The sequence below is a fragment of the Plantibacter sp. RU18 genome, assembly GCF_050613355.1.
Classification (GTDB): Bacteria; Actinomycetota; Actinomycetes; order Actinomycetales; family Microbacteriaceae; genus Plantibacter.
Map to the genome: position 1 here is coordinate 2719162 of NZ_CP159618.1, position 455198 is coordinate 3174359.

Below are 455198 nucleotides of genomic sequence, written 5' to 3' on the forward strand. Positions count from 1 at the left end.
ATCCGACTCGACGAACGCTCGCTCGCCACGGCGATCGCGCACCTCTCGTCGATCGAGAACCCCCTCGCCCGCTCGCTCGTCTGGGGCGCGGCCTGGGACGCGACCCGCGACGCCGAATCGACCGCCTCCGACTACGTCGAGCTGGTCCTCGGCAACATCGCCACGGAGACCGAGTCCACGACGCTGCGCACCACGCTGAGCCAGCTCGGCCTCGCGGCGCGCAGCTACGTCGCGCCAGAGCGTCGTCTCGCGACGATCACGCGCGTCGGCGACGCCCTGTGGGCTCTCGCCGAGGGTGCGACGGCCGGTTCCGACGCGCAGTTCCAGTTCGTCAAGTTCTTCGCGGCACTCGCGTCGACGCCCGAGCACGGCGCGCACCTGCGCGCCCTGCGAGACGGCACGAGCACCTTGCCCGGTCTCGAGATCGACACGGACTTGCGCTGGGAGCTGCTGGAAGGCCTCGTCCTCCTCGGCCTGGCCGATGGCACCGACATCGACGCCGCGCTCGCCGCGGACAACACGGCCAACGGCGCACAGGCTGCGGCCCGCGCCCGCGCGACGATCCCCACGTCGGAAGCGAAGCGCGCGGCGTTCGACTCGGTCGTCGAGTACGATGATCAGCCCAACGCGATCGTCCGCAATGTGGGTCTCGGCTTCAGCCACGTCATCGACCCGGCGGTGCTCGAGCCGCTGGTGGAGCCGTACTTCGCGTCGCTCGGATCCGTCTGGGAGTCACGCAGCTACAAGATCGCCGAGTACATCGTCGAGGGCCTCTATCCCGCGGCGCTCGCCTCGGCCGAGCTCCGCGACCGCACGCGGGCCTGGCTCGACGCGAACCACGACGTGCCGGCGCTTCGTCGCATGCTCGTCGAGGGCCTCGCCGGCGTCGAGCGCTCCCTCGCCGCACAAGCGAAGGATGCCGAGTAACGTCCGTCGCGAGTAGTACTCCGGTACGAAACCGCAGCACCCTGAACCCCTCCGCGGCACGATCCGCCGCGGAGGGGTTCTCCGTATCCTGGACACATGAGCTGTGACGAGTGCGACGACCGACGAGCTGGAGTGTCGCCACGGTGACCGCTCAACGCTCGCCGATCGACACGGATCGGGCAGGGACCGAATCGTCGCTCATGCTCCCGCGTCCGCCCGGCGTCGTCCGGCGCTGGTGGGCGAGACACCCGTGGACCGCCGACGCGGTCATCGCCGCTCTCTACCTGTTGGTGTCCCTGAGTGTCAGCACGGTGGAATGGTTCGACGCCGACCTCGCCGTCCAGCCGGCACGGATCGCGCTCGCTGCGCTCGTCGTCGCCATCTCCACCCTCGCGGTGCTGTTCCGTCGGCGCCGTCCACTCACCATGACCGCGATCGTCATCCTGCTCGGTCTGGTGTCGGTCGCGCAGGCCGTCAGCGTCGACGCGCTGGCGATCCCTGTCCTGCTGTACTCCGTGGCCGTGTACCGGAGCGTCGTGCTCGGATGGCGTGCGTTCGCCGCATCCGCCGTCGTCGTCCTCCTCGCACCGTTCCTGCCCTGGGCCGCTGAACACGCGCCGGGAGAACCGGTGCAGTCGATCATCACCGTGGTCCTGTTCGCGCTCTTCGGACTGCTCATCGGGATCAACGTCGGCAACCGGAAGCGCTACGTCGATGCGCTCGTCGACCGTGCCGCTCAGCTCGCGCGCGAGCGGGACCAGCAGGCTCAGCTGGCCGCAGTCGCCGAACGCACTCGCATCGCTCGGGAGATGCACGACATCGTGTCCCACAGTCTGACGGTCATCGTCGCGCTCTCCGAGGGCGCGCTGGCCACGAAGGACGCTGCTGCATCCCGTGCCGCGATGACCGCGGTCACCGACGCCGCCCGGACCTCTCTCGTCGACATGCGTCGTATGCTGGGCGTCCTCCGGGAGACCGGGAGCGCGCCGCTCGCGCCTCAGCCCGATGCGGCATCGATCCCCGTCCTCGTGGAGACCTTCCGCGGCCTCGGACTCCCGGTCACGTTGACGTCGTCCGGCCCGACCACGGACGACCCCTCGGTCCTCCTGGCAGTCCACCGGATCACCCAGGAGGCGCTCACCAACGCGCTGCGGTACTCGGAGCGACCGACACGGGTCGACGTCGTCCTCACGACCTCCCCCGATCGTGTGGAACTCATCATCGAGAACGACGGATCCATCCCGGACGCACCGTCGCTCGGCGCAGGCCAGGGGCTGCTGGGGCTCCGCGAGCGCGTCGCCTTCCAAGGGGGCGAGGTCACCGCGGGTGTCGTCGGTGAACGGCTCTGGCGGGTCCACGCCACCCTGCCGACCACGCCAGGGTCCACCGCAACACCGACACCGCCCGACGACCGACGAGGACCGACACCATGACCGCCCCTATCCGCATCCTGCTCGTCGACGACCAACAGCTCATCAGACTGGGCTTCGGTCTGGTACTCGGCGCAGAGGACGACCTCGCCGTGGTCGGCGAAGCGTCCAACGGAGCCGAGGCGATCGACCTCGCCGCATCGTTGCGTCCGGACGTCATCCTCATGGATGTGCGGATGCCGGGCCTCGACGGCATCGAGGCGACCCGCCGTATCGTCGCGGCGCACCCGGACAGCCGCATCATCATCCTCACCACATTCGACCTCGACGAGTACGCGTTCGGGGCCCTGCGCGCCGGAGCCAGCGGGTTCCTGCTGAAAGACGCCCTGCCGAGCGAGTTGACGTCGGCCATCAGAGCGGTGCACGCGGGTGACGCCGCCATCTCCACACGCGTCACGAAGCGGATGCTCGAACTCTTCGCGACGGCGTTGCCCGCGTCGGAGGAGGACGCGACGGGCGGTCCAGTCGCCGAGCTCGCCGAACTCACCCCACGCGAGCACGACATCCTCGTCGCTATGGCGGAAGGCATGAGCAATGCCGAGATCGCCGCTCACTTCGTCCTGTCGGAGTCGACCGTGAAGACGCATGTCGGCCGGGTACTCATGAAGCTCCAGCTGCGCGATCGCGTGCAGGCCGTGATCTTCGCCTACAAGCACGGCCTCGTCCAGCCGTGAGGTGGCGCCCAGCCGACGGCCAGCTCGCGCACGGCGCGCTCACATCGTCCGCCCTGATGCCCTGGCTACACTGATCCGGATATGAACTTCGACACTTTCTGGGCCGACGCGATGCAATTCCTCTGGGACGCAGGGTGGATGATCGTGGGCGTCGCCGCCATCATCGTGGGTGCCTTCTTCGCCGCCTGGATCCTCCGCTTCGTCATCCGTCGGATCGTCGCGCAGATCGTGACCGGCGTGAAGAAGAACGCCAACGTCACCGACACCCAGTCCCTCCTCGCGTCACCGCTTGCTGCCGTCCGTCTCGTGCAGCGCACCCGAACGCTCGGGACGGTGCTCAGCAACATCGTGAACGTGACGATCGTGATCATCGCGACGATCCTCGTCGTCAACCTGCTGAACCCCGCGATCATCGGCTCGCTCGCGCTCCTCACCGCGGCCCTCGGCGCCGGGCTCGGTTTCGGCGCTCAGAACATCGTCAAGGACATCCTCAACGGGCTGTTCATGGTGGTCGAGGACCAGCTCGGCGTCGGCGACGTCGTCGACCTCGGTCCGGCCACCGGCGTCGTGGAGACGGTGGGCATCCGGGTCACCCAGGTGCGCGACGTGAACGGTACGCTCTGGTTCGTCCGGAACGGCGAGATCCTGCGCGTCGGCAACATGTCCCAGGGCTGGTCGCGCGTCATCATCGACCTCGCCATCCCCTACGAGGCTGATGTGGAGGCCGTACAGGAGCGCATGCTCGACACGGCGAACGAACTGGCCCACGACCCGAAGTGGCGCTCCCGCATCCTCGAGAAGCCGGAGATGTGGGGTCTCGAGTCCATCTCAGGTGAAGCCCTCGTCATCCGACTCGTCATCAAGACGCGGACGAGCGCGAAGGACGACGTCGCACGTGAGCTGCGGATGCGCCTCAAGCGCGCCGTCGACGAGATGGGCGTGAAGCTCCCGTCCCTGAACAGCATCGTGCTCTCCGGCTTCGAAGGTGCCGCGAGCATCTCCGGCTCCCGCCCGCCGCGCACCCACCCCACCACGGTCGTCCCGCCGAAAGCGCCGAAGACCAAGCGACCCCCGAAGGCGACCACGTGAGCGATCCTCAAGCACCAGGCATGACCTTCTACGAACAGATCGGTGGCCACGACACGTTCAGGGCTCTGGTCGACGAGTTCTATCGGGGCGTCGCCTCCGACCCGGTCTTGAAACCGATGTACCCGGAGGAGGACCTCGGTCCCGCAGCCGAGCGCCTCATGCTGTTCCTGGAACAGTATTGGGGCGGGCCCGGTACCTACAGCGCTGAACGCGGGCACCCACGCTTGCGGCTCCGGCACCAGCCGTTCCATGTGAACCCGGACGCCCGGGACCGCTGGCTGCTCCACATGCGCCAGGCGGTGGACAGTCTCGACCTCGCCCCGGTGCACGAGGCGACACTCTGGGACTACCTCGAGCGCGCGGCTCATGCCATGGTCAACACCTTCGACGACACTCCGGGATCGCCGCGCCGCAGCCTGCTGTAGTCGCCACCTCCTGTGGCGAGCACCTCCTCGGTCGTAGGATCGGACCACGTCCGTGCCGAAGGAGTCACCAGATGCCACAACACCCGTCCCACCAGTCTCTCGCCCAGCGACGCACGAGGCCGACGCGATCATCGTCGGCACCGGTCTGGCCGGTCTGGTCGCCGCCGCTGAACTCATCGACGCCGGCAAACGGGTACTCCTCGTCGAACAGGAGCCGGAGACCAACCTCGGCGGGCAGGCGCACTGGTCCTTCGGTGGGCTGTTCCTCATCGACTCCCCCGAACAGCGCCGTCTCGGCGTGCACGACTCGCTCGCTCTCGCGACACAGGACTGGTTCGGAACCGCCGGCTTCGACCGGCCGGAGGATCACTGGCCGAAACGGTGGGCCGAGGCGTACCTCGACTTCGCAGCCGGCGAGAAGCGGGCGTGGTTGCACGAACAGGGTGTCCGGTTCTTCCCCGTCGTCGGCTGGGCGGAACGGGGCGGCTACGGGGCGATCGGTCACGGCAACTCCGTGCCCCGGTTCCACATCACCTGGGGCACCGGCCCCGGCGTCGTCGAACCCTTCATGCGACGCGTCAACGCCGGCGTCGCGAACGGCCTCGCCACGGCGCACTTTCGTCACCGTGTCGACGAGCTCATCACCGAGGACGGGGCGGTCGTCGGCGTCCGCGGATCGATCCTCGCGCCGTCGGGCGCTGCTCGGGGCGAATCGAGTTCGCGCGAGGTCGTCGGTGAATTCTCGTTCCGCGCTCCGTCCGTGCTCGTCGCGAGCGGTGGGATCGGGGGCAACCACGATCTCGTGCGCGCGCAGTGGCCGGAGCGACTCGGCACGCCGCCCACGACCATGCTGTCGGGCGTGCCGGCGCACGTCGACGGACGCATGCTCGGCATCAGTGAGCGGGCGGGCGACTCATCAACGGCGACCGGATGTGGCACTACGTCGAAGGCATCACCAACTGGGATCCGATCTGGCCGCAGCATGGCATCCGGATCCTGCCGGGGCCGTCATCGCTCTGGTTCGACGCGACCGGGAAGCGGCTGCCCGTTCCGCTCTTCCCCGGATTCGACACCCTCGGCACCCTCGAGCACCTGCGCGGCACCGGCCACGACCACAGCTGGTTCGTCCTGACGCAGCGGATCATCGAGAAGGAGTTCGCGCTGTCCGGCAGTGAGCAGAACCCGGATCTCACCGGCAAGGACCTCGGACTGCTCGCGAAGCGGGTCACACCCGGCGCGCCCGGCCCTGTCGAAGCGTTCAAGGAGCATGGCGTCGACTTCGTGGTCGCGGACACGATCACCGAGCTCGTCGCGGGAATGCAGGCGCTCACACCGGAGACGCCCATCGACGCCGCCCGCATCATCGCTGAAGTGGAAGCGCGCGATCGGGAGATCGAGAACCCGTTCACGAAGGACCTGCAGGTCACGGCGCTACGCGGTGCGCGGAACTATCGTGGCGACAAGCTCATCCGCGTCGCGTCGCCGCATCGACTCCTCGATCCCAAGGCCGGACCGCTCATCGCCGTCAAACTGCACGTGCTCACGCGCAAGAGTCTCGGCGGGCTGGAGACGGATCTCGACAGTCGTGTCCTCGGTGCCGACGGATCTCCGGTCCCCGGTCTGTACGCGGCCGGAGAAGCCGCCGGCTTCGGTGGCGGCGGCATGCACGGCTATCGTGCACTGGAGGGGACCTTCCTCGGCGGGTGCATCTTCAGCGGCCGTTCCGCCGGTCGAGCGATGGCGTCGCGCTGACAGCCCGAACTCTGCGCTGACAGCCCGAGTTCTTCGCTGACAGCTCGAGTTCTGCGCTGACAGCTCGAGTTCTGGGGCGCCCTCCGGAACTCCGACTCAGGAGACAGCGCCGGCGAGGACGTGACCCCGGCGTGTGCTCAGGCGCATCCAGCTTCCGGAACGGAACACGGCCGCCTGCTCCGGTTCGGCGATGAACCCGAGCCCGACCGCGGCGAACGCTGCGCCCGTCGGCAGTCCGTACCCGTCGTCGAGCGGCCTCGACCACACCTGCGAGCGCACCTTCTGGACGATCTGGTCGCCGACCGCCGTCGGCAGGGTCTCGGCGATCTCGGCGGCGCCCGTCCGGGAGACGAGTTCGAGCTCGATGGTGTCGACGCTCCCACGACGCGTCCACCCTCCCCGAGGCGGAGCCTGTCCGACCCATGGCGCCGTTCGCGACGACACCGGCAGCTCGAGCGAGATCGGAGCTCCATCAACTGTCGGTTCGGCTGCGTCAAGAGCGGCCGCGCCGAGCACACGCACGATCCGGTCGATCATCTCCCGCGGCGTCGCCAAGACATCGGCGGCTGCGCGATCCGCGAGGGCGAAGGTGCGCATGCCGATGATCGTCGGGCTCCGATCCAACAGTCCTTGCGGATGCAGTATCGGCACCGACACGGCGAGGACGTCGCCGGTCGCCAGCAACCGCACGCCGGAGTCGTCGATCCGGGCGGCGCGGGCGAGGAAGGTTCGGAGATCGGTAAGGGACGCGCGATCGGCCAGGTGCAGAGTGGTGGACATCTCCACTCAATCTACGCCACCGGACGCTGCGAGCCTGCGCCGGCCGTTCGCTCGGCTGGATAGACTCGGCGAGCCGGACCAGATCCTCACGGTCTCCCCGGATCTCGACAGAAAGGCGCTCGCGTGCAGGAACCGATCGAATCCCTCCTGGCTGCCCTCGACCTGAGCGCGCCGGGTGTTCGCACGGACGAGGACATCTTCACCGGCCCCTCGCAGTGGATGCCGCACGGACGGGTGTTCGGCGGCCAGGTGCTCGCGCAGTCCGTCGTCGCTGCCACGCGCACCGTCGACGACGACCGCGTCATCCACTCGATGCACGGGTACTTCCTTCGCCCAGGAGACGTGGACCAGCCGATCACATTCGCCGTGGACCGGATCCACGACGGCCGATCCTTCGCGACCCGTCGCACGCAGGCCTACCAGAACGGCGTGCCGATCCTGTCGATGATCGCGTCGTTCCAAACCCAGGACGACGGCCCGGAACACCAGATCGACATGCCGGAGGGCATTCCAGACCCGGAATCGCTGCCGTCTGCCGCGCAGCTGCTCAGCGGCATCGACCATCCGGCCGCACAAGCCTGGGGTACTGGTCGTCCCTTCGACCTCCGCCATGTCTCATCGCCCGTCTACCTGCGCGTCGAGGGCGAACGCACCGCGCAACAGGCGGTGTGGCTGAAGACCATCGGCGCACTCCCCGACGACGCGGCGCTGCACCGAGCAGCGCTCGCCTACGCCAGCGACTACACCATCCTCGAGCCTGTGCTCCGCCGCCACGGGGCCCCATGGGCGACGCCCGGTATCAAGATCGCGAGCCTCGACCACGCGATGTGGTGGCACCGATCGGCACGGGTCGACGAATGGCTCCTCTACCTGCAGGACTCCCCCAGCGCTACCGGCGGTCGTGGGCTGTCGCTCGGGCGGATCTACACACGGGACGGCTCCCTCGTCGCCAGCGTCGCCCAAGAGGGCATGATCAGGATCCCAGCTCCGCGCTGATCGATACAGCGGAACGCGGCACTGCTCAGCGCCGCGAGAAGACGATCGGGTCCTCGAGGTACGGTTCCCAAGCCGCACGCTCCGTGTCCGAGATCCGCCGTGGCTTCATCGTCGTCGAGTCGACCATGACGACCGTCGTCGATGCACGTGCGTAGAGCGTCTGCTCCCCGGCCCCCGCGGGCGAGAAGACCTCGTAGGCGACCTGCAGGCTGGCACCGCCGATCTTCCCCATCCACAGCTGCACGTCGAGCGGGTCGCGCTGATACGGGATGGGTGCGAGGTACTCGATCTCCTGGTGCGCGACGAGCGTCAGCGTCTCGGCCTCCAGGCTCGCGTCGATCACCGCCGTCGACGGGACCTCCTCCGACGCGATGGTCGGAATCCAGAACACACGGACCCGCGCTTCCTCGAGCAGCTTGAGCATGGCGGCATTGTTGACGTGATTGAACGCGTCGAGGTCTCCCCAGCGCAGCGGGATGGGGACGTGGAGCCTGGTCATCTGCGGTCCTTCCGAGTACGGACGATGGTGCGACTGCTGAAACCGACGACGGCCCACCGGCAGGTGCCGATGGGCCGTCGAGACGACGACTAGTCGCGTGTGAGCTTCCGGTATGCGGAGCGGTGCGGCTTGGCCGCATCCGCGCCCAGACGCTTGATCTTGTCCTCTTCGTAGGACTCGAAGTTGCCCTCGAACCAGTGCCAGTACGACGGGTTCTCCTCGGTGCCCTCATAGGAGAGGATGTGGGTCGCGATGCGGTCGAGGAACCACCGGTCGTGGGTGATGACCACGGCACAACCGGGGAACTCCAGCAGCGCATTCTCGAGGCTCGACAGTGTCTCGACGTCGAGGTCGTTCGTCGGTTCGTCGAGCAGGAGCAGGTTGCCGCCCTGCTTGAGCGTGAGCGCCAGGTTCAGGCGGTTGCGCTCACCACCGGACAGCACGCCGGCCTTCTTCTGCTGGTCGGGGCCCTTGAAGCCGAAGGTCGAGACGTAGGCACGCGACGGGATCTCCTGGTTGCCCACCTGGATGTAGTCGAGGCCTTCGGACACGACCTCCCAGAGCGTCTTGTTCGGGTCGATGCCACCACGGGTCTGGTCGACGTAGGAGAGCTTCACGGTTTCGCCGACCTTGAGCTCACCGGAGTCGAGCGGTTCAAGCCCGACGATCGTCTTGAACAGCGTCGTCTTACCGACACCGTTCGGGCCGATGATCCCGACGATGCCGTTGCGCGGCAAGCTGAACGACAGGTCGTTGATGAGGACTCGGCCGTCGAAGCCCTTCTCGAGCTTCTTGGCTTCGAGGACGGTCGAGCCGAGGCGCGGACCGGCGGGGATCTGGATCTCCTCGAAGTCGAGCTTTCTGGTGCGTTCGGCTTCGGTCGCCATCTCCTCATACCGGGCGAGACGAGCCTTCGACTTCACCTGGCGGCCCTTGGCGTTGCTGCGGACCCACTCGAGCTCGCTCGCGAGACGCTTGGCCAGCTTGGCGTCCTTCTTGCCCTGGACGTTGAGACGCTCGCCCTTCTTCTCGAGGTAGGTCGAGTAGTTGCCTTCGTACGGGTACAGGCGTCCGCGGTCGATCTCGCAGATCCATTGGGCGACGTGGTCGAGGAAGTACCGGTCGTGGGTGACGGCGAGCACGGCGCCCGCGTACTGTGCCAGGTGCTGCTCGAGCCAGAGCACGCTCTCGGCGTCGAGGTGGTTGGTGGGCTCGTCGAGGAGCAGGAGGTCGGGCTTCTGCAGGAGGAGCTTGCAGAGCGCCACCCGGCGCTTCTCACCACCGGAGAGGTGAGCGACGGTCGCGTCGGACGGCGGGCAACGGAGTGCGTCCATCGCCTGCTCGAGCTGGGAGTCGAGGTCCCAGGCGTCTGCGGCGTCGATCGCTTCCTGCAGCACGCCCATCTCGGCGAGCAGGGCATCGAAGTCGGCATCGGGTTCCGCCATCGCGAGGGAGATCTCGTTGAACCGATCGATCTTGCCCTTGATCTCGCCGACGCCCTCCTGGACGTTCTCGAGCACCGTCTTCGACTCGTCGAGTTCTGGTTCCTGCATCAGGATGCCCACCGAGAAGCCGGGCGTGAGCTTCGCCTCGCCGTTGGAGGGGGTGTCGAGACCCGCCATGATCTTCAGGATCGTGGACTTACCGGCGCCGTTCGGGCCGACCACGCCGATCTTCGCGCCGGGGAGGAACGCCATCGTGACGTCGTCGAGGATGAGCTTGTCGCCGACCGCTTTGCGGGCGCGGACCATCGAGTAAATGTATTCAGCCATGTCGCCGACCAGTCTACGGGCGCTCCCGGTGTTTGCGCTGCATGCTCGGAGCCGTTGGTGAGACCAGACGGCCGGGTGTCACCAGTCGATCGGGCGGGTGGCGCCGACGAGACAGCGGCCGGTGCCGAGCAGCGGGACGACCGAGGAGTGGTACCCCGTGGCCGGGCCGTTCTGCCCGAGGATGCACGAACCCTGCCAGCGGATCGAGAACTGGATCGAGTCTGCGGGGTCGCCGATGCTCGTGGTGTCCGAGGAGACCTCCATCTCGGCCTTCGGGAACCCTGCAGCGACGAGACCGTCGATGATGGCCTGACCACCTGCTGCGGGATTCGCGGCGATCGTCGCGGTGTTCACCGCATCGAAGAACGGGAGGTTCTCGGCGGCGGTCCCCTCCGGGAGCAACGACGGAGCGGGTGGAGCGGTCTCCGTCGCACTCGGCGTGACCGTGGGTGTCGCGGTCGGGGCCTGCTGCGTGCAACCTGCGACGACCAGACCGATGACACTCAGGCCGAGCGCGGCGCGCGCGGCGACCCCCCACGCACGGCCACGGATCGACGAGGTTGCTGAGACGGGGCGATCGCGGAGGCTCTTCTGCACGTCGAGCAGTCTACGCGGGCACTCAGAACGGAGTGTCGTGCGGCGGCGGATCCTGGAGCGGCGCGGCACCCCAAGCAGCGGTGTTCGGTGCGACGGGCAGGCCCGGCGGTCGCCGCTCGGTGTCCTGGCCCTGGTGGACTGCAGTCTCGACGCCCGCGGTCGGCTTGGGCTGCCAGTCGATCTCGGACCCGATGCCGTCGGCCTCGATGTCGATGGAGGTGCCGCGGCGCTCGCCCGATTCCCAGTCCCGGATACGCAGGCGGCCGACCACCACGACACGTTGACCCTTGACCAGCGATTCGGTCGCTGCGGTGGCCAGCCCGCGGAATGCGCTCACGGTGTACCAGTTGGTGTCCTGGGCGACCCAGGCGCCCTGCTTCGCGTCGTATCGGCGTTGCTGCGACGCGAGCCGGAAGCTGGTGATGTCGAGGCCGGAGGTGGTGCGGTGATGCTTCGGATCCGTCGCGACGTGTCCGCGGACGGTGATCTGGTCGTTCATGGGGCTCCTTCTCTCAGTGGTGTCGTGCTGCCCGGGGTGGGTCCGTGCCGTTCGCCACCCCGGGTGCCGCTCCAGTTTCGAAGGTGCGTCGCGCCGGTCGGGTCGATCGCCGCAGGCAGTTGACGGTCCCCGCTCGTGGATGACCTGTGGAGCAGGCTCACACCCCGCGAACGGCGCTGTCGGTGGTCGCCCGTACCGTGGATGACACGCCCGACCGCACCAGACCGAAGCAGAGGAACCCATGCCGAACGCACTCAGCATCCGCCCCGGCTACTGGCGCGTCACGGCCGCCGACGGCCGCGTCCTCGGGAACATCGAGGCAGTCGGCGACGACGGCCGTCCCGAGTACCGGGCGAACCGGTTCCGTCCGTCGGTGGTCGGCTATGCCCCGCTCGGACGGTTCTCCGATCTCGCCGTCGCCATCGACGCCTTCCGCTGATGACACCTCCCACCGCGATCACGATCCGGTTGGACGCGGAGCGTCGCCCCTGTTCACGCCCGAACGAGGGGTAGTCTGCCGCGCATGCAGTGGTGGAATGATTTCGTAGAATGGCTGACCTCATCAGAGGTCCGCCCAGTGCTGTTCGCTGCGGCCCTGTTCATCGTGGCCGTCGTGGTGTCCTCACTCGTCGCTGCCGGTGCCAGCCGCCGCGCACTTCGAAGCATCGTGGACCAGCGCGATCGGGAGCAGAAGAACGCTGCGATCGTCGCCCTCATCGACTCGGCCACGGAAGCCAGCGTCTGGAACTCTCTGACGCCGCAGGAGCAGGTGCTGAGCGACCGTGCGGTCGCACAGGCCGATACGCTCGTGCGCCTCAGCCCGATCAAGGGCGCCTCATTCGCAGCAGACTGGGCGAATCACCAGCTGCACGAGATGAAGCGCAACTCGGCGACCTTCGGCTACGAACTCGACCCGGTGGTGGAGGAATTCCGCGACCGCTTGATCGAGTGGACGCGCAAGCCCGCACGCGCACGAAAGAACTTCGAGAGCGATCTCCGTGCATGGCGGGCCGAATCGACCGGCTCCGAGCAGAAGCTGATCGCCGAGCAGGAGACCTGGGTCGCAAAACAGCACCACGAACAGTATGCGAACGGCGTGACCCCGGCTGTCGGCGCCACCGCGTCCAAGCCGGGCGACATCAGCCGCTCGACCGGCGGCTCCATCGACACCAGCACCACGCAGCGCATCATCGACGACGTAGCACTCCTCGAAGCGGAGCGGAAGCAGTCGACCGTGAGCTGAGCAGTGTCAGTCCGTCCCTGGCTGAACAGGAGAAAGGCGGCCCGATCATTCGATCGGGCCGCCTTTCTCATCAGGAGATGATCACTGCCACCAGGTGTCGAACTTGCTCACCGGTACCTGCCGTTTGTGCTCCGTCGCGAGGTAGCGTGCCTCGATCGTCTCCGCCGCAGCCTCGTCGATGTCCCGCCCTTCGAGGAAGTCGTCGATCTGCTGGTAGGTCAGTCCGAGGTTCGCCTCATCGGTCTGGCCGGGGTTGCCGTCCAGCAGGTCTGCGGTCGGAGCCTTCAGATACAAACGCTCCGGGGCGTCGAGCGCTTCGAGGAGCGAACGTCCCTGCCGCTTCGTCAAGCCGCTGAGCGGGAGCACATCGGCGCCACCGTCTCCGAACTTCGTGAAGAAGCCGGTGACCGCCTCCGCGGCATGGTCGGTACCGACGACGAGGAGACCCTGCTCCCCCGCGATCGCGTACTGCGCGACCATCCGGGCTCGTGCCTTCGCGTTGCCCTTGACGAAATCGCTGAGGGGCGCGCCGGTCGCATCCGCGTACTCGGCCTCGAACCCGTCGACCGCGCGCTGGATGTTGAATACGACCGAATCGTCGGGTCGGATGAACCCCAGCGCGAGTTGGGCGTCGTCCTCATCGTGCTGGACGGCGTAGGGCAGGCGGACTGCCACGAAACGTGCCACTCCGCCCTCCGCGCGCACCTCCTCCACCGCCAACTGGCACACGCGTCCGGCCAGGGACGAGTCCTGTCCGCCACTGATTCCGAGGACGAGGCCGCTCGAGTGCGTCGCACGCAGGTAGGACTTCAGGAAGTCGATCCGCGAGCGGATCTCGGCCGCGGGGTCGATGGTTGGACTGACATGGAGTTCCGCAATGATGCGGGCCTGGGTCTCGCGCATATCACCAGGCTACTCGCTGACCCGCCTGCGGAACCGCGCCAGGCGTCATTCGCAACACACTGGAAACACGCTCGGCCATCAAGATCGGTCGCTGTTCAGGCCCATCCGAGTTCATGGAGGCGGTCGTCGTCGATGCCGTAGTAGTGACCGATCTCGTGGACCAACGTCGTGTGTATCTCGTCGGTGAGCTCCTCCAGCGTCTCGCACGCCTGGAGGTGCGGTTCGCGGTAGACGATGATCCGATCGGGCATCTCGCCGAAGCCATAGCGGTCGCGTTCGGTCAGCGCCACACCGTCGTAGAGCCCGAGCGTGTCGAGTGTGCCGTTCTCCGGGCGATCCTCGACGACGAACACGACGTTCTCGAGGCCGTCGATCATCTCATCCGGCAGGAGGTCGAGCTCGTCGACGACCAGAGCCTCGAACGCCTCCGTGTCCAGCTCCAGCATGCGACCCCCCCCCCCCGGATACGACAGAAGCCGGAGGGTTTCTCCGGCTTCTGTACGACTTGGGGTGAGTAACGGGGCTTGAACCCGCGACCTCCTGGACCACAACCAGGCGCTCTGCCAACTGAGCTATACCCACCATGCAACCTGTTCTGCGGAGACCGCGTCACAAGCGACTGGACGAGTCTATTACATGTTTGGGGCGTACCGTGACACGACCGCTTCCGAAACCTGCTTCGCGTCATCCGAGGACGGGCCCGGGAGGTCGACGAAGAGCGCCCCACGGTAGTACGCGAGCTCCCGGATCGATTCGAGGATGTCAGCGAGGGCTCGGTGCCCGCCGTCCTTCGACGGTGCGTTGAAGTACACGCGCGGGTACCAGCGCCGAGCCAGTTCCTTGATCGACGAGACGTCGACGTTGCGGTAGTGCAGGTGGGCGTCGAGCCGCGGCATGTAGCGCGCGATGAACGAGCGGTCGGTGCCGATCGTGTTGCCGGCGAGTGGGGCCTTCGACTCGTCCGGCACGAAGCGCTGGATGTACTCGATGACCTGGAACTCGGCGTCGGCGACGCTCACACCGTTCGGGATCTCCTCGATGAGGCCCGAGGTCGTGTGCATGTTCGTGACGAACTCACCCATGTTGTCGAGCGCCGACTGGTCGGGTTTGATCACCACGGAGTATCCGGGATCCAGGATGTTCAGGTCGAAATCGGTGATCACGACCGCGATCTCGACGAGTTCGTCGACCTCCAACTCGAGTCCGGTCATTTCACAATCGATCCAGACCAGACGGTCCCCAGCTGCGCTCATGGGTCGATTCTAGCGAGCACGGCCGACACGCCGGATTCCGTAGACTGCTGAAGTGATCATCACCGTCTCCGTCCTCCTGCTCATCAACGGTGTCTACAACGTCGTCGTCTGGCCGCGCTTCCTCAAGCGCATCATCACCGACCCGCGCGCCCGTGACGACCAGGGACGCCCGACGACGTTCCTGCGGGTGCACGTGATCCTCATCAGCATCGCGCTCGTGCTCGCAGCCCTGTCGCTCGTGTTCGGTGTCCTCGGCCTGATCGGCGCCGGCGCCTGACCCCCTGCGGTATCGTGGACGACGCCCGCCTCCGTAGCTCAGGGGATAGAGCAGGAGCCTTCTAATCTCTTGGTCGCAGGTTCGAATCCTGCCGGGGGCACCAACACGCGTCTCGCGGACCCGCCCGCCCGGTCATCGAGCCTGTCGAGATGCCCTTCGACAAGCTCAGGGACCAAACCTTCGACACGGTCCTCAGGGGGCGGAGCGTCGAGCCAACCAGGGCGACCAGTGACCGGAGTCGGCACCGCGTTCGAGGGACTGCAAGACCCGCGTCGCGACGTCGTCCGGCCGGCCGGAGGCGTCGACGATCAGGTCCGCACCGAGACGAGGCTGTTCACGGAGCAAGAACGCATCTTCCTGCACGGTCCAACCCGGCAGCCACTCCACCCCGTCGCCGCGTCCGAGCAGCCGCTGCTCGCGCTGATCGGCGGGTGCATCCATCCAGAGCGCGTGGTCCGCGCGGAACCTCGACGCGATCGACGACGCCCCACAACCCTCGACGATGATGGGACGGTCGCACGGCACGATGTGACTCTCAGCACGCTCGGAACGCTCCCAGTCCCATCGACGCCACTCCCCAGTCCGACGCTCGACGAACGGCTTCAGGATCCACTCGACGAGGACGCGGGCGCCCTCGTCCAGCCCCTCCCACCCGGGGTACAGGTCGTCCATGTGGATGACCGTGCTCGCCGTCATCGCCGAAGCCACAGCGGCGGCGAGCGTGGTCTTGCCCGTACCGGATCGACCGTCGATGAGGAGCACGGGCGGTGGGATCGTCATTGTCCGACGAACCGGAACGTACCGGCGAAGACGGCCGCGGCGAGGGCGATGGCCATGATGGTGATGGTGGAGAAGACGGCCACTGCATCGATCCACCCCAGCCGGGACGGTCTCGCCCACGTCCGCGGGATGGGTGCTCCGAACCCGCGCGCCTCCATCGCCGTCGCGAGCTTGCTCCCCCGGCGGATCGCGAACACGAGGAGGACGAACGCCATCGACGCGAACCGGCGGACGACGCCTCGATCACCGAGCCCTCGGGCACGGCGGGCGAGCGCCATGCTCCGCCAGTCCTCGATGAACAACCCCAGCATCCGGGCGCCGGCCAGGATCCCGAGGACGAAGCGCGATGGCAGTCTGGCGATCTGGGAGAGACCATCGGCGAGATCAGTCGGATCGACCCGGGCGAACAGCAAGATCGTCGGCAGGCCGAGCGCCAGCACGCGGATCGTGACGGCGACCGCGAGTTCGATGGAGTTCTCGGTGATCCGCATGAATCCGAACGACCAGTACTCGGTGCCACCCGGCTTGGCGTAGAGCAGCATGCTGAGCCCGCCGATCGGTGCGAACACCAGGACCGGCAGCGCTCGCTTCAGAAATGGCAGCAGTCGGAGCCCGGAGAGCGGGAACAGCGCGGCTTCGAGCAGCACCGCGACGCTGGCGCTGACCCAGTCGATCGTGAGCAGCAACGGGATCGAAAGGATGAGGACTGCGAGCACCTTCGTGACCGGGTTCACGCGATCCAGCGGGGCACGCTCCGGCATGGTCGACGAAACCGTCGGAGGGGCGAAGGTCGTCATGCTGCCTGCACCGCCTCGGCGGACCGTTCGAGCACGATCCGGTGGTCACCCAGATACTCGATCACTCCGGCATCGTGCGTCACCGAGACGATCGTCGCACCGCGTTCGAGTTCGTCGCGCAGCAGCCCGACGAGGGAGAGCCACGTCCGCCTGTCCTGGCCGAACGTCGGCTCGTCCAGGACGAGCACGGCCGGGCGGGCGGCCAGGACGGTCGCGACCGAGAGGCGGCGCTTCTGCCCGCCGGACAGGCTGAACGGGTTCGCCTCCGCGAGTGCGCCGAGCCCGAGGGCTTCCAGGATCTCCGAGACACGCTCGTCGATCGCGCCGCGCGACCAGCGCAGTGCTTGCAGCGCGACGGCGAGCTCGGCACGGGCGGTCGATGCGACGAATTGATGCTCGGGATCCTGGAAGACCGTGCCGATGCGCGTGAGCAGCTCGGTCGACCGCCAACGGATGGGGCGAGCACCGAGCGAGCCGGCGAGCGTCGGCGATGCCGCCACACGACCCGCAAGCTCTGGCAGCAGGCCTGCCAGCGTCAGGGCGAGGGTGGACTTGCCGGCACCGTTCGGACCGACGATGACGGTCGCGGAGCCCGATGGAACCCCGATGCCGAGTCCCTGCTGAACCGGGTGCGCACGGTGCCTGCCGATCGTCAGCGCCTCCGTCGTGAGGGCGAGTTCGTGAACCGGCGGCGCCACACGGGCGGGCAGCCCCAGTGGGATGCCCGGCACCCAGACGCCTGCGGCAGCCAGCCGTTCCCCGACATCGTCGAGCACGCGGTCGGGCGGCCCGTCGGCGAGCACCCCACCGTCTGCGTCCAGGACGATCACCCGGGTCATGAGATCGCGCCAGACCTCCACGCGGTGCTCGATCACGATGAGTGTCGACGAGTCGTCCGCCGTCAACCGGGCGACCGCGTCGCGCACCTCGACGACACCCTCGGGATCGAGGTTCGCGGTGGGTTCGTCGAGCAGCAGGAGCGACGGCTGCATCGCGAGCACACCCGCGAGCGCGAGCCGTTGCTTCTGTCCACCCGACAGTGCCGAGGTCGGGTGGTGCAGCGGCAGATCGAGACCCACGGCATCCAGCGCCGCGCCGACCCGACGCCAGATCTCGTCTCGCGGCACGCCGAGATTCTCGCAGCCGAACGCGACATCGTCGCCGACCTTCGACAAAATCACCTGTGAGTCCGGATCCTGCAGGACGAGACCGATGCGACCGCGAGCCTGCTCCGGCCTGGCACCGTCGACGAGCAGCGAGCCATGGGACTCCCCCTCGTCGGCACCCCCCAACACGCCTGCCAAGGCGTGGATGAGGGTCGATTTGCCAGCCCCGGACGCACCGAGGAGGAGGACGCGCTCCCCAGGCTCGATCACGAGGTCGAGGTCGTGCACGGCCCAGGCCTTGCGACCGGCATGCCGCCAGCCCCAATCATCCACGACGACCCGAGCAGGACCCGTCGGAGCGACGGACACCATGGTCAGACCTCTCGTCGTGCGTCCCGCCCGGAGGCGAAGCGGCTGAGCGCACCGGTGGACGCGAGCGCCTTCACGAGTGCCCATCCGACGACTCCTGCGAGCACCGCGCCGGAGACGAGGAGCGAACCGAGGTAGATCGCGTTGAACTCGGTCCCCTTCTCGAGGTTGCCGGAGGTGAACAGTTCCAAGATCCAGGCGCCGGCGCCCGCGCCCGCGCCCGCGAGGATCGCCGGGATCAGGCCGAAACGCTTGTACGCGAACAACGCGAAGACGAGCTCGGCGCCGAGGCCCTGCGCGAGTCCCGAATACACGGTTCCGATGCCCCACACATTGCCGATGAGCGCCGACACGATCGCACCGATCGTCTCGACGAGCAGAGCTGCGCCGGGCTTCCGGATGATGAGGCCTCCGAGGACGCCGCCGAGCAGCCAGATGCCGACAGCGATTCCACCGAATCCGGGGGTGACGGCACTCGCCCCGGCGTACCAGAGCGAACCGAGTGTGTTCCAGGCCCAGAAGATCAGGCCGGTCGCGACGCCGAGGACGGCGACCACGACGATGTCGACGACCCTCCAACGCAGCGTGCGCGCCGCTGCGCGTTCGATGGGGGGAAATGCGGTCGATGCTGACACGATACGTGCCCTTCCTGTAGACGGAAAAGAGCACGGGATAGCGAGAAATGGTCTCCCTGCGCTGGCATGATCCAGATCAGGTTCGACGGTCGAAGGTGGATACCTTCCTCTCAGCCCGGTTCACCGGACTCCCGTGATGGCACGAGTCTAGACCCTGCCGTGCGCGGGTGCACGGCAGGGTCTGGCATCGCGCCGACGTGCGCTACTTCTTCAGGGCTTTGATGATCCCTGCGAGAGCCTTGCCGCTGACCCAGATGAACGGGATAGCCACGGCCACGAGGGAGATGAGGTTCGGGTCGAACCGCAGACCCTCGTTCGTCTTGATGTATGCCCCGACGGGAATGGAGACGCCGCCTCCGCCGCCTCCGCTCGGGGCGTCCTCGCCATCGCCCTCCGAGCCACCGCCGAAGCCGTAGTACGTGAGGGCGACGGGCACGAGCTTCGTGCCGTCCACGTCCTGCTGCTCCCCGTAGGCCGCGGCGACGCCGAGCCCCTTCGCCTGTTCTGCCAACTTCTCCACGAGATTCGTCATGGTGCAACGCTACCGCTGCGGATCCACCGGCCCAAGGGGTTGATCCGGGCTCTCAGCTGCCTGGGAGTCGCCGCGGCTGCCCAGTCCTCGGCGCCGCGGCTTGCCGAGCAATGAGGCCGGAGCGATGGCGAGGTCGCCGAAGCGGCTCGCAACCCGGTCGATCGTCTGCTCCGCCTCCCGCCACTCCTCGTCCGGATCCCAGAGCCCGGCACCCGCCTCATCAGCCGGCACGAGCTGGTCGACCTTGACGCCGATCAGCCGCACCAGACGACCTCCGCGATCGAGATCGTCGAACAGCGTCACCGCCTCGTCGTACACGCGCCTGCCGACGTTCGTCGCTTCGCCGAGCGTCCGTGAGCGGGTGACGACGGAGAAATCGGCGTACCGGACGCGGATACTGACCGTCCGGCCCGCGAATCCGCCCTTCCGGAGTCTGATCGCAACGAGCCCCGCCAGGTTGAGCAGCTCCCGTTTCACGACGGCGGGCTCGGACACATCGACCGCGAAGGTCATCTCGTGACTGATGCTCTTCTCACGCCGCGCCAGCTCGATGCCGCGGGGGTCGACGCCGTTCGCGAGTTCGAGCAGCCGTCGGCCCGATGCCTCCCCCACCGCGCGCTGCAGCATGTGCAGGGGCGTCGACGCCAGTTGTCCGATGGTCCGGATACCGCGGTTGACGAGTTGCTCCTCCGTCCGGCCGCCGACACCCCAGAGCGCCCCGACCGGCAGAGGGTGCAGGAACGTCAGCGTGTCGGCGGCAGGAACGACCAGGAGGCCGTCGGGCTTCGACATGCCCGAGGCGAGCTTGGCGACGTACTTCGTCGAGGCGACGCCCACCGAGCACGGCAGGCCGGTCGCTTCGAGTACCCGCTCCTTCACCAGGGCCGCGATCGCGCTCGGGCGCCCGAGCAGGCGCACGGCTCCCGAGACGTCGAGGAACGCCTCATCGATGCTCAGCGGCTCGACGAGCGGTGTGACGGACTCGAACACCTCCATCACCCGGTCCGAGTATTCGCGATACCGCTCGTGATGGGGTGGAAGGACGACGGCGCTCGGGCAGAGCCGCATGGCTTGGGAGACCGGCATGGCGGCGCGGACCCCGTAGCGTCGGGCCTCATAACTCGCCGAGGTGACGACCGATCGTCCCTCCTTGTTGCCCACGATGATCGGCAGTCCCCGGAGCTCCGGACGTTCGAGGAGCTCGACCGAGACGAAGAACGCGTCCATGTCGACGTGCAGGATCGGGGTGCCGCTGTCGTCGGCATCGTGCGCCGACACACGGCGCGACGCTCCATCCTGCCGACTCATGGTTCCATTGTCGCAGCCGCCCCCGACATGAGCACGCGGTGTGCCCCGATGCGGGGCCCAGCGGCGCTAGGCTGGCCGACGATGAGCACTGCACCCCGCGACGAATCGACCACGACCACCGTCGATCTGGCCGGGCGTGACCTCGCCCTCGACCTCGTCAGGGTCGCCTGCGTGGTCACCGTCGTCATCATCCACCTCCTGATGGTCGCCGTCGCGGTGGACCCTGACGGCACGATCGGCATCTCCCGCGCCCTCGAGCAACAATCCTGGTTCGACGTCGGCACGTGGTTCGGACAGATCATGCCGCTGTTCTTCATCGTGGGCGGATTCGCCACGATCACGGGGTGGCGCAGCACGGTCCGGCGCGGCGGAGGGGCGGCCGACTTCCTCCGCTCGCGCGTCTTCCGGCTGGCGCTCCCGACGGTCCCCGTCCTCATGTTCCTTGCGGCAGCGTTGTGGCTCGCACAGACTCTGGGCGTCGACCCCTCGATCGTCAACGCCGTCGCCGCCGGCGTCGGGTCACCGCTCTGGTTCCTTGCCGCCTATCTGCTGTGTCAAGCGGTCGCACCGGTGCTCGCCCGCTGCCACGGACGCCGGCCCATCCTGACGTGCGTCGTACTGCTCACCGGTGTCGTCGTGGTCGACCTCGCCCGGTACACGTCCGGACTCGAGGGCATCGGACTCGTCAACCTCCTCTTCGTCTGGCCGCTGCTCCAGCAGTTCGGGTTCTTCATGGCAGATGGTCGTCTCCGGACGATCCCCCGGCCCGTCCTGATCGTCGTCGCAGCCGCCTCGATCTGCGCGCTCGTCCCACTCACGTCGTCGCTCCCCTACTCGACGAGCATGCTCGGCAACCTGAATCCGCCGACACTCCCCCTCGTCGTCCTCGGCATCGGCCAGCTCGCCCTGCTGACGCTGGTGCACCCTCTGCTCACCGCAGTCATGCGTTCACGTATCCCGCGGGTCACCGTGTTCGTCATCGGCTCACGGCTGATGACGGTGTACCTGTGGCATGTGCCGATGATCATCCTGGTCGCCGGTTGCCAGCTCCTCGTCGGCATCCCGTTCGCTGAGCCGATGACAGCCGCCTGGTGGTGGACCAGGCCGGTCATCCTGCTGGTGGTCGGTATCCTGCTCGCCGGTGTCGGGGCACTGTTCGGCCGGTTCGAGCATCCGCGCCGGCTCACCCTCGATCCCGCGAACCGCCCGCCCGGTCTCGCCGTGTGGATCGCACTGGCCAGCGCGTTCGCGATGCCGTTCGCAGAGATCTCCCACCAGCTCACCGCGACCATGGCTGCGCTCGGAGCCGCGGGATCGATCCTCGCCGTGATCCTGCTCACACCGACACGTCGTGCGATGGCTCCGCCAGCGGCGCCGGTCACACCAGACCGTGGATGAGCGGACGCAGCCACTCGCGGAACGCGTCCCGATCATCGCGGAGTGACTCACTGACGACGATCGTGTCCGGCGCGACCACCCACGCGCCGGCTTGCGCGATCGGCAGCACCTCGAGGTCCAGACGGAACGAGCTGGACTGTCGCCGCAGCTCGAACTGACGCTCGCGGATGAGCTCGTAGACGTCGGTGAGTCGGCTCGGAGCGCGAGCCGCCAGCGCGCGCTCGTATTCGGCCACGCGCTCCGCGGCCCATCGATTCGCCTCGTCGAATGCCCGGTAGGCGAGTTCCTGCAACTCCAGCGCTCGATCGAACGCCTCGAAGTGCGGCGGACGGACCTCGGCGACGAACGGGCGCGTGTCACGCCGGGCGATCCCGGCCCACCATCCGTCGAACTGCGTCGCGAGCGCAGCGAGGTCGAGGCCACTGACGTCGACAGCACCGGGCGCGGGCTCGACGGTCGGCAGCTGGCTCACGCAGTGCTCGCCGAGACCGGCCATCCGGCGGAAGGCGAGCGCCAGCATCAGGACGAGCGGAGCATCCTCCGTGACCTGCCAGCGGATGGTTCCCTCGACCAGCATGGCCGAAGTGTATGCCCGTCCTCCGCGAGGCACCAGGGGTGTTCCGGCGGACGGCGGCGGGCCCGGCACGGCAGTCGAGGACTGTCGTGCCGGGCCCGAGACGGTTCGGCAGGATCTACTGGGCTGCGCGCTCCAGGACGAGCTCGCGCACGCGCGCGGCGTCCGCTTGTCCGCGCATCGCCTTCATCACGGCGCCGATGACTGCGCCGGCGGCCTGGACCTTGCCGTCGCGGATCTTCGCGAGGACGTCGGGCTGGGCTGCGAGCGCTTCATCGATCGCGGCGATGAGCGGGCCGTCGTCCGACACGAGCGCGAGACCGCGGGCGTCGATGACGTCCTGCGGCGCGCCCTCACCGTCGATGACTCCCTCGAGCACCTGACGCGCGAGCTTGTCGTTGAGCGTTCCGTCCTCGACGAGCGCTGCCAGTGCGGCCACGTGCTCAGGCGACACCAACGTCGTCGCCTCCACCTCGCGTTGGTTGGCGATGCGGGAGATCTCACCCGTCCACCACTTCCGGGCCGCGGCAGGAGAGGCCCCGGCGGCGACCGTCTGGGTCAGCTCCGTGAGGAGGCCGCCGTTCAGGACGTCTTGGAACTCCAGATCGGTGAAGCCCCACTCCGCCTTCAGACGGCGACGACGGACAGCAGGCTGCTCGGGAAGCGCTGCACGCAGCTCCTCGATGAGTTCGAGCGACGGGACGACCGGAAGGAGGTCGGGCTCGGGGAAGTACCGGTAGTCGTCGGCATCGCTCTTCGGCCGACCGGCAGAGGTCGCTCCGGTGTCCTCGTGCCAGTGACGGGTCTCCTGCGTGATCGAGCCGCCGTCCTTGAGGATCGCAGCCTGACGCTGGATCTCGTAGCGGACCGCGCGCTCGACCGAGCGCAGCGAGTTCACGTTCTTCGTCTCGGTGCGTGTGCCGAGCTTCTCCTGTCCGCGAGGCCGCAGCGAGATGTTGGCATCGCAGCGCAGGTTGCCCCGCTCCATCTTCGCGTCGGAGATGCCGAGCGCCACGACGATGTCGCGAATGGCGGAGACGTAGGCCTTCGCGATCTCGGGAGCGCGGTGCTCGGTGCCGTAGATCGGCTTGGTGACGATCTCGACGAGCGGGACACCGGCACGGTTGTAGTCGACGAGCGAATACTCGGCGCCCTGGATGCGGCCCGTGGAACCACCGATGTGCGTGAGCTTGCCGGCGTCCTCCTCCATGTGCGCGCGCTCGATGGGCACGGTCACGATGGTGCCGTCGGCGAGCTCGACGTCGACTGATCCCTCGAAGGCGATCGGTTCGTCGAACTGCGAAATCTGGTAGTTCTTCGCGAGGTCGGGGTAGAAGTAGTTCTTCCGGGCGAATCGGCTCGACGGCGCGATCGAACAGCCGAGCGCGAGCCCGAGGCTGATCGAGTAGCGGACTGCCTGCTCGTTGACGACCGGCAACGAGCCTGGCAGTCCGAGGCAGACGGGCGAGATGTTCGTGTTCGGTGCGTCGCCGAAGCCGTTGGGCGCAGAGGAGAACATCTTCGTCTTGGTGTTCAGCTCGACGTGCACCTCGAAGCCGAGTACCGGCTCGTACAGTTCGAGGGCCTCTTCGTAGGAGAGGAGTTTGTCCTTGGCCATGGGTTACCGACCTCCGAGAGCGGGTGCCTGCGAGATGAGGGTGTGTCCCCACGTCGATTCGAGCAGCGCCTCCAGAGCGGCGCCGACCCGGTAGAGCCTGGCATCCTCTCGTGCTGGCGCCATGAACTGGATGCCGACGGGCAGGCCGTCCTCGGGGGCGAGCCCGATCGGCACGCTGATGCCTGGGACCCCGGCGAGGTTCGCCGGGATGGTGGTGACGTCGTTGAGGTACATCGCAAGCGGGTCGTCGATGCGCTCGCCCAGCTTGAACGCCGTGGTCGGGGCGCTCGGGCTCACGAGGACGTCGACCTCGGCGAACGCGGCCGCGAAGTCGCGCTGGATGAGGGTGCGCACCTTCTGGGCGCTGCCGTAGTAGGCATCGTAGTAGCCGGCGCTCAGCGCGTAGGTGCCGAGGATGATGCGACGCTTGACCTCTGGGCCGAATCCTGCCTCGCGGGTGGCCGACGTGACCTGCTCGACCGTACCGCCGCCCTCGGGGGTGACGCGCATGCCGAACCGGACCGAGTCGAACTTCGCGAGGTTCGACGATGCTTCGGCCGGGAGGATCAGGTAGTACGCCGCGACGGCGTACTCGAAGTTGGGGGCGGAGACCTCGACGATCTCAGCACCGTTCGCCGCGAGGACGTCGAGAGCCTCCTGGAAGCGGCTGCGGACGCCGGACTGGAAGCCCTCCCCGTTGAGCTCCTTGACGACGCCGACACGGAGCCCGCGCAGAGCGTCGCCACGAGCACCCTCGCGCGCTGCGGCAGCCATGGACGGCCACGTGTCGCGGAGCGAGGTGGAGTCGAGGGCGTCGTGGCCGGCGATGACGTCGTGCAGGAGCCCTGCGTCGAGGACCGTGCGGCTGACAGGTCCGACCTGGTCGAGCGAGGATGCCAACGCGATCGCGCCGTAGCGGCTGACCGCACCGTACGTCGGCTTGACGCCGACGGTGCCGGTCACGTGCGCTGGCTGGCGGATCGAGCCGCCAGTGTCGCTCCCGAGCGCGATCGGGGCTTCGAAGGCCGCGACCGCTGCTGCGGAGCCACCACCCGAGCCACCGGGGATGCGATCGAGGTCCCAAGGGTTGTGGGTCGGGCCGTACGCGGAGTACTCGGTGCTCGAGCCCATCGCGAACTCGTCCATGTTCGTCTTGCCGAGCGGCACGAGACCGGCGGCACGAGAACGGGCGACCACGGTCGCGTCGAACGGTGAGAGGTACCCCTCGAGGATCTTGCTACCCGAGGTGGACGGCATGTCCGTCGTGACGAGGACGTCCTTGATCGCGAGCGGGACACCCGCCAGCTCGCCCAGGGTCTCGCCGGCAGCACGACGCGCATCGATGTCCGCTGCGACGTCGAGCGCGTGGTCCGAGACGTGGAGGAAGGCGTGGACGTCACCATCGACCTGCGCGATGCGGTCGAGATGCGCCTGCGTCGCCTCGACACTCGACACCTCGCCGGAACGGAGCTTGCTGGAGAGTTCGGCGGCGGTCAGACCGATCAGTTCGCTCACTGCTCCTCCCCCAGGATCGCGGAGACCTTGAATCGGCCGTCGGCCGATTCCGGGGCGTTCTGCAATGCCTGCTCGAGGGTGAGCGTGTTGCCGACGACGTCGTCGCGGTACACGTTCTCGAGCGGGATGGGGTGGCTCGTCGCCGGGACCTCAGGTGTCGCCACCTGCTGCACTTTCGCGATGTTGTCGACGATGGAGTCGAGCTCGGTGGTGAGGTGGGCGATTTCGTCCTGAGTCAGGGCGATGCGGGCGAGGTTCGCGAGATGCGCGACCTGCTCGCTGGTGATTTCCGACATGCGTCTCCCGTACGTGTAGCGGTGGCGGTCGCTCCAGTCTATTCGTCACCGGCGTAGTCCTCCGTCTGGTGTCGCCTCTACAGTTGGACCGTGACCCAGAACGACTCCGGCAGCCGTCCCCGTCCTCCGCACGATCGCCCGTGGCTGGCGAGCTACGCCGCAGACGTGCCACACGACATCCCCCGGCAGACCGGCAGCCTCGGCGACCTCGTGGAGGCGTCCGCGTCCAGCTATCCGGACGCTGTCGCCCTCGAGTTCTTCGGCGCGACCACGTCCTACTCGGAGCTCGATGCGCTGATCACTCGCGCCGCCGCCGGCCTCCGAGCGCTCGGCGTCCGCTCGGGCGATCCCGTTGCGCTCATGCTGCCGAACTGCCCGCAGCACATCGTCGCCTTCTACGCCGTCCTGCGTCTCGGCGCGATCGTCATCGAGCACAATCCGCTCTACACTCCGCAGGAACTCCGCCACCAGTTCGAGGACCACCGAGCGAAGTTCGCGATCGTCTGGGACAAGGTCGCCGAACACCTGCAGGACTTCCCGGCGGACCTCGCCGTGCACTCGCTCGTGACGATCGATGTCACCCGCGCGATGCCGCTGACGATGCGCGCGGCTCTGCGACTCCCGATCCCCAAGGCGCGGGCATCACGTGCCCAACTGACCGGTCCGGTCAGCGGAACGGTGCGCTGGGAGCAGCTGCTCACCTCCGGCTCACTGCCGGCGACGCACCCGAAGCCCGCCACGGATTCGCTTGCGCTCATCCAATACACGAGCGGCACGACCGGATCACCGAAGGGGGCAGCGCTGACCCACGGCAACCTCCTCGCGAACGCGGCACAATCACGAGCGTGGGTCCCGACCGTCAAGCGCGGTGAGGCGGTCGTCTATGCCGTCCTCCCGATGTTCCACGCCTACGGCCTCACGCTCTGCCTGACGTTCGCGATGAGTATGGGATCCAGGCTCGTCCTGTTCCCCAAGTTCGACCCTGACCTCGTGTTGAAGGTCATGCGCAAGCGCCCCCCGACCTTCCTTCCGGCCGTTCCTCCCATCGCGGATCGACTGCTCGCCGCTGCAACCGAGCGCGGCATCTCCATGCACGGCACGGAGATCGCCATCTCGGGTGCGATGCCACTGCCGCACGATCTGGTCGTGCCGTTCGAGGCGGCGTCCGGCGGGTTCCTCGTCGAGGGCTACGGCCTCTCGGAGTGCTCCCCAGTCATCTCCGCCAACCCGGTTTCGGCGGGCAGGAAGCCCGGCACCATCGGGCTGCCCCTCCCGAGTACCGAGGTGCGCGTCGTCGACCCGGACGATCCGAACACGGATCGTCCAGCGGGCGAGGCCGGCGAGCTGCTCGTGCGCGGGCCTCAGGTGTTCCAGGGGTACTACAACAAGCCGGAGGAGACAGCCGCGGTCCTCCTGCCCGGCGACTGGTTCCGGACCGGCGACATCGTGTCGATCGATGCCGAGGGGTTCATGACGGTCGTCGACCGGATCAAGGAACTCATCATCACCGGTGGCTTCAACGTCGCTCCGAGCGAGGTCGAGCAGGTGCTCCGCGGCCACGCCTCCGTCGCTGATGCCGCTGTCGTCGGTCTGCCGGACCATCACTCCGGCGAACAGGTGGTCGCAGCGGTCGTCGCGGTGCCCGGCGCGAGCGTTGACCCCGAAGCGCTCCGTGCTTGGGCGCGCGAGATCCTCACGCCCTACAAGGTGCCTCGTCGGATCGTCGTCGTCGACGAACTCCCGAAGTCCCTCATCGGCAAGGTACTTCGCCGCGAAGTGCGCGACAGTCTCCTCGCCGACCAGAGCTGACCCGCTCGCGCAGAGCTCCATCCCGGGGGAGCTCCGTGCCGAGGGCGCCTACTCCGCCGCGGGTTCCGCGGTCTCCGGCCCGGGTGTGGGCTCCGGCTCGCCGAGCGCTGCCGGCCCCTCGCTGACGAGGATGGCGAACTGGGCGGCATCGATGATGCGCACGCCGAGCGACTCCGCCTTCGCGAGTTTCGAGCCGGCCCCGGGCCCCGCCGCCACGAAATCGGTCTTCTTCGAGACGCTCGACGCGGCTTTGCCGCCGGCCTGGATGATCGCCTCCAGTGCGCCGTCGCGGGTGAAGCCGTCGAGTGAGCCGGTGGCGACGACGGTGAGGCCCGACAGCACGCCACCCTCGGCGACGGCAGCGCCCGGCCCGGGGTGACCGGGCGTCGTCCACTGCACCCCTGCCGCGGCCCAACGCTCGACGATGTCGCGATGCCAGTCGACGTCGAACCACGCGATGAGGGCGTCCGCGATGATCCCGCCGACCCGTTCGACCTCGGCGAGCTCCTCACGGGTGGCAGCACGGATGGCGTCGAGCGAGCCGAAATACTCTGCGAGCGAGCGGGCTGCGACCGGCCCGACATGGCGGATGTTCAGGGAGACGAGGAGCCTCGCCAGCGGCTTCGTCTTCGCGAGTTCGAGGTTCGCGAGCAGTTCGATCGCGTTCTTGGACGGGACGGAGAACTCGTCGCCGTCGAATTCGGCTGCCTCTGGGTCGTGGACGCCGTCCTTCTTCGCGCGCCGTCGACGGAACGGCGTGTCGGTCTTCTCGGATCCGTCATCGGTCAGCTTCGGCAGACCGGTCTCGGAGTCTCGGACGACCACCGTCACCGGGAACAGGTCTGCCATCGTCAGCGAGAAGAGGCCGGCTTCGGTCACGAGCGGTGGCTCTGCAGGCTCGAGCGGCTGAGTGAGAGCGGCCGCGGCCACCTCGCCGAGGGCTTCGACGTCGAGTGCCCCACGAGACCCGATGTGCTCGACCCGGCCACGCACCTGAGCGGGGCAGCTGCGCGCGTTCGGGCAGCGGAGGTCGATGTCGCCCTCCTTCGCCGGAGCGAGCGCCGTGCCGCACTCCGGGCAGTGCTCAGGCATGACGAATTCGCGCTCAGACCCGTCGCGGAGTTCGACCACGGGACCGAGGACCTCGGGAATGACGTCACCGGCCTTCCGAAGGACGACGGTGTCTCCGATGAGGACCCCCTTCGCCTTCACGACGTCCTGATTGTGGAGGGTCGCCTGACGGACCTCGCTACCGGCGACAAGCACCTTCTCCATCACTGCGAACGGCGTCGCGCGTCCAGTGCGACCGACGCTGACGACGATGTCGAGGAGTTTCGTGTTCACCTGCTCCGGTGGGTACTTGTACGCGATCGCCCAGCGGGGGGCCCGACTCGTCGCCCCGAGTTCGCCGTGCAGAGCGAGGTCGTCGACCTTCACGACGACGCCGTCGATCTCATGCTCGACACTGTCGCGGTGGGCGCCGAAGTACTCGATGAACTCTGCAGCGCCCGAAGCCTCATCGTGCACGCGGTAGTGGGTCGAGGTGGGCAGACCCCAGCTGTTCAGGAGTTCGTAGACCTGCGACTGACGCGCGACCGGCGGTTGCTCCCAGGCGCCGATGCCGTGGACGAGCATCTGCAGACGGTCGAGGCGGTCGTGCATCAGCGCGAGCTGCGCCGGATTCTTGCTCTCGGCCTTCTGCCGCAGGGAGCCGCTCGCAGCGTTCCGAGGATTCGCGAACACCCGCTCACCCGCCGCCGCCTGATTGGCGTTGAGCTCGCGGAACGACTCGACCGGGAAGAAGATCTCACCTCGGACCTCGACGACCTCCGGGAACTCGACGTCGGGGTCCGTGCTCGTCAGGCGCTCGGGGATGGATCGGATGAACCGCACGTTCTCGGTGACATCCTCGCCGACCACTCCATCGCCGCGCGTCGCGGCGCTCACCAGGCGGCCGCGCTCGTACCGGAGGTTGATCGCCAGGCCATCGATCTTCAGCTCGCACAGGTACTGCACAGAGCCGCCGGCGTCGCGTTCGACCTTCGCCGCCCAGGCGATGAACTCCTCGATGGAGAACACGTTGTCGAGGCTGAGCATGCGCTCGAGGTGGGTGACGGGTGCGAACAGCGTCGTCTCGGCGCGGCCCCCGACCGTCTGCGTGGGGCTGTCCTGGCTCTGCAGCTCGGGGAACAGGCGCTCGAGTTCTTCGAGGCGATGGATCATCCCGTCGTACTCGAGATCTGAGGCGAGCGACTCGTCGCGCTCATAGTAGGCGTCTCGCAGTTCGAGGATGCGAGAGGTGAGTTCCTCCGCCTCGGCCGATGCCTGCTGCAGGGTCTGTTCGTTGCCGTCGGTCACGACGCCAGTCTACGAGTGGCCTCAGACACGCGACGGGCGTTAACACCCGGCACGTTCTCCCCGTTCGGTGCAACGGGGTCTGGCAGCGCCCGAACGGGGAGTAGGGTGTCGCAGTGCCGCAGGAACGTTGCGCGCGGAATCGGAGGAACCATGTCCCAGTCCAGCAGCCCAGGAACGGGGACGGCGCCCACCAGCAAACAGCTGACAGCGCGTGTCGTCGGAATCTCCGTCTCCGCCGCTGTGGGTGGATTCCTCTTCGGCTTCGACTCGTCCGTCGTGAACGGCGCTGTCGACGCGATGCAGGACCACTTCGCGCTCAGTGACGCCCTCATCGGCTTCGCCGTCGCGTCCGCTCTCCTCGGGTGCGCGCTCGGCGCGTATCTGGCGGGTCGGATCGCCGACAGCCGCGGTCGGATCTTCACCATGCTGCTCGGGGCGATCCTGTTCTTCGTCTCGTCCTTCGGCGCCGGCTTCGCATTCTCCCCCTGGGACCTCGTCATCTGGCGGGTCGTCGGGGGCCTCGGCATCGGCATCGCCTCCGTCGTCGCTCCCGCGTACATCGCCGAGATCGCACCGAGCGCGATCCGCGGGCGCCTCGCATCACTCCAGCAGTTGGCGATCACGCTCGGCATCTTCGCGGCGCTGCTGTCCGACTCCGTCCTCGCGGGTGCCGCCGGTGGCGCGTCCAACCCGCTGTGGTTCGGCATCGAAGCCTGGCGCTTCATGTTCATCGCCTGCGCGATCCCCGCCGTCGTCTACGGGCTCCTCGCGCTGAGGCTGCCGGAGTCCCCGCGCTACCTCGTCCGCCAGGGGAAAGCGGACGAAGCCCGCCGCATCTTCGCGACCGTGTGGCCCCAGGCCGAGGTCGACCGTGCCGTCAAGCTCGCGGAGCAGGCGGTCAAGGACGACGAGCAGCAGAAGAAGGCGACGCTGTGGGGCGGCCGGTTCGGCCTCCTGCCCATCGTCTGGATCGGTATCATCCTGTCGATCTTCCAGCAGTTCGTCGGCATCAACGTCATCTTCTACTACTCGACGACGCTCTGGAAGGCCGTCGGTTTCGACGAGTCCAACTCGCTCCTCATCTCGGTCATCACCTCCGTGACGAACGTCGCTGTCACGATCGTCGCCATCCTGTTGGTGGACCGCATCGGGCGTCGGCCGATCCTCCTCGCGGGGTCCATCGGCATGACCGTCTCGCTCGGGGCGATGGCGATCGCGTTCACGCAGTCCATTACGAACGCCGCCGGAGATGTCTCGCTCCCGCAGCCCTGGGGCACCATCGCCCTGATCGCGGCGAACGTCTTCGTCGTCGCGTTCGGTGCGTCGTGGGGTCCGCTCGTCTGGGTGCTCCTCGGTGAGATCTTCCCGAACCGACTCAGGGCCAAGGCGCTCGGCGTCGCGGCGATGGCCCAGTGGATCGCCAACTTCCTCATCACCGTCAGCTTCCCGGCTCTCGCCGCGTTCTCGCTGCCGGTCACCTACGGCATGTATGCGTTCTTCGCCCTGCTCTCCTTCGTCTTCGTGCTCACGAAGATCCCCGAGACCAACGGCCTGACACTCGAAGAGGCGGAGACGCTCTTCGTGAAGAAACCCAAGAAGGGCGCGAAGACCGCCTGATCCGCTGACGAGGAACGCCCCACGAGCCATGGCTCGTGGGGCGTTCCTCGTCTGCGGTCGCCGCTATGCCGAGCTGTCAGCACTGCTGGCGTCTGCACCCACAGGAACGGCGCTGACGGTGCGATCGATGGTGAACTGCCCGAGCACACGCGTTCCGCTGTAGAGGACAGCGGTCTGACCGGGGGCGACACCGTCGAGCGGCGTCTCAGGATGCACGACGAGTTCTCCGTTGACCAGGGCGAGCGCTGCGGGGACCGGATCGGCGTGCGCGCGGATCTGGACGTCGCACGCGATGGGAGCGACGCCGACCGCGGGTGCACGCCCGGCCCAGGTATAGCGCGAACCCGCGATCTCGCCGATCGCGAGCGCCTCCTTCGGACCGACGACGACGGTGTTGTCCTTCGGGCGGACCTCGAGCACGAACCGCGGGCGTCCGTCCGGTGCCGGCACGCCGAGGTGCAGACCCTTCCGCTGGCCGACGGTGAACGCGTGGGCGCCCTCGTGTGAACCGACGACCGCTCCGTCGCGATCGAGGACCTGTCCGGTCTCCGTGCCGACGCGTTCACCCAACCAGCCCTTGGTGTCACCATCGGGGATGAAGCAGATGTCGTGGCTGTCCGGCTTGTTGGCGACGGTGAAGCCGCGCTCGGCTGCTTCAGCGCGCACCTCGGCCTTCGACGGCGTCGCACCGAGCGGGAACATCGAGTGGGCGAGCTGCTCGGTCGTGAGGACGCCGAGGACGTACGACTGGTCCTTCGCCCAGGCACTCGCCCGGTGCAGTTCGCGGTCGCCTTCCGGCGTCGTCACGATCGTCGCGTAGTGCCCCGTGACGACGGCATCGAACCCGAGGTCGATCGCCTTCTCGAGCAGGGCGGCGAACTTGATCTTCTCGTTGCAGCGCATGCAGGGGTTCGGCGTTCGACCGGCACGGTATTCGGCGATGAAGTCGTCGACCACATCGAGCTTGAAGCGCTCCGAGAAGTCCCATACGTAGTACGGGATGCCGATGAGATTCGCGGCACGCTGCGCGTCCATCGAGTCCTCGATCGTGCAACACCCTCGACTCCCGGTGCGCAGGGTGCCGGGCATCCGGCTCAGGGCCAGGTGGACGCCGACGACCTCATGCCCCGCGTCGACGGCACGCGCCGCGGCCACGGCGGAGTCCACTCCACCACTCATCGCTGCCAAGACTTTCACCGGGCAAGTCTACGCGCCAGCCGATGCGCAGCGCCCCTCAGCGGGCTCGGTGTCCACCAGGACGGGCTATGGGCGTGCGCCGAGTGCGGTGTCGCGGTCGGCTGAGCCCGCGCGGCTCGCGTGCGTGTACGCCGTCGGCAGCGCTCGGAGGAACGCATCGACGTCGGCGTCGGTCGTCGTGCGGCCGAGTGTGATCCGGAGTGCCGAGCGAGCGTCTCCCTCGGTCCGCCCCATCGCGAGGAGCACGTGCGACGGCTCGGGGACGCCCGCTTGACAGGCCGATCCCGTCGACACGGCGACGCCCGCGAGGTCGAGGAGGAACAGCATCGAATCACCCTGAGCGCCTGGGAACACGAAGTGCACGTTGGAGTCGAGTCGGTCGGTCGGATCTCCGCTCAACTGCGCGCCGGGCACGGCGGCGTGCACACCCGCGATCACACGGTCTCGGAGGGCACCGAGCCGAGCCTGCTCGGTCACCCGCTCCTCGGCCATCGCCGTCGCTGCGACGGCGAAACCGACCGCAGCGGCCACATCCTGCGTGCCGGATCGGAGTCCGCGCTGCTGCCCGCCACCATGCTGCAACGGTTCCACGACGGCGGCGCGGCTCACGACGAGCGCACCGATCCCCACCGGGCCGCCGATCTTGTGTGCGGACACACTGAGCGCGACGAGCCCGTTCGCACCGTTCGAGCCCGACGCTTCCCGGAGCGCGACGAGATCGATCGGCAGGTGTCCGTAGGCGGAGACCGCGTCCAGGTGGAACGGGACCGACGCCGTTGCGGCGAGCGCGGCGAGACCCGTCACGGGTTGGATCGTCCCGACCTCGTTGTTCGCCCACAGCGCGGTCGCGACGGCGATCTCCTGCCCGTACTCGGCGTACTGCTCGGCAGTGGCATCAAGCGTGGCGCGTCCGAGCTGGTCGAGCGGCGTCCAGTGTGCGGTAGCGCCCTCGTGTCGTTCGAGCCATTCGATCGTGTCGAGCGTCGCGTGGTGTTCGCCGTGTGGCGCGATCACGCCCGGGCGGCGGCGGGCTCGCTGCTGCTGCCAGTAGAGTCCCTTGATCGCGAGGTTGATGGATTCGGTGCCTCCTGAGGTGAACACGAGCTCGATCGGGTCGCAGCCGAGTGTCGCCGCGACGCTCTCGCGTGCTTCTTCGAGCAGGCGTCGTGCCTGCTGGCCGGGTCCGTGGATGGAGGCGGGGTTGCCGACGATCGCCATCGCTTCGGCGTAGGCCGCGATGACCTCGGCTCGGACCGGGGTCGTCGCCGCATGGTCGAGGTACACCGCCATGCTGCTCCTCCTGTCCGTTCGTCGCCCTGTCCGCGTGACGTCGGGGACTCGTGCACTCACTACTGTAGAACGCATGACCGCTGCTGAGCCCCTGCACGATCTCGGTGTCCGTCTCGGTCCGGGCGGCGGCGAACTCCGCGTCTGGTCGGAGCATGCTGATGCGCTCGAGCTCGTGATCTTCGATGACAAGGATCCGAACTGGATCACCCGGTCAGTCGACATGACCCGCGACGAGCACGGCGTGTGGACGGGCCGGTCTCGAAGCCTCATCCGCGGGCGTCGCTACGCTCTGCGCGCTTCCGGCCCGGTGTCTCCGACGAACGTCTTCAATCCACAGACGCTCCTGCTGGACCCCTATGCGCGCGGACTCGCGCGGGTGGCCGCCGAGCAGTGGCGTTCCGTGGTGATCGACGACGACTTCGATTGGGGCGGGGTCGAGAAACCGCGCATCCCGCTCGACCGGACCGTCGTGTACGAAGCGCATGTGAAGGGGCTCAGCAAGCTCCACCCGGACGTCCCGGAGGAGCTCCGCGGCACCTATGCGGGTCTTGCGCACCCGGCGATGATCGCCCATCTGCACTCGCTCGGTGTGACCAGCATCGAGCTGCTCCCCGTGCACGCCTTCACCTCGGAGCAGCGGCTCATCAAGCAGGGTCTCGTCAACTACTGGGGCTACAACACGCTGAACTTCTTCAGCCCGCATGCCCCGTACGCGACGAAGGCGGCTCAGGCGGCCGGTGCCGATGCGGTGCTCCGCGAGTTCAAGGGAATGGTCAAGCTGCTCCACGAGGCAGGTCTCGAGGTCATCCTCGACGTCGTGTACAACCACACGGCGGAAGAAGGCCCCGGGGGCCCTCGCACGAGCTTCCGCGGCATCGACAACGCGAGCTACTACCGCCAGACCGAGGATGGCGCGTACATCGACGTGACCGGCTGCGGCAACACCGTCGATTTCGGCCACCCGGTCCCCCAGCAGCTCGTCATCGACTCACTGCGGTACTGGGCCGAGGACGTCCAGATCGACGGTTTCCGTTTCGACCTCGCGGCGACGCTCGGGCGGAACGAGGACGTGGAGTTCACTCGTGACCATCCTCTGCTCGGCGCGCTCCTGACCGATCCCTCGCTGGTCGATGCGAAGATGATCGCCGAGCCCTGGGATGTCGGCATGGGCGGCTGGCAGACCGGCAACTTCCCGGACGGGTGGCACGAGTGGAACGACCGGTACCGTGACCGCGTGCGGAACTTCTGGCTGTCGGACATCGACTACGCGAGGCGCGCAGACGCCCCGGTCGGCATCGGGGGTTTCGCGACGCGCCTCGCCGGGTCGAGCAACACGTTCTCGGCCGAGCGTGGTCCGCTCGCCTCCGTCAACTTCATCACCGCGCATGACGGCTTCACCCTCGCCGACCTGGTGTCCTATGACGTGAAGCACAACGTCGGCAACGGCGAGTCCAACCGCGACGGGACAGACAACAACCGTTCGTTCAACCATGGCGCAGAGGGTCCGACAGACGACGCCGGGATCCTCGCCGCCAGGCGGAAGGCGATGCGCAACCTCCTCGGCACTCTGCTGCTGTCCTCCGGCATCCCGATGATGACCGCTGGCGATGAGTTCGGACGGAGCCAGCGCGGGAACAACAACGCGTACTGCCACGACTCCGAGCTCACCTGGGTGGGTTGGTCCAGGGAACCATGGCAGGAGCAGCTCTTCGCGCACTCCCGTCGCCTGCTGGAACTCCGTCGCACGAACCCGGCGCTCCGTCCGAAGCGGTTCGCCGCCGAAGGGACACAGGTGCCCAGTGCGAGCGTGATGGACTGGTTCGACGCTTCCGGTGAGACGATGAGCACCGATGACTGGACGAGTCCCAGGAACCGCACGCTCCAGTTCTTCTCGACGAGCACACCTGAGGAGGAGGAGCTCAATCGGATCCTGCTGATCGTCCATGGCGTGGAGCAGCCGACCGACGTCACGCTCCCCGAGCACGCGGGCGTCACCTCGTACCTCCGTGTGTGGAACTCTGCAGACGACCTGCCTTCCGAGCAGGAGGACACCTTCGCCCCAGGGCAGGTCGTGCCCGTCTCAGCCACCTCGATGCAGCTCTTCCGGGCCGTCTGACCGTGGCGAGGCGGAAGGTCGAGGGTGGCGGCACTCCGGCGACCGTCGAACTGACGAAGCTGGGGATCGCGTTCACGCCCCACCCGTACGAGCATGATCCCGCCGCCCCGAGTTACGGCCTCGAAGCCGCAGCGGTGCTCGACGTCGAGCCGGAACGAGTTTTCAAGACCCTGCTGGCGGACGTGGACGGCGTCCTCGTCGTCGGTATCGTCCCCGTCTCCGGGCAACTCGACCTGAAGGCGCTCGCGAGTGCGGTCGGCGGCAAGCGCGCTGTCCTGGCCGATCCCGCGGTGGCGGAACGCAAGACCGGCTACGTTGTCGGCGGGATCAGCCCGATCGGCGGGCGTACGAGGCTCCGCACCGTCCTCGATGCGAGCGCGGGCGACCACCCAACGGTGTTCGTGTCGGGCGGCCGTCGCGGGTTCGACATCGAACTCGCACCGTCCGACCTGTCGGCCGCCGTCTCAGCGATCATCGCGTCGATCGGTCGCTGACGACACGCTCATCCTCCGTCGACGACCGTGGCGGACGCGTCAGGTCGTGGCGAGCGCGACCAGGCCGAGTTCGGCCGGTGTCAGGAGCAGCTCATGACGCGGCACGATCCGAACCGTGTATCCGAAGCCTCCAGCTCGGTCCAAGGGCAGCGTCCCTGCGAACTCGAGTGTGCTCTCCGGCCGGTTGGTCGACGACGACTGCTGCCAGACGAGCGGCTGCGTCCGCGTGTCGAGCAGCTCGCCGCCGACTCCCGGCACGTCGCAGACGACCTCGACCGAGACATCCTCGGGCGAGAGTTCGCCGAGCTGCACGTACGCACGCAGACGCAGCACATCACCCACCTGCGGCACCTCGTCGACACCCCCCGCTCTCGACGTGGGCGACGGCGAGCTGCGGCCAGGCGGCACGGATCCGCTGCTTGTACGCGGCGAGCTCTCGCGCCCGCAACTGGTCGGATGCGGCGAGCGTCGCCTCCATCGCGGCGGCCGGCAGGTACATCCGCTCGGTGTACTCGCGCACCATACGGTCGGCGCTGAGCGGCTCGGAGAGTGTTGTGATCGTGTGGCGCACCATGCGCATCCAGCGCTCCGGCACGGCGTCGTCGCCGCGGTCGTAATAGCGCGGGGCGAGTTGGTGCTCGATCAGTTCGTAGAGCGCCGTCGCCTCGAGCGCGTCCCGCTCGTCGTCGTCGGTGGCGCCGTCGGCGGTCGGGATCGCCCAACCGTTCTCGCCGTCGGAGAACTCGTCCCACCAGCCGTCGAGGATCGACAGGTTGAGCGCTCCGTTCAAGGCCGCCTTCATCCCGGACGTCCCGCACGCCTCGAGAGGCCGGAGCGGATTGTTCAGCCACACGTCGCAGCCCGGGTACATGGTCTTGGCCATCCCGATGCCGTAGTCGGGCAGGAAGACGATCCGCGAGCGCAGCTGCGGGTCCTGGGCGAACTGCACGAGCTGCTGGATGAGCCGCTTGCCGTCGTCGTCGGCAGGGTGCGACTTCCCGGCGACGACGATCTGCACCGGGCGCTCGGGATGAAGCAGGATGGCCCGCAGCCGTTCCGGATCGCGCAGCATCAGCGTGAGGCGTTTGTAGCTCGGGACGCGTCGCGCGAACCCGATCGTGAGGACGTCCGGATCGAGGAGCTGGTCGATCCACGACGGCACGACCGCGTGCGGATTGTCCGTCCGGTAGCCTGCCGCGATCCGGTGCCTGACGTCAGCGACGAGGCGATCGCGCATTCCGCGCTTCACGCCCCAGAGCTGCGCATCGGTGATCGAGGGATCCGCCCAGTCGGCACGACTCGTCTCCGCACTCCCCCACCGCTCCTCGGCCAACTCGATGAGGGACGGATCGGTCCAACTCGGGGCGTGCACACCGTTGGTGATCGATGTGATCGGTACATCCGAGACGTCGAACCCCGGCCACAGACCACGGAACATCTCCCGGCTCACCGCGCCGTGCAACCGGCTCACACCGTTCGCACGCTGCGCGAGGCGGAGCCCCATGATCGCCATGTTGAACACATCGGGCGAACCACCGTTCGCGGTCTCGTCGCCGAGCGCGAGGACCTCGTCGACGCCGACCCCGGGCAGGAGGTCCCCGGTGAAGTACCGGGCGATGACCGATCGATCGAACCGGTCGATCCCGGCCGGTACGGGAGTGTGGGTCGTGAAGACGGTGCCACCGCGGACGAGCTGCAGCGCCTCGTCGAAGGACAGGCCGTTCCCGACGAGATCGCTGATGCGTTCCAGACCGAGGAACCCCGCGTGCCCTTCGTTCGAGTGGTACACCTGCGGAAGGGGTTGGTCGGTGCGTTCACTCCACTGCTTGATCGCTCGGACGCCGCCGATCCCGAGCAGGAGCTCCTGCAGGAGACGATGCTCGCCACCGCCGCCGTAGAGCCGGTCGGTGACCGCGCGGAGCTCCGCGACGTTCTCGGGGATGTCGGTGTCGAGCAGCAGTAGCGGAACCCGCCCGACATCCGCGATCCAGACGCGGGCGTTCAGCGTCCGGTCGTCCGGCAGTGCGAGGGTGACGGTGACCGGCGTGCCGTCAGGATCGCGGAGCACCGTCACGGGGAGGCCGTCCGGATCCTGGACGGGATAGCTCTCCTGCTGCCAGCCGTCGCTCGTCAGGGATTGAGCGAAGTATCCGGAACGGTAGAGCAATCCGACGCCGACCAGTGGCACACCCAGGTCGGAGGCGCTCTTCAGATGGTCCCCGGCCAGGATCCCGAGGCCTCCGGAGTACTGCGGGAGCGCCGCGGCGATGCCGAACTCCGGCGAGAAGTACGCGATCGACTGCGGTTTCGGATCCGGCAGCCCCTGGTACCAGCGCGGCTCTGCGAGGTACCGGCGGAGCTCCTCATGCAGGGTTCGCGCTCGGCCGACGAAGTCCGCATCGCTCGCGAGATCGGCCAGACGCTCCGGGGTCACGAGTCCGAGCCCGCTGATCGGATCGTGGTCCGTGTCGCGCCAGATCTCCGGCGCGATCTCATCGAACAAGCGCTGCGTCGGCTCGTGCCACGACCAGCGGAGGTTGGCGGCGAGGGCTGCGAGCGGGCTCAGGGACTCGGGAATGAGCGCGCGGACGGTAAACCTGCGGATAGCCTTCACGCGCTCACTCTAGAGCACCAGCCCAGCTCCTCCAGGGCACCCACCCGACGCGTGAACGAACACCCGGCGACTTCCCCTTATCACGGTGTGCTTCGACCCGCGCGGCCCATCATCGGGCATCGTTTCGCGGTACGGTCGGACGAGTGGCACCGAAGGAGATGGAACGCACTATGCCGAAGTCAGTACCGCAGTCCTCCACCGTCGTCGAGGCCGAGCTCGTCCCGAGCATCGGTCGCATCCCGATCCTCGCCCCGACACCAGTCGTCGACGGTGGCCGATGGGCGGCGAAGGCCTTCGCGGGAGAAGTCGTCCCGTTCGGCGCCACCGCGTTCCGCGAGGGCCACGACCTCATCGGCGCCGAGCTGCTCCTCACGGATCCGGCCGGTGCGACCACGACGCACCGGATGGCGCCAGGCGCTCCCGGCACCGACCGCTTCGAAGTCGAGGTCCAGCTCGCCACCCAGGGAGCATGGACGTACCGTGTCCGAGCCTTCGCCGACGAGTTCGCGACCTGGGAGCACAATGCGAGCGTCAAGATCGCCGCGGGTGTCGACGTCGAACTCATGTACCTCATCGGCGCCCAACTGTTCGAGGCAGCGGCATCCGACAAGCAACGTCCGCTCAAGGACCGCAAGGCCTTGGCCGCGCGGGCGTCCATCCTCCGTGACAGCGCGGCGGCTCCGGAGGTCCGGTTCGCCGTCCTCGATGATCCGCAGGTGCTCGCCATCGCAGCACGACAGCCGTTCGCCGGACTGTCGAGCACCACTGAGCCGCTCATCATCCGCGTCGAGCGGACCCGCGCCGGCATGGGTTCCTGGTACGAGTTCTTCCCCCGCTCCGAGGGCGCAAAACGTCGCCCAGACGGTTCCTGGGTCTCCGGCACCTTCCGCACGGCCGCGAAGCGGCTGCCGGCCGTCGCAGCCATGGGCTTCGACGTGCTGTACCTGCCTCCGATCCACCCGATCGGCGAGACCTTCCGCAAGGGTCCGAACAACACCCTGACACCCGGCGAACACGACCCGGGATCCCCGTGGGCCATCGGCGGCGCTGCCGGTGGCCACGATGCGATCCACCCCGAGCTCGGCACGGTGAAGGACTTCAGCTTCTTCCTCAGCCAGGCGGAGAAGGTCGGTCTCGAGGTCGCACTGGACCTCGCGCTCCAGGCCTCGCCGGACCACCCGTGGGTCACCGAGCACCCCGAATGGTTCACGACGCTTCCGGACGGCACGATCGCCTACGCCGAGAACCCGCCGAAGAAGTACCAGGACATCTACCCGGTCAACTTCGACAACGATCCAGAGGGCATCCGGGCGGAAGTGCTGCGGATCGTGCGCTACTGGATGTCACTCGGCGTCCGCATCTTCCGAGTCGACAATCCGCACACGAAGCCCCTCGACTTCTGGGAATGGCTCATCGGGACCATCAATCGGACAGCCCCGGACGTCGTCTTCCTCGCCGAGGCTTTCACCCGCCCGGCGCTCCTACAGGGACTCGCGAAGGTCGGTTTCCAACAGAGCTACACCTACTTCACGTGGCGGAACACGAAGGAGGAGCTCGAGGAGTTCCTCGGCGCCGCGGCCACCGAGACCGCCGACTTCCTACGCCCGAACCTCTTCGTCAACACGCCGGACATCCTCACGGAGTACCTGCAGTTCGGCGGGCGGGCGGCGTACAAGGTCCGCGCCGCCATCGCTGCGACCGCCGCGCCGACGTGGGGCGTCTACGCCGGCTATGAGCTCGTCGAGAACGTCGCACGGCCCGGTGCGGAAGAGAACATCGACAGCGAGAAGTTCGAATTCCGTCCTCGCGAATGGGCGAAGGCCGAGGCAGCCGGCGCGTCACTCGCACCGTATCTGACCCTCTTGAACGACGCGCGGCGCCAGCACCCGGCACTCCGGCAACTCCGCAACATCCGCTTCCACTGGAGCGACGACGAACAGATCCTCGTCTACAGCAAGCACCTGGACGCCGCCTTCACCGGGACGGGAGCCGCGGACACGATCATCGTCGTCGCCAACCTCGATCCGCATTCGGTGAGGCAGACCATGGTGCACCTCGACCAGACGATGTTCGGCGGCGTGCAGGGTGGCAGCCTCGACGTCACCGACCTCATCACGGGGGCCGAGTGGATCTGGACCGACAGCAACTTCGTGAAACTCGATGCGTTCACCGAGCCGGTGCACATCCTGAACGTGAGGATCCGACCATGACCACACCAACCCCCGCCGGTGGCGAAGCGGACGCCCCGAAGCGGAGCGGACGCCGTGCGGCGCCGTCCCCGTTGACGTCTGCCGTTCCTCCCGCAGTGTCTGCGTCTCGCGACAAGCCGCATGAACTCGTCCTCCCCTCGATCGAGGACTGGGTGCTCGACGCCGTGGCCGGCGGCCGCTTCCACGATCCCCACCAGATCCTCGGCCAGCACAGCGTGTCGGTCGACGGCGTGAGTGACCCTCTCACCGTCGTACGGGCGCGCCGCCCGCTCGCACAGCAGGTGACCGCCGTCCTGGCGAGTGGTGCACGCGTCGAACTCGCCCACGTGCGAGCCGGCATCTGGCAGGGCTTCCACCTCGACGGGATCGTCGACTACTTGCTCGAGGCCCGCTACGACGACGGCGTGACCTGGGCCGCAGAGGACCCGTATCGCTTCCGACCGTCGATCGGGGAACTCGACCTCCATCTGATCGGCGAAGGCCGCCACGAACAGCTCTGGGAGGCGCTCGGCTCGCACGTCACCGAACTCCAAGGCGCCGCATCCACCACCTCCGGTACCGCCTTCACCGTCTGGGCGCCTCACGCACGTGCCGTCAGAGTCGTCGGCGACTTCAACGGCTGGGACGGCGCTGCTCACGCGATGCGCAACATGGGCACCACGGGTGTCTGGGAACTCTTCATCCCGGGCATCGGGACCGGCGAGCTCTACAAGTTCGACATCCTCACCCAGGCCGGCGAGTGGGTCCGCCGCGCCGACCCGATGGCCCGCTTCACCGAGAAGCCACCGGCTACCGCGTCGGTGACCGGTGTGAGCAGCTATCGCTGGACCGACGGCGACTGGCTCGAACGCCGCGCCGCGTCGGACCCGCACGACGGTCCCATGAGTGTCTACGAGCTGCACGTCGGGTCCTGGCGACCCGGCCTCGGCTACCGCGAGCTCGCCGATCAGCTCATCGAGTACATCGGCGAACTCGGCTACACGCACGTCGAGTTCATGCCGCTCTCCGAGCATCCCTTCGGCGGCTCCTGGGGGTACCAGGTCACGGGGTACTACGCACCGACGAGCCGCTTCGGCTCCAGCGACGACCTCAAGTACCTCATCGACCGCCTCCACGGCGCCGGCATCGGCGTCTTCATGGACTGGGTGCCCGGGCACTTCCCGAAGGACGAGTGGGCACTCGCCAACTTCGACGGCCAGCCACTGTACGAACACCCCGACCCGCGTCGCGGCGAGCAGCTCGACTGGGGCACTCTGGTGTTCGACTTCGGCCAACCACAGGTCAAGAACTTCCTCGTCGCGAACGCCCTGTACTGGCTCGAGGAGTTCCATGTCGACGGGCTCCGAGTCGACGCCGTCGCCTCGATGCTGTACCTCGACTACTCCCGCAAGGAAGGCGAATGGCTGCCGAACATCCACGGTGGCCGTGAGAACCTGGAGGCCATCAGTCTCCTCCAGGAAGCCAACGCGACCGCCTACAAACGCAATCCCGGGATCGTCATGATCGCTGAGGAGTCGACGAGCTGGCCCGGCGTCACGGCGCCGACACGCGATGGCGGCCTCGGCTTCGGCCTGAAGTGGAACATGGGTTGGATGCACGACTCGCTCGAGTACATCCAGCACGACCCGCTGTACCGCTCCCACCATCACGGTGAGATCACCTTCTCGTTCCTGTATGCGTTCAGCGAGAACTTCATGCTGCCGATCAGCCACGACGAGGTCGTGCACGGCAAAGGCTCCCTGCTCGCGAAGATGCCCGGCGACCACTGGCAGCAGCTCGCGAACATGCGCGCCTATCTGGCGTTCATGTGGGCGCACCCGGGTAAACAGCTCCTCTTCATGGGCCAGGAGTTCGGTCAGCCCTCTGAGTGGTCCGAGGAACGCGGACTCGACTGGTGGATCCTCGACCAGCCGAGCCACCGCGCACTGCTCGGGCTCGTCTCACGGCTCAACTCGGTCTACAAGGAGCATCCGGCGCTCTGGGCGAGGGACCACGAGGCCGGTGGTTTCGAGTGGCTCGACGGTGGCGACTCGCAGAACAGCGTGCTGTCGTTCCTCCGTTGGGACCACGACGGCAACGTGATCGCCGCGCTGGTCAACTTCTCCGGAGCACCCGTGGGTCCGTACCGTGTGGGGCTGCCGCTCGCTGGGCGGTGGGAGGAACTCCTGAACACCGACGCCGTCGAGTACGGCGGCTCCGGTGTCGGCAACTACGGCGCGGTCGAGGCGACGGACGTCCCGTGGTCGGGACGCCCGGCTTCAGCGGAACTGACGCTACCGCCACTGGGGATGCTCTGGCTGAAACACGTGGGCTGAGCAAGCGCCGGCAATTGTACGCTCGAGTCCCGCTTCCGGAGCGGAAGCGGGCCTCGGGCGTACGATCGCACCGGGCTCAGTACAGGAGGTTGGTCAGCCGTCCGCGAGCCTTGACGACGCGTGGGTCGGTGGAACCTGCGACCTGGAACAGTTCGAGCAGGCGGGTCCGCACCGTGTCCTTGCCTGCCTGATCCAGTTCGGGGAAGAGCGTCAGGAGTCGGTCGAACGAGTCCTCGAGGTGCCCACCGGACAGATCGAGATCTGCGACCAGGAGCTGGGCGTCGAGGTCCTCCGGGGCAGCGGCAGCTCCCCCACGGATCGCATCGAGGGTCTTGCCCGCGAGGCGGTCCAGCAGACGCACCTGCGCCAGGCCGGCGACCGCCATGTCGTCCTTCGGGTTCTGCGCGATCGCCTTCTCGTACGCGGCGATGGCCGCCGGGTAGTCGGCACGCTCGATCGCGTCGTACGCTTCGGCATGGAGCGGCGGGAGCGGCGGCTCGACAGGCTCGGCTGGAACAGCCTCCGCAGTCTGCTCCGCGACGATCGCCCGACCGGCGACACCGTTCTGTTCGGCGAGTTGCAGGAGCTGTTCGATCACGTCACGCACCTGCGACTCGGGAATCGCTCCGTTGAACATCGGCACCGGACGACCGCCGACCACCGCGACGACCATCGGGATCGACTGCGCCTGGAACGCCTGCGACAGCTGAGGGTTCGAATCGACGTCGACCTTCGCCAGCACGAAGCGTCCTGCGTATTCGATCGCAAGGCTCTCGAGTACCGGCGACAGCTGCTTGCACGGCCCGCACCACTCTGCCCAGAGGTCGATGACGACCGGCACGACGGATGAGAGTTCGACGACCTGCCCGAAGCCGTCGTCGGTCGCGTCGAAGACGAGGGATGGTACCTCGACGGTCTGGCCCGCGGTGGCGCCTGGCGCCTCTGCTGGGGCGCCCACCGGCGGCTGGGCAGCGGGTGGCGTCTGGTGGCGACGGGCGAGTCCCGAGAGGTCGACGGCGCCGCGCAGGTGCGCTGCGCTCGGCTCGGCGGCACTCACGGGAGCTCCGACGCGGCGATGAGGGACTGGGTGAAACCGAGCAAGGTGATCTTCTCTCCGGAGTTGACGGCTGGCACGTAGAACAGGAGCTGGTCGCCGTAGGTGGCTTGGGTACCCTTCGCGCTCTCGGTGATCCCGGAGAGCGCGGCGACCGCACCAAGAGGTTTCACGGTAGCACCGGCTGTCACGACCGTGACCACCTCGCCCTCGTGCACGTTGACGGCGACGATGGCGCCGGAGTCGTTCGTCGCGAGCGCGACGTCGGGCCCGGTTCCCGCAGCAGCCGAGAAGGCGATGCTGGCAGTGGTCGGCAGGTTGGCCGCCTTGGTCGCCCGGTCGGCGGCGACCTGAGTTCGGAAGACATCGCCTTCGGCGTCGAAGAGCCCGGCGAAGGTGCTCGCGTCACCGTTGGTGATGATGTCGGCATACGCCGCGGCGATCTGCTCGGGAGCCAGTACGAGGAGTTTCGAGTCCGGTGGAACGCTGGCAGCGCCGATGGTCGCTGGAGCGACGTTCTCGAGTCTGGCGCCTTCGAGCAGCTTCTCCGCGTAGACGACCTGGTAATTGGACCGAGGATCTTCCTGGGTCATCACGAGCACGGTCGGGGACACGGTCTCGTCGTCCTTGTCCTGGATCGCCGTCATGACGGTGCGCGGCCACGCGTCAGTGGCCTGCGGCAGCGTGAGGGTCACAGGAGATGCAGGGATCAGCGTCGGTCCTGCCGCATCGGCCACGGCCGTGCGGAGCGCGTAGTTCGCAGTACGCTCCTCCAACGCCGGACCGGCGAACCTCACGGCCGCAGCTGTCCCGTCGAGCGCTGCGTCGGCCTCGGATGCGGCCGTCGAGATGCGGGAGACGATGCGTTCGACCTGGGGAACGGTCACGACCGGTGCTGCGAAGTCCTGGTCCTGGCTGTCAGCGGGGAGCTCGGTCGCCGTGACGCTCGGCGTGGGAGAGGCTTGACCGATGCTCGGCCAGTAGTCCTGCGAGCAACCGCTCAGGCCCAGGGTGCCGACGAGGACGAGTGGGACTCCGATGACGATCGAACGGCGGAGCGGGTTGCGCCCGGACGGCTTCGAACCGAGTTCGGCGTCGCGACGGGACTTCTGCGGCTTGGGAGGTTTCGGCATCTTGCTGAGGCCCTTCTGACCCTGGGTGATCCCCTTGCGACGAGGGCCACGCGAGCGGCGCATCCGCTGGATTCCGGACAGGTAGAGGGCGATACCGGCAAGCAGCACGATGATGCCACCCGTGATGAGCGGACCCGCCCAGGGCGTCGCGTTGTCGAGTGGCCACGACAGCTTCACCGAGTCGGGGGCTGCAGCTGTCCCGTCGGTCGCGATGAGCACGTCGATGTCCTTCGGGAGGCTGAGGGTCGTGATCACCGCGCCCGCCTCATCGTACTCACCGAGCCAGAGGTCGGAGCCGCGCGGATCGGGACCCGTATCCGTCGTCGCTGCGTCGTCGCCCGAGGCGTCGGGTGCGGGAGTGGCCACCGCATCCGGCGCGTCGGCGGCCGAATCGTCGTCCGTGGCCGAATCGTCGTCGCCCGGCTCGACACTCGTCGTGGTGAGCTCGGTTCCGGCACTGTTCACCCCGACACGGGTGTACGGCTCGTCACCGAGCCACGCTGTGATGTCGTCCGCGCGCCCGTAGCTCATGAAGACCTGGGTGTCGCCGCCGGCGTTCGCCACGATCGACTGCGCGCCCGGCTGCGACTGCAGCACGCTGCCGGGGATGACGATGAATCGCTCACCGCTGTCCACCGTCGCCGACAGGCTGAAGGTACCGGGCTGCAGGAACACCGTCCGCTGCGCGATACCCGTCACGATCATGACGGCTGCCACGACGAATGCTGCGATGGCGAGAACGAAACGCACGGAAAACTCTCCTCTGGCGTCGGGAGTGACGCGTGTGATCGTGCGCCCGACGGGACTCCGGCGATTCGGGCCGGCACGAGACGCAGATGCTTGAGACTATCGGATGTGTCTGGGAGGCTGCTAGACGGCCGCTGGGAGGCCCGTCGCCGGCCACGTCGTCGGCAGTGGCAGCGCGGCCGGATGCACCGCGCCCACGATCTCCGACAGCACTCGGGCGGTCTGCGTCTCTCCCACCCAGAGATGCTTCGCTCCATCCACGGCCACAAGCGTCGTGTGGGGCACGGTCGCGAAACGGTCGGTCGCCTCATCGGGACGGAGGTAGTCGTCGAACTCGGGCACGAGCACGACAAGCGGTCTGGTGTCGCCGGCCCAAGCCCGCAACTCCTCACCGCTCGTCCGGTGCAACGGCGGCGAGAGCAGGATGACGCCTTCCGCGGCAGTCTCGCGGCCGTACTTCAAGGCGATCTCCGTGCCGAACGACCAACCGAGCAGCCACGGATGCGGGAGCCCACGGGCTGCGACGAACGCCATTGCCGCCTCGAGGTCGGCGCGCTCGCCCGTGCCGCCGTCGAAGGCTCCGTCGCTCGTCCCTCGTGGCGAAGACGTCCCCCGCGTGTTGAACCTGAGCACCGCGACACCGGCAAGTGCTGGAAGCCGCGCAGCCGCCTTGCGGAGCACGTGCGAGTCCATGAAACCGCCCGCCGTCGGCAGCGGATGCAGCGTCACCAACGTCGCCACGATCAGACCGTCCACCGGAGTCGCGAGCTCTCCGACGAGCGTGAGACCGTCCGATGTGTGCAGCTCGATGTCCTCACGAACGGCGGGCAGCTGTGCACTCCCCCTGATCTCGATGGTGTCGGTCATGTCGTGCGTCCTCCTCGGAGCGGAACGGATGAAGCGACCAATGGCCGCGAAGCGGTCAACGGATACGCCAGCAGTGCGTGTGCCAGTGCCGACGTGCGGCGATGTCCGCCTGGTCTCCCATCAGACCATCCGCGCGCCACGTCACGAGATGTGCAGTACCCGGAAGGATCGTCTGGGCGCAGCCGGGGCACACGTAGGGCTTCTGGGCACTCGCGGCGCTGATCGGCTGGACGTACCAGGAGCCGTCCCGATGATCTTCGGAGCGTTTCCAACCCGTCATCATGCGATCGAGGCCGCTGCCTTCGTCGTCGTCTCCGGGCCGAGGCCGGTGGCGGTGGTGTCGAGGCATGTGACAAGTCTATGCACAGCGCTCACGACGGGTGTGGTGGCACGGAGCGTGGCGACTCAGTACCAGCCGGCGCTCTCAGAATGCGCCCAGGCCCCACAGGGCGTGCTGTAGCGGCTCGTGATGTAGCCGAGGCCCCAGGTGATCTGAGTCGCTGGGTTCGTCGCCCAGTCCGCGCCTGCCGAAGCCATCTTCGAGCCCGGCAGGGCCTGCGGGATTCCCGTTGCGCCGGAACTGGCGTTGTAGGCGTACACGTTCCAACCCGACTCGCGATTCCAGAGCGACACCAGGCAGCTGTACTCGCCCTCACCCCAGCCGTTCGCCATGACCATCTCGTAGGCGATGGCCTGAGCTGTTCCCGGATCCGGGACGCCGGCGGCGGGAGCGCTGCCGGAGGACGACGAGGCGTCGTCGGTGGTCGCCGGAGTCGCGACGACGGGCGGAGGCGGTGGCGCGACGACCTCGTAGTTGTCGCGCGAGAACGTGTATTGGAAGTTCGCACTGGCGACGACGGACTGCGCGGCAGTACCGCCGAACTGTGATTCCTGCTCGACATACGACGACGCGACGACGCTCGAGGTGGGATCCACCATGGTCACTGCGACGAAACCGAACGCCGCTGTTGCAGCGAAGATTCCGAGGACCTTCTTGCCACGCGAGCGCGGGCGCCGGTACGCCTGAACAGCCTTACCGGACGACGGCTGGGCTGAGGGTTTCCATGAGGTCACGTCAGTTGAGTGTTGAGGCACGATGCATCGATGGTAGCCGAGAAAGCCTGATCAGGCCAACGGTGGAACGGATCTTCAGCGAACCGCCAGCATGACGTCCACCACACTGTCCAGCAGCGCGTCGACCTGGGACTCGCGATACCCCGCCCACTGGTTGCGGAAGACGGCCGTGCGGACGCGGTCCACGCTGAGCGGCGTCCCGTCGTGGAAGTAGGCGACAAGGCGGTCTGCGAGCGCGTCGACGTCCTTCTTGCTGTATCCGCGGGACAGGAAACTGACGCGATCGAACCGCTGTCCCTCCGGACGGGTGAGCCGGTTCAAGATGACCTGAGCAGTCCCCCGCGCTTCACGGAGCCACTCCTTCGCCCCGCGCTCTTCGACCGTGCGCTCACGCTCTCGGAGCGAGAAGGCGTCCTCGAGGCGCTCGAGTGCCGCGTCCACGTGCTCCGTGCTGTAGCCGCCACGGCTCAACCGGAAGGCGACGTGCCTGATGTCCTCCGCCGTCAGCACCGGTTCCTTCCCGCTGTCCTGCGCGTATGCCGCGCGCGCACGGTCGAGGAACTCGTCGACCTCGTCGGGGTCGTAGCCACGCTTCGAACGTTTTGAGGAGGGAAAGGTCGTGCTCACCCGACCATTCTCCCCCATGGGGGGCTGAACAGACGAAATCCACCCGCGATCAGGCCGCAAGGCCGCCGAACAACAGGAAGACGACATAAGCGACGACAGCCGACGGCAGGATCGAGTCGAGACGGTCCAGGAAGCCGCCGTGCCCGGGCAACCAGGAACTCATGTCCTTGATGCCGATGTCCCGCTTGATGAGCGACTCGCCGAGATCACCCACGGTCGCACTCCCGAGCAGCAACAGGCCGAGCAGTACACCGACCCACCACGGCACGCCGAGCATCAGGATCGCGAGCAGCACACCGGCGACGATCGCAGCGACGCCGGCTCCGGCGAACCCCTCCCAGGTCTTGTTCGGGCTGATCACCGGCGCCATCTTGTGCTTGCCGAACGAGAGACCGCTCGCGTAGGCACCGACGTCGACGCAGATGACGAGGATCAGGAAGGTGAGCGTCCACCACTCTCCGTCGGGCTGCGCCACCAGGAGCACCGCGAACGAGGCCAGGAACGGCACGTACACCTGGATGAATGTCCCGGAGACGATGTCGCGGACGAGCGTCGGCAGATCGGTCCGGCGCGACACGACCAGCTGTTCCGCGACGCGCCACACGACGACGAACAGGATTCCGAGCAGGACCACGGCCCAACGCCACACGTCGTGCAGGAAGAAGGCCGCCGGTTGCATGGCCACGGCGGAGATCACCGTCGGGATCGCCGGGACCCGGCGACCCGTCTGCTCGAGCGCTTGACGCAGTTCGAGCGCAGCGAAGGCGACGACGGCGGCCGCGAGCACGACGAAGATCACCTTGAAGATGATGAGGCTCACCAGCATGATGCCGCCAGCGGCGACACCGATCAGGATCGCATTGACGAGGTTGCGCCCGACTCGAGCTTCGATGCGTTCGTTCGTCGCGTCGAACTGCGCCTTGGTGGCCTGCACCTGACGCTCGATGTCTGCGCGCGTGACCTCAACCTGACGCTCGAACTTCGCGCGGCGGTCCTTCAGCTGCGAGCGGATCTCCTGCGGGCCGAGCTTGCCGTGCCGAGCCGGATCCGGCGTCGTCGGCTCACCCGACTTCCCTGAAACGACTTCGTCTTCCACGGGTACCTCCAGCGGGCCAGCCGACGACGATCGGGCGGATCGGGCGGCGAACGGATTCAGCGGATGTGGAACTGCTCAGATGGAGAGCAGCTCGGTCTCCTTGGCCTTCAGTGCCGAGTCGACGGCGTCGATGTGCGACTTCGTGATCGACTCGAGCTCCTTCTCGCCACGTGCCACGTCGTCGTCGCCGACCTCGCTCTTCAGCGCCTCGAGATCGTCCTTGCCCTTGCGGCGGATGTTCCGGATGGACACCTTGGCGTCCTCACCCTTGCCGCGCACGATCTTGACGTACTCCTTGCGGCGCTCGGCCGTCAGTTCGGGCATGGTGACCCGGATGACCGTTCCGTCGTTCGTCGGGTTCGCTCCGAGGTTCGGGATGTCGCGGATCGCGTGCTCGATGTCACGCAGGGCGGTCTTGTCGTAGGGCGTCACGACGATGGTGCGCGCCTCCTGATTCTGCAGGGAGGCGAGCTGCGCCAGCGGGGTCGGCGTGCCGTAGTAGCTCACCAGGACCTTCTGGAAGAGCTGGGGGTTGGCGCGACCCGTTCGCACTGTGGCGAAGTCGTCCTTGGCGGCCTCGACGGCCTTCGACATCCGGGTTCCAACATCCGAGAGGACATCCGCGATCACGAGCACTCCTTTGATTGCATTACTGGGTTCAGTCTAGTCGGGCGCCGGCCTGCGGCAGGATCGCCCTGCCGCTCACGCGGAGGTGACGAGGGTACCGATCTTCGCGCCTCGGATCGCAGCGGTCACGTTGCCCGCCGGCTCCATCCCGAACACCCGCATCGGCATGCCGTTGTCCATGCAGAGGCTGAAAGCGGTCGAATCGACGACCTTGAGTCCGCGCTGGAGCGCCTCCTGATAGGAGATCGTGTCGATCTTCGTGGCGGTCTTGTCCAGACGCGGATCGGCCGTGTACACGCCGTCGACCCCGTTCTTTGCGACGAGCACCTCATCCGCACCGATCTCGAGCGCGCGCTGCGCCGACACGGTGTCGGTCGAGAAATACGGCAGTCCGGCACCGGCCCCGAAGATGACGACGCGGCCCTTTTCGAGATGCCGTTCCGCACGCAGGGGGATGTACGGCTCTGCCACCTGCGTCATCGCGATCGCGGACTGCACGCGCGTCGCCGCGCCTGCCTGCTCGAGGAAGTCCTGCAGGGCGAGTGCGTTCATCACCGTGCCCAGCATGCCCATGTAGTCGGCACGACCACGGTCCATGCCGCGCTGGCTGAGTTCCGCGCCGCGGAAGAAGTTTCCTCCACCGACGACGATCGCCACCTCGACTTCAGCGGTCGCTTCAGCGATCTCGCGAGCGATGGCCCCGACCACGTCCGGGTTGACGCCGAGCTGGCCACCTCCGAACGCCTCACCTGACAGTTTGAGCAGTACTCTGCGCTTCTTCTCCGGCATCCGCCTGTCCTTCCTCGTCCCTCACACAACCTAGTGCCACGAGCCGTTCGCTGTCCTCGACAGCCGTCGGCCCGACGGCTGGATCGTCACCGATCCCGCGCGCGCAGTTCTGCCCGCGCACGCAAAGGGTCCGGATCGCCACTGGCGATCCGGACCCCGTCACAACTGTTACGCGCCGACCTTGAAGCGGGCGAACCCGGTCACGGTCAGGCCCGCGTCAGCGAGCACCTTCTGGACGGACAGCTTGTTGTCCTTGGCGTAGTCCTGCTCGAGCAGTGCCACCTGCTTGAAGTACGAGGTCACGCGACCTTCGACGATCTTCGGCAGAGCCGCTTCGGGCTTGCCCTCGTTCTTCGAGATCTCGGTGACGATCTCGCGCTCCTTCTCGACCTCGTCGGCCGGGACGTCGTCGCGGCTGAGGTAGGAGGGGTTCGCGAAGGAGATGTGCTGCGCGATGCTGCGAGCCGTCTCCGCGTCGTCGCCCGTGTACCCCACGACCACGCCGACCTGCGCGGGCAGGTCCTTGTTGGTCTTGTGGAGGTAGACGGCGAAGTGCTCGCCCTCCACCACCGCGAGGCGGCGGAGTTCGAACTTCTCACCGATGATCGCAGCGGAGTCAGCGATGACCTCGGCGACGGTCTTGCCGTCGACCGGAGCCGCGTTCCCCTCATCGACCGTGGTCGCGCCGGCGGCGACGACTGCGTCGAGGACGAGGTCGGAGAGGGCGAGGAACTTCTCACCCTTCGCGACGAAGTCGGTCTCGCAGGCCAGCTCGATGAGCGTGGCGGTCGTGCCGTTCTCCTTCGCAGCGACGAGACCTTCGCTCGTGGAGCGGTCGGCACGCTTCGCGTTGCCCTTCGCACCCTTGAGACGCAGGATCTCGGTCGCCTTCTCGACGTCGCCTTCGGCTTCGACGAGTGCGTTCTTGGTGTCGACCATGCCGGTGCCGAGCTGCTCGCGCAGCGCCTTCAGGTCAGCAAGAGAAAAATTGGCCATTGCTGGTGATCTCCTTGATTACTTCTCGTCGGCGGCGACGACGGCCTCAGCGGCAGCTGCACCCTCGGCGTCGGCGACGGACTCGGTTGCAGCGACCTCGACGTCTTCGACAGCTGGGGCTGCCTCGACGGCGTCAGTGGCTGCGATGGCCTCATCGGCGACCTTCTCGGTCTCGGCGGAACCCTGCTCGCCGCCCTGGAGCAACTCCTGCTCCCACTCGGCGAGCGGCTCGGCGGGGGCGTCGCCCTCGGTCGGCTTCTGGTGGCGCTGGATGAGCCCCTCAGCGGCGGCGTCTGCGATGATGCGCGTCAGCAGGCCGACCGAACGGATGGCGTCGTCGTTACCCGGGATCGGGTAGGTGACCTCGTCGGGGTCGCAGTTGGTGTCGAGGATACCGATGACCGGGATACCGAGCTTGCGCGCCTCGTCGATCGCGAGGTGCTCCTTCTTGGTGTCGACGACCCAGAGCGCCGAAGGCGTCTTCGAGAGGTTGCGGATACCGCCGAGCGACTTGTGGAGCTTGTCCAGCTCGCGCTTCTTGATGAGGAGTTCCTTCTTGGTGAAGCCGCTCTTGGAAGCGTCCTCGAAGTCGAGCTCCTCGAGCTCCTTCATGCGGGCCAGGCGCTTCGACACCGTCTGGAAGTTGGTGAGCAGGCCACCGAGCCAGCGCTGGTTGACGTAGGGCTGGCCCACGCGCGTCGCCTGTTCGGCGATGACTTCCTGAGCCTGCTTCTTCGTTCCGACGAAGAGGATGGTGCCGCCGTGGGCGACCGTCTCCTTGACGAAGTCGAACGCCTGGTCGATGTAGCCGAGCGACTGCTGCAGGTCGATGATGTAGATGCCGGAACGCTCGGTGAAGATGAATCGCTTCATCTTCGGGTTCCAACGGCGGGTCTGGTGCCCGAAGTGCACGCCGCTGTCGAGCAGCTGGCGGATGGTTACGACGGCCATGAGCCGTTCTCCTGTTCTGCGCTCGCCACACCACCGCTCACGCGGTCGGGTGGGAGTGCCTCGGTTGTCTGACGGACCGGATGGTCACGTCCCTGGTGCCCGGCGCACGTCCGCCACGCTCAGAAGAGCGAGGACCGAATGGATGTGTTGGCCGAAATGGCACGCGTAGTCACCCCGACGAGCGAGGTGCTCCGGACAGCATAGCATCCGAGCCGATTGTGACGGCGCTCCACAGGCTTCGTCGTCGGGCGGCTTCGAGCCCCTGACAGGCAGCCACGCCACCGCGTCCGGCGGTACGCGAGAGGCTTCGAACATGACCATCGCATCCATGGGCCGCGTGCTCCTCCTGTCCTGTCTGTTGTCCGCGCCCCCGGCCGCTGCGTCGACACCCCGGTGGGCCTGGCCGATCGAAGCGCCGCACACCGTCCAGGCGCCGTTCGTCGCGCCTGCGACTCCGTACGCACCCGGCCACCGGGGCATCGATGTCACGGCGCCGACGGGGGTGGCGGTCAGTGCCGCCGCTCCGGGCGTCGTGACGTTCAGCGGGGTCGTGGTCGATCGGCCCCTCGTCGTCATCCGCCACGACGACGGTCTGGTGTCCAGCATCGAGCCGGTGGTGGGGTCGGTCTCCGTCGGCGACACCGTCGCGCGTGGCGCGGCCATCGGCACCGTCGGCGACGGAGGCCATTGCGACGGCTCCTGTGTCCACTTCGGCGTCCGGCGTGACGGCGCATACATCAACCCGCTCCTGCTCCTGGACGATGTCCCAGCGGCCGTACTGCTCCCCGTCGTCCGCGCTCGGACCGCTCAATGACGGATCAGGCGCGCGGGTGGGCGTTGCGGTAGCTCTCCTTGATGCGTTCGACGGAGACGTGGGTGTAGATCTGGGTCGTCGCGAGGCTCGCGTGACCGAGCAACTCCTGCACGGCCCGGAGGTCGGCACCGCCGTCGAGGAGATGCGTCGCTGCGGTGTGCCGGAGCGCGTGGGGCCCCGCCGGTCCACCGCCGGGCACGGCGTCGAGTAATCTCGCGACGAGCGTGTAGACCGAGCGCGGGCCGAGGCGGCCTCCGCGGGTGCCGATGAAGAGTGCTGCGCCCGGTGCGGGCCGCTGTTCACTCGCGACGCCGCGTGCGAACAGCACGGGGCGCGCGCTCGTGAGGTAGTCGACGATCGCCGACTGGGCCGGCACACCGAAGGGGACGACCCGCTCCTTGTCGCCCTTGCCCGTGACGCGGACCGTGAGCCGATCGAGGTCGAGGTCGTCGCGGTCCAGGCCGCACAGCTCCGAGACGCGGAGCGCGGAGGCGTAGAGCAGTTCGACGACAGCGAGGTCGCGCATCGCGTTCGGCTCCCCCGATGATGCCCGGTCTTCGAGGCCTGCGAGCAGTTCGTCGAACGGGCCGCGTCCGACGACCCGCGGCAGCGTGCGACCGGTCTTCGGACTTCGGAGCCGGGCTGCGACATCGATGGCGACACGATCCGTCCGGACCAGCCAGGCGGTCCAGGCCTTGGCCGTTGCGGTGCGCCTCGCCAGCGTCGCCTTCGACGTTCCTGCTTCCGACGCCGCCCACAGCCAGTCCCGCAGGAGTTCGAGGGAGACACCGGCGACGTCGTCCACATCGCGTCCCTCGGCGAAGGCCGCGAGCTGACGGAGATCGGACGAGTACGCGCGCACCGTCTGCGGCGAGAGCCTGCGCTCCGCCGACAGGTGCTCGGAGAACGTCTCGGAGCTGCTGACGATGTCCACGGATCCAGCTTGCCTCACCTCACCGAAAGCGCGCCGCTCCCCCGCCGAGGCCGTCCGGGTGTCCGTCACCCCGGCGCGGCGGACAGTACCCAGCCGTGCTCGCGCTCGTGGACCACACCCACGAGGTCGAGCGCGCCGAGGACGCCAGCGACCTCTCGCGCCGCCAGGCCGCTCGTTTTCGCGATGACGTCGATCGTCCGCGGCGTCCGGAGACTGAGGGCATCACGGACGCGACGCTCCCGGGGCGACGCGAACGCCTCGGCCCGTGCGTCCGCGACATCCCACCCCGTAAGCTCCGCCATCTGCTCGGCATTCGTCACGCACGTGGCGGCGTATTCGCGGATGAGCCGATGGCAACCCGCCGACGCAGGACTGGTCACGGGGCCAGGGACCGCACCGAGTGGTCGGCCGAGTGACGCCGCATGGCCCGCGGTGTTGATGGACCCCGAGCGACTTCCGGCTTCCAGGACGACCGTCGCCGCCGAGGCGGCAGCGATGAGTCGATTCCGCTGCAGGAACCGCCACTTGGTCGGGGTCGAGCCGCACGGCGACTCGCTGAGGATCGTGCCGCCCTCCTCGACGATCCGTCGGATCAACGCGTCATGACCCGCCGGATAGGGACGATCGACCCCGCCCGCGAGATACGCCACCGTAACCCCGCCGCTGCCGAGAGCCGCACGATGAGCTGCACCGTCGACGCCGTACGCGGCACCCGAGACGATCGTGAACCCCCGATCCACGAGCCCCGCCGCGGCTTCGAGCGTCACGTGTTCGCCGTAGCCGGTGGACGCCCGCGCTCCGACCAGCGCGATCGCGCGCTCCCCCGTCGCCGCCTCACCGGAACCGCGAAGCCAGAGCGCGTGCGGTCCGTGCACCCCGAGTGCGTCCAACCCCGGATGCCAGCCCACACCGCCGGGAAGGACGAGCCGAGCACCGACCTCGATCGCCGTTTCACACGCGACGACCAGATCGGCCGCGACCAACCGCGGCGTCCACCGATCGAGCGCATTGCCCAGCACCCGGGACCCGGGCGCCGCCGCTGCCGGCACGTCGACCAGGGTCTCGGGGGCATCGCAACCAGCCGGATCGCCTTCCCAACCGCTCGAGAGGATCCGGCGTTGCAACTCGGCCGGCCCGACACGCTCCAGCACCGCGGACAACGCCTCCGCCGGACCGAGCGCGTCGACGACAAGCCCGGCGACCCCGTCGCCGGGCTCCGCGATCATGGTCCATGCCGCCCGCGCGAACGCAGCGCGCACCGTCTCGGTCTCCAACGCCACCCGGTCCACCGCCACCGCGTCCCCAGTTCCAGGCTGCTCGGCGAGGTCCACGACAAGGCGTCGGACGAGGTCGCTGTCGAGCCCGAACCACATGCTCACGAGATGCCCTTGCGCAGGAGGAGTGCTCGCCCGAGATGCTCGCTCGACGGGCTCGTCGCCCCATCGAGGTCCGCGAGCGTCCACCCCAAGCGGAGGATCCGATCGTAGCCGCGCATCGTGATCCCCCCGCGTTCGAGCGACCGGTCGAGTGCGGAGGTGATCGGTCGAGCGAGCCGCATCCGTGGACTTCGGAGCCATGGTCCGCTCGCCTGCGCATTGGTCCGCCAGCCGGTGCCGGCCAACCGCTCGGCGCTCGCGGCCCGCACAGCCTCGACCCGTGACCGCGCCTCGGCAGTCGTCAGCGGACGGTCGTCGACGAGACCTGCCAGGGCCGAGGTGATCCGCTGGACGCGCACCCGGATGTCGATCCTGTCGAGCAGAGGGCCGGAGATCCGACCGAGGTATCGACGTCTGGCCTGCGGCGGACAGGTACACACGCCATCCGCTGTGCCGTACTGGCCACACGGGCACGGGTTCGCGGCGAGCACGAGCTGGAAGGCCGCCGGATACGTCGCGCTGCCATGAGCGCGATGCACCGTCACGACGCCCGATTCGAGCGGTTGTCGCAGTGAGTCGAGCACGTCCGCCCGGAACTCGGGCGCTTCATCGAGGAAGAGCACTCCGTGCGCTGCGCGGGCCGCGGCCCCCGGCCTGATCTGCCGGGAGCCGCCACCGATGATCGCGGCGGCCGATGAGGAATGATGCGGGTTCTCCCAGGGCGGTCGTCTCGCGAGCACCCCGTCCGGAGCGATCCCGATGAGCGAGCGCAGGCAGCTCACTTCCACCGCGGCCTCTGGACCGAGGTCCGGAAGGATCTCGGGAAGACGAGCCGCCAGCATGGTCTTCCCGGCTCCAGGCGGACCGACGAGCATCACGTGATGACCGCCTGCCGCCGCCGCGATCATCGCGTCCACGGCATCCGGCTGGCCGACGACATCCGCCAGATCCAGAGGCTCGGGGACCGCAAGTGCCTCGGTCCGCAGCCGCACCGGCTCGAGCTCGATCGTCGACAACTCGGCGCCATGCCAGATCGCGGCATCACGCAGCGATGTGGCTCCGATGACCGTGATCCCCGGGACCAGCTTCGCTTCCTCGACGTTGGCAGTCGGGACCATCACCGCGTCGTGCCCGGAACGCGCCACGGCGAGGACCGCCGGCAACACGCCGCTCAGCGGCCGGAGTCGCCCGTCGAGACCGAGCTCGCCGAGGTGCACCACGCGCTCCGCGGACTCGCGTCGGATCAGACCGCCGACGGCGAGGCACGCGATCGCCATCGCGAGGTCGAACGCGCTTCCCTGCTTCGGGAGGGAGGCTGGAGACAGGTTGATGGTGATCTTGCCGCCCGGGAGTTCACAGCCCGAGTTCGCTGTCGCGCTCTTGATGCGATGCGCTGCCTCGCCGAGCGATTTGTCCGGCAGACCCACGATGGCCATCCCCGGAACGGTCGCAGACGCCGAGGCCTCCACTTCGACGATCGCGCCGGTGAGCCCGGCGAGCGCCACGGACCAACTCCGTGCGACGGCCATCAGGACACGCCCCGGAGGTGCTGCAGCCGAGCCTCGCCGCCTGCAGGCAACACGATGCCGATGACGTCGACCCGCATGCGACGCGAACGCGGCCGGTGCTGCGCGCACCAGGCACCGGCGAGGCGGCCGATCCTGGCGAGCTTCAGCGGAGTCACCGCCTCGGCGGGATCGCCGAAGCCGGTACCTGAGCGGGTCTTCACCTCGACGAACACCAGCGTGCCATCGTCGTCTGCGACCACGTCCAGTTCGCCCTGCGAGCACCGCCAGTTGCGATCGAGGATGCGATATCCGCACGCCTCGAGATGGTCTGTCGCCAGTTGCTCACCCTGTCGGCCGAGCTCGTCCTTGTGTGCCATGTGCACCTCCTGTGACCACCCAAGCGGATGTGCAGCAGGCGGAACTGAGGCGCACACAGCTCAGTCGACACTCAGGGAGGAGACCGGTGCTGTGGAGGAGGGTCGGTGCGGGCCGACTACTCGTCGAGTGTGAGTTCCTTCGGAAGCTCGAAGTCACGAGAGGACAGCTGCTCGACGTTGACGTCCTTGAACGTGAGCACGCGGACACTCTTCACGAACCGGTCGGAGCGGTAGACGTCCCAGACCCAGACGTCCGTCATCGAGAGTTCGAAGTAGAAGTCGTTCGCTGTGTCGCGTCGGACGAGTTCGACCTCGTTCGCGAGATAGAAGCGCCGCTCCGTCTCGATCACGTACTTGAACTGACCCACGACATCGCGATATTCGCGGTAGAGGGCCAGTTCGACCTCGCGGTCGTAGTCTTCGAACTCGTCTTCGTCCATGGTCTTTCTATTCTAGGTGTAGGCGGGCAGCCAGCTGCTCCGGTGATGGAGCGTCAGGCCGTGCTCTCCGAGCGCGGCGAGGTGGCGCGCTGAGCCATAGCCCTTGTTGCCCTCCCAGCCGTATTCCGGGAGCGTCTCGTGCAGGTCGATCATGAGTCGATCGCGATGGACTTTGGCCACGACCGATGCCGCAGCGACGGAGGCGCAGTCTCGGTCGGCCTTGATGCGAGTCGTGATCCTCAGCGGTCGCTGGAGCGAACTGCTCAGCCAATCGCTGTTGCCGTCGAGGAGCACCATGGACCCTGCGACGTCTGCGCCGGCCGCGTGCAGTTCGAGCAATGCGCGGCGTCCGGCCAGCCCGAGGCACGCCGTGATGCCCAGCTCGTCGACCTCCGAGGGACTCGCCAAGCCGACCGACGCGAACAACACCCACTCCCGAGCCAGCGGCTCGAGCCGAGTCCTGGCTTTCTCACTGAGCATCTTCGAATCGCGGAGTCCGACGGGGAACTGCCCGCAGATCGGGGCGACGACCACTGCTCCGACCGCCACCGGACCGGCGATGGCGCCGCGGCCCACCTCGTCCATGCCGATGACCGTCGGGACTCCGGCAGCGAAGAGCTCCTCCTCGACGTCGAGCGTTGGTTCGCTGACCGCCATCACTCGTCGTCGGGCTTCGGAATGCCCTGGAACACCGACGGGTAGTTGTCGAGCCACGACCAGTTCGCGGAAGGCCAGGTGATGACGAAGGCACGTCCGACCACGTTGTCGATCGGGACGAACCCACCACCCGGCGTGTCGCCGTTGTATCGGGAGTCCTTCGAGTTGTACCGGTTGTCGCCCATGACCCACAGGGAGCCGTCAGGGACCACGATGTCGAACGGATCAGCGGAGACCTTCTCGGTGCCGGCCGGCAGCTTCACGTACGGCTCGGAGAGCGGCACACCGTTCACCGTCATCTGGCCGAGCGGGTTGCAGCAGGCCACTCGATCGCCAGGCAGTCCGATGACGCGCTTGATCAGATGGTCGTCGCTGTCGGGTGCGACGAGCCCGAAGATCGACAGGACCCATTCGACGGCGGCGGTGATCGGAGGCTGAGGTGCCTCCGCCGTCTGGGGCAACCAGCCGCCCGGGTCCTGGAACACGACGACGTCGCCGCGGTTCAACGAGACCACGTCTGGTACGAGCTCGTTCACCAGGATGCGGTCCTGGATCTGCAGGGTGTTCTCCATCGACCCCGAGGGGATGTAGAACGACCGCACGAGGAAGGTCTTGATGAGGAAGGAGACCAGCAGCGCCACCACGAAGATGATCAGCAGGTCGCGGAAGAACAGCAGGGCGCCGCGCTTACCGCGGGGTCGCCGCGTCTGGTCGGGCGACGTGTCCGTCGCCAGGGAATTGTCTGTCATTTAACCGCCTGAGCTCCCCACCAGCTTATCCGGTGGGGAGCTCAGGGTTGATCGCGCCAGGCGATCGAGGACTGCAGGAACCAGGAGCGGATCGCTCGAAGAACCGGCGCAGACCGGAGGGCGACTAGTTGTCGCGCTTCTCCTTGATCTTCGCCTTCTTGCCGCGCAGTTCGCGGAGGTAGTAGAGCTTCGCGCGACGCACATCACCGCGAGTGACGAGCTCGATGTGGTCGATGTTCGGCGAGTGCACCGGGAAGGTACGCTCGACGCCGACCTGGTAGCTCACCTTTCGGACGGTGAACGTCTCGCGGACACCCTCACCCGAGCGGCCGATGACGACGCCCTGGAACACCTGGATACGGGACTTGTTGCCCTCGATGATGTTCACGTGCACCTTGACGTTGTCGCCGGCGCGGAATTCGGGAATGTCCGTCTTGAGGGATGCTGCGTCGACTGAGTCGAGAATGTGCATGATGATTCCATCTCTGCGACCGCCACAGGTCGACCGCTGAATACGTTCGGAAGGAGGTGTGTGCCAGTTACCGACGTTCCCCTGTGGCAGAACTGCGCAGGCACAAACAGCAATTGTGCCATGAAACACCTCCGGATAGGAAACCGGGCCGGCGTTCTCAGGAAATCGAGCGGTCAGCGTCCTTCGTCGGGCTTCGACTCCTCGACCACGATGAACTCGCCACCGTCGACCGGGCCACGGTCGAACCGCTGTGTCGGGGCACCTGTCGCTGGGCCGGTACCTGGTACTGCACCCGGGATCGTGCCGGGCATGGCCGCCATGCGCTCGAACTCCGCCATCGTCTCGCGAGCACGCTGACTCGTCTCTGTGATGAGCTGTGCGATGGATCCCCAGAACGCGGCGAGCCCCGCTGCGACACCCAGCACTGCCCAGAGCGCGACGCCGGAACTGAACGTCCCGAAGCAGATGATCGTGACGTGCCAGAGTGCGAGCAGGCCGACGTCCGTCCACGAGACGAGCTTCGTCGTCCGGACACTTGCGCGAGCCGAGATGAGGAAGGCGATGGCCGCGAGCGCGATCGCGAGGATCGGCATCGCGATGACGAGACCGAGCAGGCTCCAGCCGCTCTCTCCGAACAGGCCCCAGCCGACGAACGGCCAGGCGGGCAGGATGAAGATCGCGGCGAATCGCCAGTAGTAGAACGCCCGACGGATGATCATGACCTCAGGGTACCGCCGGAGTCCTGAGCGTGCACTGGCCGTTCGCTGACGGCCGACTCAAGGGCACCTCGGAGCTCGGCGAACGGCTTCAGAGGAGCTTGCGCTGCAGAGCCCAGGCGGCGAGTTCATGTCGGGACGACAACTGCAGCTTGCGCAGCACGCTCGAGACGTGGGTCTCGACGGTCTTCACCGAGATGTACAGCTCGGTCGCGACCTCCTTGTACGCATACCCTCGCGCGATGAGCCGCATGACCTCCTGCTCGCGAGCCGAAAGCCGGTCGAGTTCGTCGACCGACTCCGCCGTCTCGCCCGTGACGGCGCCGAAGGCGTCGAGTACGAAGCCCGCGAGGCGTGGCGAGAACACAGCGTCGCCGTCGTGGACGCGCCGGGCCGCTTCCGCCACCTCCGAACCCGAGGAGCTCTTCGTGATGTAGCCGCGAGCGCCGGCGCGGATCACGCGCACGACATCCTCTGCAGCATCGGAGACGCTCAGTGCGAGGAACCGCGTCGAGGGGGCCGACCTGACCGATCCCGCGATCACGTCCGCTCCCCCGCCGCCGGCGCCGCCCGGAAGATGGACGTCCAGGAGGACGACCTGCGGCCGTTCTCGGGCGATCACCTCGATCGCCTGCTCGACATCGGCCGCTTCGCCGAGCACGACGATGTCCGGGCCGAGCTCGCTGCGCAGGCCTGAACGGAAGATGGAGTGGTCGTCCACGATCACGACGGTCACGGTTCGATCGGTCATGCGGAGCTCCTCGGTGTGGTGCGGGTCATGTCGGCCGATGCGGGTGATGACACCGGGCCGACGTCGGAGATCGGCAGCACGAGCCGCACCTCGGTCCCCCGCGCGCCCGGGCCGGATCGGATGGTCGCCTCGCCGCCGATCCGCTGCATGCGTCCGATGATCGATTCACGGACACCGAACCGGTCCGGCGGGACCCGCTCCAGATCGAAACCGGGACCGCGATCCGAGATCGACACCTCGACGCGGTGCGGCGCGGTCTCGAGGTAGACCGACACGTCGCCTCCGGCATGCCGCGCAGCATTCAGGATCGCCTCCCTGGCCGCGGCGAGCAACGGCTCCGGGACATCGTCGATGGTCCGACCGACGGTCACGACGTCGACCCGGACGGCATGGTCGGTCTCGATCACCGCGGCGATGGACCGCAACTCGGTCGCGAGGTCGCCGGTGGGCGCCGTGCTCCCGGTGAACAGCCAGTTGCGCAGCTCCCGTTCCTGCGCGCGAGCGAGACGTGACACCTCGCTCGCGGGGCCGGCCTGTTGTTGGATGAGGGCGAGGGTCTGGAGGACCGAGTCGTGCAGATGCGCTGCGATCTCCGCTCGGTCGGCCTCGCGAAGGCGCGCGGCACGTTCGTCCGCCAGATCGCGGTTCAGCTGCAAGGCCCACGGGGCGACGACGACCGCGACCCCGAGCAACACGGCGATCGCTGCGACGATCACCGTCCACATGTTGGGCTGCTCGCCCGTCACGAAGAACAGGAGGATGCCGAGGACGACGAGGACGAGGGCACCCAGCACACGGACGAGGAGTGCCGGTGAGCCCGGAGCGCGTCCACGCTCGCCGAACTGCCGCCAGGCGAGCGCTGCGCCGGCGAGGACGACGATCACCGGGATGACCGCCTCCAGCGGGATCGCGAGCCCCGTGCGCGTGGCGACGAGCGCAGTCCCTGCTGCAAGGAGCGCGACGCCCAGCAGGATCTCGGTGATCGGTGCACCTCGTCGGGGATCATCCGTCCCGATCACGTGGTCGGCGTCCGCCGAAGGCCGCAACAGGTGCACGCGCGCGTCGAGGGTCGCCTCAGCGTCCTGGGTGGGCGTCATGACCCACAGCCAGAGGTAGAGCAGGACACCGGCGCCACCGCAGGCCCCGAGGAGGACGGTCGCGGTCCGGACGGCGGCGACCGGAACGCCGGTGTGGTCGGCGAAGCCCGCGCACACACCGCCGAGCAGGCGGTGCCGTGGTCGCGTCATCACCCCGGATCCCATGGAGCCATCCAAGCAGCTCCGGCCCGGCTCGGCACCCTGACGAGCGAGGATCAGGGTCCGCTCAGGGTCATACCGGATGGGCGGACGCGACGCGGTCGCCATGATCGAAGCATGACGAACCACAGCACTCCACCCGCCGGGCCGCCGCAAGGGCCCCCGACACAACAGGACGGCGCGACCCGCTTCTTCGACTGGTGGCGCTCCATGGGCCTGCGACGGTCGAGCGAGTCGTGGCTCGGTGGCGTGGCGGGAGGTGTCGCGGAGCGTCTCGGGATCGACCCGGTCATCGTCCGCGGAGTCGCGATCGTGATCGCCATCCTGGGCGGTCCCATCCTCTTCCTCTATGCCGCTGCATGGGCCCTGGTGCCCGACCAGCAGGGTCGGATCCACCTCGAACGCGCCATCCGCGGGGTCTTCGACCCGGCGATGGTCGCGATCGGCGTCATGGCCGTCCTCACTGTCGTGCCGTTCATGCGCGGGCTGTGGTGGGACGGCGTGCCCGGCGCCTGGAACCTTCCCGGCTGGCTCGAATCCACGATGACCGCCGGTTGGGTCATCGCGTTGATCGCCGCGACCGTCTGGCTCATCATCATGTTCGCGCGGCGCGGGCAGACGCAGGCCGCACCACCGGCGCCGACCACGCCACGCCACGACCCGTGGACGAGCGCGGCCGCGACGCCCGGCCCGCACAGCTCGCCGCCCGTACCATGGCACGCCCAGGGCACGGAAGCCGCTCCGGCGCCATCGGCCTGGACGTCGGCACCGACGACTCCGGGCGGTGCACCGGCGTCGAACGACGCCCCGACACGAGCGGGCACCGACATGCCGACCACCCCGCTTCCGACGACCCCGCTCCAGGCGGCCCCGCTCTCCGCAGCCCCTGCAGCGGCCGACTGGCCCGGCGCGCCCACCGCGCAGCGAGGGTGGACGAGCCAGGAGTTCCGGGACGAGATGGACAGACAACGTGCCGAACAGCGAGAACAGCGAGAGAGCGCCGCACGCGAGCGTCGCGTGACCAAACCCGGTGCGGCGTTCGTCGCCATCGCCCTCGGACTCGCCCTCCTCGCCGGTGCCGGATCCGCGGTCTTCGCGGCAGGCACCGGGGCGGTCTCCGCGACCATCATCGTGGTCGGGACGGCCACCGCGCTCGGCACCCTGGCGATCGCGACGATCGTCGCCGGAATCAGTGGACGGGAGAGCGGCTGGCTCGGGTTCTTCACCTTCGTCGCCGTCATCGGTCTCCTCGTCGCCGGCGTCTTCCCCGCCGGTTCGACGTTCTCCTTCGTGGGTCGGACCACCTGGAACGTCAGCTCGGCACCGTCCGGCGAGCAGCAGGGCTACGTCATGATCGCCGGTCAGCCGACGCTCGACCTCCGGGATCTCGACGACGTCGGCGCATCCCGCGGCGGCACGATCGACGTCTGGCTCGTCGCCGGAGAGCTCGATGTCATCCTTCCCGAGGACACTCCGGTCGTCGTCGAGGTGGCGGCGATCGTCGGCGGCATCGATGAGGACAGCGACGACAGGGACCGCGACGATCGACGTGGCGGTGGGCCGTTCTACCAGGACGAGGCGCGCTACGGCCGGACGGCTTCGCCGGACACGACGACGGTGCGCTTGTGGGCGGTCGCCGGGAACACCGTCATCACCGAGCAGCAGGAGGCAGGACGATGAGCGAGCACGACGACCCGACGGCAGCCACCGGGCGACTCCAGGAGCCCGCGGGCCAGACCAAGACCCCGTCGACCACGAGCGGTGGCCGCGCCGCACGCTTCGGGACCATCCTCTGGGGCGTGATCCTGCTGGTGTTCGCCGGCGCGATGCTCACGACGACCCTCACCCAGGTGCGCATCGATCCGCTCGCCTGGGTCACCGGCGGCCTCATCGCCACGGGCGCGGTCCTCGTGGTCGCAGGGGTCGCCGCCGCAGTGCGCCGACGCCCCTGATCGGGCCGGCCCAGCGGCGAGTTGGGCCTAATCGCGCAGGCCTGGTCTCAGCTCTCCGAGGAGTCGGTCGGCAGCAGGTCCGGGCGGACCTCGCGAGTCCGTAGGATCTGCTGTTCGCGACGCCAGCCAGCGATCGCGCCGTGGTTGCCGCTCAACAGGACTGGTGGGACCCCGAGTCCCCTCCACTCGGCAGGCTTCGTGTAACTCGGATATTCGAGCAGTCCGTCTTCGTGCGATTCCTCGACCAGGCTCTCCGGGTTGCCGACCACACCGGGGACCAGACGGCCGATGGCCTCGATCATCGCCATCACAGCGACCTCTCCGCCGTTCAGGACGTAGTCGCCGAGACTCACCAGCTTCACCCGGGCACGGCTCGCCGTGTGCTCGAACACCCGGTGGTCGATGCCCTCGTATCGGCCGCAGCCGAACACCAGCTGGGGCTCCAGCGCCAGTTCTCGCGCCATGGACTGGGTGAAGACCTCGCCGGCGGGCGACGGGAAGATGACGAGCGGTTCGTGCTCGGTGTCATCACCGAGGATGCCGTCGAGTGCCTCCCCCCATGGCTCGGGCTTCATGACCATCCCTGCGCCGCCGCCGTAGGGAGTGTCGTCGACAGTGCGGTGGCGGTCGTGAGTGGAGTCGCGCAGATCGTGGATGCCGAGTTCGATGAGACCGGTCTGGCGCGCTTTGCCGAGCAGCGAGAGGTCCAGGGCATCGAAGAAGGTCGGGAAGATCGTGACGATGTCGATGCGCATGACGAGCAGTCTATTCGCGCAGCGCCGGGCGCCTCATCACGGCGGGCTGTCCGCGTTCAGGCCCCGAGCAGCTGCAGTGCTTCCTCGTAGCGGTCGACGACCAGCTCGACGATGCCAGGGTCCGGTGCCTCGCCGGGATGCAGGATCGGAGCCGTGACGAGGTCTGCACCCGCCTGCTCGAGGAGGCTCGCGAAGTAGCCGGGGGCAAGCAGATACGTCGCGACGATGATCCGCCCGCGAGGTCGGCCACTCCTCGCGGCTGCGACGGCATCGGGCACCGATGGCTGCGCCGCGGAGACGAACGCCGTGGTCACCGGCACACGCAACCGCGATTCCAGTCGACGACCAATGTCGAAACAGTCCTCGACCGCCCGCGCATCGGTCGAACCTGCGGCACCGAGCATGATGCGGTCGTCGGGAGTGACGCGCAACGCCTCCAAGCGGCGCGCGAGCACGGCCACGAGCCGATCGTCCGGGCCCAAGGCACGTCCGAGCGCGGTCGGGCGGTCCGTCGTTTCGAGGTCCTCCACCAGGTCCACGTGCACGTGGAAACCCGCGGAAAGCAGGAGAGGGACGACCACGGCTGGCTGCTCGGGAGCGATGGACCTGAGCGTTGCCGGCACGTCGGGCTGCTGGACGTCCACGAAGCCGCCGGTGACGTGCAGGTCTCGGCGCTTCTCGGCGACGGCAGCGACGAGCGCAGCGACCGACGCCTGCCCGACGGGACAGCTCGTGCCATGCGAGACTGCGGCGAGCGCCGGCACGGTCGCCGTGCGCGCTCGGACACCTCGGATGGGCAGGATGGGGTCGAGGAGGGTCATGCGTCCTCTCCGAGTTCGATCTCGAGGAAACCGCCGACGATGCGGGTCCGAAACGTCTGCAGGAAGAGCTTCGGGTCGGTGAAGCACTCTCCGGTGCCGAGGTCGTACACCTGCTTGTGGAGCGGGGAGGCGATCGTCGGTCGTTCCCCGCGGGAGCCGACGATCCCGCGGGCCATCACCGGTGCAGAAGTGTCCGGGTCACGATGGTCGACGGCGTAGACCTCGCCGGCACCGACGCGGAAGACGGCGACCTGTCTGGCGCGGAGGAGGGCGACCTCGCCCCAAGAGAGCTCGAGCTCGTCGATGGCGCACACTCGCCGCCAGTCGGCGAGAGCCGTTCGTCCCGTGTCGTCCTGCATCGTGATGCTCATCGTCGGCCTCCTGGTCGTCCGTCGGTGCTCCGACGGTACGGGCGCGTTGTTTCCTGGGAGCACTCCGGGTGTTTCCACGATGTGAAACCGACCTCACATCCACTCTCGACGAGTGTGTGCTCCTCGACCCGGCCGGGACACACAGAGGCAACCGTCCGGAAACGCCCGCTCAGTACGCTCGCTGGAACACGAGCCGAGGAGGCCCATGATGATCGATCCCACTCCTGCCGTCCCCCTTCGCCGCATCGTCGTGATCGGTGGCGGACCGGCCGCTCATCGTCTCGTCGACGCGCTGCACAGCCGGGACGGGGGTCGGTCGATGCATGTGACGGTCATCTGCGAGGAGCTGCACCGACCGTATGACCGGGTAGCGCTGAGCAAACGACTCGACGACGCCACGGTCGACCTCACCCTCACCCCTTCGGCGGTCTGGAGCGAGCAGCATGTGTCGTTGCTGCTCGGCGAACGCGCCGAGCGAATCGATCGTGAGATGCGCACAGTCCTCACCTCCCTCGGACGCGTCGTGGAGTGGGACGAGCTCGTCCTGGCGACCGGGTCCGCCGCTCCCGTGCCCGAGATCGGCGGGTTCGAGCATGCGATGGTCTACCGAACGCTCGACGATGTCGATCTGCTGGTGTCGGAGATCGCCCGCATCGGCGAGTCTCGGGGCAGGCCGGCTCGGGTGATCGTCGCCGGCGGCGGACTTCTCGGGCTCGAGGCGGCCGGCGGCGCTGCACGCCTGGGTGCCGAATCGAGCGTTGTGCATTCCGGTTCCTGGCTCATGTCGGCGCAACTCGACGAGGGGGCGGGCCGAGCTCTCGGCCGCATCATCACGGGTCAGGGGATCGACCTCCATCTCGGCACGCGGCCGCGGTCCATCATCGTCGGCGAGGACGGCGCGGTGTCCGGGGTGAGATTCTCCAGCGGCCAGCAGACCGCGGCGGACATCGTCGTGTTCGCCATCGGCATCCGTGCCCGGGACGAGCTTGCGCTGGATGCCGGACTCGACCTGGGCGAGCGGGGCGGAGTGGTCATCGGGACCGACTGCCGGACATCTGCAGACGGTATCTGGGCGATCGGCGAGGTCGCGAACTTCGAAGGACGTTGCACCGGGCTCGTGGCTCCGGCGAATGCGATGGCTGAAGTCGCCGCGGACCGCCTCCTCGGCGGGTCCGCCGAATTCACGACCGTCGACGACGCCACCAAGTTGAAGCTGTCGGGCGTCGACGTCGCGAGCTTCGGTGATGCGCTCGCGACGACCGAGCACAGTCTGGAGATCGTGTACGCCGACCCGGCTCGCGGCCTCTATCAGAAGCTCGTCATGACGGACGATGCGAAGACCCTCCTCGGCGGCATCTTCGTCGGCGACGCCTCCCCCTACGCATCGCTTCGTCCGCTGCTCGGCAGTGAGCTGTCGAGTGAACCCGCCGCATATCTGTCGGCCTCCGGCAGAGACGCACCGGCCGGCGACGAGCTACCGGACGCAGCACTGGTGTGCGCCTGCAATGCCGTGACTGCGGGCACCGTCCGCGATGCGATCAACGGGGTCCATGGCGAGGCGTGCACCGAGCTCGGATCGCTGAAGACGTGCTCACGAGCCGGAACCCAGTGCGGCTCGTGCGTCCCACTCGTGAAGAAGATCCTCGAGACCGAGCTGACGAAGTCGGGCATCGCCGTCTCCCACGCACTCTGCGAGCACTTCGAGCTGTCCCGCCAAGAGTTGTTCGAGACGATCCGCGTCCTCGGTCTCACCTCGTTCGACGAGATCATGGAGCGATTCGGTACGGGTCGCGGCTGCGACGTGTGCAAGCCGGTCGTCGGATCCATCCTCGCCAGCCAGCAGGGCGGCTACATCCTCGACGGTGGCCGCGGCGCACTGCAGGACACCAACGACCGCGCGCTCGCGAACATGCAGAAGGACGGGACATACTCGGTCGTCCCTCGTATCCCCGGCGGTGAGATCACCCCACAGAAGCTCGCCGTCATCGCGCAGGTCGCGACCGACTACGGCCTCTACACGAAGATCACCGGCGGTCAGCGCATCGACCTGTTCGGTGCACGGCTCGAACAGCTCCCGGACATCTGGCGCATCCTCGTCGACGCAGGATTCGAGTCTGGCCAGGCGTACGGCAAGTCGCTCCGCAACGTCAAGAGTTGCGTGGGATCGAGCTGGTGCCGCTTCGGCGTCCAGGACTCCGTCGGCATGGCCGTGCACCTTGAACTGCGATACCGCGGCCTGCGTGCCCCACACAAGTTCAAGTTCGGCGTCTCCGGTTGCGCGCGCGAGTGCGCAGAGGCGAGAGGCAAGGACGTCGGCATCATCGCGACCGAACAGGGGTGGAACATGTACGTCGGCGGCAACGGCGGATTTCAGCCGACGCACGCGCAGCTGCTCGTCGGCGACCTCGACGACGAGACACTGATCCGCTACATCGACCGCTACCTCATGTACTACATCCGCACGGCAGACCGACTCCAGCGCACCGCGCGGTGGATGGAGGACATCGACGGCGGTCTCGACCACGTCCGCGAGGTCGTCGTCGAGGACTCGCTCGGTCTCGGTGCCGAGTTGGAACAGGCGATGGCAGATCATGTGGATGGCTATGAGGATGAGTGGGCGGCGACGCTCGCCGATCCCGAGCGTCTGCGCAGGTTCCGGTCGTTCGTGAATGAACCGGGCACAGCGGAACCACGGCTCGCCAGGGTCGCGGAGCGCGGCCAGTACCGGCCTGCCACGAGTGATGAGGTCGAGCGCGGCGAAGCCGTCTACCTCACAGGGCCTACGATTCCTCTGAGGGAAGGCGCGTAGATGGCAGGACGAGGCAGGGTCACGCTGGTCGGTGGCGGGCCGGGAGACCCTGAACTCCTGACCGTCGCGGCCGTCGCAGCCCTCCGCGAAGCCGAGGTTGTCCTCTACGACCGGCTCGCCCCACACGACACCCTCGCCTCACTCGCGCCCGACGCGCTCCTGGTCGACGTGGGCAAACGCCCCGGCCACCACCCGATCGGCCAGGAGGGCATTGAAGCCCTCATGGTCCAGCACGCACTCGACGGCTCCGTCGTGGTCCGGTTGAAAGGTGGCGATCCGTACGTCTTCGGACGCGGAAGCGAAGAGGTCCTCGCCTGTCACCGCGCAGGCATCGCCGTGCGTGTCATCCCGGGCGTCTCGAGCTCGATCGCTGTCCCGGCGGCGGCCGGCATCCCGCTCACGCACCGCAACCTCAGCCACCTCTTCACCGTCGTCAGCGGGCACGCGCCCCTGAGCGACGACGAACACAGGCACCTTGCCGGGCTCGGCGGGACCGTCGTCGTGCTCATGGGCGTCGGAACCCTACCGTCCATCTGCAACGGGCTGCTCACCGCGGGCCTGGCAGCAGAAACCCCCGTCGCGATCGTCGAACGTGGCTTCAGTGAGACTCAGCGCACGACCATCGCCGATCTCGGCTCGATCCTGCATGTCGCAGCCGCCGCCGCGGTCCGATCGCCGGCCGTCATCATCATCGGCCACGTCGTCTCGTTCGCCTTCGACGGTGACGCGGAGGCAAACGCGCTCATGGAACGAGCCGAGCGTCTGGCGGCCCTGGCGTGATCGACGAACGGCCCGGCGCGTCAAGCGGTGGTCCAGACGCCGGCGCCGATAGCACGACGCCCGTGCCCGGCTTCCGCGCCGACCAGCTCGAAGGCTTCAGGATCGGTGTCACGAGCGACCGCCGTTCACAGGACCTGATCGACGCGTTCGAGCGCCGTGGCGCGACGGTCGTGCACGCGCCGACGCTGCGCATCGCCCACGCCCAGCACGATGAGCCGCTCATCGACGACACCCGCGACATCATCGCCGCGCGTCCAGACATCCTCCTGGCCACCACCTCGTACGGAGTCCGCCGCTGGTTCGAGGTGGCCGACGCCGCCGGCCTCGGCGACGAACTCGTCGAGGCGTTGGTCGACACCGCGATCCTCGTCCGCGGTCCGAAGGCCCGCGGTGCCATCCGCGCTGCAGGGTTGAACGACGTCGGGATGAGTGACCGTGAGACCACGGCGTCCCTCGTCGACAAGGTCATGGCCGACTACCCCGCTGGCCGCCGAGTGGCGGTCCAGCTGCACGGCTACACCGACGAACGCCAGCTCGATCGATTGCGGGCAGTGCACGACGAGGTGCACACCGTCGCGCCGTACCGGTGGACCGACCCGGACGCGACCGACGATCGCGTACGCAAGCTCGTCGAGGCGATCGTGAACGGGTCGCTCGACGCCGTCACCTTCACCAGTGCACCCTCGGTCGTCGCACTGTTCACCGCCGCTGAAGCGCTTGGGCAGGAGGACGCCGTCGTGGATGCGTTCCGACGCGACATCCTCTGTGCAGCGGTCGGCCCGGTGACGGCAGCCCCCCTGCTCGCCCAGGGCATCGAGCCGATCGTGCCCGAACGCTTCCGGATGGGTGCCCTGATCCGGCTCCTGTGCGAACACCTCGAGCAGCATGCCATCCTGCGCGCAGAGACACTGCACGGCGCGATCGCAATCCGCGGCGCCATCGTCGAGCTTCCGGGGTCGCGGGTACGGCTTCCGCCGAATTCGCTCGCCCTTCTCCGTGCGCTCGTGCGGGCCAACGGTGCAGTGCTGTCCCGGAGCGCTCTGGTCGATGCGTTGCCTGCCGCGGCGGACCATCACGCACTCGAGGTGCAGATGAGCCGACTGCGCCAGGCCGTCGGCGTCCCGGGACTCATCAACACGATCGTCAAGCGCGGTTACCGTCTCGACGTGTGACCGCGAGATCGGCCATGCCCGTTGCGCCCGATCCGAGCCGGAGCGAGCCGCGACACGTTGTCGCGCCGACGCCCCGGCAACGGTCTCACCACGTCCCTCGACCGCTGTGAGTAAGCGGTGACCCAGGGTTTACCTGGCTCGTCAGGTCTCGAAACACGGCCTCGGTAGCTTCGGAGACAGCAGACGTCCCGTCCCGCTTCACCGACCGCTCGGAGCAGCCATGACCACGAACCTCGAAGCCGCGACAACCGCTCCGACGACCGGAACGGCCACCGCACTCACACACCGCCCAGGACGATGGATCGACGGCTGGAACCCGGAGGACACCGCGTTCTGGGAGCGGGAGGGCCGCACCATTGCCGGCCGGAACCTGCGGTGGTCGATCTTCGCCGAGTTCCTCGGCTTCGTCGTCTGGCAGTTGTGGAGCATCGTCGTCGTGATGCTGCCCACGGCAGGCTTCTCCTTCTCGACCGCTGAGACCTTCTGGCTCATCTCGATGCCGAGTCTCGTGGGTGCCACGCTACGTTTCCCCTATTCGTTCATGGTCCCCCGTTTCGGCGGACGCAACTGGACGATCATCTCGGCCGGACTCCTCCTCATCCCGTCGATCGCACTCGCACTCTGCGTCGGGAACCCGGACACGCCGTTCGGCGTGATGCTCGTGGTCGCCGGTCTCGCAGGCTTCGGCGGTGGCAACTTCGCGAGCTCGATGTCGAACATCACCTACTTCTACCCGCAGCGCGAGAAGGGTTGGGCCCTCGGTCTGAACGCTGCCGGCGGCAACCTCGGCGCCGCAGTCGCGCAGTTCGTCGTCCCGATCGCCGTCACCATCGGCGCTGCGGCGACACTCAACCTGAGCCTCGCCGGATGGATCTGGGTCCCGCTCATCCTCGTGGCGATGTTCGGCGCCTACCGGTACATGGACAACCTCTCCTCGGCGAAGGCAGACCTGCGCGGCTCCGCAGCAGCGCTCCGCGAACCGCACCTCTGGCTGTTGGCCCTGCTCTACATCGGCACCTTCGGATCCTTCATCGGCTTCGCGAGTGTGTTCCCGAAACTCATCGCCGACCAGTTCCCGAGCTTCTCGACGTTCGCGGTCGGTTCTGCGTCCATCTCGCTGGCGTTCCTGGGAGCCCTCATCGGCTCGCTGGCGCGTCCGTTCGGCGGACGCCTCGCGGACAGGTTCGGTGGCGCCGTCGTCACCATGAGCGCGTTCGCCGTCATGGCACTCGGTGCGCTCGCTGTCCTCTGGACGCTGCCGCTCGCGAACTTCTGGCTCTTCCTCGGCTGCTTCCTGATCCTCTTCGTCGCCGCGGGAGTCGGGAACGGATCCACCTATCGCATGATCCCGAGCGTCTTCGCCGCCCGCTCAGGTCTCGAGGACGCCCACCGGAGCGGCGGTGACGTCACGACGCAGCGCAAGTCGGCTGCAGCGCTCGGACTCATCTCGGCCATCGGTGCCTACGGCGGCTTCGTCATCCCGCAGATCCTCGGCCTCTCCCACAGTCGGACGGGCAACTACTTCTCGGCCTTCATCGGATTCGTCGGCGCGTATGTCGTCCTGTTCGCACTGACGTACCTCGTCTACTTCCGTCGCAATGCTTCGCTCGCCGGCCAGCGGCTCTGAGCGGCTCGATCGCTGCTCCGCACCGGATGAACCGATCAGAGGACTGCGCATGACCCGTAACGCCACAGCGGTGACCGACACCCATTGCCCGTACTGCGCGTTGCAGTGCGCGATGTCGCTCACGCGCACGACGACGACGGACGGGACCCCTCCTAGACTCCCGGTCGAGGTGGCCGGGCGGGAGTTCCCCACCAACCGCGGTGGACTGTGCAAGAAGGGCTGGACGGCGGCGGAGCTCCTCGGCCGCCGCGACAGGCTCACGACGCCGCTCATCCGCGACCCGGACGGCGTGCTCCAGGAGGCGAGCTGGGAAGACGCGCTCGACCTCGTCGCGGCGACGCTCCTGCGGCTCCGCGCGACACACGGGCCGGACGCCGTGGGTGTGTTCGGCGGCGGCGGTCTGACGAACGAGAAGGCCTACCAGCTCGGCAAGTTCGCTCGGATCGCACTCGGAACGAGCAGGATCGACTACAACGGCCGGTTCTGCATGTCGTCGGCAGCCGCCGCAGGGAATCGCGCCTTCGGCCTCGATCGCGGACTCCCGTTCCCGTTGACGGACCTCGACGACGCAGCGACCGTCCTCATCCTCGGTTCGAACGTGGCGGAGACCATGCCACCCTTCATCGGTCACCTCGCCGGCGCCCAAGCGGCTGGCGGACTCATCGTGGTCGACCCGCGCCGCTCCGCGACGGCACGACTCACCGATGAGGGTCGAGGCACCCACGTCCAACCCGCTCCAGGGACAGACCTTCTCCTGCTGCTCGGCCTGACCCACATCGTGCTGACGGAGGGCCTCGCCGACGACGCATACCTGCGAGCACGGACGACCGGAGTCGACGCGCTCCGGCGCAGTGTCAGCGCCTGGTGGCCGGAACGCGTGCAGTCGGTCACGGGTGTCCCCGTCCCGGTCCTCCGAGACGTCGCACGCAGGCTGGCGGTCTCCGACGCTGCGTGCGGCGGTACCTACATCCTCACCGGCCGCGGCGTCGAGCAGCATGTCGACGGGACGGACACGGTGACGGCTGCGATCAATCTCGCCCTCGTGCTCGGTCTCCCAGGTCGTCCAGGCTCGGGGTACGGCACGCTCACGGGGCAGGGCAACGGGCAGGGTGGTCGAGAGCACGGACAGAAGTGCGACCAGTTGCCCGGGTATCGCAAGATCACCGATCCTGAAGCACGGCGACATGTCGCCGCCGTGTGGGGCGTGACGCCGGATTCGATCCCGGGACCAGGGCTCCCGGCCGTCGCGCTGCTGGAGAGCCTCGGCGAACCCGGCGGTGTGCACGCGCTCCTCGTCCACGGATCGAACGTCGTCGTGTCTGCTCCGAACGTCCAGACCGCCCGCGAGCGCCTCCGCCGACTCGAGCTGCTGGTCGTGTGCGACTTCTTCCTGTCCGAGACGGCCGAGTTCGCCGACGTCGTCCTCCCGACGACCCAGTGGGCCGAGGAGGAGGGCACGATGACCTCGCTCGAAGGCCGCGTCCTCCGTCGCAAGCGTGCGACCGAGCCCCCGGCCGGTGTGCACAGTGAGCTCTGGATCATGCGCGAACTCGCACGACGACTCGGCGCGCCCGGCCGGTTCGACCTGGAGCCCGCGGTCGTGTTCGCCGAACTGGCACGGGCCTCGGCCGGCGGCATCGCCGACTACTCCGGTCTCAGCCACGCCCTGCTCGACACGGGGATCGCGGCGCACTGGCCGTTCCGTCCTGGGAGCACCGGCACACCGCGACTCTTCGTCGACCGCTTCGCACATGAAGACGGTCTCGCCAGGATCGTCGCGGTGCATCCGCGTCGCTCCCCCGAGGTCCTCGACGATGAACACGACCTCACCCTCACCACTGGACGACTGCTCGAGCACTACCAGTCGGGCACGCAGACCCGACGGGTCCCGGAGCTGAACGAAGCGCGACCGGACGTCTTCGTCCAGCTGCATCCTGCGACGGCCGATCGTCTGGGTATCGTCGACGGTGCGCCGGTCGAGCTGTCGAACCCACGCGGGGTGCTCACCGCACGCGCCCACATCGACCCAGGTATCCGCCACGACACGGTCTTCCTGCCATTCCACTACGCGGGTGAGGCCTCAGCCAACCTCCTGACCCAGGACGCCGTCGATCCGGTCTCGGGCATGCCGGACTTCAAACGGGCGGTTGTCCGGGTCCGGCCCGTCCGCGTCACCCACGCCCGCCGCGCCGCAGACGCAGCCCGATGACGCGATCACACGGCCGCCCACTCCGAGTCGTGTTGATCGGCTTCGGACCCGTCGGCGCGCGATTCGCAGAGGAACTCGCTCCAGGTGTCGCCTCGGGAGACGTCTCGCTGACGGTCGTCGGGCAGGAGTCTTCCGATGCCTACAACCGGGTGCTGGTCGCGGAGCACGCAGTCGGCGCGACCACCGTCGACGACATGACCCTGGTGACGGCCGCCGACCTCGCAGCAACAGGAGTCCGCGTGCTCCGAGGCGCCACCGCCATGCGCATCGACCGAGCCGAGCAGCTCGTCCAGATCGACACGGGCGAGACGCTGCTGTACGACCGCCTCGTCCTCGCCACCGGGGCCCGGGCAAACCTGCCGACCCTCGACGGAGTCGAACGGAGGAGACGCGACCTCCCCGCACTCGAGAAGTACGGCGCAGCGCTTCTCCACGCCGACCACGAACTGCCGCCCGGAGTCTGCGCCATGCGGGACCTCGACGACGCCGCACAGGTGTCCGCCGTCGTCCGCGACCAGGGCCGCATCATGGTCCTGGGAGCGGGAGTCCTCGGCCTTGAGATCGCGCTCGCCGCGCGTCGGGTAGGCGCCGAGGTCGTCGTCGTCCACCATGGGCCGACACCGATGCCGCGCAATCTGGATCGCGGGAGTGGTTCCGTGCTCGCGGCCGCACTCCGCACGGCCGGCGTCGAAGTGGTCGCGCACAGTCGCGCTGAGGCGATCGGCTACCGTCACGACACGGGCGGTATCCGACGGTTCGACGCGCTCATCACCGCGGACGGCAAACGTCTCACCGGCGATCTGCTGCTGCTGTCGTGCGGGGTCAGTGCACGGAGCGACCTTGCTGTCCTCGCGGGGCTCCGCGTCGGAGCAGGCGTACTCGTCGGCGAGGATCTGACCAGCTGGTCCGACGACCGGATCTCCGCCATCGGCGACTGCGCGCACGTTCTCGAGCCGACGAGTGAACTACGCGACTCACGGGTCGTCCCCGGAGGCCCGTCCGGCCTCATCGGCCCGGGTTGGCGGCAGGCCGAATGGTTGGCGGAACGTCTCCTGCTCGAAGCAGGCCCGCTTCTCAGCTCCAACGCGGTCCGGCCTCCCCCACGCGAACGCGCTGCACCGGTTGCGCTCAAGGCGCATGGCATCGATGTGGTCGCCGTCGGGGACGTCCAGCCGGACCCCTGGGACACCGAAACCGTCACCGAGGGGCACTGCGGTGTGCACGCTCCGGCACCACGCGGCATCTCGACCTGGGTGGACCCGGATCACGGTCGTTATGTGAAGATGATCACCCGCGGCGGCGTCCTCACGGCGTTCGTGTGCGTCGGAATGCCGCGAGCGTCCGCCGAGCTCACGCTCCTCTACGAGAGCGGAAGCGAACTCCCTGCCGACCGCTCGGTGCTCCTCCGGCTCGACGGACCGGACGCGACCGGAGCGTCATCAGTCGACGTGTTCGCGCCGACGATGACTGTGTGCACCTGCAACGGCGTGACCGTCGGGCGGATCGTCGAGGCCGCAGAGGCAGGCAACAGCACCGTCGCCTGTATCGGGAAGGCGACGAGAGCGGGCACCGGCTGCGGCGGGTGCACCGCTCGGATCGCCGCCGTTCTGGCACGCACGATCGACTCCGGCCGCGTCGAGCAGCCGGCTGGCGTGTGATGGACGACGAAACGGCGGGATCGCAGCTGTCTCCAGCTGACGATCCCGCCGTTCTCGATCCCGCACCGGCCTTGAAGCCGCTGCGGTGCACTACTCCTTGGTCTGCTCTTCCGGCGAGTCGTCCGGCGCCTGGGCGTCGGACTCGTCCGTCGGGGTGTCCTCGACTGCATCTCCTGCATCGGCCTCGGCCGCTGCATCCGACTCGTCGTCCGTCTCGGGGAGCTCTTCGAAGAGTCCCGTCGGCGGTGTGACGGTGACGATGCCCGCGCGGACGTCGACCGTCGGCACGATGGCCTTGACGAACGGGACCATGACCTCGCCGTCGGTCGTCTTGACGATCAGCAGATCCTGAGCCGGGAAGTGGTCGACCCGGGCAACCGTACCGACGGCCACGCCGTCACGGTGGACGGCCAGACCGACGAGCTGGTGGTCGTACCAGGCGTCTTCCTCGGCAGGCAGCTCCGCCGGGTCCTGTTCGACCCAGAGGATGGCCTTCACGAGCGTCTCGGCCTCGTCCCGGTCGGTGATGCCGACGAAGAACGCGACGGGCTGGCTGTTGTAGAACCGCAGCTCGATGAGCTCGAGGGTCTTCCCCCGCCACTTCGAGCCGGTCGGAACCTGCAGGGTGAAGGTCGCGCCAGGGGTGAACCGGTGCTCCGGCTCATCCGTGTAGAGCTCGACCTTCAGGGCACCCTTCAGGCCATGGGCCTTCGTGAGCCGGCCGACCCGCAGTTGGGTCTTGGGCTCCGTCTCGTCAGCCACCTAGGCGCTGGCGCCGGCGGCGTCCGTGTCGACCACGTCGACCCGGACCCGGCGCCCGTCTGCCAGAGCAGCCACGAGGGTGCGCAGTGCCTTCGCTGTGCGGCCGGCACGACCGATGACCCGGCCGAGGTCCTCGGGGTTCACACGAACCTCGAGGACCTCGCCGCGGGCGGAGTTCTGTGCCGTGACGCGAACGTCATCCGGGTGATCGACGATCCCCTTGACGAGGTGTTCGAGCGCGGGAGCGAGCAAGACTACGCCTGCTCTGCTTCAGCAGCTTCTACGGCGGGAGCCTCGGCCTCGGCCGGAGCAGCCTTGGCCACGGGGGCTTCGGCCTTCGGCTTCAGGACGGGCTTCTTCTTCTCGTCGGCGACGAACGGAGCCTTCGGCTCCTTGGTGCGAACGGTGCTCACGGCATCCTTGTCGCCCTTGAACTTGCCCCAGTCGCCCGTGAGCTTGAGGAGTGCTGCAACCTGCTCGGTCGGCTGGGCGCCGACGCTGAGCCAGTACTGCGCACGCTCTGAGTCGACCTCGATGAACGAGGGCTCCTCGGTGGGGTGGTACTTGCCGATCTCTTCGATGACACGACCGTCGCGCTTCGTGCGCGAGTCCGCGACGACGATGCGGTAGTACGGCGCACGGATCTTGCCGAGACGCTTGAGACGGATTTTGACAGCCACGATTCTCCTGAATGATGTGATGTTGTGATGTGCTCGCTACCGAAAGGTGGGGCCACACGCTCGGTACGAAAACTGTGGTGGTGCTGCGGGCGTCGGATAGAGGGTCGAACTCCGCGCAGACTCAACTGTCTATTCTGCCAGATCTCGGGCGATCTGGGTAATCCGGGGACACGGATGCATGGAGACCCCCACCGCCCGTGTGAAGATGGGCTGCGCACGGCACCCGGCCGGGCCACCGTGGGAGGTCGACGCCAATGCCCATCGAGTTCGCCAGCTCCGAGCGATCGACCGTCGGTCTCGAATGGGAGGTCGCACTCGTCGACCGCGACACGGGCGACCTCGTCGGCGTGGCCGACACTGTCCTCGCCGCCCTGCGTAGCGACGACGGAAGCGATCATCCCCAGATCACCAACGAACTCCTGCTCAACACGATCGAGCTCGTGTCGACCGTCCACCACACGGTGCCGGAGGCGGTCGCCGATCTCGAGGGCCAGCTCGCCGAGGTCCGGGCGATCACCGATCCCATGGGCGTCGAGCTCATCTGCAGCGGCTCGCATCCCTTCGGCCAGTGGTACGACCAGCAGGTCACAGACAAGCCGCGATACCACAAGCTCATCGACCGCACGCAGTGGTGGGGCCGCAACATGATGATCTGGGGCGTGCACGCCCATGTCGGCATCGAGACCGTCGACAAGGTGCTGCCGATCATGAACGGCCTGCTCACCTACCTCCCCCATCTCCAGGCGCTTTCCGCGTCGAGTCCCTACTGGGGCGGTGTGGACACGGGGTACGCCTCGAACCGGGCGCTCATGTTCCAGCAACTACCGACCGCCGGGCTCCCCTATCAGCTCTCGGACTGGAAGCAGTTCGAGGACTACGTGGACGACATGACCGTGACGGGTATCATCGACGATCACACGGAGGTCCGTTGGGACGTCCGCCCCTCGCCACACTGGGGCACGGTGGAGATGCGGGCCTGCGACGGCGCATCGACGGTCGGGGAGTTCGCCGCCCTCGCCGCGCTCATCCATTGCCTGACCGAACACCTCTCCGATCGCCTCGACGCCGGGGAACGCCTCCAGACGCTGCAGCCGTGGTACGTCCGGGAGAACAAGTGGCGCGCCGCGCGGTACGGCCTGGACGCGGAGATCATCCTCGACTCCTCCGGACACGAACGCCTCGTCACGGACGACCTCCACGACCTCCTCGACACACTGGCCCCGATCGCCCGTCGGCTCGGCTGCAGCGACGAACTCGCGAGCATCGACACGATCATCGGCCACGGCGCCAGCTACCAGCGCCAGTTGGCCGTCGCGCACGCCAACGGCGGCAGCTTGCAGGCCGTCGTCAGTTCGCTCGCGAAAGAGCTTCGGAACGGCGTGCAAGCGAGCGAGTGACTCCGCCGCGTCAGTCTTCGCGGTCGAGCGAACCGATCTGCGTACCCGACTCGTCGAGGACCGTGAGCTGATCGTCACTCTCCGACAGGGTGGCCTGGGCGATGCCGCCGAGCCAGGTGTCGACATCGGGGCAGGCCATGAGGGTGGTCGCAACATCCGAGACGACGATGGCGTCGCCATCGGCCTTCCAGGAGCCGGTCAAGCTGTTGCAGCCGTCAGAGCCGCTGACGCGTCCGTCGTCGGAGAAGACGAGGTGCGGATCGGTGGCTGCAGTGCCCTCACCCCAGGTGCCGAGCACCGCGTTCCCAGCGCTGCCGGCGCAGCCGACGAGCACGAACGCCGTCACGATCCCAGCACCAAGTAGCGCGGCCGACTTCACAGTACGCATCATCCCTCGCGATCGACCCGACGGTCGCGGGCGGATTCAGCCTAGCGCCGACGCCTGCTCGGCGTCAGGAGCCACGATCAGCGGCCCAGGAACTTCTGGAGTTCGGCGAGCTCGGCTTCTGTCGGAGCGGACTGCCCTGATGCCGATGCCCCTCCTCCGAGACCGAAGCCTGCCCCGCTGGCCGCCGCCGGAGCCTCCACGGCGCCAGCGTTCTCGGCCGCACGCTTCGCGGGGTTGCCGGAACGCGAGCCCTTCTTCTTGGCCTGCGCCTTCGGACGAGTTGAACGCGCGCCGGGTACAGGGCCCATGCCGGGAATGTTCGGCACGCCACCCTTGGCGACGGTCTTCATCATCTTGGCGGCCTGCTCGAAGCGGTTCACGAGGGCGTTGACCTCGGTGACCGTCATGCCGGAGCCCTTGGCGATACGGAGTCGGCGCGAGCCGTTCAAGATCTTCGGGTTCGTGCGCTCGAGCGTCGTCATCGACTGGATGATCGCCTCGGTGCGGACGATCTCGCGCTCGTCGAAGTTCTCGAGCTGCTCCTTCATCTGCCCCATGCCGGGCAGCATGCCCATCATCTTCTTGATGGAGCCCATACCGCGAAGCTGCTGCATCTGCTTCAGGAAATCGTCGAGCGTGAACGAATCGGTCGCGAACTTCTCGGCGACCTTGCGCGCCTCGTCCTCGTCGAAGTTCTGCTGCGCCTGCTCGATGAGGGTGAGGATGTCACCCAGGTCGAGAATGCGGCTCGCCATGCGGTCCGGGTGGAAGGGCTCGAAGTCGTCGAGGCCTTCGCCCGTGGAGGCGAACATGATCGGGCGACCGGTGACCGAGGCGATCGACAGCGCTGCGCCACCACGGGCGTCACCATCGAGCTTCGACAGCACGACGCCGGTGAAGTCGACCCCGTCGAGGAAGGCCTTCGCCGTGGCGACAGCGTCCTGGCCGATCATCGCGTCGATGACGAAGAGCACTTCGTCAGGGTCGACGGCCTTGCGGATGTTCGACGCCTGCTTCATGAGCTCGGCATCGACGCCGAGGCGTCCTGCGGTGTCGACGATGACGGTGTCGTAGAGCTTCTGCTCGGCGAACTTCACGCCGTCGCGAGCGACCTTGACCGGGTCGCCGACGCCGTTACCTGGTTCGGGAGCGTAGACGGGGACGCCTGCCTGCTCGCCGACGACCTGCAGCTGGTTGACGGCGTTCGGGCGCTGGAGGTCGGACGCGACGAGCAGCGGTGTGTGACCGTCCTTCTTGAGCCACTTGGCCAGCTTGCCGGCGAGCGTCGTCTTGCCGGCACCCTGGAGACCCGCGAGCATGATGACGGTCGGCGGCTTCTTTGCGAACTCGAGCCGCCGCTGCTGCCCGCCGAGGATGGTGATGAGCTCGTCGTTGACGATCTGCACCACCTGCTGCGCCGGGTTGAGCGCCTTGCTCACCTCGTCGCCGAGGGCGCGCTCGCGCACGCGCCCGGTGAACTCCTTGACGACGTCGAGCGCGACGTCCGCGTCGAGGAGTGCGCGCCGGATCTCGCGGACGGTGCCGTCGACATCGGCCGCGGAGAGCTTGCCTTTGGTGCGGAGGTTCTTGAACGTATCCGCGAGGCGGTCAGAGAGTGTGCCGAACGTTGCCATGATCCCTCCAGTTTAGGGCAGTCGGACCAGCGGGTCTGTCGATCACGGCGAACCGCGGGTATTGAGTATTTGTACGCGGTCCAACAATGCTATCGTGGCGGCCATGACGCAGCTCACGATCGCCGGCCTGTCACCCTCATATGTGCCGTACCTGGACGGCTGGGCCTTGCAGCGTCGAATCCACGAGGACGTGGTGGCCGGCACCGGTCGCGAACAGCTCATCCTCTGCGAACACGAGTCCGTCTACACGGCCGGCAAGCTCACTCGCGCGCACGAGCGTCCGGACGACGGGACACCCGTCGTCGAGGTCGATCGCGGTGGCCGCATCACCTGGCACGGACCCGGGCAGCTCACCGGATACCCGATCGTGCGTCTGCACGAACCGATCGACGTCGTCTCCCATGTCCGACTCCTCGAAGAGGTCATGCTCCGGACCATCGGTGAGCTCGGCCTCACCGGTCGGCGCATCGACGGCCGCTCCGGCGTCTGGGTCGACCCGGTCGCAGGCGGCCAGGCCGCCAAGATCGGCGCAGTCGGCGTGCGCGTCCAGGCCGGTGTCGGCCTCCACGGGTTCGCCCTGAACTGCAGCAACGAGCTGGAACCGTTCAGCCACATCGTCGCGTGCGGCATCAGCGACGCGGGCGTGACGACGATCAGCTCCGAGCTCGGCAGGACGGTGTCACCGACCGACGTCGCCCTCCGCGTCTCCCAGATCTTCTCGGAGCTCCAGCCCACCTGGCATGGCGTCCCGGCGATCGGAGCGGTCGCGTGAGCACCTGCGGAAGCCCTGCTCCCGACGCGGCAGAGGGAACCGGTGGGCGCAAGCTGCTTCGTCTCGAGGTGCGCAACGCCCAGACGCCCATCGAGCGGAAACCGGAGTGGATCAAGACCCGCGCGAAGATGGGACCCGAGTACCGGAAGCTCCAGGAGCTCGTGAAGAGCGAGGAACTGCACACCGTCTGTCAGGAAGCTGGCTGCCCGAACATCTACGAGTGCTGGGAGGATCGCGAAGCCACCTTCCTCATCGGTGGTTCCCAGTGCACCCGACGCTGCGACTTCTGCCAGATCGACACCGGCAAGCCCGCCGACTACGACCGCGACGAACCGCGCCGCGTCGCCGAATCGGTCGGGCGCATGCAGCTCCGGTACGCCACGGTAACGGGAGTGGCACGCGACGACCTCCCAGACGAGGGCGCCTGGCTCCATGCCGAGACCGTCCGGCTCATCCACGAGACGAATCCCGGGACCGGTGTCGAGATCCTCGCGACGGATTTCTCCGGCAACCCCGACCTCCTCGCCGAGGTGTTCGACTCCCGGCCGGAGGTCTTCGCCCACAACGTCGAGACGGTCCCCAGGATCTTCAAGCGGATCCGCCCCGCCTTCCGGTACGAGCGTTCGCTCGACGTGCTCACCCAAGCACGTGCCGCAGGACTCATCACGAAGTCGAACCTCATCCTGGGAATGGGCGAGGATCGCGCCGAGATCAGCCAGGCCCTCCAGGACCTGCACGATGCCGGGACCGACATCATCACCGTCACGCAGTACCTGCGGCCGACGCCACGGCATCTGCCGGTAGACCGGTGGGTGAAGCCGCAGGAGTTCGTCGAGATCAAGGAGGAAGCCGAGGAGATCGGCTTCCTCGGCGTGCTCGCAGGACCGCTCGTGCGGTCGTCCTACCGTGCGGGACGCCTGTGGGCTCAGTCGATGGCTGCGAAAGGGCGGGAACTCCCAGCCGGTCTGGGTCACCTCGCCAACGCGTCACTGGGCTTCGCCCAGGCCGTATGAGACCTCTCGTCTGAGGAGACCGGCCAGAGTCAGTCCTCGCTCGTGACCCCGGTCACTTCACCGTCGGAGCTGTAGGCGACCATGAGGACACCGTCCAGCTGGTCGGCGTCGAGCGAGTACTCGAAGACGGCGAACGCGTCGTCGCCACCGTGCTGGTGTGGTGCGAACCCCACGCTCAGCAGCGTCATCGAACGGATCACGTCGACGTCCTGATCCCCGGACTCGTCGACGAGGACGTCCTCGAGCGACTCCCCCAGCTCGTGGACGGCCTGCACGATGTACTCGGTGACCTCCGACGTGCGGTCGTCCACCTCGCTGAGCATCGCCTCGCGCGAGCGTAGATCGAAGCCTTCGAGCGCGAGGATCATCGCCGCAGCGAGATCGAGGGCGTCGGCGGGGATGTCTGTCTCGTCGGGCGCACTGAGTGAGATGGAGACGGACTGCTCACCGACGTCGATGTTGTCCGACCAGTAGACACCGCCACCGGGCTCGGTCGCGATGATGCCGAAGTAGTCGTGTTCGATCGCCATCAGCTACCCACCAGGTTCTGCGCGAAGACGTGCGGCGTGAATCCGGTGAGGTCTCCGATGCCCTCGCCCTGACCGACGAGCTTGATCGGAATCCCCGTCTTCTCCTGCACGGCGAGCACGAAACCGCCCTTCGCAGAGCCGTCGAGCTTCGTCAGGACGAGTCCCGTGACGCCGGCGTGCTCGATGAACGCCTGTGCCTGCGAGAGCCCGTTCTGGCCGGTGGTCGCGTCGAGGACGAGCAACACCTCGGAGATGGGCGCCTGCTTCTCGACGACGCGACGGATCTTGGAGAGCTCGTCCATGAGCCCGCCCTTCGTCTGCAGGCGTCCCGCAGTGTCGATGATGACGATCTCGGTACCGTTCTGCTTCGCGTACTCGATCGTCTGGAACGCGACCGAGGCTGGATCCTGTCCATGCTGCTGCGGGCGCACGATCTGCACTCCGGCACGATCAGCCCACGTGGCCAGCTGCTCGACTGCGGCCGCTCGGAAGGTGTCGGCCGCACCGACGACGACACTGCGGTCGTAGTTGCGCAGGAACTTCGCGAACTTGCCGATGGTCGTGGTCTTCCCGACACCGTTGACGCCGACGACGAGGACGACGGCAGGACGCTCACTGAGTTTGAGCGTCGTGTCGAACTTGGACAGTCGTTCCTCGACCTCCTCGCGGAGCATGCGCTGGAGGTCCCGAGGGTCCGTCGTGCGGAAGCGGTCGACAGAGGCGTGCAAACCGGAGACGATGGACTCGGTGACGTCTGGTCCGAAGTCGGCGCCGATCAGTGCGTCTTCGAGGTCCTCCCACGTGGTCTCATCGATCGTCGGACGTTGGAACATGCCCTTGAGGGCACCGGAGAGCGACCAGGGTGTGCGTGCAGCCATGAACTCAGCGTAGCCGTCGGCGGACCAGTCACGGGTCCCCACGCAAGAGCACTCAGCCTGCTCGCTCCTCCGCGACGCGCTGACCGACGACGGCCGAGACACCGTCCTGCCGCATCGAGACGCCGTAGAGCGCGTCGGCGATCTCCATCGTGCGTTTCTGGTGGGTGATGACGATCAGCTGGCTGGTCTCGCGGAGGTCCTCGAAGATGGTCAGGAGCCTGCCGAGGTTGGCGTCGTCGAGCGCCGCCTCCACCTCGTCCATGATGTAGAACGGGCTGGGCCTGGCCTTGAAGATCGCGATGAGCAGCGCGACGGCCGCGAGCGAGCGTTCACCGCCCGACAGGAGCGACAGACGTTCGATCTTCTTGCCGGCCGGCTTCACCGACACCTCGATACCCGTCGTGAGCATGTGCTCGGGGTCGGTGAGCGAGATGCTGCCCGTACCGCCCGGGAACAGGATCGGGAACACCTGCGTGAACGCCGCCTCCGTATCCGCGAAGGCCGAGGCGAAGATGACCTCCATCTTGCCGTCGATGTCCTCGATGATCGACAAGAGGTCCGTGCGGGTGCTCGTGAGGTCCGCGAGCTGTTCGGTGAGGAAACGATGGCGCTGCTCGAGTGCTGCGAACTCCTCGAGCGCGAGCGGGTTGACCCGTCCGAGCTGCGCGTACTTGCGTTCGGCGCTCGCGAGACGTTTCTGCTGCTCGGCGCGCACGTAGGGCACCGAGGGGACCTCGCGCGCAGCGTCGTCCTCGTCGGTCGACGGTGCCGCCGGGTCGGGCGGGCCGGCTGACGTCGGCTGTTGTTCCGCACGGTCATCGTCGTCGTGATCGAGCGGCACGGCTTCATCGACCTGCGCAGCGGCTCGCGGGGTCAGCGGGTCGACAGGAACCGGGATGTCGGGGCCGTACTCGGCGACGAGCACGTCCTCCACGAGTCCGAGCTCTGAACCCGCTCGTTCGAGCAGGCTCGACAGGTGCAGCTTCTTCTCGTAGATCTGCAGTTCGAGCCCGTGTACGTTCTCGGTCACGAGCTGCAGGCGCTGACGGAGTGTGTTCTCCTCGGAGCGGAGCCGGACCAGCTCCGCGTTCCGGCTCGACCGAGTCGCTTCAGCCGCCGCCAAGGCGACCCGCGCTTCCGCGACAGAACGGTCGACGGAGTCGAGGACCGGCGGAAGCGCTTCCGTCACCGCCGTGGCCGCAGCGGCTTGACGCGCTCGGACCACGGCGCGGCGAGCCGCTTCCTCTGCCGCCGCTTGATCCGCCTGGCGCTGGCGTTCGAGGATCGCGACGGCGAGTTCTTCGGCCCGCACCCGCTCGCGCGCCGTCTCCAGGAGGAGACGCCGCTGGACCTCTTCCTCGCGCGCCGCGTCCAGTTCCGCCGAGAGTTCGTCCCGAGCGGAGACGTCGAGCATGGGCCGCGGGCGCGATCGCGCCGTCTCCTCGTCGAGCTTCGCCCGGTCGACCGCCTGCTCGGCGTCGGTCACCGCTGCCTCTGCGGTCATGCGAGCGACCGACAAGCGATCGTGCTCGGCCTGGGCGGACTCGTAGCGGACCGTCACCCGGTTCACGCGTTCGGCCTGCGATGCGAGGTTCGCGTCGAATTCACGGAGTGCGGTCAGCGCTGCCTGCGACGTGTTCTTCGCCTGCTGCAGGACGGCGCGCTGCTCGGCGAGCGTGAAGCGCGCACGCTCGATGAGGGACTCGACCTCACCGTGCCGTTCGGCCGCTGTGTCCCGCTCGGCGAGCAGCTCGATCCGGCTCTGAGCACCGCCGCTGCCGCCGCGCACGGTGCTGTCACTGACCACTGCCCCGTCGCGGGTGACGAGTGTGAACGCGGCGAGAGCCGGGCCGAGCCGGTCGTGGGCCGCCAGGGCTTCGTCGAGAGACTCGACCACGAGGACCGTCGCGAGGATGCCCAGGACACCGCTCGGTGCGTCGACGAGCTCGGCCGCCGAGAGGAAACCGACCGGCGCGGCAGGGGTTGGGCGGTCGATCTGCGCGATGACGATCTCGACGCGGCCGAGGTCGTGGGCGGCCGCGTGAGCGAGCGCCGCGCGGGCCGCCTCCCGATCGACCGCCACAGCGGCTTCGGCGAGCGTGCCCAACGCGGCGGCGATGGCGGCCTCGTTCCCGGGCCTCACCTGCACGTGGTCTGCGACGATCCCGTCGATGCCGTCGATGCCACTCGCCGCGAGCTCGGCCGAACCGGTCTTGATGTCGAGAGCACGGGAGAGTGCGCTCGTCTTCGCGCTCAGGGAGTCGCGCTCGCGCTCGAGCGTGTGAAGCTGCTCGCGGAGCCGCTCGATCTCTGCCTCCGCCTCGAACGCCTCGTGCTGGGCGATCTCGTAGGCCTCGTCGAGTCCGGAGTCCGAAGCGTCCGCCACCTCGGGATCGTCTTCGAGCGCGTCGTACTCGTGCTTCGCCGCGTCGAGTCGCAGTGCTGCCGCATCGATCGCGTTCTGTTGCCGCAGCGCCTCCCCGCGCACCGCGGCGAGCTTCGACGCGGCCGCATCGACCACACCGCCGAGCTTCGAGATCTCGAGGTCGTGTCGGGATACCAGCGCGCTCTGCGCCGCGATCTCGACGTCGACGGCGTCGAGCGCGCTCCGCCTGGCCCGGGTTGCGATCTGAGCGTCCTGGAGCGCCTGCTCGGCCTCGACGACCGCCGTACGGAGCCCGTCGACCTCGGCCGCTGCGTCGGCGACCATCTGCTTCGTGATGCGCGGCTGCGCGGACGCGGACTCCGTCGGTGACCCCAGGAGCGCGAGGCGCTGGTTCGCGAGCGTGTAGAGGTTGCGGAGTCGCTCCTGCACGCTCTCCAGTTCGAAGGTGATCCGACGGGCGTCGTCGACCGCGTCGCCGAGCTGCGCCTGCTCGATGCGCGCGATCCGCAACTCGGACTGTTCGAGCTGTTCCTGGAGGACGATGCGCTCGCTGTGGCGTTCGCTCTCGGAACGGTTGTGCTCGTCGAGCGAGCGGCGCAGACCGACGACGTCGTCGGCGAGGATGCGCGCACGTGCGTCACGGACGACTGCCGCGATGGTCTGCGCCTCGCGCGCGATCTCGGCCTGCTGTCCGAGCGGCTTCAGCTGTCGGCGGATCTCGCCGGCGAGATCACTGAGTCGTGTGAGGTTCGTCTGCATCGCCTCGAGCTTGCGGAGCGTCTTCTCCTTGCGACGACGGTGCTTGAGGATGCCGGCGGCCTCCTCGATGAAACCTCGGCGTTCCTCGGGGGTCGCACGCAGGACGGCATCGAGCTGGCCCTGACCCACGATGACGTGCATCTCGCGCCCGAGGCCGGAGTCGCTCAGGAGCTCTTGCACGTCGAGGAGTCGGCAGGTCTCACCGTTGATGGCGTACTCGCTCCCACCGTTGCGGAAGAGGGTGCGACTGATCGTCACCTCGGTGTAGTCGATCGGGAGCGCACCGTCGGCGTTGTCGATCGTCAGCGTCACCTCGGCTCGGCCGAGCGGACCTCTCGTGGAGGTGCCGGCGAAGATGACGTCCTCCATCTTGCCGCCGCGGAGCGTCTTCGCCCCCTGCTCCCCCATCACCCAGGCGAGAGCATCGACGACGTTCGACTTTCCTGAGCCGTTCGGCCCGACGACGCAGGTGACGCCGCGCTCGAACGCGAAGGTCGTGGGGTGCGCGAACGACTTGAACCCTTTGAGCGTCAGGCTCTTCAGGTACACGCGCACCTCCTCTCCGGGTCACGGATGCTGTGCACTACGGTAGCGAATCCGCGGGCGGGCCCGGGACACCACGCTGGGTCTCACCGGCCGACGTCGTTCCCGCCCGTAACATGGACCGAACACGACCAGCGACGGCGGAGGCGATGATGCGGTTCACGATCGACGAAGTGAACATCCCGATGACCGGCGGCTCCGCGGTGTTCGACGCCGTCCAAGGCGTCGCCAACACGATCGAGTCCGAGACCTGGTCGAACGACGACTTCGTCGTCGCGCCGGAGACCGTGTTGCCCGAGTACCGCGATCAGCGGTTCCAGCGGCGTGAGCTGCTCGCGGCCGATCTCGGCGGACGGGTCGTCGGCCGTGGTTGGCTCGGGTACGGCACGGAAGCGGATGCCACGACGGCGTCACTGAACGTCGGCGTCCTGCCGGATGCTCGCGGACAGGGTATCGGGAGCGCGCTCCTCGACGCACTCGAGAAGCGGGCGATCGCCGCCGGGCGGCTGACCGTGACGGCGTACACCGAACACGCCATCGCCGACATCCCGCCGGATGAACCGCTCCTCGGCGCCAGCGTCGGTGAACGAGCGATCCCGGCGAACGCGACGTCCGCCCGCTTCCTGCTCGCTCGCGGGTACACACTCGGACAGGTCGAGCGCACAAACCGCTGCAAACTCGACGACATCCGCGAAGAGCTGCCCCCACTCATCGCGCACGCGGCATCGGAAGCCGGCCAGGACTACGAGCTTGTGCACTGGATCGATCACACCCCGGACGCCCTCCTCAACTCGCTGGCGACGGCTCACGAACAGATGGCGGCCGACATCCCCGCGGCTGACCTCGACGTCGACGCTGAGATCTGGTCTCCCGAGCGCATCCGCTCCCGCGAGCGACAACTCGCGGATGCCGGCGATCGGGCACTCGTCGTCGCAGCAGTCCATCGGGACAGCGGCGATGTCGCGGGGTACAGCGAACTCATCCTCACGGAGGGCAAGCACCACGCGGAGCAGTGGGACACGCTCGTCGTCGGAGCGCATCGTGGTCACCGTCTCGGTCTCTGGATGAAGGCCGCGAATCTCGCCGCGCTCGCCGAGCACGCGCCGGAACGTTCACGCATCTACACGTGGAATGCCGACGAGAACCAGCACATGCTCGCGATCAACGACCGCCTACGGTTCCTGATCGTCGGCTATTCCGGCGAGTGGCAGCGACGCATCGGCCAGCCCGACTGATCCCGCGGAGCAGTATCCCCGCGCGACGCGCGACGGTCCTCAGGAGCGGCGCTGGCACGTCGGGCATCGGTGCGACCCGCGGTTCATGAACTGCTCCCGCACGATGAGCGTGCCGCAGCGTGGGCAGGGCTTGCCCTGACGACCGTAGGCGTTCAGGCTGTGCGCGAAGTACCCGGCCTGACCATTGACATTGACGTACTGCGCATCGAAGCTCGTGCCACCCTCGGCCAGCGCCTTGGCGAGCACAGTCCTAACCTCGGCGAGGAGGCGCTCCGCGCGCGCTCGACTGACGCGTGCGGTCAGTTGCTCGGGATGGAGCTGCGCCGCCCACAGGGATTCGTCGGCGTAGATGTTGCCGATCCCGCTGACGAGCGTCTGATCCAGGAGGGCGCGCTTCAGGCCCGTCAGTTTCGTTCGGAGCGCACGGAGGAAGCTCGCGTCGTCGAATGCCGGATCCATCGGATCGCGCGCGATGTGCGCCACCTGGTCCGGAACGACCGGCGCGGGGTCTCCGAACCCGCCTGCAGCTCCGTCGTTCGTCGGGACGAGCGACGTGACGGCCATCGACCCGAAGATCCGTTGATCGACGAAGTGCAACCACAACTCACCGTGCGTCGGGTGTTCGAGCTGCAGTCGGATACGGAGCAGGCGGTCCGCGTCATCGCCTGGCGCCCGCAGCAGCATCTGTCCGCTCATACCCAGGTGGCCGACGATCGCCTCGTCGTCATCGAGCGGGAACCAGAGGAATTTGCCACGCCGCACGGCCGAACGGATCGTTCGTCCGGCGAGGCGCGCACTGAAGTCGGAGACCCCGCCGAGGTGACGGCGGAGCGACCGCTCATCGAAGACGTCGACGCCGGCGATCGTCGCACCGCTGACCGCGGGTTCGAGACCGGCCCGGACGACCTCGACCTCAGGGAGTTCTGGCACTGATCGTGGCCCACGCGTCGAGGGCGGCCGCCATCTCGGCGTGTTTCTTGCTCGTTCCGGACCCTGTCGCTGTCACTGCAGTACCGACCGTGACCGTCGCGACGAAACGTCGGTCGTGATCCGGGCCGGAGCTCGCGATCTCGTACACCGGAGCCGGGGCGCCGATCGATGCTGCAGCCTCCTGCAGGCTGGTCTTCGGATCCATGGCGGCACCGAAGCGCTCGGGGTTCTCCAGCAGCGGGGTGACGAGGCGGAGGACCAGGGAGGTCGCTGCGTCAGGACCCGCTGACAGGTAGGTCGCCCCGATCACGGCTTCCATGGTGTCGGCCAGGATGGACGCCTTGTCCCGGCCGCCCGTCTGGTCCTCGCCCTTGCCGAGTTTGATGCGCGCGCCGAGCCCGATCGTCCGGGCGATCTCGGCGAGGGCGATCGTCGACACGAGACTGGCACGCCGCTTCGCGAGCTGCCCCTCGTCGAGCTGCGGGAAGTCGCGGTAGAGCATGACCGTGACCGCCTGGCCGAGGATGGAGTCGCCGAGGAACTCGAGGCGCTCATTGTGCGGCAGCCCGCCATGCTCGTACGCGTAGGAGCGGTGCGTCAACGCGAGGTCGAGGAGCTCGTACGAGACATCGACACCCAGCTGCTGCGCACAAGCGACCACACCGGGGTCGGGCTCCGAGACGGAGCCGACCCCGGTGTGGTCGAAGTGATTCGTGTTCACGCTGTTCGAGCGCGGACGTTCAGGTGCTGACGGATCAGACGTCTGCGACCTTGCGGCCCTTGTACTCGAGGTACAAAGCAGTGCCCTGCGAGTCCTCGACGACCTTCGCGCGGTGCGGGAGGCTGTACGTGACGCGACCGTTCTCCACCGTCTTCACGAGCGTCGGCACGGCGGCCTTCCACTGCGAGCGACGCGAGCGGGTGTTCGAGCGCGAGACCTTCCGCTTCGGGGGGTTTCCAGCCATGATCTATCTCTCTTCTGTGTCTGCAGCTGCGACCGCGTCGCTGCTGGTGTCTGTGTCAAGTTCGGAGTCTGAGGACAAGCTCGCAAGCGCGGACCAACGAGGATCTGCGATTTCGTGAGGGTGTCGTTCCGGAATCTCGGCCAACCGCTCACCGGTCTCGGGGTCGAGTCCGGGGCAATCCGGCTGGCACACCGGCTGAAACGGCAATGCGAGAACTACCGCATCTCTGACCAGAGGTTCAAGATCCACGTGGTCGTCGTGAACCTCGAAGTCAGACGCTTCCGAACCAGGATACGTGAAAAGTTCCTGAATCTCGACTTCGACAGGCAGTTCGATGTCTCGGAGGCACCGACCGCACTCGCCGGTGGCCAGGACGTCGAGGTCGGCGGTCACGAGGATCCCCTCGTGCACGGACTCCAGACGCACCCGTTCTGCGAGCGTCGTACCCTCCTGGACGGCCACGAGCCCCTCGCCCCAGCGCTCGACGAGCACCACTTCGAGGTCATGCTCGCGCATCTCCCCAGGACGGTTCACCAGATCGCGCACGTTGACGCTGAACGGGGAGTTGTGGGTTCTCTTCCTAGTCACGATCGACGATTCTACGCCGACCGCGGCTGGGAGGTCGCCTTAGCCCTCGCGGAGGAAGGTCGCCACGACCGGCGGCACGTACGGGCTGACGTCGCCGCCGAGCGCCGCGACCTGTCGGACGAGCGAACTCGAGACGTGCGCGTGGGCCGGATCCGGCAGGAGGAAGACCGTCTCCACGCCGGCGAGCGAGCGGTTCATGATCGCCATGGGCGTCTCGTAGGCGACGTCCACCTGCGACCGGATCCCCTTGACGAGCACGCTCGCTCCCACGTCGGTGCAGTAGTCGACGAGCAGACCGACGTTCCACTGGGCGACCACGACGTTGTCGCCCACTTCGCCATCGGCGATCGAGTGCTCGAGCAGCGCCACCCGCTGGGGCATCGGCAACAGTGCGGACTTGTCCGGGTTGTGGACGACGAGCACGTGCAGTTCGTCGAAGATCCGTGCGGCCCTCTCGATGACGTCGAGGTGACCGAGGGTCACAGGGTCGAACGATCCGGGGACGACGGCGATCCGCTTCATGCCGCCAGCCTACCCGTGCTCAGTTCTTGGCGAGGGCGGCGCGGTCGAATTCGTCGAGACGCCGTTGCAATGCCTCGGCGAGCACGGGGTGCGCCGAGAGGTCTGGATCGGCCGCGAGGAGCTCGCCGGCATCGGCGCGGGCCTCGGTGATCACCTCCCCATCGTGGGCGACGCGGAGCAACTTGAGCGACGAGCGTCCGCCCGATTGCAAGCTTCCGAGCACGTCGCCCTCGCGACGCAGCTCGAGGTCGACCTGGGCGAGGTCGAAGCCGTCGAGTGTGGCCGCGACCGCATCCACGCGTTCCCGCGCCGTGCTCTCCGCCTCGGAGGCCGTCACGAGGAGGCACAGACCCGGCACACCTCCACGCCCGACGCGGCCACGGAGCTGATGGAGCTGCGAGACCCCGAAACGATCCGCATCGAGCACCACCATGGTCGACGCGTTCGGGACGTCGACCCCGACTTCGATGACCGTCGTCGCGACGAGCACGTCGATGTCTCCAGCGGCGAACCCCCGCATCGTCTGGTCCTTCTCTTCCGCGCTCATGCGACCGTGCAGCACCTCGATGCGGCGACCGGCGAGCAGTGGGTGGGAGCGCAGCTGCTCGACGGTCGTCATGACGGATGCGATCGGGCGAGCCGGATCCTCGCCGTCGCCCAGCTCCTCCCCCGGCTCGACCTGTTTCGCGTCGATGGATGGACACACGACGAAGCCCTGCCGACCCTGCTCGAGCTCTTCGGCGAGGCGTTCCCAGACGCGGGAGATCCACCCCGGATGGTCGACGAGGGGGACGACGAAGCTCTCGATGCCCTGCCGCCCCTGCGGCAGCTCCTTGATCGTGCTGACATCGAGGTCGCCGAACACCGTCATCGCGACTGTGCGAGGGATCGGCGTCGCCGTGAGGACGAGCACGTGCGGTGGCGTATGCCCCTTCTGCCGGAGCTGGTCGCGCTGCTCGACACCGAACCGGTGCTGTTCGTCGACCACGACGAGTCCGAGGTCTGCAAAGGTCACCGCCTCGCCGAGCAACGCGTGCGTGCCGATGACGATGCGGGCCTGGCCGGCGACGATGCGCAGCAAGGCGCGCTTCCGGTCAGAGGCAGGCAACTGGCCGGTGAGCAGCGTCGGCATGAGATCGGCCGAGAGGTCTGGACCGAGCGATTTCACGATCGAGCGCAGATGCTGAGCTGCGAGCACCTCCGTCGGGGCGAGGAGCGCCGACTGGCCACCGCTGTCGGCGACTGCAGCCATCGCGCGGAGCGCAACCAGCGTCTTGCCCGAGCCGACCTCACCCTGCACCAGTCGGTTCATCGGCGTCGACTCGGCGAGGTCGGTGGCGATCTCCGCCCCCACCGTCTGCTGGTCGCCGGTGAGGGTGAACGGGATCGCAGCGTCGAGACGGTCGAGGAACCCGCCGGGTTTCGGGTGCCGTGCCTCCGCAGCCATCGTCCTGGCTGCCGCGCGCTGTTGGAGCAACGCGGTCTGCAACAGGTACGCCTCCTGGTATCGGAGGCTCCGACGCCCGCGCTGCCAGTCACGATCGACTTCGGGGCGGTGCACCGCCCGGAGCGCCTCGTCGAACCCGAGCTCGCCGCGCGCCGACCGTACCGAGGCCGGCACGGGGTCGTCGAGCATCGGAAGCGCGTCGAGCACGAGCTCGACCGACTTCTGCAGCTGCCAGCTGGCGAGCGTGCTCGATGCGGGGTAGATCGGGATGGGCGCTTCGGACCAGCGTTTCGCCTCGGCGTCGGCCAGTGCAGGGGCGTCCGCGTGGTCGGGGAAGAGTTCGTACGCCGGGTGCGCGAGTTGATAGCTCCCGCGGTAGTCACCGACCTTGCCGGCGAAGATGCCGCGCAGCCCTGGCCTCAGTTCGTTCGCACGCCACGACTGGTTGAAGAAGGTGAGGTTCAACCGCCCCTGACCGTCGGAGATGACCACCTCGAGGATGGAACCGCGCCGCTGCTTCATGCTGCGCTCTCGGACCTCCAAGACGTCGGCCACGATCGTGACGTCCTCGCCGAGCGGCAACTGACCGAGGACGGTGAGCTCACCGCGCCGCGCATAGCGACGCGGATAGTGTTCCAGCAGGTCGCCGACGGTGTCGATGCCGAAAGCACGGTGGAGGGCCGTCGCCGTACGCCCCCCGAGGACACCACCGAGCTTCGTGCCCAGCTCGATCCCCGTCATGCCCCGAGTCTATTCGGGCCCTCGGACACTCGCGTTTCGTCGAGGACGGTCCGGACTGCGAGGATGGAGCCATGGCCGGCATCAGGATCATCTCGGGGTACGCCGGATCGCTCACGATCCGCGTCCCCGGCAGCGGCACCCGACCCACCAGCGACCGCGTGCGAGAAGCACTCTTCTCCGCTCTCGAAGCACGTGACGTGATCGAGGGCGCCGAGGTGCTGGACCTCTACGCCGGCTCCGGCTCGCTCGGCCTCGAATGCGCGAGCCGCGGCGCGTCCGCCGTCGTCCTCGTCGACCGGGGCCCCGAAGCCGCGAAGGTCTGCCGTGCCAACGCGAAGACCGTGACCGCGGCCGCTCCACGTGACCGTGCACCGCGGGTCGCGGTCCATGCCAAGGCCGTCGGCGCCTACCTGGCTGGCGCGACGGTGCCATCAGACCTGGTGTTCATCGATCCTCCGTACGACCTCCCCGAGGATGAGTTGACGGCGAACCTCGCCGCCCTCGTCGGCCTGGTGACCGATGATGGCCTGGTGCTCGTCGAGCGGAGTTCGCGCTCTCCCGAGCCGACGCTCCCGCCGGAATTCGAGCAGCTCCGGAAGAGCACATACGGCGAGACCGTCGTCTGGTGGGTCGTCCCCGCCTGACGCATTGAGCGCGTCGGAGGTCGGGGCGCTCAGCCCACTGCATCGTCCCAATCGCGGTACGGGTCCCACCCGGCTCGACCGTCGTAGACGACGCCATCCACGAGGACCCCCTCTCCGGGAACGACGGCGCCGATGCGGCGAAACCCCTCAGGCAACACCGTCCCTACTGGGAACGTCGCGCACAACGAGTGGTCCTCGCCGCCGGAGAGGGCGAGCGCAGGGTCCGACCCGAGGGCCGCCACGTCGAGATCGATGGCGACACCGCTCGCTGCGGCGATCCGGCCGACGTCGAGGGCCAATCCGTCGGACAGGTCGAGCATTGCCGACGCCCCGTTGCGCGCCGCGACGACGCCCGCCAGGATCGGAGGCCGTGGGGCGAGCTGGGCCGCGATCGCCGTGGGCTGCTCCGCGCGGAGTGCCGCAGCCGCTGTTGCAGACGGCATGCCGTCGGCGTCGACCCCACGCTCGAACAGCAGTCGCAACCCGCTCGCCGCTGCGCCGAGAGCCCCTGCCACCGCGACGACGTCTCCGATCACCGCTCCGTCGCGTCGGACCGGGTCCCTGCCCTCGAGATCTCCGAAGGCCGTGACTGCGATCATGAAGACGTCCGAGACCGCCAGATCCCCACCGACCACACCACAGCCCGGTGCAAGCGCGGCGCACGCGTCGCGCAGACCGTCGGCGAACCCCTCCAGGACGGCGACCGGCAACTGCTTCGGCATCGCCAGCGCCACGACGAGCGCGGTCGGCTTCGCCCCCATCGCGGCGACGTCGGCGAGATTGCTCGCCGCGGCCTTCCACCCGAGGTCGTGTGCACTCGACCAGGCCAGACGGAAATCGGGCCCGTGGATCATCGTGTCCGTCGTGACCACGAAGCGCCCATCGGGCGCTGCGACCACGGCGGCGTCGTCTCCCGGCCCGAGGAGCTCCGCATCCGCGTGCGGCAGGCGCGGGAAGATCCGCGCGAGCAGCTCACCCTCCGGCAGCTCCCCGACGCGCAGCCCGTCCGTGCTGGTGTCCTCGGACGGCTTCACAGACTCGTTCATGGGATCAACGGTAGCCTGGTGGACGATGTCCCCGATCCGTGCCCTCCTGGCCTCCGCTCTCGCCGTGGCCGCAACGCTCGCCCTCGCCGGCTGCGCACCGTCCGTCGCACTCGAAGCGGCCGATGACGCCAACAACCCGCAGTGCGCCGAAGTCACCGTGCGTCTGCCCGACGTCGTCGCCGAGCTCCCTGAGCGGACGACTGACGCCCAAGCCACGGGCGCCTGGGGTGATCCCGCCTCGGTGCTCCTGCACTGCGGCGTGGCGATCCCAGGGCCGACGACGCAACAGTGCCAGTCGGTCAACGGTGTCGACTGGATCATCGACGACTCCGACGCCCCGAACTACCGGTTCACGACGTTCGGCCGCACGCCGGCGATCGAAGTCGTGCTCGACGGCGATGCCGTCGCGAGCAGCACAGTGCTCGCCGATCTCGCACCGTCGGTCTCGGTGCTGCCGATCACCGGAAAGTGCACCGCCCTCGGCGACGCGGAACTGCCGATCCCGACCGACGGCTGACGCGACCGCGTCAGGATCGCGCGCGCGCGACCTCGATCAACTCGGTGATGAGTTCCGGGTAGCTGAGCCCGGAGGCCAGCCAACAGCTCGGGAACATCGAGATCGGTGTGAACCCAGGCATCGTGTTCACCTCGTTGACGACGAACCCGTCAGCCGTCAGGAAGAAGTCGACGCGAGACAACCCCGCGGCGCCGAGCGCCTCGAAGGAACGGCGGGCGAGATCCTGCATCTCGCCGAGCTCAACGTCGGTGAGGTCGGCTGGGCACACCAGCTCGATACCGGGAGCATCGAGGTACTTCGCCGCGAAGTCGTAGAAGTCGCGACCGGTGACGACGACCTCGCCGGCGACCGACACCCTCGGAGCGAGTCCGGGCAGCGATTCCAGGACGGCGCACTCGACCTCACGGCCGACGAGTCCGGTCTCGACGAGGACCGTGGAGTCCTCAGCGAGTGCGACCTCGATGGCCTCGGCGAAGGCCGCGGGAGTGGACACCTTCGAGACTCCGACACTCGAACCTGCCCGTGCCGGCTTCACGAACGCAGGCAGACCGAGCGAGTCGAGGGAGTCGAGCACCGTCTGCGGGGAGGACGTCCACTCGTGCGCGGTGAAGCGCACCCAGGGCGCCACGGCGATACCGGCGGCCTCGAGGACGGTTTTCGTGAAGTGCTTGTCCATCCCGAGGGACGAGGCCAGGACACCCGAACCCACGTAGGGCAGGTCGACGAGTTCGAGCATGCCCTGCACCGTGCCGTCTTCGCCGAAGCGGCCGTGCAGGATCGGGAAGACGATGTCGATCGGGCCGAGGGTCGACTCGGTGCCATCGGCGGCGACGACGGTCAGCTGCGGTGAACCGATGCGCTCGGGCCAACGCACCTTGGGGCGTGAGGCGTCTACCTCCGGCAGGTGTTCAGGGTCGAGGGCGTACCGGCTCGGGTCGTCGACCTCGAGCACGTAGGACCCGTCATGGGCGATTCCGACGGGGTAGACGTCGTAGCGTTCGCGGTCAATCGCCGCGAGGACGCCGCCCGCCGTTGCGCAGCTGATCGAGTGCTCGCTTGAACGGCCTCCAAAGAGCACCACCACTCCGGTCTTGTGCGTCATCGTTGCTTCTCTCCCCCTGGGGTTCGTCGTCGTCGGTCGTGAGGTGGGGCGCGATGTCCTTCGGGTCGAGCGTGCCGTCGAGCACCCGCTTGACCTGTTCGACGATCGGCATCGCGACCCCCTTGGCTCGTGCGAGCTCGAGCACCGGCGCCACCGACGCCAGACCCTCGGCCGTCTGCTGCATCTGCTTGACGACGTCGTCGAACTGATACCCCTGGCCGAGCAGTCGCCCGGCGGTGTTGTTACGGGACAACGGTGATTGGCAGGTCGCGATGAGGTCGCCGAGTCCGGCGAGCCCGGAGAGCGTCTCCGGGTGTGCGCCGTGCGCCACCGCGAAGTCAGTCATCTCCACGAGTCCGCGGGTGATGATCGAGGCCTTCGTGTTCTCGCCGTACCCGACACCGTCCACGATGCCGATCGCGACGGCGATGAGGTTCTTCAGTACACCGCCGAACTCGGTGCCGATGACGTCGGTGTTCACGAAGCTGCGGAAGTACCGGTTCCGGGCGAGGAGCGCGACGGTCTGCGCCGTCTCGAGGCTCTCGGAGGAGATGACAGCGGCGGTCGGCTGCTCACGGGCGATCTCGAGCGCGAGGTTCGGACCGGACGCGACCGCGATGCGCGAGGGATCGATGTCGAGGGTCTCGCGGATGACCTCGCTCATGCGGGATCCGCTGCGGCGCTCCACACCCTTCATCAGGGAGACGACGATGGTGTCGTCCTCGAGATGGGGCCGGAGCGCGATCAGGTTATCCCGCAAGGACTGGCTGGGGACCGACAGGAAGATGATCGACGCGCCACGCACGGCGTCAACCATGCTCGCCGTCGCAGTCATGCGCATCGGCAGGTTCACGCCGGGAAGGTAGTCGCTGTTGCGTTTCGCCTCGGTGATCTCGCGTGCGAGTTCCGGGCGTCTGGCCCACATCACCACGTCCGAGCCGCCGTCGGCGAGGATCTTGCCGAACGTCGTGCCCCAGCTGCCCGCTCCCAACACGGCGACCTTGGCGGCGGCCTGGGATACCGGAACACTTCTAGGACTCAAAACGGCCCGTCTCCTTCTGCTGGTGCTTCGTTGGGTCCCAGCGCTCGGCGGGGGCCTTTGCACCCCGGAGTTCCTCGCACAGGGCGGTGATGGCCTGCATGACGACCTCGGTCGCCTCGTTCAGCGTCTTCGAGTCTAGCGGCCGTCCGGCGAACGCCGAGAGGTCGACCGGCTCGCCGATGGACACGTCCACCCGTTTGCGAAGCGGAAAGATCGAGAGCTTCCCGTACCTGGGCATGACCTCTTGTGTACCCCAGTGGGCGGCAGGGATGATGGGCAGCCCATGGGTGAGTGCGATGCGGACGGCGCCCGTCCTGCCACGCATCGGCCACAGGGCCGGATCCCGGGTGAGTGAGCCCTCCGGATAGACGACGACGCCCTGACCTCGGTCGACGAGCTGCGCCGCGGCCGAAACGGGATCCATGCCTCTGGCGGAACCTTCCCGTTCCACCGGGATCTGACCCGCTTTCGTCAGCAGCCAGCCGACCACTGGGATCTTGAACAGGCTGCCCTTGGCCATGAAGCGCGGCTGGCGCCCGAGACGCCACACCGTGACACCCATGATCAGGGGGTCGAACTCACTGTCATGGTTCGGGGACAGGATGAAAGGACCCTCCTGCGGGAGGCGCTCACCATGCCGGATGCGCAACTTCACGAGGGCGCTGAAGGGCGGGACCGCGATCGAGGAAAGCACCCAGTAGATCGACGGCTTCGACCGCTCAGCACCCACCCCGGCCTACTCCGCTTCGAGGACGAAGTCAGCGCCGAGCTGCTGCAGCTTCACGATGAAGTTCTCGTAGCCGCGGCTGATGATCCCGACGTTGCTCACCGTGGACTTGCCTTCTGCGGTCAGCGCGGCGATCAGGTGGCTGAATCCCCCACGGAGGTCGGGGACCTCGATGTCGGCGCCGTGCAACGGGGTCGGCCCGGTGATCACCGCAGCCTGCTCGAGGTTGCGACGGGGCACCCGACGAGGCGTTCCGGACAACCCGTTCGGGTGCACGACGATGTTCGCGCCCATCGTGTTGAGCGCGTCCGTGAACCCGAAGCGGTTCTCGTACACCGTCTCGTGGACGATCGACTCACCGGTCGCCTGCGTGAGGGCGACGATCAGCGGCTGCTGCCAGTCCGTCATGAAGCCCGGGTGGACATCCGTCTCGATGACGACGGGCTTGAGCGCTTCCTTGCGGTAGAACCGGATACCGTCGTCGGTGATGTCGAAGCCACCACCGGCCTTCCGGAAGATGTTGAGGAAGGTCATCATGTCCTGCTGCTTCGCGCCGCCGACGAAGATGTCTCCGTCGGTCGCGAGTGCGGCCGATGCCCAGCTCGCGGCTTCGTTGCGGTCGCCGATGGCGGTGTGGTCGTAAGCGTCGAGTGTGTCGACGCCCTCGATCACGATGACACGGTTGGGCTCGTACGAGATGATCGCGCCCATCTTCTGCAGCACGGCGATGAGGTCCATGATCTCAGGCTCGATCGCGGCGTTCTTCAGCTCGGTCGTGCCCTTGGCGCGCACTGCGGTGAGCAGGACCTGCTCGGTAGCGCCGACGCTCGGGTACGGGAGGTGCACCGTGGTGCCGTGGAGCCCGTTCGGTGCTGAGAGACGGATGCCCTGCGGGAGTTTCTCGACGACGGCGCCGAACTTCCTGAGCGCGTCGAGGTGGAAGTCGATCGGGCGGTCGCCGATGCGACAACCACCGAGGTCGGGGATGAACGCAGCGCCCAGGCGGTGCAGCAGCGGTCCGCAGAAGAGGATCGGGATGCGCGAGAAGCCGGCGTGAGCGTCGATCTCCTCCATGTGTGCCGACTCGACGTTCGTCGGGTCGAGTCGCAGCTCGTTCGGGTTCTCGCCTTCGGTGACATCGACGCCGTGGATCTCCAGCAACGAACGGACGACACGGACATCGCTGATGTTCGGAACGTTGCGCAAGACGCTGACGTTCTCACCCAGCAATGATGCGACCATCGCTTTGGTCACGAGGTTCTTCGCACCCTTGACCTCGATACGACCGGTGAGCGGGATGCCGCCGTTGATCGTGATGCGGTCGACATCGAGTCCGACCGACGAACCTGCCGCCTGTGACGCCTGGACGAGTGAATTCAAACCGATACCTACTGCCTTGCTACTTGACGGGGATGGTGCGGGGAAGCCAATTCGGACGCTTCGCCTCGAACGCGGTGATCTGCTCTTCGCTGCGGAGCGTGAGCCCGATGTCGTCGAGACCTTCGATGAGCCGCCACCGAGTGTAATCGTCCACCTCGAACGAAACCGTGAGATCGCCGACCGTGATGGTGCGGTCGATGAGGTTCACGACCGATTCGGAACCGGGTTCCGCTTCGATGGCGAGCCAGAGCTGCTCGAGCTCCTCCTCGGTGACCTGCGCGGCCAACAGGCCCTGCTTCCCCGAGTTTCCGCGGAAGATGTCGCCGAAGCGCGAGGAGACGACGACCTTGAATCCGAAATCGCGGAGTGCCCAGACCGCGTGCTCACGGGAGGAACCGGTACCGAAGTCGTGCCCGGCCACGAGGATGCTCGCTCCCAGGTACGACTCCTGATTCAGTACGAATTCGGGGCCCTGGCGCCAGCCGGCGAACAGGGCGTCCTCGAAGCCGGTCTTGGTGACCCGTTTCAGGTAGACGGCAGGGATGATCTGGTCGGTGTCGACGTTCGAGCGACGCAGGGGCGCAGCGATGCCGGCGACCGTGGTGAACTTGTCCATCAGGCGTGCACGCCTTCCTGCTCGGAGGCGACGCGGCCGTCGGCATCGGTCACCAGGTCGGCAGGGCTCGACAGCGTTCCGCGGATCGCGGTGGCGGCGGCGACCAGCGGCGACACGAGGTGGGTGCGGCCACCCTTACCCTGACGACCCTCGAAGTTGCGGTTGGAGGTCGACGCGCAGCGTTCCCCCGGAGCCAGCTGATCGGGGTTCATGCCGAGGCACATCGAACAACCGGCGAAGCGCCACTCGGCTCCGAAGGCGATGATGATCTTGTCGAGGCCTTCGGCCTCGGCCTCGATGCGCACGCGCGCGGAACCCGGGACGACCATCACACGCACGCCTTCCGCTTTTGTGTGCCCCTCGATGACCGAGGCGAACGCGCGCAGATCTTCGATGCGACTGTTCGTGCAGGAGCCCATGAACACCGCGTCGACCGGGATCTCCTTCATCGGAGTGCCGGCCGTGAGGTCCATGTACTCGAGGGCACGTTCGGCGGCCGAGCGTTCGTTCGCATCGGCGATGGTGGTCGGGTCCGGTACGGAGTCGCTGAGCGAGACACCCTGGCCGGGGTTGGTCCCCCAGGTGACGAACGGCTCGAGTGTGTCGGCATCGAGGAAGACCTCAGCGTCGAAGACCGCACCCTCATCGGTTGCGAGGGTGTCCCAGTATGCGACGGCCTCGTCCCAGTCGGCGCCGACCGGTGCGTGCGGGCGGCCTTCGAGGTAGTCGTAGGTGATCTGATCGGGCGCGACCATGCCTGCGCGAGCGCCCGCCTCGATCGACATGTTGCAGATCGTCATGCGACCCTCCATGGAGAGGGCGCGGATGGCGGAGCCACGATACTCGAGCACGTAGCCCTGGCCACCACCGGTGCCGATCTTCGCGATGACCGCCAGGATGATGTCCTTCGCGGTGACACCGGGACGCAACGTGCCTTCGACCGTGATCGCCATCGTCTTGAACGGCTTCAGCGGCAACGTCTGGGTCGCCATCACATGCTCGACCTCGCTCGTGCCGATCCCGAAGGCCATGGCGCCGAACGCGCCGTGCGTGGAGGTGTGCGAGTCGCCGCAGACGACGGTGATGCCCGGCATGGTGAGGCCGAGCTGCGGGCCGACGACGTGGACGATGCCCTGGTCGAGGTCGCCGAGCGAGTGGATCCGGACACCGAACTCGGCAGCGTTGCGCCGGAGCGTCTCGATCTGCGTGCGACTCGTGAGATCGGCGATGGGCTTGTCGATCGCGAGTGTCGGGGTGTTGTGGTCCTCGGTCGCGATCGTCAGGTCGACACGACGCAACGGACGATCCGCCATGCGGAGGCCGTCGAAGGCCTGCGGACTGGTGACCTCGTGCACGAGGTGCAGGTCGATGTAGATGAGGTCGGGGGTGCCGTCCTCGCCCTTGACGACGAGGTGGTCATCCCAGACCTTCTCTGCGAGCGTCCGAGGATGCTCGGGGATACTGCTCGGGGCGGACGGATCGGCGTTCAGCTGCGACATGTCGTGAGATTCCTTCAAACGATGAGTGGTCAGGCGTCGGCGACCTCCGCGACGAGGGAGCCTGGAACTAGGCCTCGTCGCGGCAGGGAAGGAGAAGCAGCCCGGACAGCACCCGCTCAGCGTACCACTCCGGCGCGAATCACTCCCCCGCCGACACCTGCTCGCGCTTGCCGTCCCGAGAGGCTTTCAGCAGGCTGGCGACGGTGGCGATCACCATCGAACCGATGATCACGGCGAGCGACGTCCAGGTGTTGATCTCCGGCGCCCACTCGATCCCCTTGCCGCCGTTGATGAACGGGAGTTCATTGACGTGCATGGCGTGCAGGAACAGCTTCACGCCGATGAAGGCGAGGATGAAGGCGATACCGTACTTCAGGTATTCGAGGCGATCGAGCAGTCCTCCCAGGAGGAAGTACAGCTGTCTGAGGCCCATCAGGGCGAACAGGTTCGCGGTGAAGACGATGAACGGACTCTGCGTGATGCCGAAGATCGCGGGGATCGAGTCGATCGCGAAGATGAGGTCTGTGGTACCGATGGCGATGAAGACGACGATCATCGGCGTCCAGAACCGTTTGCCGTCGACCATGACCCGGATCTTCGAGCCGTGGAAGTCTGGCGTGAGCGGGATCCGCTTGCGGAGCAGCGAGACGAGTTTCGTCTCGCCGTCCTCCGCGTCGTCGTTGTGCCCGAACGCCTGCTTCCACGCCGTGTAGAGCAGGAACGCTCCGAAGATGTAGAAGATCGCAGAGAACGCCTCGATGAAGGCGGCGCCCGCCAGGATGAAGATCGCTCGGAGGACCAGTGCGATGATGATGCCCACCATGAGCACCTCCTGCTGATACTTCCGAGGCACGGAGAAACGGCTCATGATGATCACGAACACGAACAGGTTGTCGATGCTCAGGCTGTACTCGGTGAGCCAGCCGGCGAGGAATTGTCCGGACCACTCCCCACCCGCGACCAGCAGGAGGATGAGCGCGAACACGAGCGCGAGTCCGACGTAGAACACGACCCACAGGGTGGACTCGCGGTTCGAGGGGATGTGCGGGCGCTTGTAGACGATCAGGAGATCGGCGAGGAGCACCAGGACGAGCACCACGAGGGAGCCGACTTCGAACCAGATGGGGAGCTCGAGCTGCATGGGAGCCTTTCAGAAGAGGGTACGACGATGATTCGAACGTCTCTCCCGCGACCATCGGTCGCCGCCGTGCCCGGAACCGCGTCGATGCGATCCGTCCTGACGGACACGGCGAATCGGGATACTCCCCTTCGCTCCGACGAGCCTACTCCCCTGTGTGAGCGCGGGCGCACCACGGCGCCGAGGAGGCTTCCGCGGGAAGAGGCTTTCTACTGCTTCGGAGCGTCGATGCCCACGCGGTACTGGCCCTGATCGTTGATGACCTCGACCGCCACGGGGTAGCTCGTACCGCCGTAGGAGAAGGTGCACTCGAACTGTGTTCCGGTGACCGCCGCCTGATCGCCCGGGCACTCGACCTTCTCGACGTCCGCGAGGCCGAAGTCCTGCTTGAGCACCTCTGCGACGCCGGTCTGCACGGCGCCTCGGTCGAGCATGGGCGTGAAGAGACGTCCGACCGAGAGGAGCGTGAGCGGGACGGCGATCAGTGACGCCGCGACGGCACCGATCAGGACACCGGCCCAGAGACGCCGACCCAACGGCTTGCGCTTCGCCTTCGGTTTCGCCATCGATGCGGCCGGGAACGGTTGCTGTTGACCGGTGTTGCCATACTCCGCCCCCGGGCGGAACGGTGCGCCCGGCTGGCCCGGCTGCTGCTGATTCGGCGCGAACGGACCGTTCGCCGGCTGCTGCGGCCCCGGCGCGAACTGCTGCTGGCCCGGGCCGTGCGGTCGCTGACCGTATGGCTGCTGGTTGGAGGGTTGCTGATTCGAGGGTTGCTGATTGGCGGGTTGGATGCCGTAGGGCGGCTGCGGGCGGAACGGGGTCCCCTGCCCGTACGGAGGCTGTGGCTGGTTCGGCATCGACTGCGGTGCCCCCTGGGGAGCCGGGCCCGCCGACCGGTTCGGCTGCAGCCAGGGTTGCCCCTGGGTGTTCGTCGGGAAGGAAGGACCCGTGTGTCCGCCAGAGCCGTCTTGCTGGACGGATGCACCCGTGGGTCGTTGCGCCTGCGGCGGCGCACCGGTCGGCGCGTGCGCGTCCCGCTGCGCGTTCCCCGGCCCGAACTCCGCCCGGGGAGGGTCCTGCTCGGGGATCTCCGGCGGCTGCTGGTCCGGCGTCTTCTCGTCGGTCATTTCCTCAACTCCTCGATCTGTTCCCAGAACGCGGCTTGATCGGCCGCCGGGATCACGGTCACGTCGAAACCTGATGGCGGTGTCGGCAGGTCTTCGATGGTCGAGGTGCCGGTCACCTCGAAACCTGCCTGCAATTGCAACGGCGTCTCGCTGTCGACGGTGCCGCTCAGCTCGATCTTCACCAGGCCGCCGTCGGCGTTCTGGAAGATCGTGACGGGGAGGAGCGTCGCGAGGTCCTCGTCGGACAAGGAGGACACCAGGTCGTCCGGGAGCGCGAACAGCGTCCCGAGCGCGAGGACGCTGTCGAGACTCGCGCTGGTCGTGATCTGCGATGAGCCGTAGTTGCGCATCGAGACGACGACACTGCTGAGCGCGCCCTCCTCGGAGTCCCTCGTGGACTCGACGGCCGTGTAGATGTCGCAGGCGATCGAGATGCCCGGGTAGATGCACGCAGGGCCCAAGGAGCCGTCCTCGGCATCGTCTTCCGCCGGCGTGTACTGCGTCTGGACGGCCACCCACTCGGTCGGTGCGAGTTCCTTGAGCTCACCGCCGAGCAGCAGGAGGTCGTACGACGTCCCGGCCTGGTGGTAGACGTCGACGGTGTCGCCGTCGGCCGAGCCCTTGTCCTGGCTGAAGGAACCGGTCGGGTCTCCGAACAGGACGACCGAGTCGTTCCGATGGGACTCGAGATCACCAGAGACGGCGTGAACGTAAGCGGAGCCGGTGACGTCCGGTGCTTGGCCGATCTGCGCCGCGAGCAGTTCGAATCGCGAATCCGCCAGGTCCTGCATGTACGCGCGCTGCACGGCGGGATCAGGGAAGGCGGCACCGGTCGTGGTGCATGCGCTCAGGGACAGCGCCAGCCCGGCAGACGCAGCGAGGACCGTCAGCAGACGGCGAGGGGTGCGCCGAGGCCCTGTCACGGTCACGACCCTTCCGCCAGGGCGTCGTTGTAGAGGTTGAGCGCACGCTGACCGAGCACCGGTCCCTCGAGCCAGTTCCCGTCGCCCCGGGAGGTGACCGAGGTCACGTATCCGGCGCCCGATGCCGGATCCAGGCGGGTGAGCCAACCACCGCCGGAGCATCCAGGCGTCATGATGCAGTCGATGCGATACCCGGAGTACCCCTTGGTCGCCGCCGGGCTCGCGCAGTACCGCTGCGACTGACCGTCGAACGGAGCAGCCGAGGGGTATCCGATGACCGTGATGCCCTCTGGCGGCGTACCGAACGAGATCCCTTGACCACCGGTGACCTCCTGGATCTTCTGTCCGGAGGCGTTCGGCGCAAGGCGGATGAAGGCGAAGTCGTAGGCCCAACCATTGCCGCTCGTGGCTCCGCTGGCGTCGGATGTCGCCTCGCTCGTGAACTCGTCCGGTACGTACGTGCTCACGCCCGCCCACTGCCCATAGGGCTGCGTCTGTCCGTTCGCTGCGTCGGCAGGAATGAAGATGATGTTCTCGGCCAGCTGCTTCCCGTAGGTGTCCCACACGCAGTGACCCGCCGTGAGAAGGAGGTCCATCGTCGGTGCGTTCACGACGCTCGCCGAGCACACGTATGTGGCTCCGGCGAGTGAGAAGTACAGACGCCCCTGGGTTGCAGCCGCAAGGCCGGTCGCCGGATAGGGATCGCCCGCGGCGGTGGGGACCATTGCCTTGACGTCCACGTCCGGGCCGACTCCGGTGCTCGGGTGGACGACGACGCCTGTCGCCTGGTCGCCGGTGAGCGTGTCCTCGCCGGGCTTCAGATCCGGTGCCTTCGCGCCTCCGAACTTGTCCGCCGTCCAGTAGTCGTTGACTTCCTGAGGGCTCGCGTCGAAGTCCTTGCGCAGGGTGTCGTCGGTGCCGCCGGCGACGTCGACGATCGGCCCTGCGTTCCCCGCGACAGCTTCGCCAGTGGCCGGGATGGAGCATCCGGTGAGCAAGGCGGCGAGGATCAGGACGGCTGCGGTCGCCGGGGTGCGGCGGTTCTGCTTCACGATCACCCGGCCAAGCTAGCATGCACGGTCGACTTCGCGGATCGGTGCGCACCCTGCTCCCTGGCGGCACTCGTGGGGTCGCGTCGCCGACTCGGAGACGCTCCGGAAGCTGCTGCCTGGCCGAAAACGAAAGAAGCCCCGCTCCCTGATGACTCAGGAAAACGAGGCTTCTTGCGGTGTTGTGACCCCAACGGGATTTGAACCCGTGCTGCCGCCGTGAGAGGGCGGTGTCCTAGGCCGCTAAACGATGGGGCCGTAAGCAACGGATACGAGTATGCCACACCATTTCGACCCGTACAAATCGAGGCGGTCAGGCGCGTCGCCTCGGCGTGTCGAGCTCTCGCGAAGGTGTCCGCAACCAACCTCAGGCGAGCACTCGGAGTGCCCCCGGAACGACTTCGACCGAGACCGGCAGCGGCCCGATCCGCTCCCCGTCCGCGTATGCGGTGATGCCGACGGCATCGATGGAGACGGCCTGGACACGCGAGATGCGCACGATGTCGAGGGCGGTGTGCGTCCCCGAGAACACCTTCGGGAACAGTCGGAGGAACCTCAACCGCGAGATCGGCGCGACGACGAACAAGTCGAACCGACCGTCGGAAAGTTCCGCTTCGGGGACGATCAGCATCCCGCCGCCGATCGAGGTGTTGTTGGCGACGGCGAGCAGGACGGCGTCCACTCGCTCGGCGACACCGTCGACGACGAGGTCGTATCCTCGCGGACGCAGCGAGATGAGCTCCCGCAGGATGGCGATCGTATACCGGCTCCGACCCCGGGGGCGTCTCATGAGATTCGCCCGCTCGTTCACCAGGGCGTCGAACCCCGCCGAGACCGCGCCGACGAACCAGGTCGTGTGCACGCCGTGGAACACTTTTCCGGCGTCGATCGTGCGAGGTCCGTTATCGAGGGCGTCGAGGAGGAGCGCGATCGCCGCATCGGGATCGTCGAGCGGGATCCCGAGGCCACAGGCGACGTCGTTACCCGTCCCCGAGGGCACCACGCCGAATGGGAGTCCGGATTCTCGCACCGCCTCGACGGCGAGACTCACCATGCCGTCGCCGCCGACGACGACGAGTGCGTCGAGCCCGTCCTCGATCGCACGGTGGACCGCCGTCCGGAGAAGCTCGATGTTGTCTTCCTGGAGACGCACGGTACTGAACCCGGCGCCGTCGAGCGCCATGAGCACGCGGGGGCCGACCCCGCGGGTCGAACCGAACGATGCGGTCGGATTGATGGCGACGCCGATACGTCGCGGTGCTGTGGTCACCTGCCGATTCTGACAGCCCGAGCGTGCTTCCTCCGACGGCCACCCGGGTTGCCCTCTGGACGCGCACGGTATTCACTCGAGGTATGAGACTGACGAAGTTCGAGCACGCCGCATTCCTCCTCGAGCAGGACGGCGCCAAGCTGTTCGTCGATCCGGGGTCGTTCACCGCCCCGATCGCCGATGTCACGAACGCGGCGGCGATCGTGATCACCCACCTGCACCCCGATCACTGGACCCCCGAACACCTCGACCGCATTCTCGCGGCGAGCCCGGATGCGGTGATCTTCGCACCGGCGGGAGTCGCCGCGGCCGCCACGGGCTACGACGTCACCGTCGTCGCCCCGGGCGAAACCGTCCAGGTCGGGCCGTTCTCACTGCGGTTCTTCGGCGGGACCCACGCGGTGATCCATTCCTCGATCCCCACGATCGACAACGTCGGCGTCCTCATGAACGACCTCGTCTACTACCCGGGGGATTCCTTCTCGATCCCAGAGGGCGTCGAGGTCGACGTGCTCGCGGCCCCCGCCGGTGCGCCATGGATGAAGATCGCCGAAGGGATCGACTTCATCCTCGCTGTCGCCCCGAAGCGAGCGTTCGGCACTCACGAGATGGTGCTCTCCGGCGCAGGGCAGGCCATGTCGCACGGGCGCCTGCAGTGGGCGACCGAGCAGGGCGGCGGCACGTATTACCCGCTCGCCCCGCTCGAATCACTCGAGGTCTGAGACCTGAACGACTACCGGCGGCGGAACTGCCCCGCTGCCGGGCAGTCGAACGGGTCACGAGCGGACAGACCCACGCGGTTCAGGTAGGCGATCACGATCCCGTAGGACTTCAGCAGCGTCGTCTCGGTGTACGGGACCTGCTGCGTCTCGCAGTGCTCTCGAACGATGAGGCGCGCACGCGCAAGCGCCGGTCGGGGCATGCTCGGGAACAGGTGGTGCTCGATCTGGTAGTTGAGTCCGCCCATGAAGGTCGCCATACCGAAACCGCTGACGTTGCGCGAGGTGAGCACCTGCTTGCGGAGGAAGTCGAGCTTCACGTCTGCAGGGATGATCGGCATGCCCTTGTGATTGGGAGCGAAAGACGCACCCATGTAGACGCCGAAGACCGCGAGCTGGACGCCGATGAACGCGAACGCCATTCCGAGCGGCAGGAACAGGAAGATTGCGGCGAGGTAGAGACCGATCCGGGCGACGATCATGCTGATCTCGGCGACTCTGCCGTCGACCTTGCCAGGCCCGAAGAGCGTTCGGAACGACAGTGCGTGGAGGTTGAGGCCCTCGAGCATCAGCAGCGGGAAGAACAGGTAGCCCTGCTTGCGAGTGATGAGCGCGATCAGCCCCTTCGCCTTCGCGGCATCCTCTTCGATGAAGGAGATCGTGTCGATCTCGATGTCGGGGTCCTTGGTGACCTGGTTCGGGTTCGCGTGGTGACGGGTGTGCTTCGTCATCCACCACGAGTAGCTGATACCGACGATGCCTGCGGCGAGGAACCGGCCGGCACGGTCGTTCGCGCGACCTGACTCGAAGACCTGACGGTGGGACGCCTCATGGGCGAGGAAGGCGAACTGCGTCAGGATCACGCCGAGCGCGCCTGCGATGAGGAGCTGGAACCAGGACTCACGGAGCAGGATGAAGCCGGTGGCACAGCCGAGGAGCGCGACGACAAGGAAGGAGAAGGTCAGGATGTAGAAGGTGCGATGGCGGCGCAGGAGACCTGCCTCGCGGACCGTCTTCAGCAGCGCAGAGTACGAACTCGTGACGTTCGCGGTGCCTGGCTTGCGGGGGCTCGTGGCACGAACCGGGCCAAGAACGGCTTCAGTTGACATGGGCACTCCGGAGGAATCGTGTCGACTTCCCAGCCGGGGCAGTGAGCGGACGCTCGTCGAGAGCGGGAGCTCCTGTGGATGTCCACAGCCTACGGTCGGAGGCTGAAGAATCACCGCACATTCCGAGATCCGCCGCTCGATCCAGCTCGGAGAACCAACGAATGTCGGGAAATGACGCAGAATTCGCCAATCCGTTACCTGTTTGAGTCCTGTTCGAGGCCGGTATGGGCTAACGTGGACCGGAGTTGTTGTGTTGCGCAGGTATTTCAAGCTGCGTTTCCACCGATGGAGACGCTGCTTTTCTGAGGAGCGAGCAAAGAACACCGCGACGAACGGTCCCGAAAGTCGGGAACGGTCACTCATGAAAGAGGAAATACATGTCAGCTGGAACTGTGAAGTGGTTCAACGCCGAAAAGGGCTTCGGATTCATCACCCCCGACGACGGCAGCGCCGACGTCTTCGCACACTTCTCCGCCATCGCATCGAGCGGCTACCGCTCGCTCGAGGAGAACCAGAAGGTCGAGTTCGAGACCGTCCAGGGCCCGAAGGGCCTTCAGGCCGAGAACATCCGCCCCCTCTGATTCTCTGATCAGACGGAGCTGACGATCCGAGCGGCCGGTCTTTCCAGCCCTCGCGTCTGAGACACCGAGTACAGCCCCCGACGTTCTTCGTCGGGGGCTGTACTGTTTTTCGGCTGTACCTTTTTCCGGCGGCTCTGCATGCCGACGGTACGGCGCTGCAGCCGCCGCGCGAGCCGCGCCTCCCTATTCGACCGGCAGGATGAGCTCCGGGCCATCCCCCTGCAGCGGAGCGACACGGTGGAACACGAGCTGCTCTGCTACATCTGTCGACGCAGCGACCATCTCGTCGACCTCGCCCTGATCGGCTTCATGATGCGGGTCGAGCCACTCGTCCCAGCACTCCGGCGGGAGCGTCACGGGCGTCCGGGGATGCAGCTCGAGCAATCCCCCGACGGCAGGACGCGTGAGGATGGTCGCACTCAGCACCCAGCGTCGCGGATCGTCGTCCGGGAGTGAGCGATCGCGCCACCAGGAGTACAGCCCAGCGAACACGATGGGCTCTCCACCGGCGGTCTGCACGTAGTAGGGCGTCTTCGCGGCGCCTTCCGTGTGCCACTCGTAGTAGCCGGCGGCCGGGATGAGCGCGCGTTTCTGACGCACCGACGGCGCGAAGGTCGGCTTGGTGGTGATCTCCTCGGAGCGTGCGTTGAAGGTCGGGTACTGACTTTTCAGCTCGGTCGCGAACGACGGCACGAGTGACCAGCGCGCGGACTCGAGCCTTCTGACGACTGGACCGGTCTTCAGGGACTCGAGGATGACGGGGATCTGCTCGGTCGGGCGCACGTTGTACGAAGGCCCTGGGAGATCGGCCGCACCCTGGTCGATGTCGAAGAGCTCGATGAGTTCTTCGGTGGATTCGGTCACGACGAAACGTCCGCACATGGGCCCAGCGTAGCGGGCACCGCCGACATCCTCCCCCAGGGTGTCGGTGGTCGAATGCAGGCTGTTCCACGTACCCGACAATCGTCGTCAGTCGACGCCCGTCCGGTTGACTTGTTCGAAGATATGTTCGAATATTGAGCCATGGCCCTGCATGCACTCGTCGACTCCCCCGCCCGCGCGGGTACGACGACGGAGCTGCACGAACTCCAAGGGCGCATCGCCCGCATGCAAGGGTCGCGCCTCGACACGAGGTCACTCCCGACCGCGCCGGAACTCTCCAGCCTGCTGCCCGGCGGCGCACTGCAGGCCGGGGGCAGTTACTCGGTGCTCGGCTCGACCGCTCTGGCCATGTCACTCATGGCAGGTCCATCGGCTGCCGGTACCTGGTGCGCCGTCATCGGCCTGCCCTCCTTCGGCGTCGAGGCCGCAGCCGCAGCCGGCATCGACCTCGAACGACTCGTCCTGGTCCCCCTGCCCGGCCGACACTGGCTCACGGTCACCGCCGCGATGGCCGATGTCGCAGGCGTGCTCATCACTGCAGCTCCCGATCGGGTCTCGCCGAGCGATGCAGCACGCCTCGCCGCTCGTCTCCGTCAGCGGGAGACAGCGCTCATCGTCCTCGGATCCTGGCCTCAGAGCGACGCGACCCTGCGAGTGACTGAGAGCTCCTGGAGCGGCCTCGGCACTGGGCACGGCCATCTCAGACAGCGGCGGGTCACCGTCAGCTCCTTACTCGGTCAGGGATCCTCCGGCAGACCGCGCACTGCACATCTGACCCTGCCTCTCGGATCGGCACAGTCACCGCTGACGGAACGCCCCGTGATCGTCACCGACGACACACTCGCAACACTCCCCCTGGTTGCGAACCAATGACCAGACACGCATCCGAAGAACCTGTCGAGCGCACCATGGTGGTCTGGTGCCCGGACTGGCCGGTCATGGCCGCGAGGCTGTCCGGCGCCCTGACAGAGGATGCGGCGGTGCGCCCGCTCGCACTCGTGGAGCATGGAGAGATCCTCGCGTGTGACGCTGCCGCGCGAGCAGCCGGCGTCCGCAGAGGCCTGCGCATCCGAGAAGCCGAGGCGCGCTGTCCGGACCTCCTGACCACCGCTTACGACCCCGTCGTCGACGCCCGGGTCTTCGAGCCGGTGATGCTCGGCATCGAGCAACTCATGCCGGGCGTGCAGCCGTATCGTGCGGGTCTGTGCGCGATCCGCTCGCGGGGACCGAGCCGATACTACGGTGGTGAGCACCCGGCAGCAGCAGTGCTCCTCGAGCGTCTTGAGGCGCTCGGGGTCCCAGACGCCCGGATCGGCATCGCCGACGGCCCGTTCGCCGCGGAGCAGGCGGCCAGAGCGACGTCGTTCCACCAGGACGGAACGCGCATCCTCGTCATCCCGAGCGGTGGCTCCTCGGCATTCCTCGCTCCGCTTCCGCTCTCGACCCTCGCACGCCCGGAACTCACCACACTTCTCCATCGACTCGGCATCAGCACACTCGGCGACTTCGGCTCATTGCCTGCCATGGAGGTCCGCGATCGTTTCGGCCCGGACGGCGCGATGGCACACCGACTGGCTGCAGGCCGGGATGCCAGAAGCGTCATCCCACGGATGCCGCCGGTCGAACTCGCCGTGGAGGTCTCCTTCGAACCGCCACTCGACCGCATCGATCAGCTCGCCTTCGGATTCCGTCAGTCAGCAGAACAGTTCATCGCAGGCCTCACCGACGCAGGCCTCGTGACCACGGCGATCACCATCACGCTCCAGAGCGAGCGTGGTGAACGGTCGATGCGGACCTGGCTGCACCCGCGGTGGTTCACGCCATCCGACGTCCTCGACCGCGTGCGCTGGCAACTGCAGAGTTCCTCGAACATCGACCATGGGCTGGCCTCCCCCGTCGAGCTCGTCCGAGTCGTCCCGGAGACCGTCGACGACGCAGCGGATCACGAAGAAGGGCTCTGGGGCAGTGGTCCGGACGAGCGCATCCACAACGGACTTGCGCGGGTGCAGAGCATGCTCGGCCACGACGGCGTGCTCACCGCCATGCCCTCCGGAGGCCGGTTGCTCCTCGATCGTCGGCTCCTCGTGCCATGGGGCAGCGTTCCGCCTGGCGGTGAGGCTGCGATCACCGAACGACGGAACCGTCCCTGGCCGGGAAGCATTCCCGGTGCCGCTCCGGCCACGGTCTTCGAGGTCCCACTCCCGGTCGAGGTGCTCGACGCAGGGGGCCAGTCGGTGGAGGTCGGTGAGCGCAGCACCGTGAGCGCACCACCGGTGCGATTCTCCGAGCCATCCGGTTGGCATCGAGTCGATGGCTGGGCAGGGCCATGGACCATCGATGAACGCTGGTGGGACGACGAGCGCCATCGGCGCGTGCATCGCCTGCAAGTCGTCGACGACACCGGCGACGCCTGGCTGCTCCTCCTGGAGGAGCATGGCTGGCGCGCCGAAGCCCGGTACGACTGACGCCCCGTTTCCACATCCGCATCTCACGAAGGAGTCCATCATGGGATGGAACAATCCCCCGATCTCGTGGTCGGAGTTCGAGCGCCGACTGTCCGACGCCAGTCGTCCGGGCACGCCACCACTCGGGGCAGACGGTGGTGACAGCCCGGCCTGGTCCAGAAAACGTCAACCGTACGTCCCGGAGACACTCGCCACCAGGCCGTCCCCTCCGGCTGTCGCCTATGCCGAACTCCACGCCCACTCGAGTTTCAGCTTCCTCGACGGTGCGAGTCCGCCGGAACGACTCGTCGAGGAAGCGGCAGCACTCGGACTGCACGCACTCGCGATCACCGACCATGACGGCTTCTACGGTGTCGTCCGGATGGCGGAGGCCGCCGAGCGTTTCCCAGCACTCCGCACGGTCTACGGCGCGGAACTCTCCGTCGGCCTCGACCGGCCGCAGAACGGGGTCGCCGATCCCGTCGGGCATCATCTGCTGCTCCTCGCCCGTCAGGCGGAGGGGTACCATCGCCTGGCCGGTGCGATCACCGATGCCCAGCTCGCGGAAGGCGCCGAGAAAGGTCGCCCGGTCTACGATCTCGTGCAGCTCGCAGCCTCCGTCGCAGGGTCGGTGACCGTGCTCACCGGCTGCCGGAAAGGCCTCGTCCGTACTGCCCTGCGCGAGCATGGTCCGGAGGCCGCGGCCGCGGCCGTCGATCGTCTCGTCGCCCTCTTCGGGCCCGAGCACGTCGTCGTCGAGCTGAGCGACCACGGCCATCCGGAGGACACCGCGGAGAACGACGCCCTCGCCGAAATCGCCGCCCTCCTCGACCTGACCGTCGTGGCGACGGGGAACGTGCACTACGCCACACCTGATCAGCACCGACTGGGCACAGCCCTCGCAGCGGTCAGAGCACGTCGCAGTCTCGAGGAGCTCGACGGCTGGTTGCCGGCAGCGGACGGCGCCCATCTGCGCAGCGGCGACGAGATGGCTGTCCGCTTCGCCCGATATCCGGGTGCGGTCGCCAGAAGCGTCGAGCTCGCAGACGAACTGGCGTTCAGTCTGCGCGCCGTCCGCCCGAGACTCCCCAGACAGCGCGTCCCCGAGGGGCACACACCCATGAGCTGGCTGCGACACCTGGTCATGGAGGCCATCCCGGAGAAGTATCCGCAGGCGACCCCGGAACACCTCCAACGCATCGAGCGAGAACTCGAGGTCATCGAGCAGAAGGACTTCCCCGGATACTTCCTCATCGTCCACGACATCGTGAGTTTCGCCCGAGGGCGAGGGATCCTCTGCCAAGGACGCGGATCCGCAGCGAACTCCGCCGTCTGCTACCTGCTCGGGATCACCGCTGTCGACTCGATCTTCTACGAGCTGCCGTTCGAACGGTTCCTCTCCAGCATGCGAGAGGAGGAACCGGACATCGACGTCGACTTCGACTCGGACCGCCGGGAGGAGGCCATCCAGTACGTCTACGAGACCTACGGCCGTCGGAACGCCGCCCAGGTCGCGAACGTCATCAGCTACCGCCCGAAGTTCGCGGTCCGAGACACGGCGAAGGCCCTCGGCTACAGTCCTGGGCAGCAGGACGCCTGGTCGAAACAGGTCGAACGCTGGGGCGGTCTCGCCTCGAGCGCCGACCACGACATCCCCGACCGCGTCGTCGGGCTTGCACAGCAGTTCCTGACGCTGCCCCGCCATCTCGGGATCCATTCAGGTGGCATGGTCCTGACCGATCGACCGGTCGGCGAGGTATGCCCGATCGAGCATGGGCGGATGGACGGACGAACAGTCCTCCAATGGGACAAGGACGACTGCGCCTGGATGGGGCTCGTCAAGTTCGACCTCCTCGGCCTCGGCATACTGTCGGCGATCCAGTACTGTTTCGACCTCGTGGCGGAGCACACCGGGGAGCGCTGGACGTTGGAGACCATTCCGAAGGACGAGGCCGGCGTCTACGACCAGCTCTGCCGCGCCGACTCGATCGGCGTCTTCCAGGTCGAGAGCCGGGCGCAGATGGGCATGCTGCCGAGGCTCCTCCCTCGCAGGTTCTACGATCTCGTGATCGAGGTGGCCATGATCCGTCCAGGGCCGATCCAGGGTGGCGCGGTGCACCCCTACCTCCGCCGGAAGACCGGGCAGGAGCCCATCACCTATCTGCATCCGAGCCTCGAGCCGGTGCTCGAGCGCACGCTCGGCGTCCCACTGTTCCAAGAGCAGCTCATGCAGATGGCGATGGCGGTCGGTGGCTGCTCTGCGGAGGACGCCGACCTCCTGCGCCGGGCGATGGGCTCCAAACGGGGCGAGGAGAAGATCGAGACGCTCAAGGAGACGCTCTACCTCGGCATGGCGGACAAAGGGATCGTTGGCGCAGACGCGGACGCCGTCTACGCCAAGATCCAGGCCTTCGCGAACTTCGGCTTCGCCGAGAGCCACTCGCTGAGTTTCGCGCTCCTCGTCTATGTCAGCGCCTGGTTGCGTCTGCACTACCCGGGAGCATTCCTCGCCTCCCTCCTCCGCGCTCAGCCGATGGGCTTCTACTCGCCCATGACGCTCGTCGCGGACGCTCGTCGCCATGGAGTCTCGGTCCTCCGGCCCGACCTGCACCGGTCAGGAGCGGAGGCGGGACTCGAGGTGATCGATCCCGACGCGGAACCCGGGTTCCCGGTCGTTCCAGGGGGTCGCCACCGCTGCCTCGATCAGGATCAGGGGCCGATCACGGATTTCGACCAGAGCCGTCCCGACGACTCTGCCGGACATCGGCGGGACGGCCACCTCGCCGTCCGACTCGGCCTCTCCTCCGTGCAGGGCATCGGCGAAGCACTCGCCCAGCGGATCGTGGCCGAGCGGGAGTCGTCCGGCCTGTTCACGAGCCAGGCAGACCTTGCCAGGAGGATCGGGCTGAACTCGTCCCAGTTGGAGGCTCTCTCCGCTGCCGGAGCATTCGACGGTTTCGGACTGAGCCGTCGCGAGGCGATATGGGGAGCCGCACAGGCCAGCAGGCACCGCCCGGATCAGCTGGAGGGGACATTCGTCACCGTGCAGCCGCCGTTGCTCCCGATCCCCACTCCCGCGGAGCAGCTCATCTCCGACATCTGGGCGACCGGGATGTCCACCGACGACCACCCGATCAGCCATGTCCGCGACGTGCTCACCCGACGCGGGGTGTTGCGCTCGGACGACCTCGCGAGCGCCGAGACGGATCGCCGGGTCGAGGTCGGAGGGATCGTGACCCATCGGCAACGGCCTGCCACCGCGAGTGGGATCACGTTCATGAACCTCGAGGACGAGGCAGGGCTCGTCAACGTGATCTGCAGCGTCGGGGTCTGGAATCGGTACCGGCGCGTGGCGAGAGAGGCTCCGGCGATGATTGTTCGAGGCATGCTCGAACGCTCACCCGAAGGGATCGTCAACCTGGTGGCGGATCGTCTGGAGTCGTTTGTTAGCGCCGAGCTAGAACGGACCCCTTTGCGCCGGTCTGGGGTGGACCCCTCTTCGTTGGTTGAGCTTAGTTCTTCTCTGTCTGCTTGATGAGGTCGCGGCGGCCGTGGGTGCGGTAGGAGTCGCCGGAGAGGGTAAGGACTTCGGAGTGGTGGACGAGGCGGTCGATCATCGCTGCCGCGACGACGTCGTCGCCGAACGTCTCACCCCAGCGGCTGAACGGGAGGTTCGAGGTGACCATGATCGAGCCTTGCTCGTAGCGAGATGCGACGAGTTGGAAGAACAGGTTCGCGGCGTCCTGGTCGAAGGGGATGTAGCCAATTTCGTCGATGATGATGAGTTTGTAGCGGCGGATCTTCTTCAGCTCGGCCTCGAGCTGCCCCTGGTGGTGGGCGGCCGCGAGTCTCGCGATCCAGTTGTTCGCGGTGTCGAAGAGGACGGAGTATCCGGCGTGGGTGGCTTTGACGCCGAGCCCGATCGCGAGGTGCGTCTTCCCGATCCCGGGCGGGCCGAGCAGGATCACGTTCTCTGCTTTCGCGACGAACGTCGACGTCGCGAGGTGCGCGAGGACGTCTTTACGCAGAGACGGGAGGTGATCGAGATTGAAGTCCTCGAGGGTCTTGACTGCGGGGAAGTGCGCGGTCCGGATCCGCATCGTCGTCCCGGCGGATTCACGGTCCGCGAGCTGGCGTTCAAGGACGGCTGCGAGATATTCCTCATGCGCCCAGTTCTCGACCCTGGCGCGGTCCGCGAGGTCTTCCCAGACCCGCCCGATCGTCGGGGTCTTGAGAGCTCTGGCGAGATAGGCGATCTTGGATGCAACCTGCTCGGTGGTCTTCGGAATAGGAGCGTCGATCGTGCTGCTCTTGGAGGTCATCGTGCTTCTTTCTCGTATTCGGTTTTGGTGGTGAAATCGACGCCGAATAAGGCGTCGTAGTCGGACAGCGCCCGAAGTTGGACCCGATGCCCGTCCGGGTGCTCACGAACCCCGGAGGGCTTGGGCCGTTGGTAGTGGGCGCGTAGCTTCGCCGCCGCGGTGACGTGCCCGGGATCGGTGATCGTCATCCCGTTGCGCAACGACCGGGCATGCCGTCCCGCGGCCTGTCCGGCGCAGGAGATCGTGACGTCATCAAGCGTCGCGCGAACATCGACGAATCGGCCGATGAACCGAGGATCGACGGAATAGTCGTTCCCATCGAGACGGACGTAATAATCCCGGGCCAGTCTGATCCGATGCGTGAGACCAGTGACAGGGGGCTTCGCCGGAAGTGGGAGCATCGCCGCCCGGTCAGGGACAGCGAGCTCGACGGGACGGGCAGCGATCGCACGGACCTTCCGCTGATTCGCTCTGGTCTCCAACCAGGTCGTCATCTGGGCGTTGAAGTCATCTCGGTCTTGGAAAATCCGGCCGGGCAGGAACGAGGTCTCCAGAAAGCGGTTCGCGCGCTCGACGATGCCCTTCGTCTCCGGGTCTCGTGGCGGGGCCAAACGCAGCCTGGTCGCCAGCGTCCCCACGAACGTCGCCGCGAGGACGGTGGGCTTGCCCAACCCGCCGATCGCAGCCTCTCGATCCCAGAGCAACGATTTCGGCACCCCGCCGAACCTCTGCAGCAGCGACCACATACCCGCAGTGAGATCACCGCCCTGCCGAGACGGCAGCATAATCGCCTCGATCCGCCTGGAGAAGCCGGACACCATCACCAACACCGGCAAGACACGATCCTGGCCCCCGCCGACGGGAACTCGCGCCTCAGGGAACCACAGATCACACTGGATCACCTCACCCGCCTGATACGAGAGCCGATCCGCGGGATCGATGCCTTGATACTCCGGCCGCAGCTCAGACACCCGCTCCCGAAACAACGACGGCGAGAACGTCCAACCGACACGCTCCGCGATCACCGTCGCCGGCATCTTCGGATACTCCATCAACAGCGCACGGATCTGCGGCACGAAGACATCGATCTTCGAACCCCGCGGACCCCGCGACCGATCCGGCGGATCCTCACCCCGCAACGCCCGACGGACCGTGTTCCGCCCGATCCCAAGATCCCTCGCGATCTGCTTGATCGGAACCTTCTCAGAACGATGCAACCGCCGAATCTCTGCCCACGTATCCACTGAAATCATCCTCCTAGCTTGAGCTAGGGGGTCCAATCCAACCTGGCGCTACAGGGTCCGTTCTACTTCGGCGTCAACAGTCGTTGCGCATCGGCGCGAACACACGCTCGCGGGACTTCCGATGACTTGATCAGACCAAACCACGGACCCGTCGCCCTCCGAACTCCTCGTACAGAAGAACACGACACTCACCGGATTCACAGCTCCGAGCGAGGAAGGAATGGCCGGGTGCCCTCCGGCGTTGCTCCCAGTGTTCAGCAGACCAGAAGGGGGTCATCCATGGCGAGAGTGTACGAAGAGATCGAAGGCCGGACCGGCGAGGTGGAGCGGTACCGCCACCACCCGAACGGCAAAGGCATGGTCGCAGCTCGTGCACTGATCGATCCGTCAGCGTTCATCGAGCGGACGACGTTCGTCGAAGCCGACGCAGACATCCGTGCGAACGCCTGGATCGGTGCCGGAACCTGGATCGACCGGTCTGCAGTGATCGGCGAGGGCGCCTTCATCGGAGCGAACGTGCACATCGGCGAACGCTGCGTCATCGGTCGGGGCGCGCGAGTCGGCAGTGATGCCCGACTCGGTGCTGATGTCCAGGTCGCTCATGGCGCCACCGTCGACCGCGACGCTCGCCTCGGAGACCGCACGCTCGTCGGCGGCGAACGACCCGTCATGACCGAGCCGACGGTCCGTCAGACCAACCGAGCACCGCGCCGCCCCCGCCCGAGCGGGTCGGAGCGCTTCGGCAAGGCCGCCTGACCGATCCATCGATCCAGAACGGGCCCGGGACTGCGACGCAGTCCCGGGCCCGTTGTCGATGGTCTGACTGCTTGTCACAATTGAACTGTTCATCAGAGCACGGTATGCTAATATACCAGCATGGAGCTCAAGGACTATCTGCGGATCTTCCGGCACCGCTGGTTGCTCATCGTCGCAATCATGGCGGGCGGTGCCGCATTGGCGCACGGATACACCCTCGTGACGACTCCCGTCTATCAGTCGACCGCCCAGCTGTTCGTTGCTGTCAAGAGCGGAGACTCCGTCGGAGACCTCAACCAGGGCAACACCTTCGCCCAGAGCAGGGTCTCGTCGTACATCATCCTCGCGACAGGCTCGTCCGTGCGGAACATGGTGGCAGAACGTCTCGATGTGGAGCCTGAATCACTCATCGGCAAGATCAGCGCCACCAACCCCGCCCGTTCGGTCCTCATCAACCTCTCCGCCGTCGCCGACGACCCCGTCGTCGCCGCCAGGATCGCCAACACGGCGGCGCAGGTCCTCATCGATCTCGTCGGTGACGTCGAGAGTGGCGACACGGTCACACCCGAGGTGTCCGCCCGTGAAGGCTCCCCCGTCGGCCTGACCCATGTGGAGCAAGCAACTGCATCCAGCGCGCCGATCGCACCGAACACGCTGCAGAATCTGGCTGTCGGTATCCTGCTGGGGCTCGCCGGAGGCATCGGCAGCGCCCTGCTCATCGAGGTCCTCGACACCCGCCTCCGAGGACGGTCGGCGATCGAGAAACTCACTGACGTGAGCGTTCTCGGTGCATTCGCCGTCGAGTCTGCTGATGCGCCGCAGCTCACGCTGGGCTCCACCGAGAACTTCAGTCGCCGAGCGGAGAACTTCAGACAGCTGCGCACCCACCTGCAGTTCGCCTCGATCGACGGCGGTCTGCGCAGCCTCATGATCACGTCGTCCATCCCCGGCGAGGGCAAGAGCACGACGGCGGCGAACCTCGCCCTCGTCTTGGCCGAGGCCGGCAACTCCGTCCTCCTCGTCGACGCAGACCTGCGCCGACCACGTCAGCACGACATGTTCGGACTCGAGGGCTCCGTCGGACTCACCACGGTCCTCACCGGACGGATCAGCCTGGAGGACGCCGCCCAGGCCGTCAACGGCGCGGGGAGCCTCGCAGTCCTCACCTCGGGCGAACTCCCTCCGAACCCGAGCGAGCTCCTCGGCTCGGCCGCGATGGAGCGTGCGCTCGCGGAGATGGAGCGCACCTTCGACATCGTCGTGATCGACACACCGCCGATCACGAACGTGTCCGACCCGACGGCGCTCTCCACACTCGCGAGCGGTGTCCTCCTCGTCGCTTCTGCCGACGGACGCCTGCATCGCGACCAGCTTCGACAGTCACTCGAGAACCTCAGCCTCGTCCACGCGAAGCTGCTCGGCGTCGTCCTCAACCGGGTGGAGATCGCACGGGGTGAGCAGTCGTACGGATACTACGAGACAGACAAGGCGTCCGCCGCGCAGACGCGCACCCATCGGAAACGGGGCTCCGCACGCGACGACCACGAGGGCAGCACACCGGAAACGGGCACACCCGTCTTCCAACCGGCCGTGGAACAGCAGCAGGCGCAGCGGGATGCCCACCAGGACGTTCCACCGCCGAGCACCCCCTCGCCGCGGCGGGCGCACCGGGCAACCTCGTGATGCCGCACGCTCAGCCAGGAACCCCCGTCCGCATCCTCGTCGTGTGCACCGGCAACATCTGCCGATCCCCGTTCGCAGAGTTCCTCCTTGCGGCCCTCCTGCGCGACATCGACGCCGATGGCTTCACCGTACGGAGCGCAGGCACCCGCGCACTGGGCGGTCACGCGATCGACGGATCGAGTGCGGCGCTGCTCGGCTCGCTGGCCCCAGACGCTGCAGGCTTCGCCGCCACGCAGCTCACCGCCGACCTCATCGGCACCCACGACCTCATCCTCACGATGACCAGGGAGCAGCGGAGTGCTGTGCTCCGGATGCGTCCGGACGCTCTCCGCCGCACCTTCACGCTGCGCGAGTTCGCACGACTGCTGGACACCGCCGACCCTGCCGGATTCACCGGGGAACGCCAGCTTCGTTGGCGTGCACTCCTTCCCGCCCTCGCGGCCAACCGTACGGGGGCCCGGATCGCCGACCCGGGCCGCGACGATGTCGTGGACCCGTTCGGTCGAGGCGAGGAGGTCTTCCGCCGCATGGCCGAAGAGATCACTCCAGCGTTGGACCGCATCGCATCATTCGAGCGAGTGTGGACCGCACTCGACCCGGTTGCGACACCATGACGTCCGATCAGGCGCCCCAGCCACCGGTCACCGATCGCCGGCTCTTGCGCCAGAACGTGTTCGAGCGGCTGTTGGCTGACATCATCGACGGCACACTGGCCCCTGGACGGCGTCTCCGCGACGACGAGCTGACGGTCATGCTCGGTGTCTCTCGCACTCCGCTGCGCGAAGCGGTGGCCCGTCTCGACGAGCTCGGTCTCGTCAACACGGCACCCAATCGGTACACCCGTGTCGCCCCACTCGCGAGCACGGCGATCTTCGAAGCCGTAGATGTGCTGATCGCGCTTGCTCCCCTCGTGACGAACCGACTCACGGAACGCCTCGACGAGGACGCACTCCTGGAGGTCGACTTCCTCACGCGGAGGATCGAACGGCTGCCGGCCGACCAGGTCGCTCGCGCGATCGGCATCCTCCTGCGGTTCGCCGAGCGAAGCCTCGACGACCTCGCGCTCCTGCCGTCGCTCACCAGTTCCACGATGGTCAGGCTCATCCGCTACACGGCTCAGCGCCCGGGCGTCCTCCTCGTGGCCGGTGGCCTCCAGCCGGTGATGGAGATCACCCAGGCGCTGCAGAGTCACGACGTAGAGCTGACCACGCGACTGGTCGTGGCACACCTCGAGCGAATCGGGCAGGCCGTCCGTGCCGATTGGAATCCGGAGGACCTCGGCTACCCGTCCGACAACGACGAAAGCCCGCGATGATCGCGGGCTTTCGTCGGTGTGATGCTGTACTGCTGGGGTACCTGGACTCGAACCAAGAACAACTGAACCAGAATCAGTCGTGTTGCCAATTACACCATACCCCACTGTCTGAACCGAAGCCCCGACCGAAGAACAACTCTAGCCTACGAAGGCAGACGTCTCAAATCGATGCGTCCCGGGCGCGTCGCGTCCAGCGGATCAGCCCGGAACTCCCGCAAGGTCTCGGTTCAACGCTCGAGCGACCCTGGCGCCGTTCCCCGCTGCAACGATCAGTTGCTGAGGCCCAGGTGGCGTGATGTCTCCCGCCGCATAGACACCCGGGACCGTCGTGCGGCCCCAACCGTCGATGACGACGTAGCCGTCAGCATCACGATCGAGCGGCAGAGTGTCGAGGTACTCCAACGGCGCCGACCATGCCGGCCTGACGAAGCCGGCTGCCCGGGCGATCGTCTCGCCGCCGTCGAGCACGACCCCTGTGAATCCGTCGCGACCACCGGCGAGTTCGGTGATGGGCCGCCGCTCGACGACGATCCCGGCCGATCGCAGCGCAGCCTCCTCGGCGGCGGAGACCGAACCGACCCCGTTCGTGAACACGACGAGGTCTTCCGACCACTGGGCGATGAGCAGTGCCCACTCCGCGAGGTCTGCCGACTCGCCGATCAACGCAAGCGGCAGATCGGCCTTCTCGAAGCCGTCGCATTCGACGCAGCTGTGTAGATCCGTGCCGTAGAAGGCACGCATGTTCGTGAGCTTGGGAAGCGTCTCCGTCAATCCGGTCGCGACAACTACCGTCTGTGTCCGGACGTCACGATCGGGTTCGCCTCGCACCCCCTGCGCGATCACGCGGAAGCCGTCGTCGACCGCCTCGACGTCCTGCACGAGCGCGAACTGGATCTCGGCATTCGCGTAGGCGGCGACCTCCTCCCGGGCGAGTCGTCGGAGGTCGAGGGGCGGGATGCCGTCACGAGTGAGGAACCCATGGGACAACAGCGTCGCGGCATGGCGTGGCCGATTACTGTCCAGGACGAGCACTCGGCGGCGGGCTCGCGCGAGGTTCAGGGCCGCCGAGAGTCCGGCGGGCCCCCCTCCGATCACGACGACGTCGTAGGACTCGCTCACGACGCGAGGTGTGCCGAGAGCCGATCCAGACGCGCGATCGACCCGCGCTTACCGAGGATCTCAAGCGACTCGAACAGTGGGGGCGAGATTCGGCGGCCGGACGCCGCGACCCGCAGCGGGCCGTAGGCGATGCGCGGCTTGAGACCGAGCCCATCGATGAGGGCTCCGGCGAGGGACTCCTGGATGGCAGCGGCGGTCCACTCCGCCTCCGGCACGAGTTCGAGGGCGCCGATCGATGCGGCGAGCACTTCCCCGGCGTTGGCAGGAAGACCCTTCAGCGCGTCCTCCTGGTACTCGAGCTCAGCGACATCGATGAACAGGAAGCCGAGCAGCGCCGGCGCCTCCCCGAGCAGCGCGATGCGCTCCTGGATGAGCGGCGCCGCCTGTTCGAGGACCGCAAGTTCAGCCGGCCCGACCGGCTCCGACACGACTCCCTCGTGGACGAGGTACGGGACGATGCGCGCCAGGAAATCCTCGGGCGCGAGGAGGCGGATGTGATCGCCGTTGATCGATTCGGCCTTCTTGAGGTCGAACCGCGCCGGGTTCGGGTTGACGTCGACGACGTCGAACGCCTCGATCATCTCCGCGATCGAGAACACGTCACGGTCGGCGCTCAGCGACCAGCCGAGCAGAGCGAGGTAGTTGATGAGTCCTTCCGGCACGAACCCACGATCGCGGTGGTGGAAGAGGTTCGCTTCGGGATCGCGTTTCGAGAGCTTCTTGTTGCCATCTCCCATGACGTACGGGAGGTGGCCGAAGCGCGGCACGAAGGAGGTGAGCCCGATGTCGATCAGTGCGTGGTACAGCGCGATCTGACGCGGCGTCGACGGCAGGATGTCCTCGCCACGGAGGACGTGCGTGATCTGCATGATGGCGTCGTCCACCGGGTTCACGAGCGTGTAGAGCGGTTTCCCGTTCGGGCGCACGAGCACGAAATCGGTGAAGGAACCAGCCGGGAAGGTGATCTCGCCGCGTACGAGGTCGTCGAAGCTCAGGTCTTCATCGGCCACCCGCAGTCGCAGGGCGGGCTCGCGGCCCTCCGCGCGGAACGCCGCACGCTGTTCGTCGGTGAGATCGCGGTCGAAGTTGTCGTAGCCGAACTGCTTCGGACGACCTGCGGCCTCGTTGCGGGCGTCGATCTCCTCTGCGTTCGAGAAGCTCTCGTACAGGTGGCCTGCAGCGGTGAGCCGCTCGATGACGTCGGTGTAGATGTCAGTGCGCTGCGACTGGCGGTAGGGCTCGTAGGGCCCGCCGACACCGACGCCTTCATCCCAGTCGAGACGGAGCCAGCTCAGGGCGTCGACGAGCTGTTCGTAGCTCTCCTCGCTGTCTCGAGCCGCATCTGTGTCCTCGATCCGGAAGACGAGCTTCCCGCCCGTGTGCCGTGCGTAGGCCCAGTTGAACAGTGCCGTGCGGATGAGACCGACGTGCGGGGTCCCGGTGGGCGACGGACAGAACCGGACGCGGACATCGGAGCCGGCGGCGTCGGAGAAGGGGTGCGTAATCGTGTCAGACATCGCCTGCAATCCTAGCCGTCGAGCCGCTGTACGCGGCGATCCGCATGACCGCCGCGACGGCCGGAATGTGTTCGGCGCCCGCCGCACTGACCAGATGGAGCGCGCGGTCATCGGCGTTGGCTGTGGGACGGGCGACCACGCCGGTCGGCAGTTGGGCGGCGTCGAGCGCGAGGGTCGGGAGGAGCGCGACGCCGAGACCTGCGGCGACGAGCGCCGTCACGGCGATCGCGTTGTCGGTCTCATGGGCGATCTCCGGCTCGAACCCGCTCGCCCGACAGAGCCCCAGCAGGTGCCCGCGGCATCGAGGGCACCCGGCGATCCATCGTTCGCCGCGCAACGCGTGCAACGACACGGCGCCGGCCTGCGCCTCGGCATGATCGGCAGGGAGCACGACGCGCATCGGGTCGGAACCGAGCGGACGCACCCGCAGCCCCAGCGCGCTGTCGTGGTGCGGATCGTCGGGATCCCCCGGATAGCTGAAGGTGATGGCGACGTCGGCCTCACCCGCGCGCACGGCCAGCACCGCCTCCGGCGGCTCCGCCTCGACGAACGTCACTCCGATCCCGGGGTGCTCCAGCGCCAGTCGTGCGAGCAGGTCCGGCACGAGCATCGACGAGGCGGACGGGAAGGCCACGAGGCGCACTCGGCCACTGCGCAAGCCCGCCAGAGCCGCGATCTCCTCCGACGCGGCATGGAGCGCACGGTCGACGACGACGGCGTGCCTGGCGAGGACTCCTCCCGCCTCGGTCAACCGCACCCCGCGCCCGACCCGTTCGACGACCGGCATCCCGAGGCGCTGCTCCAGACGTCTCAGCTGCTGGCTGACGGCAGGCTGGCTCAACCCGAGCGCGCGGGCGGCACCGGTGATCGAACCCGTCACGGCGACCGCGCCCACCACGAGTACAGCACCCGGCTCGAGTTGCGCGGCCGGTGATCCGATGACCAGGTTCGACATCGAAGAATCATAACCCACGGTTATGTATCGCATCTGAAACTGCTTCTTGTCGCATGTTTTGAGGCTCGGAAGACTGGTGACATGCCCACCATGACCCTCGACGACGCCCGCGCCCAGTTCCCCGGCGTGCGCGGCTACCTCGCAGCGTGCACACTCGGGCTCCCGACCCTCGGCACCACGGAGGCCTTGGCCGTGGACCTCGCCGCTTGGCGGGATGCTCGAACGGATGCCGCCTCCTACGGCGTTCTGGTGGAGCGGGTCCGCGCCTCATACGCGAGCCTCGTCGGTATCCCCCTGCGGAACGTCGCGATCGGGTCGCAGACCTCGGCCATGGTGTCGGTGGTCGCAGCCTCAGTACCCGACGGGGCGGACATCCTCTGCGTCGACGGCGACTTCAGTTCCCTGATCGCCCCGTTCCTGATGCATGCGCACCGGGGGGTCCGGGTGCGCCACGCATCGCTCGACCAGTTGGCCGAACACGTCACGGCCTCGACCTGGCTCGTCGCGTATTCAGCCGTGCAGTCGTCGAGCGGAGCCGTCGCGGACATCGCGGCCATCCGCGCTGCAGCCGCAGATCATGGCGCGCTCACCCTCTCCGACGTCACCCAGGCGGCCGGATGGCTACCCGTGGACGCCTCCGGTGACGACATCACCGTCTGCCACGCGTACAAGTGGTTGTGCTCACCCCGCGGTGTCGCGTTCATGACGGTTCGCGACGAGGTCCTCGACCGGTTGCGCCCGGTCCAGGCCGGCTGGTACTCGGGCGACGACGTCTGGTCGTCCTGCTACGGGCCGTCCCTGCACCTCGCTGGGGACGCCAGACGGTTCGACGTCTCCCCCGCGTGGCAGGCGTGGGTCGGGGCGGAATCCGCCATCGCGCTCTTCGCCGAGGTCGACCAGGAGGAGGTCCGAGCACACGACGTCAGGCTCGCGGGCCGGATGGCAGCGGGCCTCGGCCTGCCCGGGCCTCGGACCCCCGAGCTGGCCTCGGCCATCGTCACCTGGCCGGACCCCGACGGCCGAGACCTGCGGGCCCTCCAAACCGCCGGCATCACCGCTTCTGGCCGCGCCGGACGAGCCCGGGTCGCGTTCCACCTGTGGAACACGGACGACGACGTCTCTGCCGCCCTGACGGCGCTCGGCCGCCCGCGGGACTAGGGTCGGCGGCCCGCGTTGCGGAGGATGCCGATACCGGAGACCTCGACCTCGACGACCTGACCGTCGGTGAACGGTCCGACGCCGGCCGGGGTCCCGGTCAGGATGACGTCACCGGGCAGCAGTGTCCAGACGGCGGACGCGTACTCGACGATGGCTCCGATGGAGTGCACCATGTCGGACAGCGGAGCATGCTGACGCACCTCTCCGTCGACACGCGTCTCGATCGTCGCCCCGTCGAAGGAGAACTCCGTCTCGATGTACGGTCCGAGCGGGCAGAAGGTGTCGAAGCCCTTCGCACGAGCCCACTGGCCGTCTGCTTCCTGCAGATCGCGAGCAGTCACGTCGTTTGCGATCGTGTAGCCGAAGATGACCTCGTCGGCGCGATCCGCACTGACGTTCTTCGCCACACCGCCGATCACGATGGCGAGTTCACCCTCGAAGTCGATGCGTTCCGACTGCTTGGGGAAGATGACAGAATCGCCAGGGCCGATGACCGAGGTGTTGGGCTTCAGGAACAGCAGCGGCTCGGCGGGAGCCTCGCCACCCATCTCCGCAGCATGATCGCGATAGTTCTTCCCGACCGCGACGACCTTCGACCGTGGGATGACCGGGGCGAGGAGCGTCGCATCCGCCAGTGGCACGCGCTCCCCCGTCGGCTCGAAGCCCGAGTAGAGCGGATCGCCGTCGAGGACGACGAGATCTCCGTCGTCGATGATCCCGTATCGGATGGCCTGGTCGTGGCTGAAGCGTGCGATTTTCACCATTCCACCCTATCCCGCCCGCCTGGCGAAGCACGGAAGCCCCGCACCTTCGTGCGGGGCTTCCCAGTGTGCTCGGAGCAATTCGCCCCGCATCGCCTACTCGGCGTCGAGACGCGTCAGCCAGCCGTGGCGGTCAGGAAGCCTGCCGTACTGGATGTCGGTCAGCTCCTGTCGGAGCGACATGGTGAGCTCGCCCGCAGGGGCATCCGCGTCGCCCACGGTGAAGTCCTTGGCCTTGAGCTGGGCGATGGGCGTGACCACGGCAGCGGTGCCGCAGGCGAACACCTCGACGATGTCACCGTTCTCCACGCCGTCGCGCCACTCATCGATCGTGACCTTCCGACGTTCGACGGTGTGCCCTCGGTCCTCCGCGAGCTGCAGGATGCTGTCCCTCGTGATGCCCTCGAGGATCGAGTCCGAATCGGGGGTGACGAGCGTCCCGTCCTTCTTGACGAGGACCACGTTCATGCCGCCGAGCTCTTCGATGTAGGTCGCCTCCTGTGCATCCAGGAAGAGCACCTGAGCACAACCGTGCTCGTGCGCTTCAGCCTGCGGCAGCAGCGACGAAGCATAGTTGCCGCCGGTCTTCGCTGCCCCGGTACCGCCCTTGCCGGCCCGACTGTAGTCGGTCGAGAGCCAGATGGAAACGGGCGTGACACCGCCCGTGAAGTACGCACCCGCAGGGCTCGCGATCACGTAGTAGTTGACCTTCTTCGCGGGACGCACACCGAGGAACGCCTCCTTCGCGAACATGAAGGGCCGCAGGTAGAGGCTGGTCTCAGGCGCAGAGGGAACCCACGCACCGTCGACCGCGACGAGCTGCTTGATGGACTCCACGAAGTACTCGACGGGCAGCTCAGGCAAGGCGAGGCGCTTGGCCGATCGCTGCAGGCGACGTCCGTTGGCGTCCGGCCGGAACGACCAGATCGAACCGTCGGCGTGGCGGTAGGCCTTCAATCCCTCGAAGATCTCCTGCGCGTAGTGGAGTACCGCTGCGGCCGGGTCGAGCGAGATCGGCCCGTAGGGCTGCACACGCGGCCGGTGCCAGCCGCCGCGTTCGGACCAGCAGATATCGACCATGTGGTCGGTGAAGTGCTGTCCGAAGCCAGGGTTCGCGAGGATCGCATCGCGATCAGCGTCGGGCACCGGCTGCTCGTTGGGGGTCACGGAGAACGCGAGCTCGCGCTGCGCCAGGGGGAGGTTGATCGTCATCGTGGTGTCTTCCGTCGGGATCTGCGTGTCTATTGTGCGCCGTCTACCGTGCCGTCGCGAGTGCGGCGATCGCGTCGCCGACCTCGGTCGTCGTGCGCGCTGCGCCGGTGCGAGCAGCGATGTCGGCGGTGACGGCGGCGGCGACTCGGGCCGCCTCGACCTCCAGCCCCAGGTGCGACAGCATCAGGGAGACGGAGAGGATGGCGGCGGTCGGGTCGGCCAGCTGCTTCCCGGCGATGTCGGGCGCCGATCCGTGGACGGGCTCGAACATGCTCGGGTACGTGCCGTCCGGGTTGATGTTTCCCGAGGCCGCGAGTCCGATGCCGCCGCTGATCGCGCCGGCCAGATCGGTGAGGATGTCGCCGAAGAGGTTGTCCGTGACGATGACGTCAAACTTAGCAGGATCCGTGACGAGGAAGATGGTCGCGGCGTCGACGTGGAGGTAGTCGACGACGACATCCGGGAAGTCGACGGCGACGGCGTCGACGATGCGCTTCCAGAGCGAGCCCGAGAAGACGAGCACGTTCGTCTTGTGCACGAGAGTGAGGGTGCCGCGGCGAGCTGCGGCGGCGGCGAAGGCGTACCGGACGACACGCTCGACGCCGTATGCGGTGTTGACCGAGACCTCGTTGGCGATCTCGTGCGGCGTCCCTTGACGGATCGTGCCGCCGTTGCCGACGTACGGACCCTCGGTCCCCTCGCGCACGACGACGAAGTCGACGTCGCCCGGCTCGCTGAGCGGACTGGGGACACCCGGGTACACGACGGTCGGACGCAGGTTGACGTAGTGGTCCAGGCTGAAACGCAGCTTGAGCAGCAGGCCGCGCTCGATGTTCGCGTTCGCGAGTCGTGGGTCGCCCGGCACTCCGCCCACTGCACCGAGGAGGATCGCGTCATGGGAGGAGATTGCGGCGAGGTCATCGTCGGTCAACACGTCGCCGGTCTCCAGGTATCGCGCGGCACCGAGGGAGAACGGTGTCTGTTCGAAGTGGACGTCTCCGTCGGAGACCGCGGCCTCGAGGACCTTGAGCGCCTCACTCACGACCTCCGGGCCGATTCCATCGCCGGGGATGACTGCGAGCTTGACGGTGCGGGACATGGGACTCCTGTGGATGCGACGACGGTGTCCGCTCAGCTTATCGCCGGAGCCCGCCCACCGATCGTGCCACCGGATGACCGGTGGCACGATCTGGACGAGGTCAGCGTACGCGCCGCAGCCCGATCGCCGCCACGACCATCGCGCCGATGATGAGGCCGACGCCGATCCAGGCGGCGACCCCGACACCGCTGTCGAACGCATGGCGCGCCGATTCCATGAGCGAGTTCGCGAGATCGATCGGAAGCTGCTCCGCCACGTTCGCTGCGCCGCCCAGCGTCTCCCCCGCAGCGTGCTGCTGGGCCTCGGTCAGTCCTTCCGGCAGGACGACCGAGGAACGGTAGGACGCGGTGAGCACCGTTCCGAGGGTCGCCGTGCCGAGCACCGCACCGAGTTCGTACGCAGTCTCTGAGACGCCGGATGCCGCGCCCGCCTTCGCGGGAGGCGCACTCGCGATGATGAGCTCGTTCGACACCGTCTCTGCAGAACCGATACCGAGCCCGAGCGCGACGAAGGCCAGACCGATGCCGAACGCGGAGACGTCTCCTCCGGTGATCGCGATCGAGGCGTACCCGATCGCCGAGACGACCAGTGCGATCGGCACGACGATGCCCGGACGCACCCGCTTCGAGATCGGGACGATCACCAGTCCGGCGGCGATCATCACGATGAGCCCGGGGAGCAGGACGAGACCGGCGTCGAGCGGCTCGAGTCCGAGCACCAGCTGCAGGTGCTGCGAGACGAAGAACAGCCCGCCGACGAGTGCGGTCACACTCAGGAGGTTGATCACCACCGCTCCGCTGAAGGAGGCCTTCCGGAACAGCCCGAGGTCGAGCAGTGGGTGTTCGAGACGGAGCTGACGCCGGATGAACAGGAACCCGCTCACGACACCGACGATCAGGGTGACGATCGTCACGGCGTCGAAACCGGACTCGGCGAGGTGCTTGATGCTGAAGACCAGCGGCGTCATCGTCAGCAGGATCAGCAGGATGCTCGGGATGTCGATCCGCCCCGGGTCGGGGTCCTTCGACTCCGGGATGAGGAAGGGGGCCAGCACGACCAGCGGGAGGAGCACCGGGACAGCGAGGAGGAAGACCGCGCCCCACGCGAAGTGCTCGAGGATGATGCCGCCGACGATGGGGCCGAGCGCGCTGCCCGCGGCGAACCCGCTCGCCCAGACCGCGATGGCGAACCGACGCTGGTCACGGTCGAGGAAGATGTTCCGCAGGAGCGACAGCGTGGACGGCATCAGCATCGCGCCGAAGAATCCGAGCGCCGCACGAGCCGCGATGAGCATCTCAGCGCTCGGGGCGAAAGCTGCTGCAACCGACACCACACCGAAGCCGATCGAGCCGATCAGCAGCAGCTTGCGGCGACCGATACGATCGCCGAGGCTCCCCATCGAGACGAGGAGGCCCGCGAGGACGAGTGGGTACACGTCGACGACCCAGAGCAGCTGTGTGCCCGTCGGCGTGAGCGCACTGGAGATGGCAGGAAGAGCGAAGTTCAGCACCGTGTTGTCGACCGAGACGAGCAGCACGGGAAGCATGAGGACGGCGAGCGCGAACCAAGCACGGCGGCCGGCACGCGGAGTGTCGACGGTGATGGGTTCGGTTGCGGTTGACACGATGACCTCTTTCGGAGCACGGAGAAACGGCGCCAGTCGGGCGCCGTCTCGACAACTATACCGTCCAGCCGGTACAGTATCAAGTGACCGACGCGTCTCGACACGAATACGATGGACCCATGGTGAAGCAGACCGCAGCTCGAGAACGAGTTCTCGACGCCTTCGCCGAACTCCTCATCGAGCAGGGAGAACGCGCGGCGACCCTCGACGCCGTCGCTGCCGCAGCAGGGGTGTCCAAGGGCGGACTGCTGTACCACTTCGGCAGCAAGGACGCCCTCATCGCAGGACTACTCGAGCGCCTCAGCGAACTCGACCGCACCGACACCGAGCGCATGCGCAGCGCACCAGAGGGTGTCGTGGGGTACTTCATCCGGACGTCGGTCGACTGCGGCTCGACCTTCGACCGCACGCTGATCGCCGCCTCCCGCCTTGCACAGGGGCAACACCCCCAGGCGAGCGCCGTGCTCGCCGACATCCGGTCCAGCTGGCTACAGCTCGTCGAAGAGGCAGTCGGCGACCCCGACACGGCGCGCGCGATCGTGCTCATGGCCGACGGCCTCTACGCGAACACCGCGCAACTCGGGACCGGGCCAGCAGATCCCGCAGAAGGCAGCGACGAATCGATCGACCGCCTGCTTGCCGTCATCGCACGCCTGCTCCCCGCGCGCGAGCGATAGTTCCGACTGACGCTTCGACGCGGAGCGGACTACTGCTCGGTGATGTCGATCTCGCGCAGGAGCGCTGCGTCGATCGTCTGACGGACAGCCTCGAGGACGTCGTCGGCGACCGGGGAGTCGACGGTGAGCACGCTGAGGGCCGGCCCGCCAGCCTCGTGACGGGCGATCTGCATACCGGCGATGTTGATGCCGGCCTCGCCGAACCGCTGTCCGTACACTGCGACGATGCCGGGGCGGTCGGTGTAGACCATGACGATGTGGTGCTTCGCGAACGGCACCTCGACGTCGTAGCCGTTGATCTCGACGATCTTCTCGATCTGCTTCGTGCCGGTGAGCGTGCCGGAGACCGAGATCTGCGAGCCGTCGCTCAACGCACCGCGCAGCGTGATGACGTTGCGGTACTCCTCGCTCACCTCGTCGGTGATCAGACGCACCACGACCCCCCGCTGCTCGGCGAGCAGCGGGGCGTTGACGTAAGAGACCGTCTCGCTGACGATGTTCGTGAAGATCCCCTTGAGCGCGGCGAGCTTCAGCACGCTGACGTCGTAGCCGCTCAGCTCACCGTGCACTTCGACGTCGACGCTCGTGAGCGAGGACGTCGACAGCGCGGAGAACACCTGGCCGAGCTTCTCGACGAGGGGGATGCCGGGACGGACATAGGGGTCGATGACCCCACCCGCGACGTTGACGGCGTCGGGGACGAGTTCTCCGCCGAGTGCCAGGCGCACCGACTTGGCGACCGAGACGCCAGCCTTCTCCTGCGCTTCGTCCGTCGATGCGCCGAGGTGCGGCGTGACGATCACGTTCTCGAGGCCGAGCAGCTTCACGTCTGTCGGGGGTTCACTGACGAAGACGTCGAGACCGGCGCCCGCGATGACGTTGTTCGACAGCGCCTCGTACAGGGCGTCCTCGTCGATGAGTCCGCCGCGCGCGACATTGACGACATACGCGGTCGGCTTCATGAGCGCGAACTGCGGCCCGGCGATCATGCCGGTCGTCTCGGGGGTCTTGGGCATGTGGATCGTGATGAAGTCGGACTGCTCCAGGAGCTCGTCGAGGGTGACGAGCTGCACGCCGAGCTGCTGAGCGCGCGCCGAGGTGACGTAGGGGTCGTATGCGATGACGTTGGTGCCGAACGCCTGCAGACGAGCGGTGATGAGCGCACCGATGCGGCCGAGACCGATGATGCCGATCGTCTTCTCGTAGAGCTCCGTGCCGGTGTACTTGGAGCGCTTCCACTGTCCCTGTGCGAGCGCGGCGTGCGCGGCCGGGATGTGGCGGGCGAGGCTCAGGATGTGCCCGACGGTCAGCTCCGCGGCGGAGATGATGTTCGAGGTCGGCGCGTTGACGACCATGACTCCGGCCGCGGTCGCAGCCTTGATGTCGACGTTGTCGAGTCCGACACCCGCGCGGGCGACGACCTTCAGACGCGAGGCGGCTCGGATGGCCTCCTCATCGACCTTGGTCGCAGAGCGGACCAGGATCGCGTCGGCGTCGGCGATCGCGGAGAGCAGGGCCGGACGGTCCGTCCCGTCGACGGAGCGCACCTCGAAGTCGGGCCCGAGGGCGTCGACGGTGGCTGGTGAGAGTTCTTCGGCGATCAGTACGACCGGTTTCGACACGGAACGGTTCCTTCGCGTAGCGGGGGGATGGGCAGCACGTCGGTGTCCGGCGGCCAGGGCAAGCCTATCGGAGCCGCGTGCGCCGCGACGTCGTGTGACGGGCCGCGCGGATCAGGAAAGGAATCCGCTCAGGACGAGAGGTCGATCAGCTGTTGTGCGCCGAACATGGCGAGGACCGACAGCGAGATCGCCGCGACGACGCAGAGCGCGACCAGGAAGCGGAGGGCCTGCTCGCCCAAGCTGCGTCCACGGCCGGTCCAGTACGCGATCGCGAAGGCGACGATCGGCAGGAGGAGACTGCCGAGGAGGACGATCCATCCCAGCGGGAGGACTGCGACACCCAGGCCGTCGGCGGTGGACAGGATGCCGACCAGGTTGCCGACGGCTTCGAAGACGTCGTAGGCGAAGAAGAGCCCGAAGAGCACGGCGACGCACCAGTTGAGCCAGTTCCCGCGAGCAGCAGGTACCTGACGGGCGTCATCTGCGGTGGTGGAGGTCATCGGTCACACTCCTCGGAGGAACGGCCAGGGCAACACGAGCAGTACGCCGAGCAGGAGCATCGCGATCCTCACCCATGGGGTGCTGCGACGCGTGAGCCAAAGTGTCGCGGCCATCCAGACGGGCCCTGCAGCGACGGCGAGTCCCTGGCCGAGATTGAACATGAACTGCCCCACCGTGTCGCTCGGGACGGCGGCATCGGGGCGGAACGCCGAGATGAGCCACCCGACGCTGTAGAGCAGGAAGACGCCGCCGAAGATACCGAGCGTCACCAGCATGGTGGAGCTCATCTGCTCGCGCTCGCCCGAAGACGTGGCAGCGTCGACGACCGACGTGGAGCGCTCCCTCGCTGCGGGCGGCACGCTGCCCGACGGTGCGGGCGTGACGCTGCCCGAGACCGGAGCCGGTCGCTGCGGAGCAGTCGGCGTCTGCGGGGCGAGCTCCTCGAGAGCCTCGTCGCTGGAACGGTCCACCTCGCGGTCCCCGGCGGGGTCGAGCGTCGGGTCGTCGTCTCCGGCCCAGCTCAGCGCGTCGTCGTCCCGCTGCTCAGTCATGCAGTCAGCCTATCGCCGACGGGCCGACCGCTTGTGCGACGGGATCCCGGGACCGGAGCAGAATGGCCCGATGAGTCTCCTCGCCGTCCTCCAGCTCGTCCTCACCGTCGCCCTCGCGATCATGTTCGTGGTGATGGGCGTGCTCCACTTCCTGCCGGGCCCGGCGAGGACGATGGCCGCGATGATCCCCGGCCCGATGCGCGGTGCGACGATCACGCCCCGGATGCTCGTCGCATTCACCGGCGTGTGCGAGATCGCCGGTGGCCTCGGGCTGCTGGTGCCGAGCACGAGGACCGCGGCCTCGGTGTGCCTCATCCTGTTCCTGATCGCCGTGTTCCCGGCGAACGCCGCCGCGGCCCGTCGACCGGAGCGTTTCGGCAAGCTCGCCGTACCGCTCATCCCCCGCCTGCTGGGTCAACTCGTCCTGATCGCGGCGCTCGTCATCATCGCGCTCTGAACGATGCGCCGAGGCCGCTCGGAGGTGACGGTTCAGACGGCGACGGCTGCTCGCCGCACAGCAGCGACAGCCCGTGCCACGGTCGTGGCATCGGTGATGTCGTAGCTCGGCGACCCACCGCCGGGTCCGGTCTCGGTGACTCGTCCGGCACGCCGACGCGCGGAGAGGTGCACGGCGTGCACGCCCGCCCTCACGAGCGTGGGGATCGCGTCGACCGTGACCCCGCCGCCGGCCATGATCTCCATGGCGCCGTCGGCGTTCGCAACCATGGCAGCGAGCTTCTCCGCGCCGTCGATGCTTGCTCGCGCGCCACCCGAGGTCAGCACACGGTGCACGCCGGCCCCACGGAGTTCCTGCGCAGAGCGGACGGGATCGGTGGTGGCGTCGAGCGCACGATGGAACGTCACGGCGAGTGATCCGGCCGCCTGACGCAGCTGGGCGAGCGCCCCCATGTCGATCGAGCGATCGGCACGGAGCGCGCCCACCACGATGCCGGCCGCACCCGCTGCCTCGAGCGCGAGGATGTCCCCCGACATCACCTCGACCTCGGCGGGCGAATATACGAACCCGCCTTCCCTCGGCCGCACCAGCACGTGGACGAAATCGGTCAGACCCGCCTCGTCGGCAGCTCGGACGGCGGACATCACCAGGCCGATCGACGGGGTGAGCCCACCTGATCCGAGCGCCTGGCACAGCTCGATGCGCTGAGCTCCCTCACGGATGGCGATTCGGACGCCCTCCAGATCCTGAACGGCGATCTCGACGGCGATTGGGTTGTGGGGGCTCATTGGATCCATTGTTCCAGGCATCGTCCGACCTCGATGACGCGCACGCCGACGAACTACTTGTCCGTGCCTTGCGAGACCGAACCCTGCAGCTGACGCTGGAAGATCAGGTACACGATGAGCACCGGCACGACCGTGATGACCGAAGCGGCGAACAGCGCACCGAAGTCGACCGAGTAGCCGGCCTGCGAGGCGAAGGACGCCATGCCCTGCGTGAGCACGTAGTTCTGGGGGTTGGTATTGAGCGCGACCGGGAGCAGGAACTGGTTCCACAGCCCGACGAAGTTCAGGATCGCGACGGTCGCGAGTCCTGGACGGGCCATCGGCAGCATCACCTGGAAGAACGTCCGCCACTCCCCGGCCCCGTCGAGCGCTGCGGCCTCCGCGATGGAACCCGACAGCGACTTGAAGAAGGAGAAGAGGAAGAACACGGTGAACGGGAAAGCGAATGCCGCGTAGGTCAGGATGAGTCCCGGCAGGGTGTTGAGGAGGCCGAGACTCCGCAGGACGAAGAACAACGGCACGATCGCGAGGAAGATCGGGAACGTCAGGCCGGCGAGCATCAGGTAATAGATGGCCCGGCTGCCGAAGAAGCGGAACCTCGCGAGCACGTAAGCGCACATCGATCCGAACAGCATCGTCACGACGAGCGCACCCAAGACCACCACGATCGAGTTCAGGAAGAAACTCCCGATCCCGGCTGTGGTCCAGGCGTTCACATAGTTGTCGAAGTTCCAGGTCGCCGGGAGGGCGAACGGGGAGGAGAAGATCTCCGAGCTCGTCTTGAACGACGACATCACCGTCCACAGCAGTGGCACCACGACGACGATCGACCAGATGATCAGGACGGTGTGCGACGCGGTCCCCACGACGCGGTCGCCTGGCGTCGGCTTGCGCTGGATCGGAGTGCGTAGTCCGTCGCCGACGACCGTGGGGTTCACGGTCGTCTCGGTCGTCCCCGCGCTCATTCCGCCACCTCGTTGCTGCCACCCGTGAGTCGACTCACGAGGAACACCACTCCGGCGAACAGGAGCGTGACGAGAGCGAGCACAACACCCATTGCACAGGCATATCCGAACTGTCCTTTCGTGAATGCGGTCGTGAAGAGCTGCTGGCTCATCACGAGCGTCGAGTTCGACGGCCCGCCGCCTGGATTCAACGCCGCCATGTAGACGAAGGCGTCGAGCGCCAGAATGCCCATGTAGATGTAGGCCGTCTGGATGTTGTCCCTGATGAGCGGGATCGTGATGGTCAGCGCGGTGCGGAACCGGCCGGCCCCGTCGATCCTCGCGGCCTCGTAGATCTCGGCCGGGACACCTTTGATCGCTGCGATGAACAGCACGGTGTAGAACCCGATCAGGCCCCACACGATGACGAACATCGTCGCGACCATCGCCGTGTCGGGCGAACCGAGCCACGCGAAGGACTCGAAGTTGCTGAGCCCGATCCCCGTCAGGACCCCGTTCAACAACCCGGAGGACGGATCGTAGATCTGCTTCCAGATGAGGCCGATGACGATCGCCGGTACCACGTACGGGAAGAAGGTGATGACACGGTAGACACTCGAATTGCGCAACCCGCGGATCGGTCCATTGCTCGGACCCCCGATGGTGATCAGCGACGCGAACAGGAAGGCGATCCCGAGGGTCACGAGCGGGAGCACGATGGCGAGGGTGACGCTGTTCGTCATCGACGTCAGGAAGGTCGCGTCCTGGAAGAGCTTCGTGTAGTTGGAGATGCCGACGAAGTCCATCGCCGGTGAGAACCCCGACCAGTTCGTGAGCGAGTAGTACGCCGCCTGCGCGAACGGGGACACGACGAAGACGATGTACCCGACCACCGGCACGATGAGGAACACCAGGAAGAAGGTGACCCGATCGAAGGTGAAGTCACGGCGGCGCAACCGCCGGGCGGCGGGTGGCTTCCCGCCACCCGCGCGCCCGATGGGGGTGCCGACGACAGCCGTCATTTGACCGTGACCTTGTCCACCGAGTCGTCGTTGCGGACCTTGTCGGAGATGTCCTGGAGCCCCTTCGTCAGCGTCGAGACGTCGGAGCCGCCCTGCATGAAGGTGTTCCACAGGACGAGCATGTCGGTGTTGAGGCCGTACAGATCGACGAAGTTCCATGAGAACACGTCGCTCCCGGCGCCTTCGAGCATCTTGACCTGCGACACCAGTGCCGTCGAGCCGAATCCATCCTCGGGGATGGTGTCCTTCACGATCGTCGACGAGAAGGTCGTCTTCGCGAAGTTGACCGCCGCGTCGTTGGACAGCATGGCCCGCAGGAACTCCTTGCCACCCGCGACGTTCTTCCCCTGCGAGGGGACGATGAACCCTTCACCCGCCGTACTGTGCAGTGCCGTGTAGGGCAGTGCGGAGTCGGCGGTGACCGTCGGCTCTGGCGCCCCGGTCATCTTGAAGCCGTCCTTGGTCTGGGTCTTCATCTCGTTCTCGATCCAGCCACCCGAGGGGTAGAGGATGAAGTCCTCGGAGTTGCTCCATTGAGCCTGGGCCGCCGTGAACTGCGTACCGGCTCCACCAGGCTTGACGTAGCCGGCGTCGATGATCTCCTTCATCGCGGTGAACACGGACTGGACCGCAGGCTTGGACCAGCAGTCCTCCTCGAGGTTCTCGAGTGCGAGGCGGACTTCGTCGCCGCCCTCCTTGATGGCGGAGGCGATCGCCATGGTCTGGTAGTACGTCGCCGCTTCAGTGCCCCAGCCGAACAGGTACTTGCCCTGCTCCTTGGCCTTCGCTCCGAGGTCCTTGGCTTCAGCCCAGGTCTTCGGCGGCGCCCACCCGTTGGTGTCGAAGAGCGCGGCCGAGTACCAGACCGCGTACACGGTCAGCACATAGTTGAGCTGGACGAACTTGCCGTCGAAGGTGCCCGGCTCGATCACGCCGGCGTAGAGCGTGTCCTTGATGACCTTGCCCTCGTAGTTCTCGGAGTCGATGACGTCCGTCAGATCAGCGAGCTGCTCGCGGATCGTGTTGATGCCGATGAGACCGGCGCCGCTGTTGTCGATGACGTCCGGCGGGTTCCCTGCGACGAAACGGGGCTGGAGGGTCTGAGCGATGTTCGTCGCTGCGGTCACCTTGACCGTCGAGCCCGCCTGCTGCTTCTCGACGAGCTTTCCGGCGAACTCGGTGTATTCGATGCCGTAACCGCCCTTGAAGATGACGGCGTCGACGGTCGAGTTCGCCGCCATACCGAAGGGATTGCCCGCCGAGACGGGTCCTCCGGTCGTGGTCGCGCCACCTCCACCGCCGACACAGGACGCGAGCGTCCCGCCGAGCGGGAGGAGGATCGCGGTTGCGAGGGCACCTCGCAAGAAGTCGCGTCGTTGGAGCGTTGCTTTCTGCTTTTCCATCGGTCTACCTTCCAATGATTCGTGTGTTGCGGAGGTTGGTGCTGTCGGGGTGCTTCTGGTCAGGGAGGTCGTTCACGCGTCGCGGCGGATCCGGCCGCGGTACCGGTCCTCGAGCACGCTGTTGTGCTCGTCGCCGCCCGGGATGTTTGCAGAGATGTAGAGCGGAGGGGTCTCGCCGGTCCGAGCGAGCGTCTCGGCGACGCCGATCGTGAGCAGCTGCGCGAGATAGGCGGCGGTGATCGAGGACACAGCGCCCACCGGGACGCCGTCGCGGACCTCGATCGTCGCGTCGCAGAACGGGGCTCGGTTGTCGAGGACGACGTCCGCCACCTCGGACAGCCGCAGACCACTCGCGTGCTTCGGCTCGACCCGTGATGTGTGTTCGAGCGAAGTCACGGCGATCACCGGATGGCCGTGCTGCTTGGCGAGCAGCGCGAGACCGACGATCGAGCCGTTGACACCGGAGTTCGAGGCGATGATGAAGACGTCCCCCGCACCGATGGGTGAGATCGCGAACAGCTCCGCCGCGACGTCACCGCTGCGCTCGAGGGCCGCCCCGCCCAGGTCCTCGACCGATCGCCCACCACGCAGGACAACGTCGCGCAGGGCGATCTTGTTCGTCGGGATCAACCCGCCGGCGCGTCCGGCGATCTCCATCGCGAAGGCTTCCGAGTGTCCCGTCCCGAACGCCTGGATGACGGCCCCGCGCTCGATCGCGCCGACCAGGAGCTCCACAGCCGGGTCGAGTTCGCCAGCCCGCGCAGCCGCGGTGATGTCCGCGAGGCGGCTCGACACCTGGTCGGCGTAGTCCTCGATGTGTTCGGTCCAGGTGCTGCTCGATGTGACGGTCATGCTCATCCTCTCAGGGCGTCCACGCGGGACGGGGTCTCGGACAGGGCGCCCGCCCTCGTCGGCCGGCGGTGCGACGCGACAGCGAGTGCCGATGCCGCCAGGAGCTGGGTGGTCCGGTCGAAGTTCTCCTGCGCGACGAGTAGGTAGAGCAGGTCGAGGACGAACAGCTGCCCGTGCTTGGCCGAGAGGTCGTCTGGCTGCAGGAAGCGTTCGTGGGCCGAGGTGATGATGGCGAGTTCCGCCTCGGCGACGAGCGGCGAGTCCGGGTTGTTGCTGATCGCGACGGTGAGTGCACCGGAGCGCCCGGCCTGCCGCAGCATCTGGATCGTCTCCTCGGTGCGCCCGGTGTTGGAGATGCCCAACGCCACGGAATCGACACCCTGGATCGCGGCGCTCGTCAGTCCGGCGTGCACCTCGGACCAAGTGTGCGTGCTGATCCCGATCCGATACAGTCGCGCCTGCATCTCCCCGGCCAGCATCGCGCTCCCGCCGACGCCGTAGATGTCGACGTTGGTACTGGCGGCGATGGCCGCTGCGATGCGCTGGATGACGGCGAGGTCCATGACATCGGCCGTCTCACGCAGGGTGCGGGTGTGTGCGTTGAGCAGGGTGCTGAGCACGTCGGTCGCCGAGTCGTCCGGCCCGAAGCTCCGGCCGATGTCGGTCCGCCAGGAGTCGTGCGCCGAGCTGCGACCGAAGTCCTTCGCGAGGTCGACCCGGAACGGCGCGTAGCCGGTGTACCCGATGATGCGGCAGAACCGGGTGATCGTCGCCGGCGAGACACCTGAGTCGGCCGCCAGTTCGCCGATCGTCAGGGTGAGCGGCGCGTCCGGCTTCTCGAGCAGATACTGCGCGATGCGCGTCATGACCCCAGACATCTCCGGCATCCGCGACCGAATCCGGTTGGTCACGCCAGTGGCGTGCTCGACCGGTGGAACGGTGCGGATGGGAACAGTCATGGAAATTCCTTTTCTCCTTCGTTGGAGTGACGCGAAACTGATTCTTACAGTACGTTGTGCCCCACGGCAACATGTTTCGAGATGATGACGATGATGAAAACAACATTGGCGATCGACGCCGGAGGCACCTCCTCTCGCGCGGCGCTGCTCGATGCCGCTGGACGGTGTCTGGGGACGGCTCGCGCAGCCGGCGGCAATCCGACGTCCTCGGGCATCGAATCCGCTGCTGCGCAGATCGCCCACGCCGCAACGCTGGCGCTCGCACGCGCCCGTCTGGATCAGCCCTCCCTGTCGATCGCGCCGGAGTCCATCGTTGCGATCACTCAGGCGGGTCAGTTGTCCGACCTCTACCGCGCCACGCTGCTGGACCACCTGGCACCCCTCGGGTTCGACCGGATCGTGATCGAGTCCGATCTGCTCGGCATGTTCGGCTCCGGCTCGGCGTCCACCGACGGCGTCGTGCTCGTTGCCGGCACCGGGAGCGTGGCCGGGCGCGTCGCGGGTGGCCGGGTCGTGCAGGAGGTTGGCGGTGCGGGATGGTTGCTCGGTGACGGCGGGTCAGGCTTCTGGATCGCACGCCGGATGCTCCGGGCGGTCACGGCCGACCTGGACGGCCTCGGACCCCGGACCCGGCTGACCGCTCTCGTCTGCGAAGCCTTGACGCTCCCGACGGCCGATGGTCCGACGATCGAGTCCGCGTTGCGCCGTCGCTCGATGACGCTGGAGGAGTTGATCCGAGTGGCGAACACCGGGCCTCCGGTCTCGATCGCGCGATTCGCACCGCTCGCATTCGCCGTCCCGCAGGACGACGTCGCCGCGCAGATCGTCGACGCGGCAGTCGACCACCTGGTGGCGCTCGTCGATGCCGTGGGCGGCGCCGATGCCGGCCGGAACCACCAGGCCCTCGTCGTCGGCGGCAGTGTCCTCGTCGACGGCATCCTGCCGACACTGCCCGGAGCGTCGGAACGATTGTCCGGCGCCGCCGGCGGCGCCGTGCTCGTGCCCGTCGCCGACGGGCTGCTCGGTGCAGCGATGTTCGGTATCAGGTCGCTCGGCGGCGACGTCGACGACGCGCTGTTCGCCCGAGTGGCGCACGCGCTCGAACCGGTACGGCCCGGAGCGACATCGTGACAGCCGGCATCGCCATCGTCGGCACCGGAGCCATGGGACGCGCGCATGCACGGGCGTTCGCCGGCGCAGGACGCGGGGACGACATCGCCTACCTCTGCTCGGCACGGAACCCGCAGCCGATCATCGATGCTCCTGCAGCCAGACTCACGACCTCGATCCACGAGGTCCTGAACGATCCAGCGGTCGGGATCGTCTCGATCTGCACGCCGACGGACACCCATCGTGACCTCGCGATCCGAGCACTCCGGGCGGGCAAGCACGTCCTGCTGGAGAAACCGATCGCACTCACGGTCGGCGACGCGATGGCGATCCTGCACGAGGCCGAGTCGAGCGCCGGCATCATCATGGTCGCGCACGTCGTCCGGTTCTTCGGCGGCTACGAGTCGATCAGCGATGCCGTCCGCGACGGAGCGGTTGGAACACCGCTCACTGCGACGGCCGAGCGGCTGAGCCCGCCCGCACCCGCGTCTCCGTGGTGGCAGGACGAACGCCGCTCCGGTGGGCACCTGGTGGACTTCGCGATCCACGACTTCGACCAACTGAACCTGCACCTCGGAACTCCGCTCTCGGTCCGAGCCGAGCGCGGCCGACCGGACGGCCCGACCGTGACGACTGTCGAGTACGCGGACGGCGGCCTCGGGCGGGTGCTCACCTCCATGCAGAACCCGGAGGCGTTCGGCTTCACCTCTGCCATCGAGGTCGTCGGGAGCACAGGCCTCGTGACCCACCGATTCGCGAGCGCGGGACCGAGCGAGCCGGCCCCGCTCCGCCTGGACGCGCTCGGCTCAGCGGCGGCCATGAACGGGCATCCGATCGATGCCACCGACCCGTATCGACGCCAGGCCAAGTACTTCATCGACTGCGTCGAGCACCACCGCTCCCCCATACGCGTGACCGGTCGTTCAGCGGTCTCGGCCCTCGCGCTCGCGCTCGCCGCCCGCAGCTCGCTCGCAAGCGGTCGGAGCGAACGCGTGATGGGCTCCGCTGAACGCTGATCCGAACACCCAGACATCCGATGTTTCGTGTTAGCCTGCCACCCACGTCACCGTGAACGAGCATGCCGACCGAAGGGCCCCACGTGAGCGAGATCACCATCCAGCCTCCCGACGACACCTGGTTCGACGACGCGCGTTTTGGGCTCTTCCTGCACTGGGGCCTGTATGCCCTACCAGCGCGCCACGAATGGGTGCAGTCGCGGGAGCATCTGTCGGCCGAGCACTACGAGCGCTATCGCGAACACTTCGATCCGGATCTGTTCCAGCCACGCGAATGGGCGCGACGGGCTCGGGCGGCAGGGTTCCGGTACGCCGTGCTGACGACCAAGCACCATGACGGGTTCTGCCTGTGGGACTCGGCCCTCACCGAATTCACCTCGATGCACACGCCTGCAGGACGCGATCTCGTGGCCGAGTTCGTCGACGCGTTCCGAGCGGAGGCACTGCGCATCGGGTTCTATCATTCGCTCATCGACTGGCATCATCCCGACTTCACCGTCGACGGCATCCACCCTCGACGAGACGATCCCGCGGCGATCACGGCGAACACCGATCGACGCTGGCCCCGGTACCGCGAGTACCTCCACGGGCAGGTGCGAGAACTCCTGACGCACTACGGACAGATCGACTACCTGTTCTTCGACTTCAGCTATTCGCAGGGAATCGAGGGACTCCCCGGCAAGGGGGCCACCGACTGGGGGTCGATCGAGTTGGTCGAGATGATCCGCGAGCTCCAGCCGAACATCCTGATCAACGACCGTCTCGAGGTCCCGGGAGACGTCACGACCCCAGAGCAGTATCAACCGGCCAGCACACCGACCGGCCACGACGGCGCGCCGATCCGTTGGGAGGCGTGTCAGACACTCAACGGCAGCTGGGGGTACGACCGCGACAACCTCGACTACAAGTCCGCCGAACTCCTCCTGAAGATGCTCGTCGACTCCGTCTCGAAGAACGGCAACATGCTGTTGAACATCGGACCAACGGCACGCGGGACCATCGATCCACGCGCGATCGAGCGGCTCGACGTGCTCGCCGCCTGGTTCGCGGTCAACGAGCGTTCGATCCGTGGGTGCGGGCCATCGCAGTACGCAAGCCCGACCGATGTCCGATACACACAGCGCGGCGACCGCCTGTACGTCCACGTGTTCTCGTGGCCATTCGTTCATCTGCACCTCCCGGCGCTCGCCGGCCGGGTCCGGTATGCGCAGCTTCTGTCGGACGGTTCGGAGGTACCGTTCCGCGTGCACCGCCCGGAGCACGACCTCCCGAACCAGCACACGCAGCCCAAGGGACCCGACAAGGGGACGGTCACCCTCCACCTCCCCGTTGCAACGCCTGCCGCGCCCGTGCCGGTCATCGAGATCTTCCTGCAGCCGGTCCAGAGCCCGAGCGAGCAGGCCTGAACGACAGAACGCCCGCCCCGAGGATTCGGGACGGGCGTTCGGCTCAGCCGCCGCAGTGCGGCACGGCGGGTGGTGACTAGCGGGCCACGCTGCCGTCGACGTAGTCGTCGTCGTTCGACGCGTTCCAGGCGAAGAGCTTGCGCAGCTCGCGACCGGTCGCCTCGATGGGGTGGTCCTCGCCCTTCTTGCGCAGTGCGAGGAACTCGGGAGCTCCGGCGTCCTGGTCCTCGATGAAGCGCTTGGCGAAGGTGCCGTCCTGGATGTCCTTGAGGACAGCCTGCATGTTCGTCTTGACGCTCGGGTCGATGACGCGCGGGCCGGAGACGTAGTCACCGTACTCGGCGGTGTCGGAGACACTCCAACGCTGCTTCGCGATGCCGCCCTCCCAGATCAGGTCGACGATGAGCTTCAGCTCGTGGAGCACCTCGAAGTACGCGATCTGCGGCTGGTAGCCGGCTTCGGTGAGGGTCTCGAAGCCGTACTGGATCAGCTGGGAGACACCACCGCAGAGGACTGCCTGCTCGCCGAAGAGGTCGGTCTCGGTCTCCTCGGTGAACGTCGTCTTGATACCGCCGGCACGGAGGCCACCGATCGCCTTGGCATAGGACCAGGCGAGCGACCAGGCGCTGCCCGTCTCGTCCTTCTCGACGGCGACGATGACGGGGACGCCGCGGCCCGCTTCGTACTCACGACGGACGGTGTGGCCCGGGCCCTTCGGGGCGACCATGAAGATGTCGACGCCCTCAGGGGCCTCGATGTAACCGAAGCGGATGTTGAAGCCGTGGCCGAAGACGAGCGCCTTGCCGGGTGCCAGCTGGTCCTTGATGGACTCCGAGAAGATCGTGCGCTGGAACTGGTCGGGAGCGAGGATGACGATGACATCGGCCCACGCGGAGGCGTCGGCGACGTTCTTGACGGTGAAGCCCTGCTCCTCAGCCTTGGCGATCGACTTCGAGCCGTCCTTCAGGCCGATGACGACCTCGACACCGGAGTCGCGGAGGTTGAGCGCGTGAGCGTGGCCCTGCGAGCCGTAGCCGATAACGGCAACCTTCTTGCCCTGGATGAGCGACAGGTCTGCGTCCTGGTCGTAGAAAATCTCAGTCACTGGTGGTTCTCTCCTTGGTTGTGGTTTCGCATGAGTCGCTGGATGGCGACTAGTTCTTGAAGACGCGTTCGGTGATCGACTTCGAGCCACGGCCGATCGCGAGGAGGCCCGACTGGGCGATCTCCTTGATGCCGTACGGCTCGAGCACCTTGAGCAGTGCCGTGGTCTTGCCGGAGTCGCCCGTGACCTCGATGACGAGGGCATCCTGGGCGACGTCGACCACGCGGGCGCGGAACAGGTTGACGGCCTCGAGCACCTGGGAACGGGTCGAGTTGTCGACCCGGACCTTGATGAGCAGGTGCTCGCGCTGGACCGACTGAGCCGGGTCGAGCTCGACGATCTTGATGACGTTGATCAGCTTGTTCAGCTGCTTGGTCACCTGCTCGAGCGGAAGTTCCTCGACGTCGACGACGACGGTGATCCGCGACAGACCCGCGATCTCGCTGTGGCCGACCGCAAGACTCTCGATGTTGAATCCCCGGCGGGCGAACAGGCCTGCGACACGCGTCAGCAGACCGGGTTTGTCCTCCACGAGGAGGCTCAGGACGTGGCTGCTCATGCTCAGGCCTCCTCATCGAACGACGGGCTGTGGTCCTTGGCGTACTGGACGTAGCTGTTGCTGACGCCCTGCGGCACCATCGGCCACACCATCGCGTCGGCGCTCACCACGAAGTCGATGACGACGGGACGGTCGTTCGTCTCGAGGGCGAGTTTGATCGCGGCATCGACCTCGTCCTCTTTCGTCACGCGGATCGCGAGGCAACCGTACGCCTCGGCCAGCTTGACGAAGTCCGGGATCCGGATGGTGTCGTGACCGGTGTTGAGGTCGGTGTTGGAGTACCGGCCGTCGTAGAACAGGGTCTGCCACTGACGGACCATGCCCAACGAGGAGTTGTTGATGATCGCGACCTTGATCGGGATGTTGTTGATCGTGCAGGTCGCGAGCTCCTGGTTGGTCATCTGGAAGCAGCCGTCGCCGTCGATCGCCCAGACATGGCGATCCGGCTGGGCCACCTTGGCGCCCATGGCGGCCGGGACCGAGTAGCCCATCGTGCCGGCACCGCCGGAGTTCAGCCACGAGTTCGGACGCTCGTACTTGATGAACTGTGCCGCCCACATCTGATGCTGACCGACACCGGAGGCGAACACACCCTCGGGGCCCGTGAGCTCACCGATCCGGGAGATCACGTACTGCGGAGCGAGCAGGCCGTCGGTCGGTGCCGAGTAGCCGAGCGGGAACTCCTCGCGGAGACCGTCGAGGTAGGACCACCACTCGGTGATGTCGGGCGTGACCTCACGCGACGCCGCCTCGAACGCCGACTGCAGGTCGACGATGACGTCCTTCGCGTCGCCCACGATCGGGACGTCCGCGATGCGGATCTTCGAGATCTCCGCAGGGTCCACGTCGACGTGCACGACCTTGGCATGTGGCGCGAACAGCGACGCCTTACCCGTCACCCGATCGTCGAAACGAGCACCGAGGGAGACGAGCAGATCGGATTCCTGGAGCGCGAGCACGGCCGGGACCGTGCCGTGCATACCCGGCATGCCGAGGTGCTGGTGGTGCGAGTCGGGGAATGCCCCGCGCGCCATCAGCGTCGTGACGACCGGAGCACCGATCGCCTCGGCAAGCGAGAGCAGCTCAGCGGAAGCCTTCGAACGGATGACGCCGCCGCCGACGTACAGCACCGGCTTCTTGGCGTTCACGAGCAACTGCGCCGCCGCGTGGATCTGCTTGCCGTGAGCCTTGGTGACCGGCCGGTAGCCCGGCAGATCGACCTTCGGTGGCCAGATGAACGGCGCCTCGGCTTGCTGAGCATCCTTCGTGATGTCCACGAGCACCGGCCCGGGACGTCCCGTCCCAGCGATCTCGTAGGCCGCCGCAATGGCGGCAGGGACGTCTTCGGGCGTCTTCACGAGGAAGGAGTGCTTCGTGATCGGCATGGTGATGCCGACGATGTCCGCTTCCTGGAACGCGTCGGTACCCATGAGCGTCGAGAACACCTGGCCGGTGATCGCGACCATCGGCACGGAGTCCATGTAGGCGTCGGCGATGGCGGTGACGAGGTTCGTCGCGCCAGGACCGGACGTCGCGATGCAGACGCCGATCCCGCCACCGGCTGCGGCATAGCCCTCGGCCGCGTGACCGGCGCCCTGCTCGTGCCGGACGAGGATGTGACGGAGCTTCGTCGAGTCCATCAACGGGTCGTAGGTCGGCAGGATCGCTCCGCCGGGCAGACCGAAGATGTCGGTGACCCCGAGGAGCTCGAGCGATCGGACGATCGCCTGGGCTCCCGTCAGGATCTCCGGGGCGGCCTGTGCCGCCGGTGTTCTGGGATGAGGCACGGGTTGAGACTCCGCGGGCATGATGATTCCTTAGCGATGAGATGCACGAACGAATTGCTCGGTTACCCCGTGATCGCGCCCTCCGCTGCGGAGTGCACGAGTCGAGAGTACTTTGCGAGAACGCCACGGGTATAGCGCGGGGGAAGAGGCGCCCAGCCTTCGCGGCGGGCTTCCAGCTCTGCATCGTCGACGAGTAGGTCGAGCGAGCGGCCAGCGATATCGACCCGTATCAGATCACCATCGCGCACGAATGCGATTGGACCTGCGTCCACCGCTTCGGGTGCTATGTGGCCGATGCACAGTCCGGTTGTGCCGCCTGAGAATCGACCGTCCGTCAACAGTAGTACATCTTTGCCGAGACCCGCGCCCTTGATGGCTGCGGTGATCGCGAGCATCTCGCGCATACCGGGGCCGCCTTTCGGCCCTTCGTAGCGGATGATGACGACGTCGCCCTTGGCGATCTTGCCTTCGGTGAGTGCATCCATGGCACCGCGCTCGCGCTCGAACACCCTGGCAGGACCCTCGAAGATGTCGGCGTCGAAGCCGGCAGTCTTCACCACGGCTCCCTCCGGCGCGAACGAGCCCTTCAGCACGGTGATGCCGCCGGTCGCGTGGATCGGGTTGTCGAGCGTGCGGATGACCTTGCCGTCGATCGGATCGGGATTGATCTCCGCCAGGTTCTCGGCGACCGTCTTGCCGGTGACGGTGAGGCAGTCTCCGTGGAGAAGGCCCGCCTCGAGCAGCGCCTTCATGACGACGGGCACGCCGCCGTGGCGGTCGACGTCGTTCATGACGTACTGACCGAACGGCTTGAGGTCGCCGACGTGCGGAACCTTGTCGCCGATGCGGTTGAAGTCGTCGAGGGTGAGGTCGACCTCGGCCTCACGGGCGATCGCGAGGAGGTGCAGCACGACGTTCGTCGACCCTCCGAACGCCATCGCCACGGCGATCGCGTTCTCGAACGCCTCTTCGGTGAGGATGTCGCGTGCCGTGATGCCGAGTCGCAGCATGTTCACGACGGCCTCGCCCGAGCGATGGGCGAAGTAGTCGCGGCGACGGTCGGCGGAGGGCGGCGAAGCGGAGCCGGGCAGGCTCATGCCGAGCGCTTCAGCCACCGACGCCATGGTGTTGGCGGTGTACATGCCACCGCAGGCACCCTCGCCGGGAGCGATGGCGCACTCGATGCGCTTGAGGTCGGCTTCGCTCATGTTGCCGGCCTTGCACGCGCCGACGGCCTCGAAGGAGTCGATGATGGTGACTTCCTTCTCCGTGCCGTCGGAGAGCTTGACCCAGCCCGGAGCGATCGAACCGGCGTACAGGAATACGGAGGCGAGGTCGAGACGGGCGGCCGCCATCAGCATGCCGGGCAGCGACTTGTCGCAACCGGCGAGCAGGACGGTGCCGTCGAGTCGCTCCGCCATGACGACGGTCTCGACGCTGTCCGCGATGACCTCGCGGGAGACGAGCGAGAAGTGCATGCCCTCGTGACCCATCGAGATGCCGTCCGAGACGGAGATGGTGCCGAACTGCAGCGGGTATCCGCCTCCGGAGTGCACGCCTTCCTTGGCGCCCTGCGCGAGCCGGTCGAGGGAGAGGTTGCACGGCGTGATCTCGTTCCACGAGCTCGCGATGCCGATCTGGGGTTTGTCCCAGTCTTCGTCGCCCATACCGACCGCGCGGAGCATTCCGCGCGAGGTGGTCGCCTCGATGCCGTCGGTGACGGCGCGACTGCGTGGTTTGATGTCGATCTCTGGCATTTTAAGAGTCTACGGCTTCCTTGTTGCTTCGATATTCCGCGAGCATGCCGAGCACGCGTGCGATCTCGGAGGGGCCTTCGACCCTGAAGTCGGCGGCGGTCACGCCCTGACCGCTCTTCACCCCGAGGTCTCCCGGGCCGAGAGCGCCGAAGGCGTCCTCGTCGGTGACGTCATCGCCCGCGTAGAACACGGCATCTGCTCTGGTGTACCGCCGGAGGTGTTCGACGGCTTCGCCCTTGGTAGCACTCCTGAGCGAGAACTCGAGGACGTTCTTGCCCTCTCGAACCGTCAGGGCGCCGAACTCGTCCTTCGTGTGGGCGAGTGCTTCGAGGTGGGCGATCCTGGAGTCTTCTTCATTGGCGAGCCGGGTGTGCAGGGCGAACCCTGCAGGCTTCCGCTCGATCCAGACATTATCGTAACCCTCTGCGACGTCCTGGAGGATCCGTTGGAGCGTCTCGCGCTGTTCACGTTCCTCGTCGTCGAGCGCGAGAGCGTCGTCCGGGCTGTCGAGTCGGATCTCGACGCCGTGCGACCCGGCGAACAGTGCCTGATCCGGGAGGTCGGCCACGGCGATGAGGCTGTCGATCGACCGTCCGGAGACGAGTGCGACCCTGGTGCCGGGGAGGTCCATGAGTGCGAGGACAGCAGTGCGCGCTGCGGGGAGCGCACGGGCCTGCTCGGGGTCGTCGACCTCGGGAGCGAGCGTACCGTCGAAGTCGAGGGCGACCAGGAGACTCGGGACGTCTGCGAGACGGCGGAGCTCGGCGCGCAACCCGAGGGGCAGCCCTCCGAGGGTGTCGGTGGGCTCGTCGGTGGCGCTCATGACTGCGCGGCGCTCCCCTGCGTCGTGGTGTGCTGCTCGTCGCGGACGCGGTGCAGTTCGTCGAGGAACGAAGCGGACCAGCGGGCGACGTCGTACTCCATGACCCGCTTCCGGAGCGCACGCATGCGGCGGCTCCGTTCGGCCTTCGTCATGTGGACGGCCTGCAGGATCGCGGACTTCATCCCCTCGATGTCGTGCGGGTTGATCTTCAACGCCTGCTTGAGCTCGTCGGAGGCTCCGGCGAACTCGCTGAGGACGAGCACACCGTCGTTGTCGTACCGAGCGGCGACGTACTCTTTGGCCACGAGGTTCATGCCGTCGCGGAGGGCCGTGACGAGCATGACGTCGGCCGCGAGGTACAGCGCCGCCATCTCCTCGCGCGGATAGCCGTGGTGGAGGTACTGGATCGCGGTGTGTCCGATGGTGCCGAAGTCACCGTTGATGCGCCCGACCGTCTGTTCGATGTCGTCGCGCAGTTGCCGATACGTCTCGACACGTTCACGACTCGGACTCGCGACCTGGACGAGCGTGACGTCCTCGACGGCGAGCTTCCCCTGGCGTAGCAGCTCGCCGAAGGCCTTCAGCCGATGACCGATGCCCTTCGTGTAGTCGAGGCGGTCGACACCGAGCATGATCGTCTCCGGATTGCCGAGCTCCTCCCGGATCTGCTTGGCACGGGCGATGACGTCCGGGCGCTGGGCGAGCGCCTGATACCCCTGGCTGTCGATCGAGATCGGGAAATGACGCGCGATGACCGTCCGGAACGGCGCGCCCCGCTTGGAGGCGACCGGCGCCGCGTCGGTCGTGACCGAGACGAGGGCTGCGTCGAGCGGGACCTGGATCGCCGCACCCTTCGTCTCGTAGCCGAAGAGACGGCGCACGGCGCGCGAGAAGTTGCCCGCGTCGGCGACCCGCTGGAAGCCGATGACGTCCGCGCCAAGGAGACCCTCGATGATCTGGCGACGCCAGGGCAGCTGGGAGTAGATCCCGTATGCCGGGAAGGGGATGTGGTTGAAGAAGCCGATCGTGAGGTCGGGGCGGAGCTCGCGCAGCAGCTTCGGCACCAGTTGCAGCTGGTAATCCTGCACCCAGACCGTGGCGTCGGGGGCTGCCGCAGCCGCGGCCGCTTCCGCGAACCGACGGTTGACGAGGACGTAGGAGTCCCACCATTCACGGTGGTAGCTCGGCGGCGCGATGACGTCATGGTAGAGCGGCCAGATCGTGTCGTTCGAGAAGCCCTCGTAGTAGCGGGCGATCTCGTCCTCGGACAACGGCACGGGGATGATCCACATGTCGTCGTTCTCGAACGGCTCGATCTCGAGGTCGGCGGCACCCGCCCACCCGATCCAGGCGCCGTCGGCCCCGCGCATGACCGGCTCGAGCGCGGTGACGAGACCGCCTGGCGATGTCCGCCAGCTTTCAGTCCCGTCCTCGTCGACGACGCGGTCGACGGGCATTCTGTTCGAGACGACGATGAAGTCGAAGGTCGATGCTGATCCGCCATCGGGCGCGGAATATCTGGTGATGATGACCCTCCCGGGTTGCTCGGGTTCGCCCCTCAGGCTAGCAGCGTTCCGCACGGCGAAACCGCGTGTTCAGACGGCGAGCATATGCTTGCCGTGATGATCCGCCACGGCATGAGCACCTCCTGCGTCTACCCGCTCGACACCCGACGCGCCTTCGAGCTTGCCGCCGAGGCGGGCTATGACGGTGTCGAAGTCATGGTCACACAGCATCGGGCGACGCAGGACGCTCCGACGTTGCTCGCCCTCTCGGCCGAGTTCGGACTCGACATCCTGTCGATCCACGCACCGGTCCTCACACGCACCGCCTTCGTCTGGGGGCGGGACCACCGCGAGAAGCTCCGCCGGTCGGCAGCGCTCGCCGCAGCCGTCGGCGCGTCGACCGTCGTCGTGCACCCGCCGTTCCGCTGGCAACGCCGCTACGCGAAGGCCTTCGTCGACCTCGTGGCGGAACTGAGCGAGGAGCACGGGCTGGAAGTGGCTGTGGAGAACATGGCGTGTTTCAGCAGCCGAGGACTCACGGTGCAGCCGTTCGCGTTCGGCTACGACCCGGCTTCGCTGGACTGCGCCGCACTCACCCTGGACTTCTCCCACGCGGCGCTCGCCGGCGAGGATTCGCTCGAGATCGCCACCCGATTCGGGAGCAGGCTCCGCCACGTCCACCTGTGCGACGGCACCGCCCCTTCCCCCCGCGGCGCCTTCCTGGATGAGCATCTCCTGCCCGGAGCCGGCGACCAGCCAGTCGCGGAGGTGCTCGAACTGCTGCGCACCACCGAGTGGTCCGGCAGCATCGTCGCCGAGGTGCATCTGCCGTCGTCCGGCGGCGACGCGCTCCGGCTCGATCAGCTGCGGGCGTCACTGGCGTTCGCGAAGCGCGCGTTCGCTAGCACAGCCGAGCGCCCGAAGGAAAGCCCGGATGCGGGAGACCACCCCTACCGGCTAGCGTGAACCCATGCGCAAATACCTTTTCAACGGCAGCATGATCTCCGCGGTCTTCGGCGGGATCTCAGCGCTCCAGGCGACTCGTCAGGGCCCCCGCGATTGGAAGCTCATCCTGCTCTGGCTGAGCTGGGGGATCTCGCTCGCCCTCGCGATCAGCACCGTGCTCGACGAGAGCAAGCAGGCAGAGCTCGACCGCTGAGTTCGCGCGGCGCGCACTACCACGCGACGGCTGCGATCCCGAGAACTGAGGCGGCTGCCCGCGTGTCTCCGCGTCTTTCCGGGCTCCGTGATCGAGAATAAGGGCAGTCCAGCTCCAGGGACGCTCCGCTTTCGATGAAGGGCCCGCCATGTTCGGTCGCCGACGCCACGCAGCACCTGTCTCCGCATCGAAGCTGACCGAGAAGCAGCTGTTCGATCTCGTCCACGCCAGGTTGGCTGGTGAGCTCGGCGCGAACGGCGCATGGGTCCTCTCTCGCCGGGCACCGGACTCCGGCGACGAGATCTTCCACGAGGTCTACGCGCAGCAGCTCGCTCACGAGATCGCAACGGATATCGACCTCGAGCAGGCCGCCGTGACAGTCCGCGTCGCCGAGACGCCGAGTCGGGGTTGGCGTCTGTGGGGTCGCCAGGCAGAGGACACCGAGACCGAGGCAGTGGCCGAGACCGCTGTCGACTCGCCCGTCGCTGCTGAAGCCCCGACCGAGTCGACGCTGGACGACGCCGGATCCGAGACCGGCGTGCCGGCCGCAGAGCAGTCCGAGGTTGCGACTGACGACGCCGACGACGCCGAGGACATCGAGGCGGCAGCGTTCGCCGAACCCACACTCGTCGAGCGGACACTGCTTGAACCGCAGCACTACCCCATCACCGTCTGGGCCGAGCCGGAGTTCATCGACGCGAGCCTCGTGAATCCGGTGCCCGCGCGCCGCAGCTCGATCGGCTGAACACACCTGAAGTGCATCTGCGGCCGTCCACCTCGGTGGGCGGCCGTTCGCATGTCGACCCGCGACCTCATCGCGGGGGCGTGACGCCTCATCGAACCCGAATCGATGAGGCGCCACGGCGCTGGCGGGCGGTGACGCCCAGCCGACGCTCTGCTCCGGGTGGCGGGGTGACCACCGCGAAGGCTTCGTCAGTGACGGGCAGGACCCGATCCCGCCGTATCGCTGACCCTTCCAGGGTCTCATGCCTCGCCACACGCGACGGCCCGATGACGCGATACGGACGGGAGGGTGTCGCGAAACGCGTGCGGAGCGTTCTCCGACGCCCTGGGAGAAACGACAACGGCCCCGTCCGAAGACGGGGCCGGTGGTGATGGTGCACCCCCCCGGACTTGAACCGGGAACCCACTGATTAAGAGTCAGTTGCTCTGCCAATTGAGCTAGAGGTGCGTGGTTTCGGAGCGTTCCGAACCGAGATATGACACTACCAGCAGTTCCACCTGGATGCGAAATCGAGGACGTCGGCGTGTCGCGAGCGGCGGTTTCAGGGCCTGTCGAACGAGTCCGGCGCCCGCACGACCATATCCTGAAGAAGTGACCGACCAGACCGCTGCTTCCCCCGCCGACCTCGAACTCGCCCTCCGTCTCGCCGATGCCGCCGACGCGATCGCGATGACGCGCTTCGAGGCCCGCGACCTCGAGATCGACACCAAACCGGACCGTTCCCACGTCACGGACGCCGATCTCGCCGTCGAGCGGGCCATCCGCGCGATCATCTCGGAGGAACGTCCGGACGACGGCGTGTTCGGCGAGGAGTACGGCGCCCAGGGTCCCACTGACCGCCAATGGATCATCGACCCGATCGACGGCACCGCGAACTTCCTGCGCGGCGTCCCCAACTGGGCCACGCTCATCTCACTCGCGGTCGACGGTGTCCCCGTGGTCGGCGTCGTCAGCGCACCGGCGATGCACAACCGGTGGTGGGGTGCCATCGGCCACGGCGCGTGGGGTCTCCGCTTCGGTGAGACCGAGCCCCGCCGCCTCGCCGTCTCAGGTGTCTCCGCGCTCGCAGACGCCTCGTTCAGCTTCCAGAGCATCGCGCAGTGGGCCTCGGTCGGACGCGTCCCTCAGCTGTTGGCCCTGTGCGGCTCGCTGTGGCGCGATCGGGCCATCGGGGACATGTGGCCGTACATGCTGCTCGCCGAAGGCTCCATCGACGCCGTGGCGGAGTTCGGGGTCCAGGAGTACGACCTCGGCGCCCACGTCCCGATCATCATCGAGGCCGGCGGGCGGTTCACCGACATCGACGGCATCGACACGATCGCCGCGCGCAGCTCACTCGCGACGAACGGACTCCTGCACGACGCGTTCCTGGCGGAGCTGCCGCCGGTCGCCTGACACGTCCTTCGGTCCGATGCAAGCCTGATCGCAGGATGCGCACCGGTCGTACGCTGAGCGGATGGTACGACTCAGACGCAGCGATCCGAGTACCGACGGCATCAAGCGCGTGCGCTCAGGCCGGGGCTTCAGTTATCGGCTGCCGGACGGTCAACGTCTGGACGATCAGGAGATCCGGGCGCGCATCGACGGCCTCGTGATCCCGCCCGCCTGGAACGAGGTCTGGATCACCCCCTTCCCCAACGGACACATCCAGGCCACGGGGATCGACGCCGCCGGGCGGCGTCAATACCTGTACCACCCGTCGTGGCGCGAACGGCAGGACCGCAGCAAGTTCGACCGCGCCCTCGCCCTCGCGGAGGCCCTTCCTGCGGCCAGAGGACGGGTGACGCGCGATCTCCGCCTCGACGGCTATCCCCTCGCGCGGGTCTCCGCCGGCGCCTTCCGCATGCTGGACACAGGGTCCCTGCGCGTGGGCGGCGAACAGTACGCGGAGTCGAACGGCAGCCACGGCCTGTCGACACTCGAGGGTGGACACGCCACGGTCAGCGGCGACACGGTCTCGCTGAAGTTCCCCGCGAAGAGCGGTCAGCCCTGGGAGTCGGACATCGTCGACACGGACCTCGCGTCACTCGTCCGATCCCTCAAACGTCGCGGACCGCGCGCTCGACTCCTCGCGTGGAAGGACGACGACCACTGGCGACCGCTGCAGGCAGCCCAGATCAACGACTACGTACGGGCGCAGACGGGTGGAGCGTTCACCGCCAAGGACTTCCGCACCCTACGCGGTACGGTCGCCGCTGCGAAGAGCCTCGCCGCGGCGGGGCCTGAGCGTTCCAAGACGGCGAGATCCAAAGTGCTCGCCCAGGCGATGCGCGACGCGGCCGAGGTACTCGGCAACACCCCGGCGATCGCGAAGTCCAGCTATGTGGACCCACGGGTCGTCGATCGCTACGTCCATGGCGAGACCATCCCCGCAGACGGCCGTGGATCTCCCGAGACCGCACTGCGCGTGCTCCTCATCGGGGTGGAGGATCCGGACTAGCGCTCCGCGTGTCCCCTACTCGTGATCGTGCGTCTCGGCGCTGTCCCGCAGCGCACCGGTCTCCGCCAGATAACCTTCGATCTCGGACTCCGGGATCAGCTGCAGACCGCGCGGCGTGTGCGCCGTATCGGACAGCACCTCGATCCACGCTCGATTGAGTTCCGGCGCGCGGCTGCCGAAGAAGCGGAACTGCAGCGGGATACTCGGCGAGAGCCAGACGGAGCGGCGCCCTGAACCGTGCTCCGCATCGTTCGCCCAACTCAGGAAGAAGCTCTCCTGCCGACGGAGCTTCGATCCGATGACGGCCTTCAGGTGCGCAAGCGCACGATCTTCGATCTCGTACTCGTCGCCGGAGGCGTAGATGAGCAGTCCCATGGGAGTATTCTGCCGCTATTCCGGCGTGTGACCGGGATGCTGCTCGCGACCGAGCTCGTCGCGTCCTGCGAGTTCGTCCCGGATGAGCACGCCATCGTCGAAGTTGCCACTGCGATACGCGGCCCTCGCGACCATGTGGGCTGAGACCGGCGCAGTGAGGCTCTGGAAGACGATGATGGCGATCGCGAGCGTGATGGTGCCGACCGTCGGACTCGAGACGGCGATGTCGGCCACGATCGCGATGAGTCCGAGGATCTGCGGTTTCGTCGCCGCGTGCAGGCGGGACAGGACGTCCGGGAAGCGCAGCAGACCCACGCCGGCCGCGAAGCACATGATCGCCCCGACGAGCACCAGTGCGCCCGTGACGATGTCTCGGAGGAGTTCCCCGGTCATGCGTCGTCCTGCTTCGACATGAAGCGTGCAACGCTCACCGAACCGACGATCGCGAACATTGCGAGCGCGAGGAGGACCGGCAGACCGTCCGTGTGGCGGTTGATCGCCATCTCGGCGCCGATCGCGCACATGACGGTGGCGACGAGGACGTCGGAGGCGATCACCCGGTCGAGCAGGCTGGGCCCACGGACGATGCGGTACACCGCGGCGAGGGCGGCAGCCGCGAAGAGCGCTGCCGCGATGATGATGACGATGAGCATCACTGTCCCCTTCCGGTCGAGAGATGGTCTTGGGCGTGCCGCAGCGAGTCCGCTTCCGCGCGGGACCCGATCGCGAGGATCAGGCGTCGCTCGGTCCCGAGAACCTCTGCGGTCACCCGATCGATGTCTGCATCGTCATGCACGTCGAGGGCGTGGAGGTACAGCGTCGAGGCGGAGCGGTCGAGATCGACGACGATGGAACCGGGAACGATCGACACCGCTTCCGCCGTCCAACTCATGATGAGGTCCGATGTGGTGCGGAGCCGGACGGAGATGACGGCGTTACTCGATCGGAAACCGGGTTTCAACACGAGCCAGGTGATCTCGGCGCTGGCTCGGACGATGTCCACCAGGAGCCGCGCGCAGAACACCAGCGAGCGCCACAGGTTGATGCGCCCGCTCAACTCCACAGCGGGCAGATAGAAGAGGAACGACACGAGCAGCGCCGCCCCGAGGCCCGTGATGAGGGTGAGGGGGTCGAACATGCCCCACAGCAGGCACCAGAGCAGGACAAGCCCTGCGAGCAGCAGCAGCTGGCTGGCCAGCGCGCGACGACGAGACGGTTGCATTATCTGAGGTGCTCCGTTCCGTCCGGGAAGACCGCCGTGATGTAGTTGTCCGGATCCTCGATGTTCTCCGCAGCGCGCGTCGCAAGGCCGAAGATCGGCCCGGCGAACACCGTGAGGCAAAGGGTGAGGGCGACCATGCCGGTGGTCGCACCGATCATCGGGCGCGAGATGGTCTTCGTGGCCACCGAACCCGAGTCCTCCGGGCTCTCGGCGAGCTGATCGAGCAGCGGCGAAGAGTATCCGGCAACCTCGTCCTTGCCGCGCCAGAATCCCATGTTCCACACCCTCGCCAGCGCGTAGAGCGTCAGCAGGGATGTCGCAGCACCTGCTGCGATCAGAATGTACGACAGCGGGTCGCCGACGGCGACACCAGCTTGGAAGAGGCCGATCTTGCCGAGGAACCCGGAGAACGGGGGGATGCCACCGAGGTTCATCGCGCCAATGAAGAACAGCACCCCGACGATGGGCGACGCCTTCAGGATTCCACCGAGCCGCGAGATCGAGGTCGTGCCGCCCACGCGTTCGACGAGGCCGGTCGTCAGGAACAGCGTCGTCTGGACCACGATGTGGTGAACGATGTAGTAGATCGTCGCGGCGGTACCCGCGACCCCGCCCACAGCGATGCCGAAGATCATGTACCCGATGTGGCTCACGAGGGTGAACGACAGGAGTCGTTTGATGTCCGCCTGCGCCACGGCGCCGAAGATGCCGATGAGCAACGTGAGGAAGGCGACGATCATCAGCGGTGTCTCGAGCGGTACATCCTTGAAGATGAGCGTGTCGGTACGGATGATCGCGTAGACGCCGACCTTGGTCAACAAGCCCGCGAACACCGCCGTGACCGGTGCCGGTGCCGTCGGGTAGGAGTCGGGCAGCCAGAACGACAGCGGGAACACCGCGGCCTTCACCGCGAAACCGAGCAGGAGTGCCGCGCAGAGGATCGCCTGCACCTCCATGGGCAGATCCCGCACACGGTCGGCGACGAGCGCGATCGTGACCGTGCCTGTCGCCCCGTAGATGAGTGCGATGGCCGCCACGAAGAGCAGGGACGACATCAGGCTGATGACGATGTATGTGACGCCCGCCCGGATCCGGGCTCCGGTCCCGCCGAGGGTGAGCAGCACGTAGCTCGAGGCGAGGAGCATCTCGAAACCGACGTACATGTTGAACAGGTCGCCGGCGATGAAGGCATCGAACAGACCGGCGGCCAGCACCAGATAGGTGGGGTGGAAGATCGACACAGGCGTTTCGCGGTCACCGTCGACGATGCCCTGACCGATGGCGAAGATGAGGACGCCGAGCAGCATGAGCGCCGCGATCAGCAGCATGATCGCGGACAAGCGGTCGACGACGAGGACGATGCCCCAGGGAGGTGACCAACCGCCGAGTTCGACGACGATCGTGCCGCTCTGATCGACTGCAGCGAGGAGGATCGCGCTGATCACGGTCACGGCGGTCAAGGCGACGACGCTGATGCCGACCTGCATCCGTCGGCGGTGTCGGAACATGAGCGCGATGGCGGAGCCGATCAGGGGGATCATGACCACCAGGGGGACGAGTGCGTTCATTCGCTCGCTCCCTTCCGGCTCGTGGTCTGATCGTCGTCGCTGTGCTCGTTGCTCTCGTCGAGCACCCGCTGGATGGCTTCGTCGTCGACGTCCACCTGGTGGAACACCGCGTCGGTCGCCTCTTCGGTGTCGTGTTCGTGCTCGTCGCTGAGCGTGTCACCCTCGTCGCCGAGTTGCGCGAGCCACCAGGTGCGGTAGATCAACGCGAGGATGAACGCTGTGACGCCGAAGTTGATGACGATGGCCGTCAGCATCAGCACCTGCGGCACCGGATCGACCATTCGGTCGTCGGACGCGGTTCCCGTCACGAGGGGCGCGGTCCCGCTCGGACCACTCATGAGCAGGATCAGCAGGTTCGTGGCATTGCCGACCAGGACGAATCCGATCAGGAACCGAGTCAGGCTCCGCTCGAGCATGACGTAGACGCCCGTGCCGTACATGACCGCCATCAAGAGGACGAGAGTGAGTGACGCGCTCATCGGTCCACCTCGCTCGCCGAGAACTCGTCGGTGCTCTCCTCGTCGATGTCTGCTTCCTCCTGCTGGCGGTCGACCTCGGCGCCGAGGCTGCGGAGGATGTCGAGGGCGAGTCCGACGACGACGAGGTACACGCCGATGTCGAAGATGCTGGACGTCCCGAACGACAGATGGCCGAGGATCGGCACGTCGAACGAGAAGTAAGCCGAGCTCAGCGCTTCGGCGCCGAAGAAGAGGGAAGCGGTGGCAGTCCCCACCGCGAGGAGCAGGCCGACACCGAGCACCTTGCCCGCGTCGATCGGAACCGCCTCGCCGAGTTCGTAGCGTCCTCCGGCGAGGTACCGCAGGACCAGCGCGAGGCCGGCGAGCAGCCCGCCGGCGAAGCCGCCGCCGGGCTCGTTGTGCCCGACGAAGAGCAGGAAGATCGAGACGACGATCGCCGGGTGGAAGAGGAGCCGGACCAGCACTTCGAGCAGGATCGACCGGTTCGCCTCGGCGATCGCCCGTCCGCCGATGAGCCAGGAATGACGGCCCACCGCATCGCGCGGCGCCTCCATCTCGCGGTCGGCCAGATGCGGATCGGCGACGACCTGAGAGCGGAAACTCGGTGTCCGGCGCCGGCGTGCCCCGCTCAGGCGGGGCACCGCTGCCCCGCGCTGAGACACGAACAGCAGGCTCGCGATGCCCGTCGCCACGACAACCAGCACGGAGATCTCCCCCATGGTGTCCCAGGCGCGGATGTCGACGAGCATGACGTTGACGATGTTCTTGCCGTGACCCTCCTCGACGGCAAGGCGCGGGAGCTCGGTCGCGATGCTCTCGGCCTGACGTGCTCCGAGGGCGATGACGCCGATGAGTCCCATCACGAGCCCGGTGAGGGTACCGATGACGATGCGCCTGACGCGGTGGATGGGCTGGTTCCGTTGGGCGATCTTCGCCGGGAGGCGGCGGAGGACGAGCACGAAGACGACCACCGTGATGGTCTCGACGAGCGCTTGGGTCAGTGCGAGGTCCGGTGCACCGTGGAGCGCGAAGAGTGCGACGAGACCGAATCCGGTGACCCCGACGAGCAGCACCGCGGTCATCCGCTGCTTTGCACGTGCTGCCGCGATCGCGGCAGTCGCCATGATGAAGGCGATGGCGACCTGGGCCGGGTAGTCCCACAGCCGGATCTCCGTCGGCCATGCGCGCCCGATGAGCGCGATCGTTCCGAGCGTGAGGACGAAGACGACGAGGATGGTCGACAGGTACTGGACGAGGCCGCCTCGTTGGGCGAAGAGCGTGACCTTCGCGGACAGGCGGTCGACGGCCTGCGTCGACGCCCAGTAGCCCTTCGAGGAGTCGATGACCGGAGGAAGCCTGTCCTGGAGGCGGGCGACCGGGAGTCGCCACCGGAACAGCAGCAGACCGAGGAGGACGACCACAGCCGAGATACCGAGAGCCGGTTCGAGTCCGTGCCAGAGTGCCAGGTGGTAGTGCCCCTCCCCCACGGTGTCCGCGTACGGCGCGAGCACCGTGTCGATCGGAGCCGTGACGAAGCCGAGCACGATGGTCGCTGCAGCGAGGATGCCGGGCGCGATGAGGATGCTGCCGGACTCGGCGTGCAATTCGGTCGGAGCCGCCGAGCGGCGGTTGCCGAACGCGCCCCAGAGGAATCGGGCGCTGTAGGCGACGGTCAGCACGGAACCGAGGGCGGTTCCGACGATCGCGACCCAGCCCCACACATCGCCATCGAGCGCACCCTCCAGCAAGGAGGTGAAGACCGCCTCCTTGGCGACGAAACCGAACAGCGGCGGGATACCGGCCATGGAGGCCACGGCGATGGCCGCGATCACAGCGAGGACGGGTGCCTGCCGGCCGACACCCGAGAGGTGACGCCAGTCACGGGTGCCGGCTCGGTGATCGATGATGCCGACGACGAGGAACAGCGCAGCCTTGTAGATCGCGTGCGCGAGCAGCAACGCGACCGCGGCCAACGCCGAGTCCCGGGTGCCATAGCCGGAGATCACCACGAGGAACCCGAGCTGCGAGACCGTCCCGTAGGCGAGGATGAGCTTGAGGTCGTATTGACGGAGTGAACGCCAAGCGCCCACCAGCATCGTGAGGACACCGAGTCCGACGAGCATCGCATCCCAGCCAGGCGTGTCAGCGTATCCGGGGGCAAGACGCGCGACCAGGTAGATGCCGGCCTTCACCATCGCGGCAGCGTGCAGATACGCGCTGACCGGGGTCGGTGCGGCCATCGCCGCTGGAAGCCAGAAGTGGAACGGTACGAGCGCGGACTTGGAGATCGCCCCCACCAGGATGAGGAGAATCGCCACAGTCGTCGCCGGACCGGCGAGGCCCTGTTCGACGATGGATGCGAGCGAGGTGCTCTGCGCCTGCACGGAGATCATGATCACGCCGACGAGCATGACCAGGCCGCCGAAGGTCGTCACGAGGAGAGCCTGGAGCGCCGCGCCTCGGCTCTCCTTGCGATCGGTGTAGTGACCGATGAGCAGATAGGAGAGCACACTCGTGATCTCCCAGAACATGAACATCACGATGATGTCGTCCGCTGTCACGAGCCCGAACATCGTGCCCGCGAAGGCGAACAGCAGCGCAGCGAACCGACCGAGCCCGGGCTCGGTCGCCGAGAAGTACCGCCCGCAGTAGACCAGCACCAGGGCTCCGACGCCGGTGATCACGAGAGAGAGGAGCCACGCGAGCGTGTCCATCCTGAACGACAGCGAGATGCTCAGCTGTGGGATCCACTCGATGGTCTCGACGACCGTTCCACCCGTCGTCACGGTGGCTGTCTGGAACAGCGTCCAGACGAATGCCGCTGCTGGAATACAAGCGATCAGGTAGAAGATCTTCGTCGACAACACTCGTGTGAGCGAAGGCGTGACGACGGCGATCACAGCAAAAACGAGCAGGATTGTCGCCATGTAGGTCTCCCGGGTGGTGGCGGCCTCTGGATTTCCAGGGTAGCAGTATTCCCGGAGGGGGTATGTGCCGAGCAACGACGAAGGGCCCCCGCGAACGCGGAGGCCCTTCGTCGAACCGACGGCGTGTGACAACGACCATGAGTGGAGATGGGGGGAATTGAACCCCCGTCCACTGCTGTGATTCTGCGCCTTCTACGGGCGTATCCCATGAAACGTTCTACTCGGCCCCGACCATTGACACGGGCATCTTGGTCGACGGGCCCAGCCGAAGAAAAGTCCCGGATGACGTCGCGGCACCGTCATCCAGCAAGTCCCCTAAATGACGCCAGGATCCGAGACGGGGACACGCTCGGTCTGACGGACTAACGGGCTCGCTTAAGCAGCGAGGGCGAAGTCAGTGCGCTTAGAGTTGGCACTTGTTGTTTTGCAGAGATCGTTAACGAGATAACCCTGCATCCTCGACCCGCTTCTCGCAGTTTCGCAGGCAATGTCGAAACCGATCATCCCCATGCGCTCGACGCCCCGGTTCGGGGTGAAGAGGGTCGTTGTCACACGCTGTCGAATTGTCAATCCGCCGGCGGACCGGCGGACAAGCACCTTGCGGTGCAGCCCTCAAGTATAGCGCGAAACATCCCCGGAAGTCACGTCCAGGGATACGCTCGGTTCATGGAACCCCGAACCGGCAGCACGCCCGCGCAGCGACCCGTCATCTCCGTCCACGGCTCATCGACGCTCCGCCGCACCCCGGAACTCGCGACCGCGCTCATCACGGTCGAATTCGACGGCGACGCGCGCGCCGACGTCATCGACCGGACGCTGAACGCGCGGGCCGAGGTCACAGCGGGCCTTGGTACACAGGACTCACCGGCACCAGGCGTCGCGAGCTGGAGCGCCCCACAGCTTCGCGTCTGGGGCGCACATGGAATCAACAGGGCGACGTCCTCCCTCTCGTGCATCACGCCACCTCGACCGTCAGCGCCGTCTTCGACGAGCACGAGCGACTCGGCGCCTGGCTCGAAACCATCACCGGCATGGAGGGCGTCTCGGTGCAGCAGCTCGACTGGAGCCTGACCGAGTCGAGCCGGATGGCAGCCGAGACAGAGGCACTCGGCGCAGCAGTCTCCGACGCTCGTCGCCGCGCGGAAGCCATCGCGAGCGCTCTCGGCCTCCTGTCGCTCCGAACGATCGCGGTCAGCGATCCAGGACTGTTGAGCGACAGCGTCGGCGCGACGATCGCGGCATCCGATGTTGCATTGCCACGGATGATGAAAGCGTCTGCGCCGGCCTCCGCTGAAGGGATCGTCCTCGAGCCCGCCGAGCTCGAGATCGTGATCCTCGTGCACGCACGGTTCGTGGCGGAGTGACCGGAGCCGGAACCACGATGGTCGATCCGTCGGGAAGAGCTATTCGCCCAACCGATTGCGGGTGGCCATCGCCCGCGCTGCCTCACGAGTATCCTGCTTCTCCCGGAGCGCGTGACGCTTGTCGTACTCCTTCTTGCCCTTCGCGACCGCGATCTCGACCTTCGCCTTACCGTCCTTGAAGTAGATCTTCAGCGGTACGAGCGTGAACCCGCCCGGCGCGATCTTGTGGGCGATCTTGTCGATCTGCTCACGATGCAGCAGGAGTTTGCGCTTCCGTCGGGGCGGGTGGTTCGTCCACGCGCCCTGCCCGTACTCCGGGATGTGCACGGCGTCGAGCCAGGCCTCTCGCCGGTCGATGAAGGCGTAGCCGTCGACGAGCGACGCCCGCCCTGCCCGCAGCGACTTGACCTCGGTGCCCGTCAAGACCATGCCGGCCTCGTAGGTGTCCTCGATCGTGTAGTCGTGGCGGGCCTTGCGATTCGTGGCCACGACGTTCTGGCCCCGTTCCCTCGGCACGGTGTACTCCTGATGGTCTGGATCGGATCCGCGTGACGCGGACGAGCCGCAGTCGCGGCAGCCTGTCAGTCTAACCCAGGCTCGGGCGCTCCGCGAACGCAGCGGCTCCGGGCAGGGTCAGACCTTGAGATAGCGGGAGATCGCGAAGTTCGCCGATATCGCCGCGAGCAGCACTCCGACGAGCAGCAGGATCGGGAGGACGACGAACGCATCACCGAGGTCCACGAAGTTGACGTAGCGCATGCGATCCGCCAGGTAGCCCTGGACGAACACCTGCACGATGGTGATCACCGCCCCCGCAGCGAGCACCGAACCGATGAGCGCCGCGAACACACCTTCGAGGATGAACGGTGTCTGGATGAACCGGTTGGATGCACCCACCAATCGCATGATCCCGAGCTCCCGGCGTCTCGAGTACGCCGACAATCGGATGGTCGTCGCGATGAGGAGCGCCGCGGCGACCAACATGAGTGCTGCGATCCCGATCGCGGTGTAACTGGCGATGTTGAGCACCGAGAAGATCTGGTCGAGGTACTGCCGCTGGTCCGTCACCTGCTCGACGCCGGCCACGCCCGAGAAGGCCTCGACGAGCACGTCGGACTGTGAGGCGTCCTTCATGTTGACCCAGAAGGTCTCGGGAAGCTGGTCCGCGGTCACGAACTGGGCGATGTCGTTGCCCTTGAACTGCTCCTGGAAGTTCGTGAACGCCTGCGCCTGGTCCTCGAAGTAGAACTTGTCGACGAATGGAGCGAGCGTGGACGATTCGAGCGCGCCCTGGACGGCGGCACGCTGCTCTTCGGTCGCTGCGCCGGCAGCACAGGTGTCCCCGGCGCTGTCTGCGGTGCAGAGGTAGATGGCGACCTGAGCCCGGTCGTACCAGTAGTTCTTCATCTGGCCGATCTGCATCTGGAGCAGGACGGCGGTACCGACGAAGGTGAGCGAGATGAACGTCACGAGGACGACGGAGACCACCATCGAGACGTTGCGGCGCAGGCCGTTCCAGACCTCGGACCAGATCAGTGCGAGTCTCACTTGGTCGGCCCCACGTTCTGTTCGTCGTCTTCAGGGCCCCGCGCCGCAGCGCGCAGGCCGAGCCGCTCAGCGAGCGACAGGTGCTCGACCTCGATGGGGTCGATCTCGTTCCGCGCCGGCAACCCGATGGGGCCGGTCGCATTGCTCAGGCGTTGGGGAGGTGCGACCTCCGGGGCCGGAGCGGCAGGCGGGAGTGCCGCCGCCTCGTCGGTTGCGGCCGCTTCGACGACCGGCGCCGCCTCCGGCTGCGAGGCCGGCTCGGGCTGCACCGACTCGGGCTGCGCCACCTCCGGTACGGACACCGGGGCCTCGACCGGAGCGGTAGCGACCGGCGTCGGCTCGGGAGCCGCCGGAGTCGGCGTCTCGACGACGACCGGGGTGGTGTCCGGGCGGACCGGCTCACGGGTGACCGTCGGGGCGACCGCTGGCTCACTCGGGACGACGGGGGTCGCGGCGGTTGCGGCGACCGCCGTTGCTGCGATCGTGCTCGTCGTCGGCTCTGCGTCGGCGCGGATCGGAGTGGACGCAGCAGTGCTGGAGGACCCGCGGACCAGGCCGGGGATCGCGGCAGTCGTGCCGTAGCCACCGTGACGCTCGTCTCGGACGATGCGTCCGTCCTGGAGCTCGATCACGCGGCGTTGCATCTGATCGACGAAACCTGCCTCGTGCGTCGCCATCACGACCGTCGTGCCGCTGGCATTGATGCGCTCGAGGAGCTGCATGATGCCGGAGCTCGTCGCGGGGTCGAGGTTACCCGTCGGCTCATCGGCAAGGAGGATCTGTGGCTTGTTCACGATCGCTCGCGCGATCGCGACACGCTGCTGCTCACCACCGGAGAGTTCGTGCGGGAGGCGCTGGGCCTTGCCCTCGAGACCGACCATCTTGAGGACGTCAGGGACGGCCTCCTGGACGAATCCGCGCGACTTGCCGATCACCTGAAGGGTGAACGCGACGTTCTGGTAGACCGTCTTGCTCGGAAGCAGACGGAAGTCCTGGAACACCACCCCGAGGCTGCGGCGGAAGTACGGGACCTTGCGGTTCGAGATCGAACCGAGGTCGTGACCGAGCACGTGGATCTTGCCCTTGCTCGGCTTATCCTCCTTGAGCATCAGGCGGAGGCAGCTCGACTTACCGGATCCCGAAGCACCGACGAGGAAGATGAACTCTCCACGCAGGATCTCGAAATCGACGTCGTTCAGCGCGGGACGCGAGGTCCCCGGATACTTCTTGGAGATGTGATCAAACCGAATCATGGCTCCTTGAGCTTAAGGAGCCACTCACCGATTACGGGCAGGACACGCCCGCGTTTCGTACCCTGTACGAGGGCTGGGCGAATCCTTTGCCGGGAAGCGTCGCTACTCTGCCTTCGACATCGAGCGCCACCGGATGCCAGCAGCGATGAAGCCGTCGAGGTCGCCGTCGAAGACGGCTGCCGGGTTGCCCTGCTCGTGCTCCGTGCGGAGGTCCTTGACCATCTGGTACGGCGCGAGCACGTAGGACCGCATCTGGTCACCCCAGCTCGCGGTGATGGTGCCGGCCAGTTCCTTCTTCGTCGCCGCCTCCTGTTCCTTCTGGATGAGGAGGAGCCGCGACTGGAGCACACGCATCGCCGCCGCACGGTTCTGGATCTGGCTCTTCTCGTTCTGCATCGACACGACCGTACCCGTCGGCAGGTGGGTGATGCGGACGGCGGAGTCGGTCGTGTTGACGGACTGTCCACCGGGGCCGCTCGAGCGGAAGACGTCGACGCGGATGTCGGACTCGGGAATCTCGACGATCTCCGTCTCCTCCATGAGCGGGATGACCTCGACGGCCGCGAAGCTCGTCTGGCGCTTGCCTGCCGCGCCGAACGGGCTCATGCGGACCAGGCGGTGCGTGCCGGCCTCGACGCTGAGCGTGCCGAACGCGTACGGGGCGTCGACCTCGAACGTCGCGGACTTGATGCCGGCCTCTTCGGCGTAGCTCGTGTCCATGACGGTGACGGGGTACTTGTGCTGCTCCGCCCAGCGCAGATACATGCGGAAGAGCATGTCGGCGAAGTCTGCGGCGTCCACACCACCAGCGCCGGCGCGGATGGTGACGACAGCCGGGCGGGGATCGTATTCGCCACTCAACAGCGTCTGGACCTCGAGGTCACCGAGGATCTTCTGGAGGCTGATGAGCTCAGCTCGCGCCTCCTCCGCCGAGTCTTCGTCCTGCGCGTCCGTCGAGAGTTCCACGAGCACTTCGAGATCGTCGAGGCGGTTCGCGATGCTGGTGATTCGAGCGAGTTCCGTCTGTCGGTGACTCAGGGCGCTCGTGACCTTCTGCGCGTGCGTGGTGTCGTCCCAGAGGTCGGGGACGCCGGCCTGCTCGCTCAACTCGGCGATATCGGCTTCGAGACGGTCGACGTCGACGACGGAGCGGATGTCCGCGAACGTCGCGCGGAGGGCAGAGATCTGTGAGGAGAGGTCCAAGTCAAACATTTGGGATCAGCCTACCGCGCAGTGCCCGGGCGTACGATCGAAGGGATGACTTCCGACGAACGCCCGTTCCACCTGCGCTCCGTCGCGGTGGCGGTCTTCCTCCCCACCCTCCTCTTCTCGATCGGTGAAGGCGCGATCATCCCGATCATCCCCGCCGTTGCCGGGAACCTCGGCGCCACGCTCGCGGTCGCCGGTGTGATCTCCTCACTCATCATGCTCGGCGAGCTGGTCGGCGACGTCCCGTCAGGGTGGATCGTCAGCCGGATCGGCGAACGCTTCGCCATGATGTGGGCCGCCTTGCTCGCCGTCATCGGTGTCGCGACTGCGGCGATCTCGCCGAACCCCTTCGTGCTCGCGGTCGGCATCTTCTGCATCGGGCTTGCGACCGCGGTGTTCGGTTTGGCGCGTCACGCATTCATGACCACGTACGTGCCGGTGAAGTATCGCGCACGGGCGCTCTCCTCGCTCGGCGGCGTGTTCCGGGCTGGCACCTTCATCGGGCCGTTCCTCGCGGCCGGTGTCATCCATCTCACCGGCACCTCGCAGGCCGCGTTCTGGGTGATGGTCATCTGTTGCGCCGGCTCCGCGATCACCCTGTTGGTGCTGCCTGATCCTGCCGAGATGTTCGGGAGGCCCGCAGCCACCCGGTCCGCTGACGGCGAGTCGCGCACCGAGGGCGAGGAACTCGCCGCCGAGGAGTCGACAGGCCTGATCGCCTCGATCCGTGCCCACGCCGCAGTGCTGACGCGGATGGGCACGACAGCAGCGCTCGTGGGCGCCCTGCGTTCCTGTCGTGCGGTGCTGCTCCCGCTCTGGGCGGTGAGCATCGGCGTCTCGGAGACCGACACCGCACTGATCATCGGCGTCGTCGGAGCGGTGGAGTTCGCCCTGTTCTACGCCAGCGGGCAGATCATGGACCGCTGGGGACGGATCTGGACCGCCGTCCCGTCGATGATCGGCCTCGGGACCGGCTTCATCGTCCTGGCGTTCACACACGACCTGGATGGCGCCGAAGTCTGGTTCATCGCCGTGGCACTGGTCCTCGCCCTGTCGAACGGGCTCGGCAGTGGCATCCTCATGACGATCGGCTCCGACCTCGCACCGCCGGACCACCCCGCTCCCTTCCTCGGCGCATACCGATTCCTGGGCGACGCCGGTACGGCGGCAGCTCCCCTCGCGATGTCCGGTATCACGGCCGTAGCCTCCATCTCCCTCGCCGCCGGCACGATCGGAGGCGTCGGCCTTATCGGGGCCTTCCTGCTGTTCCGGTTCATCCCGCGCTTCATCGACCGAGGCAATCGACCGTTCCCGTGATCGATCGCGGCTCCGCTACCAGAACACGCTGCGCGCACTCGCGGTCGCTTCGATCCTGAGACCGGCCGAGACGAACACCGTCAGCATCGGCGGATGCCAGTCCGATGAAAGCGTCACCTCGGCGCTCCGGCCGTCGGTCGTCACCGCGTCGTCGATGACGACACCGCTCAACTCACCCTGACCGTTCTGCGCGAGAGCATCACGGGCGCTTCGCCGCACGCGCGCATCGTCGAGCACCGGCCGGACGCTGCCATCGGCCAGGAGCACGACCTCATCGATGGAGAACGACTCCGCTGCGGTGGCCGCCAACGAGTCGGCGAGCGCGAGCAACCGTTTGTGCTCGACGTACAGCGAGGTCGCGGCGACACCGACGAAGACGAGCGCGAGCGCCACGGCCGCGAACCCGATGGTCAGGATGATGGTGGAACCGTCCTCGGATCGCAACCCGGAGCGCCGTCGGCCGCTGCGCTCACCGTTCACTCCGCGTCTCCCGTGTGATCGCCGAAGCGGGAGATCGGTGCGGTCGCAGTCCCGACGACGGGGATCGCTCGCCCGATCGCGAGGAGGTCCGGCGCGAGTGGCAACGTCACCGGGATGGTCACCGTGACGGTGACCGTACCACCGCGCTGGCCACAGGGTCGTGAGCTCGGCGCGCAGTCGAGACGCATGGAGACCTGCTCACGATCGAGACTGAAGTCGAGCAGCGTCAGAGCCAGGGCGTCCTCGGCACGCTGACGGCCGAGTGCGTCGTCTCCCGCCCGCGCATACAGCTTCGCCGCCTGCGTCGCCGCTCCGTCCGCTGCGAGGACGGCACCCTGGACACCGGCGATGGCGACGACCAGATACACGAGCGGAACGAGCAGGACGAGTCCGACCGTGATGAACTCGAGCGACGCGGAGCCGTCATCTCCTCGGAGCGACGCCGACGGTCTGTGTCTCTGATCAGGACAGGGACTCGAGGACGGCATGTCCCTCCACCTCCAGGAGCCCGGGAGCTCCGATCAGCCCGAGGATCGGGAGGGGCGCACGAACGGCGACGGTCACGATGCTCACGCCGCCGCGGTCGGAGAGTGTCGCCTCGATCGACTCCGTGTAGTTCGTCCCCACGGCGATGGCGATCAACTCTCGGGTCCTGTCCTCGCCCTCCGACAACGCGGTGTCTGCAAGCGCTGCGAAACGCGCGCCCTCCGATGCCGCGTCGATCACGGTGTTCCGGACATGGAGCGCCAGGGCCAGCTGGACCACCGACATCATGAGGACCGTCAGCATCGCTCCGACGAACACGAACTCGGCTACAGCGGAGCCGTCCTCGGAGCCGATGCCCCAGGCCGGATGGCGCCGAGTCGGCGCGCGGCACTCAGATCCCGGACACACGCTCGATGGCCTGCTCGAAGACCTGGGTCAGGGGAGGACCGGCGACACCCCAGATGAGCAGGACGAGGCCCGCGGTCATCAGGGTGATCAGGACCCAGCCGGGGACGTCGCCCTGTTCATCGCTGAGCAGGGAACGACTGCGCGTCGCAGCGCGGCGCAAGAAGGAGGGGATGGACATGGTGACCTTTCGTTTAGAAGCCCGTGCGGAGCACGAACGCTCCTGGGAACACGGCGATGATGATCGACAGGGGAAGGATGAGGAAGACGAGCGGGAGGAGCATTGCGACCTCTTTCTTGCCGGCGGATTCCAGGAGGCGGCGTTTCGCTGCGTCGCGGCCGTCGTGCGCGTGGTCGAGCAGCACAGCGGCGACCGGTGTGCCGCGCTCGAGGGCGCCGAGGATCTGGTCGACGCACCGGGAGAGCACGGGCATCGCGAGTCTGGCCTCGAACTCGCGGAGTGCCGTCGCGAAGGGCACGCCCGTCGACACCTCCGCCATCACACGTCGGAACTCCCCGCCGAGTTCGCCGCTCGACCCGATCCGTGCGACACGATCCAAGGCGTCGGTGATGGCCTCGCCAGCAGCGAGACTCAGGCTGAGGAACTCCAGGACCGTCGGCAGCTCCTCCTCGATACGCGCCAGCCGTCGGGAGGCTGCGAGGGCAAGGAGCTGATCACGCAGGACGATGCCCAGGACCGCTCCGAGCAGTGGCAGCAGCGCCGCCAGCGGGAGAGGGAACCGGCCGCTGCTGTAGGAGAAGACGGCGAGCGCCGAGGCTGTGGCGAAACCGGTGAGTGCCCAGAGGAGTTGCAGGAGGCGATAGTGCTCGAGCGCCGGCCCACCGGCTTGCCCGAGACGACGGACGACGAGGTGTTGGTCCGCTCCGACGAGTCCGAGAGCCCATCGGAGCGCTCGGAGCACGGGGACGAGGAGCGCGCCGACGACCGGCAGTGGGTCCGTGGAACGTCGGGCGGCTGTGGATCGGGCGGTCGAGGAGATGTCGGCGATGTACGGGGCGATGCGATCGGCAAGCCGCGGACGCCGCAGTGGTGGGAGCAGCATGGCGAGTGCCCACAGGCCGAGACCCAGGAGGGCACCGAAGCACATGGCCCAGCCGGCGTCCGGGCTCATCGGAACCACCGTCGCTCCGCTTGGAGCCGTCCGACGCGGAGCATCGCCTGGTATGCGAGCGCCGACACGACGACGCCCGCGACGATGAGCACCGCTCCTTCCCGGGAGTTGTAGGCAGCAGCAGCTTCCGGCCTTGACGACAGGAGGAGCAGGATGAGCCAGGGCGCTGCGACGCCGAGCCTCGCGGCGTTGACGACCCAGGATTGTCGGGCTTCCGCTTCGGCGCGGACCGCGGATTCCTCGCGCAGTCCGGCAGACAGGGCGCGCAGGACCGCGGGGAGTTCGGTCCCTCCGACATCGCGAGCCATCCTGACCGTTTCCAGGATGCGGTCGGCGACCGGGTCGGCGAGGGCGACCTTGAGGTCGTCCAGGCCGTCCGCGAACCGCCCCGCTGCCTGGTAGTCGGCGGTGAACGCTGCGAACGCCGGGCGGAGCGGTGCTGGACCGACGGTCGCGAGTGCCGCGACCGCATCGGGCAGCGCAAGCCCGGAGCGGATCGCGGAGAGCAGGTGGTCCACGACGTCGGGCCACAATCCGCGCTGCAGACGCCGTCTCGCGGTCGCCCGTGTGCGCAGGATGAGCACCGGGGCGACGAGACCTGCGACAGCGACGACCACGCTCAGCGGAACCACCCGGCACAGCGCTTGGACGATCGAACCCGCGACGAGACCGGTCAGGAGGGAGAGCACGATGGTGGCCGCCCAGTACCGACCGGGCAGCCCTGCGAGCACGAGTAGCTCTCGGAGCGCGGAGATCGGTCGCCAGCGCTCGAGCACTGTCGCGAGAGGTTCCGGCTCGGGCCACCACCACGGCGCGATGACGAGCAAGAGGCCCGCGGCGAGCACTGCCCCGAACACGAGGCTCACCGTTCGCCCGCGGAGAGGATCGGTGCGAGCGCGATGCCGGCCGCGCGGTACTTGTCATCGTGGAGCGGAAAGCGGCCGGTCGCCCTGAGTTCGCCTTCCCGGTGTTCGAAGAGCGTTGACGCCTCGATCGTGTGGGCCTCTCCGCTCCCGCCGACCGCGATGATCTCGGCAACCCGTCGGCGTCCGGAGCGGTCGAGTTCGCAGTGCACGACGAGATCGATGCAGGAGGCGACGGCCGGGCGGACGAAGGCGGAGTCGATGTTCCTCCCCGCGAGGAGCGGCAGCGTGCAGAGCTTGCCGATGGCGTCGCGTGCGGAGTTCGAGTGGATGCTGCAGAGGCCGGGGAGTCCGCTGTTGAGTGCGATGAGGAGGTCGAGGCTCTCCGCCTCTCGGACCTCGCCGACGACGATGCGGTCGGGGCGCATGCGCAGGGCTTCTTTGATGAGTCTGCGCAGCGTGATCTCCCCCGTGCCCTCCAGGCTCGATTGGCGGCACTGCATGGCGACGACGTCGCGGTTTCCGGGGGCGAGTTCGAAGGTCTCCTCGACCGTGACGATCCGCAGTGCCGGGTCGAGAGCCGCGATCAGAGCGCCGAGCATCGTCGTCTTCCCGGCCTGCGTCGCGCCGGACACCAGGATGTTCGCTCCTGCCGTCATGCGGGCACGGAGGAACTCCGCCGCCTGGTAGCTCATCGAACCGGCGGCCACCAGTTGCCCGAGGTCGCGGATCCGAGCCGAGAACTTCCGGATGTTCACCGACATGTGGCGACGGGTGACGTCCGGGATGACGACGTGGAGGCGGGACCCGTCCGGCAGCGAGGCGTCGACGAAGGGGTTCGCCAGGTCGACCCGCCGCCCGGTCGCGCGAAGCATGCGCTCGACCAGGTCGCGGACGTCTCCGTCGGTCAGCAGGATGTCAGTCAGCTCCGAGACGCCGGACCTGGCGACGAAGACGCGCGTCGGCTCGTTGATCCAGATCTCCTCGACGCTCGGATCGTCGAGCAGAGGCTGGATCGCACCGAACCCGGTGACCGCGGCGAGCACCTCGCTCGTCATCCCCTGTTCGTCGTCGACCAGGGGCGTAGCGTCACTCAGCGCATGCTCGTTGTACCGGCGCACCTCCTCGCGGGCGATCCTGCCCGCTCCCCCACGACGACGCGTCTCACCGAACTCCTCGCGCACACGGTCGCGCACGCGCGCCGTGATGACCTCTGCCGCTGTCCCCATGCCGCCATCATGGCGAACCCCGACGAACCGCCTCCGAAGTTATCCACAGGACCGCGCTGAACCCAGGCTCACGCAGTCGCGAAGCGCTTCGCTGAACGCTCCTTCGCCTTCTGCGCCTCGACCTCGCTTGCGCGCGCAATCGTGGCGTGATGCAGCGCCCAGAGCAGCATCACGCCACGATCAGACCTGCTCCTGGTCACTCTCGTCTGTTCGGACGCCTACTGCGCCTCACTGCGATCCAGTAGCGAATTGCCACCAGGACGAAAACGACACCGAAGACGATCGGTCCCGAAATCGACCGGAACTGTTGCGACGCCCAGAAAGATCCCACGACCACGATGACGCCACATGCTACGACGCCCCAGTAGATGTAGGCGAACGGTCCGCGACGCACAGCTAGCTTGAGTTCGATCTGCCAGGAGGACACGAGAGTCTCCGATCCGGACTACGGGCACGACTCGAGGACGGGGTGCATGAATGCTCCGTCGTTCTGGACGTAGACAAGCAGGCCGGATGGGTCCTGCGTCGGAGAGTCCGCATCTTCGGGAGTCACCCGAAGTTCCTGTCCACCACCCGATGGAATGAGAAGACCTTGAGCGGCATCCAGGTAACTGGCGGAGGGCACATCCGGGGGCTCGCTTCCGAGTTCCTGCAGCACGCCCTGTGACTCCAGTGCGGCGGCTTCCGGTGAGGGGTCAACATCGGCCGACTGCGCCATCGCGGCCGCTCCTCCGCCCGCCGAGAACGAAGCGGCCAGTGCGACAGCAACTCCGAATCCAGTTCCTTGCTTCTTCCAGGACATGCTTCATTCCCTTCGTCTCGGAGCGCCTCATTGCGCCCGTGGGATTCAGCATATGTCTCTCCACTACGCTTACCATATTACGCTTCAGTAACGAAATGTTGCATGCCGGCATCGCGGCCATAGCCTCGATCTCCCTCGCCGCCGGCACGATCGGAGGCGTCGGGCTCCTCGGGGCGTTCCTGCTGTTCCGGTTCATCCCGCGCTTCGTCGACCGAGGCAATCGACCGTTCCCGTGATCGATCGTGGTTCCGCTACCAGAACACGCTGCGCGCGTTCGCGGTCGCTTCGATCCTGAGACCGGCCGGGACGAACACCGTCATAGCGTCAGCGTGGATGGGTGTCTCTTCCTCCCCACAGTGCCGCCTTTGATGCTCGTGTGCGTGAGCTCCGGATCAGCCGTGGCTGGTCACAGGAGGGCTTCGCCCACCGCGTCTCAAGAATCTAGACCCGCTCATCAGCTGGACGCAGGCGCTCAGCCAGAATCTCCGGCTGTTGCGCAACGCTGGGTACGACAAGGAAGCACTTGACGGGTTGAAAACTCATGCTGTGGACCTCACGCGGGGCGTCCATGAGCGGCATGGGTGGGAGTTGCCACCGACTTCGAATCCGCGTCTAAGCCCGCTCGACTAACCCCTCATAAGGCGGCTGTGCGCCTTGCAGACTGCATTTCCGGTCCATGCTGAGCCCGTCGCTGTGGTGGGGCCTTCGGTGTTCAATGCGTCTGCTGTGGCGGCGAGACGGTGCGTGAGGCGGAGGGTGATCAGACGGTGACCTGTGAGCGGTGGAAGCGCTGACACCCGGCCCCTGTGTCGACCGGCTCGCTTCGCAGGCTGCATCGCCGCGGACGTGCGCTCACCAATGACGCGGCGCTCCCACTGCGCGACCGACATCATTACGTTAGCTCCGATACGCCAGACCTGGCGACGAAGACGCGCTGTCCGCATGCCGCCATCATGGCGAACCCCGACGAACCGCCTCCGAAGTTATCCACAGGACCGCGCTGAACCCAGGCTCACGCAGTCGCGAAGCGCTTCGCTGAACGCTCTTTCGCCTTCTGCGCCTCGACCTCTCGGTCCTTCGGTGGCGCGTTGGTCACGAGGTCAGCGAGCAGATGCTGCGTGATGTGCGCGATCTCGGCGACAGCGCGGTCGAAGGCCTCGGCGTTCGCCTGCGACGGTCTCGTCGATCCGCTGATCTTCCGCACGTACTGCAGCGCTGCAGCAGACACCTCGGCGTCCGTCGCAGCGGGTTCGAAGTTGTGGAGAGTATGGATGTTCCGGCACATGCAGGCATGCTAACCCCGCAGGCGCCCGCGATCCAGTGGCGCTTGCAGCTGCGGCACAGACCAGGAAGAGTGGCCAGCATGATGAACGGGTACACAGCAGACCAGGTCCGCGCAGCCGAGGCGCCACTCATGGATGCAGGTGAGCCGCTCATGGCCCGCGCCGCGCACGGCCTTGCCGATGAGCTGCTGCACGTCCTCGCGGACCGAGACGCTGAGCTCGACGACTCGGCCGACCGACCGGACACCTGGAAGCTCCTGTTCCTCGTCGGCTCCGGTGACAACGGCGGTGACGCCCTGCACGCCGCGGCGGAGCTCGCGGGCGGGCACGGTCCTGGGGATCTGCCACTCGAACTCGTCGTCGCACGGACCGGCGATCATGCACACGAAGCCGGATACGCTGCCGCGGTCGAGGCGGGCGTGCGCTTCCTGGTGAGCTCCCCCGCCGAACCCGGCGACGTGGCCGACGAGGCGAAGGACGCCGCCCTCGTGGTCGACGCGATCTTCGGTATCGGCGCGAGTCGCAATCCGAGCCTTCGCGGCGCCCCCAAGGCGATCGTCGAGGCGGTCCTGCCGGTCGTCCAGTCTGCTGGCGGCCCGACGGTCGTCGCCGTGGACGTACCGAGCGGCATCGACCCTGATGAGGGCACCGTGCCGGAAGGCGCGGTCCTGCCTGCTGAGGTCACCGTCACCTTCGGCGCGGTGAAGGCCGGTCTACTGACGCCGCCGGGTTCGGCATTCGCGGGCGACGTCCGCCTGATCGACATCGGCCTCGGCCCGCTCCTCGCGGACGTCGCGCCGTTCGTCACCCTCGATCAGGCGGAGGCCTGACGGGTCCCGCCTCACCAGCGGGCACACCCCTAGGACCGTGTGACCGCGATCGCCTCCTCGAGCCCCGGGGAATCGACACCGGCGAGCGCGTGCCCCGCGAGGGACCCGAGCGTGCGGAGGCCGTCGCGGGACAGCACCGATTCGAGGTGACCCTGCACGGAGGCGAAGCCGCGCCCCCGCATGGCGAAGACGTCGCCGGTCGAGGGATCGGCTGCCAGTTCCACTCCGGTGGTGGCCGCCCGGCCGCCCTCCGCTCGGGCCGTGAACGTGTTGTAGAAGCCGATGAGGGACTGTTCACCGAACAGGTCCAGCTCCAACTGCAGCCCCTGCCGGGGTGCGTCGAGTCGCGCGATCGGCAGACCCAGCTGGATGGCGAGGACCTGGTGACTGAGGCAGACGGCGAGCAGTGGTGCACCTGCGGCCAGTCGTGCCGAGACGACGTCGTGGAGGCGGCGGACGCGGGGGTCGGACAGGTCCAGTGGGTCTCCGGGGCCCGGACCTGCGACGAGGAGGTCGACCTCCGGTCGTGGGTCGGACACGGCTGACCAGTGCTCCACCGACACCGTCATGCCGAAGTGCCTGAGCTGATGCGCGAGCATCGCGGTGAACTCATCCTCGGCGTCCACGATCAGCGCCGTGCGTCCGGAGAGGGAGCCGACCGGCGCCGGGTGCTGCGGCTGCAACCAGAATGGGGCGAGTCGTTCGTTGCGGGCGCGGAGGGCGACCTCCACGCCGGGTTCCGCCGCGAGGTCGACCGTCGGTCCGAGCTCCGCCGGCGCCATCACTCCGAGCGCGGTGAGCACACCGGCCGCCTTCGCAGCCGTCTCGGCGACTTCGGACACGGGATCGGAGTGGCGCACGAGCGTCGCCCCGGCCGGCACACGGACGAGACCCGCGTCATCGATGTACGCGGTCCTGATGAGGATAGGGGCGTCGAGCTCGTAGTCGCCGTCACCGAGCGGCGTGAACAATGCCAGAACGCCTGAATAGTATCCGCGAGCGTTGCGCTCGTGGCGGGCGATGACAGCACAGGCGTTCTGCATCGGTGAACCGGTCACCGTCGGGGCGAACATGGTGAGCCTGAGGACCTCGCGGACGTCGAGTTCGCTCGTTCCTGCAAGGAGGTACTCCGTGTGTGTCAACCGCGACATCTGTTTGACGTACGGGCCGAGGATGCGCCCGCCCGAGGCGCACACCCGACTCATCATCTTCATCTCCTCGTCGACGACCATGAAGAGTTCCTCGGTCTCCTTGACATCGCCGAGGAAGGCGCGGAAATCGTCGCCGGTCGCGCCTGAGCGCGGGTGACGGAACGTTCCGCTGATCGGGTTCATCGTGACGGTGCGTTCGCCGGTGGAGGCATCCCGAGCGACCGCGACATGCCGCTCCGGCGTCGCGCCGGCCATCGACACTCCGGGGGTGTGGACCGCGAAGGTCCAGTAGGCCCCGGTCTCGCCGAGGAGGAGCGCACGCAACCAGGCGAGCACTGCTCGCTCCGCCGGCACCTCGGTCGTCGCAGTGAACTCACGGCGGATGACGAAATTGGCGCCCTCACCGCGCCCGATCTCATCCTCGATGACCCTGCGGACGATCGTCGCGTAGTCGTCGTCGGACACGTCGAAGCCGCCGTCGAGGAGCGGCACTGCATCTTCCGGCAACTGCTCGACCAGCTCGGCAAGCGACACTGTCTCCCGTTCGCTGACGATGAGGCAGCGCAGCGGCGCCCCGTCGTCCATCGCCGCGAACCCGCGCTCCCGCACCTGACGGTACGGGACGAGCGTCAGCACCTCGGGCTGACGGGTCTCGCCAGGCTCACCGAGCGGGATGTCCGCGAGCGAGTCGACGTCGACGACGTCGCCCGTGTAGAGGTCCACGGAGTCGCCTCCGTGACGTCGGAGCACGGCGAACGGGAAGTCGGGGCCGGCATGCAGTACGCGGTGGAGCAGGGTGGTCATGGTGGTGTCCTCAGGCTGGGACCGATCCGACAGGGCCGCCGAACGAGAACGACCGCCCTGTCAGGCGGTCGAGTCGTCGTGTGTGCACGTGCGCGGTCCGCCTAGGAGGCGGGCCACCAGCCCGTTGCACACGTCGTTCGCATGGTGCCGAGCATACACGGAGCAGACCGCGCGCGGCAGCAGCGAGCCACAGGCCGTTCACGAGTGCGCTCCCGTAGAATGAGAACGCCCGCGGGAGTGGTGGAATTGGCAGACACGCAGGATTTAGGATCCTGTGCTTTCGAGCGTGAGGGTTCAAGTCCCTTCTCCCGCACGAGACATCGTCGTACAACCGCCCTCTCCCTCGATAGCAGGAGCTCCGCATGGTCCACACCGCACTCATCCCCTGGCTCGACCCGGAAACGCTCATCGCCGGAGCCGGTGCATGGGCGCTGGTCCTCGTGTGCGCGATCGTGTTCGCCGAGACCGGCTTGTTGATCGGCTTCCTCCTCCCAGGCGACACGCTTCTCGTCATCACGGGGCTCCTGGCATTCGGTTCGGCTCCGCTCATCGACATCGACATCTGGTGGGTGTGCCTGGCCATCGGGTTCTCCGCCTTCCTCGGCGGGGAGGTCGGCTATCTCATCGGCCACAAACTCGGACCGCGGGTGTTCGAGAAGAAGGAATCCGGGCTCTTCAGCATCAAGAACGTCGAGCGGACCAACGCCTTCTTCGAACGGTTCGGCGCACTGGCTGTCATCCTCGCGCGGTTCGTCCCGATCGTCCGCACGTTCGCCCCCGTCGCCGCGGGTATCGGTCACATGAATTACCGTAAGTACTCGCTGTACAACCTCATCGGCGCGCTCATCTGGGGTGCGGGTCTCACACTCTTCGGCTATCTGCTCGGGTACATCCCGCCGGTCGCGACGTTCGTGCAGAACTACATCGACATCATCCTGATCGCCGCTGTGGTGCTGACACTCATCCCGACCGTGTGGCACTACATCCAGTCGAATCGGAAGGCGAAGGCTCTCCAAGGCACCATCACCGACGAGGAACGTCGCGCGGCCGCCACGAGGCTCGCCAATGAGGACGTCTTCAAGCGCGACCGCGGTACCGAGACGCCGTAGCGTCAGCGGTGGTGGGAGTCCTCGTGGGAGGCGTGCTCCTCGGGCTCCAGCTGGAACGTCGAGTGTTCGACGTCGAAGTGGTCGTGCAGGCACGAACCCAGCCGATCGAGCAGCTCCCCTGTTCCACCCAGCGCGAAGACCTCCTGCGACACCACCACGTGCGCTGAGAACACCGGGTGGCCGGAGGTGATCTGCCACACGTGTACGTCGTGCACGGCGACGACGCCCACCGTCCCCAACAGGTGATCCCTGATCTCCTGCACGTCGGTGTCAGCGGGAGCCGACTCGCTGAGGACACGGACGACGTCGCGCAACAGCGACAACGCACGCGGCACGATCATGGCGGCGATCGCGAGTGACGCGATTGCGTCGGCCTGAGCGAACCCGGTGGTCATGATCACGACCGCAGCGATGATCACCGCACCCGATCCGAGCATGTCTCCGAGGACCTCGAGGTAGGCGCCCCGCATGTTGATCGAGGTCTCCTTGCCCCCGCGCAACACCAGCAGGGCGCAGATGTTCGCGATCAGGCCGATGATGGCGACGATCAGCATCGGCAGGCTCTGCACCTCGGCTTCAGCCGGGTCGAGCAACCGCGAGACGCCTTCGACCAGGACCGAGATCGCGACGGCGACGAGGATGAGGCCGTTGATGAGCGCGCCGAAGACCTCCGCGCGCTGATACCCGAAGGTCTGACGGTCGGTCGCCGGTCGAGCGGCGACGATCGTCGCGACGAGCGCGATGATCAACCCGGTCAGGTCCGACAGCATGTGGCCTGCGTCGGCGAGCAGCGAGAGCGATCCGCTCACCCAGGCTCCGACGAGTTCGACGACCAGCACCGTGGCGATGATCGCGATCGCGATCGCGAGTCTGGTGCGGTTGGCTGTGCCGGCGTGCGAGTGATCGTGACCCATGATGCCTCCACCGTACGAGCTTCGGGCGCCCTCCGGAAGGGTTCATGCCGAGATAGGAATGATGCTGAACATCATCCTCAACTGCAGAAGGTTCCGGGCTCATCCGGCGCCGCCCTCACGCTGGCGGCATCGCCGACATCATGGTCGTCCCGCCGGACGTGCCGCTCGCGGCGTACGACCTCGACCCGGCGGGCGGGCTAGCGTCGACGCGGTCGCCGGCAGCGACGTGCGGGCACCGCGGATCCTCGGTTCGTTCACGCCGGGAGCGGATCTACTGGAGCTGCCGACGCCTCTGAGCGTCGGACCGCGGTCGCCCGTGATCGAAGACCGCCGGAGCTGAGCCGGTTCAGCCGAGGAGCCCACGCAGGACAGGCACGAGTTCGCGGAACGCCAATGCGCGATGGCTGTGCTCGTTCTTCTCCGCGGGCGACAGCTCGGCCGCGCTCCGGGTGTCCCCGGCCGGGATGAACGCCGGATCGTAGCCGAAGCCGTGTTCGCCCCGCGTCCGGGTCGCGAGCGCACCCGACCAGATCCCCACGGCGACGTGTTCGAACGGCGCGATCCCGTCGATGCCAGCAGGCACGACGAGCGCCAGGTGGCACGCGAACCAGGCAGCCCGATGCTCCTCCCGCACGTCTCGCAGCTGATCCAACAACAGAGCCAGGTTGGCCGCGGAGTCGTGCTGCGAACCGGCCCAGCGCGCCGAGAAGATCCCGGGCGCGCCCCCCAGGATCTCCACGCCGATGCCGGAGTCGTCCGCGAGAGCGATCGAGCCTGTGTGCTCCGCGGCGACACGAGCCTTGATCAGCGCGTTGTCGCTGAAGGTCGTTCCGTCCTCGACCGGCTCCGGTCCGTCGTATGCGACGACGGTGACCCCTGGTACATCGCGGGACAGGAGCCGTTGGAACTCCTCGACCTTGTGCTGATTGTGCGTCGCGAGCACGATCTCGATCGTCATCAGCGGCCGAGCGCCTCGAACTGGATGGTCTTCAGGGTCGCGGCCCCGCCCACGGCGAGATCGAGGAGCGAATCGAGTTCTCGGCGGTCGAACGGCGCGCCCTCCGCCGTGCCCTGCACCTCGACGAAGGAACCGCCGCCCGTGACGACGACGTTCATGTCCGTCTCAGCGCGTACATCCTCGACATATGCCAGATCCAGCATGGGTACGCCGTCGATGATACCGACGGACACCGCTGAGATGCTGTCGGTCAGCGGAGACGACTTCTGCGCGATGAACTTCTTCCCCTTCGCCCACTCGACCGCGTCGGCGAGTGCGACGTACGCGCCGGTGATCGCCGCCGTGCGGGTCCCTCCGTCGGCCTGCAGGACGTCGCAGTCGATCACGATCGTGTTCACCCCGAGCGCCTTGGTGTCGATCACGGCACGGAGGCTGCGCCCGATGAGCCGCGAGATCTCATGGGTGCGGCCGCCGATCTTGCCCTTCACCGCCTCACGATCCATCCGCTCGTTCGTGGACCGAGGCAGCATCGAGTACTCGGCGGTCACCCAACCGGAGCCCTTCCCCTTCAGCCAACGCGGGACACCGTTGGTGAACGAGGCAGTACAGAGGACCTTCGTCCGACCGAAGGTGATGAGCGCCGAACCCTCCGCCTGCTCGCTCCATCCTCGCTCGATCGTGATCGGGCGCAGTTGGTCGTTCGAGCGGCCGTCGGCGCGCAGGGTGTCAGTCATTGGAGTGCTCCTCGGATGCGTGGATGGGAAGGTCGATCACGCCCGTCTGGACGAGCGACACGGTGGAGATCTCGCGCCCCATGAGGCGGTTGGCGAGAGCGATGAAGTCGTCGGCACTGCTACCGGTCGCCTCATACCGGTGCGTGGCGGGCTCGCTGCTCTCGCGCAGCAGATCGCGGGTGACGAGCACGCGGTAGACGTCGTTCGCCGTCTCGGTGTCACTCGAGACGAGCGACACCTGCGGCCCCATGACGTAACTGATCGCGCCCTTCAGGAACGGGTAGTGCGTGCACCCGAGCACGAGGGTGTCGACGCCCGCGTGCCGCAGGGGCGCGAGGTATTCCTCCGCCGCTTCGAGCAGGGCCGGACCAGTCGTGACACCGGCCTCCACGAACTCCACGAAGCGTGGGCAGGCCTGGCCGAAGACGGTGAGCTCCGGATTGACGTCGAACAGGTCCTGGTACGCGCGGGAGTTGATCGTGCCCTCGGTGCCGATCACACCGATCCTGCCGTTGCGTGTGCTGCGGACCGCCGTGCGGACCGCGGGCTGGATCACTTCGACGACGGGCACGGAGTATCGCTCGCGCGCGTCGCGGAGCATCGCCGCCGACGCCGTGTTGCAGGCGATCACGAGCATCTTCACGCCCTGATCGATCAGCGAGTCGAGCACGTCGAGCGAATACCGGCGGACGTCCGCGATGGGTTTCGGCCCGTAGGGCGAGTGCGCCGTGTCTCCGATGTAGATCACCGACTCGGCGGGGAGCTGGTCGCTGACGGCCCTGGCCACGGTGAGTCCACCGACGCCGGAGTCGAAGATGCCGATAGGTGCGTCGTTCACGATGATCCAGCCTACCGCGCCGGCCGCCAGGTTCCCTGAGCCGCGCTCGGCTGCTGTCGCGGGAGCGCGCTACGAGGCTAGGCTGAGCGGGTGCACGAGTCCTCAGCTCTTCTCACCGACCGCTACGAACTCACGATGCTGGATGCCGCGCTCAGTCGCGGCACCGCGGATCGCGAGTGTCTCTTCGAGGTGTTCGCCAGACGGCTTTCCGGAGGGCGCCGCTACGGCGTCGTCGCGGGCACCGGCCGGTTCCTCGAACTCCTCAAGCAGTTCCGCTTCGGTGAATCCGAACTCGAGTGGCTGCGGGAGGAGGCGGTCGTCAGCGACGCCGCCCTCGACTGGCTCGCCGACTACCGCTTCTCCGGGTCCATCTGGGGCTACCAGGAGGGCGAGGTCTTCTTCCCGGGCTCCCCCATCCTGGTGGTGGAGGGCACCTTCGCAGAGGCGGTCATCCTCGAGACACTCGCGCTGAGCGTCTTCAATTACGACAGCGCCGTGGCGACGGCCGCCGCGCGCATGAGTTCAGCAGCCGGCACCCGGCCACTCGCAGAGATGGGTTCCCGGCGCACCGGTGAACGCTCGGCGATCGCCGCCGCCCGGGCCGCCTACATCGCCGGGTTCAGCGCCACCTCGAACCTCGAAGCCGGGCGCAGCTGGGGCATCCCCACCATGGGCACCGCAGCACACTCGTTCACGCTCCTCCACGACACTGAGGAGGACGCCTTCCGCGCCCAGATCGAAACGATGGGGTCAGGAACGACGTTGCTCGTGGACACCTACGACATCGAGGAGGCCGTCCGCCTGGGTGTCCGGCTGGCGGGCCCCGAGCTCGGAGCGGTGCGGATCGACTCCGGCGACCTGCCCATCGTCGTCGGCCAGGTCCGGCGCCTGCTCGACGAACTCGGCGCGAACGACACACGGATCACGGTGACGAACGACCTCGACGAGCACGCTGTCGCGGCCCTCGCCGCCTCGCCCGTCGACTCCTACGGCGTCGGCACGTCGGTGGTCACGGGGTCGGGATCTCCCGCGATGGGCATGGTCTACAAGCTCGTCGCCCATCGCGACGACCAGGGCGATTGGGTCAGCGTCGCGAAGAAGTCCGCCGACAAGGCGACCGTCGGCGGCCGCAAGACCGCGGCACGCGGGCTCGATCGTGCCGGCGTCGCTCGGGAGGAGCGCATCTACCTCGGCGATGGCCCGGGAGGTGCGCACGAAGGGGCCGCCGACGGCAGCTCGGAGCGCCAGCTCATGGTGCCGCTCGTCGAGGGCGGCCTCGTCGACGAGACCTATCTCGGCGCAGCTGGAACGCGTCGTGCGCGGGAGCACCGCATCCGCGCGGTGCAGGAGCTGCCTCCTCGCGCCGTCAGCCTCACGAGGGGCGACCCGGTCCTGCCGACGGTCTACCTCGAGGGGTGAGCGCTCGCCGCAGCGATCAGTCGCGCAGCAGCTTCTCGTAGATCTCTTTGCACGCGGGGCAGATCGGGAACTTCTCGGGGTCACGCCCGGGGGTCCACTTCTTGCCGCACAGCGCCTTGACGGGCTTGCCGCTCAGAGCCGACTCGAGGATCTTCTCCTTCTTGACGTAGTGGGAGAACCGCTCGTGGTCACCGGGCTCGATGTTCTCGCTCTCGATGAGCTCCTCGAGCTCGCGATCCATGATCGCCGTGCCACCGCCGTCGGGGACATCTCCAGGGTCGATCGTGCTCATCTGCTGCCTCGTGCTGTCATACTGCGCCATGGGTCCATGGTACTGCCGGAGGACGCATCGGTGTCCTGCCGGACGCTGCGGATGGTCCGAAGGAATCCGGTCAGTGCGAGGTCGCGAAGCCGACGATCTCCGGGCTCCGCTTGTCGAACACGCGCCCGCCGGCGAGGATCCCGATGATGAGGACGAGGACTCCCGTGCCGACGCCGACAGCGAGAGCGCCGAAGTTCCAGTTGGGCTCGCCCACGAGCCCGAGCACGGCGAGCCAGGCGGCTGGCACCGTGAGCACAGCGGTACCCAGCAGACTCAGGAACTGCGCGGAGAGGCCGCTGCTCCCGGGGACCTGGGGTTGCTGGAACGGGCTGTCGCCCGGCAACGAGGTCGGATACGGGAAGCGCGCGGAGACGAAGCTGGCGATACCCGCGCCGCTCAGCAGGAGACAGGTGCTCACGCCGATCATGGACGGCAAGGCGTCCCAGTCACCGTAGAACAGGATGCTCAGCGTCGAGCCGACGGCGATGAGCGGGATCCCGATGAGCAGCATCGGGAAGAGGCGTCCGAATCTGTCCGCCCGGCCACGCACGCCGGATGCGACGTGCAACCAGACGGCCGTGGAGTCGTACGCCAGGTCATTGTGCAGCAGCCAGCCGAGGAAGAGGCACATGACCGGGAGCGGGACCAGCGCGAGCACGTTCATCGGGACCCCTGCTACGAGCATCGGGACGAAGAAGATGAACGGCGCGATCGGGATGATGACGAGCGAGACGAGGTATCGCGGGTCGCGCAGCCAGTACGTGATGCTGCGGGCCGCGATCGCTCCGGACGGCCGCCCGGGGAGCACGTCGAACCATCCGAGGCCTGCGGTGTCGCGACCCGACCCGACACGTTCAGGAGCGACGAGCAGCCGTGCGACGAAGGCCTGCCAAGCGAGCCATAGCAACGCGATGGTCGCGGCGGTCAGGAGGAGTTTCACGATGGCCGGAACGATGCCACCGATTGCCGCGTCGCCGGGGAAGGACCACACTGCGCCGAACGGCGTCCAGCTGAGGATGTCGGCGGTGCGCCCCAGGACGGCGAAGCCGTCGGTCTGCCAGTCGACCGTGGTCAAGGCGATGATCGCCGGGCTCACAGCGATGATGAGCACGAGCCCGAGGACGCCCATGACCTCCTTGGCACGACGACTGGAGAGCAGGCTGGCGGAGATCGAGGTGGCGATCCGCGCCAGAAGCGCGCACAGCAGCACTCCGAGCACAGCCGAGAAGACGGCCAGGATCGCCGGCAACGGGGACCTCGACCAGGTGACGACCGCGGCGACGGTGAGGACCGACAGGACGAGAGACGGGACCGAGATCAGCGATGCGGCGAGCAGCGCGCCCGACAGCGAGCGGTTCGGGAGGCCGAAGAGCGAGAACGCGCGAGGGTCGAGCTGGTCGTCCACGCCGAAGACCAGCGGGAGCACGATGAATCCGAGCACGACAACCGAACCCACCAACACGAGCAGGTTCCGGGTGACTTCGGGGTCGACGAGCCGGAGCGCGACGAGCCCGGTGCCAGCGAGCACGACGAGCCACACGCCGATCGCGACCGCGAGGACGAGGCCGACCAGGCGCCACGGGCTGCGGCGGAACGCGTTGAGCGTCAGCTGCAGTTTCAGTCGGAGAAGCTGTGCAACCATTCCATTCCCTCTGCCGACTTGCGGCCCCCGGCGAGCTCGACGAAGCGCTCTTCGAGCGTCCCCGTTCCGCGTACCTCGTCGACGGACCCGGCTGCCAGCACCTTGCCCTGCACGATGATGGCCACGTGATCACACACACGCTGGATGAAGTCCATGCCGTGGCTCGAGAGCACGACCGTTCCGCCGTTCGCGACGTAGCGCTGCAGGATCTCGATGACGTTCGCGGCGGACACCGGGTCGACCGATTCGAACGGCTCGTCGAGGATGAGCACGCGAGGCGAGTGGATGAGTGCGGCGGCCAACGCGATCTTCTTCGTCATGCCCGCCGAGTAATCGGAAACGAGGCGACCGAGGGCGTCATCGAGGCCGAACGCCCGAGCCAGATCGGCGGTCCTGGCCTTGACCGTCGTGGGGTCGAGCCCGCGCAGGACTCCGGAATAGTAGAGCAGCTGACTCCCGGTGAGGCGATCGAACAGGCGCAGGCGGTCGGGCAGGACGCCGATCGCGCGCTTCGCCTGCTCGGGCTCGCGCCAGACGTCGACCCCCTGGACGGTGATCGTCCCGGCATCGGGGCGCAACAGGCCCGTGACCATGGAGAGGGTGGTCGTCTTGCCTGCACCGTTGGGCCCGACGATGCCGTAGAAGGAACCGCGGTGGACCTCGAGGTTCACACCGTCGACAGCCACTGTGTCACCGAACTGCTTCACCAGGCCGCTGATCGACAGGACGACCGGCTGCTCGCCGGTGGTCGGTTCGAGATCAGGGGCGGGAGCGGGAGCGGGCGCCCGGGTGGGCGCAACGGACGGTTTCGTCCCCGGGCGACGGCCTGGCCGCTTGACGGGAGCCACCGGAGCGCTTTCCGGTGCCGCGGGGAGGACGGGCGCGTCGACGACGGCCTGGGCCCGGGCGTCGGGCTCCGACGGGGCTGTCGCTGCGGCGACCTCGGCCACAGCCGGTGCCGGACGAGTAGCGCTGGACGACTCGGAGGAAGACGGCGCAGCGGCAGAGGAACCGGATGCGGACGGCTCGGATACAGGTGATGTAGATGCAGGCGACTCGGGAGCAGACGACTCCGCGACAGACGGTGCAGAGGATCCGCGTTCTTGGATCGATGCTCCCGCGAGGGCATCCGTGGACATCTCGTCCGGGGCCTCTGGAGCGCGGACCTCGTCGAGGACGCCCGCGGCGGCGGCAGTCTGTTCCGCCTTCTTCGCCGCCGGGGTGCGCGGGGTGCTCGTGCGAGCGGGAGTGCGCTTCGCCGGAGTGCGTGTCGTCGTCGACTTTGCGGTCGTCGTGGACTTCTCGGTGCTCGACCGGGTTCCGGCCTTCGCCGCCGCGGGCCGTGGCGTCGTGGCGCGCGGCGCCTTCGTCGTCGGCATCCCCTCGCCCTGTGCATCCGTCGGGCCGTCGTCAGCAGGGGCCGATGCGGCTTTGGCCGGGGTGCGCTTCGCCGCGGTGGTGCGGCTCGTCGGCGCCTTCGCCGACGTGGAACGCGCAGCCGTCGTCTTCGTGGTGGACGTTCTGGCGGTGGTCGAGCGTGCCGCCGGCTTCTTCGTCGTCGGTGCCGATTCGTCGTCGTTCGTCGACCCGGCTGCGTCCGGAGCCGGGCGCTTCGCAGGGGCCTTGGCGGCGCCGGTCGTCCTGCCGGTGGTCCGTGGCGCACGTTTGGGCGGCGTCGGCGCGGCGGTGGCGTCAGGAGCCTCGGTCGAAGCCGCGTCGACGGTCGGGACATCCATCGGAGCGCGCGGACTCGTCGGTGTGCCGTCAGCAGGCGCGGGCTGCTCAGCGGGATCTGGCGGAGTCGTGGAAGTCACCAAGCAAACCTACCAATAGCGGACGCCTCGGCGGACAGCGGAGTCACAGGATGAACAGTTGACACGACTCCCCCAAGCTGTGTAAACGCCGGGTGGTCGATCACAAAACGACAACGGACCCTGAGAACTCATGACAGGCGCAGTTCACCCCGGCTAGCCTATATTTTGGCATAACGGAGTGTCTTTCAATGCACGTCTTGGTTAATCCTCGGTGAATCGTCCACAGCATCGTGGCACCGCGTGATTCCATACCCACACTGAGGAGAACATCGTGACCACCCAGGTAGTGATCCTTGCAGCAGGCATGGGCAGCCGTCTCGGCCGCTCCCTGCCCAAGCCCCTGACCGAGCTGAACGACGGCCGCACCATCATGCAGCAGCAGTTCGACAACATCCACCACGCGTTCGGCGCCAGCGCCAAGGTGACGATCGTGGTCGGCTACAAGCTCGAGCACATCATCGAAGCCTTCCCCGACGCATCGTTCGTCTACAACGAGCAGTACGACCAGACCAACACCTCCAAGAGCCTCATGCGTGCCCTCGCGGCATCGCAGGCGGGTGGCGTGCTCTGGATGAACGGCGACGTCGTGTTCGATCCGGCCGTCCTCGACCGCGCAGCGGCGATGATCGCGAAGGACCGCTCCTTCGTCACCGTCAACACCTCCAAGGTCTCCGACGAAGAGGTGAAGTACACCACGAGCGCCGAGGGCTACATCAAGGAGCTCTCCAAGACCGTCGTCGGCGGCCTGGGCGAAGCGGTCGGCATCAACTACATCTCCTCGCAGGACAAGATGATGCTGCACCGGTATCTCACCAAGGTCGGCGACCAGGACTACTTCGAGCGCGGCATCGAGCTCGCGATCGAGCACGAGAGCATGCTCGTCGAGCCTGTCGACATCTCGGACCTCTACGCGGTCGAGGTCGACTTCGCCGAGGATCTCGAACGAGCGAACCTGTTCGTCTGATCCAGCACAGCTCACATCCACCGAACGCCGTCCCGACGCTGAGCGTCGAGGGCGGCGTTCGTGCGCGATCTCGATATGGTTGGTCCCGTGAGTTCTTCTGCTGAGGTGCGGCCAAGGATGTCGCGATCGGCACGATACCGCCACGCGCTCTGGATCCTGACTGTCCGCGATCTGCGCGTGCGCTACTCCACGAGCGCTCTCGGATACGTGTGGTCGATCCTCGACCCGCTCGTCATGAGCGGCATCTACTGGTTCGTCTTCACCCAGGTGTTCAGCCGGGATGTCGGCGAGGAGCCCTACATCGTCTTCCTGCTGGCAGCCCTCCTCCCGTGGATGTGGTTCACCGGTTCCATCTCGGACAGCACCCGTGCGTTCATCCGGGAGGCCAAGCTGGTGAGGTCGACCACCATCCCGCGAACGATCTGGGTCAACCGGATCGTGCTCTCGAAAGGCATCGAGTTCCTCGCGGCTCTTCCGGTGCTCGCGGCGTTCGCGATCTTCAGCGGCGCGACGGTCAACGTGGACATCCTCCTGTTCCCACTCGCGATCGTGATCCAGTGCGTCCTGACGGTCGGTCTCTGCCTCATCGTCGCGCCACTCGTGGTCTTCTTCCGCGACCTGGAACGAGCGGTCAAGCTCATCCTGCGGTTCATGTTCTACGCGACGCCGATCATCTACAGCACCACGGCACTCCCCGACAGCATCGAGCCGCTCGCGGCGTTCAACCCGCTCAGCGGAATCTTCGCCCTCTACCGCTCGGCCTTCTTCCCGCAGGAACTGGACTGGTACCTCGTGGGCATCTCCATGGGCATGTCAGCGGTCATCCTCGCCGTCGGACTGCTCGTCTTCAAGCGCTGTGAGCGCTCCGTCTTGAAGGAGATCTGATGCCGACGCCGTCCTCCCCCGACATCCGGTCGGCGATCTCGGTCAGCGACGCGGGTATCCGCTTCCGACGCAATCGAGGTGGTCGACGCAGCTTCAAGGACCTGTTCGCCGGTCGCGACCGGCGCTCTCGTCCCGGCGAGTTCTGGCCGCTGCGGCACGTCTCATTCGACGTCGCCGCTGGAGAGGCCATCGGCGTCGTCGGTCGGAACGGCCAAGGCAAGTCGACGCTCTTGAAGCTCGTCGCAGGCGTCGTCCTGCCGGATGAGGGCGTCATCGGCGTTCGCGGCGGAGTCGCTCCGCTCATCGAGATCACCGGCGGCTTCGTGAACGACCTCACGGTGCGCGACAACGTGTACCTGACGGCCGGACTGCATGGGATGTCCCGGAAGGAGATCGACTCGCGATTCGCGGACATCATCGCGTTCGCCGAGATCGCCGACTTCGTCGACACACCGTACAAGCACCTCTCGAGCGGTATGAAGGTCCGCATCGCATTCGCTGTGATCTCCCAGCTCGAGGAGCCCATCATGCTGGTCGACGAGGTCCTTGCCGTCGGCGACCGAGCGTTCCGCGAGAAGTGTTACAAACGCATCGAGGAGCTCCTCGACGGCGGACGCACCCTGTTCTTCGTGTCACACAATGAGAAGGACCTCCGCCGATTCTGCACGCGAGGGCTCTACCTCGACAAGGGTGCACTCGTCCTCGACGCACCGATCGACGAGGTCCTCGACCGTTACAACGCGGACTACAACAGCTGACACCTGCTAGCAAGCCTCGGAGATCTGCAGGACGGACGACGTAGACTGGCCGCCCGCCGATGAGGAGGTCTTCATGACCGGACCACAGCAGGGACCCGGGCCGGGTCCGGCATCGCTCCCCCATGCTGCATCGCAGCTCCCGAAACTACCCGAGCCGGGGTGGGTGCGTGCGCTCGATCGACTGCTCTGGGTCCAGCGCCCCGTCGTCGTCGCACACATCCGCTCGATCCGCCGCGCGCACCCCAACGCGACCGCCGACCAACTGATCAAGGTTCTGGAACGCCGCTATCTCACGACCGTCACCACCACCGGAGCGGCGGTCGGGGCGACGGCAGTGGTACCTGCGATCGGTACGGCGACGACCCTCGCGCTCTCCGGCGTCGAGACCGCCGGATTCCTCGAGGCGACGGCGCTCTTCGCCCAGTCCGTCACCGAGGTGCACGGCATCGCGCTCGCCGACCCGGTGCGGTCGCGGGCGCTCGTGATGACCATGATGCTCGGCAAGGCCGGAACCGACCTGCTCCGCAACCTCGGTTCGCAGGCGGTCGGACAGGGGGTGCCCCGCCAAGCGTTCTGGGGAGAGATGATCGCTCAGGGCGTGCCGTCGATGCTCATGGGACCGGTGGCCGACCAACTGCGCGTGCGCTTCGTGAAGCACTTCGCCGCGAGTGGTGGCGCCGGTCTCGTCGGGAAGGCGTTGCCCTTCGGGATCGGGGCCGCTGTCGGAGGCATCGGGAACCATGTCCTCGGCCGGCAGGTCGTCAAGGCGGCACGGCAGGCGTTCGGTCCACCGCCGTTCGTCGTCCCGCTCGACCTCGAGCCACGGATGCGTGCAGCGACCGACCGACCGAGCCTCGCGAACATGCGAGATAAGATGCTGCGACGCAAACCACGCACCATCGTCATCGAGAACCCGGTTGACCCGCAGATCCCGCGTGCCTGAGGTCGCCCGTGGTGCCCCACAGGATCGTGCCTCCGGGCGGCGAGTGCGGCTATCGTCCAGCTCGATGCCGTAGCGTCGAACCGTGGGATTCTCTCTGTTCCGCCGCCGGAGGTCACTTCCGGACGGCCGTCATTTCGCTGTCACCTGGGGACTCGCCGATGAATTCGGCGGCATGACCGAGGCGATGTTGCAACGTTCGCGCGCGTTCGTCCGGTTGGAAGGACGACCCGTCGACGTCGTGACGTTCGACCACCGGCCCGACTACCCCACACTGGAGAGCCGATTGCACGCCCGCGGCGACCTGGTCGACGGCATACGCATCGTCAACCTGTGGGATTGGCTCCGGAGTCGCCCGCTGCCGGGCGGCTCGGTCGACCTCGAACGCCACGTCTTCACGCCGCTCGAACCGCACGAGGGCGCGGTCGAACGTCGCCGCGACGATGCCGTGCTCAGCCGCGAGCGGCACGACTCCGACGGTCAGATCCTGCAGGTCGACGTCTACCGGGTGGACGGCTCCCTCCTGCTGTCCGATCGACGCGACGCCCGCGAGCACGGAACACGTGGTGGGCGGTCCGTCGTCCTGTGCGACGAGAACGGCCACCCCGTCCGCTCCTGGGGCCGCATCTGGTCCCTGTACCGTGCATGGTTCGACGCGCTCACCGCGGGCGACGACGCGTGGATGATCGTCGACAGCAAGACCATCGCCCCGTTCGTCCTGAGCTACCGCAAGCGGAAGGTCGTCACGGCACACGTCGTGCACGCATCGCATCTGCAGGGCACCGAACGGCCGCATGGACGACTCCGCGAGTCGCGTCGGGCGGTCTTCGAGGCGCTCGACGAGTTCGACCTCGTCGCCGTCCTCAGCGACCGGCAACGCGACGACATCATCGCCATGCTCGGTGAGCATGCATCCCTGCATGTCATCCCCAATTCGCGCAACCTCGTGCCGTCGGATGTCGCGCGTGCCGACCGCCCGCGCGAGCGAGGGCTGTTCCTCGGATCGCTCACGAGTCGGAAACGGCCCGCCCATGCCGTTCGGGGCGTCCTCGCCGCATCGACCGCCGCGCTCCGGCCGACCCTCGACGTCTACGGCGGCGGCGAGCAGTTCGACGAACTGCAGCAGCTGATCGCTGCAGAGGACCCCGACCAGCGCATCACGCTGCACGGCTACGACCGAGCCGCCCGCGAGCAGCTCGGGTCAGGATCCTTCCTCGTCATGACCTCGACCTCCGAGGGGTTCCCCCTCGTCCTCATCGAAGCGATGGCGGCCGGTTGCCTTCCGATCGTCGTCGACGTGCCCTACGGGCCTGCCGACCTCGTCCGCGACGGTTGGAACGGCTTCCTCGTCGCGTCAGCTGAGCCGTCGGTGATCGCCGATGCGATCGAACGACTCCTGGCGCTCCCCGACGACGAGGTCGCCCGGATGCGACGTCATGCCCGGTCGACCGCCGAACAGTACGACGACGATGCGGTCACCCGTCGTTGGGCTCACGAGCTGCGCTCGGCAGCTCGCCGGAAGACCCAGCGGGCCCTCGCCGCACGCGCCGGCTGACCACTCGCGCTCGGACCCACTCCACCAACGACTGGACGGCACGGCCGACTCGCCGCGCCAGCCCGTGCGAAGGATGTTCGACCACCGCGAAGAAGCCTGCGGCGACCAGGAGGCTGAGCGGGATCCCCACGATACCGACGAGCCACCAGTGCTCATCGCCGAATGCGAACGCCAGCGTTGCCAGAATGGGCGCATGCACGAGGTAGAGGCTGAACGACACACGCCCGAGCCACAGCACCGGTCGCACCTCGAGGATCTGGCGCGCGAGCGGGCCTCCGATCGCAACGACGATCAATCCGGCTGCACCGACTCCCGAGAGCCCCCAGAGTGCCTGCCCTGCCGTTGACGACGACTCGACGACAGGCCTGGATATCCAGCTCGCGACGAGGAGCAGCGCGGACACGGCCGTCAGGACGGACCACTGCAGGCGACGTGGCCGAGCGCTCGCCCAAGCCTGCAGGTCTTCGAGCCGCACCGCGATGAGTGTGCCGATGAAGAACGCGGGCAGATAAACGGCGGCATCGGACCCGGCGACCCGTCCGAGCACCATGATCACGGCCATGAGTGCGGCGAGCGGCAGAGCCCATCGCCTGAGGAGCACGGCGAGGACGACGGCGAGCGGCAGCAACAACGTGAAGATGAGCTCCCAGCGCAACGACCACAGGGTGTTGACGAGGTCGTAGCTGACCGGGGTCAGCGTCGCTTCACGGAGGAGTTTGACAGGGTCCACGCTGGTCGCGTTGGCGTTCGCGATCCACTCGCCAGAGGAGACCGACGACGGGTCCCGCGGGACGAGCAGAATGAGCGCGGAGGCGAGCAGGAGAGCCCCCCAGACCGGGAGGTACAGCCGGACGAACCGTGCAGCGAAGAACCCTGGCCAGCTCGCACCGCCTCGGAGCAGTGGCAACGCGACAACGAGACCACTCAGCACGAAAAAGACCTGCACGGCCTCGGTTCCTGCGAACAACAGTTTCAGCGGTGTCTCGGTGGCGATGTCCCAGGCGGGTTCGGAGATGCGTCCTGTCGCGAACGGCCGTGCCAGCAGCGACACGTGATAGAGCACCACGACGACGCTGGCCATGCCGCGCACACCGTCGAGGGAGCGCAGACGGCTGGACTGGGAACTCATCCGCCCAACGCTACGTGCACCAGCTGGGCGGCGTCTCCACGCCACGGCCCACGCCGTGGGCCATCGGCATGGTCAATGATCGTCGCTGTCCTCGTCATCGTCGTCCTCGTGTTCCTCGAGCTTCGGGCCGTCCTTCGTGTGCAGGAGTGCGAACCGTTCCCACTCCGTCATCAGCTGATCGATCGCACGGTGGAACCGCTCGGTCGTCACGCCGGGGGTCGTGTCGCCGAAGTAGTACTCGACCCAGTGCTGCAGCCGCGCGACCGTCTCGGGGTCGTCGAGGAGGCGATCGATACCGCCGACGATGTCTGGTGCATCACCCGCGTCGAGCCACTCGCATGCCGAGAGGTAGCCGCCGGTGTCGATCTCCGCCTCCGGGTTCACTGGACGCGTGATCATGAGGGGCTTGCCGCTCGCGAGTCGGTCGTAGACCATCGCGGAGATGTCGACGATCGCAGCATCCGCCGCATCGAGCTGCCAACCGAGGTCCGCTCCGGTGTCGACGATGTGTTGCGCCGTCGGGTCCTCCCGGTTCGCCGCCTGGAGCGCAGCCATGATCTCGCGGTTCGCGTTCGCGTAGACGGCATCGACCACCCCGCTCCGCGGATGCGGGCGATAGACGACGCGGTGACGACCGGTCGCGATGAGCGCCTCGACGAGTGCGACGCCGTGCGTCGCGATCGAGCCGTAGGCCGCGGCCGCGCGATCGCCCTCCCACGTCGGCGCATAGAGGACCACGGTCCGCGCGTCCGGCGTGTACGGCAGTTCGCCCGAATAGTGATCCGCTTGCGGACGGCCGATCGGGATGGCGCGCTTGTCGAAGTCGTAGTCCCAGAGCACCCGCTCGAGTCGGTTCCTGGCGGCATCGCCCGCGATGAGGCTGTAGTCGTATGCCTTGAACTGGTTCGTGGTCATGTACATCTTGTCGCTCTCGCCATGGTTGACGAAGACGTGCCACCGCTGGCCGTACCGGAACATCTGGAAGTTCTTGGCGTTCTGGTTGACGTAGAGGACGATACGGATGTCCTGCTCAGCAAGCGTGCGTTCGAGGGCCACGACGGTCCGGACGTAGGCGGTCGGGATCGGTGACTCTTCGAAGAGTTTCGCGGCCGCCGTCGCTCCGCGGCTGAGGATGAGCACGGGCCACCGCTTGGAGAGCTCCGCAAGCGGCTTGTACCACTGCCGGATCTGGTACATGTTCACCGCGCCGTCGGCGAAGTAGACCGCGATCTTGTAGCGGCCGGGCTCGATGACGGGAGCGGCCTGCATCCGCCCCGCGAGCACGGCTCGGGCGCGGCGGTTGGCGAACAACTCCTTGGCGAGCGTGAAGGCTCGACGGCCGTCCTTGATCAGTCCCATGTCAGCGTCACCACCCGCCAAGCGTAGCCACGCCACATCACAGCGGGATCACGACGGGCTGCACCCGGCTAGATGATCGGTGGCCGACCAGCGAGGGTCATCCGCCAGACGGTCCTCCAGCGCATCGGACGGCGCGTGCCGGGGTCCGTGCGCCAGCCCTCGCGCCAGCCACCGAACCAGGGGCGCAGCGCCTCGGGCTTCCTCCACCAGCGGAGAATCTGGATCCCCGTCCAGGAACCGACGTAGAGCGGGATGAGCGGGAGCGGCAGATTGCGGCGAGCGAGCCACACGCGGTTGCGCGCGTTGAGCCGGTAGTACTCGGTGTGGCGCGTCGGCTCGGTGACCGGGTGGTTCGCCTCCAGCGTGGCCTCATACCAGGCTCGTCGCCCCTGGTCCCAGACGCGCCAAGCCAACTCGATTCCCTCGTGGGCGTAGAAGAACGGCTCCGCCCACCCGCCGACGGCGTCGAAGACGACGCGCGGCATCACGATCGCGGCTTCGAGACAGGAGAAGACCGCGCTCGAATGCAGCGGGTCCTTGTCACGGGTGCGCGGGACCCAGCGCGCCGGCGTCGGGATTCCCGTCGGATCGGCCAGTCGCGGTTGCACGAGACCGATCGTATGGTCCGCGTCGAGCAGGTCGATCGCATCCCGCAGGAACGCGGGAGACGGGATCGTGGCGTCATCATCGAGGAAGAAGACGAACTCTCCTTCGACGACCTCGGCTCCTCGGTTACGGCCAGCCGGAATGCCGACGTTCTCCGGCAGGGCGAGTCCGCGGGCGCCGACCGGCAATCCGCGCGGTTCCCAGCCGTTGCCGACCACGACGATGTCGAGCTCGACGTCGAGCTGCGCCAGCACGCTCTCGATGCCGGCCGCGAGATCCGTCGGCCTCGTCCCCTGGGTCAGGACGACGACGCCGACGGTGCGAATCGCGCGGGACGGCGCGGCCATCAGGCCTGGAGCCGCTTCGAGGAGACGATCGCCACGAAGTGACCGACCAGGGTGAGCAGAGCGAGCGGAACGAGCAGCGCGAGCACCCAGCGCATCGCCTCCACATCACCGATGAACAGACCGACGACGGACGCGGCGAAGATCACCATCGTGAGCTCCACTGAGTGGAACAGGCGATGGAACGGCAGGAACCGGGCGACCCTCCGGGCGAGCACGAGCGCTCCCCCACGCGGCGCCGACTCAGCGGTTGAATATGTGAGTTTCGGCGCGCCGAATCCTGCGCGGGCGACTCGGACCATGTCGTTCAGCGCCTTGTTCAGCACGACGAACAGCGCGAGGGCGAACCCGAGTGTGATCCACGCCAGGTCGACGGGGGTGTCGACCGGCCAGCCTGCGGCGCGGACGCCCAGGGCGACAGCGATGAGCGACTCCGTCGAGTAGTGTCCGACGGAGTCGAGGAACGCTCCGGCGGGGCTCGAGGTCTTCCGCCAACGGGCGACCTCCCCGTCACAGCAGTCGACCAGCATCTGCGCCTGCCCGAGCACGAGCGCGAGCGCGGCCCCGCCGAATCCTGGGATGAGCAACGCTGCTGCCGTCGCCCACCCGGTGAGGATCATGAGACCCGTGACACCGTTCGCACTGATGCTGGTGCGCAACAACAGCCAGGTCAGGTACGGAGACAGATCCCGGAGGTACAGGTCGGCTGTCCAGTGCTCGGCGTTCCGGCGAGCGCGCACCTCCGGCGGTTGTGCAACGGCGCGGAGCTCTGCGATCGTCCGCGGCCGGGTGAGTCTGGGGCCCGTCTGTTCAGCATGCTGATCCGACATCTAGCCACCCTTCGGTCGATTGCGGAGTGCTGAGATGCTCTTCGCGAGCGAGAAGTAGCCGAGCACGAAGCCCGTTCCCCAACAGAAGTGGATGCACGGGAGCACGACGAGCATCCACAGGCTCGTCCGCAGGCCGTCCCGTCCGGTGACCACGACACTCGAGAGCAGCACGATGAGTGCGTATGCGGCCGGCGCTGCGAACCCGATCAGGAGCCAGGGCACAGCGCCCACGGCGAGCTGGAGCAGCCCTCCGAGACCCAACAGCGTGCCGATCGTGATGCCGAGCACCAGCACCGGCGGCGCGAAATACCGCAGGGTGCCCCGGGTCGGGAAGCTCCGGCTGAGCTCGCCGCGCCAGAGTCCGGTCGAGAAGAACTGTCGAGCGAGCGCGCTGATGCTCGCTCTCGGGCGGTAGACGACACGCAGCTCGGGGGTGAACCATACCAGTCCGCCTGCCTGCTTGATCCGTCGGTTGAGTTCCCAGTCCTGTCCACGTTTGATGCGTTCGTCGAACATGCCGACCCGAACGAGCATCTCGCGGTCGAAGACCCCGAGGTAGACGGTGTCCGCCGGACCTTCGAGGCCACCGACATGATGTGGTGTCCCGCCGAGGCCGACCCGAGATCCGTACGCGCGCGCCACGGCGGTCTCGAAGCTCGTCCGACCTCGCGCGTCCATGATGCCACCGACGTTCTGCGCACCGGTGCGGAGCATCGTCTCGACCGCGAGCCGTGCGTAGTCCGACGGGAGTTCCGAGTGGGCGTCGACCCGGATCACGATCGGATGGGTCGACGCGGAGATCGCGAGGTTCAGTCCCGCCGGCGTCGAGCCGACGCGGTTGTCGAGCACGTGGATCCGCGGGTCGGCGGCTTGCAGCTGTCGCACGAGCTCAGTGGTGCCGTCGATGCTCGGGCCGACGGCGATCGTCACCTCGATCTCGCCCGCGTAGTCCTGCGCGAGCAGGCTGTCGACGGCAGCTCGGACGTGCCGCGCGTCGTTCAGCACGGGCATCACGTAGGAGACTCCGGGCAACGACGGTGCGTCGGCCTGGACTCGGTCGTTCGGCATGGGGGTTCACTCCGTGATTCGTTCGATCGAGCCTAGCAGCCGGGCATCTTCGGCCTCCGTGTCGCTCGCGGACGCGGACGACGCCCGCACGGGAGCCGTGCGGGCGTCGTCCGGACAGAGGCACTCGAACCTCAGAGTGCGAGTTCCCCGAGCGTCACGTCAGCGGTCTGCGAGTCGTTGCCACGGGTGAACGTCAGCTTCGCGGTCGCGCCGGCGGCGAGCGCCCGGACCTGGGCCGTCAGGTCGTTCGCCCCGGTGACCGGGACACCGTTGAACTCGGTGACGATGTCGCCGGCTTTGAGCCCGGCCGCCTGTGCGGCGCCGTTGTCGGTCACCTTGTCGATCAGCGCTCCGGCGACGGTGCTCTTCGCGTCACTCGCGGCGTCCTTCACGGTCGCCCCGAGTAGGCCGTGCGTGGCCTTGCCGGTCTTGATGATCTCATCCGAGACTCGCTTCGCGATGTTCGAAGGGATCGCGAAACCGACGCCGATGCTGCCGCTCTGCGACGAGGAGTCCGTGCTTCCGGCACTCGCGATGGCGACGTTGACACCGATGAGCTTGCCCGTGCCGTCGACGAGCGCGCCACCGGAGTTGCCCGGGTTGATCGCTGCGTCGGTCTGGATGACCGCGATGGAGATCGACGAGGTGGACTGCGTCGGGGTCGTCTGGCCTGGCACGTCGAAGTTCCACGGGCTCTGGCTGTCGCCGTCCGATCCGCTGTCGGAGCCTCCGTCATCGCTCGAACCCGAATCCGGGACCGCTGAGGATGCGACCGTGATGCTGCGGTTGAGCGCGCTGACGATGCCGTCGGTGACGGTTCCGGCAAGGCCCAACGGCGCGCCGATGGCCACAGCCGTCTCGCCCACGTTCAGCTTGTCGGAGTCGGCGAACTCCATCGGGGTGAGGCCCGACGCATCGTCGAGCTTGATCACCGCGAGGTCGTACACGGGGTCGGTTCCGACGATCTTCGCGTTGTACAGCTTGCCGTTCGCGTCTGTCACCCGGATGGTGGCATCGGCGACCTGGCCGTCGAGCGTCACGACGTGGGTGTTCGTCAGGACGTACCCGTCCTTGCTCAACACGATGCCGGAACCCGTGCCGGCGCTGTCTGCGCCCTGGACCGAGAGTGTGACGACGCTCGGGCCGGCGGTGGCCGCGATGGCGGTGGTCAGACTGACATCGGCGTCGTCGTTGATCGTGAAGGCTTTGGAACCGGCCTCGCTGCTCGACACGCTCGACTTCGTCGCGTTCGTGACCCACAGCGTGGCACCAGCACCGGAGGCTCCTCCGATGAGCGCACCCACCGCGAGCATTGCGATCATGCCGGCGAGCGGACGGTTCGTCTTCTTCGGGCGGGGCGTCGCCTGCACGGGCTGCTGGGGGGCCCCTCCTGGCTGCGCCCCGGCGTAGGGTGCTCCACCGTAGGGCGAGTGCTGCTGGCCCGGCTGCGGCTGCTGGTATGCAGCGTACGGACCGGGTGCCTGCTGGCGGGCGAAGGCCGAGCCCGGCTGTTGTGCGTTCGGCTGCTGGTACGGCGAACCGGGCTGCTGCTGAGCGCCGAACGCGTGAGGAGCGTGCTGACCGGGCAGCGGCGTAGCCGGCGGCATGGCGGTCGGCGGCGGGAAGTAGGCACCCGCGGTGTGACGCTCGGCGAGCGGGGCTGCGCCGAGGACCTCCGTGGTGCGGTCGGCGCCGAGGACCTCCGCGGTCGGCTGCTCGGGCTGCGCCGGTGCGGCGGACGGCCCGGAAGCGATCGTGTCCTCGGCGGGCGCGGCCTGCGGGGTGGTCTCCTTGGTCGGGGTGGACTCGGAGTTGTCGGCGGGCTGCTGTCCGTCTGCGGTGTCGGTCATGGTGATTCTGCTCCTTCCAAGCGCTGTCAGCCTTCCGTGCGGAGCTGAGTGTTTCATTCGTGCCGCCTGTGCGCAGGCTAGGGCTTCGCCCTCAGGAGCTGAGGGGTGTGTCCTAGATTGGGATCGGCCCATGCCGCGGGCCGGAGACGGGAGATCGACGTGACGGTAGACGGACCCTGGCGACGCACGGCGGAGGGAGCCGGGCTCATCGATGACGAAGGGCACATCTCCTCCACGATCTTCGCCGAGATGAGCGCGCTCGCAGCCAGGACCGGAGCGGTCAACCTCGGGCAGGGATTCCCGGATGAGGACGGTCCGGCAGCCGTACTGGCCGAGGCGGTCGCCGCGATCGAGCGCGGCGAGAACCAGTACCCGCCGGGACCCGGCACCCTCGACCTCCGACAAGCGATCAGCGAGCACCAGCATCGGTTCTACGGGCTGACGGCCGACCCGAACGGCGAGGTACTCGTCACCGCCGGAGCGACAGAGGCCCTGGCCGCCACCCTCCTCGCGCTGGTGGAGCGCGGCGACGAGGTGCTCACCTTCGAGCCGTTCTACGATGCGTACGGAGGCCTCATCGCACTCGCCGGCGGACACCATCGCACGGTGAAGCTCCGCGTTCCGGACTTTCAGCCGGACCCGGACGAACTCCGCGCAGCCGTCTCCGACCGGACGAGGATCATCCTCGTCAACTCGCCGCACAACCCGACCGGCGCGGTGTTCGACCGGTCGACGCTCGAACTCATCGTCGAACTCGCTGAACGGCACGATGCACTGATCGTCACCGATGAGGTCTATGAGCACCTCACCTTCGACGTGCCTCACATGCCGATCGCGACACTGCCTGGAGCCGCAGAACGCACGATCACGATCTCGTCCGGCGGGAAGACCTTCAGCACGACAGGATGGAAGATCGGCTGGCTCACCGCCCCTCGTGAACTCGTCTCGGCCATCTCGACCGTCAAGCAGTACTTGAGTTACGTCAACGGCGCGCCGTTCCAGCCGGCGACCGCCGTCGGACTGCGGCTGCCGGACGCATCGTTCACGGCGATCGCCGACGGGCTGCGTGGCAAACGCGACCTCCTCGGCGCCGGGCTCGCGTCGGCCGGCTTCGAGACGTTCCGCCCGTCCGGGACCTACTTCATCGTGGCGGATGCCGCTGGGCTCGGTTGGGACGACGCCGCAGCCTTCTGTCGCGCACTCCCAGGCCTCGCCGGTGTCGTGGCGGTGCCGCTCTCGGCATTCTGTGCCGATCGGCGCGACCCGGACTACGCATCGCTCGTCCGATTCGCCTTCTGCAAGCGCACCGAGGTCCTCGAGCGCGCAGTGGCCGGCCTGAACCGCCTGCGCGGCTGATCCACCACCGACGAGACGACGACGGGCACCGGAGGAATCCGGTGCCCGTCGTCGTGAACCGCTCGACTACTTGGTGAGCGAGTCCACGTACTCCTGGTTGTCGCTGATCCACTGCTTGACGACCGGCGCGTAGTCCTTCGAGTCGCCCTCGTTGAACATCGCGTTCTCGAGCGAGAAGAGACGCTCCGAGTCGAAGTCGAAGTCCTTCAGCCAGCCGGCAAGGGTCGGGTACTCGTCGGCGAAGTCGGCCTTGCCGAAGCTGTGGATGCCTTCCGCATCGCCGAGCGCGCCCTTCGGGTCCGCGAGGTCCTTGATCGGGAACGCGTCGTACGCCCAGTGCGGACGCCACAGCGTGACGGCGATGTTCTCACCGGCGTCGGTGGCGGCCTTGAGCTCCGAGAGCATCGCCGGGGTTCCGGAGGTCAGGAACTCCCAGTCCTCGAGGCCGTACTCGGGGATCACCTTGTCCTGTGTCGCCTCGGTGAGACCGGCACCCGGGTCGATGCCGACGAGGCGGCTGTCGAACAGGTCCGCATTCGCTGCGAGGTCCTCGAGCGAGTCGACCGGAGCGTCCTCGTTCACCGCGATGGTGAGCTTGGCGTCGTCGTTCCAGGCTCCGAGGTCGACGACGTCGTCGCCGAACTTCTCGATGTAGCTCTTGTGCGTGGTCGGGAGCCAGACGTCGAGCGTGAGGTCGTAATCTCCCGTGCTCAGACCGGAGAAGACCGGTGCGGGCTCCGCCTCCTCGAGCGTGACGTCGTAGCCCTGCTCTTCGAGGACGGCCTTCCACAGCTCGGAAGCAGCGATGCCCTCGTCCCAGCCGCTGAACACGGCGATGGTGACGGCCTGCTTGTCACCGTTGTCGAGCGTCTCCTCCGAGGCGCCCGCTGAACAACCGGAGATGGCGAGCGTGGCCGCCGCCCCTGCTGCGATGGTTGCTGCGATCTTGGTGCGGTACTGCATGTTCGATGATTCCTTTCGTCCCGCGAAGCGGGGATTGGTGTCGTCGGTGGAGGTTGTCGGGCGCTATCGGGCGCCGAGCGGCGCCTCGGCCGGTTGTCCGGCAGAAGCGGAGGCCGCGGTCGAATCCGTCGTCGTCGTCGAAGAGGACGGAGCTGGACGGATCCCGCCGGGCTTCACGGGCGCGGCCTTCCGACGCTGTCCGCGCTTCTTGCGTCCGGAGCCCAACGAGGCCGTGAGGCGGTCGAGGAAGATCGCAAGGATCACCACGGAGAGACCGGCCTCCGAACCGAGCTGGATGTCGATTCGGGAAAGGCTCTTCACGACGTCTCCACCGAGACCGCCTGCACCGACCATCCCGGCGATCACGACCATGGAGAGCGACAGCATGATGACCTGGTTGACACCGGCCATGATGTTCGGCATCGCCAGGGGAAGCTGGATCTGCCGGAGGATGCGCCACGACGAAGCCCCGAAGGCATTACCCGCTTCGACGACCTCCCGGTCGACATTGCGGATGCCGAGTTCGGTCAGCCGTACCGCTGGCGCGAGGGCGAACACGATCGTCGCGACGATGCCCGGGACGACACCGATCCGGAACAGGATGAGTGCGGGGATCAGGTAGACGAACGCCGGCGTCGTCTGCATGAAGTCGAGGAGTGGTCGGATGATCGCCGATGCGACCTTCGAACGCGCCGCCAGGATACCGAGCGGAATACCGATGACGACCGCGATGAGACCGGCCACGAGCACGAGCGCTAGCGAGTCCATCGCGTTGTCCCACTGCTCGACTCCGACGATGATCAGCAGACCGACAGCGGATCCGATCGCGAAGACGGGACCTCGCGCGAGCAGCGCGAGCAGCGCGGCGACGATGATGATCACCCAGAACGGCGGGCCGCTCAGGACCAGATCGACGCCGTCGTAGAGTCCTTGGAAGACCGTGCGGATGACATCGAAGACCGGGCGGAACACGTCGGTGATGAAGTCGACGAACGATTCGACCCAGGCGCCGATCTCGGGCCGGGTGATGGCGTCCATGACGTCGGACGACTGGAGACGGATGCCGTTCATCGGACACTCCCTTCCTGCAGGCTCGCTGCCGGTTCACCGGCGGCCTCGATGGAGGCCTCTCCGTGTTCTGCGCGATGTCCGCCCTCGGGGTTCTGCGGATCTTCGACCGTCGACCGGAGGGTCGCGGTGATGAGTTCGACCGGCACCGTGGCCGGCGGTCCGACGAGGCCGACCTCGTCGGTGTTCGTCGACACGTTGCCGACGGCAGCGAGCAGGGTCACGCGGGGCACGACGCCGAGCAGCCGGGTCCGTTCGTCGACGACGGCGACGGGCAGGGCGCTCTCGACGGCGGATTCGAACAGATCGACGAGCGCGGTCTCCTTCGTGACGGTCGCGAGGTCCGCGGTGATCACACCGCCGAGTTCATGGTCGCCCTGACGGACGAGGCGCAGCACGTCCTTGTCCCGGACCACGCCGAGCAGCTGGCGTCCCGGACCGACGACGAACGCGGCCGAGGTCTGCAGGTCGCGCATGATGCGCAGCGCGGCTCGTGGGCCAGCCGAGGCGGAGACGACGGAGCGCGCGGGCTCCATGACGCCTCCCGCGGTGAGCACGCGTGCCCGATCGACGTCCTGCACGAACTGGGCGACGTAGTCGTTCGCCGGGTCGGTCAGGATGTCGTTCGGGGATCCGACCTGGACGATCCGGCCGTCGCGCATGACCGCGATGCGGTCGCCGAGGAACATCGCCTCGTTGAGGTCGTGGGTGATGAAGATGATCGTCTTGCCGAGCTCCGCCTGCAGTTCGACGAGCTGCTCCTGCATCTCACGGCGGATCAGCGGGTCGAGCGCGGAGAACGCCTCGTCCATCAGCAGGATGTCGGTGTCGGAGGCGAGCGCTCGCGCCAGACCGACGCGCTGCTGCATACCGCCCGACAGTTCGCCGGGGAGCTTGTCCTCCCAGCCGGTGAGGCCGACGCGCTCGACGACGGCCTGGGCACGCTCCCGACGCTCGGCGGCAGGCACGCCCTTGACCTCGAGCCCGTAGGCGGCATTCTCGAGCACCGTGCGATGCGGGAGCAGTGCGAAGTGCTGGAACACCATGGAGATGTTGTCCTGACGCACCGCGCGCAGCTCCTTCGAGGAGACGCCGCTGATCGGCCGACCGGCCACGGTCACGGTCCCGGCGGTCGGCTCGAGCAGCCCGTTGAGCATCCTGATGAGCGTGGACTTGCCGGAACCCGACAGGCCCATCACCACGAAGATCTCGCCCTGCTTGACCTCGAACGAGGCGTCGATGACGGCGGCGGTCCCGGTGGAGGTCAACTCGTCGCGGGTCGCGCCCGCCTGCAACCGCTTCACGGCTTCCTTCGGCTTCCGGCCGAAGACCTTGTAGAGTCCCTGCGCGGAAACTGCGATCGATTCGGTCATTCTTCTCCTGGAAGCGCAGGCGCTCTCGCGCAGCGCTCTTCCTGTCGATAGTCAGGCCGGGTCGAACGACTCAGGATCCGCCCCGTCGGCGTGCTGATGTCAGCGCGCGGGCTCGGATCGCGTGGGGCGACGACTGCCATCACGCTGCGTTCGACCGTACGTCCAGCACGCCGTCACGGAGCGACAGGGAGCGGGACGCGGTACGTAGTTCGGCCAGTTCAGGCCGTCGTCAACGCTAACGAAACTCACAGCTGCTGGCTAATCGAGTATCCCCTGAAATGCGGACATGTGCGCGGAGGCGGATATCAAAACCGAGCTTGGTCAGGCTTTTACCGGCTCGCGCTTCGTTACCCGTTCGTTACCTCAAGCCGATCGATCGACGGCCGTTCAGGCTTCATCCCCGACCGAGACACCGCGGAAGCTGTGCTCGAACACGAGGCTCGTCCGCGTGGAGGCGACGGTCGGGTCGGCGGACAGATGCTCGACCACGAAGTCGCGGACGTGCGCACTGTCACGAGCGGCGAGATGGATCACGAAGTCCTCCGACCCGCCCAGGAAGAACACCTGGACCACTTCCGGCAGACGCTGGATGCTCGCACTGAACTCCGCAATTCGGGCGCGCGCGCCCGCGCGGATGTTGACACTGATGAGGGCCTCGAGGCCGAGCCCGACCGCGACCGGGTCGATGCTCGCCGCGAACCCGGTGATCACTCCGCGATCCACAAGCGACCGGACCCGCGCAACGCACGTGGACGGCGCGATCCCCACGAGCTCGGCCATCCGCGCGTTGGTCATCCGTCCATCGTCGCGAAGCAGCCGCAGGAGGGCGTGATCGACGTCGTCGAGCTCGGCCACTGAGTGAAGATTGTTCATCATGATGCGACCCGACGTCCTCTCGATCGAATGATCTGCAGTGATATGCAAATAGTCACGGATTCCTGCGGTGTTCACACGTTGGAAACGCAGGAACCCCAGACTAGTGCCACACCGTCCATCGACGCGCGGTCGCCGTACCTCGCGACAGCCGTGCCCGCGAAAGGAACCCGCCATGCGAATCGGCATCCCCACGGAGATCAAGAACAACGAGAACCGCGTCGCCGCGACGCCGAGTGGTGTGCACGAACTCGTGCGCCATGGCCACGAGGTCGTCGTCCAGGCCGGCGCAGGCATCGGTTCGGGCAACAGCGACCTCGCGTACGCGGAGGCAGGCGCCACAATCCTCGACGACGCGGCTGCGGTGTGGGCCGCCGGCGACCTGCTCCTGAAGGTGAAGGAACCCATCGCCGCCGAGTATCCGCACCTCCGCGCCGACCAGACGCTCTTCACCTACCTGCACCTCGCGGCCGACCGCCCCCTCACCGATGCCCTGCTCGCCTCTGGCGCCACCGCGATCGCCTACGAGACCGTCCAGCTCCCCAACCGCTCGCTGCCTCTCCTGCAGCCGATGAGCGAGGTGGCAGGACGCCTCTCGACGCAGGTCGGCGCATACCATCTGATGCGCGCGACCGGCGGGCGCGGCATCCTCCTCGGAGGGGTCCCCGGAACACCGAAGGCGAAGGTCGTCGTCATCGGCGGAGGAGTCGCCGGCGAGCACGCCGCAGCCAACGCACTCGGCATGCAGGCCGACGTCACCATCATCGACATCTCGATCCCGCGCCTGCGCGACCTCGAGAACCGGTTCAACGGTCAGATCCAGACACGGGCGTCGTCCGCCTACGAGATCGCCGAGCAGCTCCGCGACGCCGATCTTGTGATCGGCTCGGTGCTGATCCCCGGCGCACAGGCGCCCAAGCTCGTCACGGACGCCATGGTTGCCGCGATGAAGCCCGGTTCGGTCCTCGTCGACATCGCGATCGACCAAGGCGGCTGCTTCGAGGGCTCCCACCCGACCACCCATGACGCCCCGACCTTCCGCGTGCACGACAGTCTGTACTACTGCGTGGCGAACATGCCCGGGGCCGTCCCCGAGACGTCGACGCGCGCATTGACCAACGCGACGCTCCCCTACGCGCTCGCGCTCGCCGACCGCGGGGTGCCTGCTGCGCTCACAGCGGACCCTGCGCTCGCGCTCGGCGTGAACATCCACGCTGGGAGTGTGACGAATGCTGGCGTCGCAGCAGCCTTCGACCTGCCCCGTTCGACCATCTGATCCCACGTTCGACAACAGCACGAGCGGGCCCGAGGACTCTCGTCCTCGGGCGCGCTCATACGCTCTCCTGCCGCGGCTCCAGCCCCCGTGTGGGTTCCGGGACGTCAGGCCGAGCATCCGGAGCGCTCTGCGGGTCGCCTGCGGCGGCTCGGCGCATCTCAGGGGCACGGACTGCCGGAGAGCGGCGCGGGCGCGCCGAACGGCCGACACCGCGCCTGACGAACACGCCCGTCAACGACGAAATCCCGGTCTCAACGAGACCGGGATTTCATCTTTTCTGTTGCAGGGGCAGGATTTGAACCTACGACCTCTGGGTTATGAGCCCAGCGAGCTACCGAACTGCTCCACCCTGCGGCACAAGAGATAAACCTAGCATGCATTCTGAGACCCCGCAAATCGAGTCTGTTTCCATGGTGACGTCGAGCTCGTCGAGGCGCCGCGAAACGACCGCAGGCGCCGCCCCGAGGGGCGACGCCTGCGACTACCGATCGGCTGAGATCAACCGTTGAGCAGCTCGAGTGCCTTCGCGAGAGCGTCGGACACCTTCTTGTCGGCCACGCCGTATGCAGTCCAATCGCCGCTCGCCATCGCGGCATCCTTCTCGAGCATCGCGGCCTTCGCCTGGCTGAGCAGGGTCTTGATCTGCGCGTCGACTGCGGGATCACCGGTGCTCGGCGTCGTGCCGGTGTCGGTGCTGTCATCCGTGCCCGTGTCGGTGCCGTCGGTCGGCGGTGTGACCGCGTCGCCCGGCACGTTCGTGTCGCCGGCATCGGCACCCGAGTCGCCGCCGAACAGGACGTCGAGTGCCTCATCGAGCGTGTCCTCGAAGGCGATCTGGTCGCCGAAGGCCACCAGAACCTTCTGCAGGAGCGGGAAGCTCGTGTCACCTGTCGACTTCACGTAGACCGGCTGCACGTAGAGCAGACCGCCACCCACCGGCACCGTCAACAGGTTGCCGTTCAGCACCTCCGTCTGGCCCTGCTTCAGGATGTTGATCTGGCTCGAGACACTTGGATCTGAGTCGAAGGTGTTCTGCACCTGTCCGGGGCCGGGCACCGTGTCGTCCTTCGGCAGCGTCAGCAATCGGATCTTGCCGTAGTCGTCGCTGCGCTTGCCGTCTTCGACTCCAGCGTTCGCGCCGACGGCAAGGTAGCCCGTCAACACGTTCCGGGACTGCTCACCACCCTGACGCGGGATGAACGTCGAGTACAGCGAGAACGACGGCGCCTTCTGCTCAGGCAACTGCATCGTGAGGTAGTACGGCGGCTGATACGTCTTGTTCGTCTCCGTGGACTGCGGGTCGTTGGGGGTGACCCACGCGTCCTCGCTCGAGTAGAACGACCCGGCGTTGGTCACGTGGTACTGACCGAGCACCGAACGCTGCACCTTGAAGAGGTCGGCCGGGTATCGGACGTGGCTCATGAGGTCGCCGGACATCTCGGACATCGGCTTGACCGTCGACGGGAAGACCTTCTGCCACGTCTCGAGGATCGGGTCCTTGTCGTCCCAGCTGTAGAGCGTGACCTTGCCGTCGTAGGCGTTGACCGTCGCCTTGACCGAGTTGCGGATGTAGTTCACGTCGTCGAGCGCGTAGTTCTGCACCGGTGTGACCGAGTCCGAGATCGTGTCGGACAGGCTCACGGTCTTGGAGTACGGGTAGTTCGCGCTCGTCGTGTAGCCGTCGACGATCCAGACGATCTTGCCGTCCACGACGGACGGATAGGGGTCTGAGTCGAGCGTCAGGTACGGCGCGACCTTCTGCACACGCGTGAGCGGATCGCGGTCGTAGAGGATCTGCGACTTGTCGTTCACCGAGTCCGACAGGAAGATCTGCTCGGACTGGAACTTCAGTGCGTAGACGAGCTTCTTGAAGACGTTGTCGAGCTTCGGCCCGCCATCGCCGTCGAACGTGGTGTACGTCTGCGACTCGCCCTGGGTGCCGGACGGGTAGTCGAGCTCGATGGGGTCTGCGCCCTTGTCCGCGCCGACGATCGAGTAGTCCGGAGACTGCTCGCCGAAGTAGACACGCGGCTCGAAGTCCCCGAGAGCACCCGTGGTCGGGATGCCGGATTCGAGGAAGACCGGCTCACCGGAAGCCGAGCGCTGGTTGCCATAGGCGGCGACGAGCCCATAGCCGTGGGTGTAGACGACGGTGTTGTTGATCCAGGACTGCGAGTTGTCGAGACCGGCGACGTTCAGCTCGCGCACGGCCACCACGGCGTCCTGCGTCTTGCCGTCGATCGTGTAGCGGTCGACGTCGAGCTGGTTGTCGAACGAATAGAACTGCTTGAACTGTTCGAGCTGCGCGACCGAAGCGCTCACGAGCGACGGATCGATGATGCGGATGTTCGCGGTGGTCTCGGCGTCCTGGCGGAGTGCACCCGGCGTCGCGTCTGTGGTCGCCGCGTACTCCTCTTCCTGGACGTCCGCGATGCCGTAGGCGTCCCGGGTCATGTCGATGTTCTTCTGGATGAACGGGGTCTCGAGGCTCTTGGCGTTCGGCTCCACCTGGAAGCGCTGCACGATCCACGGGTACAGGCTGCCGACGATGAGGGAGGCGACGATGAGCAGCGCGGTGCCGACCAGCGGCAGCCTCCAGCGACCGGTGAAGGCCGTGACGACGAACAGCACGGCGACCATGAGGGCGATGCCGGCGAGGATGACCCGGCCGGGGATGGTCGCGGCCACGTCTGTATAGGAGGCACCGGTGATGAGCGTGCCGGTGTCGTTGAGCGTCGTGTACTGGTCGAGCCACAGGCTCACGGCCTGCAGGATCAGGTACAGCGCGGCGAGGATCGAGATCTGCACGCGGGCCGCCATCGAGATCCAGGCCTCACGGCTGACGACGCGGATGCCTCCGTAGAGGTAGGTGACGACCGCGGTGGCGATCAGTGCGATCAGGACGACCGCCGAGGAGAATGCGACGACGGCCTGGAAGAACGGGAGGTCGAAGAGGTAGAAGGAGACGTCGAGGTTGAACTGCGGGTCCTTGGTCCCCGACGGCGTACCGTTCATCCAGAGCAGCACGAGCTGCCAACGCGAGGCCGCCGCGACGCCGCCGAACAGACCGAACAGCGCCGGGATGCCATACGTGGCGAGGCGACGCAGCGGCTCGACGACCTGCTGGTAGCGGTCGACCTGCGAGCTCAGCTTCGCGTACACCGGACGGGTCCGGTAGGCGATCTCGATGGCGAGCCACACGGGAAGCGCCATACCGACGAATCCGACGAGGAACATCGCGATGGTCGCGATCCACTGCGTCGTGAGGACTTCAGTGAAGCCGAGCTGCTGGAACCAGAGCAGGTCGGCGTAGAACCCCGAGAACACGAAGAACCCGATGAGGAGCGCGGCGATGATCGCCACCGTGATCGCGATCGGGGCGCGTCTGCGCTGAGTGGACAGGGGCTTCTCTGCTGCTGCGGATGTCACGTGTGGCCTCTTCAGTTAGGGGTCGTTCGAACCATCCTAAAGCGGCGGGGCTGAGAGAGCGCCGAAGAGGTCAACCCGTCTTGCAGGTGGGCAGTGCGCTGGTGTCCCCACCGTCGGCGATCGCGTCGAGAGCCGCGAGCGAGTCGTCGAGCGTCTTCACGGCGAAGACCGTCAAGCCGTCGGGCACGTGGCCCACGACCTCGTCGCAGTTGCTGGCCGGTGCGAGGAACCAGTCTGCGCCGGCATCCTTCGCGCCGAAGAGCTTCTGGCGGATGCCGCCGATCGCGCCGACATTGCCGTCGGCGTCGATCGTGCCCGTTCCTGCGACGTCCTGCCCGCCGTTCAGCTCGCCAGGGGTGAGGAGGTCGATCATGCCGAGCGCGAACACCATGCCGGCGCTCGGGCCGCCGACGTTGTCGAGCTGGATCGTGATGTCGACCGGCAGGTCGTAGGAGACCTTCGTCCCGATGCCGATCACGGTGGAGGTCGTTCCGTCGGTCGCCGTCGCAGTCGTCGGCGTGATGTCGACCGTGCTCGCGACGCCGCCCCGGACGATGTCGAACGACGCAGGAGCGGCCGTCCCGTTGTCGGAGATCGCGGTACGCAGACCGTCCAGGCCGGTCACCGCCGCCCCGTTGACCGCGACGATCTCGTCGTCGAGCTCCAGGACGCCCTGAGCAGGGCTCCCCTCGGCGATCTGAGCCACGGCGACGTGCTCAGGGACCTCGTACCCGAGCTGACGCAGAGCTGCGGCCACCGAGTCCTGTTGGGAGTCCACCATCAAGGTGGCGTTCTGTTCGTCACGCTGTTCGGTGGTCACGCCCGGCGGGAAGTAGAGGTCCATCGGGACCACCGCCCGACTCGGGTCGAACCATGCCGAGACGATGTCGAGCCAGCCCGGACTGCGCTGCGGGTTGCCGACGAGCTGCACCGTCAGCATGTCGAGCGTTCCGCCCGTGTCGTAGGTCTGTGTGTCGTGGACCTCGATCAGCGGGACGTCTCCGTCGTCACCCTCGGTCGTGCCGAGCACGTTGAACACGGGCCCCGGCTGTTCGATGACGTAGGGTGCCGGGACCGCGGACAGGACGCCGAGGAGGACGAGCGAGAGCACCAGCACGATCCAGCCGAACCTGGCGCGACCACGACGTGACGGGTCGGACGTCTCCGATGCAGTGGGAGCCTCATCGGCGAAGAGCGACATGCAAGCCTTCCGGACTGTTCGCGGTGGGCGGAAACCCGACCAACCATACCCCGGCGAAAGTTCAGCGAGGTGCGACTAGCGTAGAAGGCCCAGCACCGGGCTATCTGAGAGGCGGCTGACGTGCCAGAGGATTCCGACAAGAGTCCGGAGGACGAGTTCCGCGACATGCTTCGCGAGCTGCTCTCCGGCAACGGTTCGTTCGATGCGAGCCAGCTCGCCGGCGCGGCCGGCCTCCCCAACGATCCGGCCAGTCTCGCTGCCCTGATGTCCCAGCTCCAGGGCGCCATGCAGTCGAACAGCGACGGGATCAACTGGGACACCTCCCTCCAGCAGGCGAAGACGATTGCCGGCGACGGGGCTGTCGACACCACGCCCGAGCAGCGGGCCGCGTTCGAGCAGGCGTTCCACATCGCGTCGCTCTGGCTCGCCGATGTCACCGACGTCGCCGAGCTGTCGGCGGAGCCCGCGTTGTACACACGGACACGCTGGGCCACGAAGACGATGCCCTTCTGGACGCAGCTCGCCGAGCCCGTCGCGACGAACATCGCGAACGCCCTCACCGGTGTGCTCACCGAGCGGGCCCCGGAGGAACTCTCGAGCATGATCGCGAACGCCGGGCAACTGGTCCGCGGAATCGGCGGGACGCTCTTCGCGCTCCAACTCGGGCAGGTCGTCGGACAGCTCTCGAAGGAGGTCGTGTCCGGAGGGGACATCGGCATCCCGTTGCTCGACGACAACGAGGCAGCACTCGTCCCGCAGAACGTTGCGGACTTCGGCGAGGGGCTCGACATCCCGTCCGACCAGATCCAGATCTACCTGGCCGTCCGCGAACTGGCCCACGCGCGTCTCTTCCGCCATGCGCGCTGGCTTCGGCTGCAGCTGATCTCCTCGATCACCGACTTCGCGCGTGGCATCCGCATCGACACCGGCCGGCTCGAGGAGCTCGCCGAGGGCTTCGACCCCTCGAACCCGGAGGAACTCCGCGACGCGATGACGAGCGGGGCACTCATCCCAGCCAGAACCGAAGCCCAGGACGCGAGTCTCGCCCGGCTCGAAACGACCCTCGCACTCATCGAGGGCTGGGTCGACGTCGTGACGGCCGCCGCCACCACCCGTCTCCCCCGCTCCGCCGCGATCGCCGAGACCGTCCGCCGACGTCGCGCCGCCGGTGGCCCCGCCGAGCAGGCGCTCGGAGCGCTCGTCGGACTCGAGCTCCGCCCACGGCGCCTCCGCGAGGCGGCGGCGATGTGGCAGCAGGTCACGGACGCGACCGGCACGGCGGAGCGCGACGCCCTGTGGTCGCACCCCGACCTGGTGCCGAGCGCCGACGACATCGACGCACCGCACGCGCTCATCGCACGCCTCCAGGCGGAAGCCCGTGGAGAGCGGCCCGAGCAGGACGAGATGGATCTCGCCCTGGAGGACCTTCTCCGTGGCGAGGCGCACGATGACGATCCCGACGGCGGAACGGGTACTGAGCCGTCCGGCCCGAACGGTGCCGGAGGCCCACCGGTCTGATCGACAGCCGGTTCGCCGACCGCTTCGACGTGCCAGGCTGTGGAGAGCAGCGACGGCGACCCGCCCGAACGCGCGATCATCGTGGCATGACCACGCGAATCGACCCACGACGACCGCTGCTCTGGCGCACGCCCCACAGCCTGCAGATGGGCGTCGACGACCCGGTGGTGCTCGAGCACGTCCAGACGGGCGCGGAGCAGCTGATCGCCGCGCTGCAGGCGGGCTTCCCTGGCCACGTCGAGGACCGCCTCGCCGACGCGTTCAGCATCGGCCACGCGGAGTTCGAGCGCGTGATGTCCACGCTCGCCCCGGTGATCGAACGCGGAGACGACGGTCTCCGCTCCGGCGCGACTGCACCCGCCCGGGTCGCGATCGACGGCTCCGGCCCGGTCGCCGAACCGCTCCGGCGGCTCCTCGGCGACCAATGCGCCGTCGAGCTCGTCGAGGCGATCGACTCCTCGACGTCCCACCGCTCGGTCGACCTGGCAGTCCTCTGCGGCGACTACGTCATCGCGCCGAGTCGATATGCTCGCTGGCTCCGCGACGACGTGGCCCACCTCCCGATCGTCCTCGGCGACAGCGCCGTGCGGATCGGCCCCTTCGTCACGCCGGGCGACGGCCCCTGCCTCCACTGCGTCGAGCTCCACCGGGCAGATGGTGACCCCGCATGGCCGGCGGTCGCCTCGCAACTCCTCGGGCGTCGATCCCCGCTCGACTCGTTGCTCCTCGGTTCGGAGATCGCAGCCCGGGCGGCGCGGCTGGTGCTTCGTCGGATCGCCGCTGACGCGCCCATCCTCGCAGGCACGCAGCTGATCATCGATGCCTCGACGGGTGGGATCAGACGCCGCGTCGTCCGGGAACACTCGAGGTGCGCATGCCGAGCTCTGCCAGGAACCGGGACGGCTCTCGACGTCCACCCCGTTGTTGGGTCTCGGCCCAGGACAGGTTCAGGAGGCGTTTGGCGCGGGTGATGCCGACGTACAGGAGTCGGCGTTCCTCATCCGCCTGCTCGAACTGCTTCGCGTAGGAGATCGGCAGGTAGCCCTCTGACAGTCCGATGAGGTGCACGGCCTCCCACTCGAGACCCTTGGCGGAATGCAGCGTCGCAAGCGTCACCGCTTCGACGGTCGGTTCGTGCTGAGCAGCCTGGCGCGTCAGGAGCTCGTCCGTGAACGCGCGGAAGGTCGTCCCCTCCGGCGCCTGATCGACGAGACCCATGATCGCGTTCAGCGACTCCCAGCGGTCGCGGACCGCTCCACCACCGTCTGGCGGATCCTGACTCCAGCCGAGCGAACGGAGGACGTCGCTCACCGATTTGAACAGTGGCTCGCCCATGATCGACACGGAGGCCGCCCGGAGCTGCAACAGCGCCTGCCGCACCTCGGGCAGTTCGAAGAAGCGCTTGGAGCCGTGCATGACGAAGGGCACCCCGGCCTCACCGAGCGCTGTCTCGAGCGCAGCAGCCTGCACATTGATGCGGTAGAGGACGGCGATCTCCGAAGCCTGGACACCGGCCTGCAGCTGCATGAGGATCTCGGAGACCACTCCCCTGGCTTCGGACAACTCGTTGGGGTACGAGCGCAGGCCCACCGCCGGCGAGTCGGGCCGGTCGGTCCCGTTCTCCGCCTCTCTGCGGACCGCCGAGAGCTGCAGAGCGCCGGGGCGTCCGCGCATGAGCGTGTTCGCGGCGGCGACGACCGGCTGGGAGGAGCGGTAGTTCCGTTCGAGCCGCACGACCGTCGCGTCGCTGTACCTGGACGGGAAGTCGAGCAGATAGTCTGCCCGCGCCCCGGCGAACGAGTAGATCGTCTGACTCGCGTCGCCGACGACGCACACGTCTCGGCGCCCGCCCAGCCACAGCTCGAGCAGACGATGCTGGAGCGGGGAGACGTCCTGGTACTCGTCGACGACGAAGAAGCGGTACTGCTCGTGTACTTGCATGGCCACAGCGGGTTCCGACTCGATCATGCCTGCGCAGGCCAGCAGGACGTCTTCGAAATCGATGCGTTTCCGTTCGTCCTTGAGCTGTTCGTACGTCTCCTGCAGGGCGATGACCTGCTCGAGCGACAGCTTCTGCACGAGGGGGCGACCCGCCGTCGCGTACTGCTCGAAGGTGAGGCCGGAGACCTTCCTCCATTCGATCTCCGCGGCGACGTCACGCAGTGTCGCGGTGTCGACTCGGAGGCGGAGCCGCTCGGCCGCATGACCGAGCACACGGCCTTTGCTCTCGACGAGCCCCGGCACCTGCCCGCCGACGACCTGCGGCCAGAAGAAGTTCAACTGCGACAGGGCCGAAGCGTGGAAGGTGCGCGCGGACACGCCTTCCGCACCGAGCGCGCGAAGGCGACCACGCAGTTCCGCCGCTGCACGACTCGTGAAGGTGAGGGCCATCACGCGCGAAGCCGTATACGTCCCAGTCGCGACGCCGTACGCGATGCGGTGGGTGATCGCCCGTGTCTTGCCGGTGCCGGCACCCGCGAGCATGCACACCGGACCGCGGAGTGCTTCCGCGGCGACCGCCTGATCGGGGTCGAGACCGGCGAGCAGCTCGGAGGAGGTGTTCATGGTCTTCCGTCCTGGGAGGGGAACCGGGTCATCTGGTCCAGGTGCCGCTCAGCCAATCGTCGATGACCGCTCGGGCGATCGAGGACGGGCCCGGCAGGATGACGTCGCTGGACGGATCCTCGAGCTGCTCCCTCGTGAACCAACGCAGGTCGAGGATCTCCACGCCGTCGGGGACGAGGGCCTCAGGATCCTGATCGTCGGCGAGCGGGGCGACGAAGCCGAGCATGAGGGACCTCGGGAACGGCCACGGCTGCGAACCGAGGTAGACCGGCGTCCCGAGCCGCATGCCTGACTCCTCGAAGATCTCACGCACGACGGCCTGTTCGAGGGATTCTCCGGCATCCACGTAGCCGGCCAGCAGGGAGTATCGGTTCTGCTCCCACATCGCGTTCGAACCGAGCAGGATCCGTCCTGCTGGATCGACGACGGCGACGATCACCGCTGGGTCCATCCGAGGGAACAACTCGTTCCCGTCCACCGGGCAGTGCCTGGCCCACCCGGCGTTCCGCACGGTGGTCGGCGAACCGCACCGGGAACAGAACGGCTCCGCCGTATGCCACCCGGCGATCGCGAGCGAGGTTGCGAGGATCCCGACGTCACGGTCGGACAGGCGGTGCCCGTTGCGTCGGAGGTCGAGCCAGCGCGACTCGTCGTCGGTGATCGTGGCCGCGTCCTCGTCGGTGAGGACCCACAGCAGCACGTCCGTGCCGATCGGTGTCGTGTCGCCCACCTCGGTGGTGCGTCCGAGGTAGACGAGCAGTTCGGGGTCGGGCAGCATCTGCGGCATCAGCAGTTCCAGGGCGTCACCGGTCACGAGTGCTCGCCGGCCACGTAACACGACAGCACGCGCCGCCGGATCGACGCGCAGTTCCTCGAGGAGCTCCGGCCGCGACCGGAGTTCACCGTGACGGTCGAGGCCGCCTCTCGCGAGCGGAAGGCTGGCGAGCGCGCGAACCTGAATCGTCATGGACAACCTTCCTGAGGGCGTGGCGAGCGCGGCTCACCAGGACGGCCCCGTACCCTAGATGTCATGGCCAGATCCCATCTCACTCTAGCCGCGTTGGCCACCTCGGCCGTCGCCGACCTGCAGGTCAGCGGTTCGGGCGCGCACACCGCTGGCGGCGAGGGGAACTTCGATTCGGCCAGGCTGCTGACGAGCGACGGACGCGAACTCATCGTTCGCATACCGACCTCGCAGCAGGCCGAGACCGAGCAGTCCGCCGACCTCATCGCGCTGCGCGCGCTCACTCCCGGCATCCGCAGCCGGCTGCCGTTCGACGCACCGACAGCCGTCGGGCAGATGCCGGTCGACGGCACGCGAGCCGTCGTCCTCGACTTCGTCGCCGGATCCCACCTCGACCCGGCGGCGCTCCGCGACGACGAGGTCCTGTCCGATTCCCTCGGTGCGGCCGTGGCCGCGATCCACTCGCTCCCGACGTCGTTCATCGCCGAGGCAGGCCTGCCCCTCCTGTCGACCGAGCAGATCCGTGCCGACGCGAAGCGCATCGTCGCCCGCGCGGCCGAGACCCGCCTCCTCCCCACCGCGGTCCGCGAGCGCTGGCAGGCAGCCGTCGAGGACCACACACTCTGGCAGTTCCAGCCGACGGTGATCCACGGCTCGCTGGCCGCTGACCGCGTGCTGGTCATCCGTCAGGATGGGCACGGCTTGGTGAACGGCGTCATCGAGTGGGGTTCGCTGCGCGTGGGCGACCCTGCGCTCGACCTGCACTGGATCGCGACGCTCGGAGCCACCGGCGAACAGGCGTTGTCCGCGTATGCGGCATCGTGCACGCGCGGGCCCGATCGTTTCGTCACGCTCCGCGCTCGCCTGTACGCCGAACTCGAGATCGCACGCTGGCTCCTGCACGGCCGAGACGGTCACGACGAGACGGTCGTCGAAGACGCTGTCGCCATGCTCGACGGCCTGGTCGACCGGGTCCTCGGCGACGTCACCGACCCCCTGGGGTCGGCGACCGGTCCGGTGCTCGCTGTGGACGAGGTCGAGACCATGCTCGACCGCACCCCGATCGGTTCGTCGTCGCCCGGGATCGCCATGCAGACCGACACCTACGACCGCTCCGAGCTGGAGCGGGCGCTCGGTCGGGACGTCGACCCGCAGGACGACGAGACGTCCGATGCGCGCGACCGCGAGCAGGACGCTGAGTCGTCCGACGCCAACGCGACCGATCAGATCGACACGTCGTCGTTCGAGCTCTGGGACACCGCACCGGCTCCGAAGGACCGTTCCCACTCCGACAGGAGCTCGTCCTCCGAATAGAGGCGCTCCGGCCGGAGGGCGACGTCGTGGCTCACGTAGTAGAGAACGGCGTCGATGCGGTCCGGATCGATCCCCCGGTGGTGCGCGTACGCCAGTCGGTACAGAGCCAGCTGGAACGAGGCGTTGCGTTCATCCTCGGGTGTGGACGGCACCGCTCCCGTCTTCCAGTCGACGATCTCGAACCGGTCGCCGCGTGCGAACACCGCGTCGAGCTTGCAGACGATGAGCCGACCGGTGTCCCCCAGCGGCACGTGGATCTCGGTCTCGACCTCGATCGGCTGGACGCCTGCCCACTCGGAGGCGAGGAAGCGTGCGGTCAGCTCCTCGAAGCCGATGCTCTCCGAGTCTCCCCCAGAGCGGTCGATGTCGAGTTCCGTCGGCAGCGCGTCGACGAGTTCTTGGAGCCCGAAGGTGCCGTAGTGCGCTTCCACCCAGGAGTGGAAGCGTGTCCCGAGCCTCGTCTGACGGTACGGACGCTGCGGGACGGGTCTGCGCAACCGTTCGAGCGCGGCTTCGGGTTCGGTGACGAACTCCTTGAACTTGGAAGCCGGGATACGCACGGGCAACTCGCCTCGCATCGTGGTCGACGCATTGCGGCGTCGCTCCTCGAGCAGCAGGCTCAATTCGTTCTCGAGCGGGCCGAGTGACGCGAGCAGTTCCACCTCGGTCAGGCCCCGGCGGCGGTCGACCTCCGAGGCCGCGTGTTCGACCACGACCCGTCTCGCCCCGAGCGGATCGACGGGCCACTCGAGCACCGCAGCCGCGGCATCGATGGGATTCTCCTCGAAGACGGACGCCTCGGGCAGCTCGCTGATCACGCCGGCATCCGCGAGCTCGCGGAGGTAGGTGCTGGCCGCACGAGGGCGTTTCCGGTCGCCTGACCAGAACGATCCCGTCAGGAGGAGGTCATGCTTGGCACGGGTGACGGCGACGTAGGCCAGGCGTCGTTCCTCGTCGAGAGCCCGCTCACCGAGGGCCTCCGAGAACGCCGCCTGGGCGTCGATCACCTCCTTGCGGGACTCCGCGCGCTCCCAGTCGAAGACCGGGAGCTCGGCGGCATCACCGCGGAATGCGTACGGCAACGTGCCCAGCGTGACCCAACCTCGTCCGTCCTTGGGCTTCGCGGGCAGCTCGTCGACCACGAGCCGCGGAATGACGACGTGGTCCCATTCCAGCCCTTTCGAGCCATGGATCGTGAGGAGCTGCACGGCGCCCTGGTCTGGTGCGTCGCTCGCCGGACCGAGGTCGTCGCGAGCGAGTGAACGGTCGATCCAGGCGAGCAGGCTGCCGAGACTCACCTGCTCCTCCGCCGCGATGAACGAGATGATCTCGTCGTGGAACGCCTGCAGTTTGTTGGGAGCCCGAGCCGCTGAACCGGTCGACTCGTTGGCGACGACCTCGATGTCGAGCCGCAGCTCACGTTCGACCGCGCGAACGAGATCCGGGAGACCGCTCCCGGCTCGGCGACGCAGTGCGGTGAACACGAGCCCTGCCTCACGGAGTCTGGCGCGCCCGGCATCGGTGAAGCCTGCGGCGAGTCCCGCCGGGACACGATCTGCTGCGATGAAGTCGAGCGCGTCGATGATCGAGCGCCCGTCGTCGTCGGCGACCGACTCTCGGAGCCGGGCTGCGAGCTCGGTGTCGTAGCGCTTCGTCTTCCAGTCGATCGCCTGCAGGTACCTGGCAACTTCGACCAGGTGACCGAGGTCGCGGACACCGATCCGCCACCGCGGACCGCTCAGGAGCCTGATCAACGAGGATCCGGCTGCCGGATCGTGGACCACCCGGAGCGCCGCCGTGACATCGACGATCTCCGGCGATGACAGCAGCCCACCGAGCCCGAGGATGTGGTGCGGCACGCCGAGCGCGGCGAGTCCCTCAGCGAAGTCCTGCATCGGGCGCCGGGCTCGGAAGAGGATCGCCGCAGAACCTGCCGGGTCGCCGCCGCGGTCCGCGAGCAGCCGGTCGGCGCACCACTCGGCGACGGCGCGCACCTCCTCAGCGCCGGTCTCGACGAACTCGACCGCGAGCGAGCCCGCTCCGGCGCCTGGTTTCGCGGCGAGGTCGAGCACCCGTAGTCTGGCGGCTGCCTCGGCCTGCGCCTGCAACGGGCGGACGATCACATTCGCGGCTTCGAGGATGCGGTGATCGTTCCGCCAGCTGGTGGACAGGTTGTACTGCGCCGCGTCACCGGAGCGCCCGAAGTCGCGGGAGAACCGTGCGAGGTTCGCCGCACTCGCACCGCGCCAGCCGTAGATCGATTGGTGTGGGTCGCCGACGGCCATGACGGGATGGTCGGCGAAGAGTGTCGACAACAGGCGTGTCTGGACCACCGACGTGTCCTGGTACTCGTCGAGCAGGACGACACCTGCGCGTTCGCGGGCCACGGCAGCCACCCTGGGCGAACGCTCGCAGGCGGCGAGGGCGAGTGCGACCTGATCCGAGAACTCCACGAGACCCTGTCGGCGCTTCTCGTCCGCGTAGCGCGCGGCGAGGTCGAGCAGCACTGGAAGAGCGCCGACGACGGCGACCGCCTGGTCCACCTGCGCGTAGGCGCCCCGCCCGCCGTTCGGCAGATCGGTCAGCCCGGTGAACCGCTCGACGAACCCGAGGAGTTGTTCGGGGGTCCCCTCGATCTCGGCGAGCTCGTGGCTCAGCGAGAGCACGAGCTCCGCGACCTGGTCGACGGACTTCCCGAGCTCTGCCAGCCGGTCGTCGCCGTGTCGGACGACGATCCGCCTCGCGAGTCGCCACGCGGAGGCCTCTGACAGCAGGACGGACTCGGGTTCCCGCCCGACGAGGAGCGCGTTGTCTCGGAAGAGTGCGTTCGCGTAGGCGTTGTAGGTCGACACCTCCGGCCGGTCGAAGAGTGCGTCTGCTCCGGGGTCGAGGATGCCGACGTCTTGCAGGGACTGGATGCGCTTGCCGATCCGAGCGGCGAGTTCGCCGGCCGCCTTGCGTGTGAAGGTCAGCCCGAGGACCTCGCCGACGGCGACGTGGCGGTTGGCGAGCAACCACACGACCCGCGAGGCCATCGTCTCGGTCTTGCCGCTCCCGGCACCTGCGACGACGAGCACCGGCGACATCGGCGCCTCGATGACGTCGACCTGCTGCGGGGTGGGCTGCGGGAGCCCGAGCAGTCCGGCGAGGGTCTCCGCCGAATAGTCGCGGTGGCCCGTCACGAACTCACCGCCGGCACGATGTGGATGGAGCATTCGCCGAACGCGAACGGGTCGTGGCAGTGCGTGCCGAGTCGCGCTTCGAACACGGCACCTGCCATGCCGATGGCGTCTTCGAGGACGCGTGCGCGGAAGCGCTCGAGGGCATCGTCGTCGAACGCCGGCTGTGCAGGGTCGTAGTACTCCTTGCGCTGCGTGCCTGCCGACACGACGATCAGCTTCGCGCCGCCACGCAGCAATCCCTCGGTACCTGGTACGGAGCCCTCCGCCAGAGCGAGCTGGTACGCGCCGAGCTGCGGCATCTCCTCCACCTCTCGGTCCTGACGGGGCGCAGAACCACCGGTCTTGAGGTCGGCGATCACGACGCGCTTCGTGCCGTCGAGCTCGGGGACGAGTTCGACTCGGTCGATCGAGCCCCCGAGGACGGCTGCTCCTCCGAGTTCACCGATCGGGATGCGGAGGCTGAACCGGCTCTCGTTGCCGATCGTGGTCACGCCGGCGCGCTCAGCGTCGTGCAGGTAGGCGGACAATCGGTGGACGAGTTCGGCTGCCCGACGTTTCGTTGCGGCGCCCTCCCACTCCGCCTCGAACCGCAGCTCGTCCCAGCGTGCTTCGACTGCGGACCACAGGGCGGCCTCGTCCGAGGATTCGGCGTGTTCGAGTGCCGCATGGACGATGGTGCCGAGTCCTGAGGCGAAACCTGATGCACCGCCCCCCAGACGCGCGATCACCCAGTGCAGCGGGCATGCCTCGAACGCCTCCATGCGCGACGGCGAGATCGGCAGCTCCTCCACCGCCGGATCGTGGAGCGGCGCCGTCGAGCTCGGCGCTGCGACGCCGTACCACTCCTCCGTCGGTGCACCGGCCACGCCCGCATCCGCGAGGAGTGCGAGCGCGGAGGCGGCTGCGCGCCGCTCGGCCGGGTCGGCTGGGCGGGCCCGGCGGGTGAGCGACCGACGGAGGGTGCCGACGAGTCCGCGCAGCGACAGGGGCGCGAGGCTCACCCGGTGCGGGTCGGGTTCGGGCACGAGGGTGAGGAAGGGGCTTGCCTGGTGGTCGTCGTCGACGACGGCCACGACGAGCAGTGAGCGGTCGGCTCGGGAGCTCGCCTGGGCGAACAGCCGCAGTTCGTCGTGCAGGACCGCGCGACGGGCGTCGGCCGTCGGGGTCGCCGTGCCTTCGAGCAGCTCGACGAGCGCCGATGCACCGAGCAGCGAGTCGCGGACGCGGAGGTTCGGCCAGACGCCGTCCTGCATGCCTGCCACCACGACGCTGTCGAATGCGGAGCCGACGAGCGCTGCCGGCGTCGCGATCGTCACTGCCTGGCGGAGACCGGTCGGCGCCAGGGAGTCGTCGCCCACCGCCTGCTCGAGGAGACGATCGAGGAAGACGGACGCCGGGGTGTCCGGTTCCGCCTCGACGAAGGTGCGCGCCGCATCGGCCAGCTGCGTGATGGCGTCGAGGTCGCGGTTGGCCTCCTCCGCGGCCTGCCCGCTGCCCTTCGACAGCTTGACCCAACCGCGCTCGAGACGGCTCCGCGACCAGAGACCGTAGACGAGCTCCTCCGCTGAGGCTCCGGCGTCGGCCTGCGCACGCGCCTCGGCCAGGCTGTCTGCGAGCGAGCGAGCCTTCGCCGCCGACGGTGTCTCGATGCCGACGAGTGCACCGGGGACCGCGAAGGCCTCCTCGAGCAGGCGGTCGGCGCTGCGGTCGAGTCCGTGCTCGAGGTCCGCGTGGCGGAGCGCCGCGCGGAGGCGTCTGACGCCGATCGAGTCGAGCCCGCCGAGCGCGCTGTGGAGGAGTTCGGTCACGACATCGGCGTCGAGCGGCGTGCGGCCGAGAGCGACGGACACGCCGAGCAGCACGGCACGGACGAACGGCTGCTCGCGCAACGGCGATCCACCGGTGCTCGCTCGAGTGGGGACTTCAAGAGAAGAGAGTCCGCGTTCGATGGCGGGGATGAGCCCACCGCTGCGCACGACCACCGCCATCTCCGCCCAGGGGACTCCAGAGAGCACATGGCGCTCTCGAAGGAACCTCGCGATGACCGCGATCTGCTCGGCGGGCGATCCTGCGGCCACGGTCATCACCGAGTGCTCCGGGTCCGTGCTGTCGGCGAGGGGCGGAGCAGCAGCCCGGTGCAGTCCGGCGCCGGCCGTCCCGATCCGCTCGGTGACGCCGCTGACCGTCGTGCGGATGGCGGGTGTCCCGCGGTGCACCCGCCCCAGCGACAGCGTCTCGACCGGTCGGCCGAGGACGTCTGCGAAGCGGCCGAGTGCGTCCGCTCTGGCTCCGTGGAACGCGCCGGTCGTGAGGTCCGGGTCTCCGAAGGCGACGATCGTGATGCCGTGGCGGGCCAGCGCGGCGAACAGCTCGAGCACACCGTGCGTGGCCTCCTGCGCGTCATCGATGAAGATCGCCCGGAGGCGTCCCAGGACGCCCGTACCCGGTGTCTCCTCGTCGAGGAGTCGGGCTGCCCTGGCGAGTGCGGCGGCCGGCGTGAGGTGCCCGCGCCAGTCGTCGGCGAGGAAGCCCTCGATGAACCCCGCTGAGGCGATCCACTCCGGCCGCTCGTGCTCGGCGCCGAGCCGGCGGAGGTCTGATGGCGCCACTGCATGCTCGACGCTGCGCTCCATGAGGTTGCGGAGCTCCGTCCGGAAGCCCTGCAACCGCCGGACCTCCGGGCCGAGTTCCGCCGGCCAGACTGGCCCGGTCGTCTCCAGTTCGTCGCCGAGGAGCCGCTCGGCGATCGTCTGATCCTGCTCGCCGCCGGTGAGCAACCGCGGACGACCGGCCCCTGCGAACGCGCCTGATCCTGCGATGATCTCGAGAGCGAGGGACACTGCCGTGCGAGCGAGTGATCCGGGGGTCGCCCGAGCGACGCGGGCCTCGAGCCGGTCTCTCAGCACTTGCGCCGACGATCGTGACGCGGCGATGACGAGGACTTCGTCTGTCGAGTACCCGCGGTCGAGCACCCGCTCCGCAACGGCTTCGACGAGCGTCGTCGTCTTGCCGGTCCCGGCTGCGCCGAGGACGGCCGCATGGCTGGTGTCGTCGAGGCCGAGTACCGCGCGCTGCGAGTCGTCGAGCGCGACGACGCCGAACGCGGTGTGCGGAGATGATTCTGCCGGACGGGCTCCCGCTGGTGCGGGCTGCACGACGGGATCGACCATGCTTCGCACGTTACCCGAGGGTGCCGACATCGCTGCGCCGACCGACCGATGCCGCGCTGTTCGCTGACAGCAGGCGGCCCGCGCCGAACGCACGGGCCCGACTCCCGTAGTCTTGCCCTACCGCAACCGAAAGGCACTCAAGGTGGAAATTCGCATTGGAATCCTCAACAGCCCTCGCGAGATCGGCTTCGAGACCTCACAACCAGCAGCCGAGATCGAGGCGCTCGTGAAGACCGCCCTCGAGTCCGACGCCAAGCTGCTGGCATTGAAGGACAACAAGGGCAACAGCTACCTCGTCCCGACCGTCAGCATCGGCTATGTGGAACTCGGCACCGAGGAGTCCCGCCGCATCGGATTCGTCGGCTGAGCATGGAACTCCTCTTCGTCGCGCTGGGTGGCGCGATCATCGGACTCGCGATCCGCTACATCCTGCCGGGCAGAGACCAGCACGGAGCAGCGCTCGTGCCGGCCGTCGCGACGCTCGTCGCCGCGGTGGTCTGGGTCGCGTTGACCTGGGCCGGCATGGCCTGGGACGGCGGCTGGATCTGGGTCGCGACCTTCGGCGTCGCCGCCCTGGCCACGGTCGTGACCGACATCGTGCTCGTCCGGACACGCACCGCCTCCGATGAAGCGATGCTCGCCCGTCTCCGGCACGGCGTCACCGCCTGAGCAGTCGATCGTCCGAAGCCGTCGTCCTTCCGGGGCGGCGGCTTCGTCGTGTCGGCCGGACGTCCAGCGCGTGTCAGGCGGTGAGCCCGAGGGCATCCATCCGGCGCGTGTGGTTGGCGATGAGCTCCGTGTAGATCGGCTCGACCCGCGCGTCGTCAGGAAGCGCCTTGCTCTCGGTGACGAGCGACGAGCGCGCTACCAGCATGGTGTCGCCGAGCAGCCGTCTCCCCCACATCGCCAGCGTCGACGCGCGCTCGGGATCGGCGGCGATGACACGGCGCAGGATCCCGACGATCGGGTCCTCGCCGGATGCCGGAGCGACGATCGCTTCGAGGTCCCGGGCGTCACCGCCGTCGAGCCCGCGCGCCAATTGTGCGAAGAACTCGTCAAGGAAGCCGCGGGTCACGAAGACCCCGAGCAGGAGTTCCTCCCAGGTTCCGCTCCTCAGGATCGTCTGGAACTCGTCGCGTGCGTTCGCGTACGGTTCGAGCACTGCTCCGGGGTCGTCACTCGTCCGACGGATCCACGCGAGCAGCGCCTGGTGCTTCCGCAGGGCGGTCGCAGCCGCCTCTGCGAGTACCTCGCGGTCCGCGTCGCTCGGAGCATGCTCGACCGCGAGTGAGAGCGTCATGAAGAAGCCGAGCTGCAGCTGGGACACCTGCCCGAGGTAGTCGGCAGTGCTCGGCGCAAGCTCGTGGAGGTCCACGCGGGTCGCCTGAACGGCCTCCTCGCGCGAGCGCAGACGGGGCGTATCCGTGCCGGGACGACGCCGGCGGCGTCCAAACCAAAATGCCACGGCACCACCCTAGCCGCCACGCGCCGTTCACCGTATTCCGCGTGCCCAGCGGGCTCTCGGCACCTCCCGGGTAGACTCGAAGCGCCCCGGCGTCGGATCGGGGCCCTACACCTGTGTGCAATCGAAGGTGTAGACCATGACTGCACTGACAGGTATCTCCGTGACTTTTCGTGATCTCGGCGTCGACCAGGACATCGTCGACGCCCTCTCCGCCAAGGGCATCATCGAACCATTCCCCATCCAGGAGCAGACGATCCCCCTCGGGCTCGCCGGCCAGGACATCATCGGCCAGGCCAAGACGGGAACGGGCAAGACCTTCGGGTTCGGCATCCCCATCGTCCAGCGCCTCGGCCTCGACCCGGCCCCCGGTGTCAAGACCCTGGTGGTCGTCCCCACCCGCGAGCTCGCCGTCCAGGTCTCCGAAGACCTCGAGATCCTCATCTCGAACCGGTCGACGACGCTCGTCTCCATCTACGGCGGCAAGGCGTACGAGGGCCAGATCGAGCAGCTGAAGGCCGGCGCGCAGATCGTCGTCGGCACCCCCGGCCGCCTCATCGACCTCAACAACCAGCGCCTGCTCGACCTCTCCAACGTCACTGAGATGGTCCTCGACGAAGCCGACAAGATGCTCGACCTCGGGTTCCTCGCCGACATCGAGAAACTCTTCTCCAAGACGCCGGCCGCGCGTCACACCATGCTGTTCTCGGCGACCATGCCCGGCCCGATCGTGGCGCTCGCACGTCGCTTCATGAACAAGCCCATCCACATCCGCGCCACCGACCCCGACGAGGGCCTGACCCAGGCGAACATCAAGCACCTGATCTACCGGGCGCACTCGCTCGACAAGGACGAGGTCATCGCCCGCATCCTCCAGGCCGAGGGCCGCGGCAAGACCGTCGTCTTCACCCGTACGAAGCGTGCTGCTGCCAAGCTGGTCGAGGAGCTCTCCGACCGCGGCTTCAACGCCGCAGCCGTCCACGGCGACCTGAACCAGGAGCAGCGCGAGCGCGCGATGGCCTCGTTCAAGGCAGGCAAGCGCGACGTGCTGATCGCGACCGACGTGGCGGCACGCGGTATCGACGTCGACGACGTCACTCACGTGATCAACCACACCATCCCCGAAGACGAGAAGACCTACCTGCACCGCGTGGGTCGTACGGGCCGTGCCGGCAAGACGGGCATCGCCGTCACCTTCGTCGACTGGGACGACCTGCACAAGTGGGCGCTCATCAACCGCGCGCTCGAGTTCGGGCAGCCGGAACCGACCGAGACGTACTCCTCGAGCCCACACCTGTTCGCCGATCTCGGCATCCCGGAGGGCACGAAGGGACGCTTGAAGTCCGCAAAGGCACCCGAGGCCGCTCCGCGCCGCGACGGCTCCTCCGGTGGCTCGGGTCGTGGTGGCTCCGCGGGCGGCTCCTCCCGTGGCGGCTCCGCGGGCGGATCGGCTCGCGACGGACTGACCCCGAGCACCCGGTCGCGTTCGCGAACCCGCGGCGGCGCACAGGGATCGAACGACACCGTCGACCGCTCCGAGCCGGCCGCCGGCACGCACGACGGGCACGGTCAGCAACACCGCGACGGCAACAGCGCACCGCGTCGGCGCAGCCGCACGCGTCGCACGGCACCGCCGGCACCGACCGCGTAGTCGAAGCACTGTGAACGCCCGCGCCCTTCGGGGAGCGGGCGTTCCGTGTCTCCCGTCCGTCCTGGGCGGGTGAGCCGTGGCTCAGTCGGGCAGGACCGGAGCCGACCCGGTCGCTTCTGCCACGATGCGCTCGACGACGTCCAGATCGGTCGTGTTCTCGCCGAGCCGGTTCGGCTTGCCCGTTCCGTGGTAGTCGCTCGACCCCGTCGCGACGAGCCCGAGTTCGGCTGCGATCCGACGCACCACGACCTTGCCCTCCTCGGTGTTCTCGCGGTGATCGATCTCGAGCCCGAAGAGACCGGCGTCGGCGAGGGTGCGGAAGTACGCCTCGGGAAGCATGCGGTCTCGTCCGGCTGGGACCGGGTGCGCGATGATCGGCACACCTCCGGCCGCCCGCACGAGGCGGACCGCCGTGAGCGGGTCGGGCGCGTAGTGCGGCGCGTAGTAGCCGGTCCGGGGGTGCAGGATGCCGTCGAACGCCTCGCCACGGTTCGAGACGATGCCGAGGGCGACGAGTGCGTCGGCGATGTGCGGCCGTCCGACGGTCGCGCCTTCGCGGGTCTGCGCGAGGACGTCGGACCAGGCGAGCGGGTAGTCGCTGCCGATCCGTGCCACGATGCCCTCAGCGCGCCGGAGGCGGGACTCACGGATCTTGGCGGTCTCCTGCAGCAGCTCACCGTTGAGCGGATCGATGAGGTAGGCGAGCAGGTGCACGCTCCGCCATTCGTACCGGGTGCTGAGCTCCATGCCGGGCAACAGCGTGATGCCCTGGCGACGGGACTCCGCTGAGGCCTCCGCCCAGCCTGCGGTGGAGTCGTGGTCCGTCAGGGCGATCGTCCCGAGTCCGGCGGCGCCTGCAGCACGCATCAGCTGCGTCGGTGTCTCGGTGCCGTCCGACACGCTCGAGTGCGTGTGCAGATCGGCAGGGCCATGCAGTTCTCGAGCGTTCGCCACGCGTCCACCCTAGTCGCAGCTGCTGTGCCGAGGACTCCCAGACCGGTCGCATACGCTGGCGCGAATGTTGAAGACCACGGGCCGCGTCGTCGTGATCGTGCTCACGATCGCGAGCACGGCCGTTCTCGCAGTGGCCGTGGTCCCGCAGGTGTTCGGCCTGGAGCAGGCGCAGGGCGTCACCCAGCTCAGCGCCTTCCGTGCACTGGGTTCGATCGCCGCCGCTGCACTCGCGATCGGCTGCCTCATCGCCGCGATCACCCGTCGCGGCTCGCTGCGCGTCCTCCCGCTCATCCTGAGCGCGGTGCTGGCCGGCATCTCCGTGACGGGGGCTGTCGTCACCGCGGGTCGAGGCATCGACGATCGGCGCTCCGCCGGCGAGTCGACCGATCTCGTCGGCCAGGTCACCGTCCTCACCTGGAACACGTTCCGCGACGGTGTCGACCCTGGGACGATCGCAGCGATCGCCATCCGTGAGGGCGCCGACATCGTCTCACTGCCGGAGACATCGGCGGACACCGCGCGCTCGACCGCGGCCGCGATGACGGCGGCAGGCCGTCCGATGGTCTCGCACTCGAATGGTCCGGGTCCGAACGCCACGAGCCTGCTCGTCAGCACCGGTCTGGGCGAATACGCCCTTCGCCCGGTGGAACCCGCATCACCGACCGCACTCGAGCGCTCAGAGACCCTGGTCGCCGCTCCCGTGCTCGGCGACGGACCGGTCATCGTCGCCGTCCATACGACTGCTCCGCTGCCGAGCCGTCTGAGTTCCTGGCGGGCGGAACTCGCAGACCTCGCGGCGCTGTGCGCAGGGAACGCCGACATGATCCTCGCCGGTGACTTCAACGCCACCCTCGACCACCTCGCACCGCTCCGCGGTTCCGGCGACCTCGGGAGCTGCCAGGACGCCTCCGCGGCAGATGCGGTCGCCGGGCTCGGCACCTGGCCGGTCCAGCTGCCGGCGATGCTCGGCGCCCCGATCGACCACGTCATGGCGACGCCCGGCTGGGTCACGATCGCCGCACGGGTCCTCACCGAGTTCGATGGGAGCGGCAGCGATCACAGACCGGTCGTCGCAACCCTCCTCCCCCGCACCGCGGGCTGACCGACGGGCGGGCATCCAGCTCGCGGTGCCACAATGGAACCATGGCGACTTCCGCAGATGAATCAAGTACGAACACCGTCCAGGCCACGGCCACGTCCAACCGGGCCGCAGCCTGGTCCGAGGGGTTCCGGGCGTTCATCGGGACCGGATGGGCCGAGCGTCCAGAGGTCCTACCCGCGCTCCGTGCGACCGCGGCACTCGCAGCGGCACGTCGCGAACGGCTGTCTGCAGAGTTCCCCGGCAAGCGCCTCGTCCTCCCCGCCGGCGGCATGAAACAGCGCTCCAACGACACCGACTACCTCTACCGGGCGCACTCCGCGTTCTCGTACTTCACGGGCTGGGCAGCCGATTCCGAGCCGGACAGCGTCCTCGTCCTGGACCCGACGGCTACCGGGCACGACGCGACACTGCACTTCCGTGAGCGCGCCGGACGCGACACCGACGAGTTCTACACCAACGCAGCGATCGGCGAGTTCTGGATCGGTCCCCGTCCCTCGCTCGCGCAGGTGGCCGCCGACCTCGGCGTCGCCACCGCCGACCTCGACGCCTTCGTCGTGGGAGCGGACGATCTCGCCGTGGACATCGATGCCGACCTCACGCGCGTCGTCTCGGAGATGCGCCTCGTGAAGGACGCCTACGAGATCGACCAGATGCGCCTCGCGGTCGACGCGACCGCTCGAGGCTTCGACGACGTGGTCGCCGAGCTGCCGCGGGTGATCGCGCACACCCGCGGAGAACGCATCGTCGAGGGCGTCTTCGCGGGCCGCGCACGGGCAGACGGCAACGGCGTCGGCTATGAGACCATCGCAGCGGCCGGTCCGCACGCCTGCATCCTGCACTGGACGCGCAACGACGGACGCGTGCTGCCTGGCGACCTCATCCTCATCGACGCCGGCGTCGAGCTCGACAGCTACTACACCGCCGACATCACCCGGACGATTCCCGCCTCCGGGACCTTCACCGAGGTCCAGCGTCGTGTGTACGAAGCCGTCCGAGAGGCAGCCGACGAGGCGTTCTCCATCGTCCGTCCCGGCATCCGGTTCAAAGACGTCCACGCTGCCGCGATGGCCGTCATCGCTCGCAAGACGGCCGAGTGGGGGTTGCTCCCGGTGACGGCCGAGGAAGCCCTCCAGAAGGAGAACGAGCAGCACCGCCGCTACATGGTGCACGGGACGAGCCACCACCTCGGCACTGATGTGCACGACTGCGCACAGGCGAGGCGCGAGATGTACGCCGACGCCGTGATCGAGCCGGGCATGGTGTTCACGATCGAGCCTGGTCTCTACTTCCAGCTCGACGACCTCACCGTCCCGGAGGAGTACCGCGGCATCGGTGTGCGCATCGAGGACGACATCCTCGTCACGGCCGACGGCGCCGAGAACCTCTCCGCCGGCATCCCTCGCACGGCTGATGAGGTCGAAGCCTGGCTCGCCCGCTGAATCGCGCTGGACGGAGCCGGACCGGAGGAGACTGCGAACGCTGCGACTACTCCGTGTTCGGCTCCGGCACACGCTCCAGGAGGTTTCGTGCGCGGTTCGCCAATTCGCCCCCGACGATGAGGTCGTATCGCGTCGCGACCACGAGCGTCGCCGACGAGTACTCCTGGCGCTTCCGGGTGATGGAGAACGACACGATGCCGAACAGCATGCCGAAGGCCGCACCCATGAGCACGGCCGCGCCGAGCAGCACGAGATTCGTCTCCGGGTTGAAGATCACGAGCACGAGTCCGAGGAACAGTCCGAGCCAAGCTCCGCTGACGGCGCCGGCGCCGGCTGCCCGGCCATAGCTCAGTCGACCGGTCACCCGCTCGACGCTCTTGAGGTCGCTGCCGACGATCGAGATCTCCTTGACCGGGAAGTCGGTGTGCGCGAGCGATGAGATCGCGGCTCGTGCCGACTCGTAGCTCTCGTAGCTCGCCACTGTCTCACCTCGCGGGATGGTGCCGAGCGCGGGGGCGCCCTTCCGGGCGAACTGTCGGGGATCACTCATGCCCCCATCTTCTCATCCCCGCCCTGACAACCGCCCCGGTGGTCGGCGGCGGGTAGATTGGTACCCGTGAGTGCCACCAGAGTGTTCGTCGCCAGGCTTGCCGGGTGCACCGTCTTCGACCCCGCGGGCGATCGTGTCGGCAAGGTCCGAGATGTGCTGGTCGTCTACCGGACCGGCAAATCCCCGCGCGTCGTCGGACTCATCGTGGAGATCCCGGGCAAACGGCGCGTCTTCGTCTCGATCGGTCGGGTGACGAGCATCGGCGCCGGTCAGATCATCACGACGGGCCTCATCAACGTGCGCCGCTTCGAGCAGCGCGGCGGTGAGGTCCGGGTCATCGCCGAGCTCTTCGGTCGCCGTGTCGTCTTCCGCTCCAGCGGCGAGGAGGCGACGATCGAAGACGTCGCGATCGAGGAGCAGGGGCCAGGCGAATGGCAGGTGTCCCAGCTGTTCGTGCGTCGTCCGAAGACGACCGCATCGCCGTTCGTGAAGGGCCCGACCACCTTCGCCACCTGGAACGAGCTCCGCGAGGAGCAGGAGGTCGGTGAGGCACAGTCCGCCGAGCAGCTCATCGCGACCTACTCCGACCTCAAACCGGCCGACCTGGCGAACACCCTGCTCGATCTCCCACAGGAACGCATGATCGAGGTCGCCGGGGAGCTGTCGGACGATCGCCTCGCCGATGTGCTCGAGGAGATGCCGGAGAGCGACCAGGTCAACATCCTCGCCCAGCTCGACGACGATCGCGCGGCCGACGTCCTCGACCAGATGCAACCCGACGACGCTGCAGACCTCATCGCCCAGCTGCCCGAGGACCGAGGCGAGCACCTCTTAGAACTCATGGAGCCGGAAGAGGCCGAGGACGTGCGCATGCTCCTGCGTTTCGACCCCGAGACCGCCGGTGGTCTCATGACGACCGAGCCGATCATCCTGTCGGCGGACGCGACCGTCGCCGAAGCCCTTGCGTCGATCAGGCGCTCAGAGCTCGCCCCTGCCCTCGCAGCCGGTGTCTGCATCACGCTGCCGCCCTACGAATCGCCAACGGGCCGGTTCCTCGGGATGGTGCACTTCCAGCGCATGCTGCGCTACCCGCCGCATGAACGCCTCGGCACTCTGCTCGATCAGAGCCTCGACCCGGTCGGCGTCCGTACCTCCGCCGCCGAGGTCTCCCGAATCCTCGCGAGCTACAACCTCGTCCAGGTGCCGGTCGTCGACGAGCAGCATCGACTCCTCGGGGTGGTGACGATCGACGACGTGCTCGACTATCTCCTCCCAGACGACTGGCGGAGTATCGATGAGAACGACGAGCTCCCCGCCTCAGGCGCACAGACCGGGATGAACGGAAGGAGGGCAGGTCGTGGCACGAGCTCCCCGCAATGAGGTCCGGCTCGACGCTCCCAAAGGGCTTCGAGGTTCGGTCCGGTCCGTCCGGGCTCCCGCATCCCGCGACCGCTTCGGCCGATTCACGGAGTGGATCGCCCGTGCGATGGGAACCCCCTGGTTCCTGCTCGGGCTCACCATGTTCGTCATCCTCTGGATCGGCTGGAACACCTACGGACCGATCTCCCTGCGGTTCGACTCGGTCGACATCGGATTCATCGCACTGACGCTCGTACTCTCGCTCCAGGCGTCGTACGCCGCGCCCCTCATCCTGCTCGCCCAGAACCGTCAGGACGACCGCGACCGGGTGCAGATCGAACAGGACCGCCAGCGCTCCGAGCGGAACCTCGCTGACACCGAATACCTGGCACGCGAGGTCGTCGCACTCCGTCTTGCACTGAAGGACATGGCGTCGAAGGACTTCATCAGGGCCGAACTCCGCTCCCTGTTGGAAGAGCTCGACCGCGATCACACCGAGCAGACCGACGGCGACGGGGCCGAGCGCCGGCGTGGTTGAGACGAGCGTCGCCGACCGGATCCGAGCATCGCTTTCCCGGGTCATCGACCCCGAGATCCGGAAACCCATCACCGAGCTGGACATGGTCGGCGAGGTCTCCGTCGATGAGGCTGGCGTAGCGGACATCGTCATCAAATTGACGATCGTCGGTTGCCCGGCCGCGAGCAGCATCGAACGCGACGTGCGGAGGGCCGCGGCGGACACACTCGGTGTGACTGCGGTGTCGGTCGACGTGCAGGTCATGTCGACCGCCGAACGTCAGGCGCTGACCGAGAGACTCCGTGGCGGCAAGGCTGCTCGGGGCATCCCGTTCGGACCCGACTCGCTGACCCGCGTCTATGCGGTGACGAGCGGCAAGGGCGGCGTCGGTAAGTCGACCGTGACCGCGAACCTCGCGGTCGCCCTGGCGGCTCGAGGGCTCCGGGTCGGACTCATCGATGCCGACGTCCACGGCTTCTCGATCCCCGGCCTGCTCGGGCTCGTGCACGACGGTTTCGCCGAGAAGCCGACGCAGGTCGGCGACATGATCCTGCCGCCGATCGCCCACGATGTGAAGGTCGTCTCGATCGGGATGTTCGTCGAGGCGCCGACAGACGGCCGTCGTGCCGTCGCGGTCGCGTGGCGAGGTCCGATGCTCCACCGGACCATCCAGCAGTTCTTGACCGACGTGTTCTTCGGCGACCTCGACGTCCTCCTGCTCGATCTCCCGCCGGGCACCGGCGATGTCGCCATCTCGATCGGCCAGCTGCTGCCCCACGCGGAGGTGCTCGTCGTGACGACGCCGCAGCCTGCGGCCGCCGAGGTCGCCGAACGCAGTGGGGTCGTCGCCCGCCAGACGGGTCAACGTGTCTACGGCGTCATCGAGAACATGGCCGGGCTCGCCCAACCGGACGGCAGCCTCCTGGCGCTGTTCGGCGAGGGTGGCGGCAAGACCCTGGCGGAGAGCCTGTCGGTCGGCCAGCCGGCTCCGGTCCCGCTGCTCGCATCCGTGCCGCTCAGTATCGCGCTTCGCGAGGGCGGGGACGCCGGCGTACCGGTCGTGCTCTCCCACCCGGAGGACCCTGCTGCACAGGCGATCCTCCGCGTCGCCGACCAGCTCGCCTCACGCCCGCGAGGGCTCGCGGGCAGGCGACTCGGCGTCACCAGGACCTGAGACGCTCGGGCCGATCGGCCGGCTCAGGCGGCGTCTCTGCTCACGTGGCTTCGAGGTCGTATGGAGGCGGCGCAATCTCCCCCGCGGCGAGTCGGCGCAAGCGGTCGTCGGCTGCGGACGGCGCCGCCGGGCCTGTGGCCGTACCTGAGGCGATCGCAGCGGCGCCCGCAGCGGCGAGCGGAGCCGTCGACGCCGTCGTGGTCGGTACGGCCGGCGCCTCGTCGTCGAGGAGCGCCTCGCGGATGATGCGCCGGGGGTCGTACTGACGCGGATCGAGCTTCTTCCAGTCGACGTCGTCGAACTCCGGGCCCATCTCCTCCCGCATGCGGTCCTTCGCACCGGAGGCGAGATCACGCAGGGAGCGGACGAGCCTCGCCAGCTGCGACGCGTAGTAGGGCAGGCGTTCGGGACCGAGCAGGAACACAGCGATGACCCCGATGATGAGGAGTTTGTCGAAGGTCAGACCGAACACGAGATCAGACTACCGCGCGAGCCTCGAGTGTCGGAGCAGTCACAGGCCATACGCTGTCATCCGGAGGCAAGGTGTCAGAACATGATCGCAACTGGAAGTACGTCGGCGATGTCGTCGTCGAGAGCTCGGCGGTGCTCGCCGCGCGCGCTCACGCCCACGAACTGGGCGTCGAGGCTGTCGCTCCGGCCATCGGTGCGCAGCTCGCGGTGATCGCCGCCGCGACCGGCGCTGAGTCGATCGTCGAGGTCGGCACGGGCACCGGCGTGTCCGGGTTGTGGATGCTTCGCGGCGCCACGAACGCTGTGCTCACCTCCATCGACACCGAGATGGTCCACCAGCAGCAGGCTCGCACGGTGTTCAACGAGGCCGGCATCGCCCCGAATCGCGTTCGCCTCATCGCCGGCAGCGCGCTCGATGTGCTGCCGCGGATGAACGAGAACTCCTACGACCTCGTCTTCATCGACGGCGACCCCGGATCCGTCATCGAATACGTCGAGCACGGCCTGCGACTCGTCCGCCCCGGAGGCACCGTCCTCGTCCCGCACGCGCTGTGGCGCGGGCGCGTCTCGGACCCGGCGCAACGTGATGAGACGACGGGACTCTTCCGTTCCCTCGTTCAGGAGATCTCCGCATCGGACGCGGTCGTCAGTGCTGTCTCCCCGGTCGGCGACGGCCTCCTGCAGATCACCAAGCTCGGCGTCTGACGGCGCGACGCCGCTCGACCACACGCTGAGCGGCTTCAACGCGAACCGGCCGCCACCCCTGCATCAGCAGGGAGGGCGGCCGGTTCGTCGGCTCGTGATGAGTCGGTGACGGGGCTCAGCCCGCGCTCACCACACCCGCCAGCGCATCATGGAGTTCTTGAGCCTCTGCGTCGTTGACCGACACGACGAGGCGCCCTCCCCCTTCAAGAGGCACTCGCACGATGATGAGCCGACCCTCCTTCACGGCCTCCATTGGCCCGTCTCCGGTGCGTGGCTTCATTGCGGCCATGCGAGTCCCCTCTCGTTGTTCGACTGACCCCCATTATCTCGTATCACACGGGGTCGTGATAATCCTCAGCACGGCGAGGCGCAGGATGACGTGCGGAATCAGCCCTCACGGGATGGTCCAGTAGGCGTTTGCGAGGCCGTACATGAGGTAGATCCAGCACCATTGCAGCGCCAGGGACACGATCACCACTGCCGAGCGGTACCACCGGCTGCGAGGCACGGCGATCGCCCCGAGCATCGGGAAGACCGGAACGAGCAGACGGAACACGCTCGTCTGCGGGAAGAAGACGGCGAACAGGTACAGCAGATACGACGCCACCCAGAGCCGGAGGTCGACGCCGAGTCGACGCACCGCCGGCAGGAAGAGCATGGCGGCCGACCCCGCGAAGACCAGTGCGACGATCACGATGCCGAGTGGCTGGCCGAACCAGAAGATCCCGCCTTGGATCCAGGCGGAGAAGGGCACGAGCGGCTGCTCCCCGATGAATGCAGCCCGCCAGGCGAGTTCGGTCTGGAGGTAGGCGTCCGGTCTGCCGGTGACGATTCCCGCGATGACCATCCACGCGAATCCTGCGACGGCGGCCAAGGCCCCGCCTGCGAGGACCAGGAGGACCTCACGTCGGGCCAGCGGGTCGCGTCGCCTCGTCACCACACGCACGATGAGATGCAGTCCGAGCAGCAGCGCGAACGCCAGGACGCCTGGGCGGGTGAACGCCATCACGGGGATCACCGCGAGCAACCAGCCGTAGCGCCTCCTCACCAGCAGGAGCAGTGCGAGCGTGAGCAGCAGGAGGAACATGGACTCCGCGTACGCCAGTTGGAACATCGCGCTGAGCGGTGCCACGCAGAGCAGGACGACGGCGAACATCGCCGTGCCACCGGGCAGCCTCGTCCGCATCAGGCGGTAGAACAGGAGTGCTGTCCCGAGCCCGCAGAGCAGCGAGACGATCACCGCGGCAGCGGGCCACGGCAGGAAGGTGACGACCGCGACGGCGTTCACGACGCCCGGGTACACCGGCATGAACGCCCAGGCGTTCTCGGCCACCCGTCCGGCGTCATCGAGCGGGATCTGCGTCGGGTAGCCGTAGCTGGCGATCCACCAGTACCACTGGCCGTCCCATCCGGCGAAGAGCGTGCCGAGCGACGGGAACGCCCCGAATCTGGAGTCGGCGGCCTGGAGACCGCTCACGACCGCGAACATGAGGGTCGTGACGAGCCGTGAGAGCAGGTACACGATGGCCACCCGACCCCACCACGGCAGGCTCACCCAGCGGCGGAGCACGGACCGCCGTTCGCCGACCTCGGTCGAGGGCGCGGCGTCAGCGCTCACCCTGGCCGCTCAACCAGGCACGCAACCCACGTTCGCATTCCTCGATCTGGGCGAGTGGCACCCGTTCATCGTCAGCGTGGGCCAACAGCGGGTCCCCAGGGCCGTAGTTGACCGCCGGCACACCGAGCGCGGAGAAGCGCGCGACGTCCGTCCAGCCGTACTTCGGAGCAGGGGTACCGCCCACGGCGGCGAGGAACTCCTGCGCGATCGGCGCGTCGAGCCCGGGCCGCGCACCCTCGGCGACATCCGTCTGGACGACCTCGAAACCCTCGAAGAGCTCCCGCAGATGCGCGAGGGCCTCTGCCCCCGTCCGACTCGGCGCGAAGCGGTAGTTGACCTCGACGGTCACGAGGTCGGGGATCACGTTGCCGGCGACCCCGCCGGTGATCCGGACGGCGTTGACGCCCTCGCGGTACACGAGTCCGTCGACATCGACCTCTCGAGGCGCGTATCCGGCGAGCGTGGCGAGCACCGGGGAGATCGCGTGGATGGCGTTGGAACCGACCCAGCTGCGGGCCGAGTGCGAGCGCTTGCCCGTCGCGGTCACGTTCACTCGCAGGGTGCCGTTGCATCCGCCTTCGACGCCCGCGTTGCTCGGTTCACCAAGGATCGCGAAGTCACCGACGAAGAGATCGGGGCGGTTGCCGGCCAGACGGCCGAGACCGTTGAGATCGGACGCGACCTCCTCGTTGTCGTACCACATCCAGGTGATGTCGACGATCGGGTCCGTGAGTGCTGCGGCGAGTTTGAGCTGCACCGCGACTCCGCCCTTCATGTCGACGGTACCGCGCCCCCACAGGGTGGGAACACCGTCGTGCTCCTCGAACCGTGTCGGCACGTTGCCGTTGATCGGGACCGTGTCGATGTGCCCCGCGATGATGACCCGTTGAGCGCGCCCGAGCGAGGTGGATGCGACGATCGTGTCGCCGTCGCGCACGATCGTCAGGTGTCCGAGACCCTGCAGCGACGCCTCGATCGTGTCGGCGATCACGGCTTCCTCACCCGACACGGAGGCGATGTCGCAGAGGCGCTGCGTGAGCTCCACCGACGAGACGGACAGATCGAGTACAGGGACGTCGGCTGGCATGGCTCCAGTGTATTCGCCGGTACCCTGGAGCCATGAACGCTGAGCCCGCCGAAGTCCCAGTCCCGACCCATGCCTGGGGCTACGGCCTCGCCACGATCGCCGCCGACGGCTCCGTGCTCGACACCTGGTACCCCGAGCCGTCGCTCGGCCGGATCCCCGAGGGCCGGGATCGTTGGATCGCCCCCGCCGAGCTCGAGTCACTCGCCACGGACGACGCCCGTCGTGCCGTCCGCATCGACATCGTCACCGTCGAGATCGAGCTGCAGGCGGCCCCGACGAGCACGCCGGACGCCTACCTGCGACTCCACCTCCTCAGCCACCTGCTCGTGGCACCCAACAGCATCTCGCTTGACGGCGTCTTCGGTCACCTGCCGATCGTCGTCTGGACGAACGCGGGCCCGGTCCACCCGGCAGACTTCGACCGGCTGCGTCCCGCGCTCCTCCGCGCCGGCATCCACGCGACGGGTATCGACAAGTTCCCGCGTCTCCTCGACTACGTCACCCCGGACAAGGTGCGCATCGCAGACGCCTCCCGCGTGCGCCTCGGCGCGCACCTCGCGCCCGGCACCACCGTCATGCATGAGGGCTTCGTGAACTTCAATGCAGGGACGCTCGGCGCCTCCATGGTCGAGGGTCGCATCTCGCAAGGCGTCGTCGTCGGCGACGGGAGCGACATCGGTGGCGGCGCGTCCATCATGGGCACGCTCTCCGGTGGCGGTACGCAGCGCGTCGCCATCGGCCAGCGCGCGCTCCTCGGCGCCAACTCCGGGATCGGCATCTCGATCGGAGACGACACCGTCGTCGAGGCCGGGCTGTACGTGACGGCCGGAACCAAGGTCGTCCTCGCCGGGGCGGCCGCGACCGCTGAAGGCGCACCACGCACCGTCAAGGCCGTCGAGCTGTCCGGCGTACCGAACCTGCTCTTCCGTCGCAACTCGCTCACGGGTGCCGTCGAGGTCCTCCCCCGCAGCGGCTCGGGCGTCGAGTTGAACGCCGCACTGCACGCCTGACCCGCCCGCCGACAGGCTCAGAAACCGAACGGTCCGGTGCGGCCACCGAAGCCCGGTCGCTGAGCCTGTCGACGTGCCCGCGCTATCGCGTCGGGAACTGGCGCTCTGGCGAACCCGTGTACAGCTGCTGCGGGCGGCCGATCTTCGTCTGCGGGTCGAGGTTCATCTCGCGCCAGTGCGCGATCCAACCGGGCAGACGCCCGATCGCGAACAGCACTGTGAACATCCGTGTCGGGAAGCCCATCGCCTTGTAGATGACCCCCGTGTAGAAGTCGACGTTCGGGTAGAGCTTGCGCTCCTTGAAGTAGTCGTCCTCGAGTGCGATCTGCTCCAGCTCCTGAGCGAGGTCGAGCAGGGGGTCGTTGATGCCGAGTGCGCGGAGGACCTCGCCCGCGCTCTCCTTGACAAGCTTGGCGCGCGGGTCGTAGTTCTTGTAGACGCGGTGCCCGAAGCCCATGAGCTTCACGCCGTCTTCCTTGTTCTTCACGCGGTCGACGAAGCGCTGGACACCCTCGCCGGACTCCTGGATGCGGCCGAGCATCTGCAGGACCGCCTCGTTCGCACCACCGTGGAGTGGGCCGGACAGTGCGTTGATCCCGGCGGACACTGAGGCGTAGAGGTTCGCACCCGTCGAGCCGACGAGACGGACCGTCGAGGTCGAGGCGTTCTGCTCGTGGTCCTCGTGCAGGATGAGCAGGAGATCGAGTGCCTTCGACAGGACCGGGTCGATCTCGTACGGCTCAGCGAGGTTGCCGAAGTTGAGCTTCAGGAAGTTGTCGACGAAGCTCAGCGAGTTGTCGGGATACAGGAACGCCTGTCCGACCGACTTCTTGTGCGCGTACGCCGCGATGACCGGGAGCTTCGCGAGCATCCGCACCGTGGTGAGCTCGACGTGGTCCGGATCGTGCGGGTCCGTGTCCGATTCGTAGTACGTGGACATCGCCTGCAACGCGCTCGACAGCACCGCCATCGGGTGCGCCGTGTGCGGCAGGGCGGAGAAGAACCGCTTGAGGTCTTCGTGCAGGAGGGTGTGACGACGGATCTTCTCGTCGAATCCGCCCAGCTCGTCTGCCGTCGGCAGTTCGCCGTGGATCAGGAGCCAGGCGACTTCGAGGAAGGTCGACTGCTTCGCCAGCTGCTCGATCGGGTACCCGCGGTAGCGCAGGATGCCCTGGTCGCCGTCGATGTAGGTGATCGCCGACTTCGTCGCCGAGGTGTTGACGAACCCGTAGTCGAGCGTCGTGAGTCCGGTCTGGCGCGTGAGCGACGAGATGTCGATGCTCGACGCGCCCTGGGCCGCCGGGTGGATCGGGAAAGCGGCTGTTCCGCCCGGGTAATTCAGGGTGACCTGCTGCGTGTCAGTGGAAGCCTGGTTCTCGACGTCGCCCACGGCGCCTCCTCATATCTTTGTGCGATAGGGACTGGACAGCACCCTCCGATACGACGGCGTGTCACATACAGCCTAATCGGCTCCGCACCCCACTGTCGTTTCCCACAGCAATACGTCGACTTCCTTGGAGTTAATCCCGAAGCTGAGGCAAGGCGCTGAGGCGGTGGACCGCGGCCTGGATGCGCTCGTCGCTTGCCGTCAGCGACACTCTGACGTGCTGTGGCGAGTGCTCGCCGTAGAAGACCCCAGGGCCCACGAGGATACCGACAGCGGCGAGACGCTCGATCGTCGCCCAGGCGTCCCTCCCCTCCGTGACCCAGAAGTACAGGCCGGCTTCGCTCCGATCGACCCGGAATCCGGCCTCGCGCACTGCGGGCAGGAGCACCGCGCGCCGAGCCCGGTAGAGCGCCTTCTGTTCGGCGACGTGCTCGTCGTCGCCGAGGGCCACCACCATGGCAGCCTGGAGCGGCGCAGGCAGCATCAGGCCCGCATGTTTCCGGACCGTCACGAGACGACTCACGAGCGACTCGTCGCCGGCGAGGAACGCGGCGCGGTAGCCGGCCAGGTTCGACTGCTTGCTGAGCGAGTAGATCGCGAGCAGACCGCTGTGGTCACCGTCGGTGACGCGAGGATCGAGGACCGACGGGGTCGGGGTGTCCGCCCACTCACCCTCCCAACCGAGCTCGGCATAGCATTCGTCGCTGACAAGGACGGCACCGACTTCCCTCGCCCGTCGCCGAGCGGCACGCAGCTCGTCGACCGACAACACCCGACCGTCGGGATTGCCGGGAGAGTTCAGCCAGACGAGGCGCGTGTTCTCGGGCCACTCGGCCGGGTCGTCCGACGCGAACGCCCTCGCACCCGCGAGAGCGGCCCCGACCGCATACGTCGGGTAGGCGGCGACCGGATGGACGACGACGTCCCCGTCGCCGAGGCCGAGCAGGAAGGCCAAAAACGCCACGAGTTCCTTGGAACCGATGGTCGGGAGGACGGACGCGAGCGTCAGACCCTCGACGCCGCGTCGCCGCTCGAACCAGTCCACGATCGCCTGACGCAGCTCCGGGGTACCGACGGTGGTCGGGTAGGCGTGAGCATCCGTCGCGGCGCACAGCGCATCGCGGATGAGCGCAGGAGTCGGATCGACCGGCGAACCGATCGACAGGTCGACGATGCCGTCGGGGTGGCGGCGCGCCTGCTCCGCATACGGGGCCATGAGGTCCCAGGGGTAGTCGGGCAGCTGCTGCAGTGCCACGGCCTTACTCGTGCGACTGCGGTGGCAGCGCAGCGATGAGCGCGTGGTCCGAGGGGATGACACCGATCTTCGCGGCGCCGCCGGGTGAACCGATCTCGTCGAAGAACTCGACGTTGGCCTTGTAGTAGTCGGCCCATTCCTCGGGCAGGTCGTCCTCGTAGTAGATCGCCTCGACTGGGCAGACCGGCTCGCATGCACCGCAGTCGACGCATTCGTCGGGGTGGATGTAGAGCGAGCGTTCACCCTCGTAGATGCAGTCGACGGGGCATTCGTCGATGCAGGCACGGTCCTTCACATCGACACACGGCAGGGCGATCACGTAGGTCACAGGCGGGTGGCTCCCTTCACGAGCACTGACGACCCAGTCTACGCCCGCGGGAGCGGTGAGACCTGCGCCTCGGACGCGCCCTCAGCACCGACGCCGGGCTGCTGAACGCGACGTTCCGGCAACTTCGGCCAGGCGATCACGAGCACGGCGATAAGCCCTGGTGCGATCGTCCAGACCAGGCCCGCCGGGCCCTGCGGGATGAGCACCGAACCGCCCGTGCTCTCCATGAGGAGGATGCCGATCATGAGGATCATCCCGAACGCAGCTGCGGCCGCAGGCAGACGGCTCCCGAGCACGATCCGCAAGCCGAGGAGCAGCATGCCGACGCCGAGGATGCCGAGCACGAGGCCGAACGGAATCGCCATGCCCAGGACCGAGGGTGCCCACGCGTGCGCCACCGTGCCGATCGCCCCGTACGCGACGCCGACGAGGAAGGCCAGGACGACCCCGATGATGCGGGAGGCGAGGGTCTGCTCGTGGGGACCCTCGTCGCGCTGCACGGGCGGGAACCAGCGCTCGTCTCCGACGGGGACGACGTCTGCGGGGGCGGGGCGGAAGGCCGGATCGGTCATCCGCCGATTGTAGCTGGACACCCTCGGCATCAGCGGCTATGGTCGAACAGGCCAAGGTTAGCCTTACCAACCGCGTTCCGATGATCGCAGCGCCCCGCCCGGACCACGGTCCTCGCCCGGCGCGCCCTCGGATGCTCCATATCCCCACAGCAGACGGCGGCCTCCCCCGCGGTGACCGCCTGCTCGACGCCCGAAAGCCCGGTCACGTGCTCGCGAACTACCTCATCGGCCTCCGCGAAGGCCTCGAAGCCGGTCTCATCGTCGGCATCCTCGTCGCCTACTTGAACAAGCTCGGCCGCCGCGACGTCCTGCTCCGCCTCTGGCTCGGTGTCACGCTCGCGATCGTCGTCTCGCTCGGCGTCGGCGCGATCCTCACCTGGGGTCCGTACGGCTTGAGCTTCCAGGCGCAGGAGATCCTCGGAGGCGGCCTCTCGATCCTCGCAGTCGGACTCGTCACCTGGATGATCTTCTGGATGGGTCGAAATGCGCGTGAACTGAAGCACGATCTCCACTCCCGCCTCGACGCCGCGGTCGCGGGATCCGCGATCGGCATCGTGATCCTCGGCTTCATCAGCGTCGGTCGCGAGGGCATCGAGACGGCCCTGTTCATCTGGGCGAGTGTGAACTCAGGAGAGAACGCACTCATCGGCTCGGTCGGGGCGCTGCTCGGCATCCTGACCTCGGTCGTCATCTCCTATCTGATCTACCGCGGATTCGTCCGGATCAACCTCGGCACCTTCTTCACGTGGACCGGCTTGTTCCTGGTCGTCGTCGCTGCCGGCGTGCTCGCCTATGGCGTCGGCGACCTCCAGGAGGCCGGCGTCATCCCCGGTTGGGGCCAGGCGGCCTTCGACCTCAGATCGCTCGTCCCACCCACCAGCTGGTACGGGACCGTCCTCGGCGGACTCTTCAACTTCACACCGGCGCCGACCTGGGCGCAGTTCGGCGCCTGGCTCGTCTACCTCGTCGTCACCCTCATCTGCTTCATCCGCGTCGCCGGTCTGAAACGCCGCCCGGCGTCAGTCGCGGTCCGCACGACCGCGGACGCCTGACCGAGCACCCCATCACACAGCCAGCAGCAGCACATCCGACAGGAGCATCCATGCAGCACCGCATCATCACCGGCCTCGCCGGCGCAGGCGTCATCGCCCTCGCGCTGACCGGCTGCGTACCGAACAACACCGGCGCGGAAGCGCTCACGGTCGACGTCGCAGACGACTCCTGCATCGTCTCCGCCTCGACGACGACTGCGGGCGCCGTGACGTTCTCGATCACCAACAACGGCACCGACGTCAACGAGTTCGAGATCCTCGCCGAGGACAAGCTCCGCATCGTCGGCGAGAAGGAGAACGTGACCCCGGGTCAGACGGTCTCCTACGTGGCACAGCTGAACCCGGGCACGTACTACACGGCCTGCAAGTTCCAGCTCGTCGGCGCACCGATCGGCCTGGCCGAGTTCACCGTCACCGGTGAGACCGCTGCCGTCTCCGACGATGAGCAGGAGCTCACCGACCTCGCCGTCACGAACTACGTCGCGTACATCAAGTCCCAGGTCGCCGAGCTCGTCCCGCAGGTCAAGGCGTTCACCGACGCTTACGCCGCTGGCGACGACGAGACCGCGCGCAAGCTGTTCGCGACGACACGGGTCTCCTACGAGCGCATCGAGCCCACCGCAGAGGCGTTCGGCGACCTCGACCCGAAGATCGACTACCGCGAGGTCGACGCCGTCGCCGAAGGCCTCGACTGGACTGGCTTCCACCGGATCGAGAAGGACCTCTGGGCGCCGACACCCGACGCCCTGAACTCGGACGGCACGAGCGCACTCCTCGATTGGACCCCCTCCACCACCGCACAGCGCCAGGAGTTCGCCACTGGCCTCGTCGACGACGTGCAGACGCTCTTCGACCTCGTCTCGGAGAAGGACTTCACCGTGAGCCTCGGCGACATCTCGAATGGTGCCATCGGCCTGCTCGACGAGGTGGCCGTCGGCAAGATCTCCGGTGAAGAGGACTGGTGGTCGCACACCGACCTCTACGACTTCGCCGCGAATGTGCAGGGCGCCGAAGTCGCGTTCGGCAACGTCAAGGACATCGCCGCGAGCAAGGGCGACGCGGGCACGAAGCTCGTCGGTCAGATCGAGACCGAGTTCACCGCGTTGCAGGACCTGCTTGCGTCCTACGGCAGCCTCGACAGCGGTTTCGTCGACTACAGCACCGTCACGGAAGCCCAGCGCAAGGAACTGTCCGACCAGGTCAACGCCCTCTCCGAGCCGCTCTCACAGCTCACCCACACGGTCCTCGGCGTCGCCGAGTAGTCCGCGCAGCACCACCCACCACCAGCGGCGACCAGGGTCGGTGCGGCACGGAGCGATCCGTGCTGTACCGGCCCCGCAGTCTTCCAGCCGCACTGACTACCATGAGGTCCGATGACCGAGCAGAACACGGATGCGAGCCCCGAGCCGTCCGAGCAGCCCTCCCACGACACAGGAGCCGTCGAGCTACAGCAGACACGTCCGCGGCTGTCCAGACGTGCGCTCTTCGGACTCGCCGGCGCGGGAGCCGCCGGGCTCGCCGTCGGCGCCGGGGCGACTGCTGCCATCACGGCGGCGGCAGCTTCGAGCAACGGCACCGGGGTCAGCATCGTGTACCCCTTCGCGGGCGAGCATCAGGCCGGCATCACCACCCCGGCACAGGACCGCCTGCACTTCGCCGCCTACGACCTGTCGTCCCGGACGACACGAGACGAACTGATCGAACTGCTCCAGGACTGGAGCGTCGCCGCCGAGCGGATGACGCGTGGTCTCGAGGTCGCCGAGGGCGGGGCCATCGACGGCTCACCGCTCGCGCCTCCGGTCGACACCGGTGAGGCACTCGGGCTCCCCGCGAGCGGTCTGACGATCACCTTCGGATTCGGTCCGACGCTGTTCACGGCGGAGGACGGCACCGACCGCTTCGGCATCGCCGATCGCCGGCCCACAGCACTCGAGAAACTCCCGCGGTTCTCCGGCGACAACCTGCAGGCCGGACTGACCGGCGGCGACCTCTGCATCCAGGCCTGTGCCGACGACCCGCAGGTCGCGGTGCACGCCATCCGGAACCTCAGCCGGATCGCCTTCGGACGCGCCTCGATCCGCTGGTCCCAGCTCGGCTTCGGGCGCACCTCGTCGACGTCGACGAGCCAGGTCACCCCGCGCAATCTCTTCGGCTTCAAGGACGGTACCGCCAACATCAAGTCCGAGGAGACGAAGACCGTCGACGCTCAGGTCTGGGTGCAGCCTGACGATGACGCAGCCTGGCTCACTGGCGGTTCCTTCCTCGTGGTGCGGAAGATCCGCATGATCATCGAGACCTGGGACCGTACCCGGCTCGAGGAGCAGGAACGCGTCATCGGCCGCAGCAAGGGCGAGGGCGCTCCGCTCTCGGGCGGCAAGGAGTTCACCGAACCGGACTTCCACGCCGTCGGCGCGACCGATGCGCCACTCATCGACACCGACGCCCACGTGCGACTCGCGCACCCGACGCAGCTCAAGGGCACGAAGCTCCTCCGCCGGGGGTACAACTTCGTCGACGGCAACGACGACCTGGGACGCCTCAACGCGGGACTGTTCTTCATCTCCTACCAGCGGTCGCCGCAGCAGTTCATCGACGTGCAGCGCGCCCTCGCGACCGACGCCCTGAACGAGTACATCAAGCACGTCGGCTCGGCGATCTTCGCCGTCCCACCCGGCGCAAGCGAAGGCGGATGGGTGGGCGAGACGCTCTTCGTGTAGGCCCCTCGACAGACTCGGGGACCGGCGGAACCCGGGGACCGGGCAGAAGTCGGAGACCTCACTCCCCCGGTCACTGAGCTTGTCGAAGTGCTACTTGACTGTCACCGTGTAGAGGATGTTGTCCGGCGAGGCGACGAGCTTCACGTCGTAGGCGGTCGTCGACAGCGTCGACGATGGAGCCGTCGCCGTTCGCGATCTCCCCATCGATCGTGAATCCGGCGGCGACGAGCGCGTCCTTGGCCGCCGTGGCCGCGTCGGTCGCCTGCACGGTGACGACGAAGGTCTCCTTGCCGTCGACCGTGCCGCGTCCGCCGTTGATCGTCCCCTCGACCACCGGCACCGCCTCGGCGGGATAGCCGTCCGGGAGACCCTCGTCGAGGTTGACGTCGAAGTCACCCCCGGTGGCATCGCGGATGCCCTGCTCGATCGAGCCCTTCACGGTGGACTCGACGACGCTGCATCCGGCGAGCGTCGGGGCGAGGACGAGGGCGGCCAGCAGGGCGAGGGTGGCAGGTCGGCGCATGGTTCCAACGCTAGCGGCCGCACGTATGGGCTCCCTGTGAGACGAACCCCCCGGACGCGACGATGCCCGGCCTTCGTGAGAAGACCGGGCATCGCGCTGCAACGAGGAGTGAGACTACTCGGACTGCTTCTTGAGACGCGAGTAGCTGCGCTGGCGCGCCTGAGCGTCCAGCTCGACCTTGCGGATACGCACGTGGTCGGGCGTGACCTCGACGCACTCGTCCTCGCGGGCGAACTCGAGGCTCTCCTCGAGCGTGAGGACGCGCGGCGGCGTCATCGACTCGAAGTTGTCGGCAGAGGACTGACGCATGTTGGTCAGCTTCTTCTCCTTGGTGATGTTGACGTCCATGTCGTCGTTGCGCGAGTTCTCGCCGATGACCATGCCCTCGTAGACCTCTTCCGTGGGCTGCACGAAGAAGGACATGCGCTCCTGGAGAGCGATGATAGCGAACGGGGTGACGACGCCGGAGCGGTCGGCGACGATCGAGCCGTTGTTCCGGGTGACGATCGAACCGGCCCACTCGCCGTAGCCGTGCGCGAGCGCGTTGGCGATACCGGTACCGCGCGTCGCGGTGAGGAACTCGGAACGGAACCCGATGAGGCCACGCGACGGAACGATGAACTCCATCCGGACCCAGCCGGTGCCGTGGTTCGCCATGTTCTCCATGCGGCCCTTGCGAGCGGCGAGGAGTTGCGTGATCGCGCCGAGGTGCTCCTCGGGTGCGTCGATCGTGAGGTGCTCGTACGGCTCGTGGACCTTGCCGTCGACGCGCTTCGTGACCACCTGCGGCTTGCCGACGGTGAGCTCGTAGCCCTCGCGACGCATCTGCTCGACGAGGATGGCGAGCGCGAGTTCTCCACGCCCCTGGACCTCCCAGGCGTCGGGGCGACCGATGTCGAGGACCTTGAGCGAGACGTTACCGATGAGCTCGCGGTCGAGGCGGTCCTTGACCATGCGGGCGGTGAGCTTGTGTCCCTTGACCTTGCCCATGAGCGGCGAGGTGTTGGTACCGATGGTCATCGAGATGGCCGGATCGTCGACCGAGATGGCCGGGAGGGCGCGGACGTCCTCGGGGTCGGCCAGGGTGTCACCGATCATGATGTCGGCGAAACCGGCGACGGCGACGATATCGCCCGGGCCGGCACTCTCGGCCGGGTACCGGTCGAGGGCCTTCGTGATCATGAGCTCGGTGACGCGGACGTTGTGCACGTCGCCGTCGTGACGGACCCAGGCGACCGTCTGACCCTTCTTCAGCGTGCCGTTGAAGATGCGCAGGAGCGCGAGGCGGCCGAGGAACGGGGAGGCGTCGAGGTTCGTGACGTGCGCCTGCAGCGGGTGCTCGTCGTCGTACTGCGGTGCCGGGATGTGCTCGAGGATCGCTGCGAACAGCGGCTCGAGGTCTTCGCTGTCGGGCAGCTCGCCGTTCTCGGGCTTGTTGGCCGAGGCGCGGCCGGCCTTGCCGGAGGCGTAGACGACGGGCACGTCGAGGACGGCGTCGAGGTCGAGGTCGGGGACGTCGTCGACCATGTCGCTGGCGAGACCGATGAGGAGATCCTGGCTCTCCACGACGACCTCGTCGATGCGAGCATCGGGACGGTCGGTCTTGTTGACCAGGAGGATGACGGGCAGCTTCGCCTCGAGCGCCTTGCGGAGCACGAAACGGGTCTGCGGGAGGGGTCCCTCGGAGGCGTCGACGAGGAGCACGACACCGTCGACCATGGACAGGCCGCGCTCGACCTCACCACCGAAGTCGGCGTGGCCCGGGGTGTCGATCACGTTGATCGTGATCGGGCCGTCGGTCGCGTGCTCTCCCTTGTAGGAGATCGCCGTGTTCTTGGCGAGGATGGTGATGCCCTTTTCGCGCTCGAGCTCGTTCGAGTCCATGGCGCGTTCTTCGAGGTGGGCGTGTTCGGCGAATGAGTTGGTCTGTCGCAGCATGGCGTCGACGAGAGTGGTCTTGCCGTGGTCAACGTGGGCCACGATCGCGACATTGCGCAGATCGGAACGAGTGGCGAGCGCCATAAAAGGGTGGCTTCCTTCAAGTGGATGGGATTCGGGCACGATGGTGCCGACGGGCCATCATACCGCAGGCGAGCTGTCCTCCGGCTGAACGACGACGGGCACCGGCGGAATTCCGCCGATGCCCGTCTGGTGTTCAGGAGATCATCACTCCGACTTCCAACCCACGTTCTTCCAGTCGATCGTCTCGAACTGCGCAGGACCGTAGTTCACGAGGCCGGTCTTGACGCCGTACACGAACGGCTCCGGGAAGATCGGCAGCGTGGTCGCGAGGCCGACCAGCTTCTTGTCGATGTCCTTCGCCAGGTCGAGACGCGTGTCCGGGTCGAGCTCCGCGTTGGCCGCGTCGAACGCGTCACCGAGGCTGTCGTCCGTCACGCCGGGGTAGTTCTGCCCCGAGTCGGCCGGGTAGTAGATCGACTTGACGCTCGAGATCGGGAACGGCGTACCCTGCCAGGCGAAGTACGTGACGTCGAAGTCGCGCGTCTCGGTGGTGATGTACTTCGTGAAGAAGTCGTCGGACGGGACGGTGTCGATCGTCACGTCGAACCCGGTCTCCTTCGCCTGCGCCTGCACCTGCTGTGCGACCTCGGAGGAGTTCGGGTTGTCGGACGGGATCACGAATCGCACGGTGAGCTTCTCGCCGTCCTTCTCGCGCACACCGTCGCCGGTCCAGCCGGCGTCTTCGAGCTGCTTCTTGGCGGCCTCGGGGTCGTAGCCGATGACCTTGTCCGCGTCATCCTCATAGCCGTTCTGTCCCGGCTGGAAGATCAAGTTGTTGAGGAGCGTCGCCGGCGCCTCGACGCCAGCGAGACGCGCCTGCGCGATGACCTCACGGTTGATCGACTTCCCGAACGCCTGACGGACCTGGTCATCCTCGAAGACGGCACTCGTGCCGTTGAGGGTGAGGTGACGGTAGGACGGGCTGAGCGAGCTCTGGATCTCCGCGTCGCTCCGCTTCTTCGCCGTCTGGAAGTTGTCGGCATTCAGATAGAGGTTGATGAGATCGAGCTCATTGTTGGCGAACGCCTGGGCGAGACCTGCACGCGAGACGGCCTTGAAGATGATCGTGTCGAGCTTCGGCGCGTCCCCCCACCATGTCGGGTTCTTCTCGAACGTGACGACCTGTCCGGTCGCGTCGATCTTCGACACGATGAACGGTCCACCGGAGACGTAGGTGGTGCCGTCGGCCGCGTAGGGGCCGGTGGCCCAGAGCGTGTTGAAGGCCTCCGGCGTCGCACCGAGCCACTTCGGCCAGATGTTGCCGAGGATCGATGGCCAGTCGGCGTTCTTCTTCGCAAAGGTGATGATGACGTCCTGCGGGCTGTCGCCGGCGGCGATGGAGGCGATGTCCTCCCAGACGTTCGTCGCGACGGGCGCGTACGCCTCGTTGGTTCCGTTCATGGACTGCCACGTCGCGATGAAGTCATCAGCGCTCATGGCGGTGCCGTCGGACCACACAGCTTCCGGGTTGATCTTGATCTCGACGGTCTGCGGGTCGTCACTCGTGAGTTCGATCGACGTCGCGTAGTCGGGGTTCGCTTCCCACGTGCCGTCTTCCTTGATGTTGACGTAGGCCGCGGTGTAGATGTTCGTCAGGAACTGGTCGTCGACCGTTCCGGCATCCAGGTTGTTGAGGTTCCAGTTCGCCGGGATCGAGTCGACAGCGAGGTTCAACGTGCCGCCGTCGGCGATCGCCTCGCGGTCTGCGCGCTCCCATCCTGTGCTGGACAAGGCAGCGGTCGCCGAGGAACTGGAGCCGCTACCGGAGGTACCGCCGGTGCACGCGGTCAATGCAAGGGCGACGATCGAGACGCCTGCGAGGATCAACCCGCTTCGGCGCTTCGGACCCTGTGTTCTGGAACTCATCGAGATCCACCTTTCGTGACGTGTTCATGCGCGCAGCCGCCCCGATCCGGAACGGAAGGCGCGCAGGCCAATGTGCACCATCTTGCACCCGCGGCGATGATCCCCCTCAACGGGGCACGAATTGTTACCGTTTCGATTTGTCGCGGGCACCTGCCGGAAACATACGTTTCGTTTCATAGGACCACGCGTCGTTTTCCGTTTCCCGACAGTTGGGGGTTACAGTGTCTCCACCCCCACGAGGGGTGACAGCTGCAGGGACGACGCGGTCCCTCACACGACATCGCAAGGCTGGTACATGATCGGGTTCATTGCACGGCGACTGGTCAACTATCTGTTCCTCTCCGCCATCGCCACGATGCTGGGCTACGTGCTCGTCAGCATGACGCTCCAGCCGGCGGCCCGCTTCCTCGGCAAGAATCCTCCCGTCCCGCAGTCGTCGATCGACCTCGCGCTCGACAAGATGGGAGTGAACCCGAACGTCCCGCTTCTCGAACGGCTCTGGGACTGGGTCGTGCAGCTCGTCACGACAGGGTCGCTCGGCGTGAGCACGCGAGGCACGCAGGTCACGGCGGACATCATCGAACGTTCGGGCACCAGCCTTCGGCTGCTCATCATCGGCACCATCCTCGGCGCGGTGATCGGCGTCGCCCTCGGCGTCTGGGGCGCGGTCCGGCAGTATCGGGCGAGCGATCAGATCATCACGTACTCCTCGTTCACGATCCTCGCGACCCCGGTCTTCGTCATCGGTGTCGTGCTCATGATCCTCGCCACCTCGCTCAACCAGGCGGTGGGGACGAACGTCATCAACTTCACGGGTGAGTACACCGCGGGGCTGCAAGGCGGGTTCTGGACGCAGTTCGGCGATCGCATCATGCACCTGCTGCTGCCAACCATCACCCTCACGGTGGGTGCCGTCGCCTCGTACTCGCGGTACCAGCGCAGCGCGATGCTCGACGTGATGAGCGCCGACTACATCCGCACGGCGCGCTCGAAGGGCCGCACCCGCGGTTCCGCCATCATCCGCCACGGCGTGCGCGTCGCCCTCATCCCCATGTCGACCTTCTTCGCCTACTCCTTCGGGCTCATCCTCACCGGGGCGAGCGTCACGGAGAACGTGTTCAGCTGGCACGGCATGGGCGAATACCTGCTCACGAGCGTCTCGAACGCGGACATCAACGCAGCGACCGGCACGATCCTCTTCACCTCCATCCTCGTGCTGATCGCCGGAACGCTCTCCGACGTCATCTACGCCGCCCTTGACCCGAGAGTGCGGGTGTAGCCGCCATGGCACTGACCGATCCAACGACCCTCACCGTCGGCGAACCGGAGACGATGCGCGAGGCTCCGAAGCGCCCGCAGTCCCGCGGACGCACGATCCTGCGCAAGGTGCTCGCCACCAAGCGGGCCCGAATCGGCGGCGGAGTCCTGCTCTTCATCATCCTGTGGGCCTTCGTCGGCCCGCTGCTCTACCCGTGGTCGTTCACCGACCAGGACGGCCTCGCCTTCAGCCAGCCGCCGTCACCGTCGCACTGGTTCGGCACGAACAACATCGGCCAGGACGTCTATGTCCAGACCCTCGTCGGGCTCCAGAAGTCGCTCGTCATCGGCCTCATCGTCGGCCCTGCAGCCGCGATCATCGCCGGTCTCGTGGGTGCGATCGCCGGCTACGTCGGCGGCGTCTGGGACAAGGTGATCGTGTGGGTCATCGACCTCCTCCTCGTCATCCCCGGGTTCTTCCTCCTTGTGCTGCTCAGCCCCGTGTTCAAGTCGCTCTCCTGGCTCGCGCTGGTGGTGTTCCTCGCGATCTTCGGCTGGATGGTGCTCGCCCGCGTCATCCGCGGGCAGACGATGTCGCTGCGGGAACGCGAGTACGTAAAGGCCGCACGTTTCATGGGCGTCCCCGGATTCACGATCGTGCGGCGTCACATCATCCCCAACGTCGCGTCTCTTCTCATCATCGATGCGACGCTCGGCATCGGTGCCGCCATCCTCTCGGAGACCACCCTGAGCTTCTTCGGCTTCGGCGTCCAGGCACCCGACGTCTCGCTGGGCACACTCCTCGCAGCTGGAGCGAGCGCCGCCGTCACGAGGCCCTGGCTGTTCGTCTTCCCCGCCGGCATCCTCGTGATCACGGTGCTCGCCTCCAGCCTCCTCGGCGACTCGCTCCGCGACGCCATCGACCCGACCTCAGGAGCCAACCGTGACTGACCCCTCCACGGCGCAGCCGATCCTCCAGGTCCAGGACCTCAGCGTCACGTTCCCCAACGCAGGCACGCCCGTGCACGCCGTCCGCGGTGTGTCCTACGAGGTGCGGCGCGGCGAGTTCTTGGGCATCGTCGGCGAGTCCGGCTCGGGCAAGAGCGTCTCGTCCATGGCCGTCATGGGTCTCCTACCGACGAACGCGCAGGTCACGGGCAGCATCCGGTACGACGGGACCGAGCTGCTCGGACAGTCCGACCGCGAGCTGTCGAGGATCCGCGGCCGCGACATCGCGATGATCTTCCAAGACCCGCTGTCGGCGCTCACCCCCGTCTACACGATCGGTCAGCAGATCGCCGAGGGCCTGCGGCTGCACGACTCCGCCCTGTCCCAGCGTGCTGCCGAAGCACGGGCGGTCGAACTCCTCAAGATCGTCGGCATCCCGAACGCCGAACGGCGCGCCAAGTCGTTCCCACATGAATTCTCCGGCGGCATGCGCCAGCGGGCCATGATCGCCATCGCGATCGCGAACGACCCGCAGCTGATCATCGCCGACGAACCGACCACCGCGCTCGACGTCACGATCCAGGCCCAGATCCTGGAGGTGCTGCAGGAGGCGAAGGACATCACGGGCGCAGCCGTCGTACTCATCACCCACGACCTCGGCGTCGTCGCGGGCAACGCCGATCGAGTGGCCGTGATGTACGCCGGCCGGATCGTGGAGACCGCGCCGGTCGTCCCCCTCTTCCGTGAGCCGTTGATGCCCTACACGATCGGCCTCCTGCGTTCCATGCCGAACATGGCGGCGAACCAGCAGGAACGGCTCGTTCCGCTCGAGGGTCGGCCCCCGCTCCTGACCCAGGTGCCGACCGGCTGTCCGTTCGCGCCGAGGTGCCCGATCGCCGTGGCAGCCTGCCTCGACGGTGAGCCGGCACTCCGGCCGATCCTCGACGGCCACATCGACGATGTCTCAGCGACCCTGCAGCACACCGCAGCGTGCATCCGCGCGGAGGAGATCGCCGACGGTTCGCTCCGTCGTCCCGAGATCTTCCCCCGTCCCGACGAGGTCCCCGAGGAGCTCGTCGCAGAGGTCGCGCCCGAGACGGTGCTCGACGTGCGGGACCTCAAGCGCGCCTTCCCGCTCACGAAGGGGGTCGTGTTCCGCCGGACCATCGGCACCGTGCGCGCGGTCGACGGCGTGTCGTTCAGCGTGCAGCGCGGTCGGACGCTCGGCCTCGTCGGCGAGTCAGGCTGCGGCAAGACCACGACGATCATGGAGATCCTCGAACTCGCGAAGACCCAGTCGGGGAGCATCCACGTCAACGGTGTCGACACGGCGACGCTGTCGAAGCCGGACCGTCGCACGCTCCGCAGTGACATCCAGGTCGTCTTCCAGGATCCGATGGCCTCGCTCGACCCGCGGATGACGATCGAGGACATCATCGGCGAACCGCTGACGGTGCACCACGTCGCGCCGGCCGAGATCCGTGAACGGGTCGCGGCAATGCTCGAGCTCGTCGGACTCGAACCATCCTTCGCCGGACGCTACCCGCACGAGTTCTCCGGCGGCCAACGCCAACGCATCGGCATCGCACGCGCACTCGTCGTGGAGCCGAAGATCCTCGTCCTCGATGAACCCGTCTCCGCGCTCGACGTGTCGGTGCAGGCCGGCGTCATCAACCTGCTGGAAGACCTGAAGCAACGGCTCGGCCTCTCCTACCTGTTCGTGGCCCACGACCTCGCAGTCGTCCGGCACATCGCCGACGACGTCGCGGTCATGTACCTCGGACGCATCGTGGAGTACGGGCCGAGCGAGGAGATCTTCGCGAACCCCCGCCACCCGTACACGCAGGCGCTCCTGTCCGCCGTTCCCGTGCCGGACCCCGAGATCGAACGCAGTCGACGACGCATCCTCCTCGACGGCGACCTGCCCTCCCCCAGTGACGAACGCGTCGGCTGCAGTTTCCGGAGCCGGTGCCCACTGTTCCAGTTGCTCCCACCGGAGAAGCAGGCCGTCTGCGAGCAGGACGATCCTCGAGAGCGTCCGCTGGACGGACGCCTCGTGGCCTGCCATCACGCGGAGAGCGATCGTCTCATCCCGGCCTGACCGGATCGGCGGCACGCGAACGCAGGAGGGCCTGCGAGGATGGACGGCGTGAACGACGCGACGAATGCCGCCAACCGGACGACTCTCCGCAGCACGAGCGGCTACTGGATCCTCGGGGTCAGCGGACTGCTCATGATCTTCTTCATCGTCGACGCGGTCGGACGCGGCGCCTGGGGCTTCGCCCTGCAGGCCCTGCCCTGGGAACTGCTCGTCGTCTGGGTGATCTACCTGGTCCTGGTTCGCCCGTGCATCATCGTCGAGCCCTCGCAGCTCACCATCGTGAACGTCGGCCGTCTGCACGAGATCCCCTGGCCGCGCATGGAGGAGACGACGAGCCGCTATCAGCTCACCGTGTTGTTGCGTGACGGTCGCAAGATCACCAGCTGGGGCGCTCCGTCAGCAGGTCTCGACCGCCCGTCGATGCTCGGCGGTCGAGCGGGGCGACAGGGTGTCGACCATCAGGAACGGGCCTCCGGCGTGCGCCGTCCGGGCCGCGCCGGAAACGAGGGCCCCACGGCCATCCAGCTGATCGAACGGTCGCACGAGCGCTGGGGTCGGATCGACCCGGCCGATTCGCGCCGCGCCGTCTCGCGCTGGGACCTCGTCGCCATTGCCGTCACCGCAGGGATCCTCATCTGGGGTGTGACCTCCGCGCTCCTCGGTTGATGCCGGCCACCGGGTACCAGCCCGGAACGCCGAAGGGCGGTGCAGCCGGATCGCTCCGCTGCACCGCCCTTCGACGTCTGACCGCTGCTTACAGGGCGAGCTCGATTCCGGCGCCGGGGATGGCGTCGAGGAGTTCGCGTGTGTACTGCTGCCTCGGGTTCTCGAAGACGTCGTCCGTGGTGGACGCCTCGACGATCTTGCCCTTCTGCATGACGGCGACGTTGTCCGCGATCACCCGCACGACCGCGAGGTCGTGCGTGATGAAGAGGTACGTCAGCTGCAGTTCCGACTGGAGGTCAGCCAGCAGCTGCAGGATCTGCGCCTGGACCAGGACGTCGAGCGCGGAGACCGCCTCGTCGAGCACGACGATCTCAGGCTTCAGCGCGAGCGCACGGGCGATCGCGATGCGCTGCCGCTGACCGCCGGAGAGCTCGTTCGGGTAGCGCGTGGCCACCGACTGCGGCAGGGACACCTGATCGAGGAGTTCCAGCACCCGTGCACGACGTGAGGCCTTGTCGCCCACCTTGTGGGTGACGAGCGGCTCCGCGATCGTGTTACCGATGTTCCGCAGCGGATCGAGCGAGCCGTAGGGGTCCTGGAAGACCGGCTGCATCTTCCGACGCAGCGCGAGGAGACCCTTCCGGTCGAGGCCTTCCATCTCCCGACCGCCGATGCGGATGGAGCCGGACGTCGGTGTCTCCAGCTGCAGGAGCAACTTGGCCACGGTGGACTTGCCGGAGCCGGATTCACCCACGAGCGCCATGGTGGTGCCGCGCGGAATCTCGAAGGAGACGTCGTCGACGGCCTTGAGCTCGCGTGTCTCGGCCTTCTGCCCACGGATGTTGTAGACCTTCTCGAGGTTCTTGACCACGATGGCAGCTTCCTCATCGGGCTGGGCAGCCTGGGCCGCCGCACGATGCTCCGCCGCCACGATGAGGTCGATGCCCTCTGAACCGGCCGGGGCCTCGTGCTCGAGCGTCTCGAGCGAGCCGGTCGCCGATTGGATGCGGCGCGAGGCGAGGCTCGGTGCCGCGGCGACCAGACGCTGCGTGTACGGGTGCACCGGGTTCTGCAGGATCTCGACGGACGGTCCCGCTTCGACGATCTGCCCCTTGTACATGACGATGAGTTTCTCGGCACGCTCGGCAGCGAGTCCGAGGTCGTGCGTGATGAAGAGCAACGACGTACCGCTGTCGCGGGTCATGCTCTCGAGGTGGTCGAGGATCTTCCGCTGCACCGTGACGTCGAGCGCCGAGGTGGGCTCGTCGGCGATGAGCAACTTGGGACTCGAGGACAACCCGATACCGATGAGCACACGCTGTCGCATTCCGCCCGAGAATTGGTGCGGGAACTGCTTCAGGCGACGCTCGGCGTCCGACAGGCCTGCCTGCTTGAGGACCTCGATCGCCTTCGCGCGGACGGCCTTCTTGCCGACAGCGATCCCGTTGGCGCGGATCGCCTCCTCGACCTGGAACCCGATGTTCCATACGGGGTTGAGGTTCGACATCGGGTCCTGCGGCACGAAGCCGATCAGGCGCCCACGGACGTCTTCGATCTCCTTGCTCGGCAGCTTCGCGAGGTCGCGACCTTCGAAGAGGATCTCGCCCCCGCTGATCTTGCCGGTGCCGGGCAACAGGTTGATGATCGCGTGAGCGGTCGTGGACTTCCCCGAACCGGACTCCCCCACGATCGCCACGGTCTCGCCGGGCATCATCGTGAAGTTCGTCTTTCGAACCGCCTGCACGATCCCGCTCTGCGTGCGGAACGTCACTTCGAGGTCTTTCACCTCGAGCAGCGGCTGCTGCGTGGTCAACTGGGTCGCGTTCAACGGAGGGCCCTCGCCTTCGGGTCGAGAGCGTCGCGCAGGACTTCGCCCATCATGATGAAGCTGAGCACAGTGAGCGACAGCGCGATCGACGGGTAGATCAGAACCTGTGGCGCGGTGCGCAGATCACGTTGCGCCTGGCTGATGTCGTTGCCCCACGACATGGTCTCGCTCCCGAGCCCGACGCCGAGGAAGGACAGCGTCGCCTCGGCAACGATCGCGGCAGCCAAGGAGATCGTGATGACGACGATCACCGGAGGGATGGCGTTCGGCAGGACGTGACGCAGCAGGATCTTGAAGCGAGAGACGCCCAAGGCGATGGACGCCTGCACGTAATCCGCGTTCTTGACCCGGAGCACCTCGGCCCTGAGCACGCGTGCCACTGATGGCCAGGCGAACAAGCCGATCGCGAGCGAGATCGTCCACACGCTGCGGTACTTCGCGAGCACCGACATCACGACGACGGCCGCGAGGATGTACGGGATCGAGAAGAAGATGTCGCCGATGCGGGACAGGACCGAATCGACCCAGCCGCCGTAGAACCCGGCGAAGGCACCGAACACGATGCCGAGGCTCGCCGTGATGAGCGTGACGATGAGTCCGACCGACAGTGACGTGGACGTGCCGTAGATGACCCGCGAGAAGATGTCACACCCCTGCTTCGTGAAGCCGAGGATGTGTCCGGCTTCCGGGCCACCGTTGCTGTTCGCCAGGAAGCACTCGTTGTTCGGGGGCGTCTGTGTGAACAGGAAGGGGAACAGACCGACGACGACGACAAGCAGGATGAGGAACGACGAGATCCAGAACATCGGACGACGGCGCATGAACGCCCAAGCGTCCGTCCAGAGGTTGCTGACCTTCTCGTCGACCTTAACGGCATCGATGACCGCCAACGGGGTCTCTTCGAGCGGCGCGACGAAGTGATTCGGGGATCGCTTGATCGTCGGCTCCTGATCATTACTTGACATAGCGGATCCTTGGGTCGAGCACGGCGTAGAACAGATCGATGACGAGGTTGATGATGAGGTAGAACAGCACCATCACGGTCACGAACGACACGACCGTGGGCCCTTCGCCTCGCAGGATGGCCTGATAGAGCGTGCGGCCGACGCCCGGCACGTTGAAGATGCCCTCGGTGACGGTGGCCCCGACGATGAGCACGCCGAAGTCGACGGCCAGGTACGTCACCACCGGTATCAGTGAGTTCCGCAGGATGTGCACGGGGATGACCCGACGGCGGCTGAGGCCCTTCGAGTACGCGGTGCGGACGAAGTCGAGGGACTGGGTCTCGATCACCGATGACCGGGTCAGTCTCACGATCTGCGCGAAGCTGATCGTCGCGAGGACGAGCGCCGGCAGGATCAGATCCTGGATCGGCGCCCCCGGTCCCACCGTGGGTCTGAACCACCCCAACTGGATACCGAAGACGTACTGGGCGACGAACGCGATGACGAACACCGGCAGGGAGATGAGGATGAGGCTGACGACGAGGAACGACGCGTCGAAGATGCCACCCTTGCGGATACCCGAGATGAGGCCGATCGTGATACCGGCGACCATCTCGAAGAAGACGGCGATCACTGCGAGACGCAGCGTGACCGGGAAGGCCTGCGCGAGGATCTCGCTGACCGGCTGACCGGAGAACGACGTACCGAGGTCGCCGATGAAGATGCCGCCCAAGTACAGGAAGTACTGCACGATGAACGGTTTGTCGAGGTTGTACTCGGCGTTGAGTTGTGCGATCTGCGCGGCGCTCGGCGTCTTGTCGCCGAACAGTGCGAGCACGGGATCACCGGGCAACGCGAAGACCATGAAATAGATGAGGAAGGTCGTGCCGAGCAGTACGGGGATGGCCTGCAAGACACGACGAAGAATGTAACCGCCCATGGTGTGGGACTCCTGAACTCGTGAAGCTGGGTGGGTCCGGAGAAAACCGGACCCACCCAGCTATGCCGCTACAAGACTACTTGGTGATCTCGTAATACAGCGGCACCGAGTTCCAACCGAACTCGACGTTCTGCACGCCTTCGCCGAAGCCACCGCTGACGTTCTGGTACCAGAGCGGGATGGCGGGGAGGTCCTTGAACAGGACCGCCTGTGCATCCTGGAACTTCTTGTTCGCAGCGTCCAGGTCGGTCTCGCTCGAACCCTCGGCGAGGAGCTTGTCGAACTCGGGGCTCGAGTAGTCGCCGTCGTTCGAGGAGGCGCCGGTCGCGTAGAGCGGGGCGAGGAAGTTGTACAGACCGGGGTAGTCGGCCTGCCATCCGGAGCGGAACGCCGTCTGGATGGAGCGGTCGGTGATGCCAGCGCGGAAGTCACCGAACACGGCGACCGGAACACCGGACGACTCGATGCCGAGAACGTTCTTGATGCCGTTGGTCACAGCATCGACCCAGGCCTGGTGCGGCCCGTCAGCGTTGTAGGCGATCTGGAAGGAGCCGTCCCACGGGGAGATGGCGTCAGCCTCGGCCCAGAGTTCCTTGGCCTTCTTCTCGTTGTACTTCAGGACGTCCGAACCTTCGATGTCCTTCGAGTAGCCGTCGATGACCGGCGACGTGAAGTCGGTCGCCGGCGTGCGGGTCCCGTTGAAGATGACCTTCGTGATCTCATCGCGGTTGATCGCGTAGGAGATCGCTGTACGGCGCAGCTCGCCCTCTTCGCCGCTGAAGTGCGGCAGGCGGGACGGGATGGTGAAGGACTGGAAGACAGCGGCAGGCTGGTTGACCGCGCGGTCGCCCAGGTCGTCCTGGAACGTGGAGAGCGCGGAGTCCGGGATCTGGTCCAGGACGTCGAGGTTGCCACTCAGCAGATCAGCGTAGGCGCTGTCGAAGTCCTTGTAGAACGTGACCGTCAGGCCACCGTTCTTGGCCTCGCGGCCGCCCTTGTACTCGTCGTTCTTGACGAGCTTGATCGACTCGTTGTGCTTCCATGCCTTGTCGCCGTCGACCTTGTACGGGCCGTTGCCGATCGGGTTCTGACCGAACTCGTCGGTCACCTTGCCGGCCTCGTCGAATGCCGACGCGGGCAGCGGGTAGAACGCCGAGTAGCCGAGGCGCAGCGGGAAGTCGGAGGCCGCCGCGCTGAGCTTGACCGTGAAGGTGTTGTCGTCGACGACGGTGAGGCCGGTCAGCGGCTGGCCCGTCTCGTTGTAGCCCTCGATGTCCGAGAAGAACGATGCGTTCTTGCGGAGGTTGACGACTGCGTCCTGCCAAGCCATCACGAACGACTCCGCCGTCACCGGCTCGTCGTTGGTGAACTTCTGATCGGCCTTGACCTTGATCGTGAAGGTGGTCGAGTCATCCGTGTCGATCGACTCGGCCAGGTCATCGACCGGCTTGCCGTCGGCAGCGTAGTAACGGAGGCCTGCGAAGACCTCATCGATGATCTTTCCGCCACCGACCTCGTTGGTGTCGCTGGGGATGAGGCCCGACTCCGGCTCGGAGCCGTTGGTCGTGATGATGGATGACGTGCTGCTGGTGCTCTCGCTGCTGGAACCGCCACCGGAACAACCGGTGAGGACGAGAGCCCCTGCTGCGATGATGGCGGCGGCAGAGCCGAACCGACTGAACTTCACAGTTCCTCCTTGGGGAAAGGGCAAGCGGAATCGGCGCATCGTGTGCGCAGAATCGCTCTTTGAATACTCTGACGATAAGCAGAAGAAGGACGACGAGCAAACTGGGACGCCAAACGTTACACAGCGGTAACCGAAATGACGGAATGTTGCTCGCTTGCGCGTTTCCGTGCACGTATCTCGCCTCCGACGCAAGAGAACGACGCTGTTCGCAAAACTCCTGCACGGCCATTGACGACGAACATACGCATCGTATGCATATTCCGACATCCTGGCCGGAATCGGCTTTCAATGCTGCTATGCGGTGCGCATACAGGCTGGAGCCACCAGAATGGTGCGGTGAGCGAGCAGAGCATGGTCGACCGAGGTCCTCGGCTCCCGGACGTCGGGGGCAACGCCAGACGCTGGTGGGAGATCGGGATCGTCCTGGCGCTCAGCCTCGGCGCATCGGCCGTGTACTCGATCATCTCGATCATCGCGAAACTCACGGCGGGCCCGCCGCTCTCCGACCAGTCCGCCGCCATCAACACCACGCAATCGACCAGGGAGTGGCTCGACTTCAGCTACCAGTTCCTCGGGCTCTTCTTCCAGCTGGCACCGGTCGCGCTCGTCGTCTACTTGCTCTGGCGACCGGCGCAGAGCGGGTTCGCGCGGATGGGGCTCGACCTCCGCTCCCCCGGACGCGACCTCGGCCGTGGTGCCCTGCTCATCGCAGCCATCGGCATACCGGGCATCGGCGTGTACGCGCTCGGCCGCGCTCTGGGGGTCACCGTCGCGGTGTCCACCTTCCCCGACACCATGTACTGGTGGACCATCCCCATGCTCGTGTTCTCGGCGATCCGAGCGGGCCTCCAGGAGGAGGTCATCATCATCGGGTACTTGTACACCCGACTGCGCGAGATCGGCTGGGGCTGGTGGACGATCATCCTGTCCACCGCGGTGCTGCGCGGGAGCTACCACCTCTACCAGGGCATCGGGCCGTTCTTCGGCAATGTCGCAATGGGAATCGCATTCGGCTGGTGCTACAAGCGTTGGGGACGGGTGATGCCACTCGTGGTGGCGCACGCCATCATCGACATCATCTCGTTCGCCGGGTTCCCGCTGGCCGTCGCCTGGTGGCCGGAGATCTTCGCCGCGACGCCGACCTCCTAGCCGTTCGATCGCCCGTTCCTGGGCGAACGAACGCTCCCTCGCCCAAAGATGGGCGAGGGAGCGTTCTCGTTCAGGCTAGGCGAAGGCCTCCGGGGGCGGACAGGCGCAGACGAGATTGCGATCGCCGAAGGCCTGGTCGATGCGTCGTACCGGCGGCCAGTACTTCGTGCGGACCAGGGTGTGCACGGGGTACACGGCGAGCTCACGCGAATACGCGTGGGTCCACTCCCCCTCGATCACCGACTGAGCCGTATGGGGTGCTCCGACGAGCGGGTTGTCGTCAGCAGGCCACGTCCCTGCTGCGACGGCGTCGGCCTCGGCCTTGATCGCGATCATCGCATCGATGAAGCGGTCGACCTCGGCGAGGTCCTCGCTCTCGGTCGGCTCGACCATGAGCGTCCCAGCCACCGGGAACGACATCGTGGGCGCGTGGAAACCGTAGTCGACGAGGCGCTTCGCCACGTCGTCGACGGTGATCCCGGTCGCCTCCTTGAGGGGCCGGAGGTCGAGGATGCACTCATGCGCGACGAGGTCGCTGTCGCCCGTGTACAGCACCGGGTAGTGCTCCTGGAGACGCGCAGCGATGTAGTTCGCGGCGAGCACTGCTGCACCCGTCGCCTCACGCAGACCCGTCGAACCCATCATGCGGACATAGGCCCACGAGATCGGCAGGATGCTCGGGCTGCCGTATGGAGCCGCCGAGATCGGCCCGCCGCCGTGCACGACCGTGCCACCCCCGAGCAGCGGGTGCTCGACACGCTGGGCGAGCGGGTGGCCGGGCAGGAACGGCGCGAGATGCGCCTTGGCTGCGACCGGGCCGACGCCGGGCCCGCCGCCACCGTGCGGGATGCAGAACGTCTTGTGCAGGTTCAGGTGGGACACGTCGCCACCGAACTCGCCGAACCGGGCGTATCCCAGCAACGCGTTGAGGTTCGCGCCGTCCACGTACACTTGCCCGCCGGCGTCGTGCACGGCCTGCGTGATCGACTTGACCTCGTGTTCGTACACGCCGTGGGTGGACGGGTACGTGATCATGAGTGCCGCGAGGGACTCGGCGTTCGCCGCGATCTTCGCACGCAGGTCGTCGAGGTCGACGTTGCCCTGCTCGTCGCAGGCGACGACGACGACGCTCATGCCGGCGAGCACCGCTGACGCCGCATTCGTGCCGTGCGCGCTCGACGGGATGAGGCAGACGGTGCGCTGCTCGTCCCCATTCGCGCGGTGGTACCCGCGGATCGCGAGCAGGCCGGCGAGTTCGCCCTGGCTGCCGGCGTTCGGCTGCAGGGAGACGGAGTCGTAGCCGGTGACCTCGGCGAGCCACGTCTCGAGCTGGTCGACGAGCTCGAGGGACCCGGTGACGTCCTCCGCCGGAGCGAACGGATGCAGACCTGCGAACTCGGGCCAGGTGACCGCCTCCATCTCGGTGGCCGCATTGAGCTTCATGGTGCAGGACCCGAGCGGGATCATGCCACGGTCGAGCGCGTAGTCGCGGTCGGCGAGCTGCTTGAGGTATCGCATCATCGCCGTCTCGGAGTGGTGCGTGTTGAACACGGGGTGCGTCAGGTACTCCGTTTCGCGCGCGAGCGCGGCGGGGTACTCCTGGACGGCCGCGTCGCCGAACGACGACGTCGACGCAGCAGCGGTGGCATCGGAACCGAGGATCTCGACGAGGGTCGTGATGACGGACGCATCGGGCTCGTCGAGGGCGGTGACCTCGTCGAAGCTGATCGACACCGTGCGCTCGTCTACCGCCCAGAGGAGGAGACCTCGCTCATGCGCCGTCGAGACGGCCGCCGAGCTGTCCTCGACGCGCAGCTGCAGCGTGTCGAAGTAGGAACCGGTCAGGACCTCGACTCCGGCGGCCGTGAGGGCGTCGGCAGCCTGTGCTGTCGTCGCGTGCACCGACTGTGCGATCCGCTTGAGCCCGGCGGGACCGTGGTAGACCGCGTACATCGCCGCCATCACCGCCAGCAGGACCTGCGCGGTGCAGATGTTGCTCGTCGCCTTCTCTCGACGGATGTGTTGCTCACGCGTCTGCAGGGTGAGTCGGTAGGCGGGGTGACCCGCCGCATCCTGGCTGACGCCGACGAGGCGACCGGGGAGCTGACGCTCGAGACCCTTCCGGACGGCGAGGTAGCCGGCGTGCGGGCCGCCGAAGCCCATCGGGACACCGAAGCGCTGGCTCGTGCCCACGGCGATGTCTGCGCCGAGGGAGCCCGGCGAGGTGATGAGCGTGAGCGCGAGCAGATCTGCTGCGACCACGGAGACGCCGCCTCCTGCCTTGACCGCGGCGAGCACGGCGGACGGGTCCCAGACGAGACCGGACGCGCCGGGATACTGCACGAAGACGCCGAAGGCCTCGGGCAACTCGTCGGGGGCCGTCGTGGCGAGCGGAAGCTCGATGAGGTCGATTCCGACCGCCTCGGCTCGACTCGCGAGCAGCGCCTTCGTCTGCGGGTAGGCGTCGGTGTCGACGATGAATGCGGCGTGCGCGAGCTTGGACGCCCGACGCGCGAGCAGCATGCCCTCGACGACGGCGGTGCTCTCATCGAGCATCGACGCGTTCGCCGTGTCGAGACCGGTGAGGTCGGCGACCATCGTCTGGAAGTTGATGAGCGCCTCCAGACGGCCCTGGGAGATCTCGGGCTGGTACGGCGTGTAGGCCGTGTACCAGGACGGGTTCTCGAGGACGTTGCGCTTGATGACCGCCGGAGTGACGGTGTCGAAGTACCCCAGGCCGATGAGGCTGCGATTGACCGTGTTGCGGCCGGCGAGTCCGCGGAGTTCGGCGAGCGCCGCCCGCTCGGTCGCGGCGTCGGGGATGCTCGACGACGCGAGCTCTGCGGCGGTGATCGCCGACGGGACTGCTGCTGCGAGCAGCGCGTCGACGCTGTCGTACCCCACAGCGGCGAGCATGGTCGCCTGCGCTCGGGTGTCGGTGCCGATGTGCCGTTCCGCGAAGCGTTCCGGCATCACTCGCCCACCAACGCTGCGTACTCGTCCCAGCTGAGGAGGTTCTCGGGCAGGGCGTCGTAGCGGATGGAGACGAGCCAGCCGGCACCGAACGGGTCGCTGTTGACGAGGGAGGGGTCGTCGACGACGGCGTCGTTGGCCTCGGCGACGGTGCCGTCGAGCGGCGCGAAGAGCTCGCCGACCGACTTCGTCGATTCGATCTCGCCCACGACGGTGCTGGCCGAGAGGGTCGCGCCGACAGCCGGCAGATCGACGAACACCACGTCGCCGAGCTTCTCAGCGGCGTAGTCGGTGATGCCGATGACGGCGAGTTCGCCCTCGACGCGGATCCACTCGTGCTCGGCGGTGTACTTGAGGGTGGTCTTGTCGGCCATGGGTTACTTCTCTCTCGAATAGAAGGGGAGCTTGGTGACGGTCGCGGGGATCCGCGTGCCGCGGACGTCGATGTCGAGCACGGTGCCCGGCTCGGCATGATCTGGGTGCACGTAGGCCATGGCGATGGGGTGTCCGAGTGTGGGCGACAGGGCGCCGCTCGTGACCTCGCCGACGACCGTTCCTCCTGCGAGGACGCTGTATCCCGCACGCCCTGCGCGTCGTCCTTCGGACACCAGTGCGACCAGTACCGGGGCGTCCGCGTCGGGCCCCGTCTCGACGGCTGCACGACCGACGAAGGGGCCTGGCTTCCCGAGTGCGACGATGCGACCGAGTCCAGCCTGCACCGGCAGCTTGCCGGGCCCGAGCTCGTGCCCGTACAGCGGCATGCCCGCTTCGAGCCGAAGCGTGTCGCGACTGGCGAGACCGGCCGGCACGAGGCCGAGTGGTGTACCGGCTTCGACGAGAGCCGTCCAGAGTTCGACCGCGTCGGCCTCGTCCACGTAGAGCTCGAAACCGTCCTCACCGGTGTACCCGGTACGGCCGATGAACACGGTCCCTCCGGCGAAGGAGGCTCCGGTGGCGCGGTAGTACTTCACCTCGTCGAGGGACGGGAGTTCGTCCAGGACGTCGAGCCCCGTCGTCGCCTGCAGGATCGCGCGCGACGCAGGACCCTGGACGGCGATGAGGGCGATCTCGTCGCTGCGATCGACGACGGCGACGTGTTCGTAGGCACGCGCCCGTTCCGCCAGCGCTGCGACGACGGCCGAACGGTTGCCGGCGTTCGCGACGACGAGGTACTCCTGCTCACCGTTTCGGTAGACGACGAGGTCGTCGATGATGCCGCCGGCCTCGTTCAGGAGGAGGGAGTACTTGGCCTGGAAGAGCTCGATCGCGGAGAGTTTCCCGGCGAGGGCCTGGTCGAGGAACTCGGCAGCGTCTGCACCGGCGACCTGGATCTCGGCCATGTGCGAGATGTCGAAGATGCCGGCGGCCGAGCGGACGGCGTGATGCTCGGCGAGATCGCTTGAATAGCGGACGGGCATCAGCCATCCGGCGAAGTCCGTGAAGCTCGCACCAGCGGCTTCGTGGAGGGCATGGAGCGGGCTGGTTCGTTCGGAATCGGTCACGAGTTCTCCGGGGTCGCGTGGTGCGCTGCGGACACCTGACGGCGCCCGTTGGGAACTCCCCCTCTGTCATTGGCCTGAGAGCTTCGCGGCGTCCGACCTGCTGACGCTGCTTTCACCGTCGGCGAGCGCACCATGCACGTGCGCTGCTTTCCAGAGTGGCCAGTTCGATGCGGTACAGGACCTGAGAGATTGGCGGGGAGGCTTGCTCCTTCGGTGCCGGCGTGGCCGGCTCTCCCGCATCGTGTTTGCGGCCCGATATTCGGTTGAAGCGCCCAGCATATCGCGAGTCGACCGCACATCGGGAGCGTGTGTTCGAGTCAGGTGTACACTAAGAACCACACGAGTAAAGGTCACAAGGACCATTTCGACTCGTCATCCCAGGAGCTCTGCACCATGACCCCCATGCCAGTCGCGGACGACGTCGACGTCGCGCAGGTCGGGCTCGCCGTCTCGACCGTGATCTTCACCCTCCGGACCGACGACGCCTTCGGCGCGACCGACCCGGCGCCGGCCATCTGGCTCCCACTCGTCCGTCGTATCCGCGAGCCGTACGACGGACGCTGGGCGCTTCCGGGCGGCCCCCTCGGAGCTGCGCAGTCCTTGGCCGACGCCGCAGCCTCGACACTCGAGGCGACCACGTCGCTCCGGCCGCGCTACCTGGAGCAGCTGTACGCGTTCGGCGACCTCGACCGCTCCCCCGATGAGCGCGTCGTCTCGATCGTGTATTGGGCCCTCGTCGCCTCGGAGGAGGCCAAACGGACGCTGCTCGGCCAGAACGTGCGCTGGTTTCCGGCCGACGCCCTTCCGCCCCTCGCGTTCGACCACCAGCAGATCGTCGAGTACGCCCTCTGGCGTCTGCGGAACAAGCTCGAGTACAGCCACATCGCCCACGCCTTCCTCGGCGGGACCTTCACGTTGACGGAACTCCGCGAGGTCCACGAGGCCGTGCTCCAGAAGCAGCTCGATCCGGCCAACTTCCGCCGACAGGTCGAGTCGTCCGGGCTCGTGCTCGCCACCGACGAGCAGCGCACGGGGGGCAGGCACCGCCCGGCACGGCTCTACCGGTGGGCTCAACCCATCGCGAGGCCTGACACCCCCACGCTGCGGAGCTCCTCGAGCGCGCGCACCACCCCGACCACCCACGATCAGCGTTCGCAGCCCCAGGAGCATTCATGACACTCACCGCATCGGTCGACGCCACCATCCAGGAGATCGCGGAGGGTGCTGCAGACGGCGCGACCTGCGCCCCGGAACTCGCCTCAGGCCCGTGGGTCTTCGATCTGCAGCCACCGAGCTACGGCCCCGGTGCATCGATGGGCGACGTCATCCCCACCGGCTCGCCACGGCAAGGCCAGTTGCCGGCCGCCTACCGCGACGCATCCCGCGACGACCTCCACCGGCGAATCATCGCCGCGAAGGAGACCCTCGGCGACCGGGTCGTCATCCTCGGCCACTTCTACCAGCGCGACGAGGTCGTGCAGCACGCCGACTACATCGGTGACTCCTTCCAGCTCGCGAACGCAGCCAAGGCGCGCACCGACGCCGAGGCGATCGTCTTCTGCGGCGTGCACTTCATGGCCGAGACCGCCGACCTGCTGTCAGGACCCGAGCAGGCCGTGATCCTGCCGAACCTCGCCGCCGGTTGCTCGATGGCCGACATGGCGAACATCGACCAGGTCGAGGAGGCGTGGGAGGCGCTGGAGGCGCTGTACGGCAGCGCACCCGACGCCGACGGCCGGGTTCCGGTGATCCCGGTGACCTACATGAACTCCTCGGCCGCGTTGAAGGGGTTCTGCGGTCGCCACGGCGGCATCGTGTGCACCTCGAGCAACGCCGAGACGGTGCTGCGCTGGGCCTTCGAGCGTGGACAGCGGGTGCTGTTCTTCCCGGATCAGCACCTCGGCAGGAACACTGCGAAGAAGCTCGGCGTCCCGCTCGAGCGCATGCCAATGTGGAACCCGAACCGTCCACTCGGAGGCAACGATGCCGCTGAGCTGCAGGCGGCCGAGGTCATCCTCTGGCACGGTTTCTGCTCGGTGCACAAGCGGTTCACCGTCGACCAGATCGACCGCGCCAGGGCGCAGCACCCGGGCGTGCGCGTGATCGTCCACCCCGAGTGCCCGATGCCGGTCGTCGACGCAGCCGACGAAGCCGGGTCGACCGACTACATCCAGAAGGCGATCGCCGCAGCGCCCGATGGCACGACGTTCGCGATCGGCACCGAGATCAACATGGTGCAACGACTCGCGGCCCAGTTCCCACAGCACACCATCTTCTGCCTGGACGACGTCATCTGCCCCTGCTCGACGATGTACCGCATCCATCCCGGCTACCTGGCCTGGGTCCTCGAAGGACTCGTCGCCGGCGAGGTACTCAACCGCATCACCGTCTCGGACGACGTCGCAGTCCCCGCCCGGCTGTCACTCGAGCGCATGCTGGCGGCGAAGCCTCCGGTCGCGCCCGGAACCCAGGCGGGCTGACGTGGCCAAGGTCCTCGTCATCGGCAGCGGGATCGCCGGCCTGGTCGCCGCGATCCACGCGAGCGAGCGGCACGAGGTGGTCGTCGTCACGAAGGACGTCCTCGGCCAGAGCAACACCCGCTACGCGCAAGGCGGTATCGCGGGGGTGATGTTCGACGACGACCGTGTCGAGGACCACATCCGCGACACGCTCCTCGCCGGCGCAGGACTCTGCGACGAGGCGGCTGTGCGGGTGCTGTGCACCGAAGGACCCGATCGGATCCGCGAGCTCATCGCGTTCGGTGTGGCCTTCGATCGTGAGGGCGACACGTTCGCGAAAGGCCTCGAGGCCGCGCACTCCTACCCTCGTGTCCTGCACGCGGGCGGCGACGCGACCGGAGCCGCGATCGAGGCCGCGCTCGTCGCGGCGCTCGGAGCACGAGACGTCCCCGTCCTCGAACACACGTTCCTCCGCGACCTCGTCCTGCAGGGCGGCGTGGTCACCGGGGCCCGATTCCACTCGCGCGAGCGGGGAGACTTCTCGATCGATGCAGCGCACGTGGTGTTGGCGACGGGCGGACTCGGCCAGCTCTATCCCTTCACCACCAATCCGTCCGTGGCGACGGGCGATGGCGCCGCCGCCGCGTTGCGGGCGGGGGCGGTGCTCGCCGATGTCGAGTTCGTGCAGTTCCATCCCACCGCTCTCACGACACCGGGGAGCTTCCTGGTGTCCGAAGCGGTCCGCGGCGAGGGCGCCGTCCTCCGCGACGCGGACGGCGAACGGTTCATGGTCGCACTGCACCCGGATGCTGAGCTCGCGCCTCGCGACGTCGTGGCCCGCGGCATCGCGCAGGCCATGGCCTCCCAGGGCGGACGGCCCGTCACACTCGACGCCACGAGCCTCGGCGCCAATCGACTCGCTTCGCGCTTCCCCGGCATCGACGAGCACATCCGCGCCGCAGGGGTCGACTGGTCGCAGACGCCCGTCGAGGTGGCTCCGGCTGCGCACTACTGGATGGGCGGCATCGCGACCGATCTCGACGGACGGACGAGCCTGCCCGGGCTCTACGCGGTCGGCGAGGTGGCGAGGACCGGGGTCCACGGGGCCAATCGCCTCGCCTCGAACTCGTTGCTCGAGGGAGCCGTCTTCGCGGCTCGTGCGGTGGCCGCCATCGATCAGGCTCCGGTCGGCGGGTCCGCAGACGCCGGGCTGCGACTCGGGCCGATCCGACTCGACCTGCCGGACATCGCGCCGTCACGCCCCATCGACGGACCGCCGGTCGAGCCCTTCGATCGCGTCGCCCTGCACGCCGTCATGTGGCGGTACGCCGGGCTCGTCCGAGACGCCGCAGGGCTCCTCGAGGCACAGCGCATCCTCGACCATTGGTCACGTGAGACCGCGCAGTCTCCGTCGCCCGTCACGTCGTTGACCGACGCCGAGGACCGGAACCTGCTGCTGCTCGCTCGCGCCGTGGTCGCTGCCGCGCTCCGACGACCGGAATCCCGTGGCGCCCACGCCAGGGACGACTTCCCGGCGATCGACCCGGCGCAGGCCGCCTCCGTCGCCGTCGCGCTCGGTCGACCCTCCGCGCCCGAAAGCACCCCAGACCAATCACTCCCGATCGGAACCGAGTTCGCACCATGCTGACCCCGCACCTCATCGACACCGTCGTCACCGCCGCCCTCGCCGAGGACGCCCCGTGGGGCGATCTCACCGCTGACGCCCTCATCCCCAGAGGCGCTACGGCCTCCGCCACGCTCAATGCCCGTGAGGCCGGCGTCTTCAGCGGGAGTGCGGTGTTCGAGGCGGCCTTCCGTCTCACCGACCCGGAGCTCAGCGTCGCGTTCCTCGTGGCGGACGGGGAGACCTTCGCCGCCGGCGACACGATCGCGACGGTCTCAGGACCGGCGCGGTCGCTCCTCACCGCCGAACGCGTGGCGCTCAACTTCGTGCAGCGCATGAGCGGCATCGCCACCACCACTGCCGCGTACGTGGCCGCCGTGTCCGGCACGCACGCCCGTATCGTCGACACCCGCAAGACGACGCCCGGCCTCCGCGCCTTCGAGCGCCACGCCGTGCGTTCCGGCGGTGGACGCAACCATCGGAACTCGCTCTCGGACGCCGTCATGGTGAAGGACAACCACCTGGCCGTGCTACTCGAGCGAGGCCTCACCGTCACTCAGGCGCTCCTCAGCGCCCGCGAGCAGCTGCCGCACACGACCACCATCGAGGTCGAGGTCGATCGGCTCGACCAGATCGAGGACGTGCTCGCCGCGGGGATCGACACGATCATGCTCGACAACTTCACACTCGACGAACTGCGCCAGGGCGTTGGACTCGTGGCCGGACGGGCTCTCGTGGAGGCCAGCGGCAACGTCTCGCTGGCGACGGTGCGGGAGATCGCCGAAACTGGGGTCGACGTCATCTCCTCGGGGGCGCTGACGCACAGCGTGCGGTCGCTCGATCTCGGGCTCGACATCTCGGTCGGCTGACGTGCTCTACCTCGACAATGCGGCGACGACCCCAGTGCGCCGCGAGGTGCTCGAAGCGATGTGGCCCTATCTCACGAGCACCTTCGGCAACCCGTCCAGCCACCACACCGTCGGCGAGGCGGCTGCTGCGGGCCTGCAGGACGCCCGACGGCGGATCGCGGACGTCCTGGGCACCCGTGCCGGAGACATCGTGTTCACCTCGGGTGGCACGGAGGCCGACAACCTCGCGGTGAAGGGGCTGTCGCTCGCTGCGATCCACCGTGGTCGGCATCTGGTCATCTCCCCGATCGAGCACGAGGCCGTCGCGGAATCGGCCGACTACCTCCGGCGCCTCCACGGTTTCGAGGTCACGACGGTCTCCGTCGACGGCACCGGACGGATCGACCCGGCGGACTTCGCGGCCGCGCTGCGACCGGACACCGTGCTGGCGAGCGTCATGGCGGCCAACAACGAGATCGGGACGGTGCAGGATCTCACGGCGCTCGGCGGCATCGCCCGCTCTGCGGGCGTTCCGTTGCACACCGATGCCGTCCAGGCAGCCGCGTGGCTCCCGCTCGGCCTCGACCGGCTCGGCGTCGACGCTCTCAGCCTGTCCGGCCACAAGCTCGGTGGGCCGAAGGGCATCGGCGTGCTGGCGGTCCGCGGTGCCCTCCCGCTGGAACCGCTCGTGCACGGAGGCGGTCAGGAGCGCGGGAAACGCAGCGGCACCGAGAACGTCGCCGCGGCGGTGGGGCTCGCGACCGCACTCGAACTCGCCGAGGCGGAACGACCAGACGCGTCGGTCCGGGTCGGTGCGCTCCGGGACCGGTTCATCTCCCGCGTGCTCCGCGAGGTCCCCGGCGCTCGCCTCACCGGTCACCCGGAGCATCGCCTGCCCGGCATCGCTTCCTTCGTCTTCCCCGGCACGAGCGGCGAGGCCGTGCTCCTGGAGCTCGAACAGCGCGGCGTCGTCTCGTCGAGCGGCTCAGCGTGCGCCGCCGGGAGCGACGATCCCTCCCCGGTGCTGCTCGCGATCGGGATCGAACCGGTCGTCGCGCAGACCGCGGTGCGCCTCAGCTTCACGGCGTCGGTCTCCCAGCAGGAGCTCGACGATGCGGCGAGCGCCGTGGTCGCCGCCGTGGATTCGGTCGCCGGAATCCGCTGAGCGCCGCCGCGCCCGAGCGCCCTGCGTCGGCTACGGTGGGAACCATGAGCACCGAGCAGGAGTCGCAGGATGCAGCGGACCGCGCGCGTCGTCGCCATGACAACGAGGACTCCGACGCCGTGACGCGGTTCCTTGCAGAACGAGACCCGGAGTACGACCTGCACACGGAGCGCCTCGTCGATCCGGAAGAGGTCCTGCTGAAGAACTGGTTGCCGCATGCCACGCCAACCGACGGCAGCGCGCCCGCCCCGTAGCAGTCGGCACCCCTCGTGCCCCCGGGAGCCCCGGAGTAGAGTGCCGGGCATGGACGATCATTCGCCGATCCTCATCCCCGCCGGCACGGTCTTCGCGCCCGAGGACATCACGTTCTGGGCGGATCGGGCGACGCGCAGCCTCGACGACGCGATAGCCGAGGCGGATCTCCTCGTGAGTGCCCCGCACGCCGGGGCCGCGATCCCAGAGGAGTTGGCGTCCTTCCTCGCGCCGGAGTTCACCCGACGCCTGCAATACGACTTCACCGATGTGTCGACCAGTGCGATCGTCCGGCGCTGGGCGGAGATCGACCACCGGATCATCGTGGTCGAGAACCCGCATCCGCGGATGCTGCGAGATCCGAACCGCGAGCGTCCGGCGGATCTTCGGGCAACGCTCCGCGAGGCCTTCGACCGGGTCCGTGCAGCAGGTCCGTACGCTCGTGTCGATCTGAGCGGCGTCGACGCCGTCAGGCCGGTCACGTTCTCGTTCTATCCGCTCCTGTCCGTGCCCGGGAGCGACGCCGACGTCGACCGGATCGCGGACGCGTTCACGGCCGTCGCCGAGCAGGGTCTGCGCGTCTACGAGACGACTCGCGACGAACTCTCGGACCGGTTCGTCGCGAAGTCCTTCGCGGAGGGTTCGACGGGCACGCCGTCCGCATTCACGCGTCTCTCGTTCCACGACACGATGAACACGACGACGACGGTCGACGGTGCCGTCAATGTGCAACGCGCCCGGGAGGACAGGCTGCCGGCGGTCGTCGCGCTGTCCAACCGCGGTGATCACGAGGGCGAACCCATCGGGCAGAGCCCGGTCACGATGGCGCCCGAGCACATGCGCATCCTCGCGCAGACGCATCGCAGCGCGTTCGACGTCGCCGATCCGGCCTCCGTCGCGTTGAACCAGCCGTATCTCGGGAGCTTCGAGATCATCGACGCAGGAGTGCGGTTCCGAACGGTGTCCGCCGAGGCGGCCTCACTCGGAGTCTCACTCGGTGCGGTCCAGGCCGAGTTCCTGCGCGAGTTCCTGCTGGGTGAGCACAACACGGCGATCCTGCAGCAGCCTGGCACCGGCTGGGTGGAACCGGAGCCGGAGCACGTCGACCACATCGCCCAGGCGTGCAAACGCGCCTGGGACACCTATCGCGATGCGACCACAGACTGACGGTCCTGGCACCCTGGAGCGCTTGCCGGGCGCTGAAACGGGTCAGAGTCCGCCCCAGAGGATCCCGAAGAGTGCACCGAAGGCGATCGTGATGACCGCGAGCACGAGGGTCGGGATGAAGAACGAGTGGTCGACGAGCTTGGTGCCGAGCTTCGTGCTTCCGGAGGTGTCGAAGTTGGCCGCCGCGATCTGCGAGCCGTTCGTCGGCAGGAGGTAGATGCCGGCGAAGGCGCCCGCCCACATGCCGGTGAGGAGTCCGACCGGGATGCCTGCCGCCAGGCCGATCGGCACGACTGTCCTCGTCGCCGTCGATTGTGAGGTCGTGAGCACACAGACGAGGAACACCCCGAGAGCGAAGATCCAGGGAAGGGCGGCGACCCAGCTGCCGACCGTCGTCGCGATCTCCTCCTGGTGCGCGGTCAGGAAGGTGTCTGTCAGCCAGGCGAGACCGAACAGGGCGATGGCGGAGACCATGCCGGCCTTGAAGACCGACATCGTCGGGATCTCGGCGACCTTGGGCCGCGACACCATCAGGATCAGCGTGCCGACGAGGAACATGATGATCTCGATGATCGGCGTCATGCTGAGCGGGTCGCCCTCACCGTCCAGCGGACGGATACCCTTCGCGAGACCGAACACGACGATCGTGATGACGCCGGCGAAGAAGATGTGGGCGGCGTTCCGGCCGGCCTTCGTCACCGTCACATCCGCGGCTTTCAACGGACCGTCCGTCTTCGGTGCTTCGATGGTGCCGGACGCGATCTTCGCCTGGATCTCCGGATCGTGCTCGATGTCCTTCCCGAGCCGTGCGACGACGAACGACGCGAGGACGATGCCGACGACAGCGGCGGGGAAGGTCACCTTGATGATGTCGATGAGCTCGAAACCGTAGGGCGCGGTGTCGGTGAGCGTCACCATCGCGGCCATCGCTGCAGACACGGGGCTGCAGGCGAGCGCGACACCGGTCGCGACGACCGACAGGGAGAGAGGGCGGGAGGGACGGATGTTGTTCTTGTAGGCGACGTCCTGGATGACCGGCAGCAGCGGATAGAGGATGTTCGAGGTGCCGGCACCGACGGAGAACAGGAACGAGACGAGTGGAGCCACGAGCGTGATCTGTCGGGGACTCCGCGAGATCGCCTTCGCCGCGATCGAGACCATCCAATCGATACCGCCCGCAGCCTGCATCATCGACGATGCGAGTACAACGGACATGACGATGAGCAGTGCGTCGACCGGAGGCGACCCCACCGGCTCCTGGAAGACGAAGACGAGCACGGCGACACCCGTGCCGCCCCACAGGCCGAGCCCGACACCGCTCGAGCGCGTGCCCATGACGATCGCACCCAGGACGACGACCAATTCGAGGATGAATCGTACGGTCTCCATGACGCCTCCCCCGGCCCTCCCCAGGACCTGGGCACGAGCGTAGCGCTCGGACACCCGCGGGTCGAGACCTAGCCAGAATCGCCTGGGAACACAAGGTGTTGCCGCGGCCGCCCCGCACCCGGGATCCTGAAATGGTGACCGAGAGACGGGCGCAGAGACGGAGCTGACCATGGGATTCCTGGACAACGCCAAGGACGCCGCGGAGGCCACCGGCAAGAAGATCGGTGAGTTCGTGGACGACACGAAGGACCGTATCGGCGACAAGGTCGACGAGGCGAAGGCCGACGCGAAGGTCAAGCAGGCGGAAGCCGACGTGAAGAAGGCCGAAGCCGAACGCGAGTCCACCGAGGCCAAGAACGACTACAAGGAGCAGCTGCGCGACTGAAGCGCATCGCCGAGCGAGCCCGTCCGGGGACCGGGCGGGCTCGCTCGCGTCAGGATGAACCCTGACGGAACCCGCTCGCAGTGCGATGATGGGTGACAATCGCGGACACCCGGCCCGCGGTCTGTCCTGTGAGGCGGTCGATCATGGCGATCCTGCACACCATCCCGGAGTCCTCCGCCACCGGCACCACGGCGGCGTTCTATACCGATGACATCGCCGACCAGGGGTTCGTCGCCGCCCACACGAAGGTGATGGCGCTCAACCCCGAGGCGTTCGCTGCGTGGGAAGCGCTCATCGGAGCGATCGCCAGGCCCCTCGGCAAGCGCCGATACGAGCTCGTCACACTGGCTGCGGCGCGAGGCGCGCGCTCGAGACACTGCCGTCTGGCGCATGGACGACGGTCGCTCGCACTGTTCGACGAGGCACAACTCGTGCGAATCGCATCCGACTACCGAGATGCCGACTTGAGTCCGGCGGAAGTCGCCATGATGGCCTTCGCGGAACGCGTGAGCGAGGACTCGGACCAGATGACCGACGCCGACAGCCTCGTCCTTCGCGAACACGGCTTCACCGATCGCGAAATCCTCGACGTCACGCTCGCGGCTGCCGCACGCAACTACTACAGCCGGGCGGTCCAGGCTCTCGCGGTCGACGTCGAGCCGCCGACGGACATCAGCGACACACTCCGCGACGCGCTCCTTCACGGACTGTGAGGCGCGTCGACGGTACGCCGCTGCACGCTCCGGAACGACGGTATGGCTACCGCTCGGTGACGAGGCCGCCCTCGACCACCCAACGGCGTTCGATCCGTACGGTGTCGAGCATGCGGCGGTCGTGCGTGACGAGCAGGAGCGTGCCCTCGTAGCTCTCCAGGGCCTCCTCCAGTTGTTCGATCGCCACGAGGTCGAGGTGGTTGGTCGGTTCGTCGAGCACGAGCAGGTTGACACCGGTCGCCTGCAGGACGGCGAGGCCCGCGCGAGTGCGCTCCCCCGGCGACAGCTCGTCGACGGGCCGACTCACGTGGTCGGCCTTCAACCCGAACTTCGCGAGCAGTGTGCGCGCCTCACCGGGTGAGAGCTCAGGCACGATCGCTTCGAAACGGTCCGCCAACGGTTCCGCCCCGACGAGCAGGGATCGCGCCTGATCGATCTCACCGATCCGGACGCTGGAGCCGAGACTCGCCGTGCCCTCATCGGGCGTCCTGCGGCCGAGCAACGTCGCGAGGAGCGTCGACTTCCCTGCACCGTTCGGGCCGGTGATCCCGATGCGGTCGCCGCCGTTCACCTGCAGCGACACCGGACCCAACTGGAAGTCCCCCTGCCGCACGACCGCCTGGGACAGCGTCGAGACGACCGTGCTCGAACGCGGAGCCGTGCCGATCGTGAACTGCAGCTGCCACTCCTTGCGAGGCTCTTCGACCTCGTCGAGGCGGGCGATGCGGCTCTCCATCTGGCGGACCTTCTGCGCCTGCTTCTCCGACGACTCTGCTGAGGCCTTCCGTCGGATCTTGTCGTTGTCCGGAGCCTTCTTCATCGCGTTCCGCACGCCTTGGCTGGACCACTCGCGCTGGACGCGGGCACGTCCGACGAGGTCCGCCTTCTTGTCCGCGAACTCGTCGTAGGCGTCGCGCGCGTGCCGACGGGCCACCTCTCGCTCCTCCAGGTAGGCCTCATACCCGCCACCGAACACACGGTTGCTGTTCTGAGCAAGGTCGAGTTCCAGGACGCGGGTGACGCAGCGGGCGAGGAACTCGCGATCGTGACTCACGAGGACGACGCCGCCGCGCAGGCCCTTCACGAAGCGCTCGAGTCGTTCGAGACCGTCGAGGTCCAGGTCGTTGGTCGGCTCGTCGAGGAGCACGATGTCGAACCGGGACAACAGGAGTGCGCCAAGCCCGACGCGCGCTGCTTGACCACCGGAGAGGGATGTCATCATGGTCGTCGTCGCGGTGTCGGCGTCGAGATCGAGCCCGAGGTCCGCGAGGACCGCGGGGATGCGGTCGTCGAGGTCGGCGGCACCGCTGGCCAACCAGCGGTCGAGTGCCGCGGAATAGACGTCGGCCGGGTCCTCCCCGTCCGAGGCCGGTTCGGCCAGCGCTGCGGCAGCGCTGTCCATCGCCTCGGTCGCGCTCGCACAGCCGGTGCGACGGGCGATGTAGGCGGCGACGCTCTCGCCTGCGACCCGCTCGTGCTCCTGCGGCAATGCCCCGACGAAGGCGTCCGCAGGCGACAGTGTGATGGTGCCGGCCTGAGGCTCCAGCGCACCACCGAGGATCTGGAGCAGGGTCGACTTGCCAGCCCCGTTGACGCCGACGACGCCGATGACATCGCCCGGGGCGACCGTCAGGTCGAGTCCGTCGAACAGCGTGCGGTGGCCGTGGCCTCCGGCGAGGCCCTGGGCCACGAGTGTTGCAGTCATGCTGCAATCGTCTCATCCGCGCGACCGCGACGAGGACGGCGGTCCGGCCGTCACGTCGCGCCCCGTAGGCTGTGGGGCATGGACCACAAGCTGCTGCGCTCCTTCGTCGCCTCTGCGGAGACCCTCCACTTCGCCAAGGCCGCCAAGGCGCTCGACCTCCCGCGGAGCACCGTGGTGGCCGATGTCCGCAAGCTGGAGGAACTCGTCGGGGCAGAACTGTTCGCCCGCGATGTCGAGTCCACGCAGCTCACCGACGCAGGCTTCGCGTTCCTCGCCGATGCACGTCGTCAGCTCGATGCCTCTGCCAAGGCTGCGGCGAAGTCCGCACCGGCACCTGGCGGGAAGGCGAAGGCGAACAAGGGCAAGGGCCGAGCCCCGAAGGTCAAGGGCGAACCGCTGCCCTACAAGAAGCGTCAGGGCCGCTGAGGCGTCCCGTCCAGGGCGCCGCGGACGGGTCGAAGGTCAGCGCCCCGTGGTCTCGGTGCCGGGCACGACGAGCCGCATCGAATCCCCTCGCTGCTCCGCCTGTGCGCGGGCACGCATCGCGGATGTCATGAGGGTGTCGAGCGGGAGTCCCGGACCATCCTCGAGCGCGATGCCGAGCTTGGCTGCGCCGGCGAAACCGGTCACCTGCCCGGCGACCGCCTCCCGGTAGCCGAGTGCGACCAGTGTGGCCATGCGCTCCAGCTCAGCGGGGGCCGACCCGCCGCCCGTGACCCAGGTCGCGACGAGGATGCCGCCGTTGCGGACCCGCGAGCAGATCGAGACGGCAGGGATCGTCCGGTGGACCACTTCCGTGAGCAACGCCTCCAGTTCCCCGGCCGACGCCATCCCGTACGCGCGACGCAGCTCGGCGAAGTCGTCGATCGCGATGTCGATGATCGTGAAGACGTCACCGGTGTGCGTCGCGGCGCGACGTTGCGCCGCCGCCGTGGCGAAGTGCCTCCGACTCACCGAGGCGACACCGGGCCGGTCCGATGCCAGGCGCTGCTTGCGCTCCCACGAACGCAGCAGGATGAGCCCGACGGCCACGGCGACCACGAACACGAGGTTCATGTTCGTGACGATCGCGGAGCTGAACGCCTCATCGAAGATCGGCGCTTGGTGCCCGACCGTCACGAAGATGACGAGGCGCACCGTGGTGAAGGCGGCATGGACCCCGAGCACGACGACGAGCACCTTCGCCGGTGGGGCGACGCGCAGACGGCCACGACGCGCCTCCTGCACGATGAGGACCGACAGCAGGATGAGGATGAGGAACTTCGCGATCGATCCGGCCCACTCGCGATCGTCGGTCGGATCCAGAATGGCTGCGGTGAACGTCACCCCGACGAGGAATGTCCCGACGATCACGAGCGATGCACGCCCGTTGAACAGACGACACCCCACCCAGACCGCTGCGACGGCGGCCACCATCGACGCGTTCGCGATCGCGACGACCCAGATCTCGTCGTCCATGTACGACGCCGCGAGGTAGCACACGGAGGACAGGAGGGTCGAAGCGAATCCAGACAGCCACGCCGCCATGTGACGGCCCGAGAGCGTCCGGGCACTGTCGAGCGCGTAGAAGATGCCGCAGCCGGCGCACACGATCACGGACACGACGAGCATGGTCGCGAGATCGACGCTCACCGGCCACCTCCCCCAGGGCGCCGTTCGGGCGACGCTGTTCCGATGCTAGCGGTCGGCCTCCTCGAGCGTGCGTCTAGCGGGCCTCATCCGGCAGCGGCCACGACCAGGCGACATCGCTCGCCGCTCGCTGCTTGGCGATCCGACGATGACGCGATGCTTCGCGCTTGGTGCCGGAGTTCAGTGGCATGTCCGACAGCCACTCCCGCGGGACGACGTGCAAGGCCAGTCGCAGGATCGAACGATCCGGGTCGTGGGACCGCACGAGCACGGCCGCGCGGCTGCGTACCGCCCACCAGTTGAGGCTCGAACCGCTCTGGACGATCGCTCCCGACGCGAGCAGATTCCGACCGAACCCGTCTTCCAGGTCCACTTCGTTCTCGGCGTGGAAGTCGTCACCGCCGTAGAAGTGGACGCAGTAGCGCGCCAGGCCGTACTCCATCTCGGCCAGCTCACTCACGGCGTCGACGTCTCCACCCTCGGCCACGGATGCCACAGCGAGCGGGTAGATGGCGGCATCGCCGCGATCGATGACCGGGTGGCCGAATTCCGACCAGCTGAACGTCTCCGCGACGGCGGACGGGCGCGCGAGGAACCGCTCGAGGGCGGTGAGAATCTGCACGCCGTCCGACACCTGCACGAAGCCTGCAGCGTCATCGCCCATCCTTGGCCCGCTTCCGAGTCGCGGTCTGGTGTCGTGATGCTCGGCCGCCCGCCGGGAACCGGCTGCTCACGCGCCGACGTCCCGGGCCATGACGACCGCCATGGTCAGCGTCTCACCTTCGAAGTCGAACTGCAGGAAGCCCTGATCCGTCTCATAGAGGAGGTATCCGGCGGCCGACCGCTTCGGTTCGCCGAGCGCCCGCACGACATCGTCGCGCTCGTCGGTTGCGGTGACACCGTGCACGAGGCTCGGCCAAGCGCCGTAGGCGGCGTGTTCACTGTTCACCGTGGCGTAGATGAAGACGGTGCTGAGCACCCCGTCGACGAGCAGGAAGTCCACTCCCCGATCCGGAACGACGAGGTAGGTCGCCACTTCGTCGTCATCGTCGAAGACGTCGACCTCGTGCACGCCACCGACGAAGTCCAGGGCGCGCCGCAACCGCGCGTCGTCCTCGCGAGCACCGAGGGCGCTCAGGAACTCGGAGACATCGCCCTGGATCATCGTTCGGACCTGCCGCAGGCCGTCATCATGGTCATGGTCGCCCAGCATAGCCATGACCGCGGTGCAGACGCGCGAACAGCCGGTGAGGGTTCGAGTTCCGAGGGTCGATCGTCAGTACTCGCCCTTGATCACGAAGTAGGATCCGCGGATCGTGCCGGCGAGTTTCGACTTCTGACGAGCGAACTTGAACCTCGACTCGAGTTCGGCCGGCACGTCCATACCGTCGGAGAGCTTGAACCCGACTGCGCGCTTCCCACCGTCCTCGACCGTGTACATGACGTTGATGGAGAGTCCCGACTCGTAGAACACGTAGGACATGTCGATGCCCTCCACCTCGAACCTGGTGGCTTCGAGCGGTGGGGATTCGATCGTGAGGCTGCGCTCGTCCTGCAGGATGCGGTGCACCCGTTCGATGATCTCCGGCACCTCGCTCGCGGGGCTGACCGTGAAGACGTGGTCGTATTTGTTCTTGAAATAGCGGGCCTCGTTGGCCCGCAGTCCGGCGAGCGCCGCAGCCACCGGCGACGACTCGAGCCTGACCTCCGACACAGTGACGAAATCGACGACGTACGACATTGGTTCCTCCTCGGTTCCCGACCCATCCGACTGTACGGCGAAATGCGTGTCGCGCGTCAGAGCACCTTCATACTTGGACGATGGAACACTGGACCGCGGACAGCCGGTTGCCACTGGCCGTCGATGCGCTGAGCCTGTCCGAATCCGACCCAGCTGCACGACGCCTGATGGAGGCGTTCGACGGCGACCCGGTCGCGGTCGAGGAGCGCTTGGTGGGCGAACCGGCCACCGTCTCCCGGCGACTGCGGTTCAGCTCACAGACTGACGTCATCCTCCACGATGACGCGATCGTGGCCGTGTCGTTCCGCACCGCGCCAGCTCACGGCACGTCCGGCCTGCGGGACGGCTCGGACTGGGTCGGGAGCCTCGATGAACAGACGACGCTCGACGACCTCGCGGTCGGCTTGGGCGAGCGCCCTCGATTCGCCGGGACCGCCCCGTACTTCGAGCTTGGCGGCGGGTACGCTCGCGCCGACTTCCGAGACGGCCGCGGCTGGAACGATCCCGGGAACTTCCTCGGCGTGACGATCACGATCGACCAGCCGGGTCTCGCCTGTCGCCCTGAGGACGACGACTGCCCCGTCTGCAGTGATCTGCTCGTCCGCCCGGCCGGACAGGCGACGGGAGTGGACGTGCGCGGCACCGTCGAGGCGCTGTCCACGGGGCTCGCGGCAGGGGTGCTCTCGGAAGACGTCCACCGCGTCAGGCTCGCCGACGTGCAGCCGCTGTTCGCCTCGCGACTGATGCGGCGCGTCGAAACCCAGCTGACGTGTTCGGCCTGTCGGCGGATCATCTGCTTCACCCTCCACCGGGACTCCTCCCCCACCGTCGAGTACACCGTCCTGAACGACGCTACGCGACGCCCGGTCGAACCGATCCCACCCGTCGAGCTCTGGGGTGATGCGGACCGCATCGCCGCGGACCGTGCGGGGATGCACTACGTCGACCACGAACCCGAGTCGTGGTTCCTCGTGGAGCAGGAGGGCGTCCTCTATCTCGAAGCCCGCTACAGCTACAGCGCCATCGTCGACAGCTCGGCACTGATCCGACTCGACGACGCTGAGCGCGAGCGCTACCGCACGGATGGCCACAACGCGCTGTCCGACCTCGCCACGCAGATCCACAACAGCGCACCGTACCGCGAGGAGTCCGCGTACTTCCAGCGAAACCTCTATCGTGGCAGCGACGCGAAGCAGTACCGGGATGCTGTCGCCCGAGCGATCAGCAACCGGACGTGGCTTGCGGAGCGCAGCCGAGGCTGAGGGCCGCTTCACCCACCGGAGCGTCGCGCGGCAGCCGAGTGCTACACGTTGAAGCGGACCTCCACGACGTCGCCGTCCTGCATGACGTATTCCGTGCCGTCCACGCGGGCCATGCCCTTGGAGTGTGCCTCGGCGACGGATCCCGTCTCGACGAGGTCGTCGAACGAGATGACCTCCGCCTTGATGAAGCCCTTCTCGAAGAGTGCCGCAGATGCGCGGCAGACGACAGGCGCTTGCGAGGACTCCTCCGGCGACCCGTGTTGTGGGCGAAAACACCAGTCGACGAATAAGTCGGTCGAGTTGCTTTTACGCCGTGTCTGACGGCAGGATATCCGCTGTGGCACCGCGAACGGAGTCCGCGAAGCTGAAGGAGACCAGATGCTCGTGACCGTGGCCGAAATACTGACCGCGGCGGCTGCCGTCGGTGCCTTGGTCGCCGCCATCTGGGCGGCGCGTGTGTCCAGGAATCTCTATCAGATCGAGGCGGCACGAGATTTCGAGAGCGGCCAGAGGGCCGAGAAGGAGCAGGCCAGCGGAATCGCTGCCTGGTGCGTCTACTCACTCGCCACGGACGTGGGCGGCATCCTCCTGCACAACAGCTCGGACGCCCCAGTGTTCGACGTCGAGGTCCGGAGCACCTACGCCCGGAAGCAGAATCTGCCGGCCGAATTGCAGGCACCGCTGAAGCTGTCCCTGCTTCCCCCCGGAGACTATGTTGCAAACGCCGACGCCAAGTTCAATTGGTCGTTCCCGGAGCCCCGGGAGTCCATCGACGGTACGGTTCGTCCGATCATGAAGAACTCTCACTGGATCGTGAAGGAGCTGTACTTCACCGATGCCCACGGAAATCGGTGGGTCCGCATCGGTGGAACGCTCACGAAGATCGCACCGACCGCCGTCTGATCGGATGTTCGAGGGAGGACATCGCACCAGGCTCTCTGGAGCTGACCGACAAGAGGTGGCCCGTTCCCATCGTCGATGATCCCTCCGCTCACTCCTGCGCGGGAACGTCCGTGACGCGACTCTCGAACAGTGCGACATCGCCGGCCCACACGAGCGCCAGGCCGACCGTGTCCGAGTACCTCCAGCTGTCCACGTGCGTCGCTCCCGCGACACGCAGCGCCGATGTATAGGAGCCGATGCGGTCAGCGCGGTCCTCCCGCAGGTCGACCACGCGCCAGGGGCCGGCCCAGTGCATCGCGGCGTTCTGCATCCGTGACGCGAACTCGGTGATCTCCGCTGAGCTGACGCCCGCTCCACTCAGGCTGCCTCGCCACGCCAGCGGCAGGATCCTCGCCGCTCCGCGAACGAGGATCGGGCGTTCGTCGACAGCCACCCGTCGTGGGTCGTGGTGAAGACGGCTGCGGGCAACCCGGTCGCCCCGAACATCAGGGAGCGCCCTTCGTACGGCAGCAAGCCGCCATCCACCCTGGAAGCGGAGCCGAACGCTGAGTTCGCATCCCTCCCCAGGTCCATGTCGAGGCCGCGCAGTCCGCTCACGGCACCCACGACCAGCTCGCGTCGGCTTCGCCGCACTCCCGGACGAGTCGGCGGTGGCGAGAGGCCTCGCGCTTGGTACCGCTGTTCTTCGGGACGTACCAGGCCCAGTCCCGCGGTACCAGGTGGAACGCCAGGGATGCGTATCCGAGGTCGCGGTGGATCGCGTGGACGAGGACTGCGGACCACTCGCGCACGGTCCAAGCGATCGGCCGTCCGACGACCTCCGGCCCTGCGACGGCGAGCCGTCGTCCGTACCCTTCGTCTGCGGTGAGTATGGTCTCCGCGTGGAAGCCGTCGCCGCCGTAGAAGTGGACGCCGTCCATCGTCATCCGACGCTTGACCTCCAGGAACCGCTCGTCCGTCGCATCCTCCGCGCCGATCGGGGCCCTTGCGAGCGGCACGATCGCGTGCGTGCTCCGGTCGATGACGACGACGCCGAGATCCGACCACGTCGGCTTTCCGCCGGGTAGCTGCTCCAGGGATCGCAGGACGGACAGCCCGTTCGCGCTGACCGCGAACTCTGCGACGGCGGTCACGACGCCGGTGTGCCCGGGCCGGCGACGGCTGCCTCGCCGACGATGTCCCGCCGCATGACGACGGCCATACGGAGTGCGTCGCCGACGAAATTGAGGTTCACGAACCCAGAGCCGGCGCGGTACAGGAGATACTTCTCGGTCGACCGGATCGGAGCCCCGAGCGCGCGCCGAACCTCATCAGGTGACGCTGCAGGATCCAGCCCCTCGATGAGCGCCGACCAGCCGCGGTAGACGGCGTTCTCAGCGCTCGCTTGGGCGTGGAAGAACACCGAGCTGAGCTCACCGCCGTCGAGGAGGAACTCCACGCCGCTCTCCGGCATCAGGAGGTACGTGGCCTCCCCCTCGTCCTCATCGAAGATCTCGGTCGTGACGTCTCCGCCGACGAATGCGATCACCTGCTCCAGGCGCGGGTCGCCCTCCCGCACGCCGAGCACGTTCAGAAACGCCAAGACGTCACCCTGGATCATCGGATACCCCCGCATCGCATGGAAATGGACAACCATCGCGCACCACACTATCCGCCCTGGTCGTCCCGGACTCAGCACGCTGCAGGGAGTCCGCTACGCTCGGCTCGAGCACACAGCACGGGCTTTCGGGGGATGGAATCGGCATGCGGCGCATATTCACAGAGATCATCGAAGGCGACATCGGAGCGGTCCGCGAGCGGCTCGCGAGCACAACCGGAGCGGTCGACACCATCGCTGGGGCCGCTCCGAAGAATTACGCCGGGCAATCCCCGCTGCAAGTCGCCTACCGCCACGGTGAGTTCGAGATCGCCGCGCTCCTGCTGGCTCACGGCGCTGACCCGGACTTCATCGAACACCACAACCGGGAGCCGTGGGCCATACCGGTCCTGCACCATGCCATCACGGCTGCCGTGATGCGCTCGCGCTGGCTACGACCGACCCGCCGTCCGGACGATCCATGGCAGCTCGCCAGCACCGCCGAACGGGCGGACGCCGCGTACGAAGCGCTCCGACACCTCCTCCAGTCCGGAGCCGACGTCCAGGTCCTCGACTCGTACGGCAATTCATCGCTCGGACGAGCCGTGTTGAATGCGCGCGACCTCCTGCCGAAGCGTCGTTACATCGATCCGGACTGGGTCGACCCAAGGCCTCTGAACCCGGAACTCGTCGCCGACCTTGCGCGCGTCTTCGCGCTGCTCCGCGCGCACGGCGCTGACCCGAAGCGGACGGAACGCGACCTCGGTCACTCGCTCATCGACTTCTACAACGCCGAGCCCGTCGCCCAGTTCCTCCAGGCGTGATCCGGGTCCGCCCCGAGCGATCAGGGCTTCGCAGAGCGCCGGCAATGCGGTGCAACGATCACACGTTGAAGCGGAACTCCACGACGTCGCCGTCCTGCATGACGTATTCCTTGCCCTCCATGCGGGCCTTGCCCTTGGAGCGAGCCTCGGCCACGGAACCCGTCTCGACGAGGTCTTCGAAGGAGATGACCTCGGCCTTGATGAAGCCCTTCTCGAAGTCCGTGTGGATGACGCCAGCCGCCTGAGGCGCCTTGGCACCCTGTGGGATCGTCCAGGCACGCGACTCCTTGGGGCCGGCCGTGAGATAGGTCTGCAGCCCGAGCGTCGCGAAACCGATGCGGGCGAGCTGGTCGAGACCGGACTCGGTCTGGCCGGTCGACTCGAGCATCTCGCGGGCGTCGTCCTCGTCGAGGTCGACGAGCTCCGACTCGAGCTTCGCATCGAGGAAGACCGCCTTGGCGGGAGCCACGAGCGCTGCGAGCTCGTCGAGCTTGCCCTCATCCTGCAACACGTCCTCATCGACGTTGAAGACGTAGATGAACGGCTTGGCCGTCAGGAGGCCGAGCTCCTTGATCGGGGCGAGGTCGATCTTCGTCGCAGAGAGCGGCGTCCCGGCGTTCAACGCCTCCTGCGCCTCTTTCGCCGCGGTGAGCACGGAGGGGTCGAGCTTCTTGCCCTTGACCTCCTTCTCGAACCGCGTGATCGCCTTCTCGAGCGTCTCGAGGTCGGCGAGGATCAGCTCGGTGTTGATGGTCTCCATGTCGGAGGCCGGGTTCACGTCGCCATCGACGTGCACGACGTCGGGGTCGGCGAAGCCGCGGACCACCTGCGCGATGGCGTCGGCCTCGCGGATGTTCGCGAGGAACTTGTTGCCGAGCCCCTCACCCTCGCTCGCGCCCTTCACGATGCCGGCGATGTCGACGAACGACACCGCTGCGGGGAGGATGCGCTCGCTGCCGAAGATCTCGGCGAGCTTGCCGAGACGCGCATCGGGCAGTTCGACCACGCCGACGTTCGGCTCGATCGTCGCGAACGGATAGTTCGCTGCGAGCACGTTGTTGCGCGTGAGCGCGTTGAACAGGGTTGACTTGCCGACGTTGGGCAGACCGACGATGCCGAGAGTAAGAGCCACGAGGGTCTATCGTACTTGGCCGCGCGCCTCCGTGGGGCGCGCCTGCCTGCTCAGGCCCCTGATCGCCGTTCGAGCGGCGTGCCACACGACCGGTGTCGGACGATGGTGCGAGGGTGAGGACGTGCCACTGGATTTCACCGCCATCGACTTCGAGACCGCGAACTCGTCCTCCGCCTCAGCGTGCAGCGTCGGGCTCGTCAGAGTCCGCGACGGCATCGTCGTGGACCGCACCGGGTGGCTCATCCGCCCGCCGGCCGGGCACGACGCGTTCCTCGAATGGAACACCCGCATCCACGGCATCATCGCCGACGACGTGATCGGGGCGGCGGGATGGGCTGATCAACTGGGCGCGCTGCTGGACTTCACCCAGGGCGACGCACTCGTCGCGCACAATGCGGGCTTCGACATGGGGGTCATCCGTGGTGGTTGTGCGGCAACCGGTCTCGACTGCCCCGACATCACCTACCTGTGCAGCCTCAACGTCGCCCGGAAGACCTACCAGCTCGACTCCTACCGGCTGCCGGTGGCAGCTCTGGCGGCAGGTTTCGACGACTTCCAGCACCACGAGGCCACCGGCGACGCCGAGGCTTCTGCACACATCATCATCGACTCGGCAGCACGCATCGGCGCATCGTCCATCGCCGAACTCGCTCAACTGACGAGTGTGAAGATCGGCCGCATCGGGACGACCGTCGCCGCCTGAGGCCCGCGCGGCCTCCGCTCGATGTCGGCGGTCCAGGTCACACTGAGGCCATGGACAGCGCAATCGCCCTCGGAGTCGGCCTCCTCATCGGTCTCGCCATCGGTGCGGCCGTCGCGATCATCCTCGTCCGACGCACGGGCGCCTCCGCGTTGCAGGGCGGCCCCGAACCCGCGCTCCTCGAAGCACGGCACGCCGCGCAGCTCGCCGAACTCCGCGGCCAGCAGTCGCAGCTCCTCGCCGACGCAGCGGCCAAGGAGGCCGAACTCCGTGCGACCCTCCGAGCCGAACTCGCCGCACTCGATGCCACGGCGGACGGCCTGAACCGGGAGCTCGGCGCGCAACGCGCCCAGTACCGCGAACTCGTCGAACGCCAGCGGGCGGACGCGAACGCCCGCACCCGCCACGAACAGGACGAGAGCCTCGTCCTCCAGGCGCTCGCCCCGGTCCAGCACAGCCTCGAGCACATGCAGGCGAAGGTCACCGAGCTCGAGCAGCAGCGCAGCCGTCAGCACGGCGAGCTCGCTCAGCAGCTCAAGACCGCGTCCGAGTCGGAGGAACGTCTACGGTCGACCACGGAGTCGCTCGCGTCCGCCCTCCGCAACAACGCCACCCGCGGCGTCTGGGGCGAGACCCAACTCCGCAACGTCGTCGAAGCGGCCGGGCTCACGCAGCGAGTCGACTTCGACGTGCAGTCGAGCATCACCTCGGACGCCGGGACCGGTCGCCCGGACATGATCGTGCGGCTGCCGGGCGGGAAGTCGATCGCGGTCGACGCGAAGGTGCCGTTCGCGCAGTACCTCGAAGCCAGCACGATCCCGGTCACGGCGACGGGCGAGGAAGCCGCACGGCGCACCGCGCTCCTCGGCCAGCATGTCAAGGCGGTGCGATCGCACGTGGATGCGCTCGCCGCGAAGGGCTACTGGCGAGGACTCAAGTCCAGCCCGGAGTTCGTCATCTGCTTCATCCCGAGCGAATCCCTGCTTGCGGCGGCGCTCGAAGCCGACCCGAGCCTGCTCGACTACGCCTTCGGCAAGCGGGTCGCGCTCGCCTCGCCCGTCAACCTGTGGGCGGTCCTCAGGACGGTCGCGTTCACCTGGCAACAAGATGTCCTCACCGAAGACGCGAAGCGACTGTTCGACCTCGGCAAAGAGCTCTACCAGCGCCTGTCGACGCTCTCCGACCACGCCGACCGCCTGCGCCGATCGATCGAGAGCACCGTCACGAACTACAACCAGTTCGCGTCCTCCTTCGAGACACGGGTCCTCGTCACCGCCCGGAAGCTCGACGCCCTCGATGAGGCGACGGTCATCGGTCAGCTCGCCCAGAGCGATGCCTCACCGAAGCGTCTCACGGCTCCGGAGGCACAACCCGCGCCCGACGTTCCCGCTGCCGAGCCGAGCGAGCTCGAGGAACGCCTGTCGCACAGGTTGCACGACTGACCACCCCGCGCTGCAACGACGACGCGCCCGGTTCCTCACGGAGCCGGGCGCGTCGTCGTTCGAGGAGTGGCTAGAGCCACTTCTCTGCGAGGTGGTCTGCGACCACCCGACGGATGGTGCCCGAACGCGAGCGCAGCACGAGGCTCTCGGTGCGGATGATCGGGCCCTTGCGCTGCACGCCGTCGACGAGTTCGCCGTGCGTGACACCGGTCGCAACGAAGTACGTGTTGTCGCCGCGCACGAGGCCGTTCGCGCCCAGCACGCGGTCGAGGTCGTGCCCGGCAGCGATCGCGCGGGCGCGCTCCTCGTCGTCCTTCGGCATGAGCTTGCCCTGGATGAACCCACCGAGTGCCTTCACAGCACACGCCGTGATGATGCCCTCGGGTGTTCCGCCGACGCCGACGCACATGTCGATGCGCGAGTCGTAGCGGGCGGCGTTGATGCCACCGGCGACATCGCCGTCGAGCAGCAAGCGGGTGCCTGCTCCGGCCTCGCGGATCTCCTCGATCAGCTGGGCGTGACGCGGGCGGTCGAGGACGGCGACACGGATGTCCTCGGGGAGCTTGCCCTTCGCCTTCGCGAGTTCGCGGATGTTGTCGCCGATGGACTGGCTGATGTCGACGACGCCGATGCCGTCGGCACCCGTGACGATCTTGTCCATGTAGAAGACGGCGGAGGGGTCGAACATGCTGCCGCGGTCGGAGACGGCGATGACGGAGAGCGCGTTCTGGCGGCCGGCGGCTGTGAGGCTCGTGCCGTCGATCGGGTCGACGGCGATGTCGCAGGACGGGCCGCGACCGTTGCCGACGTGCTCACCGTTGAACAGCATGGGCGCTTCATCCTTCTCGCCCTCGCCGATGACGACGACACCGTCGAAGTTGACCGTGCCGAGGAAGGCGCGCATCGCGTCCACTGCGGCGCCGTCGGCGGCGTTCTTGTCACCCCGTCCGATGAACGGCGCTGCTCGGATGGCCGCTGCCTCCGTCGCTCGCACCAGCTCCATGGCGAGGTTGCGGTCGGGCTGCAGATAGTGGGAGCCGGTTTCAGGCTGGGTCACTGGATCCTCCATGGATCGCTCGCCTCGTGGGACACGACGCTTCGGTGGGTGAGGGTTTCAGCCTACCGAACCGGGCCGGGAACGCCCGGTGACGATTGCGGATCGAGGCGCTTCCGTGATCTCGTGAGCGGGCTGCCTGGACCGACCACGACGGACTCGACGACGATCGAGCCGTCGTCATCGGCGCGGACTCCGGCGAGCTCGTGCCCGGCGGCGAGCGCAGTCGAGGTGACGGCGCTGAGGATCAGCCAGGCATTCTTCCGGCAGAGCTCGCCGAGGGTGAATTCACGTTCGAGGTTGACGTGGTCGTCGATCAAGCGGGTGCGTTCCTGGGCAGACTGCGGCGCGAACCTGACTGCCATCCAGCCGTCGAGCGCGCGGACTGCCGCGGCCGTCAGGATGCCCTCCGGCGCACCGCCGATGCCGAGCAGCAGGTCGAGGTCGCCGTCGGACGCTGCCGCACGGAGGGAGAGCGCGACGTCCCCATCCGCGAAACTCACGAGCCGGGCCCCTGCGGCGACGACCGCCCGCGCGTACTGCTCGTTCCGTGGGCGTTCCTGCACCGCGACGCGCAGCTCCTCGACGGGACGTCCGAGCCGACTGGCGAGCGTCGTCAGCGTGACCGCGACAGGGTCGGCGAGCGACAGTCCGGCACCCGCCCGTGCGCTGACCAGCTTCTCGAGGTAGTAGGCCGGACCGATGTCGAACATGGCCCCGCGCGGGGCGACCGCGATGACCGCGACGGAATCCGGGCGGCCGGTGGCCGCGAGTTTCGTTCCGTCGACCGGGTCGACAGCGAGGTCGATCGCGGGTCCGGAACCCGTGCCGAAGCGTTCGCCGACGAACAGCATCGGCGCCTGGTCCTTCTCGCCCTCCCCCACGACGACGAGGCCGTCGACGGCGAGGTCCTCGAGCGCACTGCGGAGCGCATCGACCGCGACGCCGTCGATGCGCAGACCGTCTCCGCCGCCCACGAGCGACGCGACCGAGGCTGCGGCAGCCCGGGTCGCGTCGAGGAAGCCTTCGAGGAGGGCGGCGTCCGGGGTGCGCTTCGACATCTTGAGCATCTCCCCATCGTGCCCCATGCCGCCTGGTGCGATTCACTAGACTTTGAGGCGAATCGTCCCCACGCAAGGAGAAGACATGCCCGTCGCCACCCCGGAACAGTACGCAGCGATGCTCGACAAGGCGAAGTCGAACGGGTTCGCGTACCCCGCGTTCAACGTCTCGAGCAGCCAGACCATCAACTCCGTCCTCCAGGGCTTGACCGAGGCCGGCTCCGACGGCATCATCCAGGTCACCACGGGTGGCGCCGACTACTTCGCCGGCCACACCGTGAAGAACCGCGCTGCCGGCGCGATCGCGTTCGCGAAGTTCGCCACCGAGGTCGCGAAGAACTACCCGGTCACCGTCGCGCTGCACACCGACCACTGCCCGAAGGACGCGCTCGACGGCTTCGTCATGCCGCTCATCGCCGCCTCCGAAGAAGAGGTGAAGGCCGGCCGCAACCCGATCTTCCAGTCGCACATGTGGGACGGCTCTGCAGTGCCGCTCACGGAGAACCTCGAGATCGCCGAGCAGATGCTCAAGCGCACGAAGGCAATCAACGCGATCCTCGAGGTCGAGATCGGCGTCGTCGGTGGCGAGGAGGACGGCGTCAGTCACGACATCAACGAACACCTCTACACCACGCTCGACGATGCGATCGCGACGATCGAGGCCCTCGGCCTCGGCGAGCAGGGGCGCTACATGGCCGCACTCACCTTCGGCAATGTGCACGGCGTGTACAAGCCGGGCAACGTCAAGCTGCAGCCGGAGCTCCTGAAGACCATCCAGGACGGCCTCGCCGCCAAGTACGGCCACGGCCCGAAGCCCCTCGACCTCGTCTTCCATGGCGGATCGGGCTCGACCGACGCCGAGATCTCGGAAGCCGTTGCGAACGGTGTCGTGAAGATGAACATCGACACCGACACGCAGTACGCGTTCACCCGCTCGATCGCGGGCTACATGCTGAGCAACTACGAGGGTGTCCTCAAGCTCGACGACGAAGTCGGCAACAAGAAGGTCTACGACCCTCGCGCCTGGGGCAAGGTCGCCGAGTCGGCGATGGCTGCTCGCGTACTCGAGTCGACGAAGCAGCTCGGTTCGTACGGCACCAGCACCTCCTAGTCGCAATCACAGAACGGGGCCGGCAGTGATGCCGGCCCCGTTCTGTGTATCCGCGCTGCGCGGTGCGACCTACGGCTGTTGCGCGCGGACGAACTCGATGAACGCCGGATCGGTACCCATTGCGATCGCGAGACAGATCACGACCACGATGTTCGCGACGACGCCGGCGACGAGCGGGATCCAGAACGTCAGGCGGCCGGCCCGGAGCGACCGGCTCGAGAGAAGGACGGCTGCGATCCAGATCGCGATCTGCAGCCCGAGCGCCAGGATGCCCATGGCGCTCGCGAGGCCGTCGGACGAATACCCCGAGACGCCGAGCTGGACGAGCGCCGGTCGGATGAGCCCGGGCAGATCGAGCAGGTTCGGCATCGTGACGATGAGCCCGATCAGTCCGAGGCCGAGCAGGATCGAGGTCGCGAGGCGGTCTCCGGTGACCGGGCGGCGTCCTCCGGGCGGCAGTGCCACCGGTGAGGACGAGCCGTCTGGTGCGGGAGGCTGAGGAGCCTGCCGGGTCTGCTCGCGCAGGGTGGGCTCCGGCTTCGCGTCGATCGGTACGACCGGCGCGATGCCGAGCTCCTCCGCGCGCTGCTCGTCGACGGGCTCTGCGATACGGGCCCGCTGCTCCTCGGGTGACGCGTACTCGCCGAACTGCGGGCGGGGGCGGGGTTCGCTCATGGTCGGCGCCCTCCTAGAGCGCGCGGATCTGTCGTGCCGGCAAGATCCTTGCGCAGCTCCTTCGGCAGGGAGAACATGAGGTCCTCCTCGGCCGTCTTGACTTCCTGCACCGTGCCGTAACCGGCGCCGGCGAGCTCCTCGAGGACCTCGTCCACGAGCACCTCGGGCACGGACGCGCCGCTCGTCACGCCGACGGTGGCGACGCCGTCGAGCCAGGCCTGCTCGATCTCATGCGCGTAGTCGACGCGGTGCGCTGCCTTGGCGCCGTATTCGAGGGCGACCTCCACCAATCGCACCGAGTTCGACGAGTTCGCCGATCCGACGACGATCACGAGGTCGGCGTCCTGTGCGACCTTCTTGATCGCGACCTGGCGGTTCTGGGTGGCGTAGCAGATGTCGTCGCTCGGCGGGTCCTGGAGCTTCGGGAAGCGCTCGCGCAGGAGTCGGACGGTCTCCATCGTCTCGTCGACGGACAGCGTGGTCTGCGAGAGCCAGACGACCTTCTCCGGGTCGGCGACGACGAGGTCGGCGACCGCTTCGGGGCTCGTGACGAGCGTGACGTGGTCAGGTGCTTCCCCGGCAGTTCCCTCGACCTCCTCGTGGCCCTCATGGCCGATGAGCAGGATCTCGTAGTCGTCTCGGGCGAAGCGGACGGCCTCACGGTGCACTTTGGTGACGAGGGGGCACGTCGCGTCGATGGCGAGCAGGCCTCTGTCGGCCGCAGCGTCGACGACGGCCGGTGAGACACCATGCGCGCTGAACACGATGTGGGCGCCCGAGGGCACTTCGTCGACTTCCTCGACGAAGACCGCCCCGAGGGACTCGAGCTGGGTGACGACGTGCACGTTGTGCACGATCTGCTTGCGCACGTAGACGGGCGCCCCATAGTGTTCGAGCGCCTTCTCCACTGCGACGACCGCACGGTCCACGCCGGCACAATACCCACGAGGTGCCGCGAGCAGCACTCGCTTCTCCCCCGTGACGGGGAGGTCGGCGAGGCGTCCGGCAAGACGGCGGAGCCTCGGCATGCCGAGGCCGATGGCGGGGGCGTCGCGCAGATCGGTCACCACTGGATTCTACGCGGGGGCGCTCGGGAGTCGGCCGTGAACGCTCCCTGTCGGCGGAACCACCCGTCGTCGGTGCCCGCGGCTAGGCTTGAGGGATGAGCGATGCACCGGCCACGATGGACGCACCCTGGCCCGTCGCCCTGCTCGGCGCGAAGCTCCGCGACTACATCGATCGGCTCGGCACGGTCTGGGTCGAGGGTGAGATCACCCAGTGGGGCGCGTCCGGCGGCAACGTCTACGGAAAGCTGAAAGACCTCGAGGTCGACGCCACGGTCGGTTTCACGATCTGGTCGTCCGTCCGCGCCAAGATCCCCGCCGACCTCAAGCAGGGTGACCACGTCGTCGCGCTGATGAAGCCGAACTACTGGCTCAAGGGCGGCACGCTCACCATGCAGGTCATGTCGATGAAGCACGTCGGCATCGGCGACCTCCTGGAACGCTTGGAGCGTCTGCGGAAGCAGCTCGCCGGCGAAGGCCTGTTCGACGCCACGCGGAAACGCCCGCTGCCCTTCCTGCCGCAGTGCATCGGACTCGTCACGGGCAAGGACTCCGACGCCGAGAAGGACGTCCTCCGCAACGCAGAGCTCCGTTGGCCCTCCGTACGCTTCCGTGTGGTCCACGCGGCGGTGCAGGGTGACCGCACGCCCGGCGAGGTCGTCAGCGCCATCGAGACCCTCGACGCCGACCCCGAGGTCGACGTCATCATCGTCGCCCGCGGCGGCGGAGACTTCCAGAACCTCCTCGGGTTCAGCGACGAACGCGTCGTGCGCGCGGCTGCCGCCTGCACGACGCCGCTCGTGAGCGCGATCGGACACGAGGCCGACCGACCGTTGCTCGACGACGTCGCCGATCTGCGCGCCTCGACGCCGACGGACGCCGCCAAGCGCGTCGTACCAGACGTCGCAGAGGAGTTCACCCGGGTGCAGCAGGCACGGATGCGCCTGTCCGCGAGAGTGACCACGATGCTCGGACACGAGATCGACCGTATCGCGACGCTCCGCACCCGTCCGGCCCTCGCCGACCCGTCGTGGATCGTCGACTCCCGAGCCGACGAGCTGACCCGGACGGTCGCCCGCGGCGCCGAACTGATCGACCGTGCTGTCGAACGCGCACAGCGCGAGGTCGGCGAGCTGCGCGCGCACCTGCGGGCGCTGTCCCCGCAGCGCACCCTCGATCGCGGCTACGCCATCGTGCAGCGGGCGGACCCCGCCGGCGACGTTCCGGGCGGAGCCGTCATCCGAGCGGCTGCCGATGCGCCGGCCGGCACCGAACTCCTCATCACCCTCGCTGCAGGCGCCATCGGAGCCGCGAGCACCGGCCAGACGACGGCTGCCGTCACGACCGACGACGAATAGGATAGAAGCATGCCAACCTCCTCCGATGTCCAGGCGCTCAGCTATGAGCAGGCACGCGACGAACTGGTCCGTGTCGTGTCCGAACTCGAGCAGGGTTCGGCCTCCCTGGAGGACTCCCTCCGGTTGTGGGAGCGCGGCGAACAGCTCGCCCAGCGCTGCGAGGAATGGTTGGTCGGCGCGAAGGCCCGACTCGACGCCGCCCGCGCCGCGCAACTCGGATCCGGAGCGGCGGGAACGGCACAGTGAGCGACACCAAACCTCCCCGCGTCGTCGCCGAACTCGGCCGCCCGGAGACCCCGCAGGAGACTGCCGACCGCAAGGCTGAGAACTCCCGTCTGTACCGCTCGCGGAAGACGGTCAACAACCTCGTCCTCTCGTTGCTCGCCACCGTCGGGCTGGTCATCGTCATCGTGCTCGCCGTCCCACGCGGTGAGGCTCCTGATCGGCCGACCGTCGACTACGCACAGCTCGCCGGGCAGGCGCAGCGCGACATCCCAGTGCCGCTGCTCACGCCGGAGCTCGGCGACGACTGGGGCAGCAACTACGCCGATGTCCGGACCGCGTCCTCCCCCGTCGTCGGCACACCCGACATCCGCTCCTGGAACGTCGGACTCATCTCCCCCGACGACGAGTTCGTCGGCCTCGTCCAAGGCGTCGACGCCAACGACACCTGGCTCTCGGCCGAACTCGACGAAGCCCGCCCGACCGGGACGGTCACGATCGACGGCGTCGAATGGATCGAGTACGCGAACGGCAGCGGCACCGACACCGGCAACGTCCAATACGCACTGTCGACGGTCGCCGGCCGCAGCACCATCGCGATCTTCGGGACCGCCTCTCCGGAACTGGCCCTCGACGTCGCGCGCTCAGTCCGCCAAGGGATCACCGCGAACCTGGACGCCCCCACCCCCTGCAGGAACGGATTCCGAATGACCCAGAAGCGTCCAGGTGCCGTCTGGCGCGAGATGCAGCGTGGCAACGCTCGTTTCGTCGCCGGTGATCCCGCCCACCCCCGTCAAGACGTCGAGCGGCGCGCGACACTCGCGCACTCGCAGTCGCCCGAAGCCGTCATCTTCGGCTGCTCCGACTCCCGTCTGGCCGCAGAGATCATCTTCGACAAAGGACTCGGTGACCTCTTCGTCGTCCGCAACGCCGGTCAGATCGTCTCCGATTCGGTGCTCGGCACGCTCGAGTACGCCGTGGGCGTCCTCCGAGTGCCCCTCATCCTCGTCCTCGCGCACGATGAGTGCGGGGCCGTCCGCGCGGCGATCGACTCACAGGCCGAAGACGCCACCCCGCTGCCGCCGTACATCGACCAGCTGATCCAGCAGATCGTACCCGCCGTCACCGCGGTCGCCGGCCCCGCGCCGATCGATGCGGCGGGGGTCGATTCCTCCGAGGTCGGACGACGACACCTACGCAGGACGGTCATGGAGGTCATCTCGCGGTCCGAGCTGATCAGTGACGCCGTCGCCGCAGGAACAGTCGCCATCATCGGCGCGAACTACAAGCTCCTCGAAGGCACCGCCGTCGCCGACATCGTCATCGGCGACATCACGATCCACGAGTAACGACACCGCGCGCCGTCCGGCGCGGCGCAGGACCACCGCACATCGCACAAAGGAGAACGAACAGCGTGGCAGACACCTCAGCTACCGAGTACCGCATCGAACACGACACCATGGGCGAGGTGCGGGTCCCCGCGAACGCGCTCTACGGTGCACAGACGCAGCGAGCCGTGGAGAACTTCCCGATCTCGGGCAGCGGACTCGAGTCGGCTCAGATCGCCTCGCTCGCTCGCATCAAGAAGTCCGCCGCGATCGCGAACGCGCAGCTCGGCGTGCTCGACGCCGCGATCGCCGATGCGATCGCCTCTGCCGCCGACGAAGTGATCACGGGCGTCCACGACGCGCAGTTCCCGGTCGACACCTACCAGACCGGCAGCGGCACGTCCTCGAACATGAACATGAACGAGGTCCTCGCCGCCCTTGCGAGCTCGCGTCTCGGCAGCCCCGTCCACCCGAACGACCACGTGAACGCTTCGCAATCCTCGAACGACGTCTTCCCCACGTCGGTGCACATCGCCGTCACGAGCGCCCTCATCGACGATCTCATCCCGGCCCTCGACCACCTCGCCGTCGCGCTCGAGCGCAAGGCCGAGCTGTGGAAGACCGCGGTCAAGCCCGGCCGGACGCACCTCATGGACGCGACGCCGGTGACGCTCGGCCAGGAGTTCGGCGGCTACGCACGTCAGATGCGCCTCGGCATCGAGCGCGTCCGCACCGCCCTCCCCCGTGTGGCCGAGGTCCCGCTCGGCGGCACAGCCACCGGCACCGGCATCAACACGCCCAAGGGCTTCCCGCAACTCGTCATCGAGCTGCTCGCACGGGAGACCGAACTGCCCATCACCGAAGCGCAGGACCACTTCGAGGCGCAGGGCGCCCGCGACGGCCTCGTCGACGCGTCCGGCGCACTCCGTGTGATCGCGGTGAGCCTCACCAAGATCTGCAACGACCTGCGCTGGATGGGTTCCGGGCCGAACACCGGTCTCGGCGAGCTGCACATCCCGGACCTCCAGCCCGGTTCGTCGATCATGCCAGGCAAGGTCAACCCGGTCATCCCCGAAGCAGTCCTCATGGTCGGCGCTCGGGTCATCGGCAACGATGCGACGATCGCATGGGCCGGCGCGTCCGGCGCGTTCGAGCTGAACGTCGCCATCCCGGTGATGGGTACGGCGCTCCTCGAGAGCATCCGGTTGCTGAGCAACGCGACCCGTGTCCTCGCCGACAAGACGGTCGACGGTCTCGAAGCCAACCTCGACCGCGCTGCTGCTCTCGCAGGCTCCTCCCCCTCGATCGTCACTCCGCTGAACAAGATCATCGGCTACGAGTCGGCCGCGAAGATCGCGAAGCACTCGGTCGCGAAGGGTCTGACCGTCCGTGAGGCGGTCATCGACCTCGGATTCGTCGAGCGCGGCGAGATCACCGTGGAGCAGCTCGACACGGCCCTCGACGTCCTGTCGATGACGCACCCCGGCTGAGAAACCTCACCCGCTGAACGGCTCCGGACCCTGTGGTCCGGAGCCGTTCTGCGATTCATGCGACGACGGCGATCGCGGCCCAGGCTCCGAGCAGGAGGAACGGGCCGAAGGGGATGCGGATCTGCCATCCGGCGGCGGCGCCGCGACCCCGGGCGATGCACACCACCGCGGCGCCGACGATTCCCGCTGCGCAGATCGTGATGGTGACGAAGAGGACCACAGCGGGGACGCCGAAGCATCCGACGGTGAGTCCCAGCAGCGCTCCGAGTTTCACATCGCCCATGCCGAGCCCTCCGAACACCGCGCACGCGTACAGTGCGCCGCCCACGACCAGACTGGCGCAGAGCGCTTCCCAGACCGGCGCCCGACGGACCACCGCATCGAGCGCGGTGAGCGGCATCGCGACGGCGAGGGCTGGAAGCACGATGCGATTCGGGAGGCGGCGGGTCAGGATGTCGGTCCGGACGAGGATCGGAGTGATGATCGCGAGCCAGAGCAGGAGGACCGCGACCGGACGGACATCGACACCGACCCGGAGGACCGCGAACAGGGAGAGCACCGAGCCCAGCGCGACCATCCAGGATGCTGCGGACAGGCGACGGCGTGTTCGTCGGCGGAGGGTCCGGAGAGGAGACATCCCGCCAGGGTAGGACCGGAGCACACCGCCCCGTCGGAGTTGTCCACAGGCGCGACAGCGGGGTGGGGCGCACCGGCCCCACCCCGCGTCCGCATCAGGCCAGCTCGTTCCCTTCGAGCATCTCGGTCACGAGCGCAGCGATCGCCGAGCGCTCCGAGCGCGTCAGTGTCACATGGGCGAACAGGGGGTGACCCTTCAGCGTCTCGATGACCGACGCGACTCCGTCATGGCGCCCGACGCGCAGGTTGTCCCGCTGGGCGACGTCGTGCGTGAGCACGACCCTGGAGTTCTGCCCGATCCGACTGAGCACGGTGAGCAAAACGTTCCGTTCCAGTGACTGCGCCTCGTCGACGATCACGAATGCATCGTGCAGGGACCGGCCGCGGATGTGTGTGAGCGGCAGCACCTCGAGGATGCCCCGTTCGACGACCTCGTCGAGGACGTTCTGCGACACGACGGCACCGAGGGTATCGAAGATCGCTTGGCCCCAGGGGTTCATCTTCTCGCCCTGATCACCGGGCAGGTAGCCGAGCTCCTGACCACCGACCGCGTACAGCGGACGGAACACCATGATCTTCTTGTGCGCCTGTCGTTCGAGGACCGCTTCCAGCCCGGCGCAGAGGGCGAGCGCGGACTTCCCCGTCCCTGCTCGACCTCCCAGCGACAGGATGCCGATCTCAGGGTCGAGCAGCAGGTCGATCGCGAGCCGCTGCTCGGCGGAACGCCCGTGGAGCCCGAAGACGTCCCGGTCGCCGCGGACGAGCTTGTAGCTCTGCTTCCCCGTCACACGGCCAAGCGCCGAGCCGCGGTCCGAGTGGATCACGAGGCCGGTGTTGATCGGCATCTCCGCGACGAGCGGGCTCACCCCCTCCTCGCGCTCGTACAGCACACTCATGTCGTCGGAACCGAGCGTGATCTCGGACATGCCCGTCCAGCCGGAGTCGACGGCGAGCTCTGCGCGGTACTCCTCGGCCTGCAGGCCGATCGACGCCGCCTTCACCCGGAGTGGCAGGTCTTTCGACACGACCGTCACCGTGAGGCCGTCGTTGGAGAGGTTCAGCGCCACCGCGAGGATCCGCGAGTCGTTGTCGGCGAGCTGCAGGCCCGACGGGAGCGAGGCCATGCTCGAGTGGTTGAGCTCGACGCGCAACGAGCCGCCGTCGCCGACCGGGATCGGGAAGTCGAGTCGTTCATGTTCGATCCGCAGTTCGTCGAGGATGCGCAGCGCCTGCCTTGCGAAGTACCCGATCTCAGGGTCGTTGCGCTTCCCCTCGAGTTCGCTGATCACGACGACGGGGATGACGACGGCGTGCTCTGCGAAACGGAAGAGCGCCTTGGGATCCGACAGGAGCACGGAGGTGTCGAGCACATAGGTGATCTCGGCCTGCGCCTGATCCCCTCCGCTCGCCGTGCGGTCGGCGGGTCGTCTGCTCGGCCTCGTGGACGCGTTCCGCGTCTCGGTACCGGCTGACGAGTTCTGGGTTCCTTGCGAGGCCACAACCACTCCCACCCCGAGCATCAAATGCTCGGATCCGTAAGCGAGTCGGCCACCTGCAGGTTTCGAGCCGAACTTATGTGGCCGTCTCGACCGGGCTCCATGCCCGATGAGATGAACGTACGTCCGACCTCCGACATCGATGCGACGACACGCCCCGTGTCCTGTTACGAGAACATGAACAAACGGGGACTTGCGGGCGAGGGGATCTCGCGTCGACTCCCGTTCAGTAGCTGACCGCGGTCGCGAACGACACGAGCGCGCCACGCAGCTGATCGAGTGTCTCCCGGCTCGTCCCCGCGTGCACGCTCAATCGAACCGTCCCTCCGCGAGTCGTCGCGGTGACCCCGTGGTTCGCCAGCGACGCCGACAGGGTGTTGAGCGCAGCGTCGTCCGGCTCGAGGACCACGATGCCGGCGCGCTCCGTCTCGTCGCGGGAACTCGTCACGGCGATGCCGAACTCGTCCGCGAGATCGATGACCTCGGTCACCAGTTGCGCGATGGCACCGTGGATGGCCGGCACGCCGACGGCGATCGTCTCCTCGAGCGACGCGGCGAACCGTGCAGCGGCGAGCGGATCGGCGCGTGTCAGCGAGTACGCGCTCGCCGTCCGGCTGGGTGCGGGCGTCGCGGTGAACGGCCAGACCTCGTCCGTGCCCGTCACACCGGAGAAGACCGGTACGAGGTGCTCGAGGGCCTGGTCGCTGAGCGCCAGGAAGCCGGTCCCCCAGCCGGAGCGCATCCATTTCTGGCCACCGCTCGCGACGACGTCTGCGACCTCGTACGGTGCGTCGAGCACACCGAAACCCTGGATCGCATCGACGATCAGGAGGCGGTCGCCGATCACCTGACGGATGCCCTCGAGGTCGCTGACATAGCCGGTGCGGTAGTCGACGAGGCTCACCGCGACGGCGGTCACCGAGTCGTCGAGCTGGGCGCGGATCTGACCGGGCGTCACTCGACCGTGATCGGTCTCCAGCCAGCGCGGGGTGAGGACGTGCATGTGCTCGGCAGCCCGCTCGACAGCGAGCGGAAGGGAGGGGAACTCGGCGCGCGAAAGCAGCACTCCCCCGGTCAGGCCGAACATCGTGTGCATGAGACCCTGCGAGGTGTTCGGCTGCGCGACGATCTGATCCGTGCGGAACCCGATGAGCGAGCTGACGGCGACCCGCATGCGCTCGTCCTGCTCGTCGATCCCGCCGACGGCACCGAAGCGGGAGCGGGCGAGCACATCGTTCCACAGCGAAGCCTCGGCTGCCACGGAAGCGGCGAGCGGGCCGACCTTGCCGTAGTCGAGGTAGCCGGGCTCCTCACCGAATCCGGTCTGGAAGCTGCGAAGCCGGGTCTCCGCGTCGAGTTCCGCCTGCCGCCTCGGGTCCGTGGATCGGCGGCTCATCCGCCGAACCGCCTGTTGCGTCGCGAGAAGTCACGGAGTGCGCGCAGGAAGTCCACCTCGCGGAGGTCGGGTCCGAGCGCCTCGACGAAGTAGAACTCGCTGTGGGCGCTCTGCCAGAGCATGAAGTCACTCATCCGCTGCTCACCGCTCGTACGGATGACGAGGTCGGGATCCGGCTGGCCTCCTGTGTACAGATGCTCACCGATGAGGTCGGGGGTCAGCAGGGCTGCGAGGTCCTCGAGGCTCCGCCCCTCGAGGTGGTGCTTCGCGACGATCGCGCGCATGGCGTCCACGATCTCCGTGCGCCCGCCGTAGCCGACAGCGAGGTTGATGTGCATGCCCGTGTGGTCTGCGGTGCGCTCTTCGGCGCCCTCGAGCGCGGTACGCAGCGACTCCGGAAGGCCATCACTCGCACCGACGTGCTTCACGCGCCAGTCGCGGTAGTGCGAGAGGTCCTCCGCCAGGTCGGCGATGATCTCGACGAGGTCGACGAGCTCCTCCGGCGATCGGTTCATGAGGTTGTCGCTCGAGAGCAGGTAGAGGGTGACGACGCCGATGCCGAGATCGTCGCACCAGGTCAGGAACTCGCGCATCTTCGCGGCGCCGGCGCGATGCCCGTGAGCCGCGGTGTCGTAGCCGAGCTGCTTCGCCCACCGGCGGTTGCCGTCGATGATCATCGCGACATGGTGCGGCAGGTTCTGCGATGTCAGCGACTTCCGGAGGCGCCGGGAATAGACGCCGTACAGGAAGCCGTCCCCTGGTGTGGATTGCCTCGTCATCACCCTGCAACGCTAGTGCAGTTTGCTCCGGGTCTCCCAGATGAGCGTGCGTCACACCCCGTATCCTGGGCGCATGACGAGTGGAGAACCCGAGCTGCCCCAGCTGCCGTTGCTCGAGGCCGCCGCTGCCGATGCGACCGTCGACGAGATCAAGCCGACATGGCGTGGCTGGATCCACGCGGGTACGTTCCCCGTCGCCGTCGCAGCCGGTATCGTCCTGATCGCTCTGGCCCAGGGCGCCCCGGCGAAATGGAGCTCGGCGGTGTTCGTCCTCACCTCGATGCTCCTGTTCGGCAACTCAGCGCTGTACCACCGGTTCGCATGGCGCCCGAGGATCAGACTCCTGCTGAAGCGGATCGACCACGCCAACATCTTCCTGCTGATCGCCGGGACCTACACGCCGCTCGCGGTGCTCGCACTCCCACCGGCGACGGGCACGCTGCTCCTCGCGCTCGTCTGGGGTGGCGCCCTGCTGGGCATCGGCTTCCGGGTGTTCTGGATCGGTGCGCCGCGCTGGCTGTACGTCCCGCTCTACCTCGCGCTCGGTTGGGGCGCCGTGGCGTTCCTCGGCGACATCGCCGCGGCGAACTTCGCGTCGATGATCCTCGTCGCGAGCGGAGGCCTGCTGTACACGGTCGGCGCGATCATGTACGCGATGAAGCGCCCGAACCCGTGGCCCGGGAGGTTCGGGTTCCACGAGTTGTTCCACGTGTGCACGGTGCTCGCGTTCCTCTGCCACTGGAGCGGGATCCTGCTGCTCGTACTCGACCCGGTCTACAACCGCTGAGTTCGGTGCGGCGGTGCGACTACCGCTGGGTGGTGCCGTCAGGACCGGTACCCGGGTCGTCCGTCGGGGCGCCGGTCGGCGACTGCCCGGACGGATGCGTCGTCGGGGTGCCTGCGGCGTCGCGTTCAGCGAGTTCCGCCTGCAGACGCTCGTCGATCTCGGCACGGTAGTTCACACGCCGCACTCGGCGCACCATGTCGATGACGAGGAGCACCACGATGATCGCGATCGAGAAGGTGATGACGAAGCCCCACGGGCCTGGCGTCACCTGATTCTCGTCGAACTGCGGTGACGGAGACGGAGACGGCGTGACCGCCAGCAGGAGATCGGTGAACAGGTGGTGCATCATGCGGTTCCTTCAGTCGTGTCGACGCCGGCGAACAGCTCCGACTCCGGGATGGTCGACGGGACGTGGGACGTGACGAGCTGGTAGTCCTCGAACGGCCATGCTGCGCGGAGGACGTCGTTCGGCCAGAAGAAGAACGGTGAGTCGGGTGGCACCTGGCTCCCATGGGCGCGTAGCGCAGCATCGCGAGCCTCGAAGAAGTCGCCGACCTGCACGTGCGTCGTGGCGAGGTCGGGACGCCCGGCCATCCACTCGCGCATCTCCGCGAGCCGTTCGACGGCCGGGTCGGCCGGGCGGTGCTCGACCAGGTAGGAGTGCACGGCCTCGAGCCTCGCGGGGCTGAAGGAACGGTCGTAGTACAGCTTGTCGACGCGCCATGGCTCTCCGGCCTCGGGATACCGATCCGCGTCGGCAGCGGCCTCGAAGGCGGCGACGCTCACCTGGTGGCAGCGGATGTGATCGGGGTGCGGGTAGCCGCCGTTCTCGTCGTACGTGACGATGACCTGCGGCCGGAATGCGCGCACGATGCGCACGAGCACACCTGTCGAGACCTCGAGCGGGATGTCGGCGAAGCTCGCGTGCGGCACCGAGCCGTCGTCGGTCGCCATGCCGCTGTCCCGGTAGCCCAGCCAGCGATGCTCGATGTCGAGGATCTCCTGCGCCTTCGCCATCTCGAGACGACGGTAGCCCGTGAGGTCGCGTTCGAGCATGGCGACGTCGGCGAGCTCGGGGTTCTGCAGGTCGCCCCGCTCCCCGCCGGTGCAGCTGACGACCATGACCTCCGCACCGAGGCTGCGATAGTAGGCCAGCGTGGCGGCGCCCTTGCTCGACTCGTCGTCGGGGTGAGCGTGCACCGCGAGCAGTCTCATGGTCATGGTGCTCCGCCTTCCGGCTGGTCTGCGCGAGGAACCGATCGGCGACTCGAGGGACGAGACACCGGCGGGACCCGGTGTCCAGGAAGAGGCAATACGCTTGAGGCATCGACCTCGAGGCGTCTCGCGCTCCTGGTCAAGCTTAACCGTTCGAACCGGAGCCCGTGACGATGACCAACCCCCCGCAAGACGCCATCGCCGCACGGTACGGACGGACTCCCGGCAGTCGGATCCGCGACCGCCGCGCACTCTGGATCGTGGCCGCCGCATTCGTCGTCGTCTTCGTCGCCTGGGTCGTATGGGCCGGGCTCGACGGCAGCCGTCCGAGCATCGAGGCCCGGAACACCGCGCACGAGCTCATCGACGACACCAGCGTCAGCGTCTCGTTCGAGGTGACCGGCCCGCAGGACACACCGATGGCCTGCTCCGTCCAGGCGCTCAACGAGCGGTTCGCGATCGTCGGTTGGAAGGTCGTGGAACTGCCGCTCTCAGACCAGCGCACCCGGAGCTTCACCGAACTCGTCCGGACGACGGAGCTGAGCAACACGGGTGTCGTCGACACCTGCTGGGTCGTCGAATCCGGCTCCTGACGCGTCACCGCGCCGATCGCCCTCAGCGCACTCTCCGGCCGATCGTGCGATACTCGACGGAGCAGTTCACACGCCCTGGCAATCCGCCGGGGCGTCTGGCATATGACGGGCGAATCAGCCGAGTCGTGCCGGACCCACCCATGCAAGAAGGAGTTCCATCGTGTCCGAGCAGATCCAGGAGACGTTCCTCACCCAGCAGGCCTTCGACCGGCTGCAGGCGGAACTCGAGCACCTGAGCACCACGGGTCGCGAAGAGATCGCCAAGCGCATCGAGGCGGCCCGTGAAGAAGGCGACCTGAAGGAGAACGGCGGCTACCACGCCGCCAAGGACGAACAGGGCAAGCAGGAAGCCCGCATCCGCACCCTCACGCAGATGCTGCGCGACGCCAAGGTGAGCGAGGCTCCCGAGTCGCACGGTGTCGTCGAGTCCGGCACGGTCATCACTGCCGTCGTCGCCGGCGGTGAGGAGCGGTTCCTCCTCGGGAGCCGCGAGATCGCCGGCAACACCGACCTCGACGTCTACAGCGAGGGCAGCCCGCTCGGCTCTGCGATCCTCGGTCTCAAGATCGGCGAGACCACCACGTACGAGGCCCCCAACGGCAAGGAGATCACCGTCTCGATCACCGCCGTGGAGACGTACACCGGATCCTGATCGTCCCGAGACATGATGAAGGGCCCCACCGATCGGTGGGGCCCTTCATCACGCACGGACCTCAGTCGTCGACGAAGGCTGTCCGCTCATTCGTCGACGATCCATGTCAGTCGTCGACGATCTGTGGGTCGTAGCCGGCCTCACGGAGGGTCTGCACGACGAGGTCTCGGTGGTCGGGCCCGCGGGTCTCGATACTCAGCTCCAGCTCCACATCGCTGATCTGCAGCCCGTGCCCATGGCGTGTGTGCAGCACCTCGATGACGTTCGCGTTCGCCTGCGCGACGAGTTCCGCTGTCCGGGCCAGCTGGCCCGGACGGTCGGGCAGCGGGATCCGCAGTGTGAGGTAGCGGTCGGACGCCGCGAGCCCGTGACTCACGACACGCTGCAGCAGCAGCGGGTCGATGTTGCCGCCGGAGAGGATCGCGACGGTCGTGCCGGAGGCCTCGATCTTGCCGGCGAGGATCGCAGCCACGCCGGCGGCGCCTGCAGGCTCCACGACGAGCTTGGCTCGTTCGAGGAGCACCACGATCGCGCGGGCGAGGTCGTCCTCGGTGACCGTCACGACCTCGTCGACCAGAGCGCTGATCATCTCGAAGTTGAGCTCGCCGGGCCGCGCCACTGCGATGCCGTCCGCGATCGTCGGCTGCACGGTGATCGTCGTCGGGCGACCGGCCTCCAGCGAGGCCGGATATGCTGCGGCGTTCGCTGCCTGGACACCGATCACGCGGATGGTCCGCCCCTCGAGGGCAGCACGCTGCTTGAGCACACCGGCCACGCCGGAGATGAGGCCGCCGCCGCCGATGGGCACGATGACCGTCTCGACGTCGGGGACCTCCTCGAGGATCTCGAGGCCGAGCGTGCCCTGACCCGTGATGACGTCGGGGTGGTCGAACGGCGGGATGAGGATCGCCCCCGTCTCCGCGGCGAACTCTGCTGCGGCGATCAACGGCTCGGCGACGGTGTGCCCGCGGAGGATGACGTCGGCACCGTAGTCGCGCGTCGCGGCGAGCTTCGGCAGCGGGACACCCACCGGCATGAAGATGGTCGCCTTGATGCCGAGCTCACGTGCGGCGAAGGCGACGCCTTGCGCATGGTTGCCGGCCGATGCCGCGACGACACCACGAGCCCGTTCCTCCGGCGTCAGGCTCGACATGCGGTTGTAGGCACCACGGATCTTGTAGGAACCGGTGCGCTGCAGGTTCTCGCACTTCAGGTGCACCGGTACGCCGAGGACGTCGGCGAGGTAGCGGGAGCTCTCCATCGGAGTGCGCTGGACGGTCCCGGCGAGTGTGTCGCGTGCGCGTTCGAACGCAGCGAGCGACGGCCCGGGGATCACGGTGGAGCGTGAGGTGGAATCGGTCATGGTGTGCGGTGTCCTGGACTTTCTGGGGACGAGGGTTCAGTGGGGTCGACGCTGGGGTGCTGGGGCTCCTGATCGCCGGAGCGATCCTGGGACTCGCGCGGCGAGCGGGAGCCCGGACGGATTCGGCTCGGGCTCGGGACGGTCTGCCAGATGGCCCCGTCGGTCTGCACGAGCGGTGGAGCGCCACCTGTTCGCCACGCTCCGCTGGAGATCGTGTGGACCATGACGTTGATGACCGCGACGACCGGTACGGCGAACAATGCACCGGGGATACCGGCGAGCATCGTGCCGCCCGCGACGGCGAGCACGACGGCGAGGGGGTGGACCTTGACGGCCGTACCCATGATCAACGGCTGGAGGACATGCCCCTCGAGCTGCTGGACGGCGAGGACCACGCCGAGCATCGCGAGTGCGATGACCGGGCCGTTGTAGACGAGGGCGAGGAACACCGCGACGGCACCGGTCACGACCGCACCGACGATCGGCACGAACGAGCCCAGGAAGACCAGCACGGCGACCGGGATCGCGAGCGGGACGCCGAGGAAGAACGCGCCGAGTCCGATGCCGACCGCATCGATGGAGGCGACGAGGATCTGCGTCCGCACGTAGTTGCCGAGGGTCCGCCAGCCCGCGCGTCCCGCGCTGTCGACGGCCGGCCGTGCCCGCCTCGGGAACACGTTCACGCTCCACCGCCAGATCGTGCGGCCGTCGATGAGCATGAACAGGAGGCAGAACAGTGTCAGGAACAACCCGGTGGCGACATGACCCAGGGTCGAGCCGATCGACAGCGCGCCCGAGAGCAGGACCTGGCCGTCCTGCTGCAGCGAGTCGAAGGCCTGCGCGACGAAGTCGTTGAGCTGCGCTTGGGTGATGTGCAGCGGGCTGTCGAGCAGGAAGGTCTTGAAGTCGTCGTACGCGGACAGCGTCCGTGCCTGGACTGAGGCGAACTGTGAGGTGATCTGCGAGATCGCGAGGAAGACGAGTCCGCTGACAGCGGCGATCGTGCCCACGAGGGCGAGTGCGATGGCGAGGCCCTTCGGCCAGCGATGGCGCACGAGGAAGTCCACGAGCGGCTTGAGCAGCGCCGACACCAGAACGGCGATGAGCAGCGGGATGACGATGAGCCGGAGCTGCACGACCAGGAAGACGAGGAGCGCGATGACGGCGGCGACGACGAGGATGCGCCAGGACCATGCGGCCGCAGTGCGCATGCCCGGCGAGACGCCGCTCGTGTTCGATTCACGGGCAGGAGGGGGCACAGCGTCGGGGAGAAAGCGTCCCCACCAGGTCTTCGGAGTGTCGTCCGCCATTGCTCAAGTGTAGGGCTGGCCCATGCCCGTCCGGGCATGCGATTCCTGGGAGGAACACGGGGATGCTGAGCAGGCCAGGTGTCGGAAGCGGGTGTTACGGTCGGGCCGTGCCCGAATCGATCTCCCCCGCCCTCGCCAGACGCATCGCGCTCGGCGCGCAGGGCTTCGGCGCGACGCCCCGTACCTCGCCAGCGGGGACGCGCGCACTGCGCTCGACGATCGACCGACTCGGTCTGGTCCAGATCGACTCGGTCAATGTGTTCGAGCGCAGCCACTACCTCCCGCTCTTCGCCCGCCTCGGCCCCTACGACAAGTCCGCACTCGACCGCCTCACGCTCGGCGAGCACTCGCCTTATCTGGAGTACTGGGCCCACGAGGCGGCCTTCATCCCCCGCGAGGCGTGGCCGCTGTTCCGCTGGCGCATGGACGCCCACCGCGCCAAGCAGGCCGCCGACGACACCGCCTGGGCGAACCACAACACCCCGATGCTCCACTGGGTCCGCGATCTGCTGCGCGCAGAGGGTCCGCTGAAGGCCAGCGAGATCGAGCACGACGCGAATGTCCGCAGAGGCCCCTGGTGGGGCTGGTCCGACGTCAAGCGAGCACTCGAAGTGCTCTTCCTCTACGGCGAGGTGGTCACAGCCGGCCGCGATCGGTTCGAACGCCGGTACACCCTTGCAGAACAGGCGCTCGCACCGGCCATCCTCGACCAGGAGGTGAGCATGCCCGACGCGATCCGCGAGCTCGTGCGTCGGGCCGCAGCGGCGCAAGGCGTCGCGACCGTGTCCGACCTCGCCGACTACTACCGGATCAAGCCGCAGACGGCCGTCCGAGAGCTCGTCGACGCCGGCGAACTCGAGCCCGTCACGGTACGAGGCTGGGACCGGCGCGGTGGCCCGTTGGAGGCCTGGGTGCATCACGACGCACGACGCCCGCGCAGGAGCGGCGGCATCGCGCTGCTCAGCCCGTTCGATCCCGTCGTGTGGTTCCGAGAGCGCGCTCTCCGTATGTTCGGTCTGCACTACCGGATCGAGATCTACACCCCGGCGCCACAGCGCGTGTTCGGTTACTACGTCCTGCCGGTGCTCCTCGACGGCGAGATCGTCGCACGTGTCGATCTGAAGAGCGACCGCCAGGCCGGCGTGCTCAGGGTCCAGTCGGCATGGTTCGAGCGCGGCCACGAGGACGGCGTCGCGCGCGGACTGCGCCCGCCCCCCGACGACGCGGTGGCGTCGCGACTCGCAGAGCTCCTCTCCATCACGGCAGCGTGGCAGGGCTTGGGCGATGTCGCCGTCGTCGATCGCGGCACCCTCGCTGCACCACTCGCGCACGCCCTGGGCACGCGTCTGCTCACCTCGGATCCCGCTCACCGCATGGGTACTACTCCCCATACGTCTGACCCGCAATCACTCTCAGGAGATACACAACAACTGCTAGGTTGAGGGGCACCTTCATGGATCAGAACGAGGGGAACCCGCCATGAGCACCGACGACACCACACCCGACCCGCAGGCTCAACAGCCCGCCCCACAGCAGCCTCAGCCCAACCAGTCCGGCCAGCAGCAGAACCCGTACCAGCAGGGTCAGCAGCAGACGCCGAACCCCTACCAGCAGGGGCAGCAGCAGACGCCGAACCCGTACCAGCAGGGTCAGCAGCAGACCGGCGCTCAGACCCCGCCGACACCGTACGGCCAGCCACCGGCGGCCCAGTCGAGCCCGTACCAGCAGGGCCAGACGCAGGGACAGCCGCAGGCGAACGGGCAGTACGCCACCGCGCAGAACCCCTACGCGACCGCGGCTCCGAAGCAGCCGATGGACCCGAAGCAGAAGAAGCGGATCATCCTGTGGTCCTCCATCGCGGGTGGCGCTCTCGTACTCATCGCCGCCGCGGCGATCTCCATCTCGGTGATCAACAGCACCGCGTTCGGACCGCAGGCGAAGGTCGAGGACTACCTCAAGGCCATCGCAGCGGGCGACGCCAAACTCGCGACCAGCCTCGCGGCACCCGACCCGTCCATCGTCGACACCGGCGATGATGCAGCGGACGACGCCACGGGCGACGACGCGGATGCCGACGCTGACGCCGATGCCGACGCTGACGCACCGGCCGCCGTCGACCCCAAGGCCCTCCTCACGAACGAGGTCCTGAAGGCCGCTGACGAGCGCATCACCAACCCGAAGGTCGGCCGCGTGTCGAGCCGCAACGGCGAGGCGTTCGTCGAGGTGACCTATGAACTGGCGGGCAAGCGCTACGACGACTCCGTCTCGCTCAAGAGCGAAGGCAAGCAGTTCCTGTTCTTCGACACGTGGAAGCTCGAGAGTTCACTCGTCGGCAGCATCAACGTCTACACGGGTCTCGGGAGCACGGCGTTCAGCGTCAACGGCATCAACTTCGACGGCGCGACCGACGAGAGCCTCTTCGCCTACCCGGCGGTCTACACCGTTGCGCCACCGGAGAGCAAGTACCTGGCCGGCGACGCCCAGACCGTCACGCTCACGTCTTACTCGGCCGGTGAGGGTTCGGCGTTCATCGACATCAACGTGACGGCGACGGAGGCCCTCACCACCGAGGTGACCGCTCAGGTCGTCGCGATGATCGAGAAATGCCTCGACGCGACCACGTTGGACACCACGTGCGGCGTCATGCCGTCCTGGCAGCAGGAGCAGTTCACGAGCGTCGGCCCGGTGACCTGGACGCTGACCTCTCCCCCGACGATCAAGGTCGACGAGGGTGGCACGTACTTCTACACCTCGGACGGCCGCATCGACGGCTCGTTCGACGCATCCTGGTACGGCAGCGCGGTCAGCGGCCAGCAGGTCTGGGACACGTACCTGAACTTCCCGGGCACGATCTCGATCGATGCCGACGACAAGGTGACCGTTACCTTCGACTCGGACGAGCAGGAGACCGAATAGCACCGCCCGCATGGACGGAGAATGGGGCGGCACCTTCGGGTGCCGCCCCATTCGTGTCGTGCGCGGTGCGGTTGTCAGAAGCCGTCGCCGATGGTGCTCAGGCGCTTGATGCGCTCGACGAGCGGCGGATGGGTGCTGAAGAGCTTCGCGACGGCACCGGGCTTCAACGGGTCGGAGATCCACAGGTGTGCCATCGAGGAGTTCTGCTTCGCCATCGGGCGACCGTAGGCCGCGAGCTTGCCGAGTGCGCTCGCGAGCGCCTCCGGGTGCCTGGTCGTGAGGGCCCCGGTGGCGTCTGCGAGGTACTCGCGCTGTCGTGAGATGGCAAGCTGCACCATCGTGGCGAGCAACGGCGCGATGAGCATCGCGGCGATGCCGAGCACGAGCATGACCGGGCTGCCACCGTTGTTGTTGCTCCGGTTGCCACCACCCCAGAGCGTCATCCGCAGCAGCATGTCGGACAGGAACCCGATGGCCACGACGAGGCCGAAGACGACCATCGACACCCGGATGTCGTAGTTCTGCACGTGACCGAGTTCGTGCGCCATGACACCTTCCAGCTCGGCGTCGTTCATGATGTCGAGCAACCCCGTCGTCGCGGCCACCATGGCATGCTCCGGGTCGCGGCCCGTCGCGAACGCATTCGGTGCTGGATCGTTGATCAGGTACACCTCGGGCATCGGTGTACCCGTGGTGATCGACAGGTTCTCAACGATCCGGTACAACCGAGGGCTGTCAGCCTTCTCGATGCGCTGAGCCCCGCTCATCGCGATGGCCTGGCGACCGGCGAAGAAGTACTGGAGCAGGGCGTACCCGGTCGCGACGACGAGCACCACGATCGTGATCGTGAGGTTCTGGTAGATGTACCCCGCGAGCCATCCGAGGCCACCGATGATGACCAGGAAGGCGATGAAGATCAGAACGGTGTTGCGCTTGTTCCTGGCGATCGCCCGATACATGGAAGTGCGTTACCGCCCGTCAGAACTGGACGCGCGGCGGTTCGGCGATCGCCGCGTTGTCGGTGACCTCGAAGAAGTCGCGCTCGGTGAAGCCGAGACCCTTCGCGAACAGGTTGTTCGGGAACACCTTGATCTTCGTGTTGAGTTCGCGAACGCCACCGTTGTAGAACCGGCGGGATGCCTGGATCTTGTCCTCGGTGTCGACGATCTCCGACTGCAGCTGAAGGAAGTTCTGGCTGGCCTGCAGCTGCGGGTATGCCTCTGCGACGGCGAAGATGCTCTTGAGCGCCTGCTGCATGTGGTTCTCGGCCTCGCTCGCCGCCACCGGGCCTTGAGCGCTCAGCGTCTCGGCACGTGCTTTCGTGACGTTCTCGAAGACCGACTTCTCGTGGGCGGCGTACCCCTTCACCGCCTCGATGAGGTTCGGGATGAGGTCTGCTCGGCGCTTCAACTGCACCGTGATGTCGCTCCACGCTTCGTCGACGCGCACGTTGAGCGTCACGAGCGAGTTGTACGTCACCCAGAAGTAGATGCCGACGATGACGATGAGGGCGACGACGATGAGGACTGGGATCAGCCATTCCATGAGGATGGGCTCCTTGCGAGTCGATGAAGAGCGGGTCCGCATATTCTAGCCGCGACGACCCCGGGGTCTTGGGGAGTTCGCAGGAAGCGCGCAGCTGGCGTGCAGCGCGGGTTCATCCGGCTTGAGGCTCGGCGCACGCTCAGGCGCCGAGCACACGTGCGAGGTAGGCGTTACCGAAGAGGCGACCGGGATCGAGCCGGTCGCGCAGCTGGACGAAGTCGTCGAATCGCGGGTAGACCGCCCGCAAGGACTGGGCGTCCCGGGTGTGCAGCTTGCCCCAGTGGGGTCGGCCGCCCAGCCCCGTCATGATCGCCTCGACACCGCGGAAGTACTCGCCCGGCTCCTCCCGGAAGAACCGGTGCACGGCGACATAGCCCGTGGCCCGGTCGGATGCGGTCGACAACCAGAGGCTGTCGGCCGCCGCCACCCGCACCTCGATCGGGAACGAGACGCGCCACCCGCGCTCGTCGATGAGCGCGCGGACGCGTTCGAAGGCGGTCCGCAGATGCTCGAGGGGCAGGGCGTACTCCATCTCCCGGAACCGGACGGTGCGGCTCGTCGTGAAGACCTTCGTCGAGCGGTCCGTGAACTCGCGGTCGCCGACCAGGCGGTCGGCGAGGCGGTTGACCCTGGGGACGATCCCCGGGGCCACGACGCCCGCGTTGCACAGGACGCGGTACACGCCGTTGGCGAGCAGGGTGTCGTCGACCCAACGGGCGACCGGACGGATCGGCTGCACCGCGGCGTCGCCGGGCAGACGCCGATTGCTCTTCGTCAGGGCGGTCCCGGTGTGCGGGAACCAGTAGAACTCGAAGTGGTCCACGGCTGCGGCGCGGTCGAGGAGGGTGGGGAGCAGCCCGTCGAGCGGCTCCGGTCGTTCGACCGCGTGCAGGACGAAGGCGGGGACACACTGGAGCGTGACCTCGACGAGGATCCCGAACGCGCCGAGGCCGAGGGCGAGCGCCGGCAGCAGGTCGCTCTCCTGCTCACTGTCCGCGGTCAGCAACGACCCGTCGGCCGTCACGATCGTGACGCCGACGACCTGGGTCGCGATGCCGCCGAAGCCGAGCCCGGTGCCGTGCGTGCCCGTCGAGATCGCACCGGCGATGGTCTGCCGGTCGATGTCGCCCAGGTTCGCCATTGCCAGACCGTGCGGCTCGAGCAACGCCGGCAGTTGGTGGAGCCGGGTTCCCCCGAGCAGGGTGACCTGCTGCCGATCACGGTCCACCCTGACGATGCCGCTCAGCGCGTCGAGGTCGAGCAGCACGCCAGGGGCCACCGCGATGCCCGTGAAGCTGTGCCCGGCGCCGACCGCCTTGATCGGCAGACCCGCACCGGCAGCAGCGCGGACGAGCCGCTGCACAGCCTGGATCGAATCCGGTCGTTCCCGCCGAACCGGTCGGATGTGCTCCGTCCGGGCCCAGTTCGTCCAGACAGCCGTGCCGCGCGTCATACGAAGCCCCGGCCTTCCCCGCGGTAGGTCTGCAGTTCGTCGACGATCCGATCACCGTCGACCACTTGAAATGCGGCGACGCGCTCACTGAGCTCGCCTGATTTGGTGTGCCGCAGCCAGACGCGATCACCCAGACGGAGCGCTGCCGCCTCATCACCGGACACCGGTGTCTGCACCTCTCCCGCCATCTCCCGCGGGAGCATTTCGAGGCCCTCCGGCCACACGATCAGCGGGAGGCGATCCGCTCCGGGAGGCCCTGACGCCACCCAGCCGCCGCCGAGGATGGTGGCGAGCTCTGGAGCGGGCTTCCGGACGACGGACAGCCCGAACGCCGCCGCTGGCGCCGGGGTGAAGGCGCGGTAGTGGTCGAAGAGGTGACCGCCGAACACCCCACTGCCGGCTGCGATCTCGGTGACCGAGTCGTCCGATGCGGTCAGCTCGAGCGATCCCGTTCCGCCGCCGTTCACGAACTCCAGCTCTGCAACGGCCCGCACCTCGGCGACCACCGCGGCACGGCGCTCACGCAGCTCCGCCCATGACCGTCGTTGGATCGCGCGGAGCGTCGCCGACCAGGCGGGTCGACCGTCGAGGTCGTCCCCCTGGCCTGCGATCTGCGCTTCGTACGCCATGATCCCGACGAGCCGGAACCCGGGCCGAGCGACGACGGCTTCGGCGAGCGCACGTACCTCGTCCGGCGTCCGCAGCGGCGACCGACGCACACCGACGTGCCCGAGTCCAGGGGCGCGGAACGAGGCGTCGAGTTCGATGCAGACGCGGACCTCGGCCCGGGCGCCCGGCAGCGCGACGGCGTCGATGAGGTCGAGGTGCTCGAGTGAGTCGATCATGAGCGTGATCCTGGCGGCCGCGCGATCGTCACCGGCGAGCGTGGCGATCGCGCCGCGTTCGGCGGTCGGATACCCGACGACGATGTCGTCGATCGTCTCGGCGAGCCACAGCGCCTCACCCAGCGTGTAGGCCAGGACTCCCGCATATCCCGGCTGCCTGAGCAGCGCGTCGATCACGCTGCGGACCCGGATGGACTTGCTGGCGACGCGGATCGGCTTCCCGCCGGCCCGCCGGAGCATGTCGTGCGTGTTGTGTCGGAGCGCCCCGAGATGGAGCACCGCCACCGGCGAGTCGATGTCGACCACGGCCCGTGCGATCCCGCCCCAGTACCGCCTGGGATCCAGCCACGGCATGGGCTCGTCGACACGGCCCCCCGCGTTCAGTTCGATGGTCATCAGCGCACTCCTCGGACTCGGGTGACGGCGAACGCCCCGGCGACGGCACAGGCCGCCGAGACGAGGTAGAGCCCGGCGAAACCGCCGAGCCAGGCGACGAGTACGGCACCGATCAGCGGAGCGATGGCCTGCGGCACCGCCTGCGCGATGTTCATGATGCCGAGGTCCTTGCCGTGCGAGGTCGGATCGGGCAGCACCTGGGTCGCAAGCGCCTGATCGACCGACATGAAGCAGCCGTACCCGAGGCCGATGAGGGCCGCAGCGATGAAGCCCATCGGGAGCGAGGGCCAGATGGCGAGCAGGAGCGCGGCGAGCGCCTGCGATGCCGAGGCCGCGACGACGAAGATCCGTCGACGCCCGGTGCGGTCGGACAACCGGCCGAGGACGAGTGATGCTGCGACGACGAAGACCGTGTACACGATCGTGAACAGCAGCAGGTCGGTCTCCGCGTCCGCGTCGCCGAGACCGAACAGCAGGAAGTAGAACAGGAGCGACGTGCTGAACGCGTTCCCGAGGTTCACGAGGACGCGGCTCAGCATCGTCCAGCCGAAGTCCGGGTGCTTCCTCGGTGAGATCCAGAGGCTCTCGAGGAGTGCGCCGACCGTGATGCGTTCGAGTCGCGGGCCGTCCGGGATCGGGTCGGCCGTCAGGAGGAAGGGGATCACCAGGATCAGGAGCAGCACGGCGAGCGCCAGGTAGCCGGCGACCATCTGCGTCCCCAGCACGAGGAGCAACGCGATGCCGAGGATGACTCCGACAGCCTGCGGAGCGGAGATCCAACCCGAGACGTATCCACGCTGCTCGACGGGCACCTGGTCGGAGATCGTCGCGGTCAGTGCGGCGCCGAGGACGCAGAAACCGATGATCGCGATGCACCAGCAGATGCCGATCCCGACGATCCCGGTCTGCAGGCCGAGGAGTACGAGACCGACGGCGAACAGCAGCGTGCCACCGGCGATCCACGGACGTCGCCGTCCGAAGCGCGAACGGGTGCGATCGGAGAGTGCACCGGTGAGCGGATATGCGACGATCGAGCACAGTCACGCGACGCCCGCGACGACGCCGAACGCGACGACACTGTCCACCCAGTGCTCCGGTGCGAGCTGGGCGTCGATCTGCGCCGGGAGCAGGAGTTGCAGTGGTGCCAGCTGTGCCATCCAGATGCCAAGCCATGCGACGGCGAAGGCGGCTATCCACCGGCCCGTGACCCGACGTGCTGCGGTCGGTGAAGCCGGTGCAGCCGTCGACCCGCTCACCGCTGCCTCGGTTCCGCGAGGGAGGCGATGAGCGACGCGACCGAGTCGATCAGCTGTCGCGCCTCCGCGTCGTCGCGTCGGACGAGCCACGCGACCGTGAGGCCGTCGGTGAACGCGATCACGATGCGCGCGAGCTCGTCGACAGGTCGGAGCCAGCGGCTGTCGCTGACCTCTGCCGCGATCGTCAGCGCCTCACCCGCGAGTTCCGAGTAGCGCCGATACTGCTCCCCCGCGAGACGTTCGAGTCCGGGCGTCCGCATCGCGTAGTAGCTGAGCTCCTGCATGGCGGCCTCTCGACCAGGGTCTGCGCGCAACAGCTCGAAGTAGCGTTCGAGCCCGGCTGCGACGACGCTCCGCAGTTCCGGGGCAGGCTCGTCGTCGGTCGTCGTGTCGGCACGCAGCTCCTCGACGTCGAGGACGACCCGTTCCTGCTCGACCACGTGCACCACGAGTTCGGCGAGCAGTTCGTCGCGGGAGGTGAAGGCGTAGTGGAAGCTGGCGAGGGACATGTCGGCCTCCGCGACGATCGCGCGGGTGGTCGCTGCGGCGACTCCACTCGCGGCCACGACCCGCAACGCGGCACTGATGAGTTCGGCCCGTCGGTCGACCACGGAGATCCTTGCCATCGCGTCCCTCTCCAGGTGCGCTCAGCGGCGCCGAGGCTTCATCGCAACGGTTCCGACTGGGACAGATGACCCAGTGCGGACAGTATGTCGGATGTGGGACGGATTCGCACCCATCGCGGGGCTCGAATCGTCTTTTTCCGTCCGGATCAGCCGAGAATCGCGTCCGATGTGGCGCGGGAGGTTGACTTCCCGGGGTGATCTTGGGGGAATGGAAGCGGTGACCGGGGAACGCACGCAGGCAGGGCAGGGAGTCCGATCGAATCGCTCGATCGGACGCGTCGCGCTCGCCGGAACCGCTCTGGTCGTCGGACTGGTGTGGTCGCTGACGCTCAGCACGCCCGCTGCAGCCCAGTCGCAACCGGTCCCGACGCCGAGCGAGAGCGCGACGACTCCGCCTCCTCCGGACGGCCCCACGATCACGAGTCCGACATCCGGATCGTTCATCGGCAGCGGGTCGACGACGGTCAGTGGAACAAAGGACGCCGGCACCGGTGTCCAGGTGAAACTCGGAACGGGCCTCGAGCCCGTGTGCATCCTGCCGCAGGATGACACGACCGGATGGTCCTGCGACGTCGATCTTCCCGACGGCGGCGGGCTCGCCATCACCGCCGTGGAGGTCGGCGGCGCCCAGACCCTCACGGCACAGGTCTCGGTCTCCGCACTCGGTCCGCCGACGATCGCCGCGGGCGCCCCCAGCAACGGCGGCGTGCGCGGCACCGCGTACCCCGGTGCGACCGTGACCGTCCGCGCCGACTCCGGCGCAAGCTGCAGTTTCACGGCCGACGGTTCCGGGAGCTGGTTCTGCGTGCTCGGCGAACCGTTGGCCTCCGGATCAGTCGAGGTCACGGCGACGCAACAGGCCTCGTTCACCGGCGGCGAGCGGTCAGACCCGTCGAGTCCCGTCTCCCTGGCGATCGACCGGGACGCTCCGGTCCCTCCGGTCCTCTCGTCGCCCGTCGCAGGCCAGGCCATGCCGCTCACGGCCGGGACGTACGCCGGAACCGGCGAGGAGGGCGCGACGGTCACCGTCTTCGCCGACTCGACCTCGGTGTGCGTCGCGACCGTGGTCGGCGGCTCATGGACCTGCTCAGGCGCCGGCGTCCCGGTCGGCACGCACGCCGTACTCGCGATCCAGCAGGACGCCGCAGGAAACACGAGTGGCGCGAGCACACCGCTGAGCCTCGTCTACGGCGACGCGACGGCTGCACCCGCTACCCCGAGCCCGTCTGCCTCGCCGTCACCGTCGAACGGTGCTGTCCCGCCACCTGCCCCTGGAACGCAACCGCCCGGTAGCCAACAGCCGACACCGTCGCAGACTGACGACCCGGAACCGGGAGCGGCGCCGCCCGGCGGGGGCGGGCTCTGGTCCGGCTCGACGCCGTTCTCGCAGACGCTCGCCTCCGTGATCGACGGACGCGGACAACCGGTCTGGTGGATCGCCGCGCTCTTGGCGCTCATGGCCGTCGCGCTCATCGCGATCCCCGCCCGGCTCCTGGCCTCGACCCTCGCCCCATGGCGAGCGGTGCTCGCGGAACGTCGACGCTCCGCACTGACAGGACGCAATCGTCCACGCTCGGAGTTCGACCGTGCACCCTCCGTTCCAGCGCCCAGCCGGGCCGCCGTCGGCGTCATCACGATCGCCGCTTCGGCCGGCATCATCATCTTCGCGCAGCCTGTCAGCGGGCAACCCGCCTACCTGCGCCTCCTCATCGCCTCGCTCATCGCTGTGCTGGCGATCAATGCGGCGGCGCTCCTCGCCCAACTCCTCGTCGCTCGCCACGAGGGTCTCGGCGCGATGCGGATCGTCGTCCGGCCGAGCGGCCTCATCGCGACCGGCTTCGTCACCGCAGCCTCCCGGCTCTTCGCGCTGCAGCCCGCACTCCTGTTCGCCCTCGTTGCCGAGCTCCGTCAGGCGGAACCGCACGGCGGCAGCACGGAGACGCAGCCGTCCGCCCCTGTCTCAAGACGGTCGGCGGGACGCCTCGCGCTCGCGCGCATCGCAGCTGCCGCAGCGCTCGGAGCGCTCGCGTGGTCCGTCTCTGCACTGGCCGGCGAGCCGAGCGGTGGAGTCGGAGCCCTGCTGGTGGAGACAGTGAACCTGACGGCGATCGCCGGCATCGGTTCAGCGTCGATCGCGCTCCTGCCCATCGGCCCGCTCGGCGGGCGGACGGTGCTCGACTGGTCGAGACCCGTCTGGCTCGCCAGCGCGCTTGTCGGATTCACCCTGCTCTTCGGCCTGCTCGGTCCCACGGCGACCATCCCGGGCGCCACCGACACCCTGATCGGGCTCCTCCTCGGAGCACTGGCTTTCGCCGCCGTCGTCTCTGGTGCGTGGGCCTGGGTTCGACACGTACGACCGCTGATCGACGCCCACTGAGCGTCGTGCGGCGGCTCGCGAAGCGGTCGTCTCCGGGAAGGGTCCCGCTCAGCCTGCGTCGGTAGCCCGCTGGACGGGCAGACCGCTCGCAGACCACTCGAGGATGCCGCCGGTGATGTTGACCGCGTCGTAGCCCTCCTGCTCGAGGTAGCCCGTGACCCGGGCACTGCGTCCACCGGAGTGGCAGAGCACGTAGACCGTCTCCTCCCGCGGTACCTCGTCGAGGTGGTCGAGGAAGGAGGACATCGGTAGGTGGCGCGCACCGGGCACGCTTGCGACGGCGACCTCGTCGGCTTCACGGACGTCGATGATGACGGCCTGGTCGAGCTTGCTCAGTTCGGTTGGGGTGATCTCCTGCACGGCTTCAGCCTACCCTCGCACCCTCGACCGTCGGCGCGCCTGTCGGCGGAAAGGCGTGAGGGCGAGGTAACCCGAATACCTCGCCCTCACTTGAGGCGTCTAGCAACCGATCGACCAAGAAGCTTGCGGCTTCCGGGACCGGCTCACGGGTGACGCCCCCACATCGAAGGTAGCGGACTCCGGACACGTTGCGTGACGCGTCGCCGCCGTGTCGCCGGACGACGGGCGGGAAACCTGCGCCCCGTTCGAGGGACAGCGCGCTTCCGGTCGCCGACAACGATGTCGACGCAGCGAACCGGCGCGGATCTCCTCCGCGCCGCACTCCCGCTGCGTCTGCCGAGGGAAACCCTGATCAGTGATGGAAGGCCGGCGGCGTGGGCTGCGTCGGCATCGGCGACGCAATGGCGTCGAGTGCAGCGGTCTCGGTCAGGATGTCGGCCAGCAGGTCCTGCGCGAGTTCCAGGCTCAAACCGTTCCGGACGACGATGCGTTGCACGACCAGGTCGCCCAGATCGTCGGGCATGGGGTAGGCGGGCACCAGCCAGCCCTTCATCCGCAGCCGGTCCGAGAGGTCGTAGAGCGTCCAGTTCTTCGTGTGGCCGTCCCGTTGTCGCCATGCGAACACGGGGATGTCGGTTCCGTCGTTCCAGAGTTCGAACGCCTCGATCGCAGCGATGCCGGCCGAGAGGTAGGTCGCGGCCTCCTGGAGCGCACGTTGCATCTTCGTGAAGCCGTCGATGCCGAGGCGGAGGAACAGGTAATACTGCAACACCACCTGCGCACCGGGCCGGGAGAAGTTGAGGGCGAAACTCGGCATGCTGCCGCCGAGGTAGTTGACGTCGAAGACGAGATCAGCCGGCAGGAGTGAGCGCTCTCGCCAGACCACCCAACCGACCCCCGGGTACACGCCGCCGTACTTGTGGCCGGAGGTGTTGATCGAGTGCACCCGATCGAGCTGGAAGTCCCAGGTCAGCTCGGGCTGCAGGAACGGCGCCACCATGCCGCCCGAGGCTCCATCGACGTGGATCGGGATGTCGAGGCCCGTCGCCGCCTGGATCGCGTCGAGTGCGGCCGCGATCTCGGCGACCGGTTCATACATGCCCGTGTACGTCACGCCCATGATGGCGATCACACCGATGGTGTTCTCGTCGACATGGTTCGCGAGGTCGTGTCCGTCGAGCGTCTTGTGGTCCTCGCTGATCGGGACGAGGCGCGCTTCGACGTCCCAGTAGTTGCAGAACTTCTCCCAGCACACCTGGACGGCCGAACTCATGACGAGGTTCGGCCGGTCCGTGCTCTTGCCCGCGGCCCGTCTCGCATGCTGCCAGCGACGCTTGAGCGCGAGACCGCCGAGCATCGCACCCTCCGACGATCCGATCGTGGAGGTGCCGATCGCCTGCTCGGCGTCCGGCACGTGCCAGAGGTTGGCGAGGATCTTCCAGCACCGCTCTTCGATGGCCGCCGTGCGCGGGTACTCGTCCTTGTCGACCATGTTCTTGTCGTACGACTCGGCGTACAGCCTGTCGGCGTGCTCGTCCATCCACGTACCGACGAACGTCGCGAGGTTCAGTCTCGCGTTGCCGTCGAGCATCGTCTCATCATGCACCAGCTGGTACGCCGTCTCCGGCAGCACGGATCCCTGAGCCAGCTCGTGATGAGACCCGATCGCGCGCTCCGCCGCTCGGGAGAATAGTGGATCCAGTTCGTCGTCCGCATCGATCCTGGTCATCGAGTCCCCGTTCCCCGACGGCGACATGCCGCCCTGGTCTCGGACTCTAGCGGCTGGCCGCCGCGCCGCGCAGCGATCCGGCATGCTTCTGCAGTACCCCCGGTGGGGTTCGAACCCGTTGGACGCACCAGCCAGAGCGGCGAAGCTGTCTAAGATCCCCTAGATGACGGCAGTATGCGCTCACACGGACCGGGCTCAATCACCGCATCTCAACGTCAAGTGTTGTCAGTTCGTTGTCACGCGGACTCCAGCGTCCGCTCCGCTCTAAGAAATGCTCGGCCATCATTTCGCAGCAGCGCCCGATGCGGGCGAGGCGTCGATGGACGAGAATACGTGGATGGACGAGATGGTGGAGAACCGACGACCGGCCTCCTGGTGGATGCTGCTCACGATCGGGCTTGCCTCGGTTGTGGCGATGGGGGTACTCGCGTTCCTCCCGTCGACCGTGCACGAGCGGGTCGTCGGCGGTGACCATCCGGGGTACGCCACCGTGTGCTCGTCAGTGGTGGTCGCGGGGTGGCCGCGCGACATCGGTGACGTCGACGACCGGCTTGCCGCCCGCGGGATCCTGTCGACCGACACGTCGGAACCGCCGTACGACATCTGCGCGAACCGGCGCTCGCTCTCCGCAGCTGGAATGGCCGTGTTCGCCGTGCCCTCGAGCGTGCTGCTCTTTCTCGCCGCCGGCTCCGCGCTCCCCGCCGCCCGCCTGCGTCTGCGCCGCGAGCGGTGACTCCGCGGGTCGTGGGTTCGAGCCCCACCGAGCCCACCACATCCCCGTGATTCCGGGGCTGACAGGCACCTGCGGCAAACGGACCTCGCCTCCATCCACCGGAAACCCCGCACAATCGACGCGCGAGGGTCGACTTCAGGCATCATCGTCCAGCAACTCTGCTTCTAGCGCATGATGGTCGCCATCAATGAATGCGATCGAGTCGGCGTCATGCTTCGGCGGTTCTCGGTCGTCCGGCAACCACGTCGGAGCGATAAGAAAGGGAATGCCGGGGCCGCACAGCACCTTCGCTACCACTTCCCGCTCGTCCTGGTAGCCCGCCACCGGCCACAAGGCAGAGCGGCCGACACGCACGAAGTCCGTGATCGCGTCAGCCAGAGTGTCAGCGAGCTGATCAGAGATAGCGAAGACTTGCCCGGCATAGTGAAGGTGCTTCATGGCCGACACTCTACGCACGGTGACTCTCGAGCCACTAGCACGCGTGGTAACTCCGGAGGCACCGACCGCTGCATCGAGTTCCATCTGATGGCCCCTGGCATGACGAGACGCCCGATCAGATGCCAGCTCGGAGCCCAGCGCCGGCGCGCGGATTGAACGGCCTCGCCATTTCGAGAACATCGTCGACTCACGTCGATATCGCCAGGGTCTCGCTGCCAGAGGACATCAGGCGGAGTTAGTCCAGCGGAGCCTTCAACCAGGCGGCCGCAGTTCCGACGCGGAGTGCGGCCCAGGCCTTGCCCGTGATATCCACAACGAACAGGGCGTCGGACGAATCGGTCAGGGCCTTGATTTCATCACGAATCGTCGTCGCCGTCTTCGTGCTTTTCACGATCCAGACGCTCTCCAGCGGGCGGGTGTTGGCGAATCCGTTGAGATAGTCGTAGACGGGCTCGTAGTCGCGACCGGGGGATTTCAGGTCATAAGAGATGCGGTACTTCCGGGTCGTCATTCGGGTTCCGATCTGGTCGCGAGTGCACGGATTCCCGTGTCTGTCCCATCATCCTGAGCTGGCGTTCAAATGCGGCAGGGGGCTATCCCTGCACCGCACGGCCTGCCGTCTCGATACGCTGCGGACATGAGTTCCGACGACATCTCCAACCTGATCCAGACCCTCGCGGTCCTCGCCGCTGTCGGGGCTGCGATCGTCGCCCTCGTCATCTCCGCGAAGGACCGCCGGAACGCCCGGCAGATCGCAGCTGACGACCGCAGGGAAGCGCTCCGACAGGCGCATCTATTGTTCGAGCTCGAGCACCTGGTGCGGCTGTCTCAGAACAACAACCGAGGCGGATCCACGGATCCGATCGAGCGTAAGCAGCTCGGCGCCGAAGCCCTCACGATGATCGGCGCGCTCGGCGAGACTCGGGTGCCTTCGCAGTGGAACCGACGTGTGGGCAACGACGAGAAGCTCCAGGCTGCGATGACGGATGCCGCGATGCCGGAGTTCAAGAAGGACGCGCTGGAAACTCAGCTAGCGGTGAACGCCGTCCTCCGCGAGATCCGCGCTTCGATCGGCCGAGAATAGGCGTCCTTGCCACCGCCTGAACCAACTAGGTTTCGCTCATGACCGAAGGCCTTCCACTGCAGTACGAGTTGTCGTTCTCTCTCGGCGAGATCGTGCGCAACGACAAGTGGGCCGAGAATGAGATGAAGAATCTGTGGATGCGCCTCGCTCAGTCCGGCCTCGCCGAGGGTGCGCCGCAGCGCGACTTCGCGCGCGTAACGAAGGACGCGCGTCGGATGCTCAACCTAGAATCGGTCCCGTCTGCATTCCGCGCGCTGGCCCTGCCGTCGCTGGAGGCGGCCCATCGGGCGCATCAGCGCCGGCGCGAGTACGTGCACCAGACCCTCATCCAGCCGGCGTGGGCACAGGGACAGCTTCGTCCCGCGATCGGCAGCAAGCCAGCGATCCACATGTCGGACCTGGTGAAGTGCGCGGAGGATCTACGCGTGGCGATGTGGCGCCTGCGCGGACTGGGGATCATCGCACCCTGTTACTCTGCGCTGTGCCATGAAGTCATCCTCGCAGCTGGGCACGAACCGAAGGTGCAACATCTCCGCACTCTTCGCCGTAGGAGCAGTTGTCGGACTAGCCATCGCAACATTCCTCCTACCAGGAGGCCTGGCCGCGTCGGCTACGCTGGGTATCGCAGCACTCGAGACCATTGGCTACATCCTCGGAGTCGCTGGGACCGTTTATTCGGTGGGCTCGGCACTAAATACCTGCATGGAGGAATGGTGAAGTTCTTCGACTCCGTAGGTTTCCTCACGCTGGCGCTCCTTGTGTTTCTCGGCCTGTTCTTCTCCTTCCTGTTCTTCAATGAGGACTTGATCGCGAAGCTCTTTGTCTGCGCTTTCTCGGGTATCTTCGCTGCCGTCGTACTGATACGCCTCCTCCAGCTGACGCGGAAATGACCCGCTCAGGCGGCTGAAGGGCAGCTCCCAGCCAGGATAAAACTACGAAACAGCCCCTCCCGAGCCCACCCGAAGGTGAGCCCGAGAGGGGCTTCGTGTTAGATCACGTTCCAGTAGGTGCCGTCGCAGATCAGGTGCAGTGAAGCACCAGCCGCGACCGTGATAGATGCGGCAGCTGACGTGTCGAAGATGTCGTTGCCGCCGGCATTGCTGTTGATCGTGAGGGTCGCGGTCCCCCGGTTCTTGAAGGTCAGGTCTGCGCCGGCCGCTGCGTTCCCCACGGTCGGGAGCGTCCAGGTCGCCGCGGCTGTGCCAGTGAACACGAAGAAGTCCGCCATGCCGAGGTTGAACCCCGACGTCGGCGGTGCCGCGAGCGCGTTCGTGACGGTCATCTTCCGGTTCGAACGTCTCGACGCCGATTGGACCGACTTGTTGTTGGCTGCTCGGAGTCGGACATGTCGCGTTGCGTTCGCCACGATGGTGAAGATGGTCCCCATACTGACCTCGGGCACCCGACTTGGGAGCTCACCCTAGAACAGGAATTGAGCACAGCATGGCCAAAGGAGATGTGTCCACGTACAACGAGGACGGCACATGGAAGTCGAAGGTCGAGGGCAACCAGCGCGCGAGTAGCGCCGGCGGCACGAAGGCCGAGCAGCAGGCACAGGGCCGACAGATGGCGCAAGATCGCGGCGTCGAGCACACCATCCGGAAGCTGAACGGTCAGATCGGCGAGAAGAACTCCTACGGGAACGACGACAGCCCGCCGAAGGGCTAGGCGTTTGTGTCGGTCGGCTCGCCCTGGTCGACCGACACTATCCCTCGAACGACGAACATCCCGCCCGGGCCGCCGCAGCGGACACCGGACGGGGCGTCGAGCTGGGCCTAGAAGCTGCGGGAGAGCTCAGCCCACGTCGTCGCGGACAGGGCCTTGAACTTCATGAAGCCGTTCGACGGCGGCGTCGCGTTCACGGCGCCCTTCAAGATGAACGAGCCAGAGTGCACGAGTGTCGCGTTCGTGTTGCCGAACCGAATCGTGACCTCCCGGCCGACCCAACCGCCAGTGAAGCCGGTCACGTTCGTCGCGGCCGCCATCGCCAGGACGAACTGGTCAGTGGCGAACCGGTCGACCCAGCCGAGGTTGGGTGTGGCACCTGCGGTGACAAGGAACTCGTCGCCGCTGGAACGGGTGACCGACTGCTGCGAAGACGCGTTCATGTACAGGTTCACCGGCCCACGAATCACGTTCGGGCCGATGATGTTGCGCGCCCCGGTACAGATGAACAGGTACCCGATCGTGACTACTCGAGCGGGGTCGATGGGCGAGATGACGTTCCCGGCGACCTGACACTCCTCGTCCAGCGTGAACAGCTGCCGGATGCCGCCCTTCGCGCCCGTGTTGATCGTGGCTGGCGTGCTCGCCGGGATCCTCGACGACGCAGTGACCGACCGAAAACTCCCGCGGAACCCGGCGCGCGGCGTCTCGCTCCCCCGGAAGACGAAGAAGCGCCGCGTTTACCTGACGCACACGCAGGTGCAGATCCTGGCCGATAGCGCCGGCGACCGCAGATCGTTGGTCTACACGCTCGCGTACACGGGCCTACGATGGGGCGAAGCGACCGGACTTCCGGTCCGCGACGTCGACGCGCTGAGGCGGCGGCTGGCGGTCAACGAGAACGCCGTGAACGTCGGCGGCCGCATCGTCGTGGGCAGCCCGAAGACGCACGAAGTGCGGTCGGTCCCGTTCCCGGAGTTCCTGGCCGAGCAGCTCGCCGCCGAGTGCACGGGCAAGCGCCCGGAACAGCTCGTCTTCGGCGACGGCGATCGCCACCTCCGCTCCCCCGACAGCCGGGACGGGTGGTTCGTCAACGCGATCGCTCGAGCGAAGCTCACCGACGCCGCGTTCCCCCACGCTCACGATCCACGACCTCAGGCACACCGCGGCGAGCCTCGCGATCAGCGCCGGCGCGAACGTGAAGGCCGTGCAGCGGATGCTCGGTCACGCCTCGGCCGCGATGACTCTCGCCACCTACGCGGACCTGTTCGATGACGACCTCGACGCCGTTGCGGACGCCCTGAATCAGGCGAAGGCGGAGACGGTTGTTGTCGAACCGTTGTCACGGAGACCGGTTCGGACGCTCAAATCCGCGTAATTTCAAGGCATTTCCGGGTACCCCCGGTGGGGTTCGAACCCACACTGCGGCGATTTTAAGTCGCCTGCCTCTGCCAATTGGGCTACGGGGGCGTGCACTTCATCGTATCGACGGGCGGGCGCATCGTCGGATACGACAAGAGGCGCATGCCCTGGGACATGCGCCTCTCGATGCTCGGAGCGATGAGCTCCGAACAGGACTACTTGGTGCTGACGGCTTCCTCAGCCGGAGTGGCGTACGCCTGCTCAGGCTCGGCACCAGACGGAGCATCTGCCACGGCCGCCTTCGGCTTGCGCTTGACGGGAGCCTTGCGAGCGGGCTTCTCGGCAGCTGCAGGAGCCGCAGGAGCGGCGGCAGGAGCCGCAGCCTCAGCCGGGGGCTTCGGACGCGACGCGTACGTCTCGAAGGCCTCACGCGGCGTCTGGGTGGCCGAGAGCGACACGATGTCGCGGCCGAGCCAGAAGTTGTTCCACCAGCCACCGAAGACGCGGAACTTGCGCTCGAAGCTCGGCATGGCCAGACCGTGGTAGCCACGGTGGGCGACCCAGGCTGGGAGGCCCTTGATCGCGATGTTGCCGGACTGGAACACACCGACGCCGATGCCGAGACCTGCGACGGCGCCGGCGTTCTTGTGGAAGTAGTTCTTCGGCGTCTCGCCACGGAGGACCGCGGTGATGTTCTTCGCGAGCAGCTTGCCCTGGCGGACGGCGTGCTGAGCGTTCGGAACGCAGAAGCCGCCGACGCCACCACCGGTGAGGTCGGGGACCGCGGACACGTCGCCGGCCGCCCAAGCGCCCTCGACGATCTCGTCCTCGGTGCCGACGCGGAGGTCTGCACGGGTCTTGATGCGACCGCGCTCCTCGACCGGGAGGTCGCCGCCACGGACGACGCCCGGGTTGGCCATGACACCAGCGGTCCAGACGATGAGGTCGGACTCGAAGGACTCACCGGTGGAGAGCTCGATCTTGCCGTCGACGGCCGACTGCAGCTGGGTGTCGAGGTGCACGAGCGCGCCACGCTCGGCGAGGTTCTTGAGGACCCAATGGCTCGTCTCGATCTTGACCTCGGGCATGATGCGACCCATGGCCTCGATGAGGTGGAAGTGCGTGTCCTCGAAGGCCAGCTGCGGGTAGAACTTCAGCAGCGAGCTCGCGAAGGAGCGGAGCTCCGCGAAGATCTCGATACCTGCGAAGCCGCCACCGACAACGGTGAAGGTGAGGAGGCGGTCGCGCTCGGGACCTGCCGGCAGGTTCGCGGCCTTGTCGAAGTTGGAGAGCACGCGGTCGCGGATGGCGACGGCTTCCTCGATGGTCTTCAGGCCGATCGCGTTGTCGGCGACACCCGGGATCGGGAAGGTGCGCGAGACGGCGCCGGCGGTGACGACGATGATGTCGTAGTCGACCTCCCAGGGCTCACCGACCTCTGGCGTCAGCGTGGCCTTCTTCTCGGCGTGGTTGATGCCGGTGACCTTCGCCGTGACGACGTTGGTGGACTTCAGGTGACGACGCGGCGCGACGACTGCGTGACGCGGCTCGATGGAACCGGCAGCGACCTCGGGGAGGAACGGCTGGTAGGTCATGTACGGCAGCGGGTCGACCATGGTGACTTCGGCCTCACCGCGACGAAGCTGCTTCTCAAGCTTCCAGGCGGTGTAGAACCCGGCGTAACCACCACCGACGATCAGAATTTTGGGCACGGCGAACGATCTCCTACGTCAAGACGATTGGTTCAGATGAGCATCTGAGAATATCGGAACAGAGTACTACCTCCGCAGCACCCGCTTGAAATGCCTGGTAGCGCCAATGACACCGAGCCAAACCAGGGTACCAGTTCCGAGCAGGAGCGCGAGCGGCAATGAGCCGTAGAGCAGGGTGTCCGGCGTCGGGAGGAAGGGGTTGGCGCGGACCTCGACCGCCTCACCCTGCGGGATCGCCGGCGGGAGGGGGTCCTGTGTCGGCGGCGGTTGTACCGAGCCCTGATCCGGATCGGGGGCCTGCTCCGCTCGCCGGTACAGCGTGATCCAGTCCGACAGCTGCTCCTGCGGCGTCGTGGCCGCGGGACCGACGGATGCCGTGACCGCATCCGCCGCGTCGATGAGCCCGGCACCGTAGATCGGGCTCTGCGCCGAGTCGCCGACCTGCTTCGCCGTCGCTGTCACCCGCTCGATCGCATCGGCCGCACTGAGCTCGGGCCAGGCGGATCGGACGAGGGCGACGAGGCCGGAGACGATCGGCGCCGCTCCGCTCGTCCCGGCCCACTGGACGTACGAACCGGCCGGAGTCACGCCGACGAGCTGCTCACTCGGCGCGGCGACGGCGATCGTGATGCCCTGGCTCGACGCGTCGAAGCTCGCTGAGCCCGAGCGATCGACACCAGCGACAGTCAGGACGCCGGGGATCGTCGCCGGCGCACCGACCTCCACCGTCCCGCTTGCCCGGTTACCAGCGGCCGCCACGACGACGACATCGTGCTCGAAGGCGTACAGGAACGCGTCGTCCCAGCTCTCCGGCCAGTCGAGGCTGTTCCGCGTGAGTGACATGTTGATGACGTCCGCGCCGTTGTCGACGGCCCAGCGCACCGCAGTGGCGATCTGGTCGTCCCAGGGCACGATGGCGGAGCCGTCTGAACCGAATCCGACCGAGACGGAGAGCAGACGTGCCTCAGGAGCGACCCCGATGACTCCGGCACCCCCCGCTCGTCCGCGCCCGGCGATCATGGAGGCGACGAGCGTCCCGTGCTCGCTGCCCTCCGCGCCGACGGGCTTCCGTCCGTCGGAACTGCCGAGCCCGGACACGTCGATGCCGCCCGCCACAGCGCCGTTCAACTCCGGTGGGCCGTCGGCGATCCCCGTGTCGATCACCGCGACCGTGACGCCGGCGCCCTTCGTCGTCTCCCATGCTGTCGTGAACCCGTAGTCGCCCAACCAGTACTGCATGTCCCGGACGGTGTCCGCGTGCGCCGGCAACGCCTGGGCACCGACCAGCAGGACCGCGAGCAGCCCACCGAACAGCGCAGGCACGCCTCGTCGGCGCCCGGACCGACGATCGCCCGGACGACCTCCCGCTGCTGCACTCCCCCGCGTGCGACCCCCGTCGCGTGCGGGGGCTATCCCTGACCCACCTGGCCGTCGGCGCATGCGCAGACCTCCGGACTCCAGCTCGCGCGCTCGAGCGCGAGGTCGCCAATCGGGTTCACACCTGGACCAGCGGCGAGCGCGTGGCCGGCGAGGGCGTGGAGACATTTGACGCGGACGGGCATACCGCCGGCGGAGATGCCATCGATCTCGGAGACCTCGCCGATCGACGTGCGGTCGGCGAGGTAGACGGTGTGCGCCGCGGCGTATGCCTCGCGGATGTCGTCGTCCTCGGCGAGCAGTGCGCTGAACTCGGCCATGACCTGCGTCGCCTCGAGGGACGACATCGCGGCCGTCGCTGCGGGGTGCGTGAGGTAGTAGAAGGTGGGGAACGGCGTACCGTCGGCCAGGCGGGGTGCGGTCGACACGACCGTCGGGGCGCCACAGACGCAGCGCGCCGCGATTCCGACGACGTCGCGAGCCGGACGCCCGAGCTGCGCCGACACGATCTCGACGTCGCGCTCGGAGACGGGGCCGAAGGGTGGGGTGGTCATGGTTCCATTATCGCCGGGAACACGGACACCGCTCGACGTCAGCCCTCGGCCGGGACCGGAGCCTCGGTCGGCGGCGGAGTCTGTGCGGGGTCAGGCGGATCGGTCGCGACCGGTGCTGGCGAGTAGCCGGTGGCGACGAGCGAGGAGAGCAGGCCGTCGAGCCAGTCGGACTGCGAATCGACGAGCGTGTCGCTCACGGGAGTGCCGGAGACAGGGAGGGAGGCCGGGTCGATGTCGTTGATGATGATGTAGCTGACCTCGCCTGGGAGCGCGTAGAACAGGCGGTCGCGCGCCTGCGTCATGACGTAGCTCTGGTCGTTCCAGCGCTCCCGCTCGATGGTCTGCGCATCGACCTTCGCCTGGGTGTCGGCGACACCGGCTTCGAGGGCTGCGATCTGCTGTCGCTGCTCGAGGAACGTCTTGAGGTTCGGCGCGAGCACCACGACCCCGAGCACGAGGATACCGAGCAGCAGGACGCTGAACCCGGAGAGGCGGAGGCTCCGCAGCCATCCGGCGGCGCCGGCATCGGTCCGGATCGAAGCGGTCCGGGTCGAACCGGTCCGGGTCGAACCGGTGCGGGGTGAACCGGTTCGGGTCGAACTCGTGCGCGTCGAACCGGTGCGTGTGCTCGCCGGCGCGCCACTCGAGGCGCTGCCAGATCCGGCGGACGAACGCGCGGGCGCGGACCCGCCCTTCGCTCCAGTGGCGTCAGCACGCTTCGACGTCGTCGGGGATGCACCGGACGTCCGATCCTTCGCCTTCGACGACGTCGTGCGCACGCTCTCCGGCTTCGGGGTGGCGGGCCGCTTCGTACCGGTCGCGGACGCTCCGTCGGCTCCCGCCGGCGTCCGCTTCGGTTCGCCCGCAGCCGGCATCGTTGGCTTCTTCACAGGCGCCTCCCGCACGCGACAAAGGCTCTCAGGGGTGCCGATCGGCACCCCTGAGAGCCTTCAGGTGACGATGCTTAAGCGGTGAATCGCGGGAAGGCGCTGCGACCGGCGTAGACGGCGGCCTGACCCAGCTCCTCTTCGATCCTCAGCAACTGATTGTACTTCGCGACCCGCTCGCTCCGTGCAGGCGCACCGGTCTTGATCTGGCCCGCGTTCGTCGCGACCGCGAGGTCGGCGATCGTGGTGTCCTCGGTCTCACCGGAGCGGTGCGACAGGATCGTGGTGTAGCCGGAGCGCTGTGCCAGCGAGACGGCGTCGAGCGTCTCGGTGAGCGTGCCGATCTGGTTCACCTTGACGAGCAGCGAGTTCGCCGCTCCCTTGGCGATGCCGTCGGCGAGGCGCTTCGGGTTGGTGACGAAGAGGTCGTCGCCGACGATCTGCACCTTCAAGCCCAGCTCGGGGGTGAGGTGGGCGTACCCCGCCCAGTCGTCCTCGGCCAGCGGGTCCTCGATGGTGATGAGCGGGTAGTTCGCGACGAGGTCGGCGTAGTACGAGGTCATCTCGGTGCTGTTCAGCGCCTTGCCCTCGAACTGGTACGCGCCCTCGCGGTAGAACTCGCTCGAAGCGACGTCAAGACCGAGCGCGATGTCGGTGCCGACCGTGAAGCCGGCCTTCTCGATGGCCTCGACGATGAAGTCGAGCGCTGCACGGTTGTGCTCGAAGTCGGGAGCGAAGCCACCCTCGTCGCCGAGGCCGGTGGCGAAGCCCTTGGACTTCAACAGGCCCTTCAGCGTGTGGTAGGTCTCCGTGCCCCAGCGGAGCGCCTCACGGAAGCTCGGAGCGCCGATCGGGAGGATCATGAACTCCTGGATGTCGACGCCGGTGTCGGCGTGCGAACCACCGTTGATGATGTTCATCATCGGGACCGGGAGCACGTGGGCGTTGGCGCCGCCGACGTACCGGTAGAGCGAGAGGTCTGCGGAGTCGGCAGCAGCACGAGCGACTGCGAGGCTGGCGCCGAGGATGGCGTTCGCACCCAGGCGGCCCTTGTTCTCGGTGCCGTCGAGCTCGATCATGGTGTGGTCAACGAGACGCTGGTCGTCGGCCTCGATGCCCTCGAGCGCCGGGCCGATCTCGTCGAGAACGGCGTCGACGGCCTTCTCGACACCCTTGCCGAGGTAGCGCGCGGCATCGCCGTCGCGCAGCTCGTATGCTTCGAACGCACCGGTGGATGCGCCGGACGGGACGGCTGCACGGCTGACCGTGCCGTCCTCCAGGAGCACCTCGACCTCAACGGTCGGGTTGCCACGGGAGTCAAGAATTTCGCGAGCGCCTACTGCCTCGATGAGTGCCACGTGTGTTCTCCTTGTGGGGATTGGTGAGATGGGACGGGTACGACGGCCGTCCGCGCTCAGTCTAGTGAGTCGGGATGGACGGCTGCAGAGCGCCCGATCCGCTCAGCGGTCGAGGCGGAAGCTCGACACGATGCCGTGGTGGTCGCTGCCCTCGTCGCCGAGGACCGCGTTGTGCGTCGCGACCATGCCGCGCACGAAGACGTGGTCGAGGCGCATGAGCGGAGCGCCGGCCGGCCAGGTGAGCCCGAGCCCGCCCTCGCTCTGGTTCGGTTCGGTCAGCTCGGCCTGGAGTGCGGTGAGCGCACGGTCGGAACCCGAGGCGTTGAAGTCGCCCATGACCACCACGCGGTCGCGGGAGTTCGACGCCACCGTCTCCGCGAGCTCGCGCAGCATGACGTCGCGCTCGGCATGGGCGGCCGGTCGAGCGGAATCCGCGTGGATCACGTAGACGCTCACCGCACCGGACGGCGTGTCGACGACGGCGTTGATCGCGCGATACCAGTCGAGCCCCAGCTTCAAGCCGATGGAGTCGTCGATGGGATAGCGGCTCCACAGGCCGACGGTGCCCGTGAGGACCGAATAGGGGTAGTCGGCGTCGAGGACCGCGGCGAGGGGCTCACGGTCGTGGCCTTCGATCTCCTGGAGCGCGATGAGGTCGGCGCCGCTCGCGGCAAGGGAGCCGGCGATGACCGTCGGATCGCCGGCAGGGCCGAGGTTCTGGCTGGCCACGGTGAGCGAGGCGTCGGACGGGACCTGGGCCCGGGAGTCTCCGAGCGGCACGATACCCGGCCCGAAGATGAAGGCCCACACCAGACTCGGCGCGAGGAGCCCGATGAACGCGCCGGGCGTGCGCGCGACCAGCACGACGACGATGAGCACTGGGAGGAGGACCCACGTCCAGGGCAACGCGTTGTCCCACACCAGTCCGAGGCCGAGGATGTCGGGCACGAGGGAGTGCGCCGCGGTGAGGACGGCGAGCGGGATGCCGACGAGGAGCGCCAGCGACGTCGCCTTCCGACGCACGCGGCTGACACGGCGCCGACGGGCGCCCGAAGGTTCCGATGCGCGAGGAGCGCGCGCGGCAGGAGCCGTGAGGGTCATCGAGGGTACCGGTTTCGATCGGGGGTGGACCCGGGCGGGCCGTTCGTGGGGTGGTCCGTCCGAATGCCCCATCCTCCCCCGACGAGCTGGGCAGGTGCTCGGAAGCGCGCCGCGGGTCGCGAACCGAAGACCGCGGGTCGTCAGTCGAGCGGCTTGAACTCGAGGCCGTCCGGCGTCGAGTCCGCGGTGACGAATGCGAACGAGCCGAAGCCCGCCGCAGTGACCCGCTCGAGCAACACCTTGAGGTTCTTGACGCGGGCCTCGAGCCGCACACGACGGCCCTCCGCGACGAGGCGGGCCTTGATCGCGACGAGCGTGGCCGGCGAGACGTCCCGGTCGTGCACGAGGACGACCGAGTCCGCAGCCGCACCGGCTGGTAGCTCGACGAGATCGACGATGCGCTCGAAGCCGATGGAGAATCCCGCTGCCGGCACGTCCTGGCCGAGGAAGCGACCGATCATGCCGTCGTAGCGGCCTCCACCACCGAGCGAGTAGCCGAGATCGGGATGCGCGATCTCGAAGATCGTGCCGGTGTAGTAGCCCATGCCGCGCACGAGGAAGGGGTCGAACACGAGCGGGTTCGCGAACGGGTCAGCGGGCTGTCCCTGCAGTGCGCTCGCCGCGGCGACCGCCTTGCCGAGGGCGTCGAGCTCTGCGACGACCGCGTCGTCGGCACCGATCGGGAGCGCCTTGCGGATCGCGCGCTCGCCGAAGGTGTTGAACTCCATCGTCTGCGGACGACGGAAGAAGGCCTCGAGCGCATCGACGGCCGTCGCGTCGACCCCGCGATCGCGCAGCTCGGCGACGACGCCCTGCTGACCGATCTTGTCGAGCTTGTCGATCGTGATGAGCACCTGTGCGTGGGCGTCCGCCGGGAAGCCGAGCGTGTCGAGCATGCCGATGAGCAGACGGCGGTCGTTGATGCGGACAGTGCAGCCCGTGATGCCGAGCTCGGCGAGCGTCGCGAGCGTCGCCGTGATGAGCTCGGTCTCGGCCAGGTTCGAGGCCTCGCCGATGATGTCGATGTCGCACTGCACGAACTGCCGGTACCGCCCCTTCTGCGGTCGTTCGGCTCGCCAGACCGGCGCGATCTGGATGGAGCGGAACACCGGAGGCAGTTCCGCTCGGTGCGAGGCGTAGAAGCGCGCCAACGGCACCGTGAGATCGAAGCGCAGGCCGAGGTCGGTCAGCTCGGCCTGGTCCTCCGCCGCCGCGACGACCGCGTCGGCACTGAGTCCCCGCTTCAGGATGTTGAAGGCGAGCTTCTCGTTGTCGCCGCCGAGACCCGAGTGCAGTCGGTCGAAGTCCTCGACGACCGGCGTCTCGATCTCGTCGAAGCCGTGCGAGGTGAACACACGACGGATGGTGCCCAGGGCGTGCTCCCGACGGGCTTTGTCTGCTGGGAGGAAATCACGCATGCCGCGCGGCGGGGTCACTGGAGCTGCCATGCGTCAATTCTGGCATGGCGCAGAGGCCGGTTGGCGAGCGCTCAGGCGGCTCCAGCGCGCTCGGCGTCCTGGATGCGCGTGCTCAGTCGCCGCACGGCACCGCGGAGGGCGCGCTCGGCGTCGAGGCCTGTCGCTCGTGCCGCGGCGACGATCGCGAGCAGCTGCTCCCCCAACTCCTCCTCGTCAGCAGCACCGTCGGCGCGCGTGAGCGGCTGGACGTCGACCGACCCGGCACGCCCGAGCACCTTGTCAGCCAGGGCGAGCGACGGCATCGCCTGCGGGATCCCGTCGAGCGCGCTCCTGCGTCTCGCCTTCTCCTCCGCTTTGGCGGCGTTCCAGACCCGGACGACGTCCTCGGGAGTCGGTGCCGCGTCATCCCCGAACACGTGCGGGTGCCGGTGCACCATCTTGCGCGTGACCGCGTCCGCGACGTCGTCGAAGCCGAAGGGTGCCTCAGGGTCCCGGGAGGCGATCTCCGCGTGGAAGACGACCTGCCACAGGACGTCGCCGAGTTCTTCGACGAGTTCCTCCCGGGTGCCATCCTCGACCGCCTCGACGAGTTCGTAGCTCTCCTCGATGAGGTACGGGACGAGTCTCGCGTGATCGATGCCCTGCGTCCACACGCACCGGTCCCGGATCTGACGCATCGCGTCGACGAGACGCGCGCTCGCGGTGTCTCCGACAGGCTCCGCGCTCACGCTCGGCCCCCTCGAGCAGGCCGGCCATCCGCGCGCCGAGTCCGCGCGATGACACGTGCGATGCGGTCGCGCACCTCGGTGAACGGGGGGTAGATCAGCGAGAGCGTGTCCGGGGACAGCGGCTTCGCGAGCACGGCCTTCGCATGGCTGAACGTGTCGAAGGAGTACCGCCCGTGGTACGCACCCATCCCGCTCCCGCCGACGCCGCCGAACGGCAACCCCGGCACGAGGAGGTGGGCGGCCGGGACGCCGAAGGCGAGCGCACCGGAGGACGTGTCGCGGGTGAACCGCTTCCGCGTCGCGCGGTCGTCGCTGAAGACGTACAGGGCGAGCGGCTTCTCCCCGGCACGGATGTGCGCGATGGCCTGCTCAAGGCCACTGACGTGCAGGATGGGCAGGATCGGCCCGAAGATCTCCTCGTGCATGATGGGCGCCTCGGGGTCCACCCCGTTCACGACCGTTGGCGCGATGTACCGGTCTGCAGCATCGTGCTCGCCCCCGATCGCCGGGTCGAGGTCCTCGAGGAGGCCGCTGACCCGCGTGAAATGCTTGTCCGTGACGATCCGCCCGTAGTCAGGGCTGCCGGCCGGATCCGGTCCGTAGAGAGCGGTGATCGCGTCCTGCAGGTACGGCACGAGCCGGTCCGCCACAGTGCGCGTCGCGAGCACGTAGTCGGGGGCGACGCAGGTCTGTCCGGCATTCATGAGCTTGCCCCACACGATCCGCTTGGCCGCGTCAGCGAGATCGACGGTGTCGTCGACGTAGACCGGGGACTTCCCTCCGAGTTCGAGGGTGATGGGTGTCAGATGCTCTGCCGCGGCGCGGGCGACGACTCGTCCGACGGCCGCTCCGCCGGTGTAGAAGATGTGGTCGAAGCGCTCGGCGAGCAACGCTGTCGCGAGGGCGACATCGCCTTCGAGGACCGCGACTGCCCGGTCGTCGAGGTACTCGGGCAGCAGTCGGGCGAGCGCTGCACTCGTCGCGGGCGCGAGTTCGCTGGGTTTGAGGAGCACAGCATCCCCCGCTGCGAGCGCACCGATGACGGGTCCGAGGCAGAGCTGCACGGGATAGTTCCAGGGTCCGATGACCAGCACGACCCCCACGGGTTCGGCCACGACGGACGCCGAGGCCGGCGCGAGGGCGAGCGGCACCGCTACCCGTCGGGGCCGCGTCCAGGAGCGCAGGTGCTTCAGCGCGTGGTCGATCTCGCCGACGAGGAGACCGATCTCGGTGATCTGCGCCTCGGTGCCGCTCTTCCCGAGGTCTGTCGACAGCGCCTGCTCGAGCTCGCCACCGCGTTCGACGAGCAAGCGCTTCAGAGCGCGCAGCTGACGGAGACGCCACGCGAGCGGCTTCGTCGTCCCACGGTCGAAGGTCTGTCGGAGCGCGGCGACCGTCGTCGACGCGAGTGCGGAGACGGCACTCCGCTCCGCTGCATCCTCCGCAGCCGTGCGCTTGGTCCGGGTGCTGGTCGCCATGGGTTCCTCCAACTCGACGTCGCTGTGCGCACCAGCATACGACCGCCCTCGTGTGCCGCCGCCGGCCCCCGTCCAGCTGCTTCCGTTCAGGACGCGGCCGCTACGATGGTCGGAGGTGAGCCGGGAAGTCTGGTCGGCACAGAACTCGACGACCCCGCGCACCGCTCCACCGTTGTGCGCAGACCAGGAGCACCAATGAGCATCGTCCGATCCGAACGGGTGGCAGCGGTCCTGCTGCTCATCGCCGCCGTCATCGGCCTCATCATCGCGAACAGCCCACTCGCGGAAGCCGCCTTCGCCGTGCAGAGCACGCACCTCGCCATCCCCGGGACGGCGATCGACCTCTCCATCGGGCACTGGGTCAGCGACGGCCTGTTGGCGATCTTCTTCTTCGTCGCGGCGATCGAACTCAAGCACGAACTCGTCGCCGGCGACCTCGACACCGTGTCCAAGGCGATCCGGCCGGCCATCGCGGCAGTCGGCGGGGTACTCGTCCCGTCGCTGGTCTTCCTCCTGGTCACGAACGGTTCGGGTTTCGAGCGCGGTTGGCCGATCCCCACCGCGACCGACATCGCCTTCGCGCTCGGCGTGCTCGCCATCTTCGGTAAGGGGCTTCCCGCACGTCTGCGGACGTTCCTCCTGGCGCTCGCGATCCTCGACGACATCATCGCGATCATCATCATCGCGATCTTCTTCACCGAGCAGCCGCAGTTGATGCTGCTGCTCGCAGCGGCCGTCGTGATCGCCGGATTCGGCTTGCTGAGCCGGCTGCTCGGCGGACGATGGAGGATTCCGGCAGCGATCCTCATGGTGGTCCTCGCCCTCCTCGCCTGGGGCCTGGTGTCCCAGTCGGGCGTCCACGCGACGATCGCCGGCGTCGGCCTCGGCCTCGTCATGAAGCATCGGCCGGCCATGCACCTGCGCCACACGATCGAGCCCTTCACCAACGGGTTCGTGCTGCCCGTCTTCGCGCTGTCCGCCGCGCTCGTCGCGATCCCGCAATTGCCGATCTCCGAGTTGAGCGCACCGTTCTGGGCGATCCTCATCGCGCTGCCGGTCGGCAAGATCATCGGGATCGGGCTCGGTGGATGGCTGTCGACCTTCGTCGGGCCGAAGGGGTCGAAGCCGAACATCTCCCTGCACAGCCTGCTCGCCGCCGGAGCACTCGGCGGGATCGGCTTCACCGTCTCCCTGCTCATGAACGAACTCGCCTTCGCCGGCACACCGGAGATCCGAAACGAGGGGACCCTCGCGGTGTTGCTCGGCTCCGGCATCTCGATCGTCCTGTCGGGCATGCTCGTGAGCACGCTCGCGGCGAAGCATCGCCGCGAGCGTGCGCTACACGTGGACCCCGCTCCCTGAACTCACCGAAGGACTCCTCGGCGAGCGCGATGAGTCGACGGGCCCGACTATCGCCCGAGGAACCGCTCGACCGCGGCGGCGATCTCCGGCGACTTGGTGTGGTGGAGGTAGTGGTCGGCGTCGAGGGGCACGACCTCGCCGCGATCCACGCTCGCAGCCTGTTCCTCGTGGAGCGGGAGCCAGCCCTCGACGGTGGGGTTGTCCGCCTGGACGAACAGCAGTACCGGCAGGTCGGCGGGGAAGGTCTTCCCTCGTGCGTCCCGGAAGTTCGCGGCGATCCGCGACATCTCGTCCGAGTACGTCGAGCTCGAGGTGTTGCGGAGCGAGATCATCCCGAGCTGCTCCCTGGTCGCCTGGTCGTACGGCAGATCAGCGTACGGATCACCCGCCATCGCGGTCACGACCCTGGTGATCCCGAGTGCTTTGGCGGCGCGCATCGCATCCACCGGAAGGTTCGCGTCCATGCCCGGCTGCCCCGGGACGCTGCTGTCGATCCCGACGAACGCGGTGACCTCGTCGCGGAAACGCTCGACGTATTCCAGCGCGTAGATCCCGGCGATCGAATGCCCCATGAGCACGTACTCGTCGATGCCGAGTCCCTGCACGGCTTCGTGGACCTCGTCGACGATGTGCGAGGTGGTCCGAGGGACGTCCGTCTGGTCGCTCAGGCCATACCCGAAGGGTTCGACCGCGACGACGCGGTACATCGGCGACAACTCCGCGATGAGCGGCGAGAAGTCGAGCGCGGGTGAGCCGGTGCCGAATCCGGGGAGCAGCACGATCGTCTGCTCACCGTCCCCCTCGACCAGGACGTTCATGTGCTTCCCGTCGACCGTGACACGCTGCCCGTAGTCCTCGATGCGTGAGGCCTCCGAGGCGCTGGCGGCCGTGTTGACGATGGTGGTGGTGAGCAATCCGGCGAGCACGAGCGCGACAAGCGCGGCGACACCGGTGAGGACGATACGGAGGAGCTTCTTCATACCTCCAGGCTAGAAAGAACCGACACCTGTCGGATCGACCCTGGGTGCCGAACCGTGTCGTCCCACGGTCCCATCCGCTGCCTCCTGTCTAGGACGTCGGTGCCTCCGGCAACGGGTAGATCGCGGTGAGGAACTGCTGCACCCAGGCGATGAGGTCGGCGTCGGCCAGCGGTTCGTCACCGACGCGCGGCAGTGGAACGATCACGGCATTCGTCTGCGCGAGGTACTTCGCGCCGGGGTACATCCGCCTCAGGCGCGTCTGGATCGAGTCGGGCAGGTCCGCCGGGGTGACTCGCAGGTTCGGGCCGACAGCGATGAGGTCGCTGAGCCCCGATCGCTGCGCACGCTGGCGCAGGCGGGACACCGCGATGAGCGTGCTCACCTGTGCAGGAGGCTCACCGTAGCGATCGGTCAACTCGTCGATCACGAGATCGATCTGACCATCCTTCGCGTTCGCCCCCGAGGCAGCCGACAGCTTCTGGTACGCCTCGAGCCGGAGCCGCTCACTGTCGACGTAGTCCTCGGGGATGTGCGCGTCGACCGGCAGCTCCAGCCGGAGCTCGGTCTGTCCCTCTGCGACGTCGCCCCGGAAGGTCGAGACGGCCTCACCGATCATGCGCAGGTAGAGGTCGAAACCGACCCCCGCGATATGGCCGGCCTGCTCGCCACCGAGCATGTTGCCGGCACCGCGGATCTCGAGGTCCTTCAACGCGACCTGCATGCCGCTTCCGAGTTCGTTGTTGGCGGCGATCGTGGACAGGCGGTCGTGTGCGGTCTCAGAGAGGGGCTTGTGCTCGTCGTACAAGAAGTACGCGTAGGCCCGCTCGCGGCCACGTCCGACCCGGCCACGGAGCTGATGCAGCTGGCTCAGGCCGTACTTGTCGGCGCGATCGATGATGATCGTGTTCGCGTTCGAGATGTCGAGTCCGGTCTCGATGATGGTCGTGCAGACCAGGACGTCGAACCGGCGCTCCCAGAAGTCGACGACGACCTGTTCGAGCGCCGCCTCCCCGAGCTGACCGTGCGCGATCGCGATGCGCGCCTCGGGGACGAGTTCGGCGAGGTCCGCCGCCACCCGGTTGATCGACGAGACTCGGTTGTGCACGAAGAAGATCTGTCCCTCGCGCAGCAGCTCGCGTCGAATGGCAGCCGAGACCTGCTTGTCGTTGTACGGACCGACGAACGAGAGGATCGGGTGGCGGTCCTCCGGTGGCGTCGCCAGCGTCGACATCTCGCGGATGCCGGTCACGGCCATCTCCAGGGTGCGAGGGATGGGCGTCGCGCTCATCGCCAGGATGTCGACGTTGGTCTTGAGCTTCTTCAGGGAGTCCTTGTGCTCGACGCCGAACCGCTGCTCCTCGTCGATGATGACGAGACCGAGGTCTTTGAACTGCACCTTGTCGGTCAGGAGACGGTGCGTCCCGATGATGACGTCGACCGTGCCGTCCGACAGCCCGGCGAGCGTCTCCTTCGCCTCCTTGTCGGATTGGAAGCGGCTGAGCGGGCGCAGGTGGACGGGGAAGCCGGCGAAACGCTCCTGGAAGGTCTCGAAGTGCTGCTTCACGAGCAGGGTCGTCGGGACGAGCATCGCGACCTGCTTGCCGTCCTGGACCGCCTTGAACGCAGCGCGCACCGCGACCTCGGTCTTGCCGAACCCGACGTCGCCGGAGAGCAGACGGTCCATCGGGATCTCGCGCTCCATGTCGGCCTTGACCTCGTCGATCGTCTGCAACTGATCGGGCGTCTCCGCAAACGGGAACGCCTCCTCCAGCTCACGCTGCCAGGGGGTGTCTGGCCCGAACGCGTAGCCCTTCGAGGCCATCCGCGCCGAGTACAGCTTCACGAGCTCGACCGCGATGTCGCGGACGGCCTTCCGTGCCTTGCTCTTCGCCTGCGACCAGTCGCTCCCGCCCATCCTGCTGAGCTGGGGAGCCTCGCCGCCGACGTAGCGGGTGAGGAGGTCGAGCTGGTCTGTCGGGACGAGCAGTTTGTCACCCGGGTAACCGCGCTTGGACGGCGCATACTCGAGCACGAGGTATTCGCGCGTGCTCTTGACGGGGTTGCGACCACCGCTCGAGACCTCGCGCTGGGTCATCTCGATGAACTTGCCGATGCCGTGCGTCTGATGGACGACGAAGTCGCCGGAGCGCAGTTGCATCGGGTCGACGACGTTCTTACGACGGGTCGCCAGCTTCTTGACGAGACGGGAGTCGTAGCCTGCCGTCCGGCCGTAGAACTCCGTCTCGCTGAGGAGCATGAGTCGCGTCTCGGCGAGCTCGAAGCCCGCCTCGACGTCTGCCTGCAACAGGTAGGCGATACCGGCCTCAGGTGCCGCCGGGAGCTCCTCGACGATGCGTGCCGCGATCTCGTGCTCGGCCAGGACGTCGGCAGCCCGTTCGACGAGTCCGACGCCGCGGGCCGCGACCACCACTGCCCAGCCGGCACGGACACGTTCTGCGATGTGCTCGATGGCTCCCTCGACGTTGCCGTGGAAGGTGGGGACCGTCTCACCGCCGACGTTCACCGTGAGCAGTTCGTCGAGTTCGAGGTGCTCCGGCAGTGTTTCGACGTCCGGGCCCGAGCGGAAGCCGCTGAGGGTCCACCACGGGTGATCGGGAGCCGGCGCGCCCGGCGCGCTGAACGTCACCGAGTCCTTGAGGGCGCCGAGCGAGATGAAATCGCCCGACGCGAGATCGATCGGGGCGTTCGCGCCAACCGTGGCCGCGCTCCAGGCGGCGGCGAGGAACTCTCGGTTCGTCTCGGCGAGGCTGATCGATCGGGTGACGACGCGCTCCGGTGACACGACGGCGACGGCCGCACCGTCCGGGAGGTAGTGGGTGATCGGGACGAGGCGATCGACGAGCGCCGGGGTGAGTGACTCCATGCCCTCCACCGCGATGCCCTCGGCGATCTTCTCGAGGATGCCCGAGAGGCTCGGGAACTCGTGCTGCATCTCCGCGGCACGCTGGCGCACGGCCGGGCTGAGCAGGAGTTCGCGGCTCGGTGGCAGTCTGACCGCGTCGACCGGGTCGGGCAGGGAGCGCTGATCTGCGACCGAGAACGCGCGGATGCCGTCGACCTCGTCGCCGAAGAACTCGATGCGGTACGGGTGGTCGGCCACCGGCGGGAAGACGTCGAGAATGCCGCCGCGCAGCGCGAACTCACCGCGACGCGACACCATGTCCACGCGGGTGTAGGCCAGCTCGACGAGACGCAGAGCGATCGCGGCGAGGTCGTGGCCGCGCCCGCCCTGCTCGAGTTCGATCGGGGCGGTGTCCGTCAGGTTGTCGGCGACGGGCTGCAGTGCGGCACGCACCGATGCGACGAGGAGGAATGGCCGTTCACCCGTCCAGGCGCCGAGGCAACGCAGCGCCTCGAGGCGTCGGCCGACGATCTCGGCGCTCGGGCTCAGGCGTTCGTGGGGCAGCGTCTCCCAGGCAGGGAACTCGACGATCTCGGCGTCGGGCATCAGGTCGGTCAGCGCGGCGCGCAGGCGCTCTGAATCGCGACCGGTCGGGGTGACGACGAGTGCGGCCTTCGACGCGCCGTTCCGAGCGCGCTCGTCGATCAGTGCGGCGATGAGCGGTGCACGAAGCCCGTCGATCACCGAGAAGTCGGCGCTCTTCCCCGCATACGCGAGGGCGTCGTCGATCGTTGCGGCGCGCCGAAGCGCGTGAGTCAAACCCTGAAGCGTCACCGGGACAGCCTACGCCGAGCCACCGACACCACGGACCGCAGCGGTCAGCCGTCGATCGCTGTCAATCGACTGCGGACGGCATGCCGATCTCCGAGGAAGCCGCGCGCAGCCGCCATGATGGAGGCATGACGCGCGCCGAACGACTGCCCGCGGAGGCCCCCCAGCCCGTCCGTGGCTTCGCGCTCCCGCCGATCCGGCTCCCCGTCCGTCGTATCGGCGCGAGGACGTTCGACTTCTCCCGACAGGTCGCCGTGATGGCGATCATCAATCGCACCCCGGACTCGTTCTTCGATCAGGGCGCCACATTCTCACTCGACAGGGCCGTCGACGCAGCGGTCCGAGCCGCAGAGCAGGGCGCGGACTGGGTCGACATCGGCGGCGCGAAGTTCGCCCCGGGCCCCGAGATCCCCGTCTCGGAGGAGCTCGATCGCGTCCTGCCGGTCGTCGGGGCGCTGGCCGCTCGCAGCGACGTGGTCATCTCGGTCGACACCTTCCGCCCGGAGGTTGCAGCGGCGTGCATCGCGGCGGGCGCCTCGGTCATCAACGACACCACGGGCATCCACGATCCGGGCCTGGCCGACGTCGTCGCAGCGAGCGACGCCACCCTGGTCATCACGCACAGCCTCGCGCGGCCGCGCCAGCCGCATCCGCGTCCGCGCTACGACGACGTCGCCCGAGAGGTCGCAGCGTTCCTGGCGGGCCGCGTCGAGTTCGCCATCGCTCGCGGCATCCCGGAGGAGCGGCTCGTGGTCGACCCGGGGCACGACCTCAACAAGAACACCGTCCAGACGCTCGAGCTCACGCGCCACTTCGACGAGATCGCGGCGCTCGGCCTGCCGACGCTCGCCGCGGTGTCGAACAAGGACTTCATCGGCGAATCGCTCGATCGCCCGAAGTCCGAACGGCTCGAAGGCTCGCTTGCGGCGGCCACCGCGTGCATCCTGCTCGGTGCCAGGATCGTCCGCATGCACGCTGTTCCGGAGTCGCTCGCCGCTGTCCGGATGACCGAGGCGATCCTCGGCTTCCGCGCACCGGTCTCCCCGACCCACAACCTCTGACCAACCCCGCCGAGGAGTCACGCATGAGCCTGCCCACCATCACGAGCATCGTCCCATCACGGGACGAGCCCCTCTCCCCCGACGAGATCATCGCGGCGTACACGGTCCCCGACCGTTCGGTCACGACCGTGCGCGTCAACTTCGTCACGAGCCTCGACGGCGGCTCCACGGTGGACGGGGTGTCCGGCGGGCTCGGCGGCCCGGCCGACAAGGCCGTCTTCGACGTTCTGCGCCGCCTCGCCGACGTCGTGCTGGTCGGAGCGGGTACCGTCCGCGACGAGGGATACGGCGCCATGCGGCTCGACGTCGACGCCGCAGCGTGGCGCGACGAGCACGAGCTGCCGCTGCATCCGGTGTTCGCGATCGTGTCGGGCTCCCTCGAGTTGGACCCCCGCTCCGACGTCTTCACGGCGGCTCCGGTCCGCCCGGTCGTCCTGACCACGGCCCGGGCCGATCCCGCGAAGCGAGCAGCGCTGGAGTCCGTCGCCGACGTCGTCGAATGCGGGGCGGCGCACGTCGAACCGACACTGGCGATCCGAGCCCTCGCGGACCGCGGGCTCCGCCAGATCCTCTGTGAGGGTGGGCCGAGTCTGTTCGGTTCGTTCATCGCCGAGGACGCGGTCGACGAACTCTGCCTCACCATCAGTCCGAGACTCGTCGGCGGCGGCAGCCATCGGATCGCCGGCGGACCCGCATCGGACCTGCCGCGCGAGATGCGTCTGCAACATCTGCTGCGCTCAGAGGAACTCCTCCTGTCGAGGTACGTCCGCGTCGGATCCTGACCGTCACCGTTCGACAGCGCGGGGCCGCCCGCGGGTCACGCGGTTCCGCGGCGCCCGAGCGGGGTCACGCGCCGTGGAATCGCGTCTGCGCGGCGAGGAGCCCGTCTGTGACGAGGATCTCCACCGCGTCCGCTGCATCGGAGATGAGCATCGGCAGCTGTTCGCGCTCTGCACCGGCGAAATCTCGCAGCACGAAGTCCGCGGCGTCCTGACGGCCTGGAGGCCGACCGATGCCGACGCGGACGCGCGGGAAGTCCGGCGTCTTCAGCGCGGAGGCGATGTCGCGGATGCCGTTGTGTCCACCGTGCCCGCCTCCCTGCTTGAGCTTGATGGAGTCGAACGGGATGTCGAGTTCGTCGTGGACCGCGACCACATGGTCCGGCTCGACCGAGAAGAACTGCGCGAGCGACGCCGTCGGGCCGCCGGACAGGTTCATGTAGCTGTTCGGCTTCGCGAGGATGAGTTTCGGTCCGCCGGGCACAAGACGGCCCTCAGCGACACGTGCGTTGCCCTTGTGCGTCTTGAAGGTCGCGCCGATGCGCTTCGCCAGCTCGTCGAGGACCATCTGACCGATGTTGTGACGGTTGCGCGCGTACTGCTCCCCCGGGTTGCCGAGCCCGACGATGAGCCACGTGTCTGCAGCCATGCTGCCTTCCTGATCGTCGCCCGCTTCCGCGCGCCCGCTGAGGGACGCCAGGAAACGAGCGAACCTGCCGTCTGCCATGCTCCGAGACTATCGGGGCGGGCAGACGGCAGGTTCGTGTGCGGTGCTGGTGACTACTCCGCGGCGTCGGCTGCGGTCTCCTCGGCAGCTGCCTCAGCTGCCTCGGTCTCCTCGTCGGCCGGAGCCGACGGGGTGGTGATCGCGACGATGAGGACGTCGGCCTCGGTGATGAGCGACGCGCCCTTCGGGAGCTCGATGTCGCCGGCGAGGATCTGGGCGCCCTCTTCGAGGCCTTCGACGCTGACGGTGACGCGCTCGGGGATGTGGGTCGCCTCGACCTCGAGGCTCACCGTGGTGGCGTCCTGGTTGAGGATCGTGCCTGCGGCGGACTCGCCCTCGATGTGCACGGGGATGTTGACCTCGACCTTTTCACCCTTCTTGACGACGATGAGGTCGAGGTGCTCGATGATCTGACGCACGGGGTCCTTCTGGACGTCCTTGACCAGGGCGAGCTGGCCCTTGCCCGCGATGTCGAGCTCGAGGACGGCGTTCGACTTGCGCAGGATGAGCAGCATCTGGTGGCCGGGCAGCGACACGTGCACGGGCTCAGTGCCGTGACCGTAGAGCACGGCTGGGATCTTGCCGAGGGCACGGAGCTTGCGGGCTGCGCCCTTGCCGAACGATTCGCGGAGTTCCGCGGTGACCTTCAGGTCATCGGACATGGTGTTCTCCTCACGGGTCTTGCACCCGGTTGGTCGTGCCGCGACGATGCGCGGCGGAATGGATGAGTCAACTCGAACGCGTATCTGCGTGAGGAAAAGCCGGAAGCCAGACCACCGCGTCGATCACGGAAGCCGCCCTGGGCTGCTTCCCTCGCCGAAGTTCAATGTGAGAGTCTACCGCACCGGGCTGAGGCCCGTGACCGCATCCGTCACGATCTCCTCGACCGAGCGATCGATGTCCACGACGAAGCCCGGCTCATCGGCGTCGAGCTCTTCCAGCAGGGCGAACTGCGAGTCCAGGAGCGACGCGGGCATGAAGTGGTCGGTACGGCCCTCCATACGACGACCGAGCACCTCACGACTCCCGTGGAGCAGCACGAAGCGCACGTCGGGCGCCTCGGCGAGGATCGCCTCCCGGTAGACGCGTTTGAGCGCCGAACAGGCCATCACGAGACCGGTGTCCGAGGCGTCGGCGAGCGTCTGGCCGACGAGTGCGAGCCAGGGCCATCGGTCGGCGTCCTCGAGCGGTGTCCCGGCCGCCATCTTCGCGACGTTCTCCAGGGGGTGCAGGGCGTCGGCGTCGATGAACGGGACCCCGAGCCGATCGGCGATGAGTACGCCCGTCGTGCTCTTGCCCGAACCGGACACTCCCATGACGACGACGAGCGGTGCACTCACACGATCTCCCTGCATTCTCCGATCCGTGACCGGCGGCCGACGACTCCGGCCTGCACAGCAGGCTACCGGAGTGGTCCCGGCCTGCTGGCGGGCCGACTGCGACCTCACCGAGAGGGCGCGTCATTGAGAGGTGGAGCAACCTCTCGTTTTGCTACGGTTGCAGGACGGGCCGGCCACGTCGTCGACGAAGACGCCCCGACACCCTGCAGCCTCCGCCGAGTCACGGACTCACTGTGCTCGACGCATCCCGCAGCACCCACCTCTGAAGGAGAACCACATGGTGAACACCGCCTCCACGAGTGCCAACATCGGCGTCGTCGGTCTGGCCGTCATGGGCAGCAACCTCGCACGGAACCTCGCAAGCCGCGAGGGCAACACGGTCGCCGTGTACAACCGCTCCCCGGAACGCACCGATCTGCTCGTCTCCGAGCACCCTGAGGCCGGGTTCGTGGCCTCGAAGACGATCGAGGAGTTCGCGGCGTCGCTGTCGAAGCCACGCACCGCGATCATCATGGTGCAGGCGGGCAAGGGGACGGATGCCGTGATCCAGCAGCTCACCGAGGTGTTCGAGCCGGGCGACATCATCGTCGACGGCGGCAACGCCCTGTTCACCGACACGATCCGTCGTGAGAAGGCCGTCCGCGAGACCGGGATCAACTTCGTCGGCGCCGGCATCTCCGGTGGCGAGGAGGGTGCGCTCAAGGGTCCGTCGATCATGCCCGGTGGCTCCGCCGAGGCGTGGGAGACGCTCGGTCCTATCCTCAAATCGATCGCGGCCATCGCCGAGGGCGAGCCCTGCGTCACGCACGTCGGCACCGACGGCGCAGGCCACTTCGTGAAGATGATCCACAACGGCATCGAGTACGCCGACATGCAGCTCATCGCCGAGGCCTACGACCTCATCCGCCGTGGCACCGGCAAGTCGCCGGCAGAGATCGCAGAGGTCTTCGCCGAGTGGAACCGTGGCACCCTCGAGAGCTACCTCATCGAGATCACCGCGGAGGTCCTGAAGCAGGTCGACGCGAAGACCGGCAAGCCGCTCGTCGACGTCATCCTCGACCAGGCCGGCGCGAAGGGCACCGGCGCGTGGACCGTGCAGACCGCCCTCGACCTCGGCATCCCGGTGTCGGGCATCGCCGAGGCCGTGTTCGCCCGCTCGCTGTCGTCCAAGCCCGCGCAGCGCGCTGCGGCTCGCGAGCTCGCCGGCCCCTCAGAGGAGTGGACCGTCGCCGACCCCGACCAGTTCGTCGAGGACGTCCGCCAGGCCCTCTACGCGTCGAAGATCATCGCGTACTCGCAGGGCTTCGACGAGATCGTCGCCGGCGCCGAGCAGTACGGCTGGGACATCAAGAAGGGCGAGATCGCGAAGATCTGGCGCGGCGGCTGCATCATCCGTGCGCAGTTCCTCAACCGCATCACCGAGGCGTACGAGGAGAACCCCGAGCTCGTGGCCCTCGTGACCGCTCCATACTTCAGCGACGCCGTCGCCGAAGCGCAGGACAGCTGGCGCCGTGTGGTCGTCGCGGCGGCGCAGGCGGGCATCCCCTCGCCGGCGTTCTCCTCGTCGCTCTCCTACTACGACGGTCTCCGCGCGGAGCGTCTCCCGGCAGCACTCGTGCAGGGACAGCGTGACTTCTTCGGAGCACACACCTACAAGCGCATCGACGTCGAGGGCACCTTCCACACGCTGTGGTCCGGCGACCGCAGCGAGATCGAGCAGGCGGGTTCGAGCCACTAGTCTCGAGCACTCCGCGCAGGACGCCCCGGTCCAAGATGGACCGGGGCGTTCTGCTGTCGGTACTGCGGCTAAGCGGCGCCGTCGAACATGCTCGTGACGGAACCATCGTCGAAGACCTCGTGGATCGCGCGCGCGATCAGCGGAGCGATCGAGAGGACCGTGAGCTTCTCGAAGCGCTTGGCCTCCTCCACGGGAAGCGTGTCGGTGACGACCACCGCGTCGATGGCGTCGCTCTGCAGGAGTTCGACGGCCGGGTCGGAGAACACCGCGTGGGTCGCCGCGACGACGACGCCGATGGCGCCGGCCTTCTTGAGGGCCTCCGCCGCCTTGACGATCGTACGACCGGTGTCGATCAGGTCGTCGACGAGCAGGCAGACCCGGCCCTCGACCTGACCCACGATCTCATGGACGCTGACCTGGTTCGGGACGAGCGGGTCGCGGCGCTTGTGGATGATCGCGAGCGGCGCACCGAGCTTGTCGCTCCAGATGTCGGCGACCCGGACTCGGCCCATGTCGGGTGAGACGACGGTCAGCGTCGACGGGTCGAGCTTCGCGCGGAAGTGCTCGAGGAGGACCGGCATCGCGAACAGGTGGTCGACCGGGCCGTCGAAGAAGCCCTGGATCTGCGCGGCGTGGAGGTCGACCGACATGATCCGGTCGGCGCCGGCCGCCTTGAACAGGTCGGCGACGAGACGTGCGGAGATCGGCTCGCGCCCACGGCCCTTCTTGTCCTGGCGGGCGTAGGGGTAGAACGGCGCGACCACGGTGATGCGCTTCGCACTCGCGCGCTTCGCAGCGTCGACCATGATGAGCTGCTCCATGAGCCACTCATTGATCGGCGCGGTGTGCGACTGGATGACGAAGACGTCGGTACCGCGGATGCTCTCGTCGTACCGCGCGTAGATCTCGCCATTGGCGAACGTCCTGGCATCGGTGGGGAGGAGCTCCGAATCGAGCTCTGCGGCGATCGCCTCAGCGAGCTCCGGATGCGCTCGTCCGGAGACGAGAACCAGCTGCTTCTTGTTGTCCGCCGTGATGCTCGACACAGACCCTGCCTTCTGCCGGAACACTCCGGCCTCACTCAGGAGTCGACGTTACCAGCCGCAGCCGGGTGGTCCGACACACCGTTTCCAGCTTCGACCGGTGCGGCGTTCGCTGCAGCCGCCGCCATGGCCGCAGCGGTACCCGGACGCTTCTGATCGACCCAGCCCTCCACGTTGCGCTGCTGGGCCACGCTGAGGGCAAGCGCGCCGGCAGGGACGTCCTTCCGGATGACCGCTCCGGCGCCGGAGTAGGCGCCATCGCCGACGGTGACCGGCGCGACGAGCGTGTTGTGCGCACCCGTACGGACGTGCGAACCGATCGTCGTGCGGTGCTTGTCGACGCCGTCGTAGTTCGACGTGATCGTGCCGGCTCCGACGTTCGATTCGACACCGACGACGGTGTCTCCGATGTAGCTGAGGTGCGGGACCTTGCTGCCGTCGCCGATCTGGGCGTTCTTCGTCTCGACGAACGCGCCGATCTTGCCGCGCTCGCCGAGCACGGTACCCGGACGCAGGTAGGCGAACGGGCCGACGTCCGCCCCGGCACCGATGACGGCGAGGGTCGCGTCGGTGCGCTTGACGCGCGCGCCGGCGCCGACCTCCGTGTCGACCAGCGTGGTGTCCGGCCCGATCGTCGCGCCCGACTCCACGACGGTCGCGCCGAGGATCTGGGTGCCGGGCAACAGCGTCACGTCGGCATGCAGACGTGCCTTGATGTCGATCCAGGTGGTGGCCGGGTCCTGCACCGTGACGCCTGCCAGCTGCCAGGCACGGACGAGGAGCGCGTTGAGCTTCGCTGCGGCAGCGCTCAGCTGCGCACGGTCGTTGATGCCTTCGACGAGCCAGGAGTCGCTCACGGGGAGCGCGGACACCTCGGCCCCGGCGCGTCGGAGCAGACCGATGACATCGGTGAGGTACTTCTCCCCCTGGGCGTTGTCGGTCGTGACCTCGGCGAGGGCGTCGCGGAGCTGCCCGACACCGAAGAGGTAGACACCGGCGTTGATCTCCCCGACCGCGCGTTCGGCGTCGTCGGCGTCCTTCTGCTCGACGATGTAGTCGAGCGCTCCGGCATCCGTGCGGATGATGCGTCCGTAGCCGGTCGCGTCCTCGGGCACGGCGGAGAGGATCGTCGCCGCGACGTCGTGCTTGCGGTGGCGCTCGATGAGCGTCGTGAGCGTCGCCGCGTTCAGCAGCGGGACGTCACCGTTCACGACGAGGACGTCGCCGGCGAAGTCTGCCGGCAGCGCCAGGAGCGCCTGCTCGACCGCTCGACCAGTGCCGGGGACCTCGTCCTGGTCGACGATGGTCGCGCCGGGGAGCTCGACCTCGATGGCCTCGACGAGCCGGTCGCGTTCATGTCGGACGACCGCGATGACGTGGGCGGCGTCGAGCGAGCGGGCCGTCGCGAGCACATGCCCGACGATCGGGACGCCCCCGAGCGGGTGCAGCAGCTTCGGCGTCGCCGACTTCATGCGGGTTCCCTGGCCTGCGGCCAGGATGATGATGGCAAGACGGTCGTCGGTCACGTGTGCTCCCCCTCGGTCCGGACTCTCGCCCGGTCGGTGATCGGTCGCTCCGCCACCAGGATTCGAACCTGGACCGAACAGCTCCAAAGGCTGCCGTGCTGCCGTTACACTATGGCGGACCACTCCCCGGGACCGGGCAGCACGGTCAATTCTGCCAGACGGATCGCCCGCAGCCGATTCCTGATCCACGGACACGACCCGGTTCCCTCGATAATGGTGGAATGCCAGCTAGCACCGATGAGGTCGACCGGATCGTCGACGCGTGGAACCGCGAACGACCGGACCTGGACTTCTCGCCCCTCCAAGTGCTCTCGCGGGTCGCCAGACTCTCACGACACCTGGATCGCGCCCGCCGCGCAGCGTTCACCCGATCGAACCTCGAACCGTGGGAGTTCGACGTGCTCGCGGCACTCCGTCGTGCGGGTTCGCCCTATCGTCTCAGCCCGAAGGCGCTGCTCCTCCAGACGCTCGTCTCGAGCGGCACGATGACGAACCGCATCGACCGCCTCGTCGAACGCGGCCTCGTCGAACGCCAAGGCGACCCCAACGATGGCCGCGGCATCCTCGTGCAGATGACGAATGCCGGACTCAACACCGTCGATGCCGCGATCACCCGACTCGTCGACGCCGAAGCCGACCTCCTCGACGGGCTCAGCTCCACCGAACAGGCGCGCCTCACGGTGCTGCTCCGCAAACTCAGCCTCGACTTCGACTGAGGTCCCACGACACCCTCGGAGGACGGATCCCGCTGCTCGCCGAGCCGGTCGAGACGCTACCGGCGGAGGACCCGACGGGCCAGCCAGTTGCCGAAGAACTGGATGAGCTGCACGAGCAGGATGATGATGATCACCGCGGCCCAGGTGACGACCGGCTGGAACTGACGGAAACCGTACTGGATCGCGAACGCACCGAGGCCACCGCCGGCGATGAAGCCGGCGACCGCCGACATGTCGACGATGACGACGAACACGAAGGTGTAGCCGAGGATCAGCGGCCCGAGCGCCTCCGGAAGGACGATGCTGAACAGCGTCCGCATGCGACTGGCTCCGGCCGCGCGCGACGCCTCGATCACGCCGGGTGAGACCGTGAGGACGTTCTGCTCGACGATACGGCTGATGCCGAACGTCGCGGCCAGCGAGATGATGAAGACGAACGCCGCCGGACCGATGCCCGTGCCAACGACGAGACGCGACAGGGGTTGCGCGGCCGCCAGGAAGATGATGAACGGGATCGGGCGGAAGATGTTCACGATCACGTTGAGGATCGCGTACAGCACCGGGTGCGAGTACAGGTTGCCCGGCCTCGTCACGTACAGGCAGACACCGAGGAAGAGGCCGGCGATGCCGCCGAAGAAGAGGCTGAGCGAGACGAGGTACAGCGTCTCGACGGTCGCGGTGCCGAGCTTCGGGAGCAGATCGATGAGCGCATCCATGTCAGCGCACCTCCGTCACGGTCGCCTGGGTTCCGATGGACGCGAGCGCTTCGTCGATGGCGGCGTCATCACCCCGCAAGGCGAGCGTCAGGTGCCCGAAGGCCCGGCCCTGGATGTCGTTGATGCCACCGTAGACGAGTTCGAAGTCGACGCCGGCCTGGGCCAGCGTCAGGAACACCCCGGCCTGCGAGGCATCGCCGTCGCGGAAGGAGAGGGTCGCGATACGGCCCGCGTGGCGGTCGCGCAGCACGTCGAGCTCGGCTGGCGATGGGACCCCCTTGATGACCGTCGACACGAAGCGCTTGGAGGCGGCGTGCTGCGGATCCGAGAACACCTCGAAGACGTCTCCCTGCTCGATGACCTTGCCCTGCTCCATGACGGCCACCTTGGTGGCGAGCGACTGGATGACCTCCATCTCGTGGGTGATGACGACGATGGTGACGCCGAGGTCACGGTTGACCTGCTTGAGCAGGGCGAGCACCTCCTGAGTCGTCTCCGGGTCCAGTGCGCTGGTCGCCTCGTCAGCGAGGAGGATGCGTGGCGACGTCGCGAGCGCCCGGGCGATGCCGACGCGCTGCTTCTGACCGCCCGAGAGCTGGTCGGGGTAGCTGCCTGCCTTGTCGGCGAGTCCGACGAAGTCGAGGAGCTCGTCGACGCGCGTGCGTATCTCCGCTTTGGACCGCTTCGCGACCTCGAGCGGGTAGGCGATGTTCTTCCGGACCGTCTTGGAGTTGAAGAGGTTGAACTGCTGGAAGATCATGCCGATGCCGAGACGCAGCTCCTGGAGACCGCGCTCCGACAGGGTCGTGATCTCGGTGCCGTCCACGACGATGCTGCCGGACGTCGCGGGCTCGAGGGCGTTGATGAGCCGGACCAGCGTCGACTTCCCAGCACCGGAGTAGCCGATGATCCCGAAGACGTCGCCCGCCTCGATGTCGAGGTCGACGCCGTCGATCGCGGCGATCGGCGGGGCGCCCTTCTGCGGAGACGGATAGCGCTTGGCGACGTCTCGGAGGCTGACGAGTGGCATGGGGGTGTCCTCGGGGTGGGTGGGGTGGAGCGGGTCACATGCTGGAGAAACGACGAAGCGTTCCTGCGGGCGAGCAACAGCCTCCCACAGGAACGCATCCGACGCTGGATCAGCCCTTGGCCTTGATGTCCTTCTGGACCGTGGCGAGCGACTTCACGAGGTCCGCGACCGGGGTCTTGAGCGCGATGGCGGTTCCGCCGGAGTTCTCGATGACGCCATCGGTGACGGACTTCGTGTCCTGGTAGATCGAGACGAGCTTGAGGTACGTCGCGTTGTCGGCGTCCGCGGACTTCGCAGCGAAGACGTTCACGTACGGCAGTGCGTTCGGGTCGGACGGGTCGTCCTGGGCGATCGCGTCAGAGGCCTTGAGGCCGGAGTCCGTGATGAAGTCGTTGTTGATGATCGCACCGGCGACGTCAGGCAGCGACGTCGGGGTCAGCGAAGCCTCGAGCGGGGTGACGGTGACCTTCGACTCGTCGGCGACGATGTCGTCCGGCGTCGAGAAGATGTTCCCGCCGTCCTTCAGCTCCACGAGGCCGGCGGACTGGAGGACCAGCAGCGCGCGCGCCTGGTTGCTCTCGTCGTTCGGGATCGCGATGGTGTCGCCCTGCTTGATGTCCTTCACGCTGTCGACCTTGGTCGAGTAGAGGCCGAGCGGGTAGATCGCCGTCGAGCCGATGGGCGTGAGGTCTTCGCCGGACGCCTCGTTGTACTGCGCGAGGTAGACGATGTGCTGGAACTGGTTGAGGTCGATCTCGCCCTCGGTGAGCGCCGGGTTCGGCTGCGTGTACTCGCCGAAGTCGACGATGTCGACGAAGATGCCCTCCTTCTCGGCGGCCTCCTTGTACGTCTCCCAGTACGGGTCGCTCGCGCCGACGACGCCGATCTTGACCGGGTTCGCCTCGGTGCCCTTGTCGTCTGCGGCGGAGTCTGCACCGGCGCCGCCCGCGCAACCGGCGAGTAGAGCGATGGCGGGGATGATGGCCAGTCCGGCCAGAAGCTTCTTCGAGAAGGTCATTGCTGTGATTCCTCTTTCGGGTGGTGCGCGTCGGTGGACGCTGATTCGACGGTACGTCGCCATAGCAGGGATGACGAACCGGGACGTAACACTTCGGAACAGAGCGACGGGTGGATGAGAACGCCTGGGCGGCGGCGCGCTATTCGACGAGCTCGGAGAGCTCCAGCCAGCGCACCTCGAGGTCGGCGATCTCCTCGTACATGGCCTGGATCCTGGCGCCCAGAGCGGTGATCCCCGCGAAGTCGTTCTGGTCGTGGACGGCGACCTTCTCGTGCGCCTGCTCGATCTGACCGTTGAGCTTGTGCAGCTTGCGATCGATCGACTTGATCTCCTGCTGGGCGTTGCGCAGCTCGGCACCGCTCAGCGTCGGGGTCTTCTTCGTCGGTCCGCCGCCTGACGCGGTCGGGCGGTCGTGCTCCTGTGAGCGGCTGCCGGCCGTCCCGGCGTTGAGCTTCAGGTACTGGTCGATGCCGCCGGGCAGGTGCCGGAAGTGCCCGTCCATGATCGCGTACTGCTGATCGGTGACGCGCTCGAGGAAGTACCGGTCGTGCGAGACGACGAGGAGCGTCCCCGGCCACGAGTCGAGGAGGTCCTCCATCGCGGCGAGCATGTCGGTGTCGAGGTCGTTGGTGGGCTCGTCGAGGACGAGGACGTTCGGCTCGTCGAGCAGGATGAGGAGCAGCTGGAGGCGACGACGCTGGCCACCCGAGAGGTCTTTCACCGGGGTGGAGAGCTGGGCGCTCGTGAAGCCGAGGCGTTCGAGCAGCTGGCCCGGGGTCATCTCCTTGCCGCCGGCGACGTAGCTCGTACGCTTGCGTCCGATGACGTCGCTCACGCGGTCCTGCTCGTATTCCGCGAGCTCGTCGAGCTGCTGCGTCAGGGTCGCGACCTGCACGGTCTTGCCGCGCTTCACCCGACCCTCCGTCGGCTCGACCTCGCCCGTGACGAGCCCGAGGAGCGTGGACTTCCCGGCGCCGTTGACACCGAGGACGCCGGTGCGCTCGCCCGGCGCGATCCGCCACTCCACGTCTTTGATGACGGTGCGTCCGTCGTAGGACACGGTGACGTCGAGGATGTCGACCACGTCCTTGCCGAGTCGAGCCGTCGCCATACCGGCGAGCTCGACGGCGTTGCGGACGGGCGGCTCGTCCGCGATGAGCGCGTTGGCCGCCTCGATCCGGAACTTCGGCTTCGCCGTGCGCGCCGGAGCACCGCGACGCAGCCAGGCCAGCTCCTTCTTCATGAGGTTCTGACGCTTGGCCTCGGTGACCGCCGCCGAGCGGTCGCGCTCGACGCGCTGCAGCACGTACGCGGCGTAGCCGCCCTCGAAGGGCTCGACGATGCGGTCGTGCACCTCCCAGGTGGCCGTGCAGATGGCGTCGAGGAACCACCGGTCGTGGGTCACGACCAGGAGTCCGCCCGAGTTCCTGGCCCAGCGACGGTTCAGGTGCTCGGCGAGCCAGGTGATGCCCTCGACGTCGAGGTGGTTGGTGGGCTCGTCGAGGAAGATGATGTCGTGGTCGCCGACGAGGAGGGCCGCGAGCGCGACGCGGCGGCGCTGGCCGCCGGAGAGGTCTCCGACGAGTGCGTCCCAGGCGATGTCCGATGCGAGCCCGGAGATGACGTCGCGGACCTTCGGGTCTCCCGCCCACTCGTGCTCGTCGAACCCGCCGACGATGGTCTGACCGACCGTCTTGCCGTGGTCGAGGGTGTCTGATTGGTCGAGGACGCCGACGGTGACGCCGTTGCGGACGGTCACGCGACCGGAGTCCGGCTCGGTGCGACCGGCGAGCAGGCCGAGGAGCGTCGACTTGCCGTCGCCGTTCCGGCCGACGATGCCGATGCGATCGCCCTCGTTCACCCCGATCGTGATGCCGTCGAAGACGACTTTGGTCGGGTACTCGAGGTGCAGCGCTTCAGCGCCGAGAAGATGGGCCACCTGTCAAGGGTAGGCGCTTCAGCGCTCGACGTCGCACCGGTCCCGCTTGCCTGTGCGGCAGCCGTGCGCTTCTTGGCCCAGCGCACGGCGTTGCGCTACGGTATGCGTAGCGCGATCGTCCGACGCGATCGACCTCGTGCCAGCGCACAGCGCGACATCCCTGAGGAGGTGGACGGTGCCCGCTCCCGTCTCCCGTCGCGTCTCCCGTGCCCAGCTCATGAGCGATCGCATCCTCGACGCCGCCCTCGACCTCATGCGCGAACGCGGTTCGGTCGCGGTCAACATCGAAGCCGTCGCCGAGACCACCGGGGTGGCGAAGACCACCATCTACCGCCGGTACCGCAACCGCTCCGAACTGCTCACCGCGGCGGTCGCCCGCGCGATGGCGACGCCCGTCGTCATCCCCGAGAACCTCCCCACCTACGAGACCTTCACCTGGTTGCTCCATGAGGCCCGCACGATGATCGAGGACGTCGTCGGTCGTGGGACGATCGCCTCGATCCTGCTGCAGGACGACCCGGAGTTCTCGACGCTCCTCCGCGACCTGACCCGCAACCGCGCCCGCGCCCTGTCCGTCCTCGTCGACGAACGCATCGCCACCGGCGACCTGAAGCCAGGACTCGACGGCCGTCTCGTCGCGACCCTGCTGCTGGGAGCCGTCCTCGGCCAACTCGTCCGCGGTGCGGACATGGACGACGACTGGGCCGACCAGGTGCTGTCCATCCTCTGGCCTGCTCTGGCCGCATGACGTCCGAGCAGGTCCTTCGGCACGCCGCGGTCATCTACAACCCCACGCGCATCCAGCTCGAGCGGGTCACGCGCATCGTCGACGCCGCAGCGACGGCGGCGGGCTGGGGAGACACGGTCTGGATCCCCACGCGCGAGCACTCGGCGGCGATCGAGCAGGTCGCCGAAGCGCTCGACGCCGGCGCCTCGCTCGTCATCGCCGCGGGTGGTGACGGGACGGTCCGGGAGGTCGCGGGGGCGATGCGGCGCACCGGGACGCCGTTCGCGGTCGTACCCGTCGGCACCGCGAACCTCTTCGCCCGCAACGCCGGCATCCCGATCGAGACGACGGCGGCCGTGCGCGCGGCCTTCAGCGGCGAGGACCGCAGTATCGACGTCGGGGTGATCGAGTACCGTCGGCCCGAGGGCGAGCAGCAGAGCACGCCGTTCCTCGTCATGACCGGGTTCGGCGTCGACGCCGACATGGTGGCGTATGCCGACCCCGTCCTGAAGCGCCGTCTCGGCTGGGTCGCGTACGTCGGCCCGATCATCCGTGGCCTCGTCCGCCGGGACCGCCCGCGGGTGTCCTGGAAGGAGGACGGCGGGCCGGTGCGCAGCGGTCGCACGCACTCGATGTTCATCGGGAACTGCGGCACCGTCTCTGCAGGTCTCGAGATCCTCCCTGACGCCCTGCTCGACGACGGCGTCCTGGACGTCCTCATGGTCCGGTCGCTCGAAGGCTGGGACGGTGTGCGGCTCACGCGCTGGTTGCACCGGGCGAACAATCCCGTCGCACGGCTCAAGAAGGCGCGTGGCATGCGCGCGAGTCGGACGTCGCTCAGCGCCGTCGACACGGCCGCCGACGCCGGGGGCGCGCTCCGCTACCTGCGTGTGGAGCGCATCGACCTCAGGGTCTCCCCCGACGCCGAGTTCCAGGCCGACGGCGACGCCATCGGCGCGGTCGCTGCAGCGCGCGTCACGATCGACGCCGGCTCGTTGCTCGTCCGCCTGCCCGTGACCACGCCGAGATCGGCGCGCCTCGGCCCGCTCTGAACCCGAGACGGTGCTCGAAGCGGTCGCCCCGCGCCTGACCGGCCACGAGCGCCCGCTCCCCCGCTGCTCCCCGAGTCTGTCGAGCGGCATCGACGCCCGTCGACACCCTCGGGGAGCAGACCGACGTCAGTCGGCGAGGATCTTCCCGGGGTTGAAGTTGGAGCCCGGGTCGGCGCTGTCGAAGAGGCCGCGCATGATCGCGACGCCCTCGGGTGAGATGTCCTGCTCCATCCACGGTGCGTGCTCCGCACCGACCGCGTGGTGGTGCGACAGCGTCGCGCCGTGATCCACGAAGGACTGCTGGATGGCCGACTTGACCTGCTCGTACTCCCCGATGGGGTCCTCGCCCGTGATGAAGGCGAAGGTGAAGTACAGGCACGCACCCGAGTGGTACGAGTGCGAGAGGTGGCACATGATCCAACCGTGCACACCGAGCTTGTCGTAGGCGGCGTTCGCAGCATCGTTCGCAGCGTCGTAGACCTCCTGCAGACGCGACCACGGTGCAGCGGTCTCCGAGACGTCTGCGGCCGCGCCGCGGTCCAGGAGGAAGTCGCGCAGGTACGGCGTGTCGAACTTCTTCTGGTCGTACATCGCGCCCGGTCCCTTGCCGACCCCGATACCGCCGTGCTTGCGGACGATGGCGCCGACGAGGTGCTTCTCGTACCGGACGTGGGACGCACTGCCCTCGTAGCCGATGAACGAGAGGCACAACTGCTCCAAATCCCATCCGCGGGCCGTGAGCACCTTCAGGAGTGCCTTCTCGCCGGCCGCGCCGACGCCCTTCGACACCTTGCGGGTCGCGAGCGAGAAGCCGCTCTCACGTGCGTTGGAGACCCGGGTGACCGACGGGCTGGCGTCGCTCTCCGCGATCTCGTGCATTGCGGCGAGGCCAGCCTCCCAGGTCGGGAAGAAGTACCCGAGGACCTCGCGGACGGCCGGCGTCCGGTGCACCTGCACGGTCACCTCGGTGATGATGCCGAGACGCCCCTCGCTGCCGATGATCATCTCGCGGACGCTCGGTCCGGTCGATGCGCTGGGCACCGGGCGGATGGCGACGATGCCGTTCGGACGGACCATGCGCAGACCCTTGGTGATGTCCGCGATGTCGCCGTACTTGTCGGACTGCATGCCCGAGGAGCGGGTCGCGACCCAACCGCCGAGAGTGGAGTGGGTGAAGCTGTCGGGGAAGTGACCCATGGTCCACCCCTTGGCGTTCAGCTGCTCCTCGATCGACGGACCCTGCGCGCCGGCCTGGATCGTCGCGAGGCCGGAGCCCTCGTCGATGGAGAGCACGCGGTCGAGGCGTCCGAGGTCGAGCGAGATGATGACCCGTTCCTCCGTCGGCTGCGGGTCGAGGGAGCCGGCGATGTTCGTCCCCCCTCCGAAGGGGATGATGACGGCGTCGGCTGCGACCGCCGCGGCGACGACCGATGCGACCTCGGCCTCGGTCGCGGGGTACACGACGAGGTCTGGCGTGCGGGGCAGGTCGTTCGCCCTGATGCGCAGCAGGTCACGGATGCTCTTGCCGTAGGTGTGGACGACGCGGTCGTGGTCGTCGGCCGTCACGTGTCCCTGTCCGATCAGCGTCGACAGTTCCGCGATGAACGCCTCCGGGGCTCGGGAGGCCGGGACGGTGAGCTCGTCGAAGCTGAGGTGCGGTTCAGCGGGCTTCCGGAGGTCGAGTCCGACCGCTTGCTTCACGAACGGCGCGAAGTCCGGCTTGTTGCTGTGGTTGAAGGCCACGCCTTCGACTCCCCAGCCCCACCACTTCATGTGCTCCACAGACGTCATCCGGCTTCCTTTCGTGGTGTGTCGATGCTGATGTGCGCTCCCGGCTCGACCGAGGCGCGCAAAGCGATGATCTCAGCGACGACGCGGTCCATGAGCTGGACGGGCGTCTCGTTGGGCTGCGGGTGGATCGGCTGACCGAAGACGACGCGGACGCGCGGGCGTCCGGGGATCGGCCAGTTCCGGCCCTTCGGCATGGCCGAGTGCGTTCCGAGCACGGCGACCGGGAGGCAGGGGATGTTCTGGCGCGTCGCGAGTGCTGCCGCACCGGGCTTGAACCGGCCGAGCTCACCCGTGCGGGATCGTCCACCCTCGGGGAAGATCAGGATCGGCACGTCGCTCTCGAGCAGCTCCCGCGAGACGCCGGCGCGCTTGCGGTCACCGGACCGGTCCACCGGGAACGCGTTGAAGAAGAGTGCCGCGAACCAGCGACGGAGCGGGACGTCGAAGAAGTAGTCGGCAGCGACCCCCGCAGCGAGGTACCGCGACAGACGACGGGGCATCGCGCCGACGACGAGCGGGGCGTCGAGGTGGGACTGATGGTTGGCGACGACGATGAAGGGGCCCTCCACGGCGGCGAGCCGTTCGCGGCCGGTGACCGTGACGCGGGTCAGCGACCACACGAGGGGCTTGAGCAGCATTCGCTGGGCCACGAATCGGGCGCTGGCGTGCGCTGCGGAGGTGAACCGCGTCTCTGCGGTCATCGGCGGACTCCTGACTGGGCGGCGGCGGTCGCCGCGCGACGGCTCGAGGACATGCGCCCGGAGATCCAGCGGATCCACGCCCGCGGAGCGAACTTCACGAGGACCATGAGCGCCTTGAAGCGGAAGCTCGGGATGGAGATGACCACCCCGCGCCCGGCGTCCCGGAGGGCATCGGTGACGAGACGGTCGACGTCGATCCAGAGGCTCGACGGGATGGAACGTGTGCTGATGCCGGCACGGTCGTGGAACTCGGTGCGCACCCAGCCCGGACAGAGCGCGGTGACCCGTACTCCGCTGCCGGCGAGTTCGACCGCGAGCGCCTCCGTATACGTGGTGACGAAACCCTTGACCGCGGAGTAACCGCCCGTGGTGATGTAGCCGGCGGTGCTCGACACGTTGATGATCGTGCCGTGGCCGCGCTCGCGCATGGCGCGTGCCGCTGCGCCCGACAGCACCGCGACGCTGCGGCACATGACCTCGATCGCGTTGTCGAATTCGCTCGTGTCCGGGTCGGTCAGGCGAGCGTGCACGCCGAACCCGGCGTTGTTCACGACGACCTCGATCGGCGACGAGGTGTCTTCGATACGGGCGGCGAGCTTCGCGACGTCGGCACGGTCGGACAGGTCGGCGGCGATGATGTCGACGGTCCTGCCGGTGGCCCGCAGCTGGGCAGCGGTCTGCTCCAACCGCTCGGCGTTGCGCGCGACGAGCACGAGATCGAACCCGCGTCCGGCGAGCGCCGTCGCGAACGCCGCACCGATGCCGGACGTCCCACCCGTGACGAGAGCTGTAGCCATGGGGATCAGAATACGCTACGCGTTGCGTATCGTTGCAAGCTACAGTGATGAGGTCGGATCGTCACGGAACGGAGACGCCATGGTGAACCGGGAATCGCCGCGCGAGGCAGCCGCCGCTGCGCTCGACACGGTCGAGCAGGAGAGTGCGATGCTCCGCCCCGCCCACGATTTCAGCGTGCGGGACTACGCCAAGTCCGCCGTCGGCAGCCGCCGCAAGGAGATCGACGTCGAGTCGTTCACCGCCACGCCGCTGAGCGCCGAGACGGTCGCGCTGCTCCGCGCACTGTCGGACATCGAACGGGCGACGATGCAGTACCTCCGGAGTGTGCTCGTGACGCCCACGCACAAGGATGCGAGAGTCACCGCGTTCCTCATCACATGGGCGTACGAGAAGTACTGGATCACCGACACCCTCGACACCGTCCTCAAGGCGAACGGCACCCCGCGGATCAAGAACCGCGCGACGGGCTTGCGTCGGACCGTGCACGGCCTGCGCGACCGATTCGCGCCCATCGGTCAGGCTGTCATCGCCAATGTGCTCGGCGAGGACATCATCGCGTGGCACATGACCATCGGCACGATCGACGACCTCATCACCCGTGCCGCCTACCGCTCGGTGCGGCAGCGCGAGGCGCACCCCGTGCTCGACCGTCTCATCGACGAGATCCTCGAGACGAAGGCGCGCCACCTGGAGTTCTTCGAGGCCCAGGCGTCCGACCGCCTCGCAGCCTCGCCCCGCGCCCAGGGCATCACCCGCCGTCGCATCCGCTCGGCGGTGTGGCCCACCGGTTCCGACGTGACCGGCCCTCAGCAGACCGCGCGCTTCGCAGCGCTCGTCTTCCGCAACACCGCCACCTGGAGCGACCCTGCGGTCACCGGAATCGACGCATCGATCGATGCGTTGCCGGGGCAGTCGGGCCTCCATCTCGCCGCACGACTCGCCCGCCGTGGACGCCACGGAACCCTCGAGGAGACCTCATGACCGACTCCCCCACCCCAGACGCGGTCTCGCCGACCGAGACGTCGCCGATCTTCGCGCCGGACGCCCTCGACGGCGCCCACGTCCTCGTCACCGGCGGTACCGGGTTCCTCGGCCAGGCCGTGCTCGAACGCTTGCTCGCCGACCACCCGACCACCCGGGTGAGCCTGCTCATCCGGAAGAAGGGCTCCGTCAAGGGCAGCGATCGTCTCGCGACGCTCCTGCGCAAGCCCGTCTTCAAGTCCTGGCGCGAGCGCGTCGGTGCGGAGGCAGCGGCAGCGATCGTCGCCGAGCGCGTCACCGTCATCGAGGGTGGCCTCGACGAGATGGCCCTCCCCGCGGACCTCGACGTCGTCATCCACAGTGCCTCGACGGTGTCCTTCGACCCGCCCATCGACGAGGCCTTCGCCACGAACGTCGGCGGAGCGACCACGCTCTACGCGGCTCTCGCCAAGAGCGGCGCCACCCCGCACGTCGTGCACGTCTCCACCGCGTACGTCGGCGGGACCCGAAAGGGTATCCAGCCAGAGCGCAGTCTGGCCCACGATGCCGACTGGCGCGTCGAGGCGGAGGCAGCACGATCGGCTCGCATCCGCACCGAGGAGTCGTCCCGCCGCCCCGAGGTGCTCAGGAAGCTCATGCAGTCGGCCCGCCGCGAGCACGGCAAGGCCGGCCCGCAGGCGGTGTCGAGTGCCGCGGAAGCCGCGCGCATCGCCTGGGTCGACACCCGACTCGTCGCGCACGGGCGCGCCCGCGCCGAGAGCCTCGGCTGGACCGACGTGTACACCTTCACGAAGGCACTCGCCGAACGCGTCGCCGAAGAACGCTGGGCGGGAACCGGCAACCGTCTGTCGGTCGTACGTCCGTCGATCATCGAGAGCGCGCTCTCCCACCCGTTCCCGGGCTGGATCGACGGGTACAAGGTCGCCGATCCGCTGATCATCGCCTACGGCCGCGGCCAACTGCCCGACTTCCCCGGCCTGCCGGACAGCGTCCTCGACATCATCCCCGTGGACTTCGTCGTCAACGCGATCCTCGCCGCAGCGCAGACGCCGCCGGAGCCCGCCTCGGCCCGGTACTTCCATGTGAGCTCCGGCGCGAGCAACCCGCTGCCGTTCCACAAGATGTACGCCAACGTGCACAGCTACTTCACGAAGCACCCGATCCCCGCAGACGCCGGTGACATCAGCGTCCCGACCTGGAACTTCCCCGGCGGGCGGGCGATCGAGCGGTCCATCGACCGGCGTCAGAAGGCGACGACCGCAGCGGGCCGCGTCGTCTCCCACCTGCCTGCGAACGCGCGGACCCGTGGCTGGCAGGACCGCATCCGCAAGGCGTCGAGTGACCTCGGTTCGCTGCGCGACTTCACGGGTCTGTACCGCTCGTACGTCCAGAGCGAGATCGTCTTCGACGACCAGCGCACGCGGGAACTCCACGCCTCGCTCCCGGTCGAGCAGCAGGCCGAACGCGGTTTCGACGTGACCACGATCGACTGGGACGACTACTTCCAGCGCATCCACTTCCCCGCCGTCACCACGCTGACCCGCGCGTTCGCGAACCGCAAGGCCGGCGCTGCGAAGCAGCAGAAGATCCTCCCCGTGCGCGACGACGTGCTCGCGGTGTTCGACCTCGAAGGCACCGTGCTCGCGTGGAACCTCATCGAGCAGTACCTCTGGTTGCGCCTCGCAGCGACCTCCCGCTCCCGCTGGCCCATCGAGATCGCCGCGCTCGGCGCGTCGATGCCCGGCTACATCGGCGCGGAGCTCCGTGACCGCGGCGAGTTCATCCGCACCTTCATGCGCCGCTACGAGGGTGTCGACGTCGCGCAGCTCGAGAAGATCGTCCGCGGCGGCTTCGGCAAGGCCCTCCGCGCGAGGCTCCTCCCGCAGGCGCTCGAGCAGATCGCCGCTCACCGCGCCGCCGGCCACCGCACCATCCTCGTGACCGGCACGATCGACCTCATGGTCGCTCCACTCGCGCCGTTCTTCGATGTGGTCGTCGCCGGCGCCATGCATACGGAACACGGTCGCCTCACCGGCTACCTCGACGCTCCGCCGCTCGTCGACGAGGCCCGAGGCGCCTGGCTCACGCAGTACGCCGAGCAGCACGGCATGGACCTGGCGCACTCGTACGGCTACGGTGACTCCCATGCCGATGCGGCCTGGCTGCAGCTGCTCGGCAACCCGGTCGCGGTGAATCCCGACCACACGCTGTACAAGCTCGCGCAGGCGAACCGGTGGACGGTGCGAGAATGGGCACGAACCACCGGAGGTGTCCGCTCCGAAGACGGATTGACCCGCGCACCACGCGCCGCCCACCCGAGAGGAGAGCGGACGGACCAGGACTCGATCCAGGACCGCCCCACCGCACATGGCGTTTGACATCGACAAGTTCACCGAGACCTCCGTCTCAGTGAACTGGAGCGACCTCGACTTCGACGAGTTCAAGACCAACCCGCTACCAGCGTCCACACTGCGCAGCCTGCGGTACATGTGCGACATCGAGTACCACACGGTCTGCTACCTCCGGGACATGCTCATGACGCCCTCACACGAGGACGACGACGTCGGCGCGTTCATGACCATGTGGAACCGTGAAGAGTTCTGGCACGGCGAAGCACTCGCGGCGGTCCTCGCCGCTCACGACATCACGGTCGACTTCGACGAGCTGAAGGCCACGCGGCTGAAGCTTGGTTGGAAGGACCGTCTGGATCCGATCAAGCAGTCGATCCTCGGCAACCTCGTCGGCACGGACTTCATCGCCGTGCACATGAGCTGGGGCGCCGCCAACGAGTGGTCCGCCACTGCCGCATACACACGCCTCGCGCAGTTGGAGCGCCACCCCGTGCTCTCGGTGCTCCTCAAGCGCATCGCGAAGCAGGAGACGCGCCACGTCGCGTTCTACGCGAGCCAGGCACGGACACGGCTCGAATCGTCGAAGAGCGCCCGTCGTCTCACCCGCTTCCTCCTTCGGAAGGTGTGGGGCCCCGTCGGTTCCGGCGTCATGCCGGATTCCGAGGTCACTCATGTCATGGGCCACCTGTTCGGCGACGAAGAGGGCCTGGCGGAGGTGCGCCGCATCGACGGACACATCGCGAAGCTCCCAGGCATGGAGGGGCTCACGATCATCGAGAACTCCCTGAAGGTCCGAGGCGTCGCCGCCTGACACCCCCTCGCCACTGTTCAGAATTCAGGGAATCCTGCGCTGCGAGTCGCGAAAGGCCGGGACTGCCAGCGTTTTTCGGACATCGCACCCGAGCCGGGCTGATATCCCCTGAATTCTGGACGGAGGGTTCAGTGCTGGGAGATGATCCGCGCGCCGTGCACCGGGCCGTGGGCGCGGATCGCCTTCATGCCGTAGGACGCGAGGGTGACCTGCAGTTCGAGCGCGTCGTCGGCGTCGCCGGCGAGGAACGCGATCGTCGGGCCCGAGCCCGAGACGAGGCTGCCGAGCGCACCCTGGGAATCGCCGAACTCCAGCACCTCGCCGAGCACCGGGCGCAGCTGGAGCGCCGCCGCCTGCAGATCGTTGAACAGGACCTCGCCCAGCAGGTGCGCGTCGCCGGCCCGCAGCGCCTGCAGCACGGCGGTGTCGACGGTCGGCTGACGACCCGCCGGCGAGATGTCGAGGATGTGGCGCGCGCGATGCGCGTCGAGTTCCTGGTACACCTGCGGCGTCGACATGCCGAAGTTGGCGAGGGCGAGCACCCACTCGAACTGGCCCTTCGCGAGGGCGCTGCTCAGTTGGTCGCCGCGTCCCGTCCCGACGGCCGTGCCGCCGAGGAGCGCGAACGGCACATCGGCGCCGAGGCGGGCCGCGAGGGCGAGCAGGTCGTCGCGGCTGCGCTCGGTGCCCCACAGGGCGTCGCAGGCGAGCAGCGTTGCCGCGGCGTCTGCCGAGCCACCACCCATACCGCCGGCGACCGGGACGTGCTTCTCGATCTCGAGACGGACTCCCCCGCGGTAACCCGTCCGGCGCGCGAGCGCCTTGGCCGCACGGATCGCGAGATTGCTCGTGTCGGTCGGGACGCCGGAGACGTCGACGGAGCCCGTGAAGGACACGCTGAAGTCGTCCGCCGGGTAGGCATGGACGTCTTCGTACAGCGAGATCGCCTGATAGGCCGTCGCGACGTCGTGGTAGCCGTCGTCCATGACTTCCCCCACCTTGAGGAAGACGTTGATCTTCCCGGGGGCTCTCACGTGCACGTGGTTGAGGATGGCCGCGGTGGTCATTGTTCCAAGCTAGTCGATCCGCCGACCACCGCTGACCGACCGCCTACTTGTTCGACGAGTCCGCCCAGATGTTGACGTCCGAGCCCTCGGCGAGTCGGTCGATCTCCTCGAGCTCCTCCGTCGTGAACGCCGGGCCGTCGAGGGCCGCGAGGTTCTCGTCCAGCTGCTCGGGGCGCGACGCCCCGATGAGCGCCGAGGTGATCGCCGGGTTGTTCAGCACCCACGCGAGCGACATCTGCGCGAGCGTCTGTCCTCGCTCTGCGGCGATGGCGTTCAGTGAACGCAGCCGTGTCGCCATCTCGTCGCTCACCTGTCGGTCCGGCAGGGAGGGACGGTTCATCGCGCGGTCGGCAGGACCCTCGCCGAGGTACTTGTCCGTCAGCAGGCCCTGAGCAAGTGGTACGAATGCGATGGCACCGAGGCCGGTCTCCGTCAGCACCTCGGTGAGGCCGTCCTCGACCCAGCGGTTGAGGATCGAGTAGGAGGGCTGGTGGATGACGAGCGGTGTGCCGAGCTCGCGCGCCACCGCGTGGGCGACGGCGGTGCGTTCCGCTGAATACGACGAGATACCGACGTACAACGCCTTGCCGGAGCGCACGATGGCGTCGAGGGCACCGATGGTCTCCTCGATGGGAGTGACCTCGTCCACGCGGTGGGAGTAGAAGATGTCGACGTAGTCCAAGCTCATCCGCTCGAGCGACTCGTCGAGGCTCGCCGTCAGGTACTTCTTCGAACCGAAGTTGCCGTACGGCCCTGGCCAGAAGTCGTATCCGGCCTTCGAGGAGATGATGAGCTCGTTGCGGTACGCACCGAAGTCCTCGCGGATCATGCGGCCGAAGTTCGTCTCGGCAGAGCCGTAGGGCGGGCCGTAGTTGTTCGCGAGGTCGAAGTGGGTGATGCCGTGGTCGAAGGCGTGGCGCAGCAGTGCGCGTTGGCCGTCGAACGGACGGTTGTCGCCGAAGTTGTACCAGAGGCCGAGCGAGATCGGGGGGAGGAACAAGCCGGAGGTGCCGACCTGTCGGAAGGCCGTGTTCTCGTACCGCTCGGGCACCGCAGCGTAGGGGCGGTGGATGTCCGGGACGTTCGCGGGGAAGCGGGGGTCTGAGGTCATGACCTCAACGCTAGTGCCCGGCGCGGACGATCGACAGGAAGTCGTGGACGGTGAGTTCCTCGCCGCGCGCGGTGGGCTTGACCCCGGCCGCCTCCATCCGCTCGATCGCCGCCTGCGAGCTGCCGAGGACACCGCCGAGCGCCTGACGGAGCATCTTGCGGCGCTGCTGGAAGGCGGCGTCGATGAGGGCGAAGGTCCCGAGGCGTTCCTCCTCGGTACCGATGACGTCGGAGCGGCGCTCGAAGCCGACGAGCACGGAGTCGACGTTCGGGATGGGCCAGAACACCTGACGACTCACCTGACCGGCGATGCGCCACGCGCCGTACCAGGCCGCCTTCGCGCTCGGGGCGCCGTAGACCTTGCTTCCGGGGACCGCTGCGAGACGGTACCCGACCTCCGCCTGCACCATGACGACGCCGGCGGTGAGCGAGGTGAAGTGCTCCAGGAAGTGGAGCAGCACGGGCACGGAGATGTTGTACGGGAGGTTCGCCACCAGGCGGTTCGGCTGGGCGGGCAGCTCGACGATCCGCAGGGCGTCCTCGTGGACGACCGAGAGGCGGTCGATCATGCCCGGGGCCATCTGCGCGACGGTGGTCGGCAGCTGCTTCGCGAGCCGGCCGTCGATCTCCACCGCGACCACGCTCGCGTCCGCTTCAAGGAGACCGAGGGTGAGCGAACCGAGGCCAGGTCCGATCTCAACGACGACGTCGCCCGGCGAGACATGCGCCACAGAAACGATCTTGCGGACCGTGTTGGCGTCGATGACGAAGTTCTGGCCGAGCTTCTTCGTCGGCGTCACATCGAGCAGGGCGGCGAGATCACGGATCTCGGCGGGGCCGAGCAGTGCGACGGAAGCGGTCATCCCTCAAGTATCCCTGATCGGCGAGCACCGCTCTGATCGGTTGGCCCGACCGGAGGCGTGCCGGTCAGGCGTCGACGAGTTCGTCGACGAGCGCTTGAGCGGCGAGCCGGACGGTGTTCACGACGACGGAGCGACGCCGGGCGACACGACCGGCGCTGCGGCCGACCATCAGGCCGTCGAGCTCCGGCAGGACGGCCCAGGCGTCGCAGAGCGCGATGATCGTGAGGAGGAGGTCTGCGGCGTCCTCGCGGGCGACACCCGGGAGGGCTTCAAGGGTGCGATCGATCTTGCTGCGACAGCGGTCGGTGCGTTCCGCTCGGTCGACGACGCGATCGCCGCGCTCGAGGCCTTCCCAGAACAGCAGGCGGGGCAGGACAGCGTCCGCCTGGTGATGGTCGAACAGACGCCCCGCGTAGTCGGCCAACGCCTCGGGACCGTCACCCTCGATGGGCACCTCGTCCATGACGCGGCGCAGCTGGGTGGCGATCACCACGTCGAAGAGGTCATCCTTGCGACCGAAGTACTGGTAGATGCGCTCCTTGTTGACGCCGGCCTCGGTGGCGATCCGGTCGACGCGGGCACCGGCGAGACCGTTGTCTCGGAACTCCGCCGTCGCCGCGTCGAGCAGCAGACGTTTCGTGCGCTCGATGTCCCAGGCCATGAGCTGAGTCTAACCGAATCCAACCAGCTAGTTGCAGTTTGCGTCCAGCCGGTCTACGGTGATCTCCTTCCCGAAAGCAACCATCTAGTTGGAGATTCCATGCACGATCAGACCGCCACCGCTGGCACCCCCACGATCCCCCCGTCCGCCCCGATGCCGCACCTCCCGTCGACCCACGTTCGTGCGGTCATCACGTGGCTTGCGATCTTCCCGCTCGTCGCGATCGGCATGACCCTGCTGACCCCGGTGAGCGTCGACTGGCACCCGGTGCTGCGCGCGTTCGTCCTGACCCTCGTCGTCGTCCCGCTCGCGGTCTACGTCGTCGTCCCGCGCCTCATGCAGGCCTATGGCGCCCTCCGCCGTCGCCGCCTGACCCGTCGCCCCTGAGCCCCTCCCGCGTGAACCAGCCCGTCCTGCGTCGTTCGCCAACGCGATGCTGCCGACCGAGCGCGGGTCTGTGGCGGCAGGGCAGGGTCAGTCGGTCCAGGAGCCGTAGACGCGTTCCGTGTTCTCCGCGACGACCGCAGCGAGCGCCGCGACGTCCTCGCCCAGATGATCGGCCATCCCCCGCAGGGTGTATGGCAGCAGGTACGGCGCATTCGGACGGCCACGGAACGGCGCCGGCGTCAGGTACGGCGCATCCGTCTCGACCAGGATGAGCTCGCGCGGGATCACCTCGAGCGCCTCGCGCAGGGGCAACGCGTTCTTGAACGTCACCGTCCCGGCGAACGACGCATACCAGCCGTGCTCGGCGCACAACTCGGCGAGTTCGCGGCCACCCGAAAAGCAGTGGAACACCGTCCGGTCCGGAGCTCCGACGCGCAGCAGTGTCTCGACGACCTCGTCGTGGGCGTCACGGTCGTGGATCTGCATCGCGACCCCGTGCCGCTTGGCGATCGCGATGTGCGCTTCGAACGAGGCGAACTGCGCGGCCCGGCCGTCCTCCTCCGTCCGGAAGAAGTCGAGACCCGTCTCACCCACCGCTCGCACGCGGGGCTCGGCCGCCAGGCGGTCGATCTCGGCGAGCGCCGCATCGAGGGCGCCGGCCCGATCGAGGTCGGGCGCATCGTTCGGGTGGATGGCCACAGCGGCGAGCACCCGTGGGTCGCGCGCAGCGAGCGCAGCCGACCACCGCGACGTCTCGACGTCGGTCCCGACCTGGACGATGCCGCGGACGCCGACGGCCGCAGCGCGGTCGAGATGCTCGGCCGGCGTCAGCGGTGCATCACCGTCCGCGTGCTCGAGGTGAGTGTGGTTGTCGTACACCGGCACCGGCAACGGCACCGGTGCCTCCGGGAAGCTCAACTGCTTACGCTCCCCCGCCGCGCGCTGCCGCAGGTGCGGCTGCGCCTCGGCGTTCGGCCCCTCGGTCATTCGGCGACGGCCTCGATCCGCGGGAAGAGCGGCTCGAGCCCGTTGACCGAGGTGCCGGCGGGAACCTGACCCCAGGTGCCGACCTCGGCGATGCGCTGCTCGCCGAGTGCGCCGAGGGCGTCCTCTGCGCCGAGGGCCGCCCAGAGCTTCGTGGTCGCCTTCGGCACGAACGGGTGCAGGAGCACGGACAGTGCGCGCAGCCCCTCGATCGCGGTGTACAGGACGGTGCCGAGCCGCTCGCGCTTGGCCTCGTCCTTGGCGAGCGCCCAGGGCTCCTGCTCGGTGATGTACCCGTTCAGTTCGTCGACGATCCTCCAGATGGCGGCGAGCGAGTCCTGGATCGCGAGTCGCCCGATGGCGGCGTCGGCGTCCGTGACCGCCTTCGCGACCGTCTCCTGGATGGCGAGGTCGGAGGCCTCGGCCGGACCACTCGGCGGCACGACGCCCTCGAAGTACCGTGTGACCATCGCGAGCACGCGGGAGGCGAGGTTGCCGAAGCCGTTCGCGAGCTCCGCCTGATAGCGCGCCGAGAGGTCCTCCCAGCTGAACGAGCCGTCCTGCCCGAAGGCGATGGCGCGCATGAAGTAGTAGCGGAACGCGTCGGAACCGAAGGTGTCGGTGATCTCGCTCGGCGCGATTCCGGTGAGCTTCGACTTCGACATCTTCTCGCCGCCGACGAGCAGCCAGCCGTGACCGAAGACCCGCTTCGGGACCTCGATGCCGGCGGCCATGAGCATTGCGGGCCAGATGACCGCGTGGAAGCGGAGGATGTCCTTGCCCACGATCTGGGTGGCGGGCCAGCGCTCGGCGAAGGCCTCATCGTCGGAACCGTACCCGGCTGCAGTGATGTAGTTCAGCAGCGCGTCGAACCACACGTAGACGACGTGGCTCTCGTCCCACGGCACCTTGATGCCCCAGTCGAACGTCGATCGTGAGATCGAGAGGTCTTTGAGCCCCTGGCGGACGAACTGGATGACCTCGTTGCGTGCCGACTCCGGCTGCACGAACTCGGGGCGCTCCTCGTAGAGGGCCAGGAGTCGCTCGGCGAAGTCGCTCATCCGGAAGAAGTAGTTGCTCTCCTGGAGCAGCTCGACGGGCTTCGAGTGGATCGCGCAGACGAGCTGTCCGACGTACTCGCCGGTGCCCTGCACGAGATCGCTCTCCTGCTTGTACTCCTCGCAGCCGACGCAGTAGTAGCCCTCGAACTCACCGGTGTAGATGTAGCCCGCGTCGTAGAGACGTTGGAGGAAGAGCTGCACGTTCTTCTCGTGACGCTCCTCCGTGGTACGGATGAAGTCGTCGTTGGAGATGTCGATCGTGTCGAGCAGCGGGTACCAGGACTCGCTGACGAGTTTGTCCGCCCACTGCTTCGGCGTCACGCCGTTGGCGGTCGCTGTGCGCAGGATCTTCTGGCCGTGCTCGTCCGTCCCGGTGAGGAACCAGGTGCGGTCGCCCGCCTGGCGGTGCCAGCGCGCGAGGACGTCCGCCGCCACCTCCGTGTACGCGTGCCCGATGTGGGGGGCGTCGTTGACGTAGAAGATGGGCGTGGTGATGTAGAAGGAGGTGCCGTCGGCCATGGGGTCAATCCTAGGACGAGCGGACGCCGCCGCCGTGCCTGTTACCTCCCGGGACCGTTACGGCTTCGCTGCGGGCTTCGGTGGGCGGGCTGCGAGGGCGGCTTGGTAGAGGTCGCGTTTGGACAGCCCGGTCGCCTCGGCGACCTCGCTGGACGCCTCCTTGAGTCTGGCGCCGTCTGCGACGAGCGCGAGGACCTGTTCCACGGCCGTCTCCGGATCGGCCTCGACGGCCGCAGCGCCCGCGATGACGATGCAGATCTCGCCCTTGACACCGCCGGCCGCCCACTCGGCGAGCTCCGCCGCCGTCCCACGCTTCACTTCCTCGAACAGTTTCGTGAGCTCGCGGCAGACCGCGACGCGCCGGTCGGCCCCGAGCATCGACGCGACGTCCTGCAGCGATGACGCGAGCCGGTTGGGTGACTCGAAGAAGACCATCGTGCGCGGTTCCGTCGCGAGCAGGCGGAGTGCACTGCGCCGGTCGCCCGGCTTCCGCGGCAGGAAGCCCTCGAAGGTGAAGCGATCGGTCGCGAGGCCCGATACGGCGAGCGCCGTGACGACGGCGGACGGACCGGGGATCGCGGTCACCTGAACGCCCGCGGCGGCAGCGACGTCGACGAGGTGGAAGCCCGGGTCGGAGACCGTCGGCATACCGGCGTCGCTCAGGACGAGCACATCGGTCTCCCGTGCGAGCTCGACGATCTCCGCCGCGCGCTCGCGTTCGTTGTGGTCGTGCATGGCGATGAGCCGTGGACGTGATTCGATGCCGAGGGCTCGGAGCAGGTGGATCGTTGTCCGGGTGTCCTCTGCGGCGATGACCTCCGTCGTCTCGAGCGCCTCCCGAAGCCTGGGTGAGGCGTCGCCGAGGTTGCCGATGGGGGTCGCTCCGAGGATGATCACCCGACCAGTGTCCCATCCGGTCGGGGTGGTTAGATGAGACGGTGTCGGTCGATCTTCTCGAAACCCCTGTGACGGGATCCCCTCTCGACCGCTGGTGGGAGCGTCTGCTCCGCACCGAACGGCGGCGGAAACTGTGGATCTGGGGCGGCCCGGCAGCGGTCACCCTGCTCGCGTTCGTGTTGCGGTTCTGGAACATCGGCCACCCGCACTCCCTCGTCTTCGACGAGACCTTCTATGTCAAGGACGCCTGGTCGCTGTGGCTGAACGGCTATGAAAGCGCTTGGCCGGAGGGCGCGGATGACGGGTTCGCGAGCGGGAACGCCGGCAGCCCGGGAACCGACCCCTCCTACGTGGTCCACCCGCCGCTCGGCAAATGGCTCATCGCGCTCGGGATCGCGGTCTTCGGCATCGATGACAGCACCGGGTGGCGGATCTCGACCGTCATCGCCGGCACGCTCGCGGTCCTCCTGATCACGCTCATCGCGAAGCGCCTGTTCACCTCGCAGATCCTGGCGGTCACCGCCGGGTTCCTCTTCGCCATCGACGGCCACGCGATCGTCATGGCCCGCGTCTCGCTCCTCGACAACTTCGTCATGCTGTTCGTGCTCGCGGGCTTCGGAGCCATCCTGCTGGACCGTCAGTGGCACGCCTCCCGTCTCGCCGCGAGACTCGCGGCGGACCGCGCGGGCGGGAATGACCCTGCGTGGGGTCCTGTGCTGTGGTGGCGACCGTGGCTGCTCGCCGCGGGCATCGCCTTCGGCGCGGCCACCGCCGTCAAGTGGAACGGTCTGTACTTCCTGGCCGCGTTCGGCCTCTACGTCATCGTCACCGACCTGCTCCTGCGTCGTCGGCTCGGGCTCCCGCTCTGGGCGAGCGCCGCCGTCCTCAAGCAGGGACCCGCGTCGTTCCTCATGCTCGTGCCGCCGGCGCTGCTCGTGTACCTCGCGAGCTGGACCGGTTGGATCACGACCTCCGGAGGCTACGACCGGCAGTGGGCGAACGGAACCGGCAACGCCTGGACCGGCGCGTTCTCATGGGTCCCGCACTGGTTCCAGAGCCTCCTCCACTACCACCAGAGCGCATACGGCTTCCACGTCGGGCTGAGCACACCGCACCCGTATGCCGCCAATCCACTCGGCTGGCTCCTCATGCTCCGTCCGACGAGCATGTACTACCAGTCCCCGGCCGAGGGCGACCCCGGCTGCTCGTGGGACGCGTGCTCGTCGGCGATCACCTCCATCGGCAATCCGCTCATCTGGTGGGGCGCGGCCGTCGCCCTCGGCTACCTCGCCTACCGTCTGGTGCGTTATCGCGAGTGGCAGGTCGGCCTCATCGTCCTGGGTGTCGCCGCCGGATACCTGCCGTGGCTGATGTACCTGAACCGCACGGTGTTCCAGTTCTACACGATCGTCTTCGAGCCGTACCTCATACTCGGCCTGGTCTTCGCGATCGGCAGGATCCTGGGCTCGCGCGACGATCCCGAGGAGCGACGCGTGGCCGGCGTGGGTGTGGTCGGCGTGTTCCTCACCATCACGACGGTGTTGAGCGTCTTCTGGTACCCGCTCTGGACGGCCATCACCGTGCCCTACTGGTTCTGGCATCTCCACGCCTGGTTGCCGTCGTGGATCTGACCGGATCAGGAGCGAGTCGATGACGGTCTCCGCGCGACTGGCCGGCATGATCGGGACGCCCGACGGTGCGCGCCGTGCCGTGCCGGGAGTCGCGGTCGCCGGGCTTGCGGCCCTCCTCGCACTCGGGCTGCACACCGTGTTCCCGATCGTGCCACTGCTCACCACGAGTGTGCTGCTCGGCATGATCGTCGGCCAGTTCCGCGGCTTCCAACGACTCGCCGGCGGTCCGCTGAAACCGGGCCTCGGCATCGCGGCCAAACGGTTCATGCGCCTCGGCATCGTGCTGCTCGGACTGAAGCTCAGCCTGATCGACATCGCGGGGCTCGGTTGGGTCACGCTCGCGACCACCGTCGCGATCGTCGTCATCACCTTCTTCGTCACGCTGTGGTTCGGGAGGGCGATCGGTCTCACCGGCCCCGAACCACTCCTCATCGCGACGGGCTTCTCGATCTGCGGCGCCTCCGCCATCGGCGCGATGAGCGGCGTGGTCAAGGCCAAAGATGAGGAACAGGCCACACCCGTGGCCCTCGTGACGCTGTGCGGGACGCTCGCGATCTTCGTGCTGCCTGCCCTCCGCGGCCCGCTCGGACTGACCGATGAGCAGTTCGGTCACTGGGTCGGAGCGAGTGTGCACGACGTCGGCCAGGTCGTCGCGACTGCGCAGATCGCCGGGACGAGCGCCCTCGCCGTCGCCGTCGTCGTGAAACTCACCCGAGTCGTGCTCCTGGCCCCGATGGTGGCCGCGGCGGCCACCATCGAACGCCGTCGCCTGCAGACGGTCGCCGCGGCGTCGGGCGCGACCCCTGACGGCTCCTCGGCCGCGCGGCCGCCGATCGTGCCCCTGTTCGTCGCCGGGTTCATCGCAGCCGTGCTCGTGCGGACATCACTCCCGGTTCCGGAGGTCGTGCTCGGCGTCGCGGACGGCTTGCAGACCGCACTCCTGGCGATGGCGCTCTTCGCCCTGGGCGCCGCGATCCGCGTCCGCACCCTCGTGACGACCGGGTGGCGGGCGCTCGTGGTCGGCCTCGGGTCCTGGCTGCTCATCGCCGTCCTTGCACTCGGAGCCGTGCACCTGTCCTGACGGTCCCCTGCCGTGTGGCCGGGTGGCTAGTGCTCGCCGCCGACGAGCTTCAGGCCGATCACGCAGCCGATGAGGCCGAGGATGAGGAGCACCTTGATGACGGAGAGCTGCTCGCCTCCGAAGGTCATGGCGTAGCCGACCGTGAGCGCTGCGCCGATCCCGACCCACACCGCGTAGGCGGTGCCGACCTGGATGTCGCGCATGGCCCAGGCGAGACCCGCCATGCTGAGCACGAGGGCGACGCCGAAGGTGACGGTGGGCCAGAGCTTCGTGAAGCCCTCCGACCTGCCGAGAGCGGTGGCCCAGACGGCCTCGAGGACTCCGGAGGCGATGAGGATGATCCATGACATGACGAACACTCCTTCGTGGTCAGTCTTGTCGCTTGCCGGGTACTGCGCCCTCGTCCGGCAGCCCACATCGGGGCTGTGACCCCAGACTAGCGACCGGGCCTGGGCAGGCACTGTGCAGCGTAGCCGTACCCCACCGGCAACGGGCCTGTCGGTTTGCGACGTACTGTTGCAACACGGCCGGGGCGCGCCCACTGCTCCGGTAGCGTGATGGCCATGGCAGATCGTGAGTATGGCTTCCGCACGCGTGCAATCCACGCGGGCAACATCCCCGACCAGGTGACGGGCGCACGAGCGCTGCCGATCTACCAGTCGAGTGCGTTCGTCTTCGACGACACCGCGGACGCCGCAGCCCGGTTCTCCCTGCAGAAGTACGGCAACATCTACTCCCGTCTCGCGAACCCGACGGTCGCGAGTTTCGAGGAGCGCATCGCGAGTCTCGAGGGAGGCCTCGGTGCCGTCGCAACGTCGTCCGGGCTCGCCGCGCAGTACATCACCTTCGCGTCGCTCGCAGGAGCCGGCGACCACATCGTCGCGTCAGCGAACCTGTACGGCGGCTCGATCACGCAGCTCGACGTCACCCTCCGCCGCTTCGGCATCGAGACCACCTTCGTGCAGTCCTCCGACGCCGCCGACTACGCGGCCGCCATCCAGGACAACACGAAGCTCGTCTTCGCCGAGACGGTCGCCAACCCGTCCGGCGAGATCGCGGACATCGAGGGGCTCGCGGATGTCGCTCACGCCCACGGCATCCCGCTCATCATCGACTCGACGATCGCGACGCCCTACCTCAACCGCCCCATCGAGTGGGGCGCCGACATCGTCACGCACTCCGCGACGAAGTTCCTCGGCGGCCACGGCACGACGCTCGGCGGTGTCGTCGTCGAGAGCGGTCGCTTCGACTGGAACACCGACACGTTCCCGCTCTTCGGTCAGCCGGTCCCGAGCTACGGCGGCCTGCAGTGGTCCGGCAACTTCGGCGAGTACGCCTTCCTGACCCGTCTGCGTGCCGAGCAGCTGCGCGACATCGGACCCGCACTCGCCCCGCACTCGGCCTTCCTGCTCGCTCAGGGCGTCGAGACCCTGCCGTTCCGCATCCAGGCGCACGTCGACAACGCCCGCATCGTCGCCGACTGGCTCGAAGCGGACCCGCGCATCGCCGCCGTCAACTGGGCGGGGCTCGCGAACCACCCGCATCACGAGCGCGCGAAGAAGTACCTCCCGAAGGGTCCGGGTTCCGTGTTCAGCTTCGAGGTCAAGGGTGGCCGCCAGGTCGGCCAGAAGCTCATCGAGTCCGTCGACCTCGCCAGCCACCTCGCGAACATCGGTGACGCGAAGACGCTCATCATCCACCCGGCATCGACGACGCACGCGCAGCTCACCGATCAGCAGCTCATCGATGCGGGTGTCCTCCCGGGCATCGTCCGCCTGAGCGTCGGCATCGAAGACCCGGACGACATCATCTACGACCTCGACCAGGCGCTCACCGCCGCGGTGAAGGAGTAACGACATGAGCACTTCGACAAGCTCGGCGACCGACCGCTCGGCAGGCTCGGCGAGCAGCGGTTCCGAAACGGTCCGGCTCACCAACGGACTCACCTGCTCGCTGCCATCCGATTCGCCGCTCGCGAAACTCCTGCGGTCGCAGCGCACCTGGACCGGTCCCGATGCGAAGGCTCGGTTGAAGCTCCTGCGCGAGGCGAAGTCGGTCGCGATCGTCGGCGCCTCACCGAACCCCGCGCGCTCCTCGTACTTCGTCGGCACCTACCTGCAGCAGTCGAGCGACTTCCGCATCTACTTCGTCAACCCGAACGCCACGGAGATCCTCGGCCAGCCCGCCTACCCCGATCTCGCCTCTCTGCCGGAGGTCCCTGACATCGTCGACGTGTTCCGGAAAGCGAGCGACATCCCGCAGGTCATCGACGAGGTGCTCGCCATCGGCGCCCCGACCGTATGGTTGCAGCTCGGCATCTGGAACCAGGAGGCGGCCGAGTACGGCGAATCCAAGGGCTTGAACGTCGTCATGGACCGCTGCATCAAGGTGGAGCACGCACGATTCCACGGAGGACTGCACCTGCTCGGCTTCGACACCGGCCAGATCACCGCGCGCAAGACGCTTCGCTGACACCGCACCTCGACACGCTCGACGACAGTCGTCGCCCGACGCCTGGGTATGCTCGGGAGGTGCCCGCGCAGACCCCTCGAGTGACCGTCCTCGGTCCAGTGCTCGTCGAGGGACGCACGGGTCAGCTCGTCGAGCCGGGCGGTCCACTCGCGAAGGCACTCATCGCGATACTCGCGCTCGCCGACGGGCGGGCGGTCTCCGTGCCCGGCCTGATTGACGAGCTGTGGGACGACGCCCCACCGGCGGGAGCGAAAGCCGCACTGCAGACGCTCGTCTCCCGCGTGCGCGCGGTAGCGACGCCCGGCCTCATCGACTCGTCAGCCTCCGGATACCGGCTCGCCCTCGAACCCGGGCTGATCGACCTGCACGCGGCGGCACAAGGGACCGACGCCGCATCGACGGCCATCCGAGACGGTGACCCCGAGACCGCCGGAAGGCTCGCCCGCGAGGCATTGCTGCTCTGGACGGGTGAGCCGGGAGCGGAGCTCGACGACCACCTGGCCGCAGAGCTGTCGCAGCGCGCGGGCCGGCTCCAGGACGAACTGCGCCGCGTCAGTGCGCAGAGCCGACTCGAACTCGGCGAGGGTGCAGTCGTGATCGCCGACCTCGAATCCCTCGTAGCGGCGGATCCACTCGACGACGCCACGCATCTCATGCTCTTCAACGCCTACGCCCAGAGCGGCCGGCGCACCGAGGCGATGCGACTCTTCACCGATTACCGGCGCCGCCTCCGGGATCAGCTCGGCACCGACCCGACGAGCGCCCTCGTCGCTGCCCACACGGCACTGCTGCAGGGGGACGCCGCCGAATCGGTTGCGGTCGCGCCACCGGTGCCGCGGGAACGCGCCTCCAAGATGGTGCTCGGCCTGCGGACGGCGCCGAACGCACTCATCGGCCGCGATGCCGACCTCGAATCCATCGACTCGCTCGTCTCCCAGGTTCGGATGACCACGATCCTCGGCCCGGGCGGGCTCGGCAAGACCCGCCTCGCGCAGGAGGTTGCGCGGCGCGCATCGGCGACCATCCCCGGCGTCGTCTTCGTCGAACTCGCGAGCATCCGTGACGCGGCGGACATTCCGCTGGCCGTCGCCACTGCCCTCGGCATCCGCGAGACCAGCACCTCGAGACGACTCGGTGAGGCACTCTCGCGCGCCACCCCGCCGGTCGAGCTGCGCGAACGCATCATCGCGAAGCTCGCTGAGCGGCCGACGCTGCTCGTCATGGACAACTGCGAACACCTCGTCGACGCATCGGCCCGCTGGATCGCTGACGTCCTCGACTGGACCGCCGAGCTGCGCGTCCTCGCGACCAGCCGGAGTCCGCTGTCGATCGCCGCCGAACACGTCTACCAGCTCGGCCCGCTGGATGCCGCCGTCGGATTGGACCTCTCCCATGCCGGCCCGGCCGTCCGATTGTTCGTCGAGCGCGCGCGTGCCGCGCGGCCCGGGATCCACGTTCCACTGGATGTCGCCGCTCGACTCTGCGCGAAGCTCGACGGTCTCCCCCTCGCGATTGAACTCGCGGCAGCCCGCACGCGCTCCATGTCGGTGGAAGAGGTCGAACGACGGCTCGGCAACCGTTTCGCACTGCTCACCGCGGGCGACCGCAGTGCCCCCGAGCGCCACCGCACCTTGCTCGCCGTCATCGACTGGAGTTGGAACCTGCTCGGCGAGCGTGAACGCGTCGTCCTCCGCCGGACCTCCCGGTTTCCCGACGGCTTCGGCATCGACGCTGCGACGGCGGTGGCCGAGGACATCGACGACGTCGCCGCTGCGCTCGACGCCCTCGTCGGTCAGTCCCTCCTCACCGCACTCGACGATCCGGCCACCGGGACGCTGCGGTTCCGCATGCTCGAGACGGTCCGCGAGTTCGGCGCGATCGCCCTCGAGGACGCGAGCGAGGACGCACTGGTCCTGGAGCGCACACGCGCCTGGGCGGCCGAGCTGACCGAGACCCTGCTCCCGGACATGAACGGTCCCGATCAGGTGCGTGCCTTCGCCCGGCTGGCGCTGGAGCAGGACACGCTCGTCGGCGTCCTGCGTGGCGCCATCGCCGACGATCGGGCCGACATCGTCGCATCCGTCTTCGCGGCGCTCGCCCTCTTCTGGACCATCCGGAGTGCGCACCAGGAGGTCCTGGTGTTCGGCGAGGCGGTCCTCGACGTCCTCCGGCACCAGGCCCCGGAGGAGGTCACCAGCGACGGGGCGGCAGTGTCCTTCGCCATCATCTCGGTCACGTTCCTCAGCACGAACCACCGCACCTCCGCCCGCGGGATCGGTGCACTGCGCCGCCTCGAGCGCGTCCACCCCACCGAGCACCCGCGCATGCATGCACTCGTGGGGATGCTGCTCGCGGCAGGACGGGAGGAGCAGGTCCGCGTACTCCTCCGCGAATACTGTCGTTCAGACGTCGCCCAGATCGCGAACATCGGCAACCTCATGGCGTCTCAGGCCGCCGAGAACGACGGCGACCCGCGCACAGCAGAAAGCGCCGCCCTCCGCGCGAACGAACTGTCCCGGTCGCTCGGTGATGTCTGGGGCGTGGCGATGAGCGCGCACATGCTGGCCCAGCTGCACAGCCAGAACGCCCACCCGGAGCAGGCGCTCGTCTGGGCGGACCGCGCCGCGGAGGGTCTGACCGCTCTCGGCGCGGAGGCCGATCTGCAGCAGCTCGACTGGCTCGTCGCGCTCGGTGACATCGCTCGGGGCGAGTTCGCCGCAGCCACCGTGGTGCTCGAACGCTTCCTGTCCGACGAGGTGTCGTTCTCGGCGTTCGCCCCGCTCCCGGAACGCCGGTCGATCGCCTGGGCAGGCCTCGCGGAGATCGCTCGAGCGCAGGGCGACCACGAGCGCGGGGCCGAACTCTACGGGCGTGCGCTCGAGGCGTTCGAGCCCGAGGAATCGCGTCGCTCACCCTGGTTCTCGGTCGTCGCATCGGCGGTCCTGGGCGCAGGTCTCCTCGACGGCACGCCGTCGGAGACTGCGCTCGCGAGGCTCGCCCGCCGGCTGCGTACGCGCACCGTCGCGCTCGGCAGGCTCCTCCCGCAGCGCTTCGACCGCCCGGTCCTCGGAGCGAGCGTGCTCGTGCTCGGTGCGTGGTACGTCCGGTCCGACGAGGACACGGTCCGCCGCACCGGCGCGGAACTGGTGATCCTCGCCGGGCAGCTCGCGTCCCGTCAGGACATCCCGTCGCTCGTCCGCGCACCGCACGAAGCTGCTGCCGCGATCAGGTCGACCGCTCCCGAGCGCGAACGCATCGACGAACGGGTGGCCCCTCTCACAGCGCACGAGAGCGCCGCCCGGGCGTTGGAACTGCTCAGCAGTCCTGCCCTGGCGACGCTCTAGACGGCGACGCGCCCGACGTGCTCAGGCGCGCCACATGTACGCCCGCACGGTGAGTGGCGCGAAGATCGCGACGATGACGGCGGCCCCCAGGAGAGCGAGCCAGGCGTCGGCGCCGAAGGTGCCGGTGTTGGCGAGGTCACGGACCGCGGTCACGAGGTGCGAGACCGGGTTCACGTTCACGAAGCCCTGGAGGAAGGCCGGCATCGTCTCCGGGTTCACGAACGCGTTCGAGAGGAACGTCAGCGGGAACAGCACGAGGAACGAGATGCCCTGCACGCTGCTCGCGCTCCGTGCGATCACGCCGAAGAACGCGAAGATCCAGCTGATCGCCCAGGCGCACACGATCACGAGGAGCCCGGCCAGGACCACGAAGCCGAGGCCACCCTCCGGTCGGTAGCCCATGATGAAGCCCATCGTGAAGGTGAGCGTCGTCGCGATCGTGTACCGGACGGTGTCGGCCAGCAGGGCGCCGGCCAACGGTGCGATGCGGGCGATCGGCATCGATTTGAACCGGTCGAACACCCCCTTGTCCATGTCCTCCCGCAGCTGGATTCCGGTGACGACGGAGGTCGTGATGACCGTCTGCACGAGGATGCCGGGGATGATGATCGGCAGGTAGCTCCCGATGTCACCCGCGATCGCGCCGCCGAAGATGTAGGTGAACATCAGTGTGAAGATGATCGGCTGCACCGTCACGTCGATGAGTTGTTCCGGGGTGCGTTTGATCTTGAGCAGCCCGCGGTACGCCATGGTGAACGAGTTGCGGATGGTCTGCGAGACGCTGACATGGTTCCGGAGGGACCGGTCCGTGGCCGGGGTGATGGCGATGGTGCTCATGCTGAGACCCTCTCTACGGTGTTGATGGAGTCGGTACCGGGCTGGGAGTCGGCTGCATCGGCCTCGACTCCATGGCCCGTGAGGGTGAGGAAGACCTCGTCGAGCGTCGGCTTCTGGACGCTCATCTCCGCGAGCCGGATACCGGCTTCGCGGAGGGTGATGAAGAGGTCGGTGACGGCGTCTGGATCGCGCATCGGCGCGGTGATGCGCGTCGCCTCCGGGGAGGCAACCGTCTCGACGCCGAGGACGCTGGAGATCACACGGCGCGCGTCTTCGAGGTCGGCGGGGTCGGCGAGCCGCAGCTGCAGCGAGGACTCGCCAACCGACGCCTTCAGTTCGTCGGATGTGCCCTCTGCGACCACGAGGCCGCGGTCGATGACGGCGATGCGATCGGCCAACTGGTCGGCCTCGTCGAGGTACTGCGTCGTCAGCAGGACGGTCGAGCCGGTGGCGACGAGACGACGGATCGTGTCCCACATCTGCGCCCGCGTGCGCGGGTCGAGGCCAGTGGTCGGTTCATCGAGGAAGATGAGGGGCGGCTGGGCGATCAGGCTCGCTGCCAGGTCGAGCCGCCGGCGCATGCCGCCGGAGAACTTCTTCAGGGGTCGGCCTGCAGCCTCGGTCAGGCCGAACTCCTCGAGGAGTTCGGCGCTCTTGCGCTTCGCTTCCGCGCGGCCGAGGCCGAGCAGCCGAGAGAAGATGACGAGGTTCTCGGTCGCCGACAGGTTCTCGTCGACGGACGCGAACTGGGCGGTGACGCCGATGAGCTGGCGCACGATCTGTGATTCCCGCTGGATGTCGTGGCCGAAGATGGAGGCGGTGCCCGCGTCCGGACGCAGGAGCGTCGCGAGCATGCTGATGGTGGTCGTCTTGCCGGCACCGTTCGGGCCGAGGACACCGTAGACGGTGCCGGTGCGGACGGAGAGGTCGACGCCGTCGACGGCTCGGTTGTCGCCGAAGGTCTTCACGAGGCCGTGGGCCTCGATGGCCCAGTCGGTGCTGTCGCTCATGCGGATGCCTTTCGAGTGGTGTACGAGCCGCCGGTGGGCGGCACGAGGATCACTGTCCTCCGGGGCGCTCACCGATCACTCACCGCTCGCTGACATCGGCTGTCAGCGAGCATGTCCTTGCCCGGGTCATCCGTCCGGCGGCGAACTTCGCCACGGATCAGGCCGGCCGCGCAAGCTTCCTGCGTCGACAGCCGGAACCCGGCGTCGGGGCCACGGCGGGTGCCGACGCGGACCTAGAGTGAGGAGACCAGTCGTACCGAAGGAGGTCGTCCAGTGACGGCATACGTGTCAGCATTCGACCTCTTCTCCATCGGGATCGGCCCGTCGAGTTCCCACACCGTCGGTCCGATGCGGGCAGCGCTCGTCTTCGTCCACAGTCTCGAGGCCGACGGCCAGCTGGAGCAGGTCGACCGTGTCACCTGCTCGCTCTACGGCTCACTCGGCGCGACCGGCATCGGACACGGCACGCCGGATGCCGTCGTGGCGGGGCTCCGCGGTCTGACACCGGAGCAGTGCGATCCTGCCGAGGTGAAGCGTGCCTGGAGCGATTGGCAGGAGGGGACGGCCCTCGACCTCGCCGGCACAGGCGACATCGCCTTCTCGAAGGACGACATCTCCTTCGTGCCGCGCACTCGGCTACCCGGCCACCCGAACGCCATGACGCTGCACGCATGGAGCAACCGGAGTGATCTGCCCGTCCGCACTGAGACGTACTACTCGGTGGGCGGAGGCTTCATCCGCCGCGACGGCGACGACCCGGCCGAGGACGTGCCGAGGACACCGGTTCCGATGCCGTTCCGCACCGCAGAGGCACTCATCGCGCTGTGCGACGAGACGGGGCTCCCGATCGACGCCATCGCACGGCGCAACGAGGAGGCCGTGCGCCCCCGCGATGAGGTCGATGCAGGGCTCGACGCCATCTGGGACGCGATGCATGAATGCGTCTCGGCGGGGCTCGCCGACACCGGAACCCTGCCGGGCGGGCTCGGCGTCAAGCGGCGTGCGCGGGCTGTCCGCGAGCGTCTGGAGCACGCTGAAGCCGAGAGCGGGCGCGAGCTGCCGACCGAGTGGCTTCACGCCTTCGCCCTCGCGGTCAACGAGCAGAACGCGTCGGGCGGTCGCGTTGTCACTGCACCGACGAACGGTGCGGCCGGCATCATCCCCGCTGTCGCGAGTTACTACCTGCGCTTCGTGCCGGGTGCTTCGCTCGAGGGTGTGCGGCGGTATCTGTTGACCGCGACCGCGATCGGTTCACTCTTCAAAGCGAACGCCTCCATCTCCGGGGCCGAAGGCGGGTGCCAGGCCGAGGTCGGCTCCGCATGCGCCATGGCTGCCGGGGCGCTGTGCGCAGTGCTCGGCGGCACGCCGCGTCAGGTCGAGAACGCCGCCGAGATCGCGATGGAGCACCACCTCGGTCTCACCTGCGATCCGGTCGGCGGGCTCGTGCAGGTTCCGTGCATCGAACGGAACGCGATCGCATCGTCCACCGCGGTGAGCGCCGCCCGGCTGTCGCTGCACGGAGATGGCACGCACCTCGTCTCGCTCGACACCGTCATCGAGACCATGCGACAGACGGGCGTCGACATGTCGACGAAGTACAAGGAGACGAGTGAGGGCGGCCTCGCCGTGAACGTCATCGAGTGCTGACAGGCTCGCCGTCGGCCTGATCGAAGGGCCGTGGCCATGCCTGGTTACCTCGTGTTGCCGCGTGTTGCCGCCATTCCTCGACCTTCCGCGCCCGGCGACCTACCGTTGGCGGCATGACCTCGAACCGCACGCCGCTCCTGGTGGATCCCGTCGTGTCCACGCAGTGGCTGGCCGACCACCTCGGCAGTGATCGACTGATCGTGGTGGACGCGTCGGTTGTGACGCTGCAGACGACCGCCGGTGGCGCACCGCGTCTGCTCAGCGGCTACGACCAGTACTTGTTCGACGGCCACGTGCCGGGCGCGGTGTTCGCCGACCTCATCGACGATCGCGCCGATCCGTTCGAGGCGCTGCAGACCGATGCCGACCGGACGGCCGTCGTGTACGACGGCGGGGACGGTCGGTTCGCCGAGCGGGCGCGTCGTCTCCTCCTCGACCTCGGATACGAGCAGGTCGCCGTCCTCGACGGTGGGCTCCGCAGATGGCGGGTCGAGGGTCGGGCCGTCGAAGACGGTGTCTCGGACGGACAGTCCGCACGCTGACCCGACTCAACGGGCGTCGAGCAAGGCGACGTCCGTGACCGGCAGGCGACAGACGAAGTCCTCACAGCGGTAGGCCGTCACCCGCCCCTCCCGGCTCGTGCGATCCGCGAACACCGCGAACCCGGCAGCGCTCCAGGCGATCGCCTGGGAATCGGAGACGACGGCGACGAGATCGTCCTGCCGCGTCCTGACGGCGTCGAGCATCGCTTGGTCGCCCGTGGTGTCGTGGTCCGTGCGTCCTGCCACGGGATCCGGTCGCACCACGATGAGCTGCGACGCCGGGCGGACGAGACGCGCCGCGAGCGCGAGCCCGGAGCCGAACGCCGTCGGAGCGGATGACGCGCCGGTCGAGACGAAGCGGACCGCATCCTCCGCGGCCCGCCGGTAGCGGGCCTCCCCCGTGAGCTGGAATAGCAGGAGTGACGCCCGACCGAGCGCTGAGATCCCCGACGGGTAGGCTCCCTCCGACGGATCGCCGTCGATGCGCATCCCCTGCGACGCGAGGACCGGGTCTCCGCCTCCGGGGAGTTCGAAGCCGGCGACGCGACTCCTCGTCGCCTCCATGTCCTCGGGTCGGCACCGGTCCACGAGGTCCCGTGCCAGTTCGGCGTAGCGGACCTCGGCCGTGGCGAGCGCGAGGCGCAGGAGCCCCGACGCGAACATGCCGTAGTCCTCGAACGCGGCAGCCGCGTCGGAACGCTGCTCGTCGAGCGAGGCCCGCGCCAACCGCCCGTCGGGAAGCAGGTGGTTCTCGATGACCGCATCGGCGGCCCATCTCGCGGCTTCGAGCCACTCCGGTCGGTCGAACACGACGGATGCCTCCGCGAGCGCTTCGATCGCGAGCCCGTTCCACCCGGTCAGCACCTTGCGGTCGACGGCCGGTGGCTCGAGCACGGCACGACCATCGAGGTCCCGACGGTAGTAGCCGCCCTCGCTCCGGACGCCGTCGACGATGCTCTCCGAATCCTGCGCTGACCCGAACCCGCCGTCTGGCTGCTGGAGCGTCCCGATGAGGAACTCGGCGATGCCCGTCGCCACGATCGACGCCCAGCCGCTCGGCCGGTCGGCCCAGGCACGACTGTATGCAGCGAGCAGCAGCGCGTTGTCGGTGAGCATGCGTTCGTAGTGCGGTTCGGTCCAGTCCTGTTGCACGGCGTAGCGGAAGAAGCCGCCCTCGACCGGGTCTCGCAACGCCGAGGCACCCATCGTCTTCAGCGTCCGCTGCGCGAGTTCGACACCTCGCACTGCAGCCTCGCCCGCCCGCGGCCCCAGCAGGAAGTCGAAGACCGGAGCGATCGGGAACTTCGGGGCGGAGCCGAAGCCGCCGAACCGCTCATCCTCGACCCTCGCGATCGCGGTGACCGCCGCCTCGAGTTCTGTCGTCCCGGGCAGCGCTCCGTCCTCGGTGGAGGCGACGGCCTCGGCGACGGCCTCGGCGATCGCCCTGGCCAGACCGTCCGCGCTCGCGATCACCTCACTACGCCGTTCGGTCCATGCGGAGCGCACCGCCTCGAGGACCTGCCGGAACGCCGGATGGCCGCGCTGCGGCTCCGGTGGTGAATAGGTGCCCGCGTGGAACACGTGCCCCTCCGGCGTCACGAAGACGTTCAGCGGCCAACCGAGTTCTCGGGTGAAGGCGCCGGCAGCGGCGAGATAGCTCGCGTCGACGTCGGGATGCTCCTCACGGTCGACCTTCACCGCGACGAACCCCGCAGCGAGCATTGCGGCGATCGTGTCGTCGGAGAACGACTCCCGCGCCATCACGTGGCACCAGTGGCACGTCGAGTAGCCGATCGACACCAGCAGGGGGACATCCCGGCGCGCCGCTTCCGCGAAGGCCTCAGGCCCCCACGGGTACCAGTCGACGGGTTGATCGGCGTGCGAGCGCAGGTATGGGCTCATCGCCTCGGAGAGACGGTTCGTCATGCTGTCTCCGTCATCGTGGCTCCGGCGCCCGCCGTCGGGCCTAGACGCCGAGCGGCAGTTGTTCGCCCGCCGTGATCCGCGTGCGGAGCCGGTTGTTCGGTGCCGGCAGCGGGCAGACGTAGTGTTCGCTGAAGGCGCAGGGCGGCAGGTAGGCACGGTTGAAGTCGACGAGGACATGTCCTTCGGCTGTCGGCGCGGGCATGTTGATGAACCGGAATCGGTAGGACTCGTCGCCGCTCGTCCCGTCCGCGAACACTGCCCACAGCCCGTTCGGGCCGCCGGTGACCGTCATCGAGACGGACTCGTCCGCGAGCTCGAACTCGACCCGACCGACCGGAGTCTCGGTCGTCACGTGGCCGTCGATCGACTCCGTCTCGACGGTGGCGTCGGGCGAGGGCACGAAGCGCGCCGGGCGGATCCAGGCGCTGTCCGGGGTGAATGCGCTGATACCGGTCAGCGCCGTCCGCCCGGGGGTCTCCGGATCGAGCACGCGGAGTGCGTAGACACCGTCGCGTTCCATGCCGCGGAGCAGCGAGTCCCCGTAGTGGAGCTCATCCCCGTGGACGAGCTCGACGCGGTCGGTCATGATCTGGGCGCCGCTCGGCGTCGTCAGGCCTGCGCCGGTCAGCCGCTCGCCGACGATGCCGGTGTCGTCGGCTCGCCACGTGCCTGGCGCGCCCTCCAGCGCGGCCGCCTCATCGGTCAGCCAGTGCGTGAATCGGAGCGATGCGATGCCGTGGGGGGCTCGGACGGCGCGCTCGCGGGCGGCATGCCAGCTCGACCAGGAGGCGATGAACTCTGCGGGGGTCTCGGAACTCATACCCCGACGGTACCAACTCCCATGGCCCGCGCCCCCCTCAGAACACGCCGGATGACGCGGTGCGCGCTCGGCGAACACGACGATGGCGCCGCCCGGAGGACCGGACGACGCCATCGAGGACTGCTGTGTGGACTACTCGAAGAGCTTCTTGTCCTTCAGCCAGTCAGCTGCGAGGGTCTTCGGCGCCGCCTTCTCGTCACCCTGGTTGCGGGCGTTGAGCTCGATGAGGTCTTCCGTCGTGAGTGCGGCGGACACCTCGTTCAGGACCTTCTTGACCGCATCGCTGGCCTTGTCCGAGTTGATCAACGGGAGCACGTTCTGCGGGAGGATCAGGTTCTCCGGGTCTTCCAACGTCACGAAGTCGTTCTCGGCGATCGACGGTGTGGTCGTGTAGATGTCGGCGAGCTGGACGGTGCCGTCGAGCAGGGCCGCCGTCGTCTGGGCTCCGCCGCCATCGCTGATCGGCACGAAGCTGATCTTGTCCGCTGCGATGCCGTAGACGTCGGTCAGTCCCTTGGGGCCGTACGGGCGCTCGGCGAGCTCAGGTGCCCCGCCCACCGCGAGCGGGATGTTCAGCGCCGCGAGGTCGGCAAGGCTCTTCACGTTGTTCGTCTCGCTGAACTCCTTCGTGACGTTGTAGGAGTCCTTGTCCTCGGCCTTGGACTGGTCGAGGACCTCGAAGCCCTTCGGGGTCGCGTCCTGGAGCGCTGAGAACACCTCGTCGCTGGAGGTCGCCGTCGCCGTGTCGTCGAAGAACTGCAGCAGGTTGCCACTGTAGTCGGGGACGAGGTCGATCGAGCCGTCCTCGAGGGCCGCGATATAGACGTCGCGGGCACCGATGTTGAGCGATTCAGCCGTCTTGATGTCGTTGGCTTCGAGTGCCTGGATGTAGATCTGCGCGATGATCTCGGACTCGGGGAATCCGGCGCTGCCGACCGTGATGGTGTCGGCGGCCGCGGTCTCTCCGGCCGTGGGGTCACCGGCGGAGCACGCGCTCAGTGCGAGTGCCGCTGCCGCGGTCGCTGCGATGCCGACCGCGATGCGCCGGCCCTTTCGAACTGTGAACATGATGTTTCCTAACTGTGGTGGACGAGGACGGTGGTGCCGTTGGTGGGACTGTCGGAGCCGCGCGGTGCTGGCCGCACGGAATGGTTCGGAACCCTATTGGTTTCGGTATGCCGCGATCTGCATGTTCGCCTCCGCTTCTGCGAGAGCGGGATCGGGCGAGGATGACGTGTCGACGGACGCGGCGCGTGAGCGGGTCTCGTCCACGCGCGCGTGGGTGGCCTGGACACCACGCGGGACGACGGCCCGTTGCAGGAGCGCGAAGACACCCTCGAGGATGAGCGCCAGCACGATGATGATGATCGAGCCGGCGAGCATCTGCGCGTAGTCGCGCACCGGAAGACCGTCGAGAATGTATCGGCCGAGGCCGGGGCCGTTCGTGAGGAACGCCACGACCGTCGCGGTCGCGATCGTCTGGAGGACGGCCGACCGCACGCCGCCGATCATGAGGGGCAGCGCGAGCGGGATCTCGACCTTGCCGAGGATCTGCCACTCGTTCATGCCGACGGCGCGCGCTGCGTCGACCGTCTGGCGGTCGATCGCCTCGACGCCACCATAGGCACCGGCGAGCACCGGTGGGATCGCGAGCACGACGAGCGCGGTGATCGCGGGGACGAGGCTCGTGCTGGAGAAGCCCCAACCGAGGGTGATGAGTGCCAGGAGCGACAACAACCCCAGGGTGGGCAGTGCGCGGAGCGCACCCGTGATCGCGACCGCCACCTCCCGACCCTTGCCCGTGTGGCCGATCAGCAGCCCGAGCGGGATGGCGATGAGACACGCGATGAGCACCGTCAAGCCGGTGACGCCGAGGTGCTGGAGGACGCGCACGGGGATACCACCGGGGCCCTCCCAATGGGTCGGGTCGAAGATCCAGGCGAACGCTGCGAGGAAGTTGATCATGCGACGCCTCCGTGAGCCGTCGCCGTCTCGAGTTCGATAGCCTCGGCGCTCGCTCGGCGTTTCCGGATGGCGCTCTTCGAACTGATCCGGGTCCAGGGCATGAGCAGGCGGCCGAGGAACACGATCAGGACGTCGAACACGACTGCGATGACGACCGTCGCGACGATACCCGTCAGGATCTCGATCGGGAACTGCCGGTTGTAGCCATCGGTGAAGAGGTATCCGAGGTTCGTCACGCCGATCAGCGCGCCGACACTCAAGAGGCTGATCGTGCTCGCCGACACGACGCGCACTCCGGCGAGCATGAGTGGTCCGGCGAGCGGGAACTCCACGCGCCAGAACCGCTGGCCGGTCGAGAAGCCGACGGCTTGAGCGGACTGCCGTACACCGGCGTCGACCGCGTCGAGAGCGTCTGCGATGGTGCGGACGAGCAGAGCGACGGCGTAGATGGTGAGGGCGATGACGACGTTGGCCGGATCGAGGACCTTCGTGCCGATGAGCGATGGCATGAGCACGAACAGCGGCAGCGACGGGATCGCGTAGAGGATGCCGCTCACGGTCAGCAGGACACCACGCGACCAGCGGTACCGATGCGCGAGCCAGCCGAGCGGGAGTGAGATGAGGAACCCGATGATGATGGGCGGCAGGCTCAACTGGACGTGGGTGAGCGTGAGGCTCCAGATCATGTCCCAGTTCGCGACGACCCAGCTCATGTCGGCGCTCCATCGCTCTGGGCCGCGACGCCGGCTGCCGGCGTTCCCTGACGGTCGCCGAGCACACCGGCCGGGCGACCGGACTCGTCCACCACGACGTCGCGCCCGTCGACGCGCTCGACGTGGAGCGTGCGCTGTCCGCGGTCGGCACCGATGAACTGGGCGACGAAGTCGTCCGCCGGAGCAGCGACGATCTCGGCCGGCGTGCCGACCTGGGCGATGTGGCCGCCCTTCTGGAGGATGACGACCTGGTCGCCGAGGAGGAAGGCCTCGTCGATGTCGTGGGTGACGAACACGATCGTCTTCGCCATGTCGCGCTGCAGCCTGAGGAGCTCCCGCTGGAGTTCGGCACGCACCAGTGGGTCGACCGCGCCGAAGGGCTCGTCCATCAGCAGGATGTTGGGATCGATCGCGAGGCCGCGGGCGACGCCGACACGCTGCTGCTGGCCGCCGGAGAGCTGGCTGGGGTACCGGTCGGCGAGGGAGCGGTCGAGCCCGACGGTGTCGAGCAGGGTCAGGGCGTCCGCTCTGGCCTGCTTCTTGTCGACGCCGGTGAGCATGGGCACCGTTGCGACGTTGTCGATCACGGTCCGGTGCGGGAGGAGTCCGGAGTTCTGCATGACGTAGCCGATGCGACGACGGAGCCGTACCGGGTCAACGGCCGACACGACCTCGTCGTCGATCACGATGCGTCCCGCACTCGGGTCCACCATGCGGTTGATCATGCGCAGGAGGGTGGTCTTGCCGCAACCCGAGGACCCGACGAACACCGTGGTGGTGCGCGACGGGATCGTGAGGGAGAAGTCGTCGACGGCGAGGGTGCCGTCATCGAACCGCTTGCTGACGTGCTCGAAGGAGATCATGCTGGACCGATGCCTCTTCTCTGAACGCCTGCCAGTGGCAGTTCGTCATGCGACGGATCGTCGCCCCGGTGGTCGGCGGCTCGTTGAACGTCTCGTCGTCGGTTGTCCGAAACTACCGCAGCCCACCGACATCGCCCACCCCCCTCGACACACGGCGTCAGACGTGTCATGCAATCGTCATCCGCGCTGATCGGGGGTTCGCGCGTCGGCCGCACACGTTCCGCCCTGCGCGAACCGGGCGAGTACCGACGCTCACGACCGCTCGACCCCGAGCGCCCCGAGCGCTGCAGCGATGAGCGCCTGCCCGCGGGGAGCGTCCTCGATCACCGCGTCGAGCTTCGCGTGGACGGCACGGAACGCGACCGACCGCTCGGGGGCGGGCGCAGCACCGAGGGCATCCACGGCCACGACGGCTTCGAGGGCGAGGACGTCCGCGAGGAGCGCGATGGAGCGCTCGAGGAGTCTGAGCGAGGTACCGGCGAAGGAGGCCGCGTCCTCCGAGCCGCCCGACAGCACCGCTCCGCCGATCGCGACGGGCGTCGCGAGCACGCGGAGCTCCGCGAGGAGGTCGACCGCCGAGTGTCCGAGCAGTCCGGGGACTCGACTCGGCGATGCGCGACGCCCGTCGGCGACCGCGTCCGCGATGGTGGCGAGACGGCGTTCGGCCAGCGTGGCGACGTGTGCGATCGCTGCCCGCAGGGAGTCGAAGGTGTGGGCGAGCTGGACCACGTGGAAGAGTCCACCCGAACGCAGTGTGCCGGAGCGCTGGTCGACGAGGGGGTTCTCGGCAGCAGCACCCAGCGTGGCCTCGAGGAGCGAGACGGCCGCCGCGACCTGGTCGACGAGTGCGCCGTTGGCTTGCGGCGCGACGCGGAACGCGAGCGGGTCCTGGGTCCTGGCAGACGGGCGGTCGCCCGGGGCACCGAGCAGCTCCGAGATCCGGGCGCCGCTCTCGATCGCTCCGAGCGATGGGCTGCGACTGAGGAGTTCCGCGTCGAACGAGCTGGGGTTGCCGCCGGCACCGAGAGCCTCGAGCGCACGGAAGGACAGAGCCGTCGTCGTGTCGGCAACCCGGCTGAGCGCGCCGAGCCGGTCGATCGCGAGGGCTCCGACGCCGAGCGCGTAGGCGTTGTGGTTGACGAGGGCCAGACCTTCGTGGATCGCGAGCTCGAGCGGGGCGAGCCCGACACGGCTGAGCGCCACCGTTGCAGGGAGCTGATCGCCGCCGAGCAGCGCATCCCCCTCGCCGATCGCCAGGGCCGCGAACGCCGCGAGGTGCGTCGGGTCCGCCTCCCCCACCGAACCGATCGACGGGATGACGGGGACGACGCCTCGGTTGAGGAGTTCCGCGGTGAAGACGGCGGTCTCGAGGCGGATGCCGGACCCGCCTCTGGTCCATCCGGCCAGACGCGCGGCGACGACCGCTCGGGCCCGGTCCTCGGACAGCGGGCGTCCGACTCCGCCCCGCTGGTCCTGCACGATCCGGTGCTGGAACGCGATGAGCTCGGCGCCGTCCACTGACGCGTCGCGGTCGCCTCCCGGCTCGCGGTCGAAGCCGTGGGTCCCCGACCGTCCACCGATCGACGCAGCCGCAGCGCCGACGAGATGTCGTTCGACGATGGCCCGCGCCGCGCCGATCCGGTCGAGCGCGGCGGTGTCGAGCACCACGATCGCACGACCGGCGGCCACGGCGACGAGGTCGTCGATCCCGATGGGGCCGGCGCCGAAGACGACAGGAGCACCCATCAGTTCACGCCCCGCTCGCCGGAGCAGACGTGCATCATGCGTTCAGTGTCCGACACGTGCTGCTCCGTTCGATCGGGAGGATGGCCGACAGCGGGCCGAGGAATGACGTCAGCGTACGGCCGGCCCACAGACCCCACCCGTTGTGTGTCGACGTATGACACGGGCGGTCGGCGGCGTGACGGAGCTCTGCACTGCTCCGACCGATACGATGGAGGGCTGATGTCAGAGATCCGAATCGCCTACCCGCCAGAGCTGCCCGTCAGCGCTGCCCGCGAGGAGATCGCGGACGCCATCCGCGACAACCAGGTCGTCATCGTCGCCGGCGCAACGGGCTCGGGCAAGACGACCCAGCTGCCGAAGATCTGTCTCGAACTCGGACGGGAGTCGATCGGGCACACCCAGCCCCGCCGCCTCGCGGCCCGCACGATCGCCGAGCGCATCTCGGAGGAGCTTGGCCAGGAGCTGGGCGGTGTCGTCGGCTACCAGGTGCGGTTCACCGATCAGGCGTCGAAGGCGACGAAGATCAAGTTGATGACGGACGGCATCCTGCTGAACGAGATCCACCGCGACCGGTTGCTGCGCAAGTACGACACGATCATCATCGACGAAGCCCACGAGCGCAGTCTCAACATCGACTTCCTGCTCGGCTACCTCAAGCAGCTGCTCCCCAAGCGTCCCGACCTCAAGGTCATCATCACCTCCGCCACGATCGATCCGGAGAGCTTCTCCAAGCACTTCGAGGGAGCCCCCATCGTGGAGGTCTCCGGCCGGACCTACCCCGTCGAGGTCCGCTACCGCCCGCTCCTGGCCGACGAGACGGGCGACGACGACGAGGACGCGCCCGAGTCCGAATCCGCCGATCGCGACTACCTCGAAGGCATCAACGCAGCGCTCGACGAACTCGCGCGCGAGTCGATGGGCGATGTGCTCGTGTTCCTCTCGGGAGAGACCGAGATCCGCGATGCCGCCGACGCCATCCGCGGGCGGAACCTCCCGGGCACCGAGGTGCTGCCGCTCTACGGTCGGCTCTCCTCCGCTGACCAGCATCGGGTCTTCCAGCCGTCGACGGTCGCCGGTCTCCGCCGCCGCATCATCCTCGCGACGAACGTCGCGGAGACGAGCCTCACCGTTCCAGGCATCAAGTACGTCATCGACGCCGGCACCGCCCGCATCTCCCGCTACAGCGTCCGCTCGAAGGTGCAACGCCTGCCGATCGAAGCCATCTCGCAGGCCTCCGCGAACCAGCGTTCCGGGCGCTCCGGCCGCACGAGCGACGGCATCGCCATCCGACTCTACTCGGAGGAGGACTTCGCGAAGCGCCCCGAGTTCACCGAGCCGGAGATCCTGCGCACGAACCTCGCAGCGGTCATCCTCCAGATGATCTCGCTCGGTCTCGGTGACATCGCGGCCTTCCCCTTCCTCCAGCCACCGGACGCACGCGGCATCAAGGATGGTGTCGACCTCCTGAGCGAACTCGGCGCGATCGATCACCGCACCTTCGCTGACGGCTCGCCCCGGGGCGCCGGTCCGTCGCTCACGCGGGTCGGCCGCGACCTCTCCCGCCTGCCGATCGATCCGCGGTTCGCCCGCATGGTCGTCGAGTCGAAGCGGCACGGCGTCTCCCGCGAGGTCCTCGCGATCGTTGCGGCGCTCACCATCCAGGACCCTCGCGAGCGCCCGCTCGAGCACCGGCAGAAGGCCGACGAGCTGCACCGTCGGTTCGTCGACCCGACGAGCGACTTCATCGCACTGCTGAACCTCTGGAACTACCTCGAGGAGAAGCAGGACGAGCTCTCCTCGAGCGCGTTCCGGCGTCTGTGCAAGGCTGAGTTCCTCAACTATCTGCGAGTCCGGGAGTGGCACGACGTCTACCGTCAACTGCGCCAGCTGGCGAAGCCGCTCGGTCTGACGATCGACGAGCCCTCGGCGAACCCCGACGGCATCCACAAGTCACTGCTGGCCGGGCTCCTCTCGCATATCGGCCTGAAGGACCAGACGGTCGCGCCGGTCGTCAAGGGTCGTGGTGCACCGCCCGCGACGAAGACCGCGAAGAAGGGCGACTACATCGGCGCCCGCCAGACCCGTTTCGTCCTCTTCCCAGGGTCCGCGCTCGCGAAGAAGCAGCCGAACGCCGTCATGAGCGCCGAGCTCGTCGAAACGAGCCGTCTCTTCGCGCGGACGAACGCCTCGATCGATCCGGCGTGGGCGGAACAGATCGCGGGCGACCTCTGCAAGCGTTCCTACAGCGAGCCGCACTGGGAGAAGAACCAGGGCTCTGCCGTCGCCTACGAGAAGGTCACCCTGTACGGCGTGCCGATCGTGCCGCGTCGCCGTGTGCAGTTCGGTCGCATCGACGCCGAACAGGCGCGCGAGTTGTTCCTCCGGCATGCCCTCGTCGACGGCGAGTGGACGCACGACATCGCCCGCGACAAGCTGTTCGACTTCCACCGCGCGAACCGTCGTCTGCGGAAGGAGCTCGGCGAGCTCGAAGAACGTACCCGCCGTCGCGACATCCTGTTCGACGATGAAGCGGTGTTCGACTTCTACGACGCCCGAGTCCCTGCGGAGGTCTCGACCACGAGGGGCTTCGAGACCTGGTGGCGGAAGGCGCGCGTCGAGCAGCCCGATCTCCTCACGATGCGCCAGGAGGACCTCCTCCCGGAGGACACCCCCACGGTCGATGAGCATCTGTTCCCCGCCGAATGGGTGCAAGCCGACCAGCGGCTGAAGCTCAGCTATCGCTTCGAGCCCGGCAGCGACGACGACGGCGTGACGGCGATCGTCCCGCTCGCCCTCCTCGACCGCCTCTCCCCCGCCGGCTTCGACTGGCAGGTGCCCGGTCTCCGCAAAGACCTCATCACCGCGATGATCAAGGCGCTCCCGAAGGCGTTGCGACGCAACATCGTCCCGGCCGCCGACTGGGCGGCGAAGCTCATGGCGGAGTTGCCCGCCGAGATCCCGTCGGTCTCGCCCGATCGTCCGGCCTCTGAGGACTCCTTCGCGAACCGCCTCGCGAACGCCATCAAACGGCTGTCCTACATGGACATCTCGGCCTCAGACTTCGAGATGGACCGTGTCCCAGAGCACCTGCTCGTGACCTTCCGGGTCATCGACGAACGAGGGCGCACGCTCGCGACCGGCAAGAACCTCGTCGAACTCCAGCAACGCCTCAAACAGCGCACGCGGGCCAGCGTCGCCAAGGTCGCGGCAGCCCGCGTCGCGAACGCCATCGAGAAGTCGGGGTTCACGCGGTGGGACTTCGACGACCTCCCACGCTTCATCGACATCCGTCAGGAGGACGGTGTCATCCGAGGCTATCCGGCGATCGTCGACGACGGTTCGAGCGTGTCGGTCCGGATCATGAGCACCGAGGCGGATCAACAGCGCGCCATGCCGTCAGGTGTGCGCCGACTCCTCCTGCTCGCGATCCCGTCACCGACTGCATACGTGCAACAGCACCTCAAGGCGAACGAGAAGCTCGCACTCGCGACGAGCCCGTACCGTTCGACGGCGGCGCTCTTCGAGGACTGCCTCACTGCCTGCATCGACGACGTCCTGTACCGCGTCGTGCCCGATGGCCAGGTCTTCTCGAAACTGCAGTACGAGACGCTGCGCGACCGGGTCTCCGCGTCGGTCATGGACCGCATGTTCCAGACGGTCGCAGTCGTCGCCCGCATCCTGCAGTCGGCCCGCGACACCGAGAAGGCGATGAAGGCGGCGACGAGCATGACGCTGCTGGCGGCGCTCACCGACATGCGCAGCCAACTCGACGGACTCGTGTTCCCCGGCTTCGTCTCGCGGACGGGTTCGGCACGTCTCGACCACCTGCCTCGCTACCTCGCCGGGATCAAGTACCGTGCCGAACGACTCGCCGACAACCCGAACCGTGACCGCGTGTGGATGACCGAAGCACAGACCGCCCTTGCCCGCTTCGAGGCGGCGGGCGGTGTCATCCCGTTGCCCGCGGACGCCCCGGAGCACCTGGTGAAGGCGCGGTGGATGATCGAGGAGCTGCGCATCAGTCTCTTCGCGCAGCAGCTGGGTACGGCGGAGTCCGTCTCGCTCCAGCGGCTCCAGAAGATCCTCGCCAACTGAGCTGCTCAGAATTCAGGGAATCCGTCAGCTCGCCGGACCATATGTCCGATTCCCGCTCGTAGTCGCGCGGATTCGGCAGCTACCACGCAGGATTCCCTGAATTCTGCAGCGTGTCTGGGTCAGGTTCCTGGGCCCGTCGCCACCGGCAGCTCAGGGTGGTTCGCCCACTCGCTCCACGACCCTGGATACAGCACCGGGTCGAAGCCGGCGAGCGTCAGCGCGACAGCGTTGTGCGCTGCCGTGACCCCGCTGCCGCAGTACGTGGCGACCGTGGCACCCTCGGGCACACCGGCCTCGAGGAAGCGCTCACGCAGCGCGTCGGGCGTCAAGAAGCGGCCGTCATCGTCCACGTTCCCCGTCGTCGGTGTGCTGATCGCACCGGGGATGTGCCCGGCACGCGGATCGACCGGCTCGACATCGCCCCGATAGCGCTCGGCCGCACGGGCATCGAGCAGCACCCGCTCGGTACCGGGCCAGGCAGCGACCTCGTCGAGTCCGATACTCGGCAGGGCTCCGGCGCCGAGGGTCACCGTGCCCGGCTGCGGCGTGATCGCTCCCGCCTCGATCGGGAGGCCGGCGTCGCACCATCCTCGGAGCGCGCCGTCGAGGATCCTGACGTCCGTGATCCCGGCATTCCGCAGGACCCACCAGGCGCGAGCCGAGGAGAGGTTCTTCAGGTCGTCGTACACCACCACCACGTCACCATCGTCGATCCCCCACGATCGCGCCGAGGCCTGCAGCGCCTCGGTACTCGGGAGCGGGTGTCGACCATCGACGGGGACCCGCCCCACGGGCACATGGTCCGCGAGATCACGGTCGAGGTCGACGTACACCGCTCCTGGCAGGTGACCTGCCAGGTAGGCCGGGCGACCGTCCGGGACGTCGAGCCGCCAGCGGACGTCGAGGAGACGCACCGCCGTGTCGGAGGCGATCAGCGCGGCGAGTTCGGCTGGCGAGATGAGGATCGACATGCCCCCAGCGTACGCAGCGGTCGGCGTTGGAGGCGGCTCGGCGCGAGCATCAGCCTGTCACACCGGGTAACAGAGTTGCAGTGCGCGCTGGATGGGCGAAACGTAGGGTCTGCAACGTGCGCCGAATCGATCGTTGCAGCAGTCATCCGCAGCCCGTTCGAAGGATCCTCCGTGAGCTCAGTCCACCAGGCAGCCGCCTCCGTGACCGCCCTGCCAGCCCCGATCGACGGCGGTGACGTCGCACACGGCTTCGCTTCGCTGCCAGCCGACGACTTCAAGGCGGCGTTCCGCCAGCACCCGGCCGGGGTCTCGGTCATCACCGCGGACGACGGCAGCGGTCCGGTCGGTCTCACCGCCACCTCGGTGTTCTCCGTCAGCGCGGAGCCTCCGCTGCTCGTCTTCTCCGTCTCCAGCCTGTCGTCGAGTGCACCGACTATCACGGCCGCGGACACCGTCGTGGTCCATCTCCTCGGCTCGGACCAGTTGCACATCGCGAAACTGTGCGCGACGAGCGGCATCGACCGGTTCGCCGACACCTCGATCTGGGACCGCCTCCCGACCGGCGAACCCTACTTCACCGGCAACGGTGTCTGGATCCGCGGTCGGATCGTCAACCGCATGGAGGCAGGCACGTCGACGGTCATCGCCGTCCACGCCCTCGAGTCGAGCGTGTCGCAGCAGCACGGAACCGTCGGAACGACGCAGGCGCCCGCCACGCTGGTCGAGCCGACGACCCCGGCGGCACCGTCGTTCTCCCCGAGCTTCGACGGCGCGCCCCTCGTCTACCACAACCGCACCTGGCACCGTCTCGACTCGAACTCCCAGATCGACGGCTGAGCACCGCTGCCGAACGGGCGACTGCGCAAGCCCTCCTCGCGGCGTCCCTCCGGTCGATAGCGTGGGCGGATCACCATCGTCGAGGAGGAACCCCATGGCCGGATCGAAAGCGCGCACCGTCGGACGCCTGCTGCTCGGAGGGACGCTCGTCTTCGCCGGCATCAGCCATCTCACCTTCGCGCGAAAGGACTTCCAGGCGCAGGTGCCGGAATGGGTGCCGATCGACGAGGACACGACCGTCCTTGCATCCGGCGTCGTCGAGATCGCGCTCGGTGCAGCACTCGTGTCGGGCGTACGGCGCACCGCGGTCGGCAACCTCGCCGCGGCGTTCTTCACCGCGATCTTCCCCGGCAACCTGTCGCAATGGATCAACCGACGTGACGCCTTCGGTCTCGACACGGACAACCGCCGCTTCCTGCGGCTCTTCTTCCAGCCGGCCCTGATCGCACTCGCGCTCTGGTCCACGCGCTCGCCTCGGTCCTGACCGAACAGCTGTCAGAGAACCCGCGCATCAGCGAGGCGGCTCAACAGCAGTCGCAGCGCTCGACCTCGAGGTCGCCGGTCAAGGCGCCGACCGGCGTCTTGCACACGTCACCGCGCCACGCTTCCAACCCCTCCCGCACCGCGAACCCCGCGATGACGAGCGCTGCCGCAGCATCAGCCCAGGTCCAGCCGAGCAGCGTGTTGAGGAGGAGCCCCGCGAGCAAGGCCGCCGAGAGGTAGCTGCAGAGCAAGGTCTGCCGCGAGTCGGCGATCGCCGAGGCCGAACCGAGTTCACGTCCGGTGCGGCGCTCGAACCAGCTGAGGAACGGCATGATCGCGAGACTGACCGCCGCGAGCACGATGCCGACCGGGCTGTGCTCTGCCTCCCGCAGACCCACCAGCGACAGGACGGCATCGAGACCGACGTACGCGGCGAGCCCGAAGAACGAGACGGCGATGATGCGGAGGGTGGTCCGCTCACGGCGCTCCGGGTCGGGGCTCGCGAACTGCCAGGCGACGGCAGCGGCAGAGAGCACCTCCACGACTGAGTCGAGCCCGAACCCGATGAGCGCGGCAGACGAGGCGACCGAGCCCGCCGCGAGCGCGATGATCGCTTCGACCACGTTGTAGGTGATGGTGATCGCGACCAACAGGCGGATGCGCCGCTGGAGGATCACCCGACGCGCGGGCAGCAGTCGAGCGCGTGCGTCGGCGAGTACGGCGGCCTGGTCGCTCATGCGCCTGGCGCGCAGCACAGCGGGACGTCGCACGTCTCGTCGTCGCACGGCGAGCCGTCGTCCACCGCGAGGACGACATCGACGAGTGCTCCGAGGGAGCGCGTGAGATGCGGGTCCGCGATCTCGTACCGGGTACGGCGCCCTTCGGGCACAGCCACGACGATTCCGCAGCCCCGCAGACACGCGAGGTGGTTGGAGACGTTCGAGCGGGTCAGGCCGAGGTCCAGCGCGAGCTGCGCGGGATACCCGGGAGCGTCGAGGAGCTCGATCAGGATCGCGGATCTCGTGGGATCGGCCATCGCCCGGCCGAGCCGGTTCATCACCTCGAGGCGGGGAGCACGAGTCAGCATGCACTGACCATACAGCGCAAGCTGACCTGTTGTCGAACGCTCGGCCGACACGCGCCCTCCGCGCGCAGGTGCAGGTAAGGTCGAGAGCACGAGAGCCACAGGGGGAATCATGCCCGAGACCGAAACCACGATGGACGAACTGCTCGTCGCAGAGTCCGTGCAGCCGCGCAGCGCGGCCCAGGACGGTCTCGTCGCCGCGATCTCGCTCGTGGTCATCCTCGCGATCGCCATCACGACGACCGCCGTCCTCTTCTTCCCCGTCCTCCAGGGCGCGATGGCGTTCTGGTTCAGCTGGGTCTTCTCCACCTGGGGCTTCTGAGCTCCACAGCCCTGCAGCGGTCAGTTCGCTCGTTGCACCGCGAGGAGCAGCTTGACTGTGGCGGCATCGTCCGGCACCGTGATGTCGAGCGCCGTCAGCTGCGCGAACCGTGCCAGACGGTTCATCACCGTGTTGCGGTGGCAGAACAGCTCCGCAGCGGCCACGGAGGCCGAGCCCGAGGCGGCATACACCGTCACCGCCTCGATCAGGAGCGCCTGCTCCACCGATGGGAGCAGACGCAAAGCGGCGAGGGCATCCTCTGCGAACCCCGTGGCGATCGGACCGAGCTGACGAGCAGCCAGCACCGGCCAGAAGGACGCGACGGTGGCCGCCCGACCCGGAGTTGCGAGCTCTGCGAGTTCTCGGGCGAGCAGCCACATCGCGCCGAGGGAGGAGAGCGTGGCCGCGGATTGCGAGATGCCCAGCTGCTGGTCTGCGAGCGCCGGATGCACGTGTTCCGCAGCCGCGATGATGGCGAACTCCACGCCGTCCAGGCGGAGACATACGGCTGTCGGAAACTTCGCGAGCACGCTCGTGGCGAACTGTGGCGCGGAATCCGGATGCGACACCACGACCCAGTAAGGCCCGCGTTCGGGGATCTCCAGTGCCTTACCAGCCTGCAGGTGCAGATGCCGGTCGTCCTCGCTGCCGTGCAACAGCCGACGGAGCAGAAACGCCCGTTCCTGCTCGAGTTCGGCCCTGACCCGACCAAGCTCGAGCATGTACCCCGCCTGCACGCTCGTGGTGTGGGCTTCCACGACCTCCCAGATCACGACAACGTCGTCGGAGAGCCGGTCGGTCTCGTCGGGCAGCCGCTCCTCGAGCGCCTGCCAGATGAAGCGGAAGTCCATCCGCACCGCGCGGAGCAGCGACTCGAGAGGAACGCCTTGCCGCGCGCGCTTGCGGCCGATGTCTCCTGAGTGCTCGCGAAGTTCGTCGTCGATCCGCTCCCCGCGCAGCTGCCGGAACATGAGGTGCAGCGTGCGGCGCGCCGTGCTGTGGATGTCCTGCTCAGCGACGACCGACTCCACGTAGCCTGTGAGCGTGCGAACCTGCCGGACGTACAGCCCGGTGATCGCCTCGAGATCGGCGAGACAGAGGTCGACGCCCCGTCGAAGCGCCGGAGTGACGTTCGCATCATTGTGCATTTGCCCATGTTAGGCCGGGAATCGAGTGAGCCTGACGATTGCCGAAGCGCCCCGTCACTGTGTTCTATGGGAGCACGCCGTCACTGCTGACGTGCATGTTCACATGCTTGCGCCTACCCACGCATCGGAGTCCTCATGTCTCACCCGACACCCTCAACGCAGACGGCACCACCGCAGGTCGGTCTGCAGGATGCGCGACGCATCGCCTTCGCGGCCTTCGTCGGCACCGCCCTCGAGTGGTACGACTACTTCCTCTTCGGCACCGCCGCGGCCCTCGTCTTCAACCGCCTCTTCTTCACCGACCTGGATCCGTCGGGCGCGACCCTCGCGGCCTTCGCGACCTTCGGCGTCGGCTTCGCGGCCCGCCCGATCGGTGCTGTCGTGTTCGGCTGGATCGGCGATCGCTACGGACGCCGTCCCGCGCTCCTCACCACGATCGTCATGATCGGCAGCGCGACCGGGCTCATCGGCATCCTCCCCGACTATCTCGCCGTCGGCATCGCCGCGCCCATCATGCTGGCCGTGCTGCGACTCGTCCAGGGCTTCGCGGTGGGCGGCGAATGGGGCGGAGCCACGACGATCGCGATCGAGCACTCTCCGGAGAAGCAGCGCGGACGGTTCGCGGCACTCGTGCAGATCGGGTCCCCCGTCGGCACGCTCGTCTCCTCCGGTACCTTCGCGCTGGTGCTCATGATGCCCCCCGAAGTCTTCGACGCATGGGGCTGGCGTATTCCGTTCCTCGCCGCGTTCCCGCTCCTCGGCGTCGCGCTCTACATCCGACTGAAGGTCGAAGAGTCGCCCGTGTTCAAGCAGCTCGTCGAGAGCGGCGACCAGGCCAAAGTGCCGGTCATCGAACTCTTCCGCACTTCCGGTCGGCGCCTGCTCATCGCGGTCGCTGCGGCCATGCTCGGCGTCGGCGGCTTCTACATCATGACGACCTTCGTCGTCAGCTACGGCACCAACGTGCTCGAGGTCGACCGACAGGTCATGGTCAACGCCACCCTCGTCGCCGCCGTGCTCCAGATGGTCGTCACGATCTTCGCCGGACGCCTCGCTGACCGGTTCGGGCCCGGACGCATGACCGTCGTCGGCGCGGTCGCGACGGGTCTGGCCGCCTTCCCGCTCTTCTGGCTCATCGACACCAGGAGCGCCCTCGGCATCACCGTGGCGGTGAGCATCGGCATCGCGCTGATCACGATCGCCTACGCCGTCACCGGAGCCCTGCTCGCCGAACTCTTCCCGCCGCGGCTGCGCTACAGCGGCGTCTCCCTCGGCTACAACATCGCCGGCGCACTGAGCGGCTTCCTGCCGCTGATCGCGACCGCTCTGCTCACCGTCGGCGGGGGTGCGTCGTGGCCAGCAGCACTCGTCCTCATCGGCATCTGCATCATCACCGCGATCGGAGGCGCCTTCGGTGAGCGGATGCGCCTCACCGATGACGGGCTGGCCCGGACTTCGCCTCAGACGATTGATGCGCGTGCTGACTGACGCCGGACTCCTCAGCCTCGAAATCACTCCCCACGACCAGAAAGTTGACCCCGATGACTGACCTACAGACACCCACCGGCGCCCCTGCCGTGACCGGCGAGCAGACGGAGCGCATCCTCGCCGCCGTCGACGAGGCGTTCGACGCCCAGATCGCCTTCACACAGGAGCTGGTGCGACACCCCTCGCTCCGCGCGCAGGAGGCGTCGGCGCAGGACCTGATCTACGGGGCCATGGCAGGACGCGGCCTCCGCATGGACCGATGGGAGCTCGACCCGGTCGAGCTCGCCGCGCACCCCGGCGCCGGGGCGATCGAGATCTCCTACGAAGGCATGGACAACGTGGTCGGCACGTACACGCCCCCGAAGGACGCCGGCAGGTCGCTCATCCTCAACGGCCACATCGACGTCGTCCCGGAAGGGCCGGAGGACCAGTGGCAGCGCTCGCCGTGGGACGCCACCGTGCGCGACGGCTGGCTGTACGGTCGCGGCAGCGGTGACATGAAAGCCGGACTCGTCGCCAACCTGTACGCGTTCGACGCGGTGCGGGCCGCAGGGCTCACTCCGACCGGACGTATACATTTCGAATCCGTCGTCGAGGAGGAGTGCACCGGCAACGGCTCGCTGGCCGCGCTTCTGCGCGGCTACACCGCCGATGCGGTCGTCATCCCGGAACCGGAGGAGGACATGCTGGTGCGCGCGAATACGGGCGTCATCTGGTTCCGGATCCGAGTCGACGGCCGACCGACGCACCCTCGCGAGATGCAGACCGGCTTCAACGCGATCGACGCGGCTTACTTCGTCGTCGAGCGACTGCGAGAAGTGGAGAAGCGCTGGAACGCGCAGCAGGGCGCTCACCGCTACTTCGAAGACCTCGACCACCCGATCAACCTGAACGTCGGGAAGATCAAGGGCGGCGACTGGGGCTCAAGCGTTCCGGCCTGGTGCGAGGTCGACCTGCGCGTCGCACTGTATCCGGGTACGACCGCCGACCAGGCGTGGGCCGAGATCGAGGCGGCGCTTGCCGACATCACGAAAGACGCCAGCGGAAATGCGGTGGCCGCTACCGCCACGAAGACCGGGTTCTTTGCGGAGGGCTACGTGCTCGAAGAAGGCGGAGAGGCGGAGCGGGTGCTCGAGGACAGTCACCGTTCGGCCTTCGACGGCGCTCAGCTCGAGTCGTTCGTCACCCCGGGCTACCTCGACGGCCGCGTCTTCGTGCAGTACGCCGGCGTGCCCGCGCTCGTGTACGGCCCCATCTCCGAGGCCATCCACGGCTACGACGAGCGCGTCGACGTCGAGTCGGTGCGGCGGATCACCAAGTCGATCGCCCTCTTCATCGCGGAATGGTGCGGGGTCGAGTAGACGATCCGGCGGGCACGGAAGGCGACCGCAGTGTCTCAGGGATCCATCGCGGAAATCCTTCGTAATGCCCGGGGCAATCGCGCACGGTACATCACTTGGGCCTCTTGGGCCACGGGTCGTGTCCCCCATTTGGGGAGATCCGTCGATTGACCGTAGCGTGGCCGAGGTCCACAACCGAAGTATGACGAAAGGAACACAGAGGATGAAGACGACCAGAATCGGTCTGACTGCGGGGGCATCCCTGACAGCGGCAGTGCTGCTGTGCACCACGGCTGCGCCAGCGTTCGCGTCTGCGCCGAGCGAAGTACCCACCGATGCGAAAAGCGTGACGATGGACGCGGCGCAGACGACGGATCTCACCCCGGAGGAGGCTGCGCTCGCCAAGACCGTCGACCAGCTCACCGCGGGTGTCGACCAGGCCACACTCACCTATGACGCACGAACCGTCCCGGCGGAGGTCGCCTCGAGCGAGACCGGCCAGGAGTTCGCTGCGGAGTTCGCCCGCTCCGGCGGCACGGTGATCGCCGCAGACGGCACCTCGACGGCGCCGGCCGCCCAAGACCGCCAGGCGGTGACCGCGGCGGCAGCGCAGGGACGCATCTGGCAGGACGCCTGGGGCGTGCACATGACCGTGCCGAAGGACACGATGGACCGGCTGGCGACGCTCGCCGCGACCGGAAGCGCAGGGGCTGGCGCCATTGCTGGCCTGCTCGCCGTGAACATCGAGGGCTTCCCCATCAGCACCACCGGCGCACTCGCCTCAGGCGCTGTGGCGGTGGGCCTCATCGCCGCAGCAGGCGCCCTCCAGGTGTGCAACATCAACGGCAACGGTGCCCAGTTGAACTACAACTGGATCCTCTGGACGTGCTGGCCGCTATGAGAACCGTGCAGATCATCGCCGCGCTGACCGGGCTCGTGCTCATCGTCTTGAGCGTCGCGAGTCAGGTCCAAGGACTTGTCACCGGGTCCGGTTTCCTCGAACAGCAACAGGGCTGGTTGGCGATCGTGGGAGCGGCCCTGGTCGTCGTCTCGTTCATCGCGCTGGGATTGCAGAAGCAACGGCGCTCCCAGCGGTCTCGCTGACACAGCGCGTACCCCGGAGCGCCGGGCGGAATCACTGATTCCGCCCGGCCCTCCGGTGTGAGCGCCTCAGCCCTGCAGCGGTGTGATCTCGACCGACCCCGAGGAGAACGGGAACGGGAACAGGACCTGGATCGGCCCTCCGTTCCAGCTGGAGAGGTCCAGCTGTGCGAACCAGATCTGCGCGACGAGGATGCTCGCGAGCGCCACGCCGCAGACGATCCAGCGGGCACGGGAGATGAAGCGCAGCGCCTCGGCCTGCGATGAGGCCCGGCGGAGGATGATGCTCAGTACCGCGATGACACTGCCGCCGATGATGCCGTAGACGAACGGGCTCGGCAGCAGGGAGACGGTCAAGCAGTTGGGTGCGGTGTCCGTCGGCATGCCGTCGGCGTCGATGAAGGCGCCACTACCGTCGAACCCGCCCGGACAGATCCCCTGCGTCGCGTGGCTCAGCGCCGTGTAGACGAGGGATGCCAACACCGCCCAGACGAGCAGCGCACGGATCGCACGGATGATGTCTGCACCGGGCACTCCTTCGCGTGTGGATGTGCTTCCTGCGTCAAGCGTGTCGGTCACGGCATCTCCCCCAAGATCGTTCGTGGCTCCCAACGGTAGCTCTTCGATCCGCCGCATGCACGAGGGCCGGATGGAATCGTCGATCCCCTCCGGCCCTCGTGTCGCAGCGCGCGGTGACTTAGAAGTCCCAGTCCTCGTCTTCCGTGACGACAGCCTTGCCGATCACGTAGGAGGAGCCGGAGCCGGAGAAGAAGTCGTGGTTCTCGTCCGCGTTCGGGGAGAGCGCAGAGAGGATCGCGGGGTTCACGTCCGTGAGGGTCTTCGGGAACATCGCCTCGTAGCCGAGGTTCATGAGCGCCTTGTTCGCGTTGTAGTGCAGGAACTTCTTGACGTCTTCGGTGAGACCCACCTCGTCGTACAGGTCCTGCGTGTACTGGACCTCGTTCTCGTACAGCTCGAAGAGCAGCGAGAACGTGTAGTCCTTGATGTCGTCACGCTCGGCCTGGGTCAGCTTCTCGAGACCCTTCTGGAACTTGTAGCCGATGTAGTATCCGTGCACGGCTTCGTCACGGATGATCAGACGGATCATGTCGGCCGTGTTGGTGAGCTTCGCGCGGCTCGACCAGTGCATGGGCAGGTAGAAGCCCGAGTAGAAGAGGAACGATTCCAGGAGCGTCGAGGCCGCTTTCCGCTTCAGCGGGTCGTCGCCGTGGTAGCGGTCCATGACGATGGACGCCTTCTTCTGCAGGTTCGGGTTCTCGACCGACCAGCGGAACGCCTCGTCGATCTCCTTCGTGGAGCTCAGCGTGGAGAAGATGGACGAGTAGCTCTTCGCGTGCACCGACTCCATGAACGCGATGTTCGTGTAGACGGCCTCCTCGTGCGGTGTGATCGCATCGGGGATGAGCGCGACGGCGCCGACGGTGCCCTGGATGGTGTCGAGGAGGGTCAGGCCGGTGAAGACGCGCATGGTCAGCTGCTGCTCGGCCGGCGTCAGGGTGTTCCACGACTGGACGTCGTTGGACAGCGGGATCTTCTCGGGCAGCCAGAAGTTGTTGACGAGGCGGTTCCAGACCTCGACGTCCTTCTCGTCCTCGATCTTGTTCCAGTTGATCGCCTGTACCCGGTCGACGAGCTTGAGCTTCTCTGACATGTGAATTCGTGTCCTCTATCGGAAGTGTGGTGGGGACCTGCGACAAGCTCAGGTCCGGTGATGCGGGGCCTTCGACAGGCTCAGTGACCGAAGGTCCGGTCACTGAGCCTGTCGAAGTGCGATGCGCCAAGGATGACGCCCGGCGGCGTGAACCGCTAGAGCATGCAGCTGACGCAGCCGTCGACCTCGGTGCCCTCGAGCGCGAGCTGACGGAGACGGATGTAGTAGATCGTCTTGATGCCCTTCTTCCACGCGTAGATCTGGGCCTTGTTGATGTCGCGGGTGGTGGCGGTGTCCTTGAAGAACAGCGTCAGCGAGAGCCCCTGGTCGACGTGCTGCGTCGCCGCGGCGTACGTGTCGATGATCTTCTCGGCGCCGATCTCGTAGGCGTCCTCGTAGAACTCCAGGTTGTCGTTCGTCATGAACGGTGCCGGGTAGTACACGCGACCGAGCTTGCCTTCCTTGCGGATCTCGATCTTCGACGCGATCGGGTGGATCGACGACGTGGAGTTGTTGATGTACGAGATGGAGCCGGTGGGCGGAACGGCCTGGAGGTTCTGGTTGTAGATGCCGTGCTCCTGAATGGACGCCTTCAGCGCCACCCAGTCCGCCTGCGTCGGGATGTGCACACCAGACTGCTCGAAGAGCTCCCGGCCGCGAGCGGTCTCGGGCTCCCACACCTGGTCGGTGTACTTGTCGAAGAACTCACCCGATGCGTACTGCGAGTCGGCGAAGCCTTCGAAGGTCTCGCCGCGCTCCTTCGCGATGAGGTTCGAGGCGCGCAGCGCGTGGAACACCACCGTGTAGAAGTAGATGTTCGTGAAGTCGATGCCCTCGGGGCTGCCGTAGTGCACCCGCTCACGAGCGAGGTAGCCGTGGAGGTTCATCTGGCCGAGGCCGATGGCGTGCGACTTGTCGTTGCCGTCCTCGATCGAGCGCACCGAGGAGATGTGGCTCTGGTCGGACACCGAGGTGAGGCCGCGGATCGCGGTCTCGATGGTGCGGCCGAGGTCGGGCGAGTCCATGGTCAGTGCGATGTTCAACGAGCCGAGGTTGCAGGAGATGTCCTTGCCGATGACGTTGTACGAGAGGTCCTCGTTGTACGTGGTCGGCGTGTTGACCTGGAGGATCTCGGAGCAGAGGTTCGACATGTTGATGCGGCCCTTGATCGGGTTCGCCTTGTTCACGGTGTCTTCGAACACGATGTACGGGTAGCCCGACTCGAACTGGATCTCCGCGATGGTCTGGAAGAACTCGCGGGCGTTGATCTTCGTCTTCTTGATGCGCGAGTCGTCGACCATCTCGTGGTACTTCTCCGAGATGGAGATGTCTCCGAAGGGCACACCGTAGACGCGCTCGACGTCGTACGGGGAGAACAGGTACATGTCCTCGCCCTTCTTCGCGAGCTCGAAGGTGATGTCGGGGACGACGACGCCGAGGGACAGCGTCTTGATACGGATCTTCTCGTCGGCGTTCTCACGCTTGGTGTCGAGGAAGCGGAGGATGTCGGGGTGGTGCGCGTTGAGGTACACGGCACCGGCGCCCTGACGCGCTCCGAGCTGGTTGGCGTAGCTGAAGGAGTCCTCGAGGAGCTTCATCACGGGGATGATGCCACTCGACTGGTTCTCGATCTGCTTGATGGGGGCACCCGACTCGCGGATGTTCGAGAGGGAGAGCGCCACACCACCGCCGCGCTTGGAGAGCTGCAACGCGGAGTTGATGCCGCGGGCGATCGACTCCATGTTGTCCTCGATGCGGAGGAGGAAGCAGGAGACGAGTTCGCCGCGCTGCGCCTTGCCCGAGTTGAGGAATGTCGGGGTCGCGGGCTGGAAACGACCGGCGACGATCTCCTCCACCAGTGCCACGGCGAGCTTCTGGTCGCCGTCGGCCAGGCCGAGAGCGGTCATCACGACGCGGTCCTCGAAGCGCTCGAGGTAGCGCTTGCCGTCGAACGTCTTCAGCGTGTACGAGGTGTAGTACTTGAACGCGCCGAGGAAGGTCTGGAAGCGGAACTTCTTGGAGTAGGCAAGGTCGTTGAGCTTCTGGATGAAGTCGAACGGGTACTTGTCGAGCACTGCCTGCTCGTAGTACTCCTTCTCGACCAGGTAGTCGAGACGTTCCTTCAGCGAGTGGAAGAACACCGTGTTCTGGTTGACGTGCTGGAGGAAGTACTCCCGCGCGGCCTCACGGTCCTTGTCGAACTGGATCTCGCCGTTCGGGCCGTAGAGGTTGAGCATCGCGTTGAGCGAGTGGTAGTCCATCTGGCTCGTCGACGGTGCGTCGATCACTGAAACTGGCGCTGCTGCCAAAATGATTCCAATCCATCATGGACGGCGGTGACGTCGTCCTGGGTTCCAAAAAGTTCGAATCGATACAGGTGCGGGACCTTGCACTTGCTGGCGATCACGTCGCCGGCGAGCCCGTAGGCTTCGCCGAAGTTCGTGTTGCCGGCGGCGATGACCCCGCGGATCAGGGAGCGGTTGGCCTCGACGTTGAGGAACCGGATCACCTGTTTGGGCACTGCTCCGTCTCCGTTGCCCCCACCGTATGTGGGGGTGACGAGGACGTAGGGTGCCGTGGCGTGCACGGCTTCGTCTTTCGCATACAGCGGGAGCTGCAACGAGGGCAGTTCGAGCTTCTGCATGAAGCGATGCGTGTTGCCGGAGATACTGGAGAAGTAGATCAGCCGCGGTTGCACGGTGGACCTCCTCGTCGGATTCCGGACGGTCGGATGGATCGGTGGTGGAGGAGCTGGCTCATACTGCAGCCGGCGACCGTGGGCTCAAGCCAGACGTGCGGCGAGCTCTTCGATTTTGTCGGGGCGGAAGCCCGACCAGTGGTCTTCCTCGGTGATGACGACGGGTGCCTGCAGGTAGCCGAGCGCCTTGACCTGCTCGAGTGCGTTCTCGTCCACGGACAGGTCGAGGATGTTGTACTCAATCCCCTTGTTGTCGAGCGCGCGGTAGGTCGCCGTGCACTGGACACAGCTGGGCTTCGTGTAGACCGTGATTGCCATAGCTTTTCGTGCCTTCCCCTCAAAAATCTGATGATTCCCTCGGCGTCCTGCGCCGGGGTTCCAATACTACATATAGTTGGCGACCTTCTGGCGAACCCCAAGGGGTAGTAGTTACAGGCCTGTAGTTTTCCACCGGGTTCTCCACCGTTTTCACGGAGTTATCCACCGGTTCTCCACTGGGTCCAACGCATCCGAGCCATGCGAAAATCCCGGATTCCCGGCCTTTTCTCCCCCGTCTGAGGGAGATCTATCCACAGGTGAAATTCTCCTCCCCACCACCGACATCGAACCTTCCCTTGGGCGTGTCGTGGGCGTGTCGCGGACGCCCCAGCGGATCCATAGACTGGTGTCCTTGTGAGCAGCTACCGTGACCTTCTTCGCACCCCCGGCGTCGCCCGGATCATCACCGCGCAACTCACCGCCCGATTCCCGTTCGGCATGCTGTCGCTGGCGTTCCTGCTGCACATCGAGCAGGTCACCGGCTCATACGGTGCCGCAGGTCTCGTGCTCGCGGCGACGAGCATCGGTCAGGCGATCGCCGGCCCACTGACGAGTCGATGGATGGGCGTCTGGGGCATCCGCAAGGTGCTGCTCCTCACGCTCTCCGTCTGCGCCGTCGCGGTCACGACGATCGCGCTCGTCCCGATGACCGTCCCCGCGTACATGGCCGTCGGTTTCGTCGCAGGTCTCGCCACGCCCCCGGTCCAACCGGCGGTACGCACCATCTACCCGAAGCTCGTCACCTCGCAGCAGCTCACCCCCCTCTTCTCGCTGGACGCCTCGGCACAGGAGATCATCTGGGTGCTCGGCCCGGTGGTCACCACCTTCGTGTCGACCCAGGTCGGCACGGTCTGGGGGATCCTGCTCGCCGCCGTCATCATGGTCGTCGGCTGCCTCTGGTTCATCTCCTCCCCTGAGGTCGGCCGCGTGCGAATCCCGAAGAGCCGTCGCAAGCTCGGGCAGGTCCTCAAGCGCCCGCCCGTGCTCCTCGCGACGATCGTCGGCTTCCTGCTCGTCGGTGCGTGCGCGGCGGTCGAAGCCGGTGTCGTGGCGACGTTCGGCCACGACGGGCTCGAAGCCGGCATCGTCCTCGCCATCTTCTCGGTCGGTTCCCTCGCCGGTGGCCTCGCGCTCGGCCACACGCCGATCGGTCCCTACGCGCTCGCCCGCCGGATCTTCATCGTGTTCGCTGGCCTGTCCGTCGCGAGCCTCTTCCTCAACGCGTGGTGGCTGTCGGTCACCCTGTTCATCGCCGGTATCGGCATCGCCCCGGCGCTCGCGGTCCTCTTCGCGATCGTCTCGGCGAGCGTGAAGTTCAGCGACACCGCCGAAGCGTACGGTTGGGTCGGCACCGGGCAGCTCATCGGCGCCGCGATGGGGTCTGCGGCCGCAGGTTTCCTCATCGACGGCTCGGGCGCGGTCGGCGCCTTCTGGGTCGCCGGGGCATTCGCCCTCTTCGGCTTCGTGATCCCCTGGGTCGGCCATCGCTGGCACCCGGATCTCCGCGGGCGCGACGCGAGCCCCATCCCCGACACCGAGCCGATCAACACACAACCATCCTGACCCGACGGCCCGGCGTGCCTCGTCAGGCGGTGGTGCGGAGGGGTGAGAGCGCGCCGTGCAGGAGCGCCAGCTCGTCGAGCATCATCGGCAGGACGAGGCGCTGACGGTCGTTCGCTGCGAACACGCCATCGGCGACCTGTCGCGCGACGTACGGGATCTCGACGTTCGAACCGGTGCTCACCAGGCCGAGCGCCTGCAGGACGGGCCGTAACGCCACGACGCCGCGCGTCCCACCCGAGAGGCCGCCATAGCTGACGACGCCGACCGGCTTCCGCCACCACTCGTGCATCAGGAAGTCGAGGGCGTTCTTCAGCGCCGGCGCGTAGCTGTAGTTGTATTCAGGTGTCACGAACACGAACGCGTCGGCTCGGTCGACCCGCTCGCTCCAGTCGATCGTGTGCTGTTTCGTGTACGCGCGCTTCCTCGGGTGCGCCTCCTCGTCCATGAACGGGAGCGCCAGGTCGCGGAGGTCGACGGCGTCCACCGCGAAACGATCGTCGGCGGCTGCGACACCGCGGACCCATTCGGCGACTGCACCACCGACACGGACTGGACGGACGCTTCCGGTGACGATCATGAGCTGCGGCATGGACTCCCTTTCGACGATGACGGATGCGTTTCGAGGATACTGGTGTGATGGCAGACACCTCGCCCACCGTCACGCTGAACGACGGCCACACGATCCCGCAACTCGGTTTCGGCGTCTACAAGGTCGCGGACGACGAGAGCACCGCCGTCGTCGGGACGGCGCTCGAGGTCGGATACCGGCACATCGACACCGCTTCGCTGTACGGCAACGAGCGCGGGACCGGCTTGGCGATCCGCGAGTCCGGCATCCCCCGCGACCAGCTGTTCGTCACGACGAAGGTCTGGAACAGCGATCAGGGCTACGAGGAGACGCTCCAGGCCTTCGATACGAGTCTCGAACTCCTCGGCCTCGATCATGTCGACCTCTACCTCATCCACTGGCCGGCTCCCCGGCAAGACCGGTACCGCGAGACGTGGCGTGCGCTCGAGCGCCTGCAGGCGGAGGGTCGGACCCACTCGATCGGCGTGTCGAACTTCCACCGCAGCCATCTCGAGCGCCTGCTGGAGTCCGCCGAGGTCACCCCCGCGGTCAACCAGATCGAACTGCACCCGTTCCTCCCGCAGCGTGAGCTACGCGCCGTGAACGCCGAGCACGGCATCGCGACGGAAGCCTGGTCACCGCTGGCTCGTGGGCGGTTCTTCACGCCGTCGGCCGACGGGGTGGACGCCGCCTCGGACCTCGGCGCGATCGCGGCGAAGCACGATCGATCCGTCGCGCAGGTCGTCCTGCGCTGGCACCTGCAGCTCGGCAACATCGTCATCCCGAAGTCGGTGACGCCTGCTCGCATCGCCGAGAACTTCGCCGTGTTCGACTTCGTACTCGACGACGACGACATCGCCGCCATCTCGGCGTTGGAGTCCGGCGAGCGCACCGGCACGGACCCTGACACGCTCGATTGAGCCGATGCGCCGCCGCCGGGCGTCGGTGATCCGGCGCTCTAGGCTTGCGGCATGACCGAGCCCGTCGCCGACGCCTTCGCCGCGTCCGCCCTCGCCGTCCACACGATCACCACCGTGGAACTCCCACGACACAGCTGGGGTCCGCCGGATGCTCCGAACCGTGCGCTCGTCGTGCACGGCCTCGGCAGCAACGGGCCGAGCACCTGGCGCATCTGTGCGTCGCTGGCCGATCGTGGCTGGCGGGTCGACGCGGTCGACCTCCGCGGGCATGGCGTCGCCCCACGAACCCTCGACTACCGTGTCGAGGCGTACGCGGCGGACCTGGTGGCGGCGCGTCCATCGGCCGGCAGCGCTACGCCGTGGAACCTCGTGATCGGCCATTCGCTCGGCGGTGCGGCTGCCGCGGTCGCCGCGGCGGCAGACCCGCACTGGACGGACGCTCTGGTGCTCCTCGACCCGGCCATCCATCTCGACGAGCACGATGCCGGCGTCATCCGCGCGAGTCAGGAGGCTGCGTTCGCGGACAACACCATTGCGGCGGTCCACGCGAAGAATCCGGACTGGCACCCGCTGGACATCGAGTTGAAGGTGCAGGCCGTGTCCCAGGCGAGCCGATGGGCGATCGAACAGACGAGCGATCAGAACCACCCGTGGGACGTCCGGCCTGCTGCCCACTCCTTGGCGACCCCGACCTTCGTCGTAGCGGCGGACCCGGATGTCTACAGTCTGTTCCGAGGGCCACTCGCCGCCGATGTCCTCACGAACAAGCGGGTCAGCATGACGATCATCCAGGGTGCCGGGCACAACGTGCACCGCGACCGCCCGGCACAGACGACGAAGACGATCGGCGACTGGGCGGACCTCCAGGTCGTGCAGGGTGCTCGGCGCGATACCTGATCGTGATCCGCTTCCCAGGGTCCCTCCATCATGCCCGCCTCGCGCGTCCCTATGGTGATCCTATGAAGCGCACAGCAGCTCTCTCCCGGGTGTTCGGCACCGTCGTCGTCGCTGGTCTCCTCCTGTCCGGCTGCTCCGCCGCGAGCAACGATCACGCCTCGAACGGTGCGAGCTCCGAGCGCATCGTCCCTGGCACGACCGCCGACGACGCACAACTCGGCGGCGACGGCACGACGTCCGCCGACCTCACCCCGCAGGTCATCACGACCGGATCGCTCACGATCACCGATGAGGACCCCGTCGCGACATCGGAGGACGCCGCACGCATCGTCACCGAGGCCGGCGGACGTGTCGACAGCCGTGACGAGACCCCTGGCACGCCCGATCAGGCAGCCCAGGCGAACCTCACGGTGCGGATCCCGGCAGACGACTTCGAAGCGGTGCTCGCGAAGCTCAAGGCCCTCGGCACCGTCAACAACGTCTCGATCTCCGCTGTCGACGTCACGGCGCAGGCCGCCGATCTCGACGCCCGCACCACTGCTCTGCAGGCCTCCGTCGACCGTCTGCTCGCGCTCATGGCGAACGCGACGACCACTGCGGACCTCCTCGCTGCCGAGACGAGCCTTTCGGAGCGCCAGGCGGAGCTCGACGGTCTCACAGCGCAACGCGACGCCCTCGCCGACCAGGTGGACTTCTCCTCGGTGTTCGTCACCGTCGTCGCTCCCGGTACGGTCTCGCCAGGGGTGCCGACCGACTTCTGGGGCGGTGTCGTCACCGGCTGGAACGCGCTCGTCGCGGCGGCCGGCGGCTTCATCGTGCTCGTCGGCGTGCTCCTGCCCTGGCTCCTCCCGCTCGCGATCATCGCTCTGATCGTCGTCCTCGTCGTGCGGAGCGGCCGCCGGCGCGGAGCAGCGCGGTCCTCGACCGCGCAGACGCAGCACCCAGCACCGCCCGTCGAACCGAGTCCTGCCGTTCCAGCCGGACCCGGTGCGACAATGGACCGGTGACCGCTCAAGCGAACCACCTCCGACCGAGCACGACCCACCAGACGTTCGATCCGTCGTCGATCCTCTCGGAGGCGATCCTCGAGCGGATCCGAGAACGAGCGGCGGTCGCGGACCGCGAGAACGCCTTCTTCGACGAAGACCTCGCAGAACTGCGTGCGTGCGGATACCTGCGCGCCTTCGTTCCGACCGTCTCGGGCGGTCTCGGCCTCGGCATGCGCGAGGTCACGCAGCTGCAGTCGCGCCTGGCGACGGCTGCTCCGGCGACGGCGCTCGCGATCAACATGCATCTCGTCTGGACCGGGGTCGCGAACCTGCTGCTCGAGCGCGGCGACGACTCGCTGTCGTTCGTCCTCGACGGCGCAGCGGCCGGCGAGCTCTACGCGTTCGGGGTCAGCGAGGCCGGCAACGACCTCGTCCTGTTCGGGTCCGACACCGAGGCGCGTCCCGCCCCGGACGGCTCCTACCGCTTCTTCGGCCGGAAGATCTTCACGTCGCTCTCCCCCGCGTGGACCTGGCTCGGCACGACGGGCCTCGACACCACCTCACCCGACGCACCGAGGGTCGTCTACGGGTTCATCGAGCGCTCGCGAGGCGGGTTCGAGATCCTCGACGACTGGGACACCGTCGGCATGCGGGCGAGCCAGAGTCGGACGACCCTGCTGCAGGGTGCCCAGTCGCGGCCTGAACACATCGTGCGTCGCCTCGCTCCTGGGCCGAACCCCGACGCGATCGTCTTCGGGATCTTCGCCTGCTTCGAGACGCTCATCGCGGCCGTGTACACCGGCATCGGCGAACGCGCGCTCCACCTCGCGGTCGAGACGGCGCATCGCAAGACCTCGAAGAAGGCCGACGGCGCGACGTACGCGTCCGATCCGGACATCCGTCGCAGGATCGCAGCGGCCGCGATCGCGTACGACGGCATCCTCCCGCAGCTGCAGGGCATCGCCCGAGACATCGACGAACAGGTCGATCACGGCGCGATGTGGTTCCCGAAGCTCGTCGGGCTCAAGGTCCGCGCCACAGAGACGGCGCGCGACGTCGTCGACCAGGCCATCCGCGTCTCGGGCGGCGGAAGCTACTTCGCGTCGAGCGAGCTCGGGCGCCTCTACCGCGACGTCCTGGCGGGGATGTTCCACCCCTCGGACGACGAATCGGCGCACTCCACCGTCGCGAACGCCTGGCTCGGCCCGGTCTGAGGCGGGCTGCAGCGCGGGGCGCCTCAGCCGCGGTTGTTGCTGAGCTCGAACACCCGCAGCAGCTCGGCGACGGCGGCGTCCTTGCTCTCGCCACCCTCTTCGAACATGTGGGTGACGTGCGTCAGCAGGTGGTTCTCGACGAGGAGCTTGTTCAGCGAACCCAGCGACTTCTGGATGGCGAGGGACTGCGTGATGATGTCCATGCAATAGTCCTCGTTCTCGATCATCTTCTCGAGCCCGCGCATCTGGCCCTCGAGGATCTTCGTGCGGTGCAGCGCCCGCTTCTTGATGTCTTCGATCACGCGCTCAGGGTACCACCAGGGGGTACAGCCCGCTGCGCGGACACCCGAAGCCTGCGGGTCGCACCGAGCCTAGGATGGGCGGATGACGAGCACCCCGACTCTCGAACTCACCGCAGCCGACGCCGAACGGGCGAGCGCCCTGCGCGCCATGAAGCGGCTCGCGACCGGGCTCCTCGTGCTCATGGCGGTCATCTTCGCAGTCGCGTTCGGCCTGCAGGAGCGCTATCCCTGGCTGGAGTACGTGCGGGCCGCGGCCGAGGGCGGCATGGTGGGCGCACTCGCCGACTGGTTCGCGGTGACGGCCCTGTTCCGGCACCCGCTCGGGATCCCCATCCCGCACACGGCGATCATCCCGAAGCGCAAGGACGAGATCGGGGTGAGTCTCGGCGAGTTCGTGGAGACCAACTTCCTGTCGGAAGACGTGATCCGCCAGAAGCTCGCGTCCTTCAGCGTCTCGGAGAAGCTCGGCGGGTGGCTGGCCGAGCCGCAGAACGCCGAACGCGTCACCGCGGAGGGGTCTGTGGCCGTCCGCGGACTCCTCGAGACCCTGTCGGACGACGATGTCCGCGAGGTCATCGAGTCGCTCGCCACGAAGCACCTCGTCGACCCTGAGTGGGCGCCGAACATCGGGCGGTGGGTGGAGCACATCATCGAGGCCGGAGCCCACCACGACGCCGTCGACCTCCTGCTCGACCGCACGGGCGACTGGCTCATCGCCAATCCGAACGCCTTCGAGCGGCTCGTGTCGAGTCGTCTCCCCGGATGGGTGCCGTCCTTCGTCGACCGACTCGTCGACGACAAGCTGTACCGCGAGGCCCTGTCGTTCGTGCAGGCGGTCCGCGCCGATCCCGATCACCAGCTCCGTCACGCCCTCGACGGCTACCTCGGTGAGCTGGCCGGCCAGTTGCAGCATGACGCCGGGACCATCGAGCGGTTCGAGAACGCCAAGCACGAGGTGATCGACAGTCCTCGCGTGCGCGACGTCGCCGGGAAGACATGGACGGCGGCGAAGACGGCCTTCCTCGAGGCGCTCGATGCTCCGGACAGCGAGCTACGCGTTCGCATCTCCGGCACGATCTCGGACTTCGGGCGCCGGCTCTCGACCGACCGCACATTCTCGGCGCGTGTCGACACCCGAGTGGCCGACGCACTCTCCTACGCCGTCACCCGCTATCGTCACGACATCGCGAGCATCATCACGGACACCGTCGAGCGATGGGACGCCCGCGAAACGACGCAGAAGATCGAGCTGCTCGTCGGACGCGACCTGCAGTTCATCAGGCTGAACGGCACCATCGTCGGTGCGCTCGCCGGCCTCGCGATCTTCACGATCGCGCAGGCGGTGCTCGGCGCCTTCTAGGCGGAGGGAGCCCTGGCCGGACCGCGGCGCGAGAGTCAGCGTTTCGGCAGCAGCTCCACCGAGACGAGGTTCACGACGTCGTTCGCGAGGCGATCGAGCGCGCCCTGGTCCTTGCAGGTGAAGGTGAAGACGACGAGCGTGCCCATCCTGGTGAGCGAGCGGACACCCCAGTAGGTGCGATCCCCGTTCGCCTGCGTCCAGGACAGCACTCGGAACTCGATGAGGCCACTGCCACTGTTGTAGTTCAACTGCTCCGTCGTGCCGTCGCCCTGGACATAGTCCGCACCGACGTACTTCGAGAGATACGCGTCGCTCGATCGCTGGTCGTCGCCGACGGCGATCTCCTCCGGGGTCAGCGCGATGTTGCCGAGCCGCACCTCGCACGAGGTCGACGCGTTCGTATAGATGTCGATGCCGTTCTGATCCTGACCGGCGGCGACCCACGACGAGTCGAACTCGTTCGTGAGGTAGGCCGTCCAGCCCTCCGGCACATCCTGCCCCGCTGCGAAGTCGAGATCGGGCGGGATGGTGACGTAGGTCTTCGACGGCTCCGGCGTGGCGCTCGCCTCGGTCGGAGTCGGCGTCGCGCTCTTCCTCGGGGTGGCGGAGCGGGTCGGAGAAGGATCTGCCACCGGCGTCGCGGATTGGGTGAGGACGAGCACGACGACGGTGACGATCGCGGCGAGCAGGAGCGGGATGCCGACGGCGAGCGCGATGATCAGACCGGTTCGCTTCGGCTTCCCTCCGCCAGGACCTGATGGAGGGAACTGACCTGGTGGGCCCTGCGGCGGTCGCTGGCCCGAGGGGTATCCCGACTGCTGCGCAGAGGGGTTCTGCGGCTGCGGAGGCTGCTGACCATACGGATTCTGCGGCTGCTGAGGCGGCTGACCATACGGGTTCTGCGGCTGCTGAGGCGGCTGACCATAGGGGTTCTGCGGCTGCTGAGGCGGCTGACCATAGGGGTTCTGCGGCTGCTGAGGCTGCTGACCATACGGGTTCTGTTGAGGCTGCTGACCGTACGGGTTCTGTTGCGGCTGCTGACCATACGGGTCCTGCGGCGTTCGCCCGTTCGGATTCGACTGGTCGGGAGGAGGTGCATCGGTCACGGGAGTGGCCTTTCGACGAGACGGCGGGCGGAGCGGGCGAGCTGCGCGGCCGCATGCCCGCAGTTCGTGTGGCGACAGCCTATCTGCGAGCAGGGGGCCCCGACAGGACCGCCCTGCACCAGAATGGTCTCGTGTCCACCACACCCACGACTCCACGCACCCGCAGCGAGCGCCTCGACGCCCTCCCGTTCACGAAGGCGCACGGTCGACTCCTCGTCGGCTCCGGCGTCGGTTGGGCGCTCGATGCGATGGACGTCGGACTCGTCTCCTTCGTCCTCGCGCAACTCGCCGTGCAATGGCAGCTCGGCAACACCGAACTCTCGTGGATCGCTTCCGCCGGGTTCCTCGGCATGGCGATCGGCGCGACGCTGGGTGGGCTCCTCGCCGACCGTGTCGGGCGCCGGCACGTCTTCGCGATCACCCTGCTCATCTTCGGCATCGCGACGGGGGCCTCGGCGCTCGCCTGGGGCCTCGGCGTGCTCATCGTGCTGCGGTTCGTCGTTGGCCTCGGACTCGGAGCGGAGCTCCCGGTCGCCTCGACCCTCATGAGCGAGTTCGCTCCACCCCGGATCCGCGGCAGGATCATCGTCTTCCTCGAGGCGTTCTGGGCTGTCGGCTGGATCGCCGCTGCGCTGATCGGCTATCTCGTCGTCCCGACGAGCGATGACGGCTGGCGATGGGCGCTCGCGATCGGCGCGCTCCCCGCGATCTACGCGGCGATCGTCCGCGCTCGGCTCCCGGAGTCCGTGCTGTTCCTCGAATCGAGAGGTCGGCACCGTGAGGCCGAACTCGTCGTGCGCGAGTTCGAGGCCTCCGCAGGTGTGGAATCCCCCGGGGCCGCGCCGACCGGCTCGCTCGACGTCGACCGGGTCGCCGCGGCTCCCGGGCTCACCGCTCGTGAACGTCTGCGCAGCCTGTGGTCACCGGAGCACCGCCGGGACACCGGGGCACTCTGGATCGTGTGGTTCTGCGTCAACTTCTCCTACTACGGGGCGTTCATCTGGATCCCGACGATCCTCGTCGCTTCGGGCTTCTCGCTCGTGCGGTCCTTCGGCTTCACGCTCATCATCACGCTCGCCCAGATCCCCGGATACGCCGTCTCGGCGTGGCTCATCGAGGCGTGGGGTCGCAAGCAGACGCTCGCGAGCTTCCTCGCCGGCTCAGCCGTGTCGGCCGTCCTGTTCGGTACCGCGACGACCGAACCGATGATCATCGTGTTCGGCATGTGTCTGTCGTTCTGCAACCTCGGCGCCTGGGGCGCCCTCTATGCGACCACGCCGGAGCTCTATCCGACGGTGCTCCGGGCGACCGGCGCCGGCTGGGCGGCGGGAGTCGGTCGGATCGCCTCGATCATCGCCCCGCTGTCGGTTCCGGCGCTCCTGCTCGGTGGCAATGCGCTGTTGTTCTCGGTGTTCGCCGCATTCTTCATCGTCGCTGCTGGAGCCGCACTGTTCCTGTCGAACATGCGCGGCCGCTCCCTCGACTGAGTCTCGACCGGCCTGCAGACGAGCCCGACTCAGATGGACGTGATCGTGTTGAGCGCCAGCACGATGATGAGCCCGTTGAAGAAGAAACTCGCCACCGAGTGCCACACCACCCGCCACCGGACCATCGGTTTCAGCGTCTCGACGTCCGAGGCGGCGAACGAGGTCCCGATCGTGTACGAGAAGTACACGAAATCGGTGATCCGCGGGTACGGCGTGTGCGGGAAGCGCAGCGGCGGGTCGTCGACGCTCGCGTAGTAGCTCTGCGAGTACATCTGCGCGAAGCCCCAGTGCAGGAAGCCCCAGGCGAGCAGCATGGCCCAGACGCCGATGATCTCGATCGTCCCCTGCCAGGCGGCGTCGTGTCGCAGCGCGAGCAGCTCGGTGGCCGCACCGAGACCGACGAAGCTCGCAAGGATGGTCGCCGACGTCGAGACGATCCTCGCGGGACGACTGAGCTCGATCCGTGAGGGCTGATGGCTTGTCGCCGGGCGATCACCGTGGCTCAGACGACCGAGCACGATGATGACCACGATGGCGTACACCGTGCCGAGGCCGCACCAGAGCAGCAGCGAGAAGAACCCGTCCTCGTAGTCGTCGGTCATCGCGAAGGTGATGCCGACCACGACCATGCAGAGCTGCCAGAGGAGGCTGAGGACGTACGCGACCGCACCCAGCCGTCGGTGGAGCACGCGGGTGTCCGCGACCGGTGCCGACCCCTGCGCGCCCTGCTTGCTCGCCATGTGTTGCAGACTAGCGTGTGGCTTCCCGACGCGGCACGCACCGCTGGCCCGAGCCCATGCGACAGAATAGTGCCGTGATCGATTCTCCCAGCGCCGCGACCGTCCCATCCTCCGCCGAACGGCGCCCAGTGTCGGGGGAACGCGTCGACCTGCGGCATGGTTCGTACGCCGCATCGATCGCCAGTGTCGGCGCGTCACTCCGGAACCTCACGTTCGACGGTCGCGACCTGGTCGTCCCGTTCGATGCGGACGAGGTGCGCCCGGCGTTCCGCGGTGCGATGCTCGCGCCGTGGCCCAACCGCGTCGTGGACGGCCGGTACGCCTTCAGCGGCGAAGACCACCAGCTCGCGCTGACAGAGCCGGCACGTGGCCATGCCCTCCACGGTCTCGCCGCCTGGCTGGACTGGTCCGTCATCGCGTCGAGCGAGCGCTCCGCGTCGTTGCGTACCGTGATCGAGGCCCAGGACGGATACCCGTTCCGTGTCCAGGTGACGGCGACGTTCACCCTCGACGACGACGGACTCCGGACCGACGTCGAGGCGGTGAACCTCGGTGAAGCCGATGCCCCGTACGGCACCGGACCGCACCCGTACCTCGTCGCCGGCGAGGGACGGGTCGACGACTGGACCCTCGAGCTGCCCGCAGCCCAGGTGCTCACCGTCACGCCGGACCGGCTCATCCCCGTCTGGCTCGAGTCCGTCGACGCCGACGAACAGCAGCACTTCGACTTCCGGACCGCCCGGCCGATCGGTGACACGTTCATCGATCACGCGTTCAGCTCGCTGACGCCGGAGGATGCGAACGGACGGACCGTCGTCCGACTGACCGCGCCGTCCGGCACCGGCGTCACGATGTCGTGGAGCGACGGGCTCCCCTGGGTGCAAGTGCACACCGCCGACCAGGAGGACCCGACGCGCAGCCGTCTCGGACTCGCCGTCGAGCCGATGACGTGCCCGCCGGACGCGTTCAACAGCGGCACCGACCTCGTGATCCTCTCCCCCAATACACCACACCTGGTGTCCTGGACCATCGCAGCGATCTGACGGCAGCCGGGTCTAGGCTGGCGGCATGTCCCAGACTCTTGCAAAACTCAGTGGCGGCCCCCTCGACGGAGAGATCATCCCTCTCGACGCAGGCCAGGACGGCGAACTCGTCCTGCCCTACGGCGAAGGCCAGCTGATCTACCGTCAGGCCGGCGAGCCGACCGGCACGGGCGACCACGACGGCCCGACGACGGCGAACTACGAATACCTCGAATCGACCGAGGACATCTCGCCGACGAACCGCAACGGCAACGGAGACGACGACTCGATCTCCTGAGTGATCGGGTTCCCTCTCAGCGAACGGAACCCTCTTGATGGATACCCCACCGGGGTATAGCTTGATCTCATGACCGAGCCGATGCAGCACCATCATGTCGACGTCGAGCACACGCGAACACGCACGCACGACACGCACGAGCACCACGACGCACAAGCCGGACACGACATGCACGCCGGTCACCACGACCACGTGGCACAGTTCCGGCGCCTGTTCTGGATCATGCTCGGGTTCGCGGTGCCCGTCGTCGGGCTGAGCGGCATGTTCGCGATGCTCATCGGCTACGAGCTGCCGGACGTCCCAGGCATCACCTGGGTCGCTCCGGTCCTCGGCACGGTGATGTACGTCTGGGGCGGGCGCCCGTTCCTGACCGGCGCGCTCACCGAGATCCGCGCGAAGCAGCCCGGCATGATGCTGCTGATCGCGCTCGCGATCACCGTCGCCTTCGTCGCCTCATGGGGCGCCAGTCTCAGGCTGCTCGCGCACGACCTCGACTTCTGGTGGGAACTCGCGCTGCTGATCGTCATCATGCTGCTCGGTCACTGGATCGAGATGCGGTCGCTGGCGAGGTCGTCGTCGGCACTCGACTCGCTCGCCGCACTCCTCCCGGACGTCGCGGAACGCGTCGATGCCGATGGCGTCATCACCGAGGTCTCGCCGGCCGAGCTCCGCCTCGACGACGTCGTCATCGTGCGCCCGGGTGGCCGAGTGCCGGCCGATGGCCTGATCGTCGACGGGAGCGCCGAACTGGACGAGTCCATGATCACCGGCGAATCCCGACCGGTGCGTCGCACCACGGGCGACCGCGTGGTGGCCGGAACGGTCTCGACCGACTCCGCCATCCGGCTCACGATCACCGCGATCGGCGACGACACCGCACTCGCCGGCATCGGTCGGCTCGTGGCCGAAGCGCGAGCATCGTCCTCCAAGGCGCAACTGCTTGCGAACCGAGCGGCGGCATGGTTGTTCTGGTTCGCCCTCGGCGCCGCAGCACTGACGGCTGTCGCATGGTCCATCCTCGGGACACCGGAGGATGCACTCATCAGGACCATCACCGTCCTCGTCATCGCCTGCCCACACGCGCTCGGCCTGGCGATCCCGCTGGTCGTCTCCATCGCGACCGAACGAGCTGCCCGGGCCGGCATCCTCGTCACGGATCGCGCCGCCCTCGAGGCCATGCGGACCGTCGACACGGTCGTGTTCGACAAGACCGGGACGTTGACGAAGGGCGAGCCAGCCGTCTCAGCGATCACCGTGGTCGACGGCACCGAGGAGGAGCTGGTCCGGTTGGCCGCAGGAGCGGAGCTCGACAGCGAGCATCCGCTGGCGCGGGCGATCGTCCGGGCCGCTGAGACCCGCGGAGTCGCTCCGGCTCGCGCGGGTGGCTTCCGGGCCTCGACGGCGGTCGGGGTCAGCGCGACGATCGATGGAGCCGTCATCTCGGTCGGTGGACCCGCTCTCCTCCGTGAGCACGGTCTCGACGCCCTGGCCGCGACGGACCAGTGGCGCGCCGACGGCGCGATCGTCCTCCACGTGCTGCGCGACGACACACTGCTCGGAGCGCTTGCGCTGGCCGACGAGGTCCGGCCGGAGTCTGCCGAAGCGGTCCGCGCACTGCACGACCGCGGAGTCCGAGTGGTGATGCTCACGGGCGACGCGCAACAGGTCGCCGAGCACATCTCGACCGGTATCGGCATCGACGAGTTCGTCGCCGAGGTCACCCCGGCAGACAAGGGACGGATCATCCGCGAGTTCCAGGACGCCGGCCGCTCGGTCGCGATGGTCGGAGACGGTGTGAACGACGCGCCGGCCCTGGCGACGGCCGACGTCGGGATCGCGATCGGCGCCGGTACCGACGTCGCCATCGCATCGGCGGGCGTCGTCCTCGCGAGCTCAGACCCGCGCGCTGTGGTCTCGGTGATCGAGCTCTCCGTCCGCAGCACCCGCAAGATGCGGCAGAACCTCTGGTGGGCGGCCGGGTACAACCTGCTCTCCGTGCCGCTGGCGGCGGGCGTCCTGGCCCCGATCGGCTTCATCCTGCCGATGGCCGTCGGGGCGGTGCTCATGTCGTTGTCCACGATCGTGGTCGCGGCGAATGCGCAGCTGCTCCGCCGCCTCGATCTGCGTCCTGAGGCCGTCGTGCGCCGATGAAGCCCCTTGCGGCCGCGTCGTCGATGTCGCACCATGGCAGCACAGCAGCGCCGCGATGGCCGCGAGCGAATGTGAGGAGCCCAGCATGGACTGGAAGATCGAGCTCATCTTCGTCCCCGTGACGGACGTCGACCGGGCCAAGGCGTTCTACGTCGACCAGGTCGGCTTCCATGCCGATCACGACCAGCAGGTCAACGAGGAGCTCCGGTTCGTACAGCTCACTCCTCCCGGGTCCGCCTGCTCGATCGCCTTCGGCACCGGCATCAGCGACATGGAGCCCGGTACGCAGGACTCGATCCAAGTCGTGATCCCCGATGCGGATGAGGCGTACGCGCATCTCACCGCCAACGGCGTGGTCGCCTCACCGGTCGACGAGCAGGCGTGGGGGCGCTTCGTCACCTTCGACGACCCGGACGGCAACACCTGGACACTGCAGCAGCTCCCCGACTACGGCGCGGCGACCGGCCAGCCGAACACCTAGGCGCGCCTCGGTCCCCGGCCCCGGGGCGAAGCGTCTCGGCTCAGACCGCCGGATGGGCGTCCACCGTCACGGAGAAGGTCTGAACACGCAGCGGCAGTATCGGTGTGAGCCGGACTTCCAGCCGAAGTCGGCCCGTCTCGCCTTCGACGAACCAGACCAGGTGATCCGGCGAATCGCAGACAGGCGTCGCTCGGCCCGAAGCCACCTCGGCGATACCGCCGACGGCGTCGACAGCGGCCTCGAGTTCAGCACGACGCTCGTCGAACGGCCGGTCGAGCGCCACGTTGTCGGCGAACAACGCGCTCGCCACCCGGTCGTCCCAGTGCGTGAGCAGCCCGGTCGCCGTCATCGACGCGACCAGCGTCTCCGGCCAGGGTCGGATGACCGTCGACGGAAGTGCGTCTGCGGTCTCGGCAGCGGCGATCGCCAGTCGGAGCGCTCGTTCAGCGGGTTGGGAGACAGCGGCGTATCCGGCGTTCTCGAACGCGACCACGCCGAGCCCTGAGGCAGGATGCCAGCGCATGTGCGCGCTGTAGCCCGGATAGCCTCCGGAGTGGGAGACGACTGCACCGAGCTCGGGATCCTGTTCGACGAACAGCCCGAAACCGTACCCCAACGCGACGCGCGACGGCGCACCATCACGACCGTGCCGAGGCGGCGCGAGTCGATGCAGCTGCTGCATCTCGCGGCGACTCGCCGCCGAGAGCGGACCTGCGTCGTCCCCGGCCCAGGCGCTGTCGAGCCACCGCACCCAGGCGACCATGGTGTTCGCCGAAGCGAACAAGCCGCCGATCGCGGAGAAGACGCCGGGACCGGAGAACGGCAGTTCGACGAAGCGACCAGTCGCTCCGGCCACCGCACCCGAACGGACGCGGTGGCCGATCGCGACAGCCGGCTCCTCACCGTCTGGTCGGGAGAACACGGCACCGAGCCCGAGCGGTTCGAGCAGCATCGACGTCACGGCGTCGGCGAAGCCGAGCCCCGTCACGCGCTCGATGACCTGACCGAGCAGGGCGTAACCGAGGTTCGAGTACGAGAACGCCGTCCCGGGAACGGTCACGCTGCGAACACCGCGTGCGAGTGCCACGCGGAACTCGTCGCCGGTCATCGACTCCTGGCGGTCGGCCCACGGGTCGTCGGTGCCGAGCCCGCCGGACATCGTGAGCAGCATGCGAAGCGTCACCGGAGCGGTGATCCCGCCGGGCACGGTGGGCGCGAACTCTGGAACGAACTCCTCGACGGATGCGTCGAGGTCGAGGCGTCCGGCGTCGCGGAGGATGAGGAGCGCCGCTGCGGTGAAGCTCTTGGTGCACGACGCGATCCGGAAGAGCGTGTCGGCTGTCGGGACCGGCCCGCCGACCGTGACACCGCCGAGGCCCTGCTCGAACCTGAGCTGCTCCCGGTCGAACACGGCGACGTAGGATCCGGGAGCGACGCCCGCCGCGATCCTCTCCGCGAAGATGCCACCGATGCCGGTGTCCGTGCTGTCGTCGACCAGGTGCATGCCGTCTCCTTCCGGGCGGCCTCGGATGGCCGTTCCTCGTGATGCCGCTCTCCGAGCGTAGGGGCAAACGTCGACGACACGTGTGCTGTTGCCGGTCGCCGGGCGTACTTTGCTCCTCCCGCTGGCCGAAGTCAAGGGTCACGAGTCGTGCACGCCAGATGGCCGCCTCGGGAGTAGCGTCGTCTCCCGGATCGACCGTCCACGGGCGGCCGCGGAAGGAGTCGGAACCATGGCGAGCACGTCGACCTCCGAGCAGCGCGGCCCGGTCCGCAGTCTCGTCCCGGCGCGGATGGACCGATTGCCGTGGACCCGGTTCCACTGGATGATCATCGTCGGACTCGGTTTCTCCTGGGTGCTCGACGGCCTCGAGATCCAGATCGTCGCGTCCGCGGGCTTCCAGAGGTCCCTCGGCCTGTCCGCTGCCGAGGTCGGCCTGCTCGGAACGATCTACCTGCTCGGCCAGGTGACCGGAGCCCTCGTCTTCGGGCGGCTCGCCGACCGGCTCGGCCGCAAGAAGTTGTTCATCCTGACGCTCGCCATCTACCTCGTCGCGAGCGGCATCGCCGGCCTGTCGCCGACGTTCTGGTTCCTCGCGATCTTCCGCTTCTTCGCCGGCATGGGCATCGGCGGCGAGTACGCAGCCATCAACTCCGCGATCGACGAACTCATCCCGGCGAAGTACCGTGGCCACGTCGACATCGCCATCAACGGCACCTACTGGGGCGGTGCAGCGCTCGGCTCTGCAGCGAATCTGTTCCTCCTGAACACGGACTACTTCGCAGAGGATGTCGGGTGGCGCATCGGCTTCTTCATCGGCCCGGTGCTCGGGCTCGCGATCATCTTCCTGCGACGGCACATCCCGGAGAGCCCGCGCTGGCTCATGACGCACGGCCGCGAGCAGGAGGCCGAGGACACAGTCGACGACATCGAGGAGACCGTCCGCCGGCAGGGCGGGACGATCGAGCCCGTCGACGACAGCAAGGCGATCACGGTGCAGTCCCAGGGGAGCATCCCGATGAGGACGATCTTCCACGTGCTGTTCACGAAGTATCCCAAGCGCACCTTCGTCGGCCTCGCGATGATGATCACGCAGTCGTTCCTCTACAACGCGATCTTCTTCACGTACGCCCTCGTGCTCCAGAACTTCTACGGGACCAGCCCGTCATCGACGCAGTTCTACTTCTTCCCCTTCGCCGTCGGCAACCTGCTCGGACCGCTCCTGCTCGGGCGGCTGTTCGACACCTGGGGCCGACGCCAGATGATCTTCCTCACGTACGGCGTCTCCGGCGTGGTGCTCGCCGTCTCTGCGGTGCTCTTCAGCGCCGGCACGCTCGACGCGACCACCCAGACGATCTTCTGGTGCGTGTCCTTCTTCTTCGCTTCCGCCGGAGCATCGAGCGCCTACCTCACCGTGAGCGAGATCTTCCCGCTCGAGCTCCGGAGCCAGGTCATCGGCTACTTCTTCGCGATCGGTCAGATCGCCGGTTCCGTCGCGCCCCTGCTGTACGGCATCCTCATCGGCGACGGCACCGACCGTGGGCCGCTCACGATCGGCTACTTCATCGGCGCCGGAGTGATGATCCTCGGTGGGCTGATCGCTTTGATCTTCGGCGTGGACGCGGCGAGGAAGTCCCTCGAGGACATCACCGAGCCGCTGTCGCTCGTGCCGGAGAAGAAGCGTTCCGGCAGTTGAGCGGGGGGGGTACGGCCGTTCGGTGGTTCACGGACCGCGGTACAACTCGACGAGCAATTCCCGGACGGCCTCGGTGGCGGGCGGTGGGTCGCCCCTCCACCACACGAGGTGGACAGGGATGAGCGGTGCATCTGCGACCCGTCGATAGGAGATCCCCGGCCGCGGATACTGCGCGACGGTCGCTTCCGACGTCATGCCGATCGCGCGGCCGGAGGCGATGAGTGCCAACCAGTCGTCGATGTTGTCGCTGCGGAGGATCTCGGTCGGCCGGGCTTCCTCCGGCCACAGCTCCAGGGTGGTCGTCCCGGTCCGGCGATCGATGACCATGCACCGGTCGACGAGGTCCACGAGCCGCAGGGTACGACGTCTCGCGAGCGGATCGTCGGCCGCCATCGCGCAGTACCGCCGCTCGAGCCCGACGATGGCGCTTCCGAAACGGCGCTCGTCGGGCTCGCCCCGGACGATACCGAGATCGGCTCGGCCCTCCTCCAGCCCCGACGAGGGTGCGTTCGTCCGGGCGAGGTCGAGCTCGATGTCGCCGTGCTCGGCGGCCCAGCGACGCTGGAAGGGGACGGTGTGGCGTCCCATCGCCGACCAGGCGTAGCCGAGCCGCAGCCGGGCGGGACCGTGGGTGGCCTCTCGCACCAGTTCGTCGACCTCTGCAAGCACCCGGCGCGCTCGTGCGAGGATCGGTGATCCAGCCGACGTGAGACTCCACTCCCTCGTCGTCCGACGCAGGAGGACCACGCCGAGTTGGCGCTCGAGCGACGCGAGCGACCGCGACACGGCGGCCTGCGACAGGCCGAGCGAGATCGCGGCGTCGGTGAAGCTGCCCTCGTCGACGATCGCGACGAGCGTCCGCAGCTGCCGCACCTCGATATTCATGCATTCAGTGTATAAACAGAAGCGACATTTGCATTTTACGCACAGGTGATTCGTCGGCACACTGGCGGGATGACGCCCCAGCCGGAACACCCGACGACCCGGAAACTGTGGGTCGGAGTCGCCACCATGCTCGGTACGGCGACGTCGAACCAACTCGGTGCCGCGATCGGCTCTCTCGCGTTCCCGGCCATCGGGCCGAGCGGTGTCGTGGCGATGCGCCAATGGGTCGCCGCACTCGTCCTCCTCCCGGTGGTCCGCCCGGACGTCCGCAGCTTCACCTGGCCGCAATGGTGGCCGATGCTCCTGCTCGCCGTCTCCTTCGGCACGATGAACCTGGCCCTCTACTCGGCCGTCGAGCGGATCGGGCTCGGCTTGGCCGTCACGCTCGAATTCCTCGGCCCCCTCACTGTGGCGCTCGTCGCAACCCGGTCGCGACTCGGCGTGACCTGCGCGATCATCGTTGCCGGCGGGGTCGTGCTCCTCGCAGACCCGCGCCCGAGCACCGACTGGTTCGGGATCGCCTGCGGTCTGGTCGCTGCGGCGAGCTGGGCGGCGTACATCCTACTCAACCGGACGGTCGGGGCCCGCGTCCCAGGGATGCAGGGCACCGCGGTCGCCCTCGCATGCTCGGCGCTGATGTTCCTTCCGATCGGCATCGCGGTCTTCATCCGGCATCCGCCGACCGTCGACATCATCCTGTTGGGGCTCGGTGCGGGGATCCTCGCCTCGGCGATCCCCTACGCGGCCGACCTCGTCACCCTCCGCCGCATCCCGACGCAGCTGTTCGGCGTCCTGACCAGTGTGCACCCGCTCATGGCCGCCGTCATCGGTCTCGTCGTGCTCGGTCAGCGTCTGGCATGGAACGAGTGGCTGGGCATGGCGGTCATCGTGTCGGCCAACGCCGTCGTCGTGGGCGTCGCGGGGCGGACAGCGAGGATCGCCGGACGACGCGCCGCGCTCATCGGGGCGTCACGCGCCGGTCCCGTTCTGGAGAGCGCCCCCTACTCGCCGTTCGAGACGTAGACGCCGAGTGTCTCCGCGAGTCGTTCTCGTTCGACGGCCCGACGACCGGCTCCCTTGGCGCTCGCGGTCGTCAGCGTGGCGAGCACGTGCAGGGTCAGCGCGATCCCGATGGAGGAGCTGGGGTGTCCGTCCTCGGCACGGTCGAGGACGATGGTCTCGTCCGCGTACGGCGTGAGCGGCGAGTCGGCGGCGTCTGTGATGAGCACGAGGCTTCCACCGGCCTGCGCGAACGGCACGGCCGAGTCGATCGTGTACTTCCGGTAGCGCTTCAGCGACACGGCGATCATGACGTCGCTCGTCCGCACATCGCTGAGGACGTCGAGAGGGCGCACGATGGTGCCGTCGATGAGCGTCACATTCGCGAGTCCGTAGCTGAGATCAGCGGCCAGCAGGGAGGCGTAGGTGAAGGACTTGGATGCACCGATGAGGAACCGGCGACGAGCCGAGACGATGAGCGCTGCCGCGCGTTCGAGGGCTCCGTCCGACCTCGCCCGGGCGAGCGACTCGTCGAACTGTTTGCGCTCCTGCTCCAGCAGACGCTGCTTCAGGACCGACGCCGAGCGGCGTTCGAGGCGCTGCTCGGGTCGTTCTCCAGCAGCGGCGGTGTCATCCTCAGTCAGGAAGAGGGTGTCGTCGATCACGCGCTGTCTCCTTCGAAAACGAGCGCCGTGGTTCGGGCCGGCGTCGTCCGATCGTGCCGACGCGAGGGCATCGGCGGTTCGCCGCTCGGTCACCGGGCGGCGTTCCCTCGATCGTAGCGATGCGCGGCACGATCCGGTGAGCCGGAATCACAACGATTCAGCGCATTCTTGGCGCGCGGCCTGCCGACCGGATTCGTTCGGAATCCGAACCATTCACTCGATCAGGCGCGCGAGTCTCACCGCTGTCCGTCCTGCTCGTCTGCGGCCTCCGGCAAGGTGATGGAGGAGGTGAACAGGCTGGCCCGCTGCTCGGCTTCCGCGCTTCCGCTGAAGAGGCCGACGGGCTCTGTCACCGGTCCGCCACGAGGGGGTACCGGGCGCGGTTCCTGTTCGACCATCTGCACCCGCGAGCGTGGGATCGCCGACGGGTTCTGCGCGAGGATCCATTCGACCATCTGTTCGCGGACGAGGCAGCGCAGGTCGAAGAGCGTCGGTGCGTCGACCGCCGTGACGAGGATACGGACGCGCACGTAGCCGCCGACGGCGTCCGTGACCTGCAGTACCTGCGCTCGACCGTCCCAAAGGCCCGTACCCGCGAGCACCCGTTCGAGTTCGATGCGCATGACCGCAGGGCTGACCCACCAGTCCAGGTCGAACTCCACCGAGCCGAGCAGTTCGCTCGTGTTCCGTGTCCAGTTCTGGAACGGGGTCGAGGTGAAGTACGTCGATGGAAGCACCATCCGACGGTCGTCCCAGATGCCGACGACGACGTAGGTGAGCGTGATCTCCTCGATCCGGCCCCACTCCCCCTCGACGATGACCACGTCGTCGACGCGGATGGCATCGCTGAAGGCGAGCTAGATCCCGGCGAACACGTTCCCGAGGACCGACTGGGCGGCAAGACCCGCGACGATGCTCACGACACCGGCGGACGCGAGCACACTCGCCCCGACACCCTGCACCCCCGGGAAGGTCAACAGGATCGACGCGGCCCCGACGATGACCACGACCGCGATCGCGAGGCGCCGCACGAGTGCGAGCTGGGTCTGCATCCGCCTGGCGACCTTGTTGTTCGGGACGTCGATCCGGTAGCGCTGCTGGCCGAGCCCGATGACGAAGGCGAGGAGCGCCGCGACGAGCCAGGTGGCGGCCGCGATGACGGCGATCCTGAACACCTGGTCGATCGCGCCTCGGACATCCTCCACGGGGAGGGTGGCGGTGACCGCCAGCCACACCGCCACGAGGATGACGAGGGCTCGGAACGGGTGTCGCGCGCTGCCCGCGAGCGCCCCCGGCCAGTCGCGCCGACGTGCCGCCACTCGGAACGTGACCGACACGATCACGATCACGACGAGCGCCGCGACCAGCGCGATCCCGGCCGCCGCCGCGACGCCCCACCAGCTCTGCCACACGAACATCCATGCCTCCTCTGCCTGGTCCTGCCTGGCCCCCGCGATTTCGGAAGGGTCAAGCGTATGGGCGACCGCGGTCTGCCATCGACCGCTTGCGCGGCCTGCCACGAACCTCTCAGGCAGGTTCGATCGTGTGCGGGTAGTCCGTCGAACGATGTTGGAACTCGGTGATGGCCGGGTTCCGGATGACACCGTCCTGAATCTCGATCGCGCGACTGATCGTCGTGTTGGACTCCCAGGCCGCGGCGCCGGCCATCACGGTCGGCAGGAACGGGAGCAGCGCTTCGCTGTTCTCCCAGCTCGTCGAGTTCCAGAGCAGCGAGGGACTGTGGTCGACCGCGTAGAAGTTGATGTCGCCGCGCCCGATCGTGAACATGGGATCGGCGAAACTCGTCGTGCGCGCCCATTCGAACGCCATGCCTTCGTCGCAGGAGACGTCGACGATGAGGCTGCCCGGGCGGAACGAGCCCAGGTCGTCCTTGCGCAAGTAGAGCAGCGGTGCGTTCGGGTCCTGGAGGGTGCAGTTGACGACGATGTCGCTCTCGGCCAGGAACGGTGCCAGCGCCACCCGTCCGTCGTCGGTGATGACCTCGCTGAGGTACGGGCCGTCGTCGTGATCGAACTGGATCATCTGGGCGGAATGGATCGGCGCGGCGACGGCGGCGACCCGGCGGTTGGTGAGCACGCGGACATCGTGGATGCCGTGGGCGTTGAGGGCGGTGACGGCTCCTCGGGCGGTCGCGCCGAACCCGATGACCACCGCGGTGAGACGACGGCCGTAACTCCCGGTGGAGCCGCACAGCTCGAGCGCATGCAGCACCGAGCAGTAGCCGGCGAGTTCGTTGTTCTTGTGGAAGACGTGGAGTCCGAAGCCACCGTCGCCGGCCCAGTGGTTCATGGCCTCGAACGCGATGAGCGTGAGTCGCTTGTCGATCGCGAGCTGCGTGAGGTCGGTATCCTGCACACAGTGCGGCCAACCCCAGAGCGTCTGGCCGTCACGCAGCTCCTCCACGTCGGCGAGCTGTGGTTTCGGCAGCAGGACGATGTCGGCCTGCTCGATGACCTCAGCCCGCGTCCCGAAGCCGCGGACATACGGTGCGAGCACATCGTCGGACACACCGAACCGCTCGCCGTACCCGGATTCGACGACGACACGCGAACGCAGCTCCTCGGGGATCCGCTCGAAGTGCGCCGGGTGGATCGGGACGCGGCGTTCGTCGGGCTTCCGCGAGGATCCGATCACCCCGAGGACTGCATCGTGCTGCTCGGTCGGTTCGGATACTGGCATGACTGCTCGTCCCATTCACGGGCGCCGAAAGCGGCTCCCTGCTCCCGACCGTACAGGAACCGGGCCAGCACTGATCCCGAACGCCACGGGATAGGCCCGCCCGGAACACAACAGCCCCGCATCCTGAGATGCGGGGCTGTTGACATACACGTGGTGGACCCAAGGGGATTCGAACCCCTGACCCCCTCGATGCGAACGAGGTGCGCTACCGGACTGCGCCATGGGCCCCAGTGCTCGATCAGGCTATCAGAACTTCTCGTTCGGATTCGAATCGAGCGACCGACGGGTCAGTCCTCGTAGGGGTTCGGGCCGTCGTCGACCGGCATGCTGCCGTCCTGCGGGTTCGCGGCGATGAGCGCAGCCAGGTCGAGATCGCGGAACCATCGCAGACGCTGACTGCGGGCGCGCCGATAACTCTCGTCCACCACCGGCTCGTCGAGGACGCGCTCCAGCTTCGCCTCGATGGCGCGCTCCAGGTCGCCCCACGCGCGTTCCCGGGCGGACTCGGCGATCGCGGCCACGAACTCATCGTCCTTGCTCACGCGGCGCAGCTCCGCGGCCAGGCCCGAGTACACCTCACGGCGGCGCGACAGGGCACTCAGATCGCCAGCGCGGTAGTCGTGCTGGTGGCGCGCACTCCCCCGGCGTTGGAAAGCGGATTGACGGGCTTCCCGAGCGAGGTCCGCGTACTCCTCCTGCTCGTCGGCCATCCGCCCGAGCTCACGTCGGACGGCCTCCTGCGTCGCCTCGGCGTCATAGTGAGCGCCGTCACGCAGCGCACGCTCGATGATCCAGTTGGTGATCTCGACGACGGTCCACGAACGAGCGATGAGCAGGCCTTCGTCCACCGCGTGGGACACGGGCGGCGGAGCGACCTCCGGCGGCGCCACGTAGGGCTTCAACGGCTTCCGCCGACTCTTCCGCCACACGCCCATCGGTCACCTTTCACGTTCGGGGGCACCGGCGACGCGATTGGATCGACGAACCCCCTCAACGAGTGTATCCGTCACCGGTGACCGCTTCATGAACGGTCGGTGCACGTGGTTGCTGGACTCAGCCCGCTGCGCGACGGCGTTGCAGCAGGGTGGATCCGCCTGCGGCGATCTCGCCCTCGTCGACGACACCCATCGCGGCGAACCTGCTGGGCGCAGGCTGCTGCTCCGTGCGCTCCGGCTGCGGTGCGGCAACGGGCTCCGGCCGGCGCACGATGCGCGGGACCTCCGGCGCGAGACGCTCCGCCCGGGAGGCCATGGCCTCTTGCATCGCTGCCTGACGAAGCCGCTCGTAGGCGTCGGCCTTGGCGAGTTCGGCGGCCGCCGACGACCCTTCCGAGAGGTGGAGAGGCTTGGGGATCGAGGTCGGCGTCCAGGTCTGCGCCTGCGACGCGGCCTTGACGGGCTCGCTGTACTCGAACAGCGCGGATTCGACGCGCCTCGTCGTCACGGGCACCGACGGCACCGGCGCCACGGCCCGGTGGGCGATACGGGACATCCGCGACAGCGCGGACAGCGCGAGCAGGCCGACGATCGTCGACGACACCCCGAGCACGAGCCCACCGCCAGCGAGGAACGTCCCGACTCCGGAGCAGATGCCGATGATGGACGCGACGAGGATGGTGGTGGCGAGGAGTCGCGAACGCCGACGGCTGCGGGCAAGCTTCGCCGCTCTGGCGTTGCGCTGCGCCGCCCGTGCTGCAGCAGCGGCAGCACGGCGTGCCTCCTCCGCCGCACGTGCAGCGGCCTCGGCCGCGACGGCGCGGGCTTCCTCTTCGCGGCGGACACGATCGGCTTCGGCGAGTTCGACCCTGGCAGCGGCGTCCGCCGTCGCCTTCGTCCGGGCTTCGAGCTGTTTGAGGAGCTTGCGCTGGGCAGCGACCTCCCGCGACGTGGCTTCGAGGCGCACGACTTCCGGCACCTCGGCTGTCTCAGCGAGCACTCGGAGCGTCTGCTGCAAGCGGATGGCGTTGCGTTCACTCGCGGAGAACTGACTGTCGCGCACCCAGGAAGGCACCAGGTAGATCAGCCACAGCATCGCTGCGACCAGAATGATCACCCCACCGCTCAGGAATCCGCCGTCCATGGTCATGACCGTAGCGGGTGGATCGACCAGCGCCACTCAGCCGCCGGGTGTGTCCCAGGATGCATCGACGAAACGGGTGGCATCAGCGCGGCGGGAACGGCGTCGCAACGGCGGCCCGATCCGCGTCGGGGATGACGCACGCGTCACGCGGCACCTGTCCGTCCAGCCAGCGGTTGAGCACACCACCGGGCACCTCCTCGCGCACCAAGGCGAAGCAGAAGTGGTCTCTCCAGTCGCCATCGATGTGGATGAACCTGCGTCGGAGACCCTCGTAGCGGAAGCCGAGTTTCTCGACGACCCGCAGACTCGGCACGTTCTCCGGGCGGATGCAGATCTCGAGACGGTGCAGCTGCAGCGCGGTGAAACAGTGGTCCGTCGCGAGCGCGGTCGCGATCGGCGTCGCTCCGAGTCCGGCGAACCGCTGCGACACCCAGTAGCCGATGGAGGCGGACGCCAGCGAGCCGTAGGTGATACCCGAGACGTTCAGCTGGCCGGCGAACTCACCGTCCACCTCGATCACGAAGGGGAGGCCGGCGCCCGACCTGGCGTGGTTCTGCAGCGAACGGATGGCGGCTCGGCTGTCGGCGGGGATCGGCCCGTACGGGCTCGTGGCCTCCCAACGGCGCAACCAGGCACGGTTCTCCGCGAGCTCGCGCTCGAGCGGCTTCGCGTCCCTGACCTTGATCGGCCGGATACTCACTCGCCCGCTACTCAGAACGGGTACGACCTGCGCCACGTTGCCACCCCTCTCGCGTTCTGTGGTGAGCCTAGTGGAGCGTCCACCGACTCGCTGACACGGCCGCGCCCTGCACCACCGAGGTGGATGCAGGGCGCGTAGACCGTCGAACCGATCAGCCGAGATCGGCCGCGAACTCCTTGAGCCACGGGCGCAGGTCGGGACCCAGGTCTTCGCGATCGACAGCGAGCTGCACGATCGCCTTGATGTAGTCGAGGCGGTCACCCGTGTCGTAGCGACGGCCACGGAAGATGACCCCGTAGACACCGCCGGTGCCCTCGACGTCGGCCGCCATCTCCTGGAGGGCGTCGGTCAGCTGGATCTCGCCGCCCTTGCCCGGTTCGGTGCGCTCGAGGATCTCGAACACCTCGGGCTTCAGCACGTAGCGGCCGATGATGGCGAGGTTGGACGGAGCGTCCTCCTTCGCCGGCTTCTCGACGAGCCCGGTGACGCGCACGACGTCCGGGTCGTCCGTCGCCTCGACCGCTGCGGCCCCGTACATGTGGATGGCGTCGGGGTCGACCTCCATGAGGGCGATGATCGTCGCGTTGCGGCTGTCCTGCTCGTCGAGCATGCGCTCGAGGAGGACGTCGCGGGCGTCGATGAGGTCGTCGCCGAGCAGGACCGCGAACGGCTCGTCGCCGACGTGGCGCTTGGCGCGGAGCACCGCGTGACCGAGGCCCTTCGGGTCGCCCTGGCGGAGGAAGTGGATGTCTGCGAGTTCGCTCGACTCGTTGACCTTCTCGAGGCGCTGGGTGTCGCCCTTCTTGGCGAGGTTCAGCTCAAGCTCGGTCACGCGGTCGAAGTGGTTCGCGAGCGCGTTCTTGTTACGGCCGATGATCATGAGGACGTCGGCGAGCCCGGCGCTCACCGCCTCCTCGACGACGTACTGGATCGCCGGCTTGTCGACGACGGGGAGCATCTCCTTGGGCAGCGCCTTGGTCGCCGGAAGGAAGCGGGTACCGAGACCGGCCGCTGGGATGACTGCTTTGGTAACTCGAGTGGTCATGACTGAAAACCTATCGTGCGGATGTGGCAAACCGATGAAAACCACCCTCGAACGGGGGTGAAACGGTCAGAACCCCCTGGACGGCAGGCCATTTCTCCGCTAGGTGGCGGACAGCGGGTGGGGCGGGACGTCGACTCGTTTAGAATGGGACCCATGACGAGCCCGGCCGAGCACGAGAAACGAGCGCTGCGCGCCGAGCTCCGCGAGCGACGCGAGCTGCTGACCTCACTCGAGCGGGAACGCTCCACGACAGGCCTCACGGACAACCTTCGCGCCCTGGTCTCCCGCTTCGAGGCGACCTCGATCGCCTGCTATCTGTCGTCCCCGAGCGAACCCGACACCCGCCCCTTCCTGCAGTGGGCCCAAGAGGCCGGCATCCGCATCCTCTTCCCCATCACGCGCGCCGACGGACTCCTCGACTGGACCATCGGCGAAGACGGTATCGAGACCGTGGGATTCGCGGGAACCCCAGAGGTCGTCGGCACGACACTCGGTCCCATCGCGATCAACGACGTCGACCTCATCCTCGTCCCAGCTGCCGCGGTCGATGCGGGCGGCATGCGCATGGGCTGGGGTCGCGGCTACTTCGACAAGACCCTCGGCTCGATGGAGCGCTGCCCACCCGTGTACGCCGTCGTGTACGACACCGAGATCCTCGACGAAGTGCCGCGCGAGATCCACGACGAACCCGTCGGCGGCGCCGTGACGCCCAGCCGCATCCTCGATTTCGACCAGGTCAGACCGCGCCGCTGAGCGCGCCCACCAGACACACCCAGGAGACCCCGTGCCCACCTATGCCTACCGCTGCACCGAGTGCGGAAACGCGTTCGACGTCCAGCAGGCGTTCACCGACGACTCGCTGACGGAATGCCCCGCGTGCTCGGGCAAGCTCCGGAAGCTGTTCAGCGCGGTCGGCGTCACCTTCAACGGCTCCGGCTTCTACCGCACGGACTCCCGTGCCGGTGCGAACAAGGGCTCGTCCACCATCCCCGCGTCGTCCAGCAGCTCGGACAGCTCGTCTTCGAGCGGTGGTTCCGGTTCGTCCTCGTCGACGAGCGGTTCGTCCACTGGTGGGTCCAGCGCCGCTCCGGCGTCGACTGGTGGCTCCGCCTCCTGACCGGCTAGCGTAGCGAGGGTCCGTCCATCCGACTCCAGTTTCAGGAGACGCCCATGCTCAAAGGCTTCAAAGAGTTCATCCTCCGCGGCAACGTGATCGACCTCGCGGTCGCCGTCGTCATCGGCGCCGCGTTCACAGCCATCGTCAACTCGCTCGTCGAGAACATCTTCAATCCGCTGCTGGGCGCCCTGTTCAAGGCCGAGAGCCTGCAGGACGCATTCGTCGTGAAGATCCCGACGCTCGAGGGACAGACGGCGAACCTGCAATTCGGTGCGTTCATCGGCGCGCTGATCCAGTTCGTCCTCGTCGCAGCGGTCGTGTACTTCGTGATCGTGGTTCCGATGAACCACTTCAAGCGCGTCACGACGAAGCCGACGGTCGCCGACGAAGCAGCGGCTCCGAGCGAGCTGTCGCTCCTCACCGAGATCCGCGACGTCCTGAAGACGGGCACGAGCGCTCCGCTGCCTCCCGCACGTGACGACACGACGGACGGCCGCTAGCAGCTTCTCCCCCGACGTCCCGTCCCACTCACCAGTGGGGCGGGACGTTGCGTTGCAGCTCGGCGTCGTTGGGACCGCCGCTCGCCACGCGCTTCGCCGTGCCCTCCCACGCCTCGTCAGTGTCCTCGGCCGCCTTGACGGGAGCCTTCGGCAGTTGCGGGGCCGGATCGGTTCCTGCTGCGCCGGGTCGCGTCGCCCTACGAGAACCGCGGGATCGGACGATCCGCGGTTCCTGATCGCCCTGCATGATCAGCGTGCCGGCATCAGTGACGCGGGATCTGCACCGGGATCGGTGCCGTGTCGAGGTGTTCGGTCGAGACGAGGCCGAGGACACCCGCGACGCGCTGGGCGACCGCTTCGGCGTCGGCGAACAGGTCGAAACTGTGCACCCGCACGTAGTGCCAACCGAGGCGTCGGAGCACGTCAGGCCGCAGACGAAGTGACTCCCGCAGGCTGGCATCGCCGAGCTCCTCGTCGCATTCGACGACAACCGCCCGGCCGCCCCACGATGCGACGAGTGCCAGCTTGCCGCGGTACCCCATGTCCACTCGCATACCGAGGGTCTCGAGACGTGTCGCGAGGTCCACCAGCATGGGCTCCGCCTCGTGCGTCGCCTGATCCTCGGAGGCACGCCTGGACGTGTCGGTGAGGATGCGGGCGAGCGCGAGGATACCGTGTTGGATCCGCTCCTGGTCGAGGTCCTCCGGACGCACGCAGGACACGATCACCATGGAACGTCTGGCGCGGGTCATGCCGACCGCGAGCAGTCGGTCGCCGCCAGGCTGGCCGAGCGCGCCGAAGTCGGAGAGCACCCGACCGTGGGGCGTGAGGCCGTAGCCGATCGAGAAGATCACCCGGTCGCGGCTCTCCGCAACCGACTGCTCGAGCGTGAGCACGGTGAACGGCTCCGCGCGTTCGCGCAGGAGGAAGTCGGAGAGGTCGGCCCGACGCGAGAACGCCGCGAGAACGGCCTGCTGCACGCGCACGGCGTGCTTGTCACTCGCAGTGACGACCATGAGGGACTCGCGCGGACGGTTCGACGCGTGTTCGAGGACGAGTTCGACGACCCGCTCGACCTCGACATCAACGCTCTCGACCGCACCCGTGACCGGGTCCGGCATGCCGAGCCCGCCGGGGACGTAGTCGAGGCTGAGGCTCCCGTGGCCGAGGAACGACCCTGCCCAGGGCAGCGAGTCGATCTGGCCACCGTAGAAACGTTCGTTGACGAGTTCGGCGAGGTCTTCGCCTCCGGCCCGGTACGAGCGGGTGAGCATGAGCGTCGGCAGCACCGCGCTGAGCTGCTCGAGCGCGGAGTCGCGATGCAGTCCTGCGACGTCCGCATGCGGCTCGGTCGCGGCCTCCTGGTCGTCGAGACGGATCTCGAACGGCGACGGGCTCTGCGTGACCGGGTCGCCGAATGCGACGACCTGGCGTGCCCGACGGATGGCGTCGACGTTCTCCGCGAGCAGCGTCGCACCCGCGTCGACGAGGAACACCGCGTCGAAGGATGCAGCCTCGGGGATCCGTGGCACCTCGTACGGAGAGACGAGCCACACGGGCGCGAGCACGCGGGAGAGCGTCGGAGCTGCCTGCTCGAGTTCGGCCGCACGCAGCGGTCGATCACGCTTCAACAGCGTCCGGAGCGCCATGCCCTCGGCCGCGTGGTCGACGAGGCCGATCTTCCAGGTGTCCGCGAGGAGCGAGGCGAGCAGCTGCCCGGAGGCCGACGCGTGCGCCTCGTCCACGAGACGGAAGTCGGACTCGAGTCGCTCCACCACGCTCGTGTTCGCGCCGAGCAGACCGCGGTCCTCGGTGAGGACGAGTTCCAGCATCGACTGCCACCAGGCGAGCTCGAGCTCGTCGGCGAGACGGGTCCGCGGGATGTGGCGCTGGGAGAGGTCGATGATGAGCTCGCCGAGGCCCAGCTCCCGCAGACCGGCCAGGATCGCGGTGCGCTCCTGCAGGTTGTGGAGGACTTCGGATTCTGCCGCGAGTTCGGAGATCGTGCGGACGAGGCTCGGGATCGCGAGGCGTCCGAGACGATCCGGTGTCTCGGCGATGCCGAGCGGCTGGTCGACGAGTTCGAGCTTCGCCGCGACGGTCGCGTAGGCCTGGTCGACTTCGGCGATGCCGAGCGGCACCTCCGGTGGCGCACCGGTCGTCACATAGCGCTGCCAGAGGGTCCGTTGCTGCTGGATCCGCCGCAGGGCCGCGTTCATGTCCGGCACGTGCGCTCCCGGGCGCAGGTACTCCTTGGCGAGCGCCTTGAGCCGGCGACGGCTCGCGGAGGACATCGCCGTGGAGTCCTTGCGGGCGCTCGTCGCGACGATCAGGTCGGCGAGCGAACGGTCGAAGACGTCCGGCTGGAACCGGTCGAGCGTCTCACGGATGTCGGCGAGCAGGCGGAGGTAGATGCCGAGCTCGTCGATCGACTCGAACGGACGCATCTGCGTCTGACCGACCAGGCCGTAGGCCCGCTCGAGCAGCTGCGGCAGGTCCTTGCGGTGCAGCCGCTTCGCGAGTTCGTGGGTCTCCTGCGCCTCGGCCGTCGTGTCGAAGGAGGCGCCGTACCACGGGGAGTCGCTCGGGCCGTAGCGGAACTCACCGAGGGCTGCTGCGCCTTCGAGGGCTTCGGCGGCGCGTGTGCGACCTGCGGCCAGTCCGACGAGCGCCTGGCGGTCGAGACGGACGAGCGTCCCAGGAGGATTCGACAGCTTGGAGAGCTTCGAGAGGGCTTCGAGCGCTTCGATGACGGAGACGCGGAGGTCGGGGTCCTTCGTCTGGAGCGAGGTGCGGTAGTCCAACAGGACACGGCGCAGGCGGACCAGTGCGTCGTCGACCTCACCGACCTGCGGCGGGATGGCACGCTCGTTGCGCGTGATCGCCTGGATGAGGTCGCGTCGGAGCGTCCCGGGCGATGCACACAGGCCGGGCAGGCCGACCTTCGTGAGCCGATGCCGGATGCCGTCGAGCGTCGAGCGTCGAGGACTCACGACGAGCACCCGCTTGTGCTGGGCAGCCAACACCCCGATGGCGTTCACGATGGTCTGCGTGCCGCCGGTCCCAGGCAGGGTGGTGACGACCAAGGAGTTGCCGGCGCCGATCTGGGCGATGACGTTCTCCTGCTCGACGTCGGCGTCGAGCAGCAAGGTGTCGGTCGACGGCGGACGGTCGTCCTGACCGGGAGCGTCGACGGGTGTGAAGCTGCCGCGGACGAGTCCGATCGCGCTCTCGTCGCCGGCGACGGCGTCCAGGATGGGGTGATCGAGTTTCGCGGCGTCGTCGAGGAGCGAGTGCCCGACGGCGAACGAGGAGACGAGCAGACGCGGCTGCACCGTGAACCATTCGAGCCCCGCCGCGAGCGAGCGCAGGCGGTCGATGACGGGCTGCGGTTTGAACACGCCGCCCGACTCGCTGAGCGCGACGAACTCGTCAGGATCCAGGACGATGCCGAACTGCTCGCGCAGCGCTCGGACGAGTTCGGGGTTCGCGGTGGTCGTGCCGCGGAGTTTGACCTCGAAGTCGCGGCCGTACCGGCGGATCGCGAGCGGACGGAGCAGCACCGGGGCGCTGAACTCCTCACCCTGGTGCTTCCACTGCGCGAGACCGACGGCGAGGTGCACGGAGTCGATGCCGCGGACGGTCGAGAGCTCGATACCCTTCGTCGTGATGCGGTCGGCGGCGCGCTTGGCTCCGCGCAACGCGATCTCGTCGCGGATGAGGTTCGACAGCAGCGTGGACTTGCCCGAGATGAACTGCGGCAGACCACCGGGGTGGGTCGAACTCAACTCGACGCGTGTCGTGGGGGCATCCACGAAATGCAGCAGCGGCGACGGTCCTCCGACCATGCTGAGCTGCAGACGCCACCCGTTCAGCGCCGTGTCGACGACGCCGACCGTTGCCGTGACGGGGCCATCGCGGAGTTGCGACTCCGCTGCTTCCCGCTCGACTCCAGACGTCACGTCGCCGTCATCCCGTCTCTTCTCTAGCCGCCACACACTTGCACCATAAGCGCCAGGAGGGAGAAACGCCGGGAAGCGCTACGGTTTTTCGTCGACTTCACCCCCGAAATGTGGGACGTACGCCTCGGCGGACCGATCAGGAGACGCCGAGCAGGCCCGACAGGACCATCACGGCCGTACCGCGGAGCACGATGTCCGACCCCTGTTCGCTCATGCGGATCTGCACGCCGCTGTGGAACTCGGTCATCGTGCGCGCCCTGACGGTGTCGATCGCCGTGTCGAGGAGCACCCCGGCGAGCAACTCCTCAGGCCCGCTGACGACGATCTCGGAGAGGTTCAGCGCCCCGACGATCGCTGCGAGCGAGACCCCGAGGCGTTCGCCGGCAGCCCGCAGGATCTCCGCTCGTCGGGCGTCGTCCTCGGCGGGCGACGATGGCGTCGCGTCGACCGCATCGAGCAGTTCGCGCAGGTGCGGCACCGCGAGCCACGCCTCGAGGCAGCCGCGTTTGCCACAGGCGCACAGCGGTCCGCCGTCGGTCCCGACGACCACGTGCCCGATCTCACCGGCCGCGAATCGGCTGCCGAACAGGGGATGCCCACCGACGAGCAGGCCAGCGCCGACGCCGTTCCCGACGCTGACGAGCATGAGGTCGCCGTCCGCGCCCCCGAAGCTGTACTCGGCGAGCACCGCGGCGTTCGCATCGTTCGCGACGATCACCGGCACGTGCGCGACGCGCTCGATGGCTCCTTGCAGGTCGACATCGGTCCAGCCGAGGTTCGGGGCGCTCCGGACCGTTCCGGTCATGTCGACGACGCCAGGAGAGCCGACACCGATCCCGAGCACCTCCACCGTCGCCTCCGCGAGCAGTTCTGCAGCGAGCGCCACGGCTTTCCCGATCGCCGCCTCGCCCGTCGAACCGTCGAGCGGGACCTCCAGCAGCGTCAGGATGTCGCCGTCCAGCGTCAGCACCGCGCCGCGGAACAGCTCGGTGTCCGAGAGGTCGAGGCCGACGATCCGGAACTCGTCGCGGTTGATGTCGATGAGCGTGGCCGGCTTGCCCGGGCGCGATGTCTCGCGCAACCCGACCTCGACGATGAGGTTGTCGGCGATGAGCGAGGCGACGAGGTCCGAGATACTCACCCGGGTCAGTCCGGTCGCTCGTGCGATGTCGGCACGACTCATCGCCCCGCTCGCGAAGAGGGTCTGGAGGACCAGCGCACGGTTGTGTCCGCGGGCATGCTCGGGCAGGACCTTTGCGTTCGGACGCAGTCGCCGTGCGGGCGTGTAGGCGAAGGAGTCGACTCGATCGGAGGCGGCCTCGCCACTGCCGTTCCCGAATCCTCCGACGCTCATGCGATAAGTAAAGCAGGCTGCGCCTCATCCCGTCGCACCGGGATGTCACCCGATGGTCACCGACACGTCTCCTCGACGGCACCTCTGCGCCGCGATGGCCGCGGACCATCGACGGTGTGAGGATCGCAATCGTGACCGAGTCGTTCCTGCCGCAGATGAACGGCGTCACCCACTCCCTGCTCCGTATCATGGAGCACTTCGCGGACCGTGGCGACGAGGTGCTCGTCATCGCTCCCGGCACCGGTGCCTCGACACCACGCCGCCACGCGGGCTTCCGAGTGGACGGGGTGCCGTCCATACCGCTCCCCCGGTACCGGAACGTGCGGGTCGCTGCCGGCGGGGTGGGCCGGATCACCGGTCTGCTGCGCGGCTTCCGGCCGGACGTCGTGCATCTCGCGTCGCCGTTCGTGCTCGGGTGGCGCGGGGTGCAGGCCGCTGAACGGCTCGGGATACCGACCGTCGCCGTGTACCAGACCGACATCCCCGCTTACGCCGGTCGGTACGGGTTCCCGGTCGCGGAGTCGCTGCTGTGGCAGCACGTCGAACGTCTGCACGGAAAGGCGACCATCACGCTCGCTCCATCGCAGCAGTCGATCGGGCAGTTGGAGGCCCATCGGATCCTTGGGTTCTAGGGATCAGTGCAACATCCTGATGTTTTGGAGTGTTGATGACGGTTCTGATGGCCCGTGTGGTGCAGCGAGTGTTCTGGTCGAGGATTCGTGACGGAGCGACGTCTGTGGATGCGGCGAAGGCTGCTGGGATTTCGTCTCAGCAGGGTGACGTGTGGTTCCGGAATGCTGGCGGGATGGTGCCATTGTCGTTGTTTCCGCCGTCAGGTCGTTTCTTGAGTATCAGCGAGCGTGAGCAGATCCATGCCGGGATCAGTCAAGGGCGATCGATCCGCGCGATCGCGGCGTCGATCGGGCGCAGCCCGTCGACCGTGTTGCGAGAGCTCCGTCGCAATCTTGATCGTCAGCAGTACCGGTCCCGGTCCAAGCTCGGACGCCCGGTGACCGTCCCGTGGCGGTATTCGCCATCGCTTGCCCAGCGTCGAGCTGATCAGCGGTTGGCTCGTCCGAAGCCCTCGAAACTCGCTCTGAACGATCGGCTGCGTGATGCGGTCCAGGCGGGACTGTTGCGCAAGCTCAGTCCGGAACAGATCATGCGACGATTGCCGTTGGACTTCCCTGACGAGGCGGAGATGCGCGTGTCCCACGAGACGATCTACCAATCGTTGTATGTCCAGGGCCGCGGAGCGCTCAGACGCGAGCTCACGGACTGCTTGCGAACCGGTCGGGCGCTGCGCAAACCAGCCCGACGCGCGACGAGCCGTGGCAAACGCATCCCGGACATGGTCATGATCAGCGAGCGCCCCGCGGAGGTCGAGGACCGGGCAGTCCCGGGTCATTGGGAGGGTGATCTGATCGTCGGTAAGGACAACGGTTCCGCGATCGGGACCCTTGTCGAGCGGAGCACACGGTTCGTGATGCTGCTGCATCTGCCAGATCGACACGGCGCGATCGAGGTTCAGGGAGCGATGATCGAGCAGATGCGCAAACTCCCGCATTTCCTCCGCAAAACCCTCACCTGGGACCAAGGATCCGAGCTCGCCGGCCACCGGAACATCACCGCAGCGCTAGAGATGGGCGTCTATTTCTGCGACCCACACTCGCCTTGGCAGCGAGGGAGCAACGAGAACACGAACGGGCTCCTGCGGCAGTACTTCCCGAAAGGCACCGACCTCTCCGGCTACCACCGCGACTACCTCGACTTCGTCGCCAACGAACTCAACGAACGGCCGCGGAAAACCCTGCACTGGGCAACTCCAAAAGAAGCCCTCGACCAACTACTCTCGAACCCACCAGCCAATGGTGTTGCACTGACCGCCTGAATCCGCCATCGAGCGCATCCGCCTCTGGGTCCGTGGCGTGGACTCCGTGCGGTTCTCGCCGGAGCGTCGAAGCGAGACCTGGCGAGCGGGCATCGCGCCGAACGGCGAGCGAATCGTCGGATACGTCGGACGACTCGCCGCGGAGAAACAGGTCGCCGACCTCGCCGCGCTGGGCGGCATGCCGGGCGTCAAGCTCGTGATCGTGGGCGAGGGCCCATTGCGCGGATCGCTCCAGCAGCGGCTGCCCGACGCGGTGTTCACCGGTTTCCTCGGGGGCGACGAGCTCGCAGTCGCCATGGCGGGGCTCGACGTGTTCGTGCACCCGGGCGAATCCGAGACCTTCTGCCAGACGATCCAGGAGGCCATGGCGTCAGGCGTGCCCGTCGTCGCGACGGGTCGCGGTGGTCCGGTGGACCTCGTCGACTCGAGTCGGACCGGTTGGCTCTACGAGCCGGGCAAGCTGGAGCAGTTGCGCGGTTTCGTGGTCGACCTCGTCGGCGACGAGGTGAAGCGC

Annotated in this window: 423 protein-coding genes, 10 tRNA genes, 1 other RNA gene, 7 pseudogenes and 4 riboswitches (2 of these 445 only partly in view); of the genes and pseudogenes, 167 read left to right on the plus strand and 274 right to left on the minus strand. The window is 67.7% G+C overall.

Translation table 11 applies throughout. The features are described 5' to 3' along the window. From pepN to ABMA10_RS13070, 6 genes and pseudogenes are all read left to right on the plus strand, one after another. Positions 1–927 carry the 3' portion of an aminopeptidase N gene (pepN, locus tag ABMA10_RS13045; RefSeq protein WP_347869051.1) on the plus strand. The gene continues 1617 nt to the left of window position 1, outside the view, so only the last 927 of its 2544 coding nucleotides appear in the window; its start codon lies beyond the left edge, outside the window; its stop codon occupies positions 925–927. 143 nt (positions 928–1070) lie between these two features. Continuing rightward, positions 1071–2360, plus strand: a complete 1290-nt coding sequence (locus ABMA10_RS13050; RefSeq protein WP_347869050.1) for a sensor histidine kinase — start codon at positions 1071–1073, stop codon at positions 2358–2360. Continuing rightward, positions 2357–3031, plus strand: a complete 675-nt coding sequence (locus ABMA10_RS13055; RefSeq protein ID WP_347869049.1) for a response regulator transcription factor — start codon at positions 2357–2359, stop codon at positions 3029–3031. The genes ABMA10_RS13050 and ABMA10_RS13055 overlap by 4 nt, the downstream gene beginning before the upstream one ends. An 81-nt stretch (positions 3032–3112) precedes the next feature. Then, entirely contained in the window at positions 3113–4120 is a 1008-nt protein-coding gene (locus tag ABMA10_RS13060) for a mechanosensitive ion channel family protein (RefSeq protein WP_347869048.1), read from the plus strand. A gap of 20 nt (positions 4121–4140) precedes the next feature. After that, on the plus strand, positions 4141–4545 hold the full coding sequence (locus ABMA10_RS13065; protein WP_347869175.1) for a globin: 405 nt from the start codon (positions 4141–4143) through the stop codon (positions 4543–4545). Positions 4546–4672: 127 nt separating this feature from the next. Beyond that, positions 4673–6297, plus strand: a pseudogene (locus ABMA10_RS13070) (FAD-binding dehydrogenase). A gap of 96 nt (positions 6298–6393) precedes the next feature. On the opposite strand, the gene ABMA10_RS13075 reads toward ABMA10_RS13070, so the two are convergent. Then, positions 6394–7077: a hypothetical protein gene (locus tag ABMA10_RS13075; RefSeq protein WP_347869047.1), complete on the minus strand. Its 684-nt coding sequence runs from the start codon at positions 7075–7077 to the stop codon at positions 6394–6396. Positions 7078–7200: 123 nt separating this feature from the next. Here ABMA10_RS13075 and ABMA10_RS13080 point away from each other — a divergent pair, with 123 nt between their 5' ends. Then, positions 7201–8073, plus strand: a complete 873-nt coding sequence (locus tag ABMA10_RS13080) for an acyl-CoA thioesterase (protein ID WP_347869046.1) — start codon at positions 7201–7203, stop codon at positions 8071–8073. Positions 8074–8098: 25 nt separating this feature from the next. Here ABMA10_RS13080 and ABMA10_RS13085 read toward each other — a convergent pair whose 3' ends face one another. The 4 genes from ABMA10_RS13085 to ABMA10_RS13100 form a co-directional block, all read right to left on the minus strand. Continuing rightward, the gene (locus tag ABMA10_RS13085; RefSeq protein WP_347869045.1) at positions 8099–8572 is read right to left on the minus strand and encodes an acyl-CoA thioesterase; all 474 of its coding nucleotides are present in this window, start codon (positions 8570–8572) and stop codon (positions 8099–8101) included. Between the two features lie 89 nt (positions 8573–8661). Next, entirely contained in the window at positions 8662–10344 is a 1683-nt protein-coding gene (gene ettA, locus ABMA10_RS13090; protein ID WP_431030610.1) for an energy-dependent translational throttle protein EttA, read from the minus strand. A gap of 78 nt (positions 10345–10422) precedes the next feature. Next, positions 10423–10941 (minus strand): DUF6993 domain-containing protein, encoded by a 519-nt coding sequence (locus tag ABMA10_RS13095; protein ID WP_431030611.1) that lies wholly within the window; start codon positions 10939–10941, stop codon positions 10423–10425. A 22-nt stretch (positions 10942–10963) separates the two neighbouring features. After that, positions 10964–11440, minus strand: a complete 477-nt coding sequence (locus tag ABMA10_RS13100) for a single-stranded DNA-binding protein (protein WP_347869042.1) — start codon at positions 11438–11440, stop codon at positions 10964–10966. 241 nt (positions 11441–11681) lie between these two features. Between ABMA10_RS13100 and ABMA10_RS13105 the strand changes: the two genes are divergently transcribed. Together ABMA10_RS13105 and ABMA10_RS13110 are read left to right on the plus strand one after the other, a co-directional pair. Further along, on the plus strand, positions 11682–11879 hold the full coding sequence (locus tag ABMA10_RS13105; RefSeq protein WP_347869041.1) for a hypothetical protein: 198 nt from the start codon (positions 11682–11684) through the stop codon (positions 11877–11879). A gap of 84 nt (positions 11880–11963) precedes the next feature. Then, positions 11964–12683: a hypothetical protein gene (locus ABMA10_RS13110; protein ID WP_347869040.1), complete on the plus strand. Its 720-nt coding sequence runs from the start codon at positions 11964–11966 to the stop codon at positions 12681–12683. A gap of 81 nt (positions 12684–12764) precedes the next feature. On the opposite strand, the gene nadE is transcribed toward ABMA10_RS13110, so the two are convergent. The 4 genes from nadE to orn all read right to left on the minus strand — a co-directional run bounded on the left by nadE (position 12765) and on the right by orn (position 14839). Then, positions 12765–13586 (minus strand): ammonia-dependent NAD(+) synthetase, encoded by an 822-nt coding sequence (gene nadE, locus ABMA10_RS13115; RefSeq protein WP_347869039.1) that lies wholly within the window; start codon positions 13584–13586, stop codon positions 12765–12767. Between the two features lie 95 nt (positions 13587–13681). Beyond that, a complete protein-coding gene (locus ABMA10_RS13120; protein ID WP_347869038.1) occupies positions 13682–14032 on the minus strand; it encodes a metallopeptidase family protein in 351 nt (116 codons plus the stop codon). A gap of 60 nt (positions 14033–14092) precedes the next feature. Beyond that, a tRNA-His gene (locus ABMA10_RS13125) sits at positions 14093–14168 on the minus strand. A 50-nt stretch (positions 14169–14218) separates the two neighbouring features. After that, positions 14219–14839 (minus strand): oligoribonuclease, encoded by a 621-nt coding sequence (gene orn / locus ABMA10_RS13130; protein ID WP_347869037.1) that lies wholly within the window; start codon positions 14837–14839, stop codon positions 14219–14221. Positions 14840–14891: 52 nt separating this feature from the next. Here orn and ABMA10_RS13135 point away from each other — a divergent pair, with 52 nt between their 5' ends. Together ABMA10_RS13135 and ABMA10_RS13140 are read left to right on the plus strand one after the other, a co-directional pair. Then, a complete protein-coding gene (locus ABMA10_RS13135) occupies positions 14892–15116 on the plus strand; it encodes an SCO4848 family membrane protein (RefSeq protein ID WP_347869036.1) in 225 nt (74 codons plus the stop codon). A 27-nt stretch (positions 15117–15143) separates the two neighbouring features. Next, positions 15144–15219: transfer RNA gene (locus tag ABMA10_RS13140), tRNA-Arg, on the plus strand. A gap of 89 nt (positions 15220–15308) precedes the next feature. Here ABMA10_RS13140 and ABMA10_RS13145 read toward each other — a convergent pair. From ABMA10_RS13145 to dinB, 6 genes are all read right to left on the minus strand, one after another. Then, positions 15309–15896, minus strand: a complete 588-nt coding sequence (locus tag ABMA10_RS13145; RefSeq protein WP_347869035.1) for a hypothetical protein — start codon at positions 15894–15896, stop codon at positions 15309–15311. Next, positions 15893–16693: an energy-coupling factor transporter transmembrane component T family protein gene (locus ABMA10_RS13150; RefSeq protein WP_347869034.1), complete on the minus strand. Its 801-nt coding sequence runs from the start codon at positions 16691–16693 to the stop codon at positions 15893–15895. The genes ABMA10_RS13145 and ABMA10_RS13150 overlap by 4 nt, the downstream gene beginning before the upstream one ends. Then, entirely contained in the window at positions 16690–18171 is a 1482-nt protein-coding gene (locus ABMA10_RS13155; protein WP_347869033.1) for an ABC transporter ATP-binding protein, read from the minus strand. The genes ABMA10_RS13150 and ABMA10_RS13155 overlap by 4 nt, the downstream gene beginning before the upstream one ends. A gap of 2 nt (positions 18172–18173) precedes the next feature. After that, positions 18174–18803, minus strand: coding sequence for an ECF transporter S component (locus tag ABMA10_RS13160; RefSeq protein ID WP_347869032.1), 630 nt, complete (start codon positions 18801–18803; stop codon positions 18174–18176). 36 nt (positions 18804–18839) lie between these two features. Beyond that, positions 18840–18948: riboswitch (TPP riboswitch) on the minus strand. A gap of 57 nt (positions 18949–19005) precedes the next feature. After that, on the minus strand, positions 19006–19335 hold the full coding sequence (locus tag ABMA10_RS13165; RefSeq protein ID WP_347869031.1) for a hypothetical protein: 330 nt from the start codon (positions 19333–19335) through the stop codon (positions 19006–19008). Between the two features lie 9 nt (positions 19336–19344). Continuing rightward, positions 19345–20643, minus strand: coding sequence for a DNA polymerase IV (gene dinB / locus ABMA10_RS13170; protein ID WP_347869030.1), 1299 nt, complete (start codon positions 20641–20643; stop codon positions 19345–19347). An 81-nt stretch (positions 20644–20724) separates the two neighbouring features. Between dinB and ABMA10_RS13175 the strand changes: the two genes are divergently transcribed. Next, a complete protein-coding gene (locus tag ABMA10_RS13175) occupies positions 20725–22041 on the plus strand; it encodes an acyltransferase family protein (protein ID WP_347869029.1) in 1317 nt (438 codons plus the stop codon). Here ABMA10_RS13175 and ABMA10_RS13180 read toward each other — a convergent pair. The 4 genes from ABMA10_RS13180 to gatC form a co-directional block, all read right to left on the minus strand. Continuing rightward, the gene (locus ABMA10_RS13180; protein ID WP_347869028.1) at positions 22022–22618 is read right to left on the minus strand and encodes a hypothetical protein; all 597 of its coding nucleotides are present in this window, start codon (positions 22616–22618) and stop codon (positions 22022–22024) included. The genes ABMA10_RS13175 and ABMA10_RS13180 overlap by 20 nt on opposite strands. Before the next feature lie 115 nt (positions 22619–22733). Further along, positions 22734–24233 carry an Asp-tRNA(Asn)/Glu-tRNA(Gln) amidotransferase subunit GatB gene (gene gatB / locus ABMA10_RS13185; protein ID WP_347869027.1) on the minus strand — a complete coding sequence of 500 codons (1500 nt, stop codon included), beginning with the start codon at positions 24231–24233 and terminating at the stop codon, positions 22734–22736. A 3-nt stretch (positions 24234–24236) separates the two neighbouring features. Then, entirely contained in the window at positions 24237–25748 is a 1512-nt protein-coding gene (gene gatA, locus ABMA10_RS13190) for an Asp-tRNA(Asn)/Glu-tRNA(Gln) amidotransferase subunit GatA (protein ID WP_431030612.1), read from the minus strand. Beyond that, on the minus strand, positions 25745–26044 hold the full coding sequence (gene gatC, locus ABMA10_RS13195; RefSeq protein ID WP_347869025.1) for an Asp-tRNA(Asn)/Glu-tRNA(Gln) amidotransferase subunit GatC: 300 nt from the start codon (positions 26042–26044) through the stop codon (positions 25745–25747). Before gatC ends, gatA begins: the two co-directional genes overlap by 4 nt. A 90-nt stretch (positions 26045–26134) precedes the next feature. Between gatC and ABMA10_RS13200 the strand changes: the two genes are divergently transcribed. Beyond that, positions 26135–27853: a long-chain-fatty-acid--CoA ligase gene (locus ABMA10_RS13200; RefSeq protein WP_431030613.1), complete on the plus strand. Its 1719-nt coding sequence runs from the start codon at positions 26135–26137 to the stop codon at positions 27851–27853. A gap of 48 nt (positions 27854–27901) precedes the next feature. Here the strand turns inward: ABMA10_RS13200 and ligA are convergent, their stop codons facing one another. Then, positions 27902–30211 carry an NAD-dependent DNA ligase LigA gene (gene ligA, locus ABMA10_RS13205; protein ID WP_347869024.1) on the minus strand — a complete coding sequence of 770 codons (2310 nt, stop codon included), beginning with the start codon at positions 30209–30211 and terminating at the stop codon, positions 27902–27904. Positions 30212–30361: 150 nt separating this feature from the next. Between ligA and ABMA10_RS13210 the strand changes: the two genes are divergently transcribed. Then, positions 30362–31828 carry a sugar porter family MFS transporter gene (locus ABMA10_RS13210; RefSeq protein WP_347869023.1) on the plus strand — a complete coding sequence of 489 codons (1467 nt, stop codon included), beginning with the start codon at positions 30362–30364 and terminating at the stop codon, positions 31826–31828. Positions 31829–31891: 63 nt separating this feature from the next. Here ABMA10_RS13210 and mnmA read toward each other — a convergent pair whose 3' ends face one another. Further along, positions 31892–33025, minus strand: a complete 1134-nt coding sequence (gene mnmA, locus ABMA10_RS13215) for a tRNA 2-thiouridine(34) synthase MnmA (RefSeq protein WP_347869022.1) — start codon at positions 33023–33025, stop codon at positions 31892–31894. 66 nt (positions 33026–33091) lie between these two features. Continuing rightward, complete coding sequence (locus ABMA10_RS13220; RefSeq protein ID WP_347869021.1) at positions 33092–34315, minus strand: cysteine desulfurase family protein; 1224 nt, start codon at positions 34313–34315, stop codon at positions 33092–33094. Between the two features lie 73 nt (positions 34316–34388). Here ABMA10_RS13220 and glgX point away from each other — a divergent pair, with 73 nt between their 5' ends. Next, positions 34389–36431 carry a glycogen debranching protein GlgX gene (gene glgX, locus ABMA10_RS13225; protein WP_347869020.1) on the plus strand — a complete coding sequence of 681 codons (2043 nt, stop codon included), beginning with the start codon at positions 34389–34391 and terminating at the stop codon, positions 36429–36431. Between the two features lie 2 nt (positions 36432–36433). Beyond that, positions 36434–36925: a Cys-tRNA(Pro) deacylase gene (gene ybaK, locus ABMA10_RS13230; RefSeq protein WP_347869019.1), complete on the plus strand. Its 492-nt coding sequence runs from the start codon at positions 36434–36436 to the stop codon at positions 36923–36925. Positions 36926–36964: 39 nt separating this feature from the next. Here ybaK and glgP read toward each other — a convergent pair. Beyond that, a pseudogene (gene glgP, locus ABMA10_RS13235) lies at positions 36965–39539 on the minus strand (alpha-glucan family phosphorylase). Positions 39540–39709: 170 nt separating this feature from the next. Here glgP and ABMA10_RS13240 point away from each other — a divergent pair. Continuing rightward, positions 39710–41749 (plus strand): maltotransferase domain-containing protein, encoded by a 2040-nt coding sequence (locus tag ABMA10_RS13240; RefSeq protein WP_431030614.1) that lies wholly within the window; start codon positions 39710–39712, stop codon positions 41747–41749. Then, the gene (glgB, locus tag ABMA10_RS13245; protein WP_347869016.1) at positions 41746–44064 is read left to right on the plus strand and encodes a 1,4-alpha-glucan branching protein GlgB; all 2319 of its coding nucleotides are present in this window, start codon (positions 41746–41748) and stop codon (positions 44062–44064) included. Before ABMA10_RS13240 ends, glgB begins: the two co-directional genes overlap by 4 nt. 76 nt (positions 44065–44140) lie before the next feature. Here the strand turns inward: glgB and ABMA10_RS13250 are convergent, their stop codons facing one another. The 11 genes from ABMA10_RS13250 to rpsB form a co-directional block, all read right to left on the minus strand. Then, the gene (locus tag ABMA10_RS13250) at positions 44141–45121 is read right to left on the minus strand and encodes a tetratricopeptide repeat protein (RefSeq protein ID WP_347869015.1); all 981 of its coding nucleotides are present in this window, start codon (positions 45119–45121) and stop codon (positions 44141–44143) included. Next, positions 45118–47001, minus strand: a complete 1884-nt coding sequence (locus ABMA10_RS13255; protein ID WP_347869014.1) for a hypothetical protein — start codon at positions 46999–47001, stop codon at positions 45118–45120. The genes ABMA10_RS13250 and ABMA10_RS13255 overlap by 4 nt, the downstream gene beginning before the upstream one ends. 120 nt (positions 47002–47121) lie before the next feature. Then, complete coding sequence (locus ABMA10_RS13260; protein WP_347869013.1) at positions 47122–47865, minus strand: alpha/beta hydrolase; 744 nt, start codon at positions 47863–47865, stop codon at positions 47122–47124. A 55-nt stretch (positions 47866–47920) separates the two neighbouring features. Continuing rightward, positions 47921–48214, minus strand: coding sequence for a hypothetical protein (locus ABMA10_RS13265; protein ID WP_347869012.1), 294 nt, complete (start codon positions 48212–48214; stop codon positions 47921–47923). Positions 48215–48270: 56 nt separating this feature from the next. After that, complete coding sequence (locus ABMA10_RS13270) at positions 48271–48939, minus strand: lytic transglycosylase domain-containing protein (RefSeq protein WP_347869011.1); 669 nt, start codon at positions 48937–48939, stop codon at positions 48271–48273. A gap of 75 nt (positions 48940–49014) precedes the next feature. After that, on the minus strand, positions 49015–49566 hold the full coding sequence (locus ABMA10_RS13275) for a DivIVA domain-containing protein (RefSeq protein ID WP_347869010.1): 552 nt from the start codon (positions 49564–49566) through the stop codon (positions 49015–49017). A 49-nt stretch (positions 49567–49615) separates the two neighbouring features. Next, positions 49616–50662 (minus strand): phosphatidate cytidylyltransferase, encoded by a 1047-nt coding sequence (locus ABMA10_RS13280; RefSeq protein WP_347869009.1) that lies wholly within the window; start codon positions 50660–50662, stop codon positions 49616–49618. 75 nt (positions 50663–50737) lie between these two features. After that, positions 50738–51292 (minus strand): ribosome recycling factor, encoded by a 555-nt coding sequence (gene frr, locus ABMA10_RS13285; RefSeq protein WP_347869008.1) that lies wholly within the window; start codon positions 51290–51292, stop codon positions 50738–50740. Between the two features lie 72 nt (positions 51293–51364). Beyond that, positions 51365–52078 carry a UMP kinase gene (pyrH, locus tag ABMA10_RS13290; RefSeq protein ID WP_347869007.1) on the minus strand — a complete coding sequence of 238 codons (714 nt, stop codon included), beginning with the start codon at positions 52076–52078 and terminating at the stop codon, positions 51365–51367. A 168-nt stretch (positions 52079–52246) separates the two neighbouring features. Further along, the gene (gene tsf / locus ABMA10_RS13295) at positions 52247–53074 is read right to left on the minus strand and encodes a translation elongation factor Ts (RefSeq protein ID WP_347869006.1); all 828 of its coding nucleotides are present in this window, start codon (positions 53072–53074) and stop codon (positions 52247–52249) included. An 18-nt stretch (positions 53075–53092) separates the two neighbouring features. Then, positions 53093–54025, minus strand: a complete 933-nt coding sequence (gene rpsB, locus ABMA10_RS13300; RefSeq protein WP_347869005.1) for a 30S ribosomal protein S2 — start codon at positions 54023–54025, stop codon at positions 53093–53095. A gap of 313 nt (positions 54026–54338) precedes the next feature. On the opposite strand from rpsB, the gene ABMA10_RS13305 reads away from it, so the two are divergent. Further along, complete coding sequence (locus tag ABMA10_RS13305) at positions 54339–54839, plus strand: M23 family metallopeptidase (RefSeq protein WP_347869004.1); 501 nt, start codon at positions 54339–54341, stop codon at positions 54837–54839. A gap of 4 nt (positions 54840–54843) precedes the next feature. Here ABMA10_RS13305 and ABMA10_RS13310 read toward each other — a convergent pair whose 3' ends face one another. The 11 genes from ABMA10_RS13310 to ABMA10_RS13360 all read right to left on the minus strand — a co-directional run bounded on the left by ABMA10_RS13310 (position 54844) and on the right by ABMA10_RS13360 (position 64066). Beyond that, positions 54844–55773 (minus strand): tyrosine recombinase XerC, encoded by a 930-nt coding sequence (locus ABMA10_RS13310; protein WP_431030615.1) that lies wholly within the window; start codon positions 55771–55773, stop codon positions 54844–54846. Between the two features lie 65 nt (positions 55774–55838). Then, positions 55839–57146, minus strand: coding sequence for a DNA-processing protein DprA (dprA, locus tag ABMA10_RS13315; protein WP_347869174.1), 1308 nt, complete (start codon positions 57144–57146; stop codon positions 55839–55841). A 2-nt stretch (positions 57147–57148) separates the two neighbouring features. Next, positions 57149–58678, minus strand: a complete 1530-nt coding sequence (locus ABMA10_RS13320; protein ID WP_347869002.1) for a YifB family Mg chelatase-like AAA ATPase — start codon at positions 58676–58678, stop codon at positions 57149–57151. Further along, entirely contained in the window at positions 58678–59034 is a 357-nt protein-coding gene (locus ABMA10_RS13325; RefSeq protein ID WP_347869001.1) for a YraN family protein, read from the minus strand. The genes ABMA10_RS13320 and ABMA10_RS13325 overlap by 1 nt, the downstream gene beginning before the upstream one ends. 116 nt (positions 59035–59150) lie before the next feature. Further along, entirely contained in the window at positions 59151–59474 is a 324-nt protein-coding gene (locus tag ABMA10_RS13330) for a DUF2469 domain-containing protein (RefSeq protein WP_056006841.1), read from the minus strand. Between the two features lie 12 nt (positions 59475–59486). Then, positions 59487–60131: a ribonuclease HII gene (locus ABMA10_RS13335; protein ID WP_347869000.1), complete on the minus strand. Its 645-nt coding sequence runs from the start codon at positions 60129–60131 to the stop codon at positions 59487–59489. Further along, a complete protein-coding gene (gene lepB, locus ABMA10_RS13340) occupies positions 60131–60880 on the minus strand; it encodes a signal peptidase I (RefSeq protein ID WP_347868999.1) in 750 nt (249 codons plus the stop codon). Before lepB ends, ABMA10_RS13335 begins: the two co-directional genes overlap by 1 nt. Before the next feature lie 124 nt (positions 60881–61004). Then, complete coding sequence (gene rplS, locus ABMA10_RS13345; protein ID WP_347868998.1) at positions 61005–61352, minus strand: 50S ribosomal protein L19; 348 nt, start codon at positions 61350–61352, stop codon at positions 61005–61007. Between the two features lie 173 nt (positions 61353–61525). Further along, positions 61526–62071: a hypothetical protein gene (locus ABMA10_RS13350; RefSeq protein WP_347868997.1), complete on the minus strand. Its 546-nt coding sequence runs from the start codon at positions 62069–62071 to the stop codon at positions 61526–61528. A gap of 88 nt (positions 62072–62159) precedes the next feature. Further along, positions 62160–62819, minus strand: coding sequence for a response regulator transcription factor (locus ABMA10_RS13355; RefSeq protein ID WP_347868996.1), 660 nt, complete (start codon positions 62817–62819; stop codon positions 62160–62162). Then, positions 62816–64066, minus strand: a complete 1251-nt coding sequence (locus ABMA10_RS13360) for an ATP-binding protein (RefSeq protein ID WP_347868995.1) — start codon at positions 64064–64066, stop codon at positions 62816–62818. Before ABMA10_RS13360 ends, ABMA10_RS13355 begins: the two co-directional genes overlap by 4 nt. Positions 64067–64192: 126 nt before the next feature. Here ABMA10_RS13360 and ABMA10_RS13365 point away from each other — a divergent pair, with 126 nt between their 5' ends. Together ABMA10_RS13365 and ABMA10_RS13370 are read left to right on the plus strand one after the other, a co-directional pair. Beyond that, on the plus strand, positions 64193–65755 hold the full coding sequence (locus ABMA10_RS13365) for a PspC domain-containing protein (RefSeq protein WP_347868994.1): 1563 nt from the start codon (positions 64193–64195) through the stop codon (positions 65753–65755). Continuing rightward, positions 65752–66027 carry a hypothetical protein gene (locus tag ABMA10_RS13370; protein WP_347868993.1) on the plus strand — a complete coding sequence of 92 codons (276 nt, stop codon included), beginning with the start codon at positions 65752–65754 and terminating at the stop codon, positions 66025–66027. The genes ABMA10_RS13365 and ABMA10_RS13370 overlap by 4 nt, the downstream gene beginning before the upstream one ends. Before the next feature lie 47 nt (positions 66028–66074). Here the strand turns inward: ABMA10_RS13370 and trmD are convergent, their stop codons facing one another. Genes trmD through nirD form a run of 3 tightly spaced genes read right to left on the minus strand, consistent with a single transcriptional unit; the run spans position 66075 to position 67974 of the window. After that, positions 66075–66782, minus strand: a complete 708-nt coding sequence (gene trmD / locus ABMA10_RS13375; RefSeq protein WP_347868992.1) for a tRNA (guanosine(37)-N1)-methyltransferase TrmD — start codon at positions 66780–66782, stop codon at positions 66075–66077. A gap of 56 nt (positions 66783–66838) precedes the next feature. Then, positions 66839–67603 carry a sirohydrochlorin chelatase gene (locus ABMA10_RS13380; protein WP_347868991.1) on the minus strand — a complete coding sequence of 255 codons (765 nt, stop codon included), beginning with the start codon at positions 67601–67603 and terminating at the stop codon, positions 66839–66841. Continuing rightward, positions 67600–67974, minus strand: coding sequence for a nitrite reductase small subunit NirD (nirD, locus tag ABMA10_RS13385; RefSeq protein ID WP_347868990.1), 375 nt, complete (start codon positions 67972–67974; stop codon positions 67600–67602). The genes ABMA10_RS13380 and nirD overlap by 4 nt, the downstream gene beginning before the upstream one ends. Before the next feature lie 205 nt (positions 67975–68179). Between nirD and nirB the strand changes: the two genes are divergently transcribed. The 6 genes from nirB (at position 68180) to ABMA10_RS13415 (ending at position 78229) form a co-directional block, all read left to right on the plus strand. Then, complete coding sequence (gene nirB / locus ABMA10_RS13390; protein WP_347868989.1) at positions 68180–70783, plus strand: nitrite reductase large subunit NirB; 2604 nt, start codon at positions 68180–68182, stop codon at positions 70781–70783. Continuing rightward, positions 70784–71563 (plus strand): uroporphyrinogen-III C-methyltransferase, encoded by a 780-nt coding sequence (cobA, locus tag ABMA10_RS13395; protein WP_347868988.1) that lies wholly within the window; start codon positions 70784–70786, stop codon positions 71561–71563. 62 nt (positions 71564–71625) lie between these two features. Next, complete coding sequence (locus ABMA10_RS13400) at positions 71626–72735, plus strand: uroporphyrinogen-III synthase (RefSeq protein WP_347868987.1); 1110 nt, start codon at positions 71626–71628, stop codon at positions 72733–72735. 220 nt (positions 72736–72955) lie between these two features. Next, a complete protein-coding gene (locus tag ABMA10_RS13405) occupies positions 72956–74362 on the plus strand; it encodes an MFS transporter (protein ID WP_347868986.1) in 1407 nt (468 codons plus the stop codon). 49 nt (positions 74363–74411) lie between these two features. Beyond that, complete coding sequence (locus tag ABMA10_RS13410) at positions 74412–76571, plus strand: molybdopterin oxidoreductase family protein (RefSeq protein ID WP_347868985.1); 2160 nt, start codon at positions 74412–74414, stop codon at positions 76569–76571. After that, positions 76568–78229 (plus strand): FAD-dependent oxidoreductase, encoded by a 1662-nt coding sequence (locus ABMA10_RS13415; RefSeq protein WP_347868984.1) that lies wholly within the window; start codon positions 76568–76570, stop codon positions 78227–78229. Before ABMA10_RS13410 ends, ABMA10_RS13415 begins: the two co-directional genes overlap by 4 nt. 90 nt (positions 78230–78319) lie before the next feature. Here the strand turns inward: ABMA10_RS13415 and rimM are convergent, their stop codons facing one another. Genes rimM through rpsP form a run of 3 tightly spaced genes read right to left on the minus strand, consistent with a single transcriptional unit; the run spans position 78320 to position 79671 of the window. Beyond that, positions 78320–78991 carry a ribosome maturation factor RimM gene (gene rimM / locus ABMA10_RS13420; RefSeq protein ID WP_347868983.1) on the minus strand — a complete coding sequence of 224 codons (672 nt, stop codon included), beginning with the start codon at positions 78989–78991 and terminating at the stop codon, positions 78320–78322. Further along, entirely contained in the window at positions 78992–79243 is a 252-nt protein-coding gene (locus tag ABMA10_RS13425) for an RNA-binding protein (protein WP_347868982.1), read from the minus strand. A gap of 2 nt (positions 79244–79245) precedes the next feature. Next, positions 79246–79671 (minus strand): 30S ribosomal protein S16, encoded by a 426-nt coding sequence (gene rpsP / locus ABMA10_RS13430; RefSeq protein ID WP_347868981.1) that lies wholly within the window; start codon positions 79669–79671, stop codon positions 79246–79248. 254 nt (positions 79672–79925) lie between these two features. Between rpsP and ABMA10_RS13435 the strand changes: the two genes are divergently transcribed. After that, positions 79926–81068, plus strand: coding sequence for a glutamate--cysteine ligase (locus ABMA10_RS13435; RefSeq protein ID WP_347868980.1), 1143 nt, complete (start codon positions 79926–79928; stop codon positions 81066–81068). A gap of 10 nt (positions 81069–81078) precedes the next feature. Here ABMA10_RS13435 and ABMA10_RS13440 read toward each other — a convergent pair whose 3' ends face one another. Both ABMA10_RS13440 and ffh read right to left on the minus strand, forming a co-directional pair. Next, positions 81079–81459, minus strand: a complete 381-nt coding sequence (locus ABMA10_RS13440) for an META domain-containing protein (RefSeq protein ID WP_347868979.1) — start codon at positions 81457–81459, stop codon at positions 81079–81081. Positions 81460–81533: 74 nt separating this feature from the next. Next, positions 81534–83090, minus strand: a complete 1557-nt coding sequence (gene ffh, locus ABMA10_RS13445; protein ID WP_347868978.1) for a signal recognition particle protein — start codon at positions 83088–83090, stop codon at positions 81534–81536. Positions 83091–83181: 91 nt separating this feature from the next. Between ffh and lipB the strand changes: the two genes are divergently transcribed. Together lipB and lipA are read left to right on the plus strand one after the other, a co-directional pair. After that, positions 83182–83862, plus strand: coding sequence for a lipoyl(octanoyl) transferase LipB (gene lipB / locus ABMA10_RS13450; protein ID WP_347869173.1), 681 nt, complete (start codon positions 83182–83184; stop codon positions 83860–83862). Next, positions 83859–84875 (plus strand): lipoyl synthase, encoded by a 1017-nt coding sequence (gene lipA / locus ABMA10_RS13455; RefSeq protein WP_347868977.1) that lies wholly within the window; start codon positions 83859–83861, stop codon positions 84873–84875. Before lipB ends, lipA begins: the two co-directional genes overlap by 4 nt. 29 nt (positions 84876–84904) lie before the next feature. Here the strand turns inward: lipA and ABMA10_RS13460 are convergent, their stop codons facing one another. Genes ABMA10_RS13460 through ABMA10_RS13470 form a run of 3 tightly spaced genes read right to left on the minus strand, consistent with a single transcriptional unit; the run spans position 84905 to position 89977 of the window. Continuing rightward, positions 84905–85405, minus strand: a complete 501-nt coding sequence (locus tag ABMA10_RS13460) for a DUF2004 domain-containing protein (protein WP_347868976.1) — start codon at positions 85403–85405, stop codon at positions 84905–84907. After that, a complete protein-coding gene (gene ftsY / locus ABMA10_RS13465) occupies positions 85405–86283 on the minus strand; it encodes a signal recognition particle-docking protein FtsY (RefSeq protein WP_347868975.1) in 879 nt (292 codons plus the stop codon). The genes ABMA10_RS13460 and ftsY overlap by 1 nt, the downstream gene beginning before the upstream one ends. 52 nt (positions 86284–86335) lie before the next feature. Beyond that, positions 86336–89977 carry a chromosome segregation SMC family protein gene (locus ABMA10_RS13470; protein ID WP_431030616.1) on the minus strand — a complete coding sequence of 1214 codons (3642 nt, stop codon included), beginning with the start codon at positions 89975–89977 and terminating at the stop codon, positions 86336–86338. A gap of 110 nt (positions 89978–90087) precedes the next feature. Here ABMA10_RS13470 and ABMA10_RS13475 point away from each other — a divergent pair, with 110 nt between their 5' ends. Then, the gene (locus tag ABMA10_RS13475; RefSeq protein ID WP_347866968.1) at positions 90088–91206 is read left to right on the plus strand and encodes a GNAT family N-acetyltransferase; all 1119 of its coding nucleotides are present in this window, start codon (positions 90088–90090) and stop codon (positions 91204–91206) included. A 39-nt stretch (positions 91207–91245) separates the two neighbouring features. Here ABMA10_RS13475 and mutM read toward each other — a convergent pair whose 3' ends face one another. The 6 genes from mutM to ABMA10_RS13505 form a co-directional block, all read right to left on the minus strand. Next, positions 91246–92136 carry a bifunctional DNA-formamidopyrimidine glycosylase/DNA-(apurinic or apyrimidinic site) lyase gene (gene mutM / locus ABMA10_RS13480; protein WP_347866967.1) on the minus strand — a complete coding sequence of 297 codons (891 nt, stop codon included), beginning with the start codon at positions 92134–92136 and terminating at the stop codon, positions 91246–91248. Next, a complete protein-coding gene (gene rnc, locus ABMA10_RS13485; protein WP_347866971.1) occupies positions 92120–92797 on the minus strand; it encodes a ribonuclease III in 678 nt (225 codons plus the stop codon). Before rnc ends, mutM begins: the two co-directional genes overlap by 17 nt. A gap of 94 nt (positions 92798–92891) precedes the next feature. Then, positions 92892–93101, minus strand: coding sequence for a 50S ribosomal protein L32 (rpmF, locus tag ABMA10_RS13490; protein ID WP_056006932.1), 210 nt, complete (start codon positions 93099–93101; stop codon positions 92892–92894). 3 nt (positions 93102–93104) lie between these two features. Continuing rightward, positions 93105–93617 (minus strand): YceD family protein, encoded by a 513-nt coding sequence (locus ABMA10_RS13495; RefSeq protein ID WP_347866970.1) that lies wholly within the window; start codon positions 93615–93617, stop codon positions 93105–93107. Between the two features lie 111 nt (positions 93618–93728). Next, positions 93729–94211 (minus strand): pantetheine-phosphate adenylyltransferase, encoded by a 483-nt coding sequence (gene coaD, locus ABMA10_RS13500; protein WP_431030617.1) that lies wholly within the window; start codon positions 94209–94211, stop codon positions 93729–93731. Between the two features lie 19 nt (positions 94212–94230). After that, a complete protein-coding gene (locus tag ABMA10_RS13505) occupies positions 94231–96399 on the minus strand; it encodes an ATP-dependent DNA helicase RecG (RefSeq protein ID WP_347866965.1) in 2169 nt (722 codons plus the stop codon). A 71-nt stretch (positions 96400–96470) separates the two neighbouring features. Here ABMA10_RS13505 and ABMA10_RS13510 point away from each other — a divergent pair, with 71 nt between their 5' ends. Then, entirely contained in the window at positions 96471–97043 is a 573-nt protein-coding gene (locus ABMA10_RS13510) for an RsmD family RNA methyltransferase (RefSeq protein ID WP_347866964.1), read from the plus strand. Between the two features lie 29 nt (positions 97044–97072). Here the strand turns inward: ABMA10_RS13510 and thiL are convergent, their stop codons facing one another. Beyond that, the gene (gene thiL / locus ABMA10_RS13515) at positions 97073–98089 is read right to left on the minus strand and encodes a thiamine-phosphate kinase (protein ID WP_347866963.1); all 1017 of its coding nucleotides are present in this window, start codon (positions 98087–98089) and stop codon (positions 97073–97075) included. A 25-nt stretch (positions 98090–98114) separates the two neighbouring features. On the opposite strand from thiL, the gene ABMA10_RS13520 reads away from it, so the two are divergent. After that, positions 98115–98606, plus strand: coding sequence for a DUF3515 family protein (locus ABMA10_RS13520; RefSeq protein WP_347866962.1), 492 nt, complete (start codon positions 98115–98117; stop codon positions 98604–98606). A 10-nt stretch (positions 98607–98616) separates the two neighbouring features. Here ABMA10_RS13520 and ABMA10_RS13525 read toward each other — a convergent pair whose 3' ends face one another. From ABMA10_RS13525 to ABMA10_RS13580, 12 genes are all read right to left on the minus strand, one after another. Then, entirely contained in the window at positions 98617–99708 is a 1092-nt protein-coding gene (locus ABMA10_RS13525; RefSeq protein WP_347866961.1) for a D-alanine--D-alanine ligase family protein, read from the minus strand. Next, a complete protein-coding gene (locus ABMA10_RS13530; protein ID WP_431031524.1) occupies positions 99611–100702 on the minus strand; it encodes an NAD(P)H-dependent glycerol-3-phosphate dehydrogenase in 1092 nt (363 codons plus the stop codon). Before ABMA10_RS13530 ends, ABMA10_RS13525 begins: the two co-directional genes overlap by 98 nt. A 37-nt stretch (positions 100703–100739) precedes the next feature. Beyond that, positions 100740–101480 (minus strand): lysophospholipid acyltransferase family protein, encoded by a 741-nt coding sequence (locus ABMA10_RS13535; protein ID WP_347866959.1) that lies wholly within the window; start codon positions 101478–101480, stop codon positions 100740–100742. A gap of 6 nt (positions 101481–101486) precedes the next feature. Further along, complete coding sequence (murA, locus tag ABMA10_RS13540) at positions 101487–102857, minus strand: UDP-N-acetylglucosamine 1-carboxyvinyltransferase (protein ID WP_347866958.1); 1371 nt, start codon at positions 102855–102857, stop codon at positions 101487–101489. 19 nt (positions 102858–102876) lie between these two features. Continuing rightward, a complete protein-coding gene (leuD, locus tag ABMA10_RS13545) occupies positions 102877–103473 on the minus strand; it encodes a 3-isopropylmalate dehydratase small subunit (protein WP_347866957.1) in 597 nt (198 codons plus the stop codon). Continuing rightward, entirely contained in the window at positions 103473–104972 is a 1500-nt protein-coding gene (gene leuC, locus ABMA10_RS13550; protein ID WP_347866956.1) for a 3-isopropylmalate dehydratase large subunit, read from the minus strand. The genes leuD and leuC overlap by 1 nt, the downstream gene beginning before the upstream one ends. Positions 104973–105111: 139 nt before the next feature. Further along, the gene (locus ABMA10_RS13555) at positions 105112–106113 is read right to left on the minus strand and encodes a TerC family protein (RefSeq protein ID WP_347866955.1); all 1002 of its coding nucleotides are present in this window, start codon (positions 106111–106113) and stop codon (positions 105112–105114) included. Between the two features lie 206 nt (positions 106114–106319). Then, complete coding sequence (locus ABMA10_RS13560) at positions 106320–107240, minus strand: DUF4333 domain-containing protein (protein WP_347866954.1); 921 nt, start codon at positions 107238–107240, stop codon at positions 106320–106322. After that, entirely contained in the window at positions 107237–108163 is a 927-nt protein-coding gene (locus ABMA10_RS13565; RefSeq protein WP_347866953.1) for a hypothetical protein, read from the minus strand. The genes ABMA10_RS13560 and ABMA10_RS13565 overlap by 4 nt, the downstream gene beginning before the upstream one ends. Positions 108164–108165: 2 nt before the next feature. Beyond that, a complete protein-coding gene (locus tag ABMA10_RS13570) occupies positions 108166–109221 on the minus strand; it encodes a trypsin-like serine peptidase (RefSeq protein WP_347866952.1) in 1056 nt (351 codons plus the stop codon). Positions 109222–109397: 176 nt separating this feature from the next. Beyond that, positions 109398–109470: transfer RNA gene (locus tag ABMA10_RS13575), tRNA-Glu, on the minus strand. 109 nt (positions 109471–109579) lie between these two features. Continuing rightward, positions 109580–110482, minus strand: a complete 903-nt coding sequence (locus tag ABMA10_RS13580; protein WP_347866951.1) for a diacylglycerol kinase family protein — start codon at positions 110480–110482, stop codon at positions 109580–109582. A gap of 83 nt (positions 110483–110565) precedes the next feature. On the opposite strand from ABMA10_RS13580, the gene ABMA10_RS13585 reads away from it, so the two are divergent. Beyond that, positions 110566–111204: an MBL fold metallo-hydrolase gene (locus ABMA10_RS13585; RefSeq protein WP_347866950.1), complete on the plus strand. Its 639-nt coding sequence runs from the start codon at positions 110566–110568 to the stop codon at positions 111202–111204. An 11-nt stretch (positions 111205–111215) separates the two neighbouring features. Here the strand turns inward: ABMA10_RS13585 and ABMA10_RS13590 are convergent, their stop codons facing one another. Continuing rightward, positions 111216–112310 carry a fatty acid desaturase family protein gene (locus ABMA10_RS13590; RefSeq protein ID WP_347866949.1) on the minus strand — a complete coding sequence of 365 codons (1095 nt, stop codon included), beginning with the start codon at positions 112308–112310 and terminating at the stop codon, positions 111216–111218. Positions 112311–112687: 377 nt separating this feature from the next. Here ABMA10_RS13590 and ABMA10_RS13595 point away from each other — a divergent pair, with 377 nt between their 5' ends. Then, complete coding sequence (locus ABMA10_RS13595; RefSeq protein WP_347866948.1) at positions 112688–112891, plus strand: cold-shock protein; 204 nt, start codon at positions 112688–112690, stop codon at positions 112889–112891. Between the two features lie 183 nt (positions 112892–113074). Here ABMA10_RS13595 and ABMA10_RS13600 read toward each other — a convergent pair whose 3' ends face one another. Then, a complete protein-coding gene (locus ABMA10_RS13600; protein ID WP_431030618.1) occupies positions 113075–113773 on the minus strand; it encodes an SOS response-associated peptidase in 699 nt (232 codons plus the stop codon). A gap of 141 nt (positions 113774–113914) precedes the next feature. Here ABMA10_RS13600 and ABMA10_RS13605 point away from each other — a divergent pair, with 141 nt between their 5' ends. The 3 genes from ABMA10_RS13605 to ABMA10_RS13615 are packed head-to-tail and all read left to right on the plus strand — an operon-like array spanning position 113915 to position 119752. Then, positions 113915–114646, plus strand: coding sequence for a hypothetical protein (locus tag ABMA10_RS13605; protein ID WP_347866946.1), 732 nt, complete (start codon positions 113915–113917; stop codon positions 114644–114646). After that, on the plus strand, positions 114643–116238 hold the full coding sequence (locus ABMA10_RS13610) for a DNA polymerase Y family protein (protein WP_431030619.1): 1596 nt from the start codon (positions 114643–114645) through the stop codon (positions 116236–116238). Before ABMA10_RS13605 ends, ABMA10_RS13610 begins: the two co-directional genes overlap by 4 nt. A 40-nt stretch (positions 116239–116278) precedes the next feature. After that, positions 116279–119752 carry an error-prone DNA polymerase gene (locus ABMA10_RS13615; protein ID WP_347866944.1) on the plus strand — a complete coding sequence of 1158 codons (3474 nt, stop codon included), beginning with the start codon at positions 116279–116281 and terminating at the stop codon, positions 119750–119752. On the opposite strand, the gene istB is transcribed toward ABMA10_RS13615, so the two are convergent. Both istB and istA read right to left on the minus strand, forming a co-directional pair. Continuing rightward, positions 119730–120539 carry an IS21-like element helper ATPase IstB gene (istB, locus tag ABMA10_RS13620; protein ID WP_347868871.1) on the minus strand — a complete coding sequence of 270 codons (810 nt, stop codon included), beginning with the start codon at positions 120537–120539 and terminating at the stop codon, positions 119730–119732. The genes ABMA10_RS13615 and istB overlap by 23 nt on opposite strands. Beyond that, positions 120536–121792: an IS21 family transposase gene (gene istA, locus ABMA10_RS13625; protein ID WP_347868913.1), complete on the minus strand. Its 1257-nt coding sequence runs from the start codon at positions 121790–121792 to the stop codon at positions 120536–120538. Before istA ends, istB begins: the two co-directional genes overlap by 4 nt. Positions 121793–122062: 270 nt before the next feature. Between istA and ABMA10_RS13630 the strand changes: the two genes are divergently transcribed. The 4 genes from ABMA10_RS13630 (at position 122063) to ABMA10_RS13645 (ending at position 125537) form a co-directional block, all read left to right on the plus strand. Continuing rightward, positions 122063–122539: a hypothetical protein gene (locus ABMA10_RS13630; RefSeq protein WP_347869228.1), complete on the plus strand. Its 477-nt coding sequence runs from the start codon at positions 122063–122065 to the stop codon at positions 122537–122539. Between the two features lie 120 nt (positions 122540–122659). After that, the gene (locus ABMA10_RS13635; protein ID WP_347869227.1) at positions 122660–124222 is read left to right on the plus strand and encodes a polysaccharide biosynthesis tyrosine autokinase; all 1563 of its coding nucleotides are present in this window, start codon (positions 122660–122662) and stop codon (positions 124220–124222) included. Then, complete coding sequence (locus ABMA10_RS13640) at positions 124222–124836, plus strand: low molecular weight phosphatase family protein (RefSeq protein ID WP_347869226.1); 615 nt, start codon at positions 124222–124224, stop codon at positions 124834–124836. The genes ABMA10_RS13635 and ABMA10_RS13640 overlap by 1 nt, the downstream gene beginning before the upstream one ends. Then, on the plus strand, positions 124833–125537 hold the full coding sequence (locus ABMA10_RS13645) for a GntR family transcriptional regulator (protein WP_347869225.1): 705 nt from the start codon (positions 124833–124835) through the stop codon (positions 125535–125537). Before ABMA10_RS13640 ends, ABMA10_RS13645 begins: the two co-directional genes overlap by 4 nt. Positions 125538–125569: 32 nt before the next feature. Here ABMA10_RS13645 and ABMA10_RS13650 read toward each other — a convergent pair. The 4 genes from ABMA10_RS13650 to ABMA10_RS13665 all read right to left on the minus strand — a co-directional run bounded on the left by ABMA10_RS13650 (position 125570) and on the right by ABMA10_RS13665 (position 129128). Next, positions 125570–125641 (minus strand) — tRNA-Gln (locus ABMA10_RS13650). Positions 125642–125735: 94 nt separating this feature from the next. Beyond that, a complete protein-coding gene (locus tag ABMA10_RS13655) occupies positions 125736–126656 on the minus strand; it encodes an NAD(P)/FAD-dependent oxidoreductase (protein ID WP_347869224.1) in 921 nt (306 codons plus the stop codon). After that, positions 126653–128173 (minus strand): glutamate--tRNA ligase, encoded by a 1521-nt coding sequence (gene gltX / locus ABMA10_RS13660; RefSeq protein ID WP_347869223.1) that lies wholly within the window; start codon positions 128171–128173, stop codon positions 126653–126655. Before gltX ends, ABMA10_RS13655 begins: the two co-directional genes overlap by 4 nt. Further along, positions 128166–129128, minus strand: a complete 963-nt coding sequence (locus tag ABMA10_RS13665; protein ID WP_347869222.1) for a LysR family transcriptional regulator — start codon at positions 129126–129128, stop codon at positions 128166–128168. The genes gltX and ABMA10_RS13665 overlap by 8 nt, the downstream gene beginning before the upstream one ends. An 81-nt stretch (positions 129129–129209) precedes the next feature. Here ABMA10_RS13665 and ABMA10_RS13670 point away from each other — a divergent pair, with 81 nt between their 5' ends. Next, a complete protein-coding gene (locus tag ABMA10_RS13670) occupies positions 129210–130286 on the plus strand; it encodes an aminotransferase class V-fold PLP-dependent enzyme (protein WP_414693682.1) in 1077 nt (358 codons plus the stop codon). On the opposite strand, the gene ABMA10_RS13675 is transcribed toward ABMA10_RS13670, so the two are convergent. From ABMA10_RS13675 to ABMA10_RS13690, 4 genes are all read right to left on the minus strand, one after another. After that, the gene (locus tag ABMA10_RS13675; RefSeq protein WP_347869221.1) at positions 130283–131047 is read right to left on the minus strand and encodes a fumarylacetoacetate hydrolase family protein; all 765 of its coding nucleotides are present in this window, start codon (positions 131045–131047) and stop codon (positions 130283–130285) included. The two genes, ABMA10_RS13670 and ABMA10_RS13675, sit on opposite strands and share 4 nt — an antisense overlap. A gap of 96 nt (positions 131048–131143) precedes the next feature. Further along, positions 131144–132259 carry a branched-chain amino acid aminotransferase gene (locus ABMA10_RS13680; RefSeq protein ID WP_347869220.1) on the minus strand — a complete coding sequence of 372 codons (1116 nt, stop codon included), beginning with the start codon at positions 132257–132259 and terminating at the stop codon, positions 131144–131146. A 43-nt stretch (positions 132260–132302) separates the two neighbouring features. Next, entirely contained in the window at positions 132303–133358 is a 1056-nt protein-coding gene (locus tag ABMA10_RS13685; RefSeq protein WP_347869219.1) for a 3-isopropylmalate dehydrogenase, read from the minus strand. A gap of 100 nt (positions 133359–133458) precedes the next feature. Next, a complete protein-coding gene (locus ABMA10_RS13690; protein WP_347869218.1) occupies positions 133459–134982 on the minus strand; it encodes an MFS transporter in 1524 nt (507 codons plus the stop codon). 119 nt (positions 134983–135101) lie between these two features. Here ABMA10_RS13690 and ABMA10_RS13695 point away from each other — a divergent pair, with 119 nt between their 5' ends. Further along, a complete protein-coding gene (locus tag ABMA10_RS13695) occupies positions 135102–135659 on the plus strand; it encodes a TetR/AcrR family transcriptional regulator (RefSeq protein ID WP_347869217.1) in 558 nt (185 codons plus the stop codon). 29 nt (positions 135660–135688) lie between these two features. On the opposite strand, the gene serA is transcribed toward ABMA10_RS13695, so the two are convergent. The 3 genes from serA to ABMA10_RS13710 all read right to left on the minus strand — a co-directional run bounded on the left by serA (position 135689) and on the right by ABMA10_RS13710 (position 138333). Beyond that, the gene (serA, locus tag ABMA10_RS13700) at positions 135689–137281 is read right to left on the minus strand and encodes a phosphoglycerate dehydrogenase (protein ID WP_347869216.1); all 1593 of its coding nucleotides are present in this window, start codon (positions 137279–137281) and stop codon (positions 135689–135691) included. Positions 137282–137409: 128 nt separating this feature from the next. Beyond that, positions 137410–137781 (minus strand): hypothetical protein, encoded by a 372-nt coding sequence (locus tag ABMA10_RS13705; protein ID WP_347869215.1) that lies wholly within the window; start codon positions 137779–137781, stop codon positions 137410–137412. A gap of 3 nt (positions 137782–137784) precedes the next feature. After that, positions 137785–138333: a hypothetical protein gene (locus tag ABMA10_RS13710; protein ID WP_347869214.1), complete on the minus strand. Its 549-nt coding sequence runs from the start codon at positions 138331–138333 to the stop codon at positions 137785–137787. A 70-nt stretch (positions 138334–138403) separates the two neighbouring features. On the opposite strand from ABMA10_RS13710, the gene ABMA10_RS13715 reads away from it, so the two are divergent. Continuing rightward, the gene (locus ABMA10_RS13715) at positions 138404–138790 is read left to right on the plus strand and encodes a DoxX family protein (RefSeq protein ID WP_347869213.1); all 387 of its coding nucleotides are present in this window, start codon (positions 138404–138406) and stop codon (positions 138788–138790) included. A gap of 32 nt (positions 138791–138822) precedes the next feature. On the opposite strand, the gene ABMA10_RS13720 is transcribed toward ABMA10_RS13715, so the two are convergent. The 6 genes from ABMA10_RS13720 to ABMA10_RS13745 form a co-directional block, all read right to left on the minus strand. Then, positions 138823–139578 carry a copper homeostasis protein CutC gene (locus ABMA10_RS13720; RefSeq protein WP_347869212.1) on the minus strand — a complete coding sequence of 252 codons (756 nt, stop codon included), beginning with the start codon at positions 139576–139578 and terminating at the stop codon, positions 138823–138825. A 53-nt stretch (positions 139579–139631) separates the two neighbouring features. Continuing rightward, on the minus strand, positions 139632–140543 hold the full coding sequence (locus ABMA10_RS13725; RefSeq protein WP_347869211.1) for a carbohydrate ABC transporter permease: 912 nt from the start codon (positions 140541–140543) through the stop codon (positions 139632–139634). Beyond that, positions 140540–141544, minus strand: a complete 1005-nt coding sequence (locus tag ABMA10_RS13730; RefSeq protein ID WP_347869210.1) for a carbohydrate ABC transporter permease — start codon at positions 141542–141544, stop codon at positions 140540–140542. Before ABMA10_RS13730 ends, ABMA10_RS13725 begins: the two co-directional genes overlap by 4 nt. After that, positions 141541–142947 (minus strand): N-acetylglucosamine/diacetylchitobiose ABC transporter substrate-binding protein, encoded by a 1407-nt coding sequence (ngcE, locus tag ABMA10_RS13735; protein ID WP_347869209.1) that lies wholly within the window; start codon positions 142945–142947, stop codon positions 141541–141543. The genes ABMA10_RS13730 and ngcE overlap by 4 nt, the downstream gene beginning before the upstream one ends. A gap of 72 nt (positions 142948–143019) precedes the next feature. Beyond that, entirely contained in the window at positions 143020–143799 is a 780-nt protein-coding gene (locus ABMA10_RS13740; protein ID WP_431030620.1) for a sugar isomerase domain-containing protein, read from the minus strand. 2 nt (positions 143800–143801) lie between these two features. Next, a complete protein-coding gene (locus ABMA10_RS13745) occupies positions 143802–144758 on the minus strand; it encodes a MurR/RpiR family transcriptional regulator (protein ID WP_347869207.1) in 957 nt (318 codons plus the stop codon). Between the two features lie 90 nt (positions 144759–144848). Here ABMA10_RS13745 and ABMA10_RS13750 point away from each other — a divergent pair, with 90 nt between their 5' ends. The 3 genes from ABMA10_RS13750 (at position 144849) to ABMA10_RS13760 (ending at position 148290) form a co-directional block, all read left to right on the plus strand. Then, a complete protein-coding gene (locus tag ABMA10_RS13750; RefSeq protein WP_347869206.1) occupies positions 144849–145889 on the plus strand; it encodes an N-acetylglucosamine kinase in 1041 nt (346 codons plus the stop codon). Beyond that, positions 145886–146884 (plus strand): Gfo/Idh/MocA family protein, encoded by a 999-nt coding sequence (locus tag ABMA10_RS13755; RefSeq protein WP_347869205.1) that lies wholly within the window; start codon positions 145886–145888, stop codon positions 146882–146884. The genes ABMA10_RS13750 and ABMA10_RS13755 overlap by 4 nt, the downstream gene beginning before the upstream one ends. 83 nt (positions 146885–146967) lie before the next feature. Continuing rightward, complete coding sequence (locus tag ABMA10_RS13760; RefSeq protein WP_347869204.1) at positions 146968–148290, plus strand: alpha-L-fucosidase; 1323 nt, start codon at positions 146968–146970, stop codon at positions 148288–148290. 76 nt (positions 148291–148366) lie between these two features. Here ABMA10_RS13760 and ilvC read toward each other — a convergent pair whose 3' ends face one another. The 6 genes from ilvC to ABMA10_RS13790 are packed head-to-tail and all read right to left on the minus strand — an operon-like array spanning position 148367 to position 155778. Beyond that, a complete protein-coding gene (gene ilvC, locus ABMA10_RS13765) occupies positions 148367–149395 on the minus strand; it encodes a ketol-acid reductoisomerase (protein ID WP_347869203.1) in 1029 nt (342 codons plus the stop codon). Between the two features lie 49 nt (positions 149396–149444). Continuing rightward, on the minus strand, positions 149445–149954 hold the full coding sequence (gene ilvN, locus ABMA10_RS13770) for an acetolactate synthase small subunit (protein WP_347869202.1): 510 nt from the start codon (positions 149952–149954) through the stop codon (positions 149445–149447). Positions 149955–149956: 2 nt separating this feature from the next. Then, positions 149957–151762, minus strand: a complete 1806-nt coding sequence (locus ABMA10_RS13775; protein ID WP_347869201.1) for an acetolactate synthase large subunit — start codon at positions 151760–151762, stop codon at positions 149957–149959. A 41-nt stretch (positions 151763–151803) separates the two neighbouring features. Next, positions 151804–153498, minus strand: a complete 1695-nt coding sequence (gene ilvD, locus ABMA10_RS13780; RefSeq protein ID WP_347869200.1) for a dihydroxy-acid dehydratase — start codon at positions 153496–153498, stop codon at positions 151804–151806. Position 153499: 1 nt separating this feature from the next. Further along, entirely contained in the window at positions 153500–154321 is an 822-nt protein-coding gene (gene otsB / locus ABMA10_RS13785) for a trehalose-phosphatase (RefSeq protein WP_431030621.1), read from the minus strand. Then, on the minus strand, positions 154318–155778 hold the full coding sequence (locus tag ABMA10_RS13790) for an alpha,alpha-trehalose-phosphate synthase (UDP-forming) (protein WP_347869198.1): 1461 nt from the start codon (positions 155776–155778) through the stop codon (positions 154318–154320). The genes otsB and ABMA10_RS13790 overlap by 4 nt, the downstream gene beginning before the upstream one ends. 180 nt (positions 155779–155958) lie before the next feature. On the opposite strand from ABMA10_RS13790, the gene ABMA10_RS13795 reads away from it, so the two are divergent. The 3 genes from ABMA10_RS13795 to ABMA10_RS13805 all read left to right on the plus strand — a co-directional run bounded on the left by ABMA10_RS13795 (position 155959) and on the right by ABMA10_RS13805 (position 157730). Continuing rightward, a complete protein-coding gene (locus ABMA10_RS13795) occupies positions 155959–156792 on the plus strand; it encodes a sugar phosphate isomerase/epimerase family protein (protein WP_431030622.1) in 834 nt (277 codons plus the stop codon). Between the two features lie 4 nt (positions 156793–156796). After that, positions 156797–156985: a hypothetical protein gene (locus ABMA10_RS13800; RefSeq protein WP_347869195.1), complete on the plus strand. Its 189-nt coding sequence runs from the start codon at positions 156797–156799 to the stop codon at positions 156983–156985. A 148-nt stretch (positions 156986–157133) separates the two neighbouring features. Continuing rightward, a complete protein-coding gene (locus tag ABMA10_RS13805) occupies positions 157134–157730 on the plus strand; it encodes a hypothetical protein (RefSeq protein WP_347869194.1) in 597 nt (198 codons plus the stop codon). Between the two features lie 371 nt (positions 157731–158101). Here ABMA10_RS13805 and ABMA10_RS13810 read toward each other — a convergent pair. Next, positions 158102–158177: transfer RNA gene (locus tag ABMA10_RS13810), tRNA-Lys, on the minus strand. A 144-nt stretch (positions 158178–158321) separates the two neighbouring features. On the opposite strand from ABMA10_RS13810, the gene ABMA10_RS13815 reads away from it, so the two are divergent. Together ABMA10_RS13815 and ABMA10_RS13820 are read left to right on the plus strand one after the other, a co-directional pair. Next, positions 158322–159125 (plus strand): inositol monophosphatase family protein, encoded by an 804-nt coding sequence (locus ABMA10_RS13815; protein WP_347869193.1) that lies wholly within the window; start codon positions 158322–158324, stop codon positions 159123–159125. A 61-nt stretch (positions 159126–159186) separates the two neighbouring features. Then, entirely contained in the window at positions 159187–160170 is a 984-nt protein-coding gene (locus tag ABMA10_RS13820; protein ID WP_347869192.1) for a DNA topoisomerase IB, read from the plus strand. A gap of 15 nt (positions 160171–160185) precedes the next feature. Here the strand turns inward: ABMA10_RS13820 and ABMA10_RS13825 are convergent, their stop codons facing one another. The 8 genes from ABMA10_RS13825 to ssrA all read right to left on the minus strand — a co-directional run bounded on the left by ABMA10_RS13825 (position 160186) and on the right by ssrA (position 167249). Then, positions 160186–160545: a hypothetical protein gene (locus ABMA10_RS13825; RefSeq protein ID WP_347869191.1), complete on the minus strand. Its 360-nt coding sequence runs from the start codon at positions 160543–160545 to the stop codon at positions 160186–160188. A gap of 15 nt (positions 160546–160560) precedes the next feature. Continuing rightward, complete coding sequence (gene mnhG / locus ABMA10_RS13830; RefSeq protein ID WP_347869190.1) at positions 160561–160938, minus strand: monovalent cation/H(+) antiporter subunit G; 378 nt, start codon at positions 160936–160938, stop codon at positions 160561–160563. Further along, positions 160935–161198, minus strand: coding sequence for a monovalent cation/H+ antiporter complex subunit F (locus ABMA10_RS13835; RefSeq protein WP_347869189.1), 264 nt, complete (start codon positions 161196–161198; stop codon positions 160935–160937). Before ABMA10_RS13835 ends, mnhG begins: the two co-directional genes overlap by 4 nt. Beyond that, positions 161198–161767: a Na+/H+ antiporter subunit E gene (locus ABMA10_RS13840; protein ID WP_347869188.1), complete on the minus strand. Its 570-nt coding sequence runs from the start codon at positions 161765–161767 to the stop codon at positions 161198–161200. Before ABMA10_RS13840 ends, ABMA10_RS13835 begins: the two co-directional genes overlap by 1 nt. Continuing rightward, positions 161767–163335, minus strand: coding sequence for a Na+/H+ antiporter subunit D (locus ABMA10_RS13845; protein ID WP_347869187.1), 1569 nt, complete (start codon positions 163333–163335; stop codon positions 161767–161769). The genes ABMA10_RS13840 and ABMA10_RS13845 overlap by 1 nt, the downstream gene beginning before the upstream one ends. Further along, the gene (locus tag ABMA10_RS13850; RefSeq protein WP_347869186.1) at positions 163332–163814 is read right to left on the minus strand and encodes a sodium:proton antiporter; all 483 of its coding nucleotides are present in this window, start codon (positions 163812–163814) and stop codon (positions 163332–163334) included. Before ABMA10_RS13850 ends, ABMA10_RS13845 begins: the two co-directional genes overlap by 4 nt. Next, complete coding sequence (locus ABMA10_RS13855) at positions 163811–166741, minus strand: Na+/H+ antiporter subunit A (protein ID WP_347869185.1); 2931 nt, start codon at positions 166739–166741, stop codon at positions 163811–163813. Before ABMA10_RS13855 ends, ABMA10_RS13850 begins: the two co-directional genes overlap by 4 nt. A 139-nt stretch (positions 166742–166880) precedes the next feature. Beyond that, positions 166881–167249: a transfer-messenger RNA gene (gene ssrA / locus ABMA10_RS13860) on the minus strand. Positions 167250–167691: 442 nt separating this feature from the next. Here ssrA and ABMA10_RS13865 point away from each other — a divergent pair. After that, positions 167692–168105 (plus strand): SIMPL domain-containing protein, encoded by a 414-nt coding sequence (locus ABMA10_RS13865; protein WP_347869184.1) that lies wholly within the window; start codon positions 167692–167694, stop codon positions 168103–168105. A gap of 39 nt (positions 168106–168144) precedes the next feature. On the opposite strand, the gene smpB is transcribed toward ABMA10_RS13865, so the two are convergent. From smpB to prfB, 4 genes are all read right to left on the minus strand, one after another. Further along, on the minus strand, positions 168145–168621 hold the full coding sequence (smpB, locus tag ABMA10_RS13870; RefSeq protein ID WP_347869183.1) for an SsrA-binding protein SmpB: 477 nt from the start codon (positions 168619–168621) through the stop codon (positions 168145–168147). Between the two features lie 117 nt (positions 168622–168738). Continuing rightward, the gene (ftsX, locus tag ABMA10_RS13875) at positions 168739–169653 is read right to left on the minus strand and encodes a permease-like cell division protein FtsX (protein ID WP_431030623.1); all 915 of its coding nucleotides are present in this window, start codon (positions 169651–169653) and stop codon (positions 168739–168741) included. Then, positions 169650–170906, minus strand: a complete 1257-nt coding sequence (gene ftsE / locus ABMA10_RS13880; protein WP_431030624.1) for a cell division ATP-binding protein FtsE — start codon at positions 170904–170906, stop codon at positions 169650–169652. The genes ftsX and ftsE overlap by 4 nt, the downstream gene beginning before the upstream one ends. A 102-nt stretch (positions 170907–171008) precedes the next feature. Then, positions 171009–172118, minus strand: a complete 1110-nt coding sequence (gene prfB / locus ABMA10_RS13885; protein WP_347866563.1) for a peptide chain release factor 2 — start codon at positions 172116–172118, stop codon at positions 171009–171011. Between the two features lie 45 nt (positions 172119–172163). Here prfB and ABMA10_RS13890 point away from each other — a divergent pair, with 45 nt between their 5' ends. Beyond that, positions 172164–173432 (plus strand): MFS transporter, encoded by a 1269-nt coding sequence (locus tag ABMA10_RS13890; protein WP_347866562.1) that lies wholly within the window; start codon positions 172164–172166, stop codon positions 173430–173432. A 15-nt stretch (positions 173433–173447) separates the two neighbouring features. Here ABMA10_RS13890 and ABMA10_RS13895 read toward each other — a convergent pair whose 3' ends face one another. From ABMA10_RS13895 to ABMA10_RS13930, 8 genes are all read right to left on the minus strand, one after another. Further along, on the minus strand, positions 173448–173912 hold the full coding sequence (locus ABMA10_RS13895) for a Tad domain-containing protein (RefSeq protein ID WP_431030625.1): 465 nt from the start codon (positions 173910–173912) through the stop codon (positions 173448–173450). Next, positions 173909–174400: a TadE family protein gene (locus ABMA10_RS13900; RefSeq protein ID WP_347866560.1), complete on the minus strand. Its 492-nt coding sequence runs from the start codon at positions 174398–174400 to the stop codon at positions 173909–173911. The genes ABMA10_RS13895 and ABMA10_RS13900 overlap by 4 nt, the downstream gene beginning before the upstream one ends. Continuing rightward, a complete protein-coding gene (locus ABMA10_RS13905; RefSeq protein WP_347866559.1) occupies positions 174375–174806 on the minus strand; it encodes a TadE/TadG family type IV pilus assembly protein in 432 nt (143 codons plus the stop codon). Before ABMA10_RS13905 ends, ABMA10_RS13900 begins: the two co-directional genes overlap by 26 nt. Continuing rightward, positions 174790–174984 carry a hypothetical protein gene (locus ABMA10_RS13910; RefSeq protein WP_431030626.1) on the minus strand — a complete coding sequence of 65 codons (195 nt, stop codon included), beginning with the start codon at positions 174982–174984 and terminating at the stop codon, positions 174790–174792. Before ABMA10_RS13910 ends, ABMA10_RS13905 begins: the two co-directional genes overlap by 17 nt. A gap of 13 nt (positions 174985–174997) precedes the next feature. Then, positions 174998–175936, minus strand: coding sequence for a type II secretion system F family protein (locus tag ABMA10_RS13915; RefSeq protein WP_347866557.1), 939 nt, complete (start codon positions 175934–175936; stop codon positions 174998–175000). Beyond that, on the minus strand, positions 175933–176793 hold the full coding sequence (locus ABMA10_RS13920; RefSeq protein WP_431030627.1) for a type II secretion system F family protein: 861 nt from the start codon (positions 176791–176793) through the stop codon (positions 175933–175935). The genes ABMA10_RS13915 and ABMA10_RS13920 overlap by 4 nt, the downstream gene beginning before the upstream one ends. 5 nt (positions 176794–176798) lie before the next feature. Further along, positions 176799–178028 carry a CpaF family protein gene (locus tag ABMA10_RS13925; protein ID WP_431030628.1) on the minus strand — a complete coding sequence of 410 codons (1230 nt, stop codon included), beginning with the start codon at positions 178026–178028 and terminating at the stop codon, positions 176799–176801. 445 nt (positions 178029–178473) lie between these two features. Next, a complete protein-coding gene (locus ABMA10_RS13930) occupies positions 178474–178830 on the minus strand; it encodes a hypothetical protein (protein WP_347866554.1) in 357 nt (118 codons plus the stop codon). A 95-nt stretch (positions 178831–178925) separates the two neighbouring features. Here ABMA10_RS13930 and ABMA10_RS13935 point away from each other — a divergent pair, with 95 nt between their 5' ends. Beyond that, positions 178926–179066 carry a hypothetical protein gene (locus tag ABMA10_RS13935; protein WP_347866553.1) on the plus strand — a complete coding sequence of 47 codons (141 nt, stop codon included), beginning with the start codon at positions 178926–178928 and terminating at the stop codon, positions 179064–179066. 776 nt (positions 179067–179842) lie between these two features. Here the strand turns inward: ABMA10_RS13935 and ABMA10_RS13940 are convergent. Next, positions 179843–180115: a DUF2277 domain-containing protein gene (locus ABMA10_RS13940; RefSeq protein WP_347866552.1), complete on the minus strand. Its 273-nt coding sequence runs from the start codon at positions 180113–180115 to the stop codon at positions 179843–179845. 78 nt (positions 180116–180193) lie between these two features. Between ABMA10_RS13940 and ABMA10_RS13945 the strand changes: the two genes are divergently transcribed. Further along, complete coding sequence (locus tag ABMA10_RS13945) at positions 180194–180943, plus strand: NAD(P)H-hydrate epimerase (RefSeq protein WP_347866551.1); 750 nt, start codon at positions 180194–180196, stop codon at positions 180941–180943. A 29-nt stretch (positions 180944–180972) separates the two neighbouring features. Here ABMA10_RS13945 and ABMA10_RS13950 read toward each other — a convergent pair whose 3' ends face one another. Continuing rightward, on the minus strand, positions 180973–182898 hold the full coding sequence (locus tag ABMA10_RS13950; protein ID WP_347866550.1) for a chorismate-binding protein: 1926 nt from the start codon (positions 182896–182898) through the stop codon (positions 180973–180975). 231 nt (positions 182899–183129) lie between these two features. Between ABMA10_RS13950 and ABMA10_RS13955 the strand changes: the two genes are divergently transcribed. Both ABMA10_RS13955 and ABMA10_RS13960 read left to right on the plus strand, forming a co-directional pair. Then, positions 183130–183211, plus strand: a tRNA-Leu gene (locus tag ABMA10_RS13955). A 49-nt stretch (positions 183212–183260) separates the two neighbouring features. After that, positions 183261–184007, plus strand: coding sequence for a DedA family protein (locus tag ABMA10_RS13960; protein WP_347866549.1), 747 nt, complete (start codon positions 183261–183263; stop codon positions 184005–184007). A 2-nt stretch (positions 184008–184009) separates the two neighbouring features. Here ABMA10_RS13960 and ABMA10_RS13965 read toward each other — a convergent pair whose 3' ends face one another. The 4 genes from ABMA10_RS13965 to murI form a co-directional block, all read right to left on the minus strand. Beyond that, positions 184010–184921, minus strand: coding sequence for a cation diffusion facilitator family transporter (locus ABMA10_RS13965; protein ID WP_347866548.1), 912 nt, complete (start codon positions 184919–184921; stop codon positions 184010–184012). Positions 184922–185267: 346 nt separating this feature from the next. After that, positions 185268–185879 carry an RdgB/HAM1 family non-canonical purine NTP pyrophosphatase gene (gene rdgB, locus ABMA10_RS13970; RefSeq protein ID WP_347866547.1) on the minus strand — a complete coding sequence of 204 codons (612 nt, stop codon included), beginning with the start codon at positions 185877–185879 and terminating at the stop codon, positions 185268–185270. Beyond that, positions 185879–186613, minus strand: coding sequence for a ribonuclease PH (rph, locus tag ABMA10_RS13975; protein ID WP_431030629.1), 735 nt, complete (start codon positions 186611–186613; stop codon positions 185879–185881). Before rph ends, rdgB begins: the two co-directional genes overlap by 1 nt. Then, complete coding sequence (murI, locus tag ABMA10_RS13980; protein ID WP_347866545.1) at positions 186606–187451, minus strand: glutamate racemase; 846 nt, start codon at positions 187449–187451, stop codon at positions 186606–186608. Before murI ends, rph begins: the two co-directional genes overlap by 8 nt. Positions 187452–187541: 90 nt before the next feature. Here murI and ABMA10_RS13985 point away from each other — a divergent pair, with 90 nt between their 5' ends. Next, the gene (locus ABMA10_RS13985) at positions 187542–188870 is read left to right on the plus strand and encodes a nicotinate phosphoribosyltransferase (protein ID WP_347866544.1); all 1329 of its coding nucleotides are present in this window, start codon (positions 187542–187544) and stop codon (positions 188868–188870) included. A 16-nt stretch (positions 188871–188886) separates the two neighbouring features. On the opposite strand, the gene ABMA10_RS13990 is transcribed toward ABMA10_RS13985, so the two are convergent. The 3 genes from ABMA10_RS13990 to ABMA10_RS14000 form a co-directional block, all read right to left on the minus strand. Next, entirely contained in the window at positions 188887–189162 is a 276-nt protein-coding gene (locus ABMA10_RS13990) for a DUF3039 domain-containing protein (RefSeq protein ID WP_347866568.1), read from the minus strand. A gap of 100 nt (positions 189163–189262) precedes the next feature. Continuing rightward, positions 189263–190834: a hypothetical protein gene (locus ABMA10_RS13995; RefSeq protein ID WP_347866543.1), complete on the minus strand. Its 1572-nt coding sequence runs from the start codon at positions 190832–190834 to the stop codon at positions 189263–189265. Continuing rightward, complete coding sequence (locus ABMA10_RS14000; protein WP_347866542.1) at positions 190810–191784, minus strand: ABC transporter ATP-binding protein; 975 nt, start codon at positions 191782–191784, stop codon at positions 190810–190812. The genes ABMA10_RS13995 and ABMA10_RS14000 overlap by 25 nt, the downstream gene beginning before the upstream one ends. Positions 191785–191965: 181 nt before the next feature. On the opposite strand from ABMA10_RS14000, the gene ABMA10_RS14005 reads away from it, so the two are divergent. The 6 genes from ABMA10_RS14005 (at position 191966) to ABMA10_RS14030 (ending at position 197750) form a co-directional block, all read left to right on the plus strand. Beyond that, positions 191966–192667, plus strand: coding sequence for a hypothetical protein (locus ABMA10_RS14005; RefSeq protein WP_347866541.1), 702 nt, complete (start codon positions 191966–191968; stop codon positions 192665–192667). A gap of 252 nt (positions 192668–192919) precedes the next feature. Beyond that, positions 192920–193612, plus strand: a complete 693-nt coding sequence (locus ABMA10_RS14010; RefSeq protein ID WP_347866540.1) for a phosphocholine cytidylyltransferase family protein — start codon at positions 192920–192922, stop codon at positions 193610–193612. A 117-nt stretch (positions 193613–193729) separates the two neighbouring features. Next, the gene (locus ABMA10_RS14015; protein ID WP_347866539.1) at positions 193730–194497 is read left to right on the plus strand and encodes an ABC transporter permease; all 768 of its coding nucleotides are present in this window, start codon (positions 193730–193732) and stop codon (positions 194495–194497) included. Then, positions 194497–195255 carry an ABC transporter ATP-binding protein gene (locus tag ABMA10_RS14020; RefSeq protein ID WP_347866538.1) on the plus strand — a complete coding sequence of 253 codons (759 nt, stop codon included), beginning with the start codon at positions 194497–194499 and terminating at the stop codon, positions 195253–195255. The genes ABMA10_RS14015 and ABMA10_RS14020 overlap by 1 nt, the downstream gene beginning before the upstream one ends. A 73-nt stretch (positions 195256–195328) precedes the next feature. Continuing rightward, positions 195329–196198, plus strand: coding sequence for a hypothetical protein (locus ABMA10_RS14025; RefSeq protein WP_347866537.1), 870 nt, complete (start codon positions 195329–195331; stop codon positions 196196–196198). An 82-nt stretch (positions 196199–196280) separates the two neighbouring features. Further along, a complete protein-coding gene (locus ABMA10_RS14030; protein ID WP_347866536.1) occupies positions 196281–197750 on the plus strand; it encodes a glycosyltransferase in 1470 nt (489 codons plus the stop codon). On the opposite strand, the gene ABMA10_RS14035 is transcribed toward ABMA10_RS14030, so the two are convergent. The 6 genes from ABMA10_RS14035 to ABMA10_RS14060 all read right to left on the minus strand — a co-directional run bounded on the left by ABMA10_RS14035 (position 197671) and on the right by ABMA10_RS14060 (position 204936). Further along, entirely contained in the window at positions 197671–198879 is a 1209-nt protein-coding gene (locus ABMA10_RS14035) for an acyltransferase family protein (RefSeq protein WP_431030630.1), read from the minus strand. The genes ABMA10_RS14030 and ABMA10_RS14035 overlap by 80 nt on opposite strands. Before the next feature lie 72 nt (positions 198880–198951). After that, positions 198952–200238, minus strand: coding sequence for a hypothetical protein (locus tag ABMA10_RS14040; RefSeq protein ID WP_347866534.1), 1287 nt, complete (start codon positions 200236–200238; stop codon positions 198952–198954). A 68-nt stretch (positions 200239–200306) separates the two neighbouring features. Next, positions 200307–201191, minus strand: a complete 885-nt coding sequence (locus ABMA10_RS14045; protein WP_347866533.1) for a glycosyltransferase family 2 protein — start codon at positions 201189–201191, stop codon at positions 200307–200309. Further along, positions 201191–202018, minus strand: a complete 828-nt coding sequence (locus ABMA10_RS14050; protein ID WP_347866532.1) for a CDP-alcohol phosphatidyltransferase family protein — start codon at positions 202016–202018, stop codon at positions 201191–201193. Before ABMA10_RS14050 ends, ABMA10_RS14045 begins: the two co-directional genes overlap by 1 nt. Beyond that, on the minus strand, positions 202019–203086 hold the full coding sequence (locus ABMA10_RS14055) for a glycosyltransferase family 2 protein (protein ID WP_347866531.1): 1068 nt from the start codon (positions 203084–203086) through the stop codon (positions 202019–202021). It lies immediately after the preceding gene. A 131-nt stretch (positions 203087–203217) separates the two neighbouring features. Beyond that, positions 203218–204936: a S1C family serine protease gene (locus tag ABMA10_RS14060; RefSeq protein WP_347866530.1), complete on the minus strand. Its 1719-nt coding sequence runs from the start codon at positions 204934–204936 to the stop codon at positions 203218–203220. A gap of 159 nt (positions 204937–205095) precedes the next feature. On the opposite strand from ABMA10_RS14060, the gene ABMA10_RS14065 reads away from it, so the two are divergent. Further along, entirely contained in the window at positions 205096–206292 is a 1197-nt protein-coding gene (locus ABMA10_RS14065; RefSeq protein WP_347866529.1) for an aminotransferase class I/II-fold pyridoxal phosphate-dependent enzyme, read from the plus strand. Positions 206293–206358: 66 nt separating this feature from the next. Here the strand turns inward: ABMA10_RS14065 and ABMA10_RS14070 are convergent, their stop codons facing one another. The 4 genes from ABMA10_RS14070 to ABMA10_RS14085 form a co-directional block, all read right to left on the minus strand. Continuing rightward, positions 206359–207255, minus strand: a complete 897-nt coding sequence (locus ABMA10_RS14070; RefSeq protein WP_347866528.1) for a glycine betaine ABC transporter substrate-binding protein — start codon at positions 207253–207255, stop codon at positions 206359–206361. A 63-nt stretch (positions 207256–207318) separates the two neighbouring features. Further along, positions 207319–208293, minus strand: coding sequence for an ABC transporter permease (locus tag ABMA10_RS14075; RefSeq protein ID WP_347866567.1), 975 nt, complete (start codon positions 208291–208293; stop codon positions 207319–207321). Positions 208294–208322: 29 nt separating this feature from the next. Continuing rightward, positions 208323–209696 (minus strand): quaternary amine ABC transporter ATP-binding protein, encoded by a 1374-nt coding sequence (locus tag ABMA10_RS14080; protein ID WP_347866527.1) that lies wholly within the window; start codon positions 209694–209696, stop codon positions 208323–208325. Between the two features lie 387 nt (positions 209697–210083). Beyond that, entirely contained in the window at positions 210084–210572 is a 489-nt protein-coding gene (locus ABMA10_RS14085; RefSeq protein WP_347866526.1) for an Lrp/AsnC family transcriptional regulator, read from the minus strand. Between the two features lie 172 nt (positions 210573–210744). On the opposite strand from ABMA10_RS14085, the gene ald reads away from it, so the two are divergent. Then, on the plus strand, positions 210745–211845 hold the full coding sequence (ald, locus tag ABMA10_RS14090; RefSeq protein ID WP_347866525.1) for an alanine dehydrogenase: 1101 nt from the start codon (positions 210745–210747) through the stop codon (positions 211843–211845). Positions 211846–212125: 280 nt separating this feature from the next. Here ald and ABMA10_RS14095 read toward each other — a convergent pair. The 3 genes from ABMA10_RS14095 to ABMA10_RS14105 form a co-directional block, all read right to left on the minus strand. Next, positions 212126–212199: transfer RNA gene (locus tag ABMA10_RS14095), tRNA-Met, on the minus strand. A gap of 144 nt (positions 212200–212343) precedes the next feature. Beyond that, the gene (locus ABMA10_RS14100) at positions 212344–215274 is read right to left on the minus strand and encodes a UPF0182 family protein (RefSeq protein WP_431030631.1); all 2931 of its coding nucleotides are present in this window, start codon (positions 215272–215274) and stop codon (positions 212344–212346) included. Positions 215275–215344: 70 nt separating this feature from the next. Further along, positions 215345–216475 (minus strand): YlbL family protein, encoded by a 1131-nt coding sequence (locus ABMA10_RS14105; protein WP_431030632.1) that lies wholly within the window; start codon positions 216473–216475, stop codon positions 215345–215347. 120 nt (positions 216476–216595) lie between these two features. Between ABMA10_RS14105 and ABMA10_RS14110 the strand changes: the two genes are divergently transcribed. Next, a complete protein-coding gene (locus tag ABMA10_RS14110; RefSeq protein WP_414693580.1) occupies positions 216596–217993 on the plus strand; it encodes a zinc-dependent metalloprotease in 1398 nt (465 codons plus the stop codon). Between the two features lie 293 nt (positions 217994–218286). Further along, positions 218287–218883: pseudogene (locus ABMA10_RS14115) on the plus strand (TOMM precursor leader peptide-binding protein); the annotation flags it as partial. Here the strand turns inward: ABMA10_RS14115 and ABMA10_RS14120 are convergent. Both ABMA10_RS14120 and nudC read right to left on the minus strand, forming a co-directional pair. Further along, positions 218831–220558: an ATP-dependent helicase gene (locus ABMA10_RS14120; RefSeq protein ID WP_347866522.1), complete on the minus strand. Its 1728-nt coding sequence runs from the start codon at positions 220556–220558 to the stop codon at positions 218831–218833. The pseudogene ABMA10_RS14115 and the gene ABMA10_RS14120 overlap by 53 nt on opposite strands. A gap of 28 nt (positions 220559–220586) precedes the next feature. Further along, positions 220587–221525 (minus strand): NAD(+) diphosphatase, encoded by a 939-nt coding sequence (gene nudC, locus ABMA10_RS14125; RefSeq protein ID WP_347866521.1) that lies wholly within the window; start codon positions 221523–221525, stop codon positions 220587–220589. A 63-nt stretch (positions 221526–221588) separates the two neighbouring features. Here nudC and ABMA10_RS14130 point away from each other — a divergent pair, with 63 nt between their 5' ends. Then, entirely contained in the window at positions 221589–222836 is a 1248-nt protein-coding gene (locus ABMA10_RS14130; RefSeq protein ID WP_347866520.1) for a phosphotransferase, read from the plus strand. On the opposite strand, the gene ABMA10_RS14135 is transcribed toward ABMA10_RS14130, so the two are convergent. Then, entirely contained in the window at positions 222746–226051 is a 3306-nt protein-coding gene (locus ABMA10_RS14135) for an ATP-dependent DNA helicase (protein WP_347866519.1), read from the minus strand. The genes ABMA10_RS14130 and ABMA10_RS14135 overlap by 91 nt on opposite strands. Further along, positions 226015–229188: an ATP-dependent DNA helicase gene (locus ABMA10_RS14140; RefSeq protein ID WP_347866518.1), complete on the minus strand. Its 3174-nt coding sequence runs from the start codon at positions 229186–229188 to the stop codon at positions 226015–226017. The genes ABMA10_RS14135 and ABMA10_RS14140 overlap by 37 nt, the downstream gene beginning before the upstream one ends. 142 nt (positions 229189–229330) lie before the next feature. Here ABMA10_RS14140 and ABMA10_RS14145 point away from each other — a divergent pair, with 142 nt between their 5' ends. Together ABMA10_RS14145 and ABMA10_RS14150 are read left to right on the plus strand one after the other, a co-directional pair. Next, positions 229331–229555 carry a DUF3107 domain-containing protein gene (locus ABMA10_RS14145; RefSeq protein WP_347866517.1) on the plus strand — a complete coding sequence of 75 codons (225 nt, stop codon included), beginning with the start codon at positions 229331–229333 and terminating at the stop codon, positions 229553–229555. A 2-nt stretch (positions 229556–229557) separates the two neighbouring features. Continuing rightward, on the plus strand, positions 229558–229857 hold the full coding sequence (locus ABMA10_RS14150) for a hypothetical protein (protein WP_347866516.1): 300 nt from the start codon (positions 229558–229560) through the stop codon (positions 229855–229857). Between the two features lie 73 nt (positions 229858–229930). Here ABMA10_RS14150 and ABMA10_RS14155 read toward each other — a convergent pair whose 3' ends face one another. Then, on the minus strand, positions 229931–230653 hold the full coding sequence (locus tag ABMA10_RS14155) for a ferritin-like fold-containing protein (protein ID WP_431030633.1): 723 nt from the start codon (positions 230651–230653) through the stop codon (positions 229931–229933). 136 nt (positions 230654–230789) lie between these two features. Between ABMA10_RS14155 and ABMA10_RS14160 the strand changes: the two genes are divergently transcribed. Then, positions 230790–232301: a DEAD/DEAH box helicase gene (locus ABMA10_RS14160; protein WP_347866514.1), complete on the plus strand. Its 1512-nt coding sequence runs from the start codon at positions 230790–230792 to the stop codon at positions 232299–232301. 81 nt (positions 232302–232382) lie between these two features. Here ABMA10_RS14160 and ABMA10_RS14165 read toward each other — a convergent pair whose 3' ends face one another. Continuing rightward, positions 232383–233255: a PHP domain-containing protein gene (locus tag ABMA10_RS14165; protein ID WP_347866513.1), complete on the minus strand. Its 873-nt coding sequence runs from the start codon at positions 233253–233255 to the stop codon at positions 232383–232385. A gap of 64 nt (positions 233256–233319) precedes the next feature. On the opposite strand from ABMA10_RS14165, the gene ABMA10_RS14170 reads away from it, so the two are divergent. Both ABMA10_RS14170 and ABMA10_RS14175 read left to right on the plus strand, forming a co-directional pair. Continuing rightward, the gene (locus tag ABMA10_RS14170) at positions 233320–234357 is read left to right on the plus strand and encodes an endonuclease/exonuclease/phosphatase family protein (RefSeq protein ID WP_347866512.1); all 1038 of its coding nucleotides are present in this window, start codon (positions 233320–233322) and stop codon (positions 234355–234357) included. A gap of 41 nt (positions 234358–234398) precedes the next feature. Continuing rightward, entirely contained in the window at positions 234399–235796 is a 1398-nt protein-coding gene (locus ABMA10_RS14175; protein ID WP_431030634.1) for an aminopeptidase P family protein, read from the plus strand. A 46-nt stretch (positions 235797–235842) separates the two neighbouring features. Here the strand turns inward: ABMA10_RS14175 and ABMA10_RS14180 are convergent, their stop codons facing one another. Next, on the minus strand, positions 235843–236346 hold the full coding sequence (locus ABMA10_RS14180) for a general stress protein (RefSeq protein WP_431030635.1): 504 nt from the start codon (positions 236344–236346) through the stop codon (positions 235843–235845). 66 nt (positions 236347–236412) lie between these two features. Here ABMA10_RS14180 and ABMA10_RS14185 point away from each other — a divergent pair, with 66 nt between their 5' ends. From ABMA10_RS14185 to ABMA10_RS14195, 3 genes are read left to right on the plus strand one after another with little or no spacing between them, the layout of a single operon-like run. Then, positions 236413–237726, plus strand: coding sequence for a magnesium transporter MgtE N-terminal domain-containing protein (locus ABMA10_RS14185; protein ID WP_347866509.1), 1314 nt, complete (start codon positions 236413–236415; stop codon positions 237724–237726). After that, positions 237704–238243 carry a DUF1003 domain-containing protein gene (locus ABMA10_RS14190; RefSeq protein ID WP_347866508.1) on the plus strand — a complete coding sequence of 180 codons (540 nt, stop codon included), beginning with the start codon at positions 237704–237706 and terminating at the stop codon, positions 238241–238243. The genes ABMA10_RS14185 and ABMA10_RS14190 overlap by 23 nt, the downstream gene beginning before the upstream one ends. Beyond that, complete coding sequence (locus tag ABMA10_RS14195) at positions 238236–239396, plus strand: Mrp/NBP35 family ATP-binding protein (protein WP_347866507.1); 1161 nt, start codon at positions 238236–238238, stop codon at positions 239394–239396. Before ABMA10_RS14190 ends, ABMA10_RS14195 begins: the two co-directional genes overlap by 8 nt. A gap of 40 nt (positions 239397–239436) precedes the next feature. Here ABMA10_RS14195 and ABMA10_RS14200 read toward each other — a convergent pair whose 3' ends face one another. Then, the gene (locus ABMA10_RS14200; protein WP_347866506.1) at positions 239437–239868 is read right to left on the minus strand and encodes a Sec-independent protein translocase TatB; all 432 of its coding nucleotides are present in this window, start codon (positions 239866–239868) and stop codon (positions 239437–239439) included. A 71-nt stretch (positions 239869–239939) separates the two neighbouring features. Here ABMA10_RS14200 and ABMA10_RS14205 point away from each other — a divergent pair, with 71 nt between their 5' ends. Further along, complete coding sequence (locus tag ABMA10_RS14205; RefSeq protein ID WP_347866505.1) at positions 239940–240572, plus strand: O-methyltransferase; 633 nt, start codon at positions 239940–239942, stop codon at positions 240570–240572. A 115-nt stretch (positions 240573–240687) separates the two neighbouring features. On the opposite strand, the gene ABMA10_RS14210 is transcribed toward ABMA10_RS14205, so the two are convergent. The 3 genes from ABMA10_RS14210 to dapE all read right to left on the minus strand — a co-directional run bounded on the left by ABMA10_RS14210 (position 240688) and on the right by dapE (position 243277). Then, positions 240688–240861 (minus strand): DUF3117 domain-containing protein, encoded by a 174-nt coding sequence (locus ABMA10_RS14210; protein ID WP_079002123.1) that lies wholly within the window; start codon positions 240859–240861, stop codon positions 240688–240690. A 105-nt stretch (positions 240862–240966) separates the two neighbouring features. Further along, a complete protein-coding gene (locus ABMA10_RS14215) occupies positions 240967–242190 on the minus strand; it encodes a hypothetical protein (protein WP_347866504.1) in 1224 nt (407 codons plus the stop codon). Next, the gene (dapE, locus tag ABMA10_RS14220) at positions 242180–243277 is read right to left on the minus strand and encodes a succinyl-diaminopimelate desuccinylase (RefSeq protein ID WP_431030636.1); all 1098 of its coding nucleotides are present in this window, start codon (positions 243275–243277) and stop codon (positions 242180–242182) included. The genes ABMA10_RS14215 and dapE overlap by 11 nt, the downstream gene beginning before the upstream one ends. Before the next feature lie 32 nt (positions 243278–243309). On the opposite strand from dapE, the gene dapD reads away from it, so the two are divergent. Further along, complete coding sequence (gene dapD, locus ABMA10_RS14225) at positions 243310–244287, plus strand: 2,3,4,5-tetrahydropyridine-2,6-dicarboxylate N-succinyltransferase (RefSeq protein WP_347866502.1); 978 nt, start codon at positions 243310–243312, stop codon at positions 244285–244287. An 82-nt stretch (positions 244288–244369) separates the two neighbouring features. Here the strand turns inward: dapD and ABMA10_RS14230 are convergent, their stop codons facing one another. The 4 genes from ABMA10_RS14230 to ABMA10_RS14245 all read right to left on the minus strand — a co-directional run bounded on the left by ABMA10_RS14230 (position 244370) and on the right by ABMA10_RS14245 (position 247829). Beyond that, positions 244370–245677 (minus strand): citrate synthase, encoded by a 1308-nt coding sequence (locus tag ABMA10_RS14230; protein ID WP_414693577.1) that lies wholly within the window; start codon positions 245675–245677, stop codon positions 244370–244372. A 130-nt stretch (positions 245678–245807) separates the two neighbouring features. Continuing rightward, positions 245808–246929, minus strand: coding sequence for a succinyldiaminopimelate transaminase (dapC, locus tag ABMA10_RS14235; protein ID WP_431030637.1), 1122 nt, complete (start codon positions 246927–246929; stop codon positions 245808–245810). Positions 246930–246933: 4 nt separating this feature from the next. Continuing rightward, positions 246934–247257 (minus strand): ferredoxin, encoded by a 324-nt coding sequence (gene fdxA / locus ABMA10_RS14240; protein ID WP_431030638.1) that lies wholly within the window; start codon positions 247255–247257, stop codon positions 246934–246936. 38 nt (positions 247258–247295) lie between these two features. Then, positions 247296–247829: a hypothetical protein gene (locus ABMA10_RS14245; RefSeq protein WP_347870493.1), complete on the minus strand. Its 534-nt coding sequence runs from the start codon at positions 247827–247829 to the stop codon at positions 247296–247298. A gap of 80 nt (positions 247830–247909) precedes the next feature. Between ABMA10_RS14245 and efeU the strand changes: the two genes are divergently transcribed. The 3 genes from efeU to efeB all read left to right on the plus strand — a co-directional run bounded on the left by efeU (position 247910) and on the right by efeB (position 251598). Then, complete coding sequence (gene efeU, locus ABMA10_RS14250) at positions 247910–248881, plus strand: iron uptake transporter permease EfeU (protein ID WP_431030639.1); 972 nt, start codon at positions 247910–247912, stop codon at positions 248879–248881. Positions 248882–248931: 50 nt separating this feature from the next. Next, on the plus strand, positions 248932–250143 hold the full coding sequence (efeO, locus tag ABMA10_RS14255; protein ID WP_347870495.1) for an iron uptake system protein EfeO: 1212 nt from the start codon (positions 248932–248934) through the stop codon (positions 250141–250143). Between the two features lie 111 nt (positions 250144–250254). After that, positions 250255–251598: an iron uptake transporter deferrochelatase/peroxidase subunit gene (efeB, locus tag ABMA10_RS14260; RefSeq protein ID WP_347870496.1), complete on the plus strand. Its 1344-nt coding sequence runs from the start codon at positions 250255–250257 to the stop codon at positions 251596–251598. A gap of 70 nt (positions 251599–251668) precedes the next feature. Here efeB and ABMA10_RS14265 read toward each other — a convergent pair whose 3' ends face one another. From ABMA10_RS14265 to ABMA10_RS14275, 3 genes are all read right to left on the minus strand, one after another. Continuing rightward, on the minus strand, positions 251669–252121 hold the full coding sequence (locus ABMA10_RS14265) for a hypothetical protein (RefSeq protein WP_347870497.1): 453 nt from the start codon (positions 252119–252121) through the stop codon (positions 251669–251671). Positions 252122–252235: 114 nt separating this feature from the next. Continuing rightward, positions 252236–254143: a translational GTPase TypA gene (gene typA, locus ABMA10_RS14270; protein ID WP_347870498.1), complete on the minus strand. Its 1908-nt coding sequence runs from the start codon at positions 254141–254143 to the stop codon at positions 252236–252238. 144 nt (positions 254144–254287) lie between these two features. Next, positions 254288–256009, minus strand: a complete 1722-nt coding sequence (locus ABMA10_RS14275; protein WP_347870499.1) for an ABC transporter family substrate-binding protein — start codon at positions 256007–256009, stop codon at positions 254288–254290. Between the two features lie 295 nt (positions 256010–256304). Between ABMA10_RS14275 and ABMA10_RS14280 the strand changes: the two genes are divergently transcribed. From ABMA10_RS14280 to ABMA10_RS14295, 4 genes are read left to right on the plus strand one after another with little or no spacing between them, the layout of a single operon-like run. Then, complete coding sequence (locus ABMA10_RS14280) at positions 256305–257288, plus strand: ABC transporter permease (protein ID WP_347870500.1); 984 nt, start codon at positions 256305–256307, stop codon at positions 257286–257288. 5 nt (positions 257289–257293) lie between these two features. After that, positions 257294–258217, plus strand: a complete 924-nt coding sequence (locus ABMA10_RS14285) for an ABC transporter permease (protein WP_347870501.1) — start codon at positions 257294–257296, stop codon at positions 258215–258217. Then, positions 258210–260315: an ABC transporter ATP-binding protein gene (locus tag ABMA10_RS14290; RefSeq protein WP_347870502.1), complete on the plus strand. Its 2106-nt coding sequence runs from the start codon at positions 258210–258212 to the stop codon at positions 260313–260315. The genes ABMA10_RS14285 and ABMA10_RS14290 overlap by 8 nt, the downstream gene beginning before the upstream one ends. Before the next feature lie 48 nt (positions 260316–260363). Next, complete coding sequence (locus ABMA10_RS14295) at positions 260364–260981, plus strand: hypothetical protein (protein ID WP_347870503.1); 618 nt, start codon at positions 260364–260366, stop codon at positions 260979–260981. A gap of 88 nt (positions 260982–261069) precedes the next feature. Here the strand turns inward: ABMA10_RS14295 and ABMA10_RS14300 are convergent, their stop codons facing one another. The 4 genes from ABMA10_RS14300 to ABMA10_RS14315 form a co-directional block, all read right to left on the minus strand. Then, a complete protein-coding gene (locus ABMA10_RS14300) occupies positions 261070–262794 on the minus strand; it encodes a dipeptide ABC transporter ATP-binding protein (protein WP_431030640.1) in 1725 nt (574 codons plus the stop codon). An 11-nt stretch (positions 262795–262805) separates the two neighbouring features. Then, a complete protein-coding gene (locus ABMA10_RS14305; RefSeq protein WP_347870505.1) occupies positions 262806–263774 on the minus strand; it encodes an ABC transporter permease in 969 nt (322 codons plus the stop codon). Next, the gene (locus ABMA10_RS14310; RefSeq protein WP_347870506.1) at positions 263764–264693 is read right to left on the minus strand and encodes an ABC transporter permease; all 930 of its coding nucleotides are present in this window, start codon (positions 264691–264693) and stop codon (positions 263764–263766) included. Before ABMA10_RS14310 ends, ABMA10_RS14305 begins: the two co-directional genes overlap by 11 nt. Before the next feature lie 76 nt (positions 264694–264769). Next, positions 264770–266380, minus strand: a complete 1611-nt coding sequence (locus ABMA10_RS14315; RefSeq protein WP_347870507.1) for a peptide ABC transporter substrate-binding protein — start codon at positions 266378–266380, stop codon at positions 264770–264772. 336 nt (positions 266381–266716) lie between these two features. Between ABMA10_RS14315 and ABMA10_RS14320 the strand changes: the two genes are divergently transcribed. Further along, positions 266717–267529 (plus strand): CPBP family intramembrane glutamic endopeptidase, encoded by an 813-nt coding sequence (locus ABMA10_RS14320; protein WP_347870508.1) that lies wholly within the window; start codon positions 266717–266719, stop codon positions 267527–267529. 75 nt (positions 267530–267604) lie between these two features. Here the strand turns inward: ABMA10_RS14320 and gcvP are convergent, their stop codons facing one another. Genes gcvP through gcvT form a run of 3 tightly spaced genes read right to left on the minus strand, consistent with a single transcriptional unit; the run spans position 267605 to position 272004 of the window. After that, the gene (gene gcvP, locus ABMA10_RS14325; protein ID WP_347870509.1) at positions 267605–270502 is read right to left on the minus strand and encodes an aminomethyl-transferring glycine dehydrogenase; all 2898 of its coding nucleotides are present in this window, start codon (positions 270500–270502) and stop codon (positions 267605–267607) included. Beyond that, positions 270502–270876, minus strand: a complete 375-nt coding sequence (gene gcvH / locus ABMA10_RS14330; protein ID WP_347870510.1) for a glycine cleavage system protein GcvH — start codon at positions 270874–270876, stop codon at positions 270502–270504. The genes gcvP and gcvH overlap by 1 nt, the downstream gene beginning before the upstream one ends. Positions 270877–270879: 3 nt before the next feature. Continuing rightward, positions 270880–272004 carry a glycine cleavage system aminomethyltransferase GcvT gene (gcvT, locus tag ABMA10_RS14335; RefSeq protein WP_431030641.1) on the minus strand — a complete coding sequence of 375 codons (1125 nt, stop codon included), beginning with the start codon at positions 272002–272004 and terminating at the stop codon, positions 270880–270882. A 56-nt stretch (positions 272005–272060) separates the two neighbouring features. Next, positions 272061–272163, minus strand: a riboswitch (glycine riboswitch). A gap of 1 nt (position 272164) precedes the next feature. Then, positions 272165–272251, minus strand: a riboswitch (glycine riboswitch). Positions 272252–272397: 146 nt separating this feature from the next. On the opposite strand from gcvT, the gene ABMA10_RS14340 reads away from it, so the two are divergent. The 7 genes from ABMA10_RS14340 to ABMA10_RS14370 are packed head-to-tail and all read left to right on the plus strand — an operon-like array spanning position 272398 to position 279519. Continuing rightward, the gene (locus ABMA10_RS14340) at positions 272398–273180 is read left to right on the plus strand and encodes an NUDIX hydrolase (protein ID WP_347870512.1); all 783 of its coding nucleotides are present in this window, start codon (positions 272398–272400) and stop codon (positions 273178–273180) included. Beyond that, a complete protein-coding gene (gene nadA, locus ABMA10_RS14345) occupies positions 273177–274484 on the plus strand; it encodes a quinolinate synthase NadA (protein ID WP_347870513.1) in 1308 nt (435 codons plus the stop codon). The genes ABMA10_RS14340 and nadA overlap by 4 nt, the downstream gene beginning before the upstream one ends. 1 nt (position 274485) lies before the next feature. After that, entirely contained in the window at positions 274486–276111 is a 1626-nt protein-coding gene (nadB, locus tag ABMA10_RS14350; protein WP_347870514.1) for an L-aspartate oxidase, read from the plus strand. Then, positions 276105–276956, plus strand: a complete 852-nt coding sequence (nadC, locus tag ABMA10_RS14355) for a carboxylating nicotinate-nucleotide diphosphorylase (protein ID WP_347870515.1) — start codon at positions 276105–276107, stop codon at positions 276954–276956. The genes nadB and nadC overlap by 7 nt, the downstream gene beginning before the upstream one ends. Position 276957: 1 nt before the next feature. Continuing rightward, complete coding sequence (locus ABMA10_RS14360) at positions 276958–278100, plus strand: cysteine desulfurase family protein (protein ID WP_431030642.1); 1143 nt, start codon at positions 276958–276960, stop codon at positions 278098–278100. 44 nt (positions 278101–278144) lie between these two features. After that, the gene (locus tag ABMA10_RS14365) at positions 278145–278354 is read left to right on the plus strand and encodes a hypothetical protein (RefSeq protein ID WP_347870517.1); all 210 of its coding nucleotides are present in this window, start codon (positions 278145–278147) and stop codon (positions 278352–278354) included. Between the two features lie 49 nt (positions 278355–278403). Then, complete coding sequence (locus tag ABMA10_RS14370) at positions 278404–279519, plus strand: N-formylglutamate amidohydrolase (protein ID WP_347870518.1); 1116 nt, start codon at positions 278404–278406, stop codon at positions 279517–279519. A 42-nt stretch (positions 279520–279561) separates the two neighbouring features. On the opposite strand, the gene ABMA10_RS14375 is transcribed toward ABMA10_RS14370, so the two are convergent. After that, positions 279562–280908 (minus strand): anaerobic C4-dicarboxylate transporter family protein, encoded by a 1347-nt coding sequence (locus ABMA10_RS14375; RefSeq protein WP_347870519.1) that lies wholly within the window; start codon positions 280906–280908, stop codon positions 279562–279564. A 169-nt stretch (positions 280909–281077) separates the two neighbouring features. Here ABMA10_RS14375 and ABMA10_RS14380 point away from each other — a divergent pair, with 169 nt between their 5' ends. Together ABMA10_RS14380 and ABMA10_RS14385 are read left to right on the plus strand one after the other, a co-directional pair. Next, positions 281078–281293 carry a hypothetical protein gene (locus ABMA10_RS14380; RefSeq protein WP_347870520.1) on the plus strand — a complete coding sequence of 72 codons (216 nt, stop codon included), beginning with the start codon at positions 281078–281080 and terminating at the stop codon, positions 281291–281293. Between the two features lie 143 nt (positions 281294–281436). Further along, positions 281437–282006: a carboxymuconolactone decarboxylase family protein gene (locus ABMA10_RS14385; RefSeq protein ID WP_347870521.1), complete on the plus strand. Its 570-nt coding sequence runs from the start codon at positions 281437–281439 to the stop codon at positions 282004–282006. 46 nt (positions 282007–282052) lie between these two features. On the opposite strand, the gene ABMA10_RS14390 is transcribed toward ABMA10_RS14385, so the two are convergent. After that, positions 282053–283711, minus strand: coding sequence for an ABC-F family ATP-binding cassette domain-containing protein (locus ABMA10_RS14390; RefSeq protein ID WP_347870522.1), 1659 nt, complete (start codon positions 283709–283711; stop codon positions 282053–282055). A 78-nt stretch (positions 283712–283789) separates the two neighbouring features. Here ABMA10_RS14390 and ABMA10_RS14395 point away from each other — a divergent pair, with 78 nt between their 5' ends. Beyond that, positions 283790–284137: a LysR family transcriptional regulator gene (locus tag ABMA10_RS14395; protein WP_347870523.1), complete on the plus strand. Its 348-nt coding sequence runs from the start codon at positions 283790–283792 to the stop codon at positions 284135–284137. A gap of 36 nt (positions 284138–284173) precedes the next feature. On the opposite strand, the gene ABMA10_RS14400 is transcribed toward ABMA10_RS14395, so the two are convergent. The 4 genes from ABMA10_RS14400 to ABMA10_RS14415 form a co-directional block, all read right to left on the minus strand. Then, positions 284174–285343, minus strand: coding sequence for a hypothetical protein (locus ABMA10_RS14400; RefSeq protein ID WP_347870524.1), 1170 nt, complete (start codon positions 285341–285343; stop codon positions 284174–284176). Between the two features lie 73 nt (positions 285344–285416). Beyond that, positions 285417–286004, minus strand: a complete 588-nt coding sequence (locus ABMA10_RS14405; protein WP_347870525.1) for a hypothetical protein — start codon at positions 286002–286004, stop codon at positions 285417–285419. A 66-nt stretch (positions 286005–286070) separates the two neighbouring features. Next, a complete protein-coding gene (locus ABMA10_RS14410; RefSeq protein ID WP_431030643.1) occupies positions 286071–286559 on the minus strand; it encodes a hypothetical protein in 489 nt (162 codons plus the stop codon). A gap of 57 nt (positions 286560–286616) precedes the next feature. After that, entirely contained in the window at positions 286617–287081 is a 465-nt protein-coding gene (locus tag ABMA10_RS14415; RefSeq protein ID WP_347870527.1) for a phage tail protein, read from the minus strand. A gap of 80 nt (positions 287082–287161) precedes the next feature. Between ABMA10_RS14415 and ABMA10_RS14420 the strand changes: the two genes are divergently transcribed. After that, positions 287162–288343, plus strand: coding sequence for a hypothetical protein (locus tag ABMA10_RS14420; RefSeq protein ID WP_347870528.1), 1182 nt, complete (start codon positions 287162–287164; stop codon positions 288341–288343). A 41-nt stretch (positions 288344–288384) separates the two neighbouring features. Here ABMA10_RS14420 and ABMA10_RS14425 read toward each other — a convergent pair. Continuing rightward, positions 288385–288543 (minus strand): annotated as a pseudogene (locus tag ABMA10_RS14425) (DUF933 domain-containing protein); the annotation flags it as partial. Positions 288544–288721: 178 nt separating this feature from the next. Between ABMA10_RS14425 and ABMA10_RS14430 the strand changes: the two are divergent. Further along, complete coding sequence (locus ABMA10_RS14430; RefSeq protein ID WP_347870529.1) at positions 288722–289246, plus strand: hypothetical protein; 525 nt, start codon at positions 288722–288724, stop codon at positions 289244–289246. 88 nt (positions 289247–289334) lie between these two features. Here ABMA10_RS14430 and ABMA10_RS14435 read toward each other — a convergent pair whose 3' ends face one another. The 3 genes from ABMA10_RS14435 to ABMA10_RS14445 form a co-directional block, all read right to left on the minus strand. Beyond that, positions 289335–289679: a hypothetical protein gene (locus ABMA10_RS14435; RefSeq protein WP_347870530.1), complete on the minus strand. Its 345-nt coding sequence runs from the start codon at positions 289677–289679 to the stop codon at positions 289335–289337. 160 nt (positions 289680–289839) lie between these two features. Continuing rightward, positions 289840–290379, minus strand: coding sequence for a hypothetical protein (locus tag ABMA10_RS14440; protein WP_347870531.1), 540 nt, complete (start codon positions 290377–290379; stop codon positions 289840–289842). Then, the gene (locus ABMA10_RS14445; RefSeq protein WP_431030644.1) at positions 290376–290828 is read right to left on the minus strand and encodes a hypothetical protein; all 453 of its coding nucleotides are present in this window, start codon (positions 290826–290828) and stop codon (positions 290376–290378) included. Before ABMA10_RS14445 ends, ABMA10_RS14440 begins: the two co-directional genes overlap by 4 nt. A 161-nt stretch (positions 290829–290989) precedes the next feature. Between ABMA10_RS14445 and ABMA10_RS14450 the strand changes: the two genes are divergently transcribed. Beyond that, the gene (locus ABMA10_RS14450; RefSeq protein ID WP_347870533.1) at positions 290990–291646 is read left to right on the plus strand and encodes a hypothetical protein; all 657 of its coding nucleotides are present in this window, start codon (positions 290990–290992) and stop codon (positions 291644–291646) included. Positions 291647–291704: 58 nt separating this feature from the next. On the opposite strand, the gene ychF is transcribed toward ABMA10_RS14450, so the two are convergent. Then, a complete protein-coding gene (gene ychF, locus ABMA10_RS14455; protein ID WP_347870534.1) occupies positions 291705–292778 on the minus strand; it encodes a redox-regulated ATPase YchF in 1074 nt (357 codons plus the stop codon). 121 nt (positions 292779–292899) lie between these two features. Between ychF and ABMA10_RS14460 the strand changes: the two genes are divergently transcribed. Together ABMA10_RS14460 and rmuC are read left to right on the plus strand one after the other, a co-directional pair. Continuing rightward, a complete protein-coding gene (locus ABMA10_RS14460) occupies positions 292900–293481 on the plus strand; it encodes an exonuclease domain-containing protein (RefSeq protein WP_347870535.1) in 582 nt (193 codons plus the stop codon). A gap of 50 nt (positions 293482–293531) precedes the next feature. Beyond that, positions 293532–294920: a DNA recombination protein RmuC gene (gene rmuC / locus ABMA10_RS14465; RefSeq protein WP_431030645.1), complete on the plus strand. Its 1389-nt coding sequence runs from the start codon at positions 293532–293534 to the stop codon at positions 294918–294920. Positions 294921–294990: 70 nt separating this feature from the next. Here rmuC and glpX read toward each other — a convergent pair whose 3' ends face one another. Further along, the gene (glpX, locus tag ABMA10_RS14470; RefSeq protein WP_431030646.1) at positions 294991–295989 is read right to left on the minus strand and encodes a class II fructose-bisphosphatase; all 999 of its coding nucleotides are present in this window, start codon (positions 295987–295989) and stop codon (positions 294991–294993) included. A gap of 50 nt (positions 295990–296039) precedes the next feature. Further along, positions 296040–297035 carry a fructose-bisphosphatase class II gene (locus ABMA10_RS14475; RefSeq protein ID WP_431030647.1) on the minus strand — a complete coding sequence of 332 codons (996 nt, stop codon included), beginning with the start codon at positions 297033–297035 and terminating at the stop codon, positions 296040–296042. Positions 297036–297120: 85 nt separating this feature from the next. Between ABMA10_RS14475 and fbaA the strand changes: the two genes are divergently transcribed. Beyond that, a complete protein-coding gene (fbaA, locus tag ABMA10_RS14480) occupies positions 297121–298146 on the plus strand; it encodes a class II fructose-bisphosphate aldolase (protein ID WP_347870539.1) in 1026 nt (341 codons plus the stop codon). Between the two features lie 69 nt (positions 298147–298215). On the opposite strand, the gene ABMA10_RS14485 is transcribed toward fbaA, so the two are convergent. After that, positions 298216–298821 carry a DUF6264 family protein gene (locus ABMA10_RS14485; protein ID WP_347870540.1) on the minus strand — a complete coding sequence of 202 codons (606 nt, stop codon included), beginning with the start codon at positions 298819–298821 and terminating at the stop codon, positions 298216–298218. Next, the gene (locus tag ABMA10_RS14490) at positions 298818–299849 is read right to left on the minus strand and encodes a 4-hydroxy-3-methylbut-2-enyl diphosphate reductase (RefSeq protein ID WP_347870573.1); all 1032 of its coding nucleotides are present in this window, start codon (positions 299847–299849) and stop codon (positions 298818–298820) included. Before ABMA10_RS14490 ends, ABMA10_RS14485 begins: the two co-directional genes overlap by 4 nt. Positions 299850–299983: 134 nt before the next feature. Here ABMA10_RS14490 and xseA point away from each other — a divergent pair, with 134 nt between their 5' ends. From xseA to ABMA10_RS14515, 5 genes and pseudogenes are all read left to right on the plus strand, one after another. After that, positions 299984–301243, plus strand: a complete 1260-nt coding sequence (xseA, locus tag ABMA10_RS14495; RefSeq protein ID WP_347870541.1) for an exodeoxyribonuclease VII large subunit — start codon at positions 299984–299986, stop codon at positions 301241–301243. A gap of 9 nt (positions 301244–301252) precedes the next feature. Next, positions 301253–301489: an exodeoxyribonuclease VII small subunit gene (locus ABMA10_RS14500; protein ID WP_347870542.1), complete on the plus strand. Its 237-nt coding sequence runs from the start codon at positions 301253–301255 to the stop codon at positions 301487–301489. Next, positions 301408–302097, plus strand: a pseudogene (locus tag ABMA10_RS14505) (DUF4245 domain-containing protein); the annotation flags it as partial. The gene ABMA10_RS14500 and the pseudogene ABMA10_RS14505, both read left to right, overlap by 82 nt. 75 nt (positions 302098–302172) lie before the next feature. Next, the gene (locus ABMA10_RS14510) at positions 302173–302814 is read left to right on the plus strand and encodes a carbonic anhydrase (RefSeq protein ID WP_347870544.1); all 642 of its coding nucleotides are present in this window, start codon (positions 302173–302175) and stop codon (positions 302812–302814) included. A 65-nt stretch (positions 302815–302879) separates the two neighbouring features. Beyond that, complete coding sequence (locus ABMA10_RS14515) at positions 302880–304283, plus strand: class II fumarate hydratase (RefSeq protein WP_347870545.1); 1404 nt, start codon at positions 302880–302882, stop codon at positions 304281–304283. A gap of 55 nt (positions 304284–304338) precedes the next feature. Here the strand turns inward: ABMA10_RS14515 and ABMA10_RS14520 are convergent, their stop codons facing one another. The 4 genes from ABMA10_RS14520 to ABMA10_RS14535 all read right to left on the minus strand — a co-directional run bounded on the left by ABMA10_RS14520 (position 304339) and on the right by ABMA10_RS14535 (position 308590). Beyond that, positions 304339–304920, minus strand: coding sequence for an A24 family peptidase (locus ABMA10_RS14520; protein ID WP_347870546.1), 582 nt, complete (start codon positions 304918–304920; stop codon positions 304339–304341). Positions 304921–305014: 94 nt separating this feature from the next. Then, entirely contained in the window at positions 305015–306439 is a 1425-nt protein-coding gene (locus ABMA10_RS14525) for a PhoH family protein (protein WP_414693730.1), read from the minus strand. Positions 306440–306641: 202 nt separating this feature from the next. Further along, the gene (locus tag ABMA10_RS14530) at positions 306642–307811 is read right to left on the minus strand and encodes an aminotransferase class V-fold PLP-dependent enzyme (protein ID WP_347870547.1); all 1170 of its coding nucleotides are present in this window, start codon (positions 307809–307811) and stop codon (positions 306642–306644) included. Continuing rightward, positions 307808–308590 (minus strand): isoprenyl transferase, encoded by a 783-nt coding sequence (locus ABMA10_RS14535; RefSeq protein ID WP_431031525.1) that lies wholly within the window; start codon positions 308588–308590, stop codon positions 307808–307810. The genes ABMA10_RS14530 and ABMA10_RS14535 overlap by 4 nt, the downstream gene beginning before the upstream one ends. 73 nt (positions 308591–308663) lie before the next feature. On the opposite strand from ABMA10_RS14535, the gene trhA reads away from it, so the two are divergent. After that, a complete protein-coding gene (gene trhA, locus ABMA10_RS14540; protein WP_347870549.1) occupies positions 308664–309377 on the plus strand; it encodes a PAQR family membrane homeostasis protein TrhA in 714 nt (237 codons plus the stop codon). Positions 309378–309396: 19 nt separating this feature from the next. Here trhA and ABMA10_RS14545 read toward each other — a convergent pair whose 3' ends face one another. Together ABMA10_RS14545 and mca are read right to left on the minus strand one after the other, a co-directional pair. Then, a complete protein-coding gene (locus ABMA10_RS14545) occupies positions 309397–309726 on the minus strand; it encodes a hypothetical protein (protein ID WP_347870550.1) in 330 nt (109 codons plus the stop codon). Continuing rightward, positions 309723–310598: a mycothiol conjugate amidase Mca gene (mca, locus tag ABMA10_RS14550; RefSeq protein WP_347870551.1), complete on the minus strand. Its 876-nt coding sequence runs from the start codon at positions 310596–310598 to the stop codon at positions 309723–309725. Before mca ends, ABMA10_RS14545 begins: the two co-directional genes overlap by 4 nt. Before the next feature lie 167 nt (positions 310599–310765). On the opposite strand from mca, the gene ABMA10_RS14555 reads away from it, so the two are divergent. Both ABMA10_RS14555 and greA read left to right on the plus strand, forming a co-directional pair. After that, positions 310766–311185 (plus strand): DUF4307 domain-containing protein, encoded by a 420-nt coding sequence (locus ABMA10_RS14555; protein WP_347870552.1) that lies wholly within the window; start codon positions 310766–310768, stop codon positions 311183–311185. A gap of 160 nt (positions 311186–311345) precedes the next feature. Continuing rightward, positions 311346–311837, plus strand: a complete 492-nt coding sequence (greA, locus tag ABMA10_RS14560; RefSeq protein WP_347870553.1) for a transcription elongation factor GreA — start codon at positions 311346–311348, stop codon at positions 311835–311837. Between the two features lie 106 nt (positions 311838–311943). On the opposite strand, the gene ilvA is transcribed toward greA, so the two are convergent. Together ilvA and ABMA10_RS14570 are read right to left on the minus strand one after the other, a co-directional pair. After that, positions 311944–313200 (minus strand): threonine ammonia-lyase, encoded by a 1257-nt coding sequence (gene ilvA / locus ABMA10_RS14565; protein WP_347870554.1) that lies wholly within the window; start codon positions 313198–313200, stop codon positions 311944–311946. Next, entirely contained in the window at positions 313197–314510 is a 1314-nt protein-coding gene (locus ABMA10_RS14570) for an AI-2E family transporter (RefSeq protein ID WP_347870555.1), read from the minus strand. The genes ilvA and ABMA10_RS14570 overlap by 4 nt, the downstream gene beginning before the upstream one ends. 107 nt (positions 314511–314617) lie before the next feature. Between ABMA10_RS14570 and ABMA10_RS14575 the strand changes: the two genes are divergently transcribed. Then, positions 314618–315952, plus strand: coding sequence for a winged helix-turn-helix domain-containing protein (locus ABMA10_RS14575; RefSeq protein ID WP_431030648.1), 1335 nt, complete (start codon positions 314618–314620; stop codon positions 315950–315952). A 37-nt stretch (positions 315953–315989) separates the two neighbouring features. Next, a complete protein-coding gene (locus tag ABMA10_RS14580; RefSeq protein WP_347870557.1) occupies positions 315990–317426 on the plus strand; it encodes a hypothetical protein in 1437 nt (478 codons plus the stop codon). 74 nt (positions 317427–317500) lie between these two features. Here the strand turns inward: ABMA10_RS14580 and ABMA10_RS14585 are convergent, their stop codons facing one another. From ABMA10_RS14585 to ABMA10_RS14610, 6 genes are all read right to left on the minus strand, one after another. Beyond that, complete coding sequence (locus ABMA10_RS14585) at positions 317501–318385, minus strand: M48 family metalloprotease (protein WP_347870558.1); 885 nt, start codon at positions 318383–318385, stop codon at positions 317501–317503. 19 nt (positions 318386–318404) lie between these two features. Beyond that, entirely contained in the window at positions 318405–318971 is a 567-nt protein-coding gene (locus tag ABMA10_RS14590) for a LemA family protein (RefSeq protein ID WP_347870559.1), read from the minus strand. A gap of 139 nt (positions 318972–319110) precedes the next feature. Further along, a complete protein-coding gene (locus ABMA10_RS14595) occupies positions 319111–320424 on the minus strand; it encodes a D-arabinono-1,4-lactone oxidase (protein ID WP_431030649.1) in 1314 nt (437 codons plus the stop codon). After that, entirely contained in the window at positions 320421–321665 is a 1245-nt protein-coding gene (locus tag ABMA10_RS14600; protein ID WP_347870561.1) for an alanine racemase, read from the minus strand. The genes ABMA10_RS14595 and ABMA10_RS14600 overlap by 4 nt, the downstream gene beginning before the upstream one ends. Further along, on the minus strand, positions 321665–322705 hold the full coding sequence (locus ABMA10_RS14605; protein ID WP_347870575.1) for an MFS transporter: 1041 nt from the start codon (positions 322703–322705) through the stop codon (positions 321665–321667). The genes ABMA10_RS14600 and ABMA10_RS14605 overlap by 1 nt, the downstream gene beginning before the upstream one ends. Positions 322706–322917: 212 nt before the next feature. After that, positions 322918–323547 (minus strand): TetR/AcrR family transcriptional regulator, encoded by a 630-nt coding sequence (locus ABMA10_RS14610; RefSeq protein WP_347870563.1) that lies wholly within the window; start codon positions 323545–323547, stop codon positions 322918–322920. A 217-nt stretch (positions 323548–323764) separates the two neighbouring features. On the opposite strand from ABMA10_RS14610, the gene ABMA10_RS14615 reads away from it, so the two are divergent. Continuing rightward, entirely contained in the window at positions 323765–325924 is a 2160-nt protein-coding gene (locus ABMA10_RS14615) for a hypothetical protein (protein ID WP_347870564.1), read from the plus strand. Positions 325925–325972: 48 nt separating this feature from the next. Here ABMA10_RS14615 and ABMA10_RS14620 read toward each other — a convergent pair whose 3' ends face one another. Further along, positions 325973–326284: a rhodanese-like domain-containing protein gene (locus ABMA10_RS14620; RefSeq protein ID WP_347870565.1), complete on the minus strand. Its 312-nt coding sequence runs from the start codon at positions 326282–326284 to the stop codon at positions 325973–325975. Positions 326285–326636: 352 nt separating this feature from the next. Further along, positions 326637–328013 (minus strand): glutamate decarboxylase, encoded by a 1377-nt coding sequence (locus ABMA10_RS14625; RefSeq protein ID WP_347870566.1) that lies wholly within the window; start codon positions 328011–328013, stop codon positions 326637–326639. A 271-nt stretch (positions 328014–328284) separates the two neighbouring features. On the opposite strand from ABMA10_RS14625, the gene ABMA10_RS14630 reads away from it, so the two are divergent. Then, positions 328285–328746: a hypothetical protein gene (locus ABMA10_RS14630; RefSeq protein ID WP_431030650.1), complete on the plus strand. Its 462-nt coding sequence runs from the start codon at positions 328285–328287 to the stop codon at positions 328744–328746. 135 nt (positions 328747–328881) lie between these two features. Here ABMA10_RS14630 and ABMA10_RS14635 read toward each other — a convergent pair whose 3' ends face one another. Together ABMA10_RS14635 and ABMA10_RS14640 are read right to left on the minus strand one after the other, a co-directional pair. Then, on the minus strand, positions 328882–329184 hold the full coding sequence (locus ABMA10_RS14635; protein ID WP_347870568.1) for a hypothetical protein: 303 nt from the start codon (positions 329182–329184) through the stop codon (positions 328882–328884). 235 nt (positions 329185–329419) lie between these two features. Further along, positions 329420–329695, minus strand: coding sequence for a hypothetical protein (locus ABMA10_RS14640; RefSeq protein ID WP_347870569.1), 276 nt, complete (start codon positions 329693–329695; stop codon positions 329420–329422). Between the two features lie 126 nt (positions 329696–329821). On the opposite strand from ABMA10_RS14640, the gene ABMA10_RS14645 reads away from it, so the two are divergent. Then, entirely contained in the window at positions 329822–330268 is a 447-nt protein-coding gene (locus ABMA10_RS14645; RefSeq protein WP_347870570.1) for a hypothetical protein, read from the plus strand. Positions 330269–330306: 38 nt separating this feature from the next. Next, on the plus strand, positions 330307–331158 hold the full coding sequence (locus ABMA10_RS14650) for a hypothetical protein (protein WP_347870571.1): 852 nt from the start codon (positions 330307–330309) through the stop codon (positions 331156–331158). Positions 331159–331256: 98 nt separating this feature from the next. Here ABMA10_RS14650 and ABMA10_RS14655 read toward each other — a convergent pair whose 3' ends face one another. Then, positions 331257–331550 (minus strand): hypothetical protein, encoded by a 294-nt coding sequence (locus ABMA10_RS14655; protein WP_347870572.1) that lies wholly within the window; start codon positions 331548–331550, stop codon positions 331257–331259. A gap of 161 nt (positions 331551–331711) precedes the next feature. Between ABMA10_RS14655 and ABMA10_RS14660 the strand changes: the two genes are divergently transcribed. Beyond that, on the plus strand, positions 331712–331936 hold the full coding sequence (locus ABMA10_RS14660) for a DUF2188 domain-containing protein (protein WP_431030651.1): 225 nt from the start codon (positions 331712–331714) through the stop codon (positions 331934–331936). A gap of 107 nt (positions 331937–332043) precedes the next feature. Here ABMA10_RS14660 and ABMA10_RS14665 read toward each other — a convergent pair whose 3' ends face one another. Beyond that, positions 332044–332376, minus strand: coding sequence for a hypothetical protein (locus ABMA10_RS14665; protein WP_347869418.1), 333 nt, complete (start codon positions 332374–332376; stop codon positions 332044–332046). Between the two features lie 160 nt (positions 332377–332536). Here ABMA10_RS14665 and ABMA10_RS14670 point away from each other — a divergent pair, with 160 nt between their 5' ends. Both ABMA10_RS14670 and ABMA10_RS14675 read left to right on the plus strand, forming a co-directional pair. Beyond that, positions 332537–333208, plus strand: a complete 672-nt coding sequence (locus ABMA10_RS14670) for a tyrosine-type recombinase/integrase (protein WP_347869419.1) — start codon at positions 332537–332539, stop codon at positions 333206–333208. Further along, positions 333114–333311 carry a hypothetical protein gene (locus ABMA10_RS14675; protein ID WP_347869523.1) on the plus strand — a complete coding sequence of 66 codons (198 nt, stop codon included), beginning with the start codon at positions 333114–333116 and terminating at the stop codon, positions 333309–333311. Before ABMA10_RS14670 ends, ABMA10_RS14675 begins: the two co-directional genes overlap by 95 nt. A gap of 18 nt (positions 333312–333329) precedes the next feature. On the opposite strand, the gene ABMA10_RS14680 is transcribed toward ABMA10_RS14675, so the two are convergent. From ABMA10_RS14680 to ABMA10_RS14725, 10 genes are all read right to left on the minus strand, one after another. Next, positions 333330–333403 (minus strand) — tRNA-Leu (locus tag ABMA10_RS14680). A 107-nt stretch (positions 333404–333510) separates the two neighbouring features. Further along, positions 333511–335007: an NAD(P)/FAD-dependent oxidoreductase gene (locus ABMA10_RS14685; RefSeq protein WP_431030652.1), complete on the minus strand. Its 1497-nt coding sequence runs from the start codon at positions 335005–335007 to the stop codon at positions 333511–333513. Between the two features lie 66 nt (positions 335008–335073). Then, positions 335074–336330 (minus strand): S8 family peptidase, encoded by a 1257-nt coding sequence (locus ABMA10_RS14690; protein ID WP_347869421.1) that lies wholly within the window; start codon positions 336328–336330, stop codon positions 335074–335076. A gap of 86 nt (positions 336331–336416) precedes the next feature. Continuing rightward, positions 336417–336938, minus strand: coding sequence for a DUF501 domain-containing protein (locus ABMA10_RS14695; RefSeq protein WP_347869422.1), 522 nt, complete (start codon positions 336936–336938; stop codon positions 336417–336419). A 38-nt stretch (positions 336939–336976) separates the two neighbouring features. Further along, positions 336977–337828 carry a septum formation initiator family protein gene (locus ABMA10_RS14700; RefSeq protein WP_347869423.1) on the minus strand — a complete coding sequence of 284 codons (852 nt, stop codon included), beginning with the start codon at positions 337826–337828 and terminating at the stop codon, positions 336977–336979. A 74-nt stretch (positions 337829–337902) separates the two neighbouring features. Continuing rightward, positions 337903–339183 (minus strand): phosphopyruvate hydratase, encoded by a 1281-nt coding sequence (gene eno / locus ABMA10_RS14705; RefSeq protein WP_347869424.1) that lies wholly within the window; start codon positions 339181–339183, stop codon positions 337903–337905. 102 nt (positions 339184–339285) lie between these two features. Continuing rightward, positions 339286–340284 carry an endonuclease/exonuclease/phosphatase family protein gene (locus ABMA10_RS14710; RefSeq protein ID WP_347869425.1) on the minus strand — a complete coding sequence of 333 codons (999 nt, stop codon included), beginning with the start codon at positions 340282–340284 and terminating at the stop codon, positions 339286–339288. Positions 340285–340424: 140 nt separating this feature from the next. Beyond that, the gene (hisS, locus tag ABMA10_RS14715) at positions 340425–341732 is read right to left on the minus strand and encodes a histidine--tRNA ligase (RefSeq protein WP_347869426.1); all 1308 of its coding nucleotides are present in this window, start codon (positions 341730–341732) and stop codon (positions 340425–340427) included. 41 nt (positions 341733–341773) lie between these two features. Further along, complete coding sequence (locus tag ABMA10_RS14720; RefSeq protein WP_347869427.1) at positions 341774–342430, minus strand: MazG family protein; 657 nt, start codon at positions 342428–342430, stop codon at positions 341774–341776. Further along, positions 342427–343908 (minus strand): aldehyde dehydrogenase family protein, encoded by a 1482-nt coding sequence (locus ABMA10_RS14725; RefSeq protein ID WP_347869428.1) that lies wholly within the window; start codon positions 343906–343908, stop codon positions 342427–342429. Before ABMA10_RS14725 ends, ABMA10_RS14720 begins: the two co-directional genes overlap by 4 nt. Before the next feature lie 195 nt (positions 343909–344103). On the opposite strand from ABMA10_RS14725, the gene ABMA10_RS14730 reads away from it, so the two are divergent. Next, the gene (locus ABMA10_RS14730) at positions 344104–345270 is read left to right on the plus strand and encodes a Na+/H+ antiporter NhaA (protein ID WP_347869429.1); all 1167 of its coding nucleotides are present in this window, start codon (positions 344104–344106) and stop codon (positions 345268–345270) included. A gap of 47 nt (positions 345271–345317) precedes the next feature. Here ABMA10_RS14730 and ABMA10_RS14735 read toward each other — a convergent pair whose 3' ends face one another. Further along, on the minus strand, positions 345318–346250 hold the full coding sequence (locus tag ABMA10_RS14735) for an alpha/beta fold hydrolase (protein WP_431030653.1): 933 nt from the start codon (positions 346248–346250) through the stop codon (positions 345318–345320). 88 nt (positions 346251–346338) lie between these two features. Beyond that, complete coding sequence (mfd, locus tag ABMA10_RS14740) at positions 346339–349947, minus strand: transcription-repair coupling factor (RefSeq protein WP_347869431.1); 3609 nt, start codon at positions 349945–349947, stop codon at positions 346339–346341. Positions 349948–350072: 125 nt separating this feature from the next. Between mfd and folP the strand changes: the two genes are divergently transcribed. Both folP and ABMA10_RS14750 read left to right on the plus strand, forming a co-directional pair. Beyond that, complete coding sequence (gene folP / locus ABMA10_RS14745; RefSeq protein WP_347869432.1) at positions 350073–351005, plus strand: dihydropteroate synthase; 933 nt, start codon at positions 350073–350075, stop codon at positions 351003–351005. A 23-nt stretch (positions 351006–351028) separates the two neighbouring features. Further along, positions 351029–351787, plus strand: coding sequence for a pyrimidine reductase family protein (locus ABMA10_RS14750; protein ID WP_347869433.1), 759 nt, complete (start codon positions 351029–351031; stop codon positions 351785–351787). Positions 351788–351851: 64 nt separating this feature from the next. Here the strand turns inward: ABMA10_RS14750 and pth are convergent, their stop codons facing one another. From pth to ABMA10_RS14765, 3 genes are all read right to left on the minus strand, one after another. Further along, complete coding sequence (pth, locus tag ABMA10_RS14755; protein WP_347869434.1) at positions 351852–352433, minus strand: aminoacyl-tRNA hydrolase; 582 nt, start codon at positions 352431–352433, stop codon at positions 351852–351854. Positions 352434–352564: 131 nt separating this feature from the next. Continuing rightward, positions 352565–353173: a 50S ribosomal protein L25/general stress protein Ctc gene (locus tag ABMA10_RS14760; RefSeq protein ID WP_347869435.1), complete on the minus strand. Its 609-nt coding sequence runs from the start codon at positions 353171–353173 to the stop codon at positions 352565–352567. Between the two features lie 174 nt (positions 353174–353347). Continuing rightward, positions 353348–353851 carry a gluconokinase gene (locus ABMA10_RS14765; RefSeq protein WP_347869436.1) on the minus strand — a complete coding sequence of 168 codons (504 nt, stop codon included), beginning with the start codon at positions 353849–353851 and terminating at the stop codon, positions 353348–353350. Between the two features lie 277 nt (positions 353852–354128). Between ABMA10_RS14765 and gndA the strand changes: the two genes are divergently transcribed. After that, positions 354129–355589: an NADP-dependent phosphogluconate dehydrogenase gene (gene gndA / locus ABMA10_RS14770; protein ID WP_347869437.1), complete on the plus strand. Its 1461-nt coding sequence runs from the start codon at positions 354129–354131 to the stop codon at positions 355587–355589. A gap of 68 nt (positions 355590–355657) precedes the next feature. Here the strand turns inward: gndA and ABMA10_RS14775 are convergent, their stop codons facing one another. The 3 genes from ABMA10_RS14775 to ABMA10_RS14785 all read right to left on the minus strand — a co-directional run bounded on the left by ABMA10_RS14775 (position 355658) and on the right by ABMA10_RS14785 (position 358277). Further along, positions 355658–356635 carry a ribose-phosphate diphosphokinase gene (locus ABMA10_RS14775; protein WP_347869438.1) on the minus strand — a complete coding sequence of 326 codons (978 nt, stop codon included), beginning with the start codon at positions 356633–356635 and terminating at the stop codon, positions 355658–355660. A gap of 35 nt (positions 356636–356670) precedes the next feature. After that, positions 356671–358158, minus strand: a complete 1488-nt coding sequence (gene glmU / locus ABMA10_RS14780) for a bifunctional UDP-N-acetylglucosamine diphosphorylase/glucosamine-1-phosphate N-acetyltransferase GlmU (protein WP_347869439.1) — start codon at positions 358156–358158, stop codon at positions 356671–356673. Positions 358159–358205: 47 nt separating this feature from the next. Continuing rightward, positions 358206–358277: transfer RNA gene (locus ABMA10_RS14785), tRNA-Gln, on the minus strand. A 102-nt stretch (positions 358278–358379) separates the two neighbouring features. Between ABMA10_RS14785 and ABMA10_RS14790 the strand changes: the two genes are divergently transcribed. Continuing rightward, complete coding sequence (locus ABMA10_RS14790; protein WP_347869440.1) at positions 358380–358874, plus strand: MarR family winged helix-turn-helix transcriptional regulator; 495 nt, start codon at positions 358380–358382, stop codon at positions 358872–358874. A 56-nt stretch (positions 358875–358930) separates the two neighbouring features. Here ABMA10_RS14790 and ABMA10_RS14795 read toward each other — a convergent pair whose 3' ends face one another. The 4 genes from ABMA10_RS14795 to ABMA10_RS14810 all read right to left on the minus strand — a co-directional run bounded on the left by ABMA10_RS14795 (position 358931) and on the right by ABMA10_RS14810 (position 363577). Then, on the minus strand, positions 358931–359590 hold the full coding sequence (locus ABMA10_RS14795) for a methionine ABC transporter permease (protein WP_347869441.1): 660 nt from the start codon (positions 359588–359590) through the stop codon (positions 358931–358933). Between the two features lies 1 nt (position 359591). Then, on the minus strand, positions 359592–360620 hold the full coding sequence (locus ABMA10_RS14800) for a methionine ABC transporter ATP-binding protein (RefSeq protein ID WP_347869442.1): 1029 nt from the start codon (positions 360618–360620) through the stop codon (positions 359592–359594). Between the two features lie 109 nt (positions 360621–360729). Further along, positions 360730–361638 (minus strand): MetQ/NlpA family ABC transporter substrate-binding protein, encoded by a 909-nt coding sequence (locus tag ABMA10_RS14805; RefSeq protein ID WP_347869443.1) that lies wholly within the window; start codon positions 361636–361638, stop codon positions 360730–360732. 139 nt (positions 361639–361777) lie between these two features. Further along, entirely contained in the window at positions 361778–363577 is a 1800-nt protein-coding gene (locus ABMA10_RS14810; protein WP_347869444.1) for an ABC-F family ATP-binding cassette domain-containing protein, read from the minus strand. Between the two features lie 175 nt (positions 363578–363752). Between ABMA10_RS14810 and ABMA10_RS14815 the strand changes: the two genes are divergently transcribed. Both ABMA10_RS14815 and ABMA10_RS14820 read left to right on the plus strand, forming a co-directional pair. Continuing rightward, entirely contained in the window at positions 363753–364325 is a 573-nt protein-coding gene (locus tag ABMA10_RS14815) for a TetR/AcrR family transcriptional regulator (RefSeq protein WP_347869445.1), read from the plus strand. Beyond that, the gene (locus ABMA10_RS14820; protein ID WP_347869446.1) at positions 364322–365356 is read left to right on the plus strand and encodes a diacylglycerol/lipid kinase family protein; all 1035 of its coding nucleotides are present in this window, start codon (positions 364322–364324) and stop codon (positions 365354–365356) included. The genes ABMA10_RS14815 and ABMA10_RS14820 overlap by 4 nt, the downstream gene beginning before the upstream one ends. Positions 365357–365482: 126 nt before the next feature. Here the strand turns inward: ABMA10_RS14820 and ABMA10_RS14825 are convergent, their stop codons facing one another. The 3 genes from ABMA10_RS14825 to ABMA10_RS14835 are packed head-to-tail and all read right to left on the minus strand — an operon-like array spanning position 365483 to position 368645. Continuing rightward, entirely contained in the window at positions 365483–367147 is a 1665-nt protein-coding gene (locus ABMA10_RS14825) for an FAD-binding oxidoreductase (protein ID WP_347869447.1), read from the minus strand. Next, a complete protein-coding gene (locus ABMA10_RS14830; protein WP_431030654.1) occupies positions 367144–367848 on the minus strand; it encodes a lysophospholipid acyltransferase family protein in 705 nt (234 codons plus the stop codon). The genes ABMA10_RS14825 and ABMA10_RS14830 overlap by 4 nt, the downstream gene beginning before the upstream one ends. Further along, entirely contained in the window at positions 367845–368645 is an 801-nt protein-coding gene (locus tag ABMA10_RS14835; protein ID WP_347869449.1) for an SDR family NAD(P)-dependent oxidoreductase, read from the minus strand. The genes ABMA10_RS14830 and ABMA10_RS14835 overlap by 4 nt, the downstream gene beginning before the upstream one ends. Positions 368646–368724: 79 nt before the next feature. Here ABMA10_RS14835 and ABMA10_RS14840 point away from each other — a divergent pair, with 79 nt between their 5' ends. From ABMA10_RS14840 to ABMA10_RS14850, 3 genes are read left to right on the plus strand one after another with little or no spacing between them, the layout of a single operon-like run. Then, positions 368725–369627 carry a hypothetical protein gene (locus tag ABMA10_RS14840; protein WP_347869450.1) on the plus strand — a complete coding sequence of 301 codons (903 nt, stop codon included), beginning with the start codon at positions 368725–368727 and terminating at the stop codon, positions 369625–369627. Beyond that, positions 369624–372005, plus strand: a complete 2382-nt coding sequence (locus ABMA10_RS14845; protein ID WP_347869451.1) for an SDR family oxidoreductase — start codon at positions 369624–369626, stop codon at positions 372003–372005. The genes ABMA10_RS14840 and ABMA10_RS14845 overlap by 4 nt, the downstream gene beginning before the upstream one ends. Next, the gene (locus ABMA10_RS14850) at positions 371995–372789 is read left to right on the plus strand and encodes a ferritin-like domain-containing protein (protein ID WP_347869452.1); all 795 of its coding nucleotides are present in this window, start codon (positions 371995–371997) and stop codon (positions 372787–372789) included. Before ABMA10_RS14845 ends, ABMA10_RS14850 begins: the two co-directional genes overlap by 11 nt. A gap of 128 nt (positions 372790–372917) precedes the next feature. Here ABMA10_RS14850 and ABMA10_RS14855 read toward each other — a convergent pair whose 3' ends face one another. From ABMA10_RS14855 to ABMA10_RS14870, 4 genes are all read right to left on the minus strand, one after another. After that, complete coding sequence (locus ABMA10_RS14855) at positions 372918–373856, minus strand: 4-(cytidine 5'-diphospho)-2-C-methyl-D-erythritol kinase (RefSeq protein ID WP_347869453.1); 939 nt, start codon at positions 373854–373856, stop codon at positions 372918–372920. 43 nt (positions 373857–373899) lie between these two features. Beyond that, a complete protein-coding gene (mgrA, locus tag ABMA10_RS14860) occupies positions 373900–374967 on the minus strand; it encodes an L-glyceraldehyde 3-phosphate reductase (RefSeq protein ID WP_347869454.1) in 1068 nt (355 codons plus the stop codon). A 10-nt stretch (positions 374968–374977) separates the two neighbouring features. After that, the gene (gene rsmA / locus ABMA10_RS14865) at positions 374978–375829 is read right to left on the minus strand and encodes a 16S rRNA (adenine(1518)-N(6)/adenine(1519)-N(6))-dimethyltransferase RsmA (RefSeq protein ID WP_347869455.1); all 852 of its coding nucleotides are present in this window, start codon (positions 375827–375829) and stop codon (positions 374978–374980) included. 64 nt (positions 375830–375893) lie between these two features. Continuing rightward, positions 375894–376490, minus strand: coding sequence for a TetR/AcrR family transcriptional regulator (locus tag ABMA10_RS14870; protein ID WP_347869456.1), 597 nt, complete (start codon positions 376488–376490; stop codon positions 375894–375896). A 99-nt stretch (positions 376491–376589) separates the two neighbouring features. Here ABMA10_RS14870 and ABMA10_RS14875 point away from each other — a divergent pair, with 99 nt between their 5' ends. Next, on the plus strand, positions 376590–376877 hold the full coding sequence (locus ABMA10_RS14875; protein WP_347869457.1) for a hypothetical protein: 288 nt from the start codon (positions 376590–376592) through the stop codon (positions 376875–376877). Between the two features lie 87 nt (positions 376878–376964). On the opposite strand, the gene ABMA10_RS14880 is transcribed toward ABMA10_RS14875, so the two are convergent. From ABMA10_RS14880 to rsmI, 3 genes are read right to left on the minus strand one after another with little or no spacing between them, the layout of a single operon-like run. Then, entirely contained in the window at positions 376965–377864 is a 900-nt protein-coding gene (locus tag ABMA10_RS14880; protein WP_347869458.1) for a TatD family hydrolase, read from the minus strand. Then, a complete protein-coding gene (gene metG, locus ABMA10_RS14885) occupies positions 377861–379441 on the minus strand; it encodes a methionine--tRNA ligase (protein WP_347869459.1) in 1581 nt (526 codons plus the stop codon). The genes ABMA10_RS14880 and metG overlap by 4 nt, the downstream gene beginning before the upstream one ends. Positions 379442–379498: 57 nt before the next feature. Then, on the minus strand, positions 379499–380338 hold the full coding sequence (gene rsmI / locus ABMA10_RS14890) for a 16S rRNA (cytidine(1402)-2'-O)-methyltransferase (RefSeq protein ID WP_347869460.1): 840 nt from the start codon (positions 380336–380338) through the stop codon (positions 379499–379501). A gap of 68 nt (positions 380339–380406) precedes the next feature. On the opposite strand from rsmI, the gene ABMA10_RS14895 reads away from it, so the two are divergent. After that, complete coding sequence (locus ABMA10_RS14895) at positions 380407–381969, plus strand: dolichyl-phosphate-mannose--protein mannosyltransferase (RefSeq protein WP_347869461.1); 1563 nt, start codon at positions 380407–380409, stop codon at positions 381967–381969. 19 nt (positions 381970–381988) lie between these two features. Then, entirely contained in the window at positions 381989–383050 is a 1062-nt protein-coding gene (locus tag ABMA10_RS14900) for a YeiH family protein (RefSeq protein ID WP_347869462.1), read from the plus strand. A 26-nt stretch (positions 383051–383076) separates the two neighbouring features. Here ABMA10_RS14900 and ABMA10_RS14905 read toward each other — a convergent pair whose 3' ends face one another. Next, positions 383077–383400, minus strand: a complete 324-nt coding sequence (locus ABMA10_RS14905) for a DMT family transporter (RefSeq protein ID WP_347869463.1) — start codon at positions 383398–383400, stop codon at positions 383077–383079. Between the two features lie 15 nt (positions 383401–383415). After that, a riboswitch (guanidine-III (ykkC-III) riboswitch) is annotated at positions 383416–383479 on the minus strand. A gap of 134 nt (positions 383480–383613) precedes the next feature. On the opposite strand from ABMA10_RS14905, the gene ABMA10_RS14910 reads away from it, so the two are divergent. The 3 genes from ABMA10_RS14910 to ABMA10_RS14920 are packed head-to-tail and all read left to right on the plus strand — an operon-like array spanning position 383614 to position 388866. Then, positions 383614–384903 carry an O-acetylhomoserine aminocarboxypropyltransferase/cysteine synthase family protein gene (locus ABMA10_RS14910; RefSeq protein WP_347869464.1) on the plus strand — a complete coding sequence of 430 codons (1290 nt, stop codon included), beginning with the start codon at positions 383614–383616 and terminating at the stop codon, positions 384901–384903. A gap of 4 nt (positions 384904–384907) precedes the next feature. Further along, positions 384908–385522, plus strand: a complete 615-nt coding sequence (locus ABMA10_RS14915; protein WP_347869465.1) for a CoA-binding protein — start codon at positions 384908–384910, stop codon at positions 385520–385522. 59 nt (positions 385523–385581) lie between these two features. Further along, positions 385582–388866, plus strand: coding sequence for an ATP-binding protein (locus ABMA10_RS14920; RefSeq protein WP_431030655.1), 3285 nt, complete (start codon positions 385582–385584; stop codon positions 388864–388866). Between the two features lie 21 nt (positions 388867–388887). Here ABMA10_RS14920 and ABMA10_RS14925 read toward each other — a convergent pair whose 3' ends face one another. Beyond that, the gene (locus ABMA10_RS14925; protein ID WP_347869467.1) at positions 388888–389703 is read right to left on the minus strand and encodes an ABC transporter permease; all 816 of its coding nucleotides are present in this window, start codon (positions 389701–389703) and stop codon (positions 388888–388890) included. Next, a complete protein-coding gene (locus ABMA10_RS14930; protein WP_347869468.1) occupies positions 389700–390713 on the minus strand; it encodes an ATP-binding cassette domain-containing protein in 1014 nt (337 codons plus the stop codon). Before ABMA10_RS14930 ends, ABMA10_RS14925 begins: the two co-directional genes overlap by 4 nt. A gap of 273 nt (positions 390714–390986) precedes the next feature. Between ABMA10_RS14930 and ABMA10_RS14935 the strand changes: the two genes are divergently transcribed. Continuing rightward, positions 390987–392360, plus strand: a complete 1374-nt coding sequence (locus ABMA10_RS14935) for an L-serine ammonia-lyase (protein ID WP_347869469.1) — start codon at positions 390987–390989, stop codon at positions 392358–392360. A gap of 113 nt (positions 392361–392473) precedes the next feature. Next, positions 392474–392902, plus strand: coding sequence for a rhodanese-like domain-containing protein (locus ABMA10_RS14940; RefSeq protein WP_347869470.1), 429 nt, complete (start codon positions 392474–392476; stop codon positions 392900–392902). Between the two features lie 6 nt (positions 392903–392908). Here the strand turns inward: ABMA10_RS14940 and ABMA10_RS14945 are convergent, their stop codons facing one another. The 7 genes from ABMA10_RS14945 to ABMA10_RS14975 all read right to left on the minus strand — a co-directional run bounded on the left by ABMA10_RS14945 (position 392909) and on the right by ABMA10_RS14975 (position 400935). Next, positions 392909–394828 (minus strand): thioredoxin domain-containing protein, encoded by a 1920-nt coding sequence (locus tag ABMA10_RS14945; RefSeq protein WP_347869471.1) that lies wholly within the window; start codon positions 394826–394828, stop codon positions 392909–392911. Between the two features lie 40 nt (positions 394829–394868). After that, positions 394869–395648 carry a DUF1684 domain-containing protein gene (locus tag ABMA10_RS14950; RefSeq protein WP_431030656.1) on the minus strand — a complete coding sequence of 260 codons (780 nt, stop codon included), beginning with the start codon at positions 395646–395648 and terminating at the stop codon, positions 394869–394871. Positions 395649–395780: 132 nt separating this feature from the next. Further along, complete coding sequence (locus ABMA10_RS14955) at positions 395781–396716, minus strand: ABC transporter substrate-binding protein (protein WP_347869473.1); 936 nt, start codon at positions 396714–396716, stop codon at positions 395781–395783. 93 nt (positions 396717–396809) lie between these two features. Beyond that, a complete protein-coding gene (locus tag ABMA10_RS14960) occupies positions 396810–397613 on the minus strand; it encodes an ABC transporter permease (RefSeq protein ID WP_347869474.1) in 804 nt (267 codons plus the stop codon). Further along, a complete protein-coding gene (locus tag ABMA10_RS14965) occupies positions 397610–398326 on the minus strand; it encodes an ABC transporter permease (RefSeq protein ID WP_347869475.1) in 717 nt (238 codons plus the stop codon). Before ABMA10_RS14965 ends, ABMA10_RS14960 begins: the two co-directional genes overlap by 4 nt. Beyond that, entirely contained in the window at positions 398323–399189 is an 867-nt protein-coding gene (locus ABMA10_RS14970; RefSeq protein WP_347869476.1) for an ABC transporter ATP-binding protein, read from the minus strand. The genes ABMA10_RS14965 and ABMA10_RS14970 overlap by 4 nt, the downstream gene beginning before the upstream one ends. 252 nt (positions 399190–399441) lie before the next feature. Continuing rightward, positions 399442–400935, minus strand: a complete 1494-nt coding sequence (locus tag ABMA10_RS14975) for an aromatic amino acid lyase (RefSeq protein WP_347869477.1) — start codon at positions 400933–400935, stop codon at positions 399442–399444. Positions 400936–401154: 219 nt separating this feature from the next. On the opposite strand from ABMA10_RS14975, the gene hrpA reads away from it, so the two are divergent. After that, positions 401155–405030: an ATP-dependent RNA helicase HrpA gene (gene hrpA / locus ABMA10_RS14980; protein ID WP_347869478.1), complete on the plus strand. Its 3876-nt coding sequence runs from the start codon at positions 401155–401157 to the stop codon at positions 405028–405030. A gap of 119 nt (positions 405031–405149) precedes the next feature. Here hrpA and ABMA10_RS14985 read toward each other — a convergent pair whose 3' ends face one another. Continuing rightward, entirely contained in the window at positions 405150–406001 is an 852-nt protein-coding gene (locus tag ABMA10_RS14985; protein ID WP_347869479.1) for a sulfurtransferase, read from the minus strand. 201 nt (positions 406002–406202) lie between these two features. On the opposite strand from ABMA10_RS14985, the gene ABMA10_RS14990 reads away from it, so the two are divergent. Then, positions 406203–406838 (plus strand): flavin reductase family protein, encoded by a 636-nt coding sequence (locus ABMA10_RS14990; RefSeq protein WP_414693688.1) that lies wholly within the window; start codon positions 406203–406205, stop codon positions 406836–406838. 94 nt (positions 406839–406932) lie between these two features. Next, positions 406933–407322, plus strand: coding sequence for a DoxX family protein (locus tag ABMA10_RS14995; protein ID WP_347869480.1), 390 nt, complete (start codon positions 406933–406935; stop codon positions 407320–407322). Positions 407323–407362: 40 nt separating this feature from the next. Here ABMA10_RS14995 and ABMA10_RS15000 read toward each other — a convergent pair whose 3' ends face one another. After that, entirely contained in the window at positions 407363–408058 is a 696-nt protein-coding gene (locus ABMA10_RS15000) for a cation transporter (protein ID WP_347869481.1), read from the minus strand. Then, positions 408055–408408 (minus strand): Cd(II)/Pb(II)-sensing metalloregulatory transcriptional regulator CmtR, encoded by a 354-nt coding sequence (cmtR, locus tag ABMA10_RS15005; protein WP_347869482.1) that lies wholly within the window; start codon positions 408406–408408, stop codon positions 408055–408057. The genes ABMA10_RS15000 and cmtR overlap by 4 nt, the downstream gene beginning before the upstream one ends. Before the next feature lie 109 nt (positions 408409–408517). On the opposite strand from cmtR, the gene ABMA10_RS15010 reads away from it, so the two are divergent. Further along, a complete protein-coding gene (locus ABMA10_RS15010; RefSeq protein WP_347869483.1) occupies positions 408518–408727 on the plus strand; it encodes a hypothetical protein in 210 nt (69 codons plus the stop codon). Between the two features lie 20 nt (positions 408728–408747). Here the strand turns inward: ABMA10_RS15010 and ABMA10_RS15015 are convergent, their stop codons facing one another. Continuing rightward, a complete protein-coding gene (locus tag ABMA10_RS15015) occupies positions 408748–409875 on the minus strand; it encodes a helix-turn-helix domain-containing protein (protein WP_347869484.1) in 1128 nt (375 codons plus the stop codon). A 135-nt stretch (positions 409876–410010) separates the two neighbouring features. Between ABMA10_RS15015 and ABMA10_RS15020 the strand changes: the two genes are divergently transcribed. The 4 genes from ABMA10_RS15020 (at position 410011) to ABMA10_RS15035 (ending at position 413807) form a co-directional block, all read left to right on the plus strand. Then, entirely contained in the window at positions 410011–411363 is a 1353-nt protein-coding gene (locus ABMA10_RS15020; protein WP_347869485.1) for an MFS transporter, read from the plus strand. Between the two features lie 53 nt (positions 411364–411416). Further along, positions 411417–412724, plus strand: coding sequence for an ArgE/DapE family deacylase (locus ABMA10_RS15025; protein ID WP_347869486.1), 1308 nt, complete (start codon positions 411417–411419; stop codon positions 412722–412724). 202 nt (positions 412725–412926) lie between these two features. Further along, entirely contained in the window at positions 412927–413604 is a 678-nt protein-coding gene (locus tag ABMA10_RS15030) for a hypothetical protein (protein WP_347869487.1), read from the plus strand. Then, the gene (locus ABMA10_RS15035; protein ID WP_347869488.1) at positions 413601–413807 is read left to right on the plus strand and encodes a hypothetical protein; all 207 of its coding nucleotides are present in this window, start codon (positions 413601–413603) and stop codon (positions 413805–413807) included. The genes ABMA10_RS15030 and ABMA10_RS15035 overlap by 4 nt, the downstream gene beginning before the upstream one ends. Positions 413808–413873: 66 nt before the next feature. On the opposite strand, the gene ABMA10_RS15040 is transcribed toward ABMA10_RS15035, so the two are convergent. From ABMA10_RS15040 to nrdH, 5 genes are all read right to left on the minus strand, one after another. Then, entirely contained in the window at positions 413874–414383 is a 510-nt protein-coding gene (locus ABMA10_RS15040; protein WP_347869489.1) for a hypothetical protein, read from the minus strand. 118 nt (positions 414384–414501) lie between these two features. Then, positions 414502–415476: a class 1b ribonucleoside-diphosphate reductase subunit beta gene (nrdF, locus tag ABMA10_RS15045; protein WP_347869490.1), complete on the minus strand. Its 975-nt coding sequence runs from the start codon at positions 415474–415476 to the stop codon at positions 414502–414504. Between the two features lie 155 nt (positions 415477–415631). Then, a complete protein-coding gene (nrdE, locus tag ABMA10_RS15050) occupies positions 415632–417737 on the minus strand; it encodes a class 1b ribonucleoside-diphosphate reductase subunit alpha (protein WP_347869525.1) in 2106 nt (701 codons plus the stop codon). Between the two features lie 23 nt (positions 417738–417760). Beyond that, a complete protein-coding gene (gene nrdI / locus ABMA10_RS15055) occupies positions 417761–418174 on the minus strand; it encodes a class Ib ribonucleoside-diphosphate reductase assembly flavoprotein NrdI (RefSeq protein WP_347869491.1) in 414 nt (137 codons plus the stop codon). Between the two features lie 84 nt (positions 418175–418258). Continuing rightward, on the minus strand, positions 418259–418492 hold the full coding sequence (gene nrdH, locus ABMA10_RS15060; RefSeq protein ID WP_056007615.1) for a glutaredoxin-like protein NrdH: 234 nt from the start codon (positions 418490–418492) through the stop codon (positions 418259–418261). 354 nt (positions 418493–418846) lie between these two features. On the opposite strand from nrdH, the gene ABMA10_RS15065 reads away from it, so the two are divergent. Beyond that, positions 418847–420055: an MFS transporter gene (locus ABMA10_RS15065; protein ID WP_347869492.1), complete on the plus strand. Its 1209-nt coding sequence runs from the start codon at positions 418847–418849 to the stop codon at positions 420053–420055. A 22-nt stretch (positions 420056–420077) separates the two neighbouring features. On the opposite strand, the gene ABMA10_RS15070 is transcribed toward ABMA10_RS15065, so the two are convergent. Then, entirely contained in the window at positions 420078–420644 is a 567-nt protein-coding gene (locus ABMA10_RS15070) for an NADPH-dependent FMN reductase (protein ID WP_347869493.1), read from the minus strand. Positions 420645–420691: 47 nt separating this feature from the next. On the opposite strand from ABMA10_RS15070, the gene ABMA10_RS15075 reads away from it, so the two are divergent. The 4 genes from ABMA10_RS15075 (at position 420692) to ABMA10_RS15090 (ending at position 424643) form a co-directional block, all read left to right on the plus strand. Next, positions 420692–421543, plus strand: a complete 852-nt coding sequence (locus ABMA10_RS15075) for an aldo/keto reductase (protein ID WP_347869494.1) — start codon at positions 420692–420694, stop codon at positions 421541–421543. A gap of 51 nt (positions 421544–421594) precedes the next feature. Continuing rightward, the gene (locus ABMA10_RS15080; protein WP_347869495.1) at positions 421595–422440 is read left to right on the plus strand and encodes an alpha/beta fold hydrolase; all 846 of its coding nucleotides are present in this window, start codon (positions 421595–421597) and stop codon (positions 422438–422440) included. A gap of 62 nt (positions 422441–422502) precedes the next feature. Beyond that, the gene (locus tag ABMA10_RS15085; RefSeq protein ID WP_347869496.1) at positions 422503–423447 is read left to right on the plus strand and encodes a DUF4349 domain-containing protein; all 945 of its coding nucleotides are present in this window, start codon (positions 422503–422505) and stop codon (positions 423445–423447) included. Next, on the plus strand, positions 423444–424643 hold the full coding sequence (locus tag ABMA10_RS15090) for an acyl-CoA dehydrogenase family protein (RefSeq protein ID WP_414693685.1): 1200 nt from the start codon (positions 423444–423446) through the stop codon (positions 424641–424643). Before ABMA10_RS15085 ends, ABMA10_RS15090 begins: the two co-directional genes overlap by 4 nt. A 23-nt stretch (positions 424644–424666) precedes the next feature. Here ABMA10_RS15090 and ABMA10_RS15095 read toward each other — a convergent pair whose 3' ends face one another. After that, positions 424667–424945, minus strand: coding sequence for a metal-sensitive transcriptional regulator (locus ABMA10_RS15095; RefSeq protein ID WP_347869497.1), 279 nt, complete (start codon positions 424943–424945; stop codon positions 424667–424669). A gap of 82 nt (positions 424946–425027) precedes the next feature. On the opposite strand from ABMA10_RS15095, the gene ABMA10_RS15100 reads away from it, so the two are divergent. Then, positions 425028–426305, plus strand: a complete 1278-nt coding sequence (locus ABMA10_RS15100; protein ID WP_347869498.1) for a DUF445 domain-containing protein — start codon at positions 425028–425030, stop codon at positions 426303–426305. Positions 426306–426340: 35 nt separating this feature from the next. Here ABMA10_RS15100 and ABMA10_RS15105 read toward each other — a convergent pair whose 3' ends face one another. Beyond that, a complete protein-coding gene (locus ABMA10_RS15105) occupies positions 426341–427411 on the minus strand; it encodes a hypothetical protein (protein ID WP_431030657.1) in 1071 nt (356 codons plus the stop codon). A 131-nt stretch (positions 427412–427542) separates the two neighbouring features. Here ABMA10_RS15105 and ABMA10_RS15110 point away from each other — a divergent pair, with 131 nt between their 5' ends. After that, complete coding sequence (locus ABMA10_RS15110) at positions 427543–428898, plus strand: MFS transporter (protein WP_347869500.1); 1356 nt, start codon at positions 427543–427545, stop codon at positions 428896–428898. Positions 428899–428927: 29 nt separating this feature from the next. Here ABMA10_RS15110 and ABMA10_RS15115 read toward each other — a convergent pair whose 3' ends face one another. After that, positions 428928–429638, minus strand: a complete 711-nt coding sequence (locus ABMA10_RS15115; protein ID WP_347869501.1) for a DUF1345 domain-containing protein — start codon at positions 429636–429638, stop codon at positions 428928–428930. Between the two features lie 74 nt (positions 429639–429712). Between ABMA10_RS15115 and ABMA10_RS15120 the strand changes: the two genes are divergently transcribed. The 4 genes from ABMA10_RS15120 (at position 429713) to ABMA10_RS15135 (ending at position 433590) form a co-directional block, all read left to right on the plus strand. Further along, positions 429713–430681, plus strand: coding sequence for an aldose 1-epimerase family protein (locus ABMA10_RS15120; RefSeq protein ID WP_347869502.1), 969 nt, complete (start codon positions 429713–429715; stop codon positions 430679–430681). Between the two features lie 25 nt (positions 430682–430706). Next, positions 430707–430958 (plus strand): response regulator, encoded by a 252-nt coding sequence (locus ABMA10_RS15125; RefSeq protein ID WP_347869503.1) that lies wholly within the window; start codon positions 430707–430709, stop codon positions 430956–430958. A gap of 69 nt (positions 430959–431027) precedes the next feature. Then, complete coding sequence (locus tag ABMA10_RS15130) at positions 431028–433109, plus strand: heavy metal translocating P-type ATPase (RefSeq protein ID WP_414693686.1); 2082 nt, start codon at positions 431028–431030, stop codon at positions 433107–433109. Positions 433110–433194: 85 nt separating this feature from the next. Continuing rightward, positions 433195–433590 carry a VOC family protein gene (locus ABMA10_RS15135; protein WP_347869504.1) on the plus strand — a complete coding sequence of 132 codons (396 nt, stop codon included), beginning with the start codon at positions 433195–433197 and terminating at the stop codon, positions 433588–433590. A 40-nt stretch (positions 433591–433630) separates the two neighbouring features. On the opposite strand, the gene ABMA10_RS15140 is transcribed toward ABMA10_RS15135, so the two are convergent. Next, positions 433631–435094 carry a serine hydrolase domain-containing protein gene (locus tag ABMA10_RS15140; RefSeq protein ID WP_347869505.1) on the minus strand — a complete coding sequence of 488 codons (1464 nt, stop codon included), beginning with the start codon at positions 435092–435094 and terminating at the stop codon, positions 433631–433633. Positions 435095–435323: 229 nt separating this feature from the next. Here ABMA10_RS15140 and ABMA10_RS15145 point away from each other — a divergent pair, with 229 nt between their 5' ends. Next, positions 435324–436787, plus strand: coding sequence for an MFS transporter (locus ABMA10_RS15145; RefSeq protein WP_347869506.1), 1464 nt, complete (start codon positions 435324–435326; stop codon positions 436785–436787). 27 nt (positions 436788–436814) lie between these two features. Here the strand turns inward: ABMA10_RS15145 and ABMA10_RS15150 are convergent, their stop codons facing one another. Next, a complete protein-coding gene (locus ABMA10_RS15150) occupies positions 436815–437672 on the minus strand; it encodes a LysR family transcriptional regulator (protein ID WP_347869507.1) in 858 nt (285 codons plus the stop codon). Between the two features lie 69 nt (positions 437673–437741). Here ABMA10_RS15150 and ABMA10_RS15155 point away from each other — a divergent pair, with 69 nt between their 5' ends. After that, on the plus strand, positions 437742–438695 hold the full coding sequence (locus ABMA10_RS15155; RefSeq protein WP_347869508.1) for an EamA family transporter: 954 nt from the start codon (positions 437742–437744) through the stop codon (positions 438693–438695). On the opposite strand, the gene ABMA10_RS15160 is transcribed toward ABMA10_RS15155, so the two are convergent. The 9 genes and pseudogenes from ABMA10_RS15160 to galU all read right to left on the minus strand — a co-directional run bounded on the left by ABMA10_RS15160 (position 438674) and on the right by galU (position 445860). After that, complete coding sequence (locus ABMA10_RS15160) at positions 438674–439336, minus strand: MurR/RpiR family transcriptional regulator (protein WP_347869509.1); 663 nt, start codon at positions 439334–439336, stop codon at positions 438674–438676. The two genes, ABMA10_RS15155 and ABMA10_RS15160, sit on opposite strands and share 22 nt — an antisense overlap. A 236-nt stretch (positions 439337–439572) precedes the next feature. Beyond that, positions 439573–440178, minus strand: a pseudogene (locus ABMA10_RS15165) (mechanosensitive ion channel family protein); the annotation flags it as partial. Positions 440179–440193: 15 nt separating this feature from the next. Continuing rightward, positions 440194–440754, minus strand: a complete 561-nt coding sequence (locus ABMA10_RS15170; RefSeq protein WP_431030658.1) for a hypothetical protein — start codon at positions 440752–440754, stop codon at positions 440194–440196. A gap of 109 nt (positions 440755–440863) precedes the next feature. Next, the gene (locus tag ABMA10_RS15175; protein ID WP_347869511.1) at positions 440864–442036 is read right to left on the minus strand and encodes a N(5)-(carboxyethyl)ornithine synthase; all 1173 of its coding nucleotides are present in this window, start codon (positions 442034–442036) and stop codon (positions 440864–440866) included. 151 nt (positions 442037–442187) lie between these two features. After that, a tRNA-Ala gene (locus ABMA10_RS15180) sits at positions 442188–442264 on the minus strand. Positions 442265–442323: 59 nt separating this feature from the next. Continuing rightward, the gene (locus tag ABMA10_RS15185) at positions 442324–442971 is read right to left on the minus strand and encodes a hypothetical protein (RefSeq protein WP_347869512.1); all 648 of its coding nucleotides are present in this window, start codon (positions 442969–442971) and stop codon (positions 442324–442326) included. A gap of 118 nt (positions 442972–443089) precedes the next feature. After that, positions 443090–444121, minus strand: coding sequence for a hypothetical protein (locus ABMA10_RS15190; protein WP_431030659.1), 1032 nt, complete (start codon positions 444119–444121; stop codon positions 443090–443092). Between the two features lie 76 nt (positions 444122–444197). Next, complete coding sequence (locus ABMA10_RS15195) at positions 444198–444851, minus strand: GNAT family N-acetyltransferase (protein ID WP_347869514.1); 654 nt, start codon at positions 444849–444851, stop codon at positions 444198–444200. A 115-nt stretch (positions 444852–444966) separates the two neighbouring features. After that, the gene (gene galU / locus ABMA10_RS15200; protein ID WP_347869515.1) at positions 444967–445860 is read right to left on the minus strand and encodes a UTP--glucose-1-phosphate uridylyltransferase GalU; all 894 of its coding nucleotides are present in this window, start codon (positions 445858–445860) and stop codon (positions 444967–444969) included. 153 nt (positions 445861–446013) lie between these two features. On the opposite strand from galU, the gene ABMA10_RS15205 reads away from it, so the two are divergent. Genes ABMA10_RS15205 through mscL form a run of 3 tightly spaced genes read left to right on the plus strand, consistent with a single transcriptional unit; the run spans position 446014 to position 447477 of the window. Further along, positions 446014–446613, plus strand: a complete 600-nt coding sequence (locus ABMA10_RS15205; RefSeq protein WP_347869516.1) for a 5-formyltetrahydrofolate cyclo-ligase — start codon at positions 446014–446016, stop codon at positions 446611–446613. Positions 446614–446644: 31 nt separating this feature from the next. Continuing rightward, complete coding sequence (locus ABMA10_RS15210; protein ID WP_347869517.1) at positions 446645–446977, plus strand: FmdB family zinc ribbon protein; 333 nt, start codon at positions 446645–446647, stop codon at positions 446975–446977. A 53-nt stretch (positions 446978–447030) separates the two neighbouring features. Then, positions 447031–447477, plus strand: a complete 447-nt coding sequence (gene mscL, locus ABMA10_RS15215) for a large conductance mechanosensitive channel protein MscL (RefSeq protein WP_347869518.1) — start codon at positions 447031–447033, stop codon at positions 447475–447477. Positions 447478–447505: 28 nt separating this feature from the next. Here mscL and ABMA10_RS15220 read toward each other — a convergent pair whose 3' ends face one another. The 3 genes from ABMA10_RS15220 to ABMA10_RS15230 all read right to left on the minus strand — a co-directional run bounded on the left by ABMA10_RS15220 (position 447506) and on the right by ABMA10_RS15230 (position 452793). Next, a complete protein-coding gene (locus ABMA10_RS15220; RefSeq protein WP_347869519.1) occupies positions 447506–447724 on the minus strand; it encodes a hypothetical protein in 219 nt (72 codons plus the stop codon). Positions 447725–447740: 16 nt separating this feature from the next. Further along, complete coding sequence (locus tag ABMA10_RS15225) at positions 447741–451475, minus strand: AAA family ATPase (RefSeq protein WP_414693687.1); 3735 nt, start codon at positions 451473–451475, stop codon at positions 447741–447743. Positions 451476–451575: 100 nt separating this feature from the next. Further along, positions 451576–452793, minus strand: coding sequence for an ROK family transcriptional regulator (locus ABMA10_RS15230; RefSeq protein WP_347869521.1), 1218 nt, complete (start codon positions 452791–452793; stop codon positions 451576–451578). Between the two features lie 131 nt (positions 452794–452924). On the opposite strand from ABMA10_RS15230, the gene ABMA10_RS15235 reads away from it, so the two are divergent. The 3 genes and pseudogenes from ABMA10_RS15235 to ABMA10_RS15245 all read left to right on the plus strand — a co-directional run. Then, positions 452925–453425 (plus strand): glycosyltransferase, encoded by a 501-nt coding sequence (locus ABMA10_RS15235; protein WP_347869522.1) that lies wholly within the window; start codon positions 452925–452927, stop codon positions 453423–453425. A 35-nt stretch (positions 453426–453460) separates the two neighbouring features. Beyond that, positions 453461–454684: an IS30 family transposase gene (locus ABMA10_RS15240; RefSeq protein ID WP_431030660.1), complete on the plus strand. Its 1224-nt coding sequence runs from the start codon at positions 453461–453463 to the stop codon at positions 454682–454684. Positions 454685–454691: 7 nt separating this feature from the next. After that, positions 454692–455198: pseudogene (locus ABMA10_RS15245) on the plus strand (glycosyltransferase) (its annotated part continues 195 nt past the right edge of the window); the annotation flags it as partial.

What these genes read in the sequence shown, in the direction of transcription:
- ABMA10_RS13055 (WP_347869049.1), top strand. Translation starts at nt 2,357, where the DNA reads ATGACCGCCCCTATCCGCATCCTGCTCGTCGACGACCAACAGCTCATC.
- ABMA10_RS13060 (WP_347869048.1), top strand. Translation starts at nt 3,113, where the DNA reads ATGAACTTCGACACTTTCTGGGCCGACGCGATGCAATTCCTCTGGGAC.
- ABMA10_RS13065 (WP_347869175.1), top strand. Translation starts at nt 4,141, where the DNA reads ATGACCTTCTACGAACAGATCGGTGGCCACGACACGTTCAGGGCTCTG.
- ABMA10_RS13075 (WP_347869047.1), bottom strand. Translation starts at nt 7,077, where the DNA reads ATGTCCACCACTCTGCACCTGGCCGATCGCGCGTCCCTTACCGATCTC.
- ABMA10_RS13085 (WP_347869045.1), bottom strand. Translation starts at nt 8,572, where the DNA reads ATGACCAGGCTCCACGTCCCCATCCCGCTGCGCTGGGGAGACCTCGAC.
- ettA (WP_431030610.1), bottom strand. Translation starts at nt 10,344, where the DNA reads ATGGCTGAATACATTTACTCGATGGTCCGCGCCCGCAAAGCGGTCGGC.
- ABMA10_RS13100 (WP_347869042.1), bottom strand. Translation starts at nt 11,440, where the DNA reads ATGAACGACCAGATCACCGTCCGCGGACACGTCGCGACGGATCCGAAG.
- ABMA10_RS13105 (WP_347869041.1), top strand. Translation starts at nt 11,682, where the DNA reads ATGCCGAACGCACTCAGCATCCGCCCCGGCTACTGGCGCGTCACGGCC.
- ABMA10_RS13110 (WP_347869040.1), top strand. Translation starts at nt 11,964, where the DNA reads ATGCAGTGGTGGAATGATTTCGTAGAATGGCTGACCTCATCAGAGGTC.
- nadE (WP_347869039.1), bottom strand. Translation starts at nt 13,586, where the DNA reads ATGCGCGAGACCCAGGCCCGCATCATTGCGGAACTCCATGTCAGTCCA.
- ABMA10_RS13120 (WP_347869038.1), bottom strand. Translation starts at nt 14,032, where the DNA reads ATGCTGGAGCTGGACACGGAGGCGTTCGAGGCTCTGGTCGTCGACGAG.
- orn (WP_347869037.1), bottom strand. Translation starts at nt 14,839, where the DNA reads ATGAGCGCAGCTGGGGACCGTCTGGTCTGGATCGATTGTGAAATGACC.
- ABMA10_RS13145 (WP_347869035.1), bottom strand. Translation starts at nt 15,896, where the DNA reads ATGACGATCCCACCGCCCGTGCTCCTCATCGACGGTCGATCCGGTACG.
- ABMA10_RS13150 (WP_347869034.1), bottom strand. Translation starts at nt 16,693, where the DNA reads ATGACGACCTTCGCCCCTCCGACGGTTTCGTCGACCATGCCGGAGCGT.
- ABMA10_RS13155 (WP_347869033.1), bottom strand. Translation starts at nt 18,171, where the DNA reads ATGGTGTCCGTCGCTCCGACGGGTCCTGCTCGGGTCGTCGTGGATGAT.
- ABMA10_RS13165 (WP_347869031.1), bottom strand. Translation starts at nt 19,335, where the DNA reads ATGACGAATCTCGTGGAGAAGTTGGCAGAACAGGCGAAGGGGCTCGGC.
- dinB (WP_347869030.1), bottom strand. Translation starts at nt 20,643, where the DNA reads ATGAGTCGGCAGGATGGAGCGTCGCGCCGTGTGTCGGCGCACGATGCC.
- ABMA10_RS13175 (WP_347869029.1), top strand. Translation starts at nt 20,725, where the DNA reads ATGAGCACTGCACCCCGCGACGAATCGACCACGACCACCGTCGATCTG.
- ABMA10_RS13180 (WP_347869028.1), bottom strand. Translation starts at nt 22,618, where the DNA reads ATGCTGGTCGAGGGAACCATCCGCTGGCAGGTCACGGAGGATGCTCCG.
- gatB (WP_347869027.1), bottom strand. Translation starts at nt 24,233, where the DNA reads ATGGCCAAGGACAAACTCCTCTCCTACGAAGAGGCCCTCGAACTGTAC.
- gatC (WP_347869025.1), bottom strand. Translation starts at nt 26,044, where the DNA reads ATGTCGGAAATCACCAGCGAGCAGGTCGCGCATCTCGCGAACCTCGCC.
- ABMA10_RS13210 (WP_347869023.1), top strand. Translation starts at nt 30,362, where the DNA reads ATGTCCCAGTCCAGCAGCCCAGGAACGGGGACGGCGCCCACCAGCAAA.
- ABMA10_RS13220 (WP_347869021.1), bottom strand. Translation starts at nt 34,315, where the DNA reads ATGGCGGTGTACCTCGACCATGCGGCGACGACCCCGGTCCGAGCCGAG.
- glgX (WP_347869020.1), top strand. Translation starts at nt 34,389, where the DNA reads ATGACCGCTGCTGAGCCCCTGCACGATCTCGGTGTCCGTCTCGGTCCG.
- ABMA10_RS13240 (WP_431030614.1), top strand. Translation starts at nt 39,710, where the DNA reads ATGCCGAAGTCAGTACCGCAGTCCTCCACCGTCGTCGAGGCCGAGCTC.
- glgB (WP_347869016.1), top strand. Translation starts at nt 41,746, where the DNA reads ATGACCACACCAACCCCCGCCGGTGGCGAAGCGGACGCCCCGAAGCGG.
- ABMA10_RS13260 (WP_347869013.1), bottom strand. Translation starts at nt 47,865, where the DNA reads ATGACCGACACCATCGAGATCAGGGGGAGTGCACAGCTGCCCGCCGTT.
- ABMA10_RS13265 (WP_347869012.1), bottom strand. Translation starts at nt 48,214, where the DNA reads ATGCCTCGACACCACCGCCACCGGCCTCGGCCCGGAGACGACGACGAA.
- pyrH (WP_347869007.1), bottom strand. Translation starts at nt 52,078, where the DNA reads ATGCCGGAGAAGAAGCGCAGAGTACTGCTCAAACTGTCAGGTGAGGCG.
- tsf (WP_347869006.1), bottom strand. Translation starts at nt 53,074, where the DNA reads ATGGCCAATTTTTCTCTTGCTGACCTGAAGGCGCTGCGCGAGCAGCTC.
- rpsB (WP_347869005.1), bottom strand. Translation starts at nt 54,025, where the DNA reads ATGGCCGTCGTAACCATCCGCCAGCTGCTCGACAGCGGCGTGCACTTC.
- ABMA10_RS13305 (WP_347869004.1), top strand. Translation starts at nt 54,339, where the DNA reads ATGACCATCGCATCCATGGGCCGCGTGCTCCTCCTGTCCTGTCTGTTG.
- dprA (WP_347869174.1), bottom strand. Translation starts at nt 57,146, where the DNA reads ATGTGGTTCGGGCTCGACAGCGACCTCGTCCGACGCCTTGTCGTGGAC.
- ABMA10_RS13320 (WP_347869002.1), bottom strand. Translation starts at nt 58,678, where the DNA reads ATGGCCGTCGCACGGAGTTGGTCCGTGGCGCTCGCCGGGCTCACCGGC.
- ABMA10_RS13325 (WP_347869001.1), bottom strand. Translation starts at nt 59,034, where the DNA reads ATGGCACACAAGGACGAGCTCGGCCGACAGGGTGAGCAACTGGCGACA.
- ABMA10_RS13330 (WP_056006841.1), bottom strand. Translation starts at nt 59,474, where the DNA reads ATGGACGAAGACGAGTTCGAAGACTACGACCGCGAGGTCGAACTGGCC.
- ABMA10_RS13335 (WP_347869000.1), bottom strand. Translation starts at nt 60,131, where the DNA reads ATGGCGGTCAGCGAACCAACGCTCGACGTCGAGGAGGAGCTCTTCGCT.
- lepB (WP_347868999.1), bottom strand. Translation starts at nt 60,880, where the DNA reads ATGACAGACAATTCCCTGGCGACGGACACGTCGCCCGACCAGACGCGG.
- rplS (WP_347868998.1), bottom strand. Translation starts at nt 61,352, where the DNA reads ATGCACATTCTCGACTCAGTCGACGCAGCATCCCTCAAGACGGACATT.
- ABMA10_RS13350 (WP_347868997.1), bottom strand. Translation starts at nt 62,071, where the DNA reads ATGATCATCCGTCGGGCGTTCTACTACTGGCGATTCGCCGCGATCTTC.
- ABMA10_RS13355 (WP_347868996.1), bottom strand. Translation starts at nt 62,819, where the DNA reads ATGACCGATCGAACCGTGACCGTCGTGATCGTGGACGACCACTCCATC.
- ABMA10_RS13360 (WP_347868995.1), bottom strand. Translation starts at nt 64,066, where the DNA reads ATGACGCGACCACGGCACCGCCTGCTCGGCGGTGTGTGCGCGGGCTTC.
- ABMA10_RS13365 (WP_347868994.1), top strand. Translation starts at nt 64,193, where the DNA reads ATGACGAACCACAGCACTCCACCCGCCGGGCCGCCGCAAGGGCCCCCG.
- ABMA10_RS13370 (WP_347868993.1), top strand. Translation starts at nt 65,752, where the DNA reads ATGAGCGAGCACGACGACCCGACGGCAGCCACCGGGCGACTCCAGGAG.
- trmD (WP_347868992.1), bottom strand. Translation starts at nt 66,782, where the DNA reads ATGCGCATCGACATCGTCACGATCTTCCCGACCTTCTTCGATGCCCTG.
- ABMA10_RS13380 (WP_347868991.1), bottom strand. Translation starts at nt 67,603, where the DNA reads ATGACCCTCCTCGACCCCATCCTGCCCATCCGAGGTGTCCGAGCGCGC.
- nirD (WP_347868990.1), bottom strand. Translation starts at nt 67,974, where the DNA reads ATGAGCATCACGATGCAGGACGACACGGGACGAACGGCTCTCGCCGAC.
- nirB (WP_347868989.1), top strand. Translation starts at nt 68,180, where the DNA reads ATGATGATCGATCCCACTCCTGCCGTCCCCCTTCGCCGCATCGTCGTG.
- cobA (WP_347868988.1), top strand. Translation starts at nt 70,784, where the DNA reads ATGGCAGGACGAGGCAGGGTCACGCTGGTCGGTGGCGGGCCGGGAGAC.
- ABMA10_RS13405 (WP_347868986.1), top strand. Translation starts at nt 72,956, where the DNA reads ATGACCACGAACCTCGAAGCCGCGACAACCGCTCCGACGACCGGAACG.
- ABMA10_RS13410 (WP_347868985.1), top strand. Translation starts at nt 74,412, where the DNA reads ATGACCCGTAACGCCACAGCGGTGACCGACACCCATTGCCCGTACTGC.
- ABMA10_RS13415 (WP_347868984.1), top strand. Translation starts at nt 76,568, where the DNA reads ATGACGCGATCACACGGCCGCCCACTCCGAGTCGTGTTGATCGGCTTC.
- ABMA10_RS13435 (WP_347868980.1), top strand. Translation starts at nt 79,926, where the DNA reads ATGCCCATCGAGTTCGCCAGCTCCGAGCGATCGACCGTCGGTCTCGAA.
- ABMA10_RS13440 (WP_347868979.1), bottom strand. Translation starts at nt 81,459, where the DNA reads ATGATGCGTACTGTGAAGTCGGCCGCGCTACTTGGTGCTGGGATCGTG.
- ffh (WP_347868978.1), bottom strand. Translation starts at nt 83,090, where the DNA reads ATGGCAACGTTCGGCACACTCTCTGACCGCCTCGCGGATACGTTCAAG.
- ABMA10_RS13460 (WP_347868976.1), bottom strand. Translation starts at nt 85,405, where the DNA reads ATGGCGATCGAACACGACTACTTCGGCATCATCGCGACCGAGCCCGGT.
- ftsY (WP_347868975.1), bottom strand. Translation starts at nt 86,283, where the DNA reads ATGGCTGCACGCACACCCTGGTCGCTCTCCGGTGCCCTCAAGGGCATG.
- ABMA10_RS13475 (WP_347866968.1), top strand. Translation starts at nt 90,088, where the DNA reads ATGGACCGAACACGACCAGCGACGGCGGAGGCGATGATGCGGTTCACG.
- rpmF (WP_056006932.1), bottom strand. Translation starts at nt 93,101, where the DNA reads ATGGCTGGAAACCCCCCGAAGCGGAAGGTCTCGCGCTCGAACACCCGC.
- ABMA10_RS13495 (WP_347866970.1), bottom strand. Translation starts at nt 93,617, where the DNA reads ATGCGCGAGCATGACCTCGAAGTGGTGCTCGTCGAGCGCTGGGGCGAG.
- coaD (WP_431030617.1), bottom strand. Translation starts at nt 94,211, where the DNA reads ATGAAGCGGATCGCCGTCGTCCCCGGATCGTTCGACCCTGTGACCCTC.
- ABMA10_RS13505 (WP_347866965.1), bottom strand. Translation starts at nt 96,399, where the DNA reads ATGACGGGGATCGAGCTGGGCACGAAGCTCGGTGGTGTCCTCGGGGGG.
- ABMA10_RS13510 (WP_347866964.1), top strand. Translation starts at nt 96,471, where the DNA reads ATGGCCGGCATCAGGATCATCTCGGGGTACGCCGGATCGCTCACGATC.
- thiL (WP_347866963.1), bottom strand. Translation starts at nt 98,089, where the DNA reads ATGAACGAGTCTGTGAAGCCGTCCGAGGACACCAGCACGGACGGGCTG.
- ABMA10_RS13520 (WP_347866962.1), top strand. Translation starts at nt 98,115, where the DNA reads ATGTCCCCGATCCGTGCCCTCCTGGCCTCCGCTCTCGCCGTGGCCGCA.
- ABMA10_RS13525 (WP_347866961.1), bottom strand. Translation starts at nt 99,708, where the DNA reads ATGACGCACAAGACCGGAGTGGTGGTGCTCTTTGGAGGCCGTTCAAGC.
- leuD (WP_347866957.1), bottom strand. Translation starts at nt 103,473, where the DNA reads ATGGACAAGTTCACCACGGTCGCCGGCATCGCTGCGCCCCTGCGTCGC.
- leuC (WP_347866956.1), bottom strand. Translation starts at nt 104,972, where the DNA reads ATGTCGCAGCTGAACGCCGATCCGTCCGCCCCGAGCAGTATCCCCGAG.
- ABMA10_RS13555 (WP_347866955.1), bottom strand. Translation starts at nt 106,113, where the DNA reads ATGCAGCTCGAGCTCCCCATCTGGTTCGAAGTCGGCTCCCTCGTGGTG.
- ABMA10_RS13560 (WP_347866954.1), bottom strand. Translation starts at nt 107,240, where the DNA reads ATGACCGACGAGAAGACGCCGGACCAGCAGCCGCCGGAGATCCCCGAG.
- ABMA10_RS13585 (WP_347866950.1), top strand. Translation starts at nt 110,566, where the DNA reads ATGAGACTGACGAAGTTCGAGCACGCCGCATTCCTCCTCGAGCAGGAC.
- ABMA10_RS13590 (WP_347866949.1), bottom strand. Translation starts at nt 112,310, where the DNA reads ATGTCAACTGAAGCCGTTCTTGGCCCGGTTCGTGCCACGAGCCCCCGC.
- ABMA10_RS13595 (WP_347866948.1), top strand. Translation starts at nt 112,688, where the DNA reads ATGTCAGCTGGAACTGTGAAGTGGTTCAACGCCGAAAAGGGCTTCGGA.
- ABMA10_RS13600 (WP_431030618.1), bottom strand. Translation starts at nt 113,773, where the DNA reads ATGTGCGGACGTTTCGTCGTGACCGAATCCACCGAAGAACTCATCGAG.
- ABMA10_RS13605 (WP_347866946.1), top strand. Translation starts at nt 113,915, where the DNA reads ATGGCCCTGCATGCACTCGTCGACTCCCCCGCCCGCGCGGGTACGACG.
- ABMA10_RS13610 (WP_431030619.1), top strand. Translation starts at nt 114,643, where the DNA reads ATGACCAGACACGCATCCGAAGAACCTGTCGAGCGCACCATGGTGGTC.
- ABMA10_RS13615 (WP_347866944.1), top strand. Translation starts at nt 116,279, where the DNA reads ATGGGATGGAACAATCCCCCGATCTCGTGGTCGGAGTTCGAGCGCCGA.
- istB (WP_347868871.1), bottom strand. Translation starts at nt 120,539, where the DNA reads ATGACCTCCAAGAGCAGCACGATCGACGCTCCTATTCCGAAGACCACC.
- istA (WP_347868913.1), bottom strand. Translation starts at nt 121,792, where the DNA reads ATGATTTCAGTGGATACGTGGGCAGAGATTCGGCGGTTGCATCGTTCT.
- ABMA10_RS13630 (WP_347869228.1), top strand. Translation starts at nt 122,063, where the DNA reads ATGGCGAGAGTGTACGAAGAGATCGAAGGCCGGACCGGCGAGGTGGAG.
- ABMA10_RS13635 (WP_347869227.1), top strand. Translation starts at nt 122,660, where the DNA reads ATGGAGCTCAAGGACTATCTGCGGATCTTCCGGCACCGCTGGTTGCTC.
- ABMA10_RS13640 (WP_347869226.1), top strand. Translation starts at nt 124,222, where the DNA reads ATGCCGCACGCTCAGCCAGGAACCCCCGTCCGCATCCTCGTCGTGTGC.
- ABMA10_RS13645 (WP_347869225.1), top strand. Translation starts at nt 124,833, where the DNA reads ATGACGTCCGATCAGGCGCCCCAGCCACCGGTCACCGATCGCCGGCTC.
- gltX (WP_347869223.1), bottom strand. Translation starts at nt 128,173, where the DNA reads ATGTCTGACACGATTACGCACCCCTTCTCCGACGCCGCCGGCTCCGAT.
- ABMA10_RS13665 (WP_347869222.1), bottom strand. Translation starts at nt 129,128, where the DNA reads ATGTCGAACCTGGTCATCGGATCACCGGCCGCGCAACTCGAGCCGGGT.
- ABMA10_RS13670 (WP_414693682.1), top strand. Translation starts at nt 129,210, where the DNA reads ATGCCCACCATGACCCTCGACGACGCCCGCGCCCAGTTCCCCGGCGTG.
- ABMA10_RS13680 (WP_347869220.1), bottom strand. Translation starts at nt 132,259, where the DNA reads ATGACGATCAACCTCCCCCTGGCGCAGCGCGAGCTCGCGTTCTCCGTG.
- ABMA10_RS13685 (WP_347869219.1), bottom strand. Translation starts at nt 133,358, where the DNA reads ATGTCCCGCACCGTCAAGCTCGCAGTCATCCCCGGCGATGGAATCGGC.
- ABMA10_RS13695 (WP_347869217.1), top strand. Translation starts at nt 135,102, where the DNA reads ATGGTGAAGCAGACCGCAGCTCGAGAACGAGTTCTCGACGCCTTCGCC.
- ABMA10_RS13705 (WP_347869215.1), bottom strand. Translation starts at nt 137,781, where the DNA reads ATGACCTCCACCACCGCAGATGACGCCCGTCAGGTACCTGCTGCTCGC.
- ABMA10_RS13710 (WP_347869214.1), bottom strand. Translation starts at nt 138,333, where the DNA reads ATGACTGAGCAGCGGGACGACGACGCGCTGAGCTGGGCCGGAGACGAC.
- ABMA10_RS13715 (WP_347869213.1), top strand. Translation starts at nt 138,404, where the DNA reads ATGAGTCTCCTCGCCGTCCTCCAGCTCGTCCTCACCGTCGCCCTCGCG.
- ABMA10_RS13720 (WP_347869212.1), bottom strand. Translation starts at nt 139,578, where the DNA reads ATGAGCCCCCACAACCCAATCGCCGTCGAGATCGCCGTTCAGGATCTG.
- ABMA10_RS13725 (WP_347869211.1), bottom strand. Translation starts at nt 140,543, where the DNA reads ATGAGCGCGGGGACGACCGAGACGACCGTGAACCCCACGGTCGTCGGC.
- ABMA10_RS13730 (WP_347869210.1), bottom strand. Translation starts at nt 141,544, where the DNA reads ATGACGGCTGTCGTCGGCACCCCCATCGGGCGCGCGGGTGGCGGGAAG.
- ngcE (WP_347869209.1), bottom strand. Translation starts at nt 142,947, where the DNA reads ATGGAAAAGCAGAAAGCAACGCTCCAACGACGCGACTTCTTGCGAGGT.
- ABMA10_RS13740 (WP_431030620.1), bottom strand. Translation starts at nt 143,799, where the DNA reads ATGACCGTCACATCGAGCAGCACCTGGACCGAACACATCGAGGACTAC.
- ABMA10_RS13745 (WP_347869207.1), bottom strand. Translation starts at nt 144,758, where the DNA reads ATGACTGTTCCCATCCGCACCGTTCCACCGGTCGAGCACGCCACTGGC.
- ABMA10_RS13750 (WP_347869206.1), top strand. Translation starts at nt 144,849, where the DNA reads ATGATGAAAACAACATTGGCGATCGACGCCGGAGGCACCTCCTCTCGC.
- ilvN (WP_347869202.1), bottom strand. Translation starts at nt 149,954, where the DNA reads ATGAGCAGCCACGTCCTGAGCCTCCTCGTGGAGGACAAACCCGGTCTG.
- ABMA10_RS13775 (WP_347869201.1), bottom strand. Translation starts at nt 151,762, where the DNA reads ATGCCCGCGGAGTCTCAACCCGTGCCTCATCCCAGAACACCGGCGGCA.
- ilvD (WP_347869200.1), bottom strand. Translation starts at nt 153,498, where the DNA reads ATGCCAGAGATCGACATCAAACCACGCAGTCGCGCCGTCACCGACGGC.
- otsB (WP_431030621.1), bottom strand. Translation starts at nt 154,321, where the DNA reads ATGAGCGCCACCGACGAGCCCACCGACACCCTCGGAGGGCTGCCCCTC.
- ABMA10_RS13790 (WP_347869198.1), bottom strand. Translation starts at nt 155,778, where the DNA reads ATGCCCGTCGACCGCGTCGTCGACGAGGACGGGACTGAAAGCTGGCGG.
- ABMA10_RS13795 (WP_431030622.1), top strand. Translation starts at nt 155,959, where the DNA reads ATGAGCACCTCCTGCGTCTACCCGCTCGACACCCGACGCGCCTTCGAG.
- ABMA10_RS13800 (WP_347869195.1), top strand. Translation starts at nt 156,797, where the DNA reads ATGCGCAAATACCTTTTCAACGGCAGCATGATCTCCGCGGTCTTCGGC.
- ABMA10_RS13805 (WP_347869194.1), top strand. Translation starts at nt 157,134, where the DNA reads ATGTTCGGTCGCCGACGCCACGCAGCACCTGTCTCCGCATCGAAGCTG.
- ABMA10_RS13820 (WP_347869192.1), top strand. Translation starts at nt 159,187, where the DNA reads ATGGTACGACTCAGACGCAGCGATCCGAGTACCGACGGCATCAAGCGC.
- ABMA10_RS13825 (WP_347869191.1), bottom strand. Translation starts at nt 160,545, where the DNA reads ATGGGACTGCTCATCTACGCCTCCGGCGACGAGTACGAGATCGAAGAT.
- mnhG (WP_347869190.1), bottom strand. Translation starts at nt 160,938, where the DNA reads ATGACCGGGGAACTCCTCCGAGACATCGTCACGGGCGCACTGGTGCTC.
- ABMA10_RS13835 (WP_347869189.1), bottom strand. Translation starts at nt 161,198, where the DNA reads ATGCTCATCGTCATCATCATCGCGGCAGCGCTCTTCGCGGCTGCCGCC.
- ABMA10_RS13840 (WP_347869188.1), bottom strand. Translation starts at nt 161,767, where the DNA reads ATGCAACCGTCTCGTCGTCGCGCGCTGGCCAGCCAGCTGCTGCTGCTC.
- ABMA10_RS13845 (WP_347869187.1), bottom strand. Translation starts at nt 163,335, where the DNA reads ATGAACGCACTCGTCCCCCTGGTGGTCATGATCCCCCTGATCGGCTCC.
- ABMA10_RS13850 (WP_347869186.1), bottom strand. Translation starts at nt 163,814, where the DNA reads ATGAGCGCGTCACTCACTCTCGTCCTCTTGATGGCGGTCATGTACGGC.
- ABMA10_RS13855 (WP_347869185.1), bottom strand. Translation starts at nt 166,741, where the DNA reads ATGGCGACAATCCTGCTCGTTTTTGCTGTGATCGCCGTCGTCACGCCT.
- ftsE (WP_431030624.1), bottom strand. Translation starts at nt 170,906, where the DNA reads ATGATTCGGTTTGATCACATCTCCAAGAAGTATCCGGGGACCTCGCGT.
- prfB (WP_347866563.1), bottom strand. Translation starts at nt 172,118, where the DNA reads ATGTTTGACTTGGACCTCTCCTCACAGATCTCTGCCCTCCGCGCGACG.
- ABMA10_RS13890 (WP_347866562.1), top strand. Translation starts at nt 172,164, where the DNA reads ATGACTTCCGACGAACGCCCGTTCCACCTGCGCTCCGTCGCGGTGGCG.
- ABMA10_RS13900 (WP_347866560.1), bottom strand. Translation starts at nt 174,400, where the DNA reads ATGCCGTCCTCGAGTCCCTGTCCTGATCAGAGACACAGACCGTCGGCG.
- ABMA10_RS13910 (WP_431030626.1), bottom strand. Translation starts at nt 174,984, where the DNA reads ATGTCCATCCCCTCCTTCTTGCGCCGCGCTGCGACGCGCAGTCGTTCC.
- ABMA10_RS13915 (WP_347866557.1), bottom strand. Translation starts at nt 175,936, where the DNA reads ATGAGCCCGGACGCCGGCTGGGCCATGTGCTTCGGTGCCCTCCTGGGT.
- ABMA10_RS13925 (WP_431030628.1), bottom strand. Translation starts at nt 178,028, where the DNA reads ATGGGGACAGCGGCAGAGGTCATCACGGCGCGCGTGCGCGACCGTGTG.
- ABMA10_RS13930 (WP_347866554.1), bottom strand. Translation starts at nt 178,830, where the DNA reads ATGTCCTGGAAGAAGCAAGGAACTGGATTCGGAGTTGCTGTCGCACTG.
- ABMA10_RS13935 (WP_347866553.1), top strand. Translation starts at nt 178,926, where the DNA reads ATGTTGCATGCCGGCATCGCGGCCATAGCCTCGATCTCCCTCGCCGCC.
- ABMA10_RS13940 (WP_347866552.1), bottom strand. Translation starts at nt 180,115, where the DNA reads ATGTGCCGGAACATCCATACTCTCCACAACTTCGAACCCGCTGCGACG.
- ABMA10_RS13945 (WP_347866551.1), top strand. Translation starts at nt 180,194, where the DNA reads ATGATGAACGGGTACACAGCAGACCAGGTCCGCGCAGCCGAGGCGCCA.
- ABMA10_RS13950 (WP_347866550.1), bottom strand. Translation starts at nt 182,898, where the DNA reads ATGACCACCCTGCTCCACCGCGTACTGCATGCCGGCCCCGACTTCCCG.
- ABMA10_RS13960 (WP_347866549.1), top strand. Translation starts at nt 183,261, where the DNA reads ATGGTCCACACCGCACTCATCCCCTGGCTCGACCCGGAAACGCTCATC.
- ABMA10_RS13965 (WP_347866548.1), bottom strand. Translation starts at nt 184,921, where the DNA reads ATGGGTCACGATCACTCGCACGCCGGCACAGCCAACCGCACCAGACTC.
- rdgB (WP_347866547.1), bottom strand. Translation starts at nt 185,879, where the DNA reads ATGACGATCGAGATCGTGCTCGCGACGCACAATCAGCACAAGGTCGAG.
- rph (WP_431030629.1), bottom strand. Translation starts at nt 186,613, where the DNA reads ATGACTGACACCCTGCGCGCCGACGGCCGCTCGAACGACCAACTGCGC.
- ABMA10_RS13990 (WP_347866568.1), bottom strand. Translation starts at nt 189,162, where the DNA reads ATGAGCACGATCGACCCTGGAGATGTCCCCGACGGCGGTGGCACGGCG.
- ABMA10_RS13995 (WP_347866543.1), bottom strand. Translation starts at nt 190,834, where the DNA reads ATGGTTGCACAGCTTCTCCGACTGAAACTGCAGCTGACGCTCAACGCG.
- ABMA10_RS14015 (WP_347866539.1), top strand. Translation starts at nt 193,730, where the DNA reads ATGTCGCGATCGGCACGATACCGCCACGCGCTCTGGATCCTGACTGTC.
- ABMA10_RS14020 (WP_347866538.1), top strand. Translation starts at nt 194,497, where the DNA reads ATGCCGACGCCGTCCTCCCCCGACATCCGGTCGGCGATCTCGGTCAGC.
- ABMA10_RS14025 (WP_347866537.1), top strand. Translation starts at nt 195,329, where the DNA reads ATGACCGGACCACAGCAGGGACCCGGGCCGGGTCCGGCATCGCTCCCC.
- ABMA10_RS14035 (WP_431030630.1), bottom strand. Translation starts at nt 198,879, where the DNA reads ATGAGTTCCCAGTCCAGCCGTCTGCGCTCCCTCGACGGTGTGCGCGGC.
- ABMA10_RS14040 (WP_347866534.1), bottom strand. Translation starts at nt 200,238, where the DNA reads ATGGGACTGATCAAGGACGGCCGTCGAGCCTTCACGCTCGCCAAGGAG.
- ABMA10_RS14045 (WP_347866533.1), bottom strand. Translation starts at nt 201,191, where the DNA reads ATGGCCGCGCCGTCCCGCGCGATTCGCACCGTCGGCGTCGTCGTCCTG.
- ABMA10_RS14050 (WP_347866532.1), bottom strand. Translation starts at nt 202,018, where the DNA reads ATGTCGGATCAGCATGCTGAACAGACGGGCCCCAGACTCACCCGGCCG.
- ABMA10_RS14055 (WP_347866531.1), bottom strand. Translation starts at nt 203,086, where the DNA reads ATGCCGAACGACCGAGTCCAGGCCGACGCACCGTCGTTGCCCGGAGTC.
- ABMA10_RS14060 (WP_347866530.1), bottom strand. Translation starts at nt 204,936, where the DNA reads ATGACCGACACCGCAGACGGACAGCAGCCCGCCGACAACTCCGAGTCC.
- ABMA10_RS14070 (WP_347866528.1), bottom strand. Translation starts at nt 207,255, where the DNA reads ATGCAGTACCGCACCAAGATCGCAGCAACCATCGCAGCAGGGGCGGCG.
- ABMA10_RS14075 (WP_347866567.1), bottom strand. Translation starts at nt 208,293, where the DNA reads ATGGACGCCATCACCCGGCCCGAGATCGGCGCCTGGGTCGAATCGTTC.
- ABMA10_RS14080 (WP_347866527.1), bottom strand. Translation starts at nt 209,696, where the DNA reads ATGACCGAATCGATCGCAGTTTCCGCGCAGGGACTCTACAAGGTCTTC.
- ABMA10_RS14085 (WP_347866526.1), bottom strand. Translation starts at nt 210,572, where the DNA reads ATGATGAACAATCTTCACTCAGTGGCCGAGCTCGACGACGTCGATCAC.
- ald (WP_347866525.1), top strand. Translation starts at nt 210,745, where the DNA reads ATGCGAATCGGCATCCCCACGGAGATCAAGAACAACGAGAACCGCGTC.
- ABMA10_RS14105 (WP_431030632.1), bottom strand. Translation starts at nt 216,475, where the DNA reads ATGTCGCTCTTCGCCGATGAGGCTCCCACTGCATCGGAGACGTCCGAC.
- ABMA10_RS14120 (WP_347866522.1), bottom strand. Translation starts at nt 220,558, where the DNA reads ATGAACACCTCCTCCGAGCTGCTCGCCGGTCTCGACCCCGATCAGGCG.
- nudC (WP_347866521.1), bottom strand. Translation starts at nt 221,525, where the DNA reads ATGACGATTCAGGTTCGCGCGCTCGCCAGCCTTCCGCTCGCGAGAGGC.
- ABMA10_RS14130 (WP_347866520.1), top strand. Translation starts at nt 221,589, where the DNA reads ATGGCCAGATCCCATCTCACTCTAGCCGCGTTGGCCACCTCGGCCGTC.
- ABMA10_RS14135 (WP_347866519.1), bottom strand. Translation starts at nt 226,051, where the DNA reads ATGCTCCATCCACATCGTGCCGGCGGTGAGTTCGTGACGGGCCACCGC.
- ABMA10_RS14140 (WP_347866518.1), bottom strand. Translation starts at nt 229,188, where the DNA reads ATGGTCGATCCCGTCGTGCAGCCCGCACCAGCGGGAGCCCGTCCGGCA.
- ABMA10_RS14150 (WP_347866516.1), top strand. Translation starts at nt 229,558, where the DNA reads ATGGAACTCCTCTTCGTCGCGCTGGGTGGCGCGATCATCGGACTCGCG.
- ABMA10_RS14160 (WP_347866514.1), top strand. Translation starts at nt 230,790, where the DNA reads ATGACTGCACTGACAGGTATCTCCGTGACTTTTCGTGATCTCGGCGTC.
- ABMA10_RS14170 (WP_347866512.1), top strand. Translation starts at nt 233,320, where the DNA reads ATGTTGAAGACCACGGGCCGCGTCGTCGTGATCGTGCTCACGATCGCG.
- ABMA10_RS14175 (WP_431030634.1), top strand. Translation starts at nt 234,399, where the DNA reads ATGGCGACTTCCGCAGATGAATCAAGTACGAACACCGTCCAGGCCACG.
- ABMA10_RS14180 (WP_431030635.1), bottom strand. Translation starts at nt 236,346, where the DNA reads ATGAGTGATCCCCGACAGTTCGCCCGGAAGGGCGCCCCCGCGCTCGGC.
- ABMA10_RS14210 (WP_079002123.1), bottom strand. Translation starts at nt 240,861, where the DNA reads ATGGCCGCAATGAAGCCACGCACCGGAGACGGGCCAATGGAGGCCGTG.
- dapE (WP_431030636.1), bottom strand. Translation starts at nt 243,277, where the DNA reads ATGCCAGCCGACGTCCCTGTACTCGATCTGTCCGTCTCGTCGGTGGAG.
- dapD (WP_347866502.1), top strand. Translation starts at nt 243,310, where the DNA reads ATGAACGCTGAGCCCGCCGAAGTCCCAGTCCCGACCCATGCCTGGGGC.
- ABMA10_RS14245 (WP_347870493.1), bottom strand. Translation starts at nt 247,829, where the DNA reads ATGACCGATCCGGCCTTCCGCCCCGCCCCCGCAGACGTCGTCCCCGTC.
- efeU (WP_431030639.1), top strand. Translation starts at nt 247,910, where the DNA reads ATGATCGCAGCGCCCCGCCCGGACCACGGTCCTCGCCCGGCGCGCCCT.
- efeO (WP_347870495.1), top strand. Translation starts at nt 248,932, where the DNA reads ATGCAGCACCGCATCATCACCGGCCTCGCCGGCGCAGGCGTCATCGCC.
- efeB (WP_347870496.1), top strand. Translation starts at nt 250,255, where the DNA reads ATGACCGAGCAGAACACGGATGCGAGCCCCGAGCCGTCCGAGCAGCCC.
- ABMA10_RS14265 (WP_347870497.1), bottom strand. Translation starts at nt 252,121, where the DNA reads ATGCGCCGACCTGCCACCCTCGCCCTGCTGGCCGCCCTCGTCCTCGCC.
- typA (WP_347870498.1), bottom strand. Translation starts at nt 254,143, where the DNA reads ATGGCGCTCGCCACTCGTTCCGATCTGCGCAATGTCGCGATCGTGGCC.
- ABMA10_RS14275 (WP_347870499.1), bottom strand. Translation starts at nt 256,009, where the DNA reads ATGAGTTCCAGAACACAGGGTCCGAAGCGCCGAAGCGGGTTGATCCTC.
- ABMA10_RS14280 (WP_347870500.1), top strand. Translation starts at nt 256,305, where the DNA reads ATGATCGGGTTCATTGCACGGCGACTGGTCAACTATCTGTTCCTCTCC.
- ABMA10_RS14285 (WP_347870501.1), top strand. Translation starts at nt 257,294, where the DNA reads ATGGCACTGACCGATCCAACGACCCTCACCGTCGGCGAACCGGAGACG.
- ABMA10_RS14305 (WP_347870505.1), bottom strand. Translation starts at nt 263,774, where the DNA reads ATGTCAAGTAATGATCAGGAGCCGACGATCAAGCGATCCCCGAATCAC.
- ABMA10_RS14310 (WP_347870506.1), bottom strand. Translation starts at nt 264,693, where the DNA reads ATGGGCGGTTACATTCTTCGTCGTGTCTTGCAGGCCATCCCCGTACTG.
- gcvP (WP_347870509.1), bottom strand. Translation starts at nt 270,502, where the DNA reads ATGCCGGAACGCTTCGCGGAACGGCACATCGGCACCGACACCCGAGCG.
- gcvH (WP_347870510.1), bottom strand. Translation starts at nt 270,876, where the DNA reads ATGGCCGACAAGACCACCCTCAAGTACACCGCCGAGCACGAGTGGATC.
- ABMA10_RS14340 (WP_347870512.1), top strand. Translation starts at nt 272,398, where the DNA reads ATGACCCCCATGCCAGTCGCGGACGACGTCGACGTCGCGCAGGTCGGG.
- nadA (WP_347870513.1), top strand. Translation starts at nt 273,177, where the DNA reads ATGACACTCACCGCATCGGTCGACGCCACCATCCAGGAGATCGCGGAG.
- nadC (WP_347870515.1), top strand. Translation starts at nt 276,105, where the DNA reads ATGCTGACCCCGCACCTCATCGACACCGTCGTCACCGCCGCCCTCGCC.
- ABMA10_RS14365 (WP_347870517.1), top strand. Translation starts at nt 278,145, where the DNA reads ATGAGCACCGAGCAGGAGTCGCAGGATGCAGCGGACCGCGCGCGTCGT.
- ABMA10_RS14370 (WP_347870518.1), top strand. Translation starts at nt 278,404, where the DNA reads ATGGACGATCATTCGCCGATCCTCATCCCCGCCGGCACGGTCTTCGCG.
- ABMA10_RS14375 (WP_347870519.1), bottom strand. Translation starts at nt 280,908, where the DNA reads ATGGAGACCGTACGATTCATCCTCGAATTGGTCGTCGTCCTGGGTGCG.
- ABMA10_RS14380 (WP_347870520.1), top strand. Translation starts at nt 281,078, where the DNA reads ATGGGATTCCTGGACAACGCCAAGGACGCCGCGGAGGCCACCGGCAAG.
- ABMA10_RS14385 (WP_347870521.1), top strand. Translation starts at nt 281,437, where the DNA reads ATGGCGATCCTGCACACCATCCCGGAGTCCTCCGCCACCGGCACCACG.
- ABMA10_RS14390 (WP_347870522.1), bottom strand. Translation starts at nt 283,711, where the DNA reads ATGACTGCAACACTCGTGGCCCAGGGCCTCGCCGGAGGCCACGGCCAC.
- ABMA10_RS14395 (WP_347870523.1), top strand. Translation starts at nt 283,790, where the DNA reads ATGGACCACAAGCTGCTGCGCTCCTTCGTCGCCTCTGCGGAGACCCTC.
- ABMA10_RS14405 (WP_347870525.1), bottom strand. Translation starts at nt 286,004, where the DNA reads ATGGGCGATGACGCTGCAGGCTTCGTGCAGGTGTCGGACGGCGTGCAG.
- ABMA10_RS14410 (WP_431030643.1), bottom strand. Translation starts at nt 286,559, where the DNA reads ATGGCTATGCTGGGCGACCATGACCATGATGACGGCCTGCGGCAGGTC.
- ABMA10_RS14415 (WP_347870527.1), bottom strand. Translation starts at nt 287,081, where the DNA reads ATGTCGTACGTCGTCGATTTCGTCACTGTGTCGGAGGTCAGGCTCGAG.
- ABMA10_RS14420 (WP_347870528.1), top strand. Translation starts at nt 287,162, where the DNA reads ATGGAACACTGGACCGCGGACAGCCGGTTGCCACTGGCCGTCGATGCG.
- ABMA10_RS14430 (WP_347870529.1), top strand. Translation starts at nt 288,722, where the DNA reads ATGCTCGTGACCGTGGCCGAAATACTGACCGCGGCGGCTGCCGTCGGT.
- ABMA10_RS14450 (WP_347870533.1), top strand. Translation starts at nt 290,990, where the DNA reads ATGCGGCGCATATTCACAGAGATCATCGAAGGCGACATCGGAGCGGTC.
- rmuC (WP_431030645.1), top strand. Translation starts at nt 293,532, where the DNA reads ATGGACAGCGCAATCGCCCTCGGAGTCGGCCTCCTCATCGGTCTCGCC.
- glpX (WP_431030646.1), bottom strand. Translation starts at nt 295,989, where the DNA reads ATGGAGGATCCAGTGACCCAGCCTGAAACCGGCTCCCACTATCTGCAG.
- ABMA10_RS14475 (WP_431030647.1), bottom strand. Translation starts at nt 297,035, where the DNA reads ATGTCGAAGCGCACCCCGGACGCCGCCCTCCTCGAAGGCTTCCTCGAC.
- fbaA (WP_347870539.1), top strand. Translation starts at nt 297,121, where the DNA reads ATGCCCGTCGCCACCCCGGAACAGTACGCAGCGATGCTCGACAAGGCG.
- ABMA10_RS14485 (WP_347870540.1), bottom strand. Translation starts at nt 298,821, where the DNA reads ATGAGCGAACCCCGCCCCCGCCCGCAGTTCGGCGAGTACGCGTCACCC.
- ABMA10_RS14490 (WP_347870573.1), bottom strand. Translation starts at nt 299,849, where the DNA reads ATGCCGAGGCTCCGCCGTCTTGCCGGACGCCTCGCCGACCTCCCCGTC.
- xseA (WP_347870541.1), top strand. Translation starts at nt 299,984, where the DNA reads ATGAGCGATGCACCGGCCACGATGGACGCACCCTGGCCCGTCGCCCTG.
- ABMA10_RS14500 (WP_347870542.1), top strand. Translation starts at nt 301,253, where the DNA reads ATGCCAACCTCCTCCGATGTCCAGGCGCTCAGCTATGAGCAGGCACGC.
- ABMA10_RS14510 (WP_347870544.1), top strand. Translation starts at nt 302,173, where the DNA reads ATGACCCAGAAGCGTCCAGGTGCCGTCTGGCGCGAGATGCAGCGTGGC.
- ABMA10_RS14520 (WP_347870546.1), bottom strand. Translation starts at nt 304,920, where the DNA reads ATGTCTCCTCTCCGGACCCTCCGCCGACGAACACGCCGTCGCCTGTCC.
- ABMA10_RS14525 (WP_414693730.1), bottom strand. Translation starts at nt 306,439, where the DNA reads ATGCTCGGGGTGGGAGTGGTTGTGGCCTCGCAAGGAACCCAGAACTCG.
- ABMA10_RS14530 (WP_347870547.1), bottom strand. Translation starts at nt 307,811, where the DNA reads ATGAGCCGCCGATCCACGGACCCGAGGCGGCAGGCGGAACTCGACGCG.
- ABMA10_RS14535 (WP_431031525.1), bottom strand. Translation starts at nt 308,590, where the DNA reads ATGACGAGGCAATCCACACCAGGGGACGGCTTCCTGTACGGCGTCTAT.
- trhA (WP_347870549.1), top strand. Translation starts at nt 308,664, where the DNA reads ATGACGAGTGGAGAACCCGAGCTGCCCCAGCTGCCGTTGCTCGAGGCC.
- ABMA10_RS14545 (WP_347870550.1), bottom strand. Translation starts at nt 309,726, where the DNA reads ATGATGCACCACCTGTTCACCGATCTCCTGCTGGCGGTCACGCCGTCT.
- mca (WP_347870551.1), bottom strand. Translation starts at nt 310,598, where the DNA reads ATGACCATGAGACTGCTCGCGGTGCACGCTCACCCCGACGACGAGTCG.
- ABMA10_RS14555 (WP_347870552.1), top strand. Translation starts at nt 310,766, where the DNA reads ATGACCAACCCCCCGCAAGACGCCATCGCCGCACGGTACGGACGGACT.
- ilvA (WP_347870554.1), bottom strand. Translation starts at nt 313,200, where the DNA reads ATGACCGATTCCACCTCACGCTCCACCGTGATCCCCGGGCCGTCGCTC.
- ABMA10_RS14570 (WP_347870555.1), bottom strand. Translation starts at nt 314,510, where the DNA reads ATGGCGGACGACACTCCGAAGACCTGGTGGGGACGCTTTCTCCCCGAC.
- ABMA10_RS14580 (WP_347870557.1), top strand. Translation starts at nt 315,990, where the DNA reads ATGAGCACCGACGACACCACACCCGACCCGCAGGCTCAACAGCCCGCC.
- ABMA10_RS14585 (WP_347870558.1), bottom strand. Translation starts at nt 318,385, where the DNA reads ATGTATCGGGCGATCGCCAGGAACAAGCGCAACACCGTTCTGATCTTC.
- ABMA10_RS14590 (WP_347870559.1), bottom strand. Translation starts at nt 318,971, where the DNA reads ATGGAATGGCTGATCCCAGTCCTCATCGTCGTCGCCCTCATCGTCATC.
- ABMA10_RS14595 (WP_431030649.1), bottom strand. Translation starts at nt 320,424, where the DNA reads ATGACGCGCGGCACGGCTGTCTGGACGAACTGGGCCCGGACGGAGCAC.
- ABMA10_RS14600 (WP_347870561.1), bottom strand. Translation starts at nt 321,665, where the DNA reads ATGACCATCGAACTGAACGCGGGGGGCCGTGTCGACGAGCCCATGCCG.
- ABMA10_RS14610 (WP_347870563.1), bottom strand. Translation starts at nt 323,547, where the DNA reads ATGGCAAGGATCTCCGTGGTCGACCGACGGGCCGAACTCATCAGTGCC.
- ABMA10_RS14625 (WP_347870566.1), bottom strand. Translation starts at nt 328,013, where the DNA reads ATGACCAGGATCGATGCGGACGACGAACTGGATCCACTATTCTCCCGA.
- ABMA10_RS14630 (WP_431030650.1), top strand. Translation starts at nt 328,285, where the DNA reads ATGCTCGGCCATCATTTCGCAGCAGCGCCCGATGCGGGCGAGGCGTCG.
- ABMA10_RS14635 (WP_347870568.1), bottom strand. Translation starts at nt 329,184, where the DNA reads ATGAAGCACCTTCACTATGCCGGGCAAGTCTTCGCTATCTCTGATCAG.
- ABMA10_RS14640 (WP_347870569.1), bottom strand. Translation starts at nt 329,695, where the DNA reads ATGACGACCCGGAAGTACCGCATCTCTTATGACCTGAAATCCCCCGGT.
- ABMA10_RS14645 (WP_347870570.1), top strand. Translation starts at nt 329,822, where the DNA reads ATGAGTTCCGACGACATCTCCAACCTGATCCAGACCCTCGCGGTCCTC.
- ABMA10_RS14650 (WP_347870571.1), top strand. Translation starts at nt 330,307, where the DNA reads ATGACCGAAGGCCTTCCACTGCAGTACGAGTTGTCGTTCTCTCTCGGC.
- ABMA10_RS14655 (WP_347870572.1), bottom strand. Translation starts at nt 331,550, where the DNA reads ATGACCGTCACGAACGCGCTCGCGGCACCGCCGACGTCGGGGTTCAAC.
- ABMA10_RS14660 (WP_431030651.1), top strand. Translation starts at nt 331,712, where the DNA reads ATGGCCAAAGGAGATGTGTCCACGTACAACGAGGACGGCACATGGAAG.
- ABMA10_RS14665 (WP_347869418.1), bottom strand. Translation starts at nt 332,376, where the DNA reads ATGAACGCGTCTTCGCAGCAGTCGGTCACCCGTTCCAGCGGCGACGAG.
- ABMA10_RS14670 (WP_347869419.1), top strand. Translation starts at nt 332,537, where the DNA reads ATGCCGCCCTTCGCGCCCGTGTTGATCGTGGCTGGCGTGCTCGCCGGG.
- ABMA10_RS14695 (WP_347869422.1), bottom strand. Translation starts at nt 336,938, where the DNA reads ATGACCACCCCACCCTTCGGCCCCGTCTCCGAGCGCGACGTCGAGATC.
- ABMA10_RS14710 (WP_347869425.1), bottom strand. Translation starts at nt 340,284, where the DNA reads ATGACCCTCACGGCTCCTGCCGCGCGCGCTCCTCGCGCATCGGAACCT.
- hisS (WP_347869426.1), bottom strand. Translation starts at nt 341,732, where the DNA reads ATGGCAGCTCCAGTGACCCCGCCGCGCGGCATGCGTGATTTCCTCCCA.
- ABMA10_RS14725 (WP_347869428.1), bottom strand. Translation starts at nt 343,908, where the DNA reads ATGGCGACCAGCACCCGGACCAAGCGCACGGCTGCGGAGGATGCAGCG.
- ABMA10_RS14730 (WP_347869429.1), top strand. Translation starts at nt 344,104, where the DNA reads ATGAGCATCGTCCGATCCGAACGGGTGGCAGCGGTCCTGCTGCTCATC.
- ABMA10_RS14735 (WP_431030653.1), bottom strand. Translation starts at nt 346,250, where the DNA reads ATGAAGAAGCTCCTCCGTATCGTCCTCACCGGTGTCGCCGCGCTTGTC.
- folP (WP_347869432.1), top strand. Translation starts at nt 350,073, where the DNA reads ATGACGCGCGCCGAACGACTGCCCGCGGAGGCCCCCCAGCCCGTCCGT.
- ABMA10_RS14750 (WP_347869433.1), top strand. Translation starts at nt 351,029, where the DNA reads ATGAGCCTGCCCACCATCACGAGCATCGTCCCATCACGGGACGAGCCC.
- pth (WP_347869434.1), bottom strand. Translation starts at nt 352,433, where the DNA reads ATGGCTGCAGACACGTGGCTCATCGTCGGGCTCGGCAACCCGGGGGAG.
- ABMA10_RS14760 (WP_347869435.1), bottom strand. Translation starts at nt 353,173, where the DNA reads ATGTCCGATGACCTGAAGGTCACCGCGGAACTCCGCGAATCGTTCGGC.
- gndA (WP_347869437.1), top strand. Translation starts at nt 354,129, where the DNA reads ATGGTGAACACCGCCTCCACGAGTGCCAACATCGGCGTCGTCGGTCTG.
- ABMA10_RS14790 (WP_347869440.1), top strand. Translation starts at nt 358,380, where the DNA reads ATGCCAGCTAGCACCGATGAGGTCGACCGGATCGTCGACGCGTGGAAC.
- ABMA10_RS14795 (WP_347869441.1), bottom strand. Translation starts at nt 359,590, where the DNA reads ATGGATGCGCTCATCGATCTGCTCCCGAAGCTCGGCACCGCGACCGTC.
- ABMA10_RS14800 (WP_347869442.1), bottom strand. Translation starts at nt 360,620, where the DNA reads ATGCCACTCGTCAGCCTCCGAGACGTCGCCAAGCGCTATCCGTCTCCG.
- ABMA10_RS14805 (WP_347869443.1), bottom strand. Translation starts at nt 361,638, where the DNA reads ATGACCTTCTCGAAGAAGCTTCTGGCCGGACTGGCCATCATCCCCGCC.
- ABMA10_RS14820 (WP_347869446.1), top strand. Translation starts at nt 364,322, where the DNA reads ATGACGTCCGAGCAGGTCCTTCGGCACGCCGCGGTCATCTACAACCCC.
- ABMA10_RS14825 (WP_347869447.1), bottom strand. Translation starts at nt 367,147, where the DNA reads ATGACGTCTGTGGAGCACATGAAGTGGTGGGGCTGGGGAGTCGAAGGC.
- ABMA10_RS14830 (WP_431030654.1), bottom strand. Translation starts at nt 367,848, where the DNA reads ATGACCGCAGAGACGCGGTTCACCTCCGCAGCGCACGCCAGCGCCCGA.
- ABMA10_RS14835 (WP_347869449.1), bottom strand. Translation starts at nt 368,645, where the DNA reads ATGGCTACAGCTCTCGTCACGGGTGGGACGTCCGGCATCGGTGCGGCG.
- ABMA10_RS14840 (WP_347869450.1), top strand. Translation starts at nt 368,725, where the DNA reads ATGGTGAACCGGGAATCGCCGCGCGAGGCAGCCGCCGCTGCGCTCGAC.
- ABMA10_RS14845 (WP_347869451.1), top strand. Translation starts at nt 369,624, where the DNA reads ATGACCGACTCCCCCACCCCAGACGCGGTCTCGCCGACCGAGACGTCG.
- ABMA10_RS14850 (WP_347869452.1), top strand. Translation starts at nt 371,995, where the DNA reads ATGGCGTTTGACATCGACAAGTTCACCGAGACCTCCGTCTCAGTGAAC.
- ABMA10_RS14855 (WP_347869453.1), bottom strand. Translation starts at nt 373,856, where the DNA reads ATGACCACCGCGGCCATCCTCAACCACGTGCACGTGAGAGCCCCCGGG.
- mgrA (WP_347869454.1), bottom strand. Translation starts at nt 374,967, where the DNA reads ATGACCTCAGACCCCCGCTTCCCCGCGAACGTCCCGGACATCCACCGC.
- rsmA (WP_347869455.1), bottom strand. Translation starts at nt 375,829, where the DNA reads ATGACCGCTTCCGTCGCACTGCTCGGCCCCGCCGAGATCCGTGATCTC.
- ABMA10_RS14870 (WP_347869456.1), bottom strand. Translation starts at nt 376,490, where the DNA reads ATGGCCTGGGACATCGAGCGCACGAAACGTCTGCTGCTCGACGCGGCG.
- ABMA10_RS14875 (WP_347869457.1), top strand. Translation starts at nt 376,590, where the DNA reads ATGCACGATCAGACCGCCACCGCTGGCACCCCCACGATCCCCCCGTCC.
- ABMA10_RS14880 (WP_347869458.1), bottom strand. Translation starts at nt 377,864, where the DNA reads ATGACCGAGGGGCCGAACGCCGAGGCGCAGCCGCACCTGCGGCAGCGC.
- metG (WP_347869459.1), bottom strand. Translation starts at nt 379,441, where the DNA reads ATGGCCGACGGCACCTCCTTCTACATCACCACGCCCATCTTCTACGTC.
- ABMA10_RS14900 (WP_347869462.1), top strand. Translation starts at nt 381,989, where the DNA reads ATGACGGTCTCCGCGCGACTGGCCGGCATGATCGGGACGCCCGACGGT.
- ABMA10_RS14905 (WP_347869463.1), bottom strand. Translation starts at nt 383,400, where the DNA reads ATGTCATGGATCATCCTCATCGCCTCCGGAGTCCTCGAGGCCGTCTGG.
- ABMA10_RS14910 (WP_347869464.1), top strand. Translation starts at nt 383,614, where the DNA reads ATGGCAGATCGTGAGTATGGCTTCCGCACGCGTGCAATCCACGCGGGC.
- ABMA10_RS14915 (WP_347869465.1), top strand. Translation starts at nt 384,908, where the DNA reads ATGAGCACTTCGACAAGCTCGGCGACCGACCGCTCGGCAGGCTCGGCG.
- ABMA10_RS14925 (WP_347869467.1), bottom strand. Translation starts at nt 389,703, where the DNA reads ATGAGCACCATCGCCATCACCCCGGCCACGGACCGGTCCCTCCGGAAC.
- ABMA10_RS14930 (WP_347869468.1), bottom strand. Translation starts at nt 390,713, where the DNA reads ATGAGCGACAGCACCGACTGGGCCATCGAGGCCCACGGCCTCGTGAAG.
- ABMA10_RS14940 (WP_347869470.1), top strand. Translation starts at nt 392,474, where the DNA reads ATGACCTCGAACCGCACGCCGCTCCTGGTGGATCCCGTCGTGTCCACG.
- ABMA10_RS14945 (WP_347869471.1), bottom strand. Translation starts at nt 394,828, where the DNA reads ATGACGAACCGTCTCTCCGAGGCGATGAGCCCATACCTGCGCTCGCAC.
- ABMA10_RS14950 (WP_431030656.1), bottom strand. Translation starts at nt 395,648, where the DNA reads ATGAGTTCCGAGACCCCCGCAGAGTTCATCGCCTCCTGGTCGAGCTGG.
- ABMA10_RS14955 (WP_347869473.1), bottom strand. Translation starts at nt 396,716, where the DNA reads ATGTTCACAGTTCGAAAGGGCCGGCGCATCGCGGTCGGCATCGCAGCG.
- ABMA10_RS14960 (WP_347869474.1), bottom strand. Translation starts at nt 397,613, where the DNA reads ATGATCAACTTCCTCGCAGCGTTCGCCTGGATCTTCGACCCGACCCAT.
- ABMA10_RS14965 (WP_347869475.1), bottom strand. Translation starts at nt 398,326, where the DNA reads ATGAGCTGGGTCGTCGCGAACTGGGACATGATCTGGAGCCTCACGCTC.
- ABMA10_RS14970 (WP_347869476.1), bottom strand. Translation starts at nt 399,189, where the DNA reads ATGATCTCCTTCGAGCACGTCAGCAAGCGGTTCGATGACGGCACCCTC.
- ABMA10_RS14975 (WP_347869477.1), bottom strand. Translation starts at nt 400,935, where the DNA reads ATGGGTGCTCCTGTCGTCTTCGGCGCCGGCCCCATCGGGATCGACGAC.
- hrpA (WP_347869478.1), top strand. Translation starts at nt 401,155, where the DNA reads ATGTCAGAGATCCGAATCGCCTACCCGCCAGAGCTGCCCGTCAGCGCT.
- ABMA10_RS14985 (WP_347869479.1), bottom strand. Translation starts at nt 406,001, where the DNA reads ATGTCGATCCTCATCTCGCCAGCCGAACTCGCCGCGCTGATCGCCTCC.
- ABMA10_RS14995 (WP_347869480.1), top strand. Translation starts at nt 406,933, where the DNA reads ATGGCCGGATCGAAAGCGCGCACCGTCGGACGCCTGCTGCTCGGAGGG.
- ABMA10_RS15000 (WP_347869481.1), bottom strand. Translation starts at nt 408,058, where the DNA reads ATGAGCGACCAGGCCGCCGTACTCGCCGACGCACGCGCTCGACTGCTG.
- cmtR (WP_347869482.1), bottom strand. Translation starts at nt 408,408, where the DNA reads ATGCTGACTCGTGCTCCCCGCCTCGAGGTGATGAACCGGCTCGGCCGG.
- ABMA10_RS15010 (WP_347869483.1), top strand. Translation starts at nt 408,518, where the DNA reads ATGCCCGAGACCGAAACCACGATGGACGAACTGCTCGTCGCAGAGTCC.
- ABMA10_RS15015 (WP_347869484.1), bottom strand. Translation starts at nt 409,875, where the DNA reads ATGCACAATGATGCGAACGTCACTCCGGCGCTTCGACGGGGCGTCGAC.
- ABMA10_RS15020 (WP_347869485.1), top strand. Translation starts at nt 410,011, where the DNA reads ATGTCTCACCCGACACCCTCAACGCAGACGGCACCACCGCAGGTCGGT.
- ABMA10_RS15025 (WP_347869486.1), top strand. Translation starts at nt 411,417, where the DNA reads ATGACTGACCTACAGACACCCACCGGCGCCCCTGCCGTGACCGGCGAG.
- ABMA10_RS15030 (WP_347869487.1), top strand. Translation starts at nt 412,927, where the DNA reads ATGAAGACGACCAGAATCGGTCTGACTGCGGGGGCATCCCTGACAGCG.
- ABMA10_RS15035 (WP_347869488.1), top strand. Translation starts at nt 413,601, where the DNA reads ATGAGAACCGTGCAGATCATCGCCGCGCTGACCGGGCTCGTGCTCATC.
- nrdF (WP_347869490.1), bottom strand. Translation starts at nt 415,476, where the DNA reads ATGTCAGAGAAGCTCAAGCTCGTCGACCGGGTACAGGCGATCAACTGG.
- nrdE (WP_347869525.1), bottom strand. Translation starts at nt 417,737, where the DNA reads ATGGACTACCACTCGCTCAACGCGATGCTCAACCTCTACGGCCCGAAC.
- nrdH (WP_056007615.1), bottom strand. Translation starts at nt 418,492, where the DNA reads ATGGCAATCACGGTCTACACGAAGCCCAGCTGTGTCCAGTGCACGGCG.
- ABMA10_RS15070 (WP_347869493.1), bottom strand. Translation starts at nt 420,644, where the DNA reads ATGCCGCAGCTCATGATCGTCACCGGAAGCGTCCGTCCAGTCCGTGTC.
- ABMA10_RS15075 (WP_347869494.1), top strand. Translation starts at nt 420,692, where the DNA reads ATGGCAGACACCTCGCCCACCGTCACGCTGAACGACGGCCACACGATC.
- ABMA10_RS15080 (WP_347869495.1), top strand. Translation starts at nt 421,595, where the DNA reads ATGACCGAGCCCGTCGCCGACGCCTTCGCCGCGTCCGCCCTCGCCGTC.
- ABMA10_RS15085 (WP_347869496.1), top strand. Translation starts at nt 422,503, where the DNA reads ATGAAGCGCACAGCAGCTCTCTCCCGGGTGTTCGGCACCGTCGTCGTC.
- ABMA10_RS15100 (WP_347869498.1), top strand. Translation starts at nt 425,028, where the DNA reads ATGACGAGCACCCCGACTCTCGAACTCACCGCAGCCGACGCCGAACGG.
- ABMA10_RS15115 (WP_347869501.1), bottom strand. Translation starts at nt 429,638, where the DNA reads ATGGCGAGCAAGCAGGGCGCGCAGGGGTCGGCACCGGTCGCGGACACC.
- ABMA10_RS15125 (WP_347869503.1), top strand. Translation starts at nt 430,707, where the DNA reads ATGTCCCAGACTCTTGCAAAACTCAGTGGCGGCCCCCTCGACGGAGAG.
- ABMA10_RS15130 (WP_414693686.1), top strand. Translation starts at nt 431,028, where the DNA reads ATGACCGAGCCGATGCAGCACCATCATGTCGACGTCGAGCACACGCGA.
- ABMA10_RS15135 (WP_347869504.1), top strand. Translation starts at nt 433,195, where the DNA reads ATGGACTGGAAGATCGAGCTCATCTTCGTCCCCGTGACGGACGTCGAC.
- ABMA10_RS15140 (WP_347869505.1), bottom strand. Translation starts at nt 435,094, where the DNA reads ATGCACCTGGTCGACGACAGCACGGACACCGGCATCGGTGGCATCTTC.
- ABMA10_RS15145 (WP_347869506.1), top strand. Translation starts at nt 435,324, where the DNA reads ATGGCGAGCACGTCGACCTCCGAGCAGCGCGGCCCGGTCCGCAGTCTC.
- ABMA10_RS15150 (WP_347869507.1), bottom strand. Translation starts at nt 437,672, where the DNA reads ATGAATATCGAGGTGCGGCAGCTGCGGACGCTCGTCGCGATCGTCGAC.
- ABMA10_RS15155 (WP_347869508.1), top strand. Translation starts at nt 437,742, where the DNA reads ATGACGCCCCAGCCGGAACACCCGACGACCCGGAAACTGTGGGTCGGA.
- ABMA10_RS15170 (WP_431030658.1), bottom strand. Translation starts at nt 440,754, where the DNA reads ATGTTCGTGTGGCAGAGCTGGTGGGGCGTCGCGGCGGCGGCCGGGATC.
- ABMA10_RS15175 (WP_347869511.1), bottom strand. Translation starts at nt 442,036, where the DNA reads ATGCCAGTATCCGAACCGACCGAGCAGCACGATGCAGTCCTCGGGGTG.
- ABMA10_RS15185 (WP_347869512.1), bottom strand. Translation starts at nt 442,971, where the DNA reads ATGGGCGTGTGGCGGAAGAGTCGGCGGAAGCCGTTGAAGCCCTACGTG.
- ABMA10_RS15190 (WP_431030659.1), bottom strand. Translation starts at nt 444,121, where the DNA reads ATGACCATGGACGGCGGATTCCTGAGCGGTGGGGTGATCATTCTGGTC.
- galU (WP_347869515.1), bottom strand. Translation starts at nt 445,860, where the DNA reads ATGACCACTCGAGTTACCAAAGCAGTCATCCCAGCGGCCGGTCTCGGT.
- ABMA10_RS15205 (WP_347869516.1), top strand. Translation starts at nt 446,014, where the DNA reads ATGACGAGCCCGGCCGAGCACGAGAAACGAGCGCTGCGCGCCGAGCTC.
- mscL (WP_347869518.1), top strand. Translation starts at nt 447,031, where the DNA reads ATGCTCAAAGGCTTCAAAGAGTTCATCCTCCGCGGCAACGTGATCGAC.
- ABMA10_RS15220 (WP_347869519.1), bottom strand. Translation starts at nt 447,724, where the DNA reads ATGCAGGGCGATCAGGAACCGCGGATCGTCCGATCCCGCGGTTCTCGT.
- ABMA10_RS15230 (WP_347869521.1), bottom strand. Translation starts at nt 452,793, where the DNA reads ATGAGCGTCGGAGGATTCGGGAACGGCAGTGGCGAGGCCGCCTCCGAT.
- ABMA10_RS15240 (WP_431030660.1), top strand. Translation starts at nt 453,461, where the DNA reads ATGACGGTTCTGATGGCCCGTGTGGTGCAGCGAGTGTTCTGGTCGAGG.